Below are 461373 nucleotides of genomic sequence, written 5' to 3'. Positions count from 1 at the left end.
GGCGCGACGTTCCTGCGTGCGCAGCTCGACACCCGCAAGGCCCAGCAGCTGGGCATCGGCGTCGATCAGCTCGCCGACTTCAGCGGCCACGGCGCCAAGCTGCGGGCTCGGATCGTGAATACCGAAGCGGCCCTTGGCAAGGTCGGCGCGCAGGGCGGCAAGGACAAGGCCGAGACGCAGAAGTTCGTCACCGCCACCCAGGCCCGCCTGGACAGCCTCGCCGCCGCGGTGCAGACCGCCGAGCAGATGCCCGCGCCGCGCCGCCGCGCCGTACACACCTCGATCGCGGACGAACTGTCCGGCGTCGAGGCGGACGTGCTCGCCCGGCTCGGCGTGCGCTGACCTTCGCCAACGATGCCGCCAGCACCGAGTACCGGCCACCTGCGTGGTGGCCTGGTCGGTGTGCTGGTCGGCGCGCTCGCCGTCGCCGCGCACGGGGTCGCGGGCGGCGGTTTTCCCGGCTCGACGGAGCTGACCCTGGTGCTGCTGGTCGCCGCGCTGGCCGGTAGCGCCGCGAATGTGGCTGCGCGCGGCCGTGGTTCGGTGCTCGCCCTGCTGGGACTCGGGCAGGTGGCGAGCCATTTCGCACTGTCCGGCCTGCTCGGCCACGAGCACGGCACTGCCGCAACGAATCCGCTGCCCACCGGCTGGATGCTCGCCGCGCACGCCGTCGCCACGATCGGCTGTGCCGCGGTCATCTCGGTCGCCGAACGGCTCTACGCGCTGGTCTCCGGCGCCGTGCGCGCGGTACTCGCGAAACCGCGACTCCCCCGCGCCACCGGATCGCCGCACTGGTCCGATCCCGGTCTCGCGCACTATCACTGCCCGCCGAAGGGTGCGATCGGCCCGCGCGCGCCACCGGTGCTCGCCTGACTCGCAGCACCATTCCCCTTCGGACAGAAAGTCTCTCCATGCACCGTTCGATTTCGCGCGCCACCGGCACGGCCGCAGTCGCCGCCACCCTCGCCGTGCTGGCCTGCGGCACCGCCGCCGCGCACGTCAGCGTGGACGCGCCGGGCGCCCAGCAGGGCAAGTATTCGGTCGCCACCTTCCGGGTGCCCACCGAATCCGACACCGCAAGCACCACTGCGCTCACCGTCACCCTGCCCAACCTGAAAAGCGCACGCCCCGAACCCATTCCGGGCTGGTCGGTCAAGGTCGACAAGAACGAGAAGAAAGAGATCACCGCGATCACCTGGACCGCGGACCCGGGCGCCCCCGGTGTCGGCCCCGGCCAGTTCCAGCGGTTCGCCGTCTCGGTCGGCCCGCTGCCCGCGCAGGAGACGGTCAGCTTCCCGGCCAAGCAGACCTACAGCGACGGCAAGATCGTCAACTGGGACCAGCCCGCGGGCAAAGACGGTGCGGAGCCCGAACATCCGGCGCCGTCGCTCACCCTCGCCCAGGGCAAGGCCGACGCGGGCGACGACCACAAGGTCGACAGCGAGGCCGCGCACGGCACCGCCGACGACACCGACAACACCGCCCGCTGGCTCGGCGGCATCGGCCTGGCGCTCGGCCTGCTCGCCGTCGCGCTCGGCCTCGGCAATGTGATCCGGGCGCGGCAGTCATGACCCGGCGTCTGCTCACCGCACTCGTCGCAGGTCTGTTCCTGCTCGGCTTCGGTCTCGCCGCAACGGGAACCGCCGCCGCGCACTCCGCCCCGACGGCCAGCGTGCCGGACGACGGCGCGACCATCGAGGCGGGCCCGGCGCGTGCGAGCGTCACCTTCAACGAGGCCTTGCAGCCGAGCTTCCCGGCGCTCACCGTGGTCGGCCCGGACGGCAAGCTGTGGTCGAAGGGCTCGCCGACGGTCGACGGCAATACGGTCAGCGTCGAAGTGGGTGAGCTGGGGCCGGTCGGCGAATACACCGTCGCCTACCGGGTGACCTCCGCCGACGGCCATCCGGTCAGTGGCACCCGGCATTTCACGCTGAGCAAGGCGGGCAACGGGGTCCCCGGCGCGAAGCCGAATGCCAACAGCGGTAGCTCCGACGACGACGGCTCCGGCGGAATCCCGTTGTGGGTCTTCATCGTCGGCGCCGTCGTGCTCTTCGGCGGCGGGCTGGCGTTCGCGCTGTTCGGCGGCAGGAGCCGGAAACCGAACCAGTGACCGGACGGACGATCGGCGGCCGGGGCGGTGCGCGGCGGAGTACCGCCCGCGCACCGTGGCCGGTGCTGCTGGTCGTCCCCGCCGGTCTGCTCGGTGTGCTGATCGCCTGGGCGCTGGCCAGGTCCGCTGGTTTCGCGGCCGAGGCCATCGTCCGGGTGCTCGCCGACGGCCTCGGCGCGACGGTGCTCGGCTTGGCCGCGCTGCCCCGGCTGCACGCCCGCCTGGAGCCGCCGTGGCGGTTGCTCGCGGTGCTGGCCGGCTGCTGGAGCGGCGCCGAGTTCGCGATCATCGTGTTCGAGGCGGCCCAGGTGGTCGGAGTACCGATCAGCGAATTGGGGGCCGCGCAGTTCGGCGACTATCTGGTGCAGATCAGCGGCGGGCAGGTCGGCATCGCCATCCTGGTGGGCGTCGGCGCGGTCGCGTGCTATTCGACGGTGGCGTTCCGGCGGACCGAGATCGCCTCCGCCGACCTGGTTCTGGTGTTCGCGGCGGTCGCGCTGGCGCTGCGGCCGATCACCGGGCACATGTCGCAGCAGGCGTTCGGGTCGGTACTCGCCGCGGTGCACGCGCTGGCGGCGGCGGCCTGGTTCGGGCTGCTCATCGCGCTCGCGTTGGTGGTGCGCACCCGGGGCGAGTGGGCCGTGGTGTTGCCGAGGTATTCGGCGGTGGCATTGCCGCTGGTCGCGGTGGTGGCGGCGACCGGCCTGCTCAACGGACTGGTGCGGGTCGGCGGGCTCACGCCGTTCGTCAGCACCGGTTACGGTCGCATCCTGCTCGCGAAAACCCTTGTGCTGGTTGGCCTGCTGGCACTGGGCTGGTGGTGGCGACGCAGCTGGGTGCGCCGGGCCGCCGATCATCGGATGACCGCCGAGGCCTCGCTGCGCCGGGCGACCATCGAGGTGGTCGTGATGGCACTGGCCTTCGGTTTGGCCGCGACGCTCGCGGTCACCGCCTGACCTCCGCGAGCAGGCGACCCGGATCGCCACCGGTTACTGTTTTCGCATGACCGAAGTGAAGATCGTCGAGGACTGCGCGGCGTCGGCGGAGTCCGCGTTCGCCTACGTGAACGACTATCGGAATCTGCCGAAGTTCCTGTACGGGATTCAGTCGTTCACGCCGGTCGGCGAGCAGACCGTCGGTGTCGGCGCCGCGTTCGACGGGCACATCAAGCTCGGGCCCGCCTCGCTGAAGTCCCGCGTCGAGGTGGTGCGCTGGGCGGAGAACAGCCTGATCGCGGTGAAGTCGATCAAGGGCTTCGAGGTCGAGTCGACTTTCCTGTTCCACCCCAAGAGCGACGCGCTCTGCACCGTCGACGCGATCGTCGACTTCCGGGTCGGCGGCGGCCTGGCCGGCCGCGCGCTCGGCAAGACCATCGAGCCGTTCGTGAAGATCGCGGTGCAGCACACCACGCACAACCTGATCACCCAGATCCAGGCTTTCCACGCCGGTCGCGCCGCGGAATCCGATGAGTCCGTGCATTGATCCGCCGGTACGGGATGTTTAGTCGATGAGTGCCACGCCGTCCCTCGTCCAGCGCATCGGTTACGTCGCGGGCCGCACCCTGCCCGCCTCGATGACCGACTGGGTTCGCGAAGACCTGGTCGGCCCCGGCGCGACGCGGCGGTATCTGCTGCGCATCCTGCTGCCGTTGATTCCGGTGCTCATGCTGTTCCTGCTGCTGCCCGGCCCGTTGTGGATGGGGCCTGGCGATGATGGCGCTGCTGTATCTGCCGCTGATCTACTTCACGGTGGCGCTGATGTATGTGTACCGGCGGCACCGGCTGATCAAGCACGGCCTCGATCCAGCGCTGGCCGACGCGGACGCCCGGCGCAAGGCCGAGCCGGAACGCCTCGCCTACGAGCGGCGGCACGGCCGAGGTTGAGGGGCTCAGCAACCTAGCGGTGACCGATACCACAGGCATAGCCTTTAGGTATGAAAACCCCCACAATTTGGCAGCGGATCGCCTACGATCTGGGCCGCGAGCTCCCCGAGGAGCTGCACGAGTGGGTCATCCGCGACCTCGTCGGACACGGGGCCATGGAGCGCTATCTCGTCCGGTTTCTCGGGCCTGTGTTGCCGTTCTTCGCCCTGGTACTGCTGTTCCCGGGTCCGATGCCGCTGAAGATCGGCTTGATCGTGATGATGATCGTTCCGATGGTCATCTTCACCGTGGCGCTCAGCTATGTCTGGCGCCGCTACCGTTTGGGCCAGCACGGGTTGAACCCCGAACTGGTCAACCGCGCCAAGTTCTCCGAGCACGACCGGGAGCGGTACGAACTGCGCTACGGGCACCGTTAGGTAGCGCCCAGACGAGACGCGCACACCCGAAGCAACCACCACGCGCGAGTTTTGCGAGCGCCGTTCGCGGCCCGTCTCGCGTCCGAGTGGCCGAAGCGCATGCGACGAAGTCGCTAGTCTCGGCCGCTCGGACGCGAGACTAAGGGGGCCGTGAACACGCCGGGCCGCAGGCACGGCAAAATCAACACAGTGACCGAATCGCAGAATGATGTTGTCGCCACTGCCGACCTGGCCGACGAGATCGGCCCCGAGATCCGCAGCTGCGATACGCAGTTCATCCAGTTCGGTGGCCGCGCGGCATTTTCCGGCCGCATCTCCACCATCCGCTGCTTCCAGGACAACCTGCTGGTGAAGCAGACGCTCGGCGAACCGGGCCACGGCAAGGTGCTGGTCGTCGACGGCGACGCGAGCGTGCACACCGCCCTGGTGGGTGACATCATCGCCGGTCGCGGCGTGGACAACGGCTGGGCCGGCGTGATCATCAACGGCGCGGTGCGCGACTCGGCCATCCTGCGCACGCTCGACATCGGCGTCAAGGCGCTGGGCACCAACCCGCGCAAGAGCACGCAGACCGGCTCCGGCGACCGTGACGTCCCGGTCGAGTTCGGCGGCGTCACTTTCGTGCCCGGCGACATGCTCTACAGCGACCACGACGGCGTCGTGGTGCGGGCCGAGGACTGAAAGTCCGCCTCAGACCGACACTCTCGCCTGATGACCGGCCAGGGTGACGACGTCACCGATCTGTAGTTGCCTGCCGCGGCGCAGCTCCACCTCGTCGTTCACCCGCACCAGACCGGACGCGATCACCGTCTTGGCCTCCGAGCCGGATTCGATCAGGTTGGCCAGTTTCAGGAACTGACCGAGCCGGATGACGTCGTCATCGATCGGTACATCGACTGGTTCTGACATGAGGTACATCCTTACCTTGCCTCCGGAATCAGCAGAAACCAGCCCCCGGTGCGTGTTGCTGACACGCGTGTGCGACGCGCCGAGAACCGACATGCCCGGGTGGTCTTCGAGCACCGACACGGCGGCACCGTACACACTGGTTCAGTGACCACCACGCAAGCCCGGCAACACCTGATCGAACCGCCCGCGGACAGACCGACCCCGCCCGTCCCACATCGAGGACATGGCCGACTGGCCGAGGTACCGCATATCGCGGGCCTGGTGCTCGGGGTTTTCGCGGTGGCGTGTTTCCTCTGGAGCCTCTCGCCCGGCCTGCGTTTCCTGACTCAGATACCGCGTCGCTACATCGACAACTACTACTTCGACGCCCCCGACACCAACCTGATGTGGGCGCTGATCGTCGGCCTGCTCGCGGGCGCGCTGGCCAGCCGCAAACGGATCGCCTGGTGGTTGCTGCTCGGTTATCTGGCGCTGTACGCGCTGGCCGACGGCTTGGATTTCGCGGACACCGGCAATATCGACGCGCTGGTGGCGATGATCGTGCACCTGGCCGTGATCGGCGTGCTGATCGCGGCCTGGCGCGAGTTCTATACGAGGGTGCGCCGCGGCGCGGGCTTGAAGGCGCTGGGTGTGCTCGCCGGCGGCCTGACGGTCGGCTCGCTGCTCGGCTGGGGTTTGGTCGAGTTGTTCCCCGGTTCGCTGCCGAGCGGCGCGCAGCGGCCCGGCTGGGCGATCTATCGGGTGACCGCCGCGGTGCTGGTGGACAACGAACACTTCGACGGGCACCCGCGCCCGTTCGTCAACTTCTTGCTCGGCCTGTTCGGCGCGATCGCGCTACTGGCCGCGGTGCTCATCCTGCTGCGCTCGCAGCGGGCGGCGAACGCGATGACCGGCACCGACGAGTCGGCCATCCGCGGCCTGCTGGAACGTTCCGATCTGGAGGACTCGCTCGGCTACTTCGCGACCCGCCGCGACAAGGCGGTGGTGTTCGCGCCCAGCGGCAAGGCGGCGGTCACCTACCGCGTGGAACTGGGCGTCTGTCTCGCCAGCGGCGACCCGATCGGCATCCGCGAGGCCTGGCCGCAGGCCATCGACGCCTGGCTGCGGCTGGCCGACCAATTCGGCTGGGCGCCCGCGGTGATGGGCGCCAGCGAAATCGGCGCGACCTCCTACCGGCGGGCCGGGCTCTCCGCGATCCGGCTCGGTGACGAGGCCATCCTGGACACCAGGACGTTCTCCCTCGCGGGCCCGGAGATGAAGCCGGTCCGCCAGGCCGCGAACCGCTTGCGCAAGCACGGCATCACCGTCCGGATCCGGCGGCACCGCGACATCCCGGCCGAGGAGTTCCGGCAGGTGATCGCCCGCGCGGACGCCTGGCGCGACACCGAGACCGAGCGCGGCTTCTCGATGGCGCTCGGCAGGCTCGGCGATCCGCTGGACGGGGACTGCCTGCTCGTCGAGGCGGTGAACGGTCAGGATCGGGTGCTCGGCATGCTGTCGCTGGTGCCGTGGGGCCGCACCGGTGTCTCACTGGAGTTGATGCGCCGGGACCCGCACGGCCCGAACGGCGTGATGGAGCTGATGATTTCGCAGCTCGCGTTGAACTCCGAACAGCAGGGCATCACCAAGGTCTCGCTGAATTTCGCGGTGTTCCGCTCGGTGTTCGAGGAGGGCGGCCGGATCGGCGCCGGTCCGGTGCTGCGGCTGTGGCGCGGTGTGCTGCTGTTCTTTTCGCGCTGGTGGCAGCTGGAGGCGCTGTACCGCTCCAACGTGAAGTACCAGCCGCATTGGGTACCAAGGTTTTTCCTGTTCGAGGAGCGCAGGCAGCTGCCGAGGGTCGCGGTGGCCAGCGCGCTCGCCGAGGGTTTCCTGCCGCGCTTCGGCAAGGAGCCGGATACGGTCGCGCACACCGGTATCCACAGCGCGGTGCCCGCCACCATGACCGGCCTGCACGCCGACGGCAGCCCGCCCGACATCGATCACGTCGAGGGCAACGAACAGCTGCCGCGCCGCCCCGAGCAGGTGCGGGTGCGGATGGACAAGCTGGACCGGCTCACCGCGTCCGGCGTCGAGGCCTACCCGGTCGCCTACCCGCCGACGCACACCGTCGCGAAGGCCAGGCAGTCGCCGCGCGGCACCACGGTCCGGGTCTGCGGCAGGCTGCTGCGCATCCGCGACTACGGCGGCGTGATCTTCGCCGTGGTGCGCGACTGGACCGACGACATCCAGCTGGTGATCGACCGCGACCGGGTCGGCGCCGAGCGCAGCGCCGAGTTCACCGAATTCTTCGATCTCGGCGACCTGATCGAGGTCAGCGGGCAGATCGGGCGCAGCCGCCGCGGCGAACTCTCGCTGCTCGCGGCGGACTGGCGGATGCTCGGCAAGTGCCTGCATCCGTTGCCGGACAAGTGGAAAGGGCTGTCCGACCCCGAGGCGAAGGTGCGGCAGCGCTACGTCGACATGGCGATCAACGCCGAGACCAGGGAGGTGCTCGCCAAGCGCAGCGCGGTGGTCCGCTCGCTGCGTGACTCGTTGAACGCCTGGGGTTATCTGGAGGTGGAGACGCCGATCCTGCAGCAGGTGCACGGCGGCGCCAACGCCACCCCGTTCCTGACCCACATCAACGCCTACGACCTGGATCTGTACCTGCGGATCGCTCCCGAGCTGTACCTGAAGCGGCTCTGCGTCGGCGGCATGGAGAAGGTCTTCGAGATCGGCCGGACCTTCCGCAACGAGGGCGTCGACTTCAGCCACAACCCCGAGTTCACCATTCTCGAGGCGTACGAGGCGCACAGCGACTACGAGCGGATGATGCACGCCTGCCGCCAGCTCATCCAGGACGCCGCGCTCGCCGCGAACGGTGCGATGGTGGCGTTGCGGCCGCAGGGCGACGGCTCCTACGAGCCGGTGGACATCTCCGGCGAGTGGGCGGTGAAGACGGTGCACGGCGCGGTGTCCGAGGCCATCGGTACCGAGATCACCCCGGACACCGACCTGGACCAGCTGCGCGAACTGTGCGACAAGGCCGAGGTGCCCTACCAGCACGGCTGGGACGAGGGCCAGGTGGTGCTGGAGATGTATGAGCACCTGGTCGAGTCCCGCACCGAGGAACCGACCTTCTACATCAACTTCCCCACCTCGGTGTCCCCGCTGACCCGCGCGCACCGCTCGATTCCGGGGGTCACCGAGCGCTGGGACCTGGTCGCCTGGGGTGTCGAACTCGGTACCGCCTACAGCGAACTCACCGACCCGGTCGAGCAGCGCCGCAGGCTCACCGAGCAGTCGATGCTCGCGGCCAACGGTGATCCGGAGGCGATGGAGCTCGACGAGGACTTCCTGCAGGCACTGGAACACGCGATGCCGCCGACCGGCGGGCTCGGCATGGGTGTGGACCGGGTGGTCATGCTGATCACCGGCCGCAGCATCCGCGAGACGCTGCCGTTCCCGTTGGTGAAACCGCGCTGAGCCGAGGCAAGGTTCGCGAAGGGTCCACTCCGGATGAATCGGACAGCTACCCTGGGTTATTCGGTCCGGGCGGCCGAATACTCGGGTTGACCGGCCGGTGGTTCGGGCGTGCGGTGAGTGGTATTCGGCCCGGGAGGAGACCGAAACACGAGATGGGGTTCTGAATGTATCTTGACCTGCTGACCAATATGAGCCTGGTGGACACGAGCGTGTGGGCGAGTCCGGACGTATGGAACTCGGCGCTGGACCTCGCGGCCAAGAAGAAACGCAGAAGCAGCGGCGGGCTGATCATCGGCGGGCTCTGCTGCCTGTTGGTCGTCGCGGCGATCATCGCAGGCGTCTACCTGATGCGGCGGCGGAAGAAGGGGCCCGACCAGCAACCGCCGAACCAGCCGCCCTACGGCGAGCAGCCCCCGTACGGGCAGCAGCAACCGCCTTACACTCCTTGACCGAAATGGCCCGGCTCGCATAGCGAACCGGGCCATTTGCTTGTTCAGCCGTTCGATCAGCGGACGGTGCGCTCGGACGCCACTTCCGCCTCGAGCAACAGCTCGTCGTCCAGGTCGACGCCGTGCTCGGTGGCGGGCACCGACTTCAGCACCAGCACCGCGGCCAGCAGCGCCGCGCCGACCAACGCCGCGCCGATCCAGAATGCGAGCTGGAACCCGCTGGTCAGCGCCTCGTTCACCGGGGTGCCCGCCGCCAACAGGTCGGTCGTCTTGCTCGCCGACAGGGTCGCCAGCACGGCGAGCCCGAGTGCGCCACCGACCTGCATCGTGGTGTTGGCCAGTCCGGAGGCCAACCCCGCTTCCTCCGGCGCCACCCCGGACATCGCCAGGTTCATCAGCGCCGGGAAGGCAAGGCCCGCACCGGTTCCGAACAGCACCATCGGGCCGAAGATGTGCAGCCAGTAGTTGCCGTCGACCGGCGCCTGGGTCAGCCAGAGCAGCGCGGCGAGGATCAGCGACAGTCCCGGGATCAGCACCTTGCGCGCACCGAACCGCATCACCAGGCCCTCGGAGTAGCGCACCGAGAGCAGGCCCATGATCGCGGCCACCGGGAAGAACGCCAGGCCCAGCTGCAGCGGCTCGTAGCCGAGCACCTGCTTCAGGTACAGCGAGCCCAGGAAGAACATGCCGAACATGCCCGCCACGGTGACCACCTGAATCGCGTTGGCGCCGGACAGGTTCCGGGACCGGAAGATCGTCAGCGGCATCAGCGGTGTCTTCGCCGTCGCCTCCCGCGCGACGAACCCGGCGAGCAGCGCCAGCGACGCCACCCCGAGGCCCAGGGTGACCGGGTCGGTCCAGCCGTACTCGGCGGCCGGCTTGACGATGGTGTAGACGCCGAGCATCAGCGCCGCCGTGATCAGCACGGCGCCGGGCACATCCGCGCCGTCCTTCAGGCCCGCGCCCTGGTCCTTGTCCAGGATCTTCATCGCGGCGAGCCCGACCAGAATGCCGATCGGCAGGTTGACCAGGAAGATCAGCCGCCAGTCCAGCGCGGTGAGCAGGCCGCCGAGCAGCAGGCCGATCGCGCCACCGGCCGACGCGACGAACGCGTAGCGACCGATCGCCTTCGCCTGCTCCCTCGGGTCCGGGAACATCGCGAAGATCATGCCGAGGATCACCGCGGAGGTCATCGCGCCGCCGATGCCCTGCAGGAATCGGGCCGCGATCAGGGTGACCTCGTTGACGGCCAGCCCGCACAGCACCGAGGCCACGGTGAACACCACCAGGCCGGACAGGAACATGGTGCGGCGGCCGATCAGGTCGCCGAGCCGGCCCGCCAGCATCAGCAGGCCACCGAACGAGATCAGGTAGCCGTTCACCACCCAGGCCAGCCCGGCCGAGGTGAACCCGAGGTCCTGCTGGATGTCGGCGAGCGCGACGTTCACGATCGTGGCGTCCAGCACGATCATCAGCATGCCGCCGCACAGCACATACAGCGCGAGCCAGCGACCGCGGTCCGCCGCCTCGCGCGTCCGTTCTCTTACGTCAACCACCAGCGTTGCCTTCCACCCGAAGATCGTTATGGTGCGACGCTAGCAGTGGTTAGTCCTAAAAGACAACTAGCTAATTCGATTGCAGTATCTACTGATATGCTGTATTCCATGACTGCTGCTCCCGAGCACCGCAACAAGCGCAGCTACCACGACGCGTGCGGTGCGGCCCGCGCGCTCGACCTGGTCGGTGAGCGATGGACCCTGCTGGTGGTGCGCGAACTGCTCCTCGGCCCCAAGCGATTCACCGATCTGCGGGCCGGGCTGCCCACGATCAGCCCGAACGTGCTCTCCCAGCGGCTCGACGAGCTGGTCCAGGCGGGCGTGGTGCACAAGCGCAAGCTGCCGCCGCCGGTCAGCGCCGCGGTCTACGACCTCACCGACTGGGGCAAGGAACTGGACACGGTGATCCTCGCGCTGAGTCACTGGGGTGCGCGCACACCCAGCACCTACCGCTGTTCGGAGGTGAGCACCGACGCCCTCGTCGTCTCGCTGCGCACGCATTTCCAGGCGGATCGGGCGGCAGGCATCCGGGCCGACTTCGACCTGCACTTCACCGGACCCGATGCGAACACCGACGAATTCCACGCGGTGGTCGACGACGGCACGCTCACGATCAGCCGCGGCGCGAGCGGCACCGCGGCGACCGCCGTGCACACCAGCGTCGCCGCCTTCGTCGCGGTCGTCTACGACGGGCACTCGATGGCCGAGACGATCACCGCGGGCGACGCGTTGGTGACCGGCGACGCGGCCGCCGCCGAGCAGTTCACCACCCTGTTCGAGCTGCCGCGGGAGTGCACCGGGCGTTGACGCGGCGCCGTGTCGCGCCCGGAGCGAAGTGCGGCCCGCGATACGGCAGAGTGGGCGTGTGCAGTTGATCCTCGTTCGCCATGCCCAACCGGTCCGGATCATGAACTCCGCCGGTCCCGCCGATCCCGAGCTCGCGCCCGTCGGGCTCGAGCAGGCCGAGCGGGTGCCCGCCGCGTTGAGCCAGCACCGGATCACCCGGGTGGTGAGCAGCCCGCAGCGCCGGGCGCGCGAGACCGCGGCACCGACCGCGGCGAAGCTCGGCGCCGGCCTCGACCTCATCGACGACCTCGCCGAATACGATCGCGACCTGCCCGCCTACATTCCGATCGAGGACGCCAAGGTCGAGTTCCGCGAGGTCTACGAACGGATCAAAGCGGGGCACCTGCCGCACCAGATCGACGGCAAGGCGTTCAAGTCCCGGGTGCTCGACGCGGTCACCGAGATCGCCGCGAGCACCGACCCGGCGGGCACGGTGGTCGCCTTCACGCACGGCGGCGTGATCAACGTGCTGCTCCAGGAGATCCTCGGTTTGGAACGGCCGCTGACCTTTCCGATCGACTACTGCTCGATCACCCGAATCCTGTTCTCCCGCACCGGGCGCCGGACCGCGGCGACGATCAATGAGAACGGGCACGTCTGGGATCTGTTGCCGCGCAATATCAAAGCCTGAGCGCCACTCACAGCCGATTGGCAGGGACGTCGCACCGTCGTCCCAGCGACGGAACCTTCTATGGGACGGGTGCGCTACCACCCTCAGTAGCGCACGGTTCCAGAGAAAGGATTCCCGTGTTGCTCTCCAGTACATCGAGACGCCGCCTCACCCGAATTGCCGTGGCGGGAGCGTTGATCGCGTTACCGGTCGGCGCGCTGGCCGCGACCGCTTCGGCGGCGACACCCGATCCGGCGGCTGTTCAGCTGACCCCGGCCGACGGCACCGACATCAGTGCGCATCCGCACAGCGGCCTGGACCTACCCGGCGGCCAGGGACACGACGGCCCGCGGGTGGAATATCGCGAGGGTCCGCGTGGTGACGGGCCGCGCATCCACCGGAAGGACGAGCCAGGTCCGCGGATCTTCTTCAAGGACGGTCGACCGTCGACCGGTTCCGCGGGCAGCAGCTGATCCCTTGTCCCGCTAGGCCATACGACGAAGGCCCACCTCCTTGCCGGAGGTGGGCCTTCGTTTCGGTACGCGGTGGATCAGGCCATGCCCGCAATCCAGTTGTGCATCCAGGAGACGGCGGTCTGGCCGCCGCCGACCGGGTAGCTGCCGTACAGGGTGTGCGCCTGCGACTTGTAGAACCGCTCCAGGTCCTTGGCCCGCTGCTCGTTCGCCGACTCCGTCAGCTGCGCCTGCAATGTGGGCACGCCACCATGCGCGAACAGGTCGTTCATGATGTTTCCGGCTTCGATCTGGTAGCGCCACATGTTGGCCGGGTTCGCGTCCGAGGCCTGCGCCAGGAAGCCGGCGAACCGGGTGACGAAGTCGTCGGGTGCGGTCGCGCAGTACAGGTCGCTCACCGCGCAGATACTGCGGGTGCGGTCGCTGATCCAGCCGAAGCCGCCGACCCGGGGGCCACCGGCACCCGCGCCGGGCGCCGGGGCGCCGACCTGAATGTCGCTCGGGGAACGGCGCGGGTCGGAGATCAGGCCGACGCCCGCGATCCGTTCCGGCGCGACCACGCTGAGCCCGGTACCGATCTCGGCCGCCAGATCACCGGCGGCGTCGGCACCCTGGCTGTAGCCGACGAGCGCGATCTTCGTCGCGCCGCACGACTTCGCCATGTCGGAGATGAGGCCGCGCGCGGCGTCGACGGCTTCCTTCTTCGAGTTGCCGTAGACCTCGCCCTCCCACGGGAACGCGGTCGCGGCATAGGTCACGTAGTCGACCTCCGCCGAACGGGGCAGATTGTTGGTGACCCCGGCCAGCATGCCGGGCTTCGGCGTCTTGTCTTTGCCGGTCTCCCAGGTACCCGGGATCGCCACCACGTACAGGCTCGGGCAGCCGGGCGCCGCGCTCGCGGCACCGGCGCCGAACACCATGCCGGACAACACCGTCGCGGAAGCACCGAGAGCCGCGACAACCTTCTTCAACTGCATACCGCTCCAGTCCAAAACCATGCCTCTCGCGAGTGCGTCCTCGACAAGTTGCGCCCCAATGCTGAACCCGACGGATGACATTTCAGTGCACGCTGGGTTAACACAAGCCACCCACCGACGTGTCGGCTACGACCAGAACCCACATCCCAAGATCAGCAGCACGACGGGATCACAATAGAGGTACCAGCTCGCCGGCGCCATCCGAAACCCCGGCCTTGTCCGAATTTTCGTCGAATGCCCAAATCTCCAGCGTCCCGTTCGTCGCGAAAATCCTTATGCGCTGGGGTAGTTGAGCATCGAACCGGATTGTTGTCAGGCCCTTGCTCTTTGGGGCAGCCCGCTACGGGAAACAAAGGCGCCTGTGGACATTGCTGTCCACAGGCGCCTTTTCCGCTCCGGTAAGAGAGGGGTTCAGGTCATCGCTGGGCGACCATGGTGGGGGTGATGGGGGCGGGCAGCGCCGTCTCACCTTCCAGGAAGCGGTCCACCGCGGCGGCCGCGGCGCGGCCTTCGGCGATGGCCCAGACGATGAGGGATTGGCCGCGGCCCATGTCGCCGGCGACGAACACGCCGGGGATGTTGGTCGCCCAGTTCTTGTCCCGCTGGACGTTGCCGCGCTGGTCGTAGCCGACGCCGAGATCTTCGAGCAGGCCCGGCTTCTCGGGGCCGGTGAAGCCCATGGCGAGCAGGACGAGGTCGGCCTCGAGGGTGAAGTCGGTGCCGTCGACCTTCTCGAAGCGGCCGTTGACCATGCTGACCTCGTGCGCCTGCAGGCCGGTGACCTTGCCGTCTTCGCCGATGAAACGCTCGGTGTTCACCGAGAACACCCGCTCGCCGCCCTCTTCGTGCGCCGAGGACACCCGGTACATGAGCGGGTAAGTCGGCCATGGAGTGGACGCGGCGCGCTCCTCCGGCGGGCGCGGCATGATCTCGAACTGGTGGATGCTGGCCGCGCCCTGCCGGTGCGAGGTGCCGAGGCAGTCGGCGCCGGTGTCGCCGCCGCCGATGATGATGACCTTCTTGCCGCGCGCGTGAATGGGCGGCAGGCCGTCTTCGTCGGTGACGTCGTCGCCGAGCTGCACCTTGTTGGCCCACGGCAGGAACTCCATGGCCTGGTGGATGCCGTCGAGTTCCCGCCCGGGGATCGGCAGGTCACGCGCGAGGGTGGCGCCGCCGGAGAGCACGACCGCGTCGTAGATTTCGCGCAGCTGCTCGGCGGTGATGTCCACCCCGACGTTCACGCCGGTCTTGAAGATGGTGCCCTCGGCCTCCATCTGCGCGAGCCGCCGGTCGATGAAGCGCTTCTCCATCTTGAATTCCGGGATGCCGTAGCGCAGCAGCCCGCCGATGCGATCGGCCCGCTCGAACACGGTCACGGTGTGGCCCGCGCGGGTGAGCTGCTGTGCGGCCGCGAGCCCGGCGGGACCGGAGCCGACGACGGCGACGCGCTTGCCGGTCAACCGGGTCGGGTAGACCGGAGTCACCCAGCCCTCGTCGAAGGCGTTCTCGATGAGATCGACCTCGACCTGCTTGATGGTCACCGGGTCCTGGTTGATCCCGAGGACACAGGACGCCTCACACGGCGCCGGGCACAGCCGCCCGGTGAACTCCGGGAAGTTGTTGGTGGCGTGCAGCCGGTCGATGCCTTCGCGCCACTGCCCCTTGTAGACCAGGTCGTTCCACTCGGGGATCAGGTTGCCCAGCGGGCAGCCGTTGTGGCAGAACGGAATACCGCAGTCCATGCACCGGCTGGCCTGCCGCTGCAGGGTTTCCTTCGGATACCCCTGCTCGTAGACCTCTTTCCAGTCCATCAACCGCAGCTCGACCGGTCGACGGGTCGGTAGCTCCCGGTGGGTGTGCTTCAAAAATCCTTGTGCGTCAGCCACGTTCGGCCTCCGTAATATTGCCTGTGGACATCGGACTCAGCTGTTGAATGCGTCGCGTGCTAGCCACGGGCCGCCTCCATGATCGCCTCGTCGACGTCCTTGCCCGCCTTCTCCGCCTCGGAGATGGCCAGCAGTACCTTCTTGTATTCGCGCGGCATCAGCTTCACGAAGTGGTTCACCTGCTGCGACCAGTCGCCCAGAATGCGTTCGGCGACAGCGGAACCCGTCTGATCGCGGTGCTGGGTGATGATGTCGCGCAGCCAGGTGAAGTCGTCACCGGAGAGCTGCTCGACGGCATCGGCCTGCTCGGGGTTGAGCCTGGACTCGAAGGTGCCGTTCGGGTTGTAGACGAACGCGACACCGCCGGACATACCGGCGCCGAAGTTGCGGCCGGTCTCACCGAGGATGACCACCCGGCCACCGGTCATGTACTCCAGACCGTGGTCGCCGACGCCCTCGACCACCGCGAGGGCACCCGAGTTACGGACGGCGAAGCGCTCGCCGACCACACCGCGGATGAACGCCTTGCCGTTGGTGGCGCCGAACAGGATCACGTTGCCCGCGATGATGTTCTCCTCCGCCACGAACTCGGCAGGCGCGTTCAGCGACGGGCGCACCACCAGGTGACCGCCGGAAAGTCCCTTGCCGACATAGTCGTTCGCATCACCCTGCACCCGCAGCGTGATGCCCGCGGGCACGAAGGCACCGAAGCTGTTGCCCGCCGAGCCGGTGAAGGTGATGTCGATGGTGTCGTCGGGCAGGCCCGCGCCACCGTAGAGCTTGGTCACCTCGTGGCCGAGCATGGTGCCGACGGTGCGGTTCACGTTCGTGATCTTGGTTTCGAACTTCACCGCCTGGCCCCGCTCGAGCGCGTCGCGGCTCTGCGTGATCAGCTGCTGATCCAGCGCCTTGTCCAGGCCGTGGTCCTGGGTCTTGGTGCAGCGCCGGTCCTGGTACATGAACGCGGTCTCGACATTGTCGAGGATCGGCGACAGGTCCAGCTTGCTGGCCTTCCAGTGCTGCTTGGCCTTGGCGGTGTCGAGCAGGTCGACCCGGCCGATGGCCTCGTCCAGCGTGCGGAAGCCCAACTGCGCCAGCAGTTCCCGGACCTCCTCGGCGATGAACAGCATGAAGTTCTCGACGAATTCCGGCTTGCCGGTGAAGCGTTCGCGCAGCACCGGATTCTGCGTCGCGACACCGACGGGGCAGGTGTCGAGGTGGCAGACCCGCATCATGATGCAGCCCGAGACCACCAGAGGCGCAGTGGCGAAACCGTATTCCTCGGCGCCGAGCAGCGCGGCGATCATCACGTCGCGGCCGGTCTTCATCTGACCGTCCACCTGCACGACGATCCGATCGCGAAGTCCGTTGAGCAGCAACGTCTGCTGGGTCTCGGCCAGGCCGAGCTCCCACGGACCGCCCGCGTGCTTGAGCGAGGTGAGCGGCGAGGCACCGGTGCCGCCGTCGTGGCCGGAGATCAGCACCACGTCCGCGTGCGCCTTGGACACACCGGCCGCGACGGTGCCGACGCCGGGCTCCGCAACAAGTTTCACGTGAATCCGCGCCTGCGGGTTCGCGTTCTTCAGGTCGTGGATCAGCTGCGCCAGATCCTCGATCGAGTAGATGTCGTGGTGCGGCGGCGGCGAGATCAGGCCGACACCCGGTGTCGAGTGCCGCACCTCGGCGACCCACGGGTACACCTTGTGCGCCGGAAGTTGGCCGCCCTCACCGGGCTTCGCGCCCTGCGCCATCTTGATCTGGATGTCGGTGCAGTTGGTCAGGTAGTGCGCGGTCACGCCGAAGCGGCCGGAGGCCACCTGCTTGATCGCGCTGCGCCGCCAGTCGCCGTTCTCCTCCGGCTCGAAGCGGGCCGGCGATTCGCCGCCCTCACCCGAGTTCGACCGGCCGCCGAGCCGGTTCATCGCGATGGCGAGGGTCTCGTGCGCCTCGGCGGAGATGGAGCCGTAGCTCATCGCGCCGGTGGAGAACCGCTTCACGATCTCCGACGCGGGCTCGACCTCGTCGATCGAGATCGACGCGCGCTCCTTCTTGAACTTGAACAGGCCGCGCAGCGAGGCCAGCCGCTCGGTCTGGTCGTCGACCATCTTGGTGTACTCCTTGAAGATGGAGTACTGACCGGTGCGGGTGGCGTGCTGCAGCTTGAACACGGTGTCCGGGTTGAACAGGTGGTACTCACCCTCGCGCCGCCACTGGTATTCGCCGCCGACCTCGAGCTCGCGGTGCGCGCGCTCGTTGCGGTTCTCCAGGAACGCGAGCCGGTGCCGCTCGGCGACGTCGGCCGCGATGTCCTCGAGGCCGATGCCGTCCAGGTGCGAGCGCAGGCCGGTGAAGTACTCGTCGGCCAGGTCCTGGGACAGGCCGATCACCTGGAACAGCTGCGCGCCGGTGTAGGAGGCCAGCGTCGAGATGCCCATCTTGGACATCACCTTCAGCACGCCCTTGCTGGCGGCCTTGTTGTAGTTGGCGACCGCCTTGCGGAAGTCCGCCGCGTGATCGCCGGTGCTGCCGGGCATTTCGAGCGCGCCGCGCTCGAGCATGTCCTCGATGGTCTCGAAGGCCATGTACGGGTTGATCGCGGCCGCGCCGAAGCCGACCAGCATCGCCATGTGGTGCACCTCGCGGGCGTCACCGGCCTCGACGACCAGACCGACCATGGTGCGGGTGCGCTCGCGCACCAGGTGGTGGTGCACCGACGCGGTCAGCAGCAGCGACGGGATCGGCGCCAGCTTCTCGTTGGACTCGCGGTCGGAGAGCACGACGATCCGGGCGCCGCCGTCGATGGCGGCCGACACCTGGGTGTTGATCGCCTTGAGTGCCTTGCGCAGACCCTTGCCGCCCTTGGCCACCGGGTACAGGCCGCGCACGATCACCGAACGCAGCTCGGGCTGCGAGCCGTCGTCGTTGATGTGCACCAGCTTGGCCAGCTGGTCGTTGTCGATGATCGGCGATTCGATCGCGATCTGCTTGCACGACTCCGGGCCGGGGTGCATCAGGTCGGCCTCCGGGCCGATGGCCCGGCGCAGGCTGGTCACCACCTCTTCGCGGATCGCGTCCAGCGGCGGGTTGGTGACCTGCGCGAACAGCTGGGAGAAGTAGTCGAACAGCAGCCGGGGCCGCGACGACAGCACCGCGATCGGGGTGTCGGTGCCCATCGAGCCGAGCGCCTCGCCGCCGGTCTTGGCCATCGGCGAGATCAGCAGGTTCAGTTCTTCGTTGGTGTATCCGAAGATCTGCTGGCGGATCAGCACCCGATCGTGCGACATGTGCACGTGCGGGCGGTCGGGCAGGTCCTCGAGCTTGGTCACACCCGCGTCCAGCCATTCCTGGTACGGGTGCTCGGCCGCAAGGTCGGTCTTCAGCTCGTCGTCGCCGACGATGCGGCCCAGCGAGGTATCGACCAGGAACATGCGGCCGGGTTGTAGTCGGACCTTGCGGACCACCTTGGACGGGTCGATGTCGAGCACACCGACCTCCGAGGCCATCACCACGAGGCCGTCGTCGGTGATCCAGATGCGGCTGGGGCGCAGGCCGTTCCGGTCGAGCACGGCGCCGACCACGGTGCCGTCGGAGAAGCACACCGACGCCGGGCCGTCCCACGGCTCCATCAGCATCGAGTGGTACTCGTAGAACGCGCGGCGGCGCTGATCCATGGTCTCGTTGCGTTCCCACGCCTCGGGGATCATCATCAGCACCGAGTGGGGCAAGCTGCGGCCGCCGAGGTGCAGCAGTTCCAGGACCTCGTCGAAGCGCGCGGTATCGCTCGCCCCCGGGGTACAGACCGGGAAGATCTTCTCCAGCCGGTTGTTGCCCGCCGAGTCGGTGCCGAAGATGTCCGAACGCAGCAGCGCCTCGCGCGCCCGCATCCAGTTCTCGTTGCCGGTGACGGTGTTGATCTCGCCGTTGTGCGCGACCCGGCGGAACGGGTGCGCCAGCGGCCAGGACGGGAAGGTGTTGGTGGAGAAGCGCGAGTGCACGATGCCGAGGGCGGACTCCACCCGGCCGTCCTGCAGGTCCAGGTAGAAGGCGCGCAGCTGCGGCGTGGTGAACATGCCCTTGTAGACGAAGGTCTGGCCGGACAGGCTCGGGAAGTACACCGACTCCTTGCCGACCGAGCCCTCGCCGGGGCCCGACTTGCCGAGCTCGTGCTCGACCCGCTTGCGGACGACGTAGGCACGGCGCTCCAGGTCCATCCCGGACAGCTGCTCGGCCGCACCCCGCGGGGAGCCGATGAAGATCTGCCGGAACGTCGGCATGGCATCACGCGCCAGCGCACCGAGCGACGACTCGTCGATCGGCACCTCGCGCCAGCCGAGAACCTCGAGGCCCTCTTCCTTGACGATCTTCTCCACGCCGTAGGCGGCACGCGCGGCCTCGCGCCTGGCCTGCGGCAGGAAGGCGATACCGGTGGCGTAGGAGCCCTCCGGCGGCAACTCGAAGTCCACGATGGCGCGGAAGAACCGGTCCGGGACCTGGATCAGGATGCCCGCGCCGTCACCACTGTTGGGTTCGGCGCCTGCGGCACCACGGTGCTCCAGGTTCAACAGAGCCGTAATAGCCTTGTCGACGATGTCGCGGCTGCGGCGGCCGTGCATGTCGACGACGAACGCGACACCGCAGGCGTCGTGTTCGTTCGCCGGGTCGTAGAGCCCGACGAGTCCAGGTGACCTGTGGCCAGGAAGTTGCATCATGCCTCTGCCTTCAAGAAGGGCGTTCGACGAAATGAATTACGCAATTTCGCCTGAATGCCTCCGTACAAGACTGCGCCCGTACGTTCCGAAACCAGCCGCGCTGATGGTCTTCGGCGTGCAGTCACGTCTCCAGTTGTTCACCCGCTTCAGTGACGTAGTGGGTGCTCGTCGGTAACAGATCCCTAACGAGATCCTTACCTCCGTGCGGGTTCTCGCCAGCTACGCTGAGCACCGGTCCAGGAGCTGCCCGAGCGGGCGAGGGTGCCGAGCATTCTGTGTTCGGCGTAAGAGCAAACGATAAGTCAGGTCCGGGGCCCAACCAACTAAGGTTGCACTAATAACCGAGTCTAGCTGGGCTTCTTCATTCGGTCCTCCACGTGTGCGCGTCGTCCAGTGTAAAGCAGCGGGTACCGCTCGATCGACCCTGCGGCACCCTCGGCCAGCCGCTCGACGGCAGCGCGCGAGAGCGGCCCCAACCCTCGCAAATCGGTCAGAAGAACGCTCTCACCTGCATCGAAGATGATTTCCCTCGCTCAGCATCCGGCAAACCCCTCGGCGGCGGCTAACTCGGAAGCGGGCTGGATGAGATATTTCCGACAGGGTCCTGACGAGCCCGAGCTGTGATCCGACCGTCCGGACTGTTTTGTTTGCTGTGGCCTTCAGCACATTTTCAGCTAACCGACGGGAGTGGCATTCGACACATTTTCGCGGCCGAAACCTATACGCCGTCCGGGGGTTATGGGTGTGATTTATTGCGGGCCTGAACGCTTTTCGCCGAATATTCGCCGACAGCGCGGACTTTCCGCCTGAAGACGGCGCTTAAGAAAGGGTTAAGCGGGGTATGGAGCGGGTTCCGTGGGGAGCTCGCAGCGTTCAACGCGGCGCGCACAAGGCGGCCGCGGCACGCACCAGCGCGGCCTGATGCAAGGCGTCGGTATTTCCCGCGCCGAATACGTCGAAGACGCTGTAAGCCAATCTTTCCGCACAGTCCGGCGCGGTCAGCTCGGCCCGCCGGGCGGCCAGCTGGTCGACGATCTCGATGTTCACCCGGTCGATCACCGGGCGCACCGCCGCCAGATCGGGTGCCGACCCGGGTGCCGCGGCCGGGTCGAAGCGCCAGCGGGTGATCAGACCGCGCTGCACGATCTTGTTGGACTCGATCTGGCCGGAGAACACCTGCCGCACCCAGGGTTCGGGCAGGTCGCGCCCGGCGCCCAGCTTTGCCATCGCGTCGTAGACCACGGCTTCCCTGGCCGGGTCGTCGATGGTGGGTTCGGTGCCGGACTCGGCGGCGGCCACCCACTTCGCCGCGGCCACCGCGTCACCGGTGTCGAGGCGCTCGAGCACCAGGGCGACCAGGCGATCCAGCGACTCGGCGCGGCCGTCGCCCGGCTCGGCGGCCGCGCTAACCGGCGACATGATCAGTGCCGCCGACACGATCATCAGCATGACAAGGCGCATAACCCGACCTCCTGAGCTGGCTCGCGCGGAAACCGATCATCGAGCCAGGGTAAGCGAACGGACCCGCGCGCTCGGTCCCGAAACCGGCCCCGCGCGGTGGCCGCCGGCACCCGTACCCGCACCACATCGGCGGTTTTGTGAGCCTGACCACATACCTCCGCCGCCACTCGGTGTGTCGGGTTCGGTCCTGTCACGCTGTGACCACGAAACCGTGACGGTTTCATCGAGCCCTGAAATCGACTGGGACCAAGAGGATGTGAGCTCCCATGACCGTCATCGGCTTGTTCACCTGGCTCGGCGGGGGTCAGACCGGTGAAGTCGCCTACCGCCACGAGCGCACCGGCTATGCCGTCACCGGTGCGGCGGTGCTGTTGTTCGCGGTGGTGTCCGGCCTGGTCGCCGCGCTCGCGCTGGCCTCGACCGGTACCTGGGCCCTGCTCGCGATCATCCCGGTGGCCCTGCTCGTCGCGGCGCTCGCGGGCGCGATCGCCCGCGCGGTGGCGACCGCGCGGCCCAGCGGCGAGCCCGACCGGCTCGGCCTGCTCGCCCGCATCGCCTTTGCCGTGCTGGCCGGCGGGTTGCTCGCCGAGCTTGCCGCGATCGTCGTCTTCGGCGGCAGCGTCGACCGGACCCTCGACGAACGAGCCCAGCGTTCCGTCACTTCCGCGCCCCTGGTCGTCGCCGCAGCAGCCGAACTCGACAAGGCCCGCGCCGACCGGACCGCGCTGGATCAGTCGATCACCAAGGCGCAGGCCGACGTCGATCGCTCGCTGCTGATCGCCCGCTGTGAGTTCAACCCGAGCCCGCGCTGCTCGCAGGTTCCGATCACCAACGTGCCGGGACGCGGGCCGGAAGCCCAGACCGCCAACGACATGCTCGACGACGCCCGCAGGCAACTGGCCGCGGCGCAGGGCCGGGCCGACGCGCTGGACCAGCGGATCGCCGACAACGAAAAGGCCGTGGCCGCAGCCGAGTCGGCCGCCTTCGCCGACGCCGACCGCGGTCTCGGCGCGCGCTGGTTGGCGATGAACGACTACACCATCCACCACCCGGGCGCGCTGCCGCTGCGCATCCTGACCATCATCGCTGTCGTCGCGCTGGCACTGCTGCCACTGATACTGCGCTGGTGGCGCGGGCAGACCTCGTTCGACCGGCGAGTCGCCTACCTCGAAGTACAGGCGCGCGCCGAGGCCGAAGCCGACACGGCCATCGCCCTGAAACAGGCCCAGGTGCGCGCCGAGGCCGAAGCACTGCGCGCCGAACAACAACTCACCGCGGCCCGCCTCGCCGCCGAGGCGGACACCGCCATCGACCGGGAGCGCCAGCGCACCAGGATCGTCGCGGCCATCGGCGGCCTGGAGATCGGTATCGCCGAACCGCCGAACCGCCCCGCACTGCCAGCCGCACCGGCTGACGACCGAAAGGACAGCTCCGTGTCTGAAGGATTCGCGCCGTCGAACCTGCCCGCCCCCGTCACCGCGCGGGAGATCGGCCCGGGCACCATAGCGCCGACGCCCAAGACCGGTGGCGGCCTGGAACTTCCGCTGATCGGCACGGTGCCGTTCACCGACACCGCGGCCCGGTTGATCCGCCCGCTGGTGCCGTCGTTCGTGGCCAACGCGATCGACAACGCCACGCACCCGCTGCGCACGGCCCGGCAGGCGTTCGAAGAGGTCGAGGAGATCACCTTCACCCTGCGCCGCACCCGCAAGGTCACCGTCGAGACCCAGGACTCGCACGCGCCGACCGGTTACCAGCTCGCGCCGGGCTCGCCGGAGGCGCTGCACGCCCAGCGCGTCGCCGCCACCGTGGTCGACGCGGACTACGGGCAGCACGACCCGCGCTACTCGGCACTGCCGGACGGTGCGGCGCAGCCGTACGGTCTGTCGGCCGGGCGGCAGGACGAGCTCAGCGGCCGCCGAAATCCCGAACTGCCGGGTCATGGTCGCCGCGAACTGCCCCGCGGCAACTGACCGTCCGCCGCGCGCTGGTCGAGGCGCTCGGCCGGTCCTGGACCACTGGTCCGGCTCTTCGCGGGTCCTCCGGCCTAGGCTTTGGTCCCATGGCCCACAGTGACGTCTCGACAGCCGCGTTCGGGTCGCGGCTGCTCGGACCGGTGGACGAGTCCTCCGGGATGCGGCGGATCCGGGTTCAGCTGCTGCTGACCGTGCCGCTGGTGGCCGCGAACCTGGCCGGCATGGCCGTCACTTTCGCGCTGATCGGGTTCGTGCTGCCCGGACCGACGGTGTTCACCCGGGAACTGCTGCTGCTCGATGTCATCGCGACGCCGCTGTACGCGGCGCTGGCCTTGCTGGTCGGCATGTGGTGGGGCACCGTGCGCGGCCTGCGCACGCTGCGCTGGGCGATCCAGCCGGACCAGGTGCCCACCGAGGCGGAGCAGATCGCCGCGTCCAGGGTGCCCCGGCATCTGGTGCTGCAACAGGCCCTGCTGTGGTCGGGTGCGGCCGCCGTGCTGACACCGCTCTACGCGCTGGTGGAGCCCGCGCTCGTTCCCAAGATCCTGATCGGTATCTCCTTCAGCGCCATCGTGGTCTGCGCCAACGGCTACCTGATCGCCGAGTTCGCACTGCGTGCGGTGACCGCCCGCGTCCTGGACGCGGCGCCGTTGCGGCGGCGGCGTGGCATGGGTGTGTTCTCCCGCTCGATGGTGGCCTGGATGCTGGGCGCCGGCGTGCCGGTGACCCTGTCGATGATCGTGGCGGGGTGGGCCCTGGTCGACTCGTCGGTCAGCACGGCCCGGCTCGCGGTCTGTGTGCTCTCGCTCGGCGGTGCGGCGCTGGTGTTCGGCCTGTTGCTGATGATGCAGACCGTGTCGGCGATCATCGCGCCGATCCGCGGGGTGCGGCGCGCGCTGCGGCAGGTCGAGGACGGTGACCTGCGGGTGGCGATCACCGTGTACGACGGCACCGAATTGGGTGAGCTGCAAAGCGGTTTCAACCACATGGTGGAGGGGCTGCGCGAGCGCGAGCAGATCAGGGATCTGTTCGGCAGGCACGTCGGCCGCGACGTGGCCGACGCGGCGCTGGCCGGTAATCCGACGCTCGGCGGCGTGGAGACCGAGGCGGCGGCGCTGTTCATCGATATCGTCGGCTCCACCACGATGGCCGCGACGGTGCCCGCGCCCGAGATGGTCGCCATCCTCAATCGCTTCTTCGACATCGTGGTCGACGAGGTGGAGGCGCACGGCGGGCTGCTCAACAAGTTCGAGGGCGACGCCGCCCTGGCCGTATTCGGCACGCCCGCCGCGCTTTCCGACGCCTCGGGCGCGGCGCTGGCCTGTGCCCGCGCCATCCGGCAGCGCCTCGACCTGACCGCCGACGACTTCATCGCCGCCATCGGCGTCGCCGCGGGCCGGGTGGTCGCGGGCAATGTCGGCGCCCGGCAGCGTTACGAGTTCACCGTCATCGGCGACGCGGTCAACGAAGCGGCGCGCCTGTGCGAACTCGCCAAGCACGACGACCTCCTGCTCACCTCCGCGAACACCGTCAACAGCGCCGACGACACCGAGGCGGCGCATTGGCAGCTCGGCGAGTCCGTCACCTTGCGCGGCCGCCTCACGCCGACCCGGCTCGGTCGCCCGCGCGGTTCCGGGCAACCGGCCGAGCGCGGTCTGCGCCCGAGCGAGCGGCGAACCGAATGACGGCCGCCCCCGAATAGTGAACGGCCGCACCTCTATACAGCTGCGCGCCCGCTCGGGGGAATCCAGAGCGGGCGCGCAGAGTCGGCTTTACGGACGCGCGGCCCGCAGCCGGAACGCGACCACCGCGGCGATCAGCAGGATCGACGCCGTGCCGAGCGCGGCGAAGTGGATGCCGGAAACGAACGCCTCGCGCACCGAGGTGAGGAACGCCGCCGACACCGACTCCGGTAGCTGACGCGCGAAACCCGTGGCGGCGCCGAGGGATTCCGACGCGACACCCACCTGGTCGCTCGGCACGCCGGTCAGGTCGAGGCCGTTGCGGAAGATCGCCATGACCACGCTGCCGAGGATCGCGACGCCCAGGGCGATGCCGGTTTCGTAGGCGGTCTCGGAGACCGCCGCGGCCGCACCGGCCCGCTCGGCGGGCGCCGAGCTGACCACCAGGTCCGACGAGACCGTCAGTGCGATACCGACACCCGCGCCGATGAACAGGAAGCCGAGAATGAACGGCGTCGTGCTACCGGCGGCGTCCGGGCCGAGCCACAGGAACAGCGCCGAGCCGAACGCGGCGATGGTCAGCGCACCACCGAGCACCGCGCCGGGCCGCACCCGCTGTACCAGCCACGCCGCGGCCAGCGACGCGACCACGCTGGCGGCCAGACCCGGCAGCAGCAGCAAGCCGGCCTGCATCGGCGAGCGGCCGAGCACCAGCTGCAGATACTGCGAGCCGAAGAACAGCACACCGGCCAGCGCGAACACCGCGAGCAGGTTGGTGATCACCGCGGTGCGGAACCTGGGCAGCGCGAACAACTTCAGGTCGAGCATCGGATTCGCCAGCGTGCGCTGCCTGCGCACGAACAGCACGCCCGCGACGACACCGACCGCACCGATCAGGGCCAGCCGGATGCTGGCGCCGTGCGCCGCCGACTCCTTGATCGCATAGACGACCGGCACCAGCGCCAGCATGGACAACCCGGCGCTCGGCAGATCGAATCGGCCGGGGTTCGGGTCACGCGACTCCGGCACGAGGAACGGGCCGAGCGCGAGCAGCACCAGCATGACCGGCAGGTTCACCAGGAACACCGAGCCCCACCAGTAGTGCTCGAGCAACCAGCCGCCGAGCAGCGGACCGGCCGCCGCGCCGCCACCGGCCATCGCGCTCCACACCGCGATGGCCACGGTCCGCTGCCGCGGATCCAGGAACATCGAGCGGATCAGGCCCAGCGTCGCGGGCATGAGCGTCGCACCGGCGACGCCCTGCAGCACGCGCGCGCCGATCAGCATCTCCGGCGAGACGGCCCACGCCGCGAGCACCGAGGCGACACCGAAGCCCGCCGCACCGATCAGCAGCAGCCTGCGGCGGCCGATCCGGTCACCCAGGTTGCCCATCATCACCAGCAGGCCGGCCAGCACGAACGAGTACACGTCGATGATCCACAGCAGCTGCGGTGTGGTCGGCGCCAGATCGGCGCTGATCGCGGGCACGGCCAGGTCGAGCACCGTGGCGTCGACGGCGAGCAGCAGCAGGGCGAGGGCGAGCACGGCGAGGCCGGCCCAGTCGCGCGCGGTCGCGCGGGGCGGGGCTTCGGTTGTCATCCCGGTTTTCCCGGGGTTCTGCACGGTTGATGTGGTCATTGGCTTTCTCGACTTCCGTCGCACTCTTTTCTTACCGTCCGGACGGTACAGTATCAGACATTACCGTCCAGCCGGTATAGTTCGCCCGGTGACGGTGAACACCCGCGACCGCATCCTGGACGCCCTCGAATCCCTGCTCTTGGAGAAAGGCCTGTCGCATGTGACATTGGAGAGCGTCGCGACGAAGGCAGGCGTCTCCAAAGGCGGCCTGCTCTATCACTTCAAGAGCAAGGACGCGCTGCTCGCCGGGCTGGTCCGGCGGCTCACCGAACGCGCGAACCAGCAGCTGACCGACGCCACCGCCCGTGGCCAGTCGGTCGCCGGCTGGTATCTGCAGACCCCGAATCCGGACGACGCCACCGACGCGGTGGAGCTGGAGCTCTACCGCTCCATGCTGGCCACCATGCGCACCATCGACGCCGCGACCGACGCGGAAACCGACGAGGTGCAGCAGGCGCTGATGGACATGATGAGCTCCTGGTCCGACGACCTGGACACCGAGATCGCGGACCCGGTGCAGGCCGACCTCATCCGGTTGGTCGGCGACGGCGTGTACCTGCGGGCCCTGCTCGGCCTGCCGCAGATCGAGCCGGCCCGGTACCGCCGCGTGGTGCAACGCCTGCTGGACCCGCCGAGCGCCGAGTAACCGCGAAGGCGCTGCACCGACCGCGAATCGGGCACTGACCGTTAGACTCGGCCCGTGCTACCAGCCGCCGACCCGGCCGGTGCCGTCGGGGCGGGAGCAGATCCGGTACCAGGGTCCTCTGGAACGACGGTGCCGATCCGTCCGATGACCTTCCGCGAACTCCTCGATGTGCCGTTCGCGCTCATCCAGGCGAATCTGCTCGCGCTGGCCTGGTCGAGCCTGCTCGCCCTGGTCACCGCCGAGCTGCTGGTCGTCGCGATCACCGCGGGGATCTCGACGCTGACCGACGGTTCGGACGCCGCCATCGCCTGGGCGGCCATCCTGTCGACCATGGCCTGCGCCTGGCTGCTGCGATTCGTGCTGCGCGGCACGACCGTGGCGATCGGCCTCGCGAGCGTGGCGGGTGCCCCGATCGGCTGGCGCACCGCGCTGCGCCGGGTCGGCGCGACGGCCGGGCCGTTGCTGGTGTTCCAGATGCTCTACACCGCGGTCGGGGTCGGCGTGCTCGCGCTGTCCAGCCTGCTGATCATCACCTTTCCGTTCGGCGTGGCCTGGCTGGGGCAGCTGCGGGCCAAGCGCTTCGTCGCGGTGCCGGTGATGTTCGTCGAGCGGGCCGCGCATCGAACGGCGGTCGAGCGCTCGAAACTCCTTGTCGCCGGAGCGGAATGGCAGACGGCCGCGCTGTGGTTCGCGCAGCGCTGTCTGCTGGTCCTGTTGTCCGTGCCGCTGCTGGGGATTCCGTGGTATCTCTCGGACTTTTCCGGCACCCATCAGTGGCAGGTGATCGTGCTGCTCACCACGGGCGTGCTGATGATCGTCGCGTTCGGCGAGGTCGTCGAGGCGGCCACCAGGGTGGTGTCGTACGTCGACCGGCGCTGCCGCCGTGAGGGTTTGGACATTCACGTCCCGGGTCGCGAGGTGCGATGAACGAGCACGACCCAGCGCCCCCGGCCCAGCCGCGCCTCGGTGCCGCGGCCGACCATCGTGCGGCCGCCGAAAACGCCGCTCAGCATCGCGATTTCGACAGCGCGCTGCGCGAACGCTTCCGCGCCGTGCTGCGTGGGCTGGAACAGCGCGGCGTGCTGGAGGTGCGGCGGTCACGCACCGCACGCGAGACCGCGGACGACGTGACCACCGCGCTGCCGCTGGAGGTCGCCGCCGAATTCCACCCAGCCGCACACAGTTTCGACGAGGTCGTCTACGGCGGGCGGCGGGCCACCGAAGACGAGTACCGCAGACTCGAATACGCCGACCGGTTCTCCGCGGCGGCACCACCGCCCGCACCGGAACCCACCGAAATCACCGCCACCGAGAAGGCGCCGCGCACCCGCCGGAAGCTGCCGCCGCTGCCCGCGCTCTTACGCAGCCCCAAGTTCTGGGCCGCCCTGGCCGGCGCGGCGGTGCTGCTCCTGCTGCTCTACGGCGCGTTGCAGTCCTGCGGCGCGCCGACAGCGCCGAAACCACCGCCACCACCACCGGACCTCCCGAACCCCGAGCCGCCGCGCGACTTCGACGCACCCGGCTTCGGCACCGGTGACGACCCGATCTGGGACCGGCTGCCCGCCCCCGTTTTCTTCGGCGGGCTGCAATTCCTGATCGCCGCCGCGCTGGTGGTGTGGTGGCGGGCGCGGCGCCGCGGCGCGCTGGTGCGCGAACCACGACCCGTCGAGGTCGCGGCGAACGAGCTGCTCGCCGGGCAAGCGGCGCTGTATCGGCGCTCGAAGGACCACGAACACGTCGCGGCGAAGCTGCGGGCGGCGACCCTGCGCCGGATCCGCCCGCCACTCGGGATGACCGCGGACACCCCACCCGACCGGCTGGTCGCCGCCGTGGCCGCCCGCACCGGTGCGCCGCCGGAGCAGATCGGCCGCGCCCTCTTCGGCGCGGTACCGGACGCGGACACCCTGGAACTCGTTGCCACCCAACTCGACTGGATCGAATCGGAGGTCGGATGACCATCCCCACCACCAAGACCAACCACACCCCCACTGCCGAGGAGGCGGGGGCGGCGTTCGCGGCGTTGCGCGGCGAGATCGGCAAGGCGGTGGTCGGCAACGACAACGCGGTCATCTTCCTGGTGCTCGCGCTGCTGTGCCGGGGCCATGTGCTGCTGGAAGGTGTGCCCGGCGTGGCGAAGACGCTGCTGGTGCGGGCCTTGGCGACAGCACTGGAACTCGATCATGCCCGGGTGCAGTTCACTCCGGACCTGATGCCCGGCGATGTCACCGGGTCGCAGATCTACGACCCGCACTCGGCCGAGTTCACCTTCCGGCACGGCCCGGTGTTCACCAATCTGCTGCTGGCCGACGAGATCAACCGCACGCCGCCGAAAACCCAATCGGCCCTGCTGGAATCGATGGAGGAGCGACAGGTCTCGGTCGACGGTCAGCCACGGCCGCTGCCCGATCCGTTCGTCGTGGTCGCCACCCAGAACCCGATCGAACAGGAGGGCACCTATCCGCTGCCGGAGGCGCAGCTGGACCGGTTCCTGTTCAAGGTCGACATCCAATTGCCCAGTCGCGATGACGAATTCCGCGTGCTGCAGCGGCACGCCGCGGGCTTCGATCCGCGCGACCTGGCCGCGGCGGGCCTGCGCCCGGTGGCGGGCCCCGCGCATATCGCCGCGGCGCGGGCCGCGATCGGCAAGGTGGCGATCAGCCCCGAGGTGCTCGCCTACGTGGTCGACCTGTGCCGGGCCACCCGGGTGTCGCCTGCCGTGCAGCACGGCGCGTCCACCCGCGGCGCCACCGCGCTGATGGCGGCTTCGCGTGCGTTCGCCTGGCTGAACGGGCGCGGCTTCGTGACCCCGGACGACGTCAAAACCCTTGCCGTGGCGGTCCTTCGGCATCGGCTGCAGTTGCGGCCGGAGGCGGAGCTGGACGGGGTGACCACCGAGAGTGTCATGACGTCGCTGCTGCTTTCGGTCCCGGTCCCGGTGTAGCCCGTGGTCGTCACCGGTCGGCTGGCCGCCGTCGCAGGGCTACTCGCGCTGCTCGTCACCTTCGTCGTCCCGTCGTTGCCCGGCGTGCTGATCGCGACCGCCGTGCTGGCCGCCGCCCTGCTGTTCGACCTCGGTTCGGTCGGCGGGGCAGGCGATCTCACGCTGTCCAGGCAGCCGCTGACCACGGTTCGGCTCGGCCGGTCCACCGAGGTGGAACTCGTCGCCACCAACACCGGTGCGCGCACCCTGCGCGGCACCGTGTGGGACGACTGGCCCGACAGCGCCCGCGCCGAAAACCGTACGCACCAGCTCGATCTGGCACCCGCCACCCTGGTCCGTTTCCGCACCACGCTGACACCGGCGTATCGCGGCGACCGGGTGGCCGGGCAGGTGACCGTGCGGCTGATCGGCCCACTCGGTGTGGCGGGCAGGCAGACTCGCCGCAGTGTCGCGGCCCGCGTGCGCGCACTGCCACCGTTCCGCAGCGAGCGGCTGCTGCGCTCGAAAGTCAAACGGCTGCAACACCTCGAGGGCCGCAACGTGGCGAATATGCGGGGCCAGGGCAGCGAGTTCGACTCGTTCCGCGAATACGTCGCGGGTGACGACGTGCGCGCCATCGACTGGCGCGCCACCGCACGGGCCACCGACGTGCTGGTGCGCACCTGGCGCCCGGAACGCCACCGGCACATGCTGATGCTGCTGGACACCGGCCGGGTCAGCGCGGGCCGGGTCGGTGCGGGCACCCGGCTGGACGCGAGCATCGAGGCCGCGCTGCTGCTCGGCGGGCTCGCCGCCGCCGCGGGCGACTCGGTCGACCTGCTCGCCTACGACCGGGAAGCACGCGCCGAGGTCCGCGGAATCGGCGGAAAAGGCTTGCAGCTCAAGCTGATGCACGCGATGGCCGGCATCACCCCTGCCCTCGTCGACACCGACAGCGCGGCCCTGGTGCGCGCTGCCATCCAGCGCACCCGCCGGCGCAGCCTGGTCGTCTGGTTCACCAGTCTGGACGGCGCCGCCGTGGAGGAGAACCTGCTCCCGGTACTGCCCACCCTCGCCCAGCGCCACCGCGTGCTGATCGTCTCGGTCACCGACCCCGAGGTCGCCGACGCCGCCGCCCGCCGCGCCACCCGCGCCGACCTCTACCCCGCGGCCGCCGCCGAGTCCGTCCTCGCCGAACGCGCGCTGGTCCAGGAGTCCCTACGGCGCAAGGGCATCGCGGTGGTCGCCGCCGCACCCGATCGCCTGCCCGAAGCCCTCGCGGACGAATACTTGGAACTCAAGCAGTCCGGGACGATGTAGTCCCCTCAAGTGCCCTTGTGGAAGTGGGCCGCGGAGGACTATGGAGCACATGTCTGATCTCGACGCGTTTGTCCGTGGGCTGCCCAAGGCCGAGTTGCACCTGCACCTGGAAGGGACGCTGGAACCGGAGTTGAAGTTCCGGCTGGCCCGGCGCAACGGGATCGAGCTGGCGGAGCAGACGGTGGACGAGGTCCAGCAGACGTACCGGTTCCACGATCTGACCTCGTTCTTGCAGGTCTACTACCCCGCCATGCGAGTGCTGCTGGAACCGGCGGACTTCCATGATCTGGCGTTCGACTATCTGACCAGGGCACACGCCCAGGGTGTCCGGCACGTCGAGATGTTCTTCGATCCCCAGGCGCACACCGGGCGCGGTGTCCCGTTCGCCACCGTGCTGGACGGGTATCGGTCGGCGATCGTGCGGGCGCGGCGGGAGTTCGGGATCTCGGCCGAGCTGATCCTCTGTTTCCTGCGCGACTACTCCGCGGAGTACGCCATGGCAACGCTGCTGGAGGCGCTCCCCTACCGCGACTGGATCATCGGCGTCGGGCTCGACTCGGATGAGCGCGGCAATCCGCCGAGCAAGTTCGCGGACGTCTTCGCGCGGGCCCGCCGCGAAGGCTTCCTGCTGACCATGCACTGCGACATCGATCAACCGGACTCGATCGAGCACATTCGGCAGGCACTCGAGGACATCGGGGTGGACCGGCTCGACCACGGCACGAACATTGTGGAGGACGACCGGCTGGTCGAGCTGGCCAAGGCCAAGGGCATCGCGTTCACCTGCTGTCCGGTCTCGAACTCGTTCGTCACCAGCCAGATGAAATCGGACGAGATCGTCGGACTGCTGGCGCGCGGGCTCACCGTGACCGTCAACAGTGACGATCCCGCATACTTCGGCGCGTACGCGGCGGACAACTACCTGGCACTAGCCGAGCACGCCAGCCTTGACCTCGATCAACTGGTGGCACTGGCGAAGAACTCGTTCCGCGCCTCGTGGATCACCCCGGCGCGCCTCGATCTGTTCCTCCGGGAGATCGACGACTACGTCGCCGCCAACCGGTAACTCGTCGGCACGCGGTCAAGGACCCACCCGCATCGGCATCGGCCGGAAGACCGGGAACATCGGCGGCGGCAGCACCCGACGTTGCCGCTCGGCGATGACCGCACCGAGTACCTGAAGCGGCGGATACCCCGTCGGCACCGGCACCTGCAGCCGCGCGCACACCGCATCTACCAGCGCGGTGCCCAGCTCGTGCTGCACCACAGGGGTGAGAGTGCGGAACCGGCTCAGATACTGGCGCACCGCGAGCGCCAGGTCATCCGGCAGCATGGCCAGCGGCAGCGGTCCGGCCCAGCCCGCGAGCCACGGCGGCGCGACCGCGAGCAGCGGCGCGGGCAGCGGTCGCTGGGCATGTACGACCACGGTGCCCGCGAGCACGTCACCGATCCGTCGCGCGTTCGGCGAGCACATCGAGGTGAGCACCGCGACGGCACCGAACGCGCCGAGCATCCAGAAGTCGACGATCGCACCGGCCAGCCCGCGGGTGAGTGCGTGCCGGAAGTCGATCGGGCCGCCGTCCGCGCGCACCACCCGCAGACCGAGCAGCAATTTGCCGAAGGTGCGACCGCGCCAGATGGTTTCGCACGCCACCGGATACCCCACCAGCACGCCGACGAGGGTGACCATGACGGCCACGTCCAGCCACGCCGTGTCCGCGCCGCCGGGCAGCAGGACGCTGATGGTCAGCACGAACAGCACGCCGGCCAGCATGAACTGCACCACCACGTCGACGAGGAAGGCGGTAGCCCTGGTGGGGATCCGGGCGATCGGCAGCTCCAGCGCGACCGCTTCCCCGGTGGTGAATTCAGCCATGTCGATAGCATTCTCCCGAGCGGCGGTAGTGGGAGGCAAGCCTGTGGATGTTGACGCGTACAGCTATGCACACCGGAGGGCCTGGGAACGCCTCGATTACCTGTCGACGCGGCGCAAGCTCACCGGTGCCGAGGCGGACGAACTCGTCACGCTGTACCGGCGCACCTCGCAGCAGTTGGCCCGGTTGCAATCGCACAGCCCCGATCCGGAGCTGATCGCCGGGTTGAGCGCGCTGCTGGCCAGGGCGCGCGGCCGGGTGCTCGGCGGCCGGGCCGACACGTGGCAGGAGATCGGCCGGTTCTTCACGCACCGGTTCCCGGCTGCCCTGTATCGGACGTGGCCGTGGTGGGCCGGGGTGGCGGCGGTGTTCCTGCTGGTGTCCGCCGGGCTGGCCGGCTGGGTGGCCCGATTCGATTCGGCCCGTACGGTTCTCGGTATTCCACGGGACACCGGCGCGCTGACGGAGCGGGGCGGCGCCTTCGAGACCTATTACTCCGAACATCCCCAGGGTGCCTTCGCCGCGCAGGTGTGGACGAACAACGCCTGGGTGACCGCGATCGCGCTGTTCACCGGGGTGCTGATCCTGCCTGCGGTGTATCTGCTGTTCATGAACGCGCTCAATCTCGGCGTCTCGGCCGGGTTGATGGCCGAGGCGGGGCGGTTGGATTCGTTCTTCGGGTTCATCCTGCCGCACGGCACGCTCGAGTTGACCGCCATCTTCGTGGCAGGCGGCGTCGGCCTGAAACTCGGTTGGACGCTGATAGATCCGGGTCGGCTGAGCCGGGTGGAGGCGGTGGCGCGGCAGGGCCGGGCGACCGCGACGGTCGCGCTCGGGTTGGTCGCGGTGTTGCTGGTGTGCGGCTGCATCGAGGGATTCGTGACGCCGAGCGCGCTGCCCGCGCCGGTGCGGATCGCCATCGGGTTCACCGCCGAGGCGTTGTTCCTGGTCTATGTGTTCGGAGTTGGCCGGCGTGTGGTATCGGCGCGGGCCGAGGGTGCGGCGGGGACCACCGGAGATGTGCCGGGCGACGGTCGGTAGACAACCTCGAGCACACACTGAGCGACATGGGTTCGGACACGCGACAGCAACGCTGTGTGACAGAGCGGTTTCGGTGTCCCCCAATTGAGTTCCGCTGGCCGCAGCGAGTCGAGCTCAGCTGCGGCCAGCGTTGCCGTTGACTCTACACAATCGTTATCCCGATGCAACCCTCCTCGCTCGTGTCAAGCGTATAAAGCAGCACGCCAGCAAACCGTGGTGGCGGCATCGTTTTTCACCGTTCCAGCTAACTTGTAGCTGCGACTTCGGCGCGGTTTCGCAGGGCCCGGAAGTACGCGCTCGGGCGAATCCGCAGGTCTGCCCAGATCCACTTCGTGGCGGTACAAACATTCTTCGAACCATTAGCTGCGCCGTCGACATAGACCACTCCATCCCCCACCTGTATGGCCGATGACCTGCGAGTTCGTCGCGATAAATCAAGGTAGCTAGACAACGGATGAACAGAAAGCGACCGTAGGTTTGTTTACAGCGTAATTAACACGATGCATACCCGGTAGGACGATCCGTACACGTGCATGCGTCTTGTCAAGATCAGGAATAACCAGACACCGAAAGGCGATCGTCGGAGCGTCGCGAGCGGGCTGGTTCAGCACCTCGGCCGCAACCTCGGGGCAGGGTGTGATCTTCGCCTCACTGGTCGCGGGGACCCTGGCGAATACGGCGAAATCGACACTGCGGCAAGCATTCCCCACTTCGGACACACCGGGACAACACGCCGATGAGGACGCCGACTGGGGCTGCACAACCACCGTGTTCGAGTACCGGTGTGGAACGTGCGTCACGGTCGTCCACAGCCTGGGAGTCGCGCACGCTCCACCGTTGTGGACAGGATCGGCCTGGTTCACAGCGGCCCGCAGCGTCGCCGACCACCGCTATCGATGTCCACACCTGGGCAGCACCGCGTCATCCACAGCGACGGCGTTATCTCGAGCGCTTGCCCACAGGGTTGTCCCCATTCATTCGGACGCTCATGCACAGGCCGCACCCAGGCGCTTCGGGGTCGATTCCGCCCGCATCGCTCGAGGTCGGGCCGGCAACGCGCAGTTGAACGGCGTTCGACCATCCCGAAACAACACACAGCATCATCCACAGCCGCGAGCGCCCGCCGCCAAACCTGGTGCACCGCAATAACACGCCCAGGACAAGGTGCGATCCAGGTCGGCTGGCATCGGCGCTCCTCGAGCAGCGCACAGATCTATCCACAGGACGATCACCCATCATCAGGTTGTGCATAAACCGCGAACTCGACTGAGCGGCAGCGGTATCCAGCACCCGAAATGGTCGGCCAGAAACGCCACCGGCTCATCCGACGCGCAGAATCCCGGTGATCGTGCCCTGCAACACCTGACGTCCGTGGGTGATCAACGGCGAGGTCTGCAGCGGATCGTCGACGATGGTGCCGGGCATCGGACGACTGGCGGTCACCGCGCCGGTGTCCGGATCGACCACGGTGAACGCATACCCGTCCAGCGGCGTCGTCGGGTCGAGACCGACCCTGGCCACTGTGTACAGCGCTGCGTCGGCTGTGGATAAATGCGGAACCGCCGCGCTGCGCACCGTGTTCTCCCACACTGTGTGGCAACCGTTCTCGTCCACATCAACCCTGGTCATGCCGCCGGGGAACGCCGCGGCCGCGGGCACCGCCGGTCCCGCGCCTTCGGGCACGGCCGGATACGGATAGCCGTAGGTGCTCGCGACGAACAGCGAGCGGCCGATGCCGACCGGTGAATTCTCGCTCCCCGCACCGCCCTTCGTGAGGACCGGTTGCGCACACACGAATTGTCCGCTTCCGGAACGGAATACCAGCGCGTTGACCTGCCCGTCGGCGTTGTCGACGATGGTCAGATAGTCGGCACCGGTGTCCGGCCCGAAATAGGTGGGTGTCGATCCGGTGCCCCAGCTGAGCTGCCCCGGCTTTCGGGCCGGGCCGCGTTCGTACGCCGCGCGCCAGAGCACCTCGGGTCGCCCCGACGAATCGGCCCGCAGTTCGTAGAGCGCATGCGTGGTCGCCACGGCGATCCACCCGCTCGGTGCCGCCGAAATGCTGTTGGCCACTTGCTCGCCGGCGGGCAATGCCACCGTCGCCGCTGCCCCGGACGGCGCGACGGTCCCGACAACGCCCTTGCCGGTGGCGAACCAGACGGTGCCCGACCAATCCGGCACCAACCCGGTTACGTTGTCGCCCAGCGGAATCACCGCCGACAGATCGGCTACCTGTTCGCTGACCAACCGCCACTTACCCGCCGCGTCGCGGGAATGACCCACCCGAAGCAGCCGGTTGTCCCCGTCGACCACGACGAGCCGGTCGTTGTTGTCCAGATACGCGTACACGCCACCGAGCAGGCTGCCCTTGCTGAGCGGGAGTGCCGCCAGCGAATGCCCGAGCGGTCCTGGCGCCGCGGGGTCGATCAGGTGCACGGTCGGCACCTGACCGGCGATCGCCGTGCACAACGCGACCACCAGATTGTCCGAGCCCTCCAGCAGCGTCGGGCACGCCGAGGCGAGTGGATAGGCCGAGACCGATACGGCACCCACGCCGGGCCCGGCCAGCGGAGTCGCGTCCGACGAACCCGCGTCCCCATGCATCGTCGCGGTGCCGAGCGGCCCGAGATACGGATTGGGCGCTGCCAGTGGCCCCCACGGTCCGGTCGCCGAGGCGGGTGTCGCGGGCAGCAGCGCCATCGAACAGGCGGCGAGGAAAATCAGCGGTGCACGCATGGCGGTCTTTCGGGTCGATGACACTGCATCCGATCGAACCGAAACGAACGCCTTCGGCACAGTATTCGAAACGTCGGTGATCCAAATGCCGCCGGGCGCCCCGTGCCTTCGCGGGCCCGAGGCGACACCGCAAGTGCGCCTACGATGGCGCCATGAACGGTCTGCGTGCCCGGTTGTTGTTCACTTTGGCCGGTCAGCTCGGCAATCCACACGGCTTGCTCGGCAAGGGCGTGGCGTTCATGCTCAATCGCGGCAACAAGCGCGCCATCGCCGCCGCGGTGACGGCCGCCGCGATCACCGAGGGCGAGACCGCGGCCGATCTCGGATTCGGCGGCGGCGCCGGGCTTTCCCTGCTGCTCGACCGCGTCGGAGCCGACGGCATCGTGCACGGGATAGAGCTCTCCGCCGACATGCTCGCCCGCGCCCGCGCCGGCTATCCGCGCGAAACCGCCGCAGGCCGACTGCTTCTCGCCGAGGGTTCGCTCACCGCGCTGCCGCTCGCCGACGACAGCCTCGACGCCGCGATCACGGTCAACACCGTCTACTTCGTGCCGGAGTTGGACGCGGTCTGCACCGAGCTCGCCCGCGTCATCCGGCCCGGCGGCAGGCTGGTCATCGGCATCGGCGAACCGGACGCCATGGCGAAGCTGCCGTTCACGCGGTACGGCTTCACGCTGCGCCCGGTCGCCGACGTCATTGCCGCGCTCGAGAAGTCGGGCTGTGTCGTCACGCACGAGCAGCTCCCGAACCCGCCGATTCCGCATCATCTACTGATCGCGCAGAAGCCCACGTAACTCCGCGCGACTACATCAACGCGCCGCCGTCGATCCGGATCTCGGTACCGGTCATGTAGCGGCCGTCGTCCGAGGCGACCATCGCGACCACACCGGCGATGTCCTCCGGACTACCGAGCGCACCGCCGTTGAGCCAGCCGGTCATCCGCGCGAACAGCTTCGGATCGAAACCTTCCGGCTGATCCAGAATCGATTTCGTGGTGATACCGCTGGTGATCCCCGCGGGCACGATGTTCACCGCGCGCAGGCCCTGCTTGGCGTACTCCAGCGCGATCGCGTGGGTGAACGCGTTGACGCCGCCCTTCGAGGCCGCATACGCCGCGAGATAGGGCGCGGCGCTGAAGGCCGCGGTCGAGGAGACGTTCACGACCACCCCGTGCCCGGAGTCGACCAGCGCGGGCAGCGCGGCCTGGGTCATCAGGAAGGTGCCCGTGAGATTCACCGAGATCACCTGATTCCAGGCGTCGAGCGGCATCTCGTGGGTGCGGGCCGGGCGCAGGATGCCCGCCGCGTTCACCAGCACATCGAGTCCGCCGAGGAACTCGAGCGCCGTCGCGGTCGCGGTACCGACCGACGCCGGGTCCGCGATGTTCACCGCGACCGTTCGCAACCGGTCGGCGGCGTCGCCCGCCTTCTCCGCCGTGGCCGCCAGCCCCGGCTCGTCGATGTCGGCGGCGACCAGCTGGGCACCCTCGTCCAGCAGCCGCAGGGCGATGCCCTGTCCGATGCCGGAGCCTGCTCCCGTCACCACCACGCGGCGGCCGTCATATCTGCGCATGCCAAGAATTAGAACAGGTTCTCATTGTGAGTCAAGACACTTCCCAGGTCTCGTTTCGCTGACGCCGAACTGGAACACGTTCTAGTCTGGGCGGATGCCGCACGACGCGTTCCAACCGGCCATGCTCGGACCGGTTCAGCTGCGCAACCGGATCATCAAGGCCGCGACCTTCGAGGGACGTACGCCCGACGCGCTGGTCACCGACGAGCTCATCGACTTCCATCGCGCGGTCGCCGCGGGCGGCGCCGGGCTGACCACGGTCGCCTACTGCGCCGTCGCGCCCGAGGGCAGAACCGACCAGCACCAGATCTGGATGCGGCCCGAGGCGGTGCCCGGGTTGCGACGGCTCACCGATGCGGTGCACCGCGAGGGCGGCGCGGTATCGGCGCAATTGGGCCATGCCGGCCCGGTGGCGAACGCCGCCTCCAATCGCGCGCCCGCACTCGCGCCGAGCAAGCAGTTCAGTCCGATCAGCCTGCGGCTCACCCGCGCGGCGACCGCGGCCGACATCCGGCGGATCATCGCCGCCCACGCCCGCGCCGCCCGGCTCGCGGTGGACGCCGGATTCGACGCCGTGGAACTGCATTTCGGGCACAACTATCTGATCAGCTCGTTCCTCAGCCCTGCCTTGAACAAGCGCTCGGACGAGTTCGGCGGCACCCTGGTCAACCGCGCCGAGCTGGCCAGGCAGACCGCGGACGCGGTGCGGCAGGAGGTCGGCGACGAGATCGCGGTGCTCGCCAAGTTCAATATGGACGACGGTGTGCGCGGCGGCTTCGGCGGCGACGAAAGCCTGTCCGTCGCACGGTGGCTCGCACGCGACGGCAACCTCGACGCGCTCGAGCTCACCGTCGGCAGTTCGCTGCGCAATCCGATGTATCTGTTCCGCGGCGACGTGCCGCTGCGCGAGTTCGCCGACCAGTTCCCGCCGCCGCAGCGCTGGGGTATTCGCTTCGCGGGGCGTAGGTTTCTGCGCACCTACCCGTATCAGGAGACCTACCTGCTCGAGCAGGCGCTGCGCTTCCGAGCGGAACTGGATCTGCCGCTGGTGTTGCTGGGCGGCATCGCTTCACGCGGCGCCATCGAGACCGCGATGTCGCACGGGTTCGAGTTCGTCGCCATGGCTCGCGCGCTCCTGCACGATCCGGGGTTGGTCGATCGCCTGCGGGCCGACGCGGCGAGCGTGTCCGGGTGTACCCATTGCAATCGCTGCATGCCGACGATCTATCGGGGCACGCGTTGTGTGCTGACTTCGCCCGTGCCGGATCCGGCGATATAAGCGAGAAGGCCCGGTCCTGATGGACCGGGCCTTCTTTCGGCGGGTCGAACCACAACGGTCGGCGATGTGGTTCACGCCGATTTCGCCATCCTCACCTGTCGAACAATCAGGCGGGCTTGGCCGCGGAAGCAGTCAGCTCCGGACCGACGATCGACACCCATTCGTTCATCTCCGGGGAATCGTCCTTCGCGATTGCCGCGACATCCTGCCTATTGCAGCCGCTGCCGACGGGAACACCGTCGAAACGCTCCTGCAGCCACTGATATGTGCCCGGCACCGACAAGAATGCCTGTGAGTAGGCCTCGCCGATTTGGATGCGCCGGTAGGTGATCTGCCCGTCGTTCTGGCAGTAGGTATCCACCAGCCGGTCGGTCGCGTAGGCGGGCATAATCCAGTCACCCATCGACTGGAAGATATATGTCGGCCGGTCCGGCGTCGCATTTCCCATCTTGACCTGATCGAGTATCTTGCTCGGCAGCGGCTCACGCGTCATGTCCGGTGTATCGAACAGTCCCTTGATGTTCAGGTTCGGGAAACTCGAAACCGACCAACCCTGGCATACATTGCTGTGCACGGTCCGCAGGCCCTGGCCCAGCGGATTCATGTGCTGATCCAGATAGGTCTGCAATTCCGGGTATTCGCGACTCAGGCCGACGATGCCTGCGAACACCGTCCCGGCGGCGGGACCATTGTTCTGATAGTCGACCAGGTCCCGCAGGTCTGCGGCGGTGGAGCCGGAGACGGTACCGACCAGGTTGACGTCCGGTGCGTAGGTGGCGCGCTGCTCAGCGGCGTGCATCGTCGGGATGGAGCCACCCGAGTCGCCCCACAGGCCGACCTTGGTGTCGCGGCCCTGATGCAGCTCCATCGGCTTGAAGTTCTCCGCGGCCCGGATGCCGTCGAGGGTGATCCGGCCCGCCAGCGGGCCCGCGGCGAAGGCGGAGAGCAGGCCTTCGTGGTCGGGAATGGAGACGCCCCAACCCTTTGTGACCGCGTAGAGGGCCATCGGCAGCATGAAATTCGGGCCCATCGTGCCCGCGTAGTTCGGCGGCAGCGCCAACATCTGGCTGGTGTACGACGGCGCGCAGTGCGCCGCGACCGCGTCCTCCGGGATCTGCACCGACACCAAGTTCGTCGGCGCCTTGCCGCGCGGCTTCATCACCGTGGTGACCGCGGCGATCGGCTCGTCGCGACTGTTGTTCGACCGGTAGGACAGCTGCCACGCATCCACGTCCGGCTGAATAATCGACTGGAACGCGGGATGCACTTCGCGCGCGGCAATGATCTCGCCCGGCTGCTTCGCCGCGACAACATCGCGCGGCGGATTGAGAAACACTTGATCCTCGGCGGGCATTGCCGGCGGAGTCAGTGCGGGCTGAATCGGTACATAGTCATCCGACGCGCACGGGCACGCCGCGGCAAAACCTGCGGTGGCCACTTGAATCACGACCGCGGCACCCGCGGCCAACATCGTTGCCCGCCCGTATCGGCGGTGCCGTGTTTTGAACATGTTCATACCTGATCCTTCAGCTGAGGGAGAGGTGCATGACAAGCTGCGACCAGGAGCAGTAGCACCAAATCCCCGACGAATGCAGGTATTTGCGAAGTGACCACTCCGGTGTGAGCCGTCGCAATCGTAGATGAACATTTGAATAATCCAGCGCGAAACGCGAGAGGGAACGCATTCAAATCGCCCCTACCACTCACAACATCACTCCCCCAACCTCCAATTAACTTCCGCCCGATACCTTTTCCGCCCCAGTCCGGCCCGAAATGTCCGATGTGAAACCACGTCACCGATCAAAGAGAACAGTCACGTACACAATCCGAAATAACCGAAAATAACGCCCACTGGGCGGATTTCACGTCGAACAAACCTGTGGATATCAGCAGTTGTGCACAGCTTGTGGATATACCTCCACACCCCGACCGCGCACATCCACGAGAACCCCACTCCACCAACCCGAGTCACCAGCACCCCCACCGATCCCGGTGCCCGGAAACGAAACACAGCGGCCCACTGGAGTCTCGTTCACCCGAGAACACACCCGACAGACACGACGATCATGGAAGTCACAACCAGCCACGAAGGCGGTACACCTCACACCCCACGCAGCAGCCAGGAACTCGCACACCCCGAGGCAACGTCCGCGCCCCACAGACCGCGCACGTTCACCAGCAACGCCCGCCGCCCCAACGCACGCAACCCACGCGCGGGGCAACCATCGACCTGGGGGGTTCGGGGGGCGAAGCCCCGCCGAGCGGGGCATGGGGGCTGCGCCCCCATATAACACTGAACGAAACGAGAAAAGCTCGTGCTCTCTACGAGCACGAGCTTCCCCGAGTGGAGTGGGCGAAGGGGGACTTGAACCCCCACGTCCCGAAGGACACTGGCACCTGAAGCCAGCGCGTCTGCCATTCCGCCACTCGCCCGAGCGACTCGGAGACAGTATCACGCAGTCCGTGTCGACACGAAATCGGCTGTGTGGGGCCGTGACGCGGGGGCTGGACAAGCGCGGGAACCTGCTGATCTTTCCAAGAGTTACAGGTGTGGACGATCGTGGATATCATGCAATGAACGTGCTCGATGGGCGACACGCCATATGCGTGTGTCGTTGTTACGTATCAGCAGAAGAGACGCTCACCGAAGGGAGGCCGGAATGGGCATCGTTTCACGGTTCGAGCGTCGTCTTCAGGGCGCCGTCGGTGACGTGTTCGCCAGGGTGTTCGGCGGCAACGTCGTGCCCCAGGAGGTGGAGGCGGCGCTGCAACGGGAGGCCGCTGATCATGTCCAAGAGCTCGACGGCGGGCACCTGTTGGCACCCAACAGCTATGTGATCACTATCAACTCCTCCGATCACCAGCAGTTGGACGCCGATCACGACCTCACCACCCGCGCGTTCGCCAAACACCTGCAGGATTACATCCGCGAGCAAGGCTGGCAGACCTACGGCGAAGTACACGTGGCGTTCGAGGCATCCCCTACGCTGCACACCGGACAGTTCAGGGCTAGCGGCCGGGTCGATCCGGACGTCGGCCGCGGAGCTACACCAGCTCACAGCCCTGAACGCACGCCACAACGACCTGCAAACCCGCAACCAGGAGCTGGCCCCATGACGCAGAACTCAGGCTACGACCCGAGCCGTGAGCCCGCGGAGTCCGATCCACGCAACCGCGGGTACGCCCCACCGCCTGCCGGTCGCGGCGGCGCGCAGAACGGCGCGTACCGCGAGGACTACGGTCGCGGCGCGGCGCCCTACGGCGCCGACTATCCGGCGCCGGAGGGTCAGCAGGGTTACGGCGAGTACCAGAACGGCTACGACTACCAGCAGGGTGGCCAGGCCTACGGTCAGCCGGGGTATCAGGAGCCGGGCTACGCCGCCCAGCAGCCGGGCTACGCCGATCGTGGTTACGGGCAGCCGGGTTACCAGGAGCCCGCGTACGGCCAGCCGGGCTATCAGGAACCGCCGGCCTACGGTCAGCCGGGCTACCAGGAGCCGGGCTACGGCCAGCAGGGTTACGCCCAGCAAGGTTACGGCGATCAGGCCTACGCGGATCCGGCGTACGGCCAGCAAGGCCAGGGCTACGCCCAGCCGGGCTACGGCCAGCAGGGTTACCAGGAGCCCGGTTACGGCGAGCAGGCCTACGCCGAGCCCGCCGCCTACGGCCAGGATGACCAGGCCGGTTACGGCCAGGCCTACTCGCAGCAGCCCGGCTACGGCGCGCAGCCCGGCTATGGTGCCGCGCCCGCGTATGCCGCTCCCCCGCAGGCGGGTTCGGGCTACTCCGCGACTCTTCAGCTCGACGACGGCAGCGGCCGCACGTACCAGTTGCGCGAGGGCAGCAACATCATCGGCCGTGGCCAGGACGCGCATTTCCGGCTGCCCGACACCGGTGTCTCGCGCAGGCACATCGAGGTCCGCTGGGACGGGCAGACCGCCATGCTCTCAGATCTGGGTTCCACCAACGGCACGCTGGTCAACGGTTCTCCCGTGCAAGACTGGCAGCTCGCCGACGGGGACGTGATCCGCGCCGGGCACTCCGAGATCCTGATCCGTATCGTCTGATCCCGTAAGCTCGCGATGCAGGTCACGACTTGGCCATCAAGGATTCGTCGGTCGTATCGTGATCGAACTCGACCTACGGCCCTATGATGCTGCCAACACACGCACGGCACCGGAACCCGGGGTCGGCAAGACCAGCATGCTGGTGGGGGTGGTCGAACCGCACCTACGGCACCGACATACACGGTCGAACAGGAGGTGGAACGCCGTGCAGGGACTGATCCTGCAACTGACCCGTGCGGGGTTCCTGCTGCTGTTGTGGTTGTTCGTGTGGGCGGTGCTGCGCACCTTGCGCAGCGACATCTACGCGGCATCCGGCATACGGATACAGCCCAGGGCCGCACGCGGTTCCGCGGTGCTGCCCTCCTTCAGCCGGGGCCAGAAGGGCGCCAAATTTCTTGTGGTGACTCAAGGTTCACTCGCCGGCACCCGCATCTCGCTAGGCACCCAACCGGTGCTGATCGGGCGTGCGGACGACTCCACGCTGGTGCTCACCGATGATTACGCCTCGACCAGACATGCGCGACTGTCCCCGCGTGGCGATGATTGGTACGTCGAAGACCTCGGCTCGACGAACGGCACCTACCTCGATCGCGCGAAAGTCACCACTGCCGTGCGGGTTCCGCTCGGCACGCCTGTCCGTGTCGGCAAAACAGTGATCGAGTTGCGATCGTGACACTCGTTCTCCGCTACGCAGCGCGTAGCGACCGCGGTCTCGTCCGGGGCAACAACGAAGACTCCGTCTACGCCGGCGCGCGATTACTCGCGCTCGCCGACGGCATGGGTGGCCATGCCGCGGGCGAGGTGGCGTCGCAGTTGATGATCGCCGCGCTGGCCCATCTGGACGACGACGAGCCGGGCGACGATCTGCTCGGCAAACTGGATTCGGCGACCCGAGAGGGCAACGCCGCCATCGCCGATCAGGTCGAGGAGGAGCCCGAACTCGACGGGATGGGCACCACGCTCACCGCGATCCTGTTCGCGGGCAAGAAGCTCGGCCTGGTGCACATCGGTGACTCCCGTGCCTATCTGCTGCGCGGCGGCGAACTGGCGCAGATCACCAGGGACGACACGTTCGTCCAATCACTGGTGGACGAGGGCCGGATCACGCCCGAGCAGGCGCACACGCACCCGCAGCGCTCGCTGATCATGCGCGCGCTCACCGGCAACGAGATCGAGCCGACGCTGATCATGCGCGAGGCCCGCGCCGGGGACCGCTACCTGCTGTGCTCGGACGGCCTCTCCGATGTGGTGAGCGATGAGACCATCGCGAACACCATGCGCGAGGGCAGCACCGACGAATGTGCCGACCGGCTCATCGAACTCGCGTTGCGCAGCGGCGGACCCGACAATGTCACCGTCGTCGTCGCCGACGTGATCGACCTCGATTACGGCCAGAGTCACCCGATCGTGGCCGGTGCCGCGTCCGGGGTGGACGAGGACACGCCACCGCCGAACACCGCGGCCGGACGCGCGGCGGCCATGCGCCCGCCGCGAGCCGCGCCACGCCGGGCCGCCGCGACACCCGAGCCGGAGCCGAAGGGCAAGGCGCGCAAACTGCGCTGGTTCGTCCTCGCGTTCGCGCTGGTGCTGGCCGTCGGTGTCGGACTGCTGGTCGGCTACAAGATGATTCGCAGCAACTACTACGTCGGGGCCGACAACGGCTCGGTGGTGATCCTGCGCGGGTTACCGGGCTCGGTGCTCGGTTACTCGATCCACGACGTGAATCTTGTCGGCTGCGTCACCAAGACCGGGGAACTGTCCCTGGTCGATCCCGGCGGCGATCTGCCGTCGTCCTGCAAGCAGCTGAAGGTCACCGATCTCAAGCAGACCGGCCGCGAACAGGTCGGCAAGGGCCTGCCGCCCGGCTCGCTGGACCGGGCCAAGGACCAGATGCGCTCCATCGCGCAGGGCGAGCTGCTGCCGCCGTGCCCGGCGAAGACATCGGTGCCCCAGCCCGGCGTGCTGCCGACGACCGAGCCGCCGCCGCCCGGACCGGCCGCACCGAGTACCGCGGCCGCCCCGACCTCCGAGCCCGCACCGCCGGCTCCGCCGGTACCCGGCAACGGTGACGCGGGCACCGATCTCAAGACACCGACGAAGTCGGAAGCACCGGTTCCGCCGAACCCCCAGATCGCGGGGGAGAACTGCCGGGTGACGGACTGATGTCCGCGCCCGCACCGCCGTCCGCTGGGGCTTTTCCCAGTCCTCCCGGCGGCTTCGCTCCCGCGCCACCGCCGAGCACCAGACGCAATGCCGAGCTGCTGCTGCTGGCCGGCGCGGCGGTGATCACCACGGCCTCACTGTTTTTGGTGGAGGCCAGCCAGGAGCAGTCGGTCACCTGGGATATCGCCAAGTACGGACTGGCTTTTCTGGCGTTGTTCGGCGTCGCCCACCTCGCGGTGCGCCGCTTCGCGCCCTTCGCCGACCCGCTGCTGCTGCCGATCGTCGCGCTGCTCAACGGACTCGGACTGGTGCTGATCCACCGGCTCGACCTGGCCGATGAGCAGAACGCGGTCTACAACTCCTGGCCGATGCCGTCTCCGGACGCCAACCAGCAGATCCTGTGGACCACCCTCGGCATGATCGTGTTCATCGGGCTGCTGATCGCGCTGCGCGACTACCGCACGCTGGCCCGCTACGGCTACACCCTGGGCCTGATCGGATTGATCGCGCTGGCGCTGCCCGCCGTGCTGCCCAGCCGCTTCTCCGAGATCAACGGCTCCAAGAACTGGATCAAGATCACCGGATTCAGCATCCAGCCCGCGGAGTTCTCGAAGATCCTGCTGATCATCTTCTTCGCCTCGGTGCTGGTGGCCAAGCGCGATCTGTTCACCGCCGCCGGAAAGCACCTGCTGGGCATGGAGTTCCCGCGCGGACGCGACCTCGGCCCGATCGTGGTGGTCTGGATCGTCTGCGTCGGCGTGCTCGTCTTCGAGAAAGACCTCGGCACCTCGCTGCTGATCTTCAGCACGGTGCTGGTGATGCTCTACATCGCCACCGAACGGGTGGGCTGGCTGGTGATCGGCGGCGCGCTGCTCACCCTCGGATTCTTCTTCGCCTACCAAACTTTCGGCCATGTGAAGATCCGCACCCAGACCTGGCTGCATCCGTTCGACGACTACAACAACACCGGCTATCAGATCTCCCAGTCGCTGTTCGGGCTGGCCACCGGCGGGCTCGCGGGGACCGGCCTCGGCAGCGGACGCCCCAACCAGGTGCCCTTCGCCAAGACCGACTTCATCATCACCACGATCGGTGAGGAACTCGGCCTGATCGGGCTCACCGCGGTGCTGGTGCTGTTCCTGGTGTTCATCGTGCGCGGCCTGCGCACCGCACTCGCCGTGCGCGACAGCTTCGGTAAGCTGCTGGCCGCCGGCCTCGCGTTCACCGTCGCGATCCAGCTGTTCGTCGTGGTCGGCGGTGTCACCAAACTGATTCCGCTGACCGGTCTCACCACACCCTTCATGTCCTACGGCGGCTCGTCGCTGCTGGCCAACTACGCGCTGCTCGCGCTGCTGATCAAGGTCTCGGACGCGGCGCGCGCGCCGGCCCCGGCCCGTAAGGCCGTGCCCGCGGCCCCGATCGCGGAGGCGGCCACCGAGCTGCTGCGCAAGCCCGACGCGGGCCGACCGGAAGCGGGGCCCGCCACATGAACACACCACTACGCCGGGTCGCGATCGCGGTGATGCTGATGATCGTCGCGTTGCTGGTCAACGCGACCTACGTCCAGGTGATCAAGGCCGACGACTACCGCACCGACCCGCGCAACTCGCGGGTGCTGCTCGACGAGTACTCGCGCCAGCGCGGGCAGATCTCCGCGGGCGGCACCGTGCTCGCCAACTCGGTGGCCACCGAGGACCGCTACAAGTACCTGCGCACCTACCCCAGCTCCCCCGAGGCGTTCGCGCCCGTCACCGGCTTCTACTCGATGCAGTACGGCAGCAACGGGCTGGAGCGGGCCGAGGATTCGGTGCTCAACGGTTCCGACAGCCACCTGTTCGGCTCGCGGCTGGTCGACATGGTGTCCGGACGCGACCCGCGCGGCGGCAACGTGATCACCACCCTCGACCCGGCCATGCAGCAGGTGGCCTACGACCAGCTGACCAGCAAGGGCTACACCGGTTCGGTGGTGGCGATCGAGCCGAGCACCGGCCGGATCCTCACCATGGTGTCCACCCCGAGCTACGACCCGAACCAGCTGTCCGGCCACGACGGCGCCCGCGGCACCCAGACCTGGGAGGCGCTCAGCGCGGACGAGAAGCAGCCGATGCTGAATCGGGCTGTCTCGCAGACCTATCCGCCCGGCTCCACCTTCAAGGTGGTGGTCACCGCGGCCGCGCTGGCGAACAACATCGCGACGCCGGAGGATCAGTTCACCGCGGCGCCGAACATCACGCTGCCCGGCACGAGCACCACGCTGGAGAACTACAACGGCTCCAACTGTGGTGGCGGCCAGAGCGCCTCGCTGCACGAGGCGTTCCGGCTCTCCTGCAACACCGCGTTCGCCGAACTCGGTGTCAAGGTGGGGGCCGCGAAACTCAAGGACCAGGCCGCCGCGTTCGGCATCGGCGAGAACCGGGGCATCCCGATCCCGGTCGCCGAGAGCACGGTCGGCACCATGCCGGACAACGCCGCGCTGGCTCAGAGCAGCATCGGACAGCGCGACGTGGCGCTGACCCCGCTGGACAACGCGGTGATCGCGGCGACCGTCGCCAACGGCGGCGTCCGGATGGAACCGCACCTGGTCGACCAACTGCAGGGACCCGACCTCAGTGAGTTGTCCAAGACCAAGCCGGTCTCGCTGGGCCAAGCGTTCAATGCCCAGGTAGCGTCATCGCTGACGAATCTGATGATCGCGTCGGAGGAGAACACCGGCGGTAGCAGGTCTTCCCGCTATCAGATCGCGTCCAAGACCGGCACCGCCGAGCACGGCAGCAATCCCCGCAATACCCCACCGCACGCCTGGTACATCGCCTTCGCGCCCGCGCAGAACCCGAAGATCGCCATCGCGGTCATCGTGGAGAACGGCGGCGACCGGGCACTCGGGGCGACGGGTGGCAAGGTGGCCGCGCCGATCGCACGCGCGGTCTTGGACGCCGGTCTGCGAGGCGGCTGAACGATATGGATGTGCGAGTGAAGGTACGGGGATGCTGAACAACGGTGCGATGATCGCCGACCGGTACCGGCTGCAGCGCCTGATCGCGACCGGCGGCATGGGCCAGGTCTGGGAGGCGCTGGACACCCGGCTGGATCGCCGGGTGGCGGTCAAGGTGCTCAAGTCGGAGTTCTCCACCGACCCGACGTTCCGGCAGCGGTTCCGCACCGAGGCAAGGACCACCGCCCAGCTGAACCACCCCGGCATCGCCGGGATCTACGACTACGGCGAGACCACCGACCCGCAGGGCAGTGAAACCGCCTATCTGGTCATGGAATTGGTGCAGGGCGAGCCGCTGAACACGGTGCTGAACCGGCTCGGCAGGCTCTCGGTGGGCCAGGGTCTCGACATGCTCGAGCAGACCGGTCGCGCGCTGGACGTGGCGCACCGGGCCGGCGTCGTGCACCGCGACGTGAAGCCGGGCAACATCCTGGTCACGCCGACCGGTCAGGTGAAGATCACCGACTTCGGTATCGCCAAGGCGGTCGACGCCTCGCCGGTGACCAAGACCGGCATGGTGATGGGCACCGCCCAGTACATCGCGCCGGAGCAGGCGGTCGGCGAGGACGCCACCGCCGCCAGCGATGTGTACTCCCTCGGCGTGGTCGGCTACGAGGCGCTCGCCGGGACCAGGCCGTTCAGCGGCGACGGCGCGATCACCGTCGCAATGAAGCACGTGCGCGAAACGCCACCGCCGATGCCGGGTGACCTGCCTGCCAACGTGCGTGAGCTCATCGAGATCACCATGGGCAAGGATCCGAAGGGCCGCTACTCGCGCGGCGGCGAGTTCGCCGACGCGGTCGCCGCGGTGCGCGCGGGTCGCAGGCCGCCGACCCCGACCGGGGCCAACCCGTCGATGTCGATGACCGGCGCCACCCGGGTGCTGCCGCCCGGACCGACCGTCGCATTGCCCTCCACGCCATCGGAGTTCGACGGCGCGACCGTGCACTACTCCACGCCCGCGGGCGCGGCCCTCAACAACGCCGGCTACGCCAACGGCACCGGTGCGCCCGCGACGATGCTCAACAGCGGTACCGGTGGCAATCAGCTGCCGCCGGAGAACGGCAAGAAGTACACCACCACGCAGAAGTGGATGGCTGCGCTCGGCGCGGGCGCGGTGCTGCTGCTCGCCATCGTGCTCTACCTGATGTTCGGTGGCGACACGAACCCGGATTCGAAGGTCCCGCCTGCCACCACGACCACGCAGGCGCCGAAGCCGCCACCGCCGCCGGTGACCAGCACGACGACGCCCAAACCCGTTCCGCCGCCGGTGGTGACCACGGAGCCGACCACCACCGAACCGACCACCACCACGCCGGAACCGACGACGACCACGCCGTCGCCGACCACCACGCCGCCGAGCAGTACCAAGCCGACGACGACAACACCGGCGACGACCCTGCCCCGAATCCCCACTATCGACATACCATTTCCGGGGAACAGTGCTCGAAGCTCCGCCACCCCCAGCGCGCCCAAAACCTCTTCGCAAGGACAACAATGACGACCCCGAAGAATCTCTCCTCCCGCTATGAGCTGGGCGAGATCATCGGGTTCGGCGGCATGTCCGAGGTGCACAAGGCGCGCGATCTGCGGCTCAGCCGGGACGTGGCGATCAAGGTGCTGCGGGCCGATCTGGCCCGCGATCCCACCTTCTATCTGCGGTTCAAGCGCGAGGCCCAGAACGCCGCCGCGCTGAATCATCCGGCCATCGTCGCGGTGTACGACACCGGCGAGGCCAAGGTCGACGACGGCCCGCTGCCGTACATCGTGATGGAGTACGTCGACGGCGACACGCTGCGCGACATCGTGCGCGGCCAGGGTCCGCTGCCGCCGCGCCGCGCCATGGAAGTCGTCGCGGACGTGTGTGCCGCACTGGATTTCAGCCACAAGGCCGGCATCGTGCACCGCGACATGAAGCCGGCCAACATCATGATCAACCGGGCCGGCGCGGTGAAGGTGATGGACTTCGGCATCGCGAGGGCGCTCGCCGACAGCTCCAACCCGATGACCCAGACGGCCGCGGTCATCGGTACCGCACAGTATCTTTCGCCCGAGCAGGCGCGCGGCGAGACGGTGGACGCCCGTTCGGACGTCTACTCCGTCGGTTGCGTGCTGTTCGAAATCCTCACCGGTGAGCCGCCTTTCACCGGTGACTCGCCGGTCGCGGTCGCCTACCAGCACGTCCGGGAGGATCCGCGGCTGCCGTCGCACGTGCATCCCGGAGTACCGCGCGAGCTGGACTCGGTGATCCTCAAGGCGATGAGCAAGAACCCGGCCAACCGCTACCAGAGCGCGGCCGAGATGCGGGCCGACCTGATCCGGGTGCTCGGCGGGCAGAAGCCCATCGCGCCGATGGTGATGACCGACGAGGACCGCACCACCGTCTTCGGCTCGAACGAGCCCGCGCCGCGCAGCTACCGCACCGTCGAGCGCAACGACGACACCGCGGAGCAGGGGCCGCCGGAGTCCGGCGGACCGCGCCGCTCCATCTATGTCGCCGTCGCCGCGGCCGCCGGTGTCGCCGTGCTGCTCGCCTTGTTCTGGGTATGGGTCGGACCGGGCAGCAAGCCGGAACAGGTTGCCGTGCCCGACCTTTCGGGCAAGTCCGCGCAACAGGCGGCCGATACGCTCCAGCAGGCCGGTTTCGCCGTCTCCATCCAGCAGAAGCCGGACAGCAAAGTGGCCACCGGCAACGTCATCTCCACCGCACCGCTGGGCGGTGCGCGGGCGGACAAGGGCAGCAACGTCACCATTCAGGTGTCCACCGGCCCGGCCCAGGTGCAGGTGCCGAAGCTCGACGGGATGAGCCAGCAGGAGGCCGAAGCCGCATTGCTCAACGGCAACCTACAGATGGATCCGAGTGTCGTGCGCAAGCCGTCCAGCACGCAGGACACCGACAAGGTCATCGGGCAGGATCCGTCGGCGGGTTCCCGGGTGGATGTGGGCCGGGCCATCGTCGTCACCATCGGCTCCGGCCCGGAATCGGTCCGGGTGCCGAACGTGATCGGTCAGGACATCGACGTCGCGCGGCCGAACCTGGTGGACAGCGCCGGATTCAAGATCTCGATCCAGGAGGTGCCGTCGTCGCGGCCCAAGGGCGAGGTGCTCTCGACCAGCCCCGCGGGCGGCGCGCCGGCGGAGAAGGGCTCGACGGTCACCGTGCAGGTGTCCAGCGATCAGATCAAGATGCCGTCGCTGGTGGGTCTCACGGTCGCGCAGGCGGTGGACAAGCTGCGCGCGGAAGGCTGGACCGGCACGCAGAGCCAGATCAGCCAGTCCCCGCAGGGCACCTTCGACACGAGCAGCGTGGGCCGGATCCTCAGCCAGCAGCCATCCGCCAGCGGTTCCATCCCGAAGAACGGGACCGTGTCGGTCGGCGTGGGCGTCCTCGGCCCACCGTGAGATAGCGGTATCGGCGAAACACCGACCGGTCGGTGTGATCGGCGGCAGAATTGGGTGTGCTCCATCCGGATCAGCAGTGCTGAGCAACGAGGAGGAAGCCTTATGACTACCGCCAGGGACATCATGAAACCCGGTGCGCAGTGGATCTCCAAGGAGGAGACCGTCGGGAAGGCCGCCCGGGTGATGGCCGAACTCGGCGTCGGATCACTGGTCATCGCCGACGACAGCGATCGCATGTGCGGCATCATCACCGACCGCGACATTGTCGTGAAATGCGTTGCGCAGGGTCGTTCGCCGGCGACCACGCGGGCCGAGGAACTCTGTGAGTCCACGCCCCGCTGGGTCGCCGCCGACGCCGACGTCGAGGAGGTGCTCGACCAGATGGAGAGCCACCGGGTCAAGCGGATGCCGGTGATCGACAACAAGCGGCTGGTCGGCATGATCAGCGAGGCCGACCTGGCCAGGCACCTCGACGACAACCAGCTCGGTGAGTTCGTGACGGCGGTCTACGGGCGACCCTAGGTTCCCGGCGGCGCCGATCGCACTTCGACACAGGGCCTCGTCCCCCACTCTCGGCGGGGTCGGGCACTCGGTGCAGCGTGCTGAGCACAAGGCCTCCGGTGTCCGAATTCTGCTCGGGCGCAAACTCGCTGCCGGAGGCCTCGCCCGCGGCGGCGTATCGGCACGACCACGTGGGCCGTATCCGCTACACCGTCGCGATATTTCGGTATCACAGAGCCGCAGGTGTCAGGTTATTCCCGTTTCACCTAACGCAGTGCAGCGCCGGTTGTTTCACCGAAACAGCTGAATGCTGCTCAGTAGTGCTCGTAACCGGGCCCGGGCCCGGCCATGCAGGTCACTTCACCGATCGGCACCCAGCCTGTTATATGCGGAATGTGCACGATGTAGTAGTAGGTGTTTCCTTCCGTTTTGTACAACTGGTACCCGTAGGCATAGCCATCGTCTTTGATTTCGGTGAACTTCCCGTTCTGCCCGCAGTGCAAAGGGGGTTTGAGCAGGCTTTGCGCGGACGCAGTGCCGGCAGCCATGCTGCTCAACATCATTGCGGCGACGGACGCGCCTGCGACACCTGCGGCGAGCCTCCGAAGGTTTATCATGGAAGTGTTCCAATCTGTGTTGTGAACTGTGAATTGCTGCATGCGTGCAGCTCCGGGTGTTGGGGAGTGGCAGCTCCCCAACACCAGGTTCTATAAGATCTTGTGTTCTATAGGATCTGACGCGTCGAGTCCGAAATCGGTTCCATCGAAATCGGAAGTTGTCTTGGCAGCCGAAAGTTGGCAGTCATCGACGTTCGATCACGAATATCCTGCCGCCGCAACGATGTAGAACATTGCGTGCTGAATCCTGGTGCGCTTCAGGACAGCTCGAGGTGACCGTTCATCGACATCGCCTCCGCCGCCAGCTCGGTCAGCTCGATCACCTCGACGCCCTGCTCGCGCAGCTTCTCCACGCCGACGCAGTTCGTCACGAAGGTCGCGGGCTCGCGCCAGGCCAGCACGACCCGGGGAATTCCCGCCCGCAGGATGCGATCGGTACACGGCGGCCGGGTCGCGGTGGCCCGCTGCGAACACGGTTCCAGCGTGGTGTAGATCGTCGCCCTGGCCAGCCGCGGATCGTCCGCGTCGAGCTTGTCCAGCGCCGACTCCTCGGCATGCACCTTCGCGTCGGTCTCGCGCGAGTAGCCGGTGGCGATCTCCACATCGTCGGCCACGATCACCGCGCCGACGGAGAACGCCGTCTCGCTCGGCGGGCAGCGCCACGCGAGTTCGATGGCTCGCCGCATGTACCGAGTGTCGCGCTCCGCCATGGGTTCGGACTTCGGGCGGTAGCGCAAGACCGCGACGTCGCCGAACAGGGCGATGTCGACCAGCCGCATGCGGCGGTGCGGGGCGCCGGGATAGCTTGCGGCGCCGAGGAATCGCGGGGCTTCGGGGTCACCGACCAACAGGGGTGCGACCGCCAGGTGCAGTTCGTCGGCGAGGTCGTCGGCAAGAAAGGTGGTGTGGATGCGGGTGCCGCCCTCGACCATGAGGCGGGCGACGCCGCGGCGACCGAGGTCGTCCAGGAGGGCGCCGAAGTCGAGTTCGGTGCCGAGCGAGACGATTTCGGCAAGACCGGACAGGCGATCGGCGAGCCGCGCTGCGCCCGCATCGGTGGTGTACACGAGCTTGTCGCCGCCGTGATGCCAGAACCTCAGGTCCGGATCCAGGTCACCGCTCGCCGTGACAGTGATCTTCAGCGGGTACTCCGGTTTGCCCGCCTCGACCCGTGCTGTGCGGCGCTCGGCGCTGTCGACCAACAGCCGAGGGTTGTCGCGGCGCAGTGTTTCGGCGCCGATCAGAATCGCGTCGGAGTCCGCACGCACCTGATCCACCCGGTCGAAATCCGCCGGGTCCGACAGCCGCAGACGCTCAGGGCTCGCATCATCGATGTATCCGTCGACGCTCACCGCGACCGACAGCAGAACATATGGACGGGTCACTGCCGCACCTCCCGGTCGTCCCACGTCTCCCGGTCGCTCACCGCGTCCGTTCACTGCACGCCTCCCGGTCGCTGACCATGTCCGCTCCCTGCCACACCCTCGGTCGCACGCCGCGTCCGACTATTGCAGCACCAGCGCGGCGACCTCCGCCTCGAGCATCTCCACCAGACCCTCGGCCGGGCGCTCGCCGCAGACGCCGAGCCAGTTGGCCAGCATCCGGTGCCCACCCTGGGTCAGCACCGATTCGGGGTGGAACTGCACGCCGTGGATCGGCAGGGTGCGATGCCGCATGGCCATCACGATGCCGGATTCGGTGCGTCCGAGCACCTCGAGCTCGTCCGGCAGCGTGTCTTCGAGGACGGTGAGCGAGTGGTAGCGCGTGGCGGTGAACGGGTCGGGCAGGCCGGCCAGCACACCGGCGCCGATGTGGAAGACGGAGCTGGTCTTGCCGTGCAGCAGCTCGGGCGCGCGGGTCACCGTCGCGCCGAAGGCTTCGCCGATGGCCTGATGACCCAGGCACACGCCGAGCAGCGGAACGGTGTGCCGGGCGCAGGCCCGCACCAGGTCGATGCTGGCGCCCGCGCGATCGGGGGAACCGGGCCCGGGGCTGATCAAAATGCCGTCGAATTCGGCCACGACGGCGTCCACATCGGCCAGGTTCGGGTCGTCGTTGCGCCACACCACGGCCTCGGCACCCAGCTGCCCGAGGTACTGGACCAGGTTGAAGACGAAGCTGTCGTAATTGTCGACGACCAGAACACGCATGATCCGAGATTACGTCCCCGCACGGCACCGCGTCGCATCCAATACCAGTTGGGATAGCCTAGAGGCACACCGGAGGGCGCCAGAGCCTCGTCCACCGTGGCGAGCGAGCTCCGCACCACCACCCGCGCCTGCCCCGCCGGTACCGACCTGCACGCCGAATACGAGGACGTCATGCCCAAGTCGAAGGTCCGGAAGAAGACCGATTACACGATCAACCCGGCCAGCCGGACGCCGGTGAAGGTGAAAGCCGGACCGTCGCCGGTCTGGTACGTCACCATCATGCTCGGTTTCATGCTCGCCGGGCTGGTGTGGCTGCTCGTCTATTACCTCGCCGCCGATCACATCAGCTGGATGAGTGATCTGAACGCCTGGAACTTCCTGATCGGATTCGGCCTCATGGTCGTCGGTCTGATCATGACCATGCGGTGGCGCTGACACCACATCTGGGCTGTTCCAGGTAACGCAGGCACCACATCTAGATTACAGACGTGTCATTCATGCACACCTGTGGATGAACCTGTGGACAACTCGAGGAGTGCTTGGGGAAAGTGACCCGTGACACCTGATTCTCCCGATCCACAGCCCCGCGAGGCCACGCCTCGGCTCGCCTGGACCACGCCGGCACCGGCCCTCGTCGCGGTGACCGGTGGTGGCATCGTGCTGGCCGTTGCCGCGATCCTCGCCAACGAGGCCGCGGCCCGCCTGCTCATCGGGCTGGCGGCGGCCGGGCTCTTGGTCATGGCCGGGCTCGGCTTTCGGCAGCGACCACGGCTGACCGCTGTCGCGGGCGCCGACCCGCGGATGGTCGTGCGCACTCTGATCGGTGCCGACGAATACACCCGCGACCAGATCATCCGCGCTCGGGTGGTCGACTACCGCCGCCTCGGGCGCAAGATGCCGATGCTGGAAATCGACGTCGACCACGACGGCACCGAGCGGCTGCTGATCTTCGGCCGCTGGGATCTGGGTGCTCGCCCCGACGACGTCTACGACACCTTGGTCCGCACCCTCCGGTTGTCCGGCGAGACCACCCGCTGAACCCCGTCTGCCCGCAAGCAGCAGCGACGCAGTCGTTGTTGCTGTGTGGCTTTCCGGTGTTTCACGTGAAGCCACACCACGAATCCCGAGTCAGGCCAGCGACATAGCGGTGGCGCCGATCACCCCGAACGACACCAGTGCGATGACCGCGACCGCGATCCAGCCCACGAGCCGTGCGGTCTCTTGCGATTTCACGCGCAGCCAGCCCGGCAGGAACAGAATGCCCAGCGTGGCAAGCGTGCCCGCGGCCAGCCCGCCGAGATGTCCCCACAGGGAGATGCCCGGCAACGAGATACTGATGAAGACGTTGATGGCGATCAGGATCAGCATCTGATTCGGGTTCTGCCGCAGCCGGATCAGGATGACGGTGATCGCCCCGAACAGGCCGTATACCGCGCCCGATGCACCTGCGGTGAAGCTGTCCTGCGCGAACACCATGACGGCGGCGGAACCACCGAGCAGCGACACGAGATAGACCGCGAGGTAGCGCAGCCGTCCGAGTACCAGCTCGCCGTCCCGGCCGATCACATACAGCGCGAACATATTGAGCAGCAGATGGATCGGACCGTAGTGCAGGAAGCCGGAGCCGATCACCCGCCACCACTCGCCGCCGGCCACCGCAGGCGGGTAGAGCATCCAGTCGATGAACAGCGCCGAGGCCCGGTTCGCCATCAGGCTTTGGGCCTGCACCGCGGTGATCGCGTAGATCGCCACGTTGATCGCGATCAACGCGTAGGTCACGTACGGCAGCGACGCCCTGGCCACCGGCGCGCCTGCGACGGTGCGCACCGGCGCCACATCACGCTGCCCCTGCTGCAGGCAGTCGACACAGTGCTGGCCGACCGCCGCGGGGCGCAGGCATTCCGGGCAGGAGGGCCGTCCGCAGCGCGTGCACGCCAGGCCGGTCGGACGATTGGGATGGCGAACGCACGTCGGCGCAGGCGGCTGGGCGGTCATAAGCTCATTCGATCGTGATCTTGGTGATTTCGACGGGTTCCAGGGGGCGGTCATTGCGGTCGGTCGCCGTCTTGGCGATGGCGTCGACGACCTTGCGCGACTCCGGATCGACGACCTCACCGAAGATGCTGTGCTTGCGGTTGAGGTGCGGCTGCGGGCCGACGGTGATGAAGAACTGCGACCCGTTGGTCGCCGGTCCGGCGTTGGCCATGGCCAGCAGGTAGCCGCGGTCGAAGCGCAGTTCCGGGTGGAACTCGTCGCCGAACTCGTAGCCGGGTCCGCCGCGTCCGGTGCCGGTGGGATCGCCGCCCTGAATCATGAACCCGTCCATCACCCGGTGGAACACGGCGCCGTCGTAGAACGGGCCGGTGCTGCCGCCGCTCGCGTTCGCGGTGGTGTACGGCGCCGAGCCGTCGGCGAGCCCGATGAAGTTGCGGACCGTCTTGGGGGCGTGGTTACCGAAGAGCGAGATCTTGATGTCGCCGCGATTCGTGTGGAGCGTCGCCACAGCGGTCTGGTTCGGTGAGGTCACGCCGCAATGCTACGGTCCCGCCGCTCAGGAACCGCAGCGCACCGGCCGGTACCACCCGTGTCGGGTCGAGTTCCGGTGCGCCAGGCGAAGTTACCCGCGACGCAAACGGTGGTCGTCCGCGCCGCGGGCGAGTCGCCGTCCGACCCGCCACCTGAACCGATCAGTAGTGGTTACGGCACACCCGGGTGAGCCGCTGAGCTGGAGCTACTGCATGAACGGCGCGGTTGTGCCAGCATGGGCCAATGACCATGGGGCCCCTACATGTATCCACACGTACTCGTAACCGGCTCATTGTCGCGGCGGCCGTCGCGCTGGCGGGTGGCGTGGCCTGGCTGGTACGCAGCAAGCGGCCGCAGCCGCCCGCACCGGCACCGGCGCCCCCGCGCATCGGCTACTCCCGCAACGGCTCCGCGCCCGCTCCGGTAGCCGGAGCGGGCGCGGAGAACGGCCGCTAGCGGTTCAGCGACTGACGGTCTTCTTGTACTGCCGGACCGCCAGCGGTACGAAAATCGCCATGATCACCACCACCCAGATCAGCGTGGTCACCTCCGGATTGCGCAGCGACCACGCGGTGGGCGTAGGTGCCACCGCACTGGTGTTGCCGAAGAGATCGCGGGTCGCCTGAGTCAGCGCCGAGACGGGATTCCACTCGGCGATCACGCGCAGCACCGTCGGCAGCTTGTCGCTCGGCACGAAGGTGTTGCCGATGAACGTCAGCGGGAACACCACGATGAAACTGGCGTTGTTGAAGACCTCCGGTGCCCGCACCAGCAGCCCGACGTAGGCCATGATCCAGGACACCGCGTAGGCGAACAGCAACAGCAGCAGGAACGCCAGCACCGCGTCCAGGAACGAGCCGCGGATCCGCCAGCCGATCGCCAGACCGGTCAGCGACATCACCGTCAGGCTGACCACGTTGATCACCACGTCGCTGAGTGTGCGCCCGATCAGCACGGCCGACGGCGCCATCGGCAGCGAACGGAAGCGGTCGATGATGCCCTTCTGCATGTCCTCGGCCAGCGCCGCACCGGTGAACGAAGCACCGAACACCACGGTCTGCGCGAAGATGCCGCCGATCATGAACTCCCGGTAGCTCACCCCGGGGATCTCGATCGCCGAGCCGAAGATGTAGGCGAACAACAGCACGAACATGATCGGCGAGAGCGTCGAGAAGATCAGCACGTCGGGCACGCGCCTGATCTTGATGACCCCGCGCTTGGCGATGGTCAGGCTGTCGCTCACCACCATCGACAGTTTGTCGCCGAGCGAGAGCCGCTCGTGCACCGGAGCCATCGTGGTCATCGGGTCGTTCCTTCCACTGCGGCCTGCCGCTCTGCCGCGGCGCGGCCGTTGTCGTTGGTCAGTTCCTCGGCCTCGTGCCCGGTGAGGGTCAGGAAGACGTCGTCGAGCGAGGGCCTGCGCAGGCCGACGTCGTTGATCCGTACGTCGTGTTCGGCGAGCTTGCCGATCGCTGCGACCAGCGCCTGCGATCCGTCGGCCACCGGGACGGTGAGGCGGCGCAGCCCTGGCTCGACGTGAATCTCGCCGTCGGCCAGGCCTTTCAGCGCCTGCATCGCGGTACCGAGGTTGTCGGCGTGGTCCACGGTGAGCTCGATCCGGTCGCCGCCCACCAGGGTCTTGAGCTCGTCGGCGGTGCCGCGGGCGATGACCTTGCCGTGGTCGATCACCGCGATGGCGTCGGCCAGCCGGTCGGCCTCGTCCATGTACTGGGTGGTGAGCAACAGCGTGGTGCCGCCGGCCACCAACTCCTCGATGACGTCCCACAGCGCCAGCCTGGCGCGTGGATCCAGGCCGGTGGTCGGCTCGTCGAGGAACAGCACCGGCGGGTTCGCCACCAGCGCACCCGCCAGATCGAGTCGCCTGCGCATGCCGCCGGAGTACGTTTTCACCGGCCGGTCGGCGGCGTCGCTGAGCCGGAACCGCTCGAGCAGTTCGCGTGCGCGCTCCTTACTGCGCTGCACCCCCATGTGATAGAGCCGCCCCACCATTTCCAAATTCTCGAAACCGGTGAGATATTCGTCCACCGCGGCATATTGGCCGGACGCGCCGATGCGGGAGCGCAGGGTCCGTGGCTCGCGCAGCACGTCGATGCCCGCGACCGTCGCCCGGCCGGAGTCCGGCACGAGCAGGGTGGTGAGCACCCGGACCGTGGTGGTCTTACCTGCGCCGTTGGGTCCGAGTAGCGCGGTGACGGTCCCCGCCGGAACCGAGAGGTCGAGTCCATCGAGGGCGACCAGATCGCCATATCGTTTGACCAGACCCTCGGCGACTATTGCGTCGGGCATGATTCTCCTGAGTTCGTGAGTTTTCGTGGGATGTATTTGCACGACGCCAGTGATCTGGTGCCGACCGAATTCGCTGGGCCGGGGGAAATGGCCGATACCCGAGTCAGTATTGCGCCACCCACCGACAATTTCATCCGATTTGCGCCGGTTTGCGATCTTGAAAAAGCGCGTGCCCGCCACCACCGGGCATCCCTCGGCGCCGAGGTTGCCCGATGTTGCCCTGAGGGAGAGCCGAGGGCACGGTGTGCGAAGTGATGTGCAATCGCTCGGTCCTTCGGTTGGGCGCGCGGCGAATCTTTCTCTCTACAACGTACAGAGTTAATGGCGGATTGCCCACCCCCGAATCGGCCCGGACGCGCCTCCCACAAACGAAGGCCGCACCTCGATCCAGGCGGTGCTCGGGGGTGCCGGATCGAAGTGCGACCGGTTCGATACTCCCGCGTGTGGTCCATCGAGTCGTGCGTAGCGGACTACCCGAATCGTCGTCGCGCGGTACTCGTGCACCGGGCTGCGCCCACGCGAAAGCGCCCGGGCCCCTTGCTCGCTCGGACCGTTCGATCGGCCGGAACCCGCTGAACACGAACACATGTTCGCACCGGGGTACGACAGATTCCGGCCGCCGACTACCGACACGCATCGGCGTCGGTCGCCCACCGCCGTCGAATCGTGCTCGCGGGGCAGCGATTCTCCCCACACAGCGACCGGTCGGCTTGTTTTGTCAGGCTGTAACAGCCCCGGATCGCAAGGCGTAAGGAGCGGGTATCGACCTGCGCAACAGTGGTTTTGGCAAACACCAGGCCACCGCCGAACAGTGGCCCCCCGGAGGGTCCCACCTACCCGAAACGGTCACGAACTAGCAGAAAGTAAGCGGACCCAAAAAATCTTCAAAAAGTGGCACTCCCCACGCGCACACAATCGGGAATCATCGCGTAGGATCATTCAAGTCGGCCCCTCCCCCCCGGGCCGACCTTACGCGGGCCTCGGCTAACTCCCCCCCTTCGCCGAGGCCCGCTCCCCATTTCCGGACCAGGTCAGACGGCCTGATTCTCGCCGGGTAGCACCGATCGCCAGGCCGTAGCCAGACGCTGATCACGCACCCGTCCGGCGATCCCGAGCAGCGGACGATCCCGCTCCCACCGGTGCCCGGTCACCGAATCCACGGACGCCCACAGCGAATCCAGCTCCGCCAGCAACCGCTCGACGGACGCGAATATGCCACCCAGCGCGATGTGCACGCCCGGCGAACTCGGCGCATCGAGGTCGAGCCCACGCACCGCCGCCACCACGGTGAGCAGTCGCTCCAGCACAGAATGCGACCAGCCCGCTTCGCGCGCCACCCGCACCAGCCAGCCGAGCGCCGCGGCCAGCACATGAATGTCCTCGATCGTGCGGAACGGCTTGAGGTAATCCAGGTAGCCGTCACCCGGTAACACCTCTGCCGCAACATCTGTCAGCGTGACCATCGCATGCGGGATCTCCGGGGCAAAGGGAGTCGCGGGCAGATTCGTCACGTGCACCCCGGTCGCACCGGCGTCGACCACGGTGGCGCGCAACCGATTCCGGCCGTCCTCGGCCGCTCCCACGCTGGCCAGTACCACCAGCCGCTGCGCCAGCTTGCCCAGCGTGACAAAGGTTTTGGTCCCGTTGAGCCGGAACTCGCCGCGGTCTTCGATCAGCGTGGTCCGGATCGCCGCCGGGTGCCCGCCGCCCGCCTCGGTCGCACACAACGCGACAAGTTCGTCAGCGGGCAGGTCCGGAATCAGCGTGCGCACCGCCTCCTGATACCCGGACAGGAACGCGTAACCGAGCCGGTCGGCGCCGAATCCGCCCGCGATGGCGACATCGACCGGCTTGCCGAATCGGTTCGCGGCCACCCGATGTCGCGTCCAGGCCGCGCCGGCATCATCGAGCGGCGTCGCGGCGAGCGGTTCGGTCAGCAGGAAATCGAGCACGGAGTCCACCCGTGCACGGTAACCGGCGGTGCGATGGAGAGCGGTGTGGTCACCCGGCGGCGCGTGCTACCTCGGGCGGCGCCTGCCAGATCCGGCTGCGCAGATCCCGGCCGCGAATCACCTGGATCCGCCACGGGTCCAGCCGCAGGATCTGCAGCTTCGGGTCCTGCGGTGAGTGCCAGAACTGGCCGAGGTCGTAGCCGGCGCCCGGCGGGCTGGTCTGCCGGTACAGCTGCCACACCCGCTCTCTGATCTCGGGCGCGTCGGCCCACTCGGCCGTCGCGTCCACCGCCACCGAATTGTTGCCCGGCGCCCAGTAGGAGAAGTTCACATGTGGATTGGCGGCGATGTGTGCCGCTTTGACGGGAGTCTTGTAGGTGGCCAGCCAGCCGAGCGGCGTGCCGTCCGCGTGCTCCCAGACCGGGATCAGCACCCGCGTCCTCGGCCGATGCTGCTTGTCCACGGTCACCATGGTGGCGTAGCCGATCTGTCCGACGAAGGTGTCGAACTCCGTCTCGATGTCGGCGAAGGCCGTCACCTTGTTCGTCATGCTGCCATTCCTTTCGTGCGACCGATCACAACGGACCGGCTGTCTGTCGGTGTACGCACGTTCCGTTCGCCACTGTCCCGAGTCGGCCCGTACGGTTACTTCCGGTAACTGACAGCATCATGCGTCACCAGCACTGAACAGGGAAGACGGCACATCGAAGTCACTCGGTTACTGCGCGGATACCGACCACTCGATCGACCCGATCGTCGGACGAACACTCGATTCGACGCTGGTGACCATCCGGCAACCTACGGCGCTGCACATGCGCGTTCCTCCGACGAGCGGTAACACTGAGGAGGACCATCCGCCCCGAAAGGAGCCCGACCTGTGCGCAAACCGGACGAAGCTCGCAAGAGGGCACTTTTCGACAACGAGGCGCGACTGTCCTGGGTGCTGGCCGCACTGGCCGGATTGATCGGCGCGGCGGCGTTCATGCACACCGCTGGCTACTTCGTCACGTTCATGACCGGCAATACCGAGCGTGCCATCCTCGGCCACTTCAGTGGTCAGAAGGACACGGCGGCCGCGGCGGCGGGACTGCTCGCGTCGTTCGTCGGTGGCGTCGTGGTCGCCTCCTGGTGCCGCAGACACTATTGGTCCGGGCATCCGCACGGGCCGACCCTGCTGACCACCTTCAGCTTGGCCACCGCGTCGATCATCGACATCGTCCGGTTCCAGAACCCGGAGACCGCCGACATCGACTTCGTGCCGATCCTGTTCGTCGCGTTCGGCGTCGGCGCGCTGAACACCTCGTTCGTCAAGGACGGCGAGGTGTCGGTGCCGCTGAGCTATGTCACCGGAACCTTGGTCAAGCTGGCCCAGGGCATCGAACGCCATATCAGCGGCGGCGACTACGCCGACTGGCTCGGCTACTTCCTGCTCTATCTGAGCTTCGCGCTCGGCGCCCTGCTCGGTGGCCTGTTGAGCATGCTGGTCGCCGGCTGGGCGATGCTGATCACCGCGACCGTGGTCTGCCTGATCGTCACCGGCTACACCTACCTGCACCTCGACCGGCACGGACCGCTGTCGGGCCGCTGACTCCTGTGCACTCGTCGGTCGGTCCGGTTACGGTTGCCGCGTGGAGGAGAAATTCAGGGCCGACGCCGATCAGTTCGCGGCGCTCGTCCTGCAGCGATTGACCGAGGCCGGCGAGCAAGACGCGAAGTACGATCCGGACGAGTTCATGATCACCGTCGGCGACCTCGAGCTGTACCTGGGCAATATCTTCCGGGAGGCCGCCCACCTCCCGGCCGACGATCGGGACGCCCGGATAGCCCGTTACATCGCAGGCGTCCAGGACAACGACGCACCGGAAACCTGGCTCGAGTGCCGCGCCTTGCTGCGACCGATCTTGCGCCCCAACGGCTTCGGGCTCAACACCCCGACCGAGGAGATGCTGCCGATCGCCCGCCCCGTGCTCCCGTTCCTCGACGAACTGGTCGCGATCGACAAGCCCCACTCCCGCTCAATCGTCTCCGGAGCGACGCTGGAACGCTGGGGTATCGCCGCCGACGAGGTCTTCGCCGCCGCACGCGAAAACCTCACGGCCCTGGTCGGTTCCCACGGCATCAAAGAGCCGGGCCTGCTCCATTTCGCCGACAACGGCGACGGTTACTGCACCTCCTGGCCCCTGATCCCCGGCTGGCTCGCCGGCTCCGGCGACGGCACCCACCGCCCCATCGCCTTCATGCCCGAGGTCGACACTCTGATCATCACCCCAGACGACGGCGACCTCACTTCTCTTTTCGAGCAGGTCGAGCAGCAGTACCGCGCCGCCGTCCGCCCCATCTCCCCCCAGGGTTACACGGTCGACGACAACGGCACCGTAATCCCCCTCGACCAGGTACCCGACCACCGCCACCACGCCCTCGCCCTCCGCGCCCGATGCGGCTTGGCCATCACCGAATACGACGCCCAAACCGAGGCCCTGAAAACCGCGATGGAACGCGACTTCGTCTACCCCCACCACGAGGACCTCGACCCCGCCTTCGTAGCCTCGGTCCGCTACATGGTCACCGACGAGGGTCCCTACACTGTGACCGTCTGGGGCAAGGACGTCGAATACCTACTCCCCGAAGCCGACCGAATCCTCTTCTGCACCGAAGAGAACGGTGAAATGCAAACCCTCTTCGAAGTCCCCTTCGCCACTGCAGCCGAAATCACCGGCCTGACACCAATTCCCGGCATGTCCCCCCGCCGCTACGAAATCCGCCACTGGCCGAACCCCGAAACCCTCACCCGTCTAGAGGCCGCGGCAGTACCGCATTGAGCTCAACCCTCGGCGGCACGTAACCGCGTGCCGCCCTAGGGGGTTCGGCGACAGGCAGAGGCTCAGCGAAACAAGTCGCCTGCCAATGGCTCGAAACTGCCGCCAGCTCGCTTACTTGCTGGCGCTGTATTCGAGCGACCTAAGCGTCAGCGAGGCAAGGGAGTTACCTCAGATACGCGACCAGCGGCAGGGGTACGGGGCGAAGCCCCGCAAACATCAAACCAGCACACAACCCGAGAAGGCGCACCCGAGAAGGGGGGTCCGGGGGCAAAGCCCCGCCGGGCGGGGTGTGGGGGCTCCGCCCCCACAAGACACGACGAAACGAGCCCCGCACGCGCTTTCCGCGTGCAGGGCTCGCCTACGAGTGGAGTGGAGCCTAGGGGAATCGAACCCCTAACCCCTGCCTTGCAAAGGCAGTGCTCTGCCAATTGAGCTAAGGCCCCGAGTCAGCGGGTGGTGACTTCGTGCCACAGGTCGGCGTCGGTGCGCTGGCGCAGCTTGGAGATGCCGATGAGAACCGCGACCACGGCGCCTACCGTGACAAGAAACTTCATGGTTCCCACCCTACTGTGATGTTCGGGAGTGGGCCTAGGAGGACTTGAACCTCCGACCTCTTCGTTATCAGCGAAGCGCTCTAACCGCCTGAGCTATAGGCCCGTATCGACTCTTGTTTTCTTCCACCTGAGCCGAGGCTAGAGATTACCCGACTTGCCCGTGAACGACCAAAACGGCTGGTAGCAGGGGTGCCGATCGACGAAAACGGCCGGCGCCGTCCCTGGTGGAGGGACTACGCCGGCCGCTGGGTGTTCGAGGTGCTAGTCGGGATCGGCGAGCGTCACCTGGATGCCGCCGACCAGATCACAGCACTGGTTGTAGATGAACGTGCCGACGGTGCCGAGCGCGGTGAACAGCACCACGTTGATCAGCCCGATGACGCCCGCATAGCCGAAGACCGTGCCCGCGTCGATGAGCCCGACCGACCCGCTGTCCTGGGACACCATGTCGGTGAAGGTGTTGTTCAACCGTTCCCATACACCCATGCCCTCGAGCACGATGTAGAGCAGGCCGACCGCGAGCATCCACACGAAGAACATGGCCACGCTGATCACCAGCGAGATCTTCAGGGTCGACCAGGGGTCGATCCGGCGGATCTGCACGGTGGCGCGCAGCGGCTCGCCGGTGGCGACGGCCGCGGCGACCGCGACCGGCACCGCGGGCGAGATGGGCGGCTGCTGCCCGGTGTGGTGTTCGGCCGACGGCGGCAGCGGGTGCCGGATGTCGGACAGGTCCGGCATGTCCTTGATCAGCTCGGGGCGCGCGATGCTGCGGGTCGGTCCGTCGATGCCGACGGACTTCACCATCGCCGCTTCCTTGCGGGCCGCCTTGGCGGCGAGGTCGGCGGTGGTGCGCGCGTTGGTCACGCCACCGCCCAGGCCGCCACCGCCCGAACCGCCTTGGCCCCCTGAGCCGCTCGGTCGTCCGGTGACCGGCGCCTGGCCCGGCCGGTACAGGTTGGACTGTGGTTCCCGCTGCGGCAGCTGCGCCCAGCCGTCCTGGAACGGCGATTGGCCACCGCCGTTGCCACCGGACTGATCCCCCGACTCGGGCGCACCGGGCTCTGAGTTGTTCATGCGGACATTCTGATCGAACGGATCTTGGCCGCCGTGACCGGGAGCCTGGTCCGACCCCGGTTGCTTGCCCGCGAAATCGCCTTGCTGATCGTGCATTTCGCGTTGCTGCCCGCCCTGCTGCCCGCCGGATCGGTCGCCGCCTTGCTGGCCACCGCCCTGCGGACCACCGTGCTGCTGCTGGCTGCCGTGTTGCTGCCCGCCCTGCTGGCCAGCGGCGGACTGCCCACCACCCGGTTGGCCACCGTTCGGCTGGCCGCCTCCCGGCTGCCCGCCACCCGGTTGGCCGTTCTCGGCCGACGAGTTCGGCCGGGGGATCGGCCGCGGCGGAATCGGTGACGGTGCGATCCGCTCGGTCACACCGTTCGTCGGGTGCCGCTCGTCATTCGGCTGATTCGGAGTGGTCAATGGGAATCCTTAGATCCGTTCGTTGCCGCCGCTGTTGGGTTACTACTCAGAGGAACCGGTGTCGCTGTTGTCGCCGGCGAGCAGATCGGGATCGGGCTCATCGGCATTGCGCGCGATAGCAAGCAACGTATCGCCCTCACCGAGGTTCATCAATCGCACGCCCTTGGTCTGTCGTCCAGCCTTGCGAACCTGCTTGGCCACCGTCCGGATGACACCACCACCGGACGTGATCGCATACAACTCATCCTCGTCCTCGACGATGAGTGCACCGACCAGGGTGCCACGCTTGGGGTCGTACTGGATGGTCAATACGCCTTTACCACCCCGACCCTGCGCTGTGTACTCCTCGATCGCAGTCCGCTTAGCGTAACCGCCAGCGGTGGCCACCAGCAGATATGTATCCGGCCGCACAACGTTGAGCGACAAGAGTTCATCGGAGGCGTTGAACCGCATGCCCTGCACACCGGAGGTGGCGCGGCCCATCGGGCGCAGCGCCTCGTCGGTGGCGGAGAACCGGATGGACTGGCCGAGCGCCGAGACCAGCAGCAGGTCGTCGTCGGACGAGCACAGCACGGCGCCGACCAGTTCGTCTTCGTCGCGCAGGTTCACCGCGACGATGCCGCCGGTGCGGTTGGAGTCGAAATCGGTCAGCTTCGACTTCTTCACCAGGCCGTTCTTGGTGGCGAGCACCAGGTACGGCGAATCCTCGTAGGACTTCAGCTGGATGATCTGGGCGATCTTCTCGTCCGGCTGGAAGGCGAGCAGGTTCGCCACGTGCTGACCACGCGCGGTGCGGCTGGCCTCCGGCAGCTCGTAGGCCTTGGCGCGGTACACCCGGCCCTTGTTCGTGAAGAACAGCAGCCAGTCGTGGGTCGAGGAGATGAAGAAGTGCTTGACCAGGTCGTCCTGCTTGAGCCCGGCACCCTGCACGCCCTTGCCGCCGCGCTTCTGGCTGCGGTAGAGGTCGGTCTTGGTGCGCTTGGCGTAGCCGGTCTCGGTGATCGTGACGACCACGTCTTCGCGGGCGATCAGATCTTCGTCGGCCACGTCACCGTCGGCCGCGATGATCCTGGTGCGCCGGTCGTCGCCGTACTTCTCGACGATCTCGGCCAGCTCGTCCCGCACGATGGCGCGCTGGCGCTCCGGCTTGGCGAGGATGTCCTTCAAGTCGGCGATCTCGAGTTCGATCTTGGCCAACTCGTCGACGATCTTCTGCCGCTCCAACGCCGAGAGGCGGCGCAGCTGCATGTCGAGGATCGCGGTGGCCTGGATCTCGTCGATATCCAGCATCTGCATCAGGCCGGTGCGCGCGGTGTCGGTGTTGGCCGAACGCCGGATCAACGCGATGACCTCGTCGAGCGCGTCGAGCGCCTTGACCAGGCCGCGCAGGATGTGGGCCCGCTCCTCGGCCTTGCGCAGCAAGTACTTGGTGCGCCGGACGATGACGTCCAACTGGTGCTTGACGTAGTACCGGATCATCTGGTCCAGCCGCAGCGTGCGCGGCACACCGTCGACGATGGACAGCATGTTGCAGCCGAAGCTGGTCTGCAGCTGGGTGTGCTTGTACAGGTTGTTCAGCACGACCTTGGCGACGGCGTCCCGCTTGACGGTGACGACGATCCGCATGCCCGCGCGGTCCGAGGACTCGTCGTGGATGTCGGAGATGCCCGCGATCTTGCCGTCGCGTACCTGCTCGGCGATCGAGTTGATGAAGTTGTCGGTGTTGACCTGGTACGGCAGCTCGGTGATGACCAGGGTGGTGCGACCCTTGTTGTCTTCCTCGATCTCGACCACGCCGCGCATCCGGACCGAGCCGCGGCCGGTGGTGTAGGCATCGTGGATGCCCTGGCCACCGACGATGAGACCGTAGGTCGGGAAGTCCGGGCCCTTGACCCGCTCCATACAGGCGGCCAGGGTGGACTCTTCGTCGGCGTCGAAATTGTCCAGCGCCCAGTAGATCGCCTCGGCCAGCTCGCGCAGGTTGTGCGGCGGAATGTTGGTCGCCATGCCGACCGCAATGCCGTTGCTGCCGTTCATCAGCAGCGCGGGCACCCGGCTCGGCAGCACGGTCGGCTCCTGCGAGCGACCGTCGTAGTTGGGGATGAAATCGACCGTCTCGTGGTCGATCTCGCGCAGCATCTCCATCGCGAGCGGCGTCAGCCTGCACTCGGTGTATCGCATGGCGGCCGCGCCGTCGTTGCCGCGGGAACCGAAGTTGCCCTGGCCGTCGACCAGCGGGTAGCGCAGCGACCACGGCTGCGCCATGCGCACGAGGGTGTCGTAGATCGAGCTGTCGCCGTGCGGGTGGTAGTTACCCATGGTCTCGGCGACCGGGCGCGCGGACTTCACGTAGCCGCGGTCGGGCCGATACCCGTTGTCGTACATGGCGTACAGCACGCGCCGGTGCACCGGCTTGAGGCCGTCGCGCACCTCGGGCAGCGCGCGGCCGACGATCACGCTCATCGCGTAATCGATGTAGCTGTTCTGCATTTCCTGCTGGATGTCGACCGGATCGATCCGGTCGCCGCCGGTGCCTCCGTACGGAGGCAGCGTCGTGTCGGTCATGAAGTCTCCTTAGCGGGCCTGGTGCGGTTGCGGTGACGGGGCACGCGCACCGGCTTATACGTCGAGGAAGCGAACGTCCTTGGCATTACGGGTGATGAAGCTGCGGCGGGCCTCAACGTCCTCACCCATCAGCACGCTGAACAGCTCGTCGGCCGCGGCGGCGTCGTCCAGGGTGACCAGCTTGAGCACGCGCACCGACGGATCCATGGTGGTCTCCCACAGTTCCTTGGCGTTCATCTCGCCGAGACCCTTGTAGCGCTGGACGCCGTCTTCCTTGTTGATCTTCTTGCCCGCCGCGAGGCCGGCCTCGAGCAGACCGTCGCGTTCGCGGTCGGAGTAGGCGAACTCCGGATCGCTGCGCTGCCACTTAAGCTTGTACAGCGGCGGCTGGGCCAGATACACATGCCCCTGCTCGACCAGCGGGCGCATGAACCGGAACAGCAATGTCAACAGCAAAGTCGCGATGTGCTGACCGTCGACGTCGGCGTCGGCCATCAGCACGATCTTGTGATAGCGCAGCTTGGCGATATCGAACTCGTCGTGGATACCGGTACCGAACGCGGTGATGATCGACTGGACTTCGTTGTTCTTCAACACCCGATCGATACGGGCCTTCTCGACATTGATGATCTTTCCGCGCAACGGCAGGATCGCCTGATACATCGAGTCACGCCCGGACTTGGCCGAACCACCGGCGGAGTCACCCTCGACGATGTAAATCTCGGACCTACTCGGATCCTTGGACCGGCAATCAGCCAGCTTGCCCGGCAGACCACCCAGGTCGGTTGCGCTCTTACGGCGCACCAACTCCCGGGCCTTGCGGGCGGCGACCCGCGCCTGCGCCGACGAGACCGCCTTGTTCACAATGGTCTTCGCGTCGGCCGGGTTGGCTTCGAACCAGTGCGACAGGTGCTCGTTGCACGCTTTCTGCACGAAGGACTTGACCTCGGTGTTGCCGAGCTTGGTCTTGGTCTGGCCTTCGAACTGCGGCTCGGAGACCTTGACGCTCACGATGGCGGCCAGGCCCTCGCGGATGTCGTCACCGGTGAGGTTGCCGTCTTTCTCCTTGAGCAGCTTCTTGTCTTTGGCGTACTTGTTGACCACCGTGGTCAGCGCAGCGCGGAAGCCCTCTTCGTGGGTGCCGCCCTCGTGGGTGTTGATGGTGTTGGCGAAGGTGTGCACCGACTCGGAGTAACCCGAGTTCCACTGCATGGCGACCTCGAGCTCGTGGCCGGTGCCCTTGCCGGTGAACCCGACGACCGAGTTGTGGATCGGCTGCTTGGTCCGGTTGATGTGGCGGACGAAGTCCTCCAGGCCACCCGGGTAGTGGTAGGTGCGCTTCTTCACCTTGTGCTCGACCGGTGCGGTGGCGTCTTCGGCCTCCGCGTGCTTCGGCGCGTCGGCCGTCTCGCTGACCACCTCGTCGGTGACCTCGGCGTCGGTGACGCGCTCGTCGGTGAGCGTGATGGTCAGTCCCTTGTTGAGGAACGCCATCTCCTGCAGCCTGCGGGCCACGGTCTCGAAGTTGTAGGTGGTCGTCTCGAAGATGTTCGGATCGGCCCAGAAGCGGATCGTGGTGCCGGTCTGCTTGGACGGATCACCCTGGAGCAGCTTGCCGGGGACCGAATCCTTGTAGGTCTGGGTCCAGTGGTACCCGTCGCGGTGGATCTCCGCCTCCAGCTGGGAGGACAGCGCGTTCACCACGGAGATACCGACGCCGTGCAGACCACCGGACACCGCGTAGGAGTCGGAGTCGAACTTGCCGCCCGCGTGCAGCTGGGTCATGACCACCTCGATGGTCGGGACACCCTGCGCGTGCATGGCCACCGGAATACCGCGGCCGTCGTCGACCACCTCGACGCCGCCGTCGGCGAGCAGCGTGACATCGACCCGGGTGGCGTACCCGGCCATCGCCTCGTCGACGGAGTTGTCGACGACCTCCCAGATCAGGTGGTGCAGGCCACGCTCACCGGTGGAACCGATGTACATGCCGGGACGCTTGCGGACCGCCTCGAGTCCCTCGAGGACCGTGATCGACGAGGCGCCGTAATCCGCCTTGCCCGAGGAAGCGTTGGTCGAGCCCGATGCGTTGGAGTCGTTGGCAGCCACTGGTCGGTAGCTCTCCTTACTTGCTGATCCTCCTGGCGGGGCACTGCACAGCACGCGTTGGTCCCTGGTCATGACTGCTCGAGAAATACAGGGCCACGCGGGCGGTACGGAACGCGCCGAAGGTGATCGCCGCTAGTTACGTCACCATCCTACTGGTACACCCAACCTACAGCGCACCTACGACACCCCTGACAGCTCCGTGAATGCGAGAAATCGGATTGCGGCGAGTCTGTTCCGCCCTCCGGGGCTTTCACTCGCCTCTGGGAGGATTCGGGCGGTGCGTGTCGACGGGCCACCGGCGCCGCGCACGCCGACGGGGCGGAATGCCCGTATTTCCGGGCTCGCGGGCGTAGCCGAGGAGTTACTCACGAGGCTCGCCGGGTGCTGTGCGCTGTCGGCGCCCGGCCGCGGAACAGGCTGCGAGCAGGGCGGGAGATCAACTATTCGGGGTGGGACGAGGTTGCGCGAAGTTCGAGTGTGGTCGACTGCGGGGCGCTGGGCTGCTGTCGGCACAATCCAGCTACTTACCGCTCGGGCGAAATCCGTTGGCGCATCGAGCGATACCGAGACGCGGTTTCACGTGGAACGCCCATGGGTCTATCCGTAGGTATCGCGGGGTCCGCGGCCTCTGACATGACGTTCCCCCTTGCGCCAGCTGGGCGCGGCGGGGCCGGTGATCTTGAGCGAGGTCACGACGCCCGGGCCGACCGCGGCGTTGATCTTCGCCAGGATCTGGCTCTGCAACATGCGCAATTGGGTTGCCCACGCGGTGGATTCGGCGGCGATGCTCAGCACGTTGTCCTTCAAGGTCAACGGCGTGGCGTGCGAGGCGATGTCCTCGCCGACGACGCCGGCCCAACGGCCGAACACCATCCCCTCGGCGACCTTGGTGGACCAGCCGCGATTCTTGGCCAGCGAGCCGGTCAGCTTGCCGAACGGCTGGGGATCGCGGGCATCCGGTCCGGCCCCCGACCAGCCGCTGCGCCTGCGCGCCCCCGTCCGCAGCTTCCGCTGTGGGGAGGATCGCCCCTGCCCGACCGACTTACCGCTCGCCTTCGCCGCCGCGCGGGCCTCTTCCAGCGCCCGCCTGGCCAGATCGATACCGCGCAACTCCGGCTCTTTACCTGCCGGTTCGGCGCCTTGTTGATCGGTCACCAGGCTCCTCTCGTATCGCGCGGCCAGAGGGTCACTCTACGACAAGGCACCGACAAAACGGCCGCTCCGGGCACGGCACCGAACGCACTAGTTATCAACAGGACCTGTTGATAACCATGCTTTTCTGTGCATACGTCATAGTGCGAACGCGATCGTCACGGTGACGGTGTGGCGGGCTCGGCGATCCTGGAGGTTCGGCCGTCCGGTCCGCCGCTGGTTTCCACGCGCAGGGGCACGGCGGCGAGTTCGGCAGGCACGTCCTCGGGCACCGCCGCGGTGATCAGGACCTGTTCCGCGCCCGCCGCGACGGCCGCGAGGGCGGTGCGGCGGCGGCGGTCGAGTTCGGCGAAGACGTCATCGAGCAGCAGCACGGGTTCGGAGCCGGTGGCGCGCAGCAGTTCGAACGCGCCGAGGCGCAGCGCGAGGGCGAACGACCATGATTCGCCGTGGCTGGCGAAACCCTTGGCCGGTGCGTCACCGAGGTTCAGGTCGAGCTCGTCGCGGTGCGGACCGACCAGGCACACACCACGTTCCAGCTCTTTCGGCCGGGCGGCGGCGAGCTCGCGCAGCATGATCGCCTCCAGCGCCTCGGTGTCGTCCGGCTGGGGTTCCCTTGCGGGGTCCAGGAATTCGGGCGGCAGCGTGGCACTGCGGTAAGCGATTGCGGCAGGCCGGGATTCAGGGGCGATGGCGGCGTAGGACTGCGCGAGGTACGGGTACAGATCGTGCACCAGGCGCAGCCGGTAGGTCAGCAGCACCGAGGCGTGCGTGGCCAGGTGGCCGTCCCACACATCGAGGGTGCCGAGCTCCGTCTTCGATCTGGCTTGCCGCCCAGCGGATTTCAACAGCGCCGAGCGCTGCCGCAATACCCGGTCGTAGTCGCTGCGGACGGCGGCGAGCCTGGGCAGGCGGGCTGTGCACAACTCGTCCATGAACCGGCGGCGCTCCCCCGGATCGCCGCGCACCAGTGCGAGATCCTCCGGAGCGAACAGCACCGTCTGCAGGATGCCGAGGATCTCCCGCGGCCTGCGGGCCGGCGACCGATTGATCTGGGCACGGTTGGCGGCGCCCTGATTCAGCTCGATGTCGATCCGCAGTTCGCGGCCGCTGTTGACCACGGAGGCGCCGATTCGGGCCTTGTCGGCACCCAGCCTGATCAGCGGGGCGTCGGCCGCGACCCGATGCGAGCCGAGGGTGGCCAGGTAGCCGATCGCCTCGAGCAGGTTGGTCTTGCCGTTGCCGTTCGAGCCGAGGAAAACCGTTCGGCCTGGGGATAATTCGAGTTCGGCGTGTTCCCAGGAGCGGAAGTCACGCAGTGACAGTGTTCGGATGAACATCCGCTATCCGGCCCCTACCTGCACGAATTCGGTCCTACGATGTTGTGCACAACTCTTGGACGTGGGCGCCGAGGTGACCGACGCCCACCCACAGTGTGTGGAAGACCTGTGCATGAATAGCGTCCACCTCGACCGTCGTGTTGCCGAATCCCACAGCGGCGCTACCGGTTTCGCAGCGGCCGAGGCAGGAGACGAGCCCGGATCGCGGTCGTGCACAGGCGTTCAGCCCGGCAGCCGGACCGGCATCAACAGGTAGGTGTACGGACTGTCCAGCGCGGCGAACGCACCTGACTCGAGCACCTTCGGCTCCTCGTCGACCGCGGGCAGCAGCACCGCGGGCCGGCTCGGCGTGGTGAACCCGAAGGTGACCCGCTCGGCGTGCAGCGCGGACAGACCGTCGATCAGGTAGCCCGGGTTGAACGCGATGGTCAGCGATTCGCCGCGGAAGTCGGCCTCGAGCCATTCCTCGGCGCGACCGGCGTCGTCCCCACCCGCGGACAGTTGCAGGCCCTCGGTGGAGAACTCCAGGCGCACCTGGGCACCACGCTCGGCGACCAGGGCGACGCGCTTGATGGCCTCGGTCAGCACCGACACCTGCAGGGTGGCGATGGAGGTGTGTTCCTTCGGCAGCAGCTGACGGAACTTCGGGAACTCGGCATCGAGCAGCCGGGTGGTGGTCCGGCGGCCCGCGTTCACGATGCCGAGCAGGCCATCCGAGCCGGCACCGGTGCCGAGCGAAAGCTGCACGGGGGCATCGGAGGTGCCCAGTGTCTTGCCTGCCTCGGACAGCGTCCTGGCCGGGATGAGCACGGCGGTCTCGATATTCGCGTCGGCGGGCGACCACTCGATGTGCCGGACCGCGAGACGGAATCGGTCGGTGGCCGCGAGCACCACCTTCGAGCCCTCGATCTCGACGCGGATACCGGTGAGCATCGGCAGCGTGTCGTCCCGGCCCGCCGCGACGGCGACCTGGCCGACCGCGTTGGCGAACACCTCGACGCTCAATTCGCCGGACTGCTGCGGTACCTCGGGAAGCTGGGGATAGTCCTCGACCGGCATGGTCGGCAGGGAGAACTTCGCACTGCCACAACTGATCAGCACGCGGGTGCCGTCGACGGAGACGTCGACCGGCTTGTTCGACAGCGCCTTGGTGATGTCGGCGAGCAGTCTGCCGGAGACGAGCACCTCGCCGGGGCCGGCGACCTCGGCGGCGACGCGCATCTGCGCGGAGACCTCGTAGTCGAAGCCGGAGACGGTGAGCCCGCTGTCGTCGGCCACCAGCAGCACACCGCCGAGTACGGGCACGGGAGGCCGGGACGGGAGGCTACGCGCCACCCAGGCAACGGATTCCGCGAAGTCCTCTCGGGCGACCCGAAACTTCATGCTTGCAAGCTCCATCGCCCGATCTGTCCTCTCCCAGTTCCGTGAGCTGTTATGCGGTGGCCGGACATTCGTCCTCCAAGCCTGTCGGCTCGTTCAACGTTGGTTGTTCGCGAAGGGTGCTGGATCGGCCGCCATCAAAAGTGTGGCACAGGCGACCGACAACAAACCGTACCCGCGACTGGAGCTATGGCCTAGTCCGACCCGCTAGATGGCGGCAGGTGAGTCTCGAGCCGAGCAAGGAGAGACGGGGGCCGGCTCTTCTCCTTGCCTGGGGACAGGAGTCCCTCGAGACGTGACCCTCTTCGACCGACTTTCCACACACCTGTTTTCAAGAGAGTTCTTCTAGGAGAAGAACTGAAGTAGTAGTAGGCACTGTGGAATCTGTGCACTGACGCCGTATCCGCTGGTCAACGGGCGTGGTGCCGTGGGGATGAGCAGAGGGTGTCTCGAGGATGAACGAGGGGCGTCTGTGGAGTTCCGAAGTTGTCCCACATTCATCCTCGAGTGCTCCTCGAGTTGTTCCACCGAATTCACCCGGTTGTTCACACGTGTGTACCGATACGTGGACAACTCGAGGAATCCTCGAGGACTCCACATGGACTCCTCGAGGATTCCCCAACCCCGTGACCGAACGCCGCGCTGGTCACCGCCTGTGCGCAAGTCGGGCTGGGGATGCTGGGGATGAAGCCCTGTTAGCGGAGCCCGCACAGTCCATCCCCACACCTGTTAGCCAATCGGTGCACAAACCGGTGGATTCCTCGAGGACTCCACAAGAATTCCTCGAGGAATCCACAGGGCAAAAAAAGCACCGCCCCAGGTCAGGGCGGTGCTCGGTTGTTAGTAAAGCTCAGCGCGAGCGCTGTTTGATTCGGGCTGTTAGTTCTTGGACCTGGTCGTACACCCGACGCCGCTCGGTCATCTCCTTGCGGATTTTCTTCTCCGCGTACATCACCGTGGTGTGGTCGCGGCCGAACGCCTGACCGATCTTGGGCAGGGACAGATCGGTGAGCTCGCGGCACAGGTACATGGCGATCTGGCGGGCCTGTGCCAGCGGCCGCGCCTTGCCCGGCCCGGTCAGCTCCTCGAGCGTGGTGTTGAAGTACTCGGCGGTGACCGCCATGATCGTCGCCGCGTTGATCTCCAGCGCCGCGGTATCGGGCATCAGGTCGCGCAGCACGACCTCGGCCAGCGGCAGATCCAGCGGTTGCCCGTTCAGCGAGGCGAACGCGGTCACCCGGATCAGCGCGCCCTCCAGCTCACGGATATTGCGTTCGACCCTGGTGGCGATCAGTTCCATCACGTCGTGCGGCACGTCGAGCCGGTCCATCCGCGCCTTCTTGCGCAGGATGGCGATGCGGGTCTCCAGCTCGGGCGGCTGCACGTCGGTGATCAGACCCCACTCGAACCGAGTCCGCAGCCGCTCTTCCAGCGTGGCCAGCTGCTTGGGCGGGCGGTCCGAGGAGACGACGATCTGCTTGTTGGCGTTGTGCAGGGTGTTGAAGGTGTGGAAGAACTCTTCCTGGATGCCTTCCTTGCCCTCGATGAACTGGATGTCATCGACCAGCAGGATGTCGGTCTCGCGGTAGCGGCGCTTGAACGCCACCTTCCGGTCGTCCCGCAGGCTGTTGATGAAGTCGTTGGTGAACTCTTCGGTCGAGACGTACTTCACCCGCATGCCGGGAAACAGCCGCTGGGCGTAGTGGCCGGCCGCGTGTAGTAGGTGCGTCTTGCCCAAACCCGAAGCGCCCCAGACGAACAGCGGGTTGTAGGCGCGCGCGGGCGCCTCCGCGATGGCGACCGCGGCGGCGTGCGCGAAGCGGTTGGACGCGCCGATGACGAACGTCTCGAAGGTGTACTTCGCATTCAGGCTGGCCGAGGAACTCGACGGCGCCGAGCTCTCCTGCGACTTGGTGAAGTAGGTCGGCCAGGAGTTACGGGCGTTGACCACGGGCTCGTCGTCGCGGTCGGACCGCGGGTTCTCCGACTCACGGACCGACTCGTGCGCGGCCGCCAGGCCGGGATCGTCGGACTGCGCCTCGCGCACGGGCGCCCGGACCGGACCGCGCACGGCGGCGGGGCCTGGGTCGGGTGTGAACAGCGACTCCTGGCCGGGCGGGATCGATTCGCGGCGCGGGGGCAGGCCTTGTTCGCGGCGCTGCGCGGGGGTGGGTTCGTGGCGCTGCGCGGACTGCAGGTCGGCCTGGGGGGCGTATTCGTCGCGGACCGGGTATTCGTCGTGGCCGTAGTCCTGCCGGTCGTACTCCCCCGCGGACGCGTACTCCGGCGCGTACTCGCCGTCGGAGTAGTCGGATCCGCTGTTGTAGCTGGGGGTTTGTGCGTACTCGTTGGTCTGGGCGTAGCGCGGCTGCTGGTAATCGTCGCGGCCTTGGTACTCGCCGCCGGGGTAACCGGCTTGGCCGCGGCTGTTGTCGCCACGTCCGCTGTCGCGAGGTCCATTGTCGCGGGGACCGTTGTCCCTGGGCCCGTTGTCCCGATGACCGTTGTCCCTGGGCCCGTTGTCGCGATGGCCGGTATCGCGGGGACCGTTCTCTCGGTGCCCGTTGTCCCTGGAACGTTCGGGCGTGCTCGTCATCCTGGCGTGCCGCGGGTTGTTGCCTGCCCGCTCGGTGCTCTGGGCGGCCGGCGCGGCGATGCGCACGCCGAGCCCTTCCACCTGGGGGCCGAGGCGCCGGGCCAGTGACCGCAGGATCGGCTCGCGCAGATCGCGTTCGATGGCTTCTTGAGCCAACGAGGAAGGCACCGAGAGCAGGGCGAACCCCTGCGCCACCGTCAGTGGCTTGACCAGTTTCAGCCAGGCCTGCTGCGCTCGGGTCACCGGCGGAATGGCACCGTCGGATGAGCCGGTGGTCAGCTCGGCAACTACCTCGGGCCACACCGTGGCCAACACGTCCTGCTCGTCGTCCATGCAGTTTCCTCCCCGGAAGTAGGTCGATAGGAGCAGACGGTCGGGGCAGGCGGGGAGGTGGTGGTGACGACCATGCTCGATCGGTACCGTGATCCCGCATACGTCCGTAACCGGTCCGGACGCTGCCCGGATCCCCATTCCGGGCCGCGGCGTGGCACCGTCGGCCCTACGAATATGCCACTCCAGGGGTCTTTCCACACAATTATCCACAGATGTGGAGAACCCTGGGGAGTTGTGAAATGCGGCTGCGCGTCCGGTGGATAACGCTCTGACCTGCGGTTGTGTAGCAACCCTTCGGCAAAGCAGGTTGCCGATGCGGTCGGGCGTGGCTAGGGGTGTGGACGAACTCACGGTAATACTCACAGGGCTGGACAGTGATATGCACAGCCTTGGAGTGTGGGCACCGCGGTTCCTGCTGGTCGGGCGATCGGGGCAGCCCGGGTGGGGCGAGTTTGACCCGCTCCTAGGCGATCAGTACCCTCGTACAGTCACCCTTTGGTGCGGTGGCGGTCTTGTGCTGACCGCGTGTGGGTCGTGATCGACCGACTGTGCGCCAAGACCGACGCGCCGATGATGACCAGACCTGCGATTCATCGCGAATACCTGTTTCACCGAAAAAGCTTCGGGCATCAACTGATGCCCACTGACTCGAGGAGTGTTGACCGTGGCCAAGGGCAAGCGGACGTTCCAGCCGAACAACCGTCGTCGGGCGCGCGTCCACGGCTTCCGTCTCCGGATGCGTACCCGTGCGGGTCGCGCCATCGTTTCGGCGCGCCGCCGCAAGGGCCGCGCCGAACTCACTGCCTGATCCTCGCTCGCGGACGCTCGGGTGTTGCCTGAGTCGTATCGGTTGCATCATCGTGCCGACTTCTCCCGGACGGTGCGCCGCGGCCAGCGAATCGGGAGGCGCGATGTGGTCGTGCACGTGCTCACGCACGGGTATGACGGAGTCGTGGACGTAGATGGACGACATGGTGATCCAGCCGGTGCGCTGGTCCGCGTAGGCGGGCCGCGCTTCGGGCTGATCGTCAGCAAGGCGGTGGGCAACGCGGTGATTCGACACCGTGTAGCCCGCCGCCTGCGTCATATGTGCGGCCAGATGATTCCCGAGCTGCCCGCCGACACCGATATCGTGATCCGTGCGCTGCCCGGTGCGGCCGACGCCTCCGCCGAGGAGCTGTTGCGCCAGCTGCGTGGCGCGGTGCGCAAGCTCGGTGTCGGCTCAGCGGGAGCCGGTCCGGCATGAGCCTGCCCGCGAAGATCGGCCGGTTACCGGCGAACGCACTGATCTTTCTGATCGAGTTGTATCGGACCTACGTCTCCCCCACCCGCATGCCGGTGTGCCGATTCACCCCGACCTGCAGCGAGTACGCGGTCACCGCATTGCGGACGCGCGGGCTGTTCGTCGGCCTCGGATTGGCAGCCGTGCGACTGGCCAAATGTGCGCCCTGGCACCCTGGTGGGTGGGACCCCGTTCCGGAGCGGAAGCGAAGCACCGTTCGCACCGCACCTGGGACCGTGGCAGCCACCGAGCCGGCGCCGCAGGAAACCAGCCTGCAGGCCGATCCGGTGTCGGAGCCGAACGCTTGGAAAGGATCACCGCGCGCGGTGATCGGCGATACGAACGACGGGAGTGCATAGAGCCGTGCTCGACTTCATTTATTATCCGGTGTCCTGGATCTTGTGGTTCTGGCACCGGGTTTTTGCCGCAGTGCCCGGCCTCGGTAAGGACAGTGGCCTTGCCTGGGCGCTGGCCGTCGTGTTCCTGGTGTTCACCCTCCGAGTGCTGCTCTACAAGCCGTTCGTGAAGCAGGTGCGCACCACCAAGCAGATGCAGGAGCTGCAGCCCCAGATCAAGGAGCTGCAGAAGAAGTACAAGAACGACCGCCAGAAGATGGCGGTCGAGATGCAGAAGCTGCAGAAGGACCACGGCTTCAACCCGCTGATGGGCTGCCTGCCGATCCTGGCGCAGGTGCCGGTGTTCCTCGGTCTGTTCCATGTGCTGCGCTCGTTCAACCGCACCGGCCACGGCTTCGGCCAGCTGGGGCTCTCGATCACCGAGAACGCGAACACGCCCAACTACGTCTTCAACGCGGCCGACGTCCAGTCCTTCCTGAGCGCCCGCATCTTCGGCGCACCCATCTCGGCCTTCATCACCATCCCGAACTCCGAGCTGCAGGCCTTCGCCATCGACGGCGGCGTCCCGAGCAAGGTGGCCATCGCTGCCGTGGCGATCCCGCTGATGATCATCGCCGGTCTGGCCACCCACTTCAACGCGCGCGCCTCGGTCGCCCGGCAGACGCCGGAGGCGGCCGCCAACCCGCAGGCCGCGATGATGAACAAGCTTGCGCTGTGGGTCTTCCCGCTCGGCGTGATGGTCGGTGGTCCGTTCCTGCCGATCGCCATCCTCCTGTACTGGGTTTCCAACAACATCTGGACCTACGGCCAGCAGCACCTCGTCTTCGGCAAGATGGAGAAGGAAGAAGAGGCCAAGAAGCAGGCCAAGATCGAGCAGCGGGCGCAGAACGCGCCGAAGCCAGGCGCCAAGCCGGTCAACACCCGGAAGAAGACGGCTACCGATGCTGTCGAGGACGCCACAGACGCTGTGGACGCGGTCGACGCTTCCCCCTCCACCAACGGGACCGGCAAGTCCACCGGCAAGGCCGCGGGACAGCGCAGGCCGGGTGGCCAGAAGCGTCCGGGCAACCGGGGCCGAGCGAACCAAAAACGCCGACGCTGATCGCATTTCGGTGGCCGGCGGGCCACCACGCTGAGCAACCCCTTGATCGCGCACCGTCCGGCGGCGAGCGCACGGCGAGCGTGATGAGCAGATGAAGGAAATCAAATGACAGTTGAGACCGACGGAGGGGACGCCACAGTGGCGACGACGATGGTGAACGCGGAAACGGACGCCGACGATGTCGTGAACGATGCCGAGGAAGCCCTGATCGAAGAGGGCGAAATCGCGGGCGACTACCTGGAGCAGTTGCTCGACGTGCTCGACTTCGACGGCGACATCGACCTCGACGTGGAGGGCGACCGCGCCATCGTGAGCATCGACGGTGGCCGGGATCTGTCAAAGCTGGTGGGCCGCAACGGCGAGACGCTGGACGCGCTACAGGAATTGACCCGGCTGGCGGTGCAGCAGGCGACCGGTGTGCGCAGCAGGCTGATGCTGGACGTGGCCGGTTGGCGCGCCAAGCGCCGCGAAGACCTGAGCGCGCTCGGCACCGCCGCCGCGCAGCGGGTGCTGGAGTCGGGGGCGCCGGAGTCGCTGGCGCCGATGACTCCGTTCGAGCGCAAGATCGTGCACGACGCGGTGGCGGTGATCGACGGCGTCAACAGCGAGAGCGAAGGCGTCGAGCCGAACCGGCATGTGGTGGTCGTTCCGGCCTGAGTGCCGGACACGTTAGGGCACGGCGCATTTCGTCACCCTGACGGGAAGTGGTTGGATAGGGCCTCTGGTCTTCGGATCGGGGGCCTTGTTCGTGTCCGATTCGAGTTCGGAAGGATGTTTCACGTGGAACGAGATCTCGGTGGAACCACCGCGTTGCCCGCCGAGCTGGAACCCCCAGCCTCGGCCGCCGCGGTGTTCGGCGACCGACTCGATCTCGCGCGCCAGTACTGCGCGGCCCTCGCGACCGCAGGCGTCGAGCGCGGGCTGATCGGCCCCCGCGAGGTACCCCGCCTCTGGGATCGCCACATCCTCAACTGCGCGGTGATCGGCGAACTGATCGCCGAAGGTTCCTCCGTGGTCGACATCGGCAGCGGCGCCGGCCTCCCCGGCATCCCGTTGGCCATCGCCCGACCGGACCTCCGCATCACCCTGGTCGAACCGCTGCTGCGCCGCACCATCTTCCTGAGCGAGTTCATCGAGGCGGCTGGCCTCGACGTCACCGTAGTGCGCGGCCGGGCCGAACAGTCCGGTGTCATGAAAGAAGCAGGCGGCGCCGACGTCGTCACCTCCCGCGCCGTCGCCCCCCTCGGCAAGCTTGCCCAGTGGTCCCTACCCCTGCTCCGCGACCACGGCCGGATGCTCGCCCTCAAAGGTGTCAGCGCCGCCGAGGAACTCGAGCGCGACGGTGAGGCGCTCACCCGTGCCGGTGCCGGCAACGCAATGGTCGTCGAATGCGGCGCCGGGCTCGTCTCCATTCCCACCCTCATCATCAGCGCCGAACGCCTCCCCCGCGCCGAGCGCGCGCATCGACCACGGGGCGAGAAGGCGACCGCGCGCCGAGAGGCGAGGGCGGCGAAGCGCGCTGACAAGCCTGCGGCGGGTCGGATCCGGAAGGCGAAGTAGGAGTAGTCGGGCGTTGCGATCCGCGTGTGCGGGGTCATCTGACTCGGACGGTTTCACGTGAAGCATGGGAGTTGTTGCTCCCCGCAACGGGATCCCTGCCGCGCTAGTTGCCGCGGGCTGTCGGCGTATGAACCAGTCGGTGTTTGCGACGCGTACCGGGTGAGCCCGCGCGTTCGCTAGACCGCTGCCGTGCCGGGTCCGAGAGTGCATCGCCTACTCCTCACCTAACCGGAGCTGACCCATCACCAACAGACGAGCGGCGGAGGCAAGACGGCTTTCGCAGCGAATCTCGCCAGCCCCCCGCTCGATGAAGTAGCGGGGCCAGCTGTTGTCGTCCCCTCACGCACTGAGCGCACCGACAGTCCCGCACACCGCCGCATCTTTGTACCCGGCCGGGCCAGACCATCCGACGGAGCCGGACACTCGGCGGGGCCGCTAGACCCCGCGAGTCCGGCAGTCAGGATCACCGGCATCGCAGACTGGTACCCGCGGAGCTCCCCGAGATAACTGACAGCCTCACGGATCCTCTGCGGTCTCAGTTCTCGATCCAGTGGACAGAAGGGTCGAGCAGCGCCTGGGCCCCGTGCGTCAAGCGCCAAAGTCAATTGGCTGCGGGGGTCTGCCGGACTGCATTTCTGGGAGTTGCGTTAGTGCGTGAGTTGCTGGGGGTCAGTTAAAGTTCGTCGGTTTACCGGGCCGGGTCCCGTGCGTTCCTCTCGGTGTGCAGTTCGTATCCCGCGCGGTCGTGGGGTCCGTAGGCGCGGGGACTGACCCCAGTCCGAGGAGGGGCGGGGTCCGCGCGAAAGGTGATGCGGGTCGGCCGGGCTGAGGTGTGGAGCTGGCCTCGAGATGGCCGTCGGGTGAGGCGTCCAGAGATCTGTGGATTGAACTGGGTCGGCGGGTCCGCTGTGCCGTTGGTCGTCGACCGACGGGCGCGCGGAGACGTGGGCAAGTGCGTGGCCGTTACTTCTCCGCTGCGCCTACTCGGGTACGGCGGTTTCACGTGAAACGGATTGCGTATCAGGATCGGGTCAGCTGCGCGGAGAAGATCGGGGTGGTCTCCCCCCGCGCTCATCGTTTGGCGCGCGCACGGTTGATTCGTTTCGCTTTTGAGCAACCGCCGGTTAGTTTGCGACGGGTGGAGATTCGGCCATGGGGGTAAGTGGCGGTCGGGGAAGCGGTGCCCCGTCGAGTAAGTCCTCTCCTTGTTTCACATGAAACGAGAACTTGGATTCTGGGTCCGAAGAGTTGGAGGCTTGGGGTCCCGGCTGCGGGAGTCACGTGACGCATCGCTGGCGGAGGTGGTGGCTGCTTCGGCGGCGCGGCTGAACGTTGTGTGCGGACGCTCAACCGTTGTGGGACGCATCCCGGCAATCGGCTCGAACGTCGAAGCAACCCCGTCGGATGTTTCACGGGAAACGAAAGCGGTCTGTCCCCCTCCGCCCGGCAACACGCCTCATGGTTCGAGAGGCGGGTTCACATCAAACGGCGAGCTGGCGCCTGAGTCGCTTCACACCCAGATTCGGCTACGCCGACAAGTTGTCCAGCGGGTGCGGTAGCCGCGCATCGTGCCGGACTTCCACCGCGACGATCAGTCCGGCAACCCCTTGGCGGAACCCGGGTTTCATGTGAAACATCGGGGATCGGTGGCCGAATGAGGACAGATTGGCGTGTCCTGCGTACATTGCCGCGATTCAGCTTTCCTATCCTGCTCGCGGCTGGCAAGCTAGTGGTCGTCGGGCGTGAGCGTAGGTGCCACGGAGGAATTGGTGTCGCGACGAGAGCTCCGCTCGGTCGATCGGGCGCCGCGAACCCGGTTGAGCATCATGTTCGAACCGACACCAGCTGTTTGATGACACGGCGCCGACGCTCGTCGGAAGCGTGATCTGAAGTTCTCGGGTTAGGAGCTGTCTATGTCGAGCGGTCCGGCGAATGTTTCACGGGAAACTACGTCGCGCGTGCCGGGAATGCTGGACTCCAGCAATTTCGACACGGAGACATTCGGAAGCACACCGTTTGGGAACATCTCCCCCAGCGAGACCCCGATCGCGGCCGAAGCACAACGCGCCAGCCAGATTCTCCATCCAGGAAAGGTGACAGTGCAGAAACCGCACGAGCAACGCATCATCACCATCGCCAATCAGAAGGGCGGCGTCGGTAAGACGACCACCGCGGTGAATCTCGCGGCCGCCCTGGCGCATCAGGGGATGACCGTCCTCGTGATCGATCTGGACCCGCAGGGCAACGCCAGCACCGCCCTCGGCATCGAGCACCATTCGGGTGTGCCGTCCAGCTACGAACTGCTGATCGGCGAGGTGTCGGTCAGGGACGCGATCCAGCAGAGCCCGCACAACGAGCGGTTGCTGTGCATCCCGGCGACCATCGATCTGGCCGGCGCGGAGATCGAACTGGTGTCGATGGTGGCCAGGGAGGGCCGGCTCAAGGCCGCCATCCAGGAGGCCAACATCGCGGGCTACGACATCGACTACGTGATGATCGACTGCCCGCCGTCGCTCGGCCTGCTGACCGTCAACGCGATGGTCGCGGCCAAGGAGGTGCTGATCCCGATCCAGTGCGAGTACTACGCGCTGGAGGGTGTCGGGCAGTTGCTCCGCAATATCGGTCTGGTGCAGGCGCACCTGAATCCCGATTTACACGTGTCGACCGTGATCCTCACGATGTACGACGGCCGGACCAAGCTGGCCGACCAGGTCGCCGAGGAGGTGCGCGGACACTTCGGCGACGTGGTGCTGCGGTCGGTGATTCCGCGCAGCGTGAAGGTGTCCGAGGCACCGGGCTACGGAATGACGGTGCTCGATTATGATCCAGGCTCCCGAGGCGCGATGAGCTACCTCGATGCCGGACGCGAAATGGCGGCCAGGGCAACGGCGATGGCGCATGCCGCGGCCGAAGCCGCGGAGTGAGCTGGCTGGATGAGAGCCGGGTCGGCAAGACCCGGTTTGGTGGCGGAACGAGGAAGGGGTCAGTGGACCGATGAGTCAGGCGAAGAAGGGTGGGCTAGGACGCGGTCTTGCCGCGTTGATCCCGACGGGACCGGCGGCGGCGCCGGGGCTCAGCAGTCAAGCGGCCAGCGTCATCGGTCTGGACCCGATCGGGCCGCAGCCCGCTTCGGCCTATCTGCATCGGGTCCCGGACCCGGCGGAGGACGACCTCTCCCCCGGCGGCGCGACCTACCGCGAGATTCCGCCGGAACAGATCGAGCCCAATCCGAAGCAGCCGCGCCAGGTGTTCGAGGCGGAGGCGCTGGACGAGTTGGTGCACTCGATCAAGGAATTCGGCCTGATGCAGCCGATCGTGGTGCGTCGGGTCGAACCGGGTGTCGACAAGTATCAGCTCGTGATGGGCGAACGCCGGTGGCGCGCTTCGCAGGTCGCGGGCCTCGCCGCGATCCCGGCGATCGTCCGGGATACCGCGGACGAGTCGATGCTGCGCGATGCCTTGCTGGAGAACATCCACCGGGTGCAACTCAACCCGCTGGAAGAGGCGGCGGCCTATCAGCAGCTGCTCGAAGAGTTCGGCGTGACCCACGAGGTGCTCGCCGATCGCATCGGCCGTTCCCGCTCTGCCGTGACCAACATGATCCGTCTGCTGAAGCTGCCGATCTCGGTGCAGCGGCGGGTGGCGGCGGGCGTGCTGTCGGCCGGACACGCGCGTGCCCTACTCGGGCTGACCGCGGGAGCGGACGCGCAGGAGGAACTAGCCAAGCGCGTTGTCGCCGAGGGGCTCTCCGTGCGGAGCACCGAGGAGGCGGTCATCCTCGCGAACCAGGAGACGACGCCCGCTCCCGATCCTGCTGCCCCGCCGACCCCGCAGCGCAAGCCGATTCACATGCCGGGTTTGCAGGATGTGGCCGACCGGTTGTCGGGTTCGTTCGACACCCGGGTCATCGTGAGCATGGGCAAGCGCAAAGGGCGGATCGTCGTGGAGTTCGGCTCGGTCGACGACCTCGAGCGGATCGTCAGCTTAATGGAACAGAGCAAGCGCGATTTGTGACAGAAGTGACCAAAATAGACTTGTGAACGCGACAGGTACGAGCCCAGGGCCGAAACGTCACTGTGACGCAGCAGCTTTCGTGAGTTAGTGGAGCACACGACCCGCCCCGGACGGACCAGCACAAGTTCTTGACCAACAGCACAGCGACGTGGAATGAGGCGGGTTCTCTTGATCGCTTATTCTTGCTGGCAAGAAAATAGTGGTGCGGTGTGAGTGAACGAACCGCGTGTCAGTGTGCCTCGCGCACACTGGGGCCGAGCGCAAGCGAGGCGGCGACATGAGTGTGGACGAATCGGACAGCTGGAGGCTGAGCAGAGCAGTGTCGACCAGCGTCACGGCCCTAACCCTCGGCGGGCTCGACAAGCTCCCCGCGCACTCCCGGCGCTGCGTGTTCTGGGAGATGGATCCCGCCGTCGCCGAGGACTCCCGCGGCTTCAGCGATCCGGTCTTCGAAAAGGAGGCCTGGCTCTCCACCGTGCTACTGGAGTGGGGCTCCTGCGGGCAGGTGGCGAACGTCGACGGCAACGTCGCGGGGTGTGCGCTGTATTCGCCGCCTAGCGCCGTGCCGCGGGCCACCCTCTTCCCCACCTCGCCGGTAAGCCCGGACGCGGTCCTGCTGACCACGCTGCAGGCCGAATTTCCGTATCAGGAGGCGGAGGTTGCCCACCAGCTGATGCAGGCTGTGGTGGCCGATCTGGTGCGCCGCGGCGTGCGCGCGCTGGAGTCCTTCGGGATTCGTTCCGATCCGCCCTCGCAGGCGCTGTCGGAGCGCTTCGGCTCGATGACGTTGATGGAGCGCATCATCTCGCCGATCAAGGGTTCCGGGGCTAACGCACCGGGTTCGAAGACCGAGTGCTCGCCGGAGACCTGCATGATCGAGGCGGACTTTCTCGAGGAGGTCGGCTTCAAAGTGGTCGCGCCGCACCACCGTTTCCCCCGGCTGCGCCTGGAACTCGACTCCGATCACTATTGGAAGGAAGACGTGGAGCGCGCGCTCGACCAGCTGCTCGCCGCCGCGGCGATGACGCCCCCGGCCCGGGCCGGAGTTCGCTGACACCTGCCGGACGAGGACAAAGCAGAGCCCCTGGCGATATCGAATCGGCAGGGGCTCTTTGCTTCGATCGACTACATACGGTCGGCGGCGGCGAGTTCCTCCGCCAGCAGTTCCGCGAAAGTGTATGTGCCTGTTGGCTGGTCGTCCTGCCCAAGTAGGTACAGCCGCTTGACCGAGATCAGGATGGCTTCGGCGATCACGTCGCGCATGCGCGGATTGGTGAGCACGGTGGCGTCGTATTCGTTTGTCAGATAACCGATATCGACCTGCACGGTCGGCATCTTGGTGAGCCGCAACAGATCCCAGGTCCTGGCGTGCGTCCGGCAGTCCTGCAGCGAGGTGCGCGCGACGACCTCACGCTGGATGAAGCCGGCCAGCACCTGACCGATCATCGACACCGAGCCGTGCGAATTGCCGAAGTAGAAGCCTGCGACACCGTTGGCCAGCGGGCTCGGGTTGGTCGCGCAGCGCAGCGAGATCATCAGGTCGGCATCGAAGGTGTTCGAGATTTCGGCGCGTTCCGCGTCGGTCGGGTTCTTGCCCCAGGACCGCGACAGGAAGGTTTCCATGCCGGTGGCCGCCATCCGGCCCTCTAGCCGACTTGCCAAGTCCCACAGGATTTCCGACTCGTACACGTCGCCGAACTCGGTCGGCACCGGATGGCCCTTGTCGGGTCCGCCGAGACCGGGATCGATGATGATGCGCTTGCCGGTGAGCTGCGGACCGGCCCGGTGCACCACTTCTTCCTCGGCGATCCGATGCGGATTACCGCCGGTGACCCGAGCGCCGAGCAGGTCGAGCGAGCGCAAGGTATCCGGCCCGCAGATGCCGTCGGCGGCCAGCCCGATCTCCCGCTGGAAGGACGACAGCCCCTCGTGCGTGTGCGGACCGAAGTAGCCGTCCACCCGGTGCACGTAGAAACCCAGGTCCTGCAGCTTGCGCTGCAACGTCGCGACATCGTCGCCGTACAGCGGTGCGGAGAGCTGATAGATCAGCGTGCGGGCACCGAGCCGGTAGGACGCCTCTTTGAGCGCCCGATAGGTGGCCGGGCCGACCACACCGTCGACGAGCAGTCCGCGGTGCTGCTGGAACGCGCGGACCGCTGAGTCGAGACGGTGGTCGAAAGAGGCCTCGGTGTCTTTCCAGTACTCGCGGGCGTCGGCGTGTTCGGTATCGACGTGCGCGTGTAAGAACCCGAGACTTGCCAGGGTGCTCCGAACCTCTGCTACGGCTGGACCGCTATCGCCGTGACGAAGTCGGTGCATGCGTGAGAGCCCTTTCCTTCCGTCAATCCGGGTACCCACTCATGCGATGGGATACACCTTCGCACGACCGGCGTCGGTCGATTGTCTCAGACCCGGACGGGAATTCGGCATTCCCGGGTCCAGGCATCCTACGGCGCGTCGATCGATCTCGACGTCCTTTGGCGCCTATGGCATTTCCGCGACAGGTGTCAGATTTCGCCGTCGAGTTCGCGCAAAAGGGCGGCTTTGCCCTTCGCTCCGACGATCTGCTTCACCGGCTTACCGCCGCGGAACAGCATCATAGTGGGCAGCGAGAGGATCTTGTAATCGCGGGCGGTGCCGGGGTTCGCGTCGACGTCCAATTTCGCGATGGTGAGTTTGTCCGCGTGCGTGCCCGCGATCTCCTCCAGCACCGGGGCGATCATCTTGCACGGCCCGCACCAGGTCGCCCAGAAATCGACGAGCACGGGCTTCTCGCTGAGCAGCACGTCGTCGGCGAACGAGGCGTCGGTGACGGTGATCGTCTTCTTGTCACCAACGGTGGTCTTGGCACTATCGGACATGGGTTTTCTCCTTGCTGAATCGCGGTGCAGCCGTGGGGGTTCGTGACCACGGGAGCCACCGCTCTAGGGCCCCGTCCCGGGCGACGGGGCTGTCAGAGGGTCAGTTGGCGGGTACGGCGACGTTCTGACCGGCGTGGTCCAGGGTGTTGGAGCTGATGTCGCCCTGATCGGCGAGCCAGCGCTCGGCGTCGATGGCCGCGCGACAGCCGGTGCCTGCCGCGGTGATCGCCTGACGGTAGGTGTGGTCGACCAGGTCGCCCGCGGCGAACACGCCGGGCACCTTCGTCGCGGTCGACGGGTGCACCACCTGGACGTAGCCTTCGTCGTCCAGTTCCACCTGGTCGCGGACCAGTTCGCTGCGCGGATCGTGGCCGATCGCGACGAACAGGCCGGTCGCGGCCAGCTCCGAGGTCTCCCCCGTGCGGGTGTCGCGCAGCACCAGGCTCGTCACGCTGCTGTCGCCCTTGACCTCGGCGACCTCGGCGTTGAGCACGAACTTGATCTTCTCGTTGGCCTTGGCCCGCTCCAGCATGATGCGCGAGGCCCGGAACTCCTCGCGGCGGTGCACGATGGTGACGCTGCTGGCGAACTTGGTGAGGAAGGTGGCCTCCTCCATCGCGGAGTCGCCGCCGCCGACCACGACGATGTCCTGGTTCTTGAAGAAGAAGCCGTCGCAGGTGGCGCAGGCGCTCACGCCGCGGCCGAGCAGCCGCTGCTCACCGGGCACGTTGAGGTAGCGGGCGGCCGAACCCATGGCGAGGATCACGGCGTAGGCCTGGTAGGTCTCGTCGCCGACGGTGACGGTCTTGATCGGACCGCTGAGGTCGAGCGCGTCCACGTCCTCGGTGCGGATGTCGGCGCCGAAGCGCTTGGCCTGCTCGCGCATCTCCTCCATCAGGTCCGGGCCCATGATGCCCGCGCGGAAGCCGGGGAAGTTCTCTACTTCGGTGGTCGTCATCAGCGCACCACCGAATTGGGTGCCTTCGAAGACCAGCGGCTGGAGCTCGGCCCGGGCCGCGTACACGGCGGCCGTGTAGCCGGCCGGTCCGGAGCCGACGATGATCAGGTCGCGAACTGGCGCACTCATGAGGCCCTTCCGGGGGAGAAAGCAATGGACATCTCGGTCAACAACAGGGTAATGGCTATTGTTCCTGGACCGGTCGGCTACCACGTGAGGTTCGGCTCAGTGCCGTTTCGGGAGCGTTGCGCCACCTCGGGCATCGATTGTCGGGTGCGTCACTCAACCGATGTCTTGCACGGTGAACTGCTGGGGATCGCCTGTGGTGCAACCGGTTCCGACGACCAGCGCGGTGATTTTGGGGGTACGCGGCCCGGTGAGCAGGATGAGCACCGCGTCTTTGCCGTGAAAGCGCATGTTGTTCGAGCCGAGAACGGTGCGGTCCAGCCCGTTGGCGCGCATGCAGCGCTCCCTGGCGGCCGCGCTGCCGAGCAGGCCGGTGGCGTCGTTGCGGCCGAGCGCGCTGAGCATCGCGGGCGCGCTGAGATCCTCGCCGAGGTGGGCGACGTCCGAGGTCGGCTGGGCGATGGGCGGGGCGTCGTTGCCGCGCACCGCGGTGAGCGCGATCGAGGCGCAGGCGACGACCGCTACCGCGGCGGCCGCGGCGGTGAGCCAGCGCAGCCTGCTGCGACGGCGGTCGTCGAGCGAGATCGGCGCGGCGGGCGGGGTGGAAACCGCAGGGGCTGCGGCGTTTTCGGAGGGGGCCGCGTTTTCCGGTGGCGTCGCCGGTGGTGCCGAGAACGGCAGCCGATAGATGGTCGCGCCCTTTTCGGTGGGCTCCTCGTGCAGATCGAAACCGTCTACGAACTGTTCCAGCTCGGCGGCGAGGTCGTCGGGCATGCGGTGGATGATGCGGTCGCTGCGTCCGAGGGCGCGCAGCTCGGCGCTGACCTCGTCGAGCTCGTGCACGAAACGCAACGCCGCCCCGTCCTGCCGGACGACGGGCCACAGCTGCTCGCGCAACTCGGGTGTCACATTGTCGGCGTGCAGGTCGGCGAGCAGCTCGGCCGAGAACGGAGGCTGCGGCACGGACCGGGTTGCCATCGCACCTCCAGTATTCTCATCTGACATCGCGGGGGTCCCCTCGAGGGTGGGGAACTACATGGACATCGTCTACGGGTTCGTCACTATTAATGACGCAGCTCAACTACTTCCGGTTCCCCGGATCACGCAGAAATTCCAGTCGTTCTTGGAGACGTTGCCGACCGCGGGCGCAGCGACTCTTGATCGTCCCCTCCGGAACACCGAGCATAGCGGCGGCTTCGGCCACGCTATACCCCTCGAGATCGATGGCAACGAGAGCGGTGCGCTGGTCCGGCGGCAGCGCGAACAGCGCCTGGTCGACCACCAGTGACATCTCCATCTCGGCTACCGCATCCCGGTCGTCGCGGGGTTCGGGCATCGTCTCCGGGTCGAGGGAGACGGCCTTGCGAATCTTGTTGCGCCGGATCCGGTCCAGACAGGCGTTCACCACGATCGCGTGCAGCCAGCTGCGTACCTCGGCCTCGGCGCGGAACGAGGCGGCGGTGCGGTGGGCCGAGAGCAGCGCGTCCTGCAGCGAATCCGCCGCATCCTCGCGCGTATAGGAGGTGCGCAGCGCGGTCTGCCACAGATGATCGTTGTGCCTGCGTAGCAGCTCGGCGAAGGCGTGCCGCTGGCCGCCGACATGCGCCTGCAGCAGCTCGACATCGGTGTAGTCGGCGCCCACGAACGAACGTTCGCGGTACGCGACCGACCGCGAAGTCCCCCCGCGGTAGTCCTCGTTCAGTTCCGACGACAAAATGCCAACCCCTTGGACAGCGCTCACGGTGGCGACGGACATGGCTGACCATCGCCGAAATTTCGCAGCATCCAGGATCGAAACACCAGAACCCGGGAAGCTCCCCTGCTGAGAGCGCCAGGAGATCATATCGTCCGTCGCGATTCGTCAGCAACTGAACGAGGGATACGGTGGCAGACCTCCTGCGGAGCGGGCAGGGCGCCAACCGATTTCGCAAGAACAGGGGTAACTCGCCGGAAAGGGCCGACCGGGTCGACTCACCAGTCGTCAGCCGCCGGCGTCAGGACAGCTCAAGCCGCAGCGTCGAAACGTATATCAGCGATCGAAGTTTGGAACTGAGCACCGGAGTTTCCCAGTCCGGTGATCCAGACGAGCACATACCGGGCGGCTTGATCGGCCCGTACCGGAATGTCGGTGTTCCCCTCGCCCAGCTTGGCCGTGCCGATCAGCTGGGTCTGATCCAAGGTCGGCTGCGCGGTGGGCGAGGTGCGGATCTCGACCGTGGTCCCCGGGCTCGGCGAGTTGATCGAGACGCTGGTCAACTTCGCCGGGCTCGGCAGCGTCGACAGCAGCCCGACCCCCTTCTTGAGCGCGGGGAATTGCTGGAAGTATTGATCCGTGCGCCACTGGGTGACGGGATTCTGATCGAGCACCGCGTTCACCTGGCCGACCCCGTCCGGGGTGCCCTCCGGCGAGAACACCGTCACGCTCGTCACCGGAATCGGCACCCCGCCCGAGGCGGTGGTCGGTCCGGCGGCCGCCGGTGTCGTCGGTGGCGCACTGTTGGTGGTGAGGCCGATATTGCGTTGCTCGTTGAGCGGTGCGTCGGAGGCGCCCGGCGCGAACACGCTGACCATCCACCAGATCACGATGCCGACCACGAGCGCGGCCAGGATGCCGAGGCCGACCATGATCCACATCATCCGCTGGGATCTCTCGCGTTCGGCCGCGAGCAGGTCCGGGTCGGCGAGCGACTCGTCGGGCGCGGCAGGCGTCGCCCGCTGGCCGAGCCGGAGCACCGGGATGAAATCGGTCTTCTGATCCACCACCGAGGCCTGCTCGAGCACGTGCTGCACGGTCGCGGCGGTGCGTACGCCCTTGTTCGACTCCAGCGACCGCACCGCGACCGCCGAGATCTCGAAGGGCACTTCGGGTCTTATCTGGCGTGGTTCCACCGGCGTGCCGTCCGGGCCGAAGTCGGCGAGCCGCAACCCTCCGACAGTTGCGGCGGTGCCGGTGACGCCGCCGGAGCGGATCGGCCAGCGGGCGGTGATCAGTGCGTAGAGCATGGCGCCGAGACCGCGCACATCGGACTGCGCGTCCGAGTCGGCCAGGGTGCCGGGGAAGGCGAGCACCGCGTCGCCGGTCGCACTGATCCGCACCCGGTCCGGGTGGTCGATGGACAGCGAGCCACCGCCGCGATGGGCCAGCTCGGCGGCGGAGGCCAGCGCACGGATCGCGCGGGCGGCACCGATCGGCGAGGGCACCGTTTCGGCCATCTCGCGCAGCGAGCGACCCGGGGTCCACTCGGCCACCACGATGCCGCCGGAGCTACCGCGCACCACATCGAGTACCCGGGCCAGGCCGGGCGAGTTGATCCGCCCGAGCCGCAGCGTGCGGGACAGAATGGCCTGCGGGCCGTCGTGGCCGGAGTTCTCGCTGGCCTTCTGGTCGGCGTCGACGAAGGTCAGCGCGACCTCGCGGTCGAGCTTGATGTCGAGCGCCTGCCAGAACTTGAGGCCGCGTGCCCCGCCGTGCCCGGCGAGCAGGCGGTACCGGCCGCCGGCCACCGACGCGCCGGGAATCAGCTTGGGTCCGCGCGGCGTACGCCGGGCACCGCCACCGAGCGGCGGCATCTCCGGCGAGCCGATCGGGATCATCCCGGTGTCGTACATCGGATCGCGCGCCGGGATCTGACCCTGGCGATCGCGTGGTTCCGCGTCGTGTCCCTGTGGGGCCGCGTCGGGCCCTGGTCCGTCGTACTCCGGTGCGGTCCCGTCGTGATCCCGAGCGTCGTAATCGGGCGGGCCGGTGCCGATCTCGCGGTTCGCGTACGCGGGATCCGACGGCTCTCCCCCGGGTGGCGGAGCGTCCGTCGAAAGCCCGCCTGCCGTGGTCGCAGAAGAATCAGCGGCTGGGACGCCGCCCACCGCGTCGTCGCTCACCCTCGGTCCTCCTTCGCCCTGGTAATTCGAGGTTCCGGCGATTTCGCCACTTGTGCTTCTCTGCCGAACAGGGTACGGGAACTCGCCCATGCCGGTGATGTCAACGGCATCGGCTCGGATCACGGGCAAGACCATGGTCTGAGCATCCATGTGCGGGTCGTACCCAGGGTAGGCCAAATATGGATCTGGCCTGCGCAATACCTGAGTTGCGTACTGATCGTCGACCGGACCGTCGAGATCGAGATCCGGCGCGGGCGGCGTCCAGCCGAGGCGGCGCGAGATCGCGACGGTGATCGCGACGATCTCCGGCACCCCGGCCAGGCGCATCAGGCCGAAGGCGACCGCGAACATCACGACCGCCGTGATGGCCACCCGAACGAGCGAACCCGGCCCACCGAAGGACTCGGTCAAGCGGTCCAGGCCGAGCACCCGGTCCACGATCCACATGACGGCCCCACCGGCCACCGAGGCGAACAGGACGCGGGTGATGGTCCGGCTGACGTTCGACATGCGCAGGTCGCCGAGACTGCGGTGCAGCAGGTAGCCACCCACCACGGCGCCGACCGCGAACCCGAGACCGTTCGCGACGCCCAGCGCGATCACCACGTGCTCGGCATCGGTGACCATCGGGGCGATCGCCGAGAAGACGATCTTGGCGGCGGTGATGCCGAGGATGATCCAGGTCGGGATCCACGCCTGTTCCCTGGCGTAGAACACGCGCAGATGAATCAGCACCAGCGCGTAGGGAATCAGCGAGAACGCCGACCAGCTGACCGCGAGGCCGAGGCGGGAGGCATCGTCGCTGCCGAAGTTGCCGTATCCGTAGAGCGCCTGCCCGACCTGCGGTCCGGCCAGCGTCAGGAAGGTGACCACCGGCAGCAGGGCGATCATGGTCAACCTGGTCGCGGCGGACAGGTCGTCCACCACCGCGGGGGTGTCGTCGGCGGCGGCGTTACGGCTCAACCGCGGCATGATCGCGGTGAGCACGGTGACGCCGAGGACGCCGTAGGGCAACTGCAGCAGCAGCCATGCGTTGTTGTAGATCGCCGGGCCCGCCGCGTCGGCGTGCGAGGAGATACGGGTGGCGAAGACGAAGCCGGCCTGACTGATCAGGACGTACAGAATGATGGCCGCGCCCATGCCGCCGAACTGCTTGAGCCGGTCGTCGACACCCCAGAGCGGCCGCAGATCGATGTGCTCCCGGCGGATCGCGGGCACCAGGCTGATCGCCTGCACCACCACGCCCAGCGTGACGCCGACGCCGAGGACCAGCAGTTTCGGCTCGCCCATCCGCACCGGGTTCAGGCTGATCTCGCCCGGCATCAGCACATAGAGCCCGAGCACCGTGAGCACCACGAGGTTGTTGAGCACCGGCGCCCACGCACCGGGTTTAAACTGCTGGCGGGTATTGAGGATGGCCGTCAGCAAGGCGGACATGCCGTAGAACAGGATCGCGGGCAATAGCAGGAAGGCCAGCGCCGTGGTGAGTCCGGTGTTGACCTTGCCGTCGTCGGACAGGAAGACGTACGTGGTCAGCAGCGGTGCGGCCGCGGTGGCCAGCAGCGCCGCGGTGGCCAGCACCACGAACGCGGCGGTGACGAGTCGCCGGACGAAGGCCGCCCCGTTGTCGGGGTCCTCCTGTTCCGCACGCACCAGCGTCGGCACCACGATCGCGGTGAGCACCGCGCCGAGCACGAGTTCGGCGATCATGTTCGGGATCTGGCTGGCCACGGTGAACGCACTCGCGATGGCCGGGCCCAGCACGGTGAGCAACAGCAGCTGCTTACCGAAACCGGTCACTCGGCTGATCAGAGTCGCGAATGCGATCGACCCGGAGTCACTGAGCAGTCGGGCACTCGAACTCGGCTTCTGTTCCGCAGCCTTGGTGGCAGCGGGCCACTCCTTGGTCCGTGGCCGGTTGCCCACCTCGGCGGGCTCGGCGACCGCAGGCGCGGGTGGTCTGCGGCGCGGCGGCGGGTACGGCTCGGGCCGTGCTTGCGGCGGGGCGTAGCGCGGCGGTGGCATCCGGCTGGACTGCGGCGGACCGGCAGACTGCGGGCCGGGCGGTTTGGGTCGGGGCGAGCCGGTCGGAATCGGTCCGGATTGACCGGGTGCAGGTCGCACCGGGCGTGGGTCGCCGACCGGGGTCGCGCCGGGCTGACCGGATGCGGGCCGCGCCGGGCGTGCGTCGTTGCCGGGACTCGCACCAGGCTGACCCGGTGCAGGCCGTGCGGGACGTGCGTCGTTGCCGGAACCCCCGCCGGGCTGACCGGGTGCTGGTCGTGCGGGACGTGCGTCGTTGCCCGAACTTCCGCCGGGCTGACCGGGTACAGGCCGTGCCGGGCGTGGATCGCTGGCGGGAATCGCACCGGATTGACCGGGTGCGGGTCGCGCGGCCGGGCGCGGGGGGCTGGCCGGGATGGCGCCGGATTGACCGGGTCGCGGAGGGCTCGCGGGGATCGCGGCGGACTGACCGGGCGGCGGTCCAGGACGCTGACCGGGCGGAATCGGACGAGGCTGCTGGGGCGGCGCCGGGTATTGCCGCTGCCCGGGGTGCGGTGCGGGGGCGGGCCGTTGGGCCGGTGCCGGTGCGGGAGCGGGACGTTGTGGCGGCGCCGGTGGACGTTGCGGTGGTCCCGGCGGCATGCGCTGGCCCTGCCACGGCTGCGGCGGCCCCGACGGCCTGCTGATCTTCGGGACGCGGGGCGGGGGCGGTTCGTACGGCCCGGCGTTCATGTCCGGGTCCTCGGCCTCCGCCTGTGGCGGTAGCCGTTCCCACGGGGCAACGGGCGCCCGACGGGCCGGTGGGCCGTCGCGCCGATCGGAGCCGGGCCGATGCGCCGATGAGTCATCGTCGCTCATCATGCCTCCTGCGCCCGGCGCGGGGGTGCATCCCGGTCGGCTCGGCGAGCGGCGCCCACGCTGAATCGCTCACCGTTCCTCCTGGTAATGCCCATCACTCACACCACCCCTGCGCCGGTGCGAGCTTTCCGCGATTGTCCTCCACTCTGCCACTGTGGTTTGTCGGACGTCCAAATCCGGTAGCAGCGGGCGCTGTTCGCCGGGTCGAGCGATCGAACGGGACACAACAGGGGGCGCTAGCTCACCGTCCCTCACTGTGCCTCCTGATGCTCCTGCTGTATGACTCGTTGCTTGGCGCGCCGGTACCGATTGACTCGACGCCGGGTGCTCGGGTCGAAACCTTCGTCGGCCGGATCCGGCTGCCCGCGGAACCGGCGCCACAAGCGGCGCCCGGCCAACAGGAACAGCAGTATTCCGGCACATGCGGTAATTATTGCCAGGGCCTGACCATAGGCGTTCGAACGAACCGAAACAGAGGTGGCATTCCCCAGCGGAATGCCGTCGGGTGTGGTAAGGGATATCGGAATCACCAGGTTACGGCTGTCGCTCACCTCGGTCGGGATTTGGAACGAGCGTGTCCCCTTCGGCGGCAGCTGTTGCTCATCGATGTCGGTGATCTTCGTCTCGGCTGGGGCCTCGATGCGGAATTTGATCCGGACCGACACCGGCAGATCGTTACGCGCGACCAGCAGCAACGGGCTCTGTTCCGAGGCGAGGGTGTACACGCCCCCCGGCGGCAGCACGGTCACCGAGTTATAGATCTTGTCCATCGCCCGCGTCGTCTGATCGATCCGCCGCTGCGCGAAGGTGTCCGCCTGCGTGGCGTCACCGGTCCGTCGATCGGACAGGCTCAACACCCGGATCAGGTCGTCGCGCAAGGGATCGAGGAACTGGCGTGGCGTCGGTTCGGACTCCGGCACCTCGACCAGCGCGCGCATCAGCTCGCTGATCCGGCGTCCCTGGTCGCGCACCGGCGCGAGGAACCGGTCCGGCACCGCGTCCTCGGCGGCCTGCGGCAGATAGTCCAGCTCGTAGGGTCGCGGGTCAGCCGGTTGCTCGACCAGCGACTGGAACGGGCGCGGCGTCGCGAGGTTGCCGCGCACCAGCAACTCGAGCTGGCGCAGCAGGGCGGTGCCCTCGTCCTTGCTCGCGCTCCACTGCTGCGGCGGGACGAGCAGCAGTGAACGCGGCTGGTCCGGCTGTGGATTGAGCGCGGTCCAGGAGATCGCGCCGAGTGCGTCCTGCAACCGCGCGACGCGGGAGTCGTTGGTGACCTCGTAGCGGACCTTGGCGGGGGTGAACGAGGGTGTCGGCGGGTTCGAGCCCACTGCGGCGAGCGCCGTCGCGGACCAGATGTCGAAGGTCGCCACGTGCAGCGACGGATCGACCGCCGGGGCGGGCGGATTCCCGTTCGGCGGCGGGTCGGCGGCGGGCGGGGTGGCCGCGGCAGGCGGTGCCGGTGGCAGGGCCGCGGTCACCTGAGGCAGTCGCACGACGTCCGGACCCGCGGGCGGCGTGGTCAGGCTCCCCGTGCTTTGCAGCGCGGTGGACCTGCTCTTGCTGTCGCCGCGGCTGATGGTCGACCGGGTCAGCTCGGACGTGCCCGCCGTGCCCTCCGCCGCGACGGCGGTGTCGGCGAGGACCGCGGTGCTGAAACCGTGACCGCGCAACAGGACTCCCGCGCCGCCATCGATGGTGCCCGCGTCCGGCAGGCTCACCCCGCGCACCGACTTGGTGGTCAGGATCGAGTCGACGATCTCGGCGGGCGCGTTCATCGCCCGCGCCGAGAGGTCCGGATCGTTCACCGCCGCCAGCGCGGCGAGGTCAACCTGCGCGAACGGCAGTGCCACGGTGCACATCGACCCGGCGAGCGCGCGCAACCGGTCCAGCCAGGTCTGGGCCTGCGCCGAGCCGGTGCCCGGCCGGGTCGCGCCGTCCGGATCGGACGGGCTGGCCAGCACCCGGTACCCCTTGGTCATCGCCTGCACGGTGACCAGCAGATCGGGGTCGACCGCCAGACAGACCGAGGCGGCGAGCGCGCGGTCGCGCAGGGGCGAGGTGTCGAACACCGTCTCCAAGGCGCCGAGCAACTGGTCCAGGCGACCGCCCTTGGCGAGGGACGCGGCCAGCTCGTCGTCGGTGAGTTCGACCTTGCGGTCCGGCGATCCTGGGATGCCCGCCACCATGCGCGGCCGGTCGGCCAGCGGCCACAGCAGCGTCGTCGCGACCGGCGCATCGGTCGGCGCGGTGACCGCCTCCGCCGCATCGGCGTCTTTCGAGGCGGGCGGCACGCCGAGCACCGGCAGCAGGAACCTGGCGTCGTCGAGCCGGGCCGGATTGCCGTAGTCCGGTTTGCCGTTCACGTTCAGCAGCAGCGGGTACACGCCCGGATCGCTGATGCGCAGCGACGGTGCGCCGGTTCCGTCCGGGCGCAGCGGGATGGTCACGGTGAATTTGGTGCGCTCGCCCTTGTCGAGCTGCGTGGCGACCTCTTCGAACTCACCGAACACGTCGTAGTTGATCTGATCCTGCTGCAGGGTGGCGCGCAGATCGCCCGGCGTCGCGACCGCGGCCGCCCGCTGCACCCGGACGGTGACGCCGGAGACCATGCGATCGCCGATGTTGGTGACCGTGCCCGAGACCGTGAGGGTCCGATCGCTGGTGCTGGTCACCGCGGTCGGCGTCACCGAATCGAGCGACAGCTTCAGGAAGGACTTGGCCGCCGTGCCGGAGCCGGACCCGGTGGGCTGCGCCTGCGCGGCGGCAGGCGCCAGGATCGGCAGCGTCGACGCCGAACCCAGGATGGTCAGGGCCGCGACGATGATCCGGAACAGTGCGCCACGGGCCCGTCGCTCGGGGCGCGGCGCACCTGCCGCCCGGCCACCGCCCCCCACGGAATCGCTGTGCGATGCCGAAAAGTCTGGGGTCATCGCTTGCCGGTCTCCATCCGGTCGATCAGCTTGTTCGCCACTTCGGCCAGGCGGCGTTCGTCCGCGTAGGCCAGTCGAGAATTCAACTCGCTCAACGGCACCCACGCCACCTGGGTGACTTCCACGTCGGCGTCGGACAATTCGCCGCCGGTGGAACGCAGTAGATAATGATGCACCGTCTTGTGTACCCGCCGGCCATCGGTGACGAACCAGTAATCGATGCTGCCCAGCTCCGCCACCACCACGCCGTTGATGCCGGTCTCCTCGGCCACCTCACGGATCGCGGTTTGCTCGGAGGTCTCTCCCTCTTCGATGTGTCCCTTCGGCAGCGACCACAGCAGCCGTCCGCGCCGGTCCGTTCGTCCGATCAGCGCCGCGCTGCGCTTCTCCCGCGGACCGTCCAGCCCGTCCACGACAAGCCCGCCAGCTGAGGTTTCTCGCACCGTACGCATGCGTGGTTTCGCCGCGTTGGCGGCCGAACCGCGGCGCCGAGGCTGGCGGCGTCGACTGTTCGCACGATCGGCCGGAGACACCAAAACATCCTACTGTGCGCATTTGCCAAACCTTCGTCACGGCGCTGAACTCGCCCGCCCGTCGCCCGGACCACCACCCTCCATCGAATCGGTGCCCGATGCTGCTATATCCGGCCGCGAACCAGCAGCGCCGCAGGCGCGGCAAATGACACTCGGTAAGCTGCTGATTCGTGGTTTCGACCGAGTCCGAGGACGCAGAGCTGGATAGACGTACCCGATTGCTGGCTGCGGCGGCGGTGACGTTGGGCAGGCTGTCCGATGTGCTGGAACCGCTCGGCGAGATGTTCGCGGCGCGGGGGCACGAGTTGTATCTGGTCGGCGGCAGTGTCCGCGACGCGGTGCTCGGGCGGCTCGGCACGGATCTGGACTTCACCACCGACGCGCGGCCGGAGCAGGTGCAGGAGATGCTGCGCGGCTGGGCCGACCATCTGTGGGACACCGGTGGTTTGGCGTTCGGCACGGTGAGCGGGTCGAAGGGTGGCCAGCAGCTGGAGATCACCACCTTCCGCAGTGACAACTACGACCGCGTTTCGCGCAATCCCGAGGTCACCTTCGGCGACAATCTCGACGACGACCTGGTGCGCCGCGACTTCACCGTGAACGCGATGGCGGTGCGGATCGGCGCGGACGGCTCGCTCGACTTCGTCGACCCACTGGGCGGCATGGACGCGCTGCTCGCCGGCGTGCTGGATACGCCTGCGGCGCCCGAGGATTCGTTCAACGACGACCCGCTGCGCATGTTGCGCGCGGCCAGGTTCGTCGCCCAACTCGGCTTCGAGCTGCAGCCGCGGGTGCACACGGCGATCACCGCGATGGCCGAGCAGATCGACCGGATCACCGCGGAACGGGTCCGGGTAGAGCTGGACAAGCTGATCGGCGGCCTGCACCCGATCGACGGCATCAACATCATGTGCGAGACCGGCCTGGCCCAGCGGGTGCTACCGGAGGTGCCCGCGATGAAGCTGGAGATCGACGAGCACCACCAGCACAAGGACGTCTACTGGCACTCGCTCACGGTGCTCCAGCAGGCCATCGATCTGGAGGACGGCGACCCCGACCTGGTGTTGCGCTGGGCGGCGCTGCTGCACGACATCGGCAAGCCGGACACCAAGCGCAACGAGCCGGGTGGCGGCGTCAGCTTCCACCACCACGAGGTGGTGGGCGCGAAGATGGTGCGCAAGCGGATGCGGGCGCTGAAGTATCCGAAGCAGTTCACCGAGGACGTGGCCCGGCTGGTGTTCCTGCACTTGCGTTTCCATGGCTACGGCAAGGGGCAGTGGACCGATTCCGCGGTGCGCCGCTACGTGACCGACGCCGACGACCTGCTCCCCCGTCTGCACAAACTGGTCCGCGCCGACTGCACCACCCGTAACAAGCGCAGGGCCGCGGCGTTGCGCAGTACTTATGACGAGCTGGAGTCACGGATCGCGAAGTTGCGCGAGCAGGAGGATCTGGCGAAGGTCCGCCCCGATCTGGACGGCAACTCGATCATGGAATTGCTCGGCCTGCCACCGGGTCCCGAGGTCGGTAAGGCGTGGCGATTCCTGAAGGAGCTGCGGCTCGATCGCGGTCCGATGACCCGCGACGAGGCGGAGGCGGCCTTGAAGGAGTGGTGGAAAGCCCAGGCCTAGAAGATGATCAGCGTGGTTCCGGCGACGATGGCGGACCGGATCTGCGCCAGATCGAAGGACCCGGTGATCTCGGGCAGCTCGATCCGGAAACGCACCAGGTCGCCGTCGCGGGTGGCGTGCACGATGCGCGCTTGATTCGGTAGTTCTTCCAGCAGCAATGCGGGTGTGCCGATCATCCGGCGCGGTATCCGCAGGCCCAGCCAGCTGGCTCGATGGAGTTCCACGGTCACCCGGTTGTCGGTCACCGAGGCGTCCACCAGTGCGGTCAGCCGCCGGTGCCGGTGTTTCGCGCGGATCAGGCCGCCGGGGTCGACGTCGAGGACCCAGTCCAGCGGCTGGCTGTTGATCCAGCCGACCAGCGCCGCCGTGGTGACCGTGCCGTCGAGGTCGAGTTGCGCGGCCCGCACCCTGGTCGGCACGCCGGGAACCAGGCGGACGCCGTGCGCGATCACCGTCACGGCCTCGATCGCATGATCGTCCCAGCGCAGCCGGGACAGCACCGTCTTGGTCTGGAAGTGCGCGCCGCGCCTGCGGACCTTCAGCACCTGCAGGGTGGCGTGCAGATCGTGTCCGAGCAGGGTCGCGCTGACCTCCTGCCCACCGAATCGGCTGAGGATGCCCTCGCTGAGCACGGTCATCAGGGCATCCGGCATCAGCGCCGTCACGGTGCCAGCGCCGAGGTCGGCGCCCGCATCCACCCAGGAGGTGGTGACGGCGATCCATTGCTCCAGCCAGGACTGCTCGAACAGGCGCTTGCCGAGATCGACGGCCCGCAACGGCGACCAGGACTTCGGATCGAAATACGTGGCCATGATTGATCCGAGCGTACTGGCCGACGCCGGACTCGACCATCGTGCTGTGACCCAGGTCGCGCCCGCCCGGGAGCAGCGCCCGCTGAACAGGCGTTCTTGCTTGTGGAACACCGCGCCGACGAGAATCGAAGTGCTGTCTACAACACACCGCCACGGAAAGGGTGCATATGCCGCTGGATCTGAACAGTGATCTCGGCGAGGGCTTCGGTCCGTGGCAGATGGGCGACGACGCGGCGATGTTGGACATCGTCACCAGCGCCAACATCGCCTGCGGGTTCCACGCGGGTGACCCCTCGATCATGCGCCGGACCTGCGCGCTGGCCGTCGAGAAGGGGGTCCGGATCGGCGCCCACGTCGGCTACCGTGACCTGGCCGGATTCGGCCGCCGGGAGATCACCATGGACCCCGCCGAGCTGCGCGACGAGGTGCTGTATCAGATCGGCAGTCTCGGCGCGTTCGCCGAGGCCGCGGGCGATCGGGTGCGGTACGTGAAACCCCATGGTGCGCTCTACCATTCGGCCTCCCGCGAGCGGCGGTTCGCGGACGCGGTGCTGGCCGCGATGCTCGACTACGACCCGGAGCTCGCACTGCTCGGCCCGGCAGGCAGCGAGTTGGCGCATGCGGCCGAGGCGGCGAAGGTGCGCTTCGTCGGTGAGGGCTTCGCCGATCGCGCGTACACGCCGACCGGCACGCTCGCCAAGCGTGGCCTGCCCGGGGCCGTGCTGGACACCGATGCCGCGGTCGCGCAGGCGGTTTCGATCGCCATGTCGGGTTCCGCGCGCACGGTCGACGGGTCCGGTGAGGTCGCGGTGCAGGCGGCCAGCCTCTGCGTGCACGGTGATACGCCTGCCGCGGTCGAGATGGCCCGGCTCATCCGCACCGCCCTGGACGAGGTCGGGGTGCCGGTCGAACCGTTCGTCTGAGCATGACTTTCCGAACGCCGGGCGCGGTGCGATGACGGACCCGGACGAGGTCGACCCGGATCGGCTGATCCGGGCGGCCGGTGATTGCGCGCTACTCATCACCCCGTCCCGGCACGACGACGTGGTGAAACTCGCTGCGGCCCTACGTGCCCGCCCGCTGGATGGGGTCTGCGACGTCCTGCCCGCCGCGGAAACCGTTCTGGTGACGCTGCTTTCGCCGGAGTACGCCGACTCCGTCCGTCAGCAGCTCACTGTGTTGCTGCGCGCGTTGCGACAGCCTGCGGCAGAGCAGGATTCGGACATTGTTTCCCGTGGAACACTGTCGGACAACGATTCTCCGGACCACCCACTGGTCATCCCGGTGCGCTACGACGGCGCCGATCTCGCCGAGGTCGCGCGGCTGCTCGGGATCGGCGAAGCCGAGGTGGTCGCCGCGCATACCGGGACGGTCTGGCAGTGCGCGTTCGTCGGATTCGCCCCGGGCTTCGGCTATCTGGAGTCACCCGACGGCCGGCTGACAGTGCCGCGGCGCCCGCAGGCCCGCACCACCATCCCGGCCGGCGCGGTCGCGCTGGCCGGTGGGTACACGGCGGTGTATCCGCGCAGCACGCCCGGCGGCTGGCACCTCATCGGCACCACCGACCTGCGCATGTGGGATGTGGACCGCGAGACGCCCTCGCTGATCCACGCGGGTGGCTTCGTCCGGTTCGTCGAGCAGCAGGGCTCGGCCGAGCTCAGTTCGGCGAATCCAGCTGGGCGTGCATGAGATACACGTTGTAGCTGTCCCAGGACGACAGGGTGAAATATACGTCCGTGCCGGTCGACCAGGGATGTATGAAGCCGCCGTACGACTTCGGATAGTCAGCGGTGGAGACGAGCTGCACCGGCTCGGTCCAGCTGCCCTGCGGTTCGGCGGCATTGCGCAGCACGATCGCATTGCGGCCGGAGTCGAGATACACCATCTGCCACTGCGCGTTGTCCCGGTCGTAGCGCACCGACAACTCGCTGGCCAGGCCGAGAAACAGTGGGGTGGCCTGGTTTTCCGCCGCGGGCGCCCAGCTGCCGTTCACCCAGTATTGGTAGGCCGACTTGTTGAGCACCTCGGCTTTCGGCACCCGGGCCAGCCCGACCACCCCGAGGCGGCCATTGGGCGTGCCGAACATGTAGACATGGTCACCGTGCGGCACCATCGCCGCGACCTGGAAGCGGCCGACACCGAAGACGTTGTCCCACTTGGCGTGCTGATCCTTGGTCCAGGTGCGGCCGTTGTCGTCGGAGTAGGCCAGGCCGCCGTAATTGTTCGCCCACATGCCGGGGATGCGACTCCACCGATTCACCGACATGTAGCTCAGGTACTGCCTTCCGTCGAGGGCGAATCCGGAGGTCGGAATGGTGGTGGTCTCCCAGTTCTTGAGTTTGCGGCTGCTCAGGATCTCGGCGGCGTGGCAGTGGCTGTCCTGCACCATGCTGTCCAGCGAAAGGCCGTCGGACAGTTCGCGATCGGTGCTGTAACCCAGGACGTTGCTGCGCCAGTCCTGGTGGTCCTCCCCCGCGCCGCCGACCTGCCAGCCTTCGCCGAAGGTGTCGCCGAACGCGACGGCGACCTCACCCGGCTTGGTCTCCCACATCACGCCGAGATCGGTGCCGTCCACCTGCCAGCGCAGATCGGTGCGGTTCGGCGAGCCGTGCCCGGTCATCTGACCCGTCAGCTCCACCGATGCGACGCGCGGCTCGGCCACCGCCGGGGCGAGCGGGCCGGGCTCGGCGGGGTGCACCACCGGCGCCGGCGCGGGCTGCGGTGCGTCGCCGGTGCCGCCGGGCACCGGTATCGGGATGGGTTCGATCTCGGGTTCGATCTCGATGCGCGGCACCCTGATCGGGTCGCCGGCCGCGTTCGGGCGGGCGCCGGTGTCCGGGACCGGGCTCGGATCAGGATCCACCTCAGGCGGTTTCGAGATGTCGCGTATTTCGGGGCACGGGTTCTGGCATGGATCGGCGGGCAGCGGACCGGCGTCGATCCTTGTGTTGTCCTGGGCCGGCCCGGGCACTGTGACCGGGGTGAGTTGCGGGACCGGCACCGGAATGACGATCCGGTCCGGCAGGGCGGGCTCGAGATCGAGTTTGCGTGGATCGAAACCGACCTCACCGCAACTGTTCACCGGTGGCGGCTCCCACGGAAACGGCGTCGCGTGCGCGATCGGTCCGGGCATGGTCAGCAACCCGCCGAGGACAATGCCGAAGAGGGTGGGCGCACTCGCGGATTTGCCGCCGAATTGATTCGTCACGGTCGCCGGGCCTGCTATTCGGCGATCGGGGTATGTGGAGACAGCCGGGTTCCGCACCCGTCTAGCAGGTTTCGCGGATCCTCGAGATTCTGCGCCGGAAATCCCATGTCTGGCTGACTCCTGTCGAATCGGGCCGAAGCGAAAGAAAACCTACCGGAATCATCTGCGCGAAATAGGGAACCGAATGTCGGTCGCGCGCGTCCAAACAGATATGAACGAGATCGAGTACGTGTTCGGCACGGGCGACGGCCCGGTACACGTCTGGTCCAGCGAAGCCGATCTGGAACTGGCCCGCTCGGGCACGGCCGACGCGGTGCAATTGGACTTCGACGGTGACGGTCTCGCCGACGACGCCCTGTGGGACACCGCCGGATCCGGCATCGCCGACGTGGCGGCCCTCGATCTGGACGACGACGGCGTCCTCGACCACTTCTATACCGACCCGGCCGGCCTCGGCACCTGGAATCACCACATCACCGGCAGCACGGCCGACGCTGTCAGCGAACCGCTGGACTGGATCGTGCGCACCGATCATGTCGATGCCAAGCAGCATGCCGTCCCGACCGACACCGGTGCTAGACAGCCGGATCGGCTATCCGAGCCGCCGGGCTTCGCCGACGAACAGCTACCGCGAACCGATCAGCCCGCCGCGACGATGGACGAGGATCGCCCAGCCACAACGACGGACGAGCTACCGGGAATCGATCAGCCTGCAACGACGGCAGACGACCTACCGCCGCAAGACAATCCGGTCGACCTACCCGACTACTTCGTCCAGCGAATGAATCCCACCGGCCGCCACCTCGACGACGATCCGACCATTACTTGACTTCACCAATATTCTTCGGCCGCCGCCGCGCATTGATGGCGATGGCGGCAATACCCGCGCAATAGATTCCGGCACCCGTCAGAATCACCGGCAACGACCGCCCGTCGTCCGGAACAACCAGTGCCGCAGCGGCAATCGCCACGATGAACGCGATATTGAACACCGTGTCCTGCAACGCGAATACCTGCCCACGGCGCGCATCGTCGATATCAATCTGCATGACCGCGTCCCCGGTCAGTTTGATCGTCTGCCCCGCCAGCCCGAGCAGGAACGCCCCGACCAGCAACAGCTGATGTGCGCGCGGCACCGCCGAGCCCGCCTCGGCGAGTGCGATCGGGGTGACGAGTGTCAGCTGCACCATCGTCGCCGTCACCAGCCCGGCCACCACCGTCTTCGACCGTCCGAGTCGCGGAATCAACAGCGGCGCAACGACGGCCGCCACCAGCATGCCCGCGGCGATCGCGGCGATGGCCACGCCGAACCCGAGCAGCCCGCTGTCCAACGCCGAACCTTCGGCAGGCGCCTGCCGTAGCACGAGCACCATGATCAGGGTATTGATGCCGAACACGATCCGGTGCGTGCCGATACCCAGCATCGCGGTGGTCACCTGCACCGACTCCCACACCGCCGTCGCACCGGTGCGCAATCCGGTGGCGATGGCGTGCACCGTGCTCCCGCTCTCCGCCGTGTCCGCATCCGGCCCGAGTACCCGAGGCGCGAACCCGGCCGCCAGCAGCGCGCTGACCACCGGCCCGACACTGCTCACCGCGACCGCCATCGCCGAGGCGAAGTCGCCGGCGCCGATCAGCCCGATCACCGCCACCGAGGTGGCTGCCCCGACCCCGGCACAGCCCGAGGCCACCGTGGCGAGCACCGAATTCATCGGGACCAGCCAGTGCTGGTCGAGCACCCTCGGCAACGCCGCCGACACCCCGGACAATACGAACCGGCTGATCCCCACCACCGCCAACGCCAGCAACAGCAGCGGCGTCTCCCCGACGCCCGCCAGCAACCCAACGCACACCAGCGCGATCAACGCCGCCCGCGCCACATTCGCCACCAGCAGCACGGCGCGCCGATCCCACCGATCCAGCAGCGCCCCCGCATACGGCCCGATCAGCGAGTACGGCAACAACAGCACCGCGAAACCGGCGGCGATGGCCAGCGGATCGGTCTGCCGCTCGGGATTGAACAGAATCGCCCCCGACAGCGCCGCCTGGAACATGCCGTCGCCGAACTGACCCGTGAATCGCACGAGGGCCAGGCGCAACACCCCTGGGCTTTCCCGCAGCGCGGTCCACAGCGGCTGCGGCCGCTCGTCCGAATTAATGGAGCTCTCCGAGCGACCAGTGGTGGACACGCGGTGAGGCTACTGGTTTCGGGGTGATCACGCCGAATCAGTGCGAGTCGGCGACCAGCGCGCTGACCGCCTCCCGCATGTCCGGTGCCATCGGCAGCCGGTCGAGGGCGTCGGCGTCGATCCAGGCGAACGCGTCGTGTTCACCGGGTTCCAGGGCCACCTCGCCCGGCTCGACGTCCACCACGAAGCTGTACTTGCGCACCCTGGCCTTGGTCCGGGTGGCGTAGTCGATGCCGCCGAGGAAGTCGGTGATGCGGCGCACCCGCAGGCCGGTTTCCTCGAACAGCTCACGAGCCACGCATTCGGCGAACGTTTCGCCGGATTCGACTCCGCCGCCAGGTAGTTCGTACATGCCGCCGTGATAGTCGTCCGGGACCCGGCGCACCACCAGAAGTTTGCGGTCACGGAACACCGCGACGCCGACGACGAAATGGGCGATGCCGTCGCGGCGGGCCTCGCTGCGAAGTTGTCGCTCGATGCGCGTGAGCGTCTCGGGTCGCATCTCGTCGTCACCTCCGGTTGCGTTGCGGCGCATCGTGTTACGAATCACGCATGAGTGTGGCACCGGCCGATGTCCGGCCCATCGGCGAGGTCACCTACCGGTTCGGCGGACCGGTCGGTTCTGCTCGCCTGACGTTCACCCGCTGGTCGCTCGCGTAAAATGCCGAGTGCAGGACAATTTACTAGGAATGTGGAGTACCGCCACGGATGTGCTCCTACCCTGAAAGGTGATCGGTGCACGGTCCCGAGAGGAGGACCATGATGTCCACACTCACGCCTGCGCCTCGCTGGCGCTCGGCTTCGGCGTGCGCGCCGCACACTGCGACATGATTCCCTCACTTCGTTCGCTCATGACACCACACATCGACGTCCACAGAGCAGGCGACCGCATGAAGACACGGGTTTCCTGGCTGGATTCGAAGCATTCGTTCTCATTCGGGGAGCACTACGATCCCGAGAACACCCACCACGGCCTGCTGCTCGTCAACAACGAGGATGTGGTGTCCCCCGGGCAGGGTTTCGACACGCATCCGCACCGGGACATGGAGATCGTGACCTGGGTGCTCGGCGGCAGCCTGGTGCATCAGGACTCGCTCGGCCACAGCGGCATCATCTATCCGGGTTTGGCCCAGCGGATGAGCGCGGGCACCGGCATCCTGCACTCGGAGAAGAACGACGCGTGGCGCATCGACGGCGCCGAGCACGATCAACCGGTGCATTTCGTGCAGATGTGGGTGGTTCCCGACGAGCCCGGCCTGACGCCCGGCTATCAGCAGCTCGAGATCGATGCCGCGCTGGCGGCGGGTGGCCTGGTCACCGTGGCGGCCGGCCTGCCGCGCTATCGCGATCGCACCGCCATCGCCATCAACAGCAGCCACGCGGCGTTCCACGTGGCCAGGATGACCGGCGAGCCGGACCTCGCCATCGATCTGCCGGACGCCCCCTACCTGCACGTCTTCGTCGCTCGCGGCGAGGTGGAGATGGAGGGCGTCGGCACCCTGGACGAGGGCGACGCGGTCCGGCTGACCAGGAGCGGTGGCCAACGGGTGATCGCGCACCGGCCGTCGGAGATCCTGGTGTGGGAGATGCACGCGCGGTTGGGCGCCCAGTAGACCGGTCGCCGAATTCGGCGTGGTGACCCGCGCGCCTACGGAGCGGACTCCGTCGGGCTGCGACAAAATGGGCATACCTCGCATTAACATCCGCTCGTAGCGCATGCGATCAGTAGGCGATCCTCGCGTACCCACCGGACACCTGGTCCGGACCGAGCGGCGCGAGGCACCGACGGAGAGGAAATCCATGTCGCAATACCCGCCTCCCGGCCAGTACCCCCCGCCTCCCGGGTACCCGCCGCCACCCGGCCAGCAACCCGGGCAGCCCGCGTACTGGCAGGAGTCGCCGAAGGGTAAGGGCCTGGCGATCACCGCGCTGGTGCTCGGCATCCTCGCGTTGCTCAGCTTCTGGACGCTGGTGGGCGGCTACCTGTTCGGCGCCTTCGCCGTCATCTTCGGTGTGGTCGCTCTGGTGAAGACGCGGTCGGGTCGGGCGGGCGGCACGGGGATGGCGATCACCGGTCTGGTCCTGGGTGCGCTCGGCTTGATCGGCGCCATCGTGGTCACCGTCGTCGGCTACAGCTTCTTCGTCAACAGCGGCGGCAAGGACTTCGTCGACTGCGTGAACAAGGCGGGCGGCGACCAGTCCAAGATCGACGCGTGCGAGAGCGAATGGAACCAGCGGCTCGAGGACAAGTTCAGCGTCACGCTGACCCCGCCGCCCGTCCCCACGCCGCGCTGACGCTTACCCGCCGCTGATCGCCGCGCAGGCCCGGGTCGCGGCCAGGACGTCGCCGAGCTCGCGGCGAAAGTCGCGCTCCGGCTCGGCGATCCATTTGCGGTAGCCGGTGCCCTCGTCGGTGGGCGAGGGCAGCACGATGTGGCTGCCGGGCAGCGCGACCGCGGCGCAGACCCGGAACAGGTCGGCGAACAGTTCGGTGTCCAGATACGAGTTGTCGGTCGGGCCGGTCAGGAAGGTCCACCGGTCCGAGCGCGGATGCGCGATGATCGGGCCGGGCCGGTCCTCAGGGGTGCTCGCGGTCAGGCGGGCCCGCACCCGGCGGCCCAGTGCGGCGGGCATGACCACCGCACCAACCGCGCCTACTTCCAACATGATTCGGCCGAGCGCGGGGTCGACGACGCCGTAGAGGCCGTGGTCCTTGCGGTAGCTGCGACAGCGGGCGATGGCGTCCTGCATCGTCGCGTAGTCGGAGGACGCCGGATAACTGCCTGCTTCAATGCGGGACAAACTCATGACGAACCTCGCCTCGATGCGGGTGGATCGCGTGAACTGGGTGAGAATCGACCGCTGAGCCCAGACCCTAATGCTGCGCAAGTGGGTTGACAATAGTCACACGCCGTTGCCCGGGTCGTGCGGCGGTACGATCGCCTGTCATGGCACCCGTCTCGCCCGCCGTTGCCCGTTGGGAACTGGTGCTGCGGCTGCGGGAGCTGCGCGAACAGCGCGGCTTCGACTCCGCGGGCTTCGCCAAGCTGGTCGGCTTCACCCCGGCCAACTGGTCGCACGTGGAAAAGGGCCGCCGCGTGCTCACCACCAACACCATCGGCCCGGTGCTCGAGCTGCTCGAGGTGGAGGCCGAGGAGCGCGCGGAGCTGCTCGCCCTGCTGGACGCCAGTAAGCAGCGCGGTTGGTGGACCAAGTCGTCCGCGCTGATCGGCCCCGAGTTACAGCGCTTGTACGGCATGGAATACGGCGCGCAGAGCATCCGCAGCTACGACAGCCTGGTGGTGCCGGGATTGTTGCAGACCGAGGCCTACGCCAGGGCGCTGATCAGTGCCGATGTGATGATCCGGCCGGTCCAGGTCGAGCAGCTGGTCGCCATCCGGATGCGCAGACAGGAGCGACTGCGCGGCAGCGAACCGGTCGAGCTGACCGCGGTGATCGGCGAGGGCACGCTGCTGCAACAGACCGGCGGACCCGACGTGCTGCGCGGGCAGCTGATCCACCTGGCCGAGCTGATCGACGAACTCGACACCGTCGAGGTGCGGGTCATCCCGTTCGCGGCCACCGCGGGTGCGGTACTCGGCGGGTCGAGCTTCCATCTGATCGACTTCGCCGGCGAGCAGCTGCCGACCTTCGGCTGGGCGGAGAGCGCCGTCTTCGGCGGGGCGGTCGACGACCCGGAACTGGTCCGCGATCTGAGCTTCGCCTACGTGCGCGCACAGGAACAATCGCTGCCGCATGACGAGTCATCGACCCTGATCAGGACGTATGCCCAGATGTAAAATCCTGCCATGGCCCCCACCGTTACTCCCCGGTCGGTTTTCACTGACTGGTTCCGGTCGACTCGATCGAACAACGGCAATCAATGTGTCGAGGTCCGCTTCGACGGTGACGCGGTGCTCATCCGTGACAGCAAGTACCGCCGCGATCCGGCCCACCGCCCCGCCGACGAGCCCATCATCACCGTCACCGCGCACGAATGGTTCGTATTCCTCGCGGCCCTCCGCACGGCGCACCGATCGCCCGGTGCGCTGACCGCGTCCACTGCCGCCGACGGGCACACCACGCTCCGGCACAGCACGACCGTGCTGCGCTACACCCCGCAAGAGTGGGATGCCTTCCTGCTCGGCGTGCGCGACGGCGAGTTCGACCGCACCGCACTCGCCGTCTGAACGGCCACCGACCTCCCCGAACACCTGACCGTCATCCCCGGTCGTCCGCAGCACGGGCCGACATCGCGCACGGTCGGCATACTGGAGATCGTGACTTCCGAGCTGACCAGTCCTTCCGGTATCGATCTGTCCTATCTCGACCAGGGCGTGCGGGTGCAGGACGACCTGTTCGCACATGTCAACGGCAAATGGCTGGCCGACTACGAGATACCGGCCGATCGCGCGGTGGACGGCGCTCTGCGCACCCTGTACGACCAGGCTGAGCGCGACGTCCAGGTGATCATCCAGAACGCGGCCGCCGAGCAGGCGGAGCCGGGTACCGATGCCCGCAAGATCGGCGACCTGTTCACCAGCTTCATGGACACCGAGACGGTGGCCGCGGCCGGCCTCGCGCCGATCTCGGCGGAGCTCGGCGCCATCCACGAGGTCGCCGACCGGAGCGCGTTCGCTGCGCTGCTCGGCACGTTGCAGCGGACCGGCGTCGGCGGGGCGATCGGCTTCTACGTCGACACCGACGACAAGAACTCCACCCGCTATATCGTGCACGCCACCCAGTCCGGCCTCGGCCTGCCCGACGAGTCGTACTACCGCCAGGACGAATCCGCCGAGATCCGCACGGAGTACATCGCGCATATCGGCCGCGTGTTCGCGCTGGCGGCCGCCGATCCCCGCACCGCCGCGCTGCTGCCGCAGGAGCTGGACACGGTCGGGCAGCGGGTGTTCGAGCTGGAGCGCAAGCTCGCCGCCGGGCACTGGGACGTGGTCCGCCGCCGCGACGCCGAGCTCAGCTACAACCTGACCACCTTCGACGCGCTGGTCGCCGACTACCCCGCATTCGATTGGGCGGCATGGACTTCGGCGCTCGCCGCGAACGTCGACCGGCCCGGTCCCGAGTTGTTCGCCGAAGTCGTTGTGCGCCAGCCGGATTACCTGCGTACCTTCGCCGAGGTGTGGTCGGCGGAGTCGCTGGCCGACTGGCAGGCCTGGGCCGCCTGGCGCCTGCTCCGTTCGCGCGCACCGTATCTCACCGATGCCGTGATCGAGGAGAACTTCGGTTTCTACGGCCGCACGCTCACCGGCGCCCAGGAGAATCGGGAACGCTGGAAGCGCGGGGTCTCCCTGGTGCAGGACCTGCTCGGCGAGGCGGTCGGCAAACTGTATGTGGCCGAACGTTTCCCGCCCGAGGCCAAGGCCAAGATGATCGAACTGGTCGGCAACCTGCAGGAGGCCTACCGCCGCAATATCGCCGAGCTGGACTGGATGGGGCCCGATACCAGGGCGGCGGCGCTGGCCAAGCTGGAGAAATTCACCCCGAAGATCGGCTACCCGGACAAGTGGCGCGACTATTCGGACGTGCTGATCGACCCCGCTGACCTGGTCGGCAATTACCGCAACGGTTATGCCGCCGCGCACGACCGCGACCTGCGAAAGCTAGGCGGCCCGGTCGATCACGACGAATGGTTCATGACCCCGCAGACCGTGAATGCCTACTACAACCCGGGCATGAACGAAATCGTCTTCCCCGCCGCGATTCTGCAGCCGCCGATGTTCGACATGAACGCCGACGACGCCGCCAATTACGGCGGCATCGGCGCGGTGATCGGCCACGAGATCGGTCATGGTTTCGATGATCAGGGCGCCAAATACGACGGCGACGGCAACATGGTCGACTGGTGGACCGATGACGACCGCACCGAATTCGGCAAGCGCACCAAGGCTTTGATCGACCAGTACAACGTGCTCTCGCCGAAGGACCTGCCCGACGAGCACACCGTCAACGGTGAATTCACCATCGGTGAGAACATCGGCGACCTCGGCGGCCTGTCCATCGCCCTGCAGGCCTACCGGATCTCCCTGGACGGCGCCGAGGCCCCGGAGATCGACGGCCTCACCGGTCTGCAACGCGTCTTCTTCGGCTGGGCGCAGGTCTGGCGCACCAAGGCTCGTCCCGAGGAGGCCATCCGCAGGCTCACCGTCGACCCGCACTCGCCGCCGGAATTCCGCTGCAACGCGGTCGTCCGCAATATCGACAGCTTCCACGAAGCCTTCGAGGTGCACCCCGGCGACGCCCTTTATCTGGATCCGGCGCAGCGCGTCAAGATCTGGTAGCCGCGCCATTCTGCGTCTAATTGCCGCCAGAGCAGCGACTTTTCGGCTATGGATCCGTACTGTCGGCCGTGCACCGGAGGACGGCGGGCTCCCGCTTATACGGTCGACAAAGGGAGAGCTCATGGCGAGCGATATGTTCTACAGCGGGCCGGATCTGGCGACGCTGCACCGCGAGTACGCCGCCGAGGGCCGCATCGATGATGCCGCGCCGATCCACAGTTCGCACGAGATCGTGATCGAGGCGCCCGCGGCGCGGGTGTGGGCCGTGCTCGCCGATGTACGGAATTGGCCGAGTTGGTATCCGGGCTTCGAACTGAAATCGCTGAGCGAAGTGCGCCCGGGTGGGACGTTTCAGTGGAAACTCGGCAGCGGCGCGGTGAGCTCCACGTTCGCCGTCGTCGCCGCGGACCGCGAACTGACCTGGTCCGGAAAGTCGTTGTGGATCAAGGCGATCGACCGGCATGTGCTCGAGCCGCTGGACGACACCCGGACCAAGGTGACCGTGGCCGAGTCGATGGGTGGGCTGCTGCTGCCGCTGTTCTACAGCAACGACAAGATACGCAAAGTGCAGGAGGTGCGGCTGAGCGCGCTGAAGGCCGCGGCCGAAAAGGGCTGAGGTTCAACGGGACCAGCCGCACCCGGCGAGCCGGGGCGCGCCGTCAGCGCAGGCGTTCCTCGGTTTCCGCGTCGAAGAAGAACACATCGTCCAGCTTGGCCCGCAGCCGCAACTGATCGCCGAGCGCCACCTGGAACCGGCGGTCCACCCGGGCAACCACCTTGCCGGAGCGGCTGTTCCAGTCCGCGGCGATACCGTGGCTGTAGACGAACGACTCCGCGCCCAGCTCCTCGAGCAGTTCGGCGGCGACCGTGAGGCCCTCCTCGTCGGTGGTCACCTCCCACGACTCCGGGCGGATGCCGACCACCACCCGGCCGCCGGTTTTCGCGGTGCGCGGCAACGGGATACGCAGCTCGTCGAGGATCGCCGCGCCGTCGCGCACCGGTGCTTCCAGCAGGTTCATGCCTGGGGAACCGATGAACCCCGCGACGAAGGTGTTCACCGGGTTGTCGTACAGCTCGCGTGGTGCGGCGATCTGCTGCAGTTTGCCGTCGAGCAGCACCGCGACCCGGTCGCCCATGGTCATCGCCTCGACCTGATCGTGCGTGACGTACACCGTGGTGGTGCCGAGCCGCTTCTGCAGCGCGGCGATCTGCGACCGGGTGCTGACGCGCAGCTTCGCGTCCAGGTTGGACAGCGGCTCGTCCATGCAGAACACCTGCGGCCTGCGCACGATCGCCCGGCCCATCGCGACCCGTTGCCGTTGTCCGCCGGACAGTTTCGCCGGTTTGCGATCGAGCAGGTGCTCGAGTTCGAGCATCTTCGCCGCCTCCTGCACCCGGACCAGGGTGTCGGCCTTGTTCATGCCCGCGTTGCGCAAGGCGAAGCCCATGTTCTGCGCGACGGTCATGTTCGGGTACAGCGCGTAGCTCTGGAACACCATCGCCACATCCCGGGCGCGCGGCGGCAGCCCGGTGACGTCCTTGCCGCCGATCAGGATTCGGCCCGCCTCCACCGATTCCAGCCCGGCCAGCATGCGCAGGCTGGTCGACTTGCCGCAGCCCGAGGGGCCGACGAGCACGATGAACTCCCCATCGGCGATGTCGATCTCCAGGCTGTCGACGGCGGGTGTCGGCGCACCGGGATACAGGTGCGTCACACCGTCGAACTGCACTGTGGCCATGGGCGTCGATCTCCTCGTGTGAGCTCACGGTGGCGGCCACCCGGGGTGACCGCCACCGAGGTGCGGGTATTACTTGGGCAGCTTCGGCGTGATCTGCCGGTCGATGATGGCCTGCAGCTCGCGGGTGACATTGGCGAAAACCGTTGCTGGATCGGCGTTCTGCAAGCCGATCTGCTCCAGTCCGGTGCCGATGATCTTGTCGCCGCCCGGCACGAACACCCGGGCGTAGTCCTGCGACTTGGTCAGCGGCAGCTGATCGATGGCGACCTTGGCGTTCGGGTTCTTCGCGAGGAAGTCCTGCTCGCTCGGGTCGGTGATCGCCGACTTGCGCACCGGCATGTACCCGGTGGTCTGCGAGAAGTACGCCGTGTTCGCCGGATTGGTGATGAACTCGATGAACTTGAGCGCGTTCACCTTCCGCTCATCGGAGATGCGCGCCGGAATCGCCAGACCGGCGCCGCCGGTGGTGACGCCGGGCCCGTTGGGGTGCGGCAGGAACGCGGTGCCGAACTGCAACTTGCCTTCCGCGTTCTGCTTGATGCCCTTGAGGTCACCAGTGGAGGCGATGGTGGAGGCGATGACGCCGGTGCCGAAATCGACCGCGATCTGCGGCTTGATGCCCGCGTACTTCTTGGTGTGGATCATGTCGCGCAGGAACTGGCCCGCCGCGATGGTGCCGGGGTCGGTGAACTTCAGCTGCCATTCATCGGAGTAGGCGCCGCCGAAGGTCCAGTTCGGTCCCTGGAAGGTCCAGGCCAGGTAGTTTTCGGCGTTGCCCCAGCCGTGCGCGAGTTTGCCGTCGCCGACGACCGCCTGAATCTTCGGGCCCCACTCGTCGAACTCGGGCCAGCTGTTCGGACCACGGTCCGGCAGACCGGCTTTCGCCCAGACGTCCTTGTTGTAATAGAACAGCGGCGTCGAGCGGGAGTACGGCAGCGCGTAGTGCTTGCCGTTGAACAGGTAGTCCGCGGCCAGCGAGTCCACATAGTCGTCCAGCTTGACGCCTGCGTGCGCGAAGTGTCCGTCCAGCGGCTCGATGGAGCCGTTGAGGGCGTAGTTGAACCACCAGACATCGGACAGCACAACGACATCGGGCAGCTCGCCGCCGGAGAGGGCCGCGTTGAACTTCTGCGACACCTCCTCGTAGTTCTTGCCCGCGTCGATCAGGTTGACCTTCAGGTCGGGGAACTTCTCGTGGAAGCGCTTGATCAGCTCGGTTTCCTGGTCCTTCGAGCTGCCGGGGTGGTTGGACCAGAAGTTGATGGTGTTCGCGTCGCCGGACTGCTTGGCGCCACCGCCGGTGCCCGCGCAGGCGGTGAGCGCGGCGCCCGCGGCGACGGCGCCGGCCAGCCCGATGAATCCGCGCCGGGACAGCGCGGGGAACTGAGAAGTGGACACGTGATTTCTCCTGTATCTAACCCTTGACCGCACCCGAGGTGAGGCCTTTGATCATGTGGCGCTGCAGCAGCAGGAACACGATGAGAATCGGCAGCATGGTCAGCAACGTGCCCGACATCACCGGACCCCAGTTGGTGACGCTCGGGTTCTCGGTGTTCTGCAAGAGGGTCAGGCCGACCGGCAAAGTGGCCACCTCGGGACCGTCGGCCATCAGGAACGGCCAGAGGTATTCGTTCCACTCGTTGACCAGCGTGACTACCGCGAAGGCGACCATGGTCGGCCCGGACATCGGCAGCACCACCCTGGTGAGCAGCCGCCACCAGTTGGCGCCGTCCATCCTGGCCGCCTCGATCACTTCCGACGGCAGCGACAGGAAATGGTTGCGCATCAGGAATGTTCCGAACGCGACGCCGCAGAGCGGAACGATGATGCCGACCAGGGTATTTCGCCAGCCGAGCTGCGAGACCAGCGCGTAGTTGGAGATCACGGTGATCTGGTTGGGCACCATCAGCGCCGAGATGATCACCAGGAACACCACCGACTTGCCGGGGAACCGCAGGAACACCAGCCCGTACGCGCTGAACACGCCGAGCACGAACTTCACCGCGGACACGACCGCCGTGACGATCAGCGAGTTGCCGAAGAAGGTCCAGAACGGCAGCTTGGTGGTGGCGTCCCGATAGTTCTCCGGGTGCCAGCTGTTCGGCCAGTACACCGCGGGCTGCACGTAGATGTCCGGGCGCGCCTTGAACGAGGTGATCACGATCCAGAACAGCGGCACGCCGACGATGATCAGCACGCACACCATGGCGGCGTAGCCGAGCAGCAGCACCCCGCGCTGGCGACGTCGGTAGGAATCTGTCTCGGCGCCTGCGCTTTTCACTGTTCGTTCCGATCCATGACGCGAACCTGCACCAGCGTGACGACCAACAGCACCAGGAACATGATGGTGGCCACGGTCGCGCCGTAGCCGGCGCGGAAGTTACGGAAGGACTCTTCGTACACCTGGTAGACCATGGTGGTGGTGCCGGTGCCCAGCGGACCGCCGCGGGTCATCACGTTGATGATGTCGAAGACCTGCAACGAGTTCAGCAGCACCGTGATGGACAGGAAGAACGTGGTCGGCCGCAGCTGGGGCAGCAGGACCTTGGTGAACGTGGTCCACCGGCCCGCACCGTCCATCTCGGCGGCCTCCATCAGCTCGGCCCGAACCCCTTGCAGCGCGGCCAGATAGATGACGAAGCTGTAGCCGAGGTTCTTCCAGATGTAGGTCACCGTCACCATGAACAGCGCCCAGTTCGGGTTCTGGTAGAAGTCCGGCACGGTGGCCACGCCGAAGCGGTGCAGCACATCCTGGACCAGGCCGAAGCTCGGATCGAAGATGAACTGGAAGGCCACGCCGATGGCGGCGCCGGAGATCACGAACGGCGCGAAGATCGCCGAGCGGGCCACATTGCGGCCGAACAGCTTCCGGTCCAGCAGCAGGGCGAGCGCGAGGCCGAGCACCATGCTGCCGACCACGGCCGCCAGCGTGAAAACCACCGTGTTGCTGACGATCTCCCAGGAGTCCGAGCGACCCCACCACTCCCGGTAGTTCGCTACCCCGATGAAGGTGGCCACCGGGTCGGAGATGTTCCAGTCGTAGAACGAGAGCCGGATGTTGTCGATCAACGGCCGATAGACGAACAGCGTGAGCAGCGCGAGATTCGGCACCACGAGGATCAGGAACAGGACGTAGTCCTGCCAGGGCCGGTTCCGCAAACCGCGTCCGCGCGGTTGGGGGAGTACACGTTCCGGCTTCGCTCGCACGCCGCGCACTCTACGGACAGGAGCAAACAGTCGGTTAACGCTGTCCGGCGGGGCACTGAACTTCTCGAGCACGCGCCCAGTGAATCAAGAAGCCGAACATCACGATCAGCGATTCCGCCAATTGATCGTAATGTTCGGCTTCGTGACGTGTCTTCAGTTGTGCGGGAAGGGCTTAGTTCCAGTCGCCGGCGAGGCCGTCGCTGGTGCCGATCGAGCCACCCTTGGTGTTCTCGATGATGACCGGGTCACCCTTGCGCGTGTTCTCCATGAACCACTTGGCGTTCTCGGTGCTCACGTTGAGGCAGCCGTGGCTGACGTTGGAGTTGCCCTGCTGGCCGACCGACCACGGGGCCGCGTGCACGAAGATGCCGCTGTTGGAGATGCGGGTCGCGTACTCGACCTCGAGCTTGTAGCCCTCGGGGTCGGTGGTCGGCACACCGTAGGTGGACGAATCCATGATCATCTTGCGCAGCTGCTCGCCGACGATGTAGGTGCCGTTCGGGGTCTCGTGCTTGGTCTTGCCCATCGAGGTCGGCATGGTCTTCACCACCTCGCCGTTGCGGGTGATGGTGATGGTCTTGGTGTTGTCGTCGGCCGTGCTGACGAACGCGTCGCCGATCTTGAAGGAGCTGCGCGTGCCGCCCGCCTCGACCTGCACGTCGGTGTTGTCCGGCCAGAAGTCGTTCGGCCGCCAGCGCACCTGCTTGTCACCGCGCCAGTAGAAGTGGCCCGGTGCGTCCTTCGAGGAGGTGACCTTGATGAACTTCTCGGCGGCGGCCTGATCGGCCACCGGCTCCTTGAAGTTGATGATGATCGGCTGGGCCACCCCGACCACCTCGCCGTCGGCGATGTTGATCGACGGTGGCGCGAAGTTCGGCTGCTGTGGCGCCGGGTCCTGCGCGGAACCGGCCGAGCCGGAGCCGAGTCCGGGGAGCGGTTCAGCGTCGGCGGGCGCGACGAGCAGAACGCCCGCCGCGATCGTCGCGGACAACAGGGCGCCCGCCCGCAGCCTGCGGGTCAGCTGTCCTCCCCGGCGGTGGGCAGGTAGTGACCCGGTGTGCGAAGCGGCTTGCATAGGTTTCTCGTCCATTCCATCTCTCGGCGCACGCGCACAGGCGCACGCGTGTCTCGAGATCTCTCATCGGCGTGAAGCAGGCAGGGCTGCCCCACGGGTATTGACGGCCCGACCCTGCATCCTTCCTACCGTCCCGGTGCGGCCCGAAGCCAGTTGCGGTTCACAGTGATTCGTTCCGACCGTTCGGTGTGGCGGCGGTCACACAGGCGGGTAGTCGTTGTCCGGTTCGGCGAAAGGTACCGGTCACGTCGGCGAGTCCGGGGTACGGATCGATGCCGCTGGTCGGTCGCTGTGCCGGGTCTACCAAACACCTTCGTGACGTAAATCACTCACCACGTCGAACGGAATTGGGCGATGCGGACCGGTTGCTATGTTGTGCGGCACCGACATCGGCGTACGGCCGTTCGCATACCGTGGTGCCAAGCGCAGCCGCACGCGGCTCACGATGGTAGCCAACGCGATTCGCAGTTCGTAGTCCGCCAGCGCCGCCCCGACACAGCGCCGATGCCCGCCACCGTACGGGGCGTATTCGAACGGCCGGTATCTGCGCTCGAGGAACCGCTCCGGCTGGAAGCGCCGCGGCTCGGACCACACCTGTGGGTCCGAGTGCAGCAACGGCACCGCGATCCCCATCGTGTCCCCCGCCCTCAGTGCCACCCCGCGCAGCGTGAACGGCGCGATGAGCCTGCGCACCACGATGGGCACCGGTGGATGCAGCCGCAGCGTCTCCTGGCACACGGCGTCGAGATAGGGCAGCGCCGCCAGCTCGACCGGGGTCGCGTCCGGTCCGGCCGCGCGCAACTCCGCGCGTAACCGGGCCAGGGTGTCCGGTGCGCGGTGCAGCTGGAACAGTGCCCAGACCAGCGTCGTCGCGGTGGTTTCGTGCCCGGCGACCAGCAGGGTGCGCAGTTGGTCGCACAGGTCGTCGTCGGTGATCGGGGTGCCGTCGTCGTAGTGCGTGCTCAGCAACATGCCGAGGATGTCGGTGGTCGGCGGGCCGGCCCTTCGATGCGCGATGTCGTCGAGGATCAGCCGATCCAGCCGAGCCCGGGCCGCCACGAATCGGTCCCACGGCGCGTGGCCGAACAGCCCGTGCCGCAGTACCGGCACCAGCATGAGCGGCCCGGAGAAGGTGGCGAGGAATTCGCCGACCGCATCGGTGTATTCGGCTCGCCGCTCGGGGCTGTCCACCCCGAACACCGCGGTCAGGATCACCCGCAGCGTGATCGCCCGGGTGGCCACCCGCGCATCGATGCGGGCGCCCGGCCGCCACCCTCGGCTGGTGTCGCCTGCCAGTTCCTGGTGCACCGAATCCTGGATAATTGCCCCGTATTCGCGGATCCGCGCACCGTGGAAGGCCGGGGCCAGCAGCGCGCGATCGCGGCGATGCCGTTCGCCGGCGGTGAGGATCAGCGAGGCGGTGCCGACCAGCGGCTCGATCGGATTCGGGCGCGGTGGTGCGGTCGCGTCGACCGGCGCGCGGAACAGCTCGCGCGCACCCTCGGCTGTGCCGGTGAACAGCGCCGAGCCGAAGCCGGGGAAGCGCACGAAGAACGGATCGCCCTCGCGCGTACGGCGCCAGCGAAAGTACCTGTCGAAGTCCAGGCCCGCGGCGAGCGCATGCAGCACGATCAGCCGAGGTGGTTTCGGCACGGCGACGGCACGCGACTCGCCTGCGCCGGGCCCGGCCGTGCCCACGTCCATATCTATAGGTACGAAATCATCTGCAGTCGGGTTCGATGCGACCGCACTAGCCCGCTGTTTCGTCCACGACCACGGAGGGTTTGATCCTGCGGACGGTATTGCGCGCCGTCGCCGCCAACCGCGCCATCCTGGCGTCCCCGAGCGCGGTCACCGCGTTGCCGAGCCGATTGGTGACGAACGCGACCGACATACCCAACTCCGGATCGGCGTAGGCGCCCGATCCGCCGACACCGTAGTGGCCGAACGCTTTTCGCGGCTGCTGCTTGGACATCAGCACCGGCCGGTGGTAGCCGAGGGTGAAGCGCAGCGGCAGCCCGAGCACGTAGTCGCGGCTCTCGGCGGGCTGCGCCTGGTTGATGGTCTCGATCGTCTCCGGCCGCAGCAACCGCACGGTCGCCCCGCCACCCCGGTGCGTCGCGAAGACCTCGCCGTTGTTGGCCAGCGCCCCGTACATCCTGGCCAGTGCGCGGGCCGAGAAGACGCCGTTCCAGCCGGGCATCACCGCGTCGTGCACCCGGGGGTCGCGGACCAGCTCGTCGAAGCTCTCCGGCATGCCCGCCTCGGCGAGCCCGCGGATCGGGCGCACCCAGGACAGCACCGACGAGGCGGTGTTCCAGCGGATCCCCGGCGGGCTGAGGTGCGGAAAGATCTTGGCGATCCGGTAGCGCTCGGATTCCGGTACCCGGAACCAGAATTCGTCGAGGCCGAGCGGCACGGCGATCTCGCGGCGCAGCACCTCGGTGAACGGGTCACCGGTGACGCGCTGCACGATCTCGGCGACCAGCCAGCCGAAGGTGATCGCGTGGTAGCCGGAGGTGCGGATACGGCGCGGGTCGGGCGGGCTGTCGGCCAGCGCCCGGATCACGGCGTCGTAGTCGAGGATGCCTTCCCGGCCGGGGACCAGGCCGCGCACCCGGTGCAGGCCCGCGCGGTGCGCGAGCACGTCGCGCACGGTGATGTCGTCCTTGCCGTGGGCGCCGAACTCGGGCCAGTACGTGGCGACCGGCGCGGCGTAGTCGACCAGGCCGCGTTCGGCCAGCCGGTGCAGCACGGTGGAGGCGACGCCCTTGCCGGTGGAGAAGGTCAGCGCGACGGTGCCGCCGTTCCAGCGCCGGTCCTTACCGGCCCAGCCCGCCCAGATGTCCACGACGGGTTTGCCGTCGAGATAGATGGCCAGTGCGCCGCCGCCGCGACTCGGTTGGGTGAACATGCCGAAGAATTGGTCGGCCAACCGGATGAAGCGCGGGTCGACCAGCATCTCTTTGGGCGCGGCGAGCTTGCCTGCCGCCGGGTCGGTGGCGCCGAAGTCGCCCGCTGCCGTTGCCGAAACCATGGGGTCACCTCCTGACCACCGATCATCGGACCGTTACTCAGGGTAGCTGGTGCACCGGGGTCTGCCAGCGGCCGAAGGGCGTGCTGAGACAGGTGTCGCCGGTGCGCGAATTCCAGGCGAAGGCGCCGGTGCCCAGGCACACCACGGTGTTCTCGGCGGTCTGCACGGCCGCACGTGAGCCGTCGAGGGCGACCGACGCGGCGATCAGCGGTGCGCCCGTGGTCCGCGAATCCCCTGCGTTGTCAGAATCCCCTGCGCTGTCAATAGAACTGCGCGCGATCGCGTCCTGGCCGATGCCGAGCGCGATCGGAATCCCGCCCGCCCCGTCGCTGGCGCCGACCCCACCGGCCATGCCGATGCCGATCGCGGTGGCGCCCAGGGTCGCGTTGGCGTAGCCGACACCGTCGATTCCCACAGATTTCGCCTGGCCGAGCAGGTCGCTGGCGGCGCGGCAGGCGGTGTGGCCGTCGATCACCGTGATGTCGGCACCGTTTTCCGAGGTGCAATGCACATCGGTTGCTGAGGCCACCGCAGGCAACACCAGAGAGGTGAGCACCGCGGCGGCCGAGCAGGCGATCATGCTGATCAGCTTCACGGGTAACTCCTCTCCAACGCTGAAGACCACCATACCCAGATGGGTTGCTGGAACCCCGATTCCACGGTCGAGTCGACGTGTGCGCGCTCGATGGTGTATGCATGGCGTGTATTTCAAGCTCAGCTATCTTTTGTTTACTTCGGATTCTTACGGGGGTTTGAGTTCGGAGCGTTACAGCTCGGGAGGACTGTTTCGTGTCTGGTCAACTGGCCTGGGGTCGTGTCGCGTTCGCGGCGTTCGTCGCGGTGGCCGCCCTATCCGTGGTGGGCTGTAGCTCGACCATCAGCGGCCGCGCGCAGCCCGCGGTGGACAACGGCACCATCAACGCCGTGTCGATCACCAGCACGCCGAAGCCCTCGGGCAAACCGACCACCGGCAAGCCGACGCCGACCACCAAGGGCGGCAACACCGATTTCGAGGCCAGCGAGGGCGACTGCGTCACGCTCGGCGGCACCACCTCGAACGCCACCATCGCGAAGGCGTCCTGCGGCAGCCGCGCGGCCAATTACAAGGTGATCGGCAAGGCGCCCAAGAGCACCCAGTGCGTGAGCGACGCCGACAACTACTACGCCGAGACCCTCAACGGCATCGAGCAGGGCGCGTACTGCCTCGACATCGACTGGGTCGTCGGCGGCTGCATGGACGTCGGCGGTGACGACCCCAAGCGGATCGACTGCACCGGCACCGCCCCGACCAAGGGCGTCAAGGTGGTCAAGCGGGTGGACGGCGCCGACGATGTCAGCGTGTGCGGCAGCGGTACCGGCTACGTCTACGAGGAGCGCCGGTTCGTCGTCTGCGTACAGGAGCTCTGACACTGTTGCTCAGCAGCTCTGACTCTTTGCCCAGGAGCGCTGACACTTTCGGCAGGACCAGTGACACTTTCACCAGCAGAGCTGACACTTTCGCCCAGCGGTGAACTCCCGAGCATTCGGACACCGGCCAGCTAAGTTGTCCCGGTGAGCACGATCGATCTTCCCCGGCTGAAGTCGTCCACCGGCCGGTGGATCCTGCTGGCCACCATCCTCGGTTCGTCGGTGGCCTCGCTCGATGCCACCGTGGTGAACATCGCGCTGCCCCGCATCGGGGAGTCGCTGCACACCGATGTCGCCGGGCTGCAGTGGACCTTGAACGGGTACACGCTGACGCTGGCCTCGTTCATCCTGCTCGGCGGCTCGCTCGGCGACCGGCTCGGCCGGCGCAAGGTATTCGTCTGGGGCACCATCGGTTTCGCGCTCGCGTCGGTGCTGTGCGGGGCCGCGATGAATATCGAGATGCTGGTGTTCGCCCGCATCCTGCAGGGCGTGGCCGGTGCCATGCTGACGCCGGGCAGCCTCGCGCTGATCTCGTCCTCCATCGACCGGCGCGACCAGGGCGCGGCGATCGGGTTGTGGTCGGGCTTCGGCGGGGTCGCGGGCGCGCTCGGGCCGTTCCTCGGCGGCTGGCTGATCGAGCTGGCCGGTTGGCGCTCCATCTTCTTCATCAACGTGCCGCTCACCCTCGTGGTGGTGCTCGTCGCGCTGAAACATGTGCCGGAGAGCCATGATCCGAACGCCAAGTCGCAGTTGGACGTGCCGGGCGCCCTGGTGGTCGCGGTCGCGCTGGGCGCGCTGACCTTCGGCCTGATCGAAACCATGCCGCTGCTGCTGGTGTCGGGGGTGCTGCTGCTCGCGGCGTTCGTGGTGATCGAGCTGCGCAGCGACCATCCGCTGGTGCCGCCGGTGCTGTTCGCGTCGCGAGTGTTCACCGCGGCGAACCTGGTCACCTTCGCGGTCTACGCGGCCCTCGGTGGCGTGTTCTTCCTGCTGGTGCTGGAATTGCAACTGGTGGCGGGCTATTCACCGCTGATGTCGGGTGTGGCCACCGTGCCGATCACGCTGATCATGCTGGTGCTCTCGGCACCGGCCGGGCGCTGGGCGCAGGTGCACGGCCCGCGCATCCCGATGACGATCGGACCGCTGCTCGCCGCGGGTGGGCTGGTGCTGCTGCTGCGCATCGGCCCGGACACCGTCTACCTCACCGACGTGCTGCCGGGCGTGGTCGTGTTCGGCTTCGGTCTCGCGGCGCTCGTCGCCCCGCTCACCGGCGCCGTGCTCGGTGCGGTGCCGGCCAGCGAGGCGGGCATCGCCTCCGGTGTGAACAATGCCGTCGCACGGACCGCGCAGCTGCTCGCCGTCGCCGCGCTGCCCGGTCTGGCCGGCATCTCGGGCGCCCTCGGCGACCCCGTCGCCTTCCATCACGGCTTCGGCACCGCCCTGTGGATCTGCGTCGGCCTGCTGGTGGCGGGTGCGGTGCTCGCGGCACTGCTGCTGCGGCAACCGAAGCACCCCGCCACCCTGGACAGCGTCGACTGCCTGCCGCAGTGCGCGGTGTCCGGACCGGCGGTCGCGCCGCAAACCTCGGAGACGCCTGCCACCAACGAGAAATGAGCGGGCGCAGACGGTTTCTCAACCGCGCGCCCGCTCATCTCTGTTGTCTGGTGGAGACTTCTTAAATCGGCGTGAAACCTGCGCCGACACCGCCGCGGGCGTTGATGTCGCCCATGATGGTGCTCATGTTGGTGCCGACCTCGGGGCCGAAGCAGGCCAGGGCGAGGTAGGCGTTCACCATGCCGACGAGGGTGGAGCCGATGACGACCGGCGCACCGGAGTCACCTTCCACCACGCACATCTGGCTCCAGGTCTCCATGTTCGACGCGAACACGTCGCCATAGCTGATGCCGCAGGTGTTGCCGGTGGTGCGGCCTTCCTTGCACACGATCATCGGGAACTGCGGCGGTGCGCCGAGCCCGGTGATGGTGACGTTGCCGATCCGATTCACCGGGATGATCGCGCCCGGCTCGAACTCGATGACGGCGTAGTCCAGATCATGGTTGGAGTAGACGAACCGGCCGATCACACCGGCGCCGCGGTTGACCTCCGCGTACACCTCGGCACCGGGGTCGCCGCAGTGGCCCGCGGTCAGACCGACGAGCCGGCCCGCGTTGTCATGGCCGACGGTGGTGACGGTGCACTCGAATTGGTTGTCGATGATGATGCCGGAGCCGCCGCCCACAACCGGCGGGCCCGGCTCGGCCTGAGCGGCCCCCGCGCCCGTCCCGAGTAGCGCCGCACCGAGGGCTACGGCGAAGGCGGCGTTGGCCACCTTGGCGAGTTTGCTGAACATGTCCCTCCAGACGTCGGAAGCCCGCACGATATCAATTTGTCGCACCCATCGTGTCAGTATTCGGGTCCGGGCGCGTCATCTACTACGGGGTGTCCACGGCGGGCGAGCCTCAACCCCTTTTTTCGACATAAGGTTAATTATGTCTCTTATTATCCATAATAGCGACAAGCTATCAAAAGGGGCGATGTCCGTTTCGAGTTTGTCCTCGAACTGTAGTACAGCCCGTTCTGTTCGGTTCCGGAATCAAATGTCATTTTGCATGAATTCTATCCGAATAAATTGCCGCGATGATCTTGTCTGGGCGGTCGATTCGCCCGGTTGACCTGTAACTTGTTCCAGAGATTCCACCCTTCGTTTTGGGCTGTGACCCAATATCGGTGGCGGCCGCCATAGCGTTTCGACCACAGTGACGATCGTCTATGACTGCAATCACAGGAGGGTGGTGTGTTCTGGCTTACTACGTAGTAAGGTGCGTCAAGCAAACAAGTCGTCGGGGCAGCCAACCGGCGTCGAGAGGGGTTAGCCAGTGCAGTCGACCGAGAGTCCGCCAACAGGATCACGGATGAGTGATGCGGTCGATTGGACCAAGGGTTACTGGGCAGACCATCCGAAGGCTTCGCTGGAGACCTTCGGTCGCCAGATCACCATGGGGATCGCCGCGGTCGCCGAACTGTTCGTCGCCATCTTCCGGCGCCGCTTTCCGTTCCGTGAGTTCATCCGCCAGTGTGCGTTCATGGCCAGCGTCTCCGCGGCACCGACACTGCTGGTCGCCATCCCGATCGGCGTCATCGTCTCCATCCAGGTCGGCTCGATCGCAGGCCAGGTGGGTGCCACCTCCTTCATCGGCGCGGCCAACGGCCTCGGCATCATCCAGCAGGGCGCTCCCCTCGTCACCTCGCTGATGATCGCGGGCGCCGTCGGCTCCGCGGTGTGCGCCGACCTCGGCTCGCGCACCATCCGGGAAGAGATCGACGCCATGAAGGTGATGGGCGTCGACCCGATGCGCAGGCTGGTCGCCCCCCGGCTCGGCGCGGCGATGCTGGTCAGTGTGCTGCTCTGTGGCTTCGTCGTCTTCGTCGGCTTCCTGACCGGTTACATCTTCAATATTTTCGCCCAGGGTGGTACGCCGGGTTCCTACATCGGCACCTTCTCTTCGTTCGCGGTAACGCGCGATCTTCTTGTCGCACTGATCAAATCGCTGATTTTCGGTCTGCTCGCCGCGATCATCGCGTGCGATAACGGATTGAATGCGCGCGGTGGTCCCGGCGGCGTCGCCAACGCGGTGAATTCCGCGGTGGTGAGTTCCGCCATCATGTTGTTCGGGGTGAACCTCATCATCACCCAGGTGTACAACGCACTGCTCCCGTCACAGGTGGTCTGAGTGTCGTCGACATATGTTCCGCCGCTACTGCGGCCGTTCCAGCAGTTTCGCAAGGGTGCGCAGGCACCGGTCGATCTGCTCGCCAAGCTGGGCCACCAGGTGTTCTTCCTGCTGCGCTCGATCGGCTCGATCCCATTGGCGCTCAAGCACTATCCCAAGGAAGTGTGGCGGCTGCTCTCCGACGTCTCCTGGGGCAACGGCAACCTGGTCGTCGGCGGCGGCACCATCGGCGTCGTGGTCATCCTCAGTGCGTTCGGCGGGATGACCGTCGGCATCCAGGGGTACAACTCGCTGAACCTGCTCGGCCTGAGCCCGATCACCGGCGCGGTCTCCGCGTTCGCCACCACCCGCGAACTCGGCCCGCTGCTCGCGACGATCGCCTTCGCCGCGCAGGCGGGCTGCCGGTTCACCGCACAACTGGGCGCCATGCGCATCTCCGAGGAGATCGACGCGCTGGAGTCCATCGCGATCCGGCCGCTGCCCTACCTGATCAGCACCAGGATGTTCGCGGCGATGGTCGCCATCATCCCGCTGTACTGCCTCGGCCTGGCCATGGCCTACCTGTCCTGCTCGCTGACCGTGCAGCTGATCGGCGGCACTCCGGGCGGTACCTACCAGCACTACTTCTATCAATTCCTGGTACCGACGGACGTGATCTACTCCTTGCTCAAGGCGATCCTGTTCGTCGCGATCACCACGTTCATCCAGTGCTATTACGGCTTTTTCGCCTCCGGTGGACCGGAGGGGGTCGGCGTCGCGGCCGGCCGGGCGATCAAGGTGTGCATCATCGCGGTCGTCTTCGCGAACCTGTTCATGACTTTGGCGATCTGGGGAGTCAACCCCGGCATCAGGATCTCGGGGTAGCACCAGATGATCATCGATCCCAGTGGGCGTGGACCCACGATGCGTCAGTTGCTGCTCGCGGGCGTCGGCGGCCTTGTCGTCCTCGCGCTCGTGCTCGGCTTCCTGATGGCCCGTTACCAGGGCTATTTCGTCGAGAAGGTGAACGTCACCGCGAACCTCACCACCACCGGTGACGGGCTGCCGTCGGACGCCGACGTCAAGTTCCGCGGCGTGCTCGTCGGCGCGGTCAAAGAGGTCGAGGTCGCGGCCAAGGGCGAGCTGCAGAAGGTCAAGATCGAGGTGAAGCCGGAGTTCGCCTCGGGCGTGCCTGCCAACGTCACCGCCAGGGTGGTGCCGAGCAACCTGTTCGCGGTCACCTCGGTCGAGCTGGTCTTCAACGGCCCGGCCGATCAGTACCTGCGCGAGGGCTCGGTGATCGAGGAAGATCGCAGCAAAGGCACGCTCGCCCTGCAGGACACGCTCACCACGGTCCGCAACATCCTGGACCGGATCGATCCGATGCAGTTCGGTCGCGTACTCGGCACGCTGTCCCAGGCGCTCGACGGCAGCGGCCGGATGCCCGGCTCGACGGTCGAGCGGTTCGACCGCTGGCTGCAGTCGGTGGACGACTCGATCCCCGATCTCGGCGTGATGCTCGGCGACTTCTCCAGCTCGTTCCACGCGCTCAACGAGTCCTCGCCGGAACTGCTCGACGTGCTCGGCACCTCGGTGGAGACCGCACGCACCATCGCCGACCGGCGCAGTGAGCTGGTCGCGCTGATCACCGGGACGGGCAGCACGGTCGACACCGTCAACGGCCTGTTCGCCCGCAACGGCGACGTCGGCAAGCAGGTGACCGAGGGCATCAGCGACATGTTCGGCGCGGTGGCCGCGGATCCCAACGCGATCACCCAGACGATCCTGAACCTCAGCGAGACGGTCCGTAAGTTCGACTCCACGTTCACCTGGGGCCCGCAGAAGCAGCAGATGTGGAACGCGGGCGTCACGCTCACGCCGTACAAGCCGTACACCGTGGCCGACTGCCCGCGCTACGGCGAGCTGGCCGGACCGAGTTGCTTCACCGCGCCCGCGGTGAACGAATTGCCGCCGCTGCCCGACAAATTGAAGCCGAGGGCGCTCGAGTCCGCGGCCGGACTGCCGCCGGTGGTGCCGATGCCCGGGCTGCCGCTGATCCCCGGTGTCACCACGCCGGCTCCGCAGCCGGTCCAGGCCGGTGTGCCTGGTGCGCCGTTCGCGGGCACTCCGCTCGAGGGTCTGTTCCCGATGTTGCCCGGTCTGCTCGGCCAGCCGGCCCCGCCCGCTCCGCAACCGGCGGCAGCGCCCGCGCCCGTCCCCGCGGCAGGCGAGATCTCCTACCAGGGTGACGCGGCCATCGCCAAGCTGCTCGGCCGCCAGCCGACCACCGCCGAATATCTGCTGCTGAGCTCGATTCTGAAGGGCGGGACCATGCATGTGGCCGAAAACGGGGTGGGCCGATGAGTATTCGTAAACCACTGATCGGCTTCGGCATCTTCGCGCTGGTGTCGATCCTCGTCACGGTGGTCGTCTGGAACACGCTGGCGCGCATCGTCGATGGCGATACCCGCAGCTACTCGGCGACCTTCACCGACGTGCTCGGCCTGCACGAGGGTGACGACGTGCGGATGGCGGGCGTGCGGGTCGGCAAGATCGAGAAGATCGAGCTGGTCCGGGATCCCAAGCTGCGCAAGCAGGTGGCGAAGGTGAGCTTCGTCGTGCAGCGCGATCAAACGCTCTACGACGACACCAAAGCCCTTGTCCGCTACCAGAACCTGATCGGCCAGCGGTATGTGGCCTTGGCGCCGGGCAAGGCGTCCGGCCCGGCACCGCTGCAGAACAACGGGTCGATTCCGCTGGAGCGCACCGAGCCGTCGTTCGACGTCTCGGGTCTGCTCAACGGTTTTCAGCCGCTGTTCCAGGCGTTGCAGCCCGAGCAGGTGAACCGCCTCTCCGAGACCTTCATCCAGGCACTGCAGGGTGACGGGGTCTCGTTGAGCGCGTTCATCGTGCAGGCCGCGCAGCTGGCCACCGATTTCCAGCGGCGGGATGCGATCCTGGCCGACGTGATCACCAACCTCTCCGGTGTGATGGCGGGGTTGGCCAAACGAGGTGATGAATTGGAGACCCTGGTGACCCAGACCCGGGCCTTGATCGGTGGGTTGTACGAGCAGGGCCAGTCGCTGCAGACCTCGACCGTGCAGATCGCCAACGCGACCAGCTCGCTGGTGGACATGGTCGGCCACATCCAGCCCAAGCTGCAGACCGCCCAGAATTCCACCAGCGCGGCGCTGACGCTGCTGCTGGACAACGGCGCCAAGCTCGACCAGATGGCGATCGACCTGCCCAACATCATCTCGATCGCGGGCAAGCACACGGCCGAGGGTGGCTACGCCAACGCCTACCTCTGTGGCTTGGACATCTCGCTCTACGGGGTGCTGTTCCCGCGCGGGTTCATCCACAACCTCGGCATCGGTGGCAAGGCCCAGTCGGCGGTGTGCCGCCCATGATGTCGAAGATGAAGGCAAGGTTCGACAACAACCGCTACTTCTGGTTGGGCATCCTCGGCGGTGCGCTCATCGTGGTGCTGTTGCTGGCCTCCAGCGCGGTCAAGCTGATAGGTGTCGGCGAGCAGACGGTGAAAGCCGAATTCGTGCAGGCCGCGGGCATCAAGGTCGGCGATCGGGTCAACGTCGCGGGTGTGACGAGTGGCCGGGTGGACGGTGCGAAGCTCGAGGGCGACCACGTGCTGCTGACGCTGAGCGTCAAGAACGGCGTGAAGCTCGGTCCCGACGCGCGCGCGTCGATCAAGATGGCCACGCTGCTCGGCGCCAGGTACGTGGACCTGGATCCCGGCGACGGCTCCGGTTTGAAGGGCGGCCGGATCCCGTTGTCCAACACCGCCGTTCCGTACAACCTCGCCGACGTGGTGCAGGAGGGCACCCCGAAGTTCGAGGCGCTCGACACCAAGAAGCTGTCCGAGTCGCTGAACCTGATCAACCAGCAGATGGGCGATTCGCCGGAGCTGGTGGCGCAGGCGCTGGACAGCGTCGGCGCGCTGGCCAAGGTGATGGATGCCCGCAAGGACGAGGTCAACAGCCTGCTCAAGGATCTGAACCGAGTCACCCAGATCCTCGGCGACAACCGCAACAGCGTGCTGCTGGTGATCACCCAGGGTGAGGCCATCGCGAACCGGGTGATGGAACGCCAGGGTCTGCTGCGCCAGCTGCTCGACAACATCGCCGAGCTCACCAGGCAGCTGCAGGAAATCGGCGCGCAGAACGACAATCAGCTCGGCCCGACCATCGTGCAGCTCAACACCATGTCCGAGGGCCTGCAGAAGAACAAGGAAAATCTGGACCGGCTGTTGTCGCTGATGCCGCCGACCGTGCGCTACCTGGCGAACTCCTGGGGTGGCAACGGGCCGTACGGCTCGGTCGGCCTGCCGTGGATTTTCCCGGACAACTGGTTGTGCCGCGCCAACGTGATCGAGGGGTGCCAGTGATGACCTGGACGACACAGAACCTGCGCAGAGTGGCCAAGACGCTCGTCGTCGGCGCCGCCGCGCTGACCGTCGGCAGCTGCTCGCTGGTGCCGAGTTCGGTGAACGACGCACTCGGCCGGACCATTCGGGTCACCGCCGACTTCGAGAACATCGCAGGCATCTACGAGGGCAACCCGATCACCGTGCTCGGGCTCGACGTGGGCAAGGTCGACAAGATCGTGCCGAAGGGCACCCTCGTCGAGGTGCACATGTCGATCAACAACGACGTGAAGATTCCGAAAGACGCGATGGCCGCGATCATTTCGCCGTCCATCGTCACCGACCGGCACGTCGAGCTCACCCCGGTCTACACCAAGGGCGACACCCTCACCGACGGCGCGCATCTGCCGCTGGCCAAGACCAAGACGCCGGTCGAACTCGACACGATGATCAAGACCATCGATCAGTTCGCCGCCGCGCTCAAGCCGGAGCCGGGCACCGAGGGCATCGGCCCGCTCTCCGGCCGGGTGCTGTACCCGATGGTGAACGGCAACGGCGAGAAGATGCGGGACACGCTCAACGCGTTGTCCGGCGCGCTGAAAGTCGGTGTGGACAACAAGGATGCGGTGTCCAACATCATCATCAAGCTGAACGAGCTCACCACGATGCTGGCCGACAACGACCAGTCGGTGCGCGACTTCAGCAACCGGATGACTCAGATGACCGGGTTGCTCGCCGAGCAGTCCCCCGGCCTGCAGGCGACGCTCGATCAGATCAACGACTTCCTTGCCAACACCAGCGGCACGCTCGGCCAGTATCAGGATCAGCTGGCGAGCGCGCTGGCCGGCTTGACCAACGTCACCGGTCAGCTGCGCGAAAACGCTTACGGCATCACCGAAGTCGTCGACGTGGCGCCGATGGTCTTCCAGAACATCGACCGGATCGTGAACCGGGAAGGGCGCTACGTCCGGCTGCACGCGATCATCGGCACGGCACTGTCCGGTGAGATGGTGAGCGTGTTCTGCGAGCGGATCCAGATGAAGGCGGACGGTTGCCGCACCGGAAACATGCAGGACTTCGGGCCCGATTACGGCCTGACCGCAGCGCTGCTCGGACTGACGAAATGACGTACCGAATGACGATCAAGGCACGCCGCGCACTGATCGCGGTCGCGGCGGTGGCGGGTGTGGGCATCACCTCGGGGTGTGGTCTCACGGTGGAGAAGCTGCCGCTGCCCAAGCCCGGGGTATCCGGCGAAACCTACACGGTGCACGCCGTTTTCGAGAACGCGCTGAACCTGCCGGACCAGGCCAAGGTGAAGATCGGCGGCTCGGATGTCGGCGTGGTCTCCAACATCAAGACCAAGAACTTCCAGGCCGTCGTCGACCTGACCATCAGCAAAGACATCGAGCTGCCCAAGAACAGCACCGCCGAACTGCGCCAGGCCACGCCACTCGGTGACGTGTTCATCGCGGTGTCCAAGCCGAAGACCGAGCCGGGCACCGAAATGCTGCGCAGCGGTGACACACTCGGCCTCGACAAGACCTCGGCGGGTGCCACCGTCGAGCAGCTGCTGATCTCGATCTCCATGCTGTTCAACGGTGGTGGCGTCGCCAGCCTCAGCAAGCTCACCTCGGAGCTGGACTCCATCGTGGGTGGCCGCGGCGGCCAGCTGTCGCACCTGATCACCGAAATGACCGGTGTGGTCGGCAGTTTGAACGCCAACTCGGCGAAGGTCGACAGCGTGCTGAACGAATTCAGCGCGCTGGCCAACACCATCGAGTCCCGGCGGGCCGAGCTGGGCCAGGTGGCCGACACACTGCCCCAGATGATCGGCGCCATCGCCGAGAACAACCGGGCCATCGGCGATCTGCTGACCAAGGTGTCGACCACCAGTGCGGCGCTCGGCGATTACGCCGACAGCTCCGGCCAGCAGCTGGGCAGCCTGCTCGACAACACCCGCGCGCTGATGGACGCACTGGCCGCCACCGGTGACAACCTCGGCATCCTGCTCGATCGGGCGCGCGAGATCCGGCCGAAGGTCGACGCGACCTTCAAGGGCAAGAGCTTCGCCGTCTACGCCACCCTGACCAACCTCGACCTCAGCGCGGTGACCGACCCGCAGCACGGCGGCCTGCATGATCTGCGCGATGTGCAGGATCTGGCGGGCAGCCTGATCCAGGTGCTGCAGATAGTGCAGAACCGGGTGGAAGGTGGCCACCGATGATCGCGAAATTGATGCAGCACAAGCTGGTCCTGTCGACCATCGGCCTGATTCTGGTGTTCCTGATCGGCGCCAGTTATCTGATGATCAGCATCATGCGGGTGAACCCGTTGAAGTCCAGTTACACCGTCACGGTGAATCTGGACCGTTCGGGTGGTCTGCAACCGGGCAATGATGTGACTCTGCGTGGCTATCGCGTCGGCAAGGTCAGCTCGATCAAGCTGACCGATCGCGGCCAGGCCATCGCCGCGGTGGCGGAGATCGAGAGCAAGTACAAGATTCCGGTGGACACGGCGATCTCGGTGCAGGCGCTCTCCGGCGCGGGCGAGCAGTACATCGACTTCCGTCCGGCCAGCGAGCAGTCGCCGTTCCTCGGCGACGGCGCGGTGATCAAATACGACGCGGCCAAGATCAAGACGCCGACCCCGGTCTGGTCGGTCCTGGATAACGCCAGCGCGCTGATCGCGCAGGTCGACCCGGACAAGTTCGGCGTCATCCTGCACGAGCTCGACATCGCGCTCAGTGGCGGCCCGGATCAGTTGCGCGGCATGGTCAACGGCATCAGCCTGGCCATGGCCGGCTTCGACAGTCTGCTGCCGCAGACCACGAACCTGATCGCCAACCTGCGCACCATCGCGAACACCACCTCCAACGCCCAGCCCGACCTCGGCACCCTGACCCGCAATTCCGGCGCGCTGTTCAACCAGTTCAACAACGCCAACGCCGAACTGCAGGGCATTCTCGAGCGGGCACCGGGGCAGTTGGCCAGTCTCGGCGCGGTGCTGGACAAGACCAGCGATCCGATCACCAGCCTGGCCACCAATTTCGCGGCGATGACCAAGGCCGCGCAGTTGCGCCTGCCCGCCCTGCGCGCGCTGTTCCCCTCGCTCGCGCTGGGTGCGGACGCGCTGGGTGTGCCTGCCCACGACGGTGAGTTCCACGCGATCCTCGACATCTGGCCGCGGCCGTTCTGCACCTACAACACGCCGCAGCTGCGCAACGAGGTCATCCAGGACGGCTCGATTCCCAAGTGGAACTACTGTGAGAATCCGCCGCCCGGCCAGGAGATCCGTGGTGCCGCCAACGCACCGCGCCCGAATGTGCCGAACAACGGCGCGCATATGCCGCCGGGTGTGGATCCGAACGAACGGACCCTGCCCCCGATCAAGTGAGTTGTACCCGGTCCCGCGGTGAAACCGTGGGTCCGGGCATACTCGCCGAGAGAACGCGTACGGTACGCCCGAGATGCGGGCCCGTCAGTCGATCGGTGCGCCCGCGCGCCGGGAAAGTGCAGGTTTGTATCGATGTCCACCGATGACGCTGACACCAACAAGGACGCCGAGGACGCGGTGACCGAGGACGCTGCGACCGAGAAGTCCGCCGCGGCTGCGGCGAAGCCTGAGCTGTCGAAGACAGAACCGGCAGCGACCGAGAAGAAGGTGGCGGCCGACAAGAAGCCCGCGGCCGAGAAGAAGGCTGCGGCAGCGTCGGCGGGCGATGCCGGTGCGACCGCGAGTTCGGCCGGCGCGAAGCGGTCCGCCTCGCTGCCGCTGATCGCCGCGTTCGCGGCGGGTGTACTGGCGGTGGCCGCGATCACCGCGGTGGTGGTGTTCTTCCTGCAGGGCAAGGACCGCGGCGAGAAGCTGGACGCGATCCGCGATTCGACGCAGGCCGCCTGCACCTTCGGCAAGGACGTCTCGGTCTACGACTACACCAAGAACCTGGACGACTACTTCACCAAGGTGAAGTCCGGGGCGAGCGGCGAATTCCTCAAGGAGTTCGACGACGCGACCAAGGCGCTCAAGGACGCGATGGTGCAGGCGCAGGTCAAGTCCTGGGTCGACGACGTGCAGTGCGGCTACCAGTCCGGTGACAAGACCGAGGCCAACGTGCTCGTCACGCTCACCCAGTACCGGACCAACTTCACCCAGTCGACGCCGGAGCGGCAGTTCGTCGTGGTGATCGCGCAGCTGACCAAGTCCGGGGACAAGTGGCTGGTAGAGAAGCTTGATTCGCCGATGCTGAAGGGTGCGGGCAACGGTCTGCCCGGCGCTCCGGGTGCGCCCGTACCGGGTGAGGCCCCCGCGCCTGCCCCTGCCCCCGCCCCCGCGCCGAGTGGGCAGCCTGCCCCGCAGCCGGGTAACTAGCCTGCGGTCGTAAGTCTGACGAGCGCCTCCGGCGGTGGGGAGAACCACCACCGCCGGAGGTCATTCGATCTGGTCGCGCACCGATCAGAACAGCGTCAGTGTCTGCGGCGCCGACGGCGCGGCCGCCTTCCCCGCGGCCTGCTCTCGTGGCGCTTCCGGCGCCGACGGCGTTTCTTCCACAAGCACCGCGGGGATTTCCGCGGTGTTCGCCTCGGCGACAGCCGCTGTCGCGGCGGCCTTCCGAGCCGCTTCTCCGGCAAGCGCGTCGGCCTGCTCGTTGAAGTAGTTGCCGACATGTCCACGGACCCAACGGAACCGGACGGGCCCGGGCCTGCTGGCAATCGCTTTGTCGATCTGCCGGATGAGTTCGACGTTCTTCACGGCGCCGCCGCTCGAGGTGCGCCAGCCGTTGAGCCGCCAGCTGGAGATCCACTCCGACGCGCACTTGATCGCGTAGAGCGAATCGCTTTCGATCAGTAGGGGTTCGGAGCCGGGATGGGCGAGAATCGCCTCCAGCACCGCGCGTAGCTCCGCGACCTGGTTGGTGCCGGAGGCGGCACCGCCGCTCAGCGAGGAGCCCTGATGATTGACCCAAGCCCAGCCGATGGCGCCGCCGGGGTTGCGGAGGCAGGATCCGTCGGTGCTCACGATGATCATGGCTGGCACCCTACGCAATCCGACCGACAAGATCGGTACCGTGGAATTCTTCTATCTCCCTTCGCAATTGGGACTCGGTGCGGCGGAGCGCCGATTTGACGGCGGAATCCACCAGACCGACACAGAGCCGCCCCGCCAAGCCACGCGGGGGGCTGTACTCCGCCTCGGACGTCAGCACCGACCGCCCGTATCCGAGCGGATCGAAGCGCAGCGTCAGGGTCCCGGACAAACGCCCACGCAGCGTATACCCGATCACCACGTTGCGACGATATTCGGTGACCTCGCATGTCATCCTCGGCCGCCACAGCATCAGCCGTGCGGTGGTCGCGTACATCGCGCCGAGGCCGGAGTCGAGTTCACCGGTCGGTTCGAAGTCGGCGACCGCGAACATCCAATCCGGCACGAACAGATGGTTGTCCGTAAAGGTGAAGGCGACCTCGACGGGCGCTCCGACGTCACTCGCGTACTTGATGCGGCCCATGAGGCCCTCCCGGTTCCACGACTGGCGTTAAAAGTACTACAGAACTCCTCTTTATTGGAGGGTTGCGCCGGATTCGGTGCGGCGGTTTTTCACAGTGCGACCGGCCGGTTGCTTGGTTGCTCAGCGCTGGTCAAGCCCTATATTGGACCGGTCGGTCGTGTTCTAAGTGCTGGCCAGCTGATCGACGATGTACTCGGCGATCGGCATAGCGGAGGTGGCCGCCGGGGACGGTGCGTTGAGCACGTGCACCGAGCGCGCGGTGCGCTCGATCATGAAGTCGTGCACCAGGGTGCCGTCGCGCAATACGGCCTGCGCGCGGATGCCCGCCTCGCGTGGCCGCAGATCGGCGAGGGTCAGCTCGGGGCAGTACCGCCGGCACTCGGCCAGGTAGCCGCGCTTGAACAGCGAATTGCGTAATTCACGCAGCCCGGTGCGCACGTTCGCCGCGGCCACCCGGTGCACACCGGGGAAACCGAGCACCGCTCGCGCGTCCCTGGCGTCGAAACTGCCTTTGCGATAACCCTCCCTGGCCAGGCCGAGCACCGCGTTCGGACCGACGGTCAGCGCGCCGTCGATGGTCGGGCTCAGATGCACGCCGAGGAACGGCAGCGCGGGATCGGGGATCGGATAGATCAGCGTGCGCACCAGCCCCGCCCGCTCCGGCGGCAACTGGTAATACTCGCCGCGGAACGGCACGATCCGGAAATCCTTGCGCAGACCGGCCATTCGAGCCATCCGATCGGCCTGCAAGCCCGCGCACACCACGAGGGTGCGTGCCGTCCAGGAGCCGGTCGGCCCCGCCGCGGTCACCGAGGTGTCGCTCTCGGCCAGCGAGGTGATCTCGGCGCCGAGAACCAGTTGCCCGCCTGCCCGGCGGACCTCATCGGCCAATGCGGTGGTGATCGCGGTGTAGTCGACGATGCCGGTGTCCGGCACGAACAGGGCGCCCACGCCGGTCACCTTCGGCTCGCGCCGATGCAGCTCGGCGGCGTCGAGCAGCTCGACCGCAACCCCGTTGGTGACCGAACGCTCGTGCAATGCCAGCATCCGTTGCCGCTCGGCCGCATCGGTGGCGACCAGCAGCTTGCCGCAGACCTCGAAGGGAATCTTTTGTGCCGCAGCGAATTCCTTGGTCCAGCGGGCGCCGCGGCGGCACAGCCGGGCCTTCAGGCTGTCCGGCGGATAGTAGATGCCCGAATGGATGACGCCGCTGTTGTGCCCGGTCTGATGGGTGGCCAGCGCGGCGGCCTTCTCCAGCAGCACCAGGGTCGCTCCCGGATGCCGCTGCAGTAGTCGATGCGCCGTGGCCACCCCGACGATGCCGCCACCGATCACGCAGAAGTCGTAGGTGCTGTTCGGCATACGAGAACAGTAGGCCGAGAGTTATACCGAGACGGAGGGTTCCGCGCCGCGCCGGGTGCTCGCGCCGGGTGTCTGCTTCGTCGGCGTGGTGGCCGACTCGGTACCCGGAGCGGACTTCGGCGCCGGGTTTCGCTCGAAGCGCAGGTCGTGGTCGCCGAGTGAGGGGTCGGTCAGCATCAGCACCACGGCACCACTGCGTGTGTCGAATTCGGTGCGCAACTCGGTGCTGTCCGTGCGGTCGTCGAGCCGTTCCCGGTTCGGGTCGCCGGTCAGCACGGTGCGGGCGTTGGTGCCCAGGGTGATGGCGATCGTATCGGTGGGTGCGGCGGTGACCTGCGCGTCGAAATAGGCGTCGCCCAGCAGCAGGGTGCCGCCGACGGTGGCCGGCCGCGGCGCGGGCAACGAATAAGGCTGTGAGTCAGCCGCTTTCGGTACCGGAACGACCACGTCGTGCGAAGGCCGGAGGTATGTCGAGGGCAGTTCGAAGCTGCCGCCGGTCAGCACGGTGTCCACCCATTCGGGATCGCTCGTAGAATCCTCGATTGCCTGCGCGGGTGGTGCGGCGAGGGCGCCACCGGGCCGGTTGATGTCGGCCATCTGGTGGACGATGTAGGTGCCCGCGACCACGGTGAGGCTGAGACTGGCGGCACCCGCGAGAACGATCGCGGCGTGCCGAGCGATCTGGGCATGCTTGTTTCTTGTCACGATGCGGTCCTTCCTGTGCCCCTGCTCCCCCTGGCAGCCGGCCCGCATCGTTGAAAGCCGTACAGTTGTCCAGGTTACGGCGCGGCCCGCGGGGGTACCGCCTCGGGGAGAGCAGAATCACAGTCCACATCGCGGACCGCCGGCAAACAGTCGACCGATCCGCGGGGTGCTTTATGTTTCCAGCACCTCGAGCGGGGGTAAATAAACTTTGCTGGCGAGCGTCATCCTCGACTGCCACATCGAGACACCCGGCCAATGGCGTCCGGCCGACACGAACGGCGCACCCAAGTGTGGCGCTCGCCCGCTCCCCAATCTCATGGATCGGGTCGGGTGTCGGCAACGGCCGGATGTTCGCATCCGGCCGTTGCTGCCTCTTCAGGCGAACTGACCCGCGGTCCGTCCCGTTCCCGTGGGTCCGGCGAAGGCCTGTGCGAGGGTGAGCCACACTGCCGCGTCCGCGCCGACCACCTCGATCGCCAGATCGTCCGGATGGCGACGCTGGGTTACCAGCAGACAGAAGTCGAGGCCGGATCCCGTCACGCGTTGCGCGGCGTCCTCGGGACCCCACGACCAGATGCTGCCGTCGGGTGCGGTGAGTTCGACCCGGAATTCTTCGGTGGGCGGCGTCTTTCCATGCACGGTGTAGGCGAAGTTCCTGGTTCGCACACCGATGTGGGCCACGGTGCGCAGTCGCGCTGTCGGGGTGCGAACGACGCCGAGGGTGTCGGCCACGTCTTGGCCGTGCGCCCAGGTTTCCATGATGCGGGCGGTGATCATGGAGGCCGCGCTCATCGGGGGGCCGAACCAGGGCAGCTTGCTGCCTGCGGGGACCGCGCGCAGGGCGTCGGTGAGGGACTTACGGCCGCGATGCCACCGGTCCAGCAGCTCTGCGGGCGGCGCGGTCGCCGCCTCCTCGGCGGCCTCGTCGACGAAGGTCGTGGCCTTCGGCGCGGCCTCGACGACCAGTTGCTGGAAGCGGTCGGCATCGGCGGCGGCGAGCGTCGCGACCTCGTCGGTCCAGGCCAGATGGCCGATCTGATGGGCGATGGTCCAACCGGGGGCGGGGGTCGCGCGGGCCCAGTCGGCCGCCGCCAGCGGGGCGACGATTCCTTCCAGATCCGCGCACTCGTCGGCGAAGTCGTTGAGCAGCGCTTCCAGGTCAGCCATCTGTTCCCTGCCTCATCGCGGGGTGCACGGGCTCGTCCGGGTCGTCGCCGCCGAGCGTCACGCACGCCTGTGCACGCACACCACGTCGTGTGCTGTCGTGGTCCAGCATCGCAGCGGCCACAGAAAAATGCAAGCACGCGTGCTTGTATTTCTATCGAGCTGCCAGAAGTGCTGTCTACCAGCCGAAAACGATCAGATGCGAGGCGCCGACGACCAGTCCGAGCACCGCACCGTGCAGATAGAGCAGCCAGGCGTCCTGCTCGACCGAGGCGTAGAACATCTCCATGAACTCCCCCGGCGTCAACTGCCGCAGCTTGCGCGCCGCGAACACGTCGATGGTCTTGGCCTGCTCCCTGGTGAACTCCTCGTCCTCCACCAGGGTCGGCGCGAGTCCGACGGCGGCCCCGGCCGCACCCGCCTTGAGATTGTCGAACTGGCGGCGCCCCAGGGCCGCGCGGACGAACGAGGTGGTCGGGCCGAGCTGCCGGTGGATCTCGTCGGAGATCAGCCGTTCCAGCAGCTGACGGGTCTTGTCGCCGTTGGGTCCGTCCAGCAGTTCCTTCGACAGGTTCGGCAGGGTGAGCACCTGGTGGGCGAGGATGTGCGCGAGGTCGGTCGCCGCCTGCGGCTGCCGTTTGGCCAGCAGCGCCTGCCGCCACAGGTACTTGTACCAGGGCTGCGGGTCGCCCGGCTCGAACACCATCTTGACCGCGATGACATTGACGATCACGCCGATGGCCGCGGAGGCGAGCAGCACGATCACCCAGCCGGGCACCCAGCCGAACACCGGAATGCGGTGGTGCACATGCAGATACAGCGCCAGCAGCAGGCCGAAGGGTGCGCCGAGCAGCCCGATCCGGACCATGAAGCGCAGCTCCGGCGCCGCGATCGTGGTGGTCAGATCCTTCAGGATGCCGGGGTTGTCCTGCAGGTACCGGATGACGAAGCTCTTGATGTCGATGAGCTGATCGACGTTGTCGCCCAATGATTCGAACGCGCGCCGTGACAGCGCGGGCATTTCCCGATCGACCCGCTGGTAGATGACCTGCTTCGCGGCGCGTGGCACCGAACGCCACAGGTCGGGGTTCTCCCGGTTCATCAGCTCGTCGACCAGCGGCTGCACCTGTTTACGGGCGAGCACCGCGACATAGTCGGCGATGCCGTCCAGGTCGAGTTCGTGGATGAAATCGCGCGGGCTGCCGATCCGCATCAGCGCCTTGTCGACGCAGATGCTGGCCATCTTCTCGGCCCGGGCCGGGATGAACCCCTGGAAGCCGAGCCTGCGTCCGTCGCCGGAGAACGTCGGCAGCACCTGCACCCGGCGCGGGAAGTACGGATACAGCAGGTGCAGTCCGGGAATGTGGACGCCGCGAAATCGTTCCGGCCAGAACAACATCAGCACGCCGGTCCAGTTGGTCAGCCAGCCCGCCAGCGCGCTGAAGATCGGGAACGTCACCAGATCGACCACGAACTTGGACTGGCCCGTCAGATCCTCCCAATCGATGAACACGCCGGCGGCGAGTGAACTCATCGATGGATCTCCCTAGGCCGAACCGGCGGAACCGCCGGTATGAGGTATCAAGGCCCCAACATTGTCATTGCGCCGGAGCGAGTGTCAACGCGGCGCGGGATAGGGGTTGCGATCACATCGCGGGGCTACCATGAGCGCGCCCGAGCCGGACCTGGGCGTGAGCATGACATCCCCTTCGCGCGGTCGCGGACCGCCGACGTCGCAGGAGGTCGCGTGTCCGAAAAGCCAGTGCCCGAAGACCTACCGGCCGACGATGACGAGGCCCGGCTGAGCAGGCGCCGGGTGATCGGCACCGGCGCGGCGCTCGGTGGCGCGGCGCTCGGTGGGGCGCTCGCCGCGACGGTGGGCGGGGCGGCCAGGGCCGAGCACGGCAGCGCGACGCCCGCGTCGGACGCGAGTGCGAAGCTCGACACCGAGGCGCATCTGTTCCGGCTCACCTCGGCCGAGCCGAACCGATACGACGGCGGCACCTTGCGCGGCGCCCACGAGGGCACCTTCCCGGTGCTGACGGGTCAGCAGGCGTCGGTGTACTACGTCGAACTCGAGATCGGCGGACTGCGCGAGCCGCACTGGCATCCGACGGCGTGGGAGCTCAACTACATCATCTCCGGCACGGCGGACTGGACGATTCTGGGCACCCACCCCGACGGCACCTATCGCAACGACGCCTTCGAGGCGAAGCAGGGCGATCTGGTGTTCGTGCCGCAGGGCTTCTTCCACTACTTCGCCAACTCGAGCACCGAGCAACCGCTGCAGGTGCTGGTGGTCTTCAATACCAGCGCCCAGGAACCCAACGACGACATCGGCATTGTCGCCACGGTGAATTCGCTGCCCCGCGAAATACTGGCCGCCGCGTTCGGGGTGCCGGTCGCGGCGTTCGGTGCGGTCCCCACCGAGGTGAAGCCGGTGGTGATCACCAAACGCACGTAGTGGGTCAGGGCACGCGGATACCGGATCGCGCGCCGGTCTCCTGGACCCAGTCGAGCAGCGTGCGCTGCCTGCGCAGCAGGTTGCGACGGTGGTAATTACCACCCAGCCGTTCCGCGTTGCGGGCTCGACGCCTGCTCTGCCGGGAAATCAAGGTGCTGAGTTCGCCTGCCGGTGCGATCCCCCGGGTTACCGCCCAGCCCACCACCGCGCGGAACCATTGCCGTTCGGTGCGCAGCACCCAGGTGTAGACGACGGCGAAGATCAGGATGTACAGAATCGTGCGCGCCGCGATCGAGCCGACCGGGATGCTCGCCGGGCTCGGCGCGTCCCAGCCGAAATGCAGTGCGGCACCGAGCAGATAGCACTGGACGAAGACCTGCGCGCGCCGCCTGATCGGCCAGTCCGCGCGTGCCACCGCGAGCACGATGCCGATACCCGCCAGGGCGGTGAGCATCCAGTGCGAGGTGATCCCGGTGAGCAGCCGCACGAAGCCGACCAGCACCGCGTTCGCCGGATTGTCTTGCGCCGAAAGCAATCCGGCGTTGGCCGAGTAGGTGATGTTCTCGACCACCTGGAAGCCGAGGCCGGTGCAGCCGCCGAGCAGCAGCCCATGGATCGGCCGATTCAGCAGTGGCTTGCCGAGCCACGCGACGGCGAAGACGCCGACCCCTTTGATTGCCTCCTCCACGATCGCGGCGGAAATCGGGGCCTGCCAATCCATGGCGAACGCGTCACCGGCCAGGTTCTGGATGATGCGCATGTTGTGGTCGTTGGCGAACAGGGCGATGCCGGGGCCCGCCAGCGCACCCCAGGCAAAACCCATGAGGAGGGGTATCGTGATCCGCCGGTGTGCGCGGAGCCGATCCAAATGCAGGACCAGCCAGCCGAATACGACCAGGGTCGCCAGTGTGAACGGCAGGCCGACCAGGATGTCGCGCCAGGTCAGCGCGGCAACCGGAGCCAACTGGAACACCAACCCGACCACGCCGAGTAGTGAAGTCAGGCAATACACCCACCACAGCGCTGATTTCGGCTGGAACCAGCTCATCGGCGCACCTTCAGTGACTCGAGCACCGGAGCCAATTCCGGCAACGTGGCGTCGTCACCGATGAGCACCAGGGTGACCGCCAGATTGTCGTTGCCGAGAATGGCGCAGACCCCCGCCTTGTCGGCACCGCGGCAGGTCGGGCCGCTGAAGCCGTTCGGTGTCTTGACCTCGCCGCCGTCGAAGTAGGCGTCGAAACCCTGCACGCCCAGCACTTTTCGTCGCCACTCGGCGGCTTCGGGGAAGTTCGTGACCCCGTCGATCACGCTGACCGCGAGTCGCGAACCATTCGGCGCGATGAGCACGGCGGTCGTCTGGTCGCCGGTCGGTCTGCGCTGCCAGCCGGCTACCCCGCCGAAGCCGACGGTGTCCGGTTCCGCTCCCGGCGCGGTCAATTCGATCTCGCTGTCCGGGGCGACCGCGGTCTCCCTGACCGGCACGAGCGCGGCGACGACCGAGGGGACGACGATCAGTGCCGCGACCACCGCGAGCACCACCCCGGCTGGCTTCCAGTCGTTGCCGGTGCGGATCGGCTGGCTCATGTGCTCCCCTCGGCGTTCTCACTCGATGGCGCGCTCTAGGCGAGAAACTGCCGCCGACCAGCGGTGCAGTCGCCTCCACGGTAAGCCAGTACGTACTGTTTGCCCGGGAACCCGGCCGTCCCGAATGCCCCGTTTGTGCGGATACGCAGCAGACCGTAAACAATCCGTAAACCGGTTCCAGCACAGTAGAGACACACCAGCACGGCGGGTTCGGAACCGGACTCGCCCCTCGAAAGGAAGCACCTCATGCGCAAGCTCAAGCTCCAGGTCCAGACCACCGCCGACGGTTACATGGGCGGCCCGAACGGCGAAATGGACTGGATGACCTTCCCCTGGACCGACGACGTCGGCGCCTACATCAAGAACGTGATGGACTCGGTCGACACCATCGTTCTCGGCCGCAACCTCGCCGAGGGTTTCATCCCGGTCTGGGCCAACCGCACCGAGGCCGACGGCGAGGACCAGGAAACCATCGACTGGATGAACAACACCCCCAAGATCGTCTTCTCCAACACCCTCACCGACTCCCCCTGGTCCAACACCACCATCGCCAACGGTGACCTCGTCAAAACCGTCACCGACCTCAAGTCCCAGCCCGGCGGCGACCTCATCGTCTATGGCGGCGCCACCCTCGCCGCCAACCTGATCGCCGCCGAACTCATCGACGAACTCCACCTCTTCGTCAACCCCACCGCCATCGGCACCGGCCTCCCCGTCTTCGCCCCCGGCGCCTACCAACCCCTCCGCACCGTCGCCGCCACCCCCTTCGACTGCGGCATCACCGCCCTCCACTACGCCCCGAAGAGCGCCTGAGCACGGAGACGGCCCGGTCCGACCCCGACGGAATAAATGTTCCGGCTGAGTCGGACAGGGCGCTCCCGCTCGCACCAGCGACTACTGAGGCCGCAACTCCTCGACCATCTCCTCGAAATTGTCCGGAGTCACCCGCCACCGATTCGCGTCGTCGTATTCCAGATCGACACTCAGGCTCATATCTGCCCGCTTGATCTGGATCAGACACGATTTCCAGTCACCCTCGCCGGGTGTCGCCATCGCGGACCGCAATTCCGTCATCATCCGCAGAATGTCGGTCCCGTCCGGAGTCCGAGCCACCCAGTTCCCGTCATCGGTGTAGACGTATCCGAACATCGACTGCTCGTCGTCGAGAATCGTGACGAGCGTCAACGAATCCCGGGTAACTTCCTGATAAGCGGGGTTCGAAATGATGAGTTCGCAAATCGACATGAGAATCGCATTGGCGTCCTGAATATCGAATGCCGGATCGCTCACGGACGAGACCGCGCCGATCGCAAATCATGTTCTTCACTCATCATGGCGGTCGACTTGGATCAGTGTGTTGCCGGAGTCATAAACGCGTGTCTCGGAAATTTCCCCATCCCCGTCATAGCTGTACTCTACGCGCTCGATGAGGCGGCCATCCGGTGTCTGTCTCTCTTCGGAGAGTAATTCGTCCTCGGTGCTCAGTAGCTCGATAGTCAACTCGGCGATCTTGCTACTTCCTGGAGATGCCGAACAGCCGACTCGGCGAGCACCCGTGGTACTCCTTTCGTACGCACTCCAGGCGCGACCGATAGCAGTGGGAAATTTCTTACTGTGCCATTTCAATGTTGCCTCGGGATCGGTAATATCGAAATAATTTACACTCACCGGAATATTGTCGCGAGTGTTGATTTTCTGTAGCATTCTGGTACCGGCGAAGGCGCCCACGGTTCGCATGGTCTGCTCCAAGGCTTCCGTTTCCGATATCTCCACCTCCTCCCCCGTCGCGTAATCGACGCCGAGGTAACACACGCGATCCACGACACTGTCTTCATAGATAGGGGCCGAAATCAAAGCCGCTGCCTTCCTTTATTATTGATATCTGAATCTTTTTGCCTGGCGGTAGGGATTCGTGTACCAGGTTACCCCAGCCCACGTCTTCGCCAACTTCCCTCGGTGCCCAGCGATAGTAGGTAAATTTACCCTTTTCCGCATCTTTCAACAGCGTTTTTCGGACTTTTTGGTTTGTGGATTCTCGTATGAACTGTTCGCTATATTTTCTGAACGTTTCCGCATCCACAATCAGTGCGACATCGACGTCGCCAGTATTGGGGTTGTGTACAGCGCCGCCCTGGACTTTGAATCGTACATCTTGCGGATCCACGCCGTACTTGCGACTCATGGCCAAGATGCCGGATTTGACCTCCTCGAAATGTTGTCGGGATTCAAAAAGGTAGGGATAACCACGTCGTCGGACCTCATCGAGATTGGCCAGGCTAGTGGTCAGCCGATCGCCTACATCTTCTACGCCATCGAAATATGGGCTCTCGCCGCGCTCAACTGCCTTGCGCCCCTTGAGGCCGTATTGTTCCAGCAGTCGAGCTGCATCGTCTCCGCGGGTAGCCAGAATATGTTGAATTTGGTCCAACTCTTCTGCGGTGGCTCTACCTAGCGCCGCTTGCGCGTCGTTGGCCAATGGCTGACCACCTACGCGGATGCCTGCGGCATGTAGTGGAGCCGCGGAATCGATGACGACAGAACCCGTGTTGCTCCCTGTCGAAGTAGCGTTCTGCACCGTTCTGTTGGTGCCGTGACTTGTGCCTGCGCTCTCGATCGCGACGGTCGCGTCGGATTCGGTAGCACCAGTCCGAGCACCCTTCGTCTCCGCCGCTGGTATCCGGGCAGCTGCTGTTTCCGCTGCTGTGGTCCGAGTAGCTGCGGCCGCCGCATCAGTTGCTGCCTGGGCGGCTGCCGGGTCAACCGCTGCCGCTCGCGTCGCGGCGGCGGAATCCGCCGCAGTTTGTGTATTTGTGGTAACGGCAGCCCCGTTCGCCGCGGGCGGGACAATCGCTCCGTCCGCAGCCTCGTCGGCCTTTCCGCCGAGCCGACCGAACATTTTGGGAAGGACCTTTGCCCCGACGCGGACTGCGACGTAGCCGAGGCCTTCGCCTGCTGCTATCCAGATGATCTCTGTGGCAATGGCGTTGGCGATGTTCTTGCCGATTTCATCGCTGGTGGGTGGGGCGCCGGGGTCGGTGGCCCAGTGCAGGCCGGCGGCGTCTTCGACGAGCAGTCCGCCGCCTTGGACCTTGTACATTCGAGTGGCGGAAACCCCTGGGGGGACGGGGATTTCCTCGATGGCAGCGAGGTGGCTGTTGCTGGTTGCCGCGACAGCGCTGTTGTCTCCGCTCGGTAGTTCGACGAAGAAGGAATTGTTCGCGGCGGGGGTTACCGGATAGCGCAAGGGACCGTCGTAGGGGGCGACAGTAGTTGGTTGTGGCGGTCCGTAGTCCGGTGTGGTCAGCGACTGGCTCGGCACCAGGGTGGCCCCGTGTGGGCGGTTGGTGCGCACGCCGTTGTTGCTGAGGACCTGCGCGTCCTTGGCGAAGGGGTTGTCCGGTACCACTGGGGCGCCGCTGGCGTCGACGCGGATGAACTGGCCGCCGACCTCGACGATTCTGTACCCCTCCGGGGTGGTGATCGCGCCGTCGGGGTGGCGGTAGAACTCGAAGTACTTCTTGTTCTCCTGGTCGTAGCTGTCCTTGCCGGCGTTGAGGACCAGTACGTGCTCTTTGCCGTCGATGCCGAGCACACTGAGACTGGCGATTCGGCCGTTCTGGTCTTTGATGACGGTGATGGGGGCATTGGGGTTTGCGGTGAGCCGCTCGACTGCCTCGACGAGTTGTTCGGCGTCGCCGAGGTGTTCGATACCCGAGGCGAATACCGATGCGGGTTCACCGGGTGCGGGGCGGGGCTGGCCGGGAGTGAGCATCTGCTGGGAGACGCGGCCGAGTTCGGCACGGGCTTGTTTTTGAGCCTCCTGGAACGACAGGGTCGTCGCGGTCCTGCCTTCGCCGAGTTCCTCGACGTCGGTGCCGGTCTTGGTCGTGTTGGTCGTGTATCCGTTGGACAGCGTGACGTTGTAGCCGACTTCCCAGCCGTCGGTGGTGGAGGTGATGGTCTTCTCCAGGGTGCCGCCGCCGGCCAGCGGGGTTACTCCGGTGGTGTTCTCGGCCATGGCCATGGGCAGATCCATGAGGTCACGCGCGGCTCGCTCGTTGGCCAACTGCGCTCGGGACTTCAACGTCCCGTCGCTGTTGTACATATAGCCCAAGCCCACCCCCGCGAGCGTGGGGAGCAACGACGGATCCACCCGATCGGGAAGCTCGGATTCGGGCGTGGGGCCCGGCGCGGCGTCGGATTCAGCCGGCACGGGGGGTGCCGTAGTGGGCCCGGGTGCCTGCGGGTTCTGCTGTGCCGACGGCTGTTCCGGGACTCGCGGCGGTTGCGGTACCGCAGGCTGCTGCTGCCCGGGTGGCTGCTGTGCCGGAGGCTGCTGCGCGGGTGGAAGTTGCTGGGCCGGCGGCGGATTCTGCTGCTGGCGGATCATCTCCTCCAACGACGCGGGCGGCGGACCGACCGTCGTGCCGGGCGGGAGCGTAGGACCTACCAAATCCTTCGGGTCGAACGGCCGCGGGTCACCGATCGGCGACGCGTGCACCACGTCATCGGGCGCCTGCACGAGGAGTTGTTCTGCGTTCCACAGCCGAGTCAGCTGCCGCGCCGCCGTACCCGGCGTCATCGCCGAGTAGTCGAAAACCCTTCCACCCCTGTTTGAATCAGCCTTCTCCTGCTGACCGACACCGCCGACGTTCAACCGTGCGAACCATGCCGAGCGTGCGGCCACCCACGACGGCGGCTGACCATTTTCGTTCGGCTCAGCCATGGTGGTCAGCACCTACCTGCGAGATGACCTGGCCGACGGCGATTCTCTCGGAGACCGCAGTCGGCTCTTGGCTACCGAAGTAGCGGGATTCGACAGTATTTTTGCCGGGCATGTGGATCGGAGACCTTCCGAGGCTGGGCACGAAGAATTCCCGAGCCTCCCCAGGCTCGGGTCCGTGAAATCGGTAGATGAGCGGTGCTTCGACGCGCACGGCCCTGTCCAGGAGGGTTCGAGGGCGCACACGGAGGCAGCGGAACGGCAATGTGAAACCCATTGCCAGGCAGTTTGTTCCGGAGATTTCCGGATGAAGGCGCAGCTATGGCGCTGCGTAGAGCTTCACCTAAGCGAACCAGATTGTCAACGCGCGTGCTGGGCGCTTGAAACGACCAGTCTCGCGCCGGCGAACTATTGGACCAGGTGGAGGTAGGCGGGGTCGGGCCGCACTTCGCCCGTAGGTGGCAAAACTGGCCCGGGCGACCGTGCAAGATCGGCGACTTCGCCCACAGCGAACGTTGGGAAAGTTCGGAACAAAGGGGGTGGGGGTGGGGTTGAGTTGGTATCGCTCAACTTTTGGAAGGGTCGAACACGTGACTACACCACAGAACCTGCCGGTGCTGTTCCTGACCGATCCGATCGTGCTGCCGGGCATGGTCGTGCCCATCGAACTGGACGAATCGGCGCAGGCCGCCATCGACGCCGCGCGCGCCGCGAAGACCGATGCCGTGCTGCTCGCGCCGCGGCTGACCGAGGGCTACGCCACCTACGGCGTGGCCGCCACCATCGAACAGGTCGGCCGGATGCGCGGCGGCGCGCCGGCGGCCGTGCTGAAGGCCGAACGGCGGGCGAAGATCGGGCACGGGGTGACCGGGCCGGGTGCCGCGCTGTGGGTCGAGGCGGAGCCGGTCGAGGTTCCCACCCCGGACGGCCGGACGAAAGAGCTGGCCGCCGAATACAAGAAGCTGGTCGTCTCGGTGCTGCAGCGCCGCGAAGCCTGGCAGATCATCGACGCGGTCAATCAGCTGAGCGACCCGTCGGCGATCGCCGACACCGCGGGTTACGCGCCGTACCTGACCGACGATCAGAAGCGTGAACTGCTGGAAACCCCGGACGTCACCCAGCGTTTGAAGACGCTGATCGAGTGGACCAAGGACCACATCGCCGAGGCCGAGGTCACCGAGAAGATCAGCGACGACGTCCGCGAGGGACTGGAGAAGAGCCAGCGCGAGTTCCTGCTGCGCCAGCAGCTCAACGCGATCCGCAAGGAACTCGGCGAGGACGAGCCGGACGGTGCCGACGACTACCGCACCAGGGTCGAGCAGGCCGACCTGCCGGACAACGTGCGCGCGGAGGCGCTGCGCGAGGTCGGCAGGCTGGAACGGGCCAGCGATCAGAGCCCGGAATCCGGCTGGATCCGGACCTGGCTCGACACGGTGCTCGAGCTGCCGTGGACGGTGCGCACCACCGACAGCACCGACGTCTCGGCCGCCCGCGCGGTGCTGGACGCCGATCACCACGGCCTGGACGAGGTCAAGGACCGCATGGTCGAGTACCTGGCGGTGCGTTCCCGGCGGGCCGCGCGTGGACTGGAGGTCGTCGGTGGACGCGGCTCGGGCGCGGTGCTCGCGCTGGTCGGTCCGCCCGGCGTCGGCAAGACCTCGCTCGGTGAATCCGTGGCCCGTGCGATGGGTCGCAAGTTCGTCCGGGTGGCCCTCGGCGGCGTGCGCGACGAGGCCGAGATCCGTGGCCACCGGCGCACCTATGTCGGCGCGCTGCCCGGCCGGATCGTGCGCGCCGTCAAGGAGGCGGGTTCGATGAATCCCGTTGTCCTGCTGGACGAGATCGACAAGGTGGGCTCGGACTTCCGGGGCGACCCGGCGGCCGCCCTGCTCGAGGTGCTGGATCCGGCGCAGAACCACACGTTCCGCGACCACTACCTCGACCTGGACCTCGACCTGTCCGACGTGCTGTTCATCGCGACCGCCAATGTCATGGAGACCATCCCCGGCCCGCTGCTGGACCGGATGGAGCTGATCACCGTGGACGGTTACACCGAGGACGACAAGGTCGACATCGCCCGCGACTTCCTGGTGCCGAGGCAGCTGGAACGCAACGCGCTGACCACCGACGAGGTGACCGTCACCGACGCGGCGCTGCGCGAGATCGCCGCCAACTACACCCGGGAGGCCGGGGTGCGGCAGATGGAGCGGTTGATCGCGAAGGCGTTGCGCAAGGCCGCGACTCGCCTGTCCGAGGTCGGGACCGATTCGGGCACAGCGGATCTCGGTTACGACGCCGAGCTGGGCTACGACGCGCTGGTCGAGTCCGAGAGCGTGGCGAAGCAGGCGCTGACGATCGACCTGGGCGATCTGAAGGAGTACCTGGGCCGTCCGCGCTTCACCCCCGACTCGGTGGAACGCACCGCGGTGCCGGGTGTGGCGACCGGACTCGCGGTCACCGGTCTCGGCGGCGACGTCCTCTACATCGAGGCCAATGCCGCGGAGGGTGAGCGTTCGCTGACCCTGACCGGCCAGCTCGGCGACGTGATGAAGGAGTCCGCGCAGATCGCGCTGACCTACGTGCGCTCGCATCTGGAAGAGATCGGCATCGAGCCGTCGGTGCTGGATCGCAATATCCACGTGCACTTCCCGGCGGGCGCGGTGCCCAAGGACGGACCGTCGGCGGGCGTCACCATGGTCACCGCCCTGGTGTCGCTGGCGCTGGGCAGGCAGGTGCGCGCCGATGTCGGCATGACCGGTGAGGTCACGCTGAACGGGCGGGTGCTGCCGATCGGCGGCGTCAAGCAGAAGCTGCTCGCCGCGCAGCGGGCCGGCTTGAAGACGGTGTTCATCCCGGCCCGCAACGAGCCGGACCTGGACGACGTCCCGGCCGAAGTGCTTGCCGCACTGGATGTCCGCCCCGTCGGTGACGTGGCCGACATCCTGGCCTACGCCATCGAGCCGGTCGCCGAGCCGGCCCTGGACGGACGGGCCTTCGCGGCCACCGCCTGACGGAGGAGCACAGGCCGGGCACCTGAGGTGCCCGGCCTTTCCTGTGCCGCTGCTCTTTTCGGTCAGCTCAGGAAAGAGATCACCGGCGGTGCCACGACTTCGGCCGGGGCACTGTGGTCTTGGCCAGCCAGCACGCTGAGCTGGGCCGCGGGCAGTAGCTCGGTGAGCCGAGTGGCGGTGTGGTGGAAGAACTCCGGGCTCGCGTCCCCGAGCAGCACGAGCACCGGGACCTCGACGGCTCCGACGAGATCGAGCGGGATCACGCCACCGGTGTCGGCGTTGCCCATGATGGCGAGGTCATAGGGCATGGTCGGGGCGACCGCCTGCATATCGGGATCCTGACCGGCGAACTGGGCCGCCTCCGGCGGTGCGCCTGCTGCGGTGAGGAAGATCCGGATGGCTTCAGCGGGGCGATGCTGTTCGATTGCGGCCCCCACCTGCTCCGCGAGTTCTCGTGCGCTCCTTCGGCTTTCGTCGCTGCCATCGCCGTAGGGCGGTTCATGCAGCACTAGACGGGTGATGGGTACTCCGGCTGCCGCGGCGCGCAGTGCGAGGCCGGCCCCGGACGAATGCCCGTACACCGCAGCCTTTCCGCCCAGTTCGTCGACCAGCGCGGCCAGATCCTCGATCTCCCGGTCCGGCGCGTACGGTGCGGTGTCGCCGCTCGCACCACGACCGCGGCGGTCGTAGTTGAGCACCGTGAACCGCTCCGCGAGCCGGGTGGCGAGGTCGTGCGTCATCGGCCGCGCGCAGAACATCCCGCTCACCACGATGACCGGCGCACCGTGCCCGAATCGGTCGAACGCGATGCGGGTTCCGTCGGCGGACGTCACGAAATCTGTCACAGCTCTTCCCTTCGTCACCAGTGCAGACGAGACGAAGACGTCGAACTGATCGGTGCGTGGGGCGGTATTTCAGGCATTGTCGGCGGTGAGGTCGCGCTCGACCGACCGTGTCGTGCCCTGCGCGACCGCGCACAGCACCGGCTCGCTGTCGGCATCCTCGGCATAGATCTCGCAGCGGACCACGGCTTGGCGGCGGGTGGCTCCGGTGACGGTGGCGACGGCGCGTAGCCGCTGACCTGCGGCGGGGCGCAGGTAGGTGATGGTGAAGCCGCCGGTCAGCACGTTCGGGCCGAGCGCGGTGCCCGCGGCGAAGGTGAGCGCGTTGTCGGCCGCGTAGGACAGCACGCCGCCGTGCACGAAGCCGAACTGCTGGCCGAGTTCGGGGCGGATGGGGATCACCAGGGTGACTGTGCCGTCGCCGAATTCGGCGATCTCGGTGCCGACCAGCTCGGCGAAGGGTTGCGCGGCGAGGACCTTCTTGGCGAGGTCGATATCGATGGTCGCGGTCATCAGCTGTCCTTCGTTCGCGCGTTGACGCGCGATAGTCGTTGGGGTGAAGCGATTTTCAGGCTGCGCGCAATGCGAGCCACGCCGCGTCCGCGAGGTCGTCCGCGACGTCGGTCGGCGCGGCGAGCATGTCGCCGCCGAGCCACTGCCTGCTGTACTCCTGCGCAGGCCCGAGCCACAGCGCGTACACCAGATCGAACGACAGATCGCGCACCGCGCCGTATCCGGCGTGCGTGCGCCACCAGCGCGCGACATTGCGCAGGAACTCGCGATTGCTGTCGCTCTCCCGCACCCCCGGCGGCCGGGCGGAGGTGAGAACCTTTGCCCGGTACTGATTCTCGGCCACCCAGCGCAGGTGTTCCCGTACCCCCGCCGTGATCCCCTCCCTGGCATCGGCGCTGTCGCCGACCGCTGCCCAGAAGTGCTGCTGATAGTCGACGAGCGCGTTCGCCCACACCTGTCGATACAGGTCCGCCTTGTCCGGGAAGTGGTGATAGAGAGCGCCGACGCTGGCACCCGCCGCGTCGCGGATCTGGGCCAGCGTCGCCTCCAGCGCCCCCTGCTCCGCGAACTGCCGCTCGGCTGCCAACAGCAACCGATCTCGAATCTTCATAACCAGAATTTAGTTCTGTTTTTCGGGCAGCGCAATGGTCGGATCAGCAATGCGGTCGAGTCAGGCCGGGCGCGGCTTGCCCCGCAACCACTCCAGGAAGGAGCGGCGAGGTCGCCGCGGATACCGCGCGAGCAGCGTGCCGGAGCCGACACGACCGTCCACGCGCAACAGCGGCGCACCGGGCCGCACCGGCCCGGTGACCTTGCTGCGCACGTCACCGCTCTTGGCCCGCACCCGGTCCACGTCGACCATCCACCCGCGCGGCACGATCAGCTCGAGGCCGCCGGAGCCGACCGACGCGTGCAGCACCACCTCGCGATGCGGGCAGAAGGCCTGGGAGAAGTCGATGATGATGGTCCCGGAAGTGCATTCGGCGGTGATCTCGGCGGGCACGATCCACTGCCCGCCCTTCTTGCGCGTCCCGCTCCCGACACTGAGCTCGATCGGCTCGCGGGCCGCGGCGGCCACCGGCAGATCCGCCGTGACGGCCACCAATTCATCGGTGGTCCGCGCCGAGTAGACGGTGACGAGTCGTCGATCCAGCTCCAGCAGATCCAGCCGACCTTCCTCGACCGCGAGGTGCAGCTGTCGAGCGGCGATCTCCCGGTCGATGTGGCCGACGCGAATCTCGGGCAGTGCGGCGCGCTCGTCCTGCGGGTCGGTCATCGGAGTGCTCCCCCTTGTGGTGGTTCTCCCGAAATCGTACGGCGTTGCGCGGTGCGAGACGCCGCCGTCAGCGCCCGATCGAGCCGGAAGTGCGGCCGTCTGTCACCCCCGTGGGGTAAGACGGACATATGGCCAGGTGGCTGTTGCATGTCGATCTCGATCAGTTCCAGGCCGCGGTGGAGTTCCGCAGGCACCCGGAGCTGCGCGGCCTGCCGGTCATCGTCGGCGGCAACGGCGATCCCGCCGAGCCCCGCAAGGTGGTGACCTGCGCGTCCTACCCGGCGCGCGCGTTCGGCGTGCGGGCCGGGATGGCGCTGCGCAGCGCCCAGCGCAAGTGTCCGGAGGGGGTGTTCCTGCCGTTGGACATGGCCAGCTACGAGGAGGCGTCGGAGGAGGTCATGTCGCTGCTGCGGACCTTTCCCGGCCGCGTCGAGGTGTGGGGCTGGGACGAGGCCTTCCTCGCCACCGACACCGCCGATCCGGAGGCGCTCGCCCGCGAAATCCGCAGCGCCATCGAACAATTGGAGTTGACCTGCGCAATCGGCATCGGTGACAACAAGCTCACCGCCAAACTGGCCACCGGCTTCGCCAAATCGACGGGCAAGACCGACGCCGGACCGGCCACCGACGCGGGCGCGGCCGCGGGCATCTTCCGCCTCACCGCCGCGAACTGGACCGAGGTGATGGCACACCGCCCGACAAATGCCCTGTGGGGCATCGGCACTCGGATCGCCGCCCGCCTCGCCGACCTCGGCATCCACACCGTCGCCGACCTGATGGCCGCCGACCGGCAGCGCCTCGCCGCCGAATTCGGCCCGACCACCGGCCCCTACCTCTGGGTCCTCGGCCACGGCAAAGGCGACACCGACGTCACCACCGAACCCCGGGTCCCGGTGGGCCGCAGCAAATCCGAGACCTTCCCCCGCGACCTCACCGACCCCGCCGACATCCGCGCGCAGGTGGCCCGCCTCGCCACCGAGGTGGCCGAGGAGATGGCCGAGGCGGGCCGCGTCGGCATCCGGGTCTCGGTCACCGTCCGCACCAACACCTTCTACACCCGCAGCAAGCAGGAGAAACTGCCGACGCCCACCATTGACCCCGCCGAGATCACCGACACCGCCCTGCGCATCATCGACCGCTTCCCGCTCGACCGCCCGATCCGCCTGCTGGGCGTCCGCCTCGAACTCGTCCCCGAGTAGAGCGCCCACTCCGGCGCGGACGTCGGGAGCCGCGCGGACGCGGGCGGACGCTCGTATGCTCGTCGCATGGAGTTCTGGGCGATGGTGGCGCATGAATCGGACAGCGGGATCGTGCTGACCAAGCAGGAGGTCGGGGAGGATTTCCTCGGGCCCGGCGAGGTGACGATCAAGGTGCATTTCTCCAGCGCGAACTACAAGGACGGGCTGGCGATCACGCCCGGTGGCGGGGTGGTGCGCAAGTATCCGATCATCCCCGGCATCGATATCACCGGCGAGGTGGTGTCGTCCGAGGACGACGATTTCGCACCCGGCGACCTGGTGGTGGCGCACGGTTACGACATCGGCGTCTCGCACCACGGCGGCTTCGCCGAGTACGCCAGGGTGCCCGCCGACTGGGTGGTGAAGCTCGACGGCCTGAGCCCGAGCGACGCCGCCGCGCTCGGCACCGCGGGCTTCACCGCCGGACTGAGCGTTCAGGCCCTGCTCGACCACGGCATCACCCCGGAGACGGGCGCGGTGCTGGTCACCGGCGCGACCGGCGGCGTCGGCAGCGTGAGCATCGACATCCTGTCCGGCCTCGGTTACGAGGTCATCGCCTCCACCGGCAAGACCGACGCGGGCGAGCTGCTCGCCGAAATCGGCGCCAACGAGGTGATCGGCCGCCTGCCGGAGGACCCCGACGCGAAGCCGCGACCGCTGAACAAGGCCCGCTGGGCCGCCGCGGTCGACAGCGTCGGCGGCAAGTCGCTCGCCTATGTGCTCAGCACCACCGGTTACGGCGGCGCGGTCGCGGTCAGCGGTCTGACCGGCGGCCCCGGTCTGCCCACCACGGTGCTGCCGTTCATCCTGCGCGGTGTCAACCTGCTCGGCATCGATTCCGTTTTCCTGCCGATCGAGAAGCGCCGTGAGCTGTGGGGCCGCCTCGCGAACGAGCTGCGCCCGCAACATCTCTCGTCGCTCACCCATTTCGCGTCCATCACCGACGCCGCCGAGGTGCTGCACACCATCCAGCACGGCAGCCACAGCGGCCGCACCGTCTTCAACGTTCTCGGCGAATTCTGAACGGATAGAACGCGATTCATGCGAAAAGACCGGCTCGACGAGTAGTCGAGCCGGTCTTTCTCGTTGTCCTAATCGACGAGTGCCACCTCGTCCAACGCGTCCACCGTCGCGTTCTTCTTGTTGCGCATGACGACCAGGGCCACCACCGCGCCGGCCAGGATGCCCACACCGCCGGCGAGGAAGCTGACCGACATGGCGTCGGTGAACGCCTCCCGTGCGGTGCCGAACAAGGCGGTGTCGCCGGTGCGCGCGGCCAGCGCCAGCGCGTCACCGATCGAATGCCGGGCGGCCTCGGGCGCCGAGTCCGGCATGCCGGAGGTGTAGGTGCTGGACAGGATGCTGCCGAGCACCGCGATGCCGAGTGCGGCGCCCGCCTGCTGAATGGTGTCGTTCAGCGCGGACCCGACCCCCGCCTGCTCCCGCGGCACCGCGCCCATCAGGGCGGCGATGGCCGCGGGCTGCGCCAGTCCCGCACCGGCACCGAGGATTACCAGCGCCAGTGCGAGCATGCCGAAACCGCTGTCCGCGGCCAGACCGGCCAGCAGGCCGAGGCCGACGGCCGAGACCAGCATGCCGGTGACGGCGAGGGTGCGGTTGCCGACCTTGTTGCCCAGACTCGCGCCGAGTCCGTTGAACGCGATGGAGGCCACCATCATCGGAATGAACGCCAGCCCCGCCTTGGTCGGCGAGTAGCCGAGCACGAACTGCAGGTACTGGGTGAGCACGAGCAGCAGACCACCGTTGGCGACCTGGACCAGGGTGAGCGACAGGCTGCCGCCGGTGAAGTCACGGTTGCGGAAGAGATCGAGCGGGACCATCGGGTGTTCGACGCGCTTCTCCCACACGATGAACGCGACGAGACTGACGATCGCGATGGCCAGCGTGCTCAGCGTGGACGCGTGATCGAAACCGCCCTTGGGGAATTCGATGATGGTCCACACCAGCGCGGTCATGCCGACCATGGACAGCACCGCGCCGGGCACGTCGGGCGCGGTCCACGGCCCCTTGGACTCCGGCATCAGCACTATCGCGGCGACGATGGCCACGATCGCGACCGGAATATTGATCAAAAACGCGGCGCCCCACCAGAAGTGCGCGATCAGCACGCCGCCGAGCACCGGCCCGCCGACCAGTCCGAGCACCGAGGCGGCGCTCCAGAAACTCATCGCCTTGCGGCGCTCCTGATCGTCGAACACGGTGATCAGGATCGACAACGTGCTCGGAAGTACCAGTGCGCCACCGACACCCATCACGGTGCGGGCCACGATCAGCTCGATCGGACTCGACGCCAGCGTCGCGCCGAGTGAGGCCAGTCCGAACAAGGCCAGGCCGATGATCATCACCCGGCGCCTGCCGAACCGGTCGGCCAGGCTGCCCGAGGTGAGCAGCAGTCCGGCGAAAACCAGGATGTAGGAATCCAGGATCCACTGGATGTCCTGGGCGCTGGCGTTCAGGTCCTCGGCCAGCGGCGGCACCGCCACGGCCAGCACGAAATTGTCGATGACCAGGACCAGCGTGCTGAGGCACAGCACGATCAGAATCCACCAGCGCTTCGGATTGCGGGTCTCGATCGGATTCATCGGAAGCTCTCTTCTCACGGCGTTGCGTACAACGTTCTGTTGTTGCGAACAATGTACGCATACGTTTCAGCCGTTCGCAAGTGCGAACGTTGTGCGCTACGCTGAGGTCAACGGAAAGGAGTCGACGTGGCCGTCGAGAAACAGCAGGTCGGATCGGTGTGGACCCGTCCACGCAAGGGCAGGGAGCAGCCCGCGCTGACCAGGGAACAGATCGTGGCCGAGGCCGTCGCCCTGCTGGACGCCGAGGGCATGGAGGCGCTCACCATGCGTCAGCTCGGGGCCCGGCTGAACGCGGGTGCCACCTCGCTGTACCGGCACGTCGCCAATCGCGACGAGCTCATCGAGCTGGTCGTCGACGAGGTGTACGGCGAGATCAGGGTGCCCGAGCTCGCCGATCCGACGGCGTGGCGCGCGGCCACCGAGGAGTGCGCGCAAAGCCTGCGCGGGATGATCCTGCGGCACCCGTGGATGGCGTCGACGCTGGGTCAGGTGGGGCTGTCCTACCTGGGGCCGAATGTCATGCGGCTCAACGACGGCCTGGTCGGCCTGTTCGAGGCAGGCGGGTTTCCGTCGGCGGAGACCGACGAGGCGCTCAGTGCGGTGATGAGTTACGTCGTCGGAATGGGCATCAGCGAGGCGGCCTGGCTGGCGCTACTCGTCCGCTCCGGGCAAACGGAGCAGGAGTTCGTCGCCGCGCTGCGACCCGCGGCCGAGGCGGCGGCCAGGAACTATCCGAGGGCGCAGCAGGAGAATTGGGACGCCGACCCGAGCGAGCGCCGTGATCGGAAGTTCCGCTACGGCCTGGACCGCCTGCTGGACGGGCTCGACGCCCGCCGCGGCTGACGCCAGGTCGACGCGCTCAGTGCCAGGTGTGATCGGTGAGCGGCGTCCGCGGTCCGAACTTAGGCTTGTGTGCCTGACCGCTGATCTCCAGCAGCCGGACCGCCCGATACCGGTGCGGCCGAAGCGGTGCCAGGTACTCGACCATCGTGTCGTCGTCGATCGGGTGGCCCAGCAAGGTCCAGCCGATGATGGCCGCGAGGTGGAAGTCGCCGACCGACAACGCGTCCGCGTCACCGAACGCGCGCTGCGCGGTCTCGGCGGCGGTCCACTCGCCGATCCCGGCGATCGTCCGGAGCCTGCGGGCGGCCTCGGCCGGGTCGACACCCGCCGCCCGTTCCAGTGAGCTCGCCACCCGCGCGGCCCGCACGATCGTCTGCGCCCGCTGCGGACCGACATTGGCCCGATGGAAGGCCCAGGACGGCACCCGCCGCCAGGTATCGGCATCGGGTGGCAGCCGCAGGCCCTCCGGTGCCGGCCCCGGGGCCGGATCACCGAACTGCCGCACCAGCTTTCGCCACGAACTGCGCGCCGAGATGGTGTGCACCTTCTGCTCGAGCACCGCGGGCACCAGCGCCTCGAACACCAGACCGGTGCGCAGCATCCGCAAACCGGGGAAGCGGCGATGTGCCTCGACCAGCTTCGGATGATCCGGGACGAAGCCGTCCAGGTCCTCGTCCAGGCACAGCATGTGGTCGAGCCCGTCGAGGAACTCCTCGGCACCGGGCCCCCAGGCGTTGCCCTTCACCGCGCACGGCCCGGCCTGGGTCAGCCGGTAGGTGACCGGCCCCGACGACATGCGGGAGGCGTGCCAGTGCGCGCCGTCGCGGGTGGTCTGGTGGCACGGATCGCCCGGGCCGCGGCGCAGCGGCGCGATCGTGCACGCCAGGTCGATCGGACGGTCGGACGTCACGGTTCTGGTCTGACCGGTCGGATCACCTACCGGCTCGACCATCGCGCTACGCATCGGCTCATTCTGCCCGATGGCATCCGCGTGGAATGCGGCCAGTCCGTGATCGGTCGAGAAGGTCTTCGCGGACAACGGAATTCACCGCTATTCGATACCGAATGCGCATGACCGCAGGTCCCCGGTATTTTGTAACACGAAGAATGGACGTGGCGATATTGGTTCCGATCGGCAAACAGCTGGCAGTCGCCACATGGAGGTATCGAATGATCACCAACTTGCTCAACTGGTTGCTCGCCGCCTGGGGCGGTGTTTCCGCAGGTAGTTCGGGTTATCAGATTCCGCCGGGCACCCTGCCCTTCGGCAGCTGACCCGGCCCGCGTACTCGCCGGGGCCGCGCGTCCGGCGAGTGCGCGAAAGCCTCACGGCTCCAACAGGAATTGGGCCAGATGGCGGCTCCGGCGACCCGCCAATTGCGCCGCCTGAGTCCGGCAGGAGAAGCCGTCCGCCAGGAAAACGGCGGCCTCCTCGGCGGCCCGCAGCGCGGGCAGCAGACCGTTCTCGGCCACCGCAACCGAAATGTCGTAATGGTCGCGCTGCATTCCGAAGTTTCCCGCGAGACCGCAACATCCGGTGACCTCAGTCACATTCATTCCCATTGTGGTTAACAACTGGCGATCGGCCGCGAAGCCGAGCGTCGCATGATGGTGACAATGCGGCTGAACCACCACTGTTCGTCCGGGTAATAGCGGTGGCCGCCAGTTCGGTTGTTCGCTCAGGAACTCCGCGAGCGTGCGCACGGCCCGCGCCGTGGCCGCCGCGCGCGGATCCTCCGGTAGCAGTTCGGGCAGATCCGACCGCAGTACCGCGGTGCAGGACGGTTCCAGCCCGACCACGATGCCGCCGGCGCGCACGTGCTCGGCCAGCGCGTCCAGCGTGCCGCGCAGCCGCGCGCGGGCACCGTCGAGCTGACCGGTGCTGATCCAGGTGAGTCCGCAGCACACGCGGCGGGCGGGGATGCGCACGCGGTAGCCGAGCGACTGCACCAATTGCGCTGCGGCCAGGGCTATCTCGGGGTCGAAGGCATCGGTGAAGGTGTCGATCCACAGCATCACCTCGGGCCGGTCCCCCTCGGTTTCCGGGGTCTCGGCCGTCTCTACGCTGTCCTCCGGTTGATGCTGCATCGCAGGTGCGACTACGCCGCCGAGGTCGCGCCACATGCGGCGAAAGCTGCGGTCCGCCAGCCGTGGCACCTCGCGGCGCGAATCAATACCGGCCGCGCGCAACCCGATTCGGCGCAACACCGCGACATCAGCCAGTGCGTTGGCGGCGCGCGGCATCCGGGTCGCCACCGCCAGCCAGCGTGGCAGCCAGCCCAGTGAGTAGTGATCGAGCGGTCGCGGGCGGTGCCGGTATCGGCGATACAGTGCCTCGGCTTTATAGGTGGCGACATCGACGCCCGCCGGGCAGTCGGATCGGCAGGCCTTGCAGGACAGGCACAGATCGAGCGACTCCGCGACAGCATCGGATGACCACGGCAGCGCGCCGCGGACCACCTCCTGCAGCACTCGGGCGCGACCGCGGGTGCTGTCCTTCTCGTCCTTGGTGGCCAAATAGGACGGGCACATGAAACCACCGGCGGCGCTGGTATCAGCACGACACTTGCCGACACCGACACAGCGGTGCACCGCCGTACTCAGGTCGCCGTGGTCGTGCGGGAAGGCGAAACCCCCCGCCGGAGGTAGCAGCGGCAGATTGGCCAGTCGCAGGTCGGCGTCGACCGGTCGCGGTGCGACGAGCACCCCGGGGTTCAGCACTGCGTGCGGATCGAAAAGTGCCTTGTACCCGGCGAATACGTCGAGCACCGGTCGGGAGTACATGAGCGCGAGCAACTCCGAGCGAGCCCGCCCGTCCCCGTGCTCACCGGAGAGCGAACCGCCGTGCCGCACAACCAGTTCCGCCGCGTCGAACAGGAAGCGCCGAAACCGTTGCGGCGCATCGGCGATCGGGAGATCGAGCCGCACATGGATACAGCCGTCACCGATGTGGCCGTACAGCAAGCCGTCCACGCCGTGCGCGCGCGTCAGGTCGGCGAAATCGCGCAGATAGGCGCCGAGCCGTTCCGGCGGCACCGCCGCGTCTTCCCAGCCCGGCCAGGCCGGCTGCCCGTCCGGCGTGCGGCCGGCCAGGCCCGCGCCGTCCGCGCGGATATGCCAGAGTGCCGCCGCGGCAGCGGGATCGGTGACAATGCGGGAGTCCAGCGCGTCGGCCGACCGGCGCAGCTGTTCGGCGCCTGCCAAAGCCTCGGCGGGTGTGTCGCCGGTCGTCTCCACGAACAGCCAGCCGCCGCCGCGCGGCAGTTCGGGCACGGTGCCGCGATGGGCACGGACCGTATCGACCAGCCGCGCATCGATACCCTCGACCGCGGTGGGCTTGCAGGCCATCACGGCGGCGACATCGTCGGCGGCGGTGGCGATATCGGGGTAGCCGAGCACCGTCAGCACGGCGGCCTTCGGGAGCGGCACCAGGTCGACGGTCGCGTCGAGCAGCAAACCGCAGGTGCCCTCGGACCCGACGAACGCCTTCGCCACCGCCGAACCACGTTCGGGCAGTAGATGTTCCAGTCCGTAGCCGGAGGCTTGGCGTTCGAAACGACCCAGGACGGTGCGCAGCACCGCGAGATGCGCCCGGGTGAACTCGGCGAGACCCGGCAGCACCGACAGGTCGTGCGCGAGGGTTCGCTCGACGCCCGTCCCGTCGAGAATCCGCAGCTCCCGCACCGTGTCCGAGGTGCGACCCCAGGCGACCGCGCGCGGGCCACAGGCGTTGTTGCCGATCATGCCGCCCAAAGTGCAGCGGTTCTGCGTCGACGGATCCGGCCCGAACCGCAGCCCGTGCGGCCGGGCCGCACGCTGCAATTCCGACAGCACGACACCGGGTTGCACTCGGGCCACCAGTGCCTGCGGATCCAATTCCAGGATGCCGTTCATGTGCCTGCTGAAGTCGAGCACCAGCCCCGGCCCGATCGCGTTGCCCGCGACCGAGGTCCCACCGCCACGCGCCGTCACCGACAGCCCGTTGTCCCTGGCGAATTCCAATGTGATCGCCACATCCTGGTCCGTACGGGGGAAAACGACTGCTCGCGGCGGCACCCAATAGTTGGACGCATCCGACGAATACTCCGCCCGTCGGCGTTCGGACGCGTCGACCTCACCGCTGAGCCTGCTCCCCAGCGCCGCCACCATCCGGTCCTTGGTCACCACGCCAGCCTAAGCGCGGCTCGATCCCAGGCTGCCTTGGAATGGCCGGGTGTGCGGCTCGCAGTTTTGAATGCCGGTCGGCGAAAGGGTACGAGATCGCCTGCACATTTCGCTGTGCGCGGAATCGGAATCCGGCGGCATCGACTTGCTCTGAACCTTTGTTGAGGTCTTAGTGTCGGTGCCGACGGCTTTGATGGGTGGGGAGCGAGAGGACAGTACAACGTGAGTATCGAATCGGTGGCCTGGAGCCAGATGTACCGGCAGGCCAACGCGCCCAAGGAGCAGCGGCCGTTCAGCATGGCCACCGCCCGGCGCATTCTGCGCTTCGCCGCGCCACACCGGCGCCGGATCGGCGTGTTCCTGATGTTCAGCGTCGTGTCCGCGCTCCTCGCGGTGGCGACGCCGGTGCTGGCCGGGCGGGTGGTCAACAACATTGTCAGCGGTGCGGCCCCACGGATCGTGGTCACTCTTGCCCTGATCATCGGTGTGCTAGCGGTCTTCGACGCCGTGCTCGGCGTGATCATCCGCTGGTTGTCCTCGCGCATCGGTGAGGGCTTGATCCTGGATCTGCGCACCGCGGTCTTCGATCACGTGCAGAAGATGCCGATCGCCTTCTTCACCAGAACCCGGACCGGCGCGCTGGTCAGCCGGTTGAACAACGACGTGATCGGCGCGCAGCGCGCGTTCAGCGACACCCTGTCCGGCGTGGTCGCCAACCTGGTCACCCTCGCGCTCACCCTCGCCGTGATGCTCAGCATCTCCTGGCAGATCACCTTGCTCGCGCTGCTCCTGCTGCCGGTGTTCGTGCTGCCCGCCCGGCGCATGGGCAACCGGCTCGCCGACATGCAGCGCGAGGCCGCCAAACTCAACGCCGCCATGAGCACCCAGATGACCGAGCGGTTCTCCGCGCCCGGCGCGACGCTGGTGAAGCTCTTCGGCCGTCCGCACCAGGAATCGGTCGAGTTCGAGGTGCGCGCCCGCCGGGTACGCGACATCGGCGTGCGAACCTCGATGCTGCAGACCGTCTTCGTCACCTCGCTCACCCTGGTGTCGGCGCTGGCGATCGCGCTGGTCTACGGACTCGGCGGCTGGTACGCCCTGCGCGGCCAGCTGGACGCGGGCGCGGTCGTCGCCCTGTCGCTGCTGCTGACCAGGCTCTACACCCCACTGACCGCGCTGGCCAGCGCTCGGATGGAGATCATGGCCGCGCTGGTGAGCTTCGAGCGGGTCTTCGAGGTGCTGGACCTGAAGCCGTTGATCGAGGACGCCCCCGGCGCGGTGCCGGTGCCGGAGGGGCCGGTCGCGGTCGAGCTGGACGACGTGACCTTCGGCTACCCGTCCGCCGACAAGGTGTCGCTGGCCTCCCTCGAGGACGTCGCGACCTTGGACACCCGCGGCGGTGTCGACGTGCTGCACAATGTGTCGCTGCGGGCCGAGCCCGGCCAGCTCATCGCGTTGGTCGGCTCGTCGGGCGCCGGCAAATCCACGGTGGCGCAGCTGGTTTCCAGGTTGTACGACGTGGACAGCGGCGCGGTGCGACTCAACGGCACCGACGTGCGCGAGCTGACCACCGAGTCGATCCGGGCGGCGGTCGGCCTGGTCACCCAGGACGGGCACCTGTTCCACGACACCATCCGCGCGAACCTGCTGCTCGCCCGGCCGGAGGCGGCGGAGTCGGAGCTCTGGGACGCGTTGCAGCGGGCCAGGTTACGCGACCTGGTCGAGTCACTGTCGGACGGCTTGGACACCGTGGTCGGCGAACGCGGCTACCGCCTGTCCGGCGGTGAGCGCCAGCGCCTCACCATCGCACGTCTACTGCTCAAGCAGCCGCGCGTGGTGATCCTGGACGAGGCGACGGCCTCGCTGGACTCGACCTCGGAAGCCGCGGTGCAGGAGGCGCTGTCCGAAGCACTGGCCGGCCGGACCGCCCTGGTGATCGCCCACCGACTGTCCACCATCCGCGCGGCCGACCAGATCCTGGTGATGGAGGACGGCCGGATCGTGGAGCGCGGCACGCACACCCAACTGCTGGCCGCCGACGGCCGCTACGCCGAGCTGTACCGCACCCAGTTCGCCGACGACCCGGCGACGGTAGCCGCCTGATCGTCACGCGCCTGGGATGACGACGGCGCAGGCCGCCCGGTCCTCGGCCCGGGTCGGCTTGCTCCGTCTCGGGGCACCGCACGGAGGATCTCGGCTGGGCCCGATGCCGTGGTCCGACTGTGGCGCGCCGACTGGCTACTGGGGTGCCGCGTCGGCGTAGCAGGTCGTGTCCTCGGCGGGCAGCGTGCCCGTGCCGAAGTAGGTGTTGATCGCGTCGTTCACACAGGTACTCAGCTTCGGCCGAAAAGTCATGTGAATGCGCACATCCTGCAGGGTGACCAACCGCGACCCGGCCAAGTCCTGGTGCAACTGGACGGCATGCGCGTACGGAGTGCGCGGATCGCCGGTGGAGTTCACGATGAGCGCGGGCACCGCGTTGCGCACGACGGTCGCGGGCTCCACCGGTCCCGGCCAGAACGCGCACGGTTGAATATTGCTGGCCATCGCCCCGAACACCGGCTGACCGGCCCTGGTCTGTTCGATATTGCGCCAGTACCAGCCCGGGTCACGGGGCGCCCCGGCGTCACCGCAGGCGATCTGCGCCAACGTCGAATTCTCGCCGTCCCGCAACGCGGTGACAATCGCCTTCAGCCGAGGCGATTTCGCCGTCGTCGGCGGTCCGCCCGCGGCATCGGCGAGTTCCCGCAGGGTGTCGGCCAGCGCCGCGTTCAGCCGAAAGTTCATCAGCATCCCGTGCAGGACGAACGGCAGCCAGTGATCATCGACCGCGAAGCCGTCGACGACGATCGGTTGCCGCGCCACGGTCCGAACCAGCCCCTCGACCGCGCCGCGCACCTGCTGCGGCGTCGCGCCGAAGTGATAGGTGTCGTCCTGGGTCGCGGCCCAGGTGGCCCAGTCGTCGAGGGCGAGCTCGTCCGCCGGTCCCCAATCCTGCACCAGCCCTTCCCAATACCGGTCCGGGTCGATCGCGCTGTCCAGCACGATCCGCCCGCTGCGCTCCGGGAACATCTGGGTGAACACCGCACCGAGATAGGTGCCGTACGACAATCCGAAGTAGTCGACCGTCTGCTCGCCCAGCACGCCGCGCACGATGTCGATATCCCGGGCGGTATTGCGGGTGGTGAACTGCCGCATCTTCTCCGGGTCGTGGATCAGACAACCCGCGGCCATGCCCGCCGACTGCACCGTGTCGTGCACGAAGCCGAGCGGATCCAGACCCGCCGAGCGGATCATCTCGCCGACCGGCCAGCCGCAGCGCGGACTCCGCCCCGACTCGCCGACCCCGCGCGGGTCCATCCCGACCAGGTCGTGCGTCGCCAGGACGTCCGGCGTCAGTACGTCACCGAGCAGATCAATACTGTCCAGTCCCTCGCCGCCGGGCCCGCCCGGGTTGGCCAGCAGGATCCCTTCCCGCCGAGCCGGATCCGTGGCCGGGACCCGGGAGATCGCCACGGTCATCGTCCGGCCGTCCAGCCGTCCGTAGTCGAGCGGCACCAGCACGTCGGCGCACTGCCCGCCCGCCTTGTCCAGATTCTCGAGCTCGCACGGGTGCCATTGCAGCTGCTGACGATAGAACCGTTCCAGGCCGACCGGCTGCGCGTCACCCCCGGGCGCGGCATTGCTGTTGACCGGCACCGCGGCGAGCACCGACACCGCCACCACCGCCACCGAACGCCGGAACAACCGCACCAACACCAGACTCGCCTCTCACACGATCACAATCCTCGCCGCGCAGAGAACGGTAACGGATCGGGCCCGGCTCCGGTGGGCGTGGCGTTTCCTCAGGACGGCAGCGCGCGCTCGTCGAGTACGCATTTGCCCGCCTCGACCAGCGTCGTGCGGGCGCGCCGCCGCACCCGGCACCGGTCGACCGTGCAATCGAGGTGCAATTGCATTGCGGCATGGGCTTGTTCGACGGTCATGATGCCCGGGTCGGCGCCGCAGGCCAGCAGGGCCGCCACATGCATGTTCAGGTTGGTCAACTGCATCAGGAGACACCCGCCCCGTGCGCGCCTGCGGTCCATCGATGTCGGGTGGGCGCCGGCCGGTCGTCCGGCCAGGAGGATTGCCGCACGGCCATGCCGACCGCCTCCAGCGCGGTCAACCCGACCTCGTCGGCGAGTTCGCCGACCAGATCGAGCAGGGTCGGCACCACCTCGGCAACCCGCAGCGCGGCAACGGCTTGCGCACACGTCAGGGTGCGGCCGGGCAGGTAGGAAACCACCCAGCTCCCGTGTCCGACGCTGCGCGCGCGATGCGCGGTGAGATCGCTGGTCATCAAGGACGACGCAATGACATGTACAGCCATGACTCCTCGTTCCTGCGGGCGACTCCTGCTGAGTGCCCGGAGGTTTCGCGGCGGGACGCCGAGGATGGCGTTCGATCCCTCCGGGCATACTTCCAGCACACCATTGACGGGGGCGCGAAACAACGCCCGCGATGGATATCCAAAGATTTCGCGCGAATTCCCAGCACGAAAACCAGCCGGGAGGGGAGGATTCTCCATAGTGGACGAAAGCGCCCGCTGCCCAAGCGAAGTGACGGGGGACCGAGCTTGCTGGTTGCCCCCGCAAAATCACGGGTGAGCAGCCGAACACAGAACGGAGCGTGCTGTGTCAGCGAGTTCGGCAAGACTGTCAGCGAGTTCGGAGCGTACCGAGAGCGCCTCCTCCACCCTACCGCGCAGGCAGCTAGGCAGGTATCTACGCGACTGGCGCACCCAGGCCGGCCTGACCATCGCCGAGGCTTCGCGGCTGATGGAGTGGGGCGCAAGCACTTTGCAACGCCTGGAGAAAGGCCAGGCCGACCGCATCCGCACCATCGACATTCAGGAACTGTGCCGCATCTACGGCATCCCCGACGAGCTCGCCGACGGCCTCAAGGGCCTGGCCCAGCAGGCTGCGGTCAAGAGCTGGTGGCACGCCTACGGCGACCTGATCCCGGAGAACTTCGATGTCTATGTCGGCTTGGAAGCTTCGGCCCAGCAACTCAGTTCTTACCAGTCCGAACTGATCCTCGGTCTCCTGCAGACCGCGGACTACGCCAGGGCCCTGCATCGTCTCGGCTATCCGGACGATTCCGAGGCCGAGCTCGAACGCCGGGTACAGCTCCGGTTGCAGCGGCAGGCCTTGATCACCAGGAAGGCCTCACCCGCGACAGTTGCCGTGGTGTTGCACGAGTCGGTGCTGCGCCGGGTGGTCGGTGGCGCGAAAGTGATGGCGGCGCAGCTAAGACATCTTGCGGATTTGAGTACCAATGACAATGTTGCGGTGCGTATTCTGCCGTTCGCGGCCGGTATTCCGCTCGGGGATTCAACGGGACCGTTCACTGTTCTGGAGTTCGGTACCGATAGCAAAGGGCAACCGGTAGAACCACCGGTGGTGTATGTGGAGGGTTTCACCGGAGATCTCTACTTGGAAAGACCGGTCGATGTGCAGCGGTACCATCGGGCACACGAGTGCCTCCAGCGCGCCGCGCTGGATATCCAAACGAGTAGACATCTGCTTCGGCAGATAGCGAAGGAGTTTGCGGCATGAGTATCGATCTTATTGGGGCGCAGTGGTTTACCAGCGCCCGCAGCGGCAGCAAGGATTGTGTGGAAGTCGCCTTCCTCGGCGGCGGACATGTCGGTGTGCGCGACAGCAAGAATCCCGGCGGCCCGGCCCTGGTTTTCACTCCCACGGAATGGGATTCGTTCACGGCCGGTGTGGCGGACGGCGAATTCGCGCGTGCGTGAAGGTGTTCGGTAGTTGCGGAGTTCGACCGTGCGTGCACGAATCCATGGACAACGGGCTGCTTTCGACGCAGCCGCAGGGGCAGTGAGGCGGAGTCATGAGTGTCAATAACGGCGCGAATGTCGATCTGGACGGCGCGACCTGGCGTAAGGCCGGTGCGGGCGCGGGCAACGACAGCGTCGAGGTAGCCATGCTGGCAGACGGTCACGTAGGCCTACGTGACGGCAAGAACCCGGACGGCCCCGTTCTGGTCTTCACCCCGAGCGAGTGGGCCGCGTTCACCGCGGGCGTGCACGACGGCGAGTTCGACCGACCCGGCGCGTAGCCAGCGGAGCCCGGCCGCGTTCGAACGCGCGCCGGGCTTCATTGCGGTACCAGGTGGTTCAGCAAGATCACAAAATGGCGCAAATCGGGCAACAAAACGGGTTTCGCCAAGGAATTTTTCGGGTAGTTAATCTTTTGTGGATCGTGGGCTGAAAGGTTCCCACTCCCGGTACAAGAAATTGCGACCTGGGGACTGGGTGGAATGGTTGATCGTCGCGTTGCTGTTCGCAGTGACGTCGATCGGTCTGTTCATCCTCACCGGCTCACTGATGTCATCGCTGTTCATCGGCGTACTCGTGGGAGTTGTCGCCGTCGGTGTCGTGGCCATGCTGTGAGGCAGGTGTGCCCGCCGGCCGAGGATGATTCCGGCCGACGGGCACCTCGTCAACGACGAAACAGCTTGTTGCCCAACCACACCAGCGGATCGTATTTCTGATCCGCCACGCGTTCCTTCATCGGGATCAACGCATTGTCGGTGATCTTGATGTGCTCCGGGCAGACCTCGGTGCAGCACTTGGTGATATTGCAGAGGCCGAGCCCCTGCTCGTCCTGCGCCAAGCCCCGCCGGTCACCGACATCCAGCGGGTGCATCTCCAATTCCGCGATCCGCATCAGGAACCGCGGCCCGGCGAACGAGGTCTTGTTCTCCTCGTGGTCACGCACCACGTGACAGGTGTCCTGGCACAGGAAGCACTCGATGCACTTGCGGAACTCCTGTGAGCGCTCGACGTCGACCTGCTTCATCCGGTAGTCACCCGGCTTGAGATCCGCAGGCGGCGTGAACGACGGTATCTCCCGGGCCTTCTGGTAGTTGAAGGACACGTCGGTGACCAGATCCTTGATCACCGGGAAGGTACGCATCGGGGTCACCGTGATGACCTCGGCCTCGGTGAAGGTGGACATCCGCGTCATGCAGAGCAGGCGCGGTCGCCCGTTGATCTCCGCCGAGCACGAACCACACTTGCCCGCCTTGCAGTTCCAGCGCACCGCCAGATCGGGCGCCTGGGTGGCCTGCAGCCGGTGGATGATGTCGAGCACCACCTCGCCCTCGTTCACCGTCACGGTGAAATCGTGCAACTCACCGCCGTCGAGGTCGCCGCGCCATACGCGGAATTTGGCGTCGTAACCCATCGCTACGCCTCTCGCTCTGTCGATTTCCCGGCCGCCGCCGGATGCCCGGCGATTTCGTCGGGGGTGTAGTACTTTTCGAGCTCGCCGAGTTCGAAAAGGGCGAGCAGTTCCGGTCGCATCGGGGTCTGCTCCTTGGGCGTCACAGTGACGTCCGGGATGGTCTCCCCCGCCGTGCTCGGATCCACCGCACACACCAGCAGCTTGTGCCGCCAGTCGGGATCCATCGACGGATGATCGTCGCGCGTGTGCCCGCCGCGACTCTCGGTGCGCAGCAACGCCGCCTTCGCGACGCACTCGCTGACCAGCAGCATGTTCTCCAGGTCGAGCGCGAGATGCCAGCCCGGGTTGAACTGCCGGTGCCCCTCGACGGTGACCTGCTTGAACCGGGCCCGCAGCTCGTCGAGCTTGCTGAGCGCCTCGCGCACCTCGTGCTCCTTGCGGATGATGCCGACCAGGTCGTTCATCGTCTGCTGCAGATCGGTGTGCAGGGTGTACGGGTTCTCACCCCGGCCGTCGGAAGGCGGATCGAACGGCGCCAGCGCGACTTTCGCGGCCGCGGTGATGTCGGCGTCGGTGATCGAGGGCCGCTGCGCGAGCTGCTCGACATACGCGGCGGCGCCGAGCCCGGCCCGGCGGCCGAAGACCAGCAGGTCCGACAGCGAGTTGCCGCCGAGCCGGTTGGAGCCGTGCATACCGCCGGAACACTCACCCGCGGCGAACAATCCGGGCACCGTCGCCGCCCCGGTGTCGGGATCGACCTCGATGCCGCCCATCACGTAGTGACAGGTCGGGCCCACCTCCATCGGCTCCGCCGTAATGTCCACGTCGGCAAGCTCTTTGAACTGATGGTGCATGGACGGCAGACGGCGCTTGATCTCCTCGGCGGGCATACGCGAGGCGATATCGAGGTAGACCCCGCCGTGCGGCGTGCCGCGACCGGCCTTGACCTCCTCGTTGATCGCGCGCGCGACCTCGTCCCGTGGCAGCAGGTCAGGGGTTCGGCGGGCGGAATCGTTGTCGCGCAACCACTGATCGGCCTCCTCCTCGGTCTCGGCATACTGCCCCTTGAAGACCGGCGGGATGTAGTCGAACATGAACCGCTTGCCCTCGGTGTTCTTCAGCACGCCACCGTCACCGCGCACCCCCTCGGTGACCAGGATGCCCTTGACGCTGGGCGGCCAGACCATGCCGGTCGGGTGGAACTGCAAGAACTCCATGTTGATCAGCGTCGCGCCGGCCCGCAGCGCGAGCGCGTGGCCGTCGCCGGTGTACTCCCACGAATTCGAGGTCACCTTGTACGACTTGCCGATGCCGCCGGTCGCGAGAACCACTGCGGGAGTTTCGAAAAGCACGAATCGGCCGGACTCGCGCCAATAGCCGAACGCGCCGGAAATCCGGTCGCCGTCCTTGAGCAGTTCGGTGATGGTGCATTCGGAGAAGACCTTGATGCGCGCCTCGTAGTCGCCGGTCGCCGCGAAATCCTCCTGCTGCAGCGAGACGATTTTCTGCTGCATGGTGCGGATGATTTCCAAGCCGGTGCGGTCACCGACGTGCGCGAGCCGCGGGTAGGTGTGGCCACCGAAGTTGCGCTGGCTGATCCGGCCGTCCGCGGTCCGATCGAACAGTGCCCCATAGGTTTCCAGTTCCCACACCCGGTCGGGTGCCTCCTGGGCATGCAGTTCGGCCATGCGCCAGTTGTTGAGGAACTTGCCACCACGCATGGTGTCCTTGAAATGCGTTTGCCAGTTGTCCTTTTCGTTGGCATTGCCCATCGACGCGGCGCAGCCGCCTTCGGCCATCACGGTGTGCGCCTTGCCGAACAAGGATTTGCACACCACCGCGACGGAATGGCCGTGTTCTCTGGCCTCGATCACCGCGCGCAATCCTGCGCCACCGGCCCCGATGACGACGACGTCGTACTTGTGCCGTTCCACTTCTGGCATGGCCGCGAATACTCCTGGGGTTGGGGCGGGTCAGTTGATGAACCGCAAGTCCGAAATCTTCTCGCTGGCAACCAACATGACGTAGAAGTCGGTCAGCACCAGGGTGCCGAGGGTGGTCCAGGCCAGTGCCATGTGCCGGGTGTTCAACTTCGAGACCTGGGTCCAGAACCAGTAGCGCACCGGATGGGCGGAGAAGTGCTTGAGCCGGCCGCCCGCGATATGCCGGCAGGAATGGCAGGACAGCGTGTATGCCCACAGCAGGATCACGTTGACCCACAGGACGATGTTGCCGAGACCGAAGCCGAAGCCGCCGTCCGGACCGTGGAAGGCCACGGCCGCGTCGTAGGTATTGATCACCGAAACCAGCACGGCCACATAGAAGAAGTAGCGGTGCGCGTTCTGGATGATCAGCGGCAGCTTGGTCTCGCCGGTGTACTTGGCGTGCGGCTCGGCGACCGCGCAGGCGGGCGGGGAGAACCACACCGCGCGGTAATAGGCCTTGCGGTAGTAGTAGCAGGTCAGCCGGAAACCGAGCAGGAACGGCAGCACCACGAAGCCCAGCGGCAGGATCGCGGGCAGATCGCCGAACGGCGTGCCGAAGTGGCTGGAGCCCTCGACGCACGCGGTGCTGAGGCACGGTGAGTAGAACGGCGTCAGATAGTGGTAGTCGGCGACCCAATAGTGGTCGCGCGCATAGGATCTGACCGTCGCGTAGATGACGAACGCGGCGAGGCCGAGCACCGTGATCGCCGGCGGAATCCACCAGCGATCGGTACGTAGCGTGCGTTCGGAGATTCGAGCCCTGGTCCTGCTGAAGACGCCGGTCCCCGTTTCCGAGGTGGTGGTGGTCGGTGCGGCATTCACGACCGTGCCTCGCTGACGCTCAGCACCGTCGTGAATGCCGAGGGCGCTGTGTTTTTGGTTCGATCGCTGCGCTCACTCACTGGTGGATGCCTCGCTGATCTGCTGTGCGGGTGGTCATCGTTACCTCCGCAATCGAATGTGATGCCCAGCACCATACGACACCCTGGCTATCGCTCGAGCGGGGTCCCGGCATTCCAGACCCGCCGGGATGCCCGTGATTTGCGCCACATTCGATGTCGCTTCAACAGATAGTGTCCGGCGGTGAACGGACCGCAAACTCTTCGAACTCGACTAAAACAGAACACGATTCGACACAGGTGCGCGTAAAGGAAACCTAGGGTCGAAATGCCGACGCGCCCAGCGTCACACGGCGGCAACATATCTGTGGTCCTCTTTTTCCGAGATGTGCCCGCTGACGTGCGCCGATGTCCGCGTCGCGCAACGCCGGGACCGGTGGCGGCAGCTTGCACGACCATCGGCCTGCCGAGCGCCGCTGATCGGACATGGCGCCAGGCCGGGGGAAGGAAGACCATGATGCGAAGAGCCGCGATCGTCGCGCCGGTCCGTACGCCCAGCGGGGTCGAAGGGGGTGCGCTGTCGGGAATGCCGCCGGAGTGGCTGGCCTCGACGGTGCTGTCCGCGGTGATCGAGCGCTCCGGGGTCGACCCGATGCGCATCGAGGATGTCGCGATGGCCTGTGTCGACGGGGGTCTGGCCAACGGTCCGGAGTTGAGCAGGCTGGCCGCGCACGGCGCCGGGCTACCGTTCGCCGTGCCAGGGTTCCTTACCGATCGCCGCTGCGGCAGCGGCCTGCAGGCGGTGATCACCGCGGCCATGATGGTGCAGACCGGCGCCGCCGATGTGGTGGTGGCGGGCGGTGTCGAGTGCGCCGCGGATAGCACTGTCCGCCAGGGGGATTCGGCGCGGGTCGCCGATCTGCGCAATGCCGAGGAGCTGGCCCGCCACTACGGCATCAGCCGGGCCGAGGCCGACGAGTTCGCGGCGGCCAGCCATCGCAAGGCCGCGCGTGCCTGGCGGCAGGGCACTTTCGCCGCCGAGGTGATTCCGGTCGGCGTGGCCGGCGAGCCGGGCTGGTCCGCCGCGGATGTCGAAGGCACCGGGGGACATCGGATCCTGCGTGACGAGGGTGTGCGCGACGACGTCTCCACCTATACCTTGGCCGCGTTGCGCCCGCTGTTCGCCAATGGTGTGGTGACCGCGGGCAATATGACCGCGCACCGGCACGGCGCGTCGGCGTGTCTCGTGGTCGCCGAGGAGCGGCTGGACGAGCTGGGCCTGACGCCGATGGCGTATCTGGCCGGCTGGGCCGCGGCCGGATGTGCTTCGGCGACGGCGACGCTCGGTGCCGCGCCCGCCGTAGCCAAGGTGCTCGGCCGCACCGGGATCGGACTCGACGAGATCGATCTGGTCGAGGTCAACGAGGGTTTCGCGGTGGAAGTGCTTGCGCTGGCGCGGGAATGGGATTTCGATCCGCGGGATCGGCTGAACGTGAACGGTTCGGCCATCGCACTGGGGCACCCGGTGGGCGCCACCGGCTTGCGGATCATGACCACGATGCTGCACGAACTCGCCCGCACGGGCGGCACCTACGGCCTGGAGGCGATCGCCCTCGGCCACGACCACGGCATCGCCGCGCTGTTCGAATCGGCGGCGGCCGCCCCGATCACCGAGACGCCGCGCGGTGCCCGGTTCCACGGTGCCCGGCCGGCTCGGCGGTTCGGCCGTCATCGGGCCTGACCGCGACATGACTTCGCGGGCCCACCGGCACGGCGCGGGCCCGCGAAGGTGTTCGATCGTGCGCTACTCGGTGCGCGGGCGTGAGTGGAAACCCAGCCCCTCGTCCTGTGCGCCCATCCAGGCCGCCTCGTCGGACTTGCTGTCCGGGACGTAGATGGTGTCCTGCGGGCGGCGGCGGACCTCCGGCGGCGGCGACTGCTCGAGCTCGTCGGCGTCGATGACGAGCCGCTCGAGATCGTTCTCCAGCCGCCGCACCATGTTGGCGTCACCGTAGTGGGCCCGCAGTGCGCCGATGGATTGCCGGAGCTGGCCGACCGTGTAGCGGAGTTCCGCGATTTCGCTGCGTGTCATCGATACCTCCTGTGTTCCGGGCAGACATGCGAACTCGGTGGGTAACGGGTACTTCCGTGTGCTGCCTGGAAGCGCGCTGCACCAAGCCGTGTGACTCACCACACAACGTGATCTTTAACACAGTACAGAAAGATTCTTGATCCGGCTCGTCAGCTGCGAATCTTCGGCAGTTCGCCCAATTGTTGCTCAGCCTTCGGCATCGCGCTTCGTGTGAACCGACGGTGGGTCAATTTCGGTGATCCCGGCCCGCTCGGCACTCATCCGGCGACGGCGTACTCCGGTCCCTGCCCGCGCAGGCTGGCGACGACCTGATCGACCAGTCCGACGATGGACAGCGCGACCTCCTCGGCCCGCTCGAAGATCACGCTGTGCCCCGCCCCTTCGAGCGGAACCAGCTGCGAGCCGGCCAGCTGCGAGGCGAGCACCACCGAATGCGCGAACGGCACCACGATGTCCGCCGTGCCCGCCAGCACCAGCGCCGGGATGGCGCCGAGGCGGTGCAGGGTCGCGGTCTCGTCGAAGGTGATCAGCGAGGCGAGGAAGCTGGACATGGTCAGCAGTGGCGTGTCGTTCAGCATGGCGGTGGCGACCGCGACCATGCGCGGATTCACCTTTCTGGTGCCGGAATTCGCCGCCCGGATGATCGGCTCGAAGATCCGGCGGGACAGCCGCTTCGAGCCCTGCATGACGCGCGGCGCGCGAACCACGGCCACCTGCAGCGAGTTCACCGCGCGCCGCTTGAGGAACCGGCCGAGGCCGACCTCGGTGATGCCGTTGGCAGCGCCCGCGATCAGGCCGACGCCGACGATGCGGGTGCCGATCATCTCCGGGAACAGCCGGGCGTAGGCGAGCACGACCATCGCGCCCATCGAATGCCCGATCAGGATCACCGGTCCGGTCGGTGCGACCGTCCGCAGTACGGCGTCGAGATCGTGGCCGAGCTGGTCGATGGTGTACGTCGACGGGTGGGCCTGCCCGGATTCGCCGTGGCCGCGGTGGTCGTAGAACACCATCCTGGTCTCGGCCCCCCACTGATTCAGCAGTTGGTCGCGCAGGAAGCGCCACGACTCGGTGCGTAAGCAGTGGCCGTGGGCGAACACCACGGTGAGAGGTGCGGTGTCGGTGCCGAACACGCGGACCGACAGTGGAACGCCGTCGGCGGCCGACACCGTGACACGGTGACCGTCATAGCCAGCGGCGCTGCGGGCGATGATCATGGACATGACGTCCTCCTGGGGAGGGTGCATCCTCGCGGAGCGTTCTTGCCCGGTTGTCGATATACATTTCCGCTGCGTTAGCAGGTCATACCTGGCGTTATGGACAAGTTGTCCAACTGACGCCGGGGACGTAGTTACCGGCCCGGCGCCGCTCCCCTCTCGGGCAATCTAGGAATCCCTAGGTCAAACACTAGATTTCGATAGAGAACCATGATCGTCCGTCGCTTGCCCGATATCGGCCCCTCGATCGAATTCCCTAGACTCCCTTAGATTTGGTTACAGAGCGGCCACCGCTCCCCTGCCATGAAAATCTATGCCTATCTAGTGATTTGCCAATATGGGCGGATATTCGCCTGACGATTGCACCCGCCGGACGTCACGTTCGTGGCACAGCGTTATCGAACGTGACGCCCGGTGAGCGGCCGACCGTTTACGGGGTGGCGGTGCTGCGGGTGGACGGAAGGAACGGGCGCAGCAGGTTCTCTTCGGTGGACGGGCCGACCCGCCACTCGGCGATCCACGGACCGGTGCCCTCGCTGGGGTCGAACACACCCTCCTCCAGCCAGGTGTAGCGCCCGGTGAGCACGCCGCGGGTCAGCGCGCGATCGTCGTCGTCGGTGTTGTCCCAGAGCCGGTCGAACAGGCTGCGCACCCGGACCCTGGCCTGCTTGCAGAAGGCGTCGGCGAGCTCGGCGGCGGCGTTGGCCTCCGGTGCGCCCGCGGCGTGCAGTGCGTGCGCCCGTACGCAGGCCGCCGACATGGCGAACAACTCGGCGCCGATATCGACGATCCGGCCGAGGAAGTTCTGCTTGTACTCCAGCTTCGCCTGCCAGCGGCCCATCGCGTACATCAGCGACCTGGCCTGTTTGCGCGAGCTGCGCTCGATGAAGCGCAGATGCTTTGCCAGCGAGCCGAATTCGGTATAGGTCGCGGGCACGGTGCCCGAACCGACGGCGAGTTGCGGGAACCACTTGGCATAGAAGCCGGTCGCGCCGACCGCCGCCTTGGCCTTGTCCTTCAACTCGGCGTTGCGGTCCACCAGCGCGCCGGCGGCCGCCATGTGCGCGTCGGCCATCTCCCGGGCGATCAGCAGTCGCATGATCTCGCTGGAGCCCTCGAAGATCCGGTTGATGCGCAGATCGCGGACCAGTTGTTCGGCGCCGACCGCGCGTTCACCGCGGGCCGCGAGCGAGGCCGCGGTCTCGTAGCCGCGGCCGCCGCGGATCTGCACGAGCTCGTCGGCGATGGTGCAGCTCATCTCGCTGGCCCACAGCTTGGCCAGCGCCGCCTCGATGCGGATGTCGTTGCGCGCCTCGTCGCACATGGCGGCGGACAAATCGAGTGCGGCCTCCAGCGCGTAGGTGGTCGCGGCGATGAAGGAGATCTTCTGGCCGACCGCCTCGTGCTCGCCGACCGGCCTGCCCCACTGCACCCGCTCGGTGCTCCACTCCCTGGCGATCTTCAGCGACCACTTCGCCGACGCGGTGCACAGCGCCGGGATGGCCAGCCTGCCCGCGTTGAGGGTGGTGAGCGCGATCTTCAGGCCGTCGCCTTCGCGCCCGATGAGGTTGGCTCGCGGCACCCGTACGTTGTGCATCCTGGTGACGCCGTTCTCGATGCCGCGCAGGCCCATGAACGCGTTGCGCCGCTCGACGGTGATGCCCGGCGAATCGGCCTCGACCACGAACGCGGAGATGCCGCCGCGATGGCCCTCGCTCTTGGGCACCCTGGCCATCACCACCAGCAGCTCGGCCACCACGCCGTTGGTGGTCCACAGCTTGACGCCGTTGAGCTCGTAGGCCGTCCCGTCGTCGACCGGGGTGGCGGTGCTCGCCATCCTGGCCGGGTCGGAGCCGACGTCGGGCTCGGTGAGCAGGAAGGCGCTCACCGCGCCCGCGGCGCAGCGGGGCAGGAACTCCGCTTTCTGCTCCGCGGTGCCCGCCAGCTTCAGCGGCTCGGGCACGCCGATGGACTGGTGCGCCGAGAGCAGCACGCCGAGGCTGGGATGAGCCGAGCCGACCAGCATCAATGCCCGGTTGTAGCCGAACTGGGAAAGTCCCTGTCCGCCAAAGGACTCCGGAATCTTCAGGCCGAAGCAGCCGAGCTCGGCGAGCCCCTTGACGTACTCGTCCGGGATCCGGCCCTCCGCCTCGATCACTGCGCCGTCGATGGACTCGCAGAACGGCCGCAGCCTGGCGAGGTAGGCCTCGGTGCGGGCGGCATCCTCCGGGCTCGGTTCCGGGTAGGGGTGGATCAGATCGAGCCGGAACCGCCCGAGGAACATCTCCTTCGCGAACGATGGTTTGGCCCAGCTGGTTTCGCGGGACTCCTCGACCAGTGCGCGGGCCTGTTCTTCGGTGGCGTCGACTTTCGCGGCTGTCGCCATGCTGTCCTCCTCGGACGTGATCAGGATCACATTCGAGTGTAAGAACTTTAGTTACCGGCCGGTAGGGCTGCAGGTCGATTGATTTCTATCGATCTCTAATGATCTTGGTAGACGGGCTAATTCGAGGCTATCCGATCGTTCGCTTTTCAGATCGTCAGACGCTGCGCAGATAGCGGCCGAAGTGCGGCACGGTGAATCCGATGGTGCCGCGCTCGGCCGAGTAGATCAGGCCCTTCTTGATCAGACCGTCGCGCGCGGGCGAGAGCGAGGCGGGTTTGCGGCCGAGTTCGCTGGCCACCGCCGAGGTCGCCACCGGGCCGTCGTCACCGGCCAGATCCGCCATGGCGCGCATGTATTCGCGCTCGGCCGGCGTTGCCCGTTCGTAGCGGGAGCCGAAGAAGCCGACCGCCAGCTCCTCTTCCGCAGTCGGCGAAGCCACCTCGACATCCTCGGCCGTGATCGGGCTCTCCGGCGCCTGGTCCCAGGCCGCCTTGCCGTAGGCCTGCACAAAGTACGGATAGCCATCGGCCTTGTGGTACAGCGCATCCAGCGCCTCGTCGGTGAACTTCACCTCCTCGCGCTCGGCGGGCGCGATCAGCGCGAGGTCCGCGGATTCCCGGTCGAGTCGATCGATGCGGTGGTAACTGAACAGGCGCTCCGAGTAACTCTTCGAGGCGGACAGCACGGCGGGCAGGTGCGGCAGGCCGGCCCCGACCACGATGAGCGGCGCTGCGTCCTGGCTCAATTCGTGGCAGGCCCCGCAGATCGCGGAGACGTCGGCCGGTCCGAGGTCCTGCATCTCGTCGATGAAAATTGCGATGCCGACACCGATCTCGCTGGCCAGCGCGGCCGCCTCGACCAGCAGCTCGACCAGGTCGATCTCGATGTCGCCGGAGTCCGCGCGCCCGGTCACCGCGGGCACGTCGATACCGGGCTGCCAGCGTTCGCGCATGCCCTTGTCGGCGGTGGCGCGCAGCGCGAAAGCCTTGAGGATGCCGAGGAAGTCGTCGACCCGTTCCGGATTGCGGTGTGCCATGGCGATCGCGCGGACGGCCATATGGAGCGCCGAGGACAGCGGGCGGCGTAGCTCCTGATCCGGCCGAGCCTCGATCTTGCCGGTGCCCCAGCCGCGCGAGATGGCGGCGGAGCGAAGTTGATTGAGCAGCACCGTCTTTCCGACGCCACGCAGCCCGGTGAGCATGACGCTGCGTTCCGGACGGCCGCGGGCCACGCGCTCCAGCACGATGTCGAAGGCGGTGAGTTGCTTGTCGCGCCCGGCTAATTCGGGTGGGCGCTGTCCGGCTCCGGGAGCATACGGATTCCGCACGGGGTCCATACCCTGACACCGTAGCCCGTTCGGTCCGGAGAATCTGCCCGTATCTACGGCGTGTCCTAGATACGCCTAGCGGAAGGTACTGCACGATGGCACTCGCACTATTGCTATAGGCCCGGGACTCACTACGCTGGTGGCGTTTCCGGCGAGTATCGGAGGGGCATGTCCGACGAACCCACCCCCACCACGGCCGAGGTGGTCGAATCCTGGAACGTTCCGGCGGGTGCCACCGTCGCGCGGCGCATCCGCTCCAACATCCTGGTGGCGATAGAGCGCGGCTATGACGATCCGCAGCTGGTGGCGGACCTGGCGGTCGGGCCGTTGGTGATGGCGCTGGGTCAGCTGGAAGTCGGGCTGGCCGATGCGCGGCGCCGGATCGCCGAACTCGAGCGGGCGCTCGCCGAACGTGACGACGAGTCCTCGAACGGCCACGAATCCTGAATTCTCAGCGGCCGATTCGGACATTTGCCGCCGATCGGTAACGGACACCGCTGCGCCGATATCGTGTCGTGACCTAGTGGGCGTGTCGCGTTTCCGGGCGATCGTCCAGCGGGTTTGCCGAGAGTGAAAAACTCGCAGGTCTGTGCGCTGGACAACACCGCGTCGGCATCGTAATCTCTTCGTGACTTAGTGGAGTCCTGTCGCTTCGAAAGAGAAGCGGCGCCACAGAGTTACCGCCTTAGCGGCCGTCGGGGCCATCTTCCCGGCTGTCGTGCCGGGATCACCTACAGGGTTCATTCGGGTGATGCCTTGCGGCCATTTTCTGGTCAGCTAGCCCGGTCGGCGGGAAAGCACGAAGATCGGAGACGTAGCTCGGTGGGTAAACACAGCATGCAGCGGGATTCTCGCTTGCCGAATTCCGTCAAGGGTGCCCTCGTGATGGGCGCGGTGGCCGCGACAACCGGTGCCATGCCGGCGATTCCCGCGATGGCGGCAACCGTCAGCATTCCCGGCCTCGGCAACTTCGATGTTCCTGTTCCGCAGGAATACGAGGCGCCGGTCCAGCAACTGAACCAGCAGATCCAGCAGGCTGTCTCGGCGATGCCGAACGCGCAGCTGCCCGGTGCACCGCAGCAGTCGGCGCCCGGCGTCCCCAACTTCGCGCCGAACATGCCCGGCATGTTCAATCCCGCTCCCAGCGCCAGCGATATCGCGCTCGACGCCGCCAAGACCAAGGTCGGCGCGATGTACTCCTGGGGTGCCGCAGGCCCCTCCAACTTCGACTGCTCGGGTCTGGTCCAGTGGGCCTACCGGCAGGCCGGAGTCGAACTCCCCCGCACCAGCTTCGAGCAGTCGCACGTCGGCGCTCCGGTGGCCTTCCAGAACCTGCAGCCCGGCGACATCGTCATCACCAACGGTGGTAACCACGTCGGCATCTACGCGGGCGACGGCAAGCTGCTCAACGCCGTCCAGTCCGGCTCGCCCGTCTCCTACACCCCGCTCCGCCCCGGCGACGTCGTCACCGCACGCCGTATCGTTTAAGGGTGACCCCCGCCGATAACGGCATCCGTGCGAACGGAAACAAGAGCACTGCGACGCAGGCCCGAGTCGATTCCTGGACTTGGGCCGTGCGCCTGTTCAAAACAAGATCCGCCGCCGCCGCGGCCTGCAAAGGCGGTCACGTCCGCGTCAACGGCGTCGCGGCCAAGCCCGCCCAACCGGTCAAGCCCGGCGACGAGGTGCGCATCCGCGTCAGCGGCCTCGAACGCATCGTGATCGTGGAACAGATCGTCACCAAGCGCGTCGGTGCCCCCATCGCCGCCCAATGCCTGATCGACCGCAGCCCGCCGCCGCCGTCGCGCGAACTCCTCGCCGCCCTGCCGCGCCGCGATCGCGGTTCCGGTAGGCCCACCAAACGCGAACGGCGCGAGACGGATCGGCTTCTCGGTCGCACCGAAGAGTGAACGTTCAGGTCGAAGCTCGTGCGGTCAGGTAGTTCACCGCAGCGGCGATTGTGAACGCGCCAGCGGGAAGATCACGGCATCGCGGCGAGTTTCGCCGGAATAGCAATGTTCTCGTCAGCCCAGTGAATCGCACAGACCCGGTGGTATCCATCGGCGATCACCATCGGCGCCCCGGTGCGAAAGTCGCCACGCACCAGCAGGATCGGCGACAGCGCCTTGCCGTTGTGGATCTTGATCAGATCGCGGCGGACATGCAGGTTCTCCGGTGGCAGCAGCTCGAGCCGCGCGGCACGGAGAATGTCCTTCGCCTTCTTGTGCACGATTGGGGCGGCCCGCAGATCGTCCACCACCGCGCTGACGATCTTCGGTCCGGCCAGCAACTCCAGATAGTCGGCGGCCGCGGGGTAGTCGTGCGCCTCGGGGACGTCTTTCCACCGCACAGCGATGATCTCGGTTGCCATAGGCCACATCCTCGCGGCCGGTTGACCGGATCGGCGGGACCTCGACGGTGTTTCGGCCGAGCTCAGATCATCGCCACCGGCTCGAGCTGGCCGGCGATATAGCGGGCCCGGCACTCACCGCGGCGCAGCTTCCCGCTGGTCGTCTTGGGTATGCGTCCTGGCTCGACCAGCATCACCGCACCGGGTATCACCTCGTGCGCGGCCGCGACCTCGGCGCGGATCCGGCGGGCCAGCGCCGAGAGTTCGGCGGGCTCGATGGCCTCGACGGCGGTCAGCTCGGCGACGATCACCAGATCCTCGCGGCGCCCGTCGTCGTGTCCGAACGCCGTCACATGGCCGGGCCGGATCGCGGCGGCGCAGCTCTCGACCGTCGCCTCGATGTCGACCGGAAAGTGATTGCGGCCGTCGACCACGATGACATCCTTGCGGCGTCCCGCGATGTAGAGCTGGCCGTCGAACCAGAAGCCGAGGTCCCCGGTGCGCAGCCAGCGGGCGTCGCTGCCGCGCAGGGTGGCATGGAAGGTCTCGGCGGTGGCGTCGGGTCTGCCGTGGTAGCCGTCGCACACATTGGCGCCGGCGACCCAGATCTCGCCCACTCGGCCGACGGGCAGCTCGACGCAGGACACCGGGTGCACGATGCGCACGTCCTGACCGATCGGGGCGCCGCAGCCGACCAGCGGCGCACCGCCGAGCGGTGGCGGCTCGGCGGCGTGCGGCACTGCCCGGCCCTCGGCGAGCGCGGCGCGGTCGAAATGCTGTGCCACCGGCGGTTTTCGCCAGTCACCGATGGTCACGGTCAGCGTCGCCTCGGCTAAGCCGAAGCCGGGCGTGTGTGCCTGATGCCGGAAGCCGTACTCGGCGAACGTCGCGGTGAATTCCGTGAGGGCCTCGGCCCGGATGGGTTCGGAGCCGTTGAGTAGCATGTCGAGGCAGGACAGGTCGAGCCCGGCCCGCTCCTCCGGCGTGGTCGCCGAAACCGCAAGGGCCAAGCCGAAATTCGGTACACCGGTGATCCCCGCGCGGTAGTCGCTGACGGCACGCAGCCACCGGATCGGGCGCTTCACGAATTCCGAGGGGGACATCGTCACACCGAGCACGCCGCAATAGAGCGGCAGTGCCATGCCGAGGATGAGACCCATGTCGTGGAAGAACGGCAGCCAGGTCAGGATGGGTTTGTCCGGCGAGGGTTCCAGCGCCTCGCAGAGTTGGTCCAGTGCCGTCGTCATGTTCGCGTGGGTGACCCGCACGCCGGCCGGCGACTGGGTGGAGCCCGAGGTGTATTGCAGGTAGGCGAGTTCGGTGCGGATCGGATCGATGACCGGTTGGGCCGAATCTACCGGCGGCGCAGTGACATCCGACGGGAGTTCGAGCACCTGGCCGAGCATGGGACCCAGTACGGACGAACTGGTCGAGTCACCGTGCGAGAGCAGGGCGAGCGTGGGCCGCGCATCGGCGAGTACCGCGAGCAGCCGCTCTTTGTTGCGGGTACCGGCCGCCGGAAACAGCGGCACGGCAATGCGATTGCTGTACAAGCAGGCGAGAAACGCGACGGCATAGTCGAGTCCGTGCGCGCAGAGAATGGCGACCCGGTCGCCCGGTGCGCTGCCGTCCCGGATGCGTTCGGCGAGTTCGCCTGCGGCGGCATGCAAGCGGGCATAGGTGATCTCGACAGGCAGCCGCTCGTGTATCCGGTAGCGCAGCTCGATGCAGGCCACCGTGTCCGGCCGGGACGCGGCCCACTCGGCGATCCGTGCGGCGAGGCTGTTGCAGGCGGTCATGGGGCCTCGCCGAGGTGTGCGTCGACCAGCAGGCCGAGGGTGTCGGGTGGATGGCGTTCGGCCGTGTGAGTGTGCTCGGACGAATCAGCCATGGGTGCGAGCAGATTCGACAGCCGCATCGCCATGGGTGAGGTGTCGGCGGACGGGGTGTAGTCGACGGCCAACAGGTATGCCCCGGTGAACCGCAGTGCCCGGGACAGCAACGCGGCCGCGCTGCGGGGGTCGAAGGCTGCCGTGCCCGCCTGCCGCGGCGGTACTGCCGAACCTGTCGCCCACGCACCCCAGCCGATGCTGAGCACGCCCCGTCCGGGGTGCGCCAGTGCGAGCGAATCCATCGCGGCGTTGGCAGCGGCTTCGGCGGAATGGCCTGGTCCGCCGAGTGCACCGGTGGCCGCGGAGAACAGCAGAATGAAGTCGGTCGGGTCGGCCGAGGTGAGTCCGATCAGATTGCCTGCCGCGGTCAGCTTGGGCGAAAACAATTCGGCCAGTTGCCCCGGGGTGGTCGCGTCGAAGGTTGCTTCGGTCGCTGTGCCTGCGGCGTGCACGACACCGCGGATGGTGGAGCCGCATTCCCGAATGTCGTTGAGCGCGTTGGCGAGATCGCGTCGATCCGCGGCGTCACAGCGGACGATGACGATCCGGTCCTCCAGCCCGTCCAGCAGTGGGGGCACCGGACGGGGCGCGCGGGTGAGCACCACCACGTCGCGTGCCCCGGCATCGAGCAGCCAGCGCACCGCGACCGCGCCGACCGCACCCAGACCGCCGGTGACCACGTAGGTGCCGGTGGCGTCGACGGTGGCGGCGGGGGTAGGATGAAGCTGTGCGGGGATGAAGCGCCGGATCGCGAAAGCGCCCGCCCTGATACGTATCTCGTCGAGAAGCCGGTTCGAATCGCTCAGTCCCTGAGCAACGAGTCGACTCAACGGTGCGACGTTCCTGGGATCCGTGTCGATCCAGATCAGGCGCACCGGAAGGTCGGATTCGAGCTGCAAGGATCGAACCAGACCGGCGATGGCCTGCGGGGCAGCCAAGGCATCGGTATCGGTGCTCAGCAGCCCGGACGCGGTGGTTCGTTGGACGGGTTCCGGCAGCACAACCGTCAGGGACCCGGTGCCGTCGTCGGCATGCACGCGTTGCAGCAGATCGAGTACCCGGCAGGTGGTCGCGGTGGCACTCCGGCCGGGACCGATGGGATCGGATAGCGTGGCCGCCGAGGCTGTTTCGGCTGGCCAGACGACGACAACGGCAGTGTGCGCGCTACCGGTACCCGACATCGGCAAGGCGGTGATGAGGGGACTCGCGGCGTCGGGTTCGCGAGCGATCCGCTCGGTGGGCAGGGTGGTCGCGAGTGCGTCGGACAACCGGATAGCCAGTTCCGAATCACCGATTACCAAGGTGCGCAGAGTATTCGGGTGTCCGGCAGCGGAACTCGTTATGTCGAAGTGGTCGCGCGACTCCCACACCTCCTGTCGGAAAGGTGCCCGCAGCTCGCTACCTTGCGGGTGCCCGGAAAAGGCTGCAGGAGTGATGGACTGCGCAAACCCGATACGCACGCCGGACATCGCCAGACACGGCACACCGTGCTGGTCGGTGCCGATGACATCGCCGCTGAATCCGGTGTCGGTGCGCTCGCGGAGCAAGGCGTGCGCCTCGAGTACGACCCGATCCGGTTCGGCCGACAGCCACACGGAGTCGATCCCGATCGACAGCGGGCTCGCCCCCGTGGGCAGCTCATCGAAGGCAATCGCACCGAGCAAGTGCAGGCAGCCACTCAACGTTGCGGCACTACGCGTTTCAGCGGCGTCGAACACGCCGATCGCCCGGTCGGGACCCGTCGCGATGCCGCGCAGCACGCGGAAACGCGGGCCGTACTCCAGCCGTAGCTCGCGCAGCGCAGCGTAGAAGGCGGCCGGTGCGATGACCCGCATGCGGTGTCGCCCAGCCCGGTTGGCATCCACCACTCGCATCCATGCGACGATATGCGCGGGTGTGGGGTCGCCGCCGGGCCGCGCCGATGCCAGCGCTGCGGCCGCCGTGACCTCCGCCCGTACGCTTCCGTCGTGCCTGCGATAGCGGACCGCGGGCAGTGCCGCGAGATCGAGCCGCTCGTGCAGCACGAAGTCGGTGAGCATCGTCGCGGCAGCGCCGCCGGTGCGGGTCAGCTGCAGCAAACCGAGCAGCCAGAAGGTCGCGGGCACTGTCGGTGCGCCGTTGATCACGTGATCGGCGAGATCATCAGGAGCGGAGGCGGATTCGACAGGCGTCAGTGTTTCCGCGTCGATAGGCAGGGGGACCCGTCGTTTGCGCCACACCCGCCGTGGTGCGGTCCGGAACGGGCCTTGCGCGGACCAGTCGACCGGTCGCCCTTCGAGATGGAGTCGGGCCAGGCAGGTCAGGAAATCACCGGCCTCGTCGGCACGAGTCGCTACCGGGTGGGCGCCGTCATGGAATTCGGGGTACTCCTCGACCGCCGACAGCAACGAGGGATGTGGCGCGAGCTCCAGCACCGTCGAGAGTCCGGCTGCGGCGGCTCGCTCGAGCGCGGCAGCGAGATCGACTGTCCGCGAAGCATTCTCGGCCCAGTACTGACCGTCCAGCACTGCGGTATCGACCAACTCGCCCCGGCGGGTGGTGGAGTACAGGGGAGTGTGCGGTGCCATTGGTGCCAAATCGGCGAGCGATTCGCGGAACTCCGCGGGCACGGTGGCGAGGCGCGGGTACGCGGCGGACTCGTCGGTGATCCGCAGCGCGGACATGTCGCGGCGCTTGGCCCGTCGCACCAGCGTATCGATGTAGCGCGGGACACCGGAGACGACCACCGATCGTGGACCGTTGATCGCCGCGACGGAAACTTGTGCGCGCATCGGCTCCACCAGTTTCACCACCTCGTGCGCCGGCGCCAGCAGCAGGGCGACCGCGTCTCCGTCCACGGATTCGGACAGGAACGCGCTGCGCCGCAGCACGACCCGCGCCGCATCGGGCAGCGATAGTGCACCGCCGACCGCGGCCGCGGCGATCTCGCCGAGACCGTGCCCCACCACCGCGTCCGGCCGAATACCCCACGTCGCGAGCAATTCCGCCATCGCCAGGTGGAACGCGAAAATCGCGGGATGGGCGAATGCGCATGAGCCGTTTTCATTGCTCGTAGAGCCGATGGCGAAGCCATGCCGTGGCGTCCAGACCCGGGGGCCGCCCGCCGTGACTATCGCGTCGGCGACCCTGGTCAACGCGGCACTGAATGCGCTGTGCCGGGCGGCGAGTGCCCGTCCCATGGCGAGATGTTGTTCGCCTGTACCGGCGAACAAGAACAACAGTCCGCCCGGCCTACGAGTCGGGGACGGACCGATCACCCCGGTGCTCGGATCGTCACCTGCCAGCGCGCGCAGCCGCTGCACCGCATCGCCGCGGTCCCCCGCCAGCACGCACGCCCGCATTTGCTCCGGCATCAATCGCGCGGCAGCGGAGGCGATTTCGCGCAACGGCTCGGCATCGGACTCGAGTCGGTCGGCGAGCCGGAGCGCCTGTGCGCTCAGTTCGTCGGCGTCGCGCCCGGTGACGGGGATGAGTACCGGAGGATCGTCGCCGCGGGCCATCGGTGGTGTCTCGATGCGGCGCAGCACCTTGTGCGCGGTGCGGTTGCCGAATGCGCCTACGCCCCAAGCGTGTTCGCCGGGCCGCGCAGCGATCGAGTGGACAGGCACGGTGGATACCTGTGGACTACGCGCACCGACCGTAGCCGTGCTGGCTCCGTCGTGAATAGACAGTGCCGCCTCGATCAGTCCGATCAGGCCTGCGCCGACCGCACGGTACACGTCATCGGATGCCGTCGAGCCATTCCGGATCTGTTCGGTGGGCAGTGAAATACCCTGCGCAACATCGGAACCCGATGTCACACCGAGTTCCGCGTATACCCGATTGCCTTCGCGCACCGCATCATCGGTGCGCTGCATGATCACCACGGCACAGGCGTCACGGCGTGCCTCACCATCCACCGGCTCAGTAAGGCAGTCCGGAGAACGAAATCCGTTCTCCGCGAGGTAGTTCGACGTGGGCAGCGGCAGATCGACCCCGCCCACGACGGCGAACGGCACCGCCTCGTCGACGAGCAGCCGAACCGCCAAGTCGACGGCTACCAACGACGAGCTCACGCTGTCCACCACGAGGCTCGGCCCGTGCAGATCCAGCACGGCGGACAGCCGAGTGGCGACGCCGCTGAGCGCGGTGCCGGCGTGCGGTGTGTCGAATCCGTCCCGGCCCAGCACCGCGCTGTGGTCGTAACCGAAGAGCACCGCGGCTCCCGAACCTCTGGTGCGATAGCCGACACCGGCGTCATCGATGGCCTCGACCGTGACCTCCATGGCCATCCGCTGCCGCGGATCCAGCAGCGCCGCCGCCTGGTCGGGGATGGCGAACCATTCGTGGTCGAACCACGCAGTGTCGTCCGGGTATTCGCCGTCCGCACGCCGGAACTCGCCGCCTTCGGCTCCCGGCAGGCGGCAACCGATCCCGATGATGGATACCCCGCCCCCCGTCATCGCATCGCGAGATACTCGACCAGCCGGTCTATGTCGGGGTAGTCGTAGATCGCGGTGAGCGAAACCTCCACCCCCATCGCGTCCTCGAGGCGTGCCGTCAACCGCGCCAATTGGGTGGAGTTCAGGCCGAGGTCGGTGAACGGCGCGTCGGTGCAGACGGCCGTCGCGTCGACGCCGAGCAGCTCCGCCACGGCCGTGACCGCCGTGGTGGTGAGTGCCGCACGACTTCGTACCATCGAGCTCCGATCCATCCCGAGACGTACTACCCCCGCAACGGCGGCTCGTCTCGACCGCCCAGGTACCCCCCCGCGATTATGCCGAGATATCGCACTGTGGAGAAGAGTCTCTTGCGCGGCATGCGCTGCGAACACCCATCACCTACCGTGGCGAGGTGAGCGAAAACTCCGCGCGCCTGGCCGACGGCCGCCCTGGAACCCTCCGCACGCTGGCCCGCTGTTGCGCCGCGCTGGCCGCGACGCCCGGCAGGCTGCTCCGCCCGCGGCAGCCCGACGAGGCATTTCTGGCGAGCCTGGCGGACACGCCCGCCCCGAAGGCCACCGCGACGGTCCGGTTGACCGCGCTGCCGCAGGCGAAGATGGCCGCGCCTGCCATCATCGTCGCCGAGGGGGTGCGCAGCCTGCGCGAGTTGCCGATGTCGATGGGCGCCTTCCTGATCGAGCATCCGCAGGCCAGGTTCCTCGTAGACCCCGCCATCTGCGCCGATGTGCACGAGCGGGTCCTGCCCGGGCACCCCTTCCCGGTCGGCAAGCTGGTGTCTCCCGACAAGCCGGTCCTCGGACTGAGCAACGCGCTCGCCGCCCGAGATCTCGCACCCACCGACATCGACTTCACCCTGGCCACGCATCTGCACTGGGACCATGTCGCGGGTCTGCTGGAACTACCGGACTCGATCGAACTCAGGGTCCCCGCGGTGGAATACGACTGGGCGATGCGCGGTGCCGAGGCCCCGATCGGCGTCATCCGCGAACCCTTGCGCGGACGAGCCAGCGCCCCGGTGGAACTGGACGGCCCGCCGGTCCTCACCTTCCCCCGCAGCCACGACATATTCGGCGACGGCGCCGTCATCCTCGTAGACCTGGCCGGGCACACCCCCGGCAGCATCGGCGTCCTGCTGGCAGTCGAGGACGGTACCCGAGTCCTGCTGGCCGGCGACGCCGTCTGGAACACCCTGCAAATCACGCTGATCCGCGAAAAGGCTCCTATGCCCGGCAACCTCTTCGACGCCGACCGCGACGCCGCCTTCCGCACCATTCAGCGCCTGCACGCGCTCCCGGCAGACATCGAGGTCATCGCCAGCCACGACTACGACGCGGTCCTGGCCCGGGCCTGAGCTGAACCTCGCGCCGGACGTGGATTCGCCGGGTGTGCCACGAGTGGTCAGTGGCGGCTGGTGAGATCCAGCGCCTGTGCCGCGGTCAGCGAACCCGCGGTGACGAGTTCGAGGTTGGCCAGCGAGGCCTCGTGTGCTGCCACGTTGGCAGCGGCCGTGCAGTCGGCCACCACGTGCACGGTGAAGCCGAGATCGGTGGCGTGCCTTGCGGTTTGCTCCACCGTCAAGTTGGTCGCGACACCCGTGACGAACAGGGTATCGATGCCCTGACCGGTCAGCCACTCCGCCAGTGCGCTGCCCGCCAACCCGGACAGCTTCTGGTTGTCGAAAACCTCGGCCGCCTGCGCCGCCATCTCCGGAATGAGCCGGCTACCCGGCGAATCCGGCCGGAACTCGGTCTGTGCCGCGCCTACCGAGCGCATGAACCCGGTGTTGCGCACCAGTTCCCCCTCTCCTACCGGAATCGTGAACCGGGTGAAGACCACCGGAATCTTGCGCGCGGCGGCGGCGTCGTGAAACTCCACCGCACGAGCGACAACCCCGCTGGCCGCCACCGGCTCCGCGAGCATCGGCCCGAAGAACCCTTCGGGCTTGATGACATTCACCTGCCAGTGCAGGCCGAGTACGGCCGCGCGGATACGAGGGTTCGCCATCCCACGACCATACTCAGCCTGCCCGGAATCAGGATGAATAATCTTTGCGCAGTTGGCCTTTCACGACCTTGCCGCTGGCATTGCGCGGCAGCTCCGGGACCAGCACCAGGTCCTTGGGATGCTTGTAGCGCGCCAGGTTCTCATTGAGGAACGCGGTCAGCTCGTCCAGGCCGAGCTCGTCCTCGGCGCTGTTGAGGGCGACGACGGCGACCGGCACCTCGCCCCACTTCTCGTGCGCCCGGCCGATCACCGCGGCCTCACGGATCTTGGGGTGGGCGAAGAGCACGTTCTCCACCTCGGCGCAGTAGATGTTCTCACCGCCGGAGATGATCATGTCCTTCTTGCGGTCCACCACCCAGATGAAGCCCTCCTCGTCCTGGCTGACCAGGTCGCCGGAGTGGAACCAGCCGCCCGCGAACGCCTCCGCCGTCGCCTCGGGCTTGTTCCAGTAGCCCTGCATGAGTGTCGGTCCGCGATAGACGATCTCGCCGACCTCGCCGGGGGCGACATCGTTCATCTCGTCGTCGACGATCCTGGCCTGGATGGTCGGGATGGGCTTGCCGACCGAACCGAGCTTGCGCAGCGCGTCTTTGCCCTCCAGCACGCAGGTGATCGGCGACATCTCGGTCTGACCGAATACCGCCACGTTGAACGCGTTCGGGAAGCACTCGGCCATCGCCTTCAGCACCGTGTCCGATGCGGGTGCGGCACCCCAGCTGAGCGCGGTGAGCGCCAGCTTCCGCTCCTTCACCGTCGGCTCGGCGCAGATGGCCTGCCACTGGGCGGGCACGCAGAACGCACTGGTCGCCTGCTCCTGCTCGATCGCGTCGAGGAATTCGGTCGGGTCGAACGCGCCGAGCGGATGCAGCACGGTCTTCGCGCCGAGCAGGAAACATGGTGCGAGACTGCCGAGTCCGGCGATGTGGAACAGCGGCGAGGTACAGAAGCCGATCGAGCTCTGCTCCGTCGCGAGCGCCCGAATGACGGTCAGCGCTTGGGAATTCATGTTCGCGTACGACAGGATCGCACCCTTGGGGCTGCCGGTGGTGCCCGAGGTGTACATGATCAGCGACGGGGTGTCTTCGGGAATGTCGAGCGGGGTGTGCGGCGTACCGCCCTCGGCGAGCACGTCGTCGAAGCCGAGCACGCCGTCCGCGGTTGTCCCGCCGATCACGAAACATGTTTCCAGCGTGGCGGATTGCGCCTGCACGGCGGTGGCCAGCGGTTGCAGCACGGTGTCGGTGACGATCGCCTTCGCGCCGCTGTCGCTGACGATGTAGGCGACCTCGGGCGGCGTGAGCCGGAAGTTGACCGGGACCGCGATGGCGCCGAGCGCGTTGATGCCGAACACGGCCTCGATGTATTCGGGGTAGTTCAGCGCGAGGATCAGCACCCGATCGCCGAAGCCGACGCCGCGGCGGGCGAGCGCGTCGGCGAACTTCAGCGAACGCTCGTGCAACTGCCGCCAGGTGGTGTCCGCACCTCGGAAGCGCAGCGCGACCGCGTCGGGCCGCATCTGCGCGTGCCCGGCGATCTGGTTGTTCCAGTGGTTGCGCCGCGACCTGAGCGGCTCGTCGAGCGCCTGCGCACCGGTGGTCATGCCACGAACTCCTCTCGGACCGTCACCTGCGTCCGCCGGGGTGGCCGACAACTGTGACGGGCTGAACTGCGAGCAGAATAACAAGTAACTTAGCGCAGCGGCAAGAGACCAAGTAATGAATCGCGGTTAATTCGGCCGATCCATCATTCTATCCGGAAAATGGCCGCTCAGCTGGCAGTTTACCCGAACTTCCGCTCGCCTAAGCGGACGGTCAAAGCCTCAAGCGTGGCATCCAGATGCGAATGCTGGCTCACTTATGGGTTGAACCCGAGTGGATCCTCGTGTCACCATTCAGGTCTTCGGGCGAACTGGCACGCCCGCGCGAGGCAGAGGAGAGCGCAATGCTGCGGACCAGGTTCACCGAGACCTTCGGCGTCGAACACCCGATCGTGCAGGGCGGAATGATGTGGGTCGGCCGCGCCGAGCTCGTCGCGGCCGTCGCGAACGCGGGCGGGCTCGGCTTCATCACCGCACTCACCCAGCCGACACCGGAGGACCTGCGCCGCGAGATCGCCCGCACCAGGGAGCTGACCGACAAGCCGTTCGGCGTGAACGTCACCATCCTGCCGTCGATCAACCCGCCGCCGTACGCCGAGTACGTGCAGGCGATCATCGACAGCGGCGTCAAGATCGTCGAGACGGCGGGCAGCAATCCGGAACCGTTCCTGCCGTACTACAAGGACGCGGGCATCAAGGTGCTGCACAAGTGCACCAGCGTGCGGCACGCGCTGAAGGCGCAGCGGATCGGCGTCGACGGCGTCAGCATCGACGGCTTCGAATGCGCGGGTCACCCCGGCGAGGACGACGTGCCCGGCCTGATCCTGATCCCGGCCGCCGCACGGGTGCTCGACATTCCGATGGTCGCGTCCGGCGGTTTCGCCGACGCCAGCGGACTGGTCGCCGCCCTCGCCCTCGGCGCGGACGGCGTCAACATGGGCACCCGCTTCCTGTGCACGCAGGAGTCCGCGGTGCACCAGAAGGTCAAGGAGCAGATCGTCGCGCACACCGAACGCGACACCCAGCTGATCTTCCGCACCATGCACAACACCGCCCGCGTTGCGGACAACGAGATCAGCCGCAAGGTCGTCGAAATCGAGAAGGCGGGCGGCACTTTCGACGACGTGCGCGACCTGGTCGCCGGCGCCCGCGGCCGCCGCGTCTTCGAAGAGGGCGACCTCGACGCGGGCATCTGGAGCGCCGGTCAGGTGCAGGGCCTCATCCACGACATCCCGACCTGTGCGGAGCTCATCAGCCGCATGGTCAGCGAGGCCGAAGCCTTGATCACCGCCCGGCTCGCCGGCGTGGTCGCCTGAACCCCTGCTCAGCCTGATCGGACCCGGCCGGACAGGCCGGGTCCGATCAGTTGCACCAGGCGCCGGTACGCCTCGGTGGGCGAGAGCGGCGGGTCGGCGTCGGCGATCGCGCCGAGTATCCCGACCACGCCCCAGGACAGGAACGTCACGGTCGCGGCGAACTCGGCCTCGTCCATGTCGAGCTGCTCGGCGAGGCGTTCGGCGAGGATCTCGGCGACCATCTCCCGCGTCGTCCGCAGCAGCAGCGCACCGCTCTTGCGACCGAGCAGGGCTTGGTACACCTCAGGATTCGCCGCGGCCAGCTGGAACAGCGTGTGCACCGGGGCCAGCGGCGTCGCGGCGTCCGCATCTGCGTCGACGCCGGGTGCGGTCACCGCGGCCCGCAGGTAGTCGGTGCTGCTCAGCAACAGCAGGTCGTCCTTGTCGCGGAAGTGCGCGTAGAACGTGGACCGTCCGACATCGGCCCGGTGCAGGATGTCGCGCACCGAGATTCGGTCGTAACCGCGCTCCAGCATGAGTTCGATCAACGCCCGATGCAGCAGGCTTTTGGTCCGCCGTACCCGGCGATCCGTGCTGCCCGTCAGTCTTTTCACTTCCGACGACAATGTGCCTCCCGTACAAATGTCGCGAATCCGTCCCGAATGGAACGGTTTCCGTGGTTTTGCCTCTGGTCGAAGTGGCGGTCCCTCCCGACCATGAACACATGACCAAAAACGCACCCCAGTCTTCCATTCGACAGGGCCACCATGACACCGAAACCGGTGTTCTGCTTACCGAGCCGCGGCGTTACCGCATATTCAAGGCTCTATTTCTACTCGGTCGCGGTAACCGCCTCAACGCCAGGCTGGTCGTACTCAGTGGTGCGGCCCCCGGCGATGCGGTAGCCGATATCGGTTGCGGGCCAGGTGATCTCGTCCGAGCGCTGGCCGCGCGAATCGGCCGCGACGGTAGCGTCGTCGGCATCGATCCGGCCGTGGAAATGATCGAGTTCGCGACCAGGCATTCCCGTGCGGTGCCGAATTGCCGATTCGAACTCGGTGCCGCACAGACGCTGCCGCTGCCCGACGCTTCCTGCGACGTGGTCACCTCGACCTTCGCCATGCACCATATCCCGGAGGCGCACCGCCCGGCGGCCGTCGCGCACATGTTCCGGATACTGCGGCCCGGCGGCACGCTACTGCTGGCCGATACCCATCCGACGGGCCGGGTATTGCCCGCCGTGGTGCGGGTAATGGCACGCGTCGCCGCCCGCCATACGCACGACGAGATCGGCTCGGACCATCACGCGGATCCGTTGGCGGCGGTGGATATTCGCCGCTATCGCGACATGCTGACCACGGCTGGATTCGCCACGGTGACCTTCCACGCCGTGAAACCCGCGACGGGAGTTCTGCTGGCCACCAAGGCGACTCAGCCCTAGATCATGTCCTTCGACGCCAGCCAGCGCATGGTGAACCAGCCGCACAGCACCGGCAGCCAGCAGGTGAGCACGCGGTAGAGCAGCACCGAGGGCACCGCGATGTCCAGCGGCACGTTGAAGGCGCCCAGACCACCGATCAGTGCCGCCTCGACGGCGCCGACGCCGCCGGGCGTCGGCGCCGCCGAGGCCAGCGTGCCGCCGATCATGGTGACGATGGTGACGGTGATGAAAGTGGTGCCGCCGCCGAAGGCTTCCACGCTGGCCCACAGTGCCCCGGCCATGCCGAGGGTGATCGCGGCGCAGCCGAGAATGATCACCGAGAAACGTTTGGGATCGCGCGCCAGTTGGGCGAGCTCGCTGAGCACCTCCTGCAATTGCGGGCGCACCGAATTATTCAGCCAGCGGCGCAATTTCGGCACGAACATGAAGGTGCCGATGATGCCGACGCCGACACCGGCGATCAGATACAGCACCGTGGCATCGGGCACGAAGTGCGAAAGGTCCGCGGAGGTGCCCGCCGCGATGCTGAACACCGCGAGCAGGCACAGGTGCGTGATCACCTGGACCGCCTGCTGTAGCGCCACCGCCGCGGTGGCGCGCACCGTGCCGACGCCACCCTTCTGCAGGAACCGGACGCTGAGGGCGAGGCCACCGACCCTGGCCGGGGTGGTCGTCGCGGCGAAGGTGTTGGCGATCTGCATGATCACCAGGTTCTTCAGGCTCACCGCGCCGGACGCGCAGGCCCAGAGTGCCGCCGCCGCACCGACATAGGTGAGGCTGGAGACGGCGAGCCCGAGCAGTGCCCACCACCAGTTGGCCGTCTTGAGCTGGGTGAAGAACGTCGGCACCGCGCTGATGAACGGGTACGCGACGTAGACGAGCCCGATCAGCAGCACCAGCTGGATGATCTGGTTGCGGGTGAACCGGGTGATCTGTTCGGCCTCGATCTTGTCCTGGCCGGTCTGCTTGCGCACCTCGTCGCGGGCGTCGGCCAGCGCGTCCTTCCAGCCGGGCACCGACTTGCGCAGCCCGGCGGGCATGGCGGACTTGGCGAGTCGGCTCGCCGCGGCGATGACCGGCTCCTTGCCCAGGGATTCGATGGCCGCGCGGACCGCGGGTTCCTTGCCGAAGATCGCGGTGGTGGACACCAGCAGCTGGGCGATATCGGACTGTTGCTGCTTGTCCGAGGCGCCGTATTCGGCGTTGGCGAAGCCGCCGAACAGCGTGGTGCCGTTGTCGATTCGGATCTCGGTCGGGCGCAGGTCGCCGTGTGAGATCTGGCCCTGGTGCAGGGCGCCGAGCGATTTCCAGACCCCGGCCAGCTGGTCGACCGACGCTTCGCTGATCCGGGTGCCCTTGGGCATGGTGTGCGCGTGCAGCATCCAGCCGCGGTCCAGCGCCGCGACGGCGACCGGTGTGCTGCTCGCCAGGCCGAGTTCGCCGACCGCAATGGTCATCAGCGCGCGATGCTCGACGGCGCGGTGCATGGAGCCGTGCATCGCCGCGGTTTCGCTGGCGCGGAAGGTGAGCCAGCGCCAGAGCTGGCGCAGCGCGCCGAAGCTGCGCTGGTTCTTGCCGTACATCTCGACGACGAGTCCGCGTTCGGGCCCGTCGATGGCGGCGGCCAGCACCAGCGGGCCGCGCCCGGCCGGATGCACCACGGTGAATCTGGTGACCGTGTGCCCGCGTTTGGCCAGCACCCGCACCGCCGCGTCGAGCGGCACCTCCAGCGCGGGCGTGCCGACGACCAGCACGATGACCGCGCCGACCAGCCAGCCGACGGCCAGGCCGAACATCGCCCGGGCGGGCACGACGGTGCTGACCACCAGATGGATCGGCGCGAACGCCAGCAGCAGGAACCACAGATACCGCCGGGGGCGGTTGGGCAGCCACGGGCTGGACACCGTGAGCACGGCCGCCAGCATGGCGATCCAGCGCGGATCGTCCAGGAATTGGGAGAGGAAGGTGTCGAGTCGATCCGGCACCTGCAAATGCCATTTCGGCGCCGAGAGACCCGTGCCGGTGATCGAGAGCAGCAGTCCGGCGGTGAGCCCCGCGGCCGCGTAGCCGGCGAGCAGTTTCCACTGCCTGCCGATGATCAATTCGATCAGGATGGCGAACGGCAGCGCCAGAATCGCCATGCCGTAGACGAGATACACCAGATTCGATTGGTCGGGGTTCAAGAATCCGACGATGTTGGATACCGAACGTTCCAGCGCAAGCCATTCCGGCCGGGTGATCACCGAGGCCGCGATGACGATCGCCACCCACGTCGCCGCGAGCACCACGCGAATGATGTCGCTCGTCCGCCGGATCAGCGGTTGTAGGAGGTTGCCCGTTACCGGGATTTCCCGCCCGTCGACTCGCATGAGCTCCTCCGCCTCTCCGCGTCTCTTGCCGGTCGTTCGGTGCGCTCAACGTACCGTCGCGGTCCGGCGGTGCACGGCATGCTGCGTTCTGGGCGTACCCGGCGAGTTTCCCGTGTAGTGACGAAATCAGTTGTTTACGTCCGCCGGGGAGAATACACACCGCCGCGCCGCGGCTGCCTCGCCCGAATCGCCGCCGATCCGTCGGCCTGTGCCGTATCTCACGCCGCGCCGGGATTGAACCTGACATGAGTGTCAGGTTCAAGAATCGACGCATGGACAACGAGCTCTACGACTACAGCCCGATCACCGACCGCTCCCCGATTCGCTGGCCCGACGGCGCTCGCGTCGCTTTCTACGTCGGCCTGAACGTCGAGCACTATCAGGTGGATCGGCCCTCGACGAGCATCTTCCCCGGGACCGCCGGGCTCACCCCCGACCCGTTGAACTACGGCTGGCGTGATTACGGCCCCCGGGTCGGCATCTGGCGGTTGACCGAGATCCTGGACCGGCACCGTATTCGCGCCAGCGTGCTGCTCAATTCCGATGTGGTCGAGCACAATCCGCAGATCATCACGGCGGGCCTGGCCAGGGACTGGGCTTGGCTGGCGCACGGGAAGAACAACTCGATATTCCAGGCCGATATGACGATCGAGCAGGAGCGCGACTACCTCACCGAGGTGGTCGAGACGATCGAGCGGGCGACCGGGCGCAGGCCGCGCGGCTGGATGGGTCCGGCGCTCACCGAGACCTTCCACACCCCGGCGCTGCTGGCCGAGCTCGGCCTGAGCTACGTGCTCGACTGGACCAACGACGACCAGCCGTACCGGCTGAATGTGCCCGGAATGCTCAGCGTTCCGTACACCGTCGAGCTGAACGACAACACCCTGTTCCTCGGCAAGGGGACCAGCGGCCCCGACTTCGTGCAGATCGTGCGGGACCAACTCGATCAGCTCTACGCGGAGTCGGCGGACAGCGGCCGGGTGCTGGCGCTCGCGCTGCACCCCTTCGTCATCGGGCAGGCGTTCCGCGCCAAGTATCTGGATCAGGCGCTGGAGTACGTGGTGAACCATCCCGGCGTGTGGTCGACCACCGCCGACGACATCGCCGCGCACTTCGCGGGCGAGTCACCCCTTGCCGAATCCGCGCGCGCCGAAGACGATCAGGGCAGTTAGGCGTACCTGCGGCCGTACTGGGCCGGGGATCGACTACGTCCGGCTGCTCGCGTTTGGCCGATGTTCAGGAGGCAGGAATGGCTGTGCAGGACCAGGATCTGACAGGGAAGACGGTGGTGGTGACCGGTGCGAGCTCCGGTATCGGCGCCGAGGCGGCGGCGACACTGGCCGCTCGCGGCGCCACCGTCGCGGTGGTCGGCCGGTCACCGGAGCGGACGGCCGAGGTGGCGGCCAAGGCGGGTGCGGAGCCCTTCCTCGCCGACTTCGCCCGGTTCGACGAGGTGCGCAAACTCGCCGACCAGCTGCTCGACCGCTACCCGCGCATCGACGTGCTCGCCAACAACGCGGGCGGTTCCTGGCCGAAGCGGACCGCCACCGACGACGGCAACGAGCTGACCTTCCAGGTCAATCACCTGTCCCCGTTCCTGCTGACCAGCCTGCTGCTGGACCGGCTCGTGCAGTCGCAGGCGCGGGTGATCAACACCGCCAGCATGACCTACCGGATGGCGAAGCTGAACCTGGACACCGTCAACGCGACCACCGGGTCGTTCAACCAGATGGGCGCCTACGCGGCGTCGAAGCTGGCGAACATCGTGTTCACCCGGGAACTGGCGCGCCGCACCGCGGGCACCGGTCTGGTCACCGCCGCGTTCCACCCCGGCGCGGTGGCCACCCACGTGTACGACAACGCGCCGCTCGGCCTCGGCATGCTCATCCGGTCCCCGCTGGCCAAGCCGTTCTTCATCACTCCGAAGAAAGGCTCGGAACCGTTGGTGCAGTTGGTAACCACCGCCGACGACATCAACGGGCACTACTTCCACCGGTTCGAGCTGGAGCCGCCGAGCAACAAGCAGGCGGTGGATCAGCCTCTCGCGCAACAGCTGTGGGAGCTGTCCGAGCGGGTCACCGGCGCGTCCCGGTAGCGGTTACTGCTCGGCCTCGGCGAGCTGGGCGGGCGCACCGTCCGGCCCGCTCGGCTCCGCGCCGACGCCGAACACCCCGCCGGTGAAGCTGCCGCCGTCGAGCTCGACGATCGCCTGCGCGACCTGCTCGGTGGGTACCAACGCGGGAAAAGTGGTGGGCGCGATGGCATTCGCGCGCACCCCGAACTCGGCGAATTCGTCGGCGATATTCCGGGTCAGCTGATTGAGCGCCGCCTTCGACGCGGAGTACAGCGTCTGCCCCGGGTACACCTCCGAGCCGGAGATGCTGGAGATGTTGACGATGTTCCGGTTCGCCGCGCGATTCTCCGCGCCGGTGTGCAGCCAGGTGCGCTGGGCCAGCCGGGCCGCGAACCGCAGCGGCACCGCGACATTCAAGGTGAAGTGCGGATCGAACTGCTCCAGCGAAGCGTCACCGTCGACGATGCCGCGCGGCTGCAACTGGACGTGCGCGGCATTGTTGACCAGCAGGTCGACCTTGCCGTACCGGGCGAGCGCGAGATCGACCACCCGCTCCACCTCACCCGGCACGGTGAGATCGGCGCGGACCACGAAGACTCGCGAATTATTCTCCGGCACCGGCTTTTCCGGCTCCAGCGGGTCGACGAACGACTCCAGCTGCGAGGGCACCGCAGGCGTGCGGGTGCGGCAGACCGCGACGATGTCGTACTCGGTGTAATAGGAGCGGCAGAACACGTTGCCGAGCGTGCCGCCCGCGCCCGTGATCAGGCAGACCCGGCGTTCACCAGTAGACAATCTTGTCCCCTCCCCAGCGGGCCACCGCGTCGTCCTTGGTCCGGTGTACCCACATCACCACGCTGTTGCGGTCCTTGATGTTGCCGCCGGCGAAGGTGTGCCAGGTGCGCGGCGTGACTTCGAACAGGATCAGCGAATTGTCCAGTGGCGGAATCAATGTCAGGTCCGGCAGTTTCTCGCCATCGGAAAGGTTGTTGTAGAGCGCGGTTTCGCCGCCGTCGCCCGGCTGCCAGTCCGGGTTACCGAAGTAGAACAGCACGGCCACCGCGCGGATCGACTCGCGGGCGAGCACCCCGGCTTCGCGCTTGCCGGACTTGGTCTCCACCGACTCGGCAGGCAGCCGCACCTCGTCGGGGCCCGGCGCCTCGCCGGGGAACCAGGCGGGATTGAGATCATTGTGCGGCCACCCGTACGGGGCGCCCGGCCCGTGATGATGCACCGAGCCCTCGACGTCGCCGGTCGCGGTGACGCCGACGATCCCCGCGACCAGGTCGTGCCAGTCCCGGGAGGCGAACACATCGAACGCGGTGCCCCGCAGATTGGCCAGGCTGATGCCGTCGGCGCTGTAGTTCGCCGCCACCTGCCGGAACAGGTCCGGGCTCTCCCGACGCACCTCGGCCAGGTCCGCACTCATCCGCGCGAAGTACTCCGGCACGAACACGTCGCGGGCGTACACATGCGGGAACGGCTCGCTACGCCGGATCCAGCGCCGATGGGCGAACAGATCCGCGAAGCGCTTCGGGCGCGCCTGCGCCTCCAGTACCGACTCGGTTGTCACACCACTCACTCCCTCCCGGTCGAACCACTCGCGATCATATTGCGCGGTGCACGCCCTCGCCGCTGGTGTTCGTTTTGTGCGCGGATGGGCGGTGCGCATCAGTGGGAGTGGTCGGCAGGAGGGAAGGCACGCGGTCCGATTTCCGGCAACCCCTCGTGTTCCGGAATTCGCGACCGTGCCGGTGTGAGACCGTGCCGGTTGTCAGGCCGTGCCGGTCACCACGCGCTCGTGCCGGACTGTTCGACCGGCCGGGCGCCGGAGAAACGTGCCGCGAGGAAGGCGAGGTAGGCGATGAAGCCCACCGACCCGAGCGGCCTGCTCCGCCGGAAGGTGATCGCCAGTCCCAGTACTACTTCGGTGAGCCCGTTGCGATAGGTCCAGCGGCGGGTGGCGCGGGGAAAGGCGCGCGCGGTCAGTGGATCGAAGGCCTGCGGTGCCGTGAAATGTGCCGCGCCGGTACCGGCGAGTCCGAGTCCGAAAGCCCGCGCGCGCAGGCTGTCCGGCGTCCGTGCCGGGAGCACGACCGGATGCGGCGGCGGACTGCCCGCCGCGAGCGCTCGGGTCGACTTGCGGCGCTTACGACGGCCGATGATTTTGCCCATGCTTCTCCTCGGTAGGCGCTGGGTGTGGACGCTCAGCCAGCGGCTGCGGAAGAACTCGGCCGGCTGCCGACGGACTCCCCGCACAGCTGAGGGGTAGTTGTCCGAACCCTAGCACTGTCTGGGACAGCATGTCTCGGTAAGTGTCGCGCCCTGACCGTGGGGACGGCCCGGCTCAGCCGACCGACATTTGGCGATTCGCGGCCTCGGCCCGCTGCTCGCGCACCGCGGCCAAGTCCACCGGCCGGTCCGGGTCGGGATCCTCGACCGGGCCGAGCGCCTCGGCCAGCATCGGCATCCAGCGCAGGATCTCCTCGCGGTACGGCCCCTCGGTCTCCAGCTGGCTCAGCACCCCGACCAGCGTGAGCGCGGCCCGCGCGAACGGCGTGAAGTAGGCGGGCATCGTCATCTCGCGCACCACATTCGACAGCCGCGGATTGGTGGTGCGCAGCACCTGCTTGCGCAGCCACGGCGTCGTCATCCGATAGGTCGCGTGCTTGAACGGCTCACTGCACGGTTCGACGACGGCGTAGAGCGCGTCGCTGTCGAACGCGCGCCCGAAGGTGACGAAGCCGTGCCGCCTGGTCGCCGCTTCCAACTGCTCCGCCCCGCCGCCGGTGAAGAAGGCCTTGCAGTAGTCGATCGCCAGTTCCTCGAAACCCTCGGGCGGCCAGGCACAGCAGGCGCCGAAGTCGACCACGCCGAGCCGCCCGTCGGGCAGTACCCGGAAGTTGCCCGGATGCGGGTCGGCGTAGAGCAGCCCGTGCCGTCCCCAGCCGGAGGTGACGAAACGAACCATGAGCATGCCGACCCGATCGCGCTCGGCCTGCGCACCGCTGGCCACGATCCTGGTGAGCGGGGTGCCCTCGACCCACTCGGTGATCAGCACGTCGCCGCACTGCGCGACCACCTCGGGGATGTAGAAGTCCGGGTCGTCCGCGTAGGCCGCGGCGAAGGCGCGCTGATACTCGGCCTCGGCCGCGTAGTCCAGTTCCTCCCGGACGCAGTCGCAGATCGCCTCGGTGACCGCCTTGACGTCGGCGCCGGGCAGGAAGACGGTGGCCAGATGCGAGATCCGGCGCAGCTGCTCCAGATCGCCCTCCACCGCCTGGCGGCCGCCGGGGTACATCACCTTGACCGCGACCGCCCTGCCGTCGTGCCACACCGCGCGGTGCACTTGGCCGAGCGAGGCCGCGGCGGCTCGTCGGTCGTCGAATTCCTGGAAGCTGTCGCGCCAGTCCGCACCCATGCTGGCCGCGATGGCCGCGTGCACGGTCCGCGGCAGCATGGCGGGTGCCGCGTCCTGCAGCTGGCTCAGCGCGATCCGATACGGCTCGGCGAGCTCCGGCGGCAGCGCCAGCTCGTAAATCGCAAGCAGCTGACCGAGTTTCGCGGCGCAGCCCTTCAACTCGCCGAGCACCTCGAACATGTGCTGGGCGGTGCGCAATTGGATGTCTCGATTGACTTCTTCGGACGATCTGCCGAGGGCGCGTTTACCGACACCCGCTGCCTGCCGACCCGCGAAGGCCAAGGGGAGTGCGGCGAGCTTGGCATTGCGAACAGCGGTGCGAACTGGGGGTTTGCCATCGGACCTGGACGCGAAGAGGCGCGAGCGCTTGCTCGTTGAACCCTCGTCTGAACTGTCGCCGCTGCGCCGGATCGCCATGACTCACCTCACACTGTGCGCCGACCAGTGTTACACACGTGCAGTCTGGCACAGTAGGCCTTAGACTGTCTGGGACGTATTCGAACGTAGTCGAAAGGTGACTTCGATGGGATCCCAGACGGTAGTCGCCGACGTTGCCGATGAGTTGGCACGCCGGGTTGCCGCGGGGGAGTATCAGCCGGGGGATCTCATGCCGTCCGTGCGGCAGGTGGCCGAAGAGTTCGACATGAACCGGGCGACCGCGCAGCTGACGCTGGGACGGCTGGAGACGAACGGATTCGTCGAGGCGCGCCGCGGCAAGGGTTTCACCATCCGCGATGTCCGCGAGGCCGGTGGCGTCGACGTGTATCGGCAGCTGTTCCGATTCTCGATTCCGATGCCCGAGGTCGCGACCGAGATGTTCCGCGACATCATCGATGTCGAGCGCGGCATCGTGATGGAGACGCTGCTCGCCTACACCGGCAGCGAGCAGGCGATCGATCAGGCCGTCCTCAAGGCGGAGATCGACAAGCTGGAAGCCATTGCCCGACAGGACGATCCGGACCTGCGCCAGATCCTGGCCATCGAGGTCGGGCTGGTCCGCAGGCTGCTCACCGCGCTCGGGCTCACCATGCAGCGGGCCATCATGAACTCGGTCGGCGAGATGGTGCTCGAGGTGCCGGAGGCGGTCGAGGCGTTCTTCGCGGGCGCGCCGGACCTGCACGTGCTGGTCTGGCGGGCGCTCGCGGCGGTGTGGGACTCCGGTTCCGGGCCGTCCGACGCGCAGGTCGCGCTGTTCGAGGATCTGTTCGGGATGTACCACGAGCGGGTGATCCTGCGCTTCGACGAGCTGGTCGGCGCGACGCACGGGCACGCCGACGACGGGCACGCGGCGACCGCCTGACGGCGTATTCCCCACCCGCAGTCCCGATCTCCCTTGCTGTTTCGCACGGTCGATGCGACTCGTGTAGCCGTATTGCCCCATTGCCTCACTGTCCCAGACAGAATAGGCTGAAATGGCACGCAACGAAGCGAGGGAACCATGGCAGGCAGCAGGCGTAACGGATTGGCGCGGTCGGCGAAGTTGGCCGGCCTGCCGATGAGCATCATGGCCCGCCGGGTCACCGCGACCGGGCGCGCGATGATGACCGGCGCCTCGCGCGACGAACTCGACGACGAGCTCATCGACAAGGCCGCCGACCAGATGTTTGCTGTGCTCGGCGAACTCAAGGGCGGCGCGATGAAACTCGGCCAGGCCCTGAGCGTGGCCGAGGCCAGCATTCCGCCCCGCTTCGCCGACCGCTACCGCGACGCGCTCACCAAGCTGCAGTCGCAGGCGCCGCCGATGCCGACCAGCTCCGTGCACCGCATGCTCGCCGAACAACTCGGCTCCCGCTGGCGCGAACGCTTCACGGAGTTCGACGACAAGCCGATCGCCGCGGCCAGCATCGGGCAGGTGCACCGCGCCGTCTGGCGCGACGGGCGCACCGTCGCGGTGAAGGTGCAGTACCCGGGCGCCGACACGGCCCTGATGTCGGACCTGAAGATGCTCCAGATGTTCTCCGGCGCTTTCGGTCTCATGATGCCCGGCGCGGACACCAAGGCACTCATCGCGGAGTTCATCGACCGCACCGCCGACGAGCTCGACTACCGGATCGAGGCCGACCATCAACGGCGCTTCGCGAAGGTCTTCGCCGGTGACCCGGCCTTCCAGGTGCCCAGGGTGATCGCCAGTGCGCCGAAAGTGCTTGTCTCGGAATGGATGCAGGCGACTCCGCTGGCCGCGATCATCGCCGACGGCACCAAGGAACAGCGCGATCGGGCGGGACGCTTGCTCGTCGAATTCTCGCTGTCCTCGCCGGTCCGGGCCGGGTACCTGCATTGCGATCCGCACCCGGGCAACTTCCAGCTGCTCGACGACGGGCGCCTCGGAGTCATCGACTTCGGCGCGTCCATCGCACTGCCGGAGGGGATTCCGTCGGTGATCGGCGAGCTGGCGCGCTGTGCGGTGCGCGAAGACTACGAGCAGTTGGCGATCGTGCTGCGCGACAACGGTTTCGTGCGGCCGGGCCACGCGCTGGAGCTCGGCCCGATCGAGCGGCTGGTCGCGCCGATCGTGGCGCAGATCAGTGGCGAGAGCGTGCACATCAGCCGAGAACTGTTGCAGGGGCACACCGCTCGTGCGCTGGACATGAAGAATGTGTCGCTGGCCAACACCAGGGCGGTCAAGGCACCCGCCGAGATTCCGGAGCTGGCCATGCTCGGCCGGGTCTTCGCCGGCGTCGTCGGGGTGTGCGCCCAGCTCGACGCGGAAGGACCGTTCGTCGAGCTGGTCGCGCGCTGGCTGCCCGGTTTCGGCGAAGACGGCGCTGCGGCCTGATCGCTCAGAGGCGACTGGCGAGCCCGCGCAGACTCCACCGCGCGAACGGCCGGGCCAGCGGGGCGAAGATCCGATACGGCAGCAGCCAGCCGAGGCGTGGCTGTGCGGCCAGCGTCCAGGTGAGGGTGGCCGCGCCGGAATCCGTTGGGCTGAGCACGTATTCCTCGGCGATCGACTTGACGGCGAACGGCACCGAGGAGGTGGTCGCGGTCAGCGCGAGCCGGTGCCCCTCCTCCCTGGCGACGACCTGTTCGGCACCGGCGACCAGAAATCCGTCGAAGACGCGGGTGGCGCCGACGCCGCGGTCCTGGTCGGGGTAGCGCATACCGTTGATCAGCGGCAGCCAGGAGAAGAACCCGTTGGTGTCGAGGGCGGCCCAGACACGCTCCGGTGACGCGTCGAAAGTGTGCGCGGCGGTGACCACGAAGCCCGCTTTGCTCGCCACGAAACGCTCGAGTTTATCGGCGCGCACCGGCGTGAGCGAGCTGCCGCCACCGGCGAGTGTGGTCTTGGCCGAGCGTCGCAACCCGATCAGCACGGCCACTCCGGCGAGACCGAGGACGAACAAGATGGCGGCGGCAATGATCCAGGGCGTCATGGGGATACTCCTCGTGCTGCTACTGCGGTGATCGACGGTGCGGCCGTCGATGCTTGCGAAGCCTACACTGTCTGGGACAGTCGAATGAAGTGGTAGCTGACGCGGCGGCGTACCGTTTTCGGCATGACCGTGCCATTCGAGCCGTTGCCCGCGATCCCGCTGGACTCCTGGCGGCCGACCAAGGAGACCCTGCACCGCTTCGCCCAGATCGTCGGCAAGGTGGCGCTGGCCAAGGGCGTCCGGCGCAACCACTGGTGGCACATGACCTACCGGCTCACCGCGCGCGGCTGGACCACCGTCCCCCTCGGCTCCGCCCGCAACGGACCGGTCTTCACCTGCGCATTCGACTTCTTCGATCACGTGCTGCGCATCGCCACCGATCAGGGCACCCAGGTCGAGATCGATCTCGTCGACCAGTCGGTGGCCACCTTCTACGGCGCTGTGCGCAACGGCCTGCGCGACCTCGACGTGGATGTCGTACTGGCGCACCCGCATCCGTTCGACCTACCGGACGCACACCGGCCGTTCGAGGACGACGACGAACACGGTGACTACGATCCGGACAAGGCGCGCCACGCTTTTCAGGTGCAGAGTCAGGTCGGTCGGGTGCTCGAGGAGTTCAGCGCGACCTTCTCCGGCAAGATCAGCCCGGTCCAATTGTTCTGGCACACCTTCGATATCGCGGTGCAGCGGTTCTCGCCGCGACACATCGAACTGCCCGACACGGTGGATTCGGTGACCCGCGAGGCGTACTCGCGCGAGGTGATCAGCTCCGGCTTCTGGTTCGGCGACGACAAGGTGCCGGAGCCGACGTTCTACTCGTACACCGCACCGGAACCCGCCGGACTGGCCGACCGTGCGCTGTCCCCCGCGGGTGCCCACTGGATCACCGCGGGCGCGGGCCACTCGGCGTACTACCCGTACGACGCCGCCCGCCGGACCGCCGACCCGGTCGGTGCCGCGCTCGAGTTCTTCCAGTCCGTCTACGCGAACGGGGCCGAGCTGGCCGGGTGGGATACCGACCAGCTGGCCTGCGCGGGCGGCATCACCGACCCGGTGCTGCGCGAAAAAGGCTGGCTGGAGTGACTACAGCCCGCCGTTGAGCTTGTTGAGCCGGTCGCAGGATTCGACGTATTCCTGGATCAGCCGATTCACCACGTCGGCGGAGCGCTCGACCTTGGTCATCATGCCGACCACCTGGCCGACCGGATTGAAGTTCACGTCCTTGGCCGCCTCCGGGTAGCGGTGCCCGCGCTTGACGCCGTCCAGCGCCACCATCATCTGCAGCGGCATGGGCAGCGGGTCGGGGGTGTCGGCCTGCTCCCAGGCGTCGGTCCAGTCGTTGCGCAGCATGCGGCACGGCTTGCCGGTCCACGAGCGCGAACGCACGGTGTCGTGGCTGGACGCGTCGATGTAGGTCTGCATCTGCGCGGGCGGCACATTGGCCTCCTCGACGGTCAGCCACAGCGAACCGGTCCACGCGCCCGCCGCGCCCATCGCCATGGCGGCGGCGACCTGGCGGCCGTTGCCGATGCCGCCCGCCGCGAGCACCGGCAGGTCGCCGACGGCGTCGATCACCTGCGGCCACAGCACCAGCGAGGAGATCTCACCGCAGTGCCCGCCGCCCTCGGTGCCCTGGCAGACGACGAAGTCCAGGCCCGCGTTCTTGTGATTGAGCGCGTGTTTCACCGAGCCGCACAGCGCGCCGATGAGCCGGCCGGAGTCCTGCACCTGCTTGATCACGTCGTCGGGCGGGGTGCCCAGCGCGTTGGCGACCAGCTTGGCCTTCGGATGCCGCAGGATCACCTCCACCTGCGGGGCCGCGGTGGTCGCGGTCCAGCCGAGCAGCTGGTTGTGCCGCTCGCCGTCGGGCAGCGCGGGCACACCGTGGTCGGCCAGGATCTTCTCGGCGAAATCCCGGTGGCCGTTCGGAACAAGTTCCGCCAGTTTGGATTCCAGCTCTTCCGGGGTCAGGCCGTCGATGCCCTGGCCCTCGTACTTGCTCGGAATCACCAGGTCGACGCCGTACACGCCGTGCACGTGCTCGTCGAGCCAGGCCAGCTCGACCTCGAGCTCCTCGGCGGTGAAGCCGACCGCACCGAGCACGCCGAGCCCGCCGGCATTGCTGACCGCGGCCGCCACGTCGCGGCAGTGGGTGAACGCGAAGATGGGGAATTCGATCCCGAGCCGTTCGCAGATTTCGGTACGCATGGCGTGCTGGTCTCCCTCACTGCTCCGCCGCCGCGAACGACGAGCTGCAGCTTGTCCTAGAACGAGTTACATAGTTGTCCGCGGTGCTCGTCAGCTCACGCTCGAACCCAGACGCGTCGAATCGGCCGCGAGCCGCAGAGATCGCCATGACACGGCCGCGGCTTCCTCGACTGGTCTGTGCACCATCATTTGACAGTAACACGTTCTAGTTTTGCTCGGCAGACCTCTTTCAGACGGCGGCTTCCTCCAGTGCGGTCAGCGCGTCTTCGAGGTGGTCGAGCAGGCGGGGGAGTTCCGGCACGCTGCGCCGGCAGCCGACGAGACCGAAGTCGAGATTGTCCGCGTTGGTGGTCAGCGTGATGTTCACCGCCTGGCCGTCGAACGGGATGGACATCGGATAGGTGGCGTCGAGGCGAGCACCGTTCCAATACATGGGTTCGCGGGGGCCCGGCACATTCGAGATGACGATATTGAACGGCGGATTGGTCAGCGGGACCAGGCCGGGCAGCAGGCTGAGCGCGATCGGGCTGACCATCAGCGCCGACAACGCCATCGTCTGCAGGTTCGACAGCGAGCCGTACACCTCCTTGCTCTTGCGCATCGACTCGCTCACCACCCGCAACCGTTCCAGCGGATCGGCGACGTCGGTGCCGAGATTGCACAGCGCCGCGCCGACCTTCACGCCATTGGTCTCCACGTCGTCGGCGCTGCGCAGCGACATCGGCACCATGGCGATCAACGGCTTGTCCGGCAACTCGTCTCGCTCCGCGAGGTAGGCGCGCAGCGCACCGGCGGACATGCTCAGCACCACGTCGTTGATGGTCGACCCGGTGGCCTTCTTCACCTGCTTGATCCGCTCCAACGGCCAAGACCGGACCACGGTGCGGCGGGCGCCGCCGATCGGCACGTTGAACATGGTGCGCGGCGCCTCGAACGGCATGGTCAGCTGCTGCTGGACCAGGATGGAGCGTGCGGTCCGCAGCAGGGCGGGCCCGGATGCGGCCGCCGACAACAGGTTTCGGGCCGCGCCACGTAGCCCGTTGCTCGACGCGGCGGCGGGCTCGCGCGGCGTCCTCGGCAGGTTCCACGGGACCTTGGCCGCGGTCGCGGCCGGGTCGTTCGTCAAGGTCCGCTGGATGACGCGTTGTGCGGAGACGCCGTCGATGAGGGCGTGGTGCATCTTCGAGTAGACGGCGAAGCGGCCGTCGGCCAGGCCCTCGATGAGGTAGATCTCCCACAGCGGGCGGTGCCGGTCGAGCAGCGTGCTGTGCAGCCCGGACGCGAGCTCGACCAGCTGGTCCAGCCGGCCTGGTCGCGGCACCGCGAGGCGGCGCACGTGGTATTCGAGTTCGACGTCGTCGGCCTTGGTCCAGGCCAGCTGCGGTGCGCCGAACAGGGTGGCCGGATGCTTACGGAAGGTCGAGTCGATGTCCTTGCACGCCAGCAACTTCTCGTGCGTCAGCCGGGCGAAATCGGGCCCGGCGTCCTCGGGCGCCTCGAAGAGTTGCAGCGAGCCGACATGCATCGGGTGTTCGCGGGATTCGGCGAGGAGGAAGACGGCATCAATCGGTGCGATGAGGTCCATGGTGTGGTCGCCCCCTGGCGACAGTGGTGTGGTTGCAAACGAATCGACCACGTTGTCGGGCGGGCCCGCGCGCAGCCATGAATCCTGCGCGACACCACCAACTTACCTGGTCCGGGCGGTGGCCGCCCGGTCTTCAGTGAACCTTTACCGCTAGTAAGTAACCCTGCGGGAATCGCTCGCCCGGATCCGGCTCCCGGACCATCCGCGTGTGCACCGTGAACCCGGCGTCCCGCAACAATGCGGCAAGCCGCTCCGGTGCCCACCGGTAGGCGCGAGCCACCTTGTGGTCGAACGCTTCTACCGCGTCGGGGGTGTCGGTCGCGAAGAATGCCAGCAACGCGTGCCCTTGTACCGCTAATACCCGATTGAACTCGGCCAACACCTCCGGGACGCGTTCCGGCGGAAGATGAATGATCGAGTACCACGCGACGAGCCCGCGCAAAGAAGCGTCGGCCAGGGCCAGTTGTTCCATCGTGCCCTCGTGGAAGGACAGGTCCGGATACCGGCGCCGCGCGATGCCGATCATCTCGGGCGACAGATCGATGCCGAAGGCAGGCACACCGAGGGTGTGCAGGTGCGCGGTGAGCCGCCCCGGACCGCAACCGATGTCGGCGACGGCACCGGAACCGTTGGCCTGCAACAGTTCCGCGAACACCGCCAACATGGCGCGGTCGTGTGGCTGGCCGGCCAGGTGGTGCTCGACGAATTCCGTATAGATCTCCGCGATGCCGTCGTATGCGTCACGGGTGCTGTCCACGTCTGCCGGGGTGCTTCGATTTCCAACCACCCCACCATCATCCATATCGCGCAGTGGATCAGGCATCGACCTCGAAGGCTTGCGCGACGGCGAGGCTGTCCTCGTACACGTGATGCCTGGTGACCAAGCCCGCCTCGACGGTCAGGTGCAGCGCGAAGCGGGAGCGGTAGGCGCGGCCGGTGCTGCGCGCGGTCTGCCGGATCTCGCCGAGCACCACCGCGTGGTCGCCGTCCACGAGCACGCGTTCGATCTCGGTCGCCGCCTGCTCGGGCACATGGTGTTCGGCGATCGCGCGGAAGTGCGCGGCGGATTCGGCGCCGGTCGAGCGGTGCCGGATCCAGGGTGTCGCGGCGCGGCCGTGCTCGGCGTCCGGCCAATCCAGTTTCCAGTCCACCTCGTCGGCGTACAGCTCGGCGATCGCGTCTGCGTCGCCGGAACCGATGCGGCGCAACAGTTCCGCTACCGCGGCGTGGGTGGATGTTGTGGTCGTCGACGACAAAGCCGATCCTTCCGATCTCGCTGCCGCCTCCGATCGAGGCGGCGAGACACCATTCTGGGCGCGCCGGGTGGACGCCGTCGATTACCTCTCAGGTAATTGGACCGCCGCTTCCGGCGCCGCGGGCGTGGTGCACAGCGCCTCCTCCGGTTTCTCGCGACTGCGTGCGGTGCCCAGGATGGAGCCGAGGATCACCAGCGGGAAGCCGATCGCCATGCCCGCGGTGAGCGGTTCGCCGAGCGCCGCGACGCCGAGCACGATGGCCACCGCGGGATTGATGTAGGTGATCACCGTCGCGCGGGCCGGGCCCACCTCGGAGATGAGCGCGAAGAACAACAGGAACGCGGCGGCCGTACAGATCAGCGCGAGGCCGAGTACCGACAGGGTGGCGTCGGCGGGATAGCTGGTCGGCCTGCGCAATGCGGCGAACGGTGCGTAGACCACGGCGGCGATGATCAGCGACGCGGTCACCACGCCGAGCGGTGGGAGGTCGGCCAGCGACCGGTTGATGACGATCGGGCCGACCGCGTAACCGATGGTGGTCAACGCGATCGCGCCGAGGGCGGCGGGGCTGGACAGGTCGATATCGAGGCCGACCAGCGTGGCCACCCCGGCGAACCCGATCAGCAGCCCGGTCAGCCTGCGCCGGTCGAAGCGGTCGTGGCCGAGTTTGGTCACCAGGACCACCGCGATCAACGGCGTCGCCGCGATCAACAGCCCGACGGTCGAACTGTGCAGCGTGGTCTCCGCGTACCCGATGAAGAACCACGGCCCGACGATCTCGGCCACCGTGTACAGCAGCAGCGGCCGCCAGCGCCGGAAGACCGGAGCCAAGGCGTTGGTGTACAACGCGATCGGCAACAGCACCAGCGCACCGAGCAATGTCCTGGCGAACGCGACGACCACCGGGTCGAAGTCCTCGACCGCGATCCGGATCATGGCGTAGGGCACGCCCCAGATCAGACCCATCGCGAGGAACAGCGCCCACCCGCGCCGCGTCACGCGACCGCCCCTCGGCACAGAACAGATATAAGGGTCACCGGCATGCTCCACTCGCTTTCGATCGAACGGGAGCTTATACAGAAGATCCGATCATCCGACAGATCCACTTTTCGGGGCTCGGACCAGGCCAGTCGGCCCTGTCGCCCTGGGGCGTCAGTGCCGTCGGCCGAGGGTTTCAGACGGAATCGACCAGCGGGCGCATGCGGTCGGCGGCGCCCTGGTCGTCGCGCCAGGTGCAGGCCAGGCCGAAGGCGGCCACCCGGCCGCTGTCCACGATGGCGCGCACCGCACCGGAGACCGCCTGCAAGCTCGGTCCGCCGGGTGCGGGGAAGAGCAGGCCGGGCAGGTCACCGGGATCGACCACATCGCAGTCGAGATGCAGGTAGATCGGGCCGTCCGGCAGGTCACCCAGGTCGGCCACGGTGCGGTGGCTGATCCGTGCCGTACGCAGGAACTCCGCCTCCGGCGGATCGAGATCACGACCGTCGACCAGCACAGCGCGTTCTTCGGGTATGTCCCGCAACCCGATTCGATCAGCGATCAAGTTCCGCCCGTACCCGGTCAGCATCCGCAGCGGCATCCCACCGAGATACCCGGAGGCGGACGTCTCCAGCGTCTGCACGTCGCCGTGCGCGTCGAACCACACGATCGCGGGATCCAGACCCGCCCGCTGCAACCCGGCCACCACACCCAGCGAGGTCGTGCAGTCGCCGGACACCACCACCGGACGTTCGCCCTTGCGGACAGACGCCGCAACCTTTTCCGCGACCGCCTCGTAGATCACCGCCATTCGCGCCCATGGATCGGCCACCTCCGGCAGATCCGCGGTGATCACCTCGTCCGGTGTCACCGGCGCATCCAGTTCTGGACGGTGTTCGTCGAGGTGGTAGGGCACGAGAAAACGCATGGGCCCGAGCCTAATTCGATACCGGGTGGTCGGCACTCGATTATCGGCAGGTTGCGGATGGTCCGGGTCGGCGCTGGTCTTCGGCGTCGGGCAGTACCGGCACGCTGGGCGCTCGACCAGGTCAGGGCTGGTCAGTGCGCGTAGACTCATTTGGTGAAGCAACTAACGATCGGTGTAGTCGCGACCTCCCGCAAGGAGGACGAGCATCGGTTGGCGATCCATCCGGCGCACCTCGACCGGATCGATCCGGGGCTTCGCGACCGCGTCTTCCTCGAGCATGGCTACGGCGATCGTTTCGGCTATACCGACGAACACCTCGCGCCGCTGGTCGCCGGCCATCGCTCGCGGGCCGAGCTGTTCGCCGAGTGCGACGTGCTGTTGCTGCCCAAGCCGCTGGCCGAGGATCTCGAGCAAATGCGGCCGGGGCAGGTCGTGTGGGGATGGCCGCACTGTGTGCAGGACGAGCGGATGACCCAGCTGGCCGTCGACCGCGGGCTGACCCTGATCGCCTGGGAGGCAATGAATCACTGGACGAAGGAAGGCAACTTCAGCGTCCACGTCTTCCACAAGAACAACGAGCTGGCCGGCTACTGCTCGGTGCTGCACGCGCTACAGCTGCGTGGATCCACCGGCGACTACGGACGGCGGCTGCGTGCCGCCGTAATCAGCTTCGGCGCGACCGCCCGCGGCGCCGTCCGAGCGCTCAACGCGCTCGGCATCAGTGACGTCACGGTGCTGACCCAGCGCAGCGTCTCGGCCGTCGCCTCGCCGTTCGCGTCCGTGCGGATGCAGCACTTCGAGCGCGACCCCGCGAACCCCGGCCGGATCCTCGCGCTGAAAGCGCCGGAACCCGGACCGCTGGCCGAGATGCTGGCCCAATACGACGTGGTCGTCAACTGCATCTTCCAGGACACCGAGGACCCGCTGATGTTCGTGCGGAACGAGGACCTGCCCTTGTTCGCCCGCGGCACCCTGTTCATCGACGTCTCGTGTGACGAAGGGATGGGCTTCGAATGGGCGCGCCCCACCTCGTTCACCGCGCCCATGTTCACCATCGGCGACGACCTGCACTACTACGCCGTCGACCACAGTCCGTCCTTCCTGTGGAACTCGGCCACCTGGGAAAACTCCGAGGCGCTGCTCGAGTACCTGCCCATCGTCATGGCAGGCCCGGACGCGTGGGACGGTAGCGAAACCGTCCGCCGCGCCATCGAGATCCGCGACGGCCGCGTGCAGAACCTGCGCATCCTCTCCTTCCAGAACCGCGCTGCCGCTTACCCGTACGCCATCGTCTGACCGCTGCACCGGTTTGCACACAACAAAACCCTGCCCGGCGCGTAGTGCGCCGGGCAGGGTTTTGGATTCAGTGGACTGACAGGCCCTTACTTCGTGCTGGTGGTGCTCGGTGCCGCGGATTCCGTTGTGGTAGTGGGCGGCACGGTGGTGGTCGGCTGCGTGGTCTCGGTCGGGGTGACCGAGGTCGGAGCCGATGTGGTGGTCGACTGCGGTGCGACCGAGGTGGTGGTCGGCGCCGCCGAGGTGGTCGGCGTCGTGGTGGGCGCGCTGCTGGTCGTGGTGGGCGCGGCACTGGTGGTCGGCGTCGCGCTCTTGGTCGGCGTGGCCGACGGCGATGTCGAGGTGGCCGCGGCCGCCTTGTACACGGCGGCGAGATCCGCTTGTTCCGGCTTGGCGGTGGTGTCGACCTTCTTGCCCGCCTGCGCCTGCTTGGCCAGGTGGGTGATCCAGGCGGCCGCGTATTCGGCGGAGGTGAGCGGCTTTCCGTTGGCCGGGTCGGCGTCACGCCAGTAGTCGAAGTGGTGACCGGTGTGGTTCGGCCCGAGGGTGAGCTTGTACGGGTCGTTCATGACCACCGGGATGGTGTTCTGGTTCGTCACGATGAGACCGACGATCTCGTTCAGGATCTTCTGCGGCAGGTAGGCCAGCGGCGACATGTCGTCGGCCGCGATCGCATCCGCCTTCACCGGAGTCTTCGGCGCCTGGCCCGGCTTGTAGGCCGGATCCGACACCTTCAGCAGCACCTGGAGGAAGGTCTCGTCGCTCTTCAGCCAGTTCGGCTGCGACTGGATGTCGGCGAACGCGGCCAGTGCGATGCGGCTGAGCACGACGGCGACGTCCTGCCCGGTCGCCGGTGTGAGACCGTCCTTTTCGAGCGCGTCGACATTGATCTGCCTGCCGACATTGACCACGAGTTGCAGCAGGGAGATGTTTTCCGGTGCGGCGCAGGTGAGATCGCCGTCGGAACAGAACGATGCGATCCTGCCGTTCAGCGCACCGAAATCACCGCTGGTACCCGGCAGGGCACCCTGGCCCGGCGTCGGGTTCTTCCCGTTCTGGTACTTCTGATCGAAGCCGTCCGGGTTGCCGTACGGGTCCTTCGCGCCGGGGAACGGCCCGTCGCCCGCCCCGCGACCGGAGTCGGCGAGGATGACGACACCGACGACATTGGCCGGATCGACGATCCCGTAGGCGCCGTCCTTGTCGGCTTCCTGATGCCCGACCTTCATCGCGACCCGGCGCACGACATCGGCGCCCTCGCTGTAGCCGACGATGGAGAACTTGGTGTCGGGACAGGCCTTCGCGATTTCCCGCATCACCTGCTCGGTATTGGCGGCACCGGCGTTGACTGCGTCCTCGTAGGTCGCCATGTTCGCCGGGTACGCGATGTAGACCGCGGCGTAGGAACCGGGATCGACGGCACCGTTGGGCGCGTTGACGACCGGGTCGACCCATTCGCTCTTGTGGTCACCGGACAGCGCGGCGGGCAATTCGTTGCCGTTGGCGTCGACCAGCAGTTTCGTCGTCCCCGCGACGGGCGTGTCCCCGCGGCCCGCCACCGAGATGCTCACCATGTCGTGGCACTCGGTGACCGACGACGTGAGCTGCGTGTCCCGCGTCTGCGGCGTCGACGTCAGTGCGAACGTGGTGGCCACGACCGCTGCCAGCCCGAGCACCGCGGGCGCCGCGACGGCGGTCGCGATTCGATGTCGCGCGAAGAACTCGCGAAATTCCATGTCCTGATCCCCATTCCAATTTCCGGCACGTGGACGGGCAGGGCCCCCCGAGGCCATGCGTCACCAGGAACGTCGTGGATCGGGCGGTGATCGTTACGCAGTCGAGCTCCTGAGGCGACGAACAACACAAACGAGTAACACTGGGGGAGCGGCAATTGCCCCCACTAATGGGGGCATCGATGATTCCTGGCTTCGAATGAGTTGAGGGCCGCTACACGGTGCCCGTAGCGGCTTGCACGATCTGCGCATCGAAGAGGCTCGAGGTGGAACTTCCGCGCACGCATCTGCCCGGCGCGCGGCGGAAATTCGCGCCTGCGTTCGCTCCTGGGTACAGCGCATGCGCGATCTGCGGATACTCGACGCGCCATGGTCGGAAATTTCTATGGCGCAACAGAACTCGCAGTACTCGAGAAAGGTGTCCGATGGTGGAACAGCAGACCGTCACCGTGGTCGAGGGGTTTGTCCCGGTGATCGACTTGTCATCCAGAGATAATGCGGCGGGCCGCACCACGATTGCCGAAGCGATCAATCGAGCGTGCGCGAGCTCGGGTTTCTTCACCATCGTGGGTCACGGGGTGCCTGCGGAGCTCATCGAGCGGATGTGTGCGACGAATCGAGAATTCTTCACCCTGCCCGATGCCGTGAAAGAACTTGTCGCGCACCGGCCCGGTGTCTCCGGATTCCGGCGTCTCGGCGGGTCGACTGCGCACAGCCTGGACCTGAAGACCCCACCCGACCTGTGCGAAGTCTTCTCCGCGCATGTCACCGGCGGTCTGCCCGACGAGGACCGTAACCGCCTCGGCGACTACTGGGCGTCATGGAAATTGGCCAATGTATGGCCGACTGTTCCCGCTGATTTCGAGAGCACCTGGCACGAGTACATCGCGGCCATGACGGAGCTGGCCGGCGACCTCATGCGTCTGTTCGCGCTGGCACTCGACCTCACGGAACACTTCTTCGACCGGATATTCGACAACCATGTTTCCTCGGTGGCCGTCAACTACTACTTCGCGCAACACCACTCGCCACTTCCCGGGCAACTGCGCCGCGGCGAACATACCGACTGGGGCAGCCTGACCATCCTCTACCAGGACACCGACATCGGCGGTCTCCAGGTGCGGCACGGTACCGGCGAATGGCAGGACGTGCCGACCATTCCCGGCGGTTTCATCGTCAATATCGGTGATCTCATGGCGTTGTGGACCGCGGGCCGCTGGGTATCGACCATGCACCGAGTGATCAACCCGGAACTCGGTAATACCTCATCACGTTTGTCTATCCCGTTCTTCTATCTGCCCAATCATGATGCGGCAATTGACCCGATCGGCTCGTTCGCGGGCGGCGATCACGACACCTTCGGGATAACCACCGCCGGACAATGGATCTCGCGAAAGATGCAGAAAACATTCGCGGAAGATCCAGCCGACTATCAATCAGCTGACTGAAGCTCGGCCACCGGTCCGCCGCACCCGGACCGGTGGCTTCGACTGCGCCACAGTGGCTCCCGTCACCGCGCGACGAGGTCGGCTGCCACCGCACCGGCCGCAAGGTGACGGCGGCGGCTCGGCATCCCCAGCGTGGGGTGGGTGACGCTCCACGCCGCCCCCGAGCAGATCAGCTCCTTGACGCGGGCAGCGATCCGGCCGGTGAGCACGGTGGACGTGGGCTGATCGTCGGGCGTCACCTTCTGCACGATGGCATCACGGCGACCGAGGCTGATGCACTGGCTGGCATAGCCGATCGGGGTCTCGGGAACCTTGCGCCCGGTCAGCCGCGCGGCGAGAGCGTCGGCGCACTGCCAGGCCATCGGAGATGCCGTGGCGCAACCCATCCGCAGTGGCCGGCCGCCCACACCCATCGCGAACGCGGCGTCGCCGACCGCGTAGACATCGGGGTGCGAGACCGAGCGCAGGGTGCCGTCGACGACGATCTGCCCGCTCGCCGACACCTCTAGGGTGGTCGCGGCGGCGATCGGGTGCACCGCGAAACCCGCTGTCCAGACGGTCAGTTGGGCGGGGATCCGGTTCGCACTGTCGTGGATCGGCGTGGCACCCTCCGCCGGAGCCGACGCGAGGACCACACCGTCCGCCTCCACGCGCATGACGTCGGCGTGCTCGTGCACCGTGATGCCGAACCGTTCGAAGGTACGCCGCAGGTGGTGCTGGGCCTTGTCGCTGAGCCAGTCGCCGACCCCACCGCGGGCCGCGATCGCGACCCGGAGGTCCGGGCGGGCCTCGGCGATCTCGGTGGCCGCTTCGATACCGGTCAGGCCGCCGCCCACCACCAGCACGGTCTCGCCGGAGGCCAACTCGTGCAAGCGGTTCCGCAGCCGCAACGCGGCCTGCTTACCCGCGACGTGATGGGCGTGCTCGGCGACACCGGGGGTGCCGTAGTCGGCGACGGTGCTGCCCAGGGCGTACACGAGACTGTCGTAGCCGAGGGTCGCGGCGCCGTGCTCATCTGTGAGATCGACGGTCTTGCCGTCGACGTCGACCGCGTCGACCCGGGCCACCCGCACCTGCACCCCACTGCCCGCGTACATATCGCGCAGCGGTCGGGGCGCCAGCTCCTGGCCACTCGCGAGCTGGTGCATGCGCACCCGCTCGACGAACTCGGGATCGGCATTGACCAGCGTGATCTCGACGTCGTCGCGGTGTAGACGCTTGGCGAGGCGACCGGCGGTGATGGCTCCGGCGTACCCGGCGCCGAGGACGACAATGCGATGCTTCATGGCGAGCTCCTCTGTGGTTGCGTACACCTCCTGAACCGGACAGCCCCGCGATCCCTGACAGAAAGCCCTTGTGATGTGGGTCACCACTTACGGATGATCGGCTCCTGCGGCCCGGCGGCCGCCCACTGGCGAGTGATGCGTGCCAGTTTGTCGGGGTTGACCTGGATGTGGATCGCCGCGACGCCGTCGGCGGTCGGCTCGAGACCCACGACCCCGTACACCCGCTCGCCGACCTCGACCAGCACGGCGGGCGCACCGTTGACCACCACGGCATAGAAGATCGCGTCGTCGCCGACGAAGGCTCGTTTGGCCGGGGTCGGCTGGAACACGTGACGCAGGTACCGCGCGATATCGAACGGGCCGACGACCGGAATCTTGCGGGCAGGCAGTCGCCCACCGCCGTCGGCGATACTGACCGCGTCGTCGGTGAGCAGCCGGATCAGTGGCTCGGTGTCGCCGCTGAGCGCCGCGGCGAGAAATTCCTCGACGATCCGGCGCGCGGTGTCCGCATCGACCTCGGCGCGCGGCCGTTCGGTACCGACGTGCTGCTTGGCTCGGCGATAGAGCTGCTGGCAGTTCGATTCGGTCAGGTCGAGGATCTCCGCGATCTCCCGATGCGAGTATCCGAAAGCCTCACGCAGCACGTACACCACGCGCTCATTGGGCGACAGGCGCTCCATCAGGGTGAGCATCGCGAGGGAGACCGACTCGCGCTGCTCGACCGTGTCGGCCGGGCCGAGCATCCGATCGCCGGCCAGCACCGGTTCCGGGAGCCACTGCCCCACATAGGTTTCCCGCCGGGCGCGGGCCGAGGTCAGCTGGTTGAGGCAGAGATTGGTGAGCACCTTGGTCAGCCAGGCCTCCGTGGTCTCGATCCGGGTCCGGTCGGCCGCATGCCAGCGCAGATACGCGTCCTGCGCGGCATCCTCGGCGTCCCCGGCCGAGCCGAGCAGCCGATAGGCGATAGCTTCCAGGCGGCCCCGGTAACTCTCGAACAGATCGGCTTCGTGCGTGCTGAGCGACATGCACCTATGGTCGACCATCCGGGCAGGCCGCAGCCACCCTGGTTGGTTACGGGACCCAGACCGGTCCGAGGCAGCTGGCCGGTGGGTCGACCAGGAAGCAGGGCGCCGGGCCGCGGGTGGGCCGGTAGCCGTCGGGGACACCGCCCTCGGCGACGAGCTGCGTGTAGGTCCCGACCGCGTCGGTGGGGCGGCGTACGAGGCCGGGGTCGGTGCGCACATCCACGGTATAAAGGCCGAATCGCGGTGTGTAGCTGCCCCATTCGTAATTGTCGGTGATGCTCCAGTAGTTGTAGCCGATGACATTCATGCCGTCGGCCTTGGCGCGCTGGATCCAGTAGACGGTGTCGCGCAGGTGATCGCTGCGGGAATAGCCGTCGGCCCGGGGTCGGCCGTTGTCGGTGGGCATGCCGTTCTCGACGATGTAGAGCGGTTTACCCGGGTAGCGGCGCGAATAATGTTGCAGCGCGTAATAGATGCCCTCGGTCCGCAACGGCAGGTCCCAGATATTCGTGCCCGGCAGGCTCGGAATGGCGGATCCGGTGGCTCTGCTGATGCCGCCGAGCAGTGACTGCACCGGGTCGTAACCGAAGTAGTAGTCGATGCCGACGTAGTCGAGCCGGTGGCCGATGCGATCGAGGAACGACCCGTTGACCTCGCCCTCCGCTCCGGCGACATAACCGACATTGCTGGTCACCTGGGCGCCGGGCTGCACGTGATGAATGTGGTCGTAGATGGCGTTGTGCGCCTGCGCGATCCGATCCAGCATCTCGCCGGCGTCGGCGGCGCCCCTGCGGACCTCGTGCGAGATGTAGGCGGCCGGCTCGTTCACCGCGACCCACAGCGGATTGCGGGAGGCGTAGCGATCGACCACGGTACGCATGTTGTCCAGCCAATCACCGACCATGCCCGGGTTGCGCCAGCCGCCGCGATCGACCGCCCAGCCCGGGTAGACCCAGTGGTCGAGGGTGATCATCGGTTGCATTCCCGCCCGCGCTATGGCTGCGATGACGGCGTCGTAGAAACGGAACGCGTCCTCGTCCCACACCCCCGGCGCGGGTTGCACTCGGGCCCATTCGATCCCGACCCGGAACACCCGCACGCCGAGCGCGGCGGCCGCATCGATGTCCGATTCGTAACGGTTGTAGAAGTCGACCGAATCGTGCAACGCATCGTAATCGGGGTGTTTGGGGATGTAGCGGGTCCAATTGCTATCGGGCGCATGGCCTTCGGACTGGAATCCGGAGGACGCGACACCCCAGAGGAAGTTTCCGAGCGGCGCCGCTACCGGGCGAATCGGCGGAGCCGCAGCAGAGTTCGTGCATAGCAGCATCGTCGACGCGGCAGCGGCGAGTACGGTCAGTGCATACCGACGGAACCGGAATCGCATCACCTCAGGGTAACTGGAGGTGCACCGTCGAAGTGCGGATCACGCGATAGTCGGCGTTTCTTGAGCGTGTCAGCAAATGCATCAGGGACGCAGTCGCTTTCGCTCACAGCGCTCGCCCGTGTTCGGCTTCGGCCTGGTCATCGAAGCGCGCCCGGGCCCGCTCGACATCGGGCAACGTGACGGTAGACCAGCGCAACAGTGCGTCGATGAGGTCTTGCAACGACTTGCCCAGCGGCGAGATCCGGTACTGCACGGCAACCGGACGCGTATTCGTCACGACCCGGTCGACCATCCCATTGCGCTCCAGCCGCCGCAGCGTGGCCGTGAGCGACTTCTGCGTCACCACCGGGATCGCCCGACGAAGTTCGTTGAAGCGCAACGGGCTTCCACACAGCGCGTCGAGGACATGCAGCGACCACTTGTCGAGCATCTGATCCAGCAACTCACGGTGCTGCGCAGTCAGTTGCGGGCTGTCCGAAGGCGCGAGGGCGGTTTCCTGCATGACGCCTAGTCTCGTTGAAGTGTCCTCGGGGCACCAGGTAGACATCGGATACCTACTCCGAAAGGCACCCCATGGCCGTGCAACTGCTGACCCCCGAGGGCATGTTCACCCCCGTCCCCTACCACCACGTCTCGATCAGCACCGGCACCCGCCACGTGCACGTCGCCGGCCAAATCGCCCGCGACGCCGAAGGAAACCCCGTCGCCACAGGTGATCTCGCCGGTCAACTCGCGCACGCGCTGCGCAATACCGCCGTCGGCCTCGCCGGTGCCGGCGCAAGCTTCGCCGACGTAGTCCGCCTCCGCTTCTTCGTCACGAACTGGACCCCGGACAAGTACCACGACTTCGTCGCCGGAATCGACCGCGTTACCGAAGAACTCGGCATCCCCCAGCCCCTACCGCCGCTCTCCGCAATCGGCGTCGACTACCTCTTCGAACCCGACGTGCTCGTCGAAGTAGAGGCCTACGCCATCCTCGACTGACCCCGCAGGCCGACAGTACGTCCAAGGCGCTTCAGTACTGGATCAACCCGCCCACTGGCACGTCAGCGACATGACCGGTCGCCGGAAGCGTCCGGGCAAGGGCGAGACCGATGTCCACCAGTGACGATCGGCGCAGGCGGTCGACGTCGGCAAGGGGAGTCCATGTCGGCTCGGCAGTTTCACCATTCGACTCGGGCCGCAGTCGACCGCCGCTGACACGGACTCGATAGAAGATACCGACATTCTGATGCTCGGTCCCGGCACGTGCGGCGGCCGCCGGGATCACCCGCGAATCCACGCCGAGCAGACGTTCGATAATCCCCCGATACCCGGTCTCTTCGGTGAGCTCCCGAATCACCGCATCGAACGGATCCTCCCCATGCTCGACCTTGCCACCCGGAAGAGTCCAGTTACTCGCACCATCCGGAGGCACGTGCCGGGCGAGCAACACCCGCCCATCCTCGATGCATACGGCATAAGCCGCCAGCCTGAAACTCATCAGTATCGCTTCACGATTTCTCTGTCCCATCGGTGCCGATCACCAGATATCAACCCAGACAGGCCGTTTAGGAATGTCGAACAAGGCCGACTTCTTATGGACCACTACCGGAACCGAGGAGCCGACGCTCAGTCGTTCGGCCAGCGCACGCGCTTTGACCTCGTGGAACTGCGGGTAGAAGAACTGCTTCTGCACGCGGGCGTCCGCACCCGAGTCCGGGTGCGGGAACTGGACTTCGACTCGCACCCGCCACAAATCGAAGTTGAGCACAGCCTGACCTTGTTGACATCGCAGATCCGACTCGACGACCACCGCAGACATCGCGGTTCCGGCTCGCCGCAGGTAATTCCGGCGCAGGCGCCAAGCGGCGGCCAGTACGAGCATCCATCCACCTGCGCCCAGCACGATGCTTACCGGAAGAAACAGCGCCATCGCGAGTTGTGAACCGGTCCACCGGACTATCGCGGCACCCAGGTTCAGCGCGCCTCCCATAAAAGCCACCGCCGCTACGGCGACGCCCAGCATCCACACCAGCGCCATCGGGTCGAGCATCTTCCGGGACCGCCCCACACCAACTCCTCGATCACACCCAGCAGCAATCTGCCGACTGTAGCGGCATCGGGGAACGCTGGAACCCGCCCAGACGGTCTCGGGGCACCTTCCGGTGTTGACAGCCGGGCAGGTGTGGTGACAACATCTGCATGCACCTACATTTATTGCATGCACATACAACTTCTGAGAAGGACGACGATGACCACGCAACGCATCGAGAAGATCGCCACCACCCCCGATTGGTATGCGCCGTACAAGATCTCGCAGGCGATCAAGGCGAACGGCGTCATCTACGTGTCCGGGCAATCGGGTATCGACGAGCAGGGACGTACCGTCTCCGACGACTTTCTGGCACAAGGGCGACAGGCGTTCGCCAACATCAAGCGGGTGCTGGCAGAGGCCGGGGCCGACCTGGGTGACGTCGTGAAGGTCGGCATCTTCGTCACCGACATGGCCGCCAACCTCGACAAGGTCATGCAGCTGCGCGAGGAGTTCCTCAGCGAGCCCTACCCGGCCGACACCCTGCTCGAAGTGTCGTCGCTAGCCCAGTCCGACTGGCAGATCGAAGTAGAAGTCACCGCACTCGCTCGCTGACCCCCGATCCATCCTCGCGTAAGGAAAACCCATGTCCGACAGCCCTTTGCTACGCCCCTACCGCCGCGGCGCACTCGATCTGCCGAACCGCATCGCGATGGCCCCGATGACCAGGGGGCGCGCGGACGACTCCACCGGCGTCCCCAACCCGCTCACCGCGGAGTACTACGCCCAGCGCGCGAGCGCAGGACTGATCGTCACCGAAGGTATCTACGCCAATGTTCTCGGCAAAGGCGGCCCCGGAATCCCCGGCCTCGTCGATGACGCGCAGGTGGCGGGCTGGCGCAAGGTGACCGATGCGGTACACGCGGCGGGCGGGCGCATCTTCGCCCAGCTGTGGCACGTCGGCCGAATGACCCACCCGCTGATCCTGCCGGGCGGCGCGACCCCCCTCGCACCCTCGCCCGTGCGCATCACCGACGCGCAGATCTTCACCGATCAGGGGCTGATGGACCATGTCACGCCGCGCGCGATGACCACCGCCGAAGTCGACGCCACAGTCGAGGATTTCGCCACCGAAGCACGCAACGCCATCGCGGCCGGTTTCGACGGCGTCGAGATCCACGGCGCGAACGGCTACCTGATCCAGCAATTCCTGGCAGAGAACACCAATCAGCGCACCGACCGCTACGGCGGCTCCCGCAACAACCGGCTCCGACTGGCCGTCGACATCGTGACAGCCGTCGCGGCCGAAGTAGGCGCCGAACGCGTCGGCCTACGCATCTCCCCCGACAACCCGGAAAACCAGCTCGCGGAACAAGATCCACAGACCACCTACCGCACCCTCCTCGACACCCTTAACCCCCTCGGCCTCGCCTACCTCCACATAATCGAACGCGGCAAGTACCCCGCCCTCGCCGACCTGCGCCCCCGCTGGTCCAACACCCTCATCGCGAACTACAACGGCCCAACCCCCACCACGCGCGCCGCAGGCGAAAAAGTCCTGGAAACCGGCCTGGCCGACCTCTTCTCCTTCGGACGCCTCTTCATCGCCAACCCCGACCTCCCCGCCCGCTTCGCCACCGGCGCCCCCGTCAACGAATACGCCCGAGAACTGGTCTACGGCGGCGGCGCCGAGGGCTACACCGACTATCCCGTGCTGCAACCGGAACGGGTATGAGCCGTCATGACCAACAGCTGTTGTCCCAGTTCGATGCCATTTCTTCAGGTTGATCGAGGCCGCGCGGCGAATAGGTTGGGCCGTCTCGAACGGGCGGCGCGGTCGGTTCAGCCCGGCGGTAGGAATTCCAGGATCCGGGCAAGGGTGTCGCTGGTACTGGTGTGCAGGTGGCCAGCCATGCCGAGTGAGCGTGCGATCGCGACATGGCCGGGAGTGTCATCGATGAAGAGTGCCTCCGCAGGGTGGGCGCCTACGCACTGGAGGGCAGCGATGTAGATGCGGGGGTCAGGCTTGGCATAGCCGACTTCGCATGACAACACAATGGCATCAACGATGCCGAGCAGGCCGGCGTTCGCCATCCGGATGCGCAGCTGTGGCCAGGCGTTACTGACGATAGCGGTCTTCGCCAAGCCGTGGAGGCTTCGCAGACCCGCCACTAGGTCGGCATCCCATGCCTCCCTGGACGCTAGATCACAACGGATCGTGTCGACCAGATCGGGGCCGACGGCGAGCCGGTCTCCGACGATGTTCCACCAGGACTCCTCGCTGATACGGCCGACCAGTACCTGGTCGTCACTTCCGCCGAAGAGCGCAGCGAGGAAGGCAGACGGTGACATTCCGAGTCTGGAGCTCCACTCGGCGGCGGCCGCGGTCAGGTAGTCGGGTACGAGGACGCCACCGATATCAATCAGGATCGCAGGCCGGTTCACGAGTTCTTGAACCCGACAACCGCCCTTAACCGCGCGCCATATCCACGAACCGACTCAAATGCAGTTGGTGCGCAACGGTAATGGTGGCGGTCGGACCGTTACGGTGCTTGCCGACAATGAGGTCGGCTTCGCCACCGCGGGGGTCGTCGCGTTCGAAGGCGTCAGGGCGGTGCAGCAGGATGACCATATCCGCGTCCTGCTCGAGCGAGCCGGACTCGCGCAGGTCGGAGACCATGGGGCGCTTGTCGGTTCGCTGTTCGGGACCACGGTTCAGCTGGCTGATCGCGATCACCGGAACCTCGAGTTCCTTGGCGAGCAGTTTCAGATTTCGCGAGAAGTCCGAAACTTCCTGCTGCCGGGATTCGACCTTTTTACCGGAGGTCATCAGCTGAAGGTAGTCCACCACAACGAGTTTCAGATCGTGGCGTTGTTTCAGGCGCCGCGCCTTCGCCCGAATTTCCATCATGGTGAGGTTCGGTGAATCGTCGACGAACAGCGGCGCTTCACTGATCTCACTCATGCGACGGGCCAGTTTGGTCCAGTCGTCGTCGCTCATCCGCCCGGAACGCATATCACCGAGCTTGATCTTCGCCTCGGCCGACAACAGACGCATCACAATTTCCGTGCGACTCATCTCCAGCGAGAAGATAACGCTGGGCAGCCCATGCTTGATCGAGCAACTGCGCATGAAATCCATTCCCAGGGTCGATTTTCCAACGCCAGGTCGGGCCGCGACGATGACCATCTGTCCGGGGTGCAGACCGTTGGTCAGTTCGTCGAGTTCGGTGAAACCGGTGGGGACGCCGAGGGAGATGCCGCCGCGGCTGGCGATGGAGTCGATCTCGTCCATCGTGGGCTGCAGGAGTTCCTCGAGGGGGAGGAAGTCTTCGGTGGTGCGGCGTTCGGTGACCTCGTAGACCTCGGCTTGGGCGCGGTCGACGACCTCGGCGATGTCCTGGCCGTCGGCGCCGGCGTAGCCGTATTGGACGATGCGGGTGCCGGCCTCGACGAGGCGGCGCAGGATCGCTTTCTCGGCGACGATCTCGGCGTAGAAGCTGGCGTTGGCTGCGGTGGGGACGGTCTGGGTGAGCGTGACGAGGTAGGGGGGTCCGCCGATGCGCTTGAGTTCGCCGCGGCGGTCCAGGCCGGCCGAGACGGTCACCGGGTCGGCGGGTTCGCCGCGACCGTAGAGGTCGAGGATGGTGTCGTAGATGAGCTGGTGGGCGGGGCGATAGAAGTCGCCGGGCCGCATGACCTCGATGACGTCGGCGATCGCGTCCTTGCTCAGCAGCATGCCGCCGAGCACGGACTGCTCGGCCGCCATGTCGTGCGGTGGCTGGCGCCCGAAGTCCTCGCCGGGGGGTTCGGGCGGGAAGTTCGCGTGCCCGCGGTCATCGACGACTGCCATGAGACTCGACCGTCCTCTCTCTACCCACCGGGGCCCACGCTATTGATGTTCGTTCCACTCTCGGTGCTCCGACACGCTGCCGCAGCGGCAGCGGCTGATGACCAGGGCCACCTGCGGGTTCCAGCTACCGTTGCGGTATCCACGATTTCGGGGCGTGCGGGCCGTGTGTGCACGACGTAGGACGAACTTAGGCGACCCGAAGGGTGGTCGCCAAACGCTACTGTGCACACACCTGTGGATAACTTGGGGACTGTTCACCTAACTGTGTGCACCCCCTGTGTACTACTTGGGGAAAACCCAGGTCACTCCGCGAAAACCCGCAGATAGATATCGATTTACCGATCTATCCACGTGTGGATGAATAAAGTCGCGCGTGTCGGCCAAGTTGAACAGCCGGGCGTGTTGGGTTAACAGCGCGGGTGACGGCTATGAGCTGAATCACATTGCCACCGGTCGGTTTTCCAAGTAATCCACAGGCCTGCTCATGGGAACCCTGTGACCAGCGACGATTTGCCGAGAATGTTCCGTATGGCAGTGCCCGGTAGCTGGCAAACAGCTAGTTATTCAGAGGAGTGGCCGACGTCGCACAACCGAAGACCACTCCCGTGCCGAACACGGGAGTGGTCTTCGATGTGGTGCTATATCAGCTGGCAGCGACCGTCAGGTCGAACTTGGCCACCACGTCCGGGTGCAGGTGCACCACGACGCCGTGCTTGCCGGTCGACTTGATGTGCGACTTCGGCAGCTCGATGCTGCGCTTGTCGACCACGGGCCCACCGGCGGCCTTGATGGCCGAGGCGACATCCGCCTGGGTCACCGAGCCGAACAGCTTGCCCGTGCCCGCCGTCTTCACCGACAGCGAGACCGACTCGAGGTTCTCGATGGCCTGCTTCAGTTCGTTGGCGTGATCCAGGTCGCGCACCTTACGGGCGTCCTGCGCCCGGCGGATGCCCGCGACCTGCTTCTCGGCGCCACGGCTGGCCACGATCGCCAGTCCGCGCGGCAGCAGGAAATTGCGGCCGTAGCCGTCCTTGACCTCGACGGTGTCGCCGGGCGCACCGAGGTTGTCCACGTCAGCAGTCAGAATCAACTTCATTTGCGTGTCTCCCTTACTCAGCGAGCCGTCGACACGTAAGGAAGCAGGGCCACCTCACGCGAGTTCTTGACGGCAACCGCGATGTCACGCTGGTGCTGCACGCAGTTGCCGGTGACGCGGCGGGCGCGGATCTTGCCGCGATCGCTGACGTACTTACGCAGCAGTGCCGTGTCCTTGTAGTCGATGTTGACGACGCCGGACTTGGCTTCCTTGCAGAATGCGCAGGCCTTCTTCTTGAGCACCTTTTCGCGCGCTGGCGCTTTAGGCATGGTCTTTTACTCCGTAATCAGTGATGGTCCACGCGAGGTAGACCTATGAGTTGCCGTTATCAGAACGGCGGTTCGTCATCTACGCGGCCGCCGCCCCCGAAGGAGCCTGCCGCGGGCGCACTGCCCCAAGGATCTTCCTCGGCACCGCCGGAACGTCCACCGCCACCACCGGCCGGGGCGGAGTTACCGCCGCCACCGGAGCCACCGGATCCGAAGCCACCGCCGCCACCGCCACCGCCGCCGCGGCTGGTCTTGTTGACCTTCGCGGTGGCGTACTTCAGCGAGGGGCCGACTTCGTCGACCTCGAGCTCGACGACGGTGCGCTTCTCACCCTGAGCGGTTTCGTAGGAGCGCTGCTTCAGCCGCCCGCTCACGATGACTCGGGAACCCCGGGTCAGGCTTTCTGCGACATTTTCCGCAGCCTCGCGCCAGATATTGCAGCGCAGGAACAGCGCTTCGCCGTCTTTCCATTCGTTCGAATTACGGTCGAACATCCGGGGAGTCGACGCGACGGTGAAATTAGCCACCGCCGCTCCCGCGGGCGTGAATCGAAGCTCGGGGTCGGCCGTCAAGTTTCCGATGACGGTGATGACCGTGTCGCCTGCCATGTGGTTCCTCCTGCTCGGTGTGCAGTCCGCGTCTCGCTGTTGCGCTAGAGCCTAGATACAGGCACCGACGCAATCGAGGTTTGCGGGACTACTTGTCGTGGCGCAGAACCTTGGTGCGCAGCACCGACTCGTTCAGGCCGAGCTGGCGATCGAGTTCGCTCACGGTCGCGGGCTCCGCGGTCAGATCGACCACCGCGTAGATGCCCTCGGCCTGCTTGGCGATCTCGTAGGCGAGCCTGCGGCGGCCCCAGATATCGACCTTGTCGACCTTGCCGCCCTCGGTACGAACCACGTTGAGCATCGTCTCGAGAGACGGACCAACGGTGCGCTCGTCCAGACTGGGATCGAGAATAACCATCACTTCGTAATGACGCACGGACCAATCACCTCCTGTGGACTAGGAAACGGCCACGGGCTCTCCGTGGCAGGAGGGTCGTTGCGTCAGCAACCCGACAAGGCTACATGAACGGCCTTGACCTCTGAAATCGATCCCGTCGGCGAGGGAACGCGGACGTTGATATACCTCGCCGCTTAGGGTGGTGCTCATGCCGACCGGACTCGCCATCAGCGACCTGATCGCGCGCCGCGTGACCCGTCGCACGGCGCTCGCGGCGGTGCTGCTCGTACTGTGCGGGCTCACCCTGGCGCTCGGGTATGCGAACAAGGCGCGGTGTGCGGGAGCGCCGTTCACGGCCGACGGTCGCAGTACGGTATTCGATGTCACCAAGGATTCGGATGTCTGCTACTCCGATATCCAGTTCCTCTGGCTGGGCCGCGACATCAACGAGCACGTCTTTCCCTATGTGCACGGTGGCATCACCGACGACGGCACGCTGGTCGGCGGTGCGGTCGAATATCCGGTGCTCAGCGGCGCGCTGATGTGGCTGGGTGCGCTCGGCGCGGACAACGATGCCGAGTTCCTGCGGCACTCCGCGCTGTTGCTCGCGCCGTTCGCGCTGCTGACCGCCTGGATGCTGGCCCGGCTCGCGGGGCCCGCCGCGCTGCTGTGGGCGGCGGGACCGCCGCTGGTGCTCTACGCCTTCCACAACTGGGAACTCCCGGTGGTGTGCACGGCGGTCGCCGCGGTGTACGTGGTCGCGACCTGGACCCGATACTCGTTGCGCACCAGGGGCATGGTGGCCGCGGTGCTGCTGGGTCTCGGGTTCTGTTTGAAGCTGTACCCGGGGATTTTCGTGTTGCCGCTGCTGGCCTACGTGCTCACCGGTGGTGTCGAACGCGACCGCGACGATACCGGCCTTGACGTGCGTGGCGCGCTGCTGACGGCGGGCGCGGCGATCGGCACGGTGATCGCGGTGAACCTGCCGTTCGCGCTGGCCGGGTACGAGGGGTGGCGGGCCTCGATCACCTTCCAGCAGCTGCGGCAGGCCGACATCACCACGAATTCCATCTGGTACTGGGGACTTCGGCCGTTGTTCGGGCCGGACACGCAGAGCGAGGCACTGTTCCAGCAGGTAGTGTCGATCGCCTCGCCGACCCTGGTGCTCGCCGCGTTCGCACTCGCGATGTGGCTCGGCTGGAAGCGATACCTCGCCACGAAGGTGTTCCCCTGGGTCGGCGTGAGCGGTGCGATGCTGTGCGGGTTCCTGCTGTTCCACAAGGTGCATTCCCCGCAGTACACGTTGTGGCTGGTGCCGTTCCTGGTGCTGCTCGAGGTGCCCTGGGCGGCGATCGCGGCCTACTTCGTCGCTGACGCCGCCCTCGGGATCGGCGTTTTCCGGTACTTCTACGCGCTGGGTTCCGGCCTGCCCTGGGAAAATATGGAAAAGGTCGTGCAGTTCGGGGTGTGGGGCAGGGCGGTGCTGCTCGTCGCGCTGTTCTTTCTGTTTCTGCGGGCGCGGCCGCGCGGTTACCGGCCGGTGCCGCCGCCGGTGCCGCGGTTCGCGCCCGGCGCACTGATCTCGGTCGGCTAGCCGGCTCGCGCTACCCCTGCGCGAACCCGCGTTGCAGGGCGGCGGCGATCTCTATCGCGCGAACGGTCTGGAATTCGATGGCGGCCAACTCGATTTCGCCGGGAGGTATCTGCCCGTTGTTCGAAACATGGCTCGCCCCATAGGGATTCCCGGATCGGAACTGCACCGGGTCGGCGTAGCCGGGCGGCACAATGATCGAACCCCAGTGGTAGAAGGTGTTGTTCATCGCCAGGATGGTCGATTCCTGACCGCCGTGCGCGGTGCCGGTGGAGGTGAACGCGGAGGCGACCTTGTTCACCAGGCCGCCCTGTTTCCACAGGCCGCCCGCGGTGTCGATGAACTGCTTCAGCTGGGCGGCGGGCAAGCCGAAGCGGGTCGGGCTCCCGAACAAAATCACCTCGGCCCAGTCCAGGTCGGCGATCTGCGCCTCCGGGACGTGCCCGGTGGCCGCGTGATTGGCCGACCACAGCGGGTTCGCGGCGATCGCCTGCGCCGGTGCCAGCTCACCCACCTTGCGGAGCCGGACCTCGGCGCCGGACTTTTCGGCGGCTGCCGCGGCCGCCGCCGCGAGCCGGTACACGCTGCCGGTTGCCGAGTAGTAGATGATCGCGACCTTGACCACGGTGTGCACGGTTGTCTCGTCTCCCTGTTTCGCGCTGCGAGGTGCGTCACTGCCAACCTCGGCGGACAGCGTGCCGGGTGCTGCTGAACGGTTGCTCGAGACTAGCCGAACGCCCTGCTCAGCGGGCGGTCCCGACCCGTGTCGCAACCGGGCGAACGCAGTGGTCACCGCCCTGCGGCGCGCGTGCTTTCCGTGTTCACTGGACGCCGGTCCGCTTACCCTGGTCGGGCCAGGTCGGAGTGAGGCGGTGGAGAACGGATGGATCAGGCGGTCGCGGGCTCGCCGCCCGCGGTGCGGTTGACGCTGCTCAACGGGGTGGAAGCGCACCGTGGCGAGCAGATCCTGCCGCTCGGCCCGCCGCAGCGCCGGACCGTGCTGTGCGTGCTGGCCTTCCGGCGGCGGCAATGGGTGTCGGCGTCGAGTCTGCTCGCCGCGCTGTATGACGGGGTGCCGCCGGCCAGCGGGGTCGGCGTGATCCAGACGTACGTGTCCGCACTGCGCCGAGTACTCGAGCCGGACCGCAAGCCACGCACGCCGCCGGTGCTGCTGCTGTCCGGGCACGGCGGATATCAGCTGCGGATCGAGGACGAGCAGACCGATCTCGGCGTGTTCGACCGGTTGGTCGGCGAAGCGGGCCGCGCCCGCGAAGCCGGTGATTGGGCGCGTGCCGAAGACCGCTACGCGCAGGCACTCGCCCTGTATTCCGGCGAACCGCTCGCCGGACTGCCCGGCCCGTTCGCCGAACGCCAACGCACGGCCTTGGCCGAACGGCGGCTCGCCGTGGTGGAGGACAGCCTCGATGTCGCTGTGGCACTCGGCCGTTCCGATGAGGTGATCGATCGTCTGCGGGTACTCACGGCGGAACACCCACTGCGCGAACGTCCACGCGTGGTGCTGATGCGTGCGCTGTACTCCCGCGGGCGTCAGTCCGAGGCGCTGGACGTCTACCGGGAGACGCGTAACTTGCTGGTGGATCAGCTGGGTGTCGAACCGGGGGAGCAACTTCGCGCCCTGCATACCCAGATCCTGTCCGGCGAGGTCGTGGTGAACCGGGCACCGCAACGACCGCACGTTGAGAGACAACCAAAACCGGCCGCCGCCGAACCACGTGCGGGCGAGGTGGCTGATGACTCGACTACCGTTGTCGCGCAGCGCTTTACGCGCCAGAATTGGTCTGATGGTGTGCCAGCTCGGACCGCTGAGACTCCGGAAGATACCGCTGCACAGCGGCTTTCGGACACCGCCTGGGTAAGGGAGTCGGCACCGCTCCCGCCCGGCGCTGAACATCGACTCGCGATGGTGTCCGCGCTGTGGCCTGCACCAGCGTCGTTGCCGACACCAGCACAGGCGGCACCGGCGTCGTCGGCTGCTCCGACTCCGACTCCGACTCCGACTCCGGCAACGGCAACGGCAACGGCAACGGCAACGGCTCCGGCTCCGGCTCCGGCACCGGCACCGACGTCGACATTCCCGATGTCGACATCCCCGACGCCGACTTCCGTTGCGGCGCCAGCACCGCTGGCAGCAGAGACACCGCCGGCACCAGTACCGCCATCGACACCATCACCGGCAGCACCGGTACCGCCATCGGCACCATCGCTGGTAGCACCGGCACCGTCGTCGGCGGCGACATCGCCGGCCGCCCCGACGCCGCCACGGCCCCAGGCACCGGCTTTTGCGCCGCCGGAACCAGCACCGACTTCGCCAGTGGCCCTGACACTCCCACCCGCGCCGACATCAGTTGTGGCGCCAACGGCAGCATCGCCACTGGCATCGACACCGCAGGCACCATCATCGCCACTGGCACCAGCACCAGTAGCGGAACCGACGTCGGCAGCCGCGGTGCCGACGATGGGACCGTCGGCGGTCGGATTCGCACCGATGCCCACACCGCCAGCAGCCCCCACGTGGACGATCGCACATGCAACGGCGTCAACACCGCCGGTCGCCTCGGCGTCGGCGACGGGGGCGATATCACCGGTAACACCACCATCGGTACCCGTCCTGGCACCGGTACCGCAACCCGATTCCGCGTCACCGCTGGTGTTCGAACGCGACCAGGAGCTGACGCGGATCACGGCGTGGACCGAGCGGGCCACCGCGGGTAGCGGTGGGTTGGTGGTGATTTCGGGGCGGCCGGGCTTCGGGAAGACGCAGTTGCTCGACGAGTTGGCGCGTCGCGTGCCTGATGCCCGGCGGGTGGATCTGCCACCGCCGTGGGACGGTGCGCCGCCGCTGGGGGCGATCGAGGAGCTGCTCGGTGTCGATGTGTCGGTGCAGGACTTCGATGCTCAGCTGGCAGAAGCGTTGCATACCAAGCTGATTCAGGATTCCTCGGCAGGTCTGCACGTGGTGCTGGTGGATGGTGCGGAGCACCTGGACGAGCGCTCGGCGCGGGTGCTGACGGCGGTGGCACCACGATTGCGTCGGATGCGCGTGTTGCTCGTATTGGCGTTGGACGAACGTCCTTGGGAGCCTGCGATTCTCGATCTGCACGCTCGGCTGGAGCCGCTCGCCGTCGCCATCTTGCGGCCGAGTGGACTCAGCGTCTCCGCGATCGAGGGCCTGTACGAGCGGCGGACCGGGACGGTGTGCCCGCCGGGACTGGCCGCGGATATTCAGCAGGTGACGGCGGATATTCCGCTGCTGGCCGGTGCGTTGATCACCGACCTGGTCGCCCTGCGCGACCACGACCGCATCCCGGAGTATCTACCGGAGGGCTGCTATTCACGCTCGATCAGCCGACTGCTCGGCCGATACTCCCCGCGCGGGGTCGCCATGCTGCGCGCCCTCGCCGTGCTGGCGGATGTGGCGCCGACCATCGAGGTGCTCGCTGCCGCCTGTGACGAACCGGCCGGCGTGATCCAGCACCGCTGCGAATTACTGTCCGCCTCAGGCATTTTGACCTCGGTGACGCCGCCGGTGTTCCGTCATCCCTTGATCGGCAACACCATTCGCTGGCTCGGCCGCCGCGAGGACACGGACCGGATCCGGATCGCCGCCGCCGAACAGGCGCGCAGCGCGGGCTACTCGGCCAGGCAGGTCGCCGCCTACCTTCGTGATCTGGTCGGCGTGCAGTACGCGCGGTGGACGGTGGTGCTGCTGGACGCGGCCGAGGAATGCTTGCGGCACGGCCTGATCGTCGATGCCGTGCGCCATTTGGCGGCAGCGTTGCGGATCACCGCGCCGACCGGCCGCGACGACATTCTCGTCCGGCTCGGCCAGTTGGAGCTGTGGACAAATCCCGCCGCGGCCCGCGCACACCTAGAGGAGGCGCTGCACAGCCAGCGTGCGCGTCAGGTCACGCCGACCGCGCTCATACCGTTGGCCTGGACGATGTCGACGCGGTGGCAGTCCGGCGCGGCCATGGCGCTGCTTGACGAGGTGCTCGCCGAGACGGCTGAACGAAACCCGTTGGCGGCCAAGAGTATCCGCGCTGCATCCTGGGCGGTTGCCGGTTTGACCTCGGCCACTTGGCGCGACTACGTCGCCGCACTGCGCAGCGCCGGATCGACCGATCAGATCACCACCGCGATACTCACCTGGGACGACGCCTTCCGCGTGCGGCACACTGCGCGCGCGACTCTCGCCCGCTTCCCCGCCGAACCTGATCCGGCCCGCGGCTGGGAAGTGTTGCCGCAGCAACTGATCGGCCTGCTGGCGCACCTGTCCATGTGGTCCGGCGACCTCGCGCTGGCCAGGCAACTCAGCGAACAACGCAAGGACCACCACTTCGGCACCATCGACGTCTACCGCCTCATCCTGCACTCGGAGGTGTTGCTGCGCTGCGGCGACTACCGCCGCGTGCTGCGCGAGGTCGCACCGACCGTCGGCACGCTGGGCGACGAATCCATCCGGCCGCCACTAGCACTGGTCGCCCAGTACGCGCACGCCCTGCTCGGGCTCGGCCGCCTGACCGAGGCCGAGCAGTGGCTCGACAGCGTGACCGAGCACGCCAACCCGGAAACCTGGGAGTGGACCGTGGTCATCCACGTCAAGGGTCTGCTGTGCGCCACCCGCGGCGATTCCCGCCAGGCGATCGCGCACTTCCTGGACTGCGGCCGCCGCGTGGGCGCGGTGGGCATCCGCAACCCGGCCCACATCCCGTGGCGCAGCTCCGCGGCCATGGAACTGGTGCGCCTCGGCGAGCGCGCGCAGGCCCGCGAACTGGCCGCCGCGGAACTCGAACTGGCCGAACAGTGGGATACCCCCGGCACCATCGGAAGGGCTTTGCGCGCAATGGCTTCCGCCGCGCCGGACGGCGTGGACGCGGACCTGCTGGACCGGGCCGTCGGCCTGCTGCGCCGCTACGACTCGCCGGTCGAACTGATCCCGGCACTGCTGGAACTCGCCGCGGTCCGGCACGACAGCGGCGACCCGGAGCGGGCCGTCGAGCTGCGCTGGGAGGCTCGCTCGCACGCCGAAACCATCGGCGCGACAAGGTATCTCGAACTCATCGGCGATCTGCTCGGCGCGACGGCGAGCATCCCGTCAGCCGGCAGCCTGCCCGCCGGCTGACGTGGGCTGAATGCAAGCGATCGTGTCGTCCGCCTTTACTGACCGGCGGCCCGCGCGATCAGCTCGGCGATGGCATCCGGCTGAGTGATCATCGAGGCGTGCCCGGTGGCCAGCGAAACGATGTGATCCTCGGTGGCCACCTGATAGGCCATCTTGGTCTCCAGGTCCGGGTGGATCATCGCGTCCAGCTCGGAGATCTGGTACCAGGTGTTGTCCCGCAGCGTCTGCCACGCGGGCGTCGCGGTGCCCGAACCGGCAAGCGACAGTACCGAAGTGGGCTTCTGGGTGGCGGCGAGCAGCGCGGCCTCGCGCGGGTCGGCGTCGGCGGCGAAGTCGGCGTGGTAGCGGTCGCGGGCGATGATCAGATCCGGGATGTCCTCGGCGCCGATGTTCACCAGGTCTGCGCCGCTGGGCAGGTCCTGGCCGAATTCCTGGTTGATCTGGAAGGCGGACTGGCCCGCGGTGGGGGCGTAGGCGGCGACGAACACCAGCCCGGTGACGTCGGCGCGACCGGCGCCCGCCTGGCTGATCACGGCACCGCCGTAGGAGTGGCCGACCAGGATCGTCGGACCGATCAGCGCGTCCAGGTCGCGGGTGACGGCGGCGACGTCGTCGGCGAAGTCGCGCAGCGGCAGTTGGCTGGCGACGACGGTGCCGAAGCCTTTGTCGAGCAGGCGCTCGATCACCTTGTTCCAGCTGGACCCGTCGGCCCAGGCGCCGTGCACGAGCAGCACATTCGGGGTGGTGGTCATGGGTTTCCTCCAGTTCACGTCGGAGCGCCGCAGTACCGGCGATCGATCTCCTACAGCATCTGGAGTCGACTGAACGTGGTCTGAATGTCCACCGAACGCGCTGGTCAAGCGGTCTGTCGCGCGCGAAAAGGGGTGTTCTATTTACGAGCGCTGTGCCAGTTCATGCCCCAGCGATAAGCCTCGTCGATCTCTTTCTGCGCACCGTTGATGTAGTGCACCTCACGGTGGACCGTGATGCCGCTGCCTTGGTTCTGCAGCAGCGCGATGGCGCAGGAGCGAGCACCGTCCACCGGGGAGTCGAGCCGGACCTCGATCTGCGGGCCGGAGGTCGGGAAGAGGGTGACCACACCGTCGGCGGCGGCCCAGTTCGGCACGCCCTCGTAGATGAAGGCGAAGATCAGAATGCGCCGGAACAATTCGGGCCGTGCGAGATTGATGTGCATATTCTCACCGCCGGCCGCGTTGCCGCTGCGGTCGTCACCGTCGAGCGCGATGAACGGCTCGGCGTCGAGTGCACCGAAATTATTGCCGACCGCCTGCACGACACCCTTGTTGCCGTTGGCCAGTTCGTAGAGGCAGCCGAGGTCGAGATCGACCGGCTTGGACCTGCGGAAGAAACCCTTCGAACCGGTGGACCAGTTCAGGTTGACCCGCATGTTGCCTTGCTGCTCACCCGGTTTGGTGAGGTTGATGCTGGGTGTCGCCTTCGACAGGGTCACCTTGGACAGGTTGACCCCACCGGCGTTGCTGTCGTTCGCCATCGGCGTGATCCCCCTAGAGAAATGGGAGCGGCAGCGGTCCTCCCGAGGGAGTGGCCGCTGCCGCACGAGTATTCGGCTGCCTGCCGAAAATCAGCCTACCGGGGTCGGCTCTCGTTCGCTCTCCACTTCTTTGTCGTCATTGCGGCGATTGCGCAGGATGCTGGAGACGAACGCGGCACCGATGAACGCGACACCGACCAGGCCGGTGACGAGCTCGTTGACGTGCACGCCGATCGAGACGAACAGGATGACCGCCAGCGCGCCGATCGCCCAGTGCGCGCCGTGCTCGAGGTATACGTACTCGCCGAGCGTGCCCTTGCGCACCAGGTACACGGTGATCGAGCGGACGAACATGGCGCCGATCAGACCGAGGCCCAGCGCGATGATGATCGGGTCGGCGGTGATGGCGAACGCGCCGATCACGCCGTCGAAGGAGAACGACGCGTCGAGCACCTCGAGGTAGAGGAACAGGAAGAACCCGGCCTTGCCCGTGGCCTTGACCAGCTCCGACGGCCCGTCACCGGAGTACTCCTCGGTGTGGAACATCGAGCCGAGCCCGTCCACCACGATGTAGACCACCATGCCGAGCAGGCCTGCGAGCAGCACGGTCGAGCGCTTGTCGTCGGGGGTGAGCAGTTCCGCGGTGAGCACCAGTCCGATGGACGCGACGACCACCGAGAGCATGTCGAGCTTGCCGAATCGGGCGAGCGGGCGCTCCAGCCAGGACAGCCAGGTGATCTCACGCTCTTCGAAGATGAAGTTGAGGAACAGCAGCAGCAGGAACATGCCGCCGAACGCGGCGATCTGCGGATGCGCGTCGGTGAGCAGCGTTTCGTAGCTCGGCTCGCCGTTCGGGAAGTACGCTGCGTCCCCCTCGGGCGGGTTGAGCGCCAGGTCGAACGCCTTCACCGGGTTCAACCCCGCGGTGACCCAGACGATCGCCAGCGGGAAGACCAGGCGCATGCCGAACACGGCGATCAGGATGCCGATGGTGAGGAAGATCCGCTGCCAGAACTCGCTCATCCGCTGTAGCACCGTCGCGTTGATGACGGCGTTGTCGAAGGACAGTGAGACTTCAAGGATGCCGAGGATCAAGACCAGCGCCAATGCCGTTGGTCCGCCGTACAGGAAGGCTACGACTAGCGACAGCACTGTCACGATGATCGACATGCCGAAAATGCGCACGACCACGCGGGGACCTTTCGTTTGCGTCGACCGGACGACTATCCGTCCGAGCGCTTGTCTGATGAAACCGATTCGGCGCCGCTGATACCAGCGTGGCCGGAGAACCCTTGCTTGTCCAACGATCCTGCACGCAGCAGGGTTCCCACGCATCCGGATGCCCGGGCGCACAAGCAGGGGGCCCGTCACCAGGCCCCCTGCTTGTTGTGAAGTGTGCTTTAGACGTTCACGCCGTAGTCGCGGGCGATACCGGCCAGGCCGGCCGCGTAGCCCTGACCGATGGCACGGAACTTCCACTCCGCACCGTTGCGGTACAGCTCGCCGAAGACCATCGCGGTCTCGGTCGAGGCGTCCTCGGTGAGGTCGTAGCGGGCCAGCTCTTCGTTGTTGCTGCGGTCGACAACGCGAATGTAGGCGTTGCGCACCTGACCGAACGACTGCTGCCGCGTCTCGGCGTCGTAGATCGACACCGGGAAGAAGATGCTCTCGATGGTCGGCGGCGTGTTGGCCAGGTCGACGTTGATGACCTCGTCGTCGCCCTCGCCCTCACCGGTCTTGTTGTCGCCGGCGTGCTCGATGGCGCCTTCCGGCGACTTCAGGTTGTTGAAGAACACGAAGTGCTGGTCCGAGAGGACCTTCTTGTCCGCGCCGGTCGCGATCGCGCTGGCGTCGAGGTCGAAGTCAACCCCGGTGGTGGTCCGTACGTCCCACCCTAGGCCGACTGCGACGGCGGTCAGGTTAGGCGCCGCCTTGGTCAGCGAGACATTGCCGCCCTTGGACAAACTGACACCCATGCGGGATTCCCTTTCAATAGTCCGTCATTGGTTCCCAGCATGTCCGAATCGCCGGGTACGCCTTACGACAGTAGTAGGTTTCCGCGAACTTGCGTAGGAACCCGCAGAACCCTCGGTGAACACGAGAGATCTCTAAGATCGGGGCGTGGCGGGTCGTAGGCGTGGTTGGTTCCGTTCGTCCGGGAACAACGAATGGATCGAGCAGGCGCGAGCGTCGCTCGCGTCCGCGTTCCTCGACATGGACCAGCGTCAGAGCGCGGCCGAGGCGGCGGTGCACGCGGCCGAGGAGGTGTTCCCGGATCGCAGAATGGCCGCGGCCTGGGAGCCGGTGCGCGGCCGTTGCTACGACGCCGCGGGCGCGTACGTGGCGCTGACCGAGCAGCTCGACCAGGCCGAACGCGAGGGAACCCCGCAGGCGCAGGGCCCACAGCAGACCGCGACGGTGACCAGACAGCTGACCGACGCGGCCCGGGCCGTCGACGAGTTCTACCGCCGCCATCAGGCCCAGCTCGAGCAGGCCGTCGCGATTCTCGGCACCGTGCCGCAGCTGGCTCACCAGGTAAAGCTCACCGCGGCGGGGGTGCGCGGGCAGGCGGCCGAATCCGAGCACGCGAACTACCCCTCGGTCCGCGCGCACACCTCGGCCGTCGATGAGGCTCTTGTCACACTGGAAGCCCTGGGTCCGGGCGCGTCCGCCGCCGCGGTCCGGGAGGCCGCGAACCGGCTGGAGGCGGCGACCAAAAGGTTGGCGGACGCGTTGGCGCAGGCGCCGACCCGAGCCACGGCCGCGAAGACCGCGATCTCCTCGGTCAGCACCAGGCTGGCCGCCGCGCGGACCAAGGCCGAGGGGCTCGCACCGGCGTACTCGAGCCTGCTGCGCGAATTCAACGCTGCGAGTTCGGCCGATTTAGCTGACAATGAGCGGGAAAGCCAGCGAGCCATCGATGCCGCGGAGGCCGCCCTGGGCCGGGCGCGCGCGGCAGCGGCGGAGCACAACCCGGAGATTGCACTTGATCTGACCACATCCGCCCGCGGGTATCTGACAGAGGCCGAGCAACGGGTCGACGCCGTCACCAAACGGCTCGCCACGTTGCGTGAAGTACGGTCCGACCCGCAAGAGAAAGCCAAGGCCGTACGATTTCGGCTGCGGGACGCCCAAATGCTCGCGGTGAGTCGCGGGCTCGTCACCGAATGGGGCTCTGTGCTGGACGCACAGGCCGCACGGATCGACCGGATCAGCGAAACACTGACAGGTAGGCACCCGAACTACTGGGCCTATGTGGTGGAGCTGGATACCATCACCGACTTCATAGCCGGGGTAGTGGATCGAATGAGAAAACAAGCAGGACCACGACGAGAATGAGGGTGGGAAAACGATGACCGCAGGCATCGCCGTCCAGCGGGAGGTTTCCCTGCGGAAGCGCATGCCGCTGCGGCATTTCCGGCAGCTGCACGGACCGGAGGCGCGCGATCTGTTCCACCGCGAGCCGGAGCCGTTCGGCGACGACTGCACCGATCGGGAACTACTGGCCGTCGGCCTCGGCGCGACGCTGTACGCACCGGCCACCCGGCCGGACCTGGCCCTGACCATCAGCAAACGCGCCGAACGCGGCGTGTGCTCGATGGTGATCGACCTGGAAGACGCGGTCGCCGATCACGAGGTCGAGCTGGCCAAACGGCAGACCGTGGACGCGCTGAACCTGTTGGCGGCCAACGGCGATTCGAATCCGCTGCTGTTCGTCCGGGTCCGCGACGCGGACACGATCGGCGAGATCGTCGAGCAGTTGGGCGCGGGCGCCGCGGTGCTGACCGGCTTCGTGTTTCCCAAGTTCGACAGCACGACGGGGCCGAAATATCTCGCCGCGCTGGATGCGGCGATGCAGCGACTGGGCAGGCCCATCTACGGGATGCCGGTGCTCGAGTCGGCCGGGCTGGTGCACCGGCAGACGCGCGATCAAGAACTCACGCTGATCGCGGAGCTGCTGGCCGAGCATCGGGAGCGGGTGCTCGCGGTGCGGGTCGGCGCGACCGACATGTGCTCGACGTTCGGCATTCGGCGCGACCGGGATCTGACCATCTACGACGTGCGGGTGGTCGCCGACGTGATCGCCGACATCGTGAACTACCTGGGTCGCGCGGATGGGACCGGCTTCGTGATCACCGGGCCGGTCTGGGAGTACTTCGCCGATCACGAGCGGATGTTCCGGCCGTTACTGCGTACCGCGCCGTTCGAGGAGTCCGACGCGGTGCCGTTCCGGCAGTACCTGGTGAGCCGGGACCTCGACGGTCTGCTGCGGGAGATCACGCTCGATCGGGCCAACGGGATCCAGGGCAAAACGGTGATCCATCCGTCGCATGTGGCGGCGGTGCACGCGCTGTCGGTGGTGACGCACGAGGAGTACTCCGACGCGCTGGACATTCTGCAGGTCGATGTCGGCGGCGTCGCGGCGTCGGGTTATCGGAACAAGATGAATGAAATGCGCCCGCACCGTAGTTGGGCGCGGCAGACGCTGTTGCGGGCGCGGGTTTTCGGTGTGGCGAATAAGGGAGTTTCGTTCGTGGATTTGTTGACGGCGTTGGTAACGGTATGACCGGCGCTGCGCTGGAATTTGTCGGGATTCCCTGGGCGACAAAAACTCTCGGTCTCCAACTGCACCACGAAGAGTCGTACAGCGCGATCGATGCCGGGCAGGCCAGTGCGTTGCCCGCCGAGCTGGCGATCGCGGAGCTGATTCAGCCCGGCCTGCGTCGCAATCCGCGGCGCGCGCATCTGCTGGTGTCCACTGTGCTCGGTAAGCATGTGCCGACCGACCCGCGAGTGGTGCTCGACGGCGCGAATCGGCTCGGTGATCTGGTGCGCGAGCTGCTCCGTGACCGCGAGGCGCTGGTGCTCGGCTTCGCCGAAACCGCGACGGGGCTCGGGCATTGCGTGGCGGCGCGGATCGGCGCGGTCGGCTATCTGCATTCGACGCGGCGCGATGTCGCCGAGGCGCAGACCCTCACCGGATTCGAGGAGGGGCACTCGCACGCCACCTCGCATCTGCTGCAGCCGGTGCCCGCCGATATCTTCGTGAACGATCTTCCGCTGGTGCTGGTCGATGACGAAATCTCCACCGGCGCAACGGCACTCGACGCGATTCGAGCGCTGCACGCTTTCTCGCCGCGCTCGCACTACCTGCTCGCCTCGCTGGTGGATATGCGCCTGGCCGCCGATCGCATCGCCTTCGACGAGGCGGCCGCCGAGCTGGGGGTCAGCATCGAGACCGTCTGCCTGGCGTCGGGGCGCACCGTGCTGCCCGACGGTCTGGTGGACGCGGTCGCGGAGCTGCCGGAACCTGAACTGAATCCTGTTGCCGCACAGCGCGGTTCGTTCGAGCGGATCGAGCTGCCCTGGCCCGCAACAGTGCCCGAGGGCGGCAGGCATGGGATTTTGCGCGCCGACCTCACCGCGTTCGACGCGGCCGTCGGGGCCGCGCACGAGGTACTGCGGTCCCGGCTCGAGCTGGCGTTCCCCGGACGGCCCGTGATCGTGCTCGCGCACGAGGAGCTGATGTATCTGCCGTTGCGGCTCGCGGCGGAGCTGGCCGATTCCGGCACCCCGACTCGCTACCAGACCACCACGCGGTCACCGGCCTACGTGCTGGACGAGCCCGGATACCCGCTGCGTCGCGGATTCCGTTTCACCGCACCGGAATCGGATCAGGAAGCGCCGCGCTACCTGTACAACGCGCACTGGACGGCGGAGTTCTCCGGTCAGCCCGACGGTGCTGCGCCGGTGGCCGAGTCCGTCGACCCGGTGCTGGTCGTCGTCATCGATCCGCCCGCCGATACCGCGGCGCTCGTCGCGGACGGTGGGCTCGTCGATGTCCTGACCGCCTCCGGCGCCGATGTGCTCGTCGCGGTGATCCCCGGTGCCGATCCCCGCGCATTGCATGCCGCGCGCGGTGGCGCCGCGGTGGCGCGCGCACTGCCCGAACCGCTGCACGGCCCCGAGTTCGGTTCTTATGCGGCCGAAGATGTTTCGTGGCTGTTGAAGGACCTGTCCGACGTCGACCTCGAGGCCGACGTGGCCGAACGGGAACGGCGCATCCAGTCCGGTGCCGCGCACTACGCGGAGTCGCTGCCGATCGAGTACCAGCCCGACGCCGCCTATCGTTCGCTGTTCGACGAGGTGCTCGCCGACAGTGCCGAACGGCTGGCGCTGGCCGTGGCGACCGTCGCCGAACTCGTGGTGGCCGAACGCGGCGACGACATCGTGCTGGTGTCGCTGGCGCGGGCGGGCACGCCGATCGGCATTCTCATGCGGCGCTGGTTGCGCTCGGGACGGGCCGCCGGAAGCCTGGACGTGCCGCACTACGCCGTCTCCATCGTGCGGGATCGCGGTATCGACGCCGTCGCGCTGGATTACCTTGCGCGCCATCATGATCCGGCTTCGATCGTGTTCGTGGACGGCTGGACCGGCAAGGGCGCCATCACACGCGAGCTCACCGAAGCCCTCGACGCGTACCACACCGCGGGTGGCGCGCGGTTCAACGACGAGCTCGCCGTGCTCGCCGACCCTGGGCATTGCGTCCGTACCTATGGCACGCGCGACGACTTCCTCATCGCTTCCGCCTGCCTGAATTCGACTGTGTCCGGCCTGGTTTCCCGCACGGTGCTGAACGACACGTTGATCGGGCCGGGCGAGTTCCACGGTGCCAAGTACTACCGCGAACTCGCGGACGACGATGTCTCGCAGCGCCTGATCGATACGGTGACCGCCGCCTTCGATGCCGTCCGTGCTCGGGTACCCGCGGCGGTCGCGGCCGTTCGGGACAGCGATCGCACGCCGACCTGGGCGGGCTGGGCCTCGGTCGAACAGGTCCGCGCCGAATACGGCGTTGCCAGTGTGAACTTCGTGAAGCCCGGCGTCGGCGAGACCACCCGGGTGCTGCTGCGGCGGATGCCGTGGCTGGTGCTGGTGCGCGACGCCGAGGCGCCCGAACACGCGCACATTCGCTTGCTCGCCGCGGCCCGCGGCGTGCCGGTCGAGGTCGTGCCCGACCTGGCCTACTCGTGTATGGGACTGATCAAGGACGTGCAGCAGCCGTGATGGAGCTACGAAGACCCCGAAGACACACGCTGGTCGCCACCGACCTGGACCGGACAATGATCTACTCGCGCAACGCCTTCAGCGCGACCGCCGACGTGCCGACCGTCTGCGTGGAACATCTCGAGGGTGCGCCGCTGTCGTTCATGACGACCGCCGCCGCGCTGCGCATGCAGACCCTCACCGAGCCCGCCGCGGTCATCCCGACGACCACCCGCACCATCAAGCAGTTCACCCGCATCCAATTGCCCGGTGCCCCATGGCGTTACGCCATCACCAGCAACGGCGGCAACATCCTGGTCGACGGCGTGCCGGACCTGCGCTGGCGCATCGACATCGACGCCAAGGTCCGCGCGGGCGGCGCGCCGCTCTCCGAGGTCACCGCCGAACTCCGGACCCGCATCGACGATTCGTGGGTCACCAAGTTCCGCGAGGCCGACGACCTCTTCTGCTATCTGGTCGTGCGCCCCAAGGAAGTTCCCGCCGGTTTCCTGGCCGAGTGGGATGCCTGGTGCCGGGCCCGTGGCTGGTCCGCCTCCCAGCAGGGCCGCAAGATCTACTCGATGCCCGATGTCGTGTGCAAGAGCCACGCCGTCGCGGAGGTCCGCCGCCGCCTGCTCGAATCCGGCGAACTCGCCACCGAGGCCGAAACTTTCGCCGCGGGCGACGGCGCCCTCGACGCCGAGATGCTGCGCGCCGCCGACTACGCCATCCGGCCGCGGCACGGCGAACTCGAGCATCTCAACTGGACCCACCCCAACCTCACCATCACCCGGGCCACCGGCATCCTCGCAGGCGAGGAGATCATCAACTGGTTCATCAAGGGCGCACCGTCGGCTGAGTAGGTCCGGTCGGCCCGGTGGCCGACCGCGCGCTGCGCCACCCGACAATGTGCGGATGCGGGTATTGGTGACGGGTGCGAACGGCTACCTCGGCGGTGCCGTCGTCAAGCAACTGCGGGTCAGCGGGCACGAGGTGATCGGGCTGGTGCGTGGCGCGGGAACGCCGGGGGAGGGGCCGGTTCGGACTGCCGACCTGCTCGACCTCGAGGCCTTGACCGCGGCTGTTCGCGACATCGACGTGGTGTGTCATCTGGCCGGGCTCACTCGCGTCCGCGAATCCGTCGCCGATCCGCTGCGCTACTTCGCGGTGAATGTCGGCGGCACGGTCGCGCTGCTGCGCGCAATGGCCGCGGCGCAGGTGGGCGGGCTGGTTTTCGCGTCCACCGCGTCGATCTACGGCACGCCGGACCGGCAGCCGATGTCGGAGGAACTGCCGGACCGTCCGCCACATCCGTACGCGGCAAGCAAGGCGGCCGCCGAGTCGGTGATCGCCGCCCAGGCGGCGACCGGTCAGCTCGCGGCAGTGGTGTTGCGGCTGTTCAATATCGCGGGCGGCGCCGACCCGGATCCGACCAGGATCGTGCCGCGCGTCCTCGCCGTAGCGGCGGGCGTCGAGCCTTCCCTTGCGATCAACGGTGATGGCACCGCGGTGCGCGACTATGTGCATATCGAAGACGCTGCAACAGCTTTCGCGGCGGCGGTCGCACACCTGCCCGAGCGCGGTGCGTGCCGCCGGTACAACATCGGCAGCGGCAGTGGCACCAGTGTCGCTGAACTCGTTGCCGAAGCCAGCCGGTTGACCGGTCGGACCATCCCCGTGGAGCATCGGCCTGCGGCGCAGGAGCCACTGCGACTGGTCAGCGACAGCGACCGGGCGCGTCGTGAATTAGGTTGGCAAGCAACGGCATCCGATGTAACTACGATCCTGCGTGCTGGATGGGCCCGGAGGTCATGACGTCTAGAACCGGGCTGCCTTCTTGTCCGGCGCGAACGGAATACCGGTCGACAGCGCGCGCAGTCCCAGCGTGCACATCTCCCCGAGCATGCCGATACCGATCGACAGGGTGAGGGGTTTGGCGTCGTGATGCATCCCCATGGTGCTGCCGAGGGCGTTGATGCCGAATCCCACCGCCGCCGAAGCCGCCCAGACGGCAAGGGTTTTCGCGGTATAGCGCTGCCAGAGATGCCCGTCCCGCTCGAAGAGCACCGTCGTGGTGCCACGCACCGCACCGAACGCGATGCCCACCACGCCACCGATCACCAACCAGGTGAGGTCGACGCCACTGAGCCCCTCGACCCTGGTGACGCTGTAAATCCCGACCCCCACCAGGATCAACGGCGTCAGAAACGTGTCACGCGCGTCCACCGGTTCCCCCAGGAACCGCTTCACGATCAGCACGATCGCCCCCACGATGATGACGAGCAGCAATCCCACACTCACGGCGCCTCCCAGCACGAAGTCCTGCCGGGAAACTAACCCCGCCCCGAGCGCCGCCGAGTCCACCGAACGGACGATCCGAAGGATGACTGCGCGTCGTTCGGCCGCCACCACCTGCGGGCAGCTACCTGCTGACCAGGCCTGCGATCTGCTGGGCGATGGCGGTCATGCCGTCGAGGTTGGGATGGTACGAGCTCATGACGGCGGCGAGATCCGGTGTGCGGGTGAAGGGGTCGGCGAAACCGGTGACCCACGGGCTGGGTGTGCACGGTGTGTGAGTTTGGTCGACCTCGATGACGTCGGCGCCCGCCGACCGGGCCGCGCGGGCGGTCGCGGCGAGCAGCCCGTCATAACCTGCACGCGCGGCGCTCGCCTGGTGCGGTTGCAGGGGCACAGCGGCGCATGCGGTGGCTTCGCGATCGACGACGGGCAGGTAGTCGACGAACAGCACGCGGGCATTTGGTGCCTTGGCGTGCACCGCGTCGGCGATACGCACCAGCGCCTGCTCGACGCGACCGTAATCCGTATCCATCGACGGCCCAGCGAGATCGCCGCCGCCGAGCGCGCACCCGCGGGTCACCGCATCGGCCGCCGCCGTAGGCAGCGAAAACGCCTGGACGGCAGCGTTACCGCAGCTCTGGGTGATCATGGTGCCGACGAGACGCAGATCGTTGCCGCCGATGGTGACGGTGACCAGCCGGGTATCGGCGGTCACCGCGTCGAGCTGCGCCGGTACCGACCGCCCGTCCCGGAGTCGCTGCGCAGTATCCAGGATATGGGCCGTGGTCGCGCCCGAGCAGGTGACGTCGGTGAGCCCGAGCCCGAGCCCGAGCGCGTCGGCGAGCAGGCGCGGATAGTTCTGCGCGGATCGGGCGCACCCGGTGTCGGCGACCGGCGCGATCCCCGGGCCGGCCGCATAAGAGCTACCGAGCGCGACATACTGCGCGCCGGGCTGCGCGGCGGCCACCGCGGGACCCAGACCGGCGCTGGTGACAGCGGCAGCCGCGATCGCCAAGGTACGCAACAGTGTCGAACGTCGTGCCACGGTATCGACCACCTTGTCCAGACGTCTGGCCAGCTTTGTCCGAAAGTAGCGCAGCCCGGGACGCGCCGCCCCGCACGGGCACTCAGTACCCCTGCTGTCCGCCCAGCTGCTGAGCGATGACGCCCTGCAGACGTTGCAGTCCGGTGGGTGTGATGCCGCTCTGGATCTGGCCCTCGATGGTGCGGACCAGCATGGCGTCGCTGATCACCTTCTCGCTGGACTGGATCAGCACGGTGCCCGCACCGGTGAAATCGAATTGGCGTTCCTCGCCGGAGCTGACGCCGAAGCGCGCGGCGCCCGCGGCCAGGAAGCTGGAGATCCAGCGCTGGTCGTAGTGATGGCTGGGGGAGGGGCAATCGGCCCAGCCGACCAGGGATTCCGGGTCGACCCGCAGCGGCGGCTCGGCGAACATGACCGGGCCGTTGGAGGAGGCCAGGAACTTGCCGGTGCCGATCAGGGTGAGGAAGCCGGGCACGATCGACTGGTTCAGCGACAGGCCCGGCTCGAACGCCAGCAGGTTGGCGGCGCGGATGGTGAGGTTGCCGTTGTCCTCGAGGTCATAGGAATTGATGTCGTAGCCGCGGTCGCCGATGATCAGCTTCCCGTGCCCCTCGGCCACCACATAGTCGCCGGTGAACAGCGGCGCCGAGAATTGCTGCGCCACCATGTGCATCATCCCGCCCTGCAGGCCATGGGTGAGCATCTGGAATCGCATGTCGCCGTAGTAGGCGATCATCGCGCCCTTGCGCATGAACCACGGCTTGTTCAGGTCGATGCAGTAGGCGTAGCTGTTTCCCGGAATATTGTCGCTGTCACCGAGATTCATCGGATTCAAGATATCGGTCATGGTCACAACTTCTCTTCCGAGGCCTGCACGTACACGACACCCTGTCCGACACAATGCAATTGCATCGCCTCGCCGGAACCGCGACCCACCGCGTCGCGCCAGCTGAGCGCGGTCTTCAGCTCGGTCTGCACGTTTCCGTACGCGGCGACGAACGCCTGCGGATCCACCACGATCGGATTCGGGCCGCCCACTTGCAGTTCCAGGAATCCGCCGTGCGCCAGCAAGACGGCGGCACCCTGCCCGGACAGTTGCGTGGTGAACATGCCCTGGCCGGTCAGCGCCCCGGTCGCGGCGCCACGCAGCGCACCCATCAGTCCGCCGCCGCCACCGCCCCCGCTGCCACCCGAACTCATCACCGAGACAATGGAACTCTGCAAACCCGCGGTATTGGCCAGCAATCGCGACGCCTCGACCCGCAGCATCGCACCCGGCTGCATCTGCACTACATGGACTTCCAGTCCCGCGAATCCGTAATGCACTTCACCGGTGCCCTGCGCCAGCATGGTGCGCTCGTGCTCGCCCGCCATCATGCGGCCGGCCATGCGCATCAGCCCGCCGCCGCCACCCATCGCCTGGCCGCCCGGAATCTGGTGCGGCGCAAAGGAAACGTCACCCGTGTAGAACAGCATCGCGCCGGTGCGGGCAGCGACGCCACCCGCCATCCCGACGTTGACCTTGACGACCTTGCTGTTGACTTTCTCGAACATCCGCTCGCCCTTACCGTTCCGCCGGCTGGATCAACACCACGCCCTGGCCGTCCCAGCGCAGCGAGAACGCCTCGCCCGCGTCCTGACCGACCACCGTGCGCCAGGAGACGTCGGTGACGAACGACTGATTGAGGTTGCCGCGCGCGGCAACGAACGCATCCGGGTCGACGACCAGCGGGTACTGCGGCGACACCTCGAGATGGATCAGCGGCCCGCCCGCCGACAGCAGCGCGACCTGGCCCTGCCCGGACACCGTCGTGGTGAACAGCCCGGCTCCGGTCGACGCGCCGCGTAGGCCGGCGAACCGTACGTCGGTGCGCAGGTTCCCGGCGAAGGCGAGCAGCTGCTGCGACTCCACCTGCAGCGTCTCGTTGTTCAGGTTGACCACGGTGACGTGCTGGCCGTTCACCGCGAAGAAGACCCGGCCGTTGCCGGAGCATTCCATCAGCGCGAGTTTCTCGCCGGTGGCGCGGCGCTTGAGCCCCGCTAGCACTCCGTCGCCGCCGCCGAAACCGGCCGCCTTGAACTGCACGTTGCCTTCGTAGGCGATCATCGACCCGGATATCGCCCGCAGGCTCGTCCCGGCGAGGTGCGCCTCGATCACCTTCTTGGATTGTTCGAACAGTTGCGCCATGAGGGTGTTTTTGCTCGCTGTCTCGTTACGGGAACATGGAAAACCCCCACATTCCAACTGCGTGTCGACACATTAGCCGATGCCCCGGCAACTGACGGGGTCAACGAGGGTGTTTACCGGAACCGTTGCCCGCGCCTTTCTCGTAGAGTGGCATTCGAACGCACCGACAAGCGAAGGGTCTAACTTGTCCGCAACACTCGCCAAGGGCCAAAACGGTCCGCTGGCCACGAACGACGTGGTGATCTCCATCCAGCTCACGGCGCCGGCGGATCTTTCCGCACTATTGGTCACCGAGCAGGGCAAGGTCCGCTCCGACGCGGACTTCGTCTTCTTCAACCAGCCGAGCGGACCCGGGGTCAACCTGCAGCCCGCGCCCGCCGGGCAGCCCGCCTCGCTTGCCGTGTCGCTGAACTCGGTGCCCGCCGATATCGCGCAGATTCGCGCGGTGATCACCCTCGACGACGCGAACAGCAACTTCGGGCAATTCCCCGCGCCGACCGCGATCGTGTCGGACGCGACGGGTAATCGGTTGTTCGAGTACCAGATCGAGGGTTTGAGCACCGAGTCGATCGTCATCGCGCTCGAGCTCTACCGCCGCCAGGGCAGCTGGAAGGTGCGCGCCGTCGGACAGGGCTACGCGGGCGGTTTCGCCGCGCTGGTCACCGACCACGGCGTGACGGTCGACGATTCCTCGTCCCAGCAGCAGGCCGCGCCAGCACCGCAGGCCGCGCCAGCGCCGCCACCGCCACCGCCGCCCGCCTACCCGACCCAGCCGCCGCCGACCACACCGGCGTACCCGGCTCAGGATCCGCAGTACGCGCCGACCGGTGGTTACCCGCCGCCCGGCCCCGGCTACCCGCCGCCGGGCCAGGGTTATCCGCCGCCGCCCGGACCGGGCGCCGCGCCCGGCCAGGGCGCGTATCCGCCGCCGGGACAGCCGGTTCCGCCGCAGCAGCCGCCTGCCGAGGTGAGCCTGAGCAAGGACCGCCCGGTCAGCCTGGTGAAGGGCCAGCGGGTCACCCTCCGCAAGGAGGGCGGCGCCGCGCTGACCTTCGTCAAGATGGGTCTGGGCTGGGATCCGGTGAAGAGCCGCGGCATGTTCGGCAACCGCACCGTCGATGTGGACCTCGACGCGTCGGTGGTCATGTTCGCCGACACGAACCCGGTGGACGTCGCCTACTACGGCCAGCTGACCTCCAAGGACGGCTCGATCCGGCACCAGGGCGACAACCTCACCGGTGAGGGCGAGGGCGACGACGAGGTGATCCTGGTCGATCTCACTCGCATCCCAGCGCACGTGTCCACGCTGGTGTTCATCGTGACCTCCTACAAGGGGCACACCTTCGAGCAGGTGCAGAATGCGTTCTGCCGCTTGGTCGACGGCACCAACAATGCCGAATTGGCCAGGTACACCCTGGCCGGCGGCATGCCCTTCACCGCGATGGCGATGTCGAAGGTCTTCCGGGTCGGCAACGACTGGAAGATGCAGGCGCTCGGCGAAGGCTTCGCGGCCAAGCATCCCGGTGAGGCAGTACCCCATCTCGGCCGGTTCCTGCAGCACGGTTGATCGGGACGGCGCGAACAGCAAGGCAGACAAGGTGATTCAACTGAAGGCCGGTCAGAACACGCCACTGACCGGCAATGTCGTCCGATTCCGGGCGAAAGCCGAGGCGGCACTAGACGTTTCGGCGCTGGTGGTGGCGGAGAACCTCAAGGTCTTCGCCCCCGAGGATTTCGTGTTCTACAACCAGCCGACCGCCGCGGGGGTGCGGCTGGACGCGGACGAGGTGACCGTCACGCTGCCCGAGGTGCGCGGTGACGCCAAGGCGGTGCTGCTGATGGTCAGCGCCGACCCGGCGGTGCCCGCCAGCCCCGGCGGCCTCGGCACGGTGACCGCGACACTGTCCGAGAACGACCGAACCGCAGCGGAATTCGTGATCACGCCGTCGGCCGGTGAGGCGGCGCTGATCTGCCTGGAGGTGTACCGCCGCGGCACCGATTGGCGGCTGCGCGCCGTCGGGCAGGGCTACTCCGGTGGCCTCGGCGTGCTGCTGACCGCGCACGGCGTCGAAGTCGAGGACGATCCGGCCGATCCCGCCGCGCAAACCGGCTCGGCGGCACAGGTCGGTGAGGTGCCCCAGCCGACCGCGGCGCACCAGGCCGGGCCGGGCGTACACACCATGGCCGGTCCGATGGCCAGCGAAGCCCGCTCCGCGGCGGCGGCGCCGCTGGAGGTCGGGCACGGGCTGGAACGCCTGTGGATGATCTTCGAGGATGCCGCTCGTTCGGCCGCCGCGCTGCTGTCCGCCCGTGACTACGCGGCCAAGCGGCTGGACCAGGAATTATCGGTCGCGGTCGCGGATCCCGAGACCAGGAACACCCCGGTCGCCGACGCCGCGCGCCGGGCGGCGCAGCAACGCAACGACGAACTGATCGCCACCGCCGAGAGCAACCATCAGCGCGACAGCGCGCAGCTCGTGCGCGAGCTCGCCGACGCCGATCTGATGCTGCCGCCCGCGCTGGCGTCCTGGGACTCGCCGGTCTGGGAGAAGCCGGTCACGCCGAGCGACGGCATCCGGCTCGGCGAGCTGTACGCGCTCGAACGCGGGACGCTGCGGGTGCCGTATTGCGTTCCGGTGCCGTTGAATCGGCCGCTGTGGATCGATACCGAGTCCACCCGCGCGGTCGCGCCGGTGGTGAGCGCGCTGCTCGCGCGGCTGCTCACCGCGGCGCCGGGTCGGCGCACGCTGGTCGACATCATCGATCTGACCGGTGCGTTCAGCGGTTTCACCGACCTGCTCGCGCCGGTGCTCAACGGACCGCCGATCACCGACCACACCGAGATCTCGGCGCGGCTGCAGGCGCTGGTCCAGGCCGCGGAGCTGGCCGAGCTGGCCTTCACCAGCGGCATGGGCAGTCCGCCCGAGGAGCACCGAATCCTGATCGCGGCGGATTTCCCGCACGGCTACCAGAGTTCGGACGCGCAGCGCATCGGTTCGCTGATGGTGCGCGGCGAGCTGATCGGGCTGTCGATCGTGATCATCGGCAGCGACGAATCCGAGTCGAGCGACACCACCGTGGCGATGCTGTCCCAGTCGTGCAGGCACCTGCCGACGATCGCAGGCGCACCGCTGTTCGATCCGTGGACCGGCAGCCCCTGGCAGCTCGACCTGGACACGCTGCCCGAGGATCCGGTGCTGCTGGCGCGTTACCTGCGCACCCACTGAGCCGAGTCGTCGACCTGCGAGTGCCACTCGCGGGTCGGCGCCACCCGGGGCCGCAGCAGCTCGGGCAGCCAGGGCAGCAACGGATCCGGCGCGCGGTCGACGATGCCGCCGATCGGGTCGTCGACATAGTCGCGGCGAACCAGGTCTTCTTCAGGGCGATAGATCTGCCGAACGATCAAGGCGCACAAGCCGAGTACCGCGAGATCGCGCACGACGACCGTGCCGGTGAACCACTGCTCCGGCAGGCCCTTCTTGTCGAGGCCGAGGTAGTAGAACATGCGCGGCGCCCAGACCAGCGCGTCGATCGTCATCCAGGCCAACAGGATTCGCCGATGCGGCAGCGCCAGCACGGCCAGCGGCACCAGCCACAGCGAATACTGCGGGCTCCACACCTTGTTCGTCACCAGGAACGCGGCCACCACCAAGAAGCACAGCTGCGCGAGCCGGGGGCGTTGCGGCGCGGTCAGCGCGATGTAGCCGATCGCCACGCACGCGGCGACGAACGCCAGCAGGGACACCGCGTTCAGGATGACCGGCGGTTCCCCGTGGCTCAGCGTGCCGTCGAAGCCGCTCCAGCCGGTGAACGAGGTGATCACGTTGTAGATCGAGTCCGGGTCGGCGTGCCGGGTGGTGTTGAGCCGGAAGAACTCCCGCCAGCCGTTCGGGTACAGCGCGGCGATGGGCAGGTTCACCACCACCCAGGTGCCGAGCGCGGCGGCGACCGCGACGGCCGCGGCGCCGAGCGGCCGCAGGCTGAACAGGTGTATGCGATACGGGGTTTCGCGCACCCAGTCCTGCGCCGCCGACCAGCTGTCGATATCGCGAAAGCGCAGCCCGAGCTGAGTGCTGGGCAGCCGCTGCATCGGGTCGGCGCGCAGGCAGAGCACCACGATCGGGCCGAGCAGCAGCAGCGGATACAGCTTGGCGGCGCCGCCGAGACCTAGCAGCAGTCCCGCGAGGGCCGGGCGTCGGCGCGCCCAGGCCAGCAGGCCGGTCGCGGCGAAAGCCGTTGCCAGGGCATCGAAATTGGTGAAGATGTGCACGATCACCAGTGGCGAGCAGGCGATCAGCGCCGCATCCCACACCCGGCGCCCGGCCAGCTGCGCGCTCGCCCATACGGTGATCAGCCAGGCCAGCGCGAGGCCGAAGGCGACGACGTTGAAGTAGATCACCACCTGCAGCGCGCCGGGCAGCGGCGCGGCATCCCAGGCCTTGGCGATCCGCATCGAAAGGTATTGGTACAGACCGGACAACACCGGATACTCCATGTACCGGGTTTCCTGGCCGCCGTCCGGGGTCTTCTCGGTCCAGTCCTTCTTGTACGGGAAGGCGCCCTCGTTCAACCGCTCCGCGCCGTACAGCGGGACCGTGTCCGAGTAGCACATCGCCACGTACTGGCGCCCGTTGTTCCAGTCGAGGGTCAGCGATCCCTCGCCGGTGCCGGTCTGCTGGATGCAGCCCGCCTTGCTGAACCAGCCGAACGCCAGGAACACCACCGTGAACGCCAGCAGCACTCGCATCGGCGTCCAGAACCGGGCCCGCCCGATCAGCGCGTGTTCACCGACCGGGCCGCCGACGACCGTCGACAGCTGTGCGGTGAGTGAGTCGTTGCGGCTGGGCCGATCCCGGGCGTCGGCGGAGCGCAGATCCGGCGCGAGCGGGCCGGGCGCGACGTAGTACGCGCCGCCGGAAGGTGCCCCATCGGCCCGCGGCACGCTCCCGTTCGTCCGCTGGTCCACCAGTTCCTGATCGGTCACGGCCCCCGACGCTACCTTGAGTTCGACTATTGCTTCGGATCGAGTCGTCCCCACTCAGCAGGGTGGTGGGGCTCCTCGCAGTGTGGAACCTGCGGCACCACGGCGTATTCCGTCGGGTGCCGCAGGTTCGCCACTACCGGCTGCGGGTGGTGGGTGGTGCCCCGGTGCTCTCGTTCTGCCCGTTGCCCGCCCGCGGCGAGCCGGTCGCGGTCGGCGATGCGCCGTCGGTAGGTGCCACCGGCTGCCCGGGCAGCGGACCCGGACCTTCCTCGCGTTGCGGCTGTTGTTGCTGCTGCTGCGGGCGCTGTTGCGGCTGTTGCTGCGCGCCGGGCAGGCCAGGGATGACGATGCCGGGCAGGATCTCGATCGGGCCCGAGGGAATCTGGATCGGCGGCAGGAACGGGACCTCGGTGGTCGGCGGCGGCGTGTACGGCGCCGACCATTCCGGCACGCCCGCTTGGCCCTTGATGGGCGCGGGTTTGGGGAAGGTCTCGTTCTTGGTGCCTTCCAGCGCACCGTCCATGGTGGCCTTCCAGATGTCGGACGGCAGGCCGGAGCCGTAGATCATGCCGCCCTGGTAGTTGCGCAGCGCCGTGCTGTCGACGGCCCCCACCCACACCGCGGTGGACAGCGACGGCGTGTAGCCGACCATCCAGGCGTCCTTGTTCTCACCGGTGTCACCGAGCTGGGCGGTGCCGGTCTTGCTGGCCGACTCGCGCCCGCCGGCCAGGTTGTGGTTGCGCGACCACGCCGCGATCGGCTTCATCGCCGCCGTCACGTTGTCGGCCACCGCCGCCTCGACCCGCTTCTCGCCGGGCACCTCGCCGCGATCGAGCAGCACGGTGCCGTCGGCGGTGACGACCTTCTGCACGAAGTGCGGCTTGTGGTAGACCCCGGAGGCCGCCAAAGTCGCGTAGGCGGAGGCCATGTCGAGTGCGCGGGCGTCGTACTGGCCGAGCACGATGCCGTTGTTCGGGCCGCTGCCGTCCGGCTCGGTGAGCGAGGGGCCGACGCCGGGAATGGTCTCCGGGATGCCGAGCTTGTGCGCCATGTCGGCGATCTTCCTCGGCCCGTTGCCCATGTCGATCTGCATCCGGTAGAAGCTGGTGTTCAGCGAGCGCTTCAACGCCTCGGCGATGGTGCACATGCCGCAGCCCTCACCCTCGACGTTGGTGATCTTGATGCCGTTGACGGTGATCGGCGAGCTGTCGTACATCTGCGAGAGCGGTACGCCCTGTTCGAGATTCGCCGCGAGACCGAACACCTTGAACGACGAGCCGGGCTGCAGGCCCGCGTTGGCGTAGTCCCAGCCCTTACCGTCGTCACCGCCGTAGTAGGCCCGCACCGCACCGGTCTTCGGATCCACCGAGACGACCGCGGCACGCAGCTTCTCCGGCTCGCCCTGCAGCTTCTTCTGCGCCGCATCCACGGCCGCCTGCTGCGCATTCGGATCGATCGTGGTGGTGATCGACAGACCCGCGGTGTTGAGCTGCTGCTCGCTGATGCCCTCGGCGGACAACTCCTTGAGCACCTGCTGTTTGATCAGGCCCTCCGGGCCCGAGTCCAGGGTCTTGTCCTCGGTGTTCGACACCGGGGCCACCCGGGGGTACTGCATGCTCTGCCGTTCGGCCGCGGGCAGGTTGCCGCCGGAGACCATCCCGTCGAGCACATAGTTCCAGCGGGTCTTCGCGCCCTCGGGGTTCTTCTCCGGGTCCAGGCCGGACGGCTGCTGGATGGTGGCGGCGAGCACCGCGCCCTCGGCGGCGGTCAGCTCCGTCACCGGCTTCTCGAAGTAGGCCTTGGCGGCGGCGTCGATACCGTAGGCGCCGCGACCGAAGTAGATGGTGTTGAGGTAGGCCGCGAGGATCTCGTCCTTGCTCCACTGCCGCGCCATCTTGGCCGAGATGACCAGCTCACGCATCTTTCGGGTGAGCGAGCGTTCGTCACCGACCAGCGCGTTCTTCACGTACTGCTGGGTGATCGTGGAACCACCACCGGCGCTTTCCTTGCCGAGCACGTTGTCCCGGGCGGCGCGCGCGAAGCCGGAGATCGAGAAGCCGGGGTTGGAGTAGAAGTCCCGGTCCTCGGCGGCGATCACCGCGTTGCGGACGTGTGCCGGAATCTGCTCGATCGTCACATCGGTCCGGTTGCCTTCCGGCGGAACACGTCTGCTGATCACCGTTTCGCCGTCGGAAGCGAAGATGGTCGCCACCTGATTGGTTTTGAGGTCGCCCGGCTGGGGTACCGAAACGGTGGTGTAGGCGATCAGGAACACGCCACTGGGTATCAGGATGGCCATGGCCATCATCACGTAGATGACCCGGCGCACGATTCGCCACGGCGATTTCTTCTTCTGGCCGGGCCTGCGCTTACCCGATCCGCCGGAGCCGTCGCCGCCGCTGCCGCCGTTGCGGCGCGGGGGCGGGCCGGACGGCGGTCCGCCCGCGGTCTGCCTGCGTTCACCGGTGCCGGTGTCGCCGACGCGGCGAGCCCGTTCGGCGGTCGGGCGCGGGCCGGTGGCCGGGCCACCGCGCCTGGTCCGGTCGGCGGCCGCGCCGGGTAGCGAGTCGCGCTCGATCTTCTGGGTGGCCTGGGCGCCGGGCGGCGGGGCCTGGTTCGGCCGTCCCTGCGGCGGCCGCTGCTGCGGCGGGGGCGGGCCGGGACGGCGCTGCGGCTGCGGTCCACGCAGTTCCCCGGGGTAGGGGGCGGGACGCTGGCCGGGCGGTGGGCCGGGCCGGGCGCCCGGCGGGCCGGGGCGTGGGTTCTGATACGGATTGGGACCTGGGTGTGAACTCCGTGGAGGACGGCCGCCGTGCGGTTCATCGCCGTAGGGGGAAGTCTCGTAGGGCGAATTCACTGACAAGATCTCCATAACTCGTAACGGTGCGGGTGGCTCGAGGCGGTCACGTCGACCGCGGCGGACACGTGGTGGCTCCGCGAGTCACCCGACGGGCAGATGACCAGGCATTTCATTCGGCTGCGGTGCGCCGGGTCCCGGTGCGACGCCGCGTTGGCGCCGGCGTGGTCCCGAGGACGTAGGACTGCACCAGATGATTCCAGCTGCAGCTGCGGCATACCTCGACGACATGGACCGAGAACTCCTCACGAGTCTCGGCCAGGCGCGTCAGCTCCTCCGGGGTCCGAGCCGATCCCGCCACCGGTCCGAGACCGTCGCCGTAGACCCAAGATACAAGCGTGAGCTGTTCTTTCCGGCAGATCGGGCATGTGACCTCGCTCCCCCGGCCGTGGAACTTCGCCGCACGCAGCAGGTAGGGATTCGCATCACATACCTCGGCGACATCGACGCGGCCCGCATACACGTCAGCCAGCAACGACCGACGCCGGAGGGCGTAGTCGACCACTTGCCGCTGGATTCGCACGAGAACCAGAGTAGCGGTGTTGCCGAGGGGCCGCCCCGGCTCAGGGGTATGAGAAACCCGGTAGATCGTGCTTTATATCGCCCGCGACTGTGCAGCGTTATATCGCTCCGATATAGTTTGGAGTCGCATCCATCGGTTAGGTCTGTACATAGTCAGGGAGGTGAAGCCCGGTGCTCGAGCTGGCAATTCTCGGGCTGCTCCTCGAATCGCCCATGCACGGTTACGAGCTGCGCAAGCGGCTCACCGGCCTGCTCGGCGCGTTTCGGGCCTTCTCCTACGGGTCTCTCTATCCCACGCTGCGCCGTATGCAGTCGGACGGACTGATCGCCGAGGAGATCCCAGCGGGTGTGGTCACGCGCCGTGCCCGCCGCGTCTACCAACTGACTCCGGCGGGCCGCGAGCGGTTCAGTGAACTGCTCGCCGACACCGGACCGCAGAACTACACCGACGACGGCTTCGGCGTCCACCTCGCCTTCTTCAGCCGCACCCCCGCGACAGCGCGGATGCGGATTCTGGAGGGCAGGCGGCGTCAGGTCGAGGAGCGCCGAGAAGGACTCCGGGAGGCGATCAAGAAGGCCAGCGGGTCGCTCGATCGCTACACCCGGCAGCTCCACCAGCTCGGACTCGAATCAAGCGAGCGCGAAGTGCGCTGGCTCAACGAGTTGATTGCGGCGGAGCAATCGACGAAGGCGGCACCACAGAAAGAGGGAAATATCGGCCATGAGTGATGACAAGAAGGCTGACAACGCCACAGAAGTTCGCGTCGCCATCGTAGGTGTGGGCAACTGCGCTTCCTCGCTGGTCCAGGGTGTGCAGTACTACAAGGACGCGGACGAGACCGCGACCGTGCCCGGCCTCATGCACGTCAAATTCGGCAAGTACCACGTCCGCGACGTGAAGTTCGTCGCCGCATTCGACGTCGACGCGAAGAAGGTCGGTTTCGACCTCGCCGAGGCGATCTTCGCCAGCGAGAACAACACCATCAAGATCTCCGACGTGCCGCCGAGCGACGTTGTCGTGCAACGCGGTCCGACCCTCGACGGCATCGGCAAGTACTACGCCGAGACGATCGACCTCTCCGAGGCCGAGCCGGTCGACGTGGTGAAGGTGCTCGAGGACAACAAGGTCGACGTCCTCGTCTCCTACCTGCCGGTGGGTTCGGAAGAGGCCGACAAGTTCTACGCCCAGTGCGCCATCGACGCGAACGTCGCCTTCGTCAACGCGCTGCCGGTGTTCATCGCCTCCGACCCGGTGTGGGCCGAGAAGTTCACCAAGGCGGGCGTGCCGATCGTCGGTGACGACATCAAGAGCCAGGTCGGCGCGACCATCACCCACCGCGTCATGGCCAAGCTGTTCGAGGACCGCGGCGTGCAGCTCGACCGCACCATGCAGCTCAACGTCGGCGGCAACATGGACTTCAAGAACATGCTGGAGCGTGAGCGGCTGGAGTCGAAGAAGATCTCCAAGACCCAGGCCGTCACCAGCAACCTGAAGAAGGAAATGGGCGCCAAGGACGTGCACATCGGCCCGTCCGATCACGTCGGCTGGCTCGATGACCGCAAGTGGGCCTACGTCCGGCTCGAGGGTCGCGCCTTCGGTGACGTGCCGCTGAGCCTGGAATACAAGCTCGAGGTGTGGGACTCGCCGAACTCGGCGGGCATCATCATCGACGCGGTCCGCGCGGCGAAGATCGCCAAGGACCGTGGCATCGGCGGACCGGTCATCCCGGCGTCGGCCTACCTGATGAAGTCCCCGCCGAAGCAGCTGGCCGACGATGTCGCCCGCGAGCAGCTGGAAGCCTTCATCATCGACGCGTGAGTTATCGGCCGCGCGAAGGTAAAGCTCCGAGCGGGGATGCACCGTAACGAAACGAGCCGGGCCACACGAACTTTCGGTGGCCCGGCTCGGTGCGTCCGGCGTGTTCAGTCCAAGGAGACGTAGACCTCGACCGAGGTCGGGCCGGTGTAGCGCTCGATCTCGGCGGTGTGCGAGCGGGTGATGGTTCCCGCGCTTTCGGCCTTGCGGACCTGGGCCCAGGCGGTGCGCAGGAGGTCGTAGGGCTTGTCGGAGACGACGAACTTGGCGTAGCGGCCGTGCGGGACGCGGGTGAGTACGTCGCCTGCGTCCATCTCGTCCATCGCGGCGACCTCGTAGCCGAGCACGGCGACGGCGTGGTCGTTCTGGCCGATGTAGGCGGCCACCCTGGGCACGCTCTTCTCGCGCGCCAGGTAGCGGTCCCAGGTGAAGTTCACCAGGTCGAGGTCGCGCGCGGTCACCTCGCGCCCGGCTAGCGGGACGGTCAGTCCGGCGACCAGGCTCTCGTCCAACGTGACAATCTCGAAGTCCACAGTCCTGTTCCTACCCGTCGACTTGATCGTCTGCCAGCGCTACGAAGACTTCGGCCGTCCGCGCGTCGGGATAGTGCTCCCAATCGCCGGTGTAGGCGCGCACGAAACGGCCCGCCGCCTCGGCGTCCCACACCGAACGCCAGATGTGCACGATGGTGTCGCCGAGGTTGTCACCGCTGGCGATGAACCGGGCGAATCGGCCTGCGGGCACTCTGGCCAGCACGTCACCGGGCAATAAGTCGTCGAGGCTGCGGCAGCGGTAGCCGACGATGTGCGTCAGATACGAATTGATTTCCGGCGCGTGGTCCACGTACGCGGTCGTCGGCGGCCCGGGCAGCTGGCGAGCCAGGTTGCGTTTCCACGCCTCTTCGACTTTCGCGCGGCGCGGTCCTTCGACCGCGAGCGCCGGGCTGCGAAGTACTGTTCCCGCCACCAGCGTCTCGGGTTGGTCAACGACATTGAAATCCACCGGCGTAGCCCCTATGTCTCGTCTGTCTCCAATTGGCGGCGTCGTCGCTCGAGCGCATATCCTTCCGCATCGATCCCGCGGCATCGGCGTCGGCCTTGTCCGACACACTCGCTGTTCGCTCTCACTCTGGCAAACGATGCTGCCATGTCATGCGTTCCCCTGGGTGCAAGAAGGTCACAGCATCATCGCTATCGCGGTACCGGAATGGTCAGGCCGGGAAATATCTCCACTTCCTTAGGCCCCTCCGGTGCGGGCGGGATGATCACGATCGGTTCCCGCGGCGGACCCTGCGGCGGATTCAGGATGTCGTAGTTGCCGCCCGACGGTCTGTTCGCGCCCGGCGGCGCGGCCGTCGCCGCGCCGTTGGTGGCCGGGAACTGCTCGATCGGGGTGCCGGCGAGCGCGCCGTCCATCACCTGCTTCCAGATGTCGGCGGGCAGGCCGGAGCCGTAGATGTCGGTGCCGCGCGCGGTGTGGATCGGCTGCGACTGTTCGGTGCCGATCCAGACCGCCGTGGACAGCGACGGGGTGAAGCCGATCATCCAGGCGTCCTTGTTCAGCTTGGACTCGCCGAGCTGGGTGGTACCGGTCTTCGCCGCGGACGGGCGGCCACCGGCGAGGGCGTGGCCGTTGGAGTAGGCGGCGATCGACGTCATCGCCTGGGCGGTGTTGTCGGCGATGGTGCGGGGGATGCGTTGCTGACCCGCGGGCAACTGCTCGCCGACCTGTTGTTCGGGCGCGCCGCGGTCGAGCAGTACCCGCCCGTCACCGGTCACCACCCGCTGCACGAAATACGGCTGGTGATACACCCCGGACGCGCCGATCGTGCCGTACGCGGAGGCCATGTCGATCGGGCGAACCAGGTACTGCCCCAGCACGATTCCGTTCAGCGGCCGCCCGCCGTCCTCGGTGAGAGTCTTGCCCGCCACGCCGGGGATCTGTTCCGGAATGCCCGCCGCGTGTGCCGCGTCGGCGATGGCCTTGGGCCCGTCGAACATGGACATGGTCATCCGGTAGAAGCTGGTGTTGAGCGAGCGCTTCAGCGCCTCGGCCATGGTGCAGCGGCCGCAGGTCTCGCCGTCCACGTTGGTGATCTTGGTACCCCGGTCCGTAACCGGTGAACTGTCCAGCATGCGGTTCAGCGGAATGCTCTGCTGCTGGGCGGCGATCACCGCGAACGGCTTGAACGCCGACCCGGTCTGCAACGGCGCCTGGGCGTAGTCGTAGCCGATGCCGTCGTCGCCGCCGAAGTAGGCGCGCACCGCACCGGAGCGCGGATCGATCGAGACGACCGCGGCGCGCAGTTCCGGCGGCTGGCCGCTGAGCCGGTTGTGCACCGCGTCCAGCACGGCCTGCTGGGCTTTCATGTCGATGGTCGTGGTGATCTGCAGCGCGCCGGTGTTCAGCTCGTGCTCGCTGATGCCGGAGGAGCGCAGTTCGCGCACCACCTGGGTGCGGATCAGGCCCTCGGGGCCGCGGGCCACGTTGTCGTCGGGAATCTCGCTGAGCGGGATGATCGAGGGGAAGGTGGTCGCGTCCCGGTCGCCCGGTGCCAGGACGCCCATCTCGACCATGCCGTCGAGCACGTACTTCCATCGCGCCGTCAGATCCGGCAGGTGCGTCTCCGGGTCGAGGATGGACGGCGTGCGAACCAGCGCGGCGAGCACGGCGCCCTCGGCCAGGGTCAGCTGGTTCACCGGTTTGTTGAAGTAGGCCTTGGTCGCCGCCGCGATGCCGTAGGAACCGCGGCCGTAGTAGATGGTGTTGAGGTAGGCGGCGAGAATGTCGTCCTTGCTCCACTGCCGCGCCATCTTGGCCGCGATGACCAGCTCACGCATCTTCCGGGTGAGCGTGCGCTCGGAACCGAGGAAGGCGTTCTTCACGTACTGCTGGGTGATGGTGGAGCCACCGCCGGCGTTGTCCCGGCCGAGCATGTTGTCGCGGGCGGCGCGCAGGAAGCCGGAGGTCGAGTAACCGGGGTTGCTGTAGAAGTTGCGGTCCTCGGCGGAGAGCATCGCGTTGCGGACCGGCTCGGGCACCTCGGCCAGCGGGACCGGCGTGCGATTGCCGTTGGGCGGCACCACCTTGGCGATCACCGTGCTGCCGTCGGCGGCGAGCACGGTGGCGATCTGATTGGTCTGCACCGAGCCGGGTTCGGGGATTTCGGCGCTCCAGTAGACGAGCACGAACAGCAGCGTCGGTACCGCGCCGAAGATGATGAACAGCGCGAGCACCAGCCGGCGGAAGCGTTCGGCTCGGGTGCGCGGCGGGTGTTCCGGGTCGGGCGTGGGTGCCGGCCGGGGCGTCTTGGGCTTTGCGGCGTGTTTCTTACTGCGCTCGGTGGTGCCGCCCAGCTCGTTGAAGCCCGCGATCGAGGCATAGGGCGGGGACTCCGGTGCATCCTTTCGCCGTTTGCGAAACGAATTCACGACGCTGCCTCGTCGGCGGGCACGCCGGCTCCCCGATGCTGGTTCACGACGCCGCCTCGCCGGTGCTCGGCCCTGTCGCGCCCGGCGGACGCGCGGTGTCCCTGGCTCACTCGCTGGCGCTCGTTCACGATCATCTCCTCCCGGAGCGTCGGCCGAAACTCACCTGCACGAACAACGATCGGAAATGGGCCCCCACGAGCCCGACTTTACTCGCGCCGTGGGTGACCCGCGATGCTATCACCGGGCCGCCGGGGGACGGCCGGATTCCGGTGATAGCTCGAAAAACGTGCTCTGAGCGGGTGTTCTAGCTCTTGACGCCACCCGCGGTAAGGCCGGAGATGATGCGGCGCTGGAACAGCAGCACCATGATGACCAATGGGATCGACACCATGACGCCCGCGGCCATGATCGCGGCGTACGGCTCGACCAGCGGGTTGTTGCCGGAGAAGCGGGCGACCGCGACGGTGACCGGCTCGGTGCTGCCGCTGGAAAGCAGTCGGGCCAACAGGTATTCGTTCACCGCGGCGATGAAGGCCAGGATCGCGGTGGTGAATACCGCGGGCGCCGCCAGTGGCAGCATTACCAGCCGGAACGCCTGCAGCTTGGTGGCGCCGTCGATCCGCGCCGCCTCTTCGAGCTCCCACGGCAGCTCGGCGAAGAACGAGGCCAGGATGTAGACGGTCATCGGCAGCACGAACGAGATGTTCGGGATGATCATCGCCTGGTACTTGCCGATCCAGCCGAGATTGGTGAACAGCTGGAACAGCGGGGTGGCCAGCACGACCACCGGGAACATCGAGGCGCTCAGGATCAGCCCGGACACCACGTACTTGCCGCGGAAGGTCAGGCGCGCCAGCGCATAGGCGGCGAGTACGCCGAGGACCAGGGCGATCACCGTGGTGATGGAACCGATGATGACGCTGTTGCCCAGCGCCCTGCCGAAGTTGTTGCCACGGCTGGTGTCGAACGCGTTGCGGAAGTTCTCCAGCGTGAGGTGGGTCGGCCACGGGGTGCTGTCGAAGGTGTAGGCGGGATCGCGGAACGCGGTGACGGTCATCCAGTAGAACGGCCCGAGTCCCCAGATCAGCACGATCGCCACGCCCGCGTACAGCCGCACCGACTTGAGCCGCTGCGTCCACGGAACCGAGGGCGCGGCAGGCTTTTCCGCAGTCCGAACCGACATCAGTGCGCCTCCCGCTGTTCTTCCTGGGTCCGAACGGCGTTGGCGCCGAGGACCTTCACCAGCACGAAGGCCACCGCGAAGATCATCAGGAAGGTGATCGTCGACAGCGCGGCCGCGCTGTTGGGACCCTGCCGGACCTGATCGACCACCAGGATCGACACCACCTGGGTGGACGGGTTACCGAGGGTCATGATCGCGGGCAGGTCGTACATGCGCAGCGCGTCCATCGTCCGGAACAGCACCGCGACCAGCAGCGCGGGCTTGAGCAGCGGCAGCGTGATCTGGGTGAACCGCTGCCAGGCGGTGGCGCCGTCGACCTTGGCCGCCTCGTAGACGTCGGCCGGGATCACCTGCAGGCCTGCCAGCAGCAGCAGCGCCATGAACGGCGTCGTCTTCCACACGTCGGCCGCGATCACCGCGAACCGCGCGGGCCACGCATCGGAGGTCCACAGGATGTTCGTGCCGAGTACCCGGTTCACCACCCCGTCGTACTGGAACATGAACTCCCACAGCCGCGCGGTGACCGCCGTGGGGATCGCCCACGGAATCAGCACCGCGGCGCGCAGCAGCGCACGTCCCTTGAACGTCTTGCCCATCACCATGGCGAAGCCGAGCCCGAGCGTGGCCTCCAGCGTCACCGTGACCACGGTGAAGAACAGCGTGACCAGGATGGCCGACCAGAACTGCGAACCGAGGTTGCCGGTCGGGCAGCTGACCATCTCGCCGCCCGCCTGGCATTGCTGCAGCAGCCAGTGCGTGTAGTTCGCGAAGCCCGCGCTGCCGCCCTCGACGAACATGCCCGTCGCCGGGTCGAGACCCGAATCCTTCTGGAACGACATCCACAACGCCCGGATGACCGGGTAGCCGATGACCACGGCCAGCGCCACCATCACCGGCGCGACGAACATCCAGGCTTTGCCGGAGCGCCGCATTTCCAATGCCAGGGTCTCGCCGAGGCCACGCTTGCGTGGCAGGAATTCCTCACTCGGCACAGTGCTGGCCGCTCCCGAAGGATCCGACACCGTTTCTCTCTCCTACGGGTCTCGTCGGGTCCGCTGCGCTATCCGCTCTACGATCCCGCGGTCTCGATGCCCTTCTGCATCCCGATGATCGCGTCATCGATGGTCTTGGTCTGCTTCAGCGCAGCATAAGCGTTGTCCTGGATGGCTTTCGACACCGCCGGGTAGAACGGGGTGACCGGCCGCGGCACCGCGCTGGAGATGGAATCCTTGAGCGCGGGCAGGTACGGCATCTTCGCGATCAGCGCCGGGTCGTCGTACATCGAGGCGCGCACCGAGGGCAGCGCGCCCGAGGCGACGATGTGCTGGGCGTCCTCGCTGATCAGGAAGCGCAGGAAGTCCAGCGCCGTGGCCTTGTTCTTGGAGTACGCGCTGATCGCCGCGTTGTAGCCACCGAGGGTGGACGCGCCGACACCGTTCTCGCCGGGCAGCGGCGCGACGCCGAACTTGTCCTTCACCGAGGAGGCGTCGCCGCCGACGTCACCGTAGGTGGACGGCCACGACCGCAGGAACATGAGCTTGCCCTGCGCGAACGCGTTGCTGCTCTCCGGCTCCTTGAAGGTGATCGCCTCCGGCGGGATGTCGCCGTTCTTGTAGGCGTCGACCAGGACCTTCAGCCCGGCCCTGGACTGCGCGCTGTTCACCGTCGGGGTCTTGCCGTCGGCGCCGACGAAGCTACCGCCGTAGGCGTTGATCACCTCGGCGGTGTTCACCGTCAGGCCCTCGTACGGCGCGAACTGACCGGCGTAGCAGCCGATGTTCTGCTCCTTGGCGAGCGGGCACTGGTCCAGCAGCTCTTTCCACGTCTTGGGCGGGTTGGGCACCAGGTCCTTGCGGTAGAACAGCAGGCCGCCGTTGGTGTTTCGGGGCGCCGCGTACAGCGTGTTGTTGTAGGTGGCGCTGGCGACCGGCGGGGAGAGCAGCGCGGAGGTGTCGATGGCGAAGGAGTCCTTCAGCGGCTGGATCCAGCCCTTCGCGGCGAACTGGGCGGTCCACGGCACGTCGAGCGCGACCACGTCGTAGTCGGACTGCTTGGAGCGCATGTGCTCGACCAGATCGTCGAACTGCTGCGAGGCGTCGTTCGACTGCTCCTTGAACGTCACCTGCTCGTCCGGGTGCGAGGCGTTCCAGCGCTCGATGAGCTGCTTGACCGCACCGGTCTCGGTGGTGTCCTTGCCCTCGACGTAGGTGATCGGCCCGCGCCCGGTGAGGTTCTGGCTCGTCGGACTGCCACCGCTGTCACTGGAGCAGGCGCTGGTGAACGTCGCCGTCAGCAGCGCGACCGAGACAGCCGCGAGCGCGGCCTTCGGTACGAGCGACGTACGTAGGGACGACACCTTTTTCACAGCCATCGTGGACACTCCAGATCGATCGTGAGCATTAGCACACCCTGCCGGTTGCACAACGCAAGATACATGGTGTGGCAGTGACTCGCGGGATTGTGGCGGGAAGTGCTCGCTACTCTGGCGTGTGATGACATCGCCGAACCCGGTTCCCGAGCGGATGCTGACACGCATCGGTGGGCTGCTGCGCCAGGCCGAATCCACCGACAACGAGCACGAGGCGGAGGCGTTCCTGGCCGCCGCGCAACGACTGGCGACCCGGTCGTCGATCGATCTGACGGTGGCTCGTGCGCACGTCGCAGGGCGTGAGCGCCGGGCGACGCCGATCCAGCGGATCATTGCGATCGGCGAACCAGGCAAGCGCGGGCTGCGCACCTACGTCCAATTGTTCGTCGCCATCGCCCACGCCAACGATGTGCGCTGCGATGTCGCTCGCACCTCGACTCAGGTGTACGCCTACGGTTTCGACTCCGACATCGATACCTGCGAGGCGTTGTACGCGAGTCTGCTCGTGCAGATGGTGCGTGCGTCCGACCAGTACATCAAGTCCGGGCAGTACCGCTCGGCTACGGTGGAGAAGGTGGTCACCGAAAAGCGCTGGGGGCGCAAGGTGCAACGCAAGGTGCAGGCGCCCGTCGCGGGGGTGACGGCGCGGCTGAATTTCCAGATGGCGTTCGCCGCGCGGATCGGGCAGCGGCTGGCCGCGGTGAAGGCGGAGGTCGAGGCCGAGGCGGTGCCCGCGGACGACACGGCGGCGGGCACGGCGCTCGCGTTGCGCAACAAGGAGATCGAGCTCACCGATTTCTATGCCAGCACCTCCGAGGCGCGCGGGACCTGGCGTGGTCCGCAGGCCTCGGCCGGGCATTCGGCGGCGGCACGGCGGGCGGGTGACCGTGCGGGTAAGGCGGCTCGGATCGGTACCTCGCCGGAGCTCGGGGCGGCACGCGGGCAGTTGACGACGCGCCGGTCGCGCGGTTCGACCAATGGGTCGGCGTGAGGTTCGCGTATCAATGGCTCGGTGGTCCCTGTGTGGCTGGGCAGGGATCGGCGTGCGCGGCCCCGTACTTCGGGCTCGGCGCGCGTGCTCGAGTGGCCGTGACGGGGATCGGCATGAGTTCCCGGTACTTCAGGCTAGGCGTGCTTCCTGGTGCGGTCGCGCAGGGGGCGGCATGAGCTCCGCCTACCTTCGGCTCGGCGCGGGTCTTCGGGCGGTCGCGCAGTGGATCGGCGAGCCGGGTCGCATCGGTGCGCGTGGGGGACGATGCTGGTGAGCGTGCGAGATACTCAGCGCGCCAAGGTGTACGACGCCGAGCAGCTGGTGCGCGGCATGTTCGATCGGGCCGACGAGCACGGTAGCCGGACCGTCGAGTTGTACGGGTCGCATCTCACGTTGCCGATCGAGCGGCGCTTCGCCTCGGTGGCCTCCGTGCAGAGTTACGCCGACAAGGTTCTCGCCCTCAATTGGGTTCGGGCGCAGTGGGATCGGGCGGGCACGGCGGTGCGGGTCCGGTCTCGCGCCGGTGCGACCGCCGCCCACTATGAGGCCGCCGAGGGCGTGCTCGCCGTACCGCTGCACAGCGGCGGGCGGGCGTGGGCGTTGCGAGAGTTGGTGGTGCTGCACGAATTAGCGCACCATCTCGAATCCGCGCCCGGCTCGGTGGCCCCGCACGGCCCCGAATTCTGCGCCCGCTACCTCGAATTGGTCGACGGCATCATCGGGCCGGAAGCGGCACTGGTGCTGCGTGCGACCATGCTGGGTTGCGGTGTGCGCTTCGGGTAGTCCCGGCTTGCGCGGACACTTTCGGAAGCCGAGGCCCTTTTCGGTGCGGCAGACGCGAAAACTGTCCGCTCAGACCGCTTCCGGCGGTGACTCGACCAGTCGCAGCACCCGCTCGAGCCGCTGCTGCCACCATGCGGTGCGGTCCGGGTCTTGCTGCCGGTACTGCTCGACGAGGGCGGGATCGGGCTGGGGCGGCGTTCTCGGCACCGGCAGATAGCCGTCGACCTGACGTAGCGAATCGCTGACCACATCGCCGGTGAGCAGCGACAATGTGCCCAGGCCACAGGCGAATTCGAGTTCGGGGAGGGCACCGGCCAGGGCGAGCTGGGCGGCGAGGCCGACGCTCGTTTCCAGTGCGGAGGAGACCGCACAGGGCAGACCGGCCGCTTCGGCCACCCGCAGTGCGCGGCGAACCCCGCCCAGCGGTGTGCATTTCAGGACCGCGATGTCGGCGGCGCCCGCGACGGCGACTTTCAGCGGGTCCTCGGCGCGGCGGATGGATTCGTCGGCGGCGATGCGCACGTTTACCCGGCGGCGGACCGCGGCCAGTTCCTCGATGGTCCGGCAGGGCTGTTCGACGTACTGCAAACCGCCTGCGGCCTTGTCGATTCGGGTGATGTGCGCGACCGCGGTGTCGACGTCCCAGACGGCGTTCGCGTCCACCCGGACGGCACCGTCCGGGCCGAGCGCGTCGCGCACCGCCTCGACCCTGGCCAGGTCTTCGGCGAGCGAATCGGGATGGTCGGCGACCTTCACCTTCGCCGTGCCGCAGCCCGACCCGGCGACGATCGCGTGCGCGCGTTCGGGATCGACCGCGGGGACCGTGCAGTTGATCGGGATCCGGTCGCGCACCGGTTCCGGCCAGCCCACCGTCACCTGTTCGAGCGCGGTGGCCAGCCACCCGGCCGCTTCCCGGTCGTCGTACTCGGTGAACGGGCAGAAGTCGCCCCAGCCGAGTGGACCCCGGATCAGCATGCCCTCGCGCACGGTGATGCCGCGGAAACGGGTGCGCATCGGGATCGCGTAGACGATGCTGTCGGCGGCGTAGTCGCTCATCGTTGCCAGCTTAACGGGCGCCGTTGCGGCAGGGCCGAGCTCGCCTGCCGGGCCGTTTCCGCTGCTCGTCCCGGATTTCCCTCATGCGGACTGAGTATTTTTGCGGTACTCCACGCGCCGGCCGGCCGCGATGCTGAATGCATGACCTACTACGGCACCACTCCCTACGGGCCGGCTCAGCCGCACACCCGGCCGCAGACGCGGGCCTGGGATCTGGCGCTGGCGCTCACCCTGTACGCCGGTGCGGCAGCGCTGGGTCTCGTCGCCGCCTACTGCACCGTCTTCTTCGCGTTCGCTACCGACTCGTGCGGCCCGAACAAGTGCCGCGAGGGCTACCTGGGCGCCGCCTTCCTCGTCTCCTGGGGCGGCACCGCGCTCGCCCTGCTCGGCGCGCTGATCATGATCATCGTGGCCGCGGTCAAGCGCTGGTACATGTGGTACTGGCCGGTGCTCGCCGCGCTGATGATCGTCGCCTCGTTTCTCGGCGGGGTTGCGCTGGCATCGCAGGTGGTCGCTGGCCGCTGAGTGTCCGTCGGGTGTGAATGGGGTCCTGCGCCGCGCACGAATTACCCCGCTGCGCAGGGAATCGCCGACGACGGCGCACGTGGCGAGCGAATTCGTGCGCGGGCGATCGCAGGCTGCTGCGCACGAGTTGTGGCGCTGCGCGTGGGTCTCCTGGCAGTTCACGTGGCGGACGAGTTCGTGAGTGGGTGCCGGACCGATCCTGTTGCGCAGGGATTGTGCTGCTGCGCACCGAATCGTCAGCGAATTCGGGGCCGGAACATTGCCCGCGTCATGATGCGGCACTCGTCTGCGCGGGTCATCCTGGGAGTATGGCGAGGGAACCACGAGGCGGGGTGGCGGACCTCGTGCGCGCGGCGGTCGGTTCGCTGGTCGCCGTCGGATGTGCCTGGGTGGTGGCGTCTTTCGTGCCGCTGTACGAGGTGGTTGCCGGCGATGACGAGGACGGGCGGGCGTGGCGATATCTCGCGGTTGCGCAGGTGGTCGGGTGGGGCGGCATTGCGGCGTCGATGCTGTGGGCGGTCGTGCTGATGGTGCGGAAGGTGCGTGACCGCAGGCCGATCGGCTGGACGCCGCTGATCGCGGTGCCGTTGATCATCGAATCCTGGGTGGCCGGATTCCTGATCGCGCTGGTGCTCGTCTCGATCTGACACGGCGCCCACCGCACGATGGGCGCCGCGTCGGCCCGGATCAGAGGCGTTCGAGAATCATCGCGTTCGACAAACCGCCTGCCTCGCACATGGTTTGCAGGCCGTAGCGGGCGCCGCGGTCCTGCATGGCATGCACCAGGGTGGTGGCCAGCCGCGAGCCCGAGGCGCCGAGCGGGTGACCGATGGCGATGGCACCACCGTTGACGTTCACCTTGCCGAGGTCGGCACCGGTTTCCTGAGCCCAGGCGAGCACCACCGGCGAGAAGGCCTCGTTGACCTCGAACAGGTCGATGTCGGAAAGCTGGAGTCCGGCGCGCTGCAATACCTTTCGGGTCGCGGGGATCACCGCGGTGAGCATCAGCAGCGGGTCGTCGCCGACGACGGCGAAGCTGTGCAGCCGGGCCAGTGGCTTCAGCCCGAGTTCCTTGGCGCGCTCGCTGGTCATGATCAGCACTGCGGCGCTGCCATCGCTGACCTGGCTCGCGCTGGCCGCGGTGATCTCCCAGCCGATCTGCGGGAACCGGGCGGCCATCGCCTCGTCGTAGTAGGCGGGGCGCAGTTTGGCGAGGGTTGCCAGGGTGCTGCCCACCCGGATGCCCTCGTCGGTGGTCAGCCCGTTGATCGGTGCGAGCTCGCCGGCGAAAAGGCCGTTCTTCGTTGCCAGCGCGGCCTTTTCGTGGCTGCCGAGTGCGAACTCGTCGAGCTGGCTGCGGTTCAGGCCCCACTTGGCGGCGATCAGTTCCGCGCTGATCCCCTGGGGCACCAGGCCTTCCGGATAACGCTCGGCGAAGCCGACACCGGAGAAGTCCTCGGAGCCGATCAGGTTGGCGCCCATGGGAATCCGCCCCATCGATTCGACACCGGCGGCCACGACGATGTCGTAGGCCCCGGAGATCACGCCCTGCGCGGCGAAGTGGATCGCCTGCTGGCTGCTGCCGCACTGCCGGTCCACCGTGGTTGCGGGGACGGATTCGGGATACCCGGCGGCGAGCGCCGCCCGCCGGGTCATGTTCGCGCCCTGCTCGCCGACCTGGGTGACGATGCCACCGATCACGTCGTCGATGAGCGCCGGATCGATGCCGCTGCGTGCCACCACCTCGCGCAGGCTGTGTGCGAGCAGGTCCACCGCGTTGACGTCGTGCAGTGCGCCGTTCGGCTTGCCCTTGCCGATCGGGGTGCGGACCGCTTCGACAATTACCGCGTCTCTCATCGTGTTTCCTTTCGGACCGAGAGCCCGGCGGCCTTGCCTGGCTCTATCAACACATAGTCAGATTACACCTGGCCATAGTTGAGACAAGTCAGCTGAGCTATGATGTCCGTCATGGCAGCAGTGATGGAAGGACCCCTGGCCGATCTGAGCTCGTGGCAGCCCACGGAGTGCTCGATCGCCAAGGCGATCGAGCTGGTCGGCACCCGCTCGGCCATCCTCATCCTGCGCGAGGCCTACTACGGCACCACCCGATTCGACGGCTTCGCCCAGCGCGTCGGCATCACCGACGCCGCGGCCGCCACCCAGCTCCGCAAACTCACCGAAGCAGGCCTGCTGACCAAGCAGCCCTACCAGGAAGAGGGCAAACGCACCCGCCACGAATACGTCCTGACCCCCAAGGGCCGCGACCTGCTCCCGGCTGTCCTCGCCCTCATGCAGTGGGGCGACACCTACCTCCAACCCGGCCCGCCCCCTCTCCTGCTGGTCGAAGAAGCCACCGGCACCCCCGTCCGCGTCCAAGTCCGCAGCGACACCGGCCGCGAAATAGCCCTCGACGAATTGGCTGTCCGCCTCAACCCCGACTATCTGGACACCATCCGCCCCCGCAAACGCGCCAAGCGCTGACCGCGCACTCCCGCTGCGCCGCACCGCCGTTCACTCGCGCCTCGCTGAAGTCGCATGCGCGGTGTTGCTGAGCAATTCGCTTGTAGCCAGGGCGCGACTTTTGCACCGTGACCAGCGCGAACGCCGTGTCAGCGGAAGTGTCAGGCCGGCGTCAGGGCGGTGTCAGCCGGGTTGGCGACAGTAGTCCTCATGAACAGCACAGCAGCCACCACCACCTCGACCGATTCGACCTGGACCGGCATGGTTCCGGTCGACGACACCGCGCTGGCCGTCACCGACACCGGCGGGACCGGCCAGCCGATCATCTACCTCAATGGCGCCTACGCCGACCAGAAGCACTGGCGGCGGGTGATCGCCGAACTCGGCCCCGGCTTCCGGCACATCACCTTCGACGAGCGCGCCCGCGGCAAATCGCAGCGGTCGGCCGACTATTCCTTCGAGGCATCCTTGCGCGATGTCGACGCAGTCCTCGCGGCACGGGGCGTGGACCGGGCGATTCTCGTGGGCTGGTCCTACGGCGGGATCCTCGCGTGGCACTGGGCCGACCGCAATCCCGATCGCGTCGTCGGCGCGGTGATCGTGGATTCCGCGCCGTACGGCTTGACCGGCGAGGCGGGCCGGGAGCGGATCCGAAAGTTGTTCCACCGGATGCGTTTTCTGCTTCCGCTGGCCCGCCCCTTCGGCATGGCCGCCCGGATGACCGCGGCCCAGCACGCCGAGGTCGGCATCGATGCCAACGAGTACGCCGCCGCCAGCGTCCCGATCCTCAGCAGGCTGACCCGCCCGGTGCGGTTCGTCCTGGCGACCGGTGACAGTCTCGGCAGCGAGAAAGGCGAGATGGAGAAGGTGCGGACTGCCCTGGATCCGGTGCTCGCCGCCAACCCGAACGTCACGGTGAGCGCGAAGGTCGCCAGCAACCATTCGCACATCCTGCGCAAGGACTTTCGCGCCGTCGCCGCGGCGGTTCGCGAGACGGCAGCAAGCTAGGTGGGGGAGTTCGCCGCCGGGTTGGCTCTGGACGTGGCGTACGTGCTCGTCACCCGATGCCGACCGGGTCGGAAGCGGCTCCACTCAGGGAGCCGCTTCCGGCATCGCCCGCTGACCGTGGGTCAGTTGAGGCGGCGACCGTCCTTGGCGGAGAAGAAGTAGGTGTGCTGGGTGTCGGTGGACAGGCGAACTCGGGTGCCCTTGGCGGGCGGGTTGCGCCAATCCGCCCGCGCCACAATGGTTTCCCCGCTGGCATTGCCCTCGGAGGTGGTGCGGCCGTAGATGTAGGCGTCGGAGCCGAGTTCCTCGACCACGTCGACCTCCATCTCGATACCGGAACCGGCACCGTTGCCGAGCTCGAAGTGCTCGGGGCGGATGCCGACCGACACCGAGCCCTCGGCCGCGTCGATCACCGAGCGCGGCAGCGGCAGCACGTGGCCGCCGAGCGACACGCGTCCGTCGGACACCGGCAGGGTGAACAGGTTCATCGCGGGCGAGCCCATGAAGCCGGCCACGAACACGTTGACCGGGTCCTGGTACAGATCGCGCGGCGTCGCACACTGTTGCAGCAGACCGTCTTTGAGCACCGCGACGCGATCGCCCATGGTCATCGCCTCGACCTGGTCGTGCGTGACGTACACCGTGGTGGTGCCGAGCCTGCGCTGCAACTGCGCGATCTGGGTGCGGGTCTGCACCCGCAGCTTGGCGTCCAGGTTGGACAGCGGCTCGTCCATCAGGAACACCTGCGGCTGGCGCACGATCGCGCGGCCCATCGCGACGCGCTGACGCTGACCGCCCGACAAGGCCTTCGGCTTACGGTCCAGGTACGGCTCGAGGTCGAGCAGCTTGGCCGCCTCCTGCACCCGCTTCTGCGTCTCCGCCTTGGCGACCTTGGCGAGTTTCAGTGCGAAGCCCATGTTCTCGGCGACGGTCATGTGCGGGTAGAGCGCATAGTTCTGGAACACCATCGCGATGTCGCGTTCCTTGGGCTCGGCGTGCGTCACGTCGTTGGCGCCGATCAGGATGCGCCCGTCGCTGACGTCCTCCAGTCCGGCGAGCATGCGCAGCGAGGTCGACTTGCCGCAGCCCGAGGGGCCGACCAGGACAAGGAATTCGCCGTCTTCGATCTCCAGATTCAACTGGTCGACAGCGGGTTTGGTGGATCCCGGGTAGAGCCGGGTAGCGCGGTCGAAGGTCACCGTGGCCATGACAAAATCACATCCCATCACCGGCAGGAACGTGCCGGACGATCCGAGTAAGGGTTGACCGGCGACATTACTATGTCTGCTCGATTTCCGCTCGAAATGCTCGAGTTCGCGCGTGACACGCGTATGGCGCGCCAGTCGGCCGCGGACCGGATTGCCAAGTGTCCAGGCCGCTTACCGTCGGCGCCGGTAGCCTCGACAGGGGACCGACCCCGAAGCGACGAGGAGGCTTTCATGAGCGAGCGTAGCGAGGTGGCGGCGTGACCCGCGCGGTGCGTATCGGCGTCCAGATCCAGCCCCAGCACGCACCGGACTACGGGCTGATCCGCGACGCGGTCCTGCGTGCCGAGGACGCGGGCGTCGACATCGTCTTCAACTGGGACCACTTCTACCCACTCAGCGGCGACCCCGAGGGCGCGCACTTCGAATGCTGGACCATGCTCGGCGCGTGGGCCGAGCAGACCGAGCGGGTGGAGCTCGGTGCCCTGGTCACCGGCGGCGGCTACCGCAACCCTGATCTGCTCGCCGACATGGCGCGCACGGTGGACCACATCAGCGACGGCCGCCTCATCCTCGGCATCGGCGCGGGCTGGTTCGAGAAGGACTACGACGAATACGGCTACGAGTTCGGCACCGCGGGCACCCGGCTCGCCCTGCTCAAAGAGAACATGGCCCGGATCAGCGCCCGCCTGAAGAAGTTGAACCCGCAGCCGACCCGCGAGATCCCGATCCTGATCGGCGGCGGTGGCGAGAAGAAGACCCTGCGCCTGGTCGCCGAGTACGCCGATGTGTGGCACAGCTTCGCCGACCTCGACTCGCTCGCGCACAAGAACAAGGTGCTCGCCGACCACTGCGCGGCCGTCGGCACCGACCAGGCGCAGATCGAGCGCTCGGTGCAGTGGCCGGGGGCCGAGCAGGCGAAAGCCTTCGTCGACGCGGGCGTTTCGCTGTTCACCATCGGGGTCAGTGGTCCGAAGTACGACCTCAGCGAGGTGGAGTTGGCGATCCGCTGGCGCGACGAGGTGAATCCCGAGCAGGTCAGCGGACTCGCCTGAAAGCTGGACTCGCGGTTGATCACGCCGAGTTGAGGTCGCTCGGCGTGGTCCCGTACACCGACTCGCGGGCCGGCTGAGGCGGTGGTCAGCGCCCGATCCGGATTGCCCGGCGGCCGGCGCCCGTCGAACGCCGAATTCGGATCACCATGATCCGAACTCTGTCCTTCCTGGTCCGACTTGTCCCACTCCAGCTGGCACCTCGTCCACGATGGGGTAGCTGCGGGTTAGCACTCGGACGCCGCTAGGGTTCTTCATCATGGCTGGTCTGCCCGCTGTGCGGTCTCGTGCGTTGATCGCCGTGATATTGCTTTCCGTCGGTCTCGCGGCCACGGCGTGCGGTTCCGGCTCCGACGACGCGCCCACCGCACGCAATCTGTGTTCACCGCCGGGGCTGAGTGCGGCCGCGGCCGCACCGACGAACCTGGCCTCCGCGCAGGCCGCGGGCGCGGACAAATACACCACCGCGACCACTGCGCCGCTGGCCTCGATCGACACCTCGAAGCTCGGTTTGATCGCACCGGGCAAGCTCAGCGTCGGCACGCTCTCGGACGCGCCGCCGAGCATCTGTGTGAACGGCCAGGGCTCGTTCACCGGCTTCGACAACGAACTGCTGAAGGCGATCGGCGCGAAACTCGGTCTGCAGGTGGAGTTCTCGGGCACCGACTTCTCCGGCCTGCTCGCCCAGGTCGCGGGCGGCCGCTTCGACGTCGCCTCGTCGAACATCACCACCACCGACGCCCGTCGTCAGCTGGTCGGCTTCACCAACGGCTACGACTTCGGCTACTTCTCCCTCGTCACGCCGGTCGGCAGTGCCGTCAAAGGCTTCTCGGACCTCAACCGCGGCACCCGGATCGCGGTGGTGCAGGGCACGGTGCAGGACGAGTTCGTGGTGAACCAGCTCGGCCTGGACCCGGTGAAGTTCCCGGACTACAACACCGCCTACGCCAATCTGAAGTCCGGCCAGGTCGACGCCTGGGTGGCGCCGTCCGCGCAGGCCGAGGGTGCGATCCGGCCGGGCGACGGAACGACGGTGTCGCAGAACACCTTCAGCCTCGACAACTTCGTCGGCTACGCGGTCGCCAAGACCAACCAGCCGCTGACCGACGCGCTCAACAGCGGCCTCGACGCCGTCATCGCGGACGGCACCTACGCCAAGCTCTACCAGGACTGGGTGCCCAGGCAGCTGCCGCCGGGCTGGAAGCCGGGCTCCAAGGCGGCGCCGCTGCCGCAACTGCCGGACTTCGCCGCCCTTGCCGCGGAACGCACACCGGATGCGGCCGCGCAGAACGCGCCGAAATCCACGCTGCAGCAATTGAAGGACACGTTCTTCGATTGGTCGCTGTACCGCCAGGCCTTTCCCGATCTGTTCAAGACCGGCCTGCCGAATACTTTGATCCTCGCGTTGGTTTCAGGTGTACTCGGCACCGTGCTCGGCATGCTGCTCGCGGTGGCGGGCATCGCCAGGACCCGCTGGCTGCGCTGGCCCGCCCGGATCTACACCGACATTTTCCGCGGCCTGCCCGCCGTGGTGATCATTCTGCTGATCGGGCTCGGCATCGGCCCGGTGGCGCGCAATCTGACCGGCAACAATCCGTATTGGCTCGGCGCGGTAGCGCTGGCATTGCTGGCTTCGGCGTATATCGGTGAGATCTTCCGGTCGGGTATCCAGTCGGTGGAAGCCGGTCAGCTGGAAGCGGCCCGCGCCATCGGGTTCGGCTACCGGCAGGCAATGACCTTGGTGGTGATCCCGCAGGGCGTGCGGCGGGTGCTGCCCGCGCTGATGAATCAGTTCATCGCGTTGGTCAAGGACTCGTCGCTGATCTACTTCCTCGGCCTGCTCGCCACCCAGCGCGAACTGTTCGCGGTCGGGCGCGACCTCAACGCGCAGACCGGCAACCTGTCCCCGCTGGTGGCCGCCGGCCTGGTCTACCTGCTGCTGACCATCCCGCTCACCCACCTGGTGAACTACATCGACCGCCGCATGCGCACCGGACGGCCGGACCGGCCGATCGACCCGGTCCAGGCCGCCACGATCACGGAAGGGCGGGGATAACGATGAGTGCTTCCCTCACCGGCACCGGACTGCACCTGACCCTCGGGCACAACCACGTGCTGCGCGGCATCGACATCCACGTCGACGCGGGCAAGACCACCACGGTCATCGGCCCGTCCGGCTCCGGCAAGTCGACGCTGCTGCGCGTGCTGAATCGGCTGTACGAACCGGACCAGGGCGACGTGCTGCTCGACGGCAAATCCGTGCTCACCGAGGACCCGGACAAGCTGCGCCAGCGCATCGGCATGGTGTTCCAGCATTTCAACCTGTTTCCGCACAAGAGCGTGGCGGACAACGTCTCGCTCGGCCCGCGCAAGCTGCGCGGACTGTCCAAGGACGAGGCGCGCGCGGTCGCGGTGGAGCAGCTGGAGATCGTCGGGCTGTCCGACAAGCTCGACACCCGGCCCGCGAACCTGTCCGGCGGACAGCAGCAGCGGGTCGCCATCGCCCGCGCGCTGGCCATGAAGCCGGAGGTGATGTTCTTCGACGAGGCGACCTCGGCGCTGGACCCGGAGCTGGTCAAGGGCGTCCTCGCGCTCATGGCCGACCTCGCCTCGGGCGGCATGTCGATGATCGTGGTCACCCACGAGATGGGCTTCGCCCGGACGGTGTCCGACAGTGTCGTCTTCATGGACGAAGGGCAGGTGGTGGAGACCGGCACGCCCGACGCGCTGTTCGACAACGCCGAGACTCCGCGCCTGCAGAGGTTCCTTTCTCAGGTGCTGTAGCGCACCCCTGGCTAACTGCATTGATGCGCATCTGCTAATGTGTCTTCGCTCACATATCCATCTGTCCACGTTCGGAAAGAGGGAAATCTGATGACAACGGCACACATGCAGCACACCGCGCACGACCACGCCCACGGCCCCAACTGCGGGCACACGGTGATCGAGCACGGCGACCACGTCGACTACGCACACGACGGCCACCTGCACCGCGAACACGACGGCCACTACGACGAGTGCGAACCGCAGGGCCACACCGAGCACGCCGACCACACCCATCAGCACGGCGACGGCTGCGGCCACGACACCGTGCAGCATGGCGACCACGTCGACTACATCCACGACGGCCACCGCCACGCCGCACACGACGGCCACTACGACGAACACTGAGCTGTCCCGCCTCGCTTGCCCGCCTCTCCGCGTATTCAGGCCAGACTCAGGCGCGGGGATCGGGCGTTGGCGGCTGGCGGGGAGTAAGTGGGCTGGTCAGCCCGTGCCCGGTGAGTTACCCATGTGCTTGCGAGATCAGTCGGCCTGCCCGGTGACCGGATAGCCGATCACCGGAAAAACCGAGGGCTCTAGAGTCGACGCGTGATCGAGGCGATTGAGATTCCTACCGCTGCGGGGACGTTCGATGCGCTGTCGAGTGGGGAAGCCGGTGGGCGGGAAGTCTTGCTGCTGCACGGGTTTCCGGAGGCGGCGATCGAGTGGGAATTCCAGCTCCATGCGCTCGGTGGCGGTGGGTGCCACGTGGTGGCGCCCGACCAGCGGGGGTACTCGCCGGGCGTGCGGCCGGACAAGGTGGCCGACTATCGACTCGAGGAATTGGTCGGCGATGTGCTCGCGATCGCCGACCAATTGGGTTGGCAGCGGTTCGATCTAGTGGGGCACGACTGGGGGGCTTATGTCGGGTGGGCGGCAGCGGCGGAAATCCCGGAACGGATCCGCAGTTTCACCGCGGTGTCGCTGCCGCATCCCGCCGCCTTCCTGCGGGCAATGACCGAGGACGAGGATCAAGCACAACGGTCGCAATACTTTTCGCTACTCCGGAAGCCGCGGGTGGCGGAGCGGGCGCTACTCATGGACGACGGGGCGGGACTCCGGAAGATCTTCGAATGGAAGATCGACGAGGAACGAATCGACGACTACGTACACCGGCTCGCGCAGCCGGAAGCGCTGACGGCGGCCCTGAATTGGTATCGCGCAATGCATCTGTCCGGACCGACCGGCCCGGTATCGGTGCCGACGCTCTACGTCTGGAGCACCGACGACAGCACCGTCGGCTCCACCGCGGCCCTGGCCACCGAGAAGTACGTGACCGGCCCGTATCGATTCGAAATGCTCGAGGAAGTGTCGCACTGGATCCCTGAGCAGGCGCCCGAGGAATTGACCCGCCTGATCATGCAGCACCTCCTCGCGCACCGCACCTGACGCCAGGGGTGTCGCATTTTCCGGACACGCCATTCGTTCGGGTGATCTGTGTACTACAACCACCGGAGGCGAACCCATGGACTTCAAGGAAATCAACCGAGCAACCATTGCCCAATTCCGGGCGGGTGGCGAGATCGAGGGCATGCAGCGCGACAAACTCTTGCTGCTCACCACCACCGGTCGTGCCACGGGCCGAGCCCACACCACCCCGATGATGTTTCATGACGACGGCGACCGGCTGCTCGTCATCGCCTCGAACCTGGGCGCACCCGAACATCCGGACTGGTACCGGAACCTGGTGGCCGACCCGGAGGTGACGGTCGAAATCGGTGACGAAACCTACACCGCGCTGGCCGCCCCGTTCGAGGGCGAAGAATATGACCGCGTATGGACCATGCTGAAGCAGGCCTATCCATTTTTCGCCGAGCACGAAACCAAAACCGACCGCACCATTCCGGTCATCGCGCTAACAAGACGGTGACGCCCCGATCCAAAAGGGCGCGCGGCTCCGAATGCGGAGCATGCCCAACACGAACACACGCAATCTGCACGAGCTGTCCGCGGACATCGCCGCCGTCGTCCGCGACGTGGTGGCCACCGGCGAGGACGCGGTAATCACCGACGACGGAACCGAAGTGGCGGTCATCATGTCGATGGCCGATTACGACCGACTGCACCTGTACGCCGAACTGGCGGACGCGGCCCGGCCCGGCTACGCGGGCGCGACCGAGTTCCGGGCCATGTCCATCTCGGAGATGCTCGACGTCCTCGGCGTGCATCCGACGGTGGACCGCGGGCTCCGTGGCTGACTCACGTGCACAGCGTCGCGAACGCTGACCACAGCAGCGGCGAGTGCTCGATGCTGCGTTCGGTGCGCCAGGCCTGCAGTCGCTCGCGCTGCCAGTGCGCGAGCGCGGTCACCGGGTCCGGTTGTTCGTGCGCCGCGTCGATGGCGCAGATGGCGTCTTGCAGCGGGTGGGCGTGCGCGGGCGCGCCCGCGATGCGGTGGAAGGCGAGATCGGTGGGCAGCGGCCAGCGACTGGCCGTCACCAGCTCGGCCCCGTTGTTGATCATGGCGGCGGTCAGCCCGAGCGCCTCGGTGAAGCGCAGGTCCCCGCCGCTCTCGCAGGCGATCAGCGCCACCCGGCTGGGGATGGGCCAAAGCTCGCGGCCATCAGTGGGTTCCGCGGCGAGGGTGTGGGTGCCGAGCAGGAAGTCCTTGGCGGACAACGGCCGATGGGTGCGGTTCGGCACGGCGAAGCCGAGAGTGTCGGCGGTGCACGGTAGATGGAGTTCGGCGTCTTCGCTCTGCCCGGATTCCGGCGGTGCGGCGGTGACGTGGCCGACGTAGATCAGTCGGCTCGCGCCGTCGCGTAGGGCCTTGCTCAGCCAGCTGCGGTCGATATCGGTCCGGCGGAAAACCTCCGTCGGGTCGACTACGGCGGGCTGCAAGCGATCCTGTGCTGCGTACGCGGCAATCCGTTGGGTCAGTGGGGCTTCCGCGGGCATGCGACCGAGCACCGAGCCGAGCGTCGAATCGGCCCGGAAGCCGGGAATGCGCGGGTCGAGCAGGGCAACGACGGGCGCGCGCTGCGTCTCGGTCCACCTGCGCGACAGGCGTTCCGGGGCGTGCACGATGCTGGCCGGTGCCAGCAGGCTCACGTCGGCGATATCGATCAGCCGGACCTCCGGGCCTGGGGCGATGAGCTCCCAAGGCACCTGAGCCACCCGCGGCGATGGTTGCAGGCGAATGTGCGGCCGGACCCCACGCTGAGACAGCTCGTACAGCTGGGCGGCCAGGCCTTGCGGCAGCAATGCCCGGGAAAGCGCCTGGGCGACAAGGTACTCGGTGTCGTGGGCGGCGAACGCCCCGGTGGTCAGCGAGCGTTCGAGACCGCCCGGCTCGGCGGGGTGTGGCAAGGCATCGGCCAGTCGTCGCACCGCCGCCAGCACCGGCGCACCCGGCAACATGGCGGCCCCACGTGGCGCGCTGTCCCCGGTCCAGCGCCAGGACATGTACACATCGCCCGCATCCGCCATGCGCACGACGACGGTCGGCTGGTCCGGCGTCATACCGTCAGCACCCGGCTGTCACGGATCACCCGGCCGTAGCGTTGTTCGGCGGCGGCGATGTAGGGGTCCAAGGCGATCCGGCCCTCCGCGGCCAGCGCGAGTCGTGGCGGCGGCGACACCGGAAGGCCCGCGCTCGCCGCGACTTCGGCCAGCGCGGCACCCAGCTGCAGCGCGGTCGTACCGGCTCGTCCGGCGGGATCGGCAGGGGGATCGAGGAGTTCGAGCGGCAGCCGGACGGCACGGCCGCCGTCGGATCTATCGATGTTCACAGTGGTACCCGCGCATTGTGTTTCGATCAGGTCGGCAAGGAGCAGCCCGTTGCCCGAGAGGTAGGCGAAGCGGAAGGCCAATCGCATGGCCGGGTCGGCGATCTGGCGGTTCCACTGGTCGCGCTGGTTGCCGTTGGGGAGGGTGTAGCGCACGGCATCGATGGCCAGCGCGGACGGAACGGCGAGGTCGACCGCCTGGGCGAGCAGTTCGGGTGCGGGCGCATCCGAGGCGGCGACGGCACCTTCGAGCAGCGTCGCATGCCAGAAATCCAGCTGGGCGCAGTGCAGCCCGAGGCCACGTTCGGCATACGCGCCGAATGCCTCGGCCAGCAAGGCCTCGCACTCGGCGAACCGGCCGGTTTTGAAGGCTACGGTGGACAGGCGCATGCGCAGGTCGGCGGCGTCGAGCACCGCGCCGGACTCGACGAAGTACGCCAGACTGCGGCGGTACAGCTGCTGCGCCTGGCCGAGATCCTCGCGGCCCTCGGCGAGGAAGGCCAAGGTCTTGAGCCCGATTCCGGCGCGGTAGCCGAGTCCGGCCTGCTCGAAATACCGCTGGCTGGCGCGCAGCGGCGCTTCCGCCTCGTCGAAGCGTTCGACGCGGACCAGCATGGTGGCGAGGTTCTGCTGGGTCTCCGCGACGGCATTGCGGTCACCCGCCGCCTCGAACACGGCGAGCGCCTGCTGAGCGAAGTCGACGGCGAGGTCACGGCGTCCGGTCTCGAAATACGTTGCGGCCAGGTTCATCAGCGGATGCCCTGCCAGGTGCGGCGCGAATCGCCATGCCGCATCCAGGGATTCGGTGGCCAGTTCGGCGGCGTCGGCCCAGTGCTGGCGGTGCAGGGCCACGGCGGTCAAGGACAGCAGGCAGGAGACGCGCAGTACGCCCTGATCAGTGGTGTCGGCGAGCAATTCACGCGCCTGTTCCAATGCCGCTTGGGCTTCGTCGAGTTCGCCGAGGTGCTGCAACGCCTGCGACATATTGACCAAGGCGGTGGGTCGCAACCGTGGCGTGTCCGCCGGCATCGCGGCGAGCGCTTCGCGGTACAGGCCCAGCGATCTGACGTGGTCACCGAGCTCGTCCGCCATGCTCGCCGCGTTGACGATGGCGCCCAGGCGGACGTCACCGGTGGTGGTCCGGGCGGCGTCCTCGAAGATTCTCAGGGCCCCGGCGGTGTCGCCGCGGCTGTACGCGTCACCGCCCGCGACCAGGAGCTCGCGACCGTCGGCGGGTGCTTCTTCGGTCATGTCAGAAATCCGAATCCGATTCGGCGGCAGCGATTTCCGCCAACAGCGGCGTATCAGCGGGATTGTCGGCCGGGTCGGCCGCGCGACTCAGCCGCGACAGCGCGAGGTCGCGCACGCGGCGGCGAATTTCCGGACTGCCCGGCTCGGGGCCGCCGACACCCGGCACGTATACCTCCACGGTCACAGTGGATTCCGCGCCTTCCGGTGTGGGCACCTCGGCAGCCCACATGTCTCCGGCGAGTGTCAGCTCTGCCACCGCGGTGCCCGACGACGTGCGCACCAGCGCGTGCGGATGCAGATGCGACGGCACGTCGCCACGCGCCGCGGCGACCACCCGCACGAGGACCGTCGTAATTCCCGCTCCACGCAGCACTTCCCACGACACGGACCGCTCCGACGCGTCGAGCAGTCCGGGCGGACAGCGGTGCCAGTCCCATCCGCCGCTGCCCCTGGCCAGTACCAACGCCCCGCTCGGCACAGTCGTCGCCGGGCCTGCCGCGAGCGCGTAATCCTCTGCCCGGCCTGGTATATCAGCCAGTTCGTCGGCGTGCTGTTCAGCCGCTTCGATGTACTCGTCCGCACCGTCGACGATCAGCTCGCATGCTGCCGACAGCGTCGCGATCTCCGCGCGCAGCAGCCGCTCGTCCAGCGGGGCGATGCCGTCGATGATCGACGCGGGCCACCACCGTGCCGCCCAGTGTGCGTACCCGAGTCGCCACGCATCGGTCACCAGCTCCGGCATCCCCGGCATGGCAACCAGTTCCCCGGTTTCCCCCGCATCGACCGCCAGCGCGACCTGCTCACCGAAGACTGCCCAGAGCCACTCTTGCGCGAGCTTCACATCATCGAGCACCGCCGCCGGAAGTGACTGCCCGGCAAGCAGACTCCAGGTCAGGTGCCCGCCAGCCGCCTCCAGCACCAGCACGTCGATGGCCGCCGCCTCGTCGAGAACGGTCGGCGCTCCTTCGGGCCCGATGATCCACAGCCCGTCGGCCGCCTGCCGAACCTGCACGGTGCCGGTCATCAGCTCGCCCTCGATTCCGTCGAATCCGATTCGGCCGCAATGGCGCTCAACGCCTGCTTGACCCGCGTCCGATGATCGAGGATGACCGAGCGCGCCACGCCGTCGAGCAGATCCCACAGCTCGTCCGGGTCGTACACCGCGAACTCGCGCACATCGCGCCCGTGCAGGCGAACCCACAGTCGCCGCAGGTACGGACGCCACGGTGTGCACAGCTCGGCGGCGATCGCCGCGAGCGGACCGGTCGGCGGCGACTCGGTGCCGACCCGCACCACCAGCCGTCGTGCCTGTAGCACGTAGGCCTCACGCTGCCACCGGCTGTTGATGACCCGGTGCGCCGTGGTTTCCGTCGAATCCTGCACTGCCACAAGTGCGATGCCGACCTCGGAACGCCGGCCACGAGCAGTGGGTTCGATCGGCGCGAGCCCGTTCGCCAGCGCGACTCCGGCCGTCGCGGCCACCCGCAGCGTCTCGTCCAGCAGCGCCCATGGCGCACAACTCCTGGCGATCTCGGCGGCCACCAACTCCGGAACGGTCGGCAGTTCAGCGCGTTCGCTGGAAGCCTGTAGTGCCGTGAAAACCCGTTCGTAGACAGTGCGATCGAATGGCAGCCCCAGGGTGGAGGTCGAGGCGGACGCACCGACCGCCGGGGACTGCGGCACGACATGCACGGTCAGCCCCAATTCAGCTGCCGAGTAGCCGGATTCGTTGCGCCACAGCCGTATTCCGGTATGAGTTCCCGCATGCCCGGCCACCAGCCGATCCCAGGCCGCCTGCCCGTTGTCCCGCTGCTGCCCGAGCCGCGCCGCAGCACACGCGTCGAGTAGCGCAGTGCACGCCGCGCTGTGGTCACCGCCCGCCGGACCCGTTACCGGGCGTCGGCGCCAAGCGACCTCGATCAGCCCGGCCAGCTCCGGAGTTCGTTCGGCGACATACTCTTTCAACGCCTGAGTGGTGCGCCCCGCCGCGTACTCGTGCACGTCGCGCAGCGTCGCTTCGGCTACCGCTCTGTCCCGCACCGCATCCGGCACGCCCCGGGTCGTCGCCAACTCGAAACAGCGCTGGAAGTACAGATCCTGCGGGTTGCCCTCGGTGATCCGCAGTGCCCGCCGTACCTGCTTGAGCAGCGTGAACCAGGCCGCCGTCGCGTACAGCACGTCCGCCGCGGCGTGCACCCTGGCCGCGAGCAGCACCGCGCCGTCGGCCGTCACGATGGGCCCGGCGCACGCGGGATGCTGCACCGGCCGGATCACCAGCGGATCGAGGATCAGTTTCACCGTGCGGCGCAACGGCCCGCCGTGCGGACCGCTGAGCGGTTCGACGCCGTCGAGCTTGCGCCACACCTCATCGAGCACCAGGGCGCGCGGTCGTCGCATTCGACCAGGTTAACGGACTTATGTCCGATTCGACCCCGGCAAAACCTGGGATCGGTAGGCCGCGAACCGTTCCTACCTTTCTCGTATCGGCCCAGACACCCAGGGCCGAACGAACTCAGGAGAAACCATGAACACCAAGTCCGTCACCGCAGCCCTCGTCGCTTCCGCCGCCGCTGCCGCCCTCTTCGTCACCGGGTGCAGCGACAACGCGAGCAGCACCCCGGCCAAGTCCTCGGCCGCCCCCGCCCCGCAGGCCGCCCCGGCGCCGGCGGGCAAGTCCGCCGCCTCGGTCGACGGCAAGGCGTTCGACGCGACGTTCACCACCACCTGCGCCAAGCAGGGCGGCACCCTGGCCCTCGCGCTGACCGACGCCGCCAACGCCGGCTACGGCAACCTCTCGGTCAGCGCCACCATCACCGGCACCGACACCGTGCAGGCGGTGGGTATCGCGGGTAGCAAGGGCGGCGACGCGGGCCAGCCGTACGCGATCGGCTACGGCAACGGGATGCCGGGCGGCTCGGCCAAGGTCACCAAGGACGGCAACACCTACAAGGTGACCGGCGAGGGCGTCAGCGCCGACCTGGCCAACCCGCTGGCCGGCCCGAAGACGTCGAAGTTCGACATCACCTTCGCCTGCTCGACCGTCGTCGGCGGCTGATCACAGCGCTTGTGAGCGCGCAGGTCCCGGACCGCAACCGTCTCCGGCCCGCTCGAGTGCTGCTCGGGCGGGCCGACATCGGCACCGAACTTTTCGAATCATCAAGGAACATCATGAAAAACATCCGCTGGATCACCGTCGCGCTCGCCGCCCTGGCCGTCGGCTACTACCTCCTGCACGGCCTCACCTACACCAGTTCGTCGGACTACGAGCCGGCCGGCCTGGGCTGGATCGGCTGGCAGATGGTGCTGCCGATCCTCGCGCTCACCCTCGTCCCCATGGTCTTCACCTTCACCGGCGACGGCATCATGGCCGCCTTCACCGGTCGCAACAGCGCCGAGTTCCGCGACGGCCTGGTCGGGCTCGGCACCATCACCTCGTTCGCGCAGACCGGCGTGACCGTCAACGACCAACCGCAGGTGCGCATCCAGTTCAGCGTCGAGGGCATCGACGGAAAAACCTTCGCCGCCGCGGCGAAAATGATTGTGCCGCTGACGGAATTGGCGCTGCTGCAGCCGGGGGTGGTGCTGCCGGTGCGCTACCTGCCGGGCCGGACCGACAAGGTCGAGGTGGATATGTCGGGCGATGCGTCCATGGCGCAGCAGGCGATGAACGAGTCGATGATCCGCAAGGGCATCACCACCCGGCACAAGCTCGATATCGCCGAGCGCGGCATCGCCACCCAGGCGGTGGTGCAGTCGCTGTCGGTCACCGGGGAGATCCGGGACGGGCACTCGAAGATCGCGCTCGGGCTGGTCGTCACCCGGCCGGACGGATCGACCTTCGACACCCGCGTGGAGAAGTTCCTCGCACCGAGCAGTGTCGGACAGGTGCAGGTGGGGCGCATCCTGCGGGTGCACTACCTGCCGGAGAACGAGCAAGAGGTCGTCATCGCCCTTGCGGTGAATGCTTAGCCCGCACCGAATGCCGCGTTGTTTCGAGATTCTCGAACGGCGCGGCATTCGTGTGTGCGGAGTGGTTGCCAGCACAACTGAGGGTTCCCTAATTGGTCAGCTGTTCACCTTTACGTCGTTTCCGGATTGTCCGGGTCGTTTACGGTTCGGCCGTGAGCCTGATCCCCCTCGCCCTCTTCGTGAAGCACGACGGGCAATCCGCACGAGCTTCGGTGACCTGCGAATACAAATGCGCGAACGCCTGTTTCCACGAGGTGCCCAACACCTCCGGTGGTGCGTACTTCGGCGATATCGTCAGTTCGCTGAATCGGCGCGGACTGATCAAGGGCGGCGCGGCGGCCGTGCTCGCCGTCGGCGCGGGCAGTGTGCTCGCTGCTTGCGGGGATGATGTCGACAAGGCGGGTTCGGCGTCGCCGTCGCCGAGCGGACCGCCCGGCACCGGTACCGAGTTCGCGGCGGTCGCGCCGAACAAAGAGGACGCCATCGTGATCCCGGACGGCTACGACCAGTCCGTCGTGATCCGCTGGGGTGACCCGATCTTCGCCGATGCGCCCGCCTTCGACTTCGACAAGCAGTCGGCCGCCGCGCAGGCCAAGCAGTTCGGTTACAACAACGACTTCGCCGCGCTGCTCCCGATCGAGGGGCAGCCCAATGCCTTCCTGCTCGTGGTCAACCACGAATACACCACCGGCCCGCATATGCTCCGCGGCTACGACAAGGAAGCGCCGACCGACGAGCAGATCGCGATCACCCAAGCGGCGCACGGCTTGAGCGTCGTCGAGGTGCGCGGCGAGCCGGGCACGGGCAAGCTGGTTCCCGCCTTCGGCAAGTACAACCGCAGGATCACCGCGACCACCGAGTTCCAGCTCACCGGGCCTGCCGCGGGCAGCGACCTGGTCAAGACCGCCGCGGACCCGACCGGCACCAAGGTGCTCGGCACCATCGCCAACTGCGCGGGCGGCGTAACCCCGTGGGGCACCGTGCTTTCCGGTGAGGAGAACTTCAACGGCTACTTCGCCAACGGCGACAAGGCCACCGAAGCCACCGCCGCGGCCCGGCTCAAGCGGTACGGCTTCACCGCGGGCAAGACGCCCAACGGCTGGGAGCGCACCGACAAGCGCTTCGACGTCGCGCAGGAACCGAACGAGGCCAACCGATTCGGCTATGTCGTCGAGATCGACCCGTGGGATCCCACCTCTACGCCGATCAAGCACACCGCCATGGGCAGGCTCAAGCACGAGGGCGCCAGCATCTACGTCACCGAGAGCGGTGACGTCGTCTCCTACACCGGCGACGACGAAAAGTTCGACTACATGTACAAATTCGTGTCCACGCGCAAGGTGCAATCGGGCAGCGGTGCGTCGAGCATGCGGCACAACCTGACCATCCTGGACGCGGGCACGCTGTACGTGGCGAAGCTGACCGGCGACCACGCCGACAAGATCGACGGCACCGGCGCCAAGCCCTCGGACCAGGGTTTCACCGGTACGGGCCAATGGCTTCCGCTGCTGGAGACCGGCGCGGACGGCAAGGGCAAGTCGCTGGTCGAGGGCATGAGCGCGGACGAGGTCGCGGTGTTCACCCGGCTGGCCGCGGACAAGGTCGGCGCCACCAAGATGGACCGCCCGGAGGACTTCGAGGCCAACCCGTACACCGGCAAGGTGTATGTGGCGCTGACCAACAACGACAACCGCGGCAAGGACGGCAAGCAGGGGCCGGACGAGGCGAACCCGCGCAACCTGAACAAGAACGGCCAGGTCCTCGAGATCGACGACGACCACACCGGTACCAAGTTCACCTGGTCGCTGCTGCTGGTCTGCGGCGATCCGAACGCGGCCGACACCTACTTCGCCGGCTTCGACAAGTCCAAGGTCAGCCCGATCTCCTGCCCGGACAATCTGGCCTTCGATCCCTACGGCAACCTGTGGATCTCCACCGACGGCAATGCTCTCAAGTCCAACGACGGACTGTTCTCGGTGGTGCTCGACGGCCCGAATCGTGGTGCGACCAAACAGTTCCTGACCGTGCCGCGCGGCGCCGAGACGTGTGGCCCGGTCGTCACCGAGTCGCGCGTCCTGGTGTGCGTGCAGCATCCCGGTGAGGCCGACGACGCAACGCCGGAGAACCCGTTGTCGCACTGGCCCGATGGCGGCACCGCCCAGCCGCGCGCCTCGGTCGCGGTCGTCTGGAAGAAGAACGGCGGCCGGATCGGCGCGTAACGCCCGGCCCTTCCCCACGAAGCCGCCACTGAACCTACCTGCAGGAGTGGCGGTTTCGTGGTTTCGGCGGTCGCTACATATTGGCGAAGCGCGCGAAATCGCCTTGCGCGCCGCTGTATACGTTCAAGTCGGTGCGGCCGGTGATGCCGTCGATGCCGCCGCTGTCGGTGGTCTGCCAGAACGTCCAGGTCGGCCAGCCGCCCGGCACCTCGGGTGCCTCGTTGCCGCGGTAGTCGGCGATCCACAGCGGGTACCGGGTGAACTCGTTGGTGTCGGCCATCGCCGTGCGCCAGAAGTTCGGGTACGTGTAGACGATCGGGGTGCGTCCGGTCAGCGCCTGCACCGTGTTCAGATAGCGGCGGGTCCAGTCGATCAGCGCGGCGGGGGCCAGCCCGCCGGTTGTCTCCAGATCGAGGACCGGCGGCAGGTCCATTGCGCCGTTCTGGCCGAGCACCACCGTGGCGTAGAGCGCGGCCTGCGGTTCCGGCGGCAGGTTCGGCCTGGCGTAGTGGTAGGTCCCGCGCGCGACGCCCGCGGCCCGCATCAGCAGGCTGTCCGGCACGAAGTAGGGGTTGATGTAGCTCACGCCCTCGGTGGCCTTGACCATGGCGAAGTCGTGCCCGGCCCGCTTCACCGCGAACCAGTCGATCAGCCTGCCGTCGATGTGCTGCCAGGACGAGACGTCCGGACCGGTCGGCGCGGCCGCCGCGGTGCCGGACAGGGTAGCCGTGAGGATGCCGGATAGCGCGATGAGGGACAGGGCCGTGCCGCGACGACGGATGGTCGAGCTCCAACGAGGGGTGTCCATGGCGTTCGACGATAGCTATTTGATCTACTTGTGACCAGTGTTACGGAAGAGGCAGTTGCGCAACATTTACCTGAATACGGCGCTGACCGCCCGCAAACCCCTGGTTTCCGTACTCAGCCCAGCCAGTCGAGCACCGAAGCGGCCGTCCACGACTGCTGCATGCTGCCGAGCGGCTCCCCGGTGAACGGCTCGTAGTACTCGGCGAAACTGCCATCGCTGGCCTGGCGCAGACCCTCGGCGCGCAGCATGAACGAGCGCTCGGCCCAGCCGCGCCGGGCGAACACCCAGGAGAACAGCCAGCTCATCACCGGCCACACCGGACCACGCCAGTACTCGCGCGAGCGGAACTCGCGCGACACCGGCGAGGTCGACGGCGGCAGCGCGTAGCGCAGATCCGGATGCCCGCAGAAGCGCGGCCCCTCGAACGTGCGCAGCAGGGCACGTTCGGTGTCGCGCGGCAGCCCGCCGCACAGCAGCGGCGCGAACATCGACAGCGTCTCGGTGCCGATCCAGCGCTGCAACCGCACGTCGAAGTCCCTGGCCGCGCCGGTGCGGGCATCGGTGGTCGCGACCACGCCGGCCCGGAAGCGGTCGGCCCACGCGTACAACTCGCGCACGTCGGCGTGCGGCTGCTTGTACTCCTCGCCGATATTGGCGAGCACCTCGCAGGCCAGCGCGAAAATCCCGGTGACGAACACATCCTCGACGGCGAAACTCATCGTCGAGGACAGCTGGTAATCGTCGTAACCCGCCCGGCGCATCTGCTCGACCAGCCATAGGTAGCGGTCGTATTCGCGGTCGCTCGGCCGCTGCGTCGGGTCGGCGACCACCAGCACGTCCTCGCGGTGGTACGGCGGCAGGTCGCCGGGCACCACGTTGTCGTAGGCCCGGTCCCAGCGCGGCGAGTTGTCCATGCCGGATTCCCAGCCGTGATACAGCGTGATCCGCCCGATGTCCTTGGGGGCGCGGGCGTGCGCCAGCCAGCGATGCCAGCGCACCAGGTCCGGCCAGCGGCGGTTCAGGAACTCCTCGGCGATCGCGCGGGTGCTGCGGCCGTGGCGGCGGGAGTGGTCGAGGATGCGCTGCACCGCGATGGCGTGCACCGGCGGCTGGGTGATGCCCGAGGTGTCCGGGCCGTCGGGGGCGTTGGCGGCCAGCTTGCGGCACTCCCACCGGGACGGGCCAGGGAAATAGCCGTCGACGCCGTTGGCGAAGACGATGTGCGGGATCATGCCGTTCTTCCACTGCGCCGAGAGCAGCGTGTCCAGCTCGATGACCGCGCGTTCCACGCTCAGCGGCGCCAGCCCGACCGCGACGAAGGCGGCATCCCAGCTCCACATGTGCGGATACAGCCGCGGCGCCGCACTGGTCATGGTGCCCAGGTCGTTGCCGCGCAGCAGGTAGGCGGCGCGGGCCGCGAGCTGTGTCGGGGTGAAACCCGGGTGTGCCATCCCCCTATTCTGCGGTGCCACCCGTAAGTACGCCCGTTCGGCGGTGTCCGACTCGGCCTGGTCCCACCCGTCGGCGGGCGGCTCGTGCTCGGCGGTTCTCACGCTCGAATGCCCCGTCCGTAATTCGCTGCTCGAGATTCGACTGTCGCTGTATGCGTGCATCGCTTCGTTTTGCCGAGCTATTACGGTGGGGCGCATGACCTATGCCGTGACCAGCTCTCCGAAGCCGACCGCGCTGATCACCGGCGCCAGCCGTGGCCTCGGCGCCGCGATCGCCCGCGAGCTCGCGCCGTCGCACGAGCTGCTGCTCGGCGCCAGGTCCGCCGACGCGCTGCGCGACATCCTGAAAGAGATACCCGACGCGACCGGCTGGCCGGTCGAGCTGACCGACTACGCGGCGGTGGCGACGGCGGCCGCGCCGATCCGGCGGCTGGACGTGCTCGTGCACAACGCGGGCATCCAGGATCTGGGTACCATCGCCGACTCCACCGTCGAGCAGTGGCGAAACACGTTGGAGGCCAACCTGATCGCGGTGGTCGAGCTGACCAGGGTGCTGCTGCCCGCGCTGCGCGCGGCGGACGGCCATGTGCTGCTGATCAATTCGGGCGCCGGGCTGCGCGCGAACGCGGGCTGGGCCTCCTATGCCGCGAGCAAATTCGGGCTGCGCGCCTTCGCCGACGCGCTGCGGCTGGAGGAGCCGTCGCTGCGGGTGACCTCGATTCATCCCGGCCGCATCGACACCGACATGCAGCGCGAGATCATCGCGCACGAGGGGCGCGAGTACCGGCCCGAGCAGTTCCTGCGGGCGGAGACGGTCGCGGGTGCGGTGCGCAATGCGGTCGAGACACCGCGGGACGGGCATCCGACGGAGATCGTGCTGCGGCCTGCGTCGAGCTAGCCAGGGGCCGCTCGTCACCCGCTCGGAGCCACCGACAGAAGCGGGACCTCGCCGAGTGACGAGGTCCCGTCCGCTGTCTACGCGACGATGTTGATCAGACGGCCGGGGACGACGATCAGCTTGCGCGGAGCCGCACCGTTCAACAGCGCGGCGATCTTCTCGTCGGCCAGCGCGGCCGCTTCGATGGCCGCGTTGTCGGCGTCCGCGGGCACCTGAATTCGGCTGCGCACCTTGCCGTTCACCTGAATCGGATACTCGACCGACTCGTCGACGAGCAGCGCCGGATCGGCCACCGGGAACGGCCCGTGCGCCAGGGATGTGGTGTGGCCCAGGCGATCCCACAGTTCCTCGGCGATGTGCGGTGACAGCGGCGCGAGCATCAGCACCAGCGACTCCACCACCGTGCGCGGCGCGCCCTCGGGGTAGGTCTTGGTGAGGTGGTTGGTCAGCTCGATCAGCTTGGCGCCCGCGGTGTTGTCGCGCAGCGCGGCATAATCCTCGTCGACCCCGGCGATCGTCTTGTGCAGCAGCCGCAGGGTTTCCGCCGACGGTGCGGTGTCTGCGACGCGCACCCCGCCGGTCTCCTCGTCCACCACCAGCCGCCACACCCGCTGCAGGAACCGGTGCGCGCCGACGACATCCTTGGTCGCCCACGGCCGCGAGCTGTCCAGCGGACCCATCGACATCTCGTAGAAGCGGAAGGTGTCCGCGCCGTACAGGTCGTACATCTCGTCCGGCGAGACCGCGTTCTTCAGCGACTTACCGATCTTGCCGTACTCCTGGAACACCTCGATCTCGGTGCCGGTCGGATCGGTCCAGTAGAACTTGCCGTCCCGCTCGACGATCTCGGCGGCGGGCACGTACGCGCCGCGCTCGTCGGTGTAGGCGTAGGCCTGGATGTAGCCCTGGTTGAACAGCTTCCGGTACGGCTCGCTGCCGCTGACGTCACCCAGATCGAACAGCACCTTCTGCCAGAACCGCGCGTACAGCAGATGCAGCACCGCGTGCTCCATGCCGCCGATGTACAGGTCGACGCCGCCGGGGTCGTCCGGGCCGTGCTCGGCCGGGCGCGGGCCCAGCCAGTACTGCTCGTTCTCCTTGGCGCAGAACGTTTCCGAGTTGGTCGGGTCGGCGTAGCGCAGCTGATACCAGGAGCTGCCCGCCCAGTTCGGCATGACGTTGGTGTCGCGGCGGTACTTCTTGAGCCCGTCGCCCAGGTCCAGCTCGACGTTGACCCAGTCGGTGGCCTTGGCCAGCGGCGGGGACGGCTGGGAGTCGGCGTCGTTCGGGTCGAAGGTGACCGGCGCGAAATCGTCCAGCTCCGGAAGCTGTACCGGCAGCATCGATTCCGGCAACGCGTGCGGCCGGTCGTCCTCGTCGAAGACGATCGGGAACGGCTCGCCCCAGTAGCGCTGCCGCGCGAACAGCCAGTCGCGCAGCTTGTACTCAATGGTGCCGTTGCCGTGCCCCTCGGTCTCCAGCCTGGCGATGATGGTCGCCTTGGCGTCCTCGACGGACAGGCCGTCGAGATAGCCGGAGTTCACCAGCTCGCCGTCGCCGGAGTAGGCGGCCTCGGTGATATCGCCGCCGGTGATCACCTGCACGATCGGCAGGCCGAGCGCGGTGGCGAATTCCCAGTCGCGCTGGTCGTGGCCGGGCACGGCCATGATCGCGCCGGTGCCGTAGCCGCTCAGCACGTAGTCGGCGACGAAGACCGGAACGGCCGCGCCGTTGGCCGGGTTGACGGCGTGGACGCCGAGGAAGACGCCGGTCTTCTCCTTGTTCTCCTGCCGTTCCAGATCCGACTTGGCGATGATCGACTTGCGGTAGGCCGCAACGGCTTCCGCAGGGTTCGCGGCGTTGCCGTTGGTCCAGCGCGGATCGGTGCCCGCGGGCCAGTCCGCCGCGGTCAGCTTGTCGACCAGCTCGTGTTCCGGTGCCAGCACGACATAGGTAGCGCCGAACAGGGTGTCGGGGCGGGTGGTGAAGACCTCGATCTGTTCGCCCGCCACGTCGAACTTCACCTGCGCGCCGCGCGAACGCCCGATCCAGTTGCGCTGCATCGTCTTCACCTGATCCGACCAGTCCAGGTGGTCCAGGTCGTCGATCAGCCGGTCGGCGTAGGCGGTGATCCGCATCATCCACTGCCACAGGCGCTTACGGAACACCGGGAAGTTGCCGCGCTCGCTGCGTCCGTCGGCGGTGACCTCCTCGTTGGACAGCACCGTGCCCAGGCCGGGGCACCAGTTGACCATCGAATCGGTCAGGTACACCAGGCGATAGGAGTCCAGCAGCGCATCGCGCTCGGCGGTACTGAGCTCGGCCCAGGACTTCCCGCCCGGGACCGGCCGTGCGCCGCCGGCGAACTGGTCGGCCAGCTCCGCGATCGGGCGCGCCCGGTTCAACTCCTGGTCGTACCAGGAGTTGTAGATGCGCAGGAAGATCCACTGGGTCCAGCGGTAGTACTCCGGATCGGTCGTCGCGAACGAGCGCCTGCTGTCGTGGCCGAGACCGAGCCTGCCCAGCTGGCGCTGCATGTTGGCGATATTCGACTCGGTGGTCACCCGCGGGTGCGCGCCGGTCTGCACCGCGTACTGCTCGGCGGGCAGGCCGAAGGCGTCGAAGCCGAGGGCGTGCAGCACATTGCGGCCGTGCATCCGGTGGTAGCGCGCGAAGACATCGGTGGCGATGTAGCCGAGCGGATGCCCGACGTGCAGGCCCGCACCCGAGGGGTACGGGAACATGTCCTGGATGAACAACTTGTCGGCCGGGGTGTCACCCGCGAGTGGGCCGACCGGGTTCGGCGCGTGGAAGGTGCCACGCTCCGCCCAAGTCCGCTGCCACCGCTGTTCGATGCGGCCGGCAAGCTCGGCGTTGTACCGATGCTCGGGTACATCGCTATCGGTTGCACGAGTGTCCTGCACGGTCCTGCCTTCTTGTGATCGCCGATCCCCGACAAACTTCGTCTATCAGGGTAGAACGTGCGGACCGCAGTACTGAAAATCGGGCTGTGCGGACTCCTTCGGCGCGTCCGCTTCCGCGCCGGGAACGAAGTTACCCGCCCGTCGGTATGCGACTGCGCCGCACCGCCTTCGCATTACTCGCGAGTTGTCGTTCCCAGCTGAGCGGACCCAACAATGCGTTTGGTTGCTACGTCGGCAACCTGCTGCGACGCAGTGTGGAAAGCGCTCGTCCGGGGTGGTGGACGATCGAGTGCTGGTCGGTTGCGGGGGAGCACCCGGCGGGCCGATAGCACCGATGCGCTAGCCTGCATGGGTGTTCGTCGTCGCTCTCGTCCTGTTCGTGCTGGCCCTCGTGGCCGTCACAACCGGCGCACTCGGGCTGATCGGCAGGCTGCCGCGCAACCGCTTCGTCGGGGTGCACACCGAGGCCGCGCTGTCCGACGACGAGACCTTCCGCATCGCGAATCGTGTCGCCGCCCCCACCTCATTGGCGGCCGGGGCGCTGCTGTTCGCCGGTGGTCTCGTCGCGCTGGCCGCCGGCGGCCTCGTCGCTCTGCTCGTCGGCGCGGGCGCGGCCATCGTCGCCCTGTTCACCCTCGGCGCGGGCGCCAACGCGGCGGCCTCGACGGCCGCCGCCCTCGCTCCGCCCGCCGAAGTCGGCGGCTGCGGCAGTGCCTGCGGCGCTTGTTCGCTGCGCGATGCCTGTCAGCCCGCCACCTGACTCGTCAGTCGGTACTCGCTAGTCGGCACAGTCCGGTGCGGGCACGTTGCGGGACAGCGGACTCCCGACCGGGTTGAGGTAGAGCACGCAGAGGTGAACGGCGACCGAACCTCGATTACGTGCGACATGGGGATACCGTGGGCCGCTCGGTTCGCGGAAGATTCGGCCGCGGCGATAGGTCACCGGCGTGCAGTCGGCGCCGGGATGATCGAGAACGCCCTTGGTCACCAGCACTAACAAGGTGCCGTCGTGATAGTGCCAGCCGCTGCTGCCGCCCGGCTCGATGATCGTCTGGCGCAGCACTACCTCGCGCCTGCCGAGGGTGCGGCGGAACAACACGCGGCTCGCGGTGCCCCGCGCGGGTGCGGCGTTCACCTGGTACTCGCGTCGCGTCACCACTCCATCGAATCATCCCCAGCCATCCACAGGGCTGTGGCGACGGGTGTGGAAGATCGGCCGAGTTACGTTTCGGGTCCAACCCTGTCGGCATCGTTACCGGCGGTCCATACTTGGGGCGTTGCAGTACCGGCGTGATTTCGGGGTAGAGATGACTGTGTTGGACCTGATGGCCGCGGGCGATACCTGGGGGATCTCCGGACCGGACTTCATGGCGTTGTACTGGCCGTGCGTGGCCATCGCAGTGCTGCTCGGGTTGTGGATGCGGCTGCGGGTGACCCGCGGCGCCGTCGACACCGGCGGTCTCGAACGACCGGGCACGGAGCTGTCACTACCCGAGGTCGCCATGCTGTTCGACGACCGCCGGGCGGCGCTGACCGCGCTGGCCCGGCTGCGCAGCCACGACCTCATCGACTCCGCCGCGGCGCCGGCGCGGCCGCTGAACGCCGAGGACCGCAGGCAACTGGATCCGTTCACCCGGTCGATCTACGAACGGATCGCCGCCGGGGCCAAACCGACGGTCGCCGCGCTGACCGCAGGCTCGGCGGCGGCGCTCGGTCCGCTGCGCGACTCGATGATCAAGCGCGGCTACTTTCCCGACGCCGCCTTCCGGCGCAGCCTGCGGGACGCCGGGCTGCCGGTGCTGATCGTCGGAGCGGTAGGCGTGGTGCGGTTCGTCGCAGGGACGCTGAACAACAACCCGGTCGCGTTCCTCGTGCTCGCCCTGATCGTGCAGGCGTTCTGCTACTTCTTCTTGGTCGCCAAACCGCGGCTGACACCGCTCGGCAGGCTGGCCCGCAAGAACGCGACCAGCAGCAACGCGCATCTGCGGCCGTCCAATTCGCCGGCCTACGCCACCTATGGCGCCGAAAGCGCCGCGCTGGCCGCGGCGATCTTCGGCGGCGCCGCACTGCTGTCGCTGGACCCCGGTCTCGCGAGCGCCGTCGAGCCACCGAGCTCGTCGAGCGGCGACGGCGGTAGCAGTGGTGGCGGTGACGGCGGTGGCGGAGGTGGCGGTTGCGGAGGTGGTGGCGGCGGCTGTGGCGGCTGACCACGGCACCGGCCGGAGCCGCGAATGAGCGAACCGCTGCCGGACGGCGCGCTCGGGATCGGCTGGCGGCCGGAGATCTGTGGCGTGATCGCGGAGTTGGATGGACTCAGGTTCGCCGAGGTGATCGCGGAGTCGCTGCCGGTTCGTCGGCGGCTGCTCGGCAGGTCGGAGCTCACGATTCCCGCCGAACTGACTGCCTTGCGCGCGGGCGGGACCGCGATTGTGCCGCACGGTATTTCGTTGTCGCTCGGTGGCGCCGAACCGGTGCACGAGCACCGGATCGAGCATCTCGCCGCGTGCGCCGAAGCGCTCGGTGCGCCGCTGGTCAGCGAGCACGTCGCTTTCGTGCGTGCGGGTGGTGTCGAGGCGGGACATCTGCTGCCGGTGCCGCGTTCCAAGGCGGCGCTGGATGTGTTGACGCGCAACATCTCCCGCACTCGAGCGGCGCTCGACGTGCCACTTGCGGTGGAGAACATCGCGGCACTGTTCGACTGGCCCGACGACGAATACACCGAGTCGGAGTTCCTCGCCGAGCTCGTCGATCGAACCGGCGTGTATCTGCTGCTCGACATCGCGAACGTTTATGCGAACGCCCGCAACCGTGCCCGCGATCCCCTTGCCGAATTGCTGCGCCTGCCAACGGATCGCGTCGCCTACTGTCACGTCGCGGGTGGGCACGAATCCGACGGCCGCTACCACGACACGCACACCGATCCCATCCCCGCCGAAGTCCTCGCTCTCGTCAGTGCTTTCACCGACGTTCATCCGGTGCCGCTGATGCTGGAACGCGACGGCAACTATCCACCCGCCGCCGAGCTCCTCGACGAACTCGATGCCATCGCCGCAGCCGCGCACCGACCGTCGATCACTGGGCGCGCACGCCTGGCGCGCACATGAATCCGCAGCCGCCGGAGGTCGATACCGATCTGCTCGCCGAGCAGCAGGCGGCGTTGGTTCGGGCACTGGTGGCGGGGAGTCCGGTGCCGGACGGTTTCGATACCGAAGCCGTCGCCGCGGCGGCACGTGCGTTGCTGCGCAAACGCGCAGGCGAGGTCGCGCGCCGCTTCCCATTGCTGGTGCACGCCTGCGGTGCGGACTTCACCGCGCGCTTCGTCGCTTGGGCCGCGGACAAGCCCAAGACGTCGACCGCCTCGGACGCAACGGCTTTCGCCGAGTACGCGGGCATCGCGCTCAGCGGCTCCGCATGCTCTCGCGCCCGAAAGTTGTTGCTCCGCAAACGCCGATAGGGGGTGCCGCCCTTATTCGTCCCGCCTCCGCGGGCGTCCGTGAGCGGAGCCTATTCGCTGCGATTCGCCGCCATCGCGCAGAGTTCCAACGATTCCCCCGGCGCCAGCACCGTGGTGTGTACACCGAGATCTGATGCTGCGGACCGGAACTCGGCCAGCGAGTCGTCGACTTCCACGTAATACGGCGGACGGTCCAGGCCGAAGTGGATCGGGACGACGGTGCGTGCGCCGAGTAGGTGTCCCGCCAGCACGGCCTGCTCCGGCGTGAGCACAGCGGGCAACGAACTGGCCGGTTGCAGGTGTGGAAAGTCCACTGCCGCACCGTTTATCGGCAGAAACGCGACGTCGAACGGGCCGCAGCGGCGGGCGATGAGCCACCACATGCCGTGGAAGAGGGTGTCGCCGCCGTGGAAGATCCGGTGGCCGCCGGCGCCGACGACCCAGTTCACCTGTGGGTCGCCGAGTCCGTCGACGGCGGGTACCGCGGTCACCTCGAACGGGCCGATGGTGGTGGTTGCCCACTCCGTCACCACCCGGGTCGGCAGATCGTGTGCGGCGAAGCCCTTTTCGGCCGCGGCGGTCCACGCGAGATCGTCGCCGGTGCCCACCATCGGCTCGGGGCGCAGCACGATGCCGTCGGCCGCCAGGATGCGCGACAGCCCGGAGGGATCGGCGTGGTCGAGGTGCAGGTGGGTGACCAGTGCGGCATTCGCGGGTCGCGGGGTGGTCAATGCGCCGTCCGGCAGTGCACCGCGCAGCAGCTCGCTGTCCTGCACGGCGTCGATCACCAGTGTGGCGCCGTCGAATTCGATTTCCACGCCTGCCCAGCCCAGTCGGCGGATCTGCATCGTCGTTCCTTCGTTCGTCCGGCTTTCGACAAGTGTACGGACGAACGTTCGTATATTTCCAGTATGCCCAGACATCCCATGGTGTGACGAAATACGTACTTCTCGGTTCGATCAGGGCACAGTCTCGGCGTTAGCGTGTGTTGTGCGATTCCTCAGCAAGTTCTATATCGACGGATTCATCCTGTCGATCCTCGCTACGGTTGCCCTGGCCAGCGTTTTTCCTGCTCGGGGGACCGCTGCCGACGTAGTCGGCGTGCTGACGAAGATTGCCATCGCATTGCTCTTCCTGCTGTACGGCACCCGGCTTTCGCCGAAGGAGGCGCTGGCGGGGCTGACCCATTGGCGGCTGCACGTCGTCGTGCTGGCCAGTACCTTCGTGCTCTTCCCGCTGCTGGGGTTGGCGGCGCACCTGCTGGTGCCCAGCGTGCTGACCGACGACCTGTACACCGGGCTGCTGTTCCTGTGCTTGGTGCCCTCCACCGTGCAGTCCTCCATCGCGTTCACCTCGATCGCGAAGGGCAATGTGCCCGGCGCGATCGTGAGCGCGACGGCGTCGAACCTGCTGGGCGTCTTCGTGACTCCGCTGCTGGTCATCCTGTTGATGAACACCACGGGCCAGGCCAGCGTCGATTTCTCCTCGATCGGCGACATCGTCCTGCAACTGCTGGTGCCCTTCTTCATCGGCCAGCTGATCCGGCCCAAGGTGCACCGCTGGCTCAGCCGGTACGCCGAGCCGACGAAGCTGGTGGACCGCGGCTCGATCCTGCTCGTCGTCTACAGCGCGTTCAGCGCGGGCATGGTGGAGGGCATCTGGCACATGCTCTCGCCGTGGCGGATCCTCGCGCTGGCGGGGGTGTGCTGTGTGCTGCTCGCGCTCGTCATCGCGGTGACCATGCTGATCGGCCGGGTCTTCGGCTTCTCGCGCGCGGACCGGATCGTGATCGTGTTCTGCGGCTCCAAGAAGAGCCTCGCCACCGGATTGCCCATGGCGACGGTGCTTTTCGCGAGCCAGCCGGTCGGGCTGATCGTGCTGCCGCTGATGATGTTCCACCAGATCCAGCTGATCACCTGCGCCGCGCTGGCCCAACGCTGGGCCAAGCAGGCGCAGGAACCCGACGCGGCAGTGGCCGCCTGACGCGGCTACCTGCGTAGCGTCTCGAGCGCCCGCAGCACCGCGTGCGCCGCTACCGGATCGCCGACCGCAATGCGCGCGCTCCCATCCGGATACGCCTTGGCGGCGATGCCCGCCCGCCGCAGCGCGGTGGCCACGCCGGGCCCCGGCAGGTACAGGAAGTTCGCGTGACTGCGCGGCACCGCGATCCCGCAGCGCCGTAGCGCGTCGCGCAGTGCGTCCCGCTCGGCGGTGATCCGCATGGTCCGCGCGGCGAGTTCGGGCTCGGCCGCGTAGGACGCGGACACCGCCGCCACCGCCGCGGCGCTCATCCCGAACGGCAATTGCAGCCTGCGCACCCGGGCCAACAGCTCGCGCCTGCCGAAGGCATAGCCGATGCGCAGCCCAGCCAAGCCGTATGCCTTCGAGAAGGTGCGCAGCACAAGGAGATTGGGGTGGCGGCGCAGAAGCGCGAGCGGGTCGATGTACTCGGCGGCGCCCAGGAACTCGACGTAGGCCTCGTCCAGGATCACCGGCACCCGTGCAGGCACCTCGCCCAAAAACGCTGTCAGTTCACGCGCCGAGACGACCGTGCCCGTGGGATTGTGCGGACGGCACACCGCCACCAGCCCGGTCCGTTTATCGATGGCCCTGGCCATCGCGGGCAGATCCTGCTCGCCCGCCGAGTCCAACGGCACCGCGACCGTCGCCAGGCCCGTCATCTCGGCCATGATCGGGTAACCGTCGAACGTCGGTGTCGCGTAAACCATTCCGGCACCGGACGTGGTCAACGACTGCATGATCTGCAGCGCCACCCCGGTCGCGCCCGAGCCGACCACGACCTGATCCGGATGCAGGCCCAGATGCCGCGCGATCACCGTCGGCAGCTCGCGCGGTAAGAACTCCGGATACCGATTGGCCTGGGCCAGCGCACTGTTCACCGCACGCAGCACCGAGGGCAACGGCGGGAACGGATTCTCGCTCAGTGTCAGATCGAACTCCGCCGCCGCGGAAGAGCTGCCACGCTGCCGCGACGGCGTGCTCTCCTCGACGAGGTGCGGGCTCATCGCGCCGCGCCCCACCGGATGGCCGCGGCGCCCGCGAAGTCACCCGCGTGCGCGAACGCCGACATCAGCACCACCGACCCGTTGCGCAGCCTGCCCGCTCGGTTCTCCATGTCCAGCGTCACCGGAATGCCTGCGGCGAACAGGTTTCCGCACCGGTCGAAGGTGTCCGGATGCCGTTCGGCGGGCAGCTCGAGCGCGTCGTGCCAGTTGCGCAGGAACAGCCGGTTCGGCTGATTGGTGACGAACGTGTCGATGTCGCGGCCCTTCACCCCGATCCGATCACACACCGCCAGCGCCACTTCCGGCACCAGCCGGTTGCCACGCGCGAACACCTTGGTGATCTTCGATTCGGTGAAGCTGACGCAGCCCTGGCCCTCGCCCGGTTCCCAGTACTTGCGCTCGCCGTTGGTGGAAAACTCCATGTCCCCGGCGAATTCGGGGTAGGTGCGGCACTCGATGTCCAGGATCGGCGCGCTGTCGTCCTTGACCAGCAGACCAACCCCGCAGCCGTCGCCGGGCACCGGCGCCTGGGCCAGCTTGCGGATATCGGGCTGGGTGAACACCGGTCCCGCGCAGTTCTGCGTCGCCGCGATCAGCGCCGTCCGGGCGCTGGTGGTCTGCAACACCATTCGGGCCATCGACATCATGTGCACGAAGGCGGCACAGCCGCCGTTGTGCACGTCGTAGACGAAGTCGGGGCGGGCGCCGAGCCGCTTGGCGACCTCGGGCCCGCATCCCATCACCGGGTTGGTCGGCAGCTGGGTGTGTGTGATCAGCACATCGATGTCCGAGATGAACTGCGCGCCATGGCGTTCGATCAGCGGCGCGACGGCGCGTTCGACCATGTCCACCGCCGTCTCGTCCCGGTCCACATGGTGGCGGGCCTTGGGCGAGCGGAACATCACGTTCTTGGCCATCCGGTCCGAGCGGGAGAACTGCGTGAAATATTCGGTGCCGACCGGTTCCCCTGGCAGGTAGCTGGCGACATCGACCAGGCTGACCGAGGGCAGTCCCGGGGCGGCCGGGTTGGTGGGGATCATGTGAATCTCACTTCATCCAGTCGGGTTTGACGGGCAGGCCGTGCGCTGCCCGGTACTCGCAGATCGCCTTGAGGTTGTCCATCTCCAGCTGATGGCCGGCGGAGAACATCTCCCAGAAGTCGCCGACCCAGACCGGCCGCTTCGGCGGCGCGGTCTCCGGATAGGGGTTCTCGTCGTAGAACGGATGCTTGCAGTTGACCCACAGCACCACCGAACCCGGCTTGTTGAACACCGCCTGCGCGTCGACGACCCGCAGCAGGTAGATCATCCACAGGTGCTGTGACTGGTCCCAGGCGCAGTGGTAGTCGACGGTCATCGCCTCGGGATGCGCGACGGTCCTGGTGAAAATCTGGGTCTCGTCGCCGAGCCGGTCGTAGGCCAGCCACAGACCCGGCTCCTCGGTCGGGACGAACCCGCGCAGGCTGTAGGTCCACTCCTCCAGCGAACGGGTATCGGCGAGGTACTCGTACACCTCGCGCGGCGGCGCGGCGATATAGGCCTGTACCGGACAGTATTCGCCGAAGACCTGGTCGTGCGGGTACACCGACCGCAGCATGTCCATGATGATCGGGGTAGTCGCGTCCTTGTCGGAGTTCTCGATACGCAGGACACCGGGCGGCGCGTCGTCGGCCGGGATATCGCTGAGTGCTGGCAGCGCACTGGTCGTCATTACTTACTCCTGAATGTGTTCGATGGCGGTCAAGAACGGCAGAAACGGCGGGATCTCATCCGGGTCCACGTCGATCGAGAGGAACGACGGCCCAGGGGTTCGCAGGCACTGCGGCAGGGCCGCGGCCAATTCGGCGGTGCTGCGCACCGAACGGGTGGACAGGCCGGGGAACATGGCGTCGACGCCGTCCCCGAGGTGTGTGGTCTGAAACCTGTTGAAGGAGTACCGGTCTCGGTAATACAGTCGCTCCCTGGCCACACACATGGCATGGGCGTTGTTGTTCAGCACGATGAAGGTGATCGGCAACTCGTGTTCGATCGCCGTGTGAATCTCCATGCCGTGCATGAAGAACGCGCCGTCGCCGGCCACGACAACGGTGCGGTGCCCGGCGCCGCGGGCGAACGCGGAGCCGATGCCCGCGCCGAACGCGTAACCCATGCCGCCCATCCCGAGTGCGACGACGAACCGGCCGCCGCGCGGCACCCGCAGGTGATGCACTACGGCCGCACCGGTATTGCCCGCGTCGGCGAAGACATCGGTGCCGTCGGGCAGCGCCGCCTCGATGGTCTCCACCAGCTGTCGATAGCGCACGCCGGGACCGGTGGATTCCGGAACGCGCAGTGGAGTAAGCGCAGTGGCCCGGCGCTGTTCGAATGCCGTGGGCGCAGCGGCGAATTCGTCGGCGAGCTCGCCCAAGGTGCGGGCCAGGTCGGTGCTCGTGGCATGCACGGCGGGCAGATAGGGCGGCGTCACGCCGATGCTCGCCACGGGGCTGCCCGTGAGCAATTCGTCCAGTCCGGTGCGGGTCGTGATCGGCATCGGCGTGCCGACGAGCAGGCACAATGCCGCGGACCGGATCGCCGCGCCGAGTTCGGGATGCCCCATGCTGCCCGCGACGCCGCAGAAGCCGGGGTCGTGGTTGTCGTAGGTGTCCTTGGCATCCGGGGCGACGCCCACCGCGGCATCCAAGACGGCGGCCAGGCGAGCCAGTTCGTCCCGCGCATCGTCGCGGGCGACCTGGTCGCCGGCGATGATCACGACCTTTCCGGTCCGCCGTGCCGTCGTCAGCGCGGCACGCAACCGGACCAGCCCGGCCTCGTCGCGTCGATACACCTTGGTAGGCAAGCGAATCGGCGACAGTGCGCCCATGTTCGCCTGCTGCACCTCCTTGGGCAGCAGCAGCACGGCGGGACCGCCGCGCCGAGCGGCGCCGACCGCCCTGGCCAGCTGATCCGGCAGCTCGGCGGCGGTCTCGACGCGGGCGCAGTACCGGCTGATCTCGCCGAACATCTTGGCGGCATCGATGGTGCCCGGATGCCCACTGGTGTCCTGAAAGGCGCCGTTGCCCGCGTGCGCCGTCGGCGGCTGGCCGACCAGCGCGAGCACCGGCACCCGGGAGGCGAATGATTCGGCAAGTCCGGCAACGAGATTCATCGCGCCGCCGCCGGAGGTCGCGGCGACGACACCGAGTCCGCCGGTCGATCGGGCATAACCGTCGGCCATGGTCGCCGCGGCGAACTCGTGTTTGGCGATCACCCCGGTGACGTCGTACGGCGCGTCGAAGATCGCGTCGTACAGGTCCTCGATATTCGCACCGTCCACCCCGAAGAGGTGCCGGGCGCCCAGGGCCGAAACCGCCTGCACCAGATAGTCGACGACCCTGGTCTGCATCGGCACTCCTTCCCGCGGTGTCCACCTGTGCATCGGGCACACGCGAGATCACTTTCTGCGTACAGGAGTGATACGAGCCGGGGCGCCGGGCGGTTCAACGCTTGACTACCGCGAAGCGGCGAGGGTGTGTCGGGCCGAGTTGACCTGCCTCGGCGAAGGCTTCCCGAACGGGCAAATCCACGGCTCTACCGGGAGCGCTTGCGTGTACGTATACATCTACGTATAGTTGGGACATGCCCAACAAGACGATCTACGTTGCCGATGACGATCTGCCGCTGTTCCAGCGGGCCCAGGAGCTGGTTGGCGGCAATCTCTCCGGGGCGGTGACCACGGCGCTGCGCCGGTTCATCGAATTGGAAGAGGGTCGACAAGAAGGGTACGACGAGGTCATCGTCCGAGTCGGCCACAACGGCGTCCGGCAGGTCCGGTTCTCCGGGGCGCTGCTCTTCGAGACGAACGAGGTCACCGACCAGCGGATGGAACACATCCGGGTGTTCCGCAGTCGCAAAGGCAAATTCGTGCTGCACGCGCACTACTCCAACTGGGACGAGTATCCGCAATCCGAGAACTGGATCAAGGATTTGACGAACTGGCGGCGCATGCTCGGCGTCGGTGAACAGGACTGGGGCGATTTCATCCTGGAGATCGTGGACTCGGTCGAGGAATTGAAAGACAAGCTGCCGGACAAGGTGTACGAGCGGGTGCTCGATATCGCGAAACGCCCGCAGATCGAGGATCTCGACATCTAGTCGAAGAGCCGGCGCACAACTGAACAGCAACAGCTCGAGCCGCACCGGGACACCGGGTGCGGTGTAACTCAGTCATGCATGCATGCGCATCCACTAATTCATTTTCCGAAAGGACCGCCATGGTCAACGGCCATCGCGCACCCGCCATCTCGGCACTGGGCCTGCGCAAATCATTCGGCGAGCACGTCGTGCTCGACGGCATCGACATCACCGTCCCCGAGGGCACGGTCTACTCGCTGCTCGGCCCCAACGGCGCCGGCAAGACCACCACCGTGCAGATCCTGAGCACCCTCATCCACGCCGACGGCGGCGAAACCCGGGTCGGCGGCCACGATGTCGAGTCCGAACGCGACGCGGTGCGTAAGGCGATCGGGGTCACCGGCCAGTTCTCCGCGGTCGACGAATTGCTCACCGGCCGGGAGAACCTGATCCTGATGGGCGACCTGCAGCATCTGCCGCGGCGCGAAAGCAAAAGGCTGGCAGCGGATCTGCTGGCGCGCTTCGACCTGGTCGAGGCGGGCGACAAGCCCGCGTCCACCTACTCCGGCGGCATGACCCGGCGGCTGGATCTGGCGATGACCCTGGTCGGCGATCCGCGCATCATCTTCCTCGACGAGCCGACCACCGGTCTGGATCCGCGCAGCCGCCGGGTCATCTGGGATCTCATCCGCGGGTTGGTCGACGACTACAACGTCACCGTCTTCCTCACCACGCAGTATCTGGAGGAGGCCGACCACCTGGCCGACCGCATCGCGGTGCTCGACCACGGCCGGATCGTCGCGGAAGGCACTGCGGCGGAACTGAAGCGGCTGGTGCCGGGTGGTCATATCCGGTTGCAGTTCGCCGACCGCACCGCCTTGTTCGCCGCGTCCGCCGCGCTGGGTGTCGCCGCGCGGTTGGTCGATGACGACGACGCCGACGATGACGATCTGACCCTCGCGGTACCGAGCGACGGCAGCGTGAAATCGCTACGGGCCTTGCTGGATCGACTCGACTACGAACAGATCGAGGTCGAGGGGCTCGCGGTGCACACGCCCAATCTCGACGATGTCTTCCTCACCCTCACCGGCCAGCCGACCTCCGAAAAGGAAACCGTCGCATGAGTACCATGTCCTACGCCCTCGCCGACTCCGCAACGATGTTGCGGCGCAATCTGACCCACGCCAAGCGCTATCCGAGCATGAGCATCGGCGTCGTCGTGATGCCGACCGTCCTGCTGCTGGTCTTCAAGTTCGTCTTCGGCGGCGCGCTCGAAAAGTCTTCCGGCGGAAACTATATCGACTACCTCGCGCCCGGCATGCTGCTGATGGTCCCGGCCTACATCACGGCGTCGGTGGCGGTGTCCATCGCCTCCGATACGTCCAAGGGCATCGTCAACCGGTTCCGCACCATGGGCATCACGCAGTCGTCGATGCTGACCGGTCATGTGCTCGGTGCGCTGCTGCAAGCACTGGGCGGCATCGTGTTGATGGCCGCGGTCTCGCTGCTCATCGGGTGGCGCCCCGACGCCAACGTGGCCGAATGGATCGCCGCGTTCGGTCTGCTCAGCTTCACCATCTTCGGATTGAACTGGCTCGCAGTGGCCTTGGGCCTGCTGTCGTCGAACCCGGAGGGCGCGAGCAACGTCGTCTTCCCGATCATCATGCTGCCGTTCCTCGGCAGCGGCCTGGTCGGCACCGACACCATGCCTGTCGGGCTGCGCCAGTTCGCCGAGTATCAGCCGTTCACGCCGATCACCGAGACGGTGCGCGGCCTGCTGATGGGCAGCGAGATCGGTAACAACGGCATCCTCGCGCTCGCCTGGTGCGCCGGCCTCACCGCCGCGGGGTTCTTCTGGGCCAACTCGATTTTCCGCCGCCAGACCCAGTGAGCACGACTACACGATGAGGGGTACCGATCCCCCCGCCATAGCCGGCGGGGGGATCGTTCTGTTTGTCAGACCGTGCCGGACAGCAGCGTTTTGCCGGTGGACGCCAACCGGATCTCCACGGCTCGGATCTGGTCCGGCGCCTTGTCGATGGTCCGGTCGATGGTCAGCTCGGTGCCCGGACCGGCCGGCCATTGATCGAGTTCGGTCTGGCTGCCGTCGGTGCCGAGCACGAACAGCTTCAAAGTCCAGTTGTACTGCTGGTTACTCGGTCCGTAACTGCAGCTCATCACGATCCGCGTCCGGTTGTCGGCCCGCAAGACCTTGAAACTCGCCGTCACCGGACTCGGCTCGAGCGCCTGCATACTGCGTTCGGCGATAACCTGTTCGGTGCTGGGGGTGTCCGACGAGGTGACGGAGGCGACCACCGGCACCGCGATGGCCACCGCGGCGGCCGCGGCCGCGACGGCGGCACCGACGGACACCCACCGGCTGCGGCGCCTGCGCTTTTCGGCTGCGGCGGCGAGCCTCGGCAGCAGTTGGGGCACCGGGGGGCCTGCCTCGGGCGCAGGCGAGCTCGCGTCCGCCGCAACGGCTTCGGGCGGCTCGAGCAGCGCCAGCGCGGTCGCCGGATCGACCATGGCGAGCATGCCTGGCATCCCGGCCAGCTCAGCGACGGCGGCCTGGCAGGCGGGGCAGCCGGCCAGATGCTCCTCGTACTCCCGGCGTTCGGTCCGGGTCAGGGAGCCGAGCACGTAAGGCGCGTCCCACGTGGTGTAGTCATCCGCGAGTTCGTTCATTGGTTCGTCACCCCCATCTCCTGTAATGCCAGCCGTAGTGCCCGCATGCCGTAGTGCATTCGCGATTTCACCGTGCCCGGCGGAATATCGAGTTCCGCGGCGATCTGATGTGTGGAAAGGCCCCGATAGTAGGCCCGCACGATCACCTCGCGGTGGTCGGGGCTGAGCTTGCCCAACGCATCCGCGACCACCCAGCCGTCCAGCGCGCGGTCGGCCTGGTCGGGGGTGGCCTGCTCGGGCGGTGCGTCGGTGCGGAACTCGCGCCGATTGCGGGCGCTGCGATGCTCATCCACGGCGAGATTGCGGGCCACGGTGAACAGCCACGCGCGCGCCGAGGTGTCGGACTGATCCAACACGTTCGGGCGTTGCCACGCCCGCAGCAACGTTTCCTGCACGATGTCCTCGGCCCGGCCGGGGTCGCGCACCAGACCGAGCGTGTACCGCCACAGCGCGGCCGCGTGTTCGTCGTACAGGACCCGCAACAACTCCGTACGGTTGTCGGGCATTGCTCACCTCCCGCTCATCCCACGAATCAGCAGGGGTGAACGGTTCAATCGGAGCGCACATCTCAATTTCGTTCGAGTTCGATCGGGTGTGTTGCCAGCAGCGAAAGGGGAAGGGGCTGGCGGCGCAGCACGTGCGCCCAGAGGTCCGCGCGGCCGGTGCTGATCGGGTCGGAGGGCAACGCGGACAGCACGATCCAGTCGTCGTTCTCCAGCTCGCCCTCGAGCTGCCCGAAGGTCCAGCCGGCGTATCCCGCGAACACCCGGATGCCCTCGACCAGCCTGCCGATCTCCTCCGGATCCGCGTCCAGGTCGACGAGCACCACCCGGCCGTCGATCCGGCGCAGGCCGGGCACACCGTCGATGGTCGCGCCGACGCGCACGGTGCCGAGGCACAGTGCCGCGTCCCGTTTGACCGGGCCGCCGATGAACAGGGTGCGCGGCGCGGCCGCCACCTCCGTCCAGCGGGGAAGCACGTCGTGCACGGCCGTATCGCTCGGCCGGTTCAGCACGACGCCGAGGCTGCCCGCCTCGTTGTGCTCGATGATGTAGACAACGGTGCGCCGAAAGGTGGGTTCGGCCAGCTCGGTCGCCGACACCAGCAGCGTGCCGGCGCGCACCACCTGCTCGCCGTGCCGGAAATCGCGCCGCTTACGGTCGCCGTGCCCGCCGCGAGTTTTCCGATCATCCGGGTCGTCTGCGCGTGCCACTCGGACATCATCGCAGTTGTTTCGGGGATATGCGCTTCCGCAGACGAGTTAGGTGCCCGGAATTTGCGTCGGGGGCCGGTGTAGGGCGAGTTCGGGCGTCGTAGAGTCCGTGTCATGGAACCGCCCGAGGTGCGCCTCGAGAACAGCGACACCGTGTACGACTTCTATCTCGAGCATCGGCAGAATCGGCTGAAAGCCTGGGGTGCGTACGCCATTCTGGCCCGTCGCTACTATCCCCGCGTCGCGTACGCCGAGGGTGCGCGCGCCGGTTTGCGGGCCGCGATTCGGCAGGGCCGACCGTTGTTGATCTCGATCAATCATCTTTCCGAGAACGATCCGTATACGGTCGCGGCGGCGGCGTGGCGCAGCGCGTTGCGACCGGTGATCGGGCGGGTGCGGGTGCTGGCCAAGGACGAGCTGTTCGAGGAGCCCGAGCAGCGGCGCAAGATCGACATGATGGGCGGGATACCGGTGTTCCGCGGCAAGGATCACGGGATCCGGGCGGTCAATGCGGCTGGTCAGCGGATGATGGATATCTGCGCACAGCGGATCGCGCGCGGCGACGGGGTCGCGGTGTTCCCGGAGGGCACCTGCAACGAGGTCGACCCCACCCAGGTGCAGCCGGTCGGTAGCGGCATCGGGCACATCGCGTTTCGCGCGATGAAGCTCGGCGTCGAGCCGGTGCTGGTGTCCATGGGCCTGAGTTACGGGCCACGCCTGGACCCCACCGTGCAGCCGAACAAGGAGGAGGCCAAGTCGGCCAGCTTCTACTTCGGGAAGCCGATCACCGAATTGCCGACCAAGCCCGGCGATATCGCGCGTCTGGTGCGCGCCGATCTGCAACAGGCGCTCGACGGGGCGGTCGCCGCTTACTGAGGCAGGTTCAAACTGTCGCGTGCCCAATGCGGCACCATCACCAGGTATTCGGGCCTGGTCTCGATGAAGTGGTGCACCATCGGGCACATGGGCAGTGCGCCCAGTTTGTCCTGGGCGGTGCTGTTCAACGCCGCCTCGACCAGTACGCGGCCGTAGCCCTGGCCCTCGTAGCGCGGGTAGATCTCGGTGTGCACGAACGCGCGTTCGGCTTGGGTGTCTTGATATTCGACGTACCCGGCGTTCGCGTCGTCGACATAGAGCTCGAAGCGTTCCAGCGCGGTGTTGATACGGACCTCCGTCGACATGGCTCGACGCTACTCCCGTGCGACGTCATCCGCGCATTCCGCAACGCCTACCGTCCGGTCCGCTCGGTTCCCGTCCGGTCTGCCGACGGGTAGCGGCTCAGCCGCCGTGACCGGCGGAATCGGTCGCTCGACTTGTCTCCTCGCTCCCGGCCTGCGCAGAATGCTCATGATCGGGGTCGCGCACGCGCGCGTGGCGGCGGCCCGTGGAGGTACGAAACATGATGAAGGTTCGGCTGTTCTCCGGTGCCGCGGCTGCCATGGCCGCGGGCCTGCTCGGTGGATCGATCATGTCCGGTCCGGCCGCGGCCGCGCCGGGTCCGTCCTTCGGCGAGTGCCCGGCGGGATCCGTGGCCGCTGGTCATGGCGTGCGGTGTGCCGTCGTCGAGGTGCCGATGAACTACGCGGAACCGGACGGGCCGAAGATCCAGGTGACCGTCAGCCGGATCGCGGCGACCGGTGAACGGCGCGGTGTCGTCTTCGCCAATCCGGGTGGGCCAGGCGCGGACGGACTGGACTTCTGGGGCCAGCGGACCGACGTGTTTCCTGCCGAGTTGATCACCCACTACGACCGGATCGCGGTGCAGCCGCGCGGATTGCGCTGGGCCACCCCGCTGGACTGCGCGACCGGGGACGGCGGGCCGGTGTCGCTCGGCGGCGGCGACCGCAACGCCATCAAGAAGGCCTGCGACGCCGCGCTGCCCGGCTACCTCGACACCATCACCACCGAGAACACCGCCCGCGATATGGACGCGGTGCGTGCGGCACTCGGTCTGGCGCGGATCAGTTTCCTCGGCACCTCGTACGGCACCTACCTCGGCGCCGTGTATGCCTCGCTGTTCCCCGACCGGGTCGAGCGAATGGTGTTGGACTCCAACGTCAATCCCGACTGGGTGTGGACCGAGGAGTTCGCGCAGCAGCAGATCGCGGGTAAGCAGCGGCTCGACGATCTGTTCACCTGGATCGCCGAGCACAGTTCCGAATATCACCTCGGCGACACCGCTTTGCAGGTTTATCAGAACTGGGTACGCCTCGCCGTCGACCAGGGTGGCGGCTGGTACGCCAACCTAACCCCGCCCCCGGCCAGCCTCGCCGACCTGCCCGGTTCCTTGCCCGAACCGCTGGCCGAGATCGCCCGCGACGGCTACAACGGTGGTCTGGAACAGACCGGCAAACTGCAGAACCTGTTGCGCACCTTGATCTCTCGCGGTGCCACCACGCAGGGCCCACTGCTCGGCGCCACCTCGGTCGCCACCTATACCCGCACCTACTGGCCCACCTTCGCCCGCGCGATGGCCGATGCCCTCGCCAACCCGACGAACGTGCAACGCCTGCGCACCATCGAGGGCGCCACCTCCACCGACACCACCGGGCGTTCCGTCTTCGCCGCGATCACCTGCAATGAGAACGCCATCCCCGGCCGCCCGGACGTCATCGGCTCGGCGATTGCCACCATCGCCTCCGGTGGTAATGCGATGGACGCCAGGGCCGACCTGGTTCGGTCCGGAATGGCCTGCGGCTCTTGGAAACCCGTCACCACACCGGTCGCGATCAGCGGTGCCGGGCTCGCCACCCCGCCGCTGGTGATCCAGAGCAAGCACGACGCCCTGACCAAATATGAAGGCGGACCTGCTATGTCGCGTGCGCTGAACGGGTCCCTCGTCACCGTCGAAGGTGGGGACCACGGGAACTTCGGCCGCGGTAACCCCGCGGTCGACGACGCCGTGATGACCTATCTGCGCACCGGGCAGGTGACGATCACGCACGCAGCGGAAGCGCCACTGCCTGTGCGCTGACGCGTTCGGCTCGACCGTGCGTCAGACGATCTCACCGGTCTGCAACGCGGCGAGGATGTTGAGCACCATCGAGAGCGGGCCGTACAGTGCCGCCGCCAACGGATCACCGCCGTTCTGACCAGCCAGAACCCAATCGAAACTGAACGAGCTCATAGCATTCCTCCATGTGTCGGCTTCAGGTCGCAAAACGCCAAGCACCATATATTCGTGGCGGAACACAGCGCGGATGGGCGCGGTCTCGGCAGCGGCACGCAGCGCGGATGTCTGGCCGAGTGGACGATAACTTCGTGGGAGCGTTGCCTGTCCGGTTCGGGCGGATCACACTGCGAAACATGACCACGTGGACACCGCTGCACGGGCATCCGTATCAGCCGATTCCTTACCACCCCAACCGGATTCCCGTCGCGGAAGCACTCGCCAAGTCGGCCGAGTTCCGTCGGCGGATGGACGAGCGTCGCACCGTGCGGATGTTCTCGACCGATCCGGTGCCGGAGCAATTGGTGCTCGACGCCATCGCGGTGGCCAACACCGCGCCGTCGGGCGCCCATCAACAACCGTGGACCTTCGTCCTCGTCGAAGATCCAGAGGTGCGCGCCAGAATTCGGGAGGCGGCCGAAGCCGAGGAACGCCTCTCCTACAACGGCCGCCTAGGCGAGGAATGGCTGTCCGCGCTGCGCCCCCTCGGCACCGACGAGCACAAGCCGCACCTCACCGAGGCCCCGTACCTGCTCGTCGTCTTCCAGCAGCGTTTCGGCCTGCGCCCCGACGGCACCACCTACAAGCACTACTACGGCGACGAATCGGTAGGCATCGCGGTGGGCATGCTCCTCACCGCCCTGCACATCTCCGGCCTGGCCGCCCTCACCCACACGCCGAGCCCGATGAAGTTCCTCTCCGAAGTCCTCAACCGCCCCCGCAACGAAAAAGCCTTCGCCGTCATCCCCATCGGCTACCCCGCCGACCACGCCGTAGTCCCCGACCTCACCCGCAAAACCATGGACCAGGTCCTCATCCGAATCTGAACGCCGACAACAGTTACCCGGCGCGACGAAACCCCAGAACGGGGTAATGCGGGTCGGTCCCACCTGCTCTGCCCTGGCCGTGGCCGATGAACGATGCCGCCGCGGCCAAGTGGAGCTGGTGGCGAGCACCGAGCGCGGTGAGTTGTGCACAGGTATCGGTGTGCGGTCGATCTTCCGGAACGGCGTTGTCTGCCAGGCGTGCGGCAGCGACCTTGTCCGCCGTGGTGAGGAAAAGCCCGCCGGGCCGTAGAACTCTGGCCACTTCGGTCAGTACCGGTTCGGCGTCGGCGAGCAAGTGCAACAACCACACTGCGGTGACGGTGTCGATCGAGTCGTCCGGCAGCGGGAGCGCGGTAGCGTCGGCTCGCGCCACTCTGCCCGGCAATCGTCGGGCCGCATGCCGCAGCATGCCGTCCGAAAGATCTATGCCGACCACGCGGTGCCCGAGCGCCGCGAGTTCGGTGGCCACGATCCCGGTGCCGACGGCAAGGTCGAGGACCAGACTGCGCGGCGGCAGCATGCTACTGAGTGCGGAAGCCGCAGCGACAGCTCTGGGCACCCCGCCTCGGGTCCGGTCGTAGTGGGTCGCTTCGTCGTCGTAGTCGAGCACCCCATCATCATGCGTAACCCGGTGTGCGATGGGTGGATCCGGTATATCGGTGCGCCTGCCTCTTACTGTTCGTACGCCCATCACGGAAGTGTCGGGTAGCTCGACAGTTTGACCCGCCGGTAATAGCATTTTGATACATGTCTTCGGTGTTTCCGTCGATAGCCTGCTCCGCATGTCATTCAACGGGTCGCCCCCGCATGTCATCCGAGCGGTTGTCTTCGACTGGCGAGGCACGCTTGTTTCGGAACTTACGCCGCAAGGTTGGGCTCGCGAGGCGCTGCTGCGGGCCGGTCGTGAATCCCACGCCGATGCCGTGCACGAGTTGTTGCTGGACATCAAAACGGCTGCGGGTCAACCGAATCGGCTGCAATCGCCGCAGGGCAATATCAGCTACGAAGCTCATCGGGACACCTATTATGCGGTGTTCACGGAGGCGAAACTGCCCAGCGAAGTCGCCAACGCACTATTCGAGGTGGATTCCGACGCGAGCCTCAACAAGTTTGCCGTCGACGCCGCCGCCACCCTCATCGCGCTCAAGCAAAGCGGCTTCGAGATCTGCGTTCTCAGCAACATCCACTTCGATATCCGGCCCGCCTTCAAAGACGCGAACCTGCTCGACTTGATCGACACCTTCGTCCTGTCCAGTGAGGAAGGTGTGCAGAAACCGGACCCCGCAATATTCATGCGGGCACTCGAAAAACTCGGCACCTGTGCCGCGGAAACGCTGATGGTCGGCGACCGCCCCTCCCGAGACGGCGTCGCCGTCGAGGTCGGCATGCCGACCCTGCTCGTCCCGGCCTTGACCGACCCGCAGCAACGCCGGCTGCACCTCGTCACGAGCGCGGTCGGAGTCGATCTCGGGATGCTCCCGCCCATGCGGAACGACTCAATGCGCAACGCCAGCAGGGGAATTCCCGACAGTCGACGACAGGAAGCGCTGACGTAACAGCCGCGAAGGCCGAGTCCGTTTCATACCGGGCGGACTCGGCGCGGTCGAGTCAGCCGGATCGCATGTTCGATCAGACCGAGCCCGGCATCGAACGCACTGGGAGAACCGGCGAGGCGTGCCTAGCGGGGTACCGGTGGCAGGTCGGGCACCTCGGCGACCAGTTCCTCGGGCGCGGACAGCCGCCACGCCTCGAAGACGAGTTCGGCCAGCTCGTCGGCGTCGATGCCGGACAGGTGCACGACGACCCAGCCGAAACCGCCTGCCGTGAACTGTTCCTCGAACACCTCGGGCCGCTCGGATACCAGCGCCTTCTGCTCGGAGAGGGTTTGCTTCAGGCCGACCGTCTGGGTGCGTGGCCAGTAATAGCCGAACAGCTTGCCGCGCACCTTGTACGAGGTGTACTTCTCGCCTTTGGTGGGTTGCACGTCGGCGAGTGTGCCCACAATCCGGAAGAACTCGTCACTCTGCACAGCCACCGTGGACTCCTTGAAAAGTCAGAATCCGAAATATACCTGTGCCAATTCATCCCGCCGCATCGGTGGGCGGCCGCGGGGGTCGAGCTCAGCGGGTGACGGTGGCCGAGGTGAGCACGACCTGCTGGACGGGGACGTCCTGCGCGCCCGTCTTGACCTTGCCGATCTGGTCGACGACGTCCTGGCCGCGGGTGACCTTGCCGAATACCGCGTAACCCCAGCCGTCCTGGCCCGGGTAGTCGAGGAACGCATTGTCGTTGGTGTTGATGAAGAATTGGGCCGACGCCGACTGTGGGTCGGACGTGCGGGCCATCGCCACGCTGTAGGTGACGTTCTTCAGCCCGTTCTTCGCCTCGTTCTCGACCTTGTTCGGCGCGGGCTTCTCGCGCATGGTGGTGTCGATGCCACCGCCCTGGATCATGAAACCGTCGATCACCCGGTGGAAAATCGTGCCGTCGTAGTGGCCACTGTTGACGTAGGTCAGGAAATTACGCACGGTCTTGGGCGCCTTCGCTTCATCGAGTTCGAGCTCGATGTCACCCATGGAGGTTTGCAGCAGGACCTTGATCATGATTTCCCCAATTTGTGCGACAGGCTCAGTCCCGCAGTCGCCCTGACGGACTCGTGCTCCAACCGAGCTGGACACGGACCAGTGCATCTTACCGGTGCGTGGCCAGGAGGAATCGGGTTCAGCGGGACTGACCGCTACACAGTCGGTTCGGGCAGCTCCGCACCGGTCTCCAGCAAGGACTTGAGCCCGGACAAGATACTCGGCCAACCACCGCTGATCGATTCCAGCAGAGCGCTTCCCGGCTGAAAGCCGTCATGCACCACGGTCAGCTTCACTACCTCGTCCCCGGCGGGCTCGAGTTCGAAGGTCACCTTCGAGCGCGGCTCGTCGGCCAATGCGGCCACCTCACTCGCCGGCATGCCGAAGGTTTCCGCGAACGCCGGATCGAAGGTGTGCCAGGTGTAGGCCAGCTTGGTGTACGGGTCGGCTTCCAGCACAACCTGTTCCGGATCCTTGCTGGTCCAATCCTTCTGGTGCCACACCATTTCGGAGCCGGGCTGCCAGTCGGTGTCGAAGGTCGCGCCCCAGTAGCGATCGGTGAACGCCGGGTCGGTGAGTGCGTGCCACAGCGTTTCCGGGGTGGTCTTGATGTAGGTCGTGTAGACGAATGCGTTGTCGCTCATGGGTTTTGCCTCCAGTACCTTCTTGAGATCGGCCAGCGCGTGCACGCGGGCACGGTGGTAGTTGGTGATCCAGCGCTCGGTGATGGCGTTGATGGGTTCGGCGTTGAGGTAGTGCAGTTTTTCGCGGCCGCTGCGACGGGTGGTGATCAAGTTGGCTGCCTCCAGGACGGCCAGGTGTTTGCTGACCGACTGGCGCGCCATCGCGAGCCCGGCGCACAACTCGCGCAGGGTTTGCCCGTTGCGTGCGTTGAGGCTGTCGAGCAGTCGCCGCCGATGGGGGTCGGCCAGCGCCTTGAATACCTCGTCCATGCCACCTTCCAGATTTAAGCAGCCGCTCGGCTGCATGTTCAGAGATTAGGCAGCCAAAAGGCTGCATGTCAAGGATGGCCCCGAGAAGTAATGCATTGTCGCGGCGAAATGTAGTAGATATGCTACGAGTCGACGGTAACCCGCAACGGGGAGAGAACCATGACAGTGGGTCAGGGCGTCGCAATCGACGTCGAGAAACTGCGGATGCGCTACGGCAGCACCGATGTCCTGCACGACGTGACATTCCAAGCGCGACACGGCGAGGTGCTGGTGCTGCTCGGTCCGAACGGAGCGGGTAAGACGACCACCATCGAGATCCTGGAGGGCTTCCGCATGCGGTCGGCCGGCCGCGCCGAAGTGCTCGGCACCGATCCGGCGCACGGCGACGAGGCCTGGCGGGCACGCATCGGCGTCGTCCTGCAATCATGGCGCGATCACGGCAAGTGGCGGGTGCGCGAACTGCTCGACTACCTGGGTGCCTTCTATGCGCCCTACGGCACCGACGCGATCCAACGCCCATGGGACACAGATGAACTCATCAAGGCCGTGGGTCTCACCGGCCAGGCGTCGAGCAGGATCAAAGACCTGTCCGGCGGCCAGCGCCGCAGGATCGACGTGGCGATCGGCATCGTGGGCCGCCCGGAAGTGCTGTTCCTGGACGAGCCGACCGCGGGCTTCGACCCGGAGGCCCGGCGCGAGTTCCACGATCTGGTCCATCGCCTCGCCGACGACCAGCAGACCACCATCCTGCTCACCACCCACGATCTCGACGAGGCCGAGAAACTCGCCGACCGGATCCTGATCCTGGCCGGCGGGCGCATCATCGCGGACGGTTCGGCCGACGAACTCTCCCGCCGGATATCCGGTGCGGCCGAGGTGAGCTGGACCAACGGCGGGCAACGATTCGTGCACTCCACCACCGAGTCGACCGAGTTCGTGCACGAACTGTTCAAGCAGTACGGCGAGGCCATCGGCGACCTGGAGGTCCGCCGCGCCTCACTGGAGGACACCTATATGACGCTGGTGCGCCGGTTCGAATCCGGGCAGGTCGAGTCCGAGGTGCACACGATCGAGGAGGTAGGGCGATGAATCCGATGGCGATTGCGGTTCGGCAGGGCTGGACGCGCGGCATGATCGAGCTGAGACAAGCACTCACCAACGGCCAAGACCTGTTCGGGATCCTGTTCTGGCCCGTCGCCATGCTGGTGGTGCTGTTCTTCATGCGGAACGCGTCGTTCGAGGGCAGCGGCGTACTGCTCGGCTCGCTCGCGTTGCCCAGCACGATCGGCATGCTGGTCGCGGTCAACGGCATGATCGGCATGGGGCAGCAGCTCACCCTCGACCGGGAAGACGGCACGCTGCTGCGGGCCAAGGCGACCCCGAACGGCATGGTCGGCTACCTGATCGGCAAAATCGTCCAGGTGTCCGGCTGGGTGCTCATTCCGTCTGCGCTGCTGCTGGTCGGCGGCATGTTCATCGTCGACGGACTCGCGCTCGGCCAGGTCGGGTCGTGGGTGACGTTGACCTGGGTGATGGTGCTCGGCCTGCTCGCCACCCTGCCGATCGGTGCGATCTTCGGCTCGGTGTTCGCCGACCCGCGCAACTTCGCGCTGATGACTTTCCCGATCATGGCGCTCGTCGCGGTGTCCGGCATCTTCTACCCGATCACCTCGATGCCCGGCTGGGTGCAGGGCGCGGCGCAGGTGTTCCCGGTGTACTGGCTCGGGCTCGGCATGCGCTCGGCGCTGCTGCCGGACGAGGCGGTCGCGATCGAACTCGGACAGTCCTGGCGGCACCTGGAAACGGTTGGCGTGCTCGGCATCTGGGCGATAGCGGGCTTGCTCATCGCGCCGGTGGTGCTGCGCAGGATGGCCCGCCGCGAGTCCGGCTCCAGTGTGGCCGTCCGACGGGAGAAAGCGATGCAGCGTGCCTACTGAGGTCATCTACAACCGCATCGCGATGTTGCGCGCCGAGCGCGGCATCTCGCGCCGCGAGTTGGCGGAGGCGCTCGGCGTGCACTATCAAACGATCGGCTACCTGGAACGCGGTGAGTACAGCCCGAGCTTGCATCTGGCCCTGCGGATCGCGGCCTACTTCGAGGTGACCGTGGAGGTGGTGTTCTCCACCAGCCCCTTCCCGCGCCTCGGGTCCCGCGTCGAGACAGCTTGACCCGCAAGCCGACTCGACGCTCGGACCGGCGGCACTACGCGTGGTCGCCGCGGAGCACGGCGAAGGTCGGGACGAGCTCGCCGCGCCGCCCACTTTCGGCAATCGCCCTGTGCCAGTAGGCCTGAACGGTCCGGGCCAGGGCGGTGTCGACGCCGACGGCCTCGCTGGTCTCGAGCACGTGCCGCGCGCCCGCCGCCATCATCCGCAGATTCGCGACGTCGCCCAGCCCGCCGGCCTGCGCCGACGCGGCCAGACCCGCGTACACATCGTCGACCCGACCCAGTGAACGCTGGGCATAAGGCAGGAAGCGATCGATCGGCTCGCCGGAGCGGTCGATCATCGCCAGCGCCTGTTCGACCCCGAGTAGCAACGGATTGAAGATGGCAAGGACCGCTTGGTAATAGAGCTGGGCCAAGCCCTCGTCCTCGCCGAGATACTCCGGTGTGTTCAGCACGCTCAACAGGTCACGATGGGCTTCGAACACCGCACGGCGACCGGCGTAGAACACGTAGGACTCAGGGTTGGTGAGACCGTCGCTCTGTGCCATGACGCCGCCGGCCAGGAAGTCCCCGCCGTGCGAGCGCACCCACGCCGCCGCCTCGCGCGTGTTGGCGGGGGAATCGGAGGACAGGTTGGCAATCACCTTGCCCGCCAAGTGATCCGATGCCCGGCCGAGTGCGTCGTACATCGCTGCGTAGTGCGTGAGGCTGACCACGATCAGGTCGTTGGCGTCGAGGGCCTCGCGGACTGTCGCGGCGCGCCGGGCGCCGAGTTCGACTATGGCATCGGCCTTTTCGGAGCTGCGGTTCCACACCGTCACCGCGACACCGGCGTCCAGGAAGGCCCGGACCACAGCCTGACCCATCGGCCCCAGACCGACGACGGAGAGGGAGCCGATGGGTTTCCGCTGCGGCATGTCGACTAGACCTTGTCCCCGCGGAGTAGTGCGTAGGTAGAGACGGCCTCGCCCTTCTCCTCGGTGGCGGCAATGGCCTTGCGCCAGAACGACTGTGCGGTGTGCGAGAACGTCGCGTCGACGCCGACCTCCTCGCTGGCGTCGATGATGTGCTGCGCGCCGGCATCCATCATTTTCAGGCTCGCCAGGGTGGCCCAGCCGCCGTTCTGGTTGGCCACCGAGAACTCCTCCATGAAATAGGGGAACGCGGCGGCGGAGCGGACGGCGAACGGGATGAACTGGCTGATGCTGTGGCCGGAGCGGTCGATCATCGCGGTCGCCTGGTCGAAGGCGAGCAGCCACGGATGGAAGATGGTCAGCAGCGCCTGGTAGAAGATCTGCGCGAGACCATCGTCCGCGCCCAGGTACTCCTGCGGGCTCAGCGGGCGCAGCAGCTCGGCGTGCGCGTCGAAGACCGCGCGCGGGCCGCTGTAGAAGATGTACGACGCAGGATGGGCGATGTTGTCACCCGCCGACATGACGCCGCCGGACAGGAACTGCGCGCCGTGCGAGCGGACCCATTCCGCACCCTTGCGGGCCTTCTCCGGCGAATCGGAGGACAGGTTGGCGATCACCTTGCCCGCCAGGTGGTCGGTGGCCTGGCCGAGCACGTCGTACATGGCGGCGTAGTGGGTGAGGCTCAGCACGGTCACCTCGTTGGCGTCCAGTGCGTCGGCGACGGTCGCGGCCGGCTTGGCACCGAGTTCGACCATCGCGTCGACCTTGTCGGTGCTGCGGTTCCACACGGTCACCTCGACGCCTGCGTCCAGGAAGGCCCGGACCATCGACTGGCCCATCGGGCCGAGGCCGACGACGGAGACGGAGCGGGGGCTGGTCTGTGCGGACATTGTGTGTCCCTTCGCTTCTGGTTCGGATGGTATCGGCGCCGGGACCAATACTCGTTGCCGCAGGTAGAGTCGGGAAGACCGAACGTTCAGGTGGGGTTGCTTACCTAGAGGTTCGAAATATGGTCAGAAGGAGTGCGGTGGACATGAGCAGTGACGCGGATCACGACGTGTGTGGCATGTCCGTGGCGATCGATGTCGTCGGCGGCAAATGGAAACTGCACCTGATGTGGGCGCTGAGTGAGCGCCCGCAACGATTCGGCGAGATCCGCCGCCTGCTGGCCGGCGTCAGCGAAAAGGTGCTCGCGGAAAACCTGCGGCACCTCGAGGCGAGCGGTGTCGTGCACCGGGAGGTCTATCCCGAGGTTCCGCCCCGGGTCGAATACTCCCTCACCCCGCTCGGCGCGGAACTGGCGGTGGCCCTGCGCCCCCTCGAAGAGTGGGGCGACAAGCACCGCCACGAACTCCTCGGCAACCTGCTGGCTTCGGCGAGCTAGGTTTCTGTAATCGCTTGCAGCGCCGGTCTTATCGAGACAGGTGCTGCTCTGCTATCTGTGCGCCTATTTGCCGCAAAAGCTGACTCGCCTGCGCGATCGAGCGGGCCGGGTCCGGTTCCAGATCGGTGAGGGCGTAGCAGGCGGTGAAGCCCGCCGCGCGGATCTCCTGTGCGGCAAGAAGATTGCGGCCCGCGACGGCGATGACGGGGATCCTGGCCTTGCGTGCAGATGCGCAGACGCCGATGGGGGCCTTGCCGTGCAGGCTCTGCGCATCGAGCGAACCCTCACCGGTGATGACGAGTTCGGCACCGTCGAGAAGTGCGGGAAAGTCCAGCAGTTCGAGGATCACCTCGATGCCGCTGCGCATCTGAGCGCCGAGGACTGCGAGCGCGCCGAAACCTGTTCCGCCCGCGGCGCCGGCGCCGGGATGATCCGCGAAGGTGGGGCCTGCGAGTCGTGCCCAGTTCGTGAGTGCCGCTTCGAGAAGGCCGAAATCGGCTGTATCGGTGCCTTTCTGGGGCGCGTAGACCGCGACGGCGCCCTTGGGGCCGAGTAGTGGGTTGTCCACATCGCAGGCCAGTGTGAAAGTGCTGGCGGCGATTCCAGGATGGAGGCCGGAAAGGTCCAACTGAGCGGCCTGGGTCAAAGCCGCACCGCCATGGGCCAATTCGTGGCCGACGGCATCCAGGATGCGGGCACCGAGCGCCTGCACCATGCCCGCACCGCCATCGGTGGAAGCGCTGCCGCCCAGACCCAGCACTATATGAGTAGCACCGTTGTCGAGCGCGTGGGCGATGACCACCCCCAACCCGAAGGTGCTCGCACCCAGCGGATCCGGCCGTCCCGCAGGAAGTTTCGCGAGACCGACCACCGCGGCCAACTCGATGACGGCTGTCTCCGCCTGCACCGCGTACGACGTGCTGCCCGGCACACCGGTAGGTCCGGGCGCGGACAACTCGACCCGCGTCCACCCGCTCGCCACGAACGCGTCGACGGTTCCGTCCCCGCCGTCGGCGACCGGCACCTGCCGAACCTGCACCGCCGGTGCGACTCCCGCGATGCCCGTCGCGAGCGCGGCCGCCACCTGCGGTGCGGTCAGCGACCCCTTGAACTTGTCCGGGGCGAGCACCACCCGGCGAACGGTCTCGCGCGTCATCCCCACATTCTCGGGTGCGCGCCGGAAAACCGCGCGGCACCTCCGGCCTGGTGCGCCGTGAACTGCGGATTCAAGAAAAGAGAGCAGTGCTCTTGACGCGCCTTCGCGAAAGTGGAACACTTATCGCAACAGAGAGCAGTGCTCACAAAGGAGATCGACGATGGACCACAGCACCCGCTACATCGGCCCGGCCGGCCTGGACCCGATCATGAACCGGATCTTCAACTGGCTGCCCAGGCTCGGGATCAGCGTGATGGGCTCGCGGCTGCTGGCGGTCCGCGGTCGCAAGAGCGGCCAGTGGCGGACCACGATGGTCAACCTGATGGTGCGTGAAGACGGCGCCCGCTTCCTCATCGCCCCGCGCGGGCACACGCAATGGGTACGCAATCTGCGCGTGGCCGGCGGCGGCGAACTGCGGCTCGGGCGCAAGGTCGAGGAGTTCACCGCCACCGAGATCGCCGACGCGGACAAGGTCCCGCTGCTGCGGCTGTACCTGCGCAAGTGGGGCTGGGAGGTGGGCAAGTTCTTCGAGGGCGTCACCAAGGACGCCACCGACGCGGAATTGGCCGCTATCGCACCGGGATTCCCGGTCTTTCAGATCAACTGATCAGGCAGAGCGAACGAGGAATTCGATCGCCGCCGCATACCCCTGAATTCCCATCCCGGCGACCACCGCGGTCGCGATCGGGGAGATATAGGAGTGATGCCGGAACTCCTCACGGGCGTGCACATTGCTGATATGCACCTCCACAATGGGGAGTTCCGGGATCACCAGCGCGTCCCGCAGCGCCACCGAGGTGTGGGTGAGCCCGCCGGGATTGATCACGATGCCCGACTCGACGCCGCGCGCCCGATGGATCCGGTCGATCAGCGCGCCTTCGGAATTGGATTGGAAGGCGGCGATCTCGCGGCCGTAGCGTTGCGCGGTCTGCCTGCAGAGCTCGACTACGTCGTCCAGCGTCGCCGACCCGTAGACCTCCGGCTGACGAGTGCCGAGCATGTTCAGGTTCGGGCCGTTGAGAACCAGGATCGGACCGGGTGCGGACATGCCCGCAACTTTAGTCGTAGGCCTGCTGTCGAAGCCCCACCCGGCGGGTCCGGGGCCTACAGTCCCTGCGGCCCTTCCGAGCGTAGGTCGTCCACTTTGCGCATGGCGTCGCGCAGTTCCGCCAACCAGGATTCCGCATGCTGGCCGGCCAGTTTCACCGTCCAGGCCAGCGCGTCCGCCCGCGAACGCGCCACGCCCGAGTCGACCAGCGTGTCGAGCACCTTGCGTTCGGGCTGACGCAGCCGGGTCATGACGGGGACCGCCAGGTGGGTGAACATGATCCGTTCCCCGTCCACCGACACACCCCACGCAACACTGCGGCCGTAGCGTCGCTGCGCCTCGTCCGCGATCTGCATGCGGGCCGGGCGGGTGGACTCGCGGAAGCGCGAGACAGCGCCCTCCTTGGTCGCCCGCGGCACTTCCTCGGTGGCCGCTGCCGCGGTGCCTTCCGCGTCGACGGGAGTCTTCTCGGGCTGGGGGATCGGCAGTTCACCGATGACGACGATCTCGTCCCGGTCGATCTCGATGACGGGGGGACCGGCGAACCAGTCCTCGGGCAACCTGCCCGCGAACCAGTCCGGCACGTCGGCGGGATCCGGTAGGTCGGCCTGCTGCCAGCCGCCCGGTCGTCCGAAGCCCCGTCCCCGGTGTTGATGCCTCATGAGGGGATCACCTACTTACTCTTCAGTGTTTCTTACAGTGATTACAAGATTACGTCGCAATGCGCGCCAATGGTTCCGCTCTGTGCGAACAGAGTTCGCCGGTGGTTAACGGGGGTGATTCGCGGTTCGTAGACGCTCGCTCTGGGTACTCATTGATCCGAAACGCCGAGTAGGGCAGTAAGTGCACAACTTTGCGTGGGGCCCCGGTACGGTAGCGGCGCCGGTTGTCGCCGTAGCACTGGACAACGATCAGGATCGGGCCCCCGAGACGGGAGCTTTCGGGCACAATTGAGATGCTGAGCATGGGTAACGTCCTTGTGGCGGAGGCACCGCAGACAGGTCTTTTTCAGGTACGGTGGTCTTGTTACTGGAGTGACAAGAGTGAAGAGTGGGCGACATGGATGTCTGGGGATCCCGCCGCTTTCGCGTCCGGGGCGCTATGGCACTCGCGGGGGTGGCGGCGCTCGCGATCGCGATGGGATCGTGCGGTGTAAGTGAGGGTAAGAACGAGGCGGAGGCTGTCGTCGAGCGCTTCACCGAACTGCTCGACAAGCAGGACTACACCAAGGCTTCCGAGCTCACGTCGTACCCGTCCGCGGCTTCGGCAACGCTGAAGCAAATGTTTGCTGGGCTGCAGCCGGGCAAGGTGGATTACAAGAAGACCCAATTCATCGGCCTCGACTCCGAAGCGGCGATCTTCAGCATGGACGCCGCCTGGACCTTCGGCGACCGCAAAAACTGGAACTACAGCCTGCAGGGCAATGTCCGCAAGCTCGCGATCGGCTGGCGCATCTCCTGGGATCCGGCCGTCGTGATGCCGCAGCTCGACCACAACCGCACCGTGCGTTTGGTGCGCACCGAGCCGTCCCCGGCGCCGAAGGTCAACGACATCGCGGGACAGCCGCTGATGACCGAGCAGATCATCAACGTGGTCAAGCTCGACCCCGCGAAGATGCCCGACCCGGTCGGCTCGACCAACGCACTGGCCAAGGCCATCGAGCCGGTCGCGCCGTTGATCACCGGAGCGTCGCTGATGCAGCAGGTGGCCACCTCGCAGGGCAAGCCGGTGGTCGCGGTGAACCTGCGCGAGCCCGACTTCGCCATCCTGGAGAAGGACATGGCGCCGATCCCCGGCGTGGTGATGGAGAAGCAGCCGCGGCTCATCTCCGCCGACCGCCGGGTCTGGTCGCCCATGCTGGACGCCTTGCGCAAGGTGCAGCAGGAGAGCCAGGAGCAGCACTCCGGCTGGGGTGTGCAGGTTTTCGAACAGGATGGTCGCTTCGTCGGCCAGCTCGCCGGTGTGCAGGGCCCGCCTGGCCCGGACATCGCGGGCACCATGGACCAGCGCCTGCAGCGCGCCGCTGAGGACGCGGTCGTCAGCTCCGCCACCCCCGCCGCGATCGTGGCGATCCAGCCCTCCAGTGGCGCGGTGGTCGCCGTCGCGCAGAACTCACAGGCCAGCGAGCACGGGCCGGTGGCCTTCACGGGGCTCTACCCGGTCGGCGGCAATATCGAGCTGTTCCGCAATATCGCGGCCGTCACCAAAGGCAAGGCCCCGCACGAGATTCCGGTGCAGGAGGCGGCCGAGGCCGCGACGGCGCTCGGCGTCGGTATCGACTTCAAGGTGCCCGGACTCGACGAGGTGACCGGGCGGCTGGCGGTCGCGGGCCGCAGCGCCGAGCAGGTCCGCCAGGGCGGCGGCTCGGACGCGGTGCTGGCCAGCCCGTTCGGCATGGCGATCGCCGCCGCTGCGATCGCGCGCGGCGAGGTGCCGCGGCCGATGATCGAGGTCGCCCGGCCGAGCACCACCGACGCGCAGCTCGCGCCGCTGTCCAGGGAGGTCACCGACCGGCTGCACGGCATGCTGCGCGACTCGACCAACGCCCCAGAGTTCGCGAGCCTGCGAATGTACCGCGATGTCAACGGGTTCAGCGCGACCGCGGGACGGGACGGCTGGCTGATCGCGATCATGGGCGACCTGGCCTTCGCCATCCACATCAACGACGTGGACAGCGGCGATGCCGCCGCGCGGATGGCGGTCCGGATGTTGCAGTCGCTGGCTGCGCCGGAGACTTAATTCAGCGCTTTGATGGCCGCGCGCCAGCCGAGCAGGAACAGCGCCAGCACCACGCCTGCCACCAGGATGAAGCTGAACGCGGTGCCCTGACCGCTGACCACGCGGAGCAGCATGCCACCGCCCAGGGTGCCGAGCCAGACCAGAATCCCGGTGGGCCACAAGGCGGTTCCGTCGAAGCGGGCGTCGCGCCCGGCGTCACCGAACATCCGGCTCGCCGCGGCGACCGCCACGGTCCAGCCGATCGCCAGGCCGATGGCGAACGGCCACAGCGTGCGAAGTAGTCCGGTGAGCACGGCCTCGTCGTGACTACGCCTGCCGATCGCACAGAACAGGATCACCAGCAGCGCATCTACTACCAACGGCACCAGTTTCTTCACGCGGGCAAGCGTAGTTGGCGGGTCCTGGTCAAATGTGAAGCGCCTGCGGGGCTGCGTGTTATTGGGCTGGTGCCAAGCGTTTCCGGTTCAGAACCGGCGCTGGGAGAATTCCTTCTCGTACTCGGCGTCGTCGTCCTGCGGGGTGCGGAACAGGAACAGGAACACAATCCAGCCGACGATCGCGACCAGGATGAAGCTCACCAACCGGTAGACGAACGCCGCCGCGACCGCCTGCGCGGCGGGCAATCCGGCGGCCGCGGTGAGGCCGTAGATCAGCGTCGCGTCGACATAGACGATCCCGCCGGGCGCGAACGGAATCGAGCCGACCGCCTTACCCACGGCGAACGCCAGCAGCAGCCCGGCCAGCCGGGGATCCGCGCCGACGGCATAGCAGGCGGCGCCGAGACAGGCCACGTCGGCGAACCGGTGCACCAGCGCCCACAGCCCGACCAGGGAACCGTCGCGCTTGCCGAGATCCACCGACTCCAGCTGCGCCAGCACGTCGCCGACCTTGCCCGCGCCTTGGTTGGCCGGCCGCTTGCGTAGCCGATTGACCAGGGCGAGCGCCTTACGCAGCAGCGACTCCAGCGACCCCGGATTGCGCGAGACATAGTTGCCGACCCACACCACCGCGACCACCGCGGCCAGCGACAGGATCAGTTTGAACGGCCCGATGCTGCCGCCGGACAGGAACGTGCCGCCCACCCCGAGCAACGCGAGCCCCGCCGCGGCGACCACGCCGGAGAACACCAACTGCCAGGACGCGACGATCGGACTCGCGCCGAACCGCCTGGTCTGGCGGTAAGTGAAGGCGGTGGAGAACACCTGACCCGCGGGAAGTGTGACGGACATGGCGGTGGCGCCATAGACCACCGCGACAGATTTACGCTGACTTACCTCGACACCCCCGGCGTGCAGCAGCTGTTTCTGCACCCGCCCGAATCCGCTCATCGACAAGGCCTGTAACCAAATACAGGCGGCGACCCACCCCCAGTGAATGTCGCTGAGTTTGCGCCACGATTCGTGCAGTCGCGGCCATAGATAGATGCCTTCGGCGATCAATAAGGCCAGCAGGGCGACCCCGAGCACCCATTTGACCCACCAGAATTTGCCACGGCGGCCATCGGTCGTGGGAGGCGGCGCAGGATCTCCTGCCGGTTCCCCGTTGGCCGTCACCAGGTCAGCCTAACGAACGTGCTGTTTCGGCGTCGGGAGGTTTCGGCGCGTCGAGCTCTTCTCCGGGGTAGGCGAGCAGCGTTTTTCGGCGCCGCCCGCGCAGCTGTACCTCGTCGCCGGTTTCCCACTTGTCCTGCTCGCTTTCCTCGGCGAAATACAGCGCGCTGCCGGACGCCAAGGTGCGGCCGGGCTGGTCTTTGGCGAGCTCGGTCAGCCGGGACGCCTCATTGACCGGATCGCCGATCACCGTGTATTCGAAACGATTTGCCGCCCCGATATTTCCGGCGACGGCCAATCCCGCCGAGACGCCGATACCGATGTCCAGGCCGGGTACTTCCCGCAGCACCGCGCGCAGCTCGCGGGCCGCGGCCAGCGCGGCGGTCGGTGCGTCCGGCCGGTCCAGCGGGGCGCCGAAGATGGCCAGCGCCGCGTCGCCGACGAACTTGTTCACGAAGCCGTTGTGCCGGTCGATGACGTCGACCACGATCCGGAAGAACTCGTTGAGCAGGCTCACCACCTCGGTCGGCGGGCGCTCGGCGGCGGTCGCGGTGGAGCCGACCATGTCGACGAACAGCACCGCCACGAACCGGGTCTCCCCGCCGAGCTCGGTGCCGTAGTCGAGTGCGCGCTGGGCGACCTCCTCGCCGACGTGCTGACCGAACAGTTCCTGCAGCTGGCGGCGCTTGGCGGCCTCTTCCATCATCCGGTTGAAGCCGACCTGCAGCAGCCCGATCTCGCTGCCGTCGAACACCTCGACCTGGACGTCGCGCGCGCCCTCCTGCACCCGGTCGATGGCCTGGCTGAGCTGGCGCACCGGGTCGGAGATGCTGGAGCCGGTGAGCATGGACAGCGCCAGCGCCTGCAGGATCACCACGCCGCAGAGCAGCAGGATGGAGATGGCCAGCGACTGGGCGGAGAATTTCACGTCCGAGGAGATCTGCGTGATACACAGCAGCACGATGGCGATGGTGGGGGCGAAAGTGCCCATCCCCCAGGTCATTGCCATCCGGGTGCCGACGCCCGGGGTCAAGGTGTGGTCGAAGGTGCCTGCGGTCAGTGCCGCGGCGGCGACCGGGCGAAGGATGCGTTCGCCGAGCATGTAGGTGAAGCCGAACACGATGGTCGCGGCCATACACAGGGTGACGATGACCGCGCCGGCCAGCTTGGGCTCTTCGGAGATGATCAGCAGGGCGAGGATCGCTCCGCCGATCAGCCACAGCGCCAGATGCAGGATGGCCTGCCGCAGCGGGGCGTGCAGCGCGGCCATCTGCTCTTGGCGGCTCGGTGGTCCGCCGCGCATCTGCCAGCGCATCACCGGGCGCAGCATCAGCGCGGACGCGACCATGCTCAACAAGCCGCCAGTCACGAACACCAGGGCGGGCACGAGCAGGCCGGTGCTCCTGGCACCGTCGGGCGCGCCCTCGGGGACCGGCAGCCCGTATTGGATGAAGGCCCACACCAGCACCGCACCGAAGGCATTGGCCAGCAGCATCGATGTCAGGTACAGCGGCCAGCGCGTTCGCATGGTCTGTTTGACCGCTTCCAAGGGCGCTGACACAACCAACAATCTAGCGTTTCGATCATGTGAGGTTCCCCGCGGCGCTGTCCGGCGGCCTGGCATTCGTCCGGCTCGGCGCATGCTGAGGACGGACAACGGGCCGCTGCGCTGGTTATGCTCGGCCAGGTGACGGACCCCAAGGCAAGCCCGAAGCGGAAAGCCGCCCTGACCCGGCCCGCCGCGGACTCGGTACACCCGATCGTGCGGGTGTCGGCGGAGTGGGGCTGGCGGCTGCTGGTCCTGTTCGCGGTGGTGCTCGCGTTCGCCGCGATCGTGCAGAAGCTGGCGACGGTGATCATTCCGCTCGCCATCGCGCTGCTCGCGGCCGCGCTGCTGGCACCGCTGGTGGACTGGCTGCAGCGGCTCGGGGTGCCGCGTTCGGTGGGCGTGTTCGTCGCGCTGGTCGGGTCGCTGGGCCTGGTGGCGGGCGTGATGACCTTCGTCGTCGAGCAGTTCGTGGCCGGCGTGCCGCAGCTGTCGGACGAGTTCACCAACAGCATTCACAAGATCCAGGATTGGCTGATCACCGGGCCGCCGCATCTGAGCAACGATCAGATCCGCAATGCCGGTGACCAGATCATCAAGACGATCCAGTCCAATCAGGACCGGCTCACCAGCGGGGCACTGACCACCGCGACGGTGCTCGCCGAGCTGCTCACCGGTCTCTTTCTGACCCTGTTCATCCTCATCTTCTTCCTCTACGGCGGCGATCAGATCTGGCAGTTCGTCACCAAGCTCGTGCCGACCCCGCAGCGTGAGCGGGTGCGCACGGCCGGGCAGCTCGGTTTCGGCACGCTGGTCGGGTTCGTGCGCGCCACCGTGGCCGTCGCGGCGGTAGACGCCATCGGCATCGGCACCGGCCTCGCCATTCTCGGTGTGCCGCTGGCACTTCCGCTGGCCTCGCTGGTGTTCATCGGCGCGTTCATCCCGATCATCGGCGCGTTCGTGGCCGGGTTCGTCGCGGTGTTCATCGCGCTGGTGACCAAGGGGCTCATCACATCGCTGATCGTGCTCGGCATCATCATCGCGGTGATGCAGTTGGAGGGGCATGTGCTGCAACCACTGCTGCTCGGGCGCGCGGTGAGCATCCATCCGCTGGCGGTGGTGCTCGCCATCACCGCGGGCGTGGTGCTCGGCGGGATAGCGGGCGGCCTGCTCGCGGTGCCGCTGGTCGCGGTGATGAATACCGCTATCCGATCGCTGCTTTCGGACAGTCCGGAGGAGATGTTCGGGGAACTACAGACCGGCGAGGACTTATACGACGCCGAGCCGGACGAGCCCGAGCCTGGGCGATTCGATGTGGCGGCGACCCTGGTGAAGGAAGAAGCGAAAGAATCCGGGATCGTCTATCCGGACCCCGATGAGCGCGCGCCGAAGGACTGAGTTCGATGGTGCGCCGAGGGGCTGAGCCGCACTCGTCCGACGTGGCGACGACCCCGCTGTGGCGGGCCGCGCAGGCGTTGCGGCTGGTGACGCTGCTCTACGCGGTGCTGCAGCAGTTCGCGTCGGCGCCCTACTACCAGAATCAGCGGTTGAGCTGGGTGCTCATCGCCTTGATGGCGGTCTGGTCCGGTACGTCGGCGATCATGTTGTCGCAGTGGCGGTTTCCCGAGGTGCGGCGGGTCCGCGTCTGGGTGGTGTTCGGTGACCACGTGGTGGTCATCGCGTTGATGGCGGCGACCCGGCTGGTCGCCGACTACGACTGGTACCACGGACATCAGACGCTGCCGACCACGCTGTGGGCCACCAATGCGGTGATCGGCGCGGCGATCCTGCGTGGACCGTTCGCGGGGGTGCTGTCCGGCGCGCTGATCGCCTCGGTCGCGCTGACCGTGCGCGATCAGTGGGGGCAGGACGTGTGGACCGATGCGACGGTGCCGGTGCTCGTCTCCGTCGGCCTGGCCTTGGGTTTGGCGGCCAACACCGCGCGCCGCGCCCAGGACCAGCTCGAACGCGCGGTCCGGCTGACCGCGGCGACCGAAGAGCGGGAACGACTTTCGCGTGAGGTGCACGACGGGGTGCTGCAGGTGCTCAGCTACATCAAGCGCCGCGGCACCGAGATCGGCGGGCCCACCGAGGAATTGGCCCAGCGCGCCGCCGAACAGGAAGTGGCGCTGCGGGTACTGATCACCGAGACGGCCGATCGGGGGGATTCCGGCGGCGCCGAGGTTGATCTGCGTCCGTTGCTGACCGTGCATGCGACACCCTCGGTGTTCGTCTCCACGCCCGGCCATCCGGTGCTGGTCGGGCGATGGGCCGGGAGCGAGATCGCGGCGGCCGTCGCGACGGCGCTGTCGAACGTCGCGCTGCACGCCGGACCCGACGCGAAAGCCTATGTGCTGCTGGAGGACACGGGCGACGAGCTGGTGATCAGCGTGCGCGACGACGGGGTCGGCATCCCGCCGGGCCGGCTTGCGGAGGCGGAAGCCGAAGGGCGACTGGGCGTTTCGCGGTCCATCGTCGGCCGGATCGGCGCACTCGGCGGCACCGCCGATCTGCTCACCGAGATCGACGGCGGAGTCGGCTTCGGCACCGAGTGGGAATTCCGGGTGCCGCGGACATGAGGCTCGACGAAACAGGAGGTGCGCCGTGACCGATGATGCTGCGGCCGAGGCAATTTCGGTGATGGTGGTGGACGACCACCCGATGTGGCGCGACGGCGTCTCCCGCGACCTCGCCGAGGCGGGCTTCGAGGTGGCCGCCACCGCGGACGGGGTGGGCAGCGCGACCAGGCGGGCGGCGGCGGTGCGCCCCGCGGTGGTGCTGATGGATATGCAGCTGCCCGATGGGAACGGTGCGCAGGCCACCGCCGAGGTGCTGCGCGTCTCGCCGGACAGCCGGGTGCTCGTGCTCTCGGCCTCGGCCGAACGCGACGACGTGCTCGACGCGATCAAGGCCGGGGCCTCGGGCTACCTGGTGAAGAGCGCGTCGGTGGCGGAGCTGATCGAGGCCGTGCGGGCGACCGCGGCGGGCCAGCCGGTGTTCACACCCGGACTGGCGGGCCTGGTCCTCGGTGAATACCGGCGCATGGCCACCACCCCCGCCGAGCCCGACGAACCACACCGCCCGGCGCTGACCGAGCGGGAGACCGAGGTGCTGCGGATGGTCGCGAAGGGCTTGTCCGCCAAGCAGATCGCGTCGCGGCTGGGGCTGAGCCATCGGACCGTGGAGAACCACGTCCAAGCGACGCTGCGCAAACTCCAGTTGGCCAATCGGGTCGAGCTCACCCGCTACGCGATCGAACAGGGTCTCGACGAGTAGGACGCGCTCGAAGTAGTACCCCGGCATCCGGGATTGCCCTGATACATGTCGGGGCTCGAATCGGTAATCTCGAATCATGGGCGGACCCGAATCGGTATCCAATGGCGTCGGCTCCGGAGACGCGATAGGCGACCGGGATCTACGCGTGTCCGACGCCGAGCGCGAGCACGTCGGCCAGTTGCTGCAGCGCGCCGTCGGGCTCGGCATGCTTTCACTCGGCGAGTTCACCGAGCGGATGGACACGGCGCTGGCCGCCAAGACGCGCGGCGAACTCAACTCCGTGCTGATCGACCTGCCCGGTGTCCGGCTGGTCGGCCGGCCCAGCGCGCCGCCGTCGACCTTCGTGAACACCGCTCCTTCGTTCGTCAAGCACCCGCCGGTACCGCCACCGCTGAGTGCGAACACCATGCCGGGCGGCGTGATCCGGTCCCGCCTGTCCGGGGTGAGCAGGCGCGGGCCCTGGCATGTCGCGCCGTCGCTGCACCTCAACAGCTTGCTGTCCGGCGTGACCCTGGACTTCACCGAGGCGATCATGTCCACCCAGGTGGTGGAGCTGAACGTCGACGACTATTGCAGCTCGCTCACGCTGATCGTGCCCACCGAAGCCACCGTCGACCTCAACGAGGTCGATCTGATCGGCTCCAGCGTGAACAACAAGGTCCGCACCGGGCCCCCGCTCGGGCCGCTGCACCTGGTCGTGCGCGGCCGGGTCCGATTCGGTTCGGTCACCGCCAAGCACCCCTTCATGGCGCACTGGCGTCGCATGATGGGGCACTGACCGGATGCGCATCGGGGAACTGGCCAAGCGCACCGGCGTCAGCGAACGGTCGCTGCGCTACTACGAGGAGCAACTGCTGCTGGCGTCCGAGCGCACGCCCGGCGGACACCGCGAGTATTCCGACCGGGCCGTGGACCGGGTCATCCACATCCAGGAACTCTTCGCGGCCGGGCTGAACAGCAAGACCATCGGGCAGCTGCTGCCGTGCATGCGCGATGTGGACGGTGGGCCGAACGAATCCGCGACCCCGGAGCTGGTCGCCCAGTTGACCATCCAGCGGCAGCGGATCGACCGCACCATCGACGAACTCGTCCGCTCGCGCGAGATCCTGGACGAGGTGATCGACCGCGCCGCAGCGCCATTCGCGGCGAGTTGACGGTCAGGTGTTGACGCCGATGCGGCGGGCGAAGGCGCGCAACGGGACTCGGCGGTCGTGGTCCAGCAGCTCGGAGACGATGTGCCGGGGCAGCGACTGGTATTTGAGCCAGTCGGGGCCGCCGACCCGTTCGGCGGTGAGCAGCGTGTCGAGTGCGCGCCGGTGCTGGCCGGTGCGGGTCAGCGCGACAGCGGTGTCGGTGAGATGGCGGGCGCGACAGGCCTGCGGGAGCCCGCTGTTGGCGGGCATGGCCTTCGCGGCGGCCAGTGCCTCGGCGTACCGCTCGGCGGAGACGTTGACGTCGACCGTCTGCATGACGACTTGGGAAGGGCCGAAATAGGTTTCGTAGTCGCGCCGGTCCGTGCCGATCCGCAGTGCGACCTCGTTCGCCGCCTCGACCAGTGACAATGCCTCGGGTACCGCCTGCGCCCGGCCCGCGGCGGTCGCGCCGAGCAGCACCAGCGAGCCGTACGCCGACAGGTGCGCCGGGGTGACCTCGCCGGTCGGCTCAAGCCCCGTCGCCGCGCGCAACGCCACCCGGCGCGATTCGTCGTAGCGGCCCTGCACGAGCAGCTGCCAGGCGACCGAGCCGCGGATGGTGCCCAGCAGCAGCGGGTCGTTGCCCTCCTCGGCCGCCGCGAGCGCGTGCCGGATCGCCAGGAACGCCGGATCGGTCTGACCGAGGTGCACCAGGGTGCAGCCGGTGACCCAATACATCCGGGCCAGCAACTCATTGGCGACCGCGACCGAGCCGTTGCGTGCGGCGTGCACGGTGGCCCGCAACTGGGTCAGTCCCGACGGGAGGATCGAGGTGAGCAGTTCGTAGCGGCCCACCCAGTAGGCGCCCCAGGCGTAATCGACCGCGCGGCGGCCGTCGTCGAGGCTGATCGCCGCCTCTTCGTTCGTCTCACCGAGCAGGTCGTCGACCGGCGTCAGTGCGCGCCGGATGGCGACGATGCCCGCATCGGGGTCACTGGACGGCACGCCGACGCGTTTACCGATCAGGTCGGCGATGTCCACGTCCAGTGCGCGAGCCAGTTTCTGCAGGCTGGCGATCGAGGCGGTCTGGCGGCCGCCCTGCTCGAGTTTGCGCACCAGGTCGACGCTGACCCCGGCCGTATCCGCGAGTTGGCGCTGGGTGAGCGCCTTGCCGCGGAACATTCGGATGCGCACGCCGATCGACGAATCGTCCATGTACCCAATTCCCTTTGTTACATCTGGGTTTCAGGGTACGACGCTAAGTCATCACAATCGACCGAAGTGGGACATTGCGTACGACTCGTTGACCGCTGGATGGAATACCGTTGCCTTTCTGCAACTTTGATAGCAAAGGGCGGCGACCATGAATATGTTCGAGCGCTGTCGGACTCCCCTCGAAATCGCACACGAACTCCGGCAGCTGTACGGCCTCCCGGTCCAACTGCTGGCCGGCCGCCCGATGGTCACCACCGGCTCCGTCTTAGCCGCCATCGTGATGCCACCCGAGCTGGGCCGCAACGTCCTGGCCACCCTCGACCGCACCCACCCCGCCCCCGTGATCGCCGACCCCGGCGCCCGCACCTGGACCTTCCTCGTCACCCCGCCGACCCCCGCCCGCCCCGTCGAAATCCCGGTCCGCCGCCGCCTGGCCGCCCACCAGGTCACCATCGTCCCCGGCGGCCACCACATCCTCCTCCCCACCACCGACTCCCCCCACGGCTGGCACTGGGCAGCCGAACCACCCCCCGGCCCCCTCCACCTCCCCCCACGCACCACCGTCCTCACCACCATCCACCAAATAACCACCCTCCAAACCACCCCCTGACCCGGGCGTCTTTGCTGGCGGGGTCAGTCGGCGATACCAGTGCTCTCGCGGCTAAATCATGGACGCCGTCGAGCACGGCAGGTCCTTCACAGTCACCCGAGACGGTCACCGGATCGGCGAACTGATCCCCTTGCGTCGTAAGCGGAGGTTCGTCAGCCGAGACGACTTCGCGGCGATGTCGCGGAATGCCCCAGATATTGATCTCGATGCGTTCCGGGCCGACCAGGACGCTGCCATCGAGACCGAGGCGAGTAGCCCGTATGACAGATGAGGTTCCCGACTTCGGACTGCTCGATACCAATATTTTGATCCTGCGTCGACGCATTCAACCCTCTCTGCTGCCCGCGAGCGTGGCCATCAGCGCCATCACACTGGCTGAGTTGTCGTCGGGGCCGCATGAAGTTCGCCATAACGACGAGCAGGCTGAGTACGACGAGCACGAGGAACGGGCACGACGGCTCGATGTCCTGCAGCGGCTGAAAGCGAGTTCGATCCGATCCCGTTCGACGTCGAAGCTGCGCGAGTGTACGGACGTATCTCGGCAGCGGTCGTCGCTGCAGGGCGCAAGCCGCGAAGGCGCATCGCGGACCTGATGATTGCCTCCACAGCGGTGGTCGAAGATTTGCCGTTATTCACAACCAACCCAGACGGCTATCGAGGTTTGGAGAAGCTCCTACAGGTCGTTCCGGTACCGCGACCGCAGGGGTAGGACGGCAATTGCGCGATCGGGAGAGGTTGCCGGTCGAAGTCGGGTAGATATCTGGGGGGTATCGGGGGTTTCTACTCATGTTCGTGGGCGGTGGGGGGATCAGCATTGGGTTATGACCACATCTATCGATCCGGCGCTGATTTCGCGCATCTCGGGGGAGTTTTCTGCGCTGGGGGCGCAGATGGGTGTGCTCGGGCGGGACCTGGAGTTGTTGCGGACTCAGGTTGTCGGGGGTCCGGCTGGGGCACAGCAGGTTTCGGGAGAGGGGGTGTCGGAGGCCGGTGCGGGGGATCAGGGTTCTGCTGCGCCGGGGTCGGGTGCGCCGGCGGGGGCAGGCGATCGGGCTGCTGCTGCTCCGGGATCGGGTGCGCCGGGTTCGGCTGCGCCGGTGGAGACGACTTGGCCTATGCATCCGATTCCGCCTGGTGCGGTGCCGCCGGGCTCGATGGTGCCGCCGGGCTATGTGCCGCGGTTCGCTCCGGCTCCGGCCGGCGCGGTGTCCGGTTGGGTGGGGCCGCAGGGCGGGATGATGCCGCCGAATGTGGCGGCGCAGGGGCAGATGCCGGGGGCGCGGGGGCCGATGCCGCCGCGGGGACCGGTTCCGCCGATGGGCGCGCCGATGCCGCCCGGCATGCGGCCGCCGCCGCCTCGTAGTGGTCCGCGGGCTCCGCATACGCCGTGGTGGCAGCGGGACGGGGTGATCAGCCGGCTGCTTGCGGTGGCGGGCGTCGCTGTCACGTTGATCGGCGTGGTGATGCTGTTGGTGCTGGCCGCGCAGGCGGGGTTCTTCGGGCCGGTGCCGAGGGTAATTGCGGGAGCGGTGTTCTCGGTGGCGCTGGTGGCCGCGGGGATGCGGGTGTTCGGGCGGGTCGGTGGCCGGGTCGGCGGGATCGCGTTGGCGGCCACCGGTATTGCGGGCGCGTATCTGGATGTGGTTGCGGTGACGGCGATCTACCACTGGCTGCATCCGGTGATCGGGTTCGCGGTGGCGTTCGGTGTCGCTGCCGTCGGTGTGGCAGTGGCGATGCGGTGGCAGTCGCAGCCGTTGGCGGTGCTGGTGGTGGTCGGTGCGGCGGTGCTGTCACCGGTCCTGACGACGGAACTGGCGTTGCTGGCGTTCCTGATCGTGTTGCAGTTCGCTTGTGTGCCGGTGCAATTGGTGCGGGACTGGCCGTACCTGCATGTGGTCCGCACACTGCCTGCGGCGCTGGCTACCTTCCTGTTCGTCGCGGGTGCGATCCTGGGCGGTCCGGCGGAGGGGGAGCGGCCGCTGCTGCTGCTCGCCGCCGTGGCGGTAGCGCTGGTGGGCTTGGCCGGGACCATCGTGGTGGTGCGTCGCAAGCCCACCGATCTCACCGCCTCGCTGATGTTCGCAGTGGCAACGGTGCCGATGCTGGTCGTGCCGGGGATGTACGAGGCCGAACGGCCTGTCGCGGCAACGATCGCGGGAGTCTTCGCGGCGGTACTGCTTGCGGTGGGGGCAACCACGCTGGTGCCGAAAGTGGCTGCGGTGGCGAAGATTCCGGGTCATACCGCAGTCGTAGCCGCGGTAGCCGGTTCGATCGCATTGCTCGAGACGTGCGTCTCGGTCACCGATCCGCGGACCCTGCCGACCGCATGGTTCCTGGTGGCGCTGGCCTTCCTCGGCGTGGCCGGGCAACGCCGTTCCGGTGTCACCGCCGGTATCGGCGCGGCCTTCGCGACGCTGGGCGCCTTCGCCTTCCTGAACGCAGCCGGTCCGGAAATCCTTGCCTCCCAGCACCGTTCGGAAGCAAATCTGAGCATCTCGACGGTGATCGGTGCGGTACTCGCGCTCGCGGTGGTCGCCGTGGCCGTCTGGTGCGCCCGCAAACTGCCGGGCTTGCAGGGCACCGCTGAATTGCAGTGGATCGCCGCGAGCATCGCCGGGCTGTATTCGGTGACGGCCGCGACCGTCTCGATCGGCGTCGCGACCGGCGCGGCCGACGGCTTCCTCATCGGCCACAGCGCCGCGACCATCCTGTGGATGGCCGCCGCCACCGCCGCGCTGTTCTACGGTCTGCGCAATATCGGCAAGGCCACCGCGGTCGCCAAGCTCGCTCTCGGCTCCGGCTTGCTGGTCACCGCAGCGGCTTTGGCGAAACTGTTCCTGTTCGATCTGGCCACGCTCGACGGTCTGCTTCGCGTCGCCGCATTCCTGGCGGTCGGCGTCCTGCTCCTCGTCGTGGGCACCAGGTATGCGCGCGCGTTCGCCGAGGCGGGCGCGAACTCCCGCGAAACCGGAGAGACGCCGACGCACTGATCCACGTCGGCTCCCGTCCGCCGCTGCGACCGATTACTCCCGGTCGCGGCGGCGGAGCAGTTCGTTGACGCTGACGGTGCGCCCGTCGCCACCGTGGTGGCGGCCTTCTTCCGGCTTGCCGGAGCGACGCGACGAGCGAAGCTCGGCCATCCAGTTCTCGATGCTGTTGCGGTTGGGGTCACCGGCATCGGTGATCTCGGCCGGCTCCTCCGGCGGGGCGGCGTGGTGAGCGGGCCGCTCCGCAGGTGGATCCTGCTGTGGCGCAACGAACTCCGAGTATGCCGCCGGTGCCGGACCGGCGGGGGAAACGGAAGGAGTCGGCTGCGTCGGCTCGAACTTGGCCTCGGGACGTCTGGTGCCGTCGAAGGAAACCGCCGGAGTCGCGGGCGGCTCGAAAGACGGTGCGGCAGCGGGCGGTGCGAAGGACGCGGGCGGCTCGAAACCCGACCCGGCCGGCGGCTCGAACGAGCCCGCCGCAGGAGACTCGAACGCTGAGAACGACGCACCCGAGGCCCCGTCGGACCGAGCGCCACCATCGCGACCGCCACCATCGAAGGGCGGGCCGGGCCGCGGCCCGGTGGGATCATGCGGAACCGAGGGGAAAGGTATGTGCCGCTGCCCATTCGGATCGGCCGGAGCCTGCCGCGGCATGCTCGGGTCCGACGCGAACCCGGACGGCGATCCGGGCCGCTGACGCGTCGGGTCGAGCGGCACGGGCGCCGGCGTCACCGGCGGCTTGGGCGCGGCGGGCGGAATCTTGTCGAGCCTGCGCGTCGGCGCCTCGGCTTCGATCTCCTCCACCGTGCGCGGGCGGCGCGGCTTGCGCGGCCGATTGCCCTCGTTGATGGCGGGGATCTGCATGGTGACGGGATCGGTGATGGGGGTCGTCTTGACCAGGTCGACGACCTCACCGCCGCCGGGCCGTTCGTCGTCGAGGATGGGCTCGCCGAGCCCGATCTTCTGCTGGATCTTCTTCATCCAGGCGGGCGCCCACCAGCAGTCGTCACCGAGCAGCTTCATGGTCGCGGGGACCAGCAGCATGCGCAGAATGGTGGCGTCGATGAACAGCGCGGCGATCATGCCGTACGCGAGGTACTGCATCATCACCAGATCGGAGAACGCGAACGCGCCGGTGACCACGAGCAGGATGAGCGCGGCGGCGGTGATGATGCGGCCGGTCTGCGCGGTGCCGATGCGCACCGCCTCGGTGGTGGACGCACCTTGCGTGCGCGCCTCGACCATCCGGGAGAGCAGGAAGACCTCGTAGTCGGTCGACAGACCGTAGATCACCGCGATGATCAGCACCAGCACCGGCGACATGATCGGCTGCGGGGTGAAGTTCAGCAGCCCGGCGCCGTGCCCGTCGACGAAGATCCAGGTCAGAATGCCGAGCGTGGAACCCAAGCCGAGCGCGCTCATCAGCGCCGCCTTGATCGGCAGCACCAGCGAGCCGAAGGTCAGGAACATCAGCAGCGTGGTGACGAGCAGGACCAGCCCGATCATCAACGGCATCCGGTCCAGCAGCGCGTCGATGCTGTCCTTCTGGATCACCGGTTGCCCGCCGACGTACATTTCCACGCCGTCGGGGACGTCGATCGAGCGCAGATAGTCGATGGTCGGGTCGGCGTCCTCGGAGTCGGCGAGGGTCGCACTGGTGCGATAGACCTGGTTGTCGGTGTTCGAGCGCGACGGCACGTCGAAGGTGCCTGCGAGCCCGGGTGCCTGCTTGGCCAGCGCCCACACCTTGCCGACGTCGTTGCTGTTCTGCGACACGAACACCAGTTGGATCGGATCGGATTTACGCAGCGGGAAGATCGAGTCGAATTTCGCCTGCGCCAGTCGCGTCGAATTGTCCGGCGGCAGATACCGCTCGTTGATGCCGCCGAAGGCCAGATTCTTGACCGGAATGATCAACAGCAGCAACAGGATGCAGATCGGAATCGCGATCTTGAGCGGATGCTGCATCACCCAGCGGGTGGACTTGCCCCAGAAACCGTTCTCAACCTCGTCGGCGGTCTTGGTCTTGCGGAACTTCTTGAACCCGAACATATCCACCCGCGGGCCGAGCACGCCGAGCATCGCGGGCAGGATGGTGATCGAGGTCAGCGCCGCCAGCGAGACCGTGGCAATGGATCCGTAGGCAATCGATTTCAGGAAGCCCTGCGGGAACAGCAGCATGCCGCCGAGGCTGGCGATGATCATCGTGGCGGAGAACACGACGGTGCGGCCCGCGGTCATCACCGACCGGCGCACCGCGGCGGGGGTGCTGTAGCCCTCGGCGAGTTCCTCGCGGAATCTACTGACGATGAACAGGCCGTAGTCGATCGCCAAACCCAGGCCGATCATCGAGACGACCGGCGCGACGAACGAGTTCACCTCGGTGAACCTGGTGATGAAAAGCACGATGCCCTGCGCGCCGATCACCGTGAGACCACCGACGATCAGCGGCAGTCCGGCGGCGACCAGACCACCGAAGATGAAGAACAGCAACACCGCGACGGCGGGGATGGCCAGGATCTCCATCCGGTGCTGATCCTCGGCCATGGTGTCGTTCAGCGTGCCCGCCACCGCTTGCAGACCGGCCACCTGCACGTCCACTCCCGGAATGGTGAAGACGTCCTTCACCTTCCGGAAGTTGTTCAACATCTCGGTGTCGTTGTCGCCCTTGATGGCGATCGAGGCGAAGGTGTACTTCTTGTCCTTCGAACCGAAGGTCAGCGGTGAGGCCTGGCCGGTCTCGGTGGGCCAGTAGGCACCGTTGATCTTGCTGATCTCCGGGTGTTCGCGCGGCAGGCTGTTCAGACTGTCGACGATCTTCTGTTTGAACTCCGGATCATCGATCGTCTTGCCCTCGGGCGCGGTGTACAGCACGATGACGTCGCTGTTGTGGTCGCGGCCGAACGCCGCGTCGGCGATCTGCGCGCCCCGCGAGGATTCCGAGGTCGGATCATCCCACCCGCTGGAGCTGAGATGGTCTCCCAAACCGAGGCCGTATCCGCCCAGCGCCAACAGCGCGGCCGCGACGATACCGATGACGCCGAAGCGCAGCTTGTAGACCAGATCGCCCCAGCGTGTGAACACTTAAGCGACTCCTTGCGCTGGGCGAGAGGTGAGCAGCGCCGACAGCGGCCGGAACGGCTGCAGCCAAGCGCCCTCGTCGGGCAGCGAGTCGAGGCTGACCCTGGGCAGCGGTTCACGGAACACGCCCGGGATGTCCTCGAGATCGATGAATTCGAGGGTATCCGAAGTGACGGCCCAACTCGCGTGCTCGCGGAAGCCGAGTACCTGACAAGGGATTCCGCTGGCGGCTAGTTCCTCGAGCGGTTCGCGAAACGCCTGGCCGTCGGCCGAGGCGACCATGATGCCCGCCAGCCCGGCGCCGCGGCTGCGCATTTCGATGTGCGCGAGCATGTCGGCGTCGACGTCGGAGTCCTCGTCGATCTTGGGCTTCGCGAAGACCGCGTAACCGACATTGCGCAGTGCCTCGACCCACGGCCGCACCACATCGGCCGTGCCCGGCGCGATATTGGTGAAAACGGTGGCTTCCGGCTCGACCCGGTGCACGTTGCCGACCGACAATTCGGCCGTGCGCGCCAGCAGCCAGCGGCCGAGCGCGTCGAATCTGGGGCGATAGGCCGCCGTCGGCCGCCCGCCGAGGATGGCGCCGAGACCCATGTCGAGGTTCGGGGCGTCCCACACCAGCAGGACCCGGCGCACGTCCGGCGTTACGCCGCCCAGACCTTCGGAACCGGTGCCCTGCACCTCCCCGGCAACATCAACCACCTCGTGGGCCATCTCAGAGACGCTCATTATTCAATCTTCCCCCATATGAGCTCTGTAATGGCGCTACCGGCACGATGTGCCTTGCCTTCGAATTTCGTGACAGGCCTTTCGAAACCGATCGGAGCGATGTCCCGATGCTCCGCACTTACCCCACCTGCAGCCTCATTCATGCCTTTGAGCAGCGGTTCTTCGGCGCCTACCGCCGCAATATGTTCGGCATAGTCAGCGTGGTCGGTAGCGACATGCAACACACCGCCGGGCTTTAGTCGATCGGCGATCAATGCGAATGTCGCGGGCTGCAGCAGGCGCCGTTTGTGATGACGCGCCTTCGGCCACGGGTCGGGAAAGAAGACTCGGACGCCGGTCAGCGATCCAGCAGCAATCATATTTTCCAGCACATCGACGGCGTCGCCGCGCAGCAATCGGATGTTGTCGATCTTTTCCCGCTCGATGCGCTGCACCAGCTGCGCGAGGCCGGGCCGGTACACCTCGATGCCGATCAGATTCAGGTGCGGTTCGGCCTGGGCCATCGCCGCGGTGGCGGTGCCGGTGCCGCAGCCGATCTCGATGACCAGCGGTGCTTCGCGGGCGAACCAGGCGGTGGCGTCCAGCGGTTCGTCGGCGACCTCGCGGCCGATCGCCGGCCACATCCTGGCCCACGATTGCTGCTGTGTCGCGGTCAGCGCGCCTCGGCGCGACCGGAAGCTGGTGACGCGGGGGTACAGGCGAGAGCCCGGGTTCTTCCTGGGCGCACGGTCGGTCGGGGCCGAACCTGTGGACGGCGGGCCCGGAACTGACTCGGCAGTATGGTTCGCGGCGTCGTTCACGGCGTCCATTGTCCAGCATCGAAGGAGTGGTACGGCAATCGACTGTGCGCTTGCCGTCCAGCGGGAGGTCAGGCGGCGCGTGCGCGGGCGATCGTGGCCACCGGCGCGCTCTCCTGTCGCAGCGGGCGGCCGAGTGCGACCTTGGCCGCGGTCACCATCATCTCGTACAGGCCGCGGGCGCCGGTCAACGACGCGGCGACCGACCAGACGGTGCTGTCACCCTCGTCGCTCACCGGTTGCCCGGCCAGCCGGTCTGCCAGCCATTCCAGGCTCAGCGGAGTGGACAGCGGCAGCAGCGAGAAATGCTCGCTGAGCCGGTCGCGCACGTAGCTCACCGCCGCGCCGCCGCGCCGGTAGCGCTCGACCTGGCCGTCGATGCCGTCCATGTGGATCACCTGGTCGTGTACCGGCTGCACCACCAGCAACGGGCAGGTCGGCGTCGAATTGCCCAGGCGCAGATCGTCGAACATGGCCTGGAACTCCGGCGTCGCGATCAGCTCGTCGAGCGGACGGCTCAGGTAGTCGTCCATCCGCTTGTTGGCGAGGCCGAAGATGGCGCCGAACGGCGTAGCGGACTCCGCGCGGGCCACGAAACGGCGACCGTCGAGGGTGAGTTCGTTCTGCAGCATCGCGCCGAGCACCGGATACAGCCTGCGCAGCGCCGCGATCACGATCGCGGGCAGCCCGGCGTAGCTGGAGCCGTTCAGCCGGGCGAAGACCTGTCCCGGATCGCCCACGGGTGCGCCGAGTACCGCGCCGACGATGTCGAGTTCGGGCGCGTAGGTCGGCGCCATCTCCACCATCCAGGCACTGGCCATGCCGCCACCGGAGTAACCCCACACCGCGACCGGCGTGTGTGCGCCGAGGCCGAGCGGGGCGAACCGCTGTGCCGCACGCACGCCGTCGAGCGAGCGATAGCCGGGTTCGCGTGGTGCGCCGAAGTTTCCGCGCGGGCCCTCGTGATCGGCGATGCTGACGGCCCAGCCGCGGCGCAGCGCGTTCGCGACGAGCAGCCACTCGAACTGGGTGACCGAGCCGAGCGCGCGGGCGCCGTAGCGTAATGCGTAAGAGGGGGAACATTTCTCGGTGACCGCGTCCATGGCGGTCTGAAAGGCCAACAGCGGCCTGTCTTCTTGTGGATCGGCGTCCAGTGGCAGCAGCACCGTGGTGATCGCCGCCTCCGGCGTGCCGTGCATATCGCAACTGCGGTAGAGCAATTGCCAGGCCGAGACCTGCTGCGGCACAACACCGAACAGGGCGAGCTCGATCTTGCGGCTGCGTAGGACGGTGCCCGGCGGCTTGGCCGCGAAACCCTTCGGCGGGCGGTGGAACGGATCGTTACTCGGCAGCAGCGGTTTCCGGTCCGCTAGGGCGGGCTCCGTATCGGCAGTGCCGATGACATCTGCTGTCATCGCGACCTCCTCGTCGGTGAGGTCGGTTGTCGCTTGTCGAAAAGCGAAGTTGTGCACCAACACTGGCGCCGACCACGTCCAAGCAGGGTAAATGACCGGTGGCGGGTCTGGGAAGCCCGGTCCGGTCCGCCCCGCCGCACTAGACTGCGCGGTATGGGCAGACCGTCAGTGTTCATCACCGGAGCAGCGGCCGGAATCGGCCGCGCGACGGCTCTGCTTTTCGCTGCGCAGGGGTATCGGGTCGGCGCCTACGATATCGACGAGGTCGGGCTCGGCAGGCTCGCGGCCGACATCGCAGGCACAGGTGGCAGCGTGCACACCGGCGTTCTGGATGTGATGAACGCCACGCAATGGGCGGAGCGGCTGGCCGAATTCCACGCCGCCGCCGGGCAGCTGGACATCCTGATCAACAACGCGGGCATCCTGCGCGCGGGCCCGTTCGAAGGCCTCGAACTGGCCACCCATCAGGCGATCATCGACGTCAACCTGGGTGGCGTGCTCACCGGCACGCACACGGCGTTCGGCTATCTGCGAGATACGCCGGGCGCCCAAGTGGTGAATTTGTGCTCGGCCTCGGCGATCTACGGCCAGCCCGAACTCGCCAGTTACGGCGCGAGCAAGGCGGCGGTCAAAAGCCTCACGGAGGCCTTGGATCTCGAATGGGAGCGGCACGACATCCGGGTGATCGCGATCTGGCCGCTGTTCGTGGACACCGCGATGGTCGATGGCGTGGAAACCGGGACGACCAAGTCGCTCGGCGTGCGGCTCACCGCCGAGGACGTCGCGGCGGGCATCTGGGAGGCCACCCGCAAGCGCAGCCGGCTGCCCCGGGTGCACTACGAGATCGGCACGCAGGCAAAGGTCCTGGCCGCCGCCGCGAAATACGCGCCGAACTGGGCCGTGCGCACTGTGAACAAATACTTCAGCGGCACCTGAGCGGTCGTCCCCGCCAACCTCTGCGTCTTCTGCAAGAATTGCGCACCGTAGAGGGGGTGCGACATGCCGACAGCCACCGAGTCCGACGGGCCGTTGCGGGAACGCGGGGTACCCGCACGCGAACACGACCAGCTCGACCGGCTGCTCGCCGAACTGCGGTTCGGGACGGGGCGGGACAAGCAGATCGGCTATGCCGCGAGCGCCGCGGTCAGTGCCTGGCGCACACCGCCGCGCATCCAGGTACTCGGCCGTTCGCATGCGGGCCGAACCACGGTGTTGCAGGCGCTCGCACTGATGTCCGCCGTCGAGTCCGGCCCGGTCGACGAGCCGGACATGCCCGATCCGGTGCTCGACGCCGATATCGCCATCTATGTGCTGTCCGCCGCGCCGTCGCCCGCGGATCGTCGCGTACTTGCCACGCTGCCGCCCGAGCGCACCATCGTGGTGTTGAACAAGTCCGATGCGATCGGCGCGCGCTGGGCGGACGCGGTCGCCGCCGCCGAGCAGTACGGCAGGGAGCTCGGTCTCGCGGTGCTGCCGGTGGTCGCCTCGCTGGCCATGCGCACCAGGGCGGGCGCGATGACCGAGGCCGATTTGGCCACCTTTCGCAGGCTGGCCGCGAATGCCGATGCCGCACTGACGCTTTCACCGGACCTGTTCGTCGCGCCCGGTCCGGACCTGGCCGAACGCGAGCAACTCCTGCAACGCTGGGACCTGTACGGGGTGACCTGTGCGCTCGCCGCACTCGGCCACGACCCGGAGCTCGCCCCGCAGACGTTGCTGCAAATCCTGCACGCCGCAAGCGGAATCGACGCGGTGCACCAGTTACTGCACCGCCGGTACGAACAGGTCTCCGCGCTGCGCGGCGGTGAACTCCTCGACGAACTGTCCCGGCTGGCCGCCCAAGCGGTGCCGACGGAAGGCAGCACGGCCCGAGACATCTTGGAGGCGTACCTCTTCGGTGACGACGCACGGTGGCTCGGCCTGTGCGCCGGTCTGGCCCATCCCGCGGTCGCGCACCTCGCGGCGGGTTATCGCGCCCCGGCGCCGGCGGACGCCGACGACGCCATGGCCCGTGCCGCCCGCTGGCGCGCCGTCGTCTCCAGCGATATGCCGCCCGCCGCCCGCCGCGCCGCCCTGCGCGTGCACAACGGCTACATCCGACTATGGGAACGGATGAGCAGTGCCGGACTCTGAACCGCCCGGTCCGCGCGGTGGTGCCGATCCTCGAGCCGCCTCGGGCGTAGCCGGCTCGGCCCCCGATCGACCATCGCAGTCCGAGCGACCCGCTGCTCCCACGCGTCCATCCAACGCGTCGGACCGCGGTGATCGACCGCTCGACTTGCCTGCCGACGCACCCACATCGGCTGTCGCCTCCGCGCCGCCTGCTGCGGCCGAGCGATCGGTCGGCCCGCCTGCGGAAGTGGAAGCTGTTGTGGCGCGGTGGAACCCGCAAGGGATAGCGCTGCTGCGCGCGGTGCGCGGAACTGGCGCGGCGGGTGCGGTGACCCTGATCGGGCCGGCCGACGCCAACACCACGCTGCTACGCACCGAACTGGCCCGGTTCGAGCCGCGCATCGAACTGACCGACCCGGTGACCGACGCGAGCACGGCGGTGGAGACCACCTCACCGTCGGGGACCGCACCGTCGCCGGTCGCGCTGATCCTGCTGGACGCCGGGACCACCCTCGGTGCCGAGATCCTGCGCATCGTGCACCGCCTCCGCTCGGACGGCACGCGAATCCTGCTCGCCATGAACGCCATTCACGCCTACCAGGATTGGCGCTCGGTCCGGGCGCGCGACCTCGAACTGCTGGCCGCGCAGGGGGTCGCCGACCTGGACATCGTGCCGGTCTCGGCGCGGCTCGCGGCGGCGGCGCGCTCCGCGGGCGACGCGGGACTGCTCGATCGGTCCGGTCTCGGCGCCCTGCACGCGGCCTTGGCCGCGGCGGCGACCGGCGCGGAAGCCGAGGGTGGTGATCGGCTCGCGGCGGTGACCGCCCGCGTGCTCGCCGATACCCGGCAGCGGGTCGTCGAGCAGGTGACGGCGCTGCAGTCCGGTGCGGAGACGGCGCGGCTGCGCGAGGAGCGGGCGATCATGCTCGCCGGCCGGGACGGCGGCCGGGCCACCGCCATGTCCACGCTGCGCGGCCAGCTGCATCTGGCTCGGGTCGACCTGATGACGGAGGTGGGTGCCCGGATCCGGGCGCTGCACACCGCGACCCGCGCCGACCTCGACCGCATGCGCCGCAGCGAGCTCGGCGGTTACCCCGAGCGGTTGCAGCACGCCACCACCGAACTGACCGGCGCGCTGGACCTCGCCATCGACCAGCGCCTCGCCGAACTCACCGCGCACATCGACAGCAGTGTCGGGTCGGGGCCGACCGGCGGCGCCGGGCCGGGACTCCTCGGTGCCGCGCCGGTGCAGACCATGCCGTCGCGCCGTCGCGACCCCGCGCCCAGGGTCGGCCCAGACCCTGATCCGCGACACCGTGGTGTCGAAGATCACCTAGTGATCGCGCTCGGCGCGTCGGCGGGTGTCGGCCTCGGCAGGTTGTTGGTTTCGCCACTTTCGCTGGTCCCGGCGCTGGATTTCGCGAGCGTGCCGGTGACCCTGCTGCTGGGCGCGGGCGTGGCGGGCTGGGTGGTGCGCGCACGCGGGCAGTTGGCCGACCGAGCGCACGTGCGGCAGTGGGTCTCCGACGCGCTCATCAATGTAAAAGCCCAGCTCGAGCAGCGGATAGCGACCGCGCTCGTGGAAACCGAGACGGTGCTGGCCGATCGGGTGGTGCAGCTGAGCGCCACCCGAATGGTGGAGACCGATCGGCGCGTCGCCGAAGTGGAAGCGCGATTACGGCGCATGGTTGCCGAACAACCCGGCCAACTCGCGGCGTGTGAACGCGATATCGCGATCCTCGACCGTTGGATCGCGGCGGGTTGATTAACTCTTAAGAATGGGTACATAGTGACGAACCCGATTCCGTTCCCGTCGTCACATCGCGTTAACCTCTAATCAGGAACTTGGGCGTCCGCTAAGTCCTCGTCCGCCGTCCAGCCGGGGCGCGCTTTCGACTGGTCGTAGCGGGTGCCTTCCCGCCAATGGTGGCGCTCGGTGTATTCGCGCTGGTCAACAGGGCCTTTGTGGCCAGGCGGCGATGCATCGTAGGGACCGCCCATCTCAGGAGAGTTTTCATGACCTCAGCGACCATTCCTGGTCTTCGTGGATCCGACGGCAAGCCGCCGACCGAGCACAGCGAACTACTCGCCTGGGTACAGGAAGTCGCAGAACTCACTCAGCCAGAGCGAGTGGTCTGGGCCGACGGTTCCGACGAAGAATGGGATCGTTTGACCACTCAGCTCGTCGAGGCGGGCACCTTCAAGCAGCTCGATCCGAAGAAGAAGCCGAATTCCTTCCTCGCGCTCTCCGATCCGTCGGACGTGGCGCGGGTCGAGTCGCGCACCTACATCTGTTCCAAGAGCGAAGCCGACGCCGGACCGACCAACAACTGGGTCGACCCCGCCGAGATGCGCGCCACCATGACCGAGCTGTACCGCGGCTCGATGAAGGGCCGCACCCTGTACGTGGTGCCGTTCTGCATGGGCCCGCTCGGTGCCGAGGACCCCAAGCTGGGCGTGGAGCTCACCGACTCCGAATACGTCGTCGTCTCGATGCGCGTGATGACCAGGATGGGCAAGGCAGCGCTGGAGAAGCTCGGCACCGACCGTCCGTTCGTGAAGGCGCTGCACTCCGTCGGCGCCCCGCTGGCCGAGGGCCAGGCCGACGTGCCGTGGCCGTGCAACGACACCAAATACATCACCCACTTCCCGGAGGATCGCGAGATCTGGAGCTACGGCTCCGGCTACGGCGGCAACGCGCTGCTCGGCAAGAAGTGCTACTCGCTGCGCATCGCCTCGGCGATGGCGCACGACGAGGGCTGGCTGGCCGAGCACATGCTGATCCTCAAGCTGATCTCCCCGGAGAACAAGGCCTACTACATCGCCGCCGCCTTCCCGAGCGCCTGCGGCAAGACCAATCTCGCGATGATCCAGCCCACCGTGCCCGGCTGGCGCGCCGAAACCCTCGGCGACGACATCGCCTGGATGCGCTTCGGCAAGGACGGCCGCCTCTACGCGGTGAACCCGGAGTACGGCTTCTTCGGCGTCGCGCCGGGCACCAACCGCAGCTCCAACCCGAATGCCATGGCCACCATGGAGGCGGGCAACACCGTCTACACCAACGTCGCGCTGACCGACAACAACGATGTGTGGTGGGAAGGGCTGGAGGGCGAGCCCGATCACCTGATCGATTGGAAGGGTAACGACTGGTACCTCCGGGAGACCGAAACCCTTGCCGCCCACCCGAACTCGCGCTACTGCACGCCGATGTCGCAGTGCCCGATCCTGGCCCCCGAGTGGGACGACCCGCAGGGTGTGCCGATCTCGGCGATCCTGTTCGGCGGCCGGCGCAAGACCACGGTCCCGCTGGTCACCGAGTCCTTCGACTGGCAGCACGGCGTTTTCATGGGCGCCACCCTGTCCTCGGAGCAGACTGCCGCGGCCGAGGGCAAGGTCGGCACCGTGCGCCGCGACCCGATGGCGATGATCCCGTTCATGGGCTACCACGTCGGTGACTACCTGAACCACTGGATCAACCTCGGCAAGAACGCCGACGCCAACAAGCTGCCGAAGATCTTCTACGTCAACTGGTTCCGTCGCGGCGCCGACGGCCGCTTCCTGTGGCCCGGCTTCGGTGAGAACTCCCGCGTGCTGGAGTGGATCGTCGGCCGCGTCGACGGCACGGCCGAGGCCGAGGCCACCGCCATCGGCCACGTCCCCGTCGCCGCCCACCTCGACCTCGACGGCCTGAAGGTCGACGCCGATGACGTCGACGAGGCCCTCGAGGTCGACGCCGAAGAGTGGCGCAAAGAAATCCCGCTCATCGAGGAATGGTTCGAATTCGTCGGCGACAAGCTCCCCTCCGGAGTTCGCGACGAGTTCGAGGCATTGAAGGAACGCCTCGGCTGATCCGCACAACGTCAACCGCCCGCACCATTTCGACGGTGCGGGCGGTTTCGTTTGTGCGGCAATCCGGGTCGCCGATCAACCGAATCGGCGGGGTGTGCTTGCGACAAACTTGGGTACTGAATATGTGTCGAGTGGCACATGGTGGAGAGGGCTCCTCGGCGTTTGCCGACACCATGTGCCACTCGTCGTTTGTCTGGGTGGGGTGGGGATTCTTTTGCAGGGGAGGGTTATTCGGGGAATGGGGAGTAGTTGGTGAGTTGGCGTAGGGCGGTGCGGGTGTTGAGCCAGTGGGTGCGGCCGTGCGGCATTGCTTCGGCTTCGTTGGTGAGGGCGGTGACCATGTGCTTGCTGAAGTTGTGGCGGGGGTGGCGGTGCAGGAGTTCGTCGACCCAGGCGGGGTCCAGATCGGCCAGGCGGCTGCCGATTACGTCTACGGAGGCGCCTGCGTAGATGAATCTGCCTGGGTCGCTGAGGTTTTTGCCGTCGCCGGGGGTGATGTGGGTGGCGATGGCGGTGCCGATGGCTTCGCGTTGGGCGGGGGTGGCGCCGGCCTCGGCGGCGAAGGCGACGGCGCGTTCGGCGCCGGTGACCGCGAAACAGCGGTTGCGCGTGGGGTGTTCGAGTTGGAGGTCGTGCAGTAGGCAGGAGACGTAGACCAACTCGTCGTCATAGCGGGCGCCGTCGAGGTCGGCGAGGACTCGGCCGAAGTAATAGGTGCGGTAGGAATGGCCGAGCACATGGGGAGAGAGCGATTCGTGCGCTTCGGCTTCCGCCGCGCGGGCGAGAGCCGAATCGGGGAGACGCAGGCCGGCGAAGTCGAGGCGGCCCGCGCCGCGGCGGCCGAGGGCGAGGCGGGCGCGATCGGCGAGGAGGGCGGGCAGTGCTCGGGTGATGGTGGCCATGAGTTGTCTGCGTTGTTTGCCGGACAGTGCGCCACCCGTTCGAACGGCCCATTCCCAATCAATGCTGGTCGGCGTGGTCATCCAGATTTCCCTCTCGCTCGTGCATCGAATTCAGTGAAGCGTGGGTATGCGGGGCGCAGTGAGTGGCAGGGATGACACTAATGCTCTGATTTGTGCCAAACTGACCGGGTGAAACAGGTCGTCGCGCTCGTCTTGGACGGTGTCATGACCTACGACCTCGCCTGCGCCGTCCAGGTTTTCCGGCACGGACCAGGGAAGTTCGGCGAACCGGCGGGGTTCCGGATGGAGACCTGTGGGGTGCGGCCCGGTCCGGTGTGGACGCCGAACGGGTTCGAACTGCGGGTCGAGCACGGGCTGGAAGCGTTGGCGACCGCCGACATCGTGGTGGTGCCGGGGATCGCATTGCCCACGCGGCCGCCGCCGGAGGAGGCGCTCGCGGCACTGCGTGCCGCGGCGGCGCGGGGTGCGACCATGGTGAGCATCTGCGTCGGCGCTTTTGTGCTCGCGCGGGCCGGGCTGTTGGACGGCCGACCCGCCACGACACACTGGGCGTATTGCGACGAATTCGCCGATCTTTTTCCCGCCGTCAAGCTGGATCCGGCGGCGCTGTACGTGGACGACGGCGACGTGCTCACTTCCGCGGGCTTGTCGGCGGGACTGGATTTGTGCCTGCACATCGCACGCCGAGAACTCGGCGCGAGCCCGGCGGCGGAATTGGCGCGGTGGAACGTGACGCCACCGCATCGCGCGGGCGGCCAGGCGCAATACATCCCGGATGCCCTGGCGGACAACGGCTTCCATGGCGGCCTGGCCGCCACCATGGCCTGGGCGGCACGGAACCCGGCTGCGGCGCCGGATGTTTCGGCGCTGGCCGCGCACGCGCTGATGAGCGAGCGCACCTTCATCCGTCGCTTCAAAGCGGAGGTCGGCACCACGCCGCGGCGCTGGCTCGACGCACAGCACACCGTGCGGGCCCGCGAACTGCTCGAAACTACTGACCTGCCAGTCGAAGTGGTTGCCGCACAGTCCGGCTTCGGCAGTGTGACCGCACTGCGCACCCATCTCCGGGCGGCGACCGGCACGACTCCGGCGGATTACCGTCGGTCATTGCGACAGTGATCGGTCAGTGCGCCACCCTGGGGTGAAACCCCCCGGCGACGGGGCGGCACAGTAGTTTTCACGACAAGCGCCATGAATCATGCCGCCGCGCAATCTGTCGCAACTGAGGCAGTGACCCACCGCCACCAACATGACGAATCATCAGTCGTCGGTATGGCGTGTTTCCCGCCGCGCGGACCCGAAGTTGTGGTGCTATTGGTAATGGTCGGTGCGTACAGGTCACGAGCACCCAACGTTTGCGGCAGCTCGATATGGGGTAGTTGCCCGGTGTGCGAGGTTTGCGCACAAGTGGCTTATGCTTGCCGTGTTCTTGGTCTCATGACCTACCAGTCCGATTGCTAAAAGTTAACTGATCGACTGAACTACTTCCCTATCGACATCGGTTTCCCGCGATGCTCGCGGCGAACGATGGGATCGACGCGCGAGAGGTGGTTGGAGCATGACCGATCTGGAGACCGGGGCGTCCATCGCCCCCCTGGTTGCCGGCTTCGAACTGGCGACCGCTAGCACACCGCTACGCCGGGCTGCCGGGCGTTTGCAGGCCGTGCTGCCCCCCGGCTGGCGCGTCGAGATCGTCGACGCGCCGAGCCTCACGGGCCGCCACAGCGAGCCCGTGCTGCGGGTGGTCATGCCGACCGACTGATCAGCCCGTCCAGCCCATCGGCATGAGCAGCGACTTCTGTTCGCAGAATGCGTCCAGACCCTCCGGGCCGTTCTCGCGCCCGAGTCCGGAGGCCTTGTAGCCGCCGAACGGTGAGCTGGGATCGAACGCGTACCAGTTGATCGCGAACGTCCCGGTGCGCACCCGCGCGGCGAGCTCGGCACCGTGCTCGACGTCCGCGGTCCACACCGATCCGGCCAGGCCGTAGACCGAGTCGTTGGCGATGGCCACGGCTTCGTCCTCGGTCTCGTAGGGGATCACCGACAGCACTGGGCCGAAGATCTCCTCCTGGGCGATGGTCGACTTGTTGTCCACGTCGGCGAAGATGGTCGGCTCGACGAACCAGCCGCGATCCAGCCCCTCGGGCCGCCCGCCGCCGAGCACGAGCCGCGCGCCCTCGGCCTTGCCCTTGGCGATGTAGCCCTCGACCCGCTCGCGCTGACGCTCCGAGATCAGCGGGCCCAGCTGCACGGTCGGATCGTTGGGGTCGCCGACCTTCATGGTCTGCACGTGCTCGACCAGCGCGTCGAGGATCTCGTCATACCTGCTGCGCGGGGCCAGGATTCGGGTCTGCGCGACACAACCCTGTCCGCTGTTCATCAAACCGGAGAAGGCGAGCACCGGAATGCCCGCGATATCCATGTCCGGCAACAGGATTGCCGCGGACTTGCCGCCGAGCTCGAGCGAGACGCTCTTGAGCTGTCCGGTGGCGATCGCGCCGATCTTCTTGCCGACCGCCGTGCTGCCGGTGAAGGTGACCTTGTCGACACCGGGGTGCGAGACCAAGTACTCGGCCGCCTCGGCCTCGGCGGGCAGCACCGAGAGCACGCCCTCGGGCAGGCCCGCCTCGGTGCAAATGTCGGCCAGCATATTCGCCGTGATCGGTGTCAGCGGTGCGGGTTTGAGCACCACAGTGCAGCCCGCCAGCAACGACGGCGCAAGTTTGTTGGCCGCGAGAAACAGCGGCACGTTCCACGCCGTGACGGCCGCGACGACACCGCGCGGCTCCCGGCTGACGCGCGAGGTGCCGAACATGCCGGTGCGGGTCTCGGTCCACGGGAACGACTTCGCGAGCCCGGCGTAGGCGTCGAGCGCGGCGACCGCGGGAATCTGGTTGAGCGTCATCGCGATCATCTGCGGCGCGCCCATCTCGGCGGTGAGCGCGGCCATCAGGTCGGCCGAGCGTTCCTCGATCAGGCGCGCGACGCGGGTGAGCACCTGGGCCCGCTCTTCGGGTGGGGTGGACGGCCATGGGCCGTGATCGAAGGCGTGCCGGGCCGCGGCGACCGCGGCGTCGACGTCGGCGCGAGCCACCGCGGGGACGCTGCCCACCGGCTCGACCGTGGCCGGCGAGATGACCTGAACGCGCTCGGTGCTGGCTGGCGCGGTCCAGCGGCCGCCGATGAACAAGCTGTCGTAATGCATGAGAACACGTTACAGTTTTGCCACTGCGTTGTCTGTAACATGTTTCAGTTCTGCGTCCGCGCAGTCTCGCTGAGCAGGACCAATCCCAACCCGTCGGTTCGCTTTTCGTAGAACGCACTATTGCGTTCTGTTGCTGGAAAGAGGATGCTGATAGCTACTGATCAGCTCGCTCGATTCCTGAACCGATACCACATTGGGGAGCCTGAGTCATGGCGGTGCAAGTGGTCGACCGGTCGCTGATGACCAGCGATCAAACCGAGCATCAAGCGAAGAGTGTCGGTGCGGGAGGATGGGTCGTCTCCTTCCTGCCGGGCCGGACGCTGACCATCGAGCAAGCGACCGCGGCCATGCAGGCCGCCGAGGCCGTCGCTGTTGTCGGAGCATTAGCTGATCAGGTCGGCTTGACCACGCTGGAGACCGTGGGACTGGCCATCCAGGAATCCCCGTGGACGCGACCCGCGCACGAGCCGTGCGGCAGGCGTACCTGGCGACGCGGCTGGCTGGAGCACTAGAACTACTTCTTGGTCGCCACCACGACCAAATTGCTCACCAACAACTCGCGCAGCATCGGGATACGGACCAGCCACCACGCCCAGCGCGGGTGATACCGCGGAAAGATCGTCTGCACGTCGGCGGAAGTGCTTGCCGCCCAACGCAACCCGTCCGATGCACGCACCGCGAACAGTGAAGTGCCGAACCGGTTCTTGGGTTCCTTGCCTTGCTTGCGGCGATACCGCCGCGCCGCGTACTCGCCACCGAGGTAGTGCCACGGCCCCGTCTCGTGGCCGCCGAACGGACCGTGCCAGACCGTGTACGACAACACGATCAGCCCGCCAGGCCGGGTCACCCGCACCATCTCGTCCGCCATCAGCCACGGCTTCGCCACATGCTCGGCGACATTCGACGAAAAACAGATATCCACCGCGTCGTCGCGAAACGGCAGCGCCATCCCCGACCCGCGCACCGCACCAGCCACCGACAATCCGGCCGCGTGCATCTCCGACGGATCGGGCTCGACCGGAATGTACCGGGCACCCGTCTTGACGAACTCGTCGGCGAAATAGCCCGGCCCGCCCCCGACATCCAGGATCGTCGCCCCCGCCAGATCCGCACCCGTGAGATCTGTGTAGAAATCGCCGAGCATCGCCGCGCTGTCCTCGGCCAGACCGCCGTAGAACACCGCCGGATCGGTCTGCTCGAACCGGAAGCTACCGAGCAACCGCAACGACCGGCGCAGCGTCGCCCGGCGCGCGAACCGGGGCGCGCGCGCTCGCGCACCGTCGGCGGGCGTCTTTTCGGCTTTCAACACGGCGCCGAGTCTCGCATAACCGGAGTGAACCACTGTCGAACCGGCCCCGGCGGACACTTTTCGCGGCCACTCGCGCGAAGTGGTGGGCCAGCGCTCGAAAGTGTCCGTCCAGGCCGGGGCCAGGGGTAACAGGGTCGATGCGGGCACGTTTGCAGGCAATGTGCCCGCGGACTGCTCGGTGATCAGCTGCTGTCGCGGAGCTCGGGTTAGGGTGTAGCGCGATATCCGATGTTCCCGACCGGGACCACCTGACCGAGAGAAGCTCGACCGTGCGCGAAGTCCTCCTGCTGTGCTGGCGTGACACCGGGCACCCGCAGGGCGGCGGCAGCGAGCGGTACCTCGAACAGGTCGGCGCGCAGCTCGCGGCACGCGGGGTCAAGGTCACCCTGCGCACCGCCCGCTACCCCGGGGCGCCGAAACGCGAGCGCATCGACGGCATCGACATCAGCCGCGCAGGGGGCCGCTTCTCCGTCTATCCGCGGGCACTGGCCGCGATGGCATTCGGCAGGCTCGGCCTCGGACCGTTGCGCGGCCTGCGGCCCGACGCGGTCATCGACACCCAGAACGGCATCCCATTCTTCGCCACGGCCGCCACCAAGGCGCCGTCCGTGGTCCTCGTGCACCACGGGCACCGGGAACAGTGGCCCGTCGCCGGACGGCTGGTCGGCCGAATCGGCTGGTGGATCGAGTCGCGGCTCTCGCCCCGGGTGCACCGGCGCAACCAGTACCTGACCGTCTCGCTGCCCTCGGCCGAAGAACTGGCCACCCTCGGCGTCGAACAGTCCCGGATCGCGGTGGTGCGCAACGGCGCCGAACCGGTGCCCGCCGACGCGCCGACCGGCGCCACCCAAACCCGCACCGCGAACCCAAGGATCGTGGTGCTCTCGCGCCTGGTGCCGCACAAGCAGATCGAGGACGCGCTCGCCGTGGTCGCGCGACTACGCACCCGCCTCCCCGGCCTGCACCTCGACGTGATCGGCGACGGCTGGTGGGCGGACAACCTGAAGGCCGACGCGCACGACCTCGCCATCGCCGACGCCGTCACCTTCCACGGCCACGTGGACGAGCGCCGCAAACACGAACTGCTCTCCCGCGCTTGGGTGCACGTGCTGCCCTCGCGCAAGGAAGGCTGGGGCCTCGCGGTCATCGAGGCCGCCCAGCACGGTGTGCCGACCATCGGCTACCGCAGCTCGCGCGGACTCACCGACTCCATCGTCGACGGCGTCACCGGCGTCCTGGTCGATGACGTCGCCCAATTGGCCGACGCGGTAGGCGAATTGCTCGACGAGCATGCCGCGCGCACCGTCATGGGGGAGAAGGCGCGCTCGCGGGCGCGTGAATTCTCTTGGGAGCAAACCGGAAACGGTGTGTACGACGTGCTGGCTGCTGTCGCGCGTGGGGAGCACACCTCTGGATTGATTGCTCCGCGCTCCGAACACTGAACAGCCTTGCGTTTTGCGGTCCGCCATGCGCCGCGCCGTTTGAGCGGCAGGACATCGCCGAGGGGCACGCTTGATCAGCGTTTGCGATGAGCAGGGCGCGCCACTGCTGCGATGAGCGCGCCGCCGACCAGCAGCGTCAGCCAGAGTGCGTGCGCCGCAACGACAAGGCTCCGATGCATCGCTGAACCGGTGCGCTGATGGATGGCGCCGGGTACCCGGTACAGCGTGAGGTCGGCGTCGCTGAACACCGGATCCAGCTGTGCGAGTGTTATTTTCGAATCGCCGAGTGGGCCGGGGGTGCCGTGTTCGACGAGCACCCAGCCGATGCCGCTCGCCGCCAGCTCTTGGACCGAACCGCCTTGCAGCAGTAGCGCTTCCACGGCGCGGGCACGGGCACCCTCGCCGGACACGGTACGACCGCGCACCGGGAGCTCGCCGGTTTGCAGCACGTCGTTGGGCAGCATTCGTGGTGCGGGGTCCAGCACCGGAGCCTTTCCGCTGTACCGGAACTTGCGGAACATCCCGCCCGGGAGAACCGCGACATCGCCGGGCCCGTCCACTTTTTCAGCGACCTGGTGCCATCCGGCTGGGTAATGCACCGGGCGCACTGCGCCGCTGACACCCCACGCGAGATCGAGGAGGGGCAGCATCAGTAAAGCAATGAAAACCGCTGCGACCGAACGGGTGACGACCGAGCCCGTAACCGAGGCAGCGACGCTCGTCGACGAGGCACGGTCGTCCGTGCCGCTCGTGCCGCTCGTGCCGCTCGTGCCGCTCGTGCCGCTCGTGCCGCTCGTGCCGCTCGTGCCGCTCGTGCCGCTCGTGCCGCTCGTGCCGCTCGTGCCGCTCGTGCCGTCCGCTGGCGCGGGGTTGATCCCTTGTCGTGCGATGACTTCCGCGTTTTGTGGATGATCGGCCAGAGCAGCGGCCGCACCCATCGCCGAGAACCGTTGGGCGATAACCCCGCAACCCGCCGCGGCACACAGCGCGTAGGCGGGCATCGCCAGCGCCACGTACTTCTGGGTGTCCCGCAGCAATCCCGCGCCGGGCACGTGCGCGACGAGCCACTCCAGCACCTGCATGCCCCACGGTGTCGCACCGAGGGCGGGCAGCAGGACGGCGAGCGCCGCGAGCACGACGAGTGCGCGACGGAGGTATCGCTGGTTCGGGTCGGTGCCGTCCGTGACGACCGCCCGCAGACCCGTCGCGACAATGACGAGCAGCAGTACGGTCCCGATCGCCGCGAGAAGTGTGGTGCGAGAATCGGGTACGGCGTCACCGTTCCAGATGCCGCCTAGCCCGGCCAGACTGCCGAGCGTGCCGAGGCCCGGCTCGGCGCGAGCGGCGAACGCGGCAATGCCCGCCGGATCGGAGGGTGAGCCGCCCGCCCCGGACAGCGCGGTGGCGGCGAGCCAAGGTGCGGACGCCGCAATCAGCACGGCGAGCACAGCGGCGAGATGCCGTCGTCCGACTAGCGCCAGCGCGGCGATCCCGGCCAGCAGCGCACCGGTCGGCGTGAGTCCCGCTGCGGCAAGGCTTCCCACCAAACCTGCCCATGCGCGCACGGAGCCGTGCCGCGCCGCGCCGCGAATCCGATACGCGGCCACAGCAACCCACGGCAGCGCCGCATACCCGGCAAGCAGACTCCAATGACCTTGGAGCAGCCGTTCGGCCACGTACGGATTCCACAGCGCCACCGTCGCCGCGACCAGCTGTGCAGCAACCGGCACGCCCAGCAATTCCCGCGCCAGGACGGCCGCCCCGTAACCCGCCGCCCACAGCGCGACGAGCAGAATCGCCTTGACGATCAACCCACCATCGATGACCGGTGACAGCCACGCCAGCAACGCGTCCTGTGGCACCGCACGCGGCGCGGCATCCCCGAGCCCCAGCGCCGAATCGGTCGGATAGGACCGCGGCGTACTCACCGCATCCCGCAGCAACAAGTACCCGGAACCGAGTAGCGGCCCGACGATGAGCAGCGCGAGCACCGCGCTGTACCCGGCGGGCACCCACATCACCCACCGGCTCCGTCGCCCGAGACCGCTCGCACTCACGCTTGTGCACCCTACGGTCCGACCTCCTCGCACCCGGTGCCGCCACGGTCGGAAAAGAATTCGGCAGCCGTCCGCGTCGGCCATATCCTGACTCGGTGGTCAGGAAGTCTCCGCAGGAGAAGAAGCAGCTGAGCTACGCCAGGGACCGGCGCAACACCTACGGCGAGAACGACAAGGCGTCGCGCAAGAACCTGCCACGCAAGCGAGCCAGAGTGCACCGCGCCAACCGGCACCGCGCACACCAGGATCTTCTCGGTGCGACCGGCCCGGTCGACGCCCAGGTATCGGATGCCGCCGAAATCCGGCTGCGCGCGCGGCGACCCAAAGCGTTCTGCAAGCGCCCTGATATCCCACTCGGCGAGTACGTCCGCTGGAAGCTCGAGCGCCGACAGTCCCGCTGACCGGTTCGCCGCGGCGGGGCGGGAGATCGGCGGCGGCGGTCGGGTGGGACGATGGCGGGCGTGTCTGCTGTCCGTCGGTTTCCTGTGGTGGCGGATCTGACGTTGGTGACGGCGGGGGCGATGACGGCCAACGTGGCCGGGTATCTGTTGCAGCTGCTGGCCGGGCGGTGGCTCGGGGTATCCGGGTACAGCGAGTTCGCGAGTCTGCTCGCGGTGCAGTTGTTGTGTGCGGTGCCCGCGCTCGCGTTGCAGAACGTGGTGGCCAGGGAGCTGGTTCGGGGGGCGAGTGTCGCGGCGCTGCGGCGCCTGCAGTGGCGCTGCGCGGTGATCGTCGCGGTGGTTGTCGCGGTGCTGGTGCCGGTGGTGACCGCCGCGTTGAACGTCGGGGTCGCCGCGTGTGCTGCGGCGCTCGGTGCGGCGCCCGCGCTGGTGCTGCTGTCCGGTGAACAGGGAGTTCTCCAGGGTGGCAGGCGGTTTCGGGCCTTGGGCGTGGTGCTCGGCGCCGCGGGCATCCTTCGGGTCGCGCCCGCGCTGGTGCTGCTCGCCGTCGGTGGCGGGGCCGCGCTGGCGCTGGGTGCGGCGGCGGTAGGCGTCGCGGCGGCCGCGGCGTTCGCCCGGTTCGTCGCGGGGTCGCCACCCCCGAGGCCACGTGCCGGAACCGACGAGGACGACGCCATCGGTGTGCTGCCGGTGCTGCGCGCCGCGCAGGTGCAGGCGGCGTTGATGGCGTTGTCGTCCACGGATCTGATCGTGGTCCGCATGGTCCTCGACGAAGCGGATGCCAGCCGGTACGCACTCGGCACCATCGCCGCGAAGATCGCGTTCTGGTTGCCGCAGGCGGTCGGCGTCGTGCTGTACCCGCGGATGGCGCAGCCCACGCATTCGGCGCAGGCGATCAGGTCGGCGCTCGCGGTGCTGTCCGGCATCGGCATCGTGGCGGTGCTCGGTGCCGCGCTCGCCGCACCACTGGCTCCGCTGCTGGCCGGCCAGGACTACGCCCCCATCCAAGGCTTGCTGTGGCTGTTCGCGTTGCACGGCGCCATCCTCGCGGTCCTGCAGGGCGCGATGCTCTCGGCGATCGCCGTGGACCGCACCGCCCTCGCCGCGCTGACCTGGCTCGGCCTGGCCGTCGAAGTGGCACTGATGGTTTCGTTCGCCCGCTCCATCCCCACGCTGATCACCACCGTTGCCTCCGTCGCGGCCGCCACCACTCTCGTGGTCGCCGTGATCGTCCTGCGCACCGCTGATCGAGACAGCAACGTCCGTCGCCACGAACCCGAACCCCAGCTGTAGCAAGCCTTTCAACGAGCTGAGCCGGTCACTGGCCGCTACCGGCGGTCGCCTCGGCGCCCAACTTCGCTACCGGCGGCTGGCGCGGTGCCCTAACTGATCGTCGCTACCGGTGGCGGCACACTGCGCCAACGGATTTCGCGAGCCCGAGGGCAACTCGCCAGTACCAGCTAAGCCGACTAGCTCAGCCGACTCCGGCGCCAACCTTGCTGGCGCTGTGCCTAGGTCTGGTCTGAATACCCGGGGAGACGCAACAAAACGGCCCCCGGTCACAAGGACCGGGGGCCGAATGTTCAGCTACATCAAGGACGTTTCGTGACGTTGATCTGCTCGGTCGGCGGATCGTTGTCCGCGCGACGCGCACCACCACCGGCCGGTGCCGGTCCACCGCGTCCCTGGCTCAGCGGCCCACCGCCGCGCGCCGGAGCGGGGGTCGAACCGCCGCCACGCACACCGAGGATGATGCCGACGATCAGTGCGATCACACCGAGCACGCCGAGCACGATCGGCATGATCCGCCCGTACAGCGACAGCTTGTCGATGTTCTCCTTGGCGACCGAGATCTGCGACTCGATGGTGTTCTCGTCGAACACGATGTGCGACTTCAGCGCGGTGACCTCGGGCTTGGAGTCACGGCCGTAGTACAGGTGCAGCTGCTCGCCACCCTTGATCACGGTGCCGGTCTTCGGCTCGACCCACACGTCGCGGGTGTTGGTGTACCAGCGCGACATGGTGACGTCGCCGTCGCCGGGCACGCCCCACTTCGCGGCGGGGAAGGTGAGCCGGTTGGTCGGCGCCTTCACCACGTCGTTCAGGTTGGTCGCCGGGATGGTCTGCTGGAAGTGGTAGACCTGCATGCTGTTGATCTCGGTCTCGCCGACGTAGTTGATGTCGAACGTCTTGCGCGCGTTGAGATCGAAGTACGGGTAGGTCTTCTGCTCGGTCCCGATCGGGAATCGGTACTGCAAACCGGTGTGCTGCACCGGATCCGCGACCGACTTCATCTCCTTGTCCACGTTGACCGCGATGGAGCCGTTCGGCTCCTTCGAGACCGGCTCGCCGGTCTTGCGGTCGATGGTGACCCGGTCGATGCTCGCGGTGAGCAGGCCGGTGTCGCCCTGCTTGTCGATGCGCCGCAGCGTCTGACCCGCCTGCACCGTCATCTCGGAGGCGTCGGAGGGCTCCTCGACGGTGAGGAACCGCTGCGAGACCAGCGGCACGTTCGTGTCGATCTTCGCGGCACCCTCGGGCGCGCTGAGCGACTTGGAGTCCAGCACCAGGCTTTCCTCGCCCGGCGCGTTGGTCGCGATCGTGGTGATCTCGAGATCGAGAGGAGTCTTCGCCAGTTTGCCGACGGTGTAAGTCGGGATCAGCAGCGCGGCGACAATCAGCAACGCGCCGAGACCCACGAGCAGGCAGGCCACCGTCCTTCTGGTTCCGGCACTCAGTGCCATGCAAACTCTCCTCGTCGTAGAACAGGGTCGTTCCGGCGAGTACGGCGGGCCTCCCGCGGCACTCGTGAGCCCCGACACTAACAGTCCGGTGACGTACCATGCGGCGCCGAGGCCGGAAACGGCCGAGAAATCGCCCGAGTTTAGCGCGAAATGTGAAACGTGGGGTTATCACCTAAGAATTGGCAAGGCAGACTGGAGTCCGATGACCGCATCCCCGTCCACTTCCGCCGTCGCGGTCGCCCCGGCGACCGAATCGGTACCGGCGCGCGCCTTTCTGCCCGCGCTCGAAGGCATGCGCGGGCTGGCCGCGCTCGGCGTGCTGCTGACGCACGTCGCCTTCCAGACCGGCGCCGCGGGCACCCCGGTGCTCGGGCGGGTGTGGGGCCGGTTCGACATGGCGGTCGCGGTGTTCTTCGCGCTCTCCGGCTTTCTGCTGTGGCGCCCGCATGCCGCCGCGGCGCGCGGGCTCGGTAGTGCGCCGACGCTCGGCTACTACCTGCGGCATCGCGCCGCACGCATCCTGCCTGCGTATTGGGTTGTGGTGTGCGCGGTTCTGGTGCTGCTGCCGAGTGCGGCGGGCACGGCGGGGCTGCGCGTCTGGGTGTCGAATCTGGCGTTGCTGCAGGTGTTCGTGCCGCTGACGCTGACCGATGGGCTGACCCAGATGTGGAGCCTCTCGGTCGAGGTGGCCTTCTATCTGGTGCTGCCGTTGCTCGCGTTCGCGGTGGTCTGGTTGCGCGGCAGCACCGCTCGGTGGCGGGTGCCGGTACTGCTCGGCCTGGCCGCGGTGTCGTTGAGTTGGAACTTCATTCCGGTGCCGACTCCGGACGCCATCCATTCCGACAATTGGCTGCCCGGATACCTGCCGTGGTTCGCGATGGGAATGGTGCTCGCGGAACTTTCTTTTGGTAGCGAACGGCTATCGAAATGGCGCCGACTGGCTGGAAATCAACCGTTGATGTGGGTCATCGCGCTGATTGCTTTCCTGATCTCGGCCACCGATATCGGCGGGCACGCCGGACTGACCCACGCCCAGCCGTGGCAGTACGCGGCGAAGATGGCGCTGGGCGCGATCATCGGCTTCACGCTGCTCGCCCCGCTGGTGCTCGGCGACCCGGCCAGCGGGCATCGGTGGCTGAAATCGCGGGTGGCCGCGACCATCGGGCGCTGGTCCTACGGAATCTTCCTCTGGCATCTCGCGGTGCTGTGGGTGGTGTTCCCGGTGTTCGGGATCCTGCCGTTCAGCGGCGACTTCGGCTACGTCCTCATCCTCACCATCGCGCTGACCCTGCCCGTCGCCGCGGCCAGTTACGCGCTGATCGAGGAGCCGGTGCGGCAGTGGGCGCGCAGGCGGGATCGGGCGAAGCCGGCCAAGGAGATCGAAGAGGAAGACCGCCTCGCGGCGCCGTGATCGCCCGGCGCGCTCAGGTATCCAGCTGCCGGTGCATGTCGAGCAGATGGTGCCGGAGTTCGTGCAGGGTGTGCAGTGCGAGCCAGCGCAGCGAACGTTCCTGCGGCTCGGGGTAGCTGTAGATCAGCGTCCGCTCCCAGTCGTCGCCGCTCAGTCGTTCCAGCACATTGGCGAACAGGTGCGCCGCGTCCCGGAGCTGGCGGCCGACGTCCGAGGGCTTCTGGTCGAGGTACCCGTCGTGCTCGACGCGCTCGTCCCGGCCCATCGGGGTGGCGTCGGGGGTCGTGCTGCGCCGGGCGGCCAGCGCGCGTTCCCGTTGCACGAGAAGCACATCCCGCATGTGGCAGGCGTACTCGAGCGGCGACCAGGTGTCGGGTTCGGGTCGCCGCCGTAACTTCGGCGAGTCGGTGAGGAGCAGGTCCGCGTACTCCACGGCGTGCTCTCTGGCCAACGGCGCGACATCGGTCGCGCGGGTCAGGTCGTAGACGAAACCGCATTCGGCACATTCCCTCACGCGGCGTCACATTATCAACGAGGTCCGTTGCGGCGCAGCCCGAATGACCGAGGCGGCGGCAGCGCGGCGACGCCGACCGCGATCACCGCGAGGACTGCGGGCAGTTGCGCCCACAGCGAGCCGCCCATGTAGCCGCCCGAGGCGCGCCACGGGCCGGTCGACAGGGCTGCTGCGGAGAGTGCCGTGCCGACGCCTGCGATGACTACGAGCACCCGGGGTGTGACCTGTGGATAGAACCGAGCGGCGGCGAGAATGGCTGCGGTGACGATGGTTCCGACCGGGCCGGCGATCAGCGTTGCTGCTGCCGCGAGGCCGAGTGCCCCGAGCCAGCGCGGGCCCCAGGTTCGTGGCGTGGAATCCGGCACGTGGGCAACAGCATCCGTGCTGATGGTGCTCGAGCCGGAGACAGCCGAGGCATCGACGGCGGGGGTGGCCGAGCCTGAGATGGCTGCGGCATCCGGCGATGCGGTGCTGAGGTCGGGCGTTGTGGGCGCTGCGCCAGTGGGTGCCGTGCTGGCGGTCTCGGGCGCGATGTTCAGCTCGGCGCCAATCGGTTTCGCGATGGTGCGGGCCCGCCGCGGAATCGCCAGGCCTATCAGCGGCAGGAGCAGCAGGAGACCACCGAAGATGCCGAGGCGGTACCAGCGGTCAATGGGGAACGACACGGTGACGGGACCGGTGGCGCCGGGCGGCAGCAGCCAGGCTTGCTGCCAGCCGTCGATCACCACGGGCTCGAGGGTCTTGCCGTCGGAAGTCGTTGCCTGCCAGCCGACATTGGTGCTCAGCGGCAGCACGAGGACGCGGGTGCCGGACGACTGCGCGGCCGGCACGGCGAGCCCGATGCGCTCGAGCCGGAGCCGGTCGACGAAGAACAGGTCGGTCGGCCCGACGGTGACGTCGGCACGACCCTGCGAAAGTCCGAGCGCACCGGAATCGGGCTGCGGCGAAGCGTCATCCGCGCAGACGCGTGCGGGAACCGGAGCGCCGGAGCGAAGTTCAGCCGCGGTCGCGGTGACGGTGGTGCGCCGCAGTTGTCCATCGATGTTGATGGTCGGGCCGATTTCGCACGGGACGGTGATCTCCCGGTCGAGCGCCGCGGGCGCGGGATAGTCCGGACCGAGCACCGACACCTCGGCCAGTCCCGCAGGCTGCGCGAGCACGAAACCCATTGCCGTCCTGTCCAGGACGGGCTGCCAGTCCCGGATGCTCAGCTCGATGCGATCGGTCACGGTGGGGTGCAGCGAGATTCGGGCCGGCGAGCCTGTGGTGCTCTTGTCCAGCTCACGCACCTGCGGGCCGTCACCGAGGTTGACCACCACCGAGGTGGGTGCGGCGGGCAGGCCGCCGAGCGAGGGGGTCAGCTCCAGTCCGGTCACCAGCGCGGGGGCGGGCAATTCGATCGTCAGGGTGGGTTTGGCACCGGTCAGTACCCGCACCGAGTCCTCGGGGGCAGTCCAACTGGTGCGCGGATCGCCATCGGTGGCGGCGAACGCGGCACCACGCAGGTCTCCGACGTCGGCCTTGCCCCTGGCGACCGGGCGGTCGTGGTCGGTGAGCAGCGCCTCCAGCGCGGGGCCCTGCCGGGTCCGGACGGTCAGCTCCGGCGTGACGGACATGGGTTCGGGCACCGACAGCGTGCGCTGGAAGGTGCCGGGTTCCTCGGGTGCCAACGCGAGACCCTTGCTGCAGCGCACGCGGTCCGGCGAATCGAAACAGGCACCGCGCCCGGGGAATTCCTGCCCGAGATCCCAAGCTCGGATCTGCGCGCCCGCAGGGGTCGGCGGAAGCACCGTCCGGTGCCGGATGTCGACGGGGACCGGTTGGTCACGGACGGAGTAGTCGTCGAGCGCGATCTCGCTGATGCCGAACTGCCCACCGCGCTTGCCGTTTTCGGTGCGGATGGCAGTAATGGTGATCCACTGCGTCTTGCCCGCGGGCAGCGAAACCGACACCGGCGTACCGGGTTCGGGAATGCGGGTACCCACGGTGCCGTTGGCGGTGCGCACCTCGACCCACTTCACCGGATCGCCGATGGCGGCCGCGCTGGTGCTGAAGCTCAGCTGGCCGACCCGGATCGGCTGGTCCAGATCGAGTCGAAGCCATTGTCCGAGTGCGTGTTCGGAACCGTTGCTGATCCACGCGGTGGCCGGATCGCCGTCGACGACCGCCGCGGTGGAACTGCCCGGCGCGGCACCACCCAGCTGGGTGGCGTCGGCGGCCGAGCTGGACGCGGTGACGGTCGCGCCCGTCCATTCCCCGCGCACCAGGTCGGCGCCGGGCACCGGGTAGTCGGACACCAGGTTGTGGGTGCGGCGGGCGTCGTCGGGCGCGCGCAGCGCGGAATTGTGATTGTCGACGCGACCGAAGTCGGATTCCCGGTCCATCGGGGTGTCGGTGACGGTCAACGGTCCGATCGGCAGTCCGGCGCGCCTCGCGTCGGCGGCCAGCATGGCGGGTGTCTCGCTGCTGCCCGGGTCGCGGTGCAGGCGTTCGAGCACTTCGGGCCCGCCCTGCACCACGGGTAACGCGTCGAGCGGCACCGTGTACGCGCCGGGGAACGCCGGCGGCGCACCGGTTCCGCTGCGCACCTCGGCCGGTGTGCCGGGCGTCGGTGTCTGCACCCGGTAGATCTCGACCGCCGGGTAGGCGGGCCGCAGATCACCGTCCGCGACGAGATCCTCGGCGATGACCGCGGATTCGATCGGCGCGCCGAACTCCGCGACCTTGGCCAGGCCAGGGGAACCGTCGATCGCCCGGTGCGCCAGCATCGGCCGGGTCGAGCGGGAAGTCTCGGCATCGAGATCGTTGCGCAGCACCAGGATTCCGATGCCCTGCCCGGCCAGGGTCGCCGCGAGTCCATCGGACGGCCTGCCGTCGGCGATCAGGCGCTGCACCGAGTCCATCGCGCGAATGGTGCCCGGCGGGTTCAGCGGCACCGAGTCGCGGACCGCCCACGGCGTGCGCGCCAACGCCTGCAACGGTTCGTCGCGCGTCAGTCCCCAGACCTGACTGCCGAAGGGGGCACCGGGCACGATCAGCGCTCTGGTGTCGGAAGCGTGGTCCTGCAACCAGTCCGCCGTCTGCTGCCAATACGCGGGCACCTTGTCGTAGGCGCCGCGCGGGGCCAGCTTGCCGGTCCAGGCCAGCGAGGTGGACAGGGCCAGGGCGGTGAGGATCAGCGCGGCCACCGCGACGGCACGATCCCGCTCCGGATGCGCGAACGCGCTGCGCCACACCGGCATCGGCACCGAGGTGGGCAGCGGCACCCGGGCCAGCAGCTGGGCGAGGCCGAGCACCAACGGGATTCGGATCAGCGGTTCCAGCTTGTGCACGTTGCGCAGCGGCGCCCCACCGGAATCCAGGAACAGCCGCACCGATTCCGCGAACGGCCCGCCCAGCTCACCGACGTAGCCGGCGCAGATGCCGACCAGGCCGACGCACAGGATCAGCGTCAGCCGACCGCGATAGGGCATGGACCGCATCGCCAGTCCGGCCATGCCCGCCGCCGCGAGCAGCCCGGTGGCGAGCACCGCCGCGGGCTGGGTCACCAGCACCGCGCCGGCGATGCGCTCCGGCGAGACGAACGGCGTCCAACTGTCCGTGCCGCGCAGCACCTCGGCGAGCGAGGCCCATTGCGTTGTCACCCCGGAGGATTCGATGTAGTCCAGGAACGGCGGGCTCACCTTGCCGAGCAACAGCAGCGGCACCGCCCACCAGAAGGTGGCGAGCACGAGCAGCGGCACCCAGGCCCTGGTGAATTGCCACCACTGCTTGTTCGGCCGATACGACGCCCACCACAGCAGCGCGGGCAGGAACGCCGCGACTGTGGCGACGGCATTGACCGACCCCATCAGCGCGAGTGCCAGCGCGCTGCCTGCCGCCGATTCGGCACCACCGCGCCGCCCGCGGTCCGTCGGCGGATCGGCGCCCGCGTCAGTCGTGCGCCGCCGATTCCGATAGCGGATGCCCAGCGCCGCGGGCGCCAGCAACACCCACGGTGCCAGCATCATCGGCAGCGTCTCCGACGAGATGGAGCCGAGCGTGGTGAGCACCCGTGGGGACAGCGCGAACGCGGTCGCGGCGATGATGCGGGAGCCGCGGGTGCCGATGCCGAGGGTCTCGCAGAGCCGGATGATGCCCCAGAAACCGGCGATCAGCAGCAGTGCCCACCAGATGCGCTGGGTGGCCCAGGCGGGCAGGCCGAGCACATGGCCGAGCGAGAAGAACGCGCCGTGCGGGAAGAAGTATCCGTAAGCCTGGTTCTGCACCTGACCCATCGGGGCCTGGCTGCTCCACAGGTGGCTGGCGCGTTCGAGGAAGCCGAGCGGGTTCTGCGCCAGGTCGTATTTGGTGTCGGCGACCGTGCGTCCCGGCGCCTGCAGGAAGGTCAGCAGGAACGCCGCGAGCACCGTCCCGGCGAACCAGCGTCTACCGAGCGGCGCGGTGTTGTGCCGCCGCGCCGCCGGTCCGAGCGAGTCGGTGGGTGAAGCGGGGGTCAGCGGCTCAGCGACTGCCGTACTCGACGTTGTTCAGCAACGAGGAGTCCTTGTCGCCGGTGCGGTCGATGTCGGGACGCGAGTTCTGCTGCACCGCCACCGTGACGAGGAGCACCGCGATCACGCCGAGTACGGCGCCGCCGACAGCACTCGCAACACCAGGAACAGCAAACTTCATTGCGGCACTCCAATACATCGATGCAGGCACATTCCCGGTCAACCTAGCAGCCCGCAACCGTATCCGGTGCGTTCAGCCCGCCGATTGTCGGTCGGCAGTCCGGTTGAGGCGGCGATCACCGGGGATTCCGGGTGCTATCAACGGCCCGGTCGAGCGCGCCGGGATCAGTGTGCGGGGATGGCGCAGTGCAGCCCGCCGAGCAGGGTGCGGAGCTTGGCGGTGGTTTCGTCGAGCTCGGCTTTCGGGTCCGAGGCGGCGACGATGCCGCCGCCCGCGTAGGCGTGCACGGTGCGTCCATCGGCCGACAGTTCCGCGCAGCGGATCGCGACCACCCACGAGCCGTCACCGCGTGCATCGCACCAGCCGACCGCGCCACCGTAGAAACCGCGGTCCTCCTCCAGGTCGGCGATCGTGTCGAGCGCGAGGTCGGTCGGGGTGCCGCAGACGGCGGGCGTGGGATGCAGCAGCAGTGCCAGTTCGAGCGCGGTGGTCGCTGGGTCGCGCAGCCGTCCGGTGATCGGGGTGGCGAGATGCCAGACCTCGGGCGTGCTGATCAGTTCCGGACCGTCGGGGATGGACAACTCGGCGCAGACCGGGCCGAGTTTCTCCCGGATCCATTCGATGACGAAGGCATGCTCGGCGCGATTCTTGGTGCTGGACAGCAGCTCTCGCGCCTGGACGGCATCGGCACCCGGATCGGCGAGCCTGGGCATCGTGCCGGCCAACGGCCGCAGCGTGACGGTTTCGCCGTGCCGGGCGATCAGCACCTCGGGCGTGGCGCCGACCAGTGTCGCCCCCGTCCGCCCGGCGGGGGACAGGTCGACGGCGAACACATTGGCGTGTGGATGCCTGGTCAGCAGGTGGGCCGCGACGAGCTCGGGATCCAATGCGGCGGCCGCCTCGGCCATTACCGACCGTGCGGCAACCACCTTGCGCAGCGGTTGTGCCGGATCGTTCAGCTGCTCAACGAGTTTCGTCACCCGCGCGATATGTTCAGCGGCACTGGGGATTTCGGTCACGAACTGGACGGCGGGCAGGTCGGGAAGGGCAGCGGGCCGCCACGGTCCTGCGGTGTGCCGCGCATGTTCGGGCACCGTCAGCGCGGCGGGCCGACGAGGATCGAACGGCAACGCACCGACGATCAGTTCAGCGGTGCCGTCCCGCAGCGCGGCGATCGCGGGCTCGGCCTCGTCGAAGGTGACCCGGCTCCCGGAGGTCCGGACCACCCCGTCCGGCTGAGCAAGCAGGAATCCATCCATAGTCCCTCGACCCTAACCCCGCCCCCACCCTCGAAACCCGCTCCGTGAGCGCCCTCACGAAGCGACCTCGGCCGCGTTCGGTGGCTGTGTCTTCGCTTCGCTCGCTCACCTCGAAGCAACAACGCTCGGCCGCACAGGCTCCTACCCAGTTTTGGCGGCGGGTTCCTTGCCAGGCGGGACCATCAGGACCGGGCGATGACAGTGCTTGAGGACCGCGTCGGCGACGCTGCTGTGCATCAGTGCGCGGATGCCGGTGGCGCCCCGGGTACCCGCGACGATGATGTCGACGTCCAGGTCGTCGGCGCATTCGACGATGGCATTCCAGATGGTCGTCGTGCATTCGGCGGTGCGCGCCTCGGCATTGAGCCCGGCGAGTTTGGCCAGCCGCACACCCTCGGTGTTGATGGTGCGGGCGTCGACGTAGGCGACATCTTCGATCTCGTCGTCGGGCACCCATTCCGGCTGCATCACCCCGGACAGTCCGGACAGGCGGGCGGCTTGGCGCACCATCGGCTCCCATGCGGTGAGCACGATCGCTCTGTTCGCGCTGAGGAACCGCCCGGCGTATTCGATGGCCCGCTTGGCGTTCTCGGACCCATCGTAGGCAATGAGCATCAGATCGCAGGGCACGATGACCTCCTGGTGGGAGACTCACGGCTATTGAACAAGGCTACCCTGGCCGAGCCCGGCCTACTTGCTGGCGCGCGGGATCAGTACGGTTTACTTCCATGCGGAAGACGCCCCTGCTCGTGCTCGCCGTGCTGGCCGCCGTCGCGACCGCCTGCTCGTCCGGCGGTGGCGCCGACCCGACGCCGTCGCAAGCGGCGGCGCCCGAGTCGACGTCCGAATCGTCCACGCAGCCAACAACATCCGCGAAGCCGGATTGCACGGCCGGATATCTCGGGCAGTTCACGTTGCGACAGAAGCTGGCGCAGCTGTTGACCGTCGGCGTCACCGGCGCCGACGACGCCGCGAATGTGGTGGGCACCGAGCAGGTCGGCGGAGTCTTCGTCGGCGGCTGGACCGACCTCACGCTGCTGAGCGACGGCAGGCTCGAGCAGATCAAGCAGTCGGCCAAGGTGCCGCTCATGGTGACCATCGACGAGGAAGGCGGCCGCGTCTCCCGGGTGAAGAACCTGATCGGCGCCGCGCCCTCGGCCAGGGCCACCGTCGACGCGATGACCGCCGAACAGTTCCACGACGCCACCCTGACCAGGGGCCGCGCGCTGAAAGACCTCGGTGTGACGGTGAACTTCGCCCCGGATGTCGATGTGAGCGCCCAGCCCGCCGATTCCGTCATCGGCGACCGCTCCTTCTCCGACGATCCCGCCGTGGTCACCCGTTACGCCGACGCCTACATCCGCGCCATGCGTGAGGTCGGCGTGGGCACCGTGCTCAAGCACTTCCCCGGTCACGGGTCCGGCTCGGGCGATTCGCACCGCGGCGCGGTCCGCACGCCGCCGCTGGAGAGCATGCAGACCGTCGATCTCGCCCCGTTCCGCGCGCTGATCGGTTCCGGCGCGGGCGTGATGGTCGGCCACCTCGACGTCCCCGGCCTCACCACCCCGGACGTGCCCGCGAGCATCAGTCCGCAGGTGATGACGCTGCTGCGGGAGGGTCGCGGTTACGGTGCCGCACCGTTCCAGGGGCCGATCTTCACCGACGACCTGGGCGGCATGGCCGCGATCACCAACCGGCTGTCCATCGCGGACGCGGTGGAGGCCGCGCTGGTCGCCGGCGCGGACAACGCGCTCTGGATCACCACCGACGCGGTGCCCAGCGTGCTCGATCAGCTCGAGCAGGCGGTGGCGACGGGCCGCTTGCCCGCCGCGCAGGTGGATGCGTCGGTGTTGCGGATGGCGGCGTTCAAGGGGGCGCTGCCGCGCTGCTGAGCCCCTGTTCCCGCGACTGATGAGCAAATGCGACCCGCGGAACTTACCTTGGAGTAATATGTGAACTTCACCGTGCGGTAGGAGAGTGGATGGCGGGCGGAACGAAGCGACTTCCTCGAGCGGTTCGTGAGCAGCAGATGCTCGATGCCGCGGTCGAGGTGTTCTCGCGGAAAGGCTTCCACGATACGTCGATGGATGCCATCGCCGCCGAGGCCAAGATATCGAAGCCGATGCTGTACCTGTACTACGGCTCCAAGGACGAACTGTTCCGCGCCTGCATCCAGCGCGAGGGTCTGCGCTTCATCGAATCGGTGGTGCCCGCAGGAAACCCCCAGCTGACGCCGCACGAGCAGGTGCGGGTCGCGCTGGAGGGCTTCCTCGGCTTCGTGGACCGCAACCGGCGCTCCTGGCAGGTGCTCTATCGGCAGGCCATCGGTCAGCAGGCGTTCGCGTCGGAGATCGAGAACGCCCGCGAGCGCGTCATCGAATTGACCGCCAAGCTGCTGGAATCCAGCGCCAAACACCCGGAGCCCGGCACCAACTTCGACATTGTCGCGGCCGCTGTGATCGGCGCGGGCGAGGCCATCGCGGACCGGGTGGCCAGCGGCCGGATCGAGGTGGCCGAGGCGGTCGACCTGCTCGACGATCTCGCGTGGCGCGGTCTGGCCGGGCGCAAGAAGGCGGAGTAACGCCGGCTCGCCACTGTGGAGGAAGTGGCGGGTACCGGTTGCCGTGCCGTTAACGGCCTGCCAGAGTGCGGTGATCAACAAGTACAGACCGGCTCTGCGCGGAACGGGCCGGGGAGAACGGGGCGGAATTGTTCGGGTTGCTCAGGCCGTGTGCGCACGGCGCGGCGAAGTACGGCATCGATGCGGCCGAGTGGCGCACACATATGTGCGGGCTGTGTCTGGGGCTACGGGACGAGCACGGGCAATTGGCCCGTGCGACAACGAATGTCGATGCGATCGTGCTGAGCGTGCTCACCGAGGCGCAGTCCGCGGGCGCGGTCGAGCGCACCACGGCGGGGCGGTGTGCCCTGCGCGGCATGCAACGCGCGTCGGTCGCGGCCGCGAATTCGCCGGGTGTGCGACTGGCCACGACGGCGTCGCTGCTGTTGGCCTCGGCCAAGGTCCGCGACCATGTCGACGACGGCGACGCATCCGCACTGGCCCGCACGCCGATGGCGAAGGCGGCGAGCCGCTGGGCCGGACAGGCGCGGCTGAGCGCAGAGCGCATCGGGTTGGATGTCGAACCTCTCGTCGCCGCGTTGAGTGCACAGACGGGGTTGGAGCAGGCGGCGACCGCCGGTGGGACGGATTCGTTGGCGCGACTGACCGAGCCGACCCAGCTCTGCGCGTCCGAGTTCTTCGCGCACACAGCGGTTTTGGCGGAGCGTCCGGCCAACGTCGACGCATTGCGCTCCGCCGGTTGGCAATTCGGCCGGATCGCGCACCTGGCCGATGCCGTGCAGGACTACGAGCAGGACCTAGCCCGCGGCCGGTTCAATCCGCTCGCCGCCACCGGAACGACCATGCCGCAGGCGTACGACCTACTGCGGGAATCGGATTCACGGCTGCGCGAAGCGGTCGCGGAAGCCGAGCTCGATGCCGTCCCCACGGTGCGCTGGATGCTGCTGGACCCGCTGGCCGGCGTGCTGCGCCGACTCGGCCGAGGGATCGGCACGGTTGCCGGCCACAGCTGCGGGATCTCGCACGACAGCAGCGATGTGCAGATGAGCGCGCGGCGCACCCGGCATCGCCGTCCGGGTATCGGCGAGTCGCTGGCGCTCATCCTCGGCGGGTACTGCACCGGGTACGCCTGCTGTGCCGAGCACACCCAGCCGTGCACCGGCGAGCGCAAGGACGCTTGGCTCAAGGACTGCAACGGCGATTGCGGTGACTGCTGTCATTGCGATTGCTGCGGTTGCGACTGCTGACGACAGCACGCCGCCAGGTCATATAACGAGCGGAGCCGCGCCTCCCGTGAAAGAGGCGCGGCACCAAAACTTCTCGAATCTCAGCGCAGTGTCGCGGTGAGGTGCGGGAACCCCTTCTTCGGGTTCAGCACGGCCAGATCCCAGCCGCCCGCCACCTGATCCGCGTACACGTTCACCGTCGACGGCAGGAAGATCGGCTTGCCGAACTTCACCGAGTAGGTGGTCTTGCCCGGTACCCGGCCCTCGATCGTGCCGAGCAGGTGCGCGGCCGACCACATGCCGTGCGCGATCGGCTTCGGGAACCCGAAAGCCTTGGCGCCCAACGCCGAGGTGTGGATCGGGTTGTGATCACCCGAGGCCGCGGCGTACTGGTTGATCGTCTTCTGATCGACCCGCCAGGTGCGCAGCGGCGGCGGTGGCACCTCTTCCGGCTTGGGCTCCGGCTTCGGCCCGCCCGACAGCGAGGTGCGCTGCTGGTGCAGGAAGGTGGTGACCTGCCGCCACACCAGCTCGCGGCCGACGCTGATCTCGGTGATCGCGTCCACCAGCAGCCCCTTCGGGTGCTCCCGCAGATTCTCGATGTGCGCCTTGATATCCAGCGGCTCGCTCACCGAGATGTCGCGGGTCCGCTCGATCACGTTCTCCGCGTGCACCGCACCGACCGCGACGAACGGAAAGTCGCGTTGCACAACGAGTTGCATCACGATCGGGAAGGTGAGGATGAACGGGTAGGTCAGCGGCAGCGCATCGCCGAACCGCAGACCGGTGGCCCGGCAGTACGCGGCCAGATGATCCGGATCGACCTGCAGGCCGTCGAGCTTGCTCGCCCGATCCGGCAGCGTCGACTTCCGCGCCGAAACCAGCGGCAGCGGAACCGCTCCCAGCGCGGCCTTCAGATACAGCGGGCCGTTCTTGGGTGTTTCGGTGAGCGAGATCAGTTCGGTCATCATGCTCCGATCAGGCTCTGCCCGCAGACGCGAACCACGTTGCCGGTCACCGCGTTCGACGCCGGGCTGGCGAAGTAGGCGATGGTCTCGGCGACGTCGACGGTCTGCCCGCCCTGCAGCAGCGAGCTCATCAGCCTGCCCGCCTCGCGGGTGGGCAGCGGGATGGCGGCGGTCATCGCGGTCTCGATGAAGCCGGGCGCCACCGCGTTGATGGTGATGCCCTTCTCCGCCAGCTTCGGCGCCTCGGCGTCGACCATGCCGATGACACCGGCCTTGGAGGTGCCGTAGTTGGTCTGGCCGCGGTTGCCCGCGATGCCCGCGATGGAGGACACGTCGATCACCCGGCCGCCCTCCTTCAGCGCGCCACGGGCGACCAGGCCCTCGGTGATCCGGTGCGGCGCCGCGAGATTCACGTTGAGCACCGAGTTCCACCGGCCGTCGTCCATGTTGGCGAGCAGCTTGTCCCTGGTGATGCCCGCGTTGTGCACGACGATGTCGATGCCGCCGAAGCGCTCGGTGGCGAACTCGGCCAGCTTCTCCGCGGCGTCGGGCGCGGTCACGTCCAGCGCCAGCGCGGTGCCGCCGACCTTGTTCGCGGTCTGCGACAGTGCCTCGCCGGCGGCCGGGATGTCGGCGACGATCACCGTCGCGCCGTCGCGAGCGAACACCTCGGCGATGGTCGCGCCGATGCCGCGCGCGGCGCCGGTGACCACGGCGACCTTGCCCTCGAGCGGCCGGTCCCAGCTGGTCGGCGGGGTGGCGTCGTCCTTGCCGACCCGGATGACCTGGCCGTCGACGAAGGCCGACTTGGCCGAGAGCAGGAAGCGCAGCGTCGACTCCAGGCCGGACGCGCCCGCGGCGGCCTCCGGGTGCAGGTACACCAGCTGGGCGGTGGCGCCGCGCAGCAGCTCCTTGGCCACCGACCGGGTGAAGCCCTCGAGCGCGCGCTGGGCGATCTGCTCGTCCACGCTCGACGTCAGCTCGGGGGTGGTGCCGATGACGACGATGCGCCCGGACGCGGCGATGGTGCGCATGGCGGGCTGGAAGAATTCGTAGAGCTGGGACAGGTCTTCGATGGACCCGATGCCGGTCGCGTCGAACACCAGCGCGCCGAGCTTCGTTCCCGCGCTGGGCGAGTCGACGAAGGTGTAGTCCGACAGCAGGGCGCGCACCGGTTCGGCGACCCGGCCCTTACCGCCGAGCAGCACGGGGCCGGGCAAGGCGGGCTCGCCCTGCTTGTAGCGACGCAGATTCTCCGGCTGCGGCAGTCCCAGCTTGCTCGCCAGGAACTGACCGGGGGCCGAGTGGACGAACGATCCGTAGAGGTTGGGAGCACCCTTACTCTTGCTGGCTGCCACTGTTCCTACCTTTTCTGTGTTGACAGGCGGCGTGCACGGTCCCTGGCGAGGTTACGCAAGCTACCCCTGCACCGACTCTCGCTCACGCCGCGATGTTCAGTTCTCGGGTCTGGTGGTACCCGGCAGTGGACCGCTGGCACACATTTGCGGGTACGGTGTCGACATTAAACTTACTCCAGAGTAAGTTTAATGTAAACCAACCGCGACGGGGCGCCGATCTGTGGAGATTTCCACGCGGACTCCGGAGCGCCGAACATCCCCAACGAGACCTGGAGACTCGAGTGACAACCAAATCCCGTTCGGCGAAGAGCACCGCCAAGACCGGTAAGACCACCCGCCCGGTCGCGATCGTGGGCGGCAACCGGATCCCGTTCGCTCGCTCCGACAAGGCGTACGCGCACGCGTCCAACCAGGACATGTTCACCGCCGCGCTGGACGGCCTGGTCAGCCGCTTCGGCCTGCAGGGCGAGCGGCTCGGCATGGTGGTCGGCGGCGCCGTACTCAAGCGGGTCGGCGAGCACGGCATGATCCGCGAGAGCGTGCTCGGCAGCAAGCTCAGCCCGTACACCCCGGCTCACGATCTGCAGCTGGCCTGCGGCACCGGTCTCCAGGCCGTCGTCACCGTCGGTGACGCGATTGCCCAGGGCCGCATCGAGGCCGGCGTCGGCGGCGGTACCGACACCACCTCGGACGCCCCGATCGGCGTCAGCGAGGGCATGCGCGAATGGATGCTCGACGCCAACCGCGCCAAGACCAACAAGGACCGGCTCAAGCTGGTCGGTCAGCTGCGTCCGGGCATGCTCGGCATCGAGATTCCGCGCAACGCCGAGCCGCGCACCGGGCTGTCCATGGGTGAGCACGCCGCCATCACCGCCAAGGAATTCGCCGTCCCGCGCGAGGCGCAGGACGAGCTGGCCTACCTGTCGCACAAGAACATGGCGGCCGCCTACGATCGCGGTTTCTTCGATGATCTGGTCACCCCCTTCCTCGGGCTGACCCGCGACGACAACCTGCGTCCCGGCTCGACCGTGGAGAAGCTGGCCACCCTCAAGCCGGTGTTCGGTGTCAAGGCCGGTGACGCCACCATGACCGCGGGCAACTCCACCCCGCTGACCGACGGCGCCTCCACGGTGCTGCTGTCCAGCGAGGAATGGGCCACCGAGCGCAACCTGCCGGTGCTCGCCCACCTGGTCGACAGCGAGGTCGCGGCGGTCGACTACATCCACGGCCCGGACGGCCTGCTGATGGCGCCCACCTACGCGGTGCCGCGGATGCTCGCCCGAAACGGCCTGACCCTGCAGGACTTCGACTACTACGAGATCCACGAGGCGTTCGCCTCGGTGGTGCTCGCGACGCTCACCGCGTGGGAGTCCGACGCCTACTGCAAGGAGCGCCTCGGCCTCGACGGCGCGCTCGGCTCGATCGACCGCAGCAAGCTCAACGTCAACGGCTCCTCGCTGGCGGCGGGTCACCCGTTCGCGGCGACCGGCGGCCGCATCGTCGCCTCGACCGCGAAGATGCTGGCGGAGAAGGGATCCGGCCGCGCGCTGATCTCCATCTGTGCCGCCGGTGGACAGGGTGTTGTCGCCATCATCGAGCGGTAGAGTCGGAAACAACTGACAAGGTGGCACCCAATCCCTCGGGTGCCACCTTGTCTGTCATCGCACCAAACTGCCTCGGGCAGCGGCGAATCGAACCACGCCCGGCGCCAAGCGCCCGACGACGTACTGCAGCCGGGCTTCCGGGGTCACCGGGACGACGTCCTTGTTTTTCCGCACCGCCCGCAGGATCTGCTTCGCGACCTTCTCCGGCCCGTAACCGCGCAACCGGTACAGCCGGTCGTAGAGCTGCTGTCTGCGCTGCTCCTCCTCGGCCGAGACACCGGACATGCGGGTGTTGCGGACGATGTCGGTGTGCACGATGCCGGGGCAGATGGTGCTGACACCGATTCCGCTGCTTGCCAATTCGGTGCGTAGGCAGTCGGAGAACATGAACACCGCGGCCTTACTGGTGGAGTACGCCGAGAAGGCCTGCTGCGGGGTGTAGGCGGCCATGCTGGACAGGTTGACGATGTGCCCGCCGAGTCCGCGCTCGGCCATCGGGCCCGCGAAGGCGCGACAGCCGTTGACGACGCCGTGCAGGTTGACCGCGAGTACCCGGTCGAAATCGGCGGCGGAGGTGTCGAGGAATTTCCCGGCCTGCCCGATGCCCGCGTTGTTGATCAGGACGTCGGGCACACCGTGCTCGAGGATCACGCCGTCGGCATGCTTGCGCACCGCCGACTCGTCGGAGACGTCCAGCTCGTAGGCGTAGCCGGTGCCACCCGCCTGCGCGATCAGCGCCACGGTCGCCTCCGCCGCGATCCCGTTGATATCCGACACCACGACCTCGGCGCCGTCGCGCGCGAAGGCCAGCGCGGTCGCCCGGCCGATCCCGCTGCCGCCGCCGGTGATCACCACCAGTTGATCCTCGAAGGGCTTGCGCGGCAACCCCACCCGCGCCCGGCGCAGGGTTCGGGCCTGCGGCGCACCGGATACCGCGTCGATCAACTCCACGGCGGCCGAGGCGAGCAGTTGCGGGTGCGAGAACGGCAGCCAGTGCCCGCCTTTCACCACCCGCAGCCAGACCTGGTCGGCCCACCGGTCCTCGTCGGCGTAACTCGACTGCCGCACTGCGGGATCGCGGGTACCGACGATGATCTGCGTAGGGACCGTGGTGAATTGGTCGCGGTCCCGCAGCGGATTCGCGGCCAACGTGGACCGGTAGATGCGCAGTCCGTTCGCCATGTCCTGCTTGAAGGTCGGCGCGAGGTGGATCCGCTCCGGCGGCGCGCCTTCGGTGGCGGAAAGCATGGCGCGCCACCGTTGTTCGCTCATCCCCACCTTGATCGCGGCCTGCGGCAGTACCGGCAGCGCGAGGAAGGTCGAGTAGGCGAAGGAACCGAGCTGGGCCAGTGGCAGCGCGATATTGCGCGGCGTGGGCCGGGCGAGGCGGCTGCGTGCCCACTTGCTCACGTGCGCGATGCTCGGCCCGGAGACCGAGGTGAACGAGGCGATCAAGCGTTGCGCGTCGGGGCGGCAGACGATTTCCCAGGTGGCGACGCTGCCCCAGTCGTGCGCGAGCACGTGCACCGGCTCGTCGCCGCCGAGTGCCTCGATCACCGCGACGTAGTCCGAGGCCAGCGCCGTGGTCGAAATGGCTGCTGTACCCGGCGGATTGGCCGATTCGCCGTGTCCGCGATTGTCCACGCTCAACAGCCGGAACCGCTCGGTGAGCGCGGGCACGACGTTGTCCCACAGATGATGGGAGTCCGGCCAGCCGTGCAGCAGCAGGATCGTCGGCCCGTCCGGATTGCCTTGTTCATAGACGGCGAGGTCGACCTCGCCGTTGCGGACCACATGCTTCTGGGCCATGGATTCACCCCACTATCCGGGCCGCGCGGGTCGCGGTCCGTGGACGTAGCTGTCCGACCCATTCTGTCTGAGACGGTGGGTTTCGGGTAGCCCCCAGAGGTGGCACGGCAAGCTCGTCGTTGCTGTGAGTTATCTCATTCGGTGCGGATCGTCTTTTTGCTCCTATTTGCTGCGGCAAACGCCGGAGTTAGTAGCTACTAGCTCGCAACTTTCGTGTTACAGGTCTTCTTCGGTTGCTGATCATTTGTCATATCGCGTCTTGCGACGGGGCTGATCTCTGTGTTTACCTGCACGTCACCTACTGTGCTACCGGTGCTTGTTAATCGAGATGGCGTTATACCACCGCCCGATCGATAGGCAGCTACCGGCAGGACATCTCTTCGGCTTAACGAATCACTCGAATCGAGCTAGCAGAGAGGAAGGCTGAACAGCTGATGCGAATCGGTATAGCGCTGCGCGCCACCGCACTGGCGCTGGCGGCCGCGGTCGGTCTCGGACTCGCGGCAACGGCCCCGGCCACAGCGGCGGGCGAGGTGGACCGCTACCTGGATCTGCCGCTGGTGAACCGGGATGCCGCGACGAGCCCCGGCGGCGTCAACCCCGAACTGCCCTACGACGCGGCCGAGCTGCGCGGGCTACTGGACGAGGCGCGCGGCCAAGGCGTCGCGCCCACCCGATATGCCGCCCTGCTCTATCAATACTGGCTCGTCGCCGCGACGAACAAGGCAGGCATCGATCTGCGGTCGTGGGATCCGCGCGCGGGCGTCGAGGCCAACCGCAACAACCTGATCAGGTCTTACCGCTACTACGAAGACCTGCAGTTGAACCACCGCGAGCTGCAGTGGGCGGGGATGGGCGGGCAAGTCGGCGCCGACTTCGGCGGCGGGCTGCTCGATTTCGAGCTGATGGGCAACCTCTACGGCCTGCCCGGTCTCTCCGAATCCGCGCGCGGCATCATCGCCGCGGTCGACCAGGCTGCCGGGCCGCAAGCGGTGGCCCAACTTCCGCGCGGGCTGATGGCGCTGGCCGAGGCGGGCTCCCAGATCACGCCGGAAGACCTGCGCTACCTCATCGGATTGATCCTGGTGATGCAGAAGAACATCTTCTCGGACCTGATGCCCATGCACGAGGCCTACGTCACCGAGGGTCTGCCCGCGTTGGCGGAGTTCCAGGCGGCCGGGTTGTTCGGTGCTGACATCATGGAAGCTTGGCGCGGGGTGGCCTCCGGCGACTACGACCGGATCGCCGCGGGCAACGGGACTTTGCTTCGCCGGGAACAGGAGTGGGTGATCGGAGCGCAGTGGGACGCGGCACGCGGCTACAAAGGCAGCGTCGGCGAGGCGATCACCTACGTCAGCGGCGCGGCGGGCTCACCGTCGGTCGCGGGCGTGGCCCCGCCGCGGGAGTTCCATCCGGTGCGTATCCCGTTCACCATGGCCGACGGCCGGCCTGCCCTGCTGACCCTGCCACTGCCGGAATGGAATTGGTCGGAGTTCGGCCCGCGCTGGGAGTACATCACCTCGGAGCTGCTGCCCAAATACAAGTTCCAGGTCGAGAACAACTGGCCCGCATTGGAAGCCGTGATGCGTACGCCCTATGAGATTCAGATGGAATCGCATCGCCCGCTGCTGAACATTCCGCAGCTGCTCGACTCCGCGGCCAGGCAGATTCAGATAACCCCGATCGACACGATGGCGGTGCGCTAGATGAAACGCTTCACCGTGGCCGTTGCGACGGCCGCTTCCTTGGTACTGACCGCGGGAACCGCCGCGGCGCAGACCGAGATGCCGACGCCCGGACTCGACCGCGTCTTCAACGGATTCGTTGTCGGCCAGATTCAAAACGCGCAACCGGTTCCGCCGGATCAGGCGTTCCAGGCCTTGCTCGCCAACGACCCGTTCTACGAAGAGCCGCCGCTGACCGGCACCGAGCAGCCGGGAACGCTGCTGAAGGCCAAGAAGGTCGACGTGATGTTCCTCGGCATCACGCCGCCCGACATCGAGGCGTACAAGCTGATGTACGTGACCACCGGCATCGACGGTGTCACCCCGATGATCAGCACCGGCATCCTGATGATTCCGAATCACGGTGTGCCCGTCGGCGAGAAGAAAGTGATCTCTTATCAGGAGGCCAACGACAGCGTCGGCTGGTCCTGTCACCCCAGCACCCAGTGGACCGGCGGCGACCCGCTCGACGGCTCGTCCTGGTCGGCGCTCGGCCCGCTGGCGCTGATGTTCGACAAGGGCTACGCGGTGATGATCTCCGATGTCGGCAACGACGGAGATCGCAAGCCGCACGGCGTCTTCGCGGGCAAGTTCGCCGCGCACGCCCAACTTGACGGTGTCCGTGCGGCTTTGGCCCATCGCGAGGCAGGACTCGATCCGCAGGCGCAGATCGCGCTGTTCGGCATCGCGGGCGGCGGGGTCGGCGCGGGCTTCTCGGCCGAGCTGCAGCCCACGTACGCACCGGAACTCGACGTGAAATCCGCCGTGCTGGAAGGGATGGTGGTCAACCCGCGCAACTTCATGCGGGTCGCCGACGGCTCAGTCGGCTCCGGCTTCGCGCTGGCCACCCTGCTCGGGCTGGAGCCCGCGTACCCGGAGATGGAGGTGAACGCGAAGCTCAACCCGGCGGGCGTCGGGCTGGCGAACGCCTTCCGCACCCAGTGCCAGACGCCTGCCTACTTCGGGCTGCCGTTCCTGCCACTGAACACCCTGTTCAACTCCGGCCTCAGCCCCGCCGACGAGCCGGCGTTCCAGCGCGCGTTCGAGGACAACATCCTCGGCCGCTCCGGCACGCCGAAGGCCAAGGTGGCCATCACCTCCTGCGCCGCCGACGACTCGCCCATGTCACTGGTGCCCGCCAAGGACTCCCGTGAGCTGGCCGACATCTATCGGGCAGGCGGCACCGAGGTGACCTATCAGCCGACCGACTGCAGCATGGTCCGCATGCTCACCGACATCTATGGCTGGGGCACCGACCTGTTCGGCATGCAGACGATCGACTGGATCGACCGCAACTTCGACTGAAAGGACGTGCCGGTCATGGCATTTCTCTACGGCATCAATTATCTGTTCTGGTTCGGCCCGCTGGCCGTGGCCAAGCTGCTGGCGCAGGCGGCCGGCTTCTGATCCGCTGAGCGCGGCTCCCGCACTCCGCGGGAGCCGCGTTCGTGCGTTACGCCCCGGGTAGCTCGTTGTGCCCGCCGAACGCTTTGCGCATGGCCGAGAGCATCTTGTCCGCGTAGAGCGCCTCGCCGCGCGAGGAGAACCGCTGGAACAGGGCCGCCGCGAGCACCGGCACCGGAACGCCGGTGTCGATGGCGGCGTCGATCGTCCACCGGCCCTCGCCGGAATCGGAGACCCGGCCGCTGTAGGAATCGAGGTTCGGATCGGCGTGCAGCGCGCTCGCGGTGAGGTCCAGCAACCAGGAGGCGACCACCGAGCCGCGCCGCCACACCTCGGTCACCTCGGGCACATCGATGGCGTAGCGGTAGTACTCCGGGTGCTCGAGCGGGGTCTCCTCGGCGGAGAACTCGCCGTCGTGCTCGGCGCCGTAATTGGCCCGGTGCAGGATGTTCAAGCCTTCCGCGTACGCGGCCATCGCGCCGTACTCGATGCCGTTGTGCACCATCTTGACGAAGTGCCCCGCGCCGGCCGGCCCGCAGTGCAGGTAGCCCTGCTCGGCCATCGACGGCTCGCCGGTGCGTCCCGGCGTCCGCTCGGCCGCCTCGACGCCGGGTGCGATGGACTTCAGCAGCGGGTCGAGATATTTCACCGGTTCGGCCTCGCCGCCGATCATCAGGCAGAAGCCGCGTCGCAGGCCGAAGACACCGCCCGAGGTGCCGATGTCCACGTAGTGGATGCCCTTGGGCTGCAACTGCTCGGCCCGCTTGATGTCCTCGTGGTAGCGACTGTTGCCGCCGTCGATGATGATGTCGCCGGGCTCGAGCAGCTCGGCCACCTGATCGATGACGGCGCCGGTGGCGCCCGCCGGGATCATCACCCAGACCACCCGCGGCGTCTCCAGCATGCCCACGAATTCGGCGAGGTCGGTGCTGCCCTGGAAGTCGTCACCCAGCTCCTGGCGCAGCACGTCGATCTGGTGCGGACGACGTTCGTAGCCGACGGCGGTGTGCCCGTCCTTGACGATGCGGCGCACGATATTGGCGCCCATTCGTCCGAGGCCGATCATTCCCAGCTGCATGCCATCCCTCTCCTCGTGTGTGCGGTGGCCGGACACTCGTTCGTCCTCGATTGTCCCGCCTCGATTCGATCCTGGTCCGTCCGGCGGTGTAACGCACGGTGCGCCGCACCGATAATCAGATCGGCTCCGCGTAGTTGCCAGACCCCCGACCCGGCAACTGCGCGGGGCCCTTTGCGTGGACCACCGGGGTCTTTGCAAGGAATTAGCTGTAGATCAGTGCTCACCTGACGTTGTCGCTGGGGCGCACTATCGTTGGCGGAGACTCGCACCCAGTGAGTCCCAACTCAACCGAACGGGGAGGACGGTTCGTGACGAGCCAGTCGAGCACCGGACGCCGCGGCCAACAACCGGCGGGCGAGGTCGGTTTACGCCAGCTGCTCGAGTCGGCCCAGGCCAACGGGGCGCAGCAGCCCCAGGAGTGGGGCGGCGATTCTGCCCCCACCGAACCGCTACAGGTCACCCCGACCAGGCGCGCCACCCATCGGGCCACGCCGGGGGAGCGTCCGGCGCCACCGACCCGGCGGCCCATCTCCGGTCCCCCCGCACAGCGGCTGAATCGCACCGTGCTGAAGCGGGCCGGTCTCGCGGTCGGCGCGGTGCTCGCGGTGACCGGCCTCGCCTACGCGGCCGATCTGGTGCTGTCCTCGGGCGAGGTGCCGCGCGGCACGGTCGTCGCGGGCGTCGACGTCGGCGGCCTGGACACCGAGGCCGCGGACGCGAAGTTGCGCGCCGAGCTCGCACCGCGCGCCGACCGGGAACTGCCGCTGCGCATCGGTGACGTGCAGACCAGGCTCGTCCCCGCCGCCGCGGGACTGACCGTCGACTGGGACGGCACCTGGGCGCGCATCGGCAAGCAGCCGCTCGACCCGATCACCCGGCTCACCTCCTTCTTCACCACCCGCGATGTCGAGGTGGCCAGCGCCGTCGACGACGCCGCGCTGGATCGCCAGCTGACGGCGCTACGCGTGCACGACAGACCCTCGGTCGAAGGCACCATCGCCTTCGACAAAGCGCGACCGGTCGCGGTCGCCCCGGTCCCCGGCCGCGTGCTGGACACCCCGGCCGCACGCACCGACCTGATCGACAAGTGGATCACCGGTGCCGCGCTGGACCTTCCGGTGCACCCCGCTCCGCTCACCGTCCGCCCGGACGCGGTCGACCAAGCCCTGCGCGAGGTGGCCGAGCCCGCGGTGCGCGCGCCGATCGTCTTCGCGGGCAAGGGCGGGTCGGCCAAGCTCGATCCGGAGCAGATCGCGTCGGTGCTGTCCTTCGCGCCCGACGGTCAAGGCGGGCTCGCCATGGCCGTCGATCAAAACGTCGCGGTCGGTTTGCTGGCGCCGCAACTCGCGCCCTCGGAGATCGAGGCGAAGGACGCGACGTTCGCACTCACCGGCGGCAAACCGACCGTGGTGCCCGCGGTCGTCGGTGACAAAATCAACTGGGCGAAGACCTTCGAGCAGTTCGCCGCGCTGCTCGCCGCGCCGCAGGAGCGGACCGGCCAGGCGGTCTACGAAAAAGTGGAGCCGAAGCTGACCACCGAGGCGGCGCAGGGACTCGGCGTGGTCGAGACCATGGGCACGTTCACCACCAACGGCTTCAGCGGCCCGTCCGGGGTGAACATCAAGGTGGTTGCCAGGAAGGTGAACGGCGCGGTCGTGAAGCCGGGAGATACCTTCTCGCTCAACGACTTCACCGGTCCGCGCGGCACTGCCGAGGGCTACGTGGAGTCCGGCATCATCGATCACGGCAGGCCGAGCACCGCCGTCGGCGGTGGCATCAGCCAGTTCGCCACCACCCTCTACAACGCCGCGTACTTCGCGGGTATGGAAGACGCGGGCCACACCGAGCACAGCTACTACATCTCCCGCTACCCGGCTGCGCGCGAGGCGACCGTCTTCGACGGCGCGATCGATCTGCGCTTCCGCAACAACACCCCGCACGGTGTCTTCATCGAGGCCGTCACCACCGATTCCGAAGTGACCGTTCGGCTCTGGGGTACCAAGACCCTGAACGTCGAATCGGTGACCGGTGAGAAGACCAAGCCGACCGAGCCGACCACCATCAAGCTCCCGAAGGGCAAGGACTGCATCGCCTCCGAGGGTGCCCCCGGCTTCACCATCTCCGACACCCGCATCATCACCGACAAGCGCTCCGGTCGCGAGGTCTCCCGGACCACCCGGACCGTCAAATACGATCCGATCCCTGTCGTGAAATGTGAGTGACCGCAACAACTCCTGGGCAACGCCCGTCCCCGCCGACGAGCCGCACGCCGCCGCCTTCCGGCCGCGGTGTGCGGCTCGAGCCAACTTCCGGCTATCCCACAGCGCGCCGCTGGTTGGCCCGGCGAGCCACGAATCATTCTGCGGCAGGGCGACTTTGGTGGGCGACCCCCCGGCGAATGGGATATAACTACGCCAGATTCCGGGACGCCAGTCCGGTTCTGTCTCGGAGTGGGGCTCAAGGTTGAGCGAAGTGAAGGGGATAACAGTCGTGGACCAGATCGACTCAGTCAGACCGTTTGCGGCAGGGCGGGGAAACAACGCCGCAGTCACGCTGGGTACGGCTATCGGGGATGAAGTTGCCCGGCGGGTTGTGCAGGGCAAGGGCACGTTGTGTGACGTCGTACTCGCGGCGTGGGTGATGGGCGTAGATCCGGTCGAAGCGGTGCTGCAGTACGCCGAAGCGGCCACCGGAGTGATCGTCGACGACACCGTGGTGGTGGCCGACGGCGGTGCCGATCCACGCTGCGCATAAGCGTTTTCGCCGTGCGGCCTCGTGCATTCGCACTCGCAAGCGCTCTAAGCGGCAGTAAAGGGTGCCTGCGCGGTCTTTCTACACGGCGTGCGCCGATGTCAGGGCGTGCAGTGTTGCGCCGCATCAGTTCGCCGATCGTCTTCTCGACTCACTGTCCCGCGCAATAGCTTTCGCACCGCCGCGACCCGGTGGTGACGGCAGTGTGGGTGATGTTCGGTTGTGTGCGTTACTCCGCGGGGCGTTCGACGTCGCGCAGCGCGAGCGCCACGAACTCCCGCATCGGAATGTCCAGTGCGGTGCACAACGCGTGCAGCTGCTGCATGTCCGGCGACCGGTCGCCGTTCTCGAAGCGCTGAATCGTGCTGACTCCGAGGCCGGTCAGCGCCGCGAGTTGCGGACGCGTCAGAGCCCGCCGAGCCCGGGCTGCCCTGAGCTCTGCTCCTACCGCGCGATTGATGTCCGAAGGTACCTTTTCCACACCCATATGGACCATTCTGAGGTCCGAACGGCTACCTGGCAAACGACATGCCGTAAAAACACCAAGGTTTCCCATAGTTATCGGACATTTCGCCCATAAAGGTCCTCTGGGAGTTGCAACAGGTCCGAACGGACCTTAGTGTGCTCCGTATGGAACACCTAGACCAAATGGTTGCCGGGAAGGTGCGGCTCGCCATGTCCGATGCGGGACTTTGTCTCGAGGACTTGGCCGCGCGTTCCGGGCTGCCGGCCTCCGACCTGCGCAGCCTGCTCGCCGCGCACGGCTCGTTCACGCTGGACGAGCTCGTTCGGATCGCCGCGGTAGTGCGGCGCCGCGTCGTCGACCTCCTGCCCGACCAAGAGGAGATGCGATGACAATCGCTGATGCCCGCCGGTCGCCCAGCGCGTCCCGCCGTCGACTTCCGGCGTGTCGTACCAAACATTTTGTGACGCAAATCACTGTCTGCCGGAAGGCGGATGGGCGGTGTTGAGCGATCGATCAGCTACCGCCGAGATGGCACTCGATCATGCGGTGCGGAGTGTGCCGAGGCTCGCCGGATTCGGCGCGTGGCGCCCGGGCATCTCCGGCATTCCCTATCTCAGTGGCGACGAACCGCACGCCGTCGTCGTGGTCCTCATCCACGATCCGCGCGAGGCCCGGGTGCGCAGCGCGACACTCGTCGCGACCCCCGACCCGACGGCACCGGCCGACTCCGAGCCGAGCCCGCGGTGAGCAAGCCGGCGCGACGGCGTCGCGCGAATCCCGCCCTCGAGATCTTCCGGCACCATATCGGTGCCCGCGTCACCTACACCGGAACGACCGCGATGCGCGGCACCGTCGAACACGGTGTCATCGTCGATGTGGATCACCGGATGGTGTACGTCGACTACGGCTATCCCAATCCCGTCTGTGCCGAACTCGGTAATGCCATCGCTACCCATCCGTCGAATCTTCGACTGGAAACCCCTGTCGCACAGCCGGGCTCCTGTGATCACTGCGGCACCGCGGCCGAACGCCCCGGCCCGGTATTGCCCGCGCCCCGCTGATCCGGCGCTCGCGCTTTCTCATTCTCCGACCTGACCGAGTGGTTCCGTCATGCGCTCAACCGGTCGCGTCGTCCACGAAAGGACAAACCACGTGGCCATTTTCGGCCGCCGTTTATTCGGCAAGTTGCTCGCTCCCGGCGAGGTCATCGATGTCTTGATTGTCGGAGGTACCTGGAATCCGAATGGCGATCCGGTCACCGCCGCCTTCGCCGCAGCTCTCGACCCACGGCGTTTTGTCGTGCGAATGGTGCCTTATCCGGCGGATTACGGGCGGCACGTCGCGTTCGCCGACAGTGTCGCTGCGGGCAGGCGGGCATTGATCGACGCGATCGAAGCAACGCCCAATCGTGTAGTGCTGGCCGGTTATTCACAGGGCGCGGGTATCGCGGGTGATCTCGCCGCCGAGATCGGTGCCGGCCTGTTCCCGCACTTGGAGGTCATCGCCTGTGCATTGATCGCGGACCCGCTGCGTCCGGCTGGCTGTTGCCTCGGTAAGGATCCCGGCGGTTACGGCGTCGTCGGGCAGCGGGCCATCACCGGCATTCCGACGTATTGGGTTGCCGCCGCGGGGGATCCGATCACGGCGCTGCCCGCGGGCAACCCGCTGCGCCTGATCGCTGACCTCAGTGCGTATTTCAGCCTGGCCAGTCCGGAAGCCATGGTGCGCTGGGGGCAGAGCATCATCGCGATCGCCACCCGGCACCAGCTGCAGCGATGGTGGTCGCTGGAGAACTGGCGCTCCTGGGGTGGTGCCGTCGCCTATGCCCGCGGCTATCTGTTCGACGGACGGCACACCGACGACTACGTCGGGCACGGCCACGCCCGGCTGCTCGCCGAGGCGATCAACCGCGAGGTGGCCGAGGGGAACCGCTGATGCCGTGGTTCCAGGTCGACGACCAGCTCGGCTTCCATCCCAAGGCCGTCGCGGCGGGCAACGCCGCGATGGGGCTGTGGGTGCGGGCCGGCTCGTGGTCGATGCAACAGCTCACCGAGGGTTTTGTGCCCGCCGCGATCGTGCGCGGCCTCGGCTCGGCGGCGCAGGCGAAAAAGCTGGTGGAGGTGGGCTTGTGGATGGCCGTCGACGGCGGTTACCAGTTCCACGACTGGGGCGAGCGTCAGATGTCGAAGGCCGAAATCGAGGACCGACGCCGTAAGCGGGCCGATGCGGGTCGCAAAGGCGGTCAGGTCTCCGGGCAGGCCAGACAGCTTCGCGCGCAAGCAAGTGCTGCACCATCTGCTCGAACATCCACTCCGGCAAGAGTTTCGGCTGAAGCTCAACCGGCTGTCGAGCAAGTGCCGGAGCACATCGAAACCCCTGTCCCTGCCCATGACCCTGAAAATTATTCCAGGGCAGTGCGATCGGCGCCGCCGCCTCGGCAATGCTCGATGCACCGCAATCACCCCGCGCCGCCACCGTGCGGTGGCTGTGCCGACGCCAGGCGCGCCAGACAGCGGTGGGACGCCGCGCACGGCAGCGACCTGCGCGCCGATGCCGTGCAACGCCGCGAAGCCGCCCGCAACTGCGTGATGTGCGACGACGCGGGCTGGCGCCACCCACCCGCCGATCTGCTCGCCGTGAATCCCGATCCGCCCGTGCTTCGCTGCGACCACCGCACGGTGACCTCGCTCGACCACTGGCATGCCACCGAAGAGGAAGCGACACCATGACAACCACCACCACACAGTGGTCCGCCGAGGCGGTTTCCCGGTGACCGAGCACCCGAACCATCTGTACCTCGACCGCATCGAGCTCCGTGCGCTCGCTGAGTTGCTTCGCGAAATCCCCGATCTCGCAGAGGATCTCAGTATCTCGCTGACCAGGCAGTCCCGACTGAGCACCCGCGGTGACTATCGGATGAACCGCAGACCCAGCGAACAACCACTGCCCTACAACCCAGCTGCATCCAGGGCCGCCGACGAATTACACGCGGTACTCGTGTCGTGGGTGCGGCTCGTGTGCGAGCAGCGTGGTCTCGACTATGCCGGATCGCCGTCCACGCCCGGCCTCGCTCGCTGGCTGGACCGAAACCTCATCGCACTGGCCATGACCGAGGGTGCCGAGGGTGCCCCGGCGGAGATCCGCACGGTGGTGCAGGCCGCACTGTGGATCGTGTGCCCGCCTGCCGCACCGATCGAGCTGGACGAGCAGAAACTCGAGCAGGCGCGCCGGCACCGGCTCAATGCGTCCGGGATCGCCACGCTGGCAAAGGAACTCGGCGCCGAGTATCAGGGGCTGACCGTGCGGCGGATCCAAACACTGCGGAACGCAGGAAAGATCGCCCCGCTCCCCGGGCCATGGGCACCGGGCTGGCCGGAGTTGTACACCGTGGGTGAGGTATTGGACGAACATCTGGTGCATCCGATGCGACGCCGCGCACCGGCCGCCGTGAATGACTCGAATTGAGTTGTTTCAAAACGTAATTCGGTGCGCGCTCGGCGAAAGAGCTCGGAAAGTTACAGTCATTTCGTATGAAATGAATCACAACATAACTCTCGAATTGCTGGGTACCTGTGACCGGGTGCGCTATTCGCAACGTTCACGCTCGGCGATAGCTGGATCGGTGGCTGTGCATCGGCTGTGGACTCGGCCGAGTACCGGCGAGTGGTGCGTCGAGATGCCGGTATGTGAACGAAGTTCCCGGAGCGCCTGGGAAACCGTAGAAGTCCCGGTCCTGCACCGAATTTGCAGGCATTGTTCCGAAACCCTCGCCGTGCATGACCCGTTATCGATCGGCAATTGACGTCATGCGTCGCGCGTGACTGGCGGGTCGCTAGCCGGGTAAGCCCTGTGCTAGAAAACTCTCGACCGATAACCAGCAGGTTGTCGATTCGAAGGACAATTTTTTCAAGGGGAAGATTCTCAGATGAGCAAGATTCGCGTGTTCGGCGTTGTGTTCGCGGCTACCGCAGGCATCATCCTGGCCGGTTCCGGTCTGGCCTCGGCGCAGACCGGCGGCGGTGGCACGGCGCCGGAAACCGGTTCGGCCGCGGCCATCACCGAGCTGGCCAAGCTGCTGGCCACCGGCTCGGCGGGCACCGACGGCAAGTGAGCTGAAAATCTGGATATACCCTGACTTCTAGCGGACGCGTATCCGTTCAGTAGGCAGACATGATTGCCCCGGCCTCATACGAGGCTGGGGCAATCGTCGTTTCGGGGGCCGTCGATGCCGCCGTGCGGACGCTCGAAAGTAGCCATCTACCTGCGTCTTTCATCCAATTCTGTATTCAGGGGTTGACATCCTCCGCGCTTTAGGTGAAGCTTTGTGCAGCGCCAGAGCTGCGCCCTCATCCCGAACTTCTCCGGGAAACTCCCGCACTACCAATCACTTTCACGTTCCGCTATTACGGCCCCCTGTGTGGCCGGCGTAGCGAATGCATGTGGCATGCCCCCGAAACCTCTTCGAGATCGATGACAAGCGGGCGCGAGCCTGCCACATACCCGCCCCGGTTTCCGCTCCCGTCTCCCGCTGACCCCTTTCTCGCGGTTGCAGACGTGAAGATGCGACCGGGGCGTTTCGCCCCACCCCCGGTACACCCCCTGATCGGGGGTGGGGCTCAAACCTCACACATGGCACGGTGAATCCGCCGGTGCCCGTACCTTTCGACAACCGAGGTCTGACATGGACAACACCGTCCTGGAACTGCTCGAAATGGCCGACCACGCCACCCCGGCAGGCCCGCTCACCATCACCCAGGCCCACGAGTCGATGCGCGTCCACCGCGCCTGCTCCGTCGACCACTGCCGCCGAAAAGCGTTGGCCTTCAACACCTTGATCGAAGCAGGTCGCATCGTGCCGGACTCGTCCCGGCGTTATTGACCCTCTCGAGAGGAGGTGAATCGATGCTCACCGTCGTCCTCGACCTGATCACCCTGGCCTGCCACCTGGCGCCCCTGATCCGCCCGCTCCTGGGTCTGTAAACCCGAGCGCGGTCCGCCCGCCGTCTATGCCCAAGCCCACTCCCTGGTCGGGACTGGGCTTTTTTCATGCCCAGCACCCGCCGAGTTCAGATCAGGGGACGTAACACATTGTCTGACAAGGAAATTGTCGAATCCATCCAGTTCGCCAATCATCAGCCACCGCCGGAGTACGTGAAAACCGATGCCGGACAGCTGGTGACACCGGAGTTCCTGGCGTTCATCCAGCAGGCCCTCAGCGGGAAGCTCGCCGAGTCCGCGGATACCGCGGAACTGGATCCACAGGTGAAGGCGCTGGCCGAAGAACTGTCGGTGATCCACCTGCCCGAATGGCGGAGCAAGAAGTCGCCCAAGACGGCGGAGCCGACGGTGACCGGCATCAAGCAGGCGACGCGCGTCGCCGAGTATCTCGTGCAGCGCGGTGTGCGAGTGCATCCCGAGCTGGAGGAGATCCGCTGGACCGCCACCCCCGGTGGTGCGCCCGGTGCGTTCGACACCGGCCTGCACGTCACCAAGGACGAGAACGGCGAGTGGCCGGTACCGGACCCCGAGTCGTTCTACGACCTCGACGACATCCAGGTCAACCAAACCGACGACGGCCGCTGGTACGCCGTCCATCCCCGCGGCCTGTCCTACGAGGCCGCGACCAAGACCGAAGCCTATGCGGGAGTCGTCGATCAACTGCGTCAGCGGATCGAGCAAGCCCGGCAAGAGCCATAGCCACGAAAGGGTGGTAGCGCGATGACCGAACGAATCGTGTACCCCGACATCGAGAAGACTCTGGTCGATTACCTGACCGCGCAACTCACCGCAGTTTCCGACACCGCGAAGGTGGTCACCCGGATTCCGGAACCACGGCCGGCGCGGATGGTGCGGGTCAAGCGGAACGATCGAATCCTGCGGCAGGACGTCGAAGATCGAGAGGGTCGCCGCGGTCCGAATCTGATTCTGGATCGGCCACGGGTGGTTCTCGAATGCACCGACGATGCCGGTGCGGCAGCCGATTTGGCCGGCCGGGTCCGCGCCATCCTCTCGGCCGCTGCGCCGGGCTACCTCGGCACCGTGTGGTGCGACTACATCGAGGACGTCGGCATGGAGAACGACACCGATCCGGCGACCGCCGCTCCCCGGCACGCCATCATCGCCGACCTGATCGTGCGCGGCAAAGCGGCCTGAACACCTTGCAAGCCAACACAACTGATCACCTGAACAAGGAGAGATAGCAGTGACGCAGCGAGAAATCAGCCTCGAGAAGGATGAAACCCTGCTGGTGAAGTGGATGGCGGAACCGTTCCGGTATGCGCGGCTGGTCCGCGCCGTCTCCGACCGCTTCCCGAGAACCTATGTCTTCGACCTTCATCCAGCGTTCGAGTACGGCCGCACGCCGTATGCGCAGCTCGAGATCGAATTTCAACAGGACCACTACGAAACCAATGTGGTCAACGGTGCCGAGAAGCTGCGATTCCGGTCTGTTGGTTCTTCTTCCTGGCTGAACAAGACTGTCAAGCAGCTCCTGATATCCGAGCTTGCTGAGCCCATTTATGCCGGCGGCTATGAGATCGTCGACTGGGGTGGCTTCCCGGTTCCCGATTATTGGCCGGCCAGTTCGTGACCGGAAAATGCTGCACTGCTCACCCGCCGAGGCGATAACGCCGGAGTTTGCAGTGACTCCGTATTAAGACGTGCGAGGCGTAGCCCTCGCCTGACTCCCCCTCATGGGAGCCACAACTGAATACCGAAATCCCATGGGCCTGCGCAACAATCCCAAGGGAGAATCACAATGGCTTTGCCTTCTAGCAAGTTCATCGGTGCCGGTACTCCGGTCGCCGTCTCCGGCGGTGTGCTGGTCGCGCCGACCACCGCCACACTGCCGGTCGGCGCCTCCAGCCCGACCACCGGGTTCCAGCCTCTTGGCTACGTCTCCGAGGACGGCATCGAGTCCAAGGGCGAGCGCAAGATCGAGCAGATCAAGGACTGGAACGCCGACATCATTGCCAACCTGCAGACCGAGCACTCGGTCCGCTTCGGCCTCACCCTGTACGCGGTCTGGGACGAGGACGTCCTCAACGAGGTGTTCGGTAAGGGCAATGTGACCCCGGGTGCGGCTACTGCCACCAACGGCAAGCTGTACACGATCAAGGAGACCGGCAGCGTGCTGCCGCGCCGCGCGTGGATCTTCGACATGCTGAGCGAGAACAAGAAGATGCGCATCGTGCTGCCGAATGCCTCGATCTCGCAGGTTCAGGAGCGCAAGTTCGTCTCCAAGGAACTGGCCGGGTTCAGCATCACCATCGAAGCGTTCAAGGACGACTTCAACAACAAGGCATACCGCTACCTCGACGACGGCGTTCTCAAGACCGTCTGATAAAAGCCCCCAGCGGTGGCGGGTTTCACACCTATGCGCAGGCCCGCCCGCCACCGTTGGGCCCTTATTTCTCAACACTTTTCCAAATACCTGCGCACAACCACGTCATGAAAGGGTCTGCGAACCAATGACTTCCCCGAAAGCCCCCATCACCCTCAACCGCCCGCTCCAGGTAAAAGACGACTTCGTCTACAAGGTGGGCGATGCCGAATTGCACCTCCCATCCCTGTCGTACCTCAAGCCGGGCCTGATCCGCCGGATCCGCCGCCTCGGCGATGTCGACGCGATGTACACACTGCTGGAGCTGACTCTGTCCGCCGAGTCGCTCGCGGTGCTGGACGAGATGGATCCGGACGCCTACCACGAGCTGCTGGATGCCTGGCGCACCCACTCGGGAGTCAACCTGGGGGAATCCTAAGCCTCGATGCTCTTCTCGAAGAGCATTGCGAGGCTATCGAATACGACCTGATCACGCTCGGCCTGCGGCTGCGTCAGCTCGGCACCGAAGTGCTCGGCTGGCGTGAGCTGAAGGCGATCATCCGTTGGCTACCCGCGGAGTCCGCGCTGTTTCGTGCGATGAATCCCGAAAGCTACCGCTGGCAGCTCGACCAGTTCCTGCTGGCCGACATCACCGATTCCCTGCGCTGGCTCGTCTGGGCGAAAACCGACGACGCCAGGAATGGGCGCAACCGTCCGGAACTCGTGCCGCGCCCCGGCGTGAAGTCCGGTCGCGAACGAATCGGCACGGCCACCGGGATCGACGAGATGAACGAGTTCCTCAACTGGGAGGACTAGCCCGCGGGCGTTGATCTGCGCAAACGGCCGAGAAAGTAGATGCGAATGTGGAGAAACAAATGAGCCCCGATGTGCGGACTCCGCCGGACTCGCGGCGCCCTTCGGTGCGCCCGCCGGTCATGGCGATGCCGGACATCCTGGCCATGTCCAGCAACGGCCAGCCCGGCCCCGGGCAGAAGGTCTCGTTGCCGAGCGGGGCGGTCTGGGAGGGCGGGAAGGTCACCGGCACCTCGGTGATCACCCTGCCCGGTGACGAGCCGATCCTGGTGGCCGGCGATTCGTCGGTGTCGGCGAACGGGCTCACCGGTGACTCCGTCCAAATCGGTTCGCTGACACAGGCTTTCCAGGAAATCCTCGGCGCGGTACCGAAGTTCTTCGCCAACTGGGTCGCGACCGGTGCGCTCAACCGCTACGACCCGGACGGCAAAGCCGCCAAGACGCGGACCAGGATCGTCCGGGTCAGCTCGAAGGCGACGCTGTCCGGTCCGGCCCGGGATCGCCACGGCGACAACGACTCCGGCGACGAGGTCAGCGACGATTCCGGTGTACCCGGTTCGGGTGTCGACGGCCGCACGCCGCAGCGTTTCGCGAACGGCGGGATGGTGTACGGGCCGGGCGGGCCGCGGCAGGACCAGGTTCTTGCCCGGTTGTCGCCCGGTGAGTTCGTGGTCAATGCCGCGGCGACGTCGAATGCGTTGCCGCTGCTGGCCGCGATCAACGGCGGCTGGGTGCCGTCGCCTGCCTATCTGGGCGGCATGCTGCCCGGTTTCGCCGACGGCGGTCTGGTCGGTGCGGGTGGCTCGGCGGCCCAGTCGTGGCGCGATCTGCTGCGCAATCCCGTCGCGCCGACTAGCCCGGATGCCGCTTTCCGGCCACAGGATTTCGGTCTGTTCGGCATGGTGGCCGATGTCCTCGGCGGCATCGGGAATGCCGCCATCAATGCGGGCGGCGCCGCCGGTGCCGCGCTGGGTTCGATCGTCGCGCCCGCCTTCGGGCCGGGCGGCGTGCTGAACTCGGTGCTCGGCTCCGGCGGTGCGGCAGGCGCCCCGACACAGGAGTCGGTGACCCGCTCGGACTCGCCCGATCTCGGCGAACCCAATCCGTTGGGCGCCGCCATGCGGGTGCGGTCCGAGGGGACGCCGGGGGCGCTCGGCTTCGGCCGTGCGTACCAGGCGCCGATCGGGAATATGCCGACCGGCAACGAGGCAGGCCAGTCCACGGCTGTGCGCACCGGCGGCCTCAACCCCTTGGGGTCGTTGTCGACGGCCTTGGCCACCGGCATCGTCGGTGCGGCAACCCAGGCGGGCAGTCAGGTCGGTGCCGCATTGGGCTCGGTGCTGGCGCCCGCGCTCGGGCCCGATGGCGCGTTGGCGCCGGTGATCGGTGCCCAGCTCGGCAGTTTGATCGGTGCCAAATTCGGCGGCAGCCTGTCCGCGTCGATGACATTGTCCGGCGAATCAGGCGGAGCGGGTCTGGGCACCAGCGGTCCGACCAGTGTCGGTACCGGAGAAAACGGCAGCGGTGACGGCGGGAATTCGTTTGTGCCGCAGCCGTCGGACGAGAGTGTCACCGGAGCATCCGGCGGGGGCTCCTCGCCTTCCGGTGGCGGGTCGTACACCTACGGTGGCGTCCCGTCCGCGACCCCCTCGCCGACCGGTTCGTACCTGGTCCGCAACCGCCCGAGCAAGAACGGGCAGTCCGGCACCCCGGGCGACCCGTCGAGTGTCGATGTGCCGCTGACCGATTCACCGACTGGCGGAACTCCTGCGGTCGGCGCGGCCGGATTCGGCGCGCAGTCACTGGCACTGAGCGATGAGCCCTACGACCCCTACACGAGCAGCTTCAAGGATCTCCTCAATGTCGCGGGCGGTCAGCTCGGTGGCGACGCGGCCTCCGTGCTCGCGCCGCTGCTGGGTCCGAACGGCAACGCGATCATCGAGGCCGGCGCCCAATTCGGCGCCGAGCAGGGCGACGCGCTCGGTGATCTCTACAAGAGCGTGGATCCCGAAGGCAAGTGGTCGTCGAGCATCGCCGCGGTCGTCAAGGAGTACACCGGTATCGACTGGAACCCCACGGGCACCCAGAGTGCGACGCCGCAGATGACCCGGGATCAGCAGGCCGGGCTCGCCGCGTTGCAAGGCGGCATCAGCGGCCTCCAGCAGAACGGCCTGGTCGGCGGGATCACCGGCGCGATCAAGGGCGCGGCGTCCACTGTCGGCAGCACCATCGGTACCGCCGCCGGCACCTTGGTCGCCCCGTTCCTCGGCCCGCTGGGGGCGCTGGCTCCCGCGATCGGCTCGATGATCGGGTCGATGGTCGCCGGCACCGCCGCGGAGTTCATCACCAAGCCCATCGAAATCGTGGCCAGCGGCGTGAAAGAGGAGCTCGGGACCGGATTCGGCCTGACCAATCTCGCCAAAGGTCCGGGCGGTCGCACCGCCCGGGGAGACATCTACAACTTCAACGGCATGGACCCCAAGAGCGCCGCCATCGCGGTGGAGCGGGTTCGCCGGCGTCGCACGGTGGCGCAACAACGCGGAGGAGGGCTCGGCCGATGACCCACCAACTTTTGGACAACAGCCATTACACGAAGATCGTCCTGTGGGACGTCAACGGCCGGGTGTGGCACCTGTCCGGCTCGAATGCCGGGCGCGAAGGCGTCCGGCTGTCGAACCAGACCGGGTACATGTTCGCCCCGGTGCAACTGCTCGTCAACGAGGGCGCGCGCCAGGACGGCGCGACCTTCCAGCGCTCGATCCGCGCCAAGAAGGAGTGGGACTTCATCGCGGTGATCTCCCAGTCCGCGAAAAGCACTGGCGCGCATCCGGTCCGGGATTTCTACGCGGTGCACGATGCCTGGTTCCGCGGTTGGTCCACCGACAAGCCGTCCACCATCGGGTTTTTCACCCGGCATCAGGGCTGGCGGTTCCAGCAGGTGCAGCTCGACAGCGCGCCTGAGGCCGTCGGCGAGATCGACCCGGCGCGCAATGCCTTTGCGCTGTACAAGATGTCGGCGACGGCGATGGATCCGCTGGAACGGCATTTCGACGAAACCGCGGTGTGGACCAACACCTCGGGCCTCAACGAGGGCAAGGTGCGGGCACGCAACGCCGCCGACCAGCCTGCCTGGCCGCGGTACACCATGAATGGTCCCGGGCGCTGGGCGATTCTGGATCCGACGGGAGGTGCGACCCCGCGGCTGGTGCACACGCCTCGGCTCACCGCCGAACAGACGCTGCGGATCGATACGCATCCTCGGCATCGCACCGCTCGCCTGTACTCGGGGAATGCGACGACGCCGAAGAATGTCTGGGGCCAGTTGGCCGGTCGCCGCTGGCTCGCCGCGCTGCCGCCATGGAGCGCCACCGACATCATCGTCCAGGTCGACGGCGGCAACCTGCAGTCCAGCCTGGTCGTCTCGGTCACGCCGCGATCGTCGAGGCCGTTCTGATGAGCATGCCTGCCTGGGACCCGCAGGACGAAGCCCTGCGGATGGACAAGGCGTACAAGGACGAGCAGGAGCAGCTACGCGATCCTGATGTCCTGGTGCGCTATTGGGACAAATGGATGCAGGAGGTCGGCGAGGAGCACAGCTACCTCTCGCTGGAGTTCACCTACCCGCGCAACGCGCCCGGCGGACTCAAGATGATCTGCCCGCGCGACATGGTGCACTTCGACCACCTGTTCAACAATAATGACCACGAAGACGCCACCATCCCGATCACGGTGAACACCAAGGGATTCCGCTGGGACGGCTACATCACCAAGGCCTCGATCGTCCGGGACGAGTACGGCGTCGAGACCGTCGACATCGAGGCCATCCACTGCTGGAACCACATCTCGACGATCTGTTGCTGGGCAAGCCCTTTCGCGCCGATCTGGGCGCAGTTCCCGCGGCACATGATCCAGTTCGGCCCGGTGCGCACCATCATCACCAACTACCTGACGACCAACCTGATGCGCCTGCAGGCGCCGGGCTGGGTGCCGCCGCAGCACGCCGAGAAGCCGGAGTGGGGCGGCACCGGCAACCTGCTCTTCCCGATCGCCGTCGTCCCGGTGGATCCATTGCACGACACCAGCAAGTGGAGCGCGGCGTCGGCCCGTTTCGACATGGCCGACAAGCTGTTCGCCCCCATGCTCGAAGACTCCGGCGTCATGCTGACCGCCCGGTTCTTCCTGCCCGATGAGGACGAACAGCCTGCGCCGAAATGGTTCCACCTCGATCGGCCGACCGTCGTGCTGGAGACCGTGGACAAGTCGGGTGTCACCGGCCCGACCGGCACGCTGATCGACGGAATCCGTTCTTGGATCGAGGAATTCACCGGTGACGGCACCACGCCCGTGCGCTACCCGAACCTGGACTCCGCCACCGAATACGAAGCGGTGTACGGAGAGCGCCTCAGTCAGGGCACCTTCCGGAACTACCCCTGGGTGTGGTACTTCGAAGGCGAGTACTCCGGGATCGGCAAATCCGAGATCGCGCTGCACAAGCCCACCGCCACCGACATCATCATCGGCGGCCGCTCGCCCGGCTGGGTGAACGCCGGCATCGAATTCGTGATCAAGGGCTTGCTGTCGCTCATCGGGCTCGGCTGGCTGTACCGCGGGCAGCTCAACGACGTGTTCCTCGCATGGAACGTCTACCGCAATATGGATCGGGTGAACCGGGCCGGTCCGTACGCCTTCCGTGAGCTGTACATCTCGGGCAGCGACAAGGCGTTCAACCTGGACGGCCTGGTCGCGGCCCGCCAGGGCATGCACCTGACCCGCGGCTACACCAGCAAGCGGGTGACCGTCGAAGACAACGCCCCCTACATCCTCGGTCAGGACTACGGGCTCGGCGACCAGATCGGCTTCGCACTCGACGGCAAGATCTTCACCGATTACGTGACCGAACTGACCTTCACCGACGACCGCGAGACCGCCGCGAAATGGCACATCGTGGTCGGCGACGGATCCGATGAAGAGGACTCGATCGTCAAGGCATGGCAGCGGCTCGGCCGCGTCGCCGCCGCGATCAAGGATCTGGCCACCGACGTCGGCGCCGATCTCGACCTGCTCATCTTCTGAGCCTTTTCGAAGAGGAGAAACCATGGCGGACATCACTTTTCCCGCCCACATCACCATCAAGCGGGTGCCCGACGTCGACGGGTTGCCCGTGCTGACCGCGCAGACGACCGTCTCCGCGGGATCCGTCAACCTGGACCTTCCGCCCGGCCCACCCGGTGAGCCCGGCAGACAGGGGCGACCGCGCACCACATTCCGGAAGATGGGTGAGATCGCCAACGCGGCGGCTCGCCCGACCGGGCTCGGGCCGGAGGATCGCGGCAGCTGGTGGCATCGGCTCGACGACAACGGGATGGATGTCTGGACCGGTACCGAGTGGCGCCATTCACCGGATGCGGTCGGGCCGCGGGGTCCGGTTGCCGCACCGACCACCATCACCGTCACGAAGACCGAGCGCGGGGAGAACTTCACTGTGCCCGCCGTCGAGTTCAGCGGGACGGGCGCGGACCAGCAGTTGAAGGTGACCGTCCCGGCCGGTCCACGCGGTCCGAAGGGGCCGCCGGGTGCGTCCGGGCAGATCACCGAGTCCCCGGACTACGACAAGGTGCGTACCCCGGGTGTCGGCAGTGTGTTCGCCTACGACAAGTCCAGCCGGAAGTTCCGATCGTCGGCCACGCCCCTGGGGCTCGGTCCCTGGTCGTGGTATCAGGAAGATTTCGGGACCGAACGGCAAGAGAACGCCGGTCGGATCGAGGGCGGTACGTTCACGATCGCGCCACTGCCCTTCCGATGGCGTCCCGTCGTCTACGGCCACATCTACAGTCGCGGCGATGCCGGGGTGAGCGCGGAAGCGACTGTGCGGCTGCACCATTCGCAGGGCGAGATCGTGGCTACCTCTATCGCGTGCTCCGGCGCCTGGGTGTATATGCCGGTTGTTCCGTGCTATCGCGACGGCACCACGTCGAAAGTACTGTCGCCGACTTCGGATTTCGCCACAGTGCCCGCCGGCCAACCCGCCAATCTGATTGTCGCGGTCGAGCGGGTCGGCGACGGCAACGGCAATATCGGATTCTCGCCATCCCGAGCATCGATCGTCGTTTTCGCAGAACCAATCGAGTGAGGTGAAATGTCTACGGTAAAAGAGTATTTCGCGTCGACGGAGGTCCGCGGCATCGATGAGGGTGTCGGTGCGCCCGGTGTCGTGCAGTCCATGCACGGTACGCCGCGCGACGGCTCCCTGGAGTTGATGACCGGTACTCCCGGCGACCGGGGCAAGCCGGGCGAGGCCGCCAGGCCGTTCCGTTGGGAAGGTGACATCGCGGATCAGTCCGCGCTCTCGGCGCTCACCCCCAAGCTGACGATGGCGCATGCGGGCAAAGCATGGCGGATCTTGTCCACCGGCGCCCTGGTGTACTGGAACGGTGCCGGATTCGACGAGTTCACCGCGGCTTTCGGCGCCGCGGGACCCGACGGGCAGCCGTGCACGATAACTATCGGTGCGGTCGATACCGGACCCATCGGGTCCGATCTCCAGGCGTCGGTGACCGGCACCCCACCCAATCTGACGCTGAACCTGACGGTTCCGCGCGGCGGCAAGGGCCGCAAAGGCGAAGACGGTGGTCCCGGGCCGATTCGCAACGCACCGGACTACGCGGACGGTCCGCATGTAGATCGCGCAGTGCCGACGTGGGACCCCGCGGCAGGGAAGTGGAAGCCGCGGCCGTACCCCGGCCTACGCGGACCATGGACCATCCTCGAGGGACGTTCCTGGGATAACGGTCCCGGCTTCGTCGCCTCGCAGACGGGGATCACCGCCGCTACGAAAAACATTGCGCAGTTGAATATTCCGGCACAGGACACCGACTGGCGGCCGATCATCACCGGTGGCGTCGTCGTACGCCCCGATGAGAATTGGAATGAATTCGCCACCCGCATCGATGCCGAGGTGCGCATCGGCTCGGTGACCGGCCAGCTCGTCGCGCTCGGCGTCGGCTTCGTGACCGGCGCAAGCACTCTCGCCCGATTCCAGCCGCACTATGCGGTGCGCACAATGACCCCGGACAGCACCATCGGTGTCGTACCCGCCGGTCAGCCGGTGACGCTGCATGTGCTGCTGCGCCGGTCGGGCACTGCCGACTACGACTATTCCATGGAGTGCGCGTCGATCGTGTGCTTCGCCCGACCCGTGGGGGCGCTGTGACCACCGACAACGCTGTGAACAGCGAACCGACCGTCGTCTACGAGGACGACATCATGATCACCATGCGTGGCGTCGCCGACTCGATCGGGCTGCCATACACGGTGAACCCGTTCGAGCTGGTCGATCGGGAAGCCCTGATCGAACTCCGCGAAGGTAACCAGGGTGCGGTCGGGCCGGAAGGCGAAGCGGCATGGCCGTGGTCGTGGCAAGGCGACATCGCCGACGTGGCCGCGCTGAACCAACTGAAACTCACCACGGCGGACGCGCGCAAAGCGTGGCGAGTCGTCGCGGACAACAGCATCTACTACTGGACCGGGATGGGGTTCGTCGCTTTCGGCAAGGCCTTCCGCTCGGTCGGTAGCCGGGGTGCGTCGAACCAGCTGACCGGAGCTGCCGTCGCGGGACCCACCGGGTCTGCCGCGGCCGCCAGGGTCACGGGTACCGCGCCTGCCCAGCAGGTGGAGATCACCTTCCCGCGCGGCGAGACCGGTGACGTCGGTGATCCGGGCGCGAAAGGGCGGATCCAGGATGCCTCCGATGTCCTGATCGACAGCGAACGCTCGCTCGGTCAGGACCACGTGCTCGCCTGGGATGCCGCCACCCAGAAGTTCCGGCCCATCCCCAGCCCGCGGCCGAGTGGGCCGTGGGTGATCGGGCAGAAGCAGTTCACCGCCGCCAAGAACGTCACGGACAAGGTCAGGACGCTGGCCGCCATCACGATTCCGGCGCAGCCGACGGCATGGCGCCCACTCGTCGAGGGCGGCGTGCAGGTGCAGACGGAACAACCGACGCGGTGCGATATCGAAGTGCGCATCGGCAGTCCCACCGGTGAGCGCGTCGGATACGGCTGGAGCCACCGGGTCTCGCGCATCGCGTATGTGCTTGTCTCGCCGGGCTTTCAGTACCCGACAAAGCCCGGCGCGACCTACGGCGTAGTTCCCGCGAACCAGACGACCACCCTGTACGTCGTGGCGCAGCGCATGGAGGGTACGGGGGGCTACAACATCGACTCCAACTACTCGCATATCCACGTTCGCGCGCTGCCTGTGTAGCCGGGACCCCTGCTCTATATCGGCTGACCAAACGGCCGCACTCATTTTCCGCATTCCGGTATGCCGTTTCCGGCTGCCTGCTGTCCGAAAGGCATTGATCCATGGCCGATCTGCCCCCGTTGAAGTACGGCAAAGTCGTCGGGCGCTTCCTCGCGAACGTCCTCGACGACGGCGACGTCGGTGACACCCCCGAATTCGAGCCGTTGACCGGCTCGCTCACCTTCACCGCCGACGCGCCGAAAGTGCTTGTCCCCGGCGCACAGTCGGGTCCGGCGACCTATGTCCAGCTGCCGAGTCACTACGAATGTCAGTTGGACGAGTGGGGTTTCATCACCTGGCGCGGCCGGCGTGGCGTGCGACTCGTCGCGCCGAGTGCGGCGACGAATCCCTCGCAGTGGACCTGGCGGGTGTCGTTCGACCTGTCCTACGACGGTGAACGGGTTCCGATGGAGTCCTTCAGTTTCACTGTGCCCGAATATGTTCCGGGCGCCGATCCGGAGAAGCCGGACGTCGGTTCGACCGGCCTGGTCGATCTGACGCTGGTCTCGCCGGTGCCTGCCTCGGCCGGTAACGCCGTTGTCATGGGGCCGCGTGGCGAGGGCATCAAGATCGACGGGCAGGTCGGCACCTACGCCCAGCTGCCCGCCGCCCCCGGCGAGGGTGCGCAGTATGTGGTGAAGGCGGATGGGCTGCTGTACGTCTATCACGCGGCGCGCGGCGGCTGGTTGCCGAACGGGCAGGGCGTGGTCATCCGCGGTCAGGCGGGCACCACCGATTGGGCGGGCATCACCGGCAAGCCCGCGACGTTCCCGCCTGCCATCGGCGATACCGCGACCACCGCGGTCGCCGGTGACGACGCACGCCTGACCAATCCGCGCCCCCCGACCGCGCACACCCACCCGGCGAACCAGATCTCCGACTCGACCGCGCTGGGCCGGTCGGTACTCACCGCGGCCACCGCGGCGGCCGCTCGCACTGCGATCGACACGATCGCGAGCACCGACCCTCGGCTGACCGACGCCCGCACGCCGACGCCGGTCGGGCAGCTCTATGACATCGCGTTCAAGTCGCACAGCGGAACTCGCGCCGCGGGCCCGGGCAATGTGATGCCGGAGGGTCTGCGGATCGAACGGAAGATCTCGGTCAGCTCGGTGACCTACCGCGGCGAAACCGCGGGCACCGGAAACCTTGTCGTCGAACTGAAGGTGAACGGCACCACGGCCGTGACGGGTTCGTCGGCGACCATCCTTCCGGCGAATCAGGCTGGGGATACCACGGTTCCGCTGACCTGGACCTTCAACCCGGGGGATCGGGTCACCGTCTCGATCACCACGCTGGATGCCGGTGCGGGCAAGGGCTTGCAGGCCAGCATCAAGGGAGTGACCGTCGCATGACGATGTATGTCGGCTGGCCGAGGTCTGCTACTCCGCCGGCTAATGAACGGCCTGTTTCGCCAGGTACCGGCACGGGGCCGCCTGTTGAACCGCCTGTCGAGCCGCCTGTTGAACCGCCTGTTGAACCGCCTGTCGAGCCGCCGGTGGAGCCGCCTGTTGAACCGCCGGTGGAGCCGCCTGTCGAGCCGCCCACGGAACAGCCCGCCGAGCAGCCGGCGGGTTCCGCCGGAACAGGGGCTGCCGCAGTCGAGAGTGCCACGGACGCAACGTCTTCGGCGGGGGCATAGCGGTGCCGTTCATCGTTGCGGCCGGTATGGCCGAAGCCGCGGCGCCGATGGGTATGAACAAGAACGGCAATCAGTCCGTCCCCGCCGACACCCCGAGGGTCAAACTGACGGGCTGGGTCGTCCGCAGTGGCTACGGGGAGACCGTCATCAGCGCGAACGACGAACTGGTTTCCAGCGGCCCTGGCACGGTGACTGTGTATTGCGGGCTGGAGGTGTCCGGCAACCTAGGTGTCAGTGAGAAGCGAACCTTCGAGGTTATGCACAACGACACCCCGGTCCAAACCTTCGCCACTGCCGCCACGTCGGTGGCCATTCCGGCCAAGACGTTGACCCTGGCGCGTGGCGACCGGGTGTGGCTGCGAATGACCGGTTCGACGTTCCTCAATTGGAACACCACTGTCGCGGGCGGCGTGAACAGCTACCTCTACTTCAATCCGGTCTAATCGCTCATCGCTTTCGGAGGATCTGATGCCATTCGTCGTCGTGGCTGGAATTCCAGCCTTTCTGCCGGTCCGGATGACGAAAACCGGCACCCAGCCGATGCCCGAGGCATGGGGCCTTATCAAGAATTGGACGGCCGACACCGGTGGATTTCCCGGCTCCGTCGTCGTCAACGACGGCCTGCGGGCTGTCGGCAACAAGAATGCCGCCGCGGTGACCGCCTCGATCCCGTTTACCGGCGCGACCACCGGGTTCGGCGGTCCCACCCAGCTCCAGGCGCGGCTGCGCGTCAATTCCACGATCGTCGCGACCATCGATCCGCCGGTCGAAGGCCCGTCGGGCACCTTGACGGTCAACGCCACCGTCGACATCGCCGCGGGTGATCTGGTGACCGTGGAGGCGCTGGCGGTGCCTGCTTCGGGCGGGGCGGCGGGCACCGTCTCCGCGGGCGGATACGTGCGGATCCTCTGATGCGCAGGTAATACCGCGCGGCACAGTATTTTTCAGAAAGTAGGACAACTATGTCTTGGACCGGTGATCCGGTATGGCTCGCGGACGTGCTCCGCGAGGAGGGTCTGCGGGTCGTCGAATTCCCCGGGTGGCGGGAGCGCGGCCACGGGGATTTCGGTGACATCTGGGGCATAGTTGCCCACCACACCGGCAGCTCACATTCGCCGCCGTCCGAAATCGCTTACGGCATACCTTCTTTGGCAGGCCCGCTGTCGCAGTTGCATCTGGCGCAGGACGGCACGGTGACCGTGGTCGCGGCCGGCGTCGCCTGGCATGCCGGCGCGGGTTCCTGGCCCGGCCTGCCGGAGGACAACGCCAACTTCCGCACCATCGGCATCGAGGCCGTCAACAACGGCACCGAGGGCTGGTCGGACGCGCAGTACGACGCCTACGTCGGCTGCTGCGCGGCGATCCTGCGCAAGCTCGGCCACGGCGCCGATCGCGTGATCGCCCACAAAGAGTGGGCCGGGCCCAAGCAAGGCAAATGGGATCCCGGCTGCATGGACATGGACCAATTCCGCGCCGACATCGCGGACCGACTGAAAGGCAGTGCACTGATGGCACTTTCGGACTCCGAGCAGCGTGAACTGCTCGACAAGCTGCGTCGGGTGCACTTCGAGCTCACCTACGGCTTCCAATCCCGGGTCGCCGACTCGGAATACCGCGACACCGTCGCGGGCTACGTACTCAACTCCGACGCCGCGGACTACCGCAACGAACAGCGCCTCAAGGCGCTCGAACTCAAGCTCGACCGGTTGCTCGCCGCGGCGGAGGGACGGATCTGATGAACCGGATTCCCGAACCCGCCCTGATCCGTTCGGTACTCGTCGCCGTCACCGGAGTTATCGCCTTCATCGTCGGCCACCAGATCGATACCGCGTGGATCGAAGCGGTCCTGGCCGTCTACGGCCTGCTCACCCCCGTGCTCGCCGGCCTGCTCATTCGACCGGCGGTGACCCCGGTCGACCGGCAGGAAGGCAGGCTATGAATGGCCCAGCACTGGCTGAATCCCGAACTGGTGCAAGCCTTCGGCATCGCCGTCGCCACCGTCATCGGTGCGATCACCGCCTGGCAGGCGCGTGAGGTAGGCAAACTCCGCACCCGCGTCGAGATTCTGGAAACCCAAGCGGCAGACGACAAAAAACGTTTCCGCGAAGCCATCCGCCTGATCCGCGCCCTCCAGCAACACATCGACGAACTACGCGGCTTCCTCCGCCTGCACGTCCCCGGCCAAGAACCACCCAAGGCCCGCTACAAAATCCCCTCCTCGCTACAAGAGGAAATCTGAAGCAGGACAACCCTGCTGGACCAGCACAGAAAGCAACCCACCATGCCCGACACCTTCATGGTCGTAGAAGTGCAACCCACCCTCTCCGGCGACACCATCCACATCCCCGGATTCAAACGAGTGCAGGAAGTCGAGACCGACGAGCGCTCCAACACGGTGCGCCTGGTCGTCCGCTACGACAACAAGAGCGTCGAAGTACACCGAATCCGCGTCGGCCTCGGCGGCGAAGAGTTCAACGGTGCATGGGAACTCGGTGTGAAGCGAATGCGCGACGGTTACCAGATCCTGTACTACGAGCACCAGGTCTATCGCAACGGCACCTGGATGTACGTCGACGCACCGGTCTCGTAGGCGGAGATCGCGGGAGTCCCCTTGGTGCACATAGAAATCTGAATATTCCCGAAACGATCAGCGGCCCGGAGAGTTCTGGGCCGCTTTGTCGTCTTTGCGGCCCGTCGTTACCGGCGCCGTTCCCCACATCCTGATTGCGATCGAGGTCCGTTATGGCGAGTGATTCGGTGCGGCCGAAGCAGAACGAAGTGGCGCCATGGGCGTCGGCCCGTACCTCGCACTTGGCCTCGTTGTCGGCGGGTGGTGTGGCGGTCGATGGTTCCGCACGCGCGGGTACCGGAGATGGCCGTGTCCACAACTTCCATGGCATGACCGCGACCTCTTCAGGCCAGCAGCTGGCACGAATTTTCGCAGGGAAGGAGCTGGTCGAGTCAGCCCGGCCGAACGCGAATTCCGGGGCTGCGGTCGCCGATTCGGTCCAGTTCCAGGACGCGAACCCGCAGCCGGCAGCCTCGGCACCGTCCAATGGGCCAGTTGTCATAACCGGGGCCAAGCCCATCGGTTTCGACAAAGGGCTGGGATCCCCTGGCCCGACCACCAAAGAAGAGTCGGACAGGCTACAGGCCGAGATCGACGCTAATGACCGACGGATTCGTGAGAACAACCAGCAGAAGGACGCGCCTCCGTCGGCACCGGCGGCCAGCACACCGCCTGCTACAACGGTTCCACCGCCGACCAGTAATAAGCCGGTCGAGAACAAGACGCCACCGGGTCCCTTGCCAGGACAACCCATCGCTCCTCCAGCCCCGCCCACTACGCCTCCGGTCGAGGGTGTCCCGCAGGTAACCCTGATGGGCAACGGCGGAACCCAGGCCAGCACCATCGTCGCCGGCACCGGGGGCCAGACGATCGACACCGAAGTTCGCGACGCCGACGGCAAAGTCATCACTACGCATCGGGCGGTGGCCAACGACCAGGGTGGCGTGACTGTGTGGACCGCCCACGCCGACGGTCGCCATTCGGTCACCTATGTGGCCGGTGCGGGCCAGCCGAACGCGGGCACGACCGAGACGTACACCGTCCCCGTAGGTGGCGACATGGTCAACGGTGCCAATGAGTACATCCAGGGCGACGGCAACGGCAACTGGCTGAAGCGGTCGCTGACCGAGGATGGCTCGCAGTCGGTCAAGCTGGTCCAGAAGCAATCCGACGGCATCACCTATTACGAGACCGAACGCCTCCCGGGCGGCGGAACCAAGACGTACGCGAGCCGCCCTGGTGACCCTGAGTACAGCACACCCTGGCTCGTCGGTGAAACAAAGCCGGACGGCTCGGGCACCCTGACACGAAACGATGGGTCGATCAAGGAGACGCGACCCGACGGCTCCGGAACTATTCATGGCGGCTCGGACTACACCACTACGAATTTCGGAATCGACCGGTGGGGTCAGAAGTATGTTCAGGTGTACGACCCGATCAACAACCAAATAGTGACCGAGGTTGCCAAAGACGCAAATTCAGATAAGCCGTGGGACGAGATCATCGTCAGCGACCTAGATGGCAATTTCGAAGCGCATTACCGGAAGGGTCCCGACGGGAAGCGTGAACTGCTCTGGCAGATGCTCGCCGATGGATACAAAGTCACTCCGAACGGCTCTGGCGGTAGGAATGTCGAAAAAGACGGCGTCGTGGAGGGTGTCTTCACGACCGACCCGGACGGCACAATCCGATTCAAACCCAATCAAGCGTACAAAGACCGGACCGGCGCAGTTCTTACCCAAGAGATAGTCATGGCTCCTGGGCAGGAGCCGAAGACTCTATGGGGTAATGGGCTGGAAGGTGACCGCCGTATCGACCTTCGCCCCCTCAACACCCAGCACAACGAGGTGCCTGGTATGCCATGGGTCGGATCGGAAAAGGGTCCCATCGGTCAAGATTATGACTCTTTCGCAGCAAAATTCGGTCTTGCGATCATAAACGCCTACGACGGAATGCTCCCGCTGATCGGAATGGGTGGGTCGAGCAATCAAGGCTTTGGCGAATCCTGGAGCGCGCTAGGGAAAAACGTAGCAAAAACTGCTGCGATAACTGCCCTCACCGCACAATACGGACCGTCGGGATACGACCTGGCGAACAGTGGGAAGATCCCTGGCCTCAACAAAGGCGAGGCCAATCAAATTGTTAAAGATATCGCCAACAGCTTGGGCTACGCCGATTTCAAGGAAGGGCGTATCGGCGCCGGCCTCGGGACACTCCTCGGCGGCTTGGTTGTTGGCGCGGCTTTCGGCAGCGTGACCGCCGTAGTCACGCGTCCGTTGGTGGCAGGGGCGCGGGGAGTTATCGGCTCCATCCGGCGTGGCGATGTAACCGACCCAGATCTGCCAGGGAGTACCCATCACGACAATGGTGAGCAGTCCGACCCGCCCCCGGCACCGCAGCCATCTCCTGATCCCGTGCTGGACAGCCCAATCGACGGTCCTGACCAACCCCAGCGCAAACCTGTCACCGCGGTGGGGCTGAACGAGAACTTCACGCCGATCGACCCGCCGCACGATCCAGGACCGACGCCTGCGACGTCTCCGACCGGGCCTGCCATCAGGTCACGCGGTGTACTGATCGAAGAGATCGGCGCGAATCGGGTCACTCGTGGTGCCGATAATTTGATCAGAACTGTCGATGGGGTGCCGGTCAAGGACTACATCGACAGCCTCGTAAAGTCGCGTGTCACCGCCATCGCGCCGACATTGCGTTCGAAGGACGGGCCGGTCGTTGCGGTCGCGATAGATCTAAGGACCGGACTTGTCACTGAGGGCGTGAATGGGCGCCGAGGCGACGTATTGGACCCGAAGAGCCTGCATCCACTGCTCCGGCAGAACTATGTGGACATGGCGGTGTGGCAGCATGCGGTCAAGGCGCAGGACGGTACCGATCTCGAAGTCCGCGACGGTAAGGTGCACTATGACGGTCCATTGCGCCACGCGGAGGTGAAAGCGGTCAACGAGTTGTTGTGGGCTCGCGAGCGAGTGCGCCGACCGGGAGATCCGCCGCTCGCGCTCGCGACACTGAGCGAACTGCGGTTCGATCCTCGCTGGCTCAAAGACGGGAATAGGTTCAGCATGCTCGAACATGCCGCTGCTTGCGCGAATTGCAACAACATACTCAGAGGCATTCCGAGCTATTCTGGCCGCTATACCTTCGATCCGAAAGACTATCGATATGAGGGAAACACTCCTCATACCTTCGCTGAATGGTGACGAAATGTTACGAGTCAACGCTGAAGACCTCGTCGAAGCCGACTATGATGATAAGTGCGACTTCTACTATCAAGGGCAGCCATTTACCGGAGAAATGATTGAAACCAATGCTGCCGGCGAAACGGTCGGAATCACCGCCTATCGTGATGGCGTGCCCGACGGGCCCGAGCGCGAGTGGTTTCCGGACGGCTCTCCGCGACTAGAGGGTCAGAGCACGAACGGCGATCCTGTCGGAGAATGGCGTGAGTGGCATCCCAACGGTCAAATTTCGCGACACCAGCGGTTCGACTCCGGGGGAACTTCGCTTTGGCAAAAGCATTGGGACGAGAATGGAAATCTGATCTGGGACACAGAAGCGTAGTATCCGCTGCACGCGTCGGGAAACACGTGTTCTACGGTAACTCGTCCATAGGGTCTATGGAATTGGTCGATCTCAAAGGCGGAAGGGTGTTTCCGCTATGAGCGAGCAGCACGGTGGAGCGAGTGAACGGGTTCGGGCGATCTTCGACGGTGTGGTGGCTGCCCGGCTTCGCCGTGACTCGGTTGTCGGCGCCTCCGACGATGCGATCGAGCGGTTTTTCGTAGAACAGAGCGTCGGCCAGATGCCGTCGGCGGTCCGGGAAGTGTTGCGGACTATCGGTAGTCAGCCTGGGTTATGGTTCGCTGGAACGAATTTCGGCCTGCACGGTGTTACCGCTGACACGAAGCGGGATGTGGCCGCGACGCTTGAGGGCGTGCGGCATGAGATCCAGGATATGACGGGGATGCTGGTGCTGAGCGCTCATCAGGGATACACGTATCAGGTGATCGATGGTGCGGCGCTGGACCAGGATGATCCGCCAGTGTTCGAGATTGTCGAGCACGAGGAAGTCCGTCAAGGTTGGCGCAGCGTGTCAGCCTGGTTCGCCGATACGGCCCCTGATGTCGCAGACTTGGCCGTGATGCTGCCGATGATGCGAGAGGTCGGCATGGGAGAGCCCGATTGGGCTGCGGACATCGAAGCTCGGTGACCCTCTAGTTGGCTCAACCTGGTCGCTACCCCTGTGGCGTTGCAAGGCACGGCCTCGAAGCGGTCGTATAAATCACTGAAGAAGTGCTTCGGGGTGCATACCGACGCCGCGCTGCAGTAGGGCAATATCGGTCGGGCCGGATTCCTGGCCAGAGGCCCCGGGTTCGTCGAATTGCTCTGGCGGACGGAATTTCGATGCCGTGGAACGGCATTCGCGGTGCCAAGTGCGTTGTCGAGGCGGGTGGCCGAAGTGACCACTGCAGCCGGGGGCTGAGCGCTGGCCACACCCACTTCTACGCTGCGGTATCCGCATAGGCAGACCAGCCTGTTCGAACAACTGAAAAGCACTCCCGGTCAATCAATCCGACCCGCGGTGTCACATCTACCTCCGTCTTGTGCGTCGAGGACCTGCGCCTTTTCTCGAATCAATCGATGTATTGAGGCGCAGAAATGGCGAATCGTGATTCTGTCTGGCCATCGCCGGACGGTGTTCCTAGCTGGGTTAGTCATCGAGCTGCGAACCCGCCGTGCCGACTAACAGCGTTGTGGCATCGGCTGGTTCGTTTGATGAGCGACTCGGCAGACGGTGTTCTACTTCTCCCGAATGACGCTGGCGAGTGCCGGGCGGCCGTTGGCGCGGACCTTCACCGTAGCGAGATGGCGGAGGCAGGTCGTGGGTCGGCTGCGGAAGCATCAACGGTCGCAGCACATTTCGATGCGCCTGCGGATACTCCCGGGTTGAGGTCGAAAGCCGACCCCCTGTGCCGGGACTGATCAAACCGGCGAGTCTCGACTGCGGTTTAGGTGCCCGGACCCGCAGACAGAGGAAGAGCGGAATCGGCGCAATGAGGCAGAACGGGTGCATTGGCGGGCAGCGTGAAGAACAGCGCTGGCGCATGTACCCGGATCCTGTTCCACCACAGGCTGATTCCACGACGAACGGTCCGCAATCGGTGCCGAGGATGTGCCTCAACGTCTCCCGCAGCTGTTTCTCCATGTCCTAGTCCGCTTTTCGAATCATGCGAGGTGCTGCTATGTCGCGTACCGACATCATCAGACCGGCCACAAACAGTTCCCCGGCCTGGGTTGCTGGCCGTGCCGCGAACTTGTCATCGCTGACGAACAGCTTTGCTGCATCGGCGGATTCGTCTTCCGGTCAGTCGAGTAACCGGGTCTTCAACTTTCATCGGATGACGCCGGCGTCGGCGGCTCGGAAGGTGGAGCGGATCGATGTCGGGCGTGAGCTTGTCACATCGGCGACCAAGATTGCCGAGACGAGCACCGTTCATGCCGCGCCGATCAGCAATATTCAGCTGATCAATGGCCCGTCGCAACCAGGTGTGACGACCCCGCCGACGCCTCCGTCGCAGCCGGGTGTGACGACGCCCCGGACGCAGCCGGGTGTGACGACGCCCCGGACGCAACCGGGTGTGACGACGCCCCCGACGCAACCGGGTGTGACGACGCCCCCGACGCAACCGGGTGTGACGACGCCCCCGACGCAACCGGGTGTGACGACGCCCCCGACGCAACCGGGTGTGACGACGCCCCGGACACAACCGGGTGTGACAACGCCGTCGAATCCGAATCAAAACCAGCAGCCTGGTGCAGGGAATCAACAGCCTTCGCAACCAGAGGCTGCTCCTGATCCGGATATCTTCGGGCTACCGGACACCAAAGGCCGCAAGCCGGGCGACGAGTGGGACACGACGCTGCCTGACGGCCGGATCGTGCACAACCGAATTCCGTTCGGAAATGGGAACCAGACTGTCGATCAAACGATTCCCGACGGAAAAGGTGGTTTCACTACTTCCCGCGTAGCAGGTAACGGTCAAGGCGGCTGGCAGCGCTGGAATCTCAACGCAGACGGCACCGCCTTCTACGGTGGCAAGTACACGGCAGAGTCGGATATGTACGGCCAGGATTACAATTCAGGCACCTCGACCTCGGGAAGGCCGGATCGAGCCTATGTGTCAACGCCGGACTATAAGGGCATCAAGAATCCGTCCTATGACAAAGATGGAAACCTGGTTGGTATTGATGTAGCGGTACCCAATCAATATGGGATGTTCGACAACTATCATTATGATAACTACGGCAACCTCACTATATCTACTGCTAAATCAGACGGAAAAGGTGGCGTAGAAAGCACCTTAATCGGTCAATTCGATACAAATGGTGAAGGGTGGCAGCTCGGCCCGGACGGCAAGCCGTGGAATGTTGGCAAAGATCTGCAAGGTCGCATCACCATGGGTAGGACCGAACAGACCAAAGAAGGCACCCATGTCTACTTTATCGACCACCGCGGTGTCATGTTCGATTCGTTCTACGGCACGGGATCGAACAAGTCGTACACTGATATCTACAACGAGGTCGACAAAACAATCAACCGCAAGTTCCGTGACGGTGCATCGGCTGTGTACGACGCAACCGGCAAGCCCATATCGTTCGAGCTGCCACCGGACCGGCGCGATTTTATCGAAAAGGGCTGGGACTGGACTGCTGGTGTCGGCAATAGTCTGAAGACCTGGGGTTCGGATCTAGTTTCCAACTTCAATTTCGCACCCGGGCTCCAGGCTGCGGCCAACCCGCTGAACCCCGCCTATCAGGCTGCGGCCGCCACACATTATGAGCGGTCGATGAACGCTGCCGCTGCCCCTGGTCGTCTGCTGTGGGACGGCGTCGTGGCATCTGGCACGACGCTCGCCGACTGGTACCGCTACAAGGTCGGCGGTGCCTTCTACGGCTTGGGTGGTGATCCCTACACCCCGTCCGGGCGGGCCCGGTTGCAGGCGGCACAGGCGCAGATGGACAAGGCGCCAGCCGACTGGGAGGCAGCCCTGGCCGCCACCATGTTCCTGCCCATCGGCGGTACGCCAGTTCGTGCTGGAACGGCCGCACTGCGCTCTGGTGAAGTCGCAATCGCAGAAGCCGCCGCAGCGGCAGCAGCCAGACAGGTTTCGCCGTCGATAGTTGGTCGGGCGCTACCTAATTTGAGTGTGTACAACCCTTTGCGAAATGTTCCCGATTTCGCGAAGAACAGTTTCGACTCCATACGCAATCTGCCAAGTTTCGCCACCAACGGATTGCGAAGCATGCCGGGGGTGACCGGCGCTGGCGACGCGCTGCGGAACATCCCGGCCAACTTGGTGACAAGCATCGAGCGATTCCGTACCGTTCCTGAAAGGTTCCAGGTCTGGCGCGATGTGAAGATCGAGGGGCTCATCGAATCGATGGCACGTCTCGAAACGACAGCTCGCGCCGGCGTTCACAATACGCGTTCCGGATTGCAGGATTTACTGACCGTTCTTGGTGCTCGCGTCGAACCCCAGTTGGCCACCGGAGCCCGCGGCTTACCTGAGCTAGATAATCTTCTCGCTGACGCGCTGCGAGCCCGTTTTGCCGCGACCCACGGTCCGGGCGGTGGTTTCCTCCCACGGTTCAGCGGCCCGGTGTCGATGCCGAACAACGCCTTCGGACCCGTACGGCCGCGGGCAACACAAAAGCATACCGTGGACTTCAACCGAGGTAAGACCGATAATACTCGGCATAAGGTGGGTGAGACTGCCCGCCAAATCGATGGGCAGATCGCTGGCGTCAACAAGATGACCGCCAATGAGTTGCTACACAATATGAAGACGGTCTCGCGGAAAGGTAAGGCTCAAAAGGCGGCAAACAAGGAATATAAGGCTGCAATTCTTGCCCAAGAGGAGAAGAATGCTCTTCGGCTGCTGTACGAAGATCCAGCAGCTCTAGGCGGTATGAAGCCGGAACGCTATGCCAAGGAGCGGATGAAGGAACGTACGAAGGACTTGGCAGCGCTGCATGAACAGGACATCGTTGCCGGCGGGCTCGACGTCATCGGGCTCGATGCCAAGGGGCTGCCCAAGATGGGAGACACTTTTGTGAACTCCTCGCTTGGCAGCCAGTGGGCCCATCGTGGGTTGGCGGACGACCTGAGACGGTACGCTGAGGACTTGGTTCGGTCGGGCCAAGGTGACTATCTGTTGAATGTCGAGTGGATTTTGAGGTAGCAGATGCCTTTTCCTGTCAAGGATATAACTCAGAAGTGGGGTCGTCCGAGCTTTTCGGTTCCCGCTCCCGAGGAACGGTTCGAGAAGTACGCGGGACAGGTTCCGAATTTTCTGCTCGACCTGTGGCGTGAGCTCGGATTCGCTGGTTTCCGGAAAGGGTTGATGTGGCTTTGCGATCCTGAGGAGTGGCAGACGACGGTGGACGAGTGGACGGCGGGTATCGACCTGCCGTTCGGTGACGACAAATGGGTGGCGGTAACCAGATCGGCGTTCGGCAGGATGACACTTTGGGGGCAACGGACGGGATTGAGCCTGACGGTCATTCCTTACAGCGGTTGGTTATTGCCTATGGACATGTCCAGCGACATGTCGGATGAATTCGGGCGCGATGTACAGATTTTCACCTCGTTGAGGGCGGCGAGCGGTGATCTATTGGATCCGGATGGTGACGATGACAGGCCGCTCTTCAAGCGGGTATTGAAACGGTTGGGGCCGGTTGGGCCGGACACCATGTATGGATTTGTTCCGGCCCAGGCGCTCGGTGGGCCGATGCTGCCCGACCACGTGCAGATTGTGGACGCGGCGGTGCACATGCAGCTCCTCAGCCAGATCACACCGCGGACAATCATGATCAATCCGTACTAGGTCATGTATCCCAATCCGGTTCTGTGGATTGTGTCCGGGAGGTCGTGCGGTCGAGCATCGTGTTTACCGTGGCGACGGTCGTTGGTGATCGGTATCGAGTTCTGACGGGCAAGCAGTTGGACTCCGGCGTTCAGGTTGGCTGCCAGCGAGTTCGACGATGTGATCGAGTTCGGGAAAGCGATCGAAGCGGCGCTGAACATGCGGCAGCACCCAACATTCCGGCGAAAGTGGTACGAAGGCGCTACCCCGCTGGTGATCCCATCTTCAGCCTGCCGTCATGGGAGGACTATCGCCGGGAGGTGTGATTCGGGGAAGAGCGTGGAGCGCCGTATGAGCCGGCGGCACCTTGCTCGGCCCTCTACCGGAGTATCAGTGAGCAATCTTGCCAGGGGATTCACAGATCCCGGTGTGTCGAAGTTGGCGAAGGCGGTGGTCAAGGACGATGTCGCCAAGGTGAACAAGCTCTTGGCCGACGGCGCTGATCTGGGTGGGGTCGGCGTCTGTGGGTGGAATGTGCTGATGTTGGCGTTGGCGGCGCGCAAGCGTAAGGCGTTCCGCGCGTTGCTCGACGCCGGTGCGGACACCGCGCATCGCGATGAGGACGGTGCGACCGTCCTGCATATGGCGGCGCGGATCGAAGACTCCTGGTACTTGCAGACATTGCTCGAGTATCCGGTTGATGTGAATGCCATCGACCCGAGCAGCGGGGCTACTCCGCTCATCGCGGCCAGAGGCAACTACGAGCAGTTTCGAATGCTGCTGGCGGCCGGCGCCGATCCGAATATTCCCGACCTGTCCGGTGGTACCGCACTGCATCACGCCGCGGAACTCGCGCGGTACCAGCAGGTATTGGATCTACTCGATGCTGGCGCGGACCCGAACCGTACCGACGAATCGGATGAGACGTTCCAGGGGTACCTACACCGTCCTGACCCCCTGGACCAGGGCACTGAGCTCCGAAACCAACGCGCGCAAATCACGTCGTGGCTGCGCGAGCACGGCATCGCAATCGAACCGCTTCCGGAGCACGTCGCTCGAGCACGGGCGAGTGCCGCCCGCCATCGTGCCGTCGGTCATATCGGTGACAGTGCGGGGGGTTGGACCCCGGCGTTCACGATCGACCCGAGTGAGTTCGACGATGTCATCGAGTTCGGGAAGGCGATCGAGTCGGCGCTGAACGAGCTGCAGTACCGCCACATCCCGGCCAAGGTGGTGCAAAGACGTTATCCCGCAGGCGATCCGGTCTTCAGCCTGCCGTCATGGGAGCAGTACCGCGGTCGGTAGTGGAGGGACGGAGTTTCGGCTACGAGCGGACCGTGGGCTGGCTGAGTGCTGTTGTATGCCTGAACGTTGGGTGGCGTGTGTCGAACGGCTGCCGCTGTGGGGTTGTCGGCGCAGCGTGACGTAAGCGGGGTGAAGTTCTAACGGGGTAACTGTCGCGGCCTTCTGCCGCTGGCTACTAACAGGGCGGTCCGATGGATTCGGGCCGCCTTGTTGTATTTCATCGATGAAGGAGTGGAATAGATGGCTGTCTATGGTCCGGCCGGGGTTGCGGTTGACGCGTCCGGGAATGTCTACTACACGAATGCTTCCACTCGGGCGGTGATCAAGAGGGATCCGTTGGGGCGCGAAACCACTCTGCCGGTCAGATGGTTGAATATTCCGTTCGGCGTGACGGTGGATGCGTCGGGGAATATTTATATCACCGACTACCAGTATGACAAGAAGTACCAGCGCGGATTCGTACATCGGCTCAGTGCCGGCGGTGTGCACAGCCGCATCGAGATTCCCGAGCTGCAGAATCCTACGGACGTGCATGTGGATTCGGCAAGCAACCTGTACGTGGTCGACAGCTGGAACAGCAGGATTGTCCGGGTCGATCCGAGCGGGGTGCAGGAGACCATCCTGCCGGGGAATCTCTCTTTCCCATTCGGCATCTATGTCGATGATGCGGGAACGATTACTGTCTCCAACAGTGAGGACAGGATCGGTGTCGTTCGGCGCGATGCCGCAGGCAACGAGACGACCCTGCCGTTCACCGGCCTCGATCGGTCGATGGGGTTGGATATCGACGCTGTCGGCAATGTGTATGTGGTCCAGCAGGGAGTGCGCAACGCTACTCCGCGAGTCGTGAAGATGACGCCTGAAGGCGTGCAGTCGGTGGTGCCGTCCAGGCCGGGGGTGCTGCACACGCCGAGAGGTATAGCGGTTACCGACACGGCGATCTGGGTAGCCGACTCGTACGGTCTCGAGCAGTTGGACCTCTGACGCAGTCCTCAGTGGGTGCCCGGCACTATTCGGTGAATCTTCTCCTGGCGTTACATTAATTCCGCATGCAATGAATCACAACATAGCCCCTTGATTGCTGGATGACGCAAATGTGGTCAGTCGATGAATGCTCAATTAGTTTCAAGTATGCTATCGGTTTGCCATGGTGGCAGTAGGTCATCGCTGGAGCGTTATGCCGAATTGCTATTTTGCCACAAACGGCCCGGTAGTGGGTATCTTTCGGGCATGCCCCAAATCTGGATGCCGGTGAAAATATGGGCGCGAACTGGCAATATGCCAGCTTACAGTTTGAAAGTTGCGTACCCATCGACTTGCAACCCACCCGCAACCACTGACCGAAATCCGCGATGACTGAACAGTCGCTGACCTCCGAATTCCCGTGATAGAACTGGCTGCGGTCGATACCAAAGGGCATCGACCTGGATATTCGGTAAAGGAAGCAACTGAATGAAGAAAACGCGTGTATTCGGGATCGTGCTGGCGGCGGCCGCCGGCGTCCTCATCGCCGGGTCGGGCATGGCGACCGCCGACGCGGCGCCGGGGCTGAAACTGGAGCCGGGCACCGTGGAGCCGGTGGTCGCCCCCGGTGAGCCCGACCCGACCGGGACCGGCTCGAGCAAGGCCATCGCCGAGATCGTCAAGGCGCTGTCCAGCGGCTCGGGCAACAAGCCTGCCCCGTAATTCACCGACGAGATACCGCCCCGCGATGCTGGGCAAGGACGGCGGGGCGTCCTGAATGTCACGAAGCGGCCCGGAGCGATCCGGGCCGCTTTGTCGTATCCGCAGCCAACTGATTGAGATAGCTGAGTGGTGACTGTGGCTGCGCAGCGGTCCAGTGTCACGGCTTTCCAGCCGGGATTTTCCCGGCTCACAGCGCTGTGCGCACCAACACAACGACCCCTGTGGCACGCCAGCAATACACTTGATCAGTTAGCTGGTGAGATTCGACGAGGAATCTCGCGCTCGGCGTATCTGCGATGGAACTGATCCTTCTGCGCTTGGTGGTGGCTGTGGCCAATGGTCGCGTGATGCTCGAGGCATGGTGGCACGATCCGGCCGATTACAACTGGCTGGCGCGCGCCCTGGACTCCCACGCGGCAGTGCGCTGGACAAAGGTGGCCGTCGGTATGGGTGGCGCGGTGCTGGCCGGCATCGCGATCCTCGTGCTGTCGTCCGAGTCCGGTCCGCCGAGCAGGGTCGGTCAGGCGCTCGACTGGCTGGTGGTCGCGTTCGCACTGTTCTGGGCTCTGCGCTGGTGGCTAGGGCCGTGGCCGAGCCGCACCGAGTCGCTGACCCTGTTCGCCGCTGCGGATCTTGCGATCACGGTGGCGTGTTGGCAGGAATCGGACCGGGTGTACGGCGCGCTGGGCCTGGTACTGCTCGTGGTCACCGGTGGTTATCTGGCGGTGATGCACAACGCCAAGGTGCTGGCGGTGCATGCGGCCTGGACGATGGTGTCGGTGCTGGCGCTGACCACCCGGATGGTCGCGGTGGGCGGCGATCCGATGGTCGGCCTGGCGATCGTGCTGATCTCGGTGGCGGCGGGCGTTGTGCTGTTGCCCTCGATGCAGTTCTGCTACTGGGTGCTGCGCCAGGACGCGGTGACCGATCAATTGACCGCGCTGTTGAACCGTCGCGGGCTCGAATTGAATCTGTCCACGTTGCGGCAGTCCGGCCGGTCGGTGCCGGCCTGTGCGATCGCGATCGATCTGGACCGGTTCAAGGACATCAACGACCGCTTCGGGCACGCCATGGGTGACATGGTGCTGAGCCGGACGGCCAAACGGCTGCGCCGCGCGGTCGGCTCCCGACTGCTGTTGGCACGGATGGGTGGTGAGGAGTTCGTGATCTTCGGGCCGCTCGACACGCTGACGGCGCGCTCGGTCGCGGAACTGGTGCGGCAAGCAGTCGCCGAACCGGACGATGTGGTTGCGGCGGCCGGCCTGGATCCGGAATCGGTGGTGGTGACCGCGAGCGTCGGTGTGGCGGTTTTCGACGGGATCGGTGACTCGCCGACGCCTGCCTACTTGCTCGCGCGCGCGGACACCGCGATGTATCAAGCCAAACAGCTGGGCGGAAACCTGGTCGTGGTCGACGATCTGGTCGGCTCCAGCACAGCCTGACAACGAAAACGGCCCGGAGCGATCCGGGCCGTTTTCGTCGTTATCGAGATCAGAACGCTGCTTCGTCCAGCTCCATGATGTCGTTGTCCAGGTTCGACAGGATGGTGCGGACCGCGGTCAGCTCCGGCAGCATGTTGCGCGCGAAGAACTGCGCGACCGCGACCTTGCCCTGGTAGAACGACTCGTCGGCACCGGTGGCGCCGTTGTCGAGCGCCTTGATGGCGATCTCGGCCTGACGCAGCAGCTGCCAGCCGATGAGCAGGTCGCCGACGGCGAGCAGGAAGCGCACCGAACCGAGGCCGACCTTGTACAGCTCGGACGGGTTCTCCTGGGCGCCCATCAGGTGCCCGGTGAGCGTGGCGGCCATGGCCTGCACGTCCTCGAGCGCGGTGGCGAGCAGCTTGCGCTCACCCTTGAGGCGGCCGTTGCCCGCCTCCGACTCGATGAACTTCTGCACCTGGCCTGCCACGTGCGCCAGTGCGACGCCGCGGTCCCGCGCGATCTTGCGGAAGAAGAAGTCCTGCGCCTGGATCGCGGTGGTGCCCTCGTAGAGCGAGTCGATCTTCGCGTCGCGGATGTACTGCTCGATCGGGTAGTCCTGCAGGAAGCCGGAGCCGCCCAGGGTCTGCAGCGATTCGGTCAGGTACTGGTAGGCCCGCTCGGAACCGACACCCTTGACGATCGGCAGCAGCAGGTCGTTGACCCGGTCCGCGAGATCGGCGTCGGCACCGGAAACCTGCTGGGCGACATCGGGATCCTGGTGCGCGGCGGTGTAGAGGTAGATCGCGCGCAGGCCCTCGGCGTAGGCCTTCTGGCTGGCCAGCGAGCGCCGGACGTCGGGGTGATGGGTGATGGTCACGCGGGGCGCGGCCTTGTCGGTCATCTTGGTCAGGTCGGCACCCTGGACGCGCTCCTTGGCGTAGTCGAGGGCGTTGAGGTAACCGGTCGACAGGGTGGCGATGGCCTTGGTGCCCACCATCATCCGGGCGTTCTCGATGACGTCGAACATCTGCGCGATGCCGTTGTGCACCTCGCCGACGAGCCAGCCCTTGGCCGGAATGCCGTTGCCACCGAAGGTGACCTCGCAGGTGGCGGAGACCTTCAAGCCCATCTTGTGCTCGACGCCGGTGACGAAGACGCCGTTGCGGTCGCCGAGTTCACCGGTCTCGTGGTCGAAGTGGAACTTCGGCACGAAGAACAGCGACAGACCCTTGGTGCCGGGGCCTGCGCCCTCGGGGCGGGCCAGCACCAGGTGGACGGTGTTCTCGAACATGTCGTCGGCGTCGGCGGAGGTGATGAAGCGCTTCACACCCTCGATGTGCCAGGTGCCGTCTTCCTGCTTGATCGCCTTGGTGCGACCGGCGCCGACGTCGGAGCCCGCGTCGGGCTCGGTGAGCACCATGGTGGCGCCCCAGTCGCGGTCGATCGCGATCTTGGCCCACTTCTTCTGCTCGTCGGTGCCGTTGTTGTGGAAGATGGTGTTGAAGCCGGGACCTGCGGCGTACATGTACGCGGCGGGCTGTGCGCCGAGGATCAGCTCGCTGATGGCCCAGTGCACGGTGCGCGGGACGCCGAGTCCGCCGAGCTCCTCGGGGATACCGAGCTTCTCCCAGCCGCCTTCCTGCAGCGCGCGGAAGGACTTCTTGAACGATTCGGGGATCGCGACGGTGTGCGTCTGCGGGTCGAAGACCGGCGGGTTGCGGTCGGCGTCGGCGAAGGACTCCGCGAGCGGGCCCTCGGCCAGGCGACGCACCTCGTTGAGCATCTCCTTGACGGTGTCCGTGTCGAGGTCGCCGTAGGCGCCGCTGTCGAGGATCGAGCCGAGTCCCAGGACCTCGAAGAGGTTGAACTCCAGGTCGCGGACGTTGCTCTTGTAGTGACCCATGTCAGTACTCACTCTCCGTTGAGTTGGTGCGGTCGGTTGGTTGACCGTTCCCGCCCGTGTTTCGCTCTACCGGTAGCCGGTGTTCCGCATGCTACTCGCGGGTAACTTACGCTCCATATTACCGACCGGTAATGGGCTGGCAAAGGCTCGAGCGGGAATGTGACGCGAAAAACAGCGTCACGCGGGGCGTCGCGAGTTGACGCGCCGACCCGGTTACCGTGAGGTGTGCGCATCGAGACGAGTGCCGGACCGGCCGAAATCGAGCTTGACCAGCCACGCAAGCCCGCGTTTCTCCTGGTGCTCACGCACGGTTCGGGCGGCGGGGTCGACGCGAAGGACATCCTGACCGTGCGCGACGCGGCGGTGGCGCTGGGTGGCGCGGTAGCCAGGGTTGTGCAGCCTTATCGGCTCGCGGGCCGGCGGGCGCCCGGGTCGGCGGTGAAGCAGGACGAGGCCTGGCTGGAGATCGTGGCGGCGCTGCGAGCCCGGGTGAAGAAGGTTCCGTTGATCCAGGGTGGACGGAGCAACGGTGCCCGGGTCGCTTGTCGCACGGCGATCGCGGCCGAGGCGCGCGGCGTGATCGCGCTGTCTTTTCCGCTGCATCCGCCGGGGAAGCCGGAGAAGTCGCGGCGCGCGGAGCTGCTCGAAGCGGGTGATATCGAGGTGGTCGTCATCAACGGCGGGAGCGATCCGTTCGGCATTCCGGACGCTGCCGATGCGGCGGAGGTGCGGGTGATTCCAGGTCAGCCGCACTCGTTCCGCACGGGCTTCGACGTCATCGCCGACACGGTCACGCCCTGGTTGCAGCGCTGGAGGGGGTAGTCAGGAGACCGGTTCGACCTCGCCGTCGCCAGCCGCCGGCCGGGTGGCGATGACCAGCGCATCGATGGCATCGCGCCCCTCGGTGGGGCGGAAGACGCGTTCGGCCAGCCGGACCTTGATTCGGTCGTCCGCGATGGCCTCGCCCAGGTCGGCGACGATGTCGTCCGGGGTGAAGAGGACGGACGGGTCCTGCGGGCCGCCGTAACCCTCGGTGAGGTTGGTGGAGTCATGGCCGAGGACGAGCAAGGTGCCCTCGGGAACCAGCAGGTCCGCGGCCTGACGGACCACCTTGCGCCGTTGCTCGGCGGGTAGGTGCAGAAAGACCATGAGGACCAGCTCGAACGGACCGGTGAGCTCGGCGGCGGCGAAATCGGTGACGTCGGCGCACTGCCAGGTGATCCGGCTGCGCACCGAGCGGGACAGCCGGGTGGCGATGGTCCGGCCCTTGTCCACGCCGACCTGTGAATAGTCGACGGCGTGCACCTGCCAGCCGTGTGTGGCCAGCCAGAGGGCGTTGCGACCTTCGCCGCAGGCCAGGTCGAGGGCGCGCGGGAGCTCCGGCGGGTCACCGTCGGGATGGTCGGACTGCAGCGGTGTCCGCCGCTCCAGCCCGAAGACGTGCTCCACCACGGTGTTGTTCGGCGGTGCGCCCCAGACCAATTCAGTGTGCGCGTAGCGCTCGTCCCAATCGGTCGCATCCATGCCCGCGAGTCTATTGATCCTCGATCGGCAGCCAGTGCACCGGCGAGGTTTCCCGGACGTGCACCAGCACGTCGAAGGCGTCGGACAACGAGTCGAGGCTGAGGTTGGCGGTGTCGTCCTGGGCCGGGTCGTAGATGCCGCTGATGACGCGGACCTTCGCCGGGCCGCGGAACCACTCGCGAACCGCCTCCGGCGCGTCGTCGCGGAGGTCGACGAAGTAGGCGGGCAGATCGACCGAGCCGAGCGTCGCGTCCAGCAGATCGGGCCGCGGTTCGGGCGCTGTAGCCATGCCGAGGTCGCCGTGGTGGAAGCCGAGAGCCACCGAGACGTAATCGCGGCCGAACTCGTTGTGCAGATAAGTGCCGACACCCCGGAATTCCGCTGTCCCCATTCGTATCCCGAGATTCGTGGTGTGCGCGATGCCGTCCCAGTAGACGATCTTCGCTCCGCTGCGGCGCTGCCAATCGATGACCCGCTCGCCCGCAAGCCGCTCGTCGCCGGCGAATCCACCCTGCCCGGCGACGCTGTTCTCATGGAAGTCGAGTATCAACCGTGCGTGCGCGCGAACGGATTCCGGTGTGGCCGACAAGGTTTCGAGCAGCGCAACCGCCTCTCGCGCGTGCTCGGCGAACGGGCGACCCGGGTGAGTGCCCTGATGGCGCTGAACGTGTTCGTCCACCTGATGCGCGGTACGGATCGGCGTGAGGTGAACCTCGATGTCGGCCAGTCGATCCGGTGCGACGCGGCGCACGTGCTCGAGCACGACGTCGTAGTCCGCGGGCTCCGCACTCGGCGGCTGCACGCCGAATATCCGCACCGGATCGTCGGGATGGTCCTGGTTGAACGCGCGGATCCACTCCAGTGCCGCAATGGTTTCCGTCGTCCGCCACGGCCGCCACGAGCCGGTCAGCACCGTTTCGGGATCGCCTGCACCGGTGCGCACATACTGATCCCACCGCTCGCCGGACCGCGCGCTGTCCTGAATGGCCAAGCCGCGGAAGCCGTGTCGCTCGACCAGCGCCCGGAACACGCGCTCCTGCACCCCGTAGATCTGCCGGGAGAATCGCGTCGACTCACCCAGCCCGACCACGGTCGCCGAACCGAGCCGATCGATCAGCGGATCGAGGTCCGGACCGGTGTAGCCGGGATCGGTATCGATGACCGGATGTGCGGTGACGCTGAGCCATTCCCGCACGGGTGCGACGGTTTCCATGGTTCCTCCTGCAGACGACGATCCGACACCACCGAGCCTCATACGTGAAGTCTTGTTGAGGTCAAGGTCGTGCCGGATCGCGCGGAACCGGGTGCGGGAAACCCTTACAGCGTTGTGCGCATGAGCAGCACGTTGTACTGACTGTGCACGGTGGTGAGGTAGTACAGATCACGTCCGGTCTGGTACGGGAAGATCGACGGCGCGTACGCGCTCGGCAGCTCCCTGGTGTCGATCAACACCTCGGGCTCACTCCACGGACCGGTCGGTGCGGGCGCGCGCCGCATCACCACCGAGTTGAACGGGTCGGTGGTGAGCGAGATGTACTGGCCCAGATACGCGTTGTACATCACCGACAGTTCGCCGACGCCCCACATGATCGGTGCCGCGGCATTGACGTCGCCGCGTCGCCACCCTTCGCCGTCCCAGTATTCGTACGCACCGAGATCGGTGATCTCGGCCTCCGGCACCCGGGCCACGAACGCGGCCTGGTTGCGACCGGACGGGGTGCCGTACTCGTAGACGAAGCCGCCGTCCTTGAGGAAGGCGTTCATCTGGAAGTTGCTGTTGCCGCCCTCGTCCGGGCGCCGGGTGGCGGGCAATTCACCCCAGGTTTCGCCGTTGTCGCCGGATGCGGCGAGCCCGGAGAAATTGGTGCTCCATTGACCGACATCGTCCCAGCTCCGCACGGACATGAGGCTCATGAATTGCACCCCGCCCACCGAGATGCCCGCGGTCGGGATGCGGCTGATCTCCAGGAACGGGATCTTCGGGCTGGGGATCAGATCGCGCGCCTGTCCGAATACATCGCGGACGACACTGTCGAAGTAAATCCCGCCCGCCGGGTGCTGGGTGTGGCTGCGCATCAGAATATTGGAGCGCCACGACCACATACTGCCCGCCAGCAGATTCGGAAATCCGAGGCCGGCGGTGTCGCCGAACGCTGTCAGCAACTCGCCGTTGCCGTTGTCCCACATGATGCCGAGGTCGGTGCCGAGCACGTTGTAGGCCTGGGTGTTGTTCGGGCTGGCCATGCCGGTCATCTGGAACACGGCTTTGGTTCGGCCATGCAGGTGGGGCAGGCCGGTGCTGCCATTGAGTACCGGAATGGGGTTGATGGTGTTCGGGTTGGCGGTGGCCGGGGTGGCAGCACTGATAAGCAAGGCCGAAGCACCCGCCAGCGCCGATAGCAAGATGGATGCCGTTCTGGTCAAGGTCTGTGAGCCCTCCGTATCACGCCGAGCGCGATGCGACACACAGACTTCCCGCGATACACAGACCCCTCGCGGTGTGTAACGCACCACAATTCGACTGGCTGGCAAATCCTTGGGAAATGCTAGCAGCGCAGTTGTCGAAATTATGGCGCGTAGCTCAAAAAAGAGCTCTGAGCATTACTTTTTCTTGGATTTGCTCCCCGTCGTGGCCAGCCGAATGATCAACGGCAGCTGCGTCGCGCGTTCCAGCGCGAACGTGCGGCGTGTCGAGGCCTCCCAGGCCTTGTCGAACAGCCGCTTGGCGCCAGCGACGGCGTGCGGCGAGCGGGTCGCGATGCGGTCGGCGAGTTTCTCCGCGGCGGCGACCGGGTCCGCGGTGACCTCGGTGACCAGGCCGATGCGCTCGGCGTAGGCGGCGTCGACCGTGTCCGCGGTCATGGCGAGCAGCAGCGCCTTGTCGACGCCGATCAGCCGGGACAGGGTGGCCGCGCCGGTCATGTCGGGCACCAGACCGTGCTTGACCTCCATCACGGAGAACTCCGAGTCGGGGGTGGCGAAGCGGAAGTCGGCGGCCAGCGCGAGCTGCAGTCCGCCGCCGTAGCAGCGGCCGTGCACCGCGGCGATCACCGGCACCCGCAACCGCCGCCACGCCCAGCAGGCCTCTTGGAAGGTGTTGGTGCCGCGCCACGGCAGTGGGACGAAACTGCGCACGATGGACAGCGGGTCACCGGTGGCTTTGGCGATGTCCAGGCCGCTGCTGAAGCTCGGGCCGTTGCCGGACAGGATGACGGCGCGCACGTCGGCCCGGTCCGCGATGGTGTGCGCGGTGTCGATCAGGTCCCGGAGCATGTCGATGGTGAGGCCGTTGTGCTTGTCCGGCCGGTCGAGGGTGACGTAGGCGCGGTCGCCGTCGAAGCGCAGCGCGATGTTGGTGCCCATTCCCGGATCTTACCCGCGAGTCAGTTCAATGGTAGGGGCCATTGCCCGGCCGTTCGGTCTCTGCTCTAATCGAACGCAAGTTACCGTCAATGCTGACGGTATCCGCGTCGATTGTGCCCGATCGCGGCACGCTCGACGCCCCGCAAGACCATCGGAGGAACAATGCTGCCAGCGGGAATGGATCCCCGGACGCCGGTGCTGGTCGGTGCCGGACAGGTCGTGCACCGGAGCGGCGAGCCGGGCCTGCCGGGCCCGGTCGAGCTCGCCGCCGAATCGCTGCGCCGCGCGGGCACCGACAGCGGCACCGGCGATCGGCTGCTCCGGTCCGCCGATCTGATCGCGGCGGCGGCCCCGGTCAGCAGGCCGTACGCGGATCTGGGCGCACTGGTCGCCACGGAACTCGGCGCATCGCCGAAGCGGACGGTGCAGTCCGTGCGTTTCGGCGGCGACGCACCGCAGCGGCTGCTCAACACGGTCGCCCAGGCGATCGCCGACGGGCAGTCCGATATCGCGCTGATCACCGGCGCCGAGGCGGTGGCCGCCTGGAATGCCGCCACTCGCACGGGTGCCCCGCTGGATTGGCCGGAACAGTCCGACGACGTGCAGCCGACCGAACTCATCGGCTCGGATCGCGCGCCCAACTCCGATATGGAGACCGCGGCTGGGCTGTGGGGGCCGGTGTACTTTTACGCCCTGATGGAAACCGCGCTGCGCGGTCGGCTCGGCCTGAGCGAGGACGAGCATCGCGCGCGCATCGGCGGCCTCTGGTCGCGCTTGTCCGAGGTCGCCGCGCGCAATCCCTATGCCTGGCAGCCCACGCCGCAGACGGCCGCCGATCTGGTGACGCCGACGCCCGCGAATCGCATGGTGTCTACGCCGTATCCGAAGCTGCTCATCGCGAACCTTTCGGTGAATCAAGGTGCGGGGCTGATCGTGTGCAGCGCGGCCGCCGCGACCGCGGCCGGGGTGCCGCGGGACCGGTGGGTGTTCCCGCACGGCGGCGCCACCGCCACCGACGAATGGTTCGTCTCCGAACGCGCGGACCTGGCCGCCTCACCCGCCATCGCAGCCGCCGGACAGGCCGCCCTGGGCGCCGCGGGCATCGGCATCGATGACGTCGCGCACATCGACCTGTACTCGTGCTTCCCGGTCGCGGTCCAGGTCGCCGCCGAGGCGCTCGGGCTGCCGATCGACGATCCGGAGCGGCCGCTGTCGGTCACCGGCGGGCTCACCTTCGGGGGCGGGCCCGGCAACAATTACGCCACTCATTCGATCGCGACTCTGGTCGGCCTGTTGCGCGAGGACCCGAGTGCGTACGGCCTGGCGACCGCGCTCGGTTGGTACATCACCAAGCACGGTGTCGGCGTCTACTCGGCGGAACCGCCTGCGCGGCTGTTCCGTTCGATCGAGGCGCAGGTGCCTGCCGCCAGACGGGAGGCCGCGCCCGGCTACACCGGGCCCGCGACCGTCGAGTCGTACACCGTCGCCTACCGCAAAGGCCCCGCGCCGGAGCACGCCGACGAGCCCGAGGCGGTCGTGGTCAGCGCTGTGACGCCGACCGGCGCCCGCATACTGATCCGGGCGTCCGACGCCGAGACCGTCGCCGCGTTCGACGAGGGCGACCCGCTCGGCGTTGCCGCCGACATCACCGCAACAGACAAGCTGACGCTCATCGAGAGGACCGTCAAATGACCGCAGCATCGCAGGGCGACTCGACGCGGGACGCGGGTGGATCCGACCTGATCCTGGTCGAACGGCGCGACGCCATCACCGTGCTGACCGTCAACCGTCCCGAGGCCCGCAACGCGATCAACCTGGCGACCGCGCAGGCCATCGAGAACGCCGTCGACGAGTTCGAGGCCGACGATGCGGCCCGGGTGCTCGTGCTCACCGGCGCGGGTGGCACCTTCAGTGCGGGAATGGATCTCGTCGCCGCGTCGAAGGGCGAGATGCCGATGACGCAGCGGCGTGGCCCGCTGGGCATCGCCGCGAAACCTCCGGTGAAGCCGATGATCTCGGCCGTCGAGGGCTTCGCGCTGGCCGGCGGTTTCGAGTTGGCGCTCTCCGGTGACCTCATCGTCGCCGCCAGTAACGCACAGTTCGGCATCCCGGAAGTCAAGCGCGGCTTGGTCGCCGCGGGTGGTGGCGTGCTGCGCCTGACCCAGCGGCTGCCGCGCAGCATGGCCGCCGAGCTCGCGCTGACCGGCGGGCGGATCGGCGCCGAACGGCTGTATCAGCTGGGTCTGGTCAATCGGATCGCCGAGCCCGGCGCCGCATTGGCCGTCGCGCTCGAGCTGGCCGCCGAAATCGCCACCGCCGCACCGCTCGCCGTCGCCGCGAGCAAGCGGATCATCGACGAGTCGCCGGACTGGCCGATGGCCGACGCGTTCGCCAAGCAGGGCGAGATCGCCTTGCCCGCACTGTTTTCCAAGGACGCCGCCGAGGGCGCGCTCGCCTTCGCGCAGAAGCGCGAACCGCAATGGCAGGGACGCTGACCACCTCGGGAGAACGCGTCCGGGAGACGCAGGCGCAGCGCCGCGCGCGCATGCGCACGCGGCTCCTGGACGCGGCGGTGGAGAGCCTGATCGAGGTCGGTTACGCGGGCACCACCACGCTGGAGGTGCAGAAGCGGGCCGGCGTGCCGCGCGGCACGCTGCAGCATCATTTTCCGACCAAGGCCGATCTGCTCGCCGGTGCGGTCGAGCATCTCGCCGCCCGCCGATTCGACCAGCTGACAAAGGAATTCGAGGATATTCCGGCGACGGCCGATCGGTTGGAGACGGCCGTCGAGCTGACCATGCGAATGCTCAGCGGGCCGTCGTTCTGGGCCGCGCTGGAAATGTGGGTGGGTGCGCGCACCGACCCCGAGCTGCTCGCCGCCTTCCTGCCCCTGGAGCATCGGCTGTTCGAGTTGATGCACACCAGCATTCGCGACGTCTTCCGCGCGGAGTTCCCGGATGACCCTCGGGTGCCTACGATCACCGAGTTCACCATCGAGATCATGACCGGTCTCGCCTTGCGCGTGCTGCTGACCGGCGAGGTGGATCGGAACCGAATCATCCAGCACCGCTGGCGGAATGCGGTACGCATCCTGCTCGGCAAGGCACATCCCGACACGCTGACCGAGCCGCGGCGGAGCGCGGAGTAGCGGTTACTTCCTGGCGATGGTGTCGAGCACCGCTCGCGCGCACGCGGTGGGATCGTCGTAGAACGGTGTGTGCCCACTGCCGTGCAACGTGACGTGCTCGGCCTGCGGCAGCAGCGCGCGGGCGCGGCGGCTCTGGGTTCGGTAGGTCAGCAGGATGTCGCGATTGCCCCAGGCGATGGTAACGGGAATGTCTGCGAGACAGCCGGTTTCGATCAGCTTCGCGTCGGTGAACGAAGCGAGCGCCGGTTCGAAACCCGGTGCGTCGGCTGCCCCGTTCGCGGTATCGACGGCCACTTGCGCGTCGACGGCCCATGGCTTGCCGAAGACCAAACTCAGGAAGGCGGTGCGCCCTGCGGCGGTGCCGAGGATCGTCGGCAGCGCGGGCTTCAACCTGCCCGCGAGCATGCGCGACTTGCCCAGCGACTGCTGGCACCAGACGCGACCGGCGTTGTCCCAGAACGCGATCGGTGAAAAGGCGGTGACGGAGCGGGCGAGCCCGCGGGCGCCGAGATTCAGCGTGATCAACCCGCCCATCGAATTGCCTGCCAGGTGCGGCCGCTCGATGCCCTGTGCGGCAAGGAATTCGGCGAGTGCGTCGGTGAGGGTGTCCACGGTGGTGGTGGCGAGCGGCGCCGAACCGGCGAACCCGGGCAGATCGACGGCGATCACGTCGAACGACTCGGCGAGCGCATCGATGATCGGCTCCCATACCTGCCACCGGCTGCCGATGCCGTGCACCAGAACGAGTGGCTCACCCGAGCCGGTCCGATGATGATTCAACATCGTCATGCTCTTCCGCCTCTCCGCGTATTCAGGCGCCCACAGTAACAGCAGTCACTAGCCATCAGTTGCCGGTCCGCTGCCTGGAACCGGACAATTTCCGCTGGCAGTGGCGCGAAAAGTCGGTACGATAATTGGTATGGCAACGCGTAAGGTCACCCTTTCGCTGGATGAGGCCGCCTGGTCCTTCGCCGAGCAGGCCGCGGCCCGCGCGGGCATGTCGCCCTCGGCGTGGATTTCCAAGGCCGCGCGGCGTGAGGCCGTGCGCACCGGGTGCGGTCCGGTACCGGATGTGACGGCTCAGGCCGCCGCGGACGCGGCCGAAATGGCCGCCGCCGAGGAGGCGATGCGTGCGGCGGGGTGAACTGTGGATCTACAACCCGCATGGTTCGCCGCGTCGTCGCACGGTCGTGCTCATCAGCAGTGACGGCATCAACGAGTCGCCGAGGCCGTGGCTGATCGCCGCCGAGGTGGTCCAGGACGATCCCCAGGACATCCTGGCGGTACCGGTGCAGCAGTACGGCTGGGTGCACGCCGGGAACATCGGCCGCATCTTCCGCGGCTGGCTCGCCGAACGCGTCGACGAGATGGAATCCGAGACGCTGGAACGCCTGGATACCGCGCTGCGGGCGGCGATGGATCTCTGAGGGCTTGGACATGGTCCCGCAACGCGTTGTGCACGTAGGGTTCTGACCCGATCGGTACCATCGGGGCCGACGTCCCCACGGCGTCCATTCCACGACGGTGGCCATTTCGACAGATTGGGATTCAGGTGCGGATCTCCCTGATCGCCGCGGCGCTCATCGCGCTGCCGGTGCTCGCGGCATGCGGCAACGACAAGGCGGCGGCAGCGCCGACGGTGACGCAGGCGGACCTCGCCAAGTCCCTGCAGGCCAAGGGCCTCAAGAGTCAGCAGCTCGCCGACTGTGCCGCGAAACTCTTTGTCGAACAGGGCATCTCGCAGGACGGCCTGCGCGTTCTGATCAGCGACGAGTACGACACGAAGGCGGCCGATCAGGAAACTCTGGGCATGAACAAGGAGGACGCCGAAAAGGCCCGCACCGCGCGGACCCGGATCGCGTCCGAGTGCATGTCCGCCCCGCGCTGAACCACCTCAGATCGCGACGACCAATTCGATCCGAGCCCGCGAGCCGGCGCCGAGATCCTCGGCGCTGCGGACCGCCTTCTTCACCGGCAGTATGTAGGTGGCGCGAGACTTGTCCGGGAACAGCGAGGTCGACCAGCGGCTGGCGCCGATGGTGACGTGCACGCGGACCGAGCCGAACCCGCCTGCCCGGTGGGCGTACCGCTCCTCGATCTCGTCGGCGACCTCCGCGGGCAGCGAAATGAAATGCCAGGACCCCTGGCCTGCGTGTTCCCATACCTCTGCCGTGAACGAGTATTGCGATCCAGCCACGTGGCGACTGTAGCGAGCCGCACCGACAACTACCGCCGCCCACCATTTCGGATCGCGGTGCGCGCAACCCGTGAGCCGGCCCCCTTGCTGCGCCATCGTGGGGTGATGACATCCATCGAGGCCAAATCCGCCACAGATTCCGAACTGGATGCGGTCTTCGGACCGATCTTCGAGCGCATAGCGCAGGGCGCGGTGGCGCGGGAGATCGATCGTCGGCTGCCGTTCGAGGAGGTCGGCTGGCTGCGCGAGGCGAAGTTCGGGGCATTGCGGGTGCCGGTCGAGTTCGGCGGGTACGGCGTCAGCGTGCGGCAGCTGTTCCGGCTGCTGATCGAGCTGGCGGCGGCCGAATCGAACCTGCCGCAGGCGCTGCGCGTGCACTTCTCGTTCGTCGAGGATCACCTGCTCGCCGAGCCGGGACCCGCCCGCGAGCAGTGGCTGCGGACGGCGACGAGCACGCTGGTCGGCAATGCAATCACCGAGCCGGGGGTCGGCGCGGTCGACCGCTACCGCACCCGGCTGACCAGGGATGGCGACCGCTGGCTGCTCAACGGCGTGAAGTACTACAGCACCGGCTCCCTGTACGCGGACTACATCCTGGTCGCGGCGGATCGCGACGGCGAGCGGGTGGGTGTGCTCGTTGACGCGAACGCCGATGGCGTGCGGCAGCACGACGACTGGGACGGCTTCGGGCAGCGGCTGACCGCCAGCGGCACAACGGAGTTCACCGATGTCGTGGTGGCCGACGACCGCATCCTCGGCCCCGGCTACGGCGCTCCCGGCCCGACCTACGCGACCTCCTATCTGCAACTGGTCCAGCTGGCGGTGCTCGCCGGTATCGCACAGCGCGCCGAGCTGGATGCCAGGGAGTGGGTGGCGGGCCGCACCCGAAGCTACTCGCACTCGGCCGCGGGCATTCCGCGCCAGGATCCCTTGGTGCAGCAGGTGATCGGACGCCTGTCGGCCGCCGCGTTCGCCGCCAAGGCAAGCGTGCTCGCCGTAGCCGACGTCCTCGACGAGGTGCTGGCCAGCGGCGCGCAGGACGAGAAGTCCTTGGTGGCAGCCGAACTCGCCGCCGCGCAGGCCCAGCTCGCGGTGATCGATCTGGTATTGCCCGCCACCACGTTGCTCTTCGAAGTCGGCGGTGCCTCGGTGGTCTCGGAACGGCAGCGGCTGGACCGGCACTGGCGCAACGCCCGCACCATCTCGGTGCACAACCCGGCGATCCAAAAGGCGAGGGCAATAGGCGATTACCTGCTGAACGGCACCGACCTGCCGTTCGCCTGGAGCGCGGGCGAACACAAGCCCGCGACGGGAGCGGCGCAGTGACCCGCCGAATTCGCTTCAACGCCTTCGACATGAACTGCGTCGCCCACCAATCGCCCGGCCTGTGGCGGCATCCGGACGACCAGTCGCATCGGTACAAGGAACTGAGCTACTGGACCGATCTGGCGAAGCTGCTGGAGCAGGGGCGGTTCGACGGCATCTTCATCGCCGACGTACTCGGCACCTACGACGTGTACGGCGGCAACGACATCGCGGCGCTGCGGCAGGGCGCGCAGATCCCGGTGGCCGACCCACTGCTGCTGGTCTCCGCCATGGCCGCGGTCACCGAGCACCTCGGGTTCGGCATCACCACCGGCACCGGTTTCGAGCATCCCTTCCCCTTCGCCCGCAGGCTCTCCACCCTCGACCACCTGACCAACGGACGCATCGGCTGGAACGTGGTCACCGGCTACTTGCCCTCGGCGGCAAGGAATTTCGGCGCCGACGACCAGCTCGACCACGACGAGCGCTACAACCAGGCCGACGAATACCTGGAGGTGCTGTACAAGCTGTGGGAAGGCTCGTGGGAGGACGACGCGGTGGTTCGCGACGCCGCGCAGGGCGTCTACGTCGATCCGGCGAAGGTGCACCACATCGGCCATCAGGGCAAGCACTTCACCGTGCCGGGCATCCATCTCTCGGAGCCCTCACCGCAGCGCACGCCGGTGATCTACCAGGCGGGTGCTTCGACGCGCGGCGTACGGTTCGCCGCGGAGAACGCCGAGGCCATCTTCATCGCCGCACCGTCGAAACGACTACTCGCGCAGACGGTTTCCCGAATCCGCGCGGCGCTGCGGGAGGCGGGCCGCGACCCGTACTCGGCCAGGATCTACGCGCTGGCGACCATCATCACCGACGCCACCGACGAGGCGGCACAGCGCAAACACGAGGAATACCTGTCCTACGCCAGCATCGAGGGTGGCCTCGTCTTCATGTCCGGCTGGATGGGCATCGACCTGTCCGGTTATGACCTGGACGATCCCATCGGCCAAGTGCAGAGCAACGCCATCCAATCCGCCGTCGCTGCCTTCCAGGAGTTCGACGACGACGGTCGCGAGTGGACGGTGCGCGATATCGGACGGTGGGCTGGGATCGGCGGCATGGGGCCGGTGTTCGTCGGTTCCGGCGCCACGGTCGCGGACCGTCTCCAGGAGTGGGTCGAGGACACCGATCTCGACGGTTTCAATCTCGCCTACGCCATTACGCCGGGATCCTTCGAAGATATTGTCCGCCACGTTGTTCCGGTGCTGACCGAACGTGGCGCGTACACCACCGAGTACGTCCCGGGAACCCTGCGCAACGCGTTGTTCGAAGCGGGCGACCGGCTGCCGGACGAGCATCGCGGGGCCCGTTACCGGGTGGGCGCACCGGGCTCCACCGTGCTACCCGACGAGGTCGCACGCCCGGGGGTGGCTGTCGCCGCACCGAGTTCGTAAATGTTCGAGCCCGGCGAACACAAAGGTGTTCGCCGGGCGAGCACCTAGAGGGAATCGATGAACGCCTGCGCAACGGACTCCAGCCCGCGCTGGTCGATTTCATCGAACCGCTCCGGCTTCGGACTGTCGAGGTCGAACACTCCGATGAGTTCGCCGTTGTGCACCAATGGAATAACGACTTCCGAACGTGTCTCGGCGTCGCAGGCGATATGGCCGGGGAACGCGTGCACATCCGGCACGAGTTGCGTTTCCCTGGACCGTGCCGCGGTACCGCAGACGCCTTTTCCGATGGGGATGCGCACGCACGCGGGTTTGCCCTGGAATGGGCCGACCACCAGTTCGTGTCCGTCGTAGAAGTAGAACCCGACCCAATTAAGTTCGGGCAGCGCGTGGAATACCAGCGACGCGAGATTGGCGGCGTTGGCGACACGGTCCTGCTCGCCCGCCACCAGCGCTTCGGCCTGCGCGGCGAGCTGGCGGTACTGCTCGGTGCGGTCTCCGGTCAGGTCGGCAACGGTGAACGACATGGCCCGAATGGTACGCCAGGCAAAACTCCTGTCTGCTCATTGATTCTCGCTGATCGCAACACTCACGAGGGGCGCGTCACACCCCGGATGATCCGAACATGACAACGCAGAATTCCGTTCCCCGTTCCACCCGTTCGGCCGCGGTAATCGGTGCCGGCCAAACCGGCGTCACTGCGGCACTGGGCTTGCTCGACGCCGGGTTCGACGTCACCCTCTACAGCGACCGCGATCAGCGAAGCCTGCGCGACGATGTCCCCGCCACCGGCACCGCGCTCGAATTCGGAGTGACCCAGCAGGCCGAATCCGCGCTCGGGCTGGACACCTACACCGGCCGAGCGCCGCGGCACACCGGGCTCAGTGTTCGAATCGCCGGGGGCGGCGCCGAACTGATCCAATTCGACGGCAATTTCGACGGTTACGTCGGCATCGCGGTCGATACCCGCTTGAAGGCCGACGAACGACTCACCGCCTTCCAGGAACGCGGCGGCCGTTTCGTCGTCGAGCAGGTGACACCCGAAACCCTCGACACGATCGCCGCGGCCAACGCTCTGACCCTGGTCGCCACCGGCCGTGGCGGACTGTCCGACCTGTTCCCGATCGACCAGGCCCGAACCCCTTACGACGCCCCGCAGCGCTCGCTACTGACGGTCACCGTGACCGGAATCGGCTACGGCAAGGATGTTTTCGCGCACCGCAGCCCGGCAGGCGGCGCACACAGCGGCTTCTCCATCCTGGCCGAGCAGGGCGAGGCCTGGTGGGGCCCCTACCTGCACAAGGACGCGGGTCCGAGCTGGGCGTTCCTCGGCTGGGCCAGGCCGGGCAGCGAGTGGGAAACCCGTTTCGCCGCAGCGGATTCCGCCGAGGCCGCGCACCGGATCGTGCAGGATCTGTACCGCGACTTCATCGATTGGGATCTGCCCGAGGTGCTGGCCACCCAGGTGATCGCCGAGGACCCGCATTCCTGGCTGAAAGGCGCGGTGCGGCCGGTGGTCCGGGCCGGCGTCGGGCACACCGCGGGCGGCCACGTGGTGGCCTCGCTCGGTGACAGCTCGGCCGCGTACGACCCGATCGCGGGCCAGGGCGCGCAGAGCGGGCTGATCCAGGCGCAGCGGCTGGTCGCGGCCGCCGCGGTGCACGACGGCCCGTTCGACGAAGCCTGGATCGCCGAGCAGTACGCGACGTTCCTCGCCGTGCGCGGCGACGCCGCCAACAAGGTCACCCGGCTGTTCCTGAGCGACCCGGAGCTCGCCGAGATCGGCAACCAGCTGTTCGCGGCGGCCGCCGTCCACCCGAAGTTCGCCGCCGCGCTCGTCGGCCTGCTGCATCACCCGCAGCCGTTCCTCGAGGTCGACTCGCTCGACGCGGCCAACGCCTTCATCACCCGCGTCACCGGCGAAGACGCGACGGCCCTGCTCGGGCGCTTCGCACCGGCCGGGAAGTTCGCCAGGTCCACCTTCGCCGAAGCCCTCACCAACGCCTGAGACCCCGCACACCAGCACCGCGATCCGATCGCACAGATTCAAACCCTCGTGCCGGTCGGGTCGCGATGCTGGAGTGGGAGGAGCTCGACGGCTACCCCCCGACCCCCTGGAGCAGCTATGACCACGGAGCAGATCGCCGAACAGATCAAATTCGCCTACTGGGTGCCCAATGTCAGCGGGGGACTGGTCACCAGCGACATCGAACAGCGCACCGGCTGGGACTTCGAGTACAACAAGAAGCTGGCCCAGACCGCCGAGAACAATGGTTTCGACTACGCGCTGTCGCAGGTGCGCTACACCGCCTCCTACGGCGCGGAGTTCCAGCACGAGTCGACCTCGTTCAGCCTGGCGCTGCTCGGCGCGACCGAGCGCCTGAAGGTCATCGCGGCCATCCACCCCGGCCTCTGGCATCCGGCGGTGCTGGCGAAGTTCGGCGCCACTGCCGACCATCTCTCCAACGGCCGCTTCGCCATCAACGTCGTGTCCGGTTGGTTCGCCGGCGAATTCACCGCGCTCGGGGAGCCCTGGCTCGAGCATGACGAAAGGTACCGGCGCAGCGCCGAGTTCCTCGAGGTGATCCGCAAGATCTGGACCGAGGACAACGTGAACTACGGCGGCGACTTCTACCGGATCCGCGACTTCACGCTGAAGCCCAAGCCGCTCAACACCCCCGAGCGCCCGAATCCCGAACTGTTCCAGGGCGGTAACTCGACCGCGGCTCGCCGCAACGGTGGCCGCTACGCCGACTGGTACTTCTCCAACGGCAAGGACTTCGACGGCGTCACCGAGCAGCTCGACGACCTGCGTGGCATCGCGCGGGCCAACGATCGGGAAGTGAAGTTCGGCCTCAACGGTTTCATCATTGCCCGCGACACCGAGAAAGAGGCGCAGGACACGCTGCGCGAGATCATCGAGAAGGCGAACAAGCCTGCGGTGCAAGGGTTCCGGGACGCGGTGCAGCAGGCGGGCGCGTCCACCAAGGATGGCAAGGGCATGTGGGCCGACTCCTCGTTCGAGGACCTCGTGCAGTACAACGACGGCTTCCGTACGAAGCTGATCGGCACGCCGGAGCAGGTGGCCGAGCGGATCGTCGCCTACCGCGAGCTCGGTGTCGACCTGATCCTGGGCGGCTTCCTGCACTTCCAGGAGGAAGTCGAGTACTTCGGCGCGAAAGTCCTTCCGCTGGTTCGCGAACTGGAGGCCGCGCGGCGTCCGGTCGCGGCGGTGGGCTGATGACCGTCTCCGATGGGCGGCGCTCCCGGACTGCTGCGTGGTCATCCGCGGCCGCGGACATCGGGGGCGTCGCTCTCGCGGCCGATCGCATAACCTCGGCCGCGCAGGCTTTTTCGGTCGCCGAACACCTCGCGGCGGACTTCGCCTCGGGAGCCGCCGCGCGCGACCGCGGCCGGATACTGCCGCATCCCGAGGTGCAGCGGCTCGCGGCCAGCGGGCTGCTCGCCGTCACCGTGCCCGCCGAGTACGGTGGCGCGGACCTGCCGCCGAGCGCCGTGGCGGAGGTGGTGCGGATTCTCGCGACCGCCGACCCGAACATCGCGCAGATCCCGCACAGTCACTTCGTTTACGTGAATCTGGTGCGCTTGGCGGGTTCCGCGGCACAGCGGCAACGCTACTTCGGGCAGGTACTCGACGGTGCACGGATCGCCAACGCGCAGTCCGAGCGCGGCGGCGCCACCCTTGCCGACATCAGCACCACGCTGCGGCCTGCGGGCAGCGGGTTCCGCGTCGACGGGCGTAAGTTCTATTGCACCGGTTCACTTTTCGCGAATGTGCTCGCCGTGCTCACAAAGCTCGATGATCCCGACGGGCGCAGCGGCCTGGAGCCGGGGGAGTACATCGCCTACCTGCCTGCCGATACGCCGGGCGTGCGCATCATCGATGACTGGAACGGTATCGGCCAGCGCACCACCGGCAGCGGAACGGTGTCGTTCGAGGAGGTGCTGGTCGAGCGGGACCAGCTCATCCGCCGCTCCGCCGCCGTGCAGGCGCCCACCGGCTACGGTGCGTTCGCGCAACTGCTGCACGCCGCCATCGACGCGGGAATCGCTCGTGGCGCGCTGACGGCCGCAACGGAATTCGTGCGCACCACCAGTCGTCCCTGGTTCGAGGCCGGTGTCGCCCATGCCGTCGACGATCCGCTGCTGATCCAGCGCTTCGGCGAGCTTTCCGTCGTGGTCACCGCTGCCGAGGCGACACTCGCCGCCGCGGGCGAGGCCGTCGACGCGGCCACCGGGCAGAGCCGTGCATTACCACCCGATGGGGGGATTGACGGCGTCGAATCGAGTGGCACAGTGGTAGATATCGAGCAAGAGGAGGGCGCCGCTCGCGCCTCGCTGGCGGTTGCCGCAGCGAAGGTGCTGGCCGATCGGGCGGCCAACGAGGTGTCGAGCGCGCTGTTCGAAGTGGGGGGAACCCGAAGTGCCGCTACCGATCTCAATCTGCACCACTTCTGGCGCAACGCGCGCACGCACACCCTGCACGACCCGATCCGCTGGAAGTACCAGCACCTCGGCCGTGCGCTGCTGCACGGTACCGCGCCACCGTTGCACGGCGTGATCTGACCGGCTTGCCGGTCGAACCAGCACGTGATCGAAAAGGATACGAAAGTGACAGTGACGGTCGTAGTCGGCAATCCGAAGCCCGCCTCGCGCACGTTGACGGCGGCCACACTGGTCGCGAAGGGGCTGCGTCCCGACGCGGAGCCCGCCGTGGTCGACCTGGTCGATTTCGGCGCCGCCCTGCTCGGCTGGGGCGATCCGGGCGTCGCGGCGGCGGTGCGCACGGTCGCCGATTCGGAGCTGGTGGTGTTCGCGAGCCCGACGTTCAAAGCCACCTACACCGGCCTGTTGAAACTGTTCCTGGAGCAGTTCGACGGCGGCACCGGGCTGGCGGGGGTCCTGGCCGTTCCGGTGATGCTCGGCGCCGGACCCGCCCACGCGCTGGCACCGGATCTGCTGCTCAAGCCCGTGCTCGTCGAGCTCGGCGCTACCGCCGCGCTGCCCGGGCTGTACCTGTCGGATCGGACCTTCCTCGAGGACGGCGTGATCGATGCCTACAGCGAACGATGGCGGCCGGTCGCCCGCGCGCTGGCCGTCACCGCGGGGGTGCCCGATCATGCATGAGCTCTTCGAATTCCCGGCCGACGGTGGCGGATTGCGCCGCGCCTTCGCCAACTTCCCCAGCGGCGTGGTCGCGGTGTGCGCCGAAATCGACGGAACCCCACACGGTCTCGCGGTGAGCACGTTCGTTCCGGTCTCGCTCGATCCGCCGCTGGTGTCGTTCTGCGTGCAGAACTCCTCGTCGACCTGGCCGAAACTGGCCGCCGCCGGCCATCTCGGGTTGAGCCTGCTCGGCACCGATCAGCAGGACGCGGCCCGTTCGCTCGGCGCCCGCAACGGCGACCGATTCCGCGGTACCGAACTGCATCGCGGCACCGGTGAGGCGATCTTCATCGACGGTGCGTCCGCGTGGATCGAGGGTGTGCCGGAGGCTCAGGTGCCCGCGGGCGACCATGCGGTCGTCATCCTGCGGATCCACCGCATCGCCACCCGCACCGATGTCGACCCGCTCGTCTTCCATGGCAGCAGATTCCGTCGGTTGCGCGCCGAGGCCAGCTAGCTTGCCGTCGATGCGGCGATCGGCCCTGGTCACGCCGGTGCCGGGCGGGTATGGGAAAATGAGATGCATCTATTCGGAAGGGTCGAGCATGGCCGTGGGCACTGCGACGCGGTAGGAACGACCGAGCTCGACAACTCCTCGTCGCGGTGCACTCCGTGCCCGTGCATGTTCGACAACGAGGAGCCGCCGATGTCCACGATGACCTGGACCGAAGCCGATACCGAGCGATCGGCCCCCTGGCATTCCGAAAGCGCGACACCGGCCCCGACCCGGATCGTGGTGGCCGACGATCGGATGACCGCCGAGACCGCGTACCGCCTGGCCTGTGAGGGCACGGCGCTGCTGTGGCGCGGCGACTACCACAATGCCCGCCAACTGCTCCAGGCGATGGGCCGCCGGGTCGACCGAAAAGCGCCTGGGCCAGGCGATAGTCCGGCCGAGTCGTTCCGGTTGCAGCGCAGGGCGCGCAACCATCGCGCGCGGGTGCTCGGCAAGCTGGTCGTCCAACTCGAACAAGACCACACGCTCGCGCTGCGCCGCGCTCCCGACGTGCGCAAAGTCTGTGACGACGTGTACGGGCCGTCGGAAGGGCCGATGCTCATCGCGCTCACCGAGCTGCTCGGCGTGCTCGGTGCGGCCCAGTGGCGAGAGAAGGGTGTGCGGATCCCCGCGCTCGACGCCACCATCTACCCGCATTACGGCGTGTTCTCGCCGATCCGTGGGGAATACATCGAGCTGGTCGCGCAGGCCCCGCTCACCGGCGACGTGCGTACCGCGTTCGATCTCGGCACCGGGACCGGAGTGCTGGCCGCGCTGCTGGCCCACCGCGGTGTCGGCCGTGTCGTGGCCACCGACGACAGTCCACGCGCGCTGGCCTGTGCCCGCGAGAATATCGACCGGCTGGACCTGGCCCGCTCCGTCTCCATCGTTGGCCCCACGCTTTTTCCGGACGGTCGCGCCGACCTCATCGTCTGCAATCCGCCGTGGCTGCCGGCTCGACCGACCTCCGCCATCGAGCACGGGGTGTACGACCAGGACAGTGCGATGCTTCGCGGTTTCCTGACCGGTTTGGCCGCTCATCTCGAGCCGGGCGGTGAAGGTTGGCTCATTCTGTCCGACCTTGCCGAGCATCTCGGGTTGCGTACCCGAGACGACCTGCTGGCCCTGATCGAGGGTGCCGGTCTGCACGTCATCGATAAGACCGACACCACTCCGCAGCACCCGCGTGCCAAGGACACCACCGACCCGTTGTATGCCGCCCGTGCCGCGGAAGTCACCTCGCTCTGGCGGCTGGCTGTCACGCCGTAGCGGTACCTGGCGCTCGATCAGGCTGCGGGACAGCGGGTTTGCGGGATCGTCAAGTCGATGAGGTATCGGTCGGCGGCGCTGGTGGTGCAGGGGGAGCGGTCGTAAACGCCGTGGCCCCAACCTTCATAGGTCAGCAGAGTGGAGTTCGGAGTGTTCTTCGCGACACCCAATGCCCATTCGTGCGGCGTCGACGGGTCGTGCAGTGAGTTCATGATGAGAAGCGGTGGGCCGTCCGCGATCTGCGGGAGGTGCGCCGGGTTCGCCGGTGCGATGGGCCACCCGGAGCACAAAGCGCCTGCGCCCCAAGCGAAGTGAGCGCGCAGCGGGGCGGCGTTCGCCGTCTGTTCCTGCCACAGCTGATTCCACCGGTCCTGGTCGGCGATGTCGAAACGCCAGTCGGAGCAGAGGATGACCTGCGCCATCGGAACGGCCTGACCTTGCTGTTGCGGGGTACTGGGCGGCAGTGGACTCGCGGCGGGCTGGTCGACCAACGCCCGCAGATCCGTTGCCAGCTTGGACCATTCGGGCCGATAGAGCCGTTGAATGACCTGTGCGTTCAGATCGAACGGGCCTAGTTGCTTGTTCGCGTCAGCCAGGTCGCGTAGTTCGCCACGGGCCGACTTGGCGTACACCTCGCCGAAGATCTGATCGACATCCGCACCATGCAGGACACACTGCACCTCCCTGGCACACCACGCCGCGAACTCACCGTAAGCATCCTTGGCCGCCCGTGCCTCACTGTTCATGAACGCCCGCCCATCCAAACTGTGGTCGTCCACGCTGTCCATCAGCAAGGCGCGCAGGCGTTTCGGAAACAACTCCGCATACGACTGCGCGGGCATCGTCCCGTAAGACCTGCTGTAGATACTGATCTGGTCCACCCCGACCGCCACCCGCAGCGCCTCCACATCCCGCGCGACACTCGCCGCATCGAGATGCTCCATCAACGCCCCGGTGTACTGCCGGCAACTCGCCGCGAGATCCCTTGCATACGAATGCACCTCAGCGATCCGCCCACCCAAATCCGGCACGAAATTCGGCCGATACCCCGCCAACCCCGCATCACACCGCACCGGATGACTCCGCTTCACCCCCCGCGGATCAAGACTCACAATATCGAACCGCCCCCGCAACTCCGCCGAAAACTTTCCCCCCTTCAAGATTTCATCCACCCCCGAAGTCCCCGGCCCACCCGGCAACGAAACCAACGTCCCCACCTTCGCCGAAGGCTCATCGGCCCGATCCCGCACCACCGCGATCCCGATCGTCTCCCCGCCCGGTTTCTCCCAGTCGACCGGCACAGTGACTGTGCCACAGTCGAACTCGGCATTCTCCGAACACGGCGCCCAACTCACCGCAGACGCAGGCTCAGCATCCGACGTACAAGCAGTCACCGCCCCCGAACAAACCCCCACGACCAGACCCACAGCCAACACAGTGCGACGAATCAACATGCCCAGATCGTCGACCCCCCGATCCCCGCCCCACATCACCCCAACGAGCCACCCCCACTACCCCTCCGGTACTGAGCCCGAGCCCCCACAGACAAAGAAAATGCCCCGCACCAGAACATCTGGCCAGGGCATCTATCGTTGTAGAGCCGATGACGGGAATCGAACCCGCGCTGTCTGCTTGGGAAGCAGAAGTTCTACCATTGAACTACATCGGCGAACCTGGAAAAGGTACTCCCGAGACTTTAGCAGAACCCTCCACAGCCCGGGAAAAGTCCTGGCAGAAGCCTCTGACCTGGTCAGATGCTACGGACTGGGTCGCTCGGCCACGTAGACGTGGAAGGCGCGGTCGGACTCGCCAACTCGCCGGTGGTCACTCGTCGTGAAGCCTGCCTGCTCGATGATCGCCTCCACCTCGGCTCGTGATCGCTTGATGAGGCCGTCCCGCCACGGCGTGCTCTCGATATAGGACGAGTCGGCGGCGCCGACGACAAACTTGCCGCCAGGCCGTAGCACGCGGGCGACCTCGGCGAACGATTCCGTTAGTTCCTGGTCCTCGATGTAGTAGATGGTGTTCACGGTGACGACGCCATCGAAGGTGGCGGCCTCGATCGGCAGGTCTCGCATCGAGGCTTCGATCAGGCGGAGGCGGTCGTTCGCGAGGTATTCCTCGAATCGCTTGTGCGCCTTGGTGATCATGGTGGTCGAGACGTCGATGCCGTAGACGTGTCCGTGCGGCCCGACCTGGCCGAGCAGGGCTTGCAGTCCGTAGCCACCGCCGAAACCGATATCGGCGACCTGGTCGCCGGGTTGGGCCTGGAGCGCGGCGATCGAGCCGGCCATCACCGCTTTGTTGAAGACGTTGAGCCCGTTGGTGATCAAGCGTCCGAGCGGGCCCGAGGGGTGTCCGAGCTGGCGAGCGAAGGGGCCCATGAGCGGAAGCGAGAGGCGCACGCTCGCCAGCATTCCATACGGCACGACGGCGGCCGGAGCTCAGATGGCATGCAGGACCGAATGACTCGGCGTTGCGCGCTAGGCGATCGCCTCGTGCAGCGCCGCGATCCAGGGGAGCCAGCGCGGGTCGGGTCCTGGGACATCGTCCCAGATCATGTGGGTGCAGGTGAAGGCGAGGGCGATGCCGGATTCGGGGTGGGCGAAGGCGATTCGGCCGCCGGTGCCGTTGTGGCCGAAGGATCCGGGGCCGAGCATGGCGTGGGCGGGGCCGGGGATTTCATAGCCGTTGGCGAAGCGGTGGGTTACCGGCAGGACGTCCAAGGGCGCCGGACCACGCAGGCCGTCGGTTTGCGGTTGCCGTGCTCGATCGACGGTCGCGGCGTTCAGCAGGCGGACGCCATCGATCTCGCCGATGGTCGCCGCGTACATCCGCGCCAGCGAGCGGGCGTTGCCGATCGCGTTGCCCGCGGGTACCTCGGCCGCGTGCCCCGCGCGGGTGTTGAGCAGCGCGACTCCGTCTTCCCTGGTCGCGACGGCGGCGAGGAGCGTCCGGATCAATGGTGCGTCGACGTCGATCCCCATCCCGCTCAGTACCGCGGCGACCTGCGCGGCGTTCGGCTGTTCCTTGCGGGAGAACTGGGGAACGACACGGTGCTCCTCGTTTTCCGGCAGCCCGATCCACAGGCTCAATCCGAGCGGTCCGGCGATCTCCGCGGCGAGAAAATCGCCGACGCTCTTGCCGGTGACCCGCCGGATCAGCTCACCGGCCAAATATCCCCAGGTGATGGAGTGGTAGTAGAACGCGGTTCCGGGCTGCCAGAGCGGCGTCATGGCCGCCAAGGTCGAGGTGCACAGCGACCAGTCCGTCAGCTCTTGGGCCCCGATTCCGGACGCCGGGTCGAAGCCGGCCAGGCCTGCGCGGTGCGCCAGCAGTTCGGCGACGGTGATGGTGGCTTTGCCGTTTGCCGCGAACTCGGGCCAGTAGTCACCGACCGGTGCGTCGAGATCGAGTTGTCCGCGTTCCACGAGCATGTGCACGCAGGTTGCGGTTACCCCCTTCGACACCGACATGAGCACCGACAGCGAATCCTGGTCCCACACCATTCCGGAGATCGGGTCCTGCCCGGCCCAAAGATCGACGACAACGCGGCCGTTCCGATAGACGCAGAGCTGCGCCGCACCCTCGTCCTCGGCTTGTGCGTGCGCGAATGCGTCGCGCACCGCCTCGAATCCGCGCTCGACCGATCCGTCCACCAGCACCACGACGCCTCCTCGACCCGCTCCGACGGGGGCACGGCACATCGCGAAACCCCCTCGCCGCCAAGACCTTATTCGACCGGCTGCGGCCGTGCACCCGGCTGCACGGGTCACACGCTCGGCGAACCGTCGCCGGGAATGGGCGACGGTGCTTGCCGGACTTCGTCTCGCAGCCGTTTCAACAGCGCAACGTCGGCGCCGTTGGTCGCGGTCTCGACCAAGATGGGGACGTCGTGGAGCTGGGGGATGGTGAACAGGGCGCGGAAGACGTCTTCGCCGAGGGTGCCTTTGCCGAGGGTTTCGTGGCGGTCGCGGTGTGAACCTGCTGGGTCGCGACTGTCGTTGGCGTGGACCAGGTCCAGCCGGTGCGGGCCGATCGCGTCCGTCAGCTTCGTGACTACGGCGTGCAGGCCGGTGGTGATGTCTTCACCTGCCGCGTGCAGGTGGCAGGTGTCGATGCACAGGCCGATCCGCTCGTCGTCGAGGGCGGCGAAGTACTCCACGGTGCTGTCGACGGTCGAGGCCAGCGCCGCGCCGCCGCCGCAGGTGGGCTCGATGAGTAGTCGCACGCCGGGCGGTGCGGCGTCGAGCAGCGGGGCGAAGAGTTGAGGTAGGCGACCTAATGCGTGCTCGCGCAGTTCTTGGCGCACCGACGAGCCCGCGTGGACGATGACCGCCGCCGCGCCGACCAGGCCGGCGCGCCGCATGATGACGGTGAGCGCCTGCGCGGAGTTCTCCAGCACGGCCGGGTCCGGCGAGCCGAAATTCAGCAGATACGGCGCGTGCACGAACACCGGCAGGTCGGCATCCGCGCAGGCGGTGCGGAACGCCGCCGCGTCGTGCGGGTCGACGGTCGGCTGCTTCCAGCCCCGCGGGTTGCCCGCGAAGAACTGGATCGCCTCGGCCCCGATCTCCCGCGCCTCGCGCAGCCCTTTCTTGATCAGCCCGCCGCCCACGAGGACGTGCGCACCAATGGGTGAAGACAAGCCCTCGATCAACTCCCTCTGTGGTCGGCGCTACGCAACCACGATAGTCAGCGATCCGATGATCATCGGCGTGCCCGCGGGCTGGCCTCGCACCGGCTCGTCGTCAGCCGGTGCGGCTTTCGGAGAGTGGCTGTGTGGCTGCAAGGTTCTGACGCCGTTCGAGATGCTGGTAACCGGCGAAGCAGAGGGTGACCAAGAGCGCACCGAACACCCAGCCGCCGAGCACATCGGTAGGCCAGTGCACACCGAGATAGATGCGGGAAAGCCCCACCGCCGCAACGAAGACGACGGCGGCGACACCAGCGACCCATCGCATCGCAGGACGGCGTATCTGCGGGATCAGCAGGACCGCGAGGATTCCGATCACCGCCATCGATCCGAGACTGTGCCCCGAGGGATACGCCAGGTTCGTCTTGACGATGACGTGGTTGACCGTGGGTGGGCGTTCCCGTCCGATGAGGTGCTTCCCGCCATCGACCAGTACCCATGATCCGAGACCGGTGCAGATGACCAGCCCGGCCTCCCGCCACTGTCCGCGCCGGCCGTAAATGATGACGGCGAGCACCACCAGGATGGTCATCGCGACGGTGCCGCCGAGATAGCTGACGGTGATCGCGAGCGGCGTGAGCGTGCCGTTGCGGTGCGCGACGGCCCAGTCCGAGATCGGGGAGTCGATCGCGGTGAGGCCGTTTTCCGCGAGGACGTTGCTGGTCAGTCCGACGGCGAAAACGGCGAGAACCGCGGCGAGCACGGCGAGCGTCGGGACCATGTTCCAGCTCCGGCCCGGTGTGGAATTGGTGGTCACCCTTCCACGATCTCATCTCGAAGCTGTGCGGCGGCTGAGGAACCGGGTCGGCACCGACTGACACCGCACTGCCACTGTGCGCCTGAAGAGCCCGGACCAGCAGGCGCTACGCTGCTCGGCGTGCTGCTTTCCGATCGCGACATCCGTGCGGAGATCGCCGCTGGGCGTCTCGGCGTCGAGCCGCTCCTGGCGAGCCTGATCCAGCCGTCGAGTATCGACGTGCGGTTGGACGGCATGTTCCGGGTGTTCGACAACTCCCGCTACACCCACATCGACCCGGCGCAACGCCAGGACGAGCTGACCAGCCTGGTCGAGCCCGCCCCGGGCGAGCCGTTCGTGCTGCACCCCGGCGAGTTCGTGCTGGGCTCCACGCTCGAGGTGTGCACGCTGCCGGACGATCTGGCGGGCCGGCTGGAGGGCAAGTCGAGTCTCGGCAGGCTCGGTCTGCTGACCCATTCGACCGCGGGTTTCATCGATCCCGGCTTCAGCGGCCACATCACCCTCGAACTGTCGAACGTGGCGAACCTGCCGATCACCTTGTGGCCCGGCATGAAGATCGGCCAGCTGTGCCTGCTGCGGCTGACCAGTCCGGCCGAGCATCCCTATGGCAGTGCCACCGCGGGTTCGAAGTATCAGGGCCAGCGCGGCCCGACACCGTCGAAGTCCTACCTGAACTTCCCGCTGCCCGCCGCCGTGGTGGACGCCGCGGAATCGCGGCAGAGTTAGACCCGCTGATTCTCCGCACGGCTTCGCCGAAAGTACCGCCGCGTCGAACCGGGCACCCACAGCAGCGTGAGCACCACCACCGACAGCGCCCACCCGCCGATCAACGCCAGGTGCGCGCCGGTGCTGGGAAACATCACCCACACCACGAACCGTCCGAGGAACTGGCCACCGAGCAGCACCGTGCTGGTGATCCGCGCCCAGTTCTTGCCGCGCAGGATCGGCGCCAGGAGCGCGGCGTAGATCGGTCCGTGGGTGAGGTGGAAAACGGTGCCGACGTTCCAGCTGAACGGCGAGAACAGTAGGACGAGTACATGGTTGATCGCGTGAATGCCGATGCCGAAGACGGCCATCCGCACGGTGATCGGTGAAGCGGACATCGCGCTGATCCTTCGCGGTCGAGGTCCGTGCACGCTATGTCGCGCCGGCCGCCGCGGTATTGGACGAATGGGTCACGCTCATCCCCAGCAGGCGCCCCGGCGGTGCGCCGGCGAAGCGCTGGAAATCCCGGATCAGATGCGATTGGTCGTAGTAGCCGAAATCGCCCGAGAGCACGCTCATATCGCGTGCCGGCTCGTTCGTCAGCGCGGTGAGCGCGGCCGAGAAGCGCAGCAGCGAACCGTAGTCCTTCGGTGGCAGCCCGACCTGTTCGGCGAACCGACGCCGGAAATGCCTTGCACTCCAGCCGCTTTCGGCGACGAGTTCCGCTACCGGCCGCCTGCCCGCAGAACGCCGCAATTGCCGGACCGCATGCGTGATCGCCCGGTCCGCATCGTCGTCCGCCTCGCGCGACCGCGCGCGAAAGTAGTCGGCCACCAACTCGAATCGCGCCGGGAATCTTCCTGCGGCGCACCGGGTTCGGCTCCAGCACATCGAAACCGAAGCAGCGGATGGCATCCAGGCCGGCGAACGCTGCGGCCGACGCGGGAACGATCTGGTGCGCACGCACCTGATACGTCCCGCGCAGGTCGCTCAGCCGATCACCACCCATCCCACAACACTAAAGCGACTTCCTCGCCATGGCTCGCTTCAGCGCAGGGGATGCCGGTGGCACCGGCCCGAGTCCGCCCCGTCGACTGCCGAAAGTGGGGCGGATTCGGTCCGGTAAAGCGCCGGGCGGCAACGGGAACCGATCGCGGCGCGTGATCAGTCCCCGCCGCCCGCCCCCACCGCCAGCGCCGTCGTGATGATGACGGATAGCGGTGGCAGCGTGTCGCCGCGCCTCGGCGGTGTTACCCAGAAGCACCCTTCCCGGGTCCACCGGCCGAGGCCGGTCGGCAACATCACGGCGCTGCCGATGGCGGGAATGCCGATGTCGAGGCGGTTGAGCACCTCTAACACCTGCGTTCCCGGCCTGCTGTCCGGTTCGGCCAGAAAGCTCCACCGGATCTGCCTGGCCAGCATGGGCCCCCTGGCCCCTTGCTGATCCAGTGCGGCCCGTACCTTTTCGGCACGGGCGGTAGGCAAGTGGACAACGCAAACGCGGCCGGTGATCGGCAGCATGACGAAGCCGCCACGCTCGGTCACCGGTAGCCCGAACTCGTGCCGATAGAACGCAACCCAATCGTCAACAGTCCTGAGTTTCTCCACATTCACGGCGAACTCCTTGCCTCCCTGCTCAAGGGTCCCGGTCGCGGCCCGGTTTCGGTATTGCCCGCACGCCCGCCTTCTGCTGCCTTTCCGCTGCCTCTGATACCAGCTCTGTTTCGTATGTAGCCGTGCTCACAAACCCCTCGTACCCTGGGAAAGAGTTCTTTCGGAAGGGATGACATCGTGGTCCGGCAATGGTCAGGTAAAGAGGCCCGTGCCCTTCGCGATGCCAAGCGCATGAGCATCAGGCAGTTCGCGGCACACCTCGGGGTGCACGAACGCCTGGTGTCGAAGTGGGAGGCCGGCGGCGTCCGCGTCCATCCACGTCCGATCAATCAAGCCGCTCTCGATACCTCCCTGGCCAGGTCGGACGACGTTGTGCGGGCACGGTTTGCGGCCATGATCGACCCATCGATGGCCGACCGCCCGACCCCGCCTGGAATCGATGCGTCCGCCGATACCTCGGCGCGCGTCCACTATTCGAGCGACGCGGAACTTTTGGCTCTCATAGACGCCGGTGCGATGAGAGGTGATGCGTTAGCAGCGATTTCGGAGAGGGATCTGATCATGGCGGCTGCCCATGAGGCCAGCGAGCACGCTGGCCACGCGGAGAGCACAAACTTGGGCGTTACCACCTTGGAGCAACTCGATGCCGACGTGACGCGCATCGCGAACGACTATGTGCACGTGCCCCCGGTGCCGATGATGGTCGAGATGCTGCGGGTCCGGCGGCGCGTCTACCGGCTGCTGGAGGGGCATCAACGGCCGGTCGACACCAGCCATCTGTACCTGCTGGCGGGCACCCTGTCCGGGTTGCTCGCCAACGCCAGTACCGATCTCGGCTACTACGACTCGGCGGGTGAACAGATCAGAGCGGCCTGGGCCTACTCCGAACTGTGCGGCCACAACGGGTTGCGGGCCTGGACCCGTGGCATGCACGCGCTGATCGAGTACTGGTCGGAGCGGCCACGCCGCGGCGTGCTGCTGGCGCAGAGCGGGCAGGAGTTCGCCGAGTCGGCGACGGCGAAGGTGCGGCTGCTCAATATCGAGGCCCGGATCTGGTCCCGGCTGGGCAGTTCGGCGGAGGCGGATCGCTGCATCCGCGCCGCCGACGATGCCCGCGAGGTGTCCGAAACCGACACCCTGCACGACGAGGTGGGTGGGGTGTTCGGCTTCAACGACGCCAAGGCGCAGTACTACGCGGGCGCCACCTACATCCATCTCGGGGAGGCCGAGCTCGCCTTGGCCGCCACCCAGCGCGCCATCGATCTGTACGCGAGCGGTCCGTCGGAGCAACGGTCCTACGGTGCCGAATCGCTGGCCCGGGTCGACTGCGCCGCCGCGCATCTGATCAACGGCAGCCTCGACGGCGCGACCGAGGCGCTGCAGCCGGTGCTCGGTCTGGCCGAGGACAAGCGCCTCGCGCAGTTGGAGGCGCGGCTGACCGGTGTGCGCAGGCGGATCGCGGGCCCGGATTTCCGCGACGCGGTCGAAGCGCGGTTCCTGGACGAGCGGCTCGAGGAATTCTGCGGCACCACGGCCGCCAAGGGGATACCTCCTGGCAACTCCCCTTCCTGAGGTACTGATCACATCGCCGAGCGCCGTCCATCACCACCTAGTGAAATATCGGCAATTGACGGCGAGCGGCGGTTTATCCATTTGCTGCGGATGGCACCATGGGACGGGTGAGCCCAAGTCATCTACCGCATCGCCCGCCGCGCGTGCTGGAGCAGTCCACGAAGCTACAGAACGTCGTCTACGAGATTCGTGGACCGGTACACACGCAGGCAGCACGGCTGGAGGCCGAGGGTCATCGCATCCTCAAGCTCAATATCGGCAACCCCGCGCCGTTCGGGTTCGAAGCCCCCGATGTGATCATGCGCGACATCATCGCGGCGCTGCCATATGCCCAGGGCTACTCCGAATCCAAGGGCATCCTGTCGGCCAGGCGCGCGATCGTCACCCGGTACGAGCTGGTGCCCGGATTCCCGGAGCTGGACGTGGACAGCGTCTATCTGGGCAACGGTGTCTCCGAGCTGATCACCATCACCATGCAGGCGCTGCTGGACAACGGTGACGAGGTGCTGATCCCGGCGCCGGACTATCCGCTGTGGACCGCGATGACCAGCCTGGCCGGTGGCACGCCGGTGCATTACCTGTGCGACGAGTCCAGCGGCTGGCAGCCCGACATCGCCGATATCGAATCGAAGATCACCGACAAGACCAAGGCTCTGCTGGTGATCAATCCGAATAATCCGACCGGCGCCGTATATTCTGCGGAAATTCTTCAGCAACTCGTCGATATCGCGCGTAAGCATCAGTTGCTGCTGCTCGCCGACGAGATCTACGACAAGATCCTCTACGACGACGCCAAGCATATTTCGCTGGCCTCGGTGGCGCCCGATCTGCTGTGCCTGACCTTCAACGGTCTCTCCAAGGCGTACCGGGTGGCGGGCTACCGCGCCGGGTGGCTGGCCATCACCGGCCCGAAGGATCACGCGTCGGGTCTGCTGGAGGGTATCGACCTGCTCGCCTCGTCCAGGCTGTGCCCGAATGTGCCTGCGCAGCATGCGATTCAGGTCGCGCTCGGCGGGCATCAGAGCATCGAGGATCTGATCCTGCCCGGCGGGCGACTGCTGGAGCAGCGCGACGTCGCGTGGGAGCGGCTGAACATGATTCCCGGTGTGTCGTGCGTGAAGCCGAAGGGCGCGCTGTACGCGTTCCCCCGGCTGGATCCGAATGTGCATGAGATCCATGACGATTCGAAGCTGATCCTGGATCTGCTGCTGCAGGAGAAGATCCTGATGGTGCAGGGGACCGGCTTCAACTGGCCCAACCATGATCACCTGCGGATCGTGACGCTGCCGTGGGCCAGGGATCTCGCGGTAGCCATCGAGCGCTTCGGCAACTTCTTGTCGAGCTATCGCCAATAGAGTTGCGACCCGGCCGGGCCACCGCGCCGCCCCGCTTCTAGCGGATAAACCGACCGAATGTATGGATATACGCGAAGTTTGGAGACTAGCTAGCGCATTAGAAGTACTTTTGTGTACAGTAGGACTTGGCACTTTCGAGTGCCCGGCCGGGTTGCCTACCCCCCTGGGTTAACCCGGTCTTGGGTTCGGCCGCCTACCCCCCTGGGCCGCCGGCCTGTGGGCGGCGGAGACATCCCCCTGCTCTCCGCCGCCCCCTCCGAACCCTTTCCCGGCCACCCGGCCACCCGGCCACCCGGCCACCCGGCCGACTCCCGCCCGCCTTTCCGTTCGCCGCGGCGCTTTTGAAAATGAAATCCTTTAAGCTCGGTCGCGGGCAGCCGACTCGGGGCGCACAGCCGTTCCTGCCCGCTGGGGAACGCCCCCAGTGCAACGACGGACAGGGTAGGAGCCCCGCGCGGTCATGAGCGACCATCATCATCACCACGACCACTCCGGTCCGATCGCGATCGGTGACACCGCCGCACGCGTTGTCGTCGGACTGCTCACCGTCATCGGTGCCCTCGTGCTGCTCGGCACGGTCATGCTGTGGCCGGACAAACAGCACATCGATATCCCGCTGCCCATGCAGAACGCGGGCGGCGGTGCGGTGCAGACCGAGGCGGGCACGGTGGTCATGCAGGACGTCGGTCCGTGCGGCAGCACGTCGATCGGCAAGGTGTTCGTGGAGAAGCCGGAGCCGCCGCGCAACAACGCCTACACCTGCCAGCGCAGCCTGATCACCATCGAGTCCGGGCCGCACCAGGGCAACAAGACGCTGTTCGAAATCCCGCCCGGCCCAGGACAACCCGACCTGCGCGCCGGGGACGAGATCCGGCTGGTGCGCCAGACCGATCCCAGCGGCACCCCGATGTATTCGTTCGAGGACTACGCACGCGGTTTTCCGTTGACGCTGATCTTCGTGGTCTTCGTCGTGGTGATCGTGGTGGTGGCGCGCTGGCGCGGCCTGCGCGCGCTGCTCGGGCTGGTGTTCGCCTTCGCCGTGCTGGTGATGTTCATGTTGCCCGCGCTGCTGGACGGCAAGCCCGCGATTCCGGTCGCGCTGGTGGCGGGCTCCTTGATCCTCTATGCCGTGCTGTATCTCGCGCACGGGGTTAATCTGCGCACCAGTTCGGCGCTGCTCGGCACGCTGACCTCGATGGTCGTCGCGGCGGTGCTGTCCTGGGTCGCCATCGAGATCACGCATCTGACGGGCCTGTCCGAAGAGCAGAACACCAACGTCGCCACCTACCTGGAGCACGTGAGCATCACCGGGCTGCTGCTGGCCGGGTTCATCATCGGCTCGCTCGGCGTACTCAACGACGTCACCATCACGCAGGCCTCGGCCGCGTTCGAGCTGGCGGCGATCGACGAGTCCGCCAGTCGGCGTGAGGTTTTCACGGCGGCCATGCGGGTCGGGCGGGACCATATCGCCAGCACCGTGTACACCCTGGTGCTCGCTTATGCCGGTGGCGCGCTGCCGCTGCTGCTGTTGTTCAGCGTCGCGGGTCGCTCCATTCGCGACGTGCTGACCGGTGACGCGGTCGCCATCGAGATCGCCCGCTCGTCCGTCGGCGGTATCGCGCTGGCCCTGTCCGTCCCGCTGACCACCGGCATCGCCGTCATGCTCGCTCGCCCATTCGGTCAGCGGGGGAAGCCGGCGGCGCCGCCGCGTCGAGCCCGGCACGCACGCAACTGATTCCGCGCGCGCCAGCCGGTGTCGCACGTCCCGAACGAGCCGTACGCCCACTGCCGATTCCGCACGTTCGCAGGGTCCCGCACGTTCAGAGGGCCCCG

General features: G+C 67.3%; 423 protein-coding genes, 4 tRNA genes and 2 pseudogenes (1 of these 429 running past the window's edge). 227 read left to right on the top strand and 202 right to left on the bottom strand.

Annotation, left to right across the window (positions count from 1 at the left end; translation table 11 throughout):
* The 9 genes and pseudogenes from IBX18_RS05260 to rraA form a co-directional block, all read left to right on the top strand.
* Positions 1-342, top strand: the 3' portion of a protein-coding gene (locus IBX18_RS05260) for a DUF6474 family protein (protein WP_194832531.1). 303 nt of this gene lie to the left of the window's left edge; only the last 342 of its 645 coding nucleotides appear in the window; the start codon falls outside the window, past its left edge; the stop codon is at positions 340-342.
* Positions 343-354: 12 nt separating this feature from the next.
* Positions 355-873, top strand: a complete 519-nt coding sequence (locus IBX18_RS05255) for a hypothetical protein (RefSeq protein WP_194832530.1) — start codon at positions 355-357, stop codon at positions 871-873.
* 38 nt (positions 874-911) lie between these two features.
* Complete coding sequence (locus IBX18_RS05250) at positions 912-1571, top strand: YcnI family protein (RefSeq protein ID WP_194832529.1); 660 nt, start codon at positions 912-914, stop codon at positions 1569-1571.
* On the top strand, positions 1568-2110 hold the full coding sequence (locus IBX18_RS05245) for a copper resistance CopC family protein (RefSeq protein ID WP_194832528.1): 543 nt from the start codon (positions 1568-1570) through the stop codon (positions 2108-2110). Before IBX18_RS05250 ends, IBX18_RS05245 begins: the two co-directional genes overlap by 4 nt.
* The gene (locus tag IBX18_RS05240; RefSeq protein WP_194832527.1) at positions 2107-3066 is read left to right on the top strand and encodes a CopD family protein; all 960 of its coding nucleotides are present in this window, start codon (positions 2107-2109) and stop codon (positions 3064-3066) included. Before IBX18_RS05245 ends, IBX18_RS05240 begins: the two co-directional genes overlap by 4 nt.
* A gap of 46 nt (positions 3067-3112) precedes the next feature.
* Entirely contained in the window at positions 3113-3592 is a 480-nt protein-coding gene (locus IBX18_RS05235; protein WP_194832526.1) for an SRPBCC family protein, read from the top strand.
* A 25-nt stretch (positions 3593-3617) separates the two neighbouring features.
* Positions 3618-3993 (top strand): annotated as a pseudogene (locus tag IBX18_RS05230) (DUF5313 family protein).
* A gap of 50 nt (positions 3994-4043) precedes the next feature.
* The gene (locus tag IBX18_RS05225) at positions 4044-4409 is read left to right on the top strand and encodes a DUF5313 family protein (protein WP_194832525.1); all 366 of its coding nucleotides are present in this window, start codon (positions 4044-4046) and stop codon (positions 4407-4409) included.
* Between the two features lie 189 nt (positions 4410-4598).
* Positions 4599-5090, top strand: coding sequence for a ribonuclease E activity regulator RraA (gene rraA, locus IBX18_RS05220; protein ID WP_194832524.1), 492 nt, complete (start codon positions 4599-4601; stop codon positions 5088-5090).
* Between the two features lie 9 nt (positions 5091-5099).
* Here the strand turns inward: rraA and IBX18_RS05215 are convergent, their stop codons facing one another.
* The gene (locus IBX18_RS05215; protein WP_107659886.1) at positions 5100-5318 is read right to left on the bottom strand and encodes an RNA-binding S4 domain-containing protein; all 219 of its coding nucleotides are present in this window, start codon (positions 5316-5318) and stop codon (positions 5100-5102) included.
* Between the two features lie 144 nt (positions 5319-5462).
* On the opposite strand from IBX18_RS05215, the gene lysX reads away from it, so the two are divergent.
* Together lysX and IBX18_RS05205 are read left to right on the top strand one after the other, a co-directional pair.
* Entirely contained in the window at positions 5463-8783 is a 3321-nt protein-coding gene (gene lysX / locus IBX18_RS05210) for a bifunctional lysylphosphatidylglycerol synthetase/lysine--tRNA ligase LysX (protein WP_194832523.1), read from the top strand.
* A 164-nt stretch (positions 8784-8947) separates the two neighbouring features.
* Entirely contained in the window at positions 8948-9232 is a 285-nt protein-coding gene (locus IBX18_RS05205; protein ID WP_194832785.1) for a hypothetical protein, read from the top strand.
* 56 nt (positions 9233-9288) lie between these two features.
* Here IBX18_RS05205 and IBX18_RS05200 read toward each other — a convergent pair whose 3' ends face one another.
* Positions 9289-10788, bottom strand: coding sequence for an MFS transporter (locus IBX18_RS05200; protein WP_306796144.1), 1500 nt, complete (start codon positions 10786-10788; stop codon positions 9289-9291).
* A gap of 108 nt (positions 10789-10896) precedes the next feature.
* Here IBX18_RS05200 and IBX18_RS05195 point away from each other — a divergent pair, with 108 nt between their 5' ends.
* The 3 genes from IBX18_RS05195 to IBX18_RS05185 all read left to right on the top strand — a co-directional run bounded on the left by IBX18_RS05195 (position 10897) and on the right by IBX18_RS05185 (position 12717).
* The gene (locus IBX18_RS05195) at positions 10897-11595 is read left to right on the top strand and encodes a helix-turn-helix domain-containing protein (RefSeq protein WP_194832522.1); all 699 of its coding nucleotides are present in this window, start codon (positions 10897-10899) and stop codon (positions 11593-11595) included.
* A 58-nt stretch (positions 11596-11653) separates the two neighbouring features.
* Positions 11654-12265 (top strand): histidine phosphatase family protein, encoded by a 612-nt coding sequence (locus IBX18_RS05190; protein WP_107653542.1) that lies wholly within the window; start codon positions 11654-11656, stop codon positions 12263-12265.
* A gap of 116 nt (positions 12266-12381) precedes the next feature.
* The gene (locus IBX18_RS05185) at positions 12382-12717 is read left to right on the top strand and encodes a hypothetical protein (RefSeq protein ID WP_194832521.1); all 336 of its coding nucleotides are present in this window, start codon (positions 12382-12384) and stop codon (positions 12715-12717) included.
* A 77-nt stretch (positions 12718-12794) separates the two neighbouring features.
* On the opposite strand, the gene IBX18_RS05180 is transcribed toward IBX18_RS05185, so the two are convergent.
* From IBX18_RS05180 to IBX18_RS05165, 4 genes are all read right to left on the bottom strand, one after another.
* The gene (locus IBX18_RS05180) at positions 12795-13694 is read right to left on the bottom strand and encodes a cutinase family protein (protein WP_194832520.1); all 900 of its coding nucleotides are present in this window, start codon (positions 13692-13694) and stop codon (positions 12795-12797) included.
* 416 nt (positions 13695-14110) lie between these two features.
* Positions 14111-15580, bottom strand: a complete 1470-nt coding sequence (locus IBX18_RS05175; protein WP_194832519.1) for a glutamate synthase subunit beta — start codon at positions 15578-15580, stop codon at positions 14111-14113.
* Between the two features lie 59 nt (positions 15581-15639).
* Positions 15640-20289, bottom strand: a complete 4650-nt coding sequence (gene gltB, locus IBX18_RS05170; RefSeq protein WP_194832518.1) for a glutamate synthase large subunit — start codon at positions 20287-20289, stop codon at positions 15640-15642.
* A gap of 873 nt (positions 20290-21162) precedes the next feature.
* Complete coding sequence (locus tag IBX18_RS05165) at positions 21163-21750, bottom strand: chorismate mutase (RefSeq protein WP_147138367.1); 588 nt, start codon at positions 21748-21750, stop codon at positions 21163-21165.
* 266 nt (positions 21751-22016) lie between these two features.
* Between IBX18_RS05165 and IBX18_RS05160 the strand changes: the two genes are divergently transcribed.
* A complete protein-coding gene (locus IBX18_RS05160; protein ID WP_194832517.1) occupies positions 22017-23723 on the top strand; it encodes a DUF4407 domain-containing protein in 1707 nt (568 codons plus the stop codon).
* A gap of 89 nt (positions 23724-23812) precedes the next feature.
* The gene (locus IBX18_RS05155; protein ID WP_194832516.1) at positions 23813-25411 is read left to right on the top strand and encodes an adenylate/guanylate cyclase domain-containing protein; all 1599 of its coding nucleotides are present in this window, start codon (positions 23813-23815) and stop codon (positions 25409-25411) included.
* A gap of 87 nt (positions 25412-25498) precedes the next feature.
* Here the strand turns inward: IBX18_RS05155 and IBX18_RS05150 are convergent, their stop codons facing one another.
* The gene (locus tag IBX18_RS05150) at positions 25499-27007 is read right to left on the bottom strand and encodes an MFS transporter (RefSeq protein WP_228540305.1); all 1509 of its coding nucleotides are present in this window, start codon (positions 27005-27007) and stop codon (positions 25499-25501) included.
* Positions 27008-27134: 127 nt separating this feature from the next.
* Between IBX18_RS05150 and IBX18_RS05145 the strand changes: the two genes are divergently transcribed.
* The 6 genes from IBX18_RS05145 to add all read left to right on the top strand — a co-directional run bounded on the left by IBX18_RS05145 (position 27135) and on the right by add (position 32998).
* Positions 27135-27692, top strand: a complete 558-nt coding sequence (locus tag IBX18_RS05145; RefSeq protein WP_194832514.1) for a TetR/AcrR family transcriptional regulator — start codon at positions 27135-27137, stop codon at positions 27690-27692.
* Between the two features lie 129 nt (positions 27693-27821).
* Positions 27822-28619: a hypothetical protein gene (locus IBX18_RS05140; protein ID WP_306796143.1), complete on the top strand. Its 798-nt coding sequence runs from the start codon at positions 27822-27824 to the stop codon at positions 28617-28619.
* A complete protein-coding gene (locus IBX18_RS05135; RefSeq protein ID WP_194832513.1) occupies positions 28616-29647 on the top strand; it encodes a DUF4129 domain-containing protein in 1032 nt (343 codons plus the stop codon). Before IBX18_RS05140 ends, IBX18_RS05135 begins: the two co-directional genes overlap by 4 nt.
* Positions 29644-30633, top strand: a complete 990-nt coding sequence (locus IBX18_RS05130; RefSeq protein ID WP_194832512.1) for a MoxR family ATPase — start codon at positions 29644-29646, stop codon at positions 30631-30633. The genes IBX18_RS05135 and IBX18_RS05130 overlap by 4 nt, the downstream gene beginning before the upstream one ends.
* 3 nt (positions 30634-30636) lie before the next feature.
* Positions 30637-31932, top strand: a complete 1296-nt coding sequence (locus tag IBX18_RS05125) for a DUF58 domain-containing protein (protein ID WP_194832511.1) — start codon at positions 30637-30639, stop codon at positions 31930-31932.
* Between the two features lie 49 nt (positions 31933-31981).
* The gene (gene add / locus IBX18_RS05120) at positions 31982-32998 is read left to right on the top strand and encodes an adenosine deaminase (protein WP_194832510.1); all 1017 of its coding nucleotides are present in this window, start codon (positions 31982-31984) and stop codon (positions 32996-32998) included.
* Positions 32999-33013: 15 nt separating this feature from the next.
* Here the strand turns inward: add and IBX18_RS05115 are convergent, their stop codons facing one another.
* A complete protein-coding gene (locus IBX18_RS05115; RefSeq protein ID WP_194832509.1) occupies positions 33014-33808 on the bottom strand; it encodes an RDD family protein in 795 nt (264 codons plus the stop codon).
* A 43-nt stretch (positions 33809-33851) separates the two neighbouring features.
* Here IBX18_RS05115 and IBX18_RS05110 point away from each other — a divergent pair, with 43 nt between their 5' ends.
* On the top strand, positions 33852-34847 hold the full coding sequence (locus IBX18_RS05110; RefSeq protein ID WP_194832508.1) for a stage II sporulation protein M: 996 nt from the start codon (positions 33852-33854) through the stop codon (positions 34845-34847).
* Positions 34848-36167: 1320 nt separating this feature from the next.
* Here the strand turns inward: IBX18_RS05110 and IBX18_RS05105 are convergent.
* A complete protein-coding gene (locus IBX18_RS05105) occupies positions 36168-37583 on the bottom strand; it encodes a hypothetical protein (protein WP_194832507.1) in 1416 nt (471 codons plus the stop codon).
* 152 nt (positions 37584-37735) lie between these two features.
* Here IBX18_RS05105 and IBX18_RS05100 point away from each other — a divergent pair, with 152 nt between their 5' ends.
* Positions 37736-38377 (top strand): class I SAM-dependent methyltransferase, encoded by a 642-nt coding sequence (locus IBX18_RS05100; protein ID WP_194832506.1) that lies wholly within the window; start codon positions 37736-37738, stop codon positions 38375-38377.
* A gap of 10 nt (positions 38378-38387) precedes the next feature.
* Here the strand turns inward: IBX18_RS05100 and IBX18_RS05095 are convergent, their stop codons facing one another.
* Complete coding sequence (locus tag IBX18_RS05095; protein WP_194832505.1) at positions 38388-39155, bottom strand: SDR family NAD(P)-dependent oxidoreductase; 768 nt, start codon at positions 39153-39155, stop codon at positions 38388-38390.
* A 94-nt stretch (positions 39156-39249) separates the two neighbouring features.
* On the opposite strand from IBX18_RS05095, the gene IBX18_RS05090 reads away from it, so the two are divergent.
* Positions 39250-40434, top strand: a complete 1185-nt coding sequence (locus IBX18_RS05090) for an NADH:flavin oxidoreductase (RefSeq protein ID WP_194832504.1) — start codon at positions 39250-39252, stop codon at positions 40432-40434.
* Between the two features lie 106 nt (positions 40435-40540).
* On the opposite strand, the gene IBX18_RS05085 is transcribed toward IBX18_RS05090, so the two are convergent.
* Both IBX18_RS05085 and IBX18_RS05080 read right to left on the bottom strand, forming a co-directional pair.
* Positions 40541-41950: a lipase family protein gene (locus tag IBX18_RS05085; protein ID WP_228540303.1), complete on the bottom strand. Its 1410-nt coding sequence runs from the start codon at positions 41948-41950 to the stop codon at positions 40541-40543.
* An 834-nt stretch (positions 41951-42784) separates the two neighbouring features.
* Positions 42785-42867: transfer RNA gene (locus IBX18_RS05080), tRNA-Leu, on the bottom strand.
* A 227-nt stretch (positions 42868-43094) separates the two neighbouring features.
* On the opposite strand from IBX18_RS05080, the gene IBX18_RS05075 reads away from it, so the two are divergent.
* From IBX18_RS05075 to IBX18_RS05040, 8 genes are all read left to right on the top strand, one after another.
* On the top strand, positions 43095-44501 hold the full coding sequence (locus IBX18_RS05075; protein WP_194832503.1) for a DUF3662 and FHA domain-containing protein: 1407 nt from the start codon (positions 43095-43097) through the stop codon (positions 44499-44501).
* Positions 44502-44706: 205 nt separating this feature from the next.
* Positions 44707-45174: an FHA domain-containing protein gene (locus IBX18_RS05070; protein ID WP_014980860.1), complete on the top strand. Its 468-nt coding sequence runs from the start codon at positions 44707-44709 to the stop codon at positions 45172-45174.
* Complete coding sequence (locus tag IBX18_RS05065) at positions 45171-46664, top strand: PP2C family serine/threonine-protein phosphatase (RefSeq protein WP_194832502.1); 1494 nt, start codon at positions 45171-45173, stop codon at positions 46662-46664. The genes IBX18_RS05070 and IBX18_RS05065 overlap by 4 nt, the downstream gene beginning before the upstream one ends.
* Positions 46664-48154 carry an FtsW/RodA/SpoVE family cell cycle protein gene (locus tag IBX18_RS05060; RefSeq protein ID WP_107653521.1) on the top strand — a complete coding sequence of 497 codons (1491 nt, stop codon included), beginning with the start codon at positions 46664-46666 and terminating at the stop codon, positions 48152-48154. Before IBX18_RS05065 ends, IBX18_RS05060 begins: the two co-directional genes overlap by 1 nt.
* On the top strand, positions 48151-49617 hold the full coding sequence (locus tag IBX18_RS05055) for a penicillin-binding protein 2 (RefSeq protein WP_194832501.1): 1467 nt from the start codon (positions 48151-48153) through the stop codon (positions 49615-49617). Before IBX18_RS05060 ends, IBX18_RS05055 begins: the two co-directional genes overlap by 4 nt.
* Before the next feature lie 31 nt (positions 49618-49648).
* Complete coding sequence (locus IBX18_RS05050; protein WP_194832500.1) at positions 49649-51157, top strand: protein kinase; 1509 nt, start codon at positions 49649-49651, stop codon at positions 51155-51157.
* Entirely contained in the window at positions 51154-53058 is a 1905-nt protein-coding gene (gene pknB, locus IBX18_RS05045) for a Stk1 family PASTA domain-containing Ser/Thr kinase (protein WP_194832499.1), read from the top strand. Before IBX18_RS05050 ends, pknB begins: the two co-directional genes overlap by 4 nt.
* Before the next feature lie 102 nt (positions 53059-53160).
* On the top strand, positions 53161-53580 hold the full coding sequence (locus IBX18_RS05040) for a CBS domain-containing protein (protein WP_194832498.1): 420 nt from the start codon (positions 53161-53163) through the stop codon (positions 53578-53580).
* A 293-nt stretch (positions 53581-53873) separates the two neighbouring features.
* Here IBX18_RS05040 and IBX18_RS05035 read toward each other — a convergent pair whose 3' ends face one another.
* The 3 genes from IBX18_RS05035 to IBX18_RS05025 form a co-directional block, all read right to left on the bottom strand.
* On the bottom strand, positions 53874-54107 hold the full coding sequence (locus tag IBX18_RS05035; RefSeq protein WP_228540302.1) for a hypothetical protein: 234 nt from the start codon (positions 54105-54107) through the stop codon (positions 53874-53876).
* A 326-nt stretch (positions 54108-54433) separates the two neighbouring features.
* A complete protein-coding gene (locus IBX18_RS05030; protein ID WP_194832496.1) occupies positions 54434-55561 on the bottom strand; it encodes a dihydrofolate reductase family protein in 1128 nt (375 codons plus the stop codon).
* A gap of 120 nt (positions 55562-55681) precedes the next feature.
* Positions 55682-56326: an aminodeoxychorismate/anthranilate synthase component II gene (locus tag IBX18_RS05025; protein ID WP_194832495.1), complete on the bottom strand. Its 645-nt coding sequence runs from the start codon at positions 56324-56326 to the stop codon at positions 55682-55684.
* Positions 56327-56497: 171 nt separating this feature from the next.
* On the opposite strand from IBX18_RS05025, the gene crgA reads away from it, so the two are divergent.
* A complete protein-coding gene (gene crgA / locus IBX18_RS05020) occupies positions 56498-56761 on the top strand; it encodes a cell division protein CrgA (RefSeq protein WP_107659880.1) in 264 nt (87 codons plus the stop codon).
* A gap of 120 nt (positions 56762-56881) precedes the next feature.
* On the top strand, positions 56882-57364 hold the full coding sequence (locus IBX18_RS05015; protein ID WP_194832494.1) for a PH domain-containing protein: 483 nt from the start codon (positions 56882-56884) through the stop codon (positions 57362-57364).
* A gap of 90 nt (positions 57365-57454) precedes the next feature.
* Here IBX18_RS05015 and IBX18_RS05010 read toward each other — a convergent pair whose 3' ends face one another.
* Together IBX18_RS05010 and IBX18_RS05005 are read right to left on the bottom strand one after the other, a co-directional pair.
* The gene (locus tag IBX18_RS05010) at positions 57455-58321 is read right to left on the bottom strand and encodes a rhomboid family intramembrane serine protease (protein WP_194832493.1); all 867 of its coding nucleotides are present in this window, start codon (positions 58319-58321) and stop codon (positions 57455-57457) included.
* A gap of 4 nt (positions 58322-58325) precedes the next feature.
* The gene (locus IBX18_RS05005) at positions 58326-58853 is read right to left on the bottom strand and encodes a peptidylprolyl isomerase (protein WP_194832492.1); all 528 of its coding nucleotides are present in this window, start codon (positions 58851-58853) and stop codon (positions 58326-58328) included.
* 242 nt (positions 58854-59095) lie between these two features.
* Here IBX18_RS05005 and IBX18_RS05000 point away from each other — a divergent pair, with 242 nt between their 5' ends.
* Positions 59096-59308, top strand: coding sequence for a hypothetical protein (locus tag IBX18_RS05000; RefSeq protein WP_194832491.1), 213 nt, complete (start codon positions 59096-59098; stop codon positions 59306-59308).
* A 4-nt stretch (positions 59309-59312) separates the two neighbouring features.
* Here the strand turns inward: IBX18_RS05000 and IBX18_RS04995 are convergent, their stop codons facing one another.
* The 4 genes from IBX18_RS04995 to IBX18_RS04980 form a co-directional block, all read right to left on the bottom strand.
* Positions 59313-60155: an ABC transporter permease gene (locus tag IBX18_RS04995; RefSeq protein WP_135234172.1), complete on the bottom strand. Its 843-nt coding sequence runs from the start codon at positions 60153-60155 to the stop codon at positions 59313-59315.
* The gene (locus tag IBX18_RS04990) at positions 60152-61159 is read right to left on the bottom strand and encodes an ATP-binding cassette domain-containing protein (RefSeq protein WP_194832490.1); all 1008 of its coding nucleotides are present in this window, start codon (positions 61157-61159) and stop codon (positions 60152-60154) included. The genes IBX18_RS04995 and IBX18_RS04990 overlap by 4 nt, the downstream gene beginning before the upstream one ends.
* Before the next feature lie 1031 nt (positions 61160-62190).
* Positions 62191-63120: an acyl-CoA dehydrogenase family protein gene (locus tag IBX18_RS04985; RefSeq protein ID WP_194832489.1), complete on the bottom strand. Its 930-nt coding sequence runs from the start codon at positions 63118-63120 to the stop codon at positions 62191-62193.
* A gap of 40 nt (positions 63121-63160) precedes the next feature.
* On the bottom strand, positions 63161-63661 hold the full coding sequence (locus IBX18_RS04980; RefSeq protein WP_194832488.1) for a pyridoxamine 5'-phosphate oxidase family protein: 501 nt from the start codon (positions 63659-63661) through the stop codon (positions 63161-63163).
* Positions 63662-63988: 327 nt separating this feature from the next.
* On the opposite strand from IBX18_RS04980, the gene IBX18_RS04975 reads away from it, so the two are divergent.
* The gene (locus tag IBX18_RS04975; protein ID WP_194832487.1) at positions 63989-64699 is read left to right on the top strand and encodes a YoaK family protein; all 711 of its coding nucleotides are present in this window, start codon (positions 63989-63991) and stop codon (positions 64697-64699) included.
* A gap of 40 nt (positions 64700-64739) precedes the next feature.
* Positions 64740-65930: a hypothetical protein gene (locus tag IBX18_RS04970; protein WP_194832486.1), complete on the top strand. Its 1191-nt coding sequence runs from the start codon at positions 64740-64742 to the stop codon at positions 65928-65930.
* 370 nt (positions 65931-66300) lie between these two features.
* Here IBX18_RS04970 and IBX18_RS04965 read toward each other — a convergent pair.
* The 10 genes from IBX18_RS04965 to dnaA all read right to left on the bottom strand — a co-directional run bounded on the left by IBX18_RS04965 (position 66301) and on the right by dnaA (position 79441).
* Positions 66301-66373, bottom strand: a tRNA-Ala gene (locus IBX18_RS04965).
* A gap of 3 nt (positions 66374-66376) precedes the next feature.
* Positions 66377-66484: a DLW-39 family protein gene (locus IBX18_RS41915; RefSeq protein ID WP_222595215.1), complete on the bottom strand. Its 108-nt coding sequence runs from the start codon at positions 66482-66484 to the stop codon at positions 66377-66379.
* Between the two features lie 29 nt (positions 66485-66513).
* Positions 66514-66587, bottom strand: a tRNA-Ile gene (locus IBX18_RS04960).
* Positions 66588-66745: 158 nt separating this feature from the next.
* Positions 66746-67966: a DUF3566 domain-containing protein gene (locus IBX18_RS04955; protein WP_194832485.1), complete on the bottom strand. Its 1221-nt coding sequence runs from the start codon at positions 67964-67966 to the stop codon at positions 66746-66748.
* A gap of 42 nt (positions 67967-68008) precedes the next feature.
* A complete protein-coding gene (gyrA, locus tag IBX18_RS04950; protein WP_194832484.1) occupies positions 68009-70531 on the bottom strand; it encodes a DNA gyrase subunit A in 2523 nt (840 codons plus the stop codon).
* 54 nt (positions 70532-70585) lie between these two features.
* Positions 70586-72640, bottom strand: coding sequence for a DNA topoisomerase (ATP-hydrolyzing) subunit B (gene gyrB / locus IBX18_RS04945; RefSeq protein ID WP_194832483.1), 2055 nt, complete (start codon positions 72638-72640; stop codon positions 70586-70588).
* A gap of 597 nt (positions 72641-73237) precedes the next feature.
* Positions 73238-73798 carry a DUF721 family protein gene (locus IBX18_RS04940; RefSeq protein WP_228540499.1) on the bottom strand — a complete coding sequence of 187 codons (561 nt, stop codon included), beginning with the start codon at positions 73796-73798 and terminating at the stop codon, positions 73238-73240.
* 152 nt (positions 73799-73950) lie between these two features.
* Positions 73951-75132 (bottom strand): DNA replication/repair protein RecF, encoded by a 1182-nt coding sequence (recF, locus tag IBX18_RS04935; RefSeq protein ID WP_135234164.1) that lies wholly within the window; start codon positions 75130-75132, stop codon positions 73951-73953.
* A gap of 222 nt (positions 75133-75354) precedes the next feature.
* Positions 75355-76530 (bottom strand): DNA polymerase III subunit beta, encoded by a 1176-nt coding sequence (gene dnaN, locus IBX18_RS04930; protein WP_147139861.1) that lies wholly within the window; start codon positions 76528-76530, stop codon positions 75355-75357.
* 832 nt (positions 76531-77362) lie between these two features.
* Positions 77363-79441, bottom strand: a complete 2079-nt coding sequence (gene dnaA, locus IBX18_RS04925; RefSeq protein WP_194832481.1) for a chromosomal replication initiator protein DnaA — start codon at positions 79439-79441, stop codon at positions 77363-77365.
* Between the two features lie 664 nt (positions 79442-80105).
* Here dnaA and rpmH point away from each other — a divergent pair.
* The 9 genes from rpmH (at position 80106) to IBX18_RS04880 (ending at position 88809) form a co-directional block, all read left to right on the top strand.
* The gene (rpmH, locus tag IBX18_RS04920; RefSeq protein WP_005516618.1) at positions 80106-80249 is read left to right on the top strand and encodes a 50S ribosomal protein L34; all 144 of its coding nucleotides are present in this window, start codon (positions 80106-80108) and stop codon (positions 80247-80249) included.
* Positions 80250-80270: 21 nt separating this feature from the next.
* Positions 80271-80687 carry a ribonuclease P protein component gene (gene rnpA, locus IBX18_RS04915; RefSeq protein WP_194832480.1) on the top strand — a complete coding sequence of 139 codons (417 nt, stop codon included), beginning with the start codon at positions 80271-80273 and terminating at the stop codon, positions 80685-80687.
* Positions 80684-81082: a membrane protein insertion efficiency factor YidD gene (gene yidD / locus IBX18_RS04910; RefSeq protein WP_135234161.1), complete on the top strand. Its 399-nt coding sequence runs from the start codon at positions 80684-80686 to the stop codon at positions 81080-81082. The genes rnpA and yidD overlap by 4 nt, the downstream gene beginning before the upstream one ends.
* 4 nt (positions 81083-81086) lie before the next feature.
* Positions 81087-82181, top strand: a complete 1095-nt coding sequence (gene yidC, locus IBX18_RS04905) for a membrane protein insertase YidC (protein WP_194832479.1) — start codon at positions 81087-81089, stop codon at positions 82179-82181.
* 150 nt (positions 82182-82331) lie between these two features.
* Positions 82332-82838: a protein jag gene (locus IBX18_RS04900; RefSeq protein WP_370465417.1), complete on the top strand. Its 507-nt coding sequence runs from the start codon at positions 82332-82334 to the stop codon at positions 82836-82838.
* Positions 82839-82952: 114 nt separating this feature from the next.
* Positions 82953-83741: a 16S rRNA (guanine(527)-N(7))-methyltransferase RsmG gene (rsmG, locus tag IBX18_RS04895; protein WP_194832478.1), complete on the top strand. Its 789-nt coding sequence runs from the start codon at positions 82953-82955 to the stop codon at positions 83739-83741.
* 1967 nt (positions 83742-85708) lie between these two features.
* Entirely contained in the window at positions 85709-86665 is a 957-nt protein-coding gene (locus tag IBX18_RS04890; protein ID WP_228540497.1) for a ParA family protein, read from the top strand.
* Between the two features lie 70 nt (positions 86666-86735).
* Positions 86736-87755: a ParB/RepB/Spo0J family partition protein gene (locus IBX18_RS04885; RefSeq protein WP_107653492.1), complete on the top strand. Its 1020-nt coding sequence runs from the start codon at positions 86736-86738 to the stop codon at positions 87753-87755.
* A gap of 319 nt (positions 87756-88074) precedes the next feature.
* Positions 88075-88809 (top strand): hypothetical protein, encoded by a 735-nt coding sequence (locus IBX18_RS04880; RefSeq protein ID WP_107653491.1) that lies wholly within the window; start codon positions 88075-88077, stop codon positions 88807-88809.
* A gap of 71 nt (positions 88810-88880) precedes the next feature.
* On the opposite strand, the gene IBX18_RS04875 is transcribed toward IBX18_RS04880, so the two are convergent.
* The 8 genes from IBX18_RS04875 to IBX18_RS04840 form a co-directional block, all read right to left on the bottom strand.
* Positions 88881-90074 (bottom strand): N-acetylmuramoyl-L-alanine amidase, encoded by a 1194-nt coding sequence (locus IBX18_RS04875; RefSeq protein ID WP_107653490.1) that lies wholly within the window; start codon positions 90072-90074, stop codon positions 88881-88883.
* Positions 90075-90262: 188 nt separating this feature from the next.
* Positions 90263-90616: a thioredoxin gene (gene trxA / locus IBX18_RS04870; RefSeq protein WP_147139870.1), complete on the bottom strand. Its 354-nt coding sequence runs from the start codon at positions 90614-90616 to the stop codon at positions 90263-90265.
* A gap of 100 nt (positions 90617-90716) precedes the next feature.
* Entirely contained in the window at positions 90717-91703 is a 987-nt protein-coding gene (gene trxB / locus IBX18_RS04865) for a thioredoxin-disulfide reductase (protein WP_194832477.1), read from the bottom strand.
* Between the two features lie 153 nt (positions 91704-91856).
* A complete protein-coding gene (locus tag IBX18_RS04860) occupies positions 91857-92678 on the bottom strand; it encodes a hypothetical protein (protein ID WP_194832476.1) in 822 nt (273 codons plus the stop codon).
* Positions 92679-92781: 103 nt separating this feature from the next.
* Positions 92782-93456, bottom strand: a complete 675-nt coding sequence (sigM, locus tag IBX18_RS04855) for an RNA polymerase sigma factor SigM (RefSeq protein WP_228540299.1) — start codon at positions 93454-93456, stop codon at positions 92782-92784.
* A 248-nt stretch (positions 93457-93704) separates the two neighbouring features.
* On the bottom strand, positions 93705-97604 hold the full coding sequence (locus tag IBX18_RS04850) for a murein biosynthesis integral membrane protein MurJ (RefSeq protein ID WP_194832475.1): 3900 nt from the start codon (positions 97602-97604) through the stop codon (positions 93705-93707).
* 1088 nt (positions 97605-98692) lie between these two features.
* A complete protein-coding gene (locus IBX18_RS04845) occupies positions 98693-101371 on the bottom strand; it encodes a DUF6049 family protein (protein ID WP_228540298.1) in 2679 nt (892 codons plus the stop codon).
* Positions 101368-101904 (bottom strand): NUDIX hydrolase, encoded by a 537-nt coding sequence (locus IBX18_RS04840; protein WP_107659875.1) that lies wholly within the window; start codon positions 101902-101904, stop codon positions 101368-101370. The genes IBX18_RS04845 and IBX18_RS04840 overlap by 4 nt, the downstream gene beginning before the upstream one ends.
* Positions 101905-102074: 170 nt before the next feature.
* Between IBX18_RS04840 and IBX18_RS04835 the strand changes: the two genes are divergently transcribed.
* Entirely contained in the window at positions 102075-103535 is a 1461-nt protein-coding gene (locus IBX18_RS04835; protein WP_306796134.1) for a CCA tRNA nucleotidyltransferase, read from the top strand.
* Here IBX18_RS04835 and IBX18_RS04830 read toward each other — a convergent pair.
* Positions 103532-104347 (bottom strand): hypothetical protein, encoded by an 816-nt coding sequence (locus IBX18_RS04830; RefSeq protein ID WP_194832474.1) that lies wholly within the window; start codon positions 104345-104347, stop codon positions 103532-103534. The genes IBX18_RS04835 and IBX18_RS04830 overlap by 4 nt on opposite strands.
* Before the next feature lie 167 nt (positions 104348-104514).
* Here IBX18_RS04830 and IBX18_RS04825 point away from each other — a divergent pair, with 167 nt between their 5' ends.
* Both IBX18_RS04825 and IBX18_RS04820 read left to right on the top strand, forming a co-directional pair.
* The gene (locus IBX18_RS04825; protein ID WP_194832473.1) at positions 104515-105270 is read left to right on the top strand and encodes a LamB/YcsF family protein; all 756 of its coding nucleotides are present in this window, start codon (positions 104515-104517) and stop codon (positions 105268-105270) included.
* A gap of 31 nt (positions 105271-105301) precedes the next feature.
* On the top strand, positions 105302-106036 hold the full coding sequence (locus tag IBX18_RS04820; protein WP_194832472.1) for an allophanate hydrolase subunit 1: 735 nt from the start codon (positions 105302-105304) through the stop codon (positions 106034-106036).
* On the opposite strand, the gene IBX18_RS04815 is transcribed toward IBX18_RS04820, so the two are convergent.
* A complete protein-coding gene (locus IBX18_RS04815; protein WP_194832750.1) occupies positions 106005-107480 on the bottom strand; it encodes a DUF4185 domain-containing protein in 1476 nt (491 codons plus the stop codon). The two genes, IBX18_RS04820 and IBX18_RS04815, sit on opposite strands and share 32 nt — an antisense overlap.
* A gap of 286 nt (positions 107481-107766) precedes the next feature.
* Between IBX18_RS04815 and IBX18_RS04810 the strand changes: the two genes are divergently transcribed.
* Positions 107767-108384, top strand: a complete 618-nt coding sequence (locus IBX18_RS04810) for a hypothetical protein (protein WP_194832471.1) — start codon at positions 107767-107769, stop codon at positions 108382-108384.
* Here IBX18_RS04810 and IBX18_RS04805 read toward each other — a convergent pair.
* Positions 108377-109714 carry an MFS transporter gene (locus tag IBX18_RS04805; RefSeq protein ID WP_373889167.1) on the bottom strand — a complete coding sequence of 446 codons (1338 nt, stop codon included), beginning with the start codon at positions 109712-109714 and terminating at the stop codon, positions 108377-108379. The genes IBX18_RS04810 and IBX18_RS04805 overlap by 8 nt on opposite strands.
* Positions 109715-109781: 67 nt before the next feature.
* Positions 109782-110246: an NUDIX hydrolase gene (locus IBX18_RS04800; protein ID WP_107659871.1), complete on the bottom strand. Its 465-nt coding sequence runs from the start codon at positions 110244-110246 to the stop codon at positions 109782-109784.
* 325 nt (positions 110247-110571) lie between these two features.
* On the opposite strand from IBX18_RS04800, the gene IBX18_RS04795 reads away from it, so the two are divergent.
* Entirely contained in the window at positions 110572-111357 is a 786-nt protein-coding gene (locus IBX18_RS04795; protein ID WP_194832748.1) for a pirin-like bicupin family protein, read from the top strand.
* A gap of 187 nt (positions 111358-111544) precedes the next feature.
* Positions 111545-112039 (top strand): DUF4190 domain-containing protein, encoded by a 495-nt coding sequence (locus IBX18_RS04790; RefSeq protein ID WP_135234148.1) that lies wholly within the window; start codon positions 111545-111547, stop codon positions 112037-112039.
* A gap of 3 nt (positions 112040-112042) precedes the next feature.
* Here IBX18_RS04790 and IBX18_RS04785 read toward each other — a convergent pair whose 3' ends face one another.
* Positions 112043-112552: a hypothetical protein gene (locus IBX18_RS04785; protein WP_194832470.1), complete on the bottom strand. Its 510-nt coding sequence runs from the start codon at positions 112550-112552 to the stop codon at positions 112043-112045.
* A gap of 140 nt (positions 112553-112692) precedes the next feature.
* Here IBX18_RS04785 and IBX18_RS04780 point away from each other — a divergent pair, with 140 nt between their 5' ends.
* The 4 genes from IBX18_RS04780 (at position 112693) to IBX18_RS04765 (ending at position 116659) form a co-directional block, all read left to right on the top strand.
* A complete protein-coding gene (locus tag IBX18_RS04780; RefSeq protein ID WP_135234146.1) occupies positions 112693-113544 on the top strand; it encodes a helix-turn-helix transcriptional regulator in 852 nt (283 codons plus the stop codon).
* 9 nt (positions 113545-113553) lie between these two features.
* Entirely contained in the window at positions 113554-113934 is a 381-nt protein-coding gene (locus IBX18_RS04775; RefSeq protein WP_194832469.1) for a DUF397 domain-containing protein, read from the top strand.
* A gap of 81 nt (positions 113935-114015) precedes the next feature.
* Positions 114016-116043: a M13-type metalloendopeptidase gene (locus IBX18_RS04770; protein WP_228540496.1), complete on the top strand. Its 2028-nt coding sequence runs from the start codon at positions 114016-114018 to the stop codon at positions 116041-116043.
* Between the two features lie 121 nt (positions 116044-116164).
* A complete protein-coding gene (locus IBX18_RS04765; protein WP_194832467.1) occupies positions 116165-116659 on the top strand; it encodes an SRPBCC family protein in 495 nt (164 codons plus the stop codon).
* A 43-nt stretch (positions 116660-116702) separates the two neighbouring features.
* Here IBX18_RS04765 and IBX18_RS04760 read toward each other — a convergent pair whose 3' ends face one another.
* From IBX18_RS04760 to IBX18_RS04725, 8 genes are all read right to left on the bottom strand, one after another.
* Complete coding sequence (locus tag IBX18_RS04760; protein WP_194832466.1) at positions 116703-117782, bottom strand: ABC transporter ATP-binding protein; 1080 nt, start codon at positions 117780-117782, stop codon at positions 116703-116705.
* A 69-nt stretch (positions 117783-117851) separates the two neighbouring features.
* Positions 117852-119180, bottom strand: coding sequence for an ABC transporter substrate-binding protein (locus IBX18_RS04755; RefSeq protein WP_194832465.1), 1329 nt, complete (start codon positions 119178-119180; stop codon positions 117852-117854).
* A gap of 16 nt (positions 119181-119196) precedes the next feature.
* A complete protein-coding gene (locus IBX18_RS04750; protein ID WP_194832464.1) occupies positions 119197-120063 on the bottom strand; it encodes a carbohydrate ABC transporter permease in 867 nt (288 codons plus the stop codon).
* Positions 120060-120989, bottom strand: a complete 930-nt coding sequence (locus tag IBX18_RS04745; protein ID WP_194832463.1) for a carbohydrate ABC transporter permease — start codon at positions 120987-120989, stop codon at positions 120060-120062. The genes IBX18_RS04750 and IBX18_RS04745 overlap by 4 nt, the downstream gene beginning before the upstream one ends.
* A gap of 172 nt (positions 120990-121161) precedes the next feature.
* Positions 121162-122064, bottom strand: coding sequence for a L,D-transpeptidase (locus IBX18_RS04740; protein ID WP_194832462.1), 903 nt, complete (start codon positions 122062-122064; stop codon positions 121162-121164).
* Between the two features lie 300 nt (positions 122065-122364).
* Complete coding sequence (locus IBX18_RS04735) at positions 122365-123768, bottom strand: cytochrome P450 (RefSeq protein ID WP_194832461.1); 1404 nt, start codon at positions 123766-123768, stop codon at positions 122365-122367.
* Between the two features lie 46 nt (positions 123769-123814).
* A complete protein-coding gene (locus tag IBX18_RS04730; protein ID WP_194832747.1) occupies positions 123815-125026 on the bottom strand; it encodes a serine hydrolase domain-containing protein in 1212 nt (403 codons plus the stop codon).
* Between the two features lie 112 nt (positions 125027-125138).
* A complete protein-coding gene (locus tag IBX18_RS04725; RefSeq protein ID WP_194832460.1) occupies positions 125139-125696 on the bottom strand; it encodes a DUF6764 family protein in 558 nt (185 codons plus the stop codon).
* A gap of 194 nt (positions 125697-125890) precedes the next feature.
* Between IBX18_RS04725 and IBX18_RS04720 the strand changes: the two genes are divergently transcribed.
* Both IBX18_RS04720 and IBX18_RS04715 read left to right on the top strand, forming a co-directional pair.
* Complete coding sequence (locus IBX18_RS04720; protein WP_147140265.1) at positions 125891-126508, top strand: hypothetical protein; 618 nt, start codon at positions 125891-125893, stop codon at positions 126506-126508.
* Between the two features lie 144 nt (positions 126509-126652).
* Entirely contained in the window at positions 126653-128122 is a 1470-nt protein-coding gene (locus IBX18_RS04715) for an MFS transporter (protein ID WP_194832459.1), read from the top strand.
* 61 nt (positions 128123-128183) lie between these two features.
* Here IBX18_RS04715 and IBX18_RS04710 read toward each other — a convergent pair whose 3' ends face one another.
* The gene (locus IBX18_RS04710) at positions 128184-128858 is read right to left on the bottom strand and encodes a S1 family peptidase (RefSeq protein ID WP_147140269.1); all 675 of its coding nucleotides are present in this window, start codon (positions 128856-128858) and stop codon (positions 128184-128186) included.
* A gap of 562 nt (positions 128859-129420) precedes the next feature.
* Between IBX18_RS04710 and IBX18_RS04705 the strand changes: the two genes are divergently transcribed.
* The 9 genes from IBX18_RS04705 to IBX18_RS04665 all read left to right on the top strand — a co-directional run bounded on the left by IBX18_RS04705 (position 129421) and on the right by IBX18_RS04665 (position 138973).
* Positions 129421-130239: an ABC transporter permease gene (locus IBX18_RS04705; protein ID WP_186818778.1), complete on the top strand. Its 819-nt coding sequence runs from the start codon at positions 129421-129423 to the stop codon at positions 130237-130239.
* Positions 130240-131103 (top strand): ABC transporter permease, encoded by an 864-nt coding sequence (locus IBX18_RS04700; protein ID WP_107653465.1) that lies wholly within the window; start codon positions 130240-130242, stop codon positions 131101-131103.
* A gap of 6 nt (positions 131104-131109) precedes the next feature.
* The gene (locus IBX18_RS04695; protein ID WP_194832458.1) at positions 131110-132582 is read left to right on the top strand and encodes an MlaD family protein; all 1473 of its coding nucleotides are present in this window, start codon (positions 131110-131112) and stop codon (positions 132580-132582) included.
* Complete coding sequence (locus IBX18_RS04690; RefSeq protein ID WP_194832457.1) at positions 132579-133628, top strand: MCE family protein; 1050 nt, start codon at positions 132579-132581, stop codon at positions 133626-133628. Before IBX18_RS04695 ends, IBX18_RS04690 begins: the two co-directional genes overlap by 4 nt.
* Positions 133628-134623, top strand: a complete 996-nt coding sequence (locus IBX18_RS04685; RefSeq protein ID WP_135237713.1) for an MCE family protein — start codon at positions 133628-133630, stop codon at positions 134621-134623. Before IBX18_RS04690 ends, IBX18_RS04685 begins: the two co-directional genes overlap by 1 nt.
* Positions 134623-135729 (top strand): MCE family protein, encoded by a 1107-nt coding sequence (locus IBX18_RS04680; RefSeq protein WP_194832456.1) that lies wholly within the window; start codon positions 134623-134625, stop codon positions 135727-135729. Before IBX18_RS04685 ends, IBX18_RS04680 begins: the two co-directional genes overlap by 1 nt.
* 8 nt (positions 135730-135737) lie before the next feature.
* Positions 135738-136829 carry an MCE family protein gene (locus tag IBX18_RS04675; protein ID WP_194832455.1) on the top strand — a complete coding sequence of 364 codons (1092 nt, stop codon included), beginning with the start codon at positions 135738-135740 and terminating at the stop codon, positions 136827-136829.
* Positions 136826-137998 carry an MlaD family protein gene (locus IBX18_RS04670; protein WP_194832454.1) on the top strand — a complete coding sequence of 391 codons (1173 nt, stop codon included), beginning with the start codon at positions 136826-136828 and terminating at the stop codon, positions 137996-137998. Before IBX18_RS04675 ends, IBX18_RS04670 begins: the two co-directional genes overlap by 4 nt.
* Before the next feature lie 132 nt (positions 137999-138130).
* A complete protein-coding gene (locus IBX18_RS04665; RefSeq protein ID WP_194832453.1) occupies positions 138131-138973 on the top strand; it encodes a hypothetical protein in 843 nt (280 codons plus the stop codon).
* 84 nt (positions 138974-139057) lie between these two features.
* Here IBX18_RS04665 and IBX18_RS04660 read toward each other — a convergent pair whose 3' ends face one another.
* The 6 genes from IBX18_RS04660 to IBX18_RS04635 all read right to left on the bottom strand — a co-directional run bounded on the left by IBX18_RS04660 (position 139058) and on the right by IBX18_RS04635 (position 144876).
* Positions 139058-139630: a ribonuclease H gene (locus IBX18_RS04660; protein WP_194832452.1), complete on the bottom strand. Its 573-nt coding sequence runs from the start codon at positions 139628-139630 to the stop codon at positions 139058-139060.
* Between the two features lie 10 nt (positions 139631-139640).
* On the bottom strand, positions 139641-140111 hold the full coding sequence (locus tag IBX18_RS04655; protein WP_194832451.1) for an SRPBCC family protein: 471 nt from the start codon (positions 140109-140111) through the stop codon (positions 139641-139643).
* Between the two features lie 162 nt (positions 140112-140273).
* Positions 140274-141473 carry an L-2-hydroxyglutarate oxidase gene (gene lhgO, locus IBX18_RS04650; protein WP_194832450.1) on the bottom strand — a complete coding sequence of 400 codons (1200 nt, stop codon included), beginning with the start codon at positions 141471-141473 and terminating at the stop codon, positions 140274-140276.
* A gap of 21 nt (positions 141474-141494) precedes the next feature.
* Positions 141495-142178, bottom strand: coding sequence for a hypothetical protein (locus IBX18_RS04645; RefSeq protein ID WP_194832449.1), 684 nt, complete (start codon positions 142176-142178; stop codon positions 141495-141497).
* A 375-nt stretch (positions 142179-142553) separates the two neighbouring features.
* The gene (locus IBX18_RS04640; RefSeq protein WP_194832448.1) at positions 142554-143345 is read right to left on the bottom strand and encodes a TIGR03084 family metal-binding protein; all 792 of its coding nucleotides are present in this window, start codon (positions 143343-143345) and stop codon (positions 142554-142556) included.
* Positions 143346-143520: 175 nt separating this feature from the next.
* On the bottom strand, positions 143521-144876 hold the full coding sequence (locus IBX18_RS04635) for a hypothetical protein (RefSeq protein ID WP_194832447.1): 1356 nt from the start codon (positions 144874-144876) through the stop codon (positions 143521-143523).
* 213 nt (positions 144877-145089) lie between these two features.
* Here IBX18_RS04635 and IBX18_RS04630 point away from each other — a divergent pair, with 213 nt between their 5' ends.
* Positions 145090-145806, top strand: coding sequence for a cupin domain-containing protein (locus tag IBX18_RS04630; RefSeq protein WP_306796131.1), 717 nt, complete (start codon positions 145090-145092; stop codon positions 145804-145806).
* 4 nt (positions 145807-145810) lie between these two features.
* On the opposite strand, the gene IBX18_RS04625 is transcribed toward IBX18_RS04630, so the two are convergent.
* Entirely contained in the window at positions 145811-146854 is a 1044-nt protein-coding gene (locus IBX18_RS04625; protein WP_194832445.1) for a PrsW family intramembrane metalloprotease, read from the bottom strand.
* Positions 146851-147393 (bottom strand): hypothetical protein, encoded by a 543-nt coding sequence (locus IBX18_RS04620; protein ID WP_194832444.1) that lies wholly within the window; start codon positions 147391-147393, stop codon positions 146851-146853. Before IBX18_RS04620 ends, IBX18_RS04625 begins: the two co-directional genes overlap by 4 nt.
* A gap of 246 nt (positions 147394-147639) precedes the next feature.
* Between IBX18_RS04620 and IBX18_RS04615 the strand changes: the two genes are divergently transcribed.
* Positions 147640-148206 (top strand): dihydrofolate reductase family protein, encoded by a 567-nt coding sequence (locus IBX18_RS04615; RefSeq protein ID WP_194832443.1) that lies wholly within the window; start codon positions 147640-147642, stop codon positions 148204-148206.
* An 81-nt stretch (positions 148207-148287) separates the two neighbouring features.
* On the opposite strand, the gene IBX18_RS04610 is transcribed toward IBX18_RS04615, so the two are convergent.
* Genes IBX18_RS04610 through IBX18_RS04600 form a run of 3 tightly spaced genes read right to left on the bottom strand, consistent with a single transcriptional unit; the run spans position 148288 to position 152119 of the window.
* On the bottom strand, positions 148288-148683 hold the full coding sequence (locus IBX18_RS04610; RefSeq protein WP_194832442.1) for a hypothetical protein: 396 nt from the start codon (positions 148681-148683) through the stop codon (positions 148288-148290).
* 33 nt (positions 148684-148716) lie between these two features.
* The gene (locus IBX18_RS04605) at positions 148717-149247 is read right to left on the bottom strand and encodes a hypothetical protein (protein WP_194832441.1); all 531 of its coding nucleotides are present in this window, start codon (positions 149245-149247) and stop codon (positions 148717-148719) included.
* A complete protein-coding gene (locus IBX18_RS04600) occupies positions 149225-152119 on the bottom strand; it encodes a hypothetical protein (protein ID WP_194832784.1) in 2895 nt (964 codons plus the stop codon). Before IBX18_RS04600 ends, IBX18_RS04605 begins: the two co-directional genes overlap by 23 nt.
* A 647-nt stretch (positions 152120-152766) precedes the next feature.
* Here IBX18_RS04600 and lon point away from each other — a divergent pair.
* On the top strand, positions 152767-155127 hold the full coding sequence (gene lon, locus IBX18_RS04595) for an endopeptidase La (protein ID WP_373889166.1): 2361 nt from the start codon (positions 152767-152769) through the stop codon (positions 155125-155127).
* Positions 155128-155189: 62 nt separating this feature from the next.
* Here the strand turns inward: lon and IBX18_RS04590 are convergent, their stop codons facing one another.
* From IBX18_RS04590 to IBX18_RS04575, 4 genes are all read right to left on the bottom strand, one after another.
* Positions 155190-155972 (bottom strand): alpha/beta hydrolase, encoded by a 783-nt coding sequence (locus IBX18_RS04590; protein WP_306796129.1) that lies wholly within the window; start codon positions 155970-155972, stop codon positions 155190-155192.
* A gap of 69 nt (positions 155973-156041) precedes the next feature.
* The gene (locus tag IBX18_RS04585) at positions 156042-156482 is read right to left on the bottom strand and encodes a PaaI family thioesterase (protein WP_194832440.1); all 441 of its coding nucleotides are present in this window, start codon (positions 156480-156482) and stop codon (positions 156042-156044) included.
* A gap of 55 nt (positions 156483-156537) precedes the next feature.
* Positions 156538-157092, bottom strand: a complete 555-nt coding sequence (locus IBX18_RS04580; protein WP_194832439.1) for a TetR/AcrR family transcriptional regulator — start codon at positions 157090-157092, stop codon at positions 156538-156540.
* A 60-nt stretch (positions 157093-157152) separates the two neighbouring features.
* The gene (locus IBX18_RS04575) at positions 157153-157758 is read right to left on the bottom strand and encodes a DUF1707 domain-containing protein (protein ID WP_194832438.1); all 606 of its coding nucleotides are present in this window, start codon (positions 157756-157758) and stop codon (positions 157153-157155) included.
* A gap of 128 nt (positions 157759-157886) precedes the next feature.
* Between IBX18_RS04575 and IBX18_RS04570 the strand changes: the two genes are divergently transcribed.
* Both IBX18_RS04570 and IBX18_RS04565 read left to right on the top strand, forming a co-directional pair.
* Entirely contained in the window at positions 157887-158957 is a 1071-nt protein-coding gene (locus tag IBX18_RS04570) for a DNA polymerase IV (RefSeq protein ID WP_194832437.1), read from the top strand.
* Between the two features lie 66 nt (positions 158958-159023).
* Positions 159024-160019, top strand: coding sequence for an oxidoreductase (locus tag IBX18_RS04565; protein WP_194832436.1), 996 nt, complete (start codon positions 159024-159026; stop codon positions 160017-160019).
* Positions 160020-160087: 68 nt separating this feature from the next.
* Here the strand turns inward: IBX18_RS04565 and IBX18_RS04560 are convergent, their stop codons facing one another.
* Entirely contained in the window at positions 160088-161599 is a 1512-nt protein-coding gene (locus IBX18_RS04560) for an MFS transporter (protein WP_194832435.1), read from the bottom strand.
* A gap of 126 nt (positions 161600-161725) precedes the next feature.
* On the opposite strand from IBX18_RS04560, the gene IBX18_RS04555 reads away from it, so the two are divergent.
* Entirely contained in the window at positions 161726-162442 is a 717-nt protein-coding gene (locus IBX18_RS04555; protein ID WP_147132935.1) for a TetR/AcrR family transcriptional regulator, read from the top strand.
* 16 nt (positions 162443-162458) lie between these two features.
* Here the strand turns inward: IBX18_RS04555 and IBX18_RS04550 are convergent, their stop codons facing one another.
* Together IBX18_RS04550 and IBX18_RS04545 are read right to left on the bottom strand one after the other, a co-directional pair.
* On the bottom strand, positions 162459-163406 hold the full coding sequence (locus IBX18_RS04550) for a DNA-3-methyladenine glycosylase (protein ID WP_194832744.1): 948 nt from the start codon (positions 163404-163406) through the stop codon (positions 162459-162461).
* 362 nt (positions 163407-163768) lie between these two features.
* Complete coding sequence (locus tag IBX18_RS04545) at positions 163769-166591, bottom strand: FAD-binding and (Fe-S)-binding domain-containing protein (protein WP_194832743.1); 2823 nt, start codon at positions 166589-166591, stop codon at positions 163769-163771.
* Positions 166592-166828: 237 nt separating this feature from the next.
* On the opposite strand from IBX18_RS04545, the gene IBX18_RS04540 reads away from it, so the two are divergent.
* Positions 166829-168709, top strand: coding sequence for an ABC transporter ATP-binding protein (locus IBX18_RS04540; RefSeq protein ID WP_194832434.1), 1881 nt, complete (start codon positions 166829-166831; stop codon positions 168707-168709).
* Between the two features lie 135 nt (positions 168710-168844).
* On the opposite strand, the gene IBX18_RS04535 is transcribed toward IBX18_RS04540, so the two are convergent.
* From IBX18_RS04535 to IBX18_RS04525, 3 genes are all read right to left on the bottom strand, one after another.
* Positions 168845-170365 carry an alpha/beta hydrolase gene (locus IBX18_RS04535; protein WP_194832433.1) on the bottom strand — a complete coding sequence of 507 codons (1521 nt, stop codon included), beginning with the start codon at positions 170363-170365 and terminating at the stop codon, positions 168845-168847.
* A gap of 86 nt (positions 170366-170451) precedes the next feature.
* Positions 170452-170658 (bottom strand): hypothetical protein, encoded by a 207-nt coding sequence (locus tag IBX18_RS04530; protein ID WP_107653436.1) that lies wholly within the window; start codon positions 170656-170658, stop codon positions 170452-170454.
* Complete coding sequence (locus IBX18_RS04525) at positions 170658-170978, bottom strand: hypothetical protein (protein WP_194832432.1); 321 nt, start codon at positions 170976-170978, stop codon at positions 170658-170660. The genes IBX18_RS04530 and IBX18_RS04525 overlap by 1 nt, the downstream gene beginning before the upstream one ends.
* Before the next feature lie 304 nt (positions 170979-171282).
* On the opposite strand from IBX18_RS04525, the gene IBX18_RS04520 reads away from it, so the two are divergent.
* From IBX18_RS04520 to IBX18_RS04505, 4 genes are all read left to right on the top strand, one after another.
* Complete coding sequence (locus tag IBX18_RS04520) at positions 171283-172206, top strand: helix-turn-helix transcriptional regulator (protein ID WP_306796127.1); 924 nt, start codon at positions 171283-171285, stop codon at positions 172204-172206.
* Positions 172203-172406, top strand: coding sequence for a DUF397 domain-containing protein (locus IBX18_RS04515; protein WP_194832431.1), 204 nt, complete (start codon positions 172203-172205; stop codon positions 172404-172406). Before IBX18_RS04520 ends, IBX18_RS04515 begins: the two co-directional genes overlap by 4 nt.
* A gap of 95 nt (positions 172407-172501) precedes the next feature.
* Complete coding sequence (locus tag IBX18_RS04510) at positions 172502-172729, top strand: DUF397 domain-containing protein (RefSeq protein WP_107653433.1); 228 nt, start codon at positions 172502-172504, stop codon at positions 172727-172729.
* 196 nt (positions 172730-172925) lie between these two features.
* Entirely contained in the window at positions 172926-173063 is a 138-nt protein-coding gene (locus IBX18_RS04505) for a hypothetical protein (protein ID WP_228540563.1), read from the top strand.
* Between the two features lie 49 nt (positions 173064-173112).
* Here IBX18_RS04505 and IBX18_RS04500 read toward each other — a convergent pair whose 3' ends face one another.
* The 3 genes from IBX18_RS04500 to IBX18_RS04490 are packed head-to-tail and all read right to left on the bottom strand — an operon-like array spanning position 173113 to position 176666.
* Complete coding sequence (locus tag IBX18_RS04500; protein ID WP_147132954.1) at positions 173113-173859, bottom strand: succinate dehydrogenase/fumarate reductase iron-sulfur subunit; 747 nt, start codon at positions 173857-173859, stop codon at positions 173113-173115.
* Between the two features lie 2 nt (positions 173860-173861).
* A complete protein-coding gene (locus tag IBX18_RS04495) occupies positions 173862-175802 on the bottom strand; it encodes a fumarate reductase/succinate dehydrogenase flavoprotein subunit (protein ID WP_194832430.1) in 1941 nt (646 codons plus the stop codon).
* Positions 175803-175832: 30 nt separating this feature from the next.
* Positions 175833-176666, bottom strand: coding sequence for a hypothetical protein (locus IBX18_RS04490; protein ID WP_194832429.1), 834 nt, complete (start codon positions 176664-176666; stop codon positions 175833-175835).
* Between the two features lie 531 nt (positions 176667-177197).
* Here IBX18_RS04490 and IBX18_RS04485 point away from each other — a divergent pair.
* Complete coding sequence (locus IBX18_RS04485; protein ID WP_306796125.1) at positions 177198-178424, top strand: acetyl-CoA C-acyltransferase; 1227 nt, start codon at positions 177198-177200, stop codon at positions 178422-178424.
* Positions 178425-178487: 63 nt separating this feature from the next.
* On the opposite strand, the gene IBX18_RS04480 is transcribed toward IBX18_RS04485, so the two are convergent.
* The 4 genes from IBX18_RS04480 to IBX18_RS04465 form a co-directional block, all read right to left on the bottom strand.
* Positions 178488-178775, bottom strand: coding sequence for a hypothetical protein (locus tag IBX18_RS04480; RefSeq protein WP_107653429.1), 288 nt, complete (start codon positions 178773-178775; stop codon positions 178488-178490).
* 257 nt (positions 178776-179032) lie between these two features.
* A complete protein-coding gene (locus tag IBX18_RS04475) occupies positions 179033-179998 on the bottom strand; it encodes an alpha/beta fold hydrolase (protein ID WP_194832428.1) in 966 nt (321 codons plus the stop codon).
* A 424-nt stretch (positions 179999-180422) separates the two neighbouring features.
* Positions 180423-182378, bottom strand: coding sequence for an acyl-CoA dehydrogenase family protein (locus IBX18_RS04470; protein WP_194832427.1), 1956 nt, complete (start codon positions 182376-182378; stop codon positions 180423-180425).
* Positions 182379-182532: 154 nt separating this feature from the next.
* Complete coding sequence (locus IBX18_RS04465) at positions 182533-183714, bottom strand: ATP-binding protein (RefSeq protein WP_194832426.1); 1182 nt, start codon at positions 183712-183714, stop codon at positions 182533-182535.
* A 159-nt stretch (positions 183715-183873) separates the two neighbouring features.
* Between IBX18_RS04465 and IBX18_RS04460 the strand changes: the two genes are divergently transcribed.
* The 3 genes from IBX18_RS04460 to IBX18_RS04450 all read left to right on the top strand — a co-directional run bounded on the left by IBX18_RS04460 (position 183874) and on the right by IBX18_RS04450 (position 185615).
* On the top strand, positions 183874-184152 hold the full coding sequence (locus IBX18_RS04460) for a hypothetical protein (protein ID WP_194832425.1): 279 nt from the start codon (positions 183874-183876) through the stop codon (positions 184150-184152).
* Between the two features lie 408 nt (positions 184153-184560).
* A complete protein-coding gene (locus IBX18_RS04455) occupies positions 184561-185193 on the top strand; it encodes a C40 family peptidase (protein ID WP_306796124.1) in 633 nt (210 codons plus the stop codon).
* Between the two features lie 2 nt (positions 185194-185195).
* Complete coding sequence (locus tag IBX18_RS04450; protein WP_306796123.1) at positions 185196-185615, top strand: RNA-binding S4 domain-containing protein; 420 nt, start codon at positions 185196-185198, stop codon at positions 185613-185615.
* 71 nt (positions 185616-185686) lie between these two features.
* On the opposite strand, the gene IBX18_RS04445 is transcribed toward IBX18_RS04450, so the two are convergent.
* From IBX18_RS04445 to IBX18_RS04430, 4 genes are all read right to left on the bottom strand, one after another.
* Positions 185687-186064, bottom strand: a complete 378-nt coding sequence (locus tag IBX18_RS04445) for a hypothetical protein (RefSeq protein ID WP_147133158.1) — start codon at positions 186062-186064, stop codon at positions 185687-185689.
* 74 nt (positions 186065-186138) lie between these two features.
* A complete protein-coding gene (locus tag IBX18_RS04440) occupies positions 186139-187854 on the bottom strand; it encodes a fatty acyl-AMP ligase (protein WP_194832424.1) in 1716 nt (571 codons plus the stop codon).
* The gene (locus tag IBX18_RS04435) at positions 187851-192389 is read right to left on the bottom strand and encodes an acyltransferase domain-containing protein (protein WP_194832423.1); all 4539 of its coding nucleotides are present in this window, start codon (positions 192387-192389) and stop codon (positions 187851-187853) included. Before IBX18_RS04435 ends, IBX18_RS04440 begins: the two co-directional genes overlap by 4 nt.
* Positions 192386-192625 (bottom strand): acyl carrier protein, encoded by a 240-nt coding sequence (locus IBX18_RS04430; protein WP_194832422.1) that lies wholly within the window; start codon positions 192623-192625, stop codon positions 192386-192388. Before IBX18_RS04430 ends, IBX18_RS04435 begins: the two co-directional genes overlap by 4 nt.
* Positions 192626-192780: 155 nt before the next feature.
* Here IBX18_RS04430 and IBX18_RS04425 point away from each other — a divergent pair, with 155 nt between their 5' ends.
* Positions 192781-193740 (top strand): MBL fold metallo-hydrolase, encoded by a 960-nt coding sequence (locus IBX18_RS04425; RefSeq protein ID WP_306796122.1) that lies wholly within the window; start codon positions 192781-192783, stop codon positions 193738-193740.
* A gap of 47 nt (positions 193741-193787) precedes the next feature.
* Here the strand turns inward: IBX18_RS04425 and IBX18_RS04420 are convergent, their stop codons facing one another.
* The gene (locus IBX18_RS04420; protein WP_194832421.1) at positions 193788-194393 is read right to left on the bottom strand and encodes a cysteine hydrolase; all 606 of its coding nucleotides are present in this window, start codon (positions 194391-194393) and stop codon (positions 193788-193790) included.
* 28 nt (positions 194394-194421) lie between these two features.
* Complete coding sequence (gene fadD5, locus IBX18_RS04415) at positions 194422-195993, bottom strand: fatty-acid--CoA ligase FadD5 (protein ID WP_194832420.1); 1572 nt, start codon at positions 195991-195993, stop codon at positions 194422-194424.
* Between the two features lie 341 nt (positions 195994-196334).
* Between fadD5 and IBX18_RS04410 the strand changes: the two genes are divergently transcribed.
* Positions 196335-197306: a nitronate monooxygenase family protein gene (locus IBX18_RS04410; RefSeq protein ID WP_107653421.1), complete on the top strand. Its 972-nt coding sequence runs from the start codon at positions 196335-196337 to the stop codon at positions 197304-197306.
* Between the two features lie 8 nt (positions 197307-197314).
* On the opposite strand, the gene IBX18_RS04405 is transcribed toward IBX18_RS04410, so the two are convergent.
* Positions 197315-197899, bottom strand: a complete 585-nt coding sequence (locus tag IBX18_RS04405) for a TetR/AcrR family transcriptional regulator (protein ID WP_306796120.1) — start codon at positions 197897-197899, stop codon at positions 197315-197317.
* A gap of 110 nt (positions 197900-198009) precedes the next feature.
* On the opposite strand from IBX18_RS04405, the gene IBX18_RS04400 reads away from it, so the two are divergent.
* Positions 198010-198726, top strand: coding sequence for a class I SAM-dependent methyltransferase (locus IBX18_RS04400; RefSeq protein ID WP_194832419.1), 717 nt, complete (start codon positions 198010-198012; stop codon positions 198724-198726).
* Here IBX18_RS04400 and IBX18_RS04395 read toward each other — a convergent pair.
* A complete protein-coding gene (locus IBX18_RS04395; RefSeq protein WP_194832418.1) occupies positions 198723-201095 on the bottom strand; it encodes a lysylphosphatidylglycerol synthase transmembrane domain-containing protein in 2373 nt (790 codons plus the stop codon). The two genes, IBX18_RS04400 and IBX18_RS04395, sit on opposite strands and share 4 nt — an antisense overlap.
* A 245-nt stretch (positions 201096-201340) precedes the next feature.
* On the opposite strand from IBX18_RS04395, the gene IBX18_RS04390 reads away from it, so the two are divergent.
* Both IBX18_RS04390 and IBX18_RS04385 read left to right on the top strand, forming a co-directional pair.
* Positions 201341-202267, top strand: a complete 927-nt coding sequence (locus IBX18_RS04390; protein ID WP_228540295.1) for a polysaccharide deacetylase family protein — start codon at positions 201341-201343, stop codon at positions 202265-202267.
* A 77-nt stretch (positions 202268-202344) separates the two neighbouring features.
* A complete protein-coding gene (locus tag IBX18_RS04385) occupies positions 202345-203190 on the top strand; it encodes an SDR family NAD(P)-dependent oxidoreductase (protein ID WP_228540294.1) in 846 nt (281 codons plus the stop codon).
* A gap of 3 nt (positions 203191-203193) precedes the next feature.
* Here IBX18_RS04385 and IBX18_RS04380 read toward each other — a convergent pair whose 3' ends face one another.
* The 4 genes from IBX18_RS04380 to IBX18_RS04365 all read right to left on the bottom strand — a co-directional run bounded on the left by IBX18_RS04380 (position 203194) and on the right by IBX18_RS04365 (position 207007).
* The gene (locus IBX18_RS04380; RefSeq protein WP_228540293.1) at positions 203194-203964 is read right to left on the bottom strand and encodes an SDR family NAD(P)-dependent oxidoreductase; all 771 of its coding nucleotides are present in this window, start codon (positions 203962-203964) and stop codon (positions 203194-203196) included.
* Complete coding sequence (locus IBX18_RS04375) at positions 203951-204742, bottom strand: 2OG-Fe(II) oxygenase family protein (RefSeq protein ID WP_306796117.1); 792 nt, start codon at positions 204740-204742, stop codon at positions 203951-203953. Before IBX18_RS04375 ends, IBX18_RS04380 begins: the two co-directional genes overlap by 14 nt.
* A gap of 215 nt (positions 204743-204957) precedes the next feature.
* Positions 204958-205344, bottom strand: coding sequence for a hypothetical protein (locus tag IBX18_RS04370; RefSeq protein WP_194832415.1), 387 nt, complete (start codon positions 205342-205344; stop codon positions 204958-204960).
* 172 nt (positions 205345-205516) lie between these two features.
* Positions 205517-207007, bottom strand: a complete 1491-nt coding sequence (locus IBX18_RS04365) for an AarF/ABC1/UbiB kinase family protein (RefSeq protein WP_194832414.1) — start codon at positions 207005-207007, stop codon at positions 205517-205519.
* Between the two features lie 106 nt (positions 207008-207113).
* Between IBX18_RS04365 and IBX18_RS04360 the strand changes: the two genes are divergently transcribed.
* Both IBX18_RS04360 and IBX18_RS04355 read left to right on the top strand, forming a co-directional pair.
* On the top strand, positions 207114-207890 hold the full coding sequence (locus IBX18_RS04360; RefSeq protein WP_194832413.1) for a GntR family transcriptional regulator: 777 nt from the start codon (positions 207114-207116) through the stop codon (positions 207888-207890).
* Positions 207891-208028: 138 nt separating this feature from the next.
* Positions 208029-209366: an AarF/ABC1/UbiB kinase family protein gene (locus IBX18_RS04355; RefSeq protein WP_194832412.1), complete on the top strand. Its 1338-nt coding sequence runs from the start codon at positions 208029-208031 to the stop codon at positions 209364-209366.
* Between the two features lie 4 nt (positions 209367-209370).
* Here IBX18_RS04355 and IBX18_RS04350 read toward each other — a convergent pair whose 3' ends face one another.
* Positions 209371-209964, bottom strand: coding sequence for an SRPBCC family protein (locus IBX18_RS04350; RefSeq protein ID WP_194832411.1), 594 nt, complete (start codon positions 209962-209964; stop codon positions 209371-209373).
* 123 nt (positions 209965-210087) lie between these two features.
* Between IBX18_RS04350 and IBX18_RS04345 the strand changes: the two genes are divergently transcribed.
* Positions 210088-211050 carry a DUF5996 family protein gene (locus IBX18_RS04345; RefSeq protein WP_194832410.1) on the top strand — a complete coding sequence of 321 codons (963 nt, stop codon included), beginning with the start codon at positions 210088-210090 and terminating at the stop codon, positions 211048-211050.
* Here the strand turns inward: IBX18_RS04345 and IBX18_RS04340 are convergent, their stop codons facing one another.
* From IBX18_RS04340 to IBX18_RS04315, 6 genes are all read right to left on the bottom strand, one after another.
* The gene (locus tag IBX18_RS04340; protein WP_107653411.1) at positions 211051-212175 is read right to left on the bottom strand and encodes a nitronate monooxygenase family protein; all 1125 of its coding nucleotides are present in this window, start codon (positions 212173-212175) and stop codon (positions 211051-211053) included.
* 229 nt (positions 212176-212404) lie between these two features.
* Complete coding sequence (locus IBX18_RS04335; protein WP_194832409.1) at positions 212405-213760, bottom strand: wax ester/triacylglycerol synthase family O-acyltransferase; 1356 nt, start codon at positions 213758-213760, stop codon at positions 212405-212407.
* A 133-nt stretch (positions 213761-213893) separates the two neighbouring features.
* The gene (locus tag IBX18_RS04330; protein ID WP_306796114.1) at positions 213894-214547 is read right to left on the bottom strand and encodes a methyltransferase domain-containing protein; all 654 of its coding nucleotides are present in this window, start codon (positions 214545-214547) and stop codon (positions 213894-213896) included.
* A 28-nt stretch (positions 214548-214575) separates the two neighbouring features.
* Positions 214576-215016: a nuclear transport factor 2 family protein gene (locus tag IBX18_RS04325; RefSeq protein ID WP_194832407.1), complete on the bottom strand. Its 441-nt coding sequence runs from the start codon at positions 215014-215016 to the stop codon at positions 214576-214578.
* An 81-nt stretch (positions 215017-215097) separates the two neighbouring features.
* Positions 215098-216015 (bottom strand): DMT family transporter, encoded by a 918-nt coding sequence (locus IBX18_RS04320; RefSeq protein ID WP_147133046.1) that lies wholly within the window; start codon positions 216013-216015, stop codon positions 215098-215100.
* 175 nt (positions 216016-216190) lie between these two features.
* Entirely contained in the window at positions 216191-216922 is a 732-nt protein-coding gene (locus IBX18_RS04315; protein ID WP_194832406.1) for an arginase family protein, read from the bottom strand.
* Between the two features lie 153 nt (positions 216923-217075).
* Here IBX18_RS04315 and IBX18_RS04310 point away from each other — a divergent pair, with 153 nt between their 5' ends.
* Positions 217076-218218, top strand: coding sequence for a N(5)-(carboxyethyl)ornithine synthase (locus IBX18_RS04310; RefSeq protein WP_194832405.1), 1143 nt, complete (start codon positions 217076-217078; stop codon positions 218216-218218).
* 86 nt (positions 218219-218304) lie between these two features.
* Here the strand turns inward: IBX18_RS04310 and IBX18_RS04305 are convergent, their stop codons facing one another.
* Entirely contained in the window at positions 218305-219954 is a 1650-nt protein-coding gene (locus IBX18_RS04305; protein WP_194832404.1) for a cutinase family protein, read from the bottom strand.
* A gap of 422 nt (positions 219955-220376) precedes the next feature.
* On the opposite strand from IBX18_RS04305, the gene IBX18_RS04300 reads away from it, so the two are divergent.
* The gene (locus IBX18_RS04300; protein ID WP_194832403.1) at positions 220377-221399 is read left to right on the top strand and encodes an isopenicillin N synthase family oxygenase; all 1023 of its coding nucleotides are present in this window, start codon (positions 220377-220379) and stop codon (positions 221397-221399) included.
* Positions 221400-221461: 62 nt separating this feature from the next.
* Here the strand turns inward: IBX18_RS04300 and IBX18_RS04295 are convergent, their stop codons facing one another.
* The 4 genes from IBX18_RS04295 to IBX18_RS04280 form a co-directional block, all read right to left on the bottom strand.
* Positions 221462-222685: an NAD(P)/FAD-dependent oxidoreductase gene (locus tag IBX18_RS04295; protein WP_194832402.1), complete on the bottom strand. Its 1224-nt coding sequence runs from the start codon at positions 222683-222685 to the stop codon at positions 221462-221464.
* Positions 222686-222765: 80 nt separating this feature from the next.
* Entirely contained in the window at positions 222766-223710 is a 945-nt protein-coding gene (sigJ, locus tag IBX18_RS04290; protein ID WP_194832401.1) for an RNA polymerase sigma factor SigJ, read from the bottom strand.
* A 46-nt stretch (positions 223711-223756) separates the two neighbouring features.
* Positions 223757-225097, bottom strand: coding sequence for a family 1 glycosylhydrolase (locus IBX18_RS04285; RefSeq protein ID WP_194832400.1), 1341 nt, complete (start codon positions 225095-225097; stop codon positions 223757-223759).
* Positions 225098-225200: 103 nt separating this feature from the next.
* Positions 225201-225599: a helix-turn-helix domain-containing protein gene (locus tag IBX18_RS04280; RefSeq protein WP_194832399.1), complete on the bottom strand. Its 399-nt coding sequence runs from the start codon at positions 225597-225599 to the stop codon at positions 225201-225203.
* Between the two features lie 71 nt (positions 225600-225670).
* Between IBX18_RS04280 and IBX18_RS04275 the strand changes: the two genes are divergently transcribed.
* Positions 225671-226081 (top strand): RidA family protein, encoded by a 411-nt coding sequence (locus tag IBX18_RS04275; protein WP_194832398.1) that lies wholly within the window; start codon positions 225671-225673, stop codon positions 226079-226081.
* A gap of 31 nt (positions 226082-226112) precedes the next feature.
* Here the strand turns inward: IBX18_RS04275 and IBX18_RS04270 are convergent, their stop codons facing one another.
* Together IBX18_RS04270 and IBX18_RS04265 are read right to left on the bottom strand one after the other, a co-directional pair.
* On the bottom strand, positions 226113-226580 hold the full coding sequence (locus IBX18_RS04270) for an NUDIX hydrolase (protein WP_194832397.1): 468 nt from the start codon (positions 226578-226580) through the stop codon (positions 226113-226115).
* A 39-nt stretch (positions 226581-226619) separates the two neighbouring features.
* Positions 226620-227120 (bottom strand): hypothetical protein, encoded by a 501-nt coding sequence (locus tag IBX18_RS04265; RefSeq protein WP_228540292.1) that lies wholly within the window; start codon positions 227118-227120, stop codon positions 226620-226622.
* Between the two features lie 210 nt (positions 227121-227330).
* Between IBX18_RS04265 and IBX18_RS04260 the strand changes: the two genes are divergently transcribed.
* Together IBX18_RS04260 and IBX18_RS04255 are read left to right on the top strand one after the other, a co-directional pair.
* The gene (locus tag IBX18_RS04260) at positions 227331-227726 is read left to right on the top strand and encodes a RidA family protein (RefSeq protein ID WP_194832395.1); all 396 of its coding nucleotides are present in this window, start codon (positions 227331-227333) and stop codon (positions 227724-227726) included.
* A gap of 31 nt (positions 227727-227757) precedes the next feature.
* Complete coding sequence (locus tag IBX18_RS04255) at positions 227758-228846, top strand: alkene reductase (RefSeq protein ID WP_194832394.1); 1089 nt, start codon at positions 227758-227760, stop codon at positions 228844-228846.
* Positions 228847-228953: 107 nt separating this feature from the next.
* Here IBX18_RS04255 and IBX18_RS04250 read toward each other — a convergent pair whose 3' ends face one another.
* From IBX18_RS04250 to rpsF, 6 genes are all read right to left on the bottom strand, one after another.
* Entirely contained in the window at positions 228954-229556 is a 603-nt protein-coding gene (locus IBX18_RS04250; protein WP_306796112.1) for an HAD-IA family hydrolase, read from the bottom strand.
* A 25-nt stretch (positions 229557-229581) separates the two neighbouring features.
* Entirely contained in the window at positions 229582-230964 is a 1383-nt protein-coding gene (gene dnaB / locus IBX18_RS04245) for a replicative DNA helicase (RefSeq protein ID WP_194832393.1), read from the bottom strand.
* A gap of 643 nt (positions 230965-231607) precedes the next feature.
* Positions 231608-232060 carry a 50S ribosomal protein L9 gene (rplI, locus tag IBX18_RS04240; RefSeq protein ID WP_107653392.1) on the bottom strand — a complete coding sequence of 151 codons (453 nt, stop codon included), beginning with the start codon at positions 232058-232060 and terminating at the stop codon, positions 231608-231610.
* Positions 232061-232077: 17 nt separating this feature from the next.
* Positions 232078-232329: a 30S ribosomal protein S18 gene (gene rpsR / locus IBX18_RS04235; protein ID WP_194832392.1), complete on the bottom strand. Its 252-nt coding sequence runs from the start codon at positions 232327-232329 to the stop codon at positions 232078-232080.
* Positions 232330-232388: 59 nt separating this feature from the next.
* Positions 232389-232937, bottom strand: coding sequence for a single-stranded DNA-binding protein (locus IBX18_RS04230; RefSeq protein ID WP_194832391.1), 549 nt, complete (start codon positions 232935-232937; stop codon positions 232389-232391).
* An 88-nt stretch (positions 232938-233025) separates the two neighbouring features.
* Positions 233026-233313, bottom strand: a complete 288-nt coding sequence (gene rpsF / locus IBX18_RS04225; protein ID WP_014989072.1) for a 30S ribosomal protein S6 — start codon at positions 233311-233313, stop codon at positions 233026-233028.
* 169 nt (positions 233314-233482) lie between these two features.
* Here rpsF and IBX18_RS04220 point away from each other — a divergent pair, with 169 nt between their 5' ends.
* Entirely contained in the window at positions 233483-234868 is a 1386-nt protein-coding gene (locus IBX18_RS04220; protein ID WP_194832390.1) for a glycosyltransferase family 87 protein, read from the top strand.
* Positions 234869-234878: 10 nt separating this feature from the next.
* Here IBX18_RS04220 and wrbA read toward each other — a convergent pair whose 3' ends face one another.
* Positions 234879-235490 carry an NAD(P)H:quinone oxidoreductase gene (wrbA, locus tag IBX18_RS43370; protein ID WP_194832734.1) on the bottom strand — a complete coding sequence of 204 codons (612 nt, stop codon included), beginning with the start codon at positions 235488-235490 and terminating at the stop codon, positions 234879-234881.
* A 258-nt stretch (positions 235491-235748) separates the two neighbouring features.
* On the opposite strand from wrbA, the pseudogene IBX18_RS43365 reads away from it, so the two are divergent.
* From IBX18_RS43365 to IBX18_RS41900, 3 genes and pseudogenes are all read left to right on the top strand, one after another.
* Positions 235749-236459: pseudogene (locus IBX18_RS43365) on the top strand (BTAD domain-containing putative transcriptional regulator); the annotation flags it as partial.
* Between the two features lie 341 nt (positions 236460-236800).
* A complete protein-coding gene (locus tag IBX18_RS41905; protein WP_228540290.1) occupies positions 236801-237598 on the top strand; it encodes a hypothetical protein in 798 nt (265 codons plus the stop codon).
* A complete protein-coding gene (locus tag IBX18_RS41900; RefSeq protein ID WP_228540289.1) occupies positions 237534-240008 on the top strand; it encodes an ATP-binding protein in 2475 nt (824 codons plus the stop codon). The genes IBX18_RS41905 and IBX18_RS41900 overlap by 65 nt, the downstream gene beginning before the upstream one ends.
* Positions 240009-240043: 35 nt before the next feature.
* Here the strand turns inward: IBX18_RS41900 and IBX18_RS04205 are convergent, their stop codons facing one another.
* The 4 genes from IBX18_RS04205 to IBX18_RS04190 all read right to left on the bottom strand — a co-directional run bounded on the left by IBX18_RS04205 (position 240044) and on the right by IBX18_RS04190 (position 243497).
* Complete coding sequence (locus IBX18_RS04205; protein ID WP_194832388.1) at positions 240044-240760, bottom strand: alpha/beta fold hydrolase; 717 nt, start codon at positions 240758-240760, stop codon at positions 240044-240046.
* A 137-nt stretch (positions 240761-240897) separates the two neighbouring features.
* Positions 240898-241521 (bottom strand): Tellurium resistance, encoded by a 624-nt coding sequence (locus IBX18_RS04200; RefSeq protein ID WP_135234053.1) that lies wholly within the window; start codon positions 241519-241521, stop codon positions 240898-240900.
* Positions 241522-241611: 90 nt separating this feature from the next.
* Positions 241612-242712, bottom strand: coding sequence for a DUF475 domain-containing protein (locus tag IBX18_RS04195; RefSeq protein WP_194832387.1), 1101 nt, complete (start codon positions 242710-242712; stop codon positions 241612-241614).
* A 209-nt stretch (positions 242713-242921) separates the two neighbouring features.
* On the bottom strand, positions 242922-243497 hold the full coding sequence (locus IBX18_RS04190) for a TerD family protein (RefSeq protein ID WP_107653385.1): 576 nt from the start codon (positions 243495-243497) through the stop codon (positions 242922-242924).
* A 145-nt stretch (positions 243498-243642) separates the two neighbouring features.
* Between IBX18_RS04190 and IBX18_RS04185 the strand changes: the two genes are divergently transcribed.
* From IBX18_RS04185 to IBX18_RS04165, 5 genes are read left to right on the top strand one after another with little or no spacing between them, the layout of a single operon-like run.
* Complete coding sequence (locus IBX18_RS04185) at positions 243643-244860, top strand: hypothetical protein (RefSeq protein ID WP_194832386.1); 1218 nt, start codon at positions 243643-243645, stop codon at positions 244858-244860.
* A gap of 13 nt (positions 244861-244873) precedes the next feature.
* Positions 244874-246088 (top strand): HpcH/HpaI aldolase/citrate lyase family protein, encoded by a 1215-nt coding sequence (locus tag IBX18_RS04180; RefSeq protein ID WP_194832385.1) that lies wholly within the window; start codon positions 244874-244876, stop codon positions 246086-246088.
* The gene (locus tag IBX18_RS04175) at positions 246085-248589 is read left to right on the top strand and encodes a phosphoribosyltransferase (RefSeq protein ID WP_194832384.1); all 2505 of its coding nucleotides are present in this window, start codon (positions 246085-246087) and stop codon (positions 248587-248589) included. Before IBX18_RS04180 ends, IBX18_RS04175 begins: the two co-directional genes overlap by 4 nt.
* Positions 248589-249431 carry an HAD family hydrolase gene (locus IBX18_RS04170; protein WP_194832383.1) on the top strand — a complete coding sequence of 281 codons (843 nt, stop codon included), beginning with the start codon at positions 248589-248591 and terminating at the stop codon, positions 249429-249431. The genes IBX18_RS04175 and IBX18_RS04170 overlap by 1 nt, the downstream gene beginning before the upstream one ends.
* Positions 249432-249483: 52 nt before the next feature.
* A complete protein-coding gene (locus tag IBX18_RS04165; protein WP_194832382.1) occupies positions 249484-250383 on the top strand; it encodes an NAD-dependent epimerase/dehydratase family protein in 900 nt (299 codons plus the stop codon).
* A gap of 3 nt (positions 250384-250386) precedes the next feature.
* Here the strand turns inward: IBX18_RS04165 and IBX18_RS04160 are convergent, their stop codons facing one another.
* The 5 genes from IBX18_RS04160 to IBX18_RS04140 all read right to left on the bottom strand — a co-directional run bounded on the left by IBX18_RS04160 (position 250387) and on the right by IBX18_RS04140 (position 254099).
* The gene (locus tag IBX18_RS04160) at positions 250387-250869 is read right to left on the bottom strand and encodes a DUF1453 family protein (RefSeq protein WP_194832381.1); all 483 of its coding nucleotides are present in this window, start codon (positions 250867-250869) and stop codon (positions 250387-250389) included.
* Between the two features lie 121 nt (positions 250870-250990).
* The gene (locus IBX18_RS04155; RefSeq protein WP_194832380.1) at positions 250991-251911 is read right to left on the bottom strand and encodes an SGNH/GDSL hydrolase family protein; all 921 of its coding nucleotides are present in this window, start codon (positions 251909-251911) and stop codon (positions 250991-250993) included.
* An 82-nt stretch (positions 251912-251993) separates the two neighbouring features.
* Entirely contained in the window at positions 251994-252758 is a 765-nt protein-coding gene (locus IBX18_RS04150; RefSeq protein WP_194832379.1) for an AIM24 family protein, read from the bottom strand.
* A 2-nt stretch (positions 252759-252760) separates the two neighbouring features.
* Positions 252761-253465 carry an AIM24 family protein gene (locus tag IBX18_RS04145; protein ID WP_147133133.1) on the bottom strand — a complete coding sequence of 235 codons (705 nt, stop codon included), beginning with the start codon at positions 253463-253465 and terminating at the stop codon, positions 252761-252763.
* A 10-nt stretch (positions 253466-253475) separates the two neighbouring features.
* Positions 253476-254099, bottom strand: coding sequence for an AIM24 family protein (locus tag IBX18_RS04140; protein WP_107653378.1), 624 nt, complete (start codon positions 254097-254099; stop codon positions 253476-253478).
* A 184-nt stretch (positions 254100-254283) separates the two neighbouring features.
* Between IBX18_RS04140 and IBX18_RS04135 the strand changes: the two genes are divergently transcribed.
* Both IBX18_RS04135 and IBX18_RS04130 read left to right on the top strand, forming a co-directional pair.
* A complete protein-coding gene (locus IBX18_RS04135; RefSeq protein WP_194832378.1) occupies positions 254284-255666 on the top strand; it encodes a TerD family protein in 1383 nt (460 codons plus the stop codon).
* Positions 255667-255697: 31 nt separating this feature from the next.
* Complete coding sequence (locus IBX18_RS04130; protein ID WP_194832377.1) at positions 255698-257326, top strand: TerD family protein; 1629 nt, start codon at positions 255698-255700, stop codon at positions 257324-257326.
* On the opposite strand, the gene IBX18_RS04125 is transcribed toward IBX18_RS04130, so the two are convergent.
* From IBX18_RS04125 to IBX18_RS04115, 3 genes are all read right to left on the bottom strand, one after another.
* Positions 257308-259083, bottom strand: coding sequence for a glycosyltransferase 87 family protein (locus IBX18_RS04125; protein ID WP_194832376.1), 1776 nt, complete (start codon positions 259081-259083; stop codon positions 257308-257310). The genes IBX18_RS04130 and IBX18_RS04125 overlap by 19 nt on opposite strands.
* 133 nt (positions 259084-259216) lie before the next feature.
* Positions 259217-261955 carry a transglycosylase domain-containing protein gene (locus tag IBX18_RS04120; protein ID WP_373889159.1) on the bottom strand — a complete coding sequence of 913 codons (2739 nt, stop codon included), beginning with the start codon at positions 261953-261955 and terminating at the stop codon, positions 259217-259219.
* 97 nt (positions 261956-262052) lie between these two features.
* Complete coding sequence (locus tag IBX18_RS04115) at positions 262053-262463, bottom strand: DUF5318 domain-containing protein (protein ID WP_159080092.1); 411 nt, start codon at positions 262461-262463, stop codon at positions 262053-262055.
* 170 nt (positions 262464-262633) lie between these two features.
* Here IBX18_RS04115 and IBX18_RS04110 point away from each other — a divergent pair, with 170 nt between their 5' ends.
* Positions 262634-263191 carry a PadR family transcriptional regulator gene (locus tag IBX18_RS04110; protein WP_107653374.1) on the top strand — a complete coding sequence of 186 codons (558 nt, stop codon included), beginning with the start codon at positions 262634-262636 and terminating at the stop codon, positions 263189-263191.
* Complete coding sequence (locus tag IBX18_RS04105; protein WP_194832375.1) at positions 263184-264281, top strand: inositol-3-phosphate synthase; 1098 nt, start codon at positions 263184-263186, stop codon at positions 264279-264281. Before IBX18_RS04110 ends, IBX18_RS04105 begins: the two co-directional genes overlap by 8 nt.
* Positions 264282-264385: 104 nt before the next feature.
* On the opposite strand, the gene IBX18_RS04100 is transcribed toward IBX18_RS04105, so the two are convergent.
* The 6 genes from IBX18_RS04100 to IBX18_RS04075 all read right to left on the bottom strand — a co-directional run bounded on the left by IBX18_RS04100 (position 264386) and on the right by IBX18_RS04075 (position 271263).
* Positions 264386-264811 carry a GyrI-like domain-containing protein gene (locus tag IBX18_RS04100; RefSeq protein WP_147140963.1) on the bottom strand — a complete coding sequence of 142 codons (426 nt, stop codon included), beginning with the start codon at positions 264809-264811 and terminating at the stop codon, positions 264386-264388.
* A 10-nt stretch (positions 264812-264821) separates the two neighbouring features.
* Entirely contained in the window at positions 264822-265280 is a 459-nt protein-coding gene (locus tag IBX18_RS04095; protein ID WP_107653371.1) for a GyrI-like domain-containing protein, read from the bottom strand.
* 188 nt (positions 265281-265468) lie between these two features.
* The gene (locus tag IBX18_RS04090) at positions 265469-267709 is read right to left on the bottom strand and encodes a transglycosylase domain-containing protein (protein WP_306796110.1); all 2241 of its coding nucleotides are present in this window, start codon (positions 267707-267709) and stop codon (positions 265469-265471) included.
* A gap of 304 nt (positions 267710-268013) precedes the next feature.
* Entirely contained in the window at positions 268014-268892 is an 879-nt protein-coding gene (locus IBX18_RS04085) for a carbohydrate ABC transporter permease (RefSeq protein WP_194832374.1), read from the bottom strand.
* Positions 268892-269914 (bottom strand): carbohydrate ABC transporter permease, encoded by a 1023-nt coding sequence (locus IBX18_RS04080; protein ID WP_194832373.1) that lies wholly within the window; start codon positions 269912-269914, stop codon positions 268892-268894. Before IBX18_RS04080 ends, IBX18_RS04085 begins: the two co-directional genes overlap by 1 nt.
* A 47-nt stretch (positions 269915-269961) precedes the next feature.
* Entirely contained in the window at positions 269962-271263 is a 1302-nt protein-coding gene (locus IBX18_RS04075) for an ABC transporter substrate-binding protein (protein ID WP_147140967.1), read from the bottom strand.
* Between the two features lie 121 nt (positions 271264-271384).
* Here IBX18_RS04075 and IBX18_RS04070 point away from each other — a divergent pair, with 121 nt between their 5' ends.
* Positions 271385-272251, top strand: coding sequence for a DUF2786 domain-containing protein (locus IBX18_RS04070; RefSeq protein WP_228540288.1), 867 nt, complete (start codon positions 271385-271387; stop codon positions 272249-272251).
* A gap of 267 nt (positions 272252-272518) precedes the next feature.
* On the top strand, positions 272519-273034 hold the full coding sequence (locus tag IBX18_RS04065; RefSeq protein WP_194832730.1) for a TIGR04338 family metallohydrolase: 516 nt from the start codon (positions 272519-272521) through the stop codon (positions 273032-273034).
* A gap of 69 nt (positions 273035-273103) precedes the next feature.
* On the opposite strand, the gene IBX18_RS04060 is transcribed toward IBX18_RS04065, so the two are convergent.
* Positions 273104-274090 carry an o-succinylbenzoate synthase gene (locus IBX18_RS04060; RefSeq protein ID WP_194832372.1) on the bottom strand — a complete coding sequence of 329 codons (987 nt, stop codon included), beginning with the start codon at positions 274088-274090 and terminating at the stop codon, positions 273104-273106.
* Positions 274091-274231: 141 nt separating this feature from the next.
* Between IBX18_RS04060 and IBX18_RS04055 the strand changes: the two genes are divergently transcribed.
* On the top strand, positions 274232-274615 hold the full coding sequence (locus tag IBX18_RS04055; protein ID WP_194832371.1) for a hypothetical protein: 384 nt from the start codon (positions 274232-274234) through the stop codon (positions 274613-274615).
* Positions 274616-274923: 308 nt separating this feature from the next.
* Positions 274924-275262 carry a hypothetical protein gene (locus tag IBX18_RS04050; protein WP_194832370.1) on the top strand — a complete coding sequence of 113 codons (339 nt, stop codon included), beginning with the start codon at positions 274924-274926 and terminating at the stop codon, positions 275260-275262.
* Between the two features lie 40 nt (positions 275263-275302).
* Here IBX18_RS04050 and IBX18_RS04045 read toward each other — a convergent pair whose 3' ends face one another.
* On the bottom strand, positions 275303-276472 hold the full coding sequence (locus tag IBX18_RS04045; protein ID WP_194832369.1) for a thiolase family protein: 1170 nt from the start codon (positions 276470-276472) through the stop codon (positions 275303-275305).
* Positions 276473-276571: 99 nt separating this feature from the next.
* Between IBX18_RS04045 and IBX18_RS04040 the strand changes: the two genes are divergently transcribed.
* Together IBX18_RS04040 and IBX18_RS04035 are read left to right on the top strand one after the other, a co-directional pair.
* Positions 276572-277096 (top strand): helix-turn-helix domain-containing protein, encoded by a 525-nt coding sequence (locus IBX18_RS04040; protein WP_194832368.1) that lies wholly within the window; start codon positions 276572-276574, stop codon positions 277094-277096.
* A 189-nt stretch (positions 277097-277285) separates the two neighbouring features.
* A complete protein-coding gene (locus IBX18_RS04035; RefSeq protein ID WP_194832367.1) occupies positions 277286-278083 on the top strand; it encodes an alpha/beta fold hydrolase in 798 nt (265 codons plus the stop codon).
* A 122-nt stretch (positions 278084-278205) separates the two neighbouring features.
* On the opposite strand, the gene IBX18_RS04030 is transcribed toward IBX18_RS04035, so the two are convergent.
* Positions 278206-279291 carry an ABC transporter ATP-binding protein gene (locus IBX18_RS04030; protein WP_194832366.1) on the bottom strand — a complete coding sequence of 362 codons (1086 nt, stop codon included), beginning with the start codon at positions 279289-279291 and terminating at the stop codon, positions 278206-278208.
* A gap of 257 nt (positions 279292-279548) precedes the next feature.
* On the opposite strand from IBX18_RS04030, the gene IBX18_RS04025 reads away from it, so the two are divergent.
* The 7 genes from IBX18_RS04025 (at position 279549) to IBX18_RS41895 (ending at position 285361) form a co-directional block, all read left to right on the top strand.
* Positions 279549-280343, top strand: a complete 795-nt coding sequence (locus IBX18_RS04025; RefSeq protein ID WP_194832365.1) for an LLM class F420-dependent oxidoreductase — start codon at positions 279549-279551, stop codon at positions 280341-280343.
* A gap of 256 nt (positions 280344-280599) precedes the next feature.
* Positions 280600-282396, top strand: a complete 1797-nt coding sequence (locus IBX18_RS04020; RefSeq protein ID WP_194832364.1) for an ABC transporter substrate-binding protein/permease — start codon at positions 280600-280602, stop codon at positions 282394-282396.
* Between the two features lie 2 nt (positions 282397-282398).
* Positions 282399-283124 (top strand): amino acid ABC transporter ATP-binding protein, encoded by a 726-nt coding sequence (locus IBX18_RS04015; RefSeq protein WP_135234027.1) that lies wholly within the window; start codon positions 282399-282401, stop codon positions 283122-283124.
* 90 nt (positions 283125-283214) lie between these two features.
* Positions 283215-283511, top strand: a complete 297-nt coding sequence (locus tag IBX18_RS04010; protein WP_194832363.1) for a hypothetical protein — start codon at positions 283215-283217, stop codon at positions 283509-283511.
* Positions 283512-283712: 201 nt separating this feature from the next.
* On the top strand, positions 283713-284552 hold the full coding sequence (locus tag IBX18_RS04005; RefSeq protein WP_194832362.1) for an alpha/beta fold hydrolase: 840 nt from the start codon (positions 283713-283715) through the stop codon (positions 284550-284552).
* A 76-nt stretch (positions 284553-284628) separates the two neighbouring features.
* On the top strand, positions 284629-285033 hold the full coding sequence (locus IBX18_RS04000) for a nitroreductase family deazaflavin-dependent oxidoreductase (protein ID WP_194832361.1): 405 nt from the start codon (positions 284629-284631) through the stop codon (positions 285031-285033).
* 40 nt (positions 285034-285073) lie between these two features.
* Positions 285074-285361: a type II toxin-antitoxin system Phd/YefM family antitoxin gene (locus IBX18_RS41895; RefSeq protein ID WP_107653355.1), complete on the top strand. Its 288-nt coding sequence runs from the start codon at positions 285074-285076 to the stop codon at positions 285359-285361.
* A 1-nt stretch (position 285362) separates the two neighbouring features.
* Here the strand turns inward: IBX18_RS41895 and IBX18_RS03990 are convergent, their stop codons facing one another.
* Genes IBX18_RS03990 through IBX18_RS03975 form a run of 4 tightly spaced genes read right to left on the bottom strand, consistent with a single transcriptional unit; the run spans position 285363 to position 290539 of the window.
* The gene (locus IBX18_RS03990) at positions 285363-286625 is read right to left on the bottom strand and encodes a CHAT domain-containing protein (protein WP_194832360.1); all 1263 of its coding nucleotides are present in this window, start codon (positions 286623-286625) and stop codon (positions 285363-285365) included.
* Positions 286622-288142 (bottom strand): lipopolysaccharide assembly protein LapB, encoded by a 1521-nt coding sequence (locus tag IBX18_RS03985; RefSeq protein WP_194832359.1) that lies wholly within the window; start codon positions 288140-288142, stop codon positions 286622-286624. Before IBX18_RS03985 ends, IBX18_RS03990 begins: the two co-directional genes overlap by 4 nt.
* A gap of 1 nt (position 288143) precedes the next feature.
* A complete protein-coding gene (locus tag IBX18_RS03980) occupies positions 288144-289166 on the bottom strand; it encodes a hypothetical protein (RefSeq protein WP_228540286.1) in 1023 nt (340 codons plus the stop codon).
* Positions 289166-290539 (bottom strand): hypothetical protein, encoded by a 1374-nt coding sequence (locus IBX18_RS03975; protein WP_194832358.1) that lies wholly within the window; start codon positions 290537-290539, stop codon positions 289166-289168. Before IBX18_RS03975 ends, IBX18_RS03980 begins: the two co-directional genes overlap by 1 nt.
* A 127-nt stretch (positions 290540-290666) precedes the next feature.
* On the opposite strand from IBX18_RS03975, the gene IBX18_RS03970 reads away from it, so the two are divergent.
* The 3 genes from IBX18_RS03970 (at position 290667) to IBX18_RS03960 (ending at position 294330) form a co-directional block, all read left to right on the top strand.
* Positions 290667-291197, top strand: coding sequence for a lipoprotein LpqH (locus tag IBX18_RS03970; protein ID WP_194832357.1), 531 nt, complete (start codon positions 290667-290669; stop codon positions 291195-291197).
* Positions 291198-291310: 113 nt separating this feature from the next.
* Positions 291311-292111 carry a hypothetical protein gene (locus IBX18_RS03965; protein ID WP_194832356.1) on the top strand — a complete coding sequence of 267 codons (801 nt, stop codon included), beginning with the start codon at positions 291311-291313 and terminating at the stop codon, positions 292109-292111.
* A 152-nt stretch (positions 292112-292263) separates the two neighbouring features.
* Positions 292264-294330, top strand: a complete 2067-nt coding sequence (locus IBX18_RS03960) for a PhoX family phosphatase (RefSeq protein ID WP_194832355.1) — start codon at positions 292264-292266, stop codon at positions 294328-294330.
* 73 nt (positions 294331-294403) lie between these two features.
* On the opposite strand, the gene IBX18_RS03955 is transcribed toward IBX18_RS03960, so the two are convergent.
* A complete protein-coding gene (locus IBX18_RS03955) occupies positions 294404-295138 on the bottom strand; it encodes a glycoside hydrolase family 25 protein (RefSeq protein ID WP_194832354.1) in 735 nt (244 codons plus the stop codon).
* 113 nt (positions 295139-295251) lie between these two features.
* Positions 295252-296589 carry a glycogen debranching protein gene (locus IBX18_RS03950; RefSeq protein ID WP_194832353.1) on the bottom strand — a complete coding sequence of 446 codons (1338 nt, stop codon included), beginning with the start codon at positions 296587-296589 and terminating at the stop codon, positions 295252-295254.
* Between the two features lie 196 nt (positions 296590-296785).
* On the opposite strand from IBX18_RS03950, the gene IBX18_RS03945 reads away from it, so the two are divergent.
* Positions 296786-297487 (top strand): SDR family oxidoreductase, encoded by a 702-nt coding sequence (locus IBX18_RS03945; protein ID WP_194832352.1) that lies wholly within the window; start codon positions 296786-296788, stop codon positions 297485-297487.
* Positions 297488-297564: 77 nt separating this feature from the next.
* Here the strand turns inward: IBX18_RS03945 and leuS are convergent, their stop codons facing one another.
* Complete coding sequence (gene leuS, locus IBX18_RS03940) at positions 297565-300411, bottom strand: leucine--tRNA ligase (RefSeq protein WP_194832351.1); 2847 nt, start codon at positions 300409-300411, stop codon at positions 297565-297567.
* Between the two features lie 352 nt (positions 300412-300763).
* Between leuS and IBX18_RS03935 the strand changes: the two genes are divergently transcribed.
* A complete protein-coding gene (locus tag IBX18_RS03935; protein WP_194832350.1) occupies positions 300764-301171 on the top strand; it encodes an SdpI family protein in 408 nt (135 codons plus the stop codon).
* A gap of 18 nt (positions 301172-301189) precedes the next feature.
* On the opposite strand, the gene IBX18_RS03930 is transcribed toward IBX18_RS03935, so the two are convergent.
* Positions 301190-301567 carry a cupin domain-containing protein gene (locus IBX18_RS03930; RefSeq protein ID WP_306796109.1) on the bottom strand — a complete coding sequence of 126 codons (378 nt, stop codon included), beginning with the start codon at positions 301565-301567 and terminating at the stop codon, positions 301190-301192.
* Positions 301568-301718: 151 nt separating this feature from the next.
* Here IBX18_RS03930 and IBX18_RS03925 point away from each other — a divergent pair, with 151 nt between their 5' ends.
* From IBX18_RS03925 to IBX18_RS03915, 3 genes are read left to right on the top strand one after another with little or no spacing between them, the layout of a single operon-like run.
* On the top strand, positions 301719-302618 hold the full coding sequence (locus IBX18_RS03925) for a TIGR04222 domain-containing membrane protein (protein ID WP_194832348.1): 900 nt from the start codon (positions 301719-301721) through the stop codon (positions 302616-302618).
* A 24-nt stretch (positions 302619-302642) separates the two neighbouring features.
* The gene (locus IBX18_RS03920; RefSeq protein ID WP_194832347.1) at positions 302643-303515 is read left to right on the top strand and encodes a DUF692 domain-containing protein; all 873 of its coding nucleotides are present in this window, start codon (positions 302643-302645) and stop codon (positions 303513-303515) included.
* Complete coding sequence (locus IBX18_RS03915; RefSeq protein WP_194832346.1) at positions 303512-303865, top strand: hypothetical protein; 354 nt, start codon at positions 303512-303514, stop codon at positions 303863-303865. Before IBX18_RS03920 ends, IBX18_RS03915 begins: the two co-directional genes overlap by 4 nt.
* 50 nt (positions 303866-303915) lie before the next feature.
* Here the strand turns inward: IBX18_RS03915 and IBX18_RS03910 are convergent, their stop codons facing one another.
* Positions 303916-304713 (bottom strand): MBL fold metallo-hydrolase, encoded by a 798-nt coding sequence (locus IBX18_RS03910; RefSeq protein ID WP_194832345.1) that lies wholly within the window; start codon positions 304711-304713, stop codon positions 303916-303918.
* 142 nt (positions 304714-304855) lie between these two features.
* On the opposite strand from IBX18_RS03910, the gene IBX18_RS03905 reads away from it, so the two are divergent.
* Complete coding sequence (locus IBX18_RS03905) at positions 304856-305848, top strand: bile acid:sodium symporter family protein (protein ID WP_194832344.1); 993 nt, start codon at positions 304856-304858, stop codon at positions 305846-305848.
* A 5-nt stretch (positions 305849-305853) separates the two neighbouring features.
* On the opposite strand, the gene IBX18_RS03900 is transcribed toward IBX18_RS03905, so the two are convergent.
* From IBX18_RS03900 to IBX18_RS03885, 4 genes are read right to left on the bottom strand one after another with little or no spacing between them, the layout of a single operon-like run.
* On the bottom strand, positions 305854-306891 hold the full coding sequence (locus IBX18_RS03900) for an aminotransferase class I/II-fold pyridoxal phosphate-dependent enzyme (protein WP_194832343.1): 1038 nt from the start codon (positions 306889-306891) through the stop codon (positions 305854-305856).
* Complete coding sequence (locus IBX18_RS03895) at positions 306888-307931, bottom strand: 3-oxoacyl-ACP synthase III family protein (RefSeq protein WP_194832342.1); 1044 nt, start codon at positions 307929-307931, stop codon at positions 306888-306890. Before IBX18_RS03895 ends, IBX18_RS03900 begins: the two co-directional genes overlap by 4 nt.
* Positions 307932-307938: 7 nt before the next feature.
* A complete protein-coding gene (locus IBX18_RS03890; protein ID WP_194832341.1) occupies positions 307939-308601 on the bottom strand; it encodes an SRPBCC family protein in 663 nt (220 codons plus the stop codon).
* Positions 308602-308604: 3 nt separating this feature from the next.
* Complete coding sequence (locus IBX18_RS03885) at positions 308605-310272, bottom strand: thiamine pyrophosphate-binding protein (protein WP_194832340.1); 1668 nt, start codon at positions 310270-310272, stop codon at positions 308605-308607.
* Between the two features lie 233 nt (positions 310273-310505).
* Here IBX18_RS03885 and IBX18_RS03880 point away from each other — a divergent pair, with 233 nt between their 5' ends.
* The 3 genes from IBX18_RS03880 (at position 310506) to IBX18_RS03870 (ending at position 312891) form a co-directional block, all read left to right on the top strand.
* Entirely contained in the window at positions 310506-311021 is a 516-nt protein-coding gene (locus IBX18_RS03880; RefSeq protein ID WP_194832339.1) for an EXLDI protein, read from the top strand.
* Between the two features lie 119 nt (positions 311022-311140).
* Complete coding sequence (locus IBX18_RS03875; protein ID WP_194832338.1) at positions 311141-312124, top strand: ATP-binding cassette domain-containing protein; 984 nt, start codon at positions 311141-311143, stop codon at positions 312122-312124.
* Positions 312121-312891: an ABC transporter permease gene (locus IBX18_RS03870; RefSeq protein ID WP_194832337.1), complete on the top strand. Its 771-nt coding sequence runs from the start codon at positions 312121-312123 to the stop codon at positions 312889-312891. Before IBX18_RS03875 ends, IBX18_RS03870 begins: the two co-directional genes overlap by 4 nt.
* 65 nt (positions 312892-312956) lie before the next feature.
* Here IBX18_RS03870 and IBX18_RS03865 read toward each other — a convergent pair whose 3' ends face one another.
* From IBX18_RS03865 to IBX18_RS03855, 3 genes are all read right to left on the bottom strand, one after another.
* Positions 312957-313688 (bottom strand): anti-sigma factor, encoded by a 732-nt coding sequence (locus IBX18_RS03865; protein WP_194832336.1) that lies wholly within the window; start codon positions 313686-313688, stop codon positions 312957-312959.
* Positions 313685-314194 carry a sigma-70 family RNA polymerase sigma factor gene (locus tag IBX18_RS03860; RefSeq protein WP_194832335.1) on the bottom strand — a complete coding sequence of 170 codons (510 nt, stop codon included), beginning with the start codon at positions 314192-314194 and terminating at the stop codon, positions 313685-313687. Before IBX18_RS03860 ends, IBX18_RS03865 begins: the two co-directional genes overlap by 4 nt.
* Before the next feature lie 62 nt (positions 314195-314256).
* Entirely contained in the window at positions 314257-314901 is a 645-nt protein-coding gene (locus tag IBX18_RS03855) for a YqgE/AlgH family protein (RefSeq protein WP_107653328.1), read from the bottom strand.
* Positions 314902-315015: 114 nt separating this feature from the next.
* Here IBX18_RS03855 and IBX18_RS03850 point away from each other — a divergent pair, with 114 nt between their 5' ends.
* Positions 315016-315777 carry a 1-acyl-sn-glycerol-3-phosphate acyltransferase gene (locus tag IBX18_RS03850; protein WP_194832334.1) on the top strand — a complete coding sequence of 254 codons (762 nt, stop codon included), beginning with the start codon at positions 315016-315018 and terminating at the stop codon, positions 315775-315777.
* Here the strand turns inward: IBX18_RS03850 and IBX18_RS03845 are convergent.
* A complete protein-coding gene (locus IBX18_RS03845; protein WP_107653326.1) occupies positions 315771-316082 on the bottom strand; it encodes a GNAT family N-acetyltransferase in 312 nt (103 codons plus the stop codon). The genes IBX18_RS03850 and IBX18_RS03845 overlap by 7 nt on opposite strands.
* 218 nt (positions 316083-316300) lie before the next feature.
* Here IBX18_RS03845 and IBX18_RS03840 point away from each other — a divergent pair, with 218 nt between their 5' ends.
* Positions 316301-317875 (top strand): alpha/beta hydrolase, encoded by a 1575-nt coding sequence (locus IBX18_RS03840; protein ID WP_194832333.1) that lies wholly within the window; start codon positions 316301-316303, stop codon positions 317873-317875.
* A 21-nt stretch (positions 317876-317896) separates the two neighbouring features.
* Here the strand turns inward: IBX18_RS03840 and IBX18_RS42770 are convergent, their stop codons facing one another.
* Positions 317897-318028: a hypothetical protein gene (locus IBX18_RS42770; protein WP_255528012.1), complete on the bottom strand. Its 132-nt coding sequence runs from the start codon at positions 318026-318028 to the stop codon at positions 317897-317899.
* Positions 318029-318207: 179 nt separating this feature from the next.
* On the opposite strand from IBX18_RS42770, the gene IBX18_RS03835 reads away from it, so the two are divergent.
* Positions 318208-318897: a nitroreductase family protein gene (locus tag IBX18_RS03835; protein WP_194832332.1), complete on the top strand. Its 690-nt coding sequence runs from the start codon at positions 318208-318210 to the stop codon at positions 318895-318897.
* 13 nt (positions 318898-318910) lie between these two features.
* Here IBX18_RS03835 and IBX18_RS03830 read toward each other — a convergent pair whose 3' ends face one another.
* A complete protein-coding gene (locus IBX18_RS03830) occupies positions 318911-319507 on the bottom strand; it encodes a class I SAM-dependent methyltransferase (RefSeq protein WP_194832331.1) in 597 nt (198 codons plus the stop codon).
* A gap of 172 nt (positions 319508-319679) precedes the next feature.
* On the opposite strand from IBX18_RS03830, the gene IBX18_RS03825 reads away from it, so the two are divergent.
* A complete protein-coding gene (locus IBX18_RS03825) occupies positions 319680-320453 on the top strand; it encodes an HAD family hydrolase (protein WP_228540285.1) in 774 nt (257 codons plus the stop codon).
* 122 nt (positions 320454-320575) lie between these two features.
* On the opposite strand, the gene IBX18_RS03820 is transcribed toward IBX18_RS03825, so the two are convergent.
* The 3 genes from IBX18_RS03820 to IBX18_RS03810 form a co-directional block, all read right to left on the bottom strand.
* A complete protein-coding gene (locus IBX18_RS03820) occupies positions 320576-320932 on the bottom strand; it encodes an MmcQ/YjbR family DNA-binding protein (RefSeq protein ID WP_194832330.1) in 357 nt (118 codons plus the stop codon).
* 85 nt (positions 320933-321017) lie between these two features.
* The gene (locus tag IBX18_RS03815) at positions 321018-321500 is read right to left on the bottom strand and encodes a peptidylprolyl isomerase (protein ID WP_186818764.1); all 483 of its coding nucleotides are present in this window, start codon (positions 321498-321500) and stop codon (positions 321018-321020) included.
* A gap of 134 nt (positions 321501-321634) precedes the next feature.
* Positions 321635-322432, bottom strand: coding sequence for a metalloregulator ArsR/SmtB family transcription factor (locus tag IBX18_RS03810; RefSeq protein ID WP_194832329.1), 798 nt, complete (start codon positions 322430-322432; stop codon positions 321635-321637).
* Between the two features lie 159 nt (positions 322433-322591).
* Here IBX18_RS03810 and IBX18_RS03805 point away from each other — a divergent pair, with 159 nt between their 5' ends.
* Genes IBX18_RS03805 through IBX18_RS03795 form a run of 3 tightly spaced genes read left to right on the top strand, consistent with a single transcriptional unit; the run spans position 322592 to position 324601 of the window.
* Complete coding sequence (locus IBX18_RS03805; protein ID WP_194832328.1) at positions 322592-323521, top strand: ABC transporter ATP-binding protein; 930 nt, start codon at positions 322592-322594, stop codon at positions 323519-323521.
* The gene (locus tag IBX18_RS03800) at positions 323518-324369 is read left to right on the top strand and encodes an ABC transporter permease (protein WP_194832327.1); all 852 of its coding nucleotides are present in this window, start codon (positions 323518-323520) and stop codon (positions 324367-324369) included. Before IBX18_RS03805 ends, IBX18_RS03800 begins: the two co-directional genes overlap by 4 nt.
* Positions 324359-324601, top strand: coding sequence for a helix-turn-helix transcriptional regulator (locus IBX18_RS03795; RefSeq protein ID WP_107653318.1), 243 nt, complete (start codon positions 324359-324361; stop codon positions 324599-324601). The genes IBX18_RS03800 and IBX18_RS03795 overlap by 11 nt, the downstream gene beginning before the upstream one ends.
* A gap of 34 nt (positions 324602-324635) precedes the next feature.
* Here the strand turns inward: IBX18_RS03795 and IBX18_RS03790 are convergent, their stop codons facing one another.
* Together IBX18_RS03790 and IBX18_RS03785 are read right to left on the bottom strand one after the other, a co-directional pair.
* The gene (locus IBX18_RS03790; protein WP_194832326.1) at positions 324636-325517 is read right to left on the bottom strand and encodes an NAD(P)-binding domain-containing protein; all 882 of its coding nucleotides are present in this window, start codon (positions 325515-325517) and stop codon (positions 324636-324638) included.
* Positions 325518-325522: 5 nt separating this feature from the next.
* Positions 325523-326404, bottom strand: a complete 882-nt coding sequence (locus IBX18_RS03785; protein WP_194832325.1) for an NAD(P)-binding domain-containing protein — start codon at positions 326402-326404, stop codon at positions 325523-325525.
* A gap of 143 nt (positions 326405-326547) precedes the next feature.
* Between IBX18_RS03785 and IBX18_RS03780 the strand changes: the two genes are divergently transcribed.
* Entirely contained in the window at positions 326548-326898 is a 351-nt protein-coding gene (locus IBX18_RS03780) for a helix-turn-helix domain-containing protein (protein WP_228540284.1), read from the top strand.
* A gap of 28 nt (positions 326899-326926) precedes the next feature.
* On the opposite strand, the gene IBX18_RS03775 is transcribed toward IBX18_RS03780, so the two are convergent.
* Positions 326927-328054 (bottom strand): glycerate kinase, encoded by a 1128-nt coding sequence (locus tag IBX18_RS03775; protein WP_194832324.1) that lies wholly within the window; start codon positions 328052-328054, stop codon positions 326927-326929.
* Between the two features lie 160 nt (positions 328055-328214).
* Between IBX18_RS03775 and IBX18_RS03770 the strand changes: the two genes are divergently transcribed.
* Complete coding sequence (locus IBX18_RS03770) at positions 328215-328661, top strand: nitroreductase family deazaflavin-dependent oxidoreductase (protein ID WP_194832323.1); 447 nt, start codon at positions 328215-328217, stop codon at positions 328659-328661.
* On the opposite strand, the gene aroQ is transcribed toward IBX18_RS03770, so the two are convergent.
* Together aroQ and IBX18_RS03760 are read right to left on the bottom strand one after the other, a co-directional pair.
* Entirely contained in the window at positions 328662-329102 is a 441-nt protein-coding gene (gene aroQ / locus IBX18_RS03765) for a type II 3-dehydroquinate dehydratase (protein ID WP_107653312.1), read from the bottom strand.
* A gap of 56 nt (positions 329103-329158) precedes the next feature.
* On the bottom strand, positions 329159-329764 hold the full coding sequence (locus IBX18_RS03760) for a hypothetical protein (RefSeq protein ID WP_194832322.1): 606 nt from the start codon (positions 329762-329764) through the stop codon (positions 329159-329161).
* A gap of 397 nt (positions 329765-330161) precedes the next feature.
* On the opposite strand from IBX18_RS03760, the gene IBX18_RS03755 reads away from it, so the two are divergent.
* On the top strand, positions 330162-331841 hold the full coding sequence (locus IBX18_RS03755; protein ID WP_228540283.1) for an NTF2-like N-terminal transpeptidase domain-containing protein: 1680 nt from the start codon (positions 330162-330164) through the stop codon (positions 331839-331841).
* On the opposite strand, the gene IBX18_RS03750 is transcribed toward IBX18_RS03755, so the two are convergent.
* From IBX18_RS03750 to IBX18_RS03740, 3 genes are all read right to left on the bottom strand, one after another.
* Positions 331838-332218: a DUF3054 domain-containing protein gene (locus IBX18_RS03750; RefSeq protein ID WP_107653310.1), complete on the bottom strand. Its 381-nt coding sequence runs from the start codon at positions 332216-332218 to the stop codon at positions 331838-331840. The two genes, IBX18_RS03755 and IBX18_RS03750, sit on opposite strands and share 4 nt — an antisense overlap.
* Positions 332219-332305: 87 nt before the next feature.
* Positions 332306-333394, bottom strand: coding sequence for a YbhN family protein (locus IBX18_RS03745; protein ID WP_194832321.1), 1089 nt, complete (start codon positions 333392-333394; stop codon positions 332306-332308).
* Positions 333395-333398: 4 nt separating this feature from the next.
* The gene (locus IBX18_RS03740; RefSeq protein ID WP_194832726.1) at positions 333399-334919 is read right to left on the bottom strand and encodes an adenylate/guanylate cyclase domain-containing protein; all 1521 of its coding nucleotides are present in this window, start codon (positions 334917-334919) and stop codon (positions 333399-333401) included.
* Between the two features lie 159 nt (positions 334920-335078).
* On the opposite strand from IBX18_RS03740, the gene IBX18_RS03735 reads away from it, so the two are divergent.
* The 5 genes from IBX18_RS03735 (at position 335079) to IBX18_RS03715 (ending at position 339367) form a co-directional block, all read left to right on the top strand.
* Complete coding sequence (locus IBX18_RS03735) at positions 335079-336335, top strand: AI-2E family transporter (RefSeq protein ID WP_306796108.1); 1257 nt, start codon at positions 335079-335081, stop codon at positions 336333-336335.
* A gap of 5 nt (positions 336336-336340) precedes the next feature.
* Positions 336341-337516, top strand: a complete 1176-nt coding sequence (gene macS, locus IBX18_RS03730; protein ID WP_194832319.1) for a MacS family sensor histidine kinase — start codon at positions 336341-336343, stop codon at positions 337514-337516.
* 61 nt (positions 337517-337577) lie between these two features.
* The gene (locus tag IBX18_RS03725) at positions 337578-338213 is read left to right on the top strand and encodes a response regulator transcription factor (RefSeq protein WP_107659835.1); all 636 of its coding nucleotides are present in this window, start codon (positions 337578-337580) and stop codon (positions 338211-338213) included.
* Between the two features lie 124 nt (positions 338214-338337).
* Positions 338338-338991, top strand: coding sequence for a DUF1707 domain-containing protein (locus tag IBX18_RS03720; protein WP_194832725.1), 654 nt, complete (start codon positions 338338-338340; stop codon positions 338989-338991).
* A gap of 4 nt (positions 338992-338995) precedes the next feature.
* Positions 338996-339367, top strand: a complete 372-nt coding sequence (locus IBX18_RS03715; RefSeq protein ID WP_194832318.1) for a MerR family transcriptional regulator — start codon at positions 338996-338998, stop codon at positions 339365-339367.
* A gap of 3 nt (positions 339368-339370) precedes the next feature.
* Here IBX18_RS03715 and IBX18_RS03710 read toward each other — a convergent pair whose 3' ends face one another.
* Positions 339371-340561, bottom strand: a complete 1191-nt coding sequence (locus IBX18_RS03710) for a helix-turn-helix domain-containing protein (protein ID WP_194832317.1) — start codon at positions 340559-340561, stop codon at positions 339371-339373.
* A gap of 148 nt (positions 340562-340709) precedes the next feature.
* Here IBX18_RS03710 and IBX18_RS03705 point away from each other — a divergent pair, with 148 nt between their 5' ends.
* The 4 genes from IBX18_RS03705 (at position 340710) to IBX18_RS03690 (ending at position 344161) form a co-directional block, all read left to right on the top strand.
* Complete coding sequence (locus IBX18_RS03705; RefSeq protein ID WP_194832316.1) at positions 340710-341171, top strand: hypothetical protein; 462 nt, start codon at positions 340710-340712, stop codon at positions 341169-341171.
* A gap of 58 nt (positions 341172-341229) precedes the next feature.
* The gene (locus IBX18_RS03700) at positions 341230-341442 is read left to right on the top strand and encodes a prevent-host-death protein (RefSeq protein ID WP_194832315.1); all 213 of its coding nucleotides are present in this window, start codon (positions 341230-341232) and stop codon (positions 341440-341442) included.
* Positions 341432-341764: a hypothetical protein gene (locus IBX18_RS03695; RefSeq protein WP_228540281.1), complete on the top strand. Its 333-nt coding sequence runs from the start codon at positions 341432-341434 to the stop codon at positions 341762-341764. Before IBX18_RS03700 ends, IBX18_RS03695 begins: the two co-directional genes overlap by 11 nt.
* 228 nt (positions 341765-341992) lie before the next feature.
* Positions 341993-344161 carry a DUF2339 domain-containing protein gene (locus IBX18_RS03690; protein WP_228540280.1) on the top strand — a complete coding sequence of 723 codons (2169 nt, stop codon included), beginning with the start codon at positions 341993-341995 and terminating at the stop codon, positions 344159-344161.
* A gap of 33 nt (positions 344162-344194) precedes the next feature.
* Here IBX18_RS03690 and IBX18_RS03685 read toward each other — a convergent pair whose 3' ends face one another.
* From IBX18_RS03685 to IBX18_RS03670, 4 genes are read right to left on the bottom strand one after another with little or no spacing between them, the layout of a single operon-like run.
* The gene (locus IBX18_RS03685) at positions 344195-347242 is read right to left on the bottom strand and encodes an MMPL family transporter (RefSeq protein WP_194832314.1); all 3048 of its coding nucleotides are present in this window, start codon (positions 347240-347242) and stop codon (positions 344195-344197) included.
* A complete protein-coding gene (locus IBX18_RS03680; RefSeq protein ID WP_194832313.1) occupies positions 347243-347971 on the bottom strand; it encodes an NYN domain-containing protein in 729 nt (242 codons plus the stop codon).
* Complete coding sequence (trmB, locus tag IBX18_RS03675; protein WP_194832312.1) at positions 347971-348780, bottom strand: tRNA (guanosine(46)-N7)-methyltransferase TrmB; 810 nt, start codon at positions 348778-348780, stop codon at positions 347971-347973. Before trmB ends, IBX18_RS03680 begins: the two co-directional genes overlap by 1 nt.
* A gap of 59 nt (positions 348781-348839) precedes the next feature.
* Positions 348840-350183, bottom strand: a complete 1344-nt coding sequence (locus IBX18_RS03670; RefSeq protein ID WP_194832311.1) for a lipase family protein — start codon at positions 350181-350183, stop codon at positions 348840-348842.
* A 153-nt stretch (positions 350184-350336) separates the two neighbouring features.
* Here IBX18_RS03670 and IBX18_RS03665 point away from each other — a divergent pair, with 153 nt between their 5' ends.
* The 4 genes from IBX18_RS03665 to IBX18_RS03650 all read left to right on the top strand — a co-directional run bounded on the left by IBX18_RS03665 (position 350337) and on the right by IBX18_RS03650 (position 356144).
* Positions 350337-351119 carry an SDR family oxidoreductase gene (locus tag IBX18_RS03665; RefSeq protein ID WP_194832310.1) on the top strand — a complete coding sequence of 261 codons (783 nt, stop codon included), beginning with the start codon at positions 350337-350339 and terminating at the stop codon, positions 351117-351119.
* Positions 351120-351182: 63 nt separating this feature from the next.
* Positions 351183-352316 (top strand): hypothetical protein, encoded by a 1134-nt coding sequence (locus IBX18_RS03660; RefSeq protein ID WP_194832309.1) that lies wholly within the window; start codon positions 351183-351185, stop codon positions 352314-352316.
* A gap of 238 nt (positions 352317-352554) precedes the next feature.
* On the top strand, positions 352555-354060 hold the full coding sequence (locus IBX18_RS03655; RefSeq protein WP_306796107.1) for a hypothetical protein: 1506 nt from the start codon (positions 352555-352557) through the stop codon (positions 354058-354060).
* Positions 354061-354311: 251 nt separating this feature from the next.
* Complete coding sequence (locus tag IBX18_RS03650) at positions 354312-356144, top strand: phosphoenolpyruvate carboxykinase (GTP) (protein WP_194832308.1); 1833 nt, start codon at positions 354312-354314, stop codon at positions 356142-356144.
* Positions 356145-356371: 227 nt separating this feature from the next.
* On the opposite strand, the gene IBX18_RS03645 is transcribed toward IBX18_RS03650, so the two are convergent.
* Complete coding sequence (locus tag IBX18_RS03645; protein ID WP_194832307.1) at positions 356372-357127, bottom strand: HD domain-containing protein; 756 nt, start codon at positions 357125-357127, stop codon at positions 356372-356374.
* 108 nt (positions 357128-357235) lie between these two features.
* Between IBX18_RS03645 and IBX18_RS03640 the strand changes: the two genes are divergently transcribed.
* Positions 357236-358186: a GlxA family transcriptional regulator gene (locus tag IBX18_RS03640; RefSeq protein ID WP_194832306.1), complete on the top strand. Its 951-nt coding sequence runs from the start codon at positions 357236-357238 to the stop codon at positions 358184-358186.
* Between the two features lie 439 nt (positions 358187-358625).
* Positions 358626-358829, top strand: a complete 204-nt coding sequence (locus tag IBX18_RS03635) for a hypothetical protein (RefSeq protein ID WP_107653296.1) — start codon at positions 358626-358628, stop codon at positions 358827-358829.
* On the opposite strand, the gene IBX18_RS03630 is transcribed toward IBX18_RS03635, so the two are convergent.
* A complete protein-coding gene (locus IBX18_RS03630; protein WP_194832305.1) occupies positions 358830-360272 on the bottom strand; it encodes an aldehyde dehydrogenase in 1443 nt (480 codons plus the stop codon). It lies immediately after the preceding gene.
* A gap of 209 nt (positions 360273-360481) precedes the next feature.
* Here IBX18_RS03630 and IBX18_RS03625 point away from each other — a divergent pair, with 209 nt between their 5' ends.
* Positions 360482-360784, top strand: coding sequence for a hypothetical protein (locus IBX18_RS03625; protein ID WP_194832304.1), 303 nt, complete (start codon positions 360482-360484; stop codon positions 360782-360784).
* A gap of 2 nt (positions 360785-360786) precedes the next feature.
* Here the strand turns inward: IBX18_RS03625 and IBX18_RS03620 are convergent, their stop codons facing one another.
* A complete protein-coding gene (locus IBX18_RS03620; RefSeq protein ID WP_194832303.1) occupies positions 360787-361581 on the bottom strand; it encodes a class I SAM-dependent methyltransferase in 795 nt (264 codons plus the stop codon).
* A 269-nt stretch (positions 361582-361850) separates the two neighbouring features.
* On the opposite strand from IBX18_RS03620, the gene IBX18_RS03615 reads away from it, so the two are divergent.
* Positions 361851-363023, top strand: coding sequence for a glycosyltransferase family 4 protein (locus tag IBX18_RS03615; RefSeq protein WP_194832302.1), 1173 nt, complete (start codon positions 361851-361853; stop codon positions 363021-363023).
* Between the two features lie 74 nt (positions 363024-363097).
* Here the strand turns inward: IBX18_RS03615 and IBX18_RS03610 are convergent, their stop codons facing one another.
* A complete protein-coding gene (locus tag IBX18_RS03610) occupies positions 363098-365041 on the bottom strand; it encodes a hypothetical protein (protein WP_228540447.1) in 1944 nt (647 codons plus the stop codon).
* Positions 365042-365175: 134 nt separating this feature from the next.
* Here IBX18_RS03610 and IBX18_RS03605 point away from each other — a divergent pair, with 134 nt between their 5' ends.
* Positions 365176-365481 carry a hypothetical protein gene (locus tag IBX18_RS03605; protein ID WP_194832300.1) on the top strand — a complete coding sequence of 102 codons (306 nt, stop codon included), beginning with the start codon at positions 365176-365178 and terminating at the stop codon, positions 365479-365481.
* Between the two features lie 51 nt (positions 365482-365532).
* Complete coding sequence (locus IBX18_RS03600; protein ID WP_194832299.1) at positions 365533-366774, top strand: polysaccharide biosynthesis protein; 1242 nt, start codon at positions 365533-365535, stop codon at positions 366772-366774.
* Between the two features lie 299 nt (positions 366775-367073).
* Here the strand turns inward: IBX18_RS03600 and IBX18_RS03595 are convergent, their stop codons facing one another.
* On the bottom strand, positions 367074-368225 hold the full coding sequence (locus tag IBX18_RS03595; RefSeq protein WP_194832298.1) for a DUF3068 domain-containing protein: 1152 nt from the start codon (positions 368223-368225) through the stop codon (positions 367074-367076).
* A 202-nt stretch (positions 368226-368427) separates the two neighbouring features.
* Here IBX18_RS03595 and IBX18_RS03590 point away from each other — a divergent pair, with 202 nt between their 5' ends.
* Positions 368428-369636: an acyltransferase gene (locus tag IBX18_RS03590; RefSeq protein ID WP_194832297.1), complete on the top strand. Its 1209-nt coding sequence runs from the start codon at positions 368428-368430 to the stop codon at positions 369634-369636.
* A gap of 13 nt (positions 369637-369649) precedes the next feature.
* Here the strand turns inward: IBX18_RS03590 and IBX18_RS03585 are convergent, their stop codons facing one another.
* The 5 genes from IBX18_RS03585 to IBX18_RS03565 all read right to left on the bottom strand — a co-directional run bounded on the left by IBX18_RS03585 (position 369650) and on the right by IBX18_RS03565 (position 376713).
* A complete protein-coding gene (locus IBX18_RS03585; protein ID WP_373889165.1) occupies positions 369650-370069 on the bottom strand; it encodes a DinB family protein in 420 nt (139 codons plus the stop codon).
* Positions 370070-370164: 95 nt separating this feature from the next.
* Positions 370165-374649 (bottom strand): alpha-(1->3)-arabinofuranosyltransferase family protein, encoded by a 4485-nt coding sequence (locus IBX18_RS03580; protein ID WP_194832722.1) that lies wholly within the window; start codon positions 374647-374649, stop codon positions 370165-370167.
* Positions 374650-374653: 4 nt separating this feature from the next.
* Positions 374654-374824 (bottom strand): DUF2613 domain-containing protein, encoded by a 171-nt coding sequence (locus tag IBX18_RS03575; RefSeq protein WP_194832295.1) that lies wholly within the window; start codon positions 374822-374824, stop codon positions 374654-374656.
* Between the two features lie 164 nt (positions 374825-374988).
* Positions 374989-376083 (bottom strand): isochorismate synthase MenF, encoded by a 1095-nt coding sequence (locus tag IBX18_RS03570; protein ID WP_194832294.1) that lies wholly within the window; start codon positions 376081-376083, stop codon positions 374989-374991.
* Positions 376084-376224: 141 nt separating this feature from the next.
* Positions 376225-376713 (bottom strand): universal stress protein, encoded by a 489-nt coding sequence (locus tag IBX18_RS03565; RefSeq protein ID WP_107653285.1) that lies wholly within the window; start codon positions 376711-376713, stop codon positions 376225-376227.
* Between the two features lie 98 nt (positions 376714-376811).
* On the opposite strand from IBX18_RS03565, the gene IBX18_RS03560 reads away from it, so the two are divergent.
* The 3 genes from IBX18_RS03560 to IBX18_RS03550 all read left to right on the top strand — a co-directional run bounded on the left by IBX18_RS03560 (position 376812) and on the right by IBX18_RS03550 (position 379911).
* Entirely contained in the window at positions 376812-377975 is a 1164-nt protein-coding gene (locus IBX18_RS03560; RefSeq protein ID WP_194832293.1) for a glycoside hydrolase family 3 N-terminal domain-containing protein, read from the top strand.
* 89 nt (positions 377976-378064) lie between these two features.
* Positions 378065-378664, top strand: a complete 600-nt coding sequence (locus IBX18_RS03555; RefSeq protein ID WP_107653283.1) for a TetR/AcrR family transcriptional regulator — start codon at positions 378065-378067, stop codon at positions 378662-378664.
* 128 nt (positions 378665-378792) lie between these two features.
* The gene (locus IBX18_RS03550; protein ID WP_194832292.1) at positions 378793-379911 is read left to right on the top strand and encodes a DUF5685 family protein; all 1119 of its coding nucleotides are present in this window, start codon (positions 378793-378795) and stop codon (positions 379909-379911) included.
* Positions 379912-379991: 80 nt separating this feature from the next.
* On the opposite strand, the gene IBX18_RS03545 is transcribed toward IBX18_RS03550, so the two are convergent.
* Entirely contained in the window at positions 379992-380861 is an 870-nt protein-coding gene (locus tag IBX18_RS03545; RefSeq protein ID WP_194832291.1) for a MaoC/PaaZ C-terminal domain-containing protein, read from the bottom strand.
* Positions 380858-382216 (bottom strand): 3-oxoacyl-ACP reductase, encoded by a 1359-nt coding sequence (locus IBX18_RS03540; protein WP_194832290.1) that lies wholly within the window; start codon positions 382214-382216, stop codon positions 380858-380860. The genes IBX18_RS03545 and IBX18_RS03540 overlap by 4 nt, the downstream gene beginning before the upstream one ends.
* Before the next feature lie 281 nt (positions 382217-382497).
* Here IBX18_RS03540 and IBX18_RS03535 point away from each other — a divergent pair, with 281 nt between their 5' ends.
* Positions 382498-383820 (top strand): acetyl-CoA C-acetyltransferase, encoded by a 1323-nt coding sequence (locus tag IBX18_RS03535; protein WP_135233956.1) that lies wholly within the window; start codon positions 382498-382500, stop codon positions 383818-383820.
* A 54-nt stretch (positions 383821-383874) separates the two neighbouring features.
* Here IBX18_RS03535 and IBX18_RS03530 read toward each other — a convergent pair whose 3' ends face one another.
* Complete coding sequence (locus IBX18_RS03530) at positions 383875-385629, bottom strand: SDR family oxidoreductase (protein WP_194832289.1); 1755 nt, start codon at positions 385627-385629, stop codon at positions 383875-383877.
* A 434-nt stretch (positions 385630-386063) separates the two neighbouring features.
* Between IBX18_RS03530 and IBX18_RS03525 the strand changes: the two genes are divergently transcribed.
* Positions 386064-387335, top strand: coding sequence for a hypothetical protein (locus IBX18_RS03525; protein WP_194832288.1), 1272 nt, complete (start codon positions 386064-386066; stop codon positions 387333-387335).
* Positions 387336-388658, top strand: coding sequence for a lipase family protein (locus IBX18_RS03520; protein WP_194832287.1), 1323 nt, complete (start codon positions 387336-387338; stop codon positions 388656-388658). It begins immediately after the preceding gene.
* A 148-nt stretch (positions 388659-388806) separates the two neighbouring features.
* On the opposite strand, the gene gnd is transcribed toward IBX18_RS03520, so the two are convergent.
* Positions 388807-389835 (bottom strand): phosphogluconate dehydrogenase (NAD(+)-dependent, decarboxylating), encoded by a 1029-nt coding sequence (gene gnd, locus IBX18_RS03515; RefSeq protein ID WP_194832286.1) that lies wholly within the window; start codon positions 389833-389835, stop codon positions 388807-388809.
* A gap of 308 nt (positions 389836-390143) precedes the next feature.
* Between gnd and IBX18_RS03510 the strand changes: the two genes are divergently transcribed.
* Both IBX18_RS03510 and IBX18_RS03505 read left to right on the top strand, forming a co-directional pair.
* Positions 390144-392057: a VanW family protein gene (locus IBX18_RS03510; protein ID WP_194832285.1), complete on the top strand. Its 1914-nt coding sequence runs from the start codon at positions 390144-390146 to the stop codon at positions 392055-392057.
* 268 nt (positions 392058-392325) lie between these two features.
* Positions 392326-392589, top strand: a complete 264-nt coding sequence (locus IBX18_RS03505; RefSeq protein WP_147133393.1) for a hypothetical protein — start codon at positions 392326-392328, stop codon at positions 392587-392589.
* Positions 392590-392815: 226 nt separating this feature from the next.
* Here IBX18_RS03505 and IBX18_RS03500 read toward each other — a convergent pair whose 3' ends face one another.
* Positions 392816-393073, bottom strand: a complete 258-nt coding sequence (locus IBX18_RS03500) for a helix-turn-helix domain-containing protein (RefSeq protein WP_159080089.1) — start codon at positions 393071-393073, stop codon at positions 392816-392818.
* A gap of 143 nt (positions 393074-393216) precedes the next feature.
* Here IBX18_RS03500 and IBX18_RS03495 point away from each other — a divergent pair, with 143 nt between their 5' ends.
* The 36 genes from IBX18_RS03495 (at position 393217) to IBX18_RS03320 (ending at position 427013) form a co-directional block, all read left to right on the top strand.
* The gene (locus IBX18_RS03495) at positions 393217-393441 is read left to right on the top strand and encodes a hypothetical protein (RefSeq protein WP_147133390.1); all 225 of its coding nucleotides are present in this window, start codon (positions 393217-393219) and stop codon (positions 393439-393441) included.
* Positions 393442-393553: 112 nt separating this feature from the next.
* Positions 393554-393799: a hypothetical protein gene (locus tag IBX18_RS03490; protein WP_194832284.1), complete on the top strand. Its 246-nt coding sequence runs from the start codon at positions 393554-393556 to the stop codon at positions 393797-393799.
* On the top strand, positions 393796-394113 hold the full coding sequence (locus tag IBX18_RS03485; RefSeq protein WP_194832283.1) for a hypothetical protein: 318 nt from the start codon (positions 393796-393798) through the stop codon (positions 394111-394113). Before IBX18_RS03490 ends, IBX18_RS03485 begins: the two co-directional genes overlap by 4 nt.
* Before the next feature lie 91 nt (positions 394114-394204).
* Complete coding sequence (locus tag IBX18_RS03480; RefSeq protein WP_194832282.1) at positions 394205-394987, top strand: PE-PPE domain-containing protein; 783 nt, start codon at positions 394205-394207, stop codon at positions 394985-394987.
* Positions 394987-395781 (top strand): hypothetical protein, encoded by a 795-nt coding sequence (locus IBX18_RS03475; RefSeq protein ID WP_194832281.1) that lies wholly within the window; start codon positions 394987-394989, stop codon positions 395779-395781. The genes IBX18_RS03480 and IBX18_RS03475 overlap by 1 nt, the downstream gene beginning before the upstream one ends.
* A 40-nt stretch (positions 395782-395821) precedes the next feature.
* Positions 395822-396517, top strand: coding sequence for a hypothetical protein (locus tag IBX18_RS03470; protein WP_194832280.1), 696 nt, complete (start codon positions 395822-395824; stop codon positions 396515-396517).
* 460 nt (positions 396518-396977) lie between these two features.
* A complete protein-coding gene (locus tag IBX18_RS03465) occupies positions 396978-397163 on the top strand; it encodes a hypothetical protein (RefSeq protein ID WP_135233943.1) in 186 nt (61 codons plus the stop codon).
* A gap of 570 nt (positions 397164-397733) precedes the next feature.
* Positions 397734-397931: a hypothetical protein gene (locus IBX18_RS03460; protein WP_194832279.1), complete on the top strand. Its 198-nt coding sequence runs from the start codon at positions 397734-397736 to the stop codon at positions 397929-397931.
* A gap of 209 nt (positions 397932-398140) precedes the next feature.
* A complete protein-coding gene (locus IBX18_RS03455; protein ID WP_194832278.1) occupies positions 398141-398749 on the top strand; it encodes a hypothetical protein in 609 nt (202 codons plus the stop codon).
* A gap of 21 nt (positions 398750-398770) precedes the next feature.
* A complete protein-coding gene (locus IBX18_RS03450; protein ID WP_194832277.1) occupies positions 398771-399205 on the top strand; it encodes a hypothetical protein in 435 nt (144 codons plus the stop codon).
* A gap of 49 nt (positions 399206-399254) precedes the next feature.
* The gene (locus IBX18_RS03445; RefSeq protein WP_194832276.1) at positions 399255-399641 is read left to right on the top strand and encodes a hypothetical protein; all 387 of its coding nucleotides are present in this window, start codon (positions 399255-399257) and stop codon (positions 399639-399641) included.
* A 168-nt stretch (positions 399642-399809) separates the two neighbouring features.
* The gene (locus IBX18_RS03440; protein WP_194832275.1) at positions 399810-400394 is read left to right on the top strand and encodes a hypothetical protein; all 585 of its coding nucleotides are present in this window, start codon (positions 399810-399812) and stop codon (positions 400392-400394) included.
* A 127-nt stretch (positions 400395-400521) separates the two neighbouring features.
* Entirely contained in the window at positions 400522-400812 is a 291-nt protein-coding gene (locus IBX18_RS03435; RefSeq protein WP_135233938.1) for a hypothetical protein, read from the top strand.
* 89 nt (positions 400813-400901) lie between these two features.
* A complete protein-coding gene (locus IBX18_RS03430) occupies positions 400902-401189 on the top strand; it encodes a DUF5361 domain-containing protein (protein WP_194832274.1) in 288 nt (95 codons plus the stop codon).
* 59 nt (positions 401190-401248) lie between these two features.
* Positions 401249-403747 carry a hypothetical protein gene (locus IBX18_RS03425; protein WP_194832273.1) on the top strand — a complete coding sequence of 833 codons (2499 nt, stop codon included), beginning with the start codon at positions 401249-401251 and terminating at the stop codon, positions 403745-403747.
* Positions 403744-404640: a phage tail protein gene (locus IBX18_RS03420; RefSeq protein WP_228540279.1), complete on the top strand. Its 897-nt coding sequence runs from the start codon at positions 403744-403746 to the stop codon at positions 404638-404640. The genes IBX18_RS03425 and IBX18_RS03420 overlap by 4 nt, the downstream gene beginning before the upstream one ends.
* Positions 404640-406259, top strand: coding sequence for a phage tail protein (locus IBX18_RS03415; RefSeq protein WP_228540278.1), 1620 nt, complete (start codon positions 404640-404642; stop codon positions 406257-406259). The genes IBX18_RS03420 and IBX18_RS03415 overlap by 1 nt, the downstream gene beginning before the upstream one ends.
* Before the next feature lie 22 nt (positions 406260-406281).
* On the top strand, positions 406282-407316 hold the full coding sequence (locus IBX18_RS03410) for a hypothetical protein (RefSeq protein ID WP_194832272.1): 1035 nt from the start codon (positions 406282-406284) through the stop codon (positions 407314-407316).
* A gap of 6 nt (positions 407317-407322) precedes the next feature.
* Positions 407323-408396, top strand: coding sequence for a hypothetical protein (locus tag IBX18_RS03405; RefSeq protein ID WP_194832271.1), 1074 nt, complete (start codon positions 407323-407325; stop codon positions 408394-408396).
* Positions 408393-409448 carry a hypothetical protein gene (locus IBX18_RS03400; RefSeq protein ID WP_194832270.1) on the top strand — a complete coding sequence of 352 codons (1056 nt, stop codon included), beginning with the start codon at positions 408393-408395 and terminating at the stop codon, positions 409446-409448. Before IBX18_RS03405 ends, IBX18_RS03400 begins: the two co-directional genes overlap by 4 nt.
* Before the next feature lie 101 nt (positions 409449-409549).
* A complete protein-coding gene (locus IBX18_RS03395; RefSeq protein ID WP_194832269.1) occupies positions 409550-410842 on the top strand; it encodes a hypothetical protein in 1293 nt (430 codons plus the stop codon).
* A gap of 289 nt (positions 410843-411131) precedes the next feature.
* Positions 411132-411572 (top strand): hypothetical protein, encoded by a 441-nt coding sequence (locus tag IBX18_RS03390; RefSeq protein WP_194832268.1) that lies wholly within the window; start codon positions 411132-411134, stop codon positions 411570-411572.
* 25 nt (positions 411573-411597) lie between these two features.
* On the top strand, positions 411598-412041 hold the full coding sequence (locus tag IBX18_RS03385; RefSeq protein ID WP_194832267.1) for a hypothetical protein: 444 nt from the start codon (positions 411598-411600) through the stop codon (positions 412039-412041).
* A 50-nt stretch (positions 412042-412091) separates the two neighbouring features.
* Positions 412092-412865 carry an N-acetylmuramoyl-L-alanine amidase gene (locus tag IBX18_RS03380; RefSeq protein ID WP_194832266.1) on the top strand — a complete coding sequence of 258 codons (774 nt, stop codon included), beginning with the start codon at positions 412092-412094 and terminating at the stop codon, positions 412863-412865.
* Complete coding sequence (locus IBX18_RS03375; RefSeq protein WP_107653251.1) at positions 412865-413068, top strand: hypothetical protein; 204 nt, start codon at positions 412865-412867, stop codon at positions 413066-413068. The genes IBX18_RS03380 and IBX18_RS03375 overlap by 1 nt, the downstream gene beginning before the upstream one ends.
* A complete protein-coding gene (locus IBX18_RS03370; RefSeq protein ID WP_107653250.1) occupies positions 413069-413368 on the top strand; it encodes a hypothetical protein in 300 nt (99 codons plus the stop codon).
* A gap of 42 nt (positions 413369-413410) precedes the next feature.
* Positions 413411-413719 (top strand): hypothetical protein, encoded by a 309-nt coding sequence (locus tag IBX18_RS03365; RefSeq protein WP_194832265.1) that lies wholly within the window; start codon positions 413411-413413, stop codon positions 413717-413719.
* Positions 413720-413871: 152 nt separating this feature from the next.
* The gene (locus tag IBX18_RS03360) at positions 413872-416913 is read left to right on the top strand and encodes a YwqJ-related putative deaminase (RefSeq protein ID WP_194832264.1); all 3042 of its coding nucleotides are present in this window, start codon (positions 413872-413874) and stop codon (positions 416911-416913) included.
* On the top strand, positions 416876-417274 hold the full coding sequence (locus IBX18_RS03355; protein ID WP_194832263.1) for a toxin-antitoxin system YwqK family antitoxin: 399 nt from the start codon (positions 416876-416878) through the stop codon (positions 417272-417274). The genes IBX18_RS03360 and IBX18_RS03355 overlap by 38 nt, the downstream gene beginning before the upstream one ends.
* Before the next feature lie 97 nt (positions 417275-417371).
* A complete protein-coding gene (locus tag IBX18_RS03350) occupies positions 417372-417923 on the top strand; it encodes a hypothetical protein (protein WP_194832262.1) in 552 nt (183 codons plus the stop codon).
* Positions 417924-418956: 1033 nt separating this feature from the next.
* Positions 418957-421956, top strand: a complete 3000-nt coding sequence (locus tag IBX18_RS03345; RefSeq protein ID WP_194832261.1) for a polymorphic toxin type 15 domain-containing protein — start codon at positions 418957-418959, stop codon at positions 421954-421956.
* Between the two features lie 3 nt (positions 421957-421959).
* Positions 421960-422601: a GAD-like domain-containing protein gene (locus IBX18_RS03340; protein WP_194832260.1), complete on the top strand. Its 642-nt coding sequence runs from the start codon at positions 421960-421962 to the stop codon at positions 422599-422601.
* A 408-nt stretch (positions 422602-423009) separates the two neighbouring features.
* Entirely contained in the window at positions 423010-423885 is an 876-nt protein-coding gene (locus IBX18_RS03335; protein ID WP_194832259.1) for an ankyrin repeat domain-containing protein, read from the top strand.
* Between the two features lie 240 nt (positions 423886-424125).
* Complete coding sequence (locus IBX18_RS03330; protein WP_194832258.1) at positions 424126-424869, top strand: hypothetical protein; 744 nt, start codon at positions 424126-424128, stop codon at positions 424867-424869.
* Positions 424870-425337: 468 nt separating this feature from the next.
* On the top strand, positions 425338-425571 hold the full coding sequence (locus IBX18_RS03325) for a hypothetical protein (RefSeq protein WP_194832257.1): 234 nt from the start codon (positions 425338-425340) through the stop codon (positions 425569-425571).
* Between the two features lie 296 nt (positions 425572-425867).
* Positions 425868-427013, top strand: coding sequence for a diguanylate cyclase (locus tag IBX18_RS03320; RefSeq protein ID WP_194832256.1), 1146 nt, complete (start codon positions 425868-425870; stop codon positions 427011-427013).
* A 49-nt stretch (positions 427014-427062) separates the two neighbouring features.
* Here IBX18_RS03320 and IBX18_RS03315 read toward each other — a convergent pair whose 3' ends face one another.
* Positions 427063-428898 carry an acyl-CoA dehydrogenase gene (locus IBX18_RS03315; protein WP_107653244.1) on the bottom strand — a complete coding sequence of 612 codons (1836 nt, stop codon included), beginning with the start codon at positions 428896-428898 and terminating at the stop codon, positions 427063-427065.
* A gap of 225 nt (positions 428899-429123) precedes the next feature.
* Here IBX18_RS03315 and IBX18_RS03310 point away from each other — a divergent pair, with 225 nt between their 5' ends.
* Positions 429124-429720, top strand: a complete 597-nt coding sequence (locus IBX18_RS03310) for an alpha/beta family hydrolase (protein WP_194832255.1) — start codon at positions 429124-429126, stop codon at positions 429718-429720.
* On the opposite strand, the gene IBX18_RS03305 is transcribed toward IBX18_RS03310, so the two are convergent.
* The 4 genes from IBX18_RS03305 to IBX18_RS03290 form a co-directional block, all read right to left on the bottom strand.
* On the bottom strand, positions 429721-430422 hold the full coding sequence (locus IBX18_RS03305; protein ID WP_194832254.1) for a class I SAM-dependent methyltransferase: 702 nt from the start codon (positions 430420-430422) through the stop codon (positions 429721-429723). It lies immediately after the preceding gene.
* Between the two features lie 10 nt (positions 430423-430432).
* Positions 430433-431635 carry an erythromycin esterase family protein gene (locus IBX18_RS03300; protein WP_194832253.1) on the bottom strand — a complete coding sequence of 401 codons (1203 nt, stop codon included), beginning with the start codon at positions 431633-431635 and terminating at the stop codon, positions 430433-430435.
* Between the two features lie 104 nt (positions 431636-431739).
* Entirely contained in the window at positions 431740-432846 is a 1107-nt protein-coding gene (locus IBX18_RS03295) for a DUF4185 domain-containing protein (RefSeq protein ID WP_194832252.1), read from the bottom strand.
* A gap of 177 nt (positions 432847-433023) precedes the next feature.
* Positions 433024-433785, bottom strand: coding sequence for a crotonase/enoyl-CoA hydratase family protein (locus tag IBX18_RS03290; protein WP_194832251.1), 762 nt, complete (start codon positions 433783-433785; stop codon positions 433024-433026).
* 162 nt (positions 433786-433947) lie between these two features.
* Between IBX18_RS03290 and IBX18_RS03285 the strand changes: the two genes are divergently transcribed.
* From IBX18_RS03285 to IBX18_RS03275, 3 genes are read left to right on the top strand one after another with little or no spacing between them, the layout of a single operon-like run.
* The gene (locus IBX18_RS03285; protein WP_194832250.1) at positions 433948-435477 is read left to right on the top strand and encodes an acetyl-CoA acetyltransferase; all 1530 of its coding nucleotides are present in this window, start codon (positions 433948-433950) and stop codon (positions 435475-435477) included.
* Positions 435474-436280: a crotonase/enoyl-CoA hydratase family protein gene (locus tag IBX18_RS03280; RefSeq protein WP_194832249.1), complete on the top strand. Its 807-nt coding sequence runs from the start codon at positions 435474-435476 to the stop codon at positions 436278-436280. Before IBX18_RS03285 ends, IBX18_RS03280 begins: the two co-directional genes overlap by 4 nt.
* Positions 436265-436933 (top strand): TetR/AcrR family transcriptional regulator, encoded by a 669-nt coding sequence (locus IBX18_RS03275; RefSeq protein WP_194832248.1) that lies wholly within the window; start codon positions 436265-436267, stop codon positions 436931-436933. Before IBX18_RS03280 ends, IBX18_RS03275 begins: the two co-directional genes overlap by 16 nt.
* Positions 436934-436936: 3 nt before the next feature.
* Here the strand turns inward: IBX18_RS03275 and IBX18_RS03270 are convergent, their stop codons facing one another.
* Positions 436937-437722: an alpha/beta fold hydrolase gene (locus IBX18_RS03270; protein WP_194832247.1), complete on the bottom strand. Its 786-nt coding sequence runs from the start codon at positions 437720-437722 to the stop codon at positions 436937-436939.
* Between the two features lie 130 nt (positions 437723-437852).
* On the opposite strand from IBX18_RS03270, the gene IBX18_RS03265 reads away from it, so the two are divergent.
* The 3 genes from IBX18_RS03265 to IBX18_RS03255 all read left to right on the top strand — a co-directional run bounded on the left by IBX18_RS03265 (position 437853) and on the right by IBX18_RS03255 (position 438821).
* Entirely contained in the window at positions 437853-438077 is a 225-nt protein-coding gene (locus tag IBX18_RS03265) for a hypothetical protein (protein WP_107653235.1), read from the top strand.
* Complete coding sequence (locus IBX18_RS03260; RefSeq protein ID WP_194832246.1) at positions 438064-438360, top strand: hypothetical protein; 297 nt, start codon at positions 438064-438066, stop codon at positions 438358-438360. Before IBX18_RS03265 ends, IBX18_RS03260 begins: the two co-directional genes overlap by 14 nt.
* Positions 438361-438485: 125 nt before the next feature.
* Positions 438486-438821: a hypothetical protein gene (locus tag IBX18_RS03255; protein WP_135233909.1), complete on the top strand. Its 336-nt coding sequence runs from the start codon at positions 438486-438488 to the stop codon at positions 438819-438821.
* A 6-nt stretch (positions 438822-438827) separates the two neighbouring features.
* Here IBX18_RS03255 and IBX18_RS42765 read toward each other — a convergent pair whose 3' ends face one another.
* Positions 438828-439130, bottom strand: coding sequence for a DUF1905 domain-containing protein (locus tag IBX18_RS42765; RefSeq protein WP_306796105.1), 303 nt, complete (start codon positions 439128-439130; stop codon positions 438828-438830).
* Positions 439131-439235: 105 nt separating this feature from the next.
* Here IBX18_RS42765 and IBX18_RS03245 point away from each other — a divergent pair, with 105 nt between their 5' ends.
* A complete protein-coding gene (locus IBX18_RS03245; RefSeq protein ID WP_194832244.1) occupies positions 439236-440456 on the top strand; it encodes an acyl-CoA dehydrogenase family protein in 1221 nt (406 codons plus the stop codon).
* Entirely contained in the window at positions 440453-441889 is a 1437-nt protein-coding gene (locus tag IBX18_RS03240) for an LLM class flavin-dependent oxidoreductase (RefSeq protein ID WP_194832243.1), read from the top strand. The genes IBX18_RS03245 and IBX18_RS03240 overlap by 4 nt, the downstream gene beginning before the upstream one ends.
* Before the next feature lie 44 nt (positions 441890-441933).
* Here IBX18_RS03240 and IBX18_RS03235 read toward each other — a convergent pair whose 3' ends face one another.
* Positions 441934-442416, bottom strand: a complete 483-nt coding sequence (locus IBX18_RS03235) for a GAF domain-containing protein (RefSeq protein WP_194832242.1) — start codon at positions 442414-442416, stop codon at positions 441934-441936.
* 98 nt (positions 442417-442514) lie between these two features.
* On the opposite strand from IBX18_RS03235, the gene IBX18_RS03230 reads away from it, so the two are divergent.
* The 6 genes from IBX18_RS03230 to IBX18_RS03205 all read left to right on the top strand — a co-directional run bounded on the left by IBX18_RS03230 (position 442515) and on the right by IBX18_RS03205 (position 448841).
* A complete protein-coding gene (locus IBX18_RS03230) occupies positions 442515-443897 on the top strand; it encodes a styrene monooxygenase/indole monooxygenase family protein (RefSeq protein WP_194832241.1) in 1383 nt (460 codons plus the stop codon).
* 117 nt (positions 443898-444014) lie between these two features.
* The gene (gene sfnG, locus IBX18_RS03225; protein ID WP_194832240.1) at positions 444015-445130 is read left to right on the top strand and encodes a dimethylsulfone monooxygenase SfnG; all 1116 of its coding nucleotides are present in this window, start codon (positions 444015-444017) and stop codon (positions 445128-445130) included.
* A complete protein-coding gene (locus IBX18_RS03220; RefSeq protein WP_194832239.1) occupies positions 445130-446476 on the top strand; it encodes an acyl-CoA dehydrogenase family protein in 1347 nt (448 codons plus the stop codon). The genes sfnG and IBX18_RS03220 overlap by 1 nt, the downstream gene beginning before the upstream one ends.
* 45 nt (positions 446477-446521) lie before the next feature.
* Positions 446522-447037 carry an NADPH-dependent FMN reductase gene (locus IBX18_RS03215; RefSeq protein WP_194832238.1) on the top strand — a complete coding sequence of 172 codons (516 nt, stop codon included), beginning with the start codon at positions 446522-446524 and terminating at the stop codon, positions 447035-447037.
* Complete coding sequence (locus tag IBX18_RS03210; RefSeq protein WP_135233902.1) at positions 447030-447533, top strand: flavin reductase family protein; 504 nt, start codon at positions 447030-447032, stop codon at positions 447531-447533. Before IBX18_RS03215 ends, IBX18_RS03210 begins: the two co-directional genes overlap by 8 nt.
* 189 nt (positions 447534-447722) lie before the next feature.
* Entirely contained in the window at positions 447723-448841 is a 1119-nt protein-coding gene (locus IBX18_RS03205) for a class I SAM-dependent methyltransferase (protein WP_194832237.1), read from the top strand.
* A 17-nt stretch (positions 448842-448858) separates the two neighbouring features.
* Here the strand turns inward: IBX18_RS03205 and IBX18_RS03200 are convergent, their stop codons facing one another.
* The 6 genes from IBX18_RS03200 to IBX18_RS03175 form a co-directional block, all read right to left on the bottom strand.
* Complete coding sequence (locus tag IBX18_RS03200) at positions 448859-450295, bottom strand: alpha/beta hydrolase (protein WP_228540277.1); 1437 nt, start codon at positions 450293-450295, stop codon at positions 448859-448861.
* A gap of 144 nt (positions 450296-450439) precedes the next feature.
* Positions 450440-450510, bottom strand: a tRNA-Gly gene (locus IBX18_RS03195).
* An 88-nt stretch (positions 450511-450598) separates the two neighbouring features.
* A complete protein-coding gene (locus IBX18_RS03190) occupies positions 450599-451246 on the bottom strand; it encodes a class I SAM-dependent methyltransferase (RefSeq protein ID WP_194832235.1) in 648 nt (215 codons plus the stop codon).
* 78 nt (positions 451247-451324) lie between these two features.
* Positions 451325-452509: a serine hydrolase domain-containing protein gene (locus IBX18_RS03185; RefSeq protein WP_306796104.1), complete on the bottom strand. Its 1185-nt coding sequence runs from the start codon at positions 452507-452509 to the stop codon at positions 451325-451327.
* Between the two features lie 104 nt (positions 452510-452613).
* Entirely contained in the window at positions 452614-453489 is an 876-nt protein-coding gene (locus tag IBX18_RS03180; protein WP_194832234.1) for a deoxyribonuclease IV, read from the bottom strand.
* 103 nt (positions 453490-453592) lie between these two features.
* Complete coding sequence (locus IBX18_RS03175; protein ID WP_194832233.1) at positions 453593-454294, bottom strand: phosphatase PAP2 family protein; 702 nt, start codon at positions 454292-454294, stop codon at positions 453593-453595.
* 120 nt (positions 454295-454414) lie between these two features.
* Here IBX18_RS03175 and dcd point away from each other — a divergent pair, with 120 nt between their 5' ends.
* Positions 454415-455020 carry a dCTP deaminase gene (gene dcd / locus IBX18_RS03170; RefSeq protein WP_107653218.1) on the top strand — a complete coding sequence of 202 codons (606 nt, stop codon included), beginning with the start codon at positions 454415-454417 and terminating at the stop codon, positions 455018-455020.
* Here dcd and IBX18_RS03165 read toward each other — a convergent pair.
* The 3 genes from IBX18_RS03165 to IBX18_RS03155 all read right to left on the bottom strand — a co-directional run bounded on the left by IBX18_RS03165 (position 455017) and on the right by IBX18_RS03155 (position 456613).
* A complete protein-coding gene (locus IBX18_RS03165) occupies positions 455017-455397 on the bottom strand; it encodes a hypothetical protein (RefSeq protein WP_194832232.1) in 381 nt (126 codons plus the stop codon). The two genes, dcd and IBX18_RS03165, sit on opposite strands and share 4 nt — an antisense overlap.
* 34 nt (positions 455398-455431) lie before the next feature.
* Positions 455432-455833: a helix-turn-helix domain-containing protein gene (locus tag IBX18_RS03160; protein ID WP_306796164.1), complete on the bottom strand. Its 402-nt coding sequence runs from the start codon at positions 455831-455833 to the stop codon at positions 455432-455434.
* A gap of 330 nt (positions 455834-456163) precedes the next feature.
* Positions 456164-456613 (bottom strand): hypothetical protein, encoded by a 450-nt coding sequence (locus IBX18_RS03155; protein WP_194832230.1) that lies wholly within the window; start codon positions 456611-456613, stop codon positions 456164-456166.
* Between the two features lie 231 nt (positions 456614-456844).
* On the opposite strand from IBX18_RS03155, the gene IBX18_RS03150 reads away from it, so the two are divergent.
* The 3 genes from IBX18_RS03150 (at position 456845) to IBX18_RS03140 (ending at position 461275) form a co-directional block, all read left to right on the top strand.
* Positions 456845-458185, top strand: coding sequence for a DNA-binding transcriptional regulator (locus IBX18_RS03150; RefSeq protein WP_194832229.1), 1341 nt, complete (start codon positions 456845-456847; stop codon positions 458183-458185).
* 98 nt (positions 458186-458283) lie between these two features.
* Entirely contained in the window at positions 458284-459540 is a 1257-nt protein-coding gene (locus tag IBX18_RS03145; protein WP_194832228.1) for a pyridoxal phosphate-dependent aminotransferase, read from the top strand.
* Between the two features lie 460 nt (positions 459541-460000).
* The gene (locus IBX18_RS03140) at positions 460001-461275 is read left to right on the top strand and encodes a YibE/F family protein (RefSeq protein ID WP_194832227.1); all 1275 of its coding nucleotides are present in this window, start codon (positions 460001-460003) and stop codon (positions 461273-461275) included.
* The last annotated feature ends 98 nt before the right edge of the window (positions 461276-461373 follow it).

Origin of the sequence: Nocardia sp. XZ_19_369 (assembly GCF_015355715.1) — a bacterium.
In the GTDB taxonomy this organism is placed as follows: domain Bacteria; phylum Actinomycetota; class Actinomycetes; order Mycobacteriales; family Mycobacteriaceae; genus Nocardia.
This window is presented reverse-complemented; position numbering and strand designations above follow the sequence as displayed.

Bases quoted from the DNA above. Each gene is read 5' to 3' on its own strand.
- IBX18_RS05255 (WP_194832530.1), top strand. From the start codon at position 355: ATGCCGCCAGCACCGAGTACCGGCCACCTGCGTGGTGGCCTGGTCGGT.
- IBX18_RS05250 (WP_194832529.1), top strand. From the start codon at position 912: ATGCACCGTTCGATTTCGCGCGCCACCGGCACGGCCGCAGTCGCCGCC.
- IBX18_RS05245 (WP_194832528.1), top strand. From the start codon at position 1,568: ATGACCCGGCGTCTGCTCACCGCACTCGTCGCAGGTCTGTTCCTGCTC.
- IBX18_RS05235 (WP_194832526.1), top strand. From the start codon at position 3,113: ATGACCGAAGTGAAGATCGTCGAGGACTGCGCGGCGTCGGCGGAGTCC.
- IBX18_RS05225 (WP_194832525.1), top strand. From the start codon at position 4,044: ATGAAAACCCCCACAATTTGGCAGCGGATCGCCTACGATCTGGGCCGC.
- IBX18_RS05215 (WP_107659886.1), bottom strand. From the start codon at position 5,318: ATGTCAGAACCAGTCGATGTACCGATCGATGACGACGTCATCCGGCTC.
- IBX18_RS05205 (WP_194832785.1), top strand. From the start codon at position 8,948: ATGTATCTTGACCTGCTGACCAATATGAGCCTGGTGGACACGAGCGTG.
- IBX18_RS05195 (WP_194832522.1), top strand. From the start codon at position 10,897: ATGACTGCTGCTCCCGAGCACCGCAACAAGCGCAGCTACCACGACGCG.
- IBX18_RS05180 (WP_194832520.1), bottom strand. From the start codon at position 13,694: ATGCAGTTGAAGAAGGTTGTCGCGGCTCTCGGTGCTTCCGCGACGGTG.
- gltB (WP_194832518.1), bottom strand. From the start codon at position 20,289: ATGATGCAACTTCCTGGCCACAGGTCACCTGGACTCGTCGGGCTCTAC.
- IBX18_RS05165 (WP_147138367.1), bottom strand. From the start codon at position 21,750: ATGCGCCTTGTCATGCTGATGATCGTGTCGGCGGCACTGATCATGTCG.
- IBX18_RS05160 (WP_194832517.1), top strand. From the start codon at position 22,017: ATGACCGTCATCGGCTTGTTCACCTGGCTCGGCGGGGGTCAGACCGGT.
- IBX18_RS05155 (WP_194832516.1), top strand. From the start codon at position 23,813: ATGGCCCACAGTGACGTCTCGACAGCCGCGTTCGGGTCGCGGCTGCTC.
- IBX18_RS05150 (WP_228540305.1), bottom strand. From the start codon at position 27,007: ATGACAACCGAAGCCCCGCCCCGCGCGACCGCGCGCGACTGGGCCGGC.
- IBX18_RS05135 (WP_194832513.1), top strand. From the start codon at position 28,616: ATGAACGAGCACGACCCAGCGCCCCCGGCCCAGCCGCGCCTCGGTGCC.
- IBX18_RS05130 (WP_194832512.1), top strand. From the start codon at position 29,644: ATGACCATCCCCACCACCAAGACCAACCACACCCCCACTGCCGAGGAG.
- add (WP_194832510.1), top strand. From the start codon at position 31,982: ATGTCTGATCTCGACGCGTTTGTCCGTGGGCTGCCCAAGGCCGAGTTG.
- IBX18_RS05115 (WP_194832509.1), bottom strand. From the start codon at position 33,808: ATGGCTGAATTCACCACCGGGGAAGCGGTCGCGCTGGAGCTGCCGATC.
- IBX18_RS05105 (WP_194832507.1), bottom strand. From the start codon at position 37,583: ATGCGTGCACCGCTGATTTTCCTCGCCGCCTGTTCGATGGCGCTGCTG.
- IBX18_RS05100 (WP_194832506.1), top strand. From the start codon at position 37,736: ATGAACGGTCTGCGTGCCCGGTTGTTGTTCACTTTGGCCGGTCAGCTC.
- IBX18_RS05095 (WP_194832505.1), bottom strand. From the start codon at position 39,155: ATGCGCAGATATGACGGCCGCCGCGTGGTGGTGACGGGAGCAGGCTCC.
- IBX18_RS05090 (WP_194832504.1), top strand. From the start codon at position 39,250: ATGCCGCACGACGCGTTCCAACCGGCCATGCTCGGACCGGTTCAGCTG.
- IBX18_RS05085 (WP_228540303.1), bottom strand. From the start codon at position 41,950: ATGAACATGTTCAAAACACGGCACCGCCGATACGGGCGGGCAACGATG.
- IBX18_RS05075 (WP_194832503.1), top strand. From the start codon at position 43,095: ATGGGCATCGTTTCACGGTTCGAGCGTCGTCTTCAGGGCGCCGTCGGT.
- IBX18_RS05060 (WP_107653521.1), top strand. From the start codon at position 46,664: ATGTCCGCGCCCGCACCGCCGTCCGCTGGGGCTTTTCCCAGTCCTCCC.
- IBX18_RS05055 (WP_194832501.1), top strand. From the start codon at position 48,151: ATGAACACACCACTACGCCGGGTCGCGATCGCGGTGATGCTGATGATC.
- IBX18_RS05050 (WP_194832500.1), top strand. From the start codon at position 49,649: ATGCTGAACAACGGTGCGATGATCGCCGACCGGTACCGGCTGCAGCGC.
- pknB (WP_194832499.1), top strand. From the start codon at position 51,154: ATGACGACCCCGAAGAATCTCTCCTCCCGCTATGAGCTGGGCGAGATC.
- IBX18_RS05040 (WP_194832498.1), top strand. From the start codon at position 53,161: ATGACTACCGCCAGGGACATCATGAAACCCGGTGCGCAGTGGATCTCC.
- IBX18_RS05035 (WP_228540302.1), bottom strand. From the start codon at position 54,107: ATGGCTGCCGGCACTGCGTCCGCGCAAAGCCTGCTCAAACCCCCTTTG.
- IBX18_RS05025 (WP_194832495.1), bottom strand. From the start codon at position 56,326: ATGCGTGTTCTGGTCGTCGACAATTACGACAGCTTCGTCTTCAACCTG.
- crgA (WP_107659880.1), top strand. From the start codon at position 56,498: ATGCCCAAGTCGAAGGTCCGGAAGAAGACCGATTACACGATCAACCCG.
- IBX18_RS05010 (WP_194832493.1), bottom strand. From the start codon at position 58,321: ATGACCGCCCAGCCGCCTGCGCCGACGTGCGTTCGCCATCCCAATCGT.
- IBX18_RS05000 (WP_194832491.1), top strand. From the start codon at position 59,096: ATGACCATGGGGCCCCTACATGTATCCACACGTACTCGTAACCGGCTC.
- IBX18_RS04995 (WP_135234172.1), bottom strand. From the start codon at position 60,155: ATGACCACGATGGCTCCGGTGCACGAGCGGCTCTCGCTCGGCGACAAA.
- IBX18_RS04990 (WP_194832490.1), bottom strand. From the start codon at position 61,159: ATGCCCGACGCAATAGTCGCCGAGGGTCTGGTCAAACGATATGGCGAT.
- IBX18_RS04980 (WP_194832488.1), bottom strand. From the start codon at position 63,661: ATGACGAACAAGGTGACGGCCTTCGCCGACATCGAGACGGAGTTCGAC.
- IBX18_RS41915 (WP_222595215.1), bottom strand. From the start codon at position 66,484: ATGAAGTTTCTTGTCACGGTAGGCGCCGTGGTCGCGGTTCTCATCGGC.
- gyrA (WP_194832484.1), bottom strand. From the start codon at position 70,531: ATGACCGACACGACGCTGCCTCCGTACGGAGGCACCGGCGGCGACCGG.
- recF (WP_135234164.1), bottom strand. From the start codon at position 75,132: ATGTTCATCCGAACACTGTCACTGCGTGACTTCCGCTCCTGGGAACAC.
- dnaN (WP_147139861.1), bottom strand. From the start codon at position 76,530: ATGGAGCTTGCAAGCATGAAGTTTCGGGTCGCCCGAGAGGACTTCGCG.
- dnaA (WP_194832481.1), bottom strand. From the start codon at position 79,441: ATGGACGACGAGCAGGACGTGTTGGCCACGGTGTGGCCCGAGGTAGTT.
- yidD (WP_135234161.1), top strand. From the start codon at position 80,684: ATGAGCCTGCCCGCGAAGATCGGCCGGTTACCGGCGAACGCACTGATC.
- IBX18_RS04900 (WP_370465417.1), top strand. From the start codon at position 82,332: ATGGTGAACGCGGAAACGGACGCCGACGATGTCGTGAACGATGCCGAG.
- rsmG (WP_194832478.1), top strand. From the start codon at position 82,953: ATGTTTCACGTGGAACGAGATCTCGGTGGAACCACCGCGTTGCCCGCC.
- IBX18_RS04890 (WP_228540497.1), top strand. From the start codon at position 85,709: ATGCTGGACTCCAGCAATTTCGACACGGAGACATTCGGAAGCACACCG.
- IBX18_RS04885 (WP_107653492.1), top strand. From the start codon at position 86,736: ATGAGTCAGGCGAAGAAGGGTGGGCTAGGACGCGGTCTTGCCGCGTTG.
- IBX18_RS04875 (WP_107653490.1), bottom strand. From the start codon at position 90,074: ATGCACCGACTTCGTCACGGCGATAGCGGTCCAGCCGTAGCAGAGGTT.
- trxA (WP_147139870.1), bottom strand. From the start codon at position 90,616: ATGTCCGATAGTGCCAAGACCACCGTTGGTGACAAGAAGACGATCACC.
- trxB (WP_194832477.1), bottom strand. From the start codon at position 91,703: ATGAGTGCGCCAGTTCGCGACCTGATCATCGTCGGCTCCGGACCGGCC.
- IBX18_RS04860 (WP_194832476.1), bottom strand. From the start codon at position 92,678: ATGGCAACCCGGTCCGTGCCGCAGCCTCCGTTCTCGGCCGAGCTGCTC.
- sigM (WP_228540299.1), bottom strand. From the start codon at position 93,456: ATGTCCGTCGCCACCGTGAGCGCTGTCCAAGGGGTTGGCATTTTGTCG.
- IBX18_RS04850 (WP_194832475.1), bottom strand. From the start codon at position 97,604: ATGCCACCGCCGCGCTACGCCCCGCCGCAAGCACGGCCCGAGCCGTAC.
- IBX18_RS04845 (WP_228540298.1), bottom strand. From the start codon at position 101,371: ATGACCCCAGACTTTTCGGCATCGCACAGCGATTCCGTGGGGGGCGGT.
- IBX18_RS04830 (WP_194832474.1), bottom strand. From the start codon at position 104,347: ATGGCCACGTATTTCGATCCGAAGTCCTGGTCGCCGTTGCGGGCCGTC.
- IBX18_RS04825 (WP_194832473.1), top strand. From the start codon at position 104,515: ATGCCGCTGGATCTGAACAGTGATCTCGGCGAGGGCTTCGGTCCGTGG.
- IBX18_RS04820 (WP_194832472.1), top strand. From the start codon at position 105,302: ATGACGGACCCGGACGAGGTCGACCCGGATCGGCTGATCCGGGCGGCC.
- IBX18_RS04815 (WP_194832750.1), bottom strand. From the start codon at position 107,480: ATGCCCGGACCGATCGCGCACGCGACGCCGTTTCCGTGGGAGCCGCCA.
- IBX18_RS04810 (WP_194832471.1), top strand. From the start codon at position 107,767: ATGAACGAGATCGAGTACGTGTTCGGCACGGGCGACGGCCCGGTACAC.
- IBX18_RS04800 (WP_107659871.1), bottom strand. From the start codon at position 110,246: ATGCGACCCGAGACGCTCACGCGCATCGAGCGACAACTTCGCAGCGAG.
- IBX18_RS04795 (WP_194832748.1), top strand. From the start codon at position 110,572: ATGATTCCCTCACTTCGTTCGCTCATGACACCACACATCGACGTCCAC.
- IBX18_RS04790 (WP_135234148.1), top strand. From the start codon at position 111,545: ATGTCGCAATACCCGCCTCCCGGCCAGTACCCCCCGCCTCCCGGGTAC.
- IBX18_RS04785 (WP_194832470.1), bottom strand. From the start codon at position 112,552: ATGAGTTTGTCCCGCATTGAAGCAGGCAGTTATCCGGCGTCCTCCGAC.
- IBX18_RS04780 (WP_135234146.1), top strand. From the start codon at position 112,693: ATGGCACCCGTCTCGCCCGCCGTTGCCCGTTGGGAACTGGTGCTGCGG.
- IBX18_RS04775 (WP_194832469.1), top strand. From the start codon at position 113,554: ATGGCCCCCACCGTTACTCCCCGGTCGGTTTTCACTGACTGGTTCCGG.
- IBX18_RS04765 (WP_194832467.1), top strand. From the start codon at position 116,165: ATGGCGAGCGATATGTTCTACAGCGGGCCGGATCTGGCGACGCTGCAC.
- IBX18_RS04760 (WP_194832466.1), bottom strand. From the start codon at position 117,782: ATGGCCACAGTGCAGTTCGACGGTGTGACGCACCTGTATCCCGGTGCG.
- IBX18_RS04740 (WP_194832462.1), bottom strand. From the start codon at position 122,064: ATGCAAGCCGCTTCGCACACCGGGTCACTACCTGCCCACCGCCGGGGA.
- IBX18_RS04735 (WP_194832461.1), bottom strand. From the start codon at position 123,768: ATGGACGTGGGCACGGCCGGGCCCGGCGCAGGCGAGTCGCGTGCCGTC.
- IBX18_RS04730 (WP_194832747.1), bottom strand. From the start codon at position 125,026: ATGCTGGTCGACCCGCGCTTCATCCGGTTGGCCGACCAATTCTTCGGC.
- IBX18_RS04710 (WP_147140269.1), bottom strand. From the start codon at position 128,858: ATGTTCAGCAAACTCGCCAAGGTGGCCAACGCCGCCTTCGCCGTAGCC.
- IBX18_RS04705 (WP_186818778.1), top strand. From the start codon at position 129,421: ATGAGTGATGCGGTCGATTGGACCAAGGGTTACTGGGCAGACCATCCG.
- IBX18_RS04695 (WP_194832458.1), top strand. From the start codon at position 131,110: ATGATCATCGATCCCAGTGGGCGTGGACCCACGATGCGTCAGTTGCTG.
- IBX18_RS04690 (WP_194832457.1), top strand. From the start codon at position 132,579: ATGAGTATTCGTAAACCACTGATCGGCTTCGGCATCTTCGCGCTGGTG.
- IBX18_RS04685 (WP_135237713.1), top strand. From the start codon at position 133,628: ATGTCGAAGATGAAGGCAAGGTTCGACAACAACCGCTACTTCTGGTTG.
- IBX18_RS04680 (WP_194832456.1), top strand. From the start codon at position 134,623: ATGACCTGGACGACACAGAACCTGCGCAGAGTGGCCAAGACGCTCGTC.
- IBX18_RS04675 (WP_194832455.1), top strand. From the start codon at position 135,738: ATGACGATCAAGGCACGCCGCGCACTGATCGCGGTCGCGGCGGTGGCG.
- IBX18_RS04670 (WP_194832454.1), top strand. From the start codon at position 136,826: ATGATCGCGAAATTGATGCAGCACAAGCTGGTCCTGTCGACCATCGGC.
- IBX18_RS04665 (WP_194832453.1), top strand. From the start codon at position 138,131: ATGTCCACCGATGACGCTGACACCAACAAGGACGCCGAGGACGCGGTG.
- IBX18_RS04660 (WP_194832452.1), bottom strand. From the start codon at position 139,630: ATGATCATCGTGAGCACCGACGGATCCTGCCTCCGCAACCCCGGCGGC.
- IBX18_RS04655 (WP_194832451.1), bottom strand. From the start codon at position 140,111: ATGGGCCGCATCAAGTACGCGAGTGACGTCGGAGCGCCCGTCGAGGTC.
- lhgO (WP_194832450.1), bottom strand. From the start codon at position 141,473: ATGCCGAACAGCACCTACGACTTCTGCGTGATCGGTGGCGGCATCGTC.
- IBX18_RS04640 (WP_194832448.1), bottom strand. From the start codon at position 143,345: ATGGCTGACCTGGAAGCGCTGCTCAACGACTTCGCCGACGAGTGCGCG.
- IBX18_RS04635 (WP_194832447.1), bottom strand. From the start codon at position 144,876: ATGAGTTCACTCGCCGCCGGCGTGTTCATCGATTGGGAGGATCTGACG.
- IBX18_RS04625 (WP_194832445.1), bottom strand. From the start codon at position 146,854: ATGAGCTGGTTCCAGCCGAAATCAGCGCTGTGGTGGGTGTATTGCCTG.
- IBX18_RS04620 (WP_194832444.1), bottom strand. From the start codon at position 147,393: ATGAGCCAGCCGATCCGCACCGGCAACGACTGGAAGCCAGCCGGGGTG.
- IBX18_RS04615 (WP_194832443.1), top strand. From the start codon at position 147,640: ATGCGCAAGCTCAAGCTCCAGGTCCAGACCACCGCCGACGGTTACATG.
- IBX18_RS04600 (WP_194832784.1), bottom strand. From the start codon at position 152,119: ATGGCTGAGCCGAACGAAAATGGTCAGCCGCCGTCGTGGGTGGCCGCA.
- lon (WP_373889166.1), top strand. From the start codon at position 152,767: ATGGTCGTGCCCATCGAACTGGACGAATCGGCGCAGGCCGCCATCGAC.
- IBX18_RS04585 (WP_194832440.1), bottom strand. From the start codon at position 156,482: ATGACCGCGACCATCGATATCGACCTCGCCAAGAAGGTCCTCGCCGCG.
- IBX18_RS04580 (WP_194832439.1), bottom strand. From the start codon at position 157,092: ATGAAGATTCGAGATCGGTTGCTGTTGGCAGCCGAGCGGCAGTTCGCG.
- IBX18_RS04575 (WP_194832438.1), bottom strand. From the start codon at position 157,758: ATGACCGACCCGCAGGACGAGCGCGCCGCACTGCCCGAGATTCGCGTC.
- IBX18_RS04570 (WP_194832437.1), top strand. From the start codon at position 157,887: ATGGCCAGGTGGCTGTTGCATGTCGATCTCGATCAGTTCCAGGCCGCG.
- IBX18_RS04565 (WP_194832436.1), top strand. From the start codon at position 159,024: ATGGAGTTCTGGGCGATGGTGGCGCATGAATCGGACAGCGGGATCGTG.
- IBX18_RS04560 (WP_194832435.1), bottom strand. From the start codon at position 161,599: ATGAATCCGATCGAGACCCGCAATCCGAAGCGCTGGTGGATTCTGATC.
- IBX18_RS04550 (WP_194832744.1), bottom strand. From the start codon at position 163,406: ATGCGTAGCGCGATGGTCGAGCCGGTAGGTGATCCGACCGGTCAGACC.
- IBX18_RS04545 (WP_194832743.1), bottom strand. From the start codon at position 166,591: ATGGTGGCGGCGCTGGGGAGCAGGCTCAGCGGTGAGGTCGACGCGTCC.
- IBX18_RS04530 (WP_107653436.1), bottom strand. From the start codon at position 170,658: ATGCAGTTGACCAACCTGAACATGCATGTGGCGGCCCTGCTGGCCTGC.
- IBX18_RS04525 (WP_194832432.1), bottom strand. From the start codon at position 170,978: ATGGCTGTACATGTCATTGCGTCGTCCTTGATGACCAGCGATCTCACC.
- IBX18_RS04515 (WP_194832431.1), top strand. From the start codon at position 172,203: ATGAGTATCGATCTTATTGGGGCGCAGTGGTTTACCAGCGCCCGCAGC.
- IBX18_RS04510 (WP_107653433.1), top strand. From the start codon at position 172,502: ATGAGTGTCAATAACGGCGCGAATGTCGATCTGGACGGCGCGACCTGG.
- IBX18_RS04500 (WP_147132954.1), bottom strand. From the start codon at position 173,859: ATGGGTTACGACGCCAAATTCCGCGTATGGCGCGGCGACCTCGACGGC.
- IBX18_RS04495 (WP_194832430.1), bottom strand. From the start codon at position 175,802: ATGCCAGAAGTGGAACGGCACAAGTACGACGTCGTCGTCATCGGGGCC.
- IBX18_RS04485 (WP_306796125.1), top strand. From the start codon at position 177,198: ATGATGCGAAGAGCCGCGATCGTCGCGCCGGTCCGTACGCCCAGCGGG.
- IBX18_RS04480 (WP_107653429.1), bottom strand. From the start codon at position 178,775: ATGACACGCAGCGAAATCGCGGAACTCCGCTACACGGTCGGCCAGCTC.
- IBX18_RS04475 (WP_194832428.1), bottom strand. From the start codon at position 179,998: ATGTCCATGATCATCGCCCGCAGCGCCGCTGGCTATGACGGTCACCGT.
- IBX18_RS04470 (WP_194832427.1), bottom strand. From the start codon at position 182,378: ATGGCGACAGCCGCGAAAGTCGACGCCACCGAAGAACAGGCCCGCGCA.
- IBX18_RS04465 (WP_194832426.1), bottom strand. From the start codon at position 183,714: ATGGACCCCGTGCGGAATCCGTATGCTCCCGGAGCCGGACAGCGCCCA.
- IBX18_RS04460 (WP_194832425.1), top strand. From the start codon at position 183,874: ATGTCCGACGAACCCACCCCCACCACGGCCGAGGTGGTCGAATCCTGG.
- IBX18_RS04440 (WP_194832424.1), bottom strand. From the start codon at position 187,854: ATGACCGCCTGCAACAGCCTCGCCGCACGGATCGCCGAGTGGGCCGCG.
- IBX18_RS04435 (WP_194832423.1), bottom strand. From the start codon at position 192,389: ATGACGGGGGGCGGGGTATCCATCATCGGGATCGGTTGCCGCCTGCCG.
- IBX18_RS04430 (WP_194832422.1), bottom strand. From the start codon at position 192,625: ATGGTACGAAGTCGTGCGGCACTCACCACCACGGCGGTCACGGCCGTG.
- IBX18_RS04420 (WP_194832421.1), bottom strand. From the start codon at position 194,393: ATGGCGAACCCTCGTATCCGCGCGGCCGTACTCGGCCTGCACTGGCAG.
- fadD5 (WP_194832420.1), bottom strand. From the start codon at position 195,993: ATGACCACCGGTGCGCAGGCGCTCGACGAGCCGCTCAGGTCGCGGCGC.
- IBX18_RS04410 (WP_107653421.1), top strand. From the start codon at position 196,335: ATGCTGCGGACCAGGTTCACCGAGACCTTCGGCGTCGAACACCCGATC.
- IBX18_RS04400 (WP_194832419.1), top strand. From the start codon at position 198,010: ATGACCAAAAACGCACCCCAGTCTTCCATTCGACAGGGCCACCATGAC.
- IBX18_RS04395 (WP_194832418.1), bottom strand. From the start codon at position 201,095: ATGCGAGTCGACGGGCGGGAAATCCCGGTAACGGGCAACCTCCTACAA.
- IBX18_RS04390 (WP_228540295.1), top strand. From the start codon at position 201,341: ATGAGTGTCAGGTTCAAGAATCGACGCATGGACAACGAGCTCTACGAC.
- IBX18_RS04385 (WP_228540294.1), top strand. From the start codon at position 202,345: ATGGCTGTGCAGGACCAGGATCTGACAGGGAAGACGGTGGTGGTGACC.
- IBX18_RS04370 (WP_194832415.1), bottom strand. From the start codon at position 205,344: ATGGGCAAAATCATCGGCCGTCGTAAGCGCCGCAAGTCGACCCGAGCG.
- IBX18_RS04365 (WP_194832414.1), bottom strand. From the start codon at position 207,007: ATGGCGATCCGGCGCAGCGGCGACAGTTCAGACGAGGGTTCAACGAGC.
- IBX18_RS04360 (WP_194832413.1), top strand. From the start codon at position 207,114: ATGGGATCCCAGACGGTAGTCGCCGACGTTGCCGATGAGTTGGCACGC.
- IBX18_RS04355 (WP_194832412.1), top strand. From the start codon at position 208,029: ATGGCAGGCAGCAGGCGTAACGGATTGGCGCGGTCGGCGAAGTTGGCC.
- IBX18_RS04350 (WP_194832411.1), bottom strand. From the start codon at position 209,964: ATGACGCCCTGGATCATTGCCGCCGCCATCTTGTTCGTCCTCGGTCTC.
- IBX18_RS04345 (WP_194832410.1), top strand. From the start codon at position 210,088: ATGACCGTGCCATTCGAGCCGTTGCCCGCGATCCCGCTGGACTCCTGG.
- IBX18_RS04340 (WP_107653411.1), bottom strand. From the start codon at position 212,175: ATGCGTACCGAAATCTGCGAACGGCTCGGGATCGAATTCCCCATCTTC.
- IBX18_RS04335 (WP_194832409.1), bottom strand. From the start codon at position 213,760: ATGGACCTCATCGCACCGATTGATGCCGTCTTCCTCCTCGCCGAATCC.
- IBX18_RS04315 (WP_194832406.1), bottom strand. From the start codon at position 216,922: ATGCGTTTTCTCGTGCCCTACCACCTCGACGAACACCGTCCAGAACTG.
- IBX18_RS04305 (WP_194832404.1), bottom strand. From the start codon at position 219,954: ATGGAATTTCGCGAGTTCTTCGCGCGACATCGAATCGCGACCGCCGTC.
- IBX18_RS04300 (WP_194832403.1), top strand. From the start codon at position 220,377: ATGGTGGAACAGCAGACCGTCACCGTGGTCGAGGGGTTTGTCCCGGTG.
- IBX18_RS04295 (WP_194832402.1), bottom strand. From the start codon at position 222,685: ATGAAGCATCGCATTGTCGTCCTCGGCGCCGGGTACGCCGGAGCCATC.
- sigJ (WP_194832401.1), bottom strand. From the start codon at position 223,710: ATGTCGCTCAGCACGCACGAAGCCGATCTGTTCGAGAGTTACCGGGGC.
- IBX18_RS04285 (WP_194832400.1), bottom strand. From the start codon at position 225,097: ATGCGATTCCGGTTCCGTCGGTATGCACTGACCGTACTCGCCGCTGCC.
- IBX18_RS04280 (WP_194832399.1), bottom strand. From the start codon at position 225,599: ATGCAGGAAACCGCCCTCGCGCCTTCGGACAGCCCGCAACTGACTGCG.
- IBX18_RS04275 (WP_194832398.1), top strand. From the start codon at position 225,671: ATGGCCGTGCAACTGCTGACCCCCGAGGGCATGTTCACCCCCGTCCCC.
- IBX18_RS04270 (WP_194832397.1), bottom strand. From the start codon at position 226,580: ATGAGTTTCAGGCTGGCGGCTTATGCCGTATGCATCGAGGATGGGCGG.
- IBX18_RS04265 (WP_228540292.1), bottom strand. From the start codon at position 227,120: ATGGCGCTGGTGTGGATGCTGGGCGTCGCCGTAGCGGCGGTGGCTTTT.
- IBX18_RS04260 (WP_194832395.1), top strand. From the start codon at position 227,331: ATGACCACGCAACGCATCGAGAAGATCGCCACCACCCCCGATTGGTAT.
- IBX18_RS04255 (WP_194832394.1), top strand. From the start codon at position 227,758: ATGTCCGACAGCCCTTTGCTACGCCCCTACCGCCGCGGCGCACTCGAT.
- dnaB (WP_194832393.1), bottom strand. From the start codon at position 230,964: ATGGCAGTCGTCGATGACCGCGGGCACGCGAACTTCCCGCCCGAACCC.
- rplI (WP_107653392.1), bottom strand. From the start codon at position 232,060: ATGAAGTTGATTCTGACTGCTGACGTGGACAACCTCGGTGCGCCCGGC.
- rpsR (WP_194832392.1), bottom strand. From the start codon at position 232,329: ATGCCTAAAGCGCCAGCGCGCGAAAAGGTGCTCAAGAAGAAGGCCTGC.
- IBX18_RS04230 (WP_194832391.1), bottom strand. From the start codon at position 232,937: ATGGCAGGCGACACGGTCATCACCGTCATCGGAAACTTGACGGCCGAC.
- IBX18_RS04220 (WP_194832390.1), top strand. From the start codon at position 233,483: ATGCCGACCGGACTCGCCATCAGCGACCTGATCGCGCGCCGCGTGACC.
- IBX18_RS04205 (WP_194832388.1), bottom strand. From the start codon at position 240,760: ATGACCACCACCCCGAATGTGCTGCTCGTGCACGGCGCCTGGGCCGAC.
- IBX18_RS04200 (WP_135234053.1), bottom strand. From the start codon at position 241,521: ATGGCGAACGACAGCAACGCCGGTGGGGTCAACCTGTCCAAGGTGACC.
- IBX18_RS04190 (WP_107653385.1), bottom strand. From the start codon at position 243,497: ATGGGTGTCAGTTTGTCCAAGGGCGGCAATGTCTCGCTGACCAAGGCG.
- IBX18_RS04180 (WP_194832385.1), top strand. From the start codon at position 244,874: ATGACCGCAGGCATCGCCGTCCAGCGGGAGGTTTCCCTGCGGAAGCGC.
- IBX18_RS04175 (WP_194832384.1), top strand. From the start codon at position 246,085: ATGACCGGCGCTGCGCTGGAATTTGTCGGGATTCCCTGGGCGACAAAA.
- IBX18_RS04170 (WP_194832383.1), top strand. From the start codon at position 248,589: ATGGAGCTACGAAGACCCCGAAGACACACGCTGGTCGCCACCGACCTG.
- IBX18_RS04165 (WP_194832382.1), top strand. From the start codon at position 249,484: ATGCGGGTATTGGTGACGGGTGCGAACGGCTACCTCGGCGGTGCCGTC.
- IBX18_RS04150 (WP_194832379.1), bottom strand. From the start codon at position 252,758: ATGACCGATATCTTGAATCCGATGAATCTCGGTGACAGCGACAATATT.
- IBX18_RS04145 (WP_147133133.1), bottom strand. From the start codon at position 253,465: ATGTTCGAGAAAGTCAACAGCAAGGTCGTCAAGGTCAACGTCGGGATG.
- IBX18_RS04140 (WP_107653378.1), bottom strand. From the start codon at position 254,099: ATGGCGCAACTGTTCGAACAATCCAAGAAGGTGATCGAGGCGCACCTC.
- IBX18_RS04120 (WP_373889159.1), bottom strand. From the start codon at position 261,955: ATGGAGATCTTGTCAGTGAATTCGCCCTACGAGACTTCCCCCTACGGC.
- IBX18_RS04105 (WP_194832375.1), top strand. From the start codon at position 263,184: ATGAGTGATGACAAGAAGGCTGACAACGCCACAGAAGTTCGCGTCGCC.
- IBX18_RS04085 (WP_194832374.1), bottom strand. From the start codon at position 268,892: ATGTCGGTTCGGACTGCGGAAAAGCCTGCCGCGCCCTCGGTTCCGTGG.
- IBX18_RS04075 (WP_147140967.1), bottom strand. From the start codon at position 271,263: ATGGCTGTGAAAAAGGTGTCGTCCCTACGTACGTCGCTCGTACCGAAG.
- IBX18_RS04070 (WP_228540288.1), top strand. From the start codon at position 271,385: ATGACATCGCCGAACCCGGTTCCCGAGCGGATGCTGACACGCATCGGT.
- IBX18_RS04060 (WP_194832372.1), bottom strand. From the start codon at position 274,090: ATGAGCGACTACGCCGCCGACAGCATCGTCTACGCGATCCCGATGCGC.
- IBX18_RS04055 (WP_194832371.1), top strand. From the start codon at position 274,232: ATGACCTACTACGGCACCACTCCCTACGGGCCGGCTCAGCCGCACACC.
- IBX18_RS04050 (WP_194832370.1), top strand. From the start codon at position 274,924: ATGGCGAGGGAACCACGAGGCGGGGTGGCGGACCTCGTGCGCGCGGCG.
- IBX18_RS04045 (WP_194832369.1), bottom strand. From the start codon at position 276,472: ATGAGAGACGCGGTAATTGTCGAAGCGGTCCGCACCCCGATCGGCAAG.
- IBX18_RS04040 (WP_194832368.1), top strand. From the start codon at position 276,572: ATGATGTCCGTCATGGCAGCAGTGATGGAAGGACCCCTGGCCGATCTG.
- IBX18_RS04035 (WP_194832367.1), top strand. From the start codon at position 277,286: ATGAACAGCACAGCAGCCACCACCACCTCGACCGATTCGACCTGGACC.
- IBX18_RS04030 (WP_194832366.1), bottom strand. From the start codon at position 279,291: ATGGCCACGGTGACCTTCGACCGCGCTACCCGGCTCTACCCGGGATCC.
- IBX18_RS04020 (WP_194832364.1), top strand. From the start codon at position 280,600: ATGGCTGGTCTGCCCGCTGTGCGGTCTCGTGCGTTGATCGCCGTGATA.
- IBX18_RS04015 (WP_135234027.1), top strand. From the start codon at position 282,399: ATGAGTGCTTCCCTCACCGGCACCGGACTGCACCTGACCCTCGGGCAC.
- IBX18_RS04010 (WP_194832363.1), top strand. From the start codon at position 283,215: ATGACAACGGCACACATGCAGCACACCGCGCACGACCACGCCCACGGC.
- IBX18_RS04000 (WP_194832361.1), top strand. From the start codon at position 284,629: ATGGACTTCAAGGAAATCAACCGAGCAACCATTGCCCAATTCCGGGCG.
- IBX18_RS41895 (WP_107653355.1), top strand. From the start codon at position 285,074: ATGCCCAACACGAACACACGCAATCTGCACGAGCTGTCCGCGGACATC.
- IBX18_RS03990 (WP_194832360.1), bottom strand. From the start codon at position 286,625: ATGACGCCGGACCAGCCGACCGTCGTCGTGCGCATGGCGGATGCGGGC.
- IBX18_RS03985 (WP_194832359.1), bottom strand. From the start codon at position 288,142: ATGACCGAAGAAGCACCCGCCGACGGTCGCGAGCTCCTGGTCGCGGGC.
- IBX18_RS03980 (WP_228540286.1), bottom strand. From the start codon at position 289,166: ATGACCGGCACCGTGCAGGTTCGGCAGGCGGCCGACGGGCTGTGGATC.
- IBX18_RS03975 (WP_194832358.1), bottom strand. From the start codon at position 290,539: ATGCGACGACCGCGCGCCCTGGTGCTCGATGAGGTGTGGCGCAAGCTC.
- IBX18_RS03970 (WP_194832357.1), top strand. From the start codon at position 290,667: ATGAACACCAAGTCCGTCACCGCAGCCCTCGTCGCTTCCGCCGCCGCT.
- IBX18_RS03965 (WP_194832356.1), top strand. From the start codon at position 291,311: ATGAAAAACATCCGCTGGATCACCGTCGCGCTCGCCGCCCTGGCCGTC.
- IBX18_RS03955 (WP_194832354.1), bottom strand. From the start codon at position 295,138: ATGGACACCCCTCGTTGGAGCTCGACCATCCGTCGTCGCGGCACGGCC.
- IBX18_RS03950 (WP_194832353.1), bottom strand. From the start codon at position 296,589: ATGGCACACCCGGGTTTCACCCCGACACAGCTCGCGGCCCGCGCCGCC.
- IBX18_RS03945 (WP_194832352.1), top strand. From the start codon at position 296,786: ATGACCTATGCCGTGACCAGCTCTCCGAAGCCGACCGCGCTGATCACC.
- IBX18_RS03925 (WP_194832348.1), top strand. From the start codon at position 301,719: ATGACTGTGTTGGACCTGATGGCCGCGGGCGATACCTGGGGGATCTCC.
- IBX18_RS03920 (WP_194832347.1), top strand. From the start codon at position 302,643: ATGAGCGAACCGCTGCCGGACGGCGCGCTCGGGATCGGCTGGCGGCCG.
- IBX18_RS03915 (WP_194832346.1), top strand. From the start codon at position 303,512: ATGAATCCGCAGCCGCCGGAGGTCGATACCGATCTGCTCGCCGAGCAG.
- IBX18_RS03910 (WP_194832345.1), bottom strand. From the start codon at position 304,713: ATGCAGATCCGCCGACTGGGCTGGGCAGGCGTGGAAATCGAATTCGAC.
- IBX18_RS03900 (WP_194832343.1), bottom strand. From the start codon at position 306,891: ATGAGCCCGCACCTCGTCGAGGAGAGCACGCCGTCGCGGCAGCGTGGC.
- IBX18_RS03895 (WP_194832342.1), bottom strand. From the start codon at position 307,931: ATGATCCCCACCAACCCGGCCGCCCCGGGACTGCCCTCGGTCAGCCTG.
- IBX18_RS03890 (WP_194832341.1), bottom strand. From the start codon at position 308,601: ATGACGACCAGTGCGCTGCCAGCACTCAGCGATATCCCGGCCGACGAC.
- IBX18_RS03885 (WP_194832340.1), bottom strand. From the start codon at position 310,272: ATGCAGACCAGGGTCGTCGACTATCTGGTGCAGGCGGTTTCGGCCCTG.
- IBX18_RS03880 (WP_194832339.1), top strand. From the start codon at position 310,506: ATGCCCAACAAGACGATCTACGTTGCCGATGACGATCTGCCGCTGTTC.
- IBX18_RS03875 (WP_194832338.1), top strand. From the start codon at position 311,141: ATGGTCAACGGCCATCGCGCACCCGCCATCTCGGCACTGGGCCTGCGC.
- IBX18_RS03870 (WP_194832337.1), top strand. From the start codon at position 312,121: ATGAGTACCATGTCCTACGCCCTCGCCGACTCCGCAACGATGTTGCGG.
- IBX18_RS03865 (WP_194832336.1), bottom strand. From the start codon at position 313,688: ATGAACGAACTCGCGGATGACTACACCACGTGGGACGCGCCTTACGTG.
- IBX18_RS03860 (WP_194832335.1), bottom strand. From the start codon at position 314,194: ATGCCCGACAACCGTACGGAGTTGTTGCGGGTCCTGTACGACGAACAC.
- IBX18_RS03850 (WP_194832334.1), top strand. From the start codon at position 315,016: ATGGAACCGCCCGAGGTGCGCCTCGAGAACAGCGACACCGTGTACGAC.
- IBX18_RS03845 (WP_107653326.1), bottom strand. From the start codon at position 316,082: ATGTCGACGGAGGTCCGTATCAACACCGCGCTGGAACGCTTCGAGCTC.
- IBX18_RS03840 (WP_194832333.1), top strand. From the start codon at position 316,301: ATGATGAAGGTTCGGCTGTTCTCCGGTGCCGCGGCTGCCATGGCCGCG.
- IBX18_RS42770 (WP_255528012.1), bottom strand. From the start codon at position 318,028: ATGAGCTCGTTCAGTTTCGATTGGGTTCTGGCTGGTCAGAACGGCGGT.
- IBX18_RS03835 (WP_194832332.1), top strand. From the start codon at position 318,208: ATGACCACGTGGACACCGCTGCACGGGCATCCGTATCAGCCGATTCCT.
- IBX18_RS03825 (WP_228540285.1), top strand. From the start codon at position 319,680: ATGTCATTCAACGGGTCGCCCCCGCATGTCATCCGAGCGGTTGTCTTC.
- IBX18_RS03815 (WP_186818764.1), bottom strand. From the start codon at position 321,500: ATGATCAAGGTCCTGCTGCAAACCTCCATGGGTGACATCGAGCTCGAA.
- IBX18_RS03810 (WP_194832329.1), bottom strand. From the start codon at position 322,432: ATGGACGAGGTATTCAAGGCGCTGGCCGACCCCCATCGGCGGCGACTG.
- IBX18_RS03805 (WP_194832328.1), top strand. From the start codon at position 322,592: ATGACAGTGGGTCAGGGCGTCGCAATCGACGTCGAGAAACTGCGGATG.
- IBX18_RS03800 (WP_194832327.1), top strand. From the start codon at position 323,518: ATGAATCCGATGGCGATTGCGGTTCGGCAGGGCTGGACGCGCGGCATG.
- IBX18_RS03790 (WP_194832326.1), bottom strand. From the start codon at position 325,517: ATGCCGCAGCGGAAACCCATCGGCTCCCTCTCCGTCGTCGGTCTGGGG.
- IBX18_RS03785 (WP_194832325.1), bottom strand. From the start codon at position 326,404: ATGTCCGCACAGACCAGCCCCCGCTCCGTCTCCGTCGTCGGCCTCGGC.
- IBX18_RS03780 (WP_228540284.1), top strand. From the start codon at position 326,548: ATGAGCAGTGACGCGGATCACGACGTGTGTGGCATGTCCGTGGCGATC.
- IBX18_RS03775 (WP_194832324.1), bottom strand. From the start codon at position 328,054: ATGACGCGCGAGACCGTTCGCCGGGTGGTGCTCGCCCCGGACAAGTTC.
- IBX18_RS03770 (WP_194832323.1), top strand. From the start codon at position 328,215: ATGGACCACAGCACCCGCTACATCGGCCCGGCCGGCCTGGACCCGATC.
- aroQ (WP_107653312.1), bottom strand. From the start codon at position 329,102: ATGTCCGCACCCGGTCCGATCCTGGTTCTCAACGGCCCGAACCTGAAC.
- IBX18_RS03760 (WP_194832322.1), bottom strand. From the start codon at position 329,764: ATGAGGCATCAACACCGGGGACGGGGCTTCGGACGACCGGGCGGCTGG.
- IBX18_RS03755 (WP_228540283.1), top strand. From the start codon at position 330,162: ATGGATGTCTGGGGATCCCGCCGCTTTCGCGTCCGGGGCGCTATGGCA.
- IBX18_RS03740 (WP_194832726.1), bottom strand. From the start codon at position 334,919: ATGCGAACGCGCTGGCCGCTGTACCTGACATCGATGCTGCTGGCCAAT.
- macS (WP_194832319.1), top strand. From the start codon at position 336,341: ATGGTGCGCCGAGGGGCTGAGCCGCACTCGTCCGACGTGGCGACGACC.
- IBX18_RS03725 (WP_107659835.1), top strand. From the start codon at position 337,578: ATGGTGGTGGACGACCACCCGATGTGGCGCGACGGCGTCTCCCGCGAC.
- IBX18_RS03715 (WP_194832318.1), top strand. From the start codon at position 338,996: ATGCGCATCGGGGAACTGGCCAAGCGCACCGGCGTCAGCGAACGGTCG.
- IBX18_RS03710 (WP_194832317.1), bottom strand. From the start codon at position 340,561: ATGGACGATTCGTCGATCGGCGTGCGCATCCGAATGTTCCGCGGCAAG.
- IBX18_RS03705 (WP_194832316.1), top strand. From the start codon at position 340,710: ATGAATATGTTCGAGCGCTGTCGGACTCCCCTCGAAATCGCACACGAA.
- IBX18_RS03700 (WP_194832315.1), top strand. From the start codon at position 341,230: ATGGACGCCGTCGAGCACGGCAGGTCCTTCACAGTCACCCGAGACGGT.
- IBX18_RS03695 (WP_228540281.1), top strand. From the start codon at position 341,432: ATGACAGATGAGGTTCCCGACTTCGGACTGCTCGATACCAATATTTTG.
- IBX18_RS03690 (WP_228540280.1), top strand. From the start codon at position 341,993: ATGACCACATCTATCGATCCGGCGCTGATTTCGCGCATCTCGGGGGAG.
- IBX18_RS03680 (WP_194832313.1), bottom strand. From the start codon at position 347,971: ATGAGCGTCTCTGAGATGGCCCACGAGGTGGTTGATGTTGCCGGGGAG.
- trmB (WP_194832312.1), bottom strand. From the start codon at position 348,780: ATGGACGCCGTGAACGACGCCGCGAACCATACTGCCGAGTCAGTTCCG.
- IBX18_RS03670 (WP_194832311.1), bottom strand. From the start codon at position 350,183: ATGACAGCAGATGTCATCGGCACTGCCGATACGGAGCCCGCCCTAGCG.
- IBX18_RS03665 (WP_194832310.1), top strand. From the start codon at position 350,337: ATGGGCAGACCGTCAGTGTTCATCACCGGAGCAGCGGCCGGAATCGGC.
- IBX18_RS03660 (WP_194832309.1), top strand. From the start codon at position 351,183: ATGCCGACAGCCACCGAGTCCGACGGGCCGTTGCGGGAACGCGGGGTA.
- IBX18_RS03650 (WP_194832308.1), top strand. From the start codon at position 354,312: ATGACCTCAGCGACCATTCCTGGTCTTCGTGGATCCGACGGCAAGCCG.
- IBX18_RS03645 (WP_194832307.1), bottom strand. From the start codon at position 357,127: ATGACCACGCCGACCAGCATTGATTGGGAATGGGCCGTTCGAACGGGT.
- IBX18_RS03635 (WP_107653296.1), top strand. From the start codon at position 358,626: ATGACCGATCTGGAGACCGGGGCGTCCATCGCCCCCCTGGTTGCCGGC.
- IBX18_RS03630 (WP_194832305.1), bottom strand. From the start codon at position 360,272: ATGCATTACGACAGCTTGTTCATCGGCGGCCGCTGGACCGCGCCAGCC.
- IBX18_RS03625 (WP_194832304.1), top strand. From the start codon at position 360,482: ATGGCGGTGCAAGTGGTCGACCGGTCGCTGATGACCAGCGATCAAACC.
- IBX18_RS03610 (WP_228540447.1), bottom strand. From the start codon at position 365,041: ATGTGGGTGCCCGCCGGGTACAGCGCGGTGCTCGCGCTGCTCATCGTC.
- IBX18_RS03600 (WP_194832299.1), top strand. From the start codon at position 365,533: ATGGCGGGCGTGTCTGCTGTCCGTCGGTTTCCTGTGGTGGCGGATCTG.
- IBX18_RS03595 (WP_194832298.1), bottom strand. From the start codon at position 368,225: ATGGCACTGAGTGCCGGAACCAGAAGGACGGTGGCCTGCCTGCTCGTG.
- IBX18_RS03590 (WP_194832297.1), top strand. From the start codon at position 368,428: ATGACCGCATCCCCGTCCACTTCCGCCGTCGCGGTCGCCCCGGCGACC.
- IBX18_RS03575 (WP_194832295.1), bottom strand. From the start codon at position 374,824: ATGAAGTTTGCTGTTCCTGGTGTTGCGAGTGCTGTCGGCGGCGCCGTA.
- IBX18_RS03570 (WP_194832294.1), bottom strand. From the start codon at position 376,083: ATGGATGGATTCCTGCTTGCTCAGCCGGACGGGGTGGTCCGGACCTCC.
- IBX18_RS03560 (WP_194832293.1), top strand. From the start codon at position 376,812: ATGCGGAAGACGCCCCTGCTCGTGCTCGCCGTGCTGGCCGCCGTCGCG.
- IBX18_RS03555 (WP_107653283.1), top strand. From the start codon at position 378,065: ATGGCGGGCGGAACGAAGCGACTTCCTCGAGCGGTTCGTGAGCAGCAG.
- IBX18_RS03545 (WP_194832291.1), bottom strand. From the start codon at position 380,861: ATGATGACCGAACTGATCTCGCTCACCGAAACACCCAAGAACGGCCCG.
- IBX18_RS03530 (WP_194832289.1), bottom strand. From the start codon at position 385,629: ATGGCCCAGAAGCATGTGGTCCGCAACGGCGAGGTCGACCTCGCCGTC.
- IBX18_RS03525 (WP_194832288.1), top strand. From the start codon at position 386,064: ATGCGAATCGGTATAGCGCTGCGCGCCACCGCACTGGCGCTGGCGGCC.
- IBX18_RS03520 (WP_194832287.1), top strand. From the start codon at position 387,336: ATGAAACGCTTCACCGTGGCCGTTGCGACGGCCGCTTCCTTGGTACTG.
- gnd (WP_194832286.1), bottom strand. From the start codon at position 389,835: ATGCAGCTGGGAATGATCGGCCTCGGACGAATGGGCGCCAATATCGTG.
- IBX18_RS03500 (WP_159080089.1), bottom strand. From the start codon at position 393,073: ATGGGTGTGGAAAAGGTACCTTCGGACATCAATCGCGCGGTAGGAGCA.
- IBX18_RS03495 (WP_147133390.1), top strand. From the start codon at position 393,217: ATGGAACACCTAGACCAAATGGTTGCCGGGAAGGTGCGGCTCGCCATG.
- IBX18_RS03475 (WP_194832281.1), top strand. From the start codon at position 394,987: ATGCCGTGGTTCCAGGTCGACGACCAGCTCGGCTTCCATCCCAAGGCC.
- IBX18_RS03465 (WP_135233943.1), top strand. From the start codon at position 396,978: ATGAGCAAGATTCGCGTGTTCGGCGTTGTGTTCGCGGCTACCGCAGGC.
- IBX18_RS03460 (WP_194832279.1), top strand. From the start codon at position 397,734: ATGGACAACACCGTCCTGGAACTGCTCGAAATGGCCGACCACGCCACC.
- IBX18_RS03450 (WP_194832277.1), top strand. From the start codon at position 398,771: ATGACCGAACGAATCGTGTACCCCGACATCGAGAAGACTCTGGTCGAT.
- IBX18_RS03440 (WP_194832275.1), top strand. From the start codon at position 399,810: ATGGCTTTGCCTTCTAGCAAGTTCATCGGTGCCGGTACTCCGGTCGCC.
- IBX18_RS03435 (WP_135233938.1), top strand. From the start codon at position 400,522: ATGACTTCCCCGAAAGCCCCCATCACCCTCAACCGCCCGCTCCAGGTA.
- IBX18_RS03425 (WP_194832273.1), top strand. From the start codon at position 401,249: ATGAGCCCCGATGTGCGGACTCCGCCGGACTCGCGGCGCCCTTCGGTG.
- IBX18_RS03420 (WP_228540279.1), top strand. From the start codon at position 403,744: ATGACCCACCAACTTTTGGACAACAGCCATTACACGAAGATCGTCCTG.
- IBX18_RS03415 (WP_228540278.1), top strand. From the start codon at position 404,640: ATGAGCATGCCTGCCTGGGACCCGCAGGACGAAGCCCTGCGGATGGAC.
- IBX18_RS03410 (WP_194832272.1), top strand. From the start codon at position 406,282: ATGGCGGACATCACTTTTCCCGCCCACATCACCATCAAGCGGGTGCCC.
- IBX18_RS03405 (WP_194832271.1), top strand. From the start codon at position 407,323: ATGTCTACGGTAAAAGAGTATTTCGCGTCGACGGAGGTCCGCGGCATC.
- IBX18_RS03395 (WP_194832269.1), top strand. From the start codon at position 409,550: ATGGCCGATCTGCCCCCGTTGAAGTACGGCAAAGTCGTCGGGCGCTTC.
- IBX18_RS03385 (WP_194832267.1), top strand. From the start codon at position 411,598: ATGCCATTCGTCGTCGTGGCTGGAATTCCAGCCTTTCTGCCGGTCCGG.
- IBX18_RS03380 (WP_194832266.1), top strand. From the start codon at position 412,092: ATGTCTTGGACCGGTGATCCGGTATGGCTCGCGGACGTGCTCCGCGAG.
- IBX18_RS03375 (WP_107653251.1), top strand. From the start codon at position 412,865: ATGAACCGGATTCCCGAACCCGCCCTGATCCGTTCGGTACTCGTCGCC.
- IBX18_RS03370 (WP_107653250.1), top strand. From the start codon at position 413,069: ATGGCCCAGCACTGGCTGAATCCCGAACTGGTGCAAGCCTTCGGCATC.
- IBX18_RS03365 (WP_194832265.1), top strand. From the start codon at position 413,411: ATGCCCGACACCTTCATGGTCGTAGAAGTGCAACCCACCCTCTCCGGC.
- IBX18_RS03360 (WP_194832264.1), top strand. From the start codon at position 413,872: ATGGCGAGTGATTCGGTGCGGCCGAAGCAGAACGAAGTGGCGCCATGG.
- IBX18_RS03355 (WP_194832263.1), top strand. From the start codon at position 416,876: ATGAGGGAAACACTCCTCATACCTTCGCTGAATGGTGACGAAATGTTA.
- IBX18_RS03350 (WP_194832262.1), top strand. From the start codon at position 417,372: ATGAGCGAGCAGCACGGTGGAGCGAGTGAACGGGTTCGGGCGATCTTC.
- IBX18_RS03345 (WP_194832261.1), top strand. From the start codon at position 418,957: ATGTCGCGTACCGACATCATCAGACCGGCCACAAACAGTTCCCCGGCC.
- IBX18_RS03340 (WP_194832260.1), top strand. From the start codon at position 421,960: ATGCCTTTTCCTGTCAAGGATATAACTCAGAAGTGGGGTCGTCCGAGC.
- IBX18_RS03330 (WP_194832258.1), top strand. From the start codon at position 424,126: ATGGCTGTCTATGGTCCGGCCGGGGTTGCGGTTGACGCGTCCGGGAAT.
- IBX18_RS03325 (WP_194832257.1), top strand. From the start codon at position 425,338: ATGAAGAAAACGCGTGTATTCGGGATCGTGCTGGCGGCGGCCGCCGGC.
- IBX18_RS03320 (WP_194832256.1), top strand. From the start codon at position 425,868: ATGGAACTGATCCTTCTGCGCTTGGTGGTGGCTGTGGCCAATGGTCGC.
- IBX18_RS03315 (WP_107653244.1), bottom strand. From the start codon at position 428,898: ATGGGTCACTACAAGAGCAACGTCCGCGACCTGGAGTTCAACCTCTTC.
- IBX18_RS03305 (WP_194832254.1), bottom strand. From the start codon at position 430,422: ATGGATGCGACCGATTGGGACGAGCGCTACGCGCACACTGAATTGGTC.
- IBX18_RS03300 (WP_194832253.1), bottom strand. From the start codon at position 431,635: ATGGAAACCGTCGCACCCGTGCGGGAATGGCTCAGCGTCACCGCACAT.
- IBX18_RS03290 (WP_194832251.1), bottom strand. From the start codon at position 433,785: ATGGGCACCAACATCGCGCTGCGCTTCGACGGCGACCGCGCCTACGTC.
- IBX18_RS03285 (WP_194832250.1), top strand. From the start codon at position 433,948: ATGCTGCCAGCGGGAATGGATCCCCGGACGCCGGTGCTGGTCGGTGCC.
- IBX18_RS03280 (WP_194832249.1), top strand. From the start codon at position 435,474: ATGACCGCAGCATCGCAGGGCGACTCGACGCGGGACGCGGGTGGATCC.
- IBX18_RS03275 (WP_194832248.1), top strand. From the start codon at position 436,265: ATGGCAGGGACGCTGACCACCTCGGGAGAACGCGTCCGGGAGACGCAG.
- IBX18_RS03270 (WP_194832247.1), bottom strand. From the start codon at position 437,722: ATGACGATGTTGAATCATCATCGGACCGGCTCGGGTGAGCCACTCGTT.
- IBX18_RS03265 (WP_107653235.1), top strand. From the start codon at position 437,853: ATGGCAACGCGTAAGGTCACCCTTTCGCTGGATGAGGCCGCCTGGTCC.
- IBX18_RS03245 (WP_194832244.1), top strand. From the start codon at position 439,236: ATGACATCCATCGAGGCCAAATCCGCCACAGATTCCGAACTGGATGCG.
- IBX18_RS03235 (WP_194832242.1), bottom strand. From the start codon at position 442,416: ATGTCGTTCACCGTTGCCGACCTGACCGGAGACCGCACCGAGCAGTAC.
- IBX18_RS03230 (WP_194832241.1), top strand. From the start codon at position 442,515: ATGACAACGCAGAATTCCGTTCCCCGTTCCACCCGTTCGGCCGCGGTA.
- sfnG (WP_194832240.1), top strand. From the start codon at position 444,015: ATGACCACGGAGCAGATCGCCGAACAGATCAAATTCGCCTACTGGGTG.
- IBX18_RS03220 (WP_194832239.1), top strand. From the start codon at position 445,130: ATGACCGTCTCCGATGGGCGGCGCTCCCGGACTGCTGCGTGGTCATCC.
- IBX18_RS03210 (WP_135233902.1), top strand. From the start codon at position 447,030: ATGCATGAGCTCTTCGAATTCCCGGCCGACGGTGGCGGATTGCGCCGC.
- IBX18_RS03205 (WP_194832237.1), top strand. From the start codon at position 447,723: ATGTCCACGATGACCTGGACCGAAGCCGATACCGAGCGATCGGCCCCC.
- IBX18_RS03200 (WP_228540277.1), bottom strand. From the start codon at position 450,295: ATGTTGATTCGTCGCACTGTGTTGGCTGTGGGTCTGGTCGTGGGGGTT.
- IBX18_RS03165 (WP_194832232.1), bottom strand. From the start codon at position 455,397: ATGTCCGCTTCACCGATCACCGTGCGGATGGCCGTCTTCGGCATCGGC.
- IBX18_RS03150 (WP_194832229.1), top strand. From the start codon at position 456,845: ATGAGCATCAGGCAGTTCGCGGCACACCTCGGGGTGCACGAACGCCTG.
- IBX18_RS03145 (WP_194832228.1), top strand. From the start codon at position 458,284: ATGGGACGGGTGAGCCCAAGTCATCTACCGCATCGCCCGCCGCGCGTG.
- IBX18_RS03140 (WP_194832227.1), top strand. From the start codon at position 460,001: ATGAGCGACCATCATCATCACCACGACCACTCCGGTCCGATCGCGATC.